Here is a 461373-nt window from a genome sequence, read left to right on the forward strand (position 1 = left end):
CATAATAGAGAGGGCCAGCGCTTTGGGCGGCACCATCAGCTCGCGGTAGCCGACCTGCTCCAGCGCCCGGCGGGATAAGGCATGCGGAACGGCCGTCATGGAGCTTGCTCCAAGATCCGGGCGGCCCAGAACCTGATTCAGGTAAAGCTTGCAGCGGGTAACTGCATCACTTAGCCCGAATGGAGGGAGCAGCGGATCAAGGTCATTGAGCGCCACATCCACACCCCGGTCCACCGCAGCCACAAAAGAGGACAGCTGCCCGGCGGAAATCACCATATCGCCATCCAGAAACAGCAGGATGTCTCCCCGGCTGAGCTTGGCGCCAAGCGAACGTCCCACATCATGTCCGGCAGATTCCGGAATGTATACTATGCTCGCCTGAGGGCATAGCCGGGTCCGCTGAAAGCTGCGGTCAGTGCAGCCGTTCAGCACCACGATAATCTCCTGCGGCTTCAGGCGCACCACCTGCTCCAGCAGCTTCGGCAGCGTCTGCTCCTCATTCCTGGCCGAGATAATGACCGACAGCGACCCCTGCGATGTCGGCAGGGACAGTGCCCTCCGCCCGGAAGCGGGCTTCCGCTTGGACCGGGAGAGGCCTGTTCCCGCCGCCGCAGGCTTGCTGCGGCGCTGCGCAGACCGCTGCTTGGCCGCGCCTTTCCGCACTGCTGTGCCGCGTCCGGCGCTGCGCCCTTTAGAGCCGCTGCTTCCGGTTGCAGTACGCCCCGCTGAAGACCGGCCGCTGACGGATACTTCCCGCGCTCCCATCATCTCACCATCTCCCTTCGCCGGGTGCCGTCCCCGAAGCCTGCCCGGCCGCCCCTGCGCTCCAGTACCAGGGCTACAGCATCCAGGTGGTCTCTGAGGATAGCCTCCTGCAGAAGATCGCTGCCGCTGTGCTTCCGGCGGACCGCATTCATCCTGCCCACAGGCACGTTATGCACCGCAGTCACTACCAGGCCTTCCAGTACCGCCTGCGCATGCGCGAGCGGCGGTCTCGACAGCAGGCCGCTGCCCAGGACATCCAGCGCCCTGCGGCTAATCGCATGAGGAACGGCGGTCAATGAACAGCCCTTCAGCTCAGGCCTTCCGAGCAGAAGATTCAGCACATGCTTGGATAACACCACCGGATGCGGAAACCTGCTGCGGACCGGGCCGGAATAATCATTCAGGGCCAGATCCGCTCCGCCGCTGACCGCCGTCACGAAGGGACGCAGCTGCGAGGCGGGGACTACAATATCCCCGTCCGTGAACAGCAGAACCGCTCCCTTCGCCGCCGCAGCGCCTACGCTTCGCCCGACATCATGTCCGAGCGGCTGTTCATACACAATTACGTTCGCTCCGCAGGAGCGCGCAATATCTGCTGTCTGGTCCGCAGAACCGTTAACAACCACAATAACCTCACAGCGGGGATGAACGCCTCTGGCTCCGGCTATCACCGCGGCAATCGTCGCCGCCTCATTCATTGCCGGAATAATAACAGACACATCAGGCTGCGGATGATTCACCGCAGGCGGCGGTATAGCAGGCCGTAAGGGCCGTGCCGCCGGCCGCCGCGCTGTCCGGGTTGCCCGCCGCCCCGTGCGGCGGGCAGATGCTCCTTTTCTTTTCATGCTCATCCACCTTCCTTCACAGGGCTGCTCCCGGGCTGAGGGTTACACCATAGTCTATGTCCCCCGCCACCCCCGGTAACGGCAAGTGTCTCCCCGGACGCAGATAATTGGACAGATGCCGCTATGCGCCTCCGCCCGGCAAGTGAACGTATGTAGGAGCTATAACACCCCACGGCTGCCCTGCTTGTCCAATCAGGCGGAATCATGCACAAAAGGCGCAACCCGCGGCTGCGCCCATGTACAATCTTATCCTATCTCAATCAGTCAAAAGCGCGGTGCTCCACAGCAGGTTTGACCAGCGGAGTGCCCAGTGCAATCCACGACAGCACGCCATAGAAATGCTGAGTCTCGCGCAGCCGTACCACCTCTATCGTCGCTTCTCCGCCCGTTCGGTTCTTCAGCGAGGCATGGAAGTACGGCTGATTAGCCATGGCAACCAGCACATAGCCGGTATGGCCGAAGCTCTCGTCAAAAGAAACCGTCACCTCTACACTCTCCGCCTCACCATTGAACATAAACGCCGTCATCCCGAACTGCTGCAAAACATCGCGGTTCCCGACACTCTGTACCGGATGGAAGGACAGATGCTCCATATTCACTGAGCCGGGCGCCAGATGATCTCCGTTCACTGCATTCTGGGCAAGATGATGGCTCTGGACGCTGCCTTCTTCCAGATGCCGGGACTGGACCGCGAAGGATGCGATTTTGGAAGCCTTCACCGCTTCGTCCTGCAGTTCCGGACTTCCTACAACCCCTTCCGCCAGATGCTCTGTGCCGATGCTGTGAGCTGCAAGCTTCTCTCCCGTAAGACTATGGTCCGGGATCAGCTCGGAGGTCCGCGCATCCCCGGCCAGATGCTCCAGGCCGATGCTGCCGTTGCGGATATGCCGCCCGTCAACGGTTCCCGGAACCAAATGGCCTCCGTAGATGCTGCCCGGAGCCAGGTGACTAGACCCGACAGCTCCCGCCGCCAGCTTGCTGCCGTCAATGCTGCCTTCTCCCAGCAGCTCAGAGGTCAGCGTGCCCTCGGCCAGATGCTCACGCTGGATGCTGCCCGCACGGAGATGGCTGCTATCCACTGAATCAGGCGCCAGATGATCTCCGTTCACTACACCCTGAGCAATATGATGACTCTGGATGCTGTCTTCCTCCAGATGCCGGGACTGGATGGCAAAGGAAGCAATTTGGGAAGCCTTCACCGCCTCGTCCTGCAGCTCAGTGCTTCCTACCGCACCTTCAGCCAGATGCCCGGTGCTGACGCTGTGAAGCGCAAGCTTCTCTCCCGTAAGACTATGGTCCGGGATCAGCTCGGAGGTCCGCACATCCCCGGCCAGATGCTCCAGGCCGATGCTGCCGCTGCGGATATGCCGCCCGTCAACGGTTCCGGGAACCAGATGGCCTCCGTAGATGCTGCCTGGAGCCAGGTGACTAGACCCGACAGCTCCCGCCGCCAGCTTGCTGCCGTCAATGCTGCCTTCTCCCAGCAGCTCGGAGGTCAGCGTGCCCTCGGCCAGATGCTCACGCTGGATGCTGCCCGCACGGAGATGGCTGCTATCCACTGAGTCGGGCGCCAGATGATCCCCGCTCACCGCACCTTGAACAATGTGGTAGCTCTGCACACTGTCCTCTTCCAGATGCCGGGACTGGATGGCAAAGGGAGAGATTTTGGAACTGTCCACCGCCTCATCCTGCAGCTCTGTGCTTCCCACTGCGCCTTCCGCCAGATGCCTGGTTCCAATGCTGTGTTGCGCAAGCTTCTCCCCGGTAACACTGCCATCCTGCAAAAGCTCGGAGGTCCGGGCATCCTGAGCCAGATGCTCCAGGCTGATGCTGCCGGGACGGATATGACAGCTGTCTACAGCTTCAGGCGCCAGGTGACCTCCGTAGACGCTGCCGGAAGCCAGATGGAGAGAGCCCACTGAACCCGCTGCCAGCTTGCTTCCTCTAATACTGCCATCCGGCAGCAGCTCCGCGCTTCTCGTCTCCTCGGCCAGATGCGAGAGCCGGATAATCCCCGAGCCCAGATGGCGCTCCTGGATTACTCCGCCTGCAAGATGCTCTCCACCCACACTCTGCGGCTGGAGATGCCCGGAATGGACTGCTCCTTCGGCCAGCTTGCTTCCTTCAATACTGCCGTCCGACAGCAGCTCCCCGCTTCTCGTCTCCTCGGCCAGATGCGAGAGCCGGATAATCCCCGAGCCCAGATGACGCTCCTGGATCACTCCGCCTGCAAGATGTTCCCCTTCCACGCTCTCCGGCTGGAGGTGCTGTGAATGCACTGCCCCGTCGGCCAGCTTGCTTCCTTCAATACTGCCGTCCGGCAGCAGCTCCCCGCTTCTCGTCTCCTCGGCCAGATGCGAGAGCCGGATAATCCCCGAGCCCAGATGACGCTCCTGGATCACTCCGCCTGCAAGATGTTCCCCTTCCACGCTCTCCGGCTGGAGGTGCTGTGAATGCACTGCCCCGTCGGCCAGCTTGCTTCCTTCAATACTGCCGTCCGGCAGCAGCTCCGCGCCCCGGGTATCGGGTGCCAGATGACTGAGCTGAATGCTGCCCGCCCGGATATGCTTGCTGTTCACTGCATCCGCAGCCAAGTGGCCGCTATACACACTGCCGGCAGCCAGATGGAAGGCTCCGACTACCCCTGCTCCCAGCTTGCTGCCCGCGATGCTGCCATCCGGCAGAAGATCAGCGCTGCGCGTCTCGTTGGCCAGATGGGCCAGCGTAATCGCTCCGGCACCAATATGCCGGGCCTCCACCGCTGCCTGTGCCAAATGAACACCCTGCACACTCGCCTCAGCCAGATGCGCCGATTCCACAGCACCCGCTGCCAGCTTCTCCGCGCCAACGCTGCCGTCAGGCAGGATCGCGGCACTGCGGACCTCCTCTGCCAGATGCGCCAGGCTAATGCCGCCGTCCGCCAGATGCCGCCCCTCCACGGAAGCGTCAGCCAGTTGGACTCCGCCCACACTTCCAGGTGTGAGGTGACGGGCTGCAACGGCCTCCTCCGCCAGCTTGGCGCCGCTGATGCTGCCATCCTGGATCTGAATGGAGGAGACGGAGCTTGGAAGGATATGCCCGTTGCCGATCGACATCGGCCGGATATGCGCTCCGCCCACGCTCCCGGCTGCAAGATGCCGGCCTTCCACAGACGTATTCTTAAGCGAATCCGGGCCGACGGCGCCTGCCGACAGATGCTCACTCTGCACCGCTGAGACTGCCAGCTTCTCTGCACTTACACTGCCGTCAGCCAGCTTAATTGAGGTGACGGCCAGATCGCCCAGTTTATCTGTCGAGACACTCTCCGGCGATAATTTCAGCGAAGTCACGGCATAGTCGGCCAAATGATGCGGCTGTACGATCGCCGCAGCGAGATGGGTCTCCTTGACGGCGCCGGAGGACAGCTTATCTCCCGTTACCGAACCGGATTGCAGCGCGGATGAAGTCACACTGCTGTCTCCAAGATGCCGGCGTTCTATGGCGCCGGAGGCCAGATGCCCGGCGTCCACCGCCTCCTCCTGCAGCACGCGCCCGCTGATGCTGCCGTCCGCCAGATGCTTTTCCTCTATGGCACAGACAGCGATGTGCTCTCCGCCTACCGCCTCTTTGGCAATCACATATCCGCCGACTGCCCCATTAGCCAGCTTGGCGGAAGTAATGCTGCCATCCGCCAGCTTGGCTGCCGTAATGCTCTGAGGACTCAGATGCTCACCCGTAACAGCTTCATACCCCAGCTTTTCCTCAGTAACTGCCCCTCTGGCCAGATGGCCGGTCAGCACCGAATGCCCTTGAAGCTGGACAGAGCCCACAGACTCTGGGGCCAGATGGGAATGGTCCACGGCCTCGCGCTGCAGATGAGCCGAAGTGACGGCCTGCGTAGCAATCTGCGCACTGCGCACTGCGGATTTTGCGATATGGCGTGTCATCACGGCTTCGTCAGCCAGCTTATGGGCCAGAATGCTCTGATCGGCGATTTTGGAAGAAGTGACCGCCTGCTCAATCAGCTGTGCAGTGCCTACCGCACCGTCAGCCAGCTTCACAAAGGAAATGCTGCGGTCTGCCAGATGACGGCTGCCGATCTCACCTTCGGCGATATGGTCCGCATGGATGCTCTCCGGGTTAATGTGCTGGCTGCGGATGGCCTTCGCCCCGATCTGGCGGGACCCGGCAGCTCCATCCGCGAGGTGTCCGCTCTCAATGATGCCGGGCTGAAGCTGCTCCTTGCCGATAAGCCGCGCCGCCAGCTGTTCCCGTCCAATGGCACCCGGTGCCAGATGCTTCGCGGTAATGACACCTTCCCCCACATGCCGGCTCTCGATTACCGCATCGCCCAGCTTGACACCACTGATCCCGCCATCGGCGATTTTGTCGGCGGACACTGCTTCGTCAGCCAGCTTAGAGCGGTCAATGCTGCCATTGCTGAGATGGCGGCTGTCAATGCTGCTGCTAAGGATCTTCTCACCGGTCACCGCCCCATCGTCCAGCAGCTCCGCCGTGATGAGGAGCCCACTTAGATGCCGGCTGCTGATGGCACCGTCGGCTATATGCCCTCCGCTGATCGTCCGGTCTGCCAGCTTCTCCGGACCGATGCTGCCGTCCTTCAGCTTCTCGCCGCCGATGGAGTGATCCAGCAGTTTGCCTCCGCTGACACTGCTCTCCGCCAGATGCTCGCCGGTAATGGACTCCGGCGCTATCTTCGAGGAGGTAACCGCCCGTTCCGCAAGATTGATGCTCTGCACCGCATAGTCCTGCAGCCAGGGAGTGCCGATGATGCCATGCTTTAGCCTGGACCCGTCAATGGTCCGTGGAGCAATCTTGGCGCCGGTAACTGCAGCATCGGACAGATCATCGGTGTATACAGTCTGCAGGCGTTCTTTTTCCAGTTGAGCTGTTATCTCTGCTTCAAGCCGGGCAGCCCGTTCCTCCCGCACGCGAGCCTCTTCCGTCACCACTCCCTGATTTCCCTCCGGTGCAGGCACCGTCTGCTGGAGCGATGTGCTCACTTCCAGCAGCTCCACCCCGCTCACCTGCAGGGCCCAGTCTCCTGCCTCTGCCGCTTCCACTGCTGCCGATTCTGAGGTTTTCTGTTGTTTGGGACTGCTGTCCAGCATGCTAAGTTCAGTCGTATCGGGATTATCCACGTAATAGAGCGGTCTTTTGGAACTGCGCTGCCGTTTTCGTTTGGGACCTTTCATAAGCAGTCTCCTCCTTCCATCTTTTGTTTCTTCTAGGCATCATATGCAGCAGCATAGGCGGATGACACCTTTTTCCTTGCGGGTATCCATTCTTCTCCTTCCAAAAAAGGGCATCTGCCGCCGCGCATCCGTCCAACCCTTACGGGCACGTACATACATACAATGACAGGAGACATAAAAACAGCCGGGAAGTACTTCAAGATAACAGGAGGAACGAACATGGGGCAAAAGCTCGTTGGAATACTGCTGAATGCCGCTATGCACGGGGGCGTTCCCCGGTTAAAAACCGGACAGGAATCTCTGGCCAACTACGAAGAGGCCGCCGCTGCATACGGATTAACCCCTTGCTTTGTGAAGCTGTCCGACATCGACGTGGCGTCCGGCTTCAGCAGTGTCTATATGAAGAAAGGCCAGCAAGGATACCGGAGACAGATCGTCCCTACACCGGAGGTTATTCATAACCGGGCAATCTATGATTCGCGCAGCACCGGCGTCGAACGCCTGCTCCGGCAGGGGATCCAGGTCTATAACAGCTGCAACCGTTACGGCAAGGATCAGATTCACGGCCTGCTGGAGCGCAGCCGCGAACTGCAAGCCGTGCTGCCGGTCACTTCAAGCGGACTCTCCGGCCTGAGGGAGATGATGCACCGCTACCCGGATCTGATCCTCAAGCCTTGCCGGGGCAGCGTGGGTAACGGCGTGATGCGTCTCACCCGCAGCGGCGAAGGGCGCTGGCTCTGGAGCTACTCTCTCTCCGGCTCAAGACGCAAGGTTAGCAGAGCTATTAACCCTGACGCACTCCCCCGGACCCTCCGCGCCCGGCTCTCTTCCGTGCCCTATCTGGTCCAGGAGCGGATTCCGCTGGCCGAGATTAACGGACGCCCCTTTGACCTGCGTGTCACAGTACAGCGGGGCTGGGGAGGAGCGTGGCAGGTCACCGGCCTGTTCGCCAAGCTGGCCGCCCCCGGCGGCTTTGTATCGAACATTGCAAGGGGGGGCGAAGCCCTGAAGTCTTCTTTTGCACTGGAGCAGGCATTCCCTGGAGAAGAAGCGGCCAGAATCCGAATGTCCGTCCTCTCCCTCAGTCTTGCCATCGCCCGTGAACTGGAAAAAAGTCTGCCGGGGCTGGCCGATATCGGTCTGGACATCGGTGTCACGAAGCACGGACAGCTGTACTTCATTGAATGCAACGGGCGCGACCAGCGTTACGGCTTTCAGAAGGCCGGACTGCGCGGGGTATGGAAAGACAGCTACCGCCAGCCTATGGGCTATGCCAGATATCTGTACGAAGAAGCATTAAGAACGAACTCTTATTGATTTGTCTCCTATTCTATGTCAATATAATGCAGAGCGGGTGGAGTCCCTTGGCACGGGATTTGTACTGCTGCATGATGGAAGGGAGATGGGCATGGTTAAACAATTGCTGCGGCTGATGACCGAGCTATCCTCGCACAGATGGCTTTCCAGGTTGATGGGGTCTTTATCCCACAGCAGACTCAGCCGCCTTATGATTCCGGTATTTATTCGTTCCTATCAGATTCCTGCCGCCGAGGCGGAGAAGGCTGCCGGAGAATACCGTACACTGAATGAATTCTTCAGCCGCCGCCTGAAGCCGGGAATGCGTCCGGTGGCCAGCGGTGAACATGCCGTAGCCAGTCCCGTGGACGCTATGATTACGGCGATGGGCGCGATCAACTGCGGCACGATAATGAATGTGAAGGGGCAGGATTATACGCTGGAGGATTTGCTTAATCACTCGCCACACCTCGAATTGTACAAGAAAGGCTATTATTTCGTCCTCTACTTAAGCCCTACCGATTATCACCGGATTCACTCCCCGTTAACCGGACAACTGAGGGAGAGCGATTATATCCGCGGACGGGCATATCCCGTGAATGATTTCGGCATGCGCCATATGAAGAGTGTCCTGAGCCGCAATGAACGGCTGATTACTTATATAGCCGGCAGCCATGGCGAGACCGCCGTGGTCAAGGTTGGCGCAATGAATGTGAGCAGTATCCGCTACACCGATGAGACGGCCAAAGAATGGCAGCGCGGCGACGATCTGGCTTATTTCGAATTCGGTTCCACGGTCGTCCTGCTGATGGAGAGCGGCACCTTCACCCCGCGCCCGGGGCTTGCCCCTGACACAAAGGTGAAGATGGGCGAGCTGCTGGGAGAGATGCGGCGGCCGGTCTAGTTCTGCCGGATCTGATTCCTGCACGAACATCACAACTGATAATGGGACAGGATCACACTTACCGCACAGCACAAAACCCGCCAAAGGACACGAATTTGTGTACCTTGGGCGGGTTTTTTTGAACTCTATTCGAACTCTAAATGAAGCTTCCGGGTGAGTGCATAGCTTGCGTTCGCCTATACTAAGGCTAGACGCAGCGACGCTCCGGTTACTCCGTAACCTTACTCTGATTTGCCACCTCGCGGGCCTTCTGCTGCACCTCTTCCGGTTCGCCGAGATAGAAGCGGCTGAGCGGCTTCACATCGTCGTCGAGCTTGTAGACCAGCGGAACGCCGGTCGGGATATTGAGATCCAGCAGCGCGGTCTCGTCGATATCCTCCATATACTTGATCAGAGCCCGCAGCGTGTTGCCATGCGCCGAGATCAGGACCCGCTCCTTCTTGCGGATCAGCGGCACAATCCGGTTGGCCCAGAAATCGCCGACCCGGTGCACGGTATCCTCCAGGCTCTCCCCGTGCGGGATATCGCCCGGACGCACTTCCTTATAGCGGATATCATGTCTGGCATAACGCGGATCATCCGCCTCCAGCTGAGGAGGCCGGACCGAGAGGCTGCGCCGCCAGATATGGAGCTGCTCCTCACCGTATTTCAGCGCGGTTTCACTTTTGCTCAGGCCCTGCAGCGCCCCGTAATGGCGCTCATTCAGCTTCCATGACTTCTGCACCGGAATCCACAGCAGATCCATCTCATCCAGGATATAGTTCAGCGTCTTGATGGAGCGCTTCAGCACAGAGGCGAACGCAAGATCAAAGGTATATCCGGCATCCTTCAGCAGCCTGCCCGCCTTCTTCGCCTCCTCAATCCCTTTCTCCGTCAGATCGGGATCACTCCAGCCCGTAAACAGATTCTGCCGGTTGTATTCACTCTCTCCATGCCGTATCAGTACTATTTCGTACATAAGCTCTCTCCTTCTTCCGTGTATATTTCGCAGTGCTTTCTTTTATTGTGTCACAGAGCGGTGTCCGCTTCAACTTCAGGCCTATCTTGCGGACTGGAAAGCCGTTATTTCAGCTATTCTGCTGTATAACGCAGGCCAGGCGGACTCAGATGCTCTTAAGTCTGCCCATACAGCTCCATTTCGGCCCCAATCTGCCTGATAACGGCCCCTGAGTCCGCAGCGGGCGGAATGGGTGCTTTTTTTGCAAAATAAGGTCCTCACGGTCCGCATAGCACACATGGCACACGCAGCACACGCTTAGCAGACATGGCACATCCCGCACCAATAGCACATCTGGCAGGATAACTAGGATAGCACCACTAACCACTCCACCGCTTCAGCGGATCTCTGACGGGCTTTTACCGGTGTGCTGCTTGAACTGGCGGCTGAAAAAGAAAATGTCGCGGTAGCCGAGTGCATCCGCCACCTCCGTGACGTTCATACCCGCATACAGCAGCAGATGCTGGGCACGTTCAATCCGTGCGCGGATTACATAGGACTGGACCGAGGAGCCGGTGATCTCCTTGAACTTGATCGAGAAATAACGCGGGGACAGCCCCGCCCGGGCGGCCAGGTCCTCTACCCGGTGCGCCGCCCCGGGATGCTGGCTGACATAGTTGGCGACCTCGTGGATCACCTCTGCCAGCTGGTTGCTGACATGGCGCTCGACCGGCTTCGCCTGATCCTGCCGCAGCAGATGAATCATCAGCTGCTTCAGAATCAGACGGCCCTCCTCCTCCGCAGCATAGGTCTGCACCAGGAACAGCCGGACATAACGGGCCAGCAGATGCTCGAATTCCACCGTCTCGGTCAGCTCATGGTAGAACGCCGGCACCTCGGTCACCTCTTCGGTAACGTCGAAGTGAATATATGTAAGCACAAGCGGTTTTTGCGGATTATGGGTGGCGCTGGTATAATCTCCCGGGCGGAACAGGAAGCAGCTTCCCTTCCCTACCTGGTAGGGCACTCCACCGCGCACAACCGTCCCCTCCCCGCTCCAGACGTAGAATAAATCGTAATTTTGCAGCGGCTTCTCTCTTTTCTGCCACTTCCAGCCCGGTTCACAGACAATCTTCGCCAGGGCCGGGAGGATTACAAAAGAGGATGGCGATGCATGCAGCATATGATTCCCTCCCTAAAAATATTGCATAAGCTTACTTTTCATAATACCTTGTCCGGTTCCTGTTTGTACATCTTCCGCATGCCGCAACGGAGCGGGCCGCCGCCGGATTCCAAAACTATTTATCAAATCACCGCATTACTCAGTGACGGCGGCATGCCGCGGTGTTATAATGTTAGGCAATGTTAGCGTATATATCCCAGAAGAATACCGGAAGGATGAAACTGATGAACCCACTGGCTGGACAATTGAATGACAGCATCAAGGCAGGCAATGAACATGTGTACGATATGCTCTCAAGTCTCGGTAAAGCGATCTATTTTCCCAAAGAGGGGATTCTGAGCCAATCTGCAGAGGCAACGGCTCATGCCAAAAAGTATAACGCCACCATCGGAATTGCCACCGAGAACGGGATGCCGATGCACCTTGGCGTAATTCAGGATAAGCTCTCCGCCTTCAGTCCCAAAGACCTGTACGGCTACGCGCCTCCAGCAGGCAAGCCGGAGCTGCGTTCCGTCTGGCGGGAGAAGATGCTGCGTGAGAATCCGTCGCTGGAAGGCAAGTCTTTCAGTAATCCAATCGTAACGAACGCGCTGACCCACGGGCTTAGCATTGTCGCCGATCTGTTCGCAGAGCCTGGGGATGCCGTCATTTATCCGGACAAAAACTGGGAGAATTACGAGCTGACCTTCGGCATCCGCCGCCAGACTGAAACCGTGACTTACCCGCTCTTCACTGAGGACATGAGCTTCAACAGTGAAGGTCTGCTGGATGCCCTGCTGGCCCAGAAGGAACGCGGCAAAGCCATCGTCCTGCTTAACTTCCCGAATAACCCAACCGGATATACGCCCGGCCTTGCAGAAGGCGAGGCCATCGTTGCCGCGATCCTGCGTGCTGCCAAAGAAGGCGTTAACGTGGTAGTGGTCAGCGATGACGCCTATTTCGGACTCTTTTTCGAGGATTCGCTGAAGGAATCGCTGTTCGGCAGGCTGGCTAATCTGCATCCCCGTGTGCTGGCGGTCAAGATTGACGGAGCCACCAAGGAAGAATTCGTCTGGGGCTTCCGCGTCGGCTTCATCACCTACGCTTCGGAGAACAAGGAGCTGCTGGCCGCGCTGGAGCAGAAGACCCTTGGCATTATCCGGGCTACCATCTCCAGCGGCGCACATCCATCGCAGACCTTCGTGCTCGACGCGCTGAAGGCACCGGAATTCTCTGCCCAGAAGGAAGAGAAATTCCTGATCATGAAAGGCCGGGCCAACAAAGTGAAAGCCCTGCTGGACAGCGGCAAATACGGCGACGACGTATGGACATATTATCCGTTCAACTCCGGGTACTTCATGTGTCTGAAGCTCCTGACCGTGCCCGCCGAAGACCTGCGGCTCCATTTGATTCATACCTACGGCCTGGGAACCATCGCCCTCGGCGAGAGTGACCTGCGCATTGCCTTCTCCTGTATTGAGGAAGATCAATTGGAAGATCTGTTCGATCTGGTCTATGCAGGTGTCCGCGATCTGGAGAAAGCCTGATGAACCGCAGCCTTTGAACACATACATCAGCCCCGGAATGCCGGGGCTGATTTTTTTTGCCCGGTGCTACGGCATTGGCCTATACACGTTCTTCCCTCCGCACATACAATACGATGTACTCAAGTACAACAACACACACTTGAAAGGGGAATGAACATGAGCGAAGAAGTTAGAGGCGGATACGGATACGGCGGCGGTTTCACAAGTACTGGAGCCATTCTGGTCCTCTTTATCCTGCTGGTTATCATCAGCCGTTCACTCTTTGTCTAACAGGGAGTGAGTCCCCTGGAGGGAGCCGCGTGCTCTCTCCGATCCACGTGTTATAGCATTCCCTGCTCCACCTGATATGAAGAGGGGATTCCCTTCTATAGATTCTTAGCTTCTAAAATGGCCTCAGACTCCGCATTCGCGAGAGCCTGAGGCCATTTGTTATAAGCAACACGCTGCGGTGTCACACATTGCCCGCTGCTACAATCTGTCCTACAGGTCGTCCTCATCCACACGCTTGTCCTTGCGGGTGGAGTGGGCCTTAAACAGGAACGCCAGCAGGAATCCGCAGGCGAAGGTGGCAAGCACCTCCAGCGGACGCTGCCCTGCCTGAAGCAGAAGAGGCAATCCGGTCAGCAGCGCCAGGACCAGATGGGCCCGGAAGACAAACTGGATTGTCCCCTTGCCCTTACTGCCCTCCGGCAGCGGGTAGACCGTCAGCCAGAACGATTCGCTGTGCAGCTTGCGCAGCGCCGTGAGCTGAATGCCCATCATGAAGAGGAAGAATACATAGATGCCGCTGCCCAGGAAGCTATCCCGCATCATCCAGACCAGGAACAGGCCCAGCACGGCCATCCGCAGCACGATGCCGAAGATATCGCCCCGTGCGAAGCTTTTGGTCAAGAGGAACCGGTAGGCGGAATCCCGCTGCCAGCTCAGACCGCTGCCCCAGCGTGACAGATAACGGCGGGCATAGACCCGCTGCTCGCGTCCCGGTACATCGACGAACCAGCCGAGGACCATCAGCGCCCTTGTGCCCTGGTTCTTCTCCATGGTGATCAGGCGTTCCCACGGAACCGCATGCCGGCCAGGGACGGCCAACGCGGCCACATAGGCTGCGCCCAGGATCAGAATGAAGATCAGGGCGCGCACAGACGGCTGCCATAGCCATGCCGCAACCATCAGACCGCCTACTGCCCAGCGCAGCAGGTTATAGGCTGCCGCAGCCGGACGGGAGAGCATCGCCGTCTCCCGCCATAACCCGTAGCTGGATACCAGCTTGACCAGAATCAGCACCAGCAGAGTAGCCAGCAGCCCCCTCGGGGACTCCCCGGTACGTATGTACAGCGGCCATAAGGTAATGAGGATAAAGGCCAGTCGCAGAATCTTCCACACATTGCCGCTGAACCAGGCCGGGGCGAAATACTCCCGCATCCGGTGGCCCTGCGGCAGCAGGAAGATCGTATCCGGGGTCTGCAGATACGTCCGGAAGCTGCTGTGCACCGCCGCAGGCACCAGCAGGACGAGCATAATCCAGCGGATCGGTATGCCAGGCGGAATATCGCGCAGCAGCGCCGTGTACCAGGCAGAGAACATAATCAGCACCAGCAGGAACACCATCGCTACACCGCTCTGAATAATATAACCCACATAGGGGATCAAGCTACCTGTGAACCGGCTGCGCCGCTGCCGGCGCAGCTCCTTCAAATCCATATTATTTCCCTCCCTGAACCAGCTCGTAGAACAGCTGCTCCAAATTCAAGCCCTGCCGTCCGGCCTTCGCGGTCATTTCGGCGAGTGTTCCCTCCGCAATCACCATTCCGCGGTGCAGCACAATGAACCGGTCACAATAGTTCTCGATGGTGGAGAGGATATGCGAGCTGAGCAGAATCGAGGCCCCGGACTTCTTCAGGTCCAGCATGAAATCCAGCAGGGAGCGGATACCCAGCGGGTCGAGGCCGAGGAACGGCTCGTCGATCACATACAGAGCCGGACGCGCCACGAATGCGCACATGATCATCACCTTCTGCTTCATGCCCTTGGACAGATGGGAGGACAACGTATCCATCTTGTCCTCCATATTGAAGAGTGCGGCCAGCTGGCTGGTGCGTGATTCATAATCACTGCGTTCAACGCCATACGCTCTGGCAGTGAATTCCACATGCTCACGAACCGTCATTTCCTCATAGAGCAGAGGGGATTCCGGCACGAAGGACAGCGCACTGTGGTAGCTCTCAGGATCGCTGCTGCGCGTCTTCCCCTGTACTGTAATCTCACCCTTATGCGGGGACATCAGCCCCAGGATATGCTTCATTGTGGTGCTCTTGCCCGCACCATTCAGTCCGATTAACCCAACCATCTCACCGGGCTGCACCTGCAGGCCGATGTTATGAAGCACCGGCTTGTTCAGACTGTAGCCTCCGCTGAGGCCCGTAATTTCCAATACGGGAGCTGTATTCATTGGCCGTCACCTCTCGGGGTTTTGTTCTTGAGCCACTTCGGGGCTCCCTTATTCTTGCGGTTCTTATCCCGCTCCGCCTGGCTGCGGGCCTTGCCCCCGGCCCCCGCCGCGCTGCGCGTGCCGGCGCTTATTCCCGGCCGGTGCTGCTCGCGCCGTGCCGTGAGCCCGCTGCTGCCAGCCGCTCCGCCCGGCTGCCCTGCCGGCGCTTCGCCGCCGGTCCCTCCGGCTGTTCCAGCCGCAGAGGTCCGCACCTGCGGCTTGCCGGTGCGCGGCGCTGCAATGCCGCCGCGCGGTTCAGCCCCTTCGCGGCGGGTCTGCGCGCCCCCGCCGCTGCGCAGCTCGGCGCGCTCGCCTTCCGCCAGCGCCTTGCCGAAGGTCATCGCCCGCTCGTCCAGCTGGATATCCAGCTCGCGGGCGAATTTGCGCATGATGAACGTCTGCTGCTCCGTAACGATCGTTACGGATAAGCCGCGTTTGCCCATGCGCCCGGTCCGTCCGGCACGGTGGACATAGTGCTCGGAGTCGAAGGCCGGATCGAAGCTGACGACAAGCGTCAGATTCTCAATGTCCAGACCCCGGGCCGCTACATCGCTGGCGACCAGTACCTTAAGCTTGCCGTCCCGGAAGCGGGCCAGCACGCTTGCACGCGTCACCTTGTCGGCATCGCCGTACAGCGCTGCGGCCGGAAGCCCCAGATGGTTCAGCTTCGCCGTTACCTCGGCAATATCGTCCGTCGCGTTCACGAAGACAATGGCCCGCTCCGGCTTGTAGTGGCGGATCACCCGGCGCAGCATATCGATCTTGTTGCGCTCCTCGCATACCACATAGTGATGCTCCAGGCTCTCTGCGGTCATCATGCCGGGATCGATGCCCACCTCCGCCGGATTCTTCATCTCCCGGTTTGCCAGCAGACGGGTCTCCGGTCCAATCGTGGCCGACAGCATGACCAGTTGCCGCGTACGCAGTGCGCTGCTGACGATCTTCGTCACTTCGCCCGCCCCGCTAAGCTGGAACATCTGGTCCGCCTCATCAAGAATAATCGTGCTTACCTCATGCATCTTGAGCTTGCGCAGCCCGATCAGCTCACGTATGCGTCCCGGAGTACCTACCACCAGGTGCGGATGCTCCCGCAGCTTGTCAATCTGACGCTTGATCGCTGCCCCGCCGATCAACCCCATCGCCCGGATGCCCCGGTGTGCCCCGTAGCGCTCCGCTTCACGGAGGATCTGCATCGCCAGCTCCTGGGTTGGGGCCAGCACGAGCTTCTGCACCGATTTCGAGTCCGGGTTAATCCCTTGCAGCAGCGGCAGCAGATAAGCCAGCGTCTTGCCTGTTCCTGTCTGGGAAGCGGCCAGAACATCCCTTCCTTCCAGCAGAAGCGGAATGGTCTGCTCCTGTACTGGGGAGGGTTCCGTGATGCCGAATTCAGACAAGCGGGCAGCCAGGTCTTCCTGAATGCCGATAGCCGCAAAAGAAGCTTTATTCATAATAGGGTTTCATCCTTTTCACTTAAGATAATATGTTCATTATATGCCAAAAAGGCCTCTCCACCAAATGGAGGGCCATAAAATCTAAGTTGGGGCCGTATCTACCACGGTCATACCATCCTGTATACCAAAGGGGGACAAGCCGTTCACGCCACAGCCGGTGACGATGGCCTGTTCATTTTCTGTTCATCAGGTTATAGGTCAGCTTGTCGGCCAGCCGCGGGAACAGACCATAGAGACGGATGCCGAAGCCTGCCAGACCGGGCAGATCCACTTCCTCTTTGCCCTTGTCCATCAGCTTGACGATCTTCGCGGACACATGCTGCGGCGTCATCATGATCCGGCTTACGCTTCGTTCATAATTGCCTGAAGGGTCGGCGGTCTTGAAGAATTCGGTGGCGATGGGTCCGGGGTTCACGGCCGAGACCACAATTCCGCTCCTCCGCAGCTCCTGGCGGAGCGCATTGGTGAAGCCGAGCACTGCATGTTTGGTGGCTGTATAGGACACCGAGCGTGCAGTTCCGATTTTGCCGGCCATGGAAGCCACATTCACGATCTGACCGCTGCCGCGCGTAAGCATATGAGGAACGACAGCCTTGGTGCAGCGTACAATTCCCATATAGTTGACATCCATCATGTCAGCGAATTCTTCAGACTCCATCTCTGTAAAAGCGGCAAACTTGCCGTAACCGGCATTGTTGAGCAGAATGTCAATTCTGCCGTATTGCTCCAGGATCTCTGCAAAAGTACGCTTCACCGCCGCCTCATCGGTCACATCGCAGACGAACAGCCCATAAGTCCCCTGAATTCCGGCCGCAGTAGCCTGCAGCTTGTCCTTAGAACGGGCCAGCAGAACGGGAACAGCCCCGCGCCCGCTGAGCATCTGTGCCGTAAGCGCACCTATGCCGCTGGATGCTCCTGTAATCACCACAATTTTGCCTTGTAATGCCATCGAATAGATTCAACTCCCGGTTCTCCGCCTAAGAGATCATCACCTGAATATCCAGCTCTCCGATGCCTTCCATCACAAGAGGAATACTCAGCGCTCTGCGCGGCAGTATGGACATGCTCTCAGACTTCATCAGCTTCGGCGGGGTAATGTCTACCGACACTCCTTGATTGGATAGAATAGTACTGGCATTGCCGCTGATCATATTGCCCAGCTCTGAAATGGCGCTCTGGCCCATCTCATCCATCTCTGTTATCACATAACCGCCCATCATGGCTGACACGATCTTCAGCGCTACCTGCTCGGCAATCCCGAAGATAATATTCCCGCTGAGCTGACCTGTCATTCCCACTTGAATCCATATATGATTGTCGATCAGTTCAATATCCTTAATCCCCAGCATACCGGTGGACGGCGAGACTTGGATCACCTGTTCAATTACAATGCGCGCAGACTCTAAAAACGGATTAATTACTTCTGCTTTCATGAAAGTGCTGTCCCCCTCGACCAGTCTTTAGTCATATACCAAAAGTCCTAAGCAATAAAATTTATTATACTTCATATATCGGCATTATTCACCAAAAATTAATGGTCTTGTCGAATGATTTCTGAAGATAGTTTGGGCGGCAACATTGCCCTCCCGGGAGGAATCTCCTATAATTTAATCAATAAACGCAAGATCTGCGGCATCACACCCTCCGAGTACAGCGCTCACAGCGACCCTTTTACCCGTCTACCTTGTCAGAATCCGCAGCTTGCAGACTCTAACTTCAGGAAGCAGACATGTACGCATATATCCACCGGAAAGCTGCGGCTTTCCCCATTTGTACAAATATACGGCGGCACCATCCGGTAGCCATAAGGGGGCAAGTCCATGAATATCAGCCAGCTCGAAACACTGATCACCATCTCCAAAACCATGAGCTTCCGCAAGGCGGGCGAGCTGCTCAACCTGACGCAGCCTGCGGTCTCGGCGCAGATTAAAAGCCTGGAGGAAGAGTTCAAAACCCAGCTTGTTGACCGGAATCAGCCGGTGACGCTGACGGACAGGGGCAAGGTTTTCCTCGCCCACGCGGAACAGATTGTTGGAATCGTAGATGAGCTTAAGCAGCGCCTTGCCGATCTCGAAGAGAATCCCCAAGGGCATATTATTCTCGGTACGACCACCTCCATCGCCATTCAGATTCTCCCCCGGGTGCTCTCCTATTTCCAGGATCAGTTCCCTCATATCAAAACCTCGATCTCATCCATGTCCTCCTCCCAGATCTACCAGCATGTCGAAAACGGGATTGTGGATGTCGGCATCGGCTATCTGATCGGCCGCAACCCGGGGATGACTACCTCGGTCCTGTATTATGATACTTTCGAACTGGTTGTTTCGCCCCGCCATCCGCTGGCCCAGGTCAAATCGGCCGGGATCGAGGCCCTGGGCACCATCCCGCTCATCCTGCTCTCGCCCGATACGGTTGGACGGAAATTTGTCGATGAGGTGCTGGCCAAGCACGGCATTCAGCCGTTAGTGATCATGGAGCTGACCAGCAGTGAGGAAGTGAAACGGATGGTGGAGCTGGATCTGGGGGCGGCGGTGATCTCCAAGCAGTCTGTCACTGCCGAGGTCAGAAGCGGAACCCTGCGCATCGTCCCGATCATCGAGCTTGAGGTGACCCATCCGGTTGGTGTCATTACCAAGTCCGGCAAATATGTCAATTCTGCAATGAGACAGTTCCTGAGCGATCTTAAGGGAATGCCCGAGACCCAGTTTATCGGCTCAGAATAACCTGCACCCTATTTCGCCATTTTGGCCTAAGGAGATGTTCCCATAATGAAGTTCGACCTGCATACCCATCATTTCCGCTGCGGCCATGCTGACGGCACGATCCGCGATTATATTGAAGCCGGAATAGCGGCGGGGCTGGATGTTATCGGTATTTCCGATCATTCGCCTTACTTCGGAAGCCCGTCCGAGCAGGCTTTTCCGCGTATTGCCATGGCCAAGTCCGAGCTGGTTCACTATGTGGAGGAAGTATTGGCGCTGCAAAAAGAGTACGAAGGACGCATCGACGTCCTGCTCGGTATGGAATCCGACTATTTCCCGGAGCATGCGGAGCTGTACCGCAAGACCTACGCCGCCTATCCGTTCGATTATGTGATCGGCTCCGTGCATCATGTAGACGGGGTCAGTATCTTTAACCAGGGACGCTGGAAGGGGCTGGCCCCCGGGCAGAGGCTTGCTTCCAAAAGCGAGTACTACCGGCTGATTGCCGAATCCGCGCGCAGCGGCATCTTCCAGATTCTCGGCCATATCGATGCCATGAAAGGGAACTATCCGCCGTTCTCCGAGATCGCTGCCCCCGAGGAGATTGACGAAGCCTTGCGGGTCATCGGTGAATGCGGCCCGGCCATCGAGATCAACACCTCCGGCGGCACCAAGCTGTGCGGCGGCTGGTACCCTTCCGATGAGATTCTGGAGCGGGCCCTGCATTTCGGCGTGGAGGTTAGCTTCGGCTCCGATGCCCACCTCCCTGCCCGCGTTGCCGATCAGCGCAATCAGGTGGCTGCGCGGCTGAAGGAGATTGGCTTCGAGTACTGGGTCTATTACAAGCGGCGCGAGAAGGTTAAGGTTGCGCTGTAAGCAGACGCATAATTCATTTCAAAAACCCCGCCTTACCAAAGTCTGCACCAGACTTGCAAGGCGGGGTTTCTATTGGGCTAAGGCGATACTATTTGAGAATCAGACTACAAACTGTTAGCTGCTACCTTCCAACTCTTCACTAGCATCTAACAGCCGCCTGCCCACCGACTGAGCTGCAGATCCGGGGGGGATCTGCATTCCTCTGGACGTTAACTAGTTACTCCTTATTCAGATTCGCACAGCTGAAGCCCTGCTGCTTCAGCGTACGCTGTGAGTCCCCATACTGCGGATTCAGGGCATAGAAGCGGGCAATCATACTGGTCCAGTTCCGCTCCGTCAGACCCTGGGCCTTGAGCAGCTCACGGTGGGTCTCATTATAAGCTTCAATCAGGCCTCTCTGATCCGGGTTATACACTTCTTCATGATATACAGCCGCTATTGGCAAGCGTGAACTCTTCGGCTGCTCCCCCGCCGGATAGCCGATGCAGAGGCCGACCACCGGGAACACATACTCGGGTAATTGCAGCAGCTCAATAACTCCGGCTGTGTTGCGGCGTACGCCGCCGATGGGGATAATCCCCAGTCCCAGCGACTCGGCGGCAGCCACCGCGTTCGATAGAGCAATGCCGACATCCGTGGCCCCAACGAGCAGCGCGTCTACATCCGCAACCGTCTCGAACGGCTGCTCTTCCAGCTCAGCCGCAAGGCGGGCCCGGTGAAAGTCCATGCAGAACACCAGGAATACCGGCGCTTCCGCCACATGCTTCTGGTTGCCGCTCAGGGCCGATAGCTGCCGCTTCCGTTCTTCGCTGCGGATCGCAATGACCGATACCTGCTGGCCGTTCACCCAGGAAGGCGCCGCCTGGGCAGCTTCAATAATCATCTTCAGCTTCTCCGGCTCCACCGCCTGCCCGCTATACTGCCGGAAAGAACGGTGGTTCATAAGTAGTCTAATCACATCATTCAAGAGCTCGTCCCCTCCCCGATTTATTCAGAATACATATACATATACCATGTACACTATCATAGCCTAACTCCAGTGGAGACCGCCAGCTCACAATGGAGTGCCCTCATTCGCCCGATCCGCCCGCTACCCACGAATTCAGGTGCACTAATGCTCCTCCTTCGCTCATTTAGCCAACTATTCACGAATTCAGGTGCACTAGTGCTCCTCATTCAGCCCATTTAGCCAACTATTCACGAATTCAGGTGCACTAGTGCTCCTCATTCACTCATTTAGCCAACCATCTACGAATTCAGGTGCACTAGTGCTCCTCATTCGGCCATTTAGCCAACTATTCACGAATTCAGGTGCACTAATGCTCCTCATTCGCTCATTTAGCCAACTATCTACGAATTCAGGTGCACTAGTGCTCCTCATTCACTCATTTAGCCAACTTTCTTGGAATTCAGGTGCACTAGTGCTCCTCATTCGCTCGCCCAGCCGACTTACACCTAATTCTATGGGATTCATCCCTTTCATTTTCCTCTCCAGCCCACTTCCAGCCACACCAAAGGGATTCATCCCCTTCATGGGAGCCCCTACCCGCACAAGCCCAAAAAAAATGGACCCGAATCATCGGGTCCCAACAGCAGTTATATTTTCAAAAGGGGGTCATGTACTTAGTTTAACCGCTGACTGTTAGAGTTTGATAACGGCATTATTTCATTTGTGTAACAATGTGAATACTTTCATTACATCGCCCGAGCCGTCCGCCATCGGCAGGGTCCGCTCCAAGGTGAGGCCGTTCCTCAGCATGACCTGGGCGGACCGGTGATTATCCCCCCGGCAGCGCCCCTCGACCTTCCTCAGGCCCAGTTCACTGAAGCTATAAGCCAGTAGCAATCCCAATGCCTCAGCCGCATAGCCGCGGCCCCAGCATAACGGATTCAGCATATAGCCCAGCACGGCATGGCCCTCCAGCCGGTTCCAGTTCTGCAAGGAGACGGAGCCGATTAGCTCCGGCTGTCCCAGGATATAGATTCCTGCATGCAGGGCGCAAGGATCAAAGCCGTGCAGCATCTGGTTCACCAGCCTATCCAGCACGCCCTGACGGGAAGATGATGCATGGCGCAGCTGAATATGCGGCTGTACCTCCGGGTGGGAGAGCAGCGACTTCAGCTGCGCTCCGTCGCCGGACGCCATATTCTTCAGTTCTACTCTGGAGCCTTGCAGCGACATCCCCATGATCATCTCATAAGTGCTCATGAATTTCTCCCTCTTCCGCTCTCGCCTCGACATCCATCCATTGCCGCCCGGCTACCCCCGTCGCAGGGTCAGCACAGTAAGCTCCGGGCGGCACAGGAAGCGCAGCGGCATCAATGTCTCGCCGAAGCCCCTGTTCACATACACCGGCATGGCCTTATTCTCTGTATAATACAAGCCGTCTATGTATTTCTGAGACCCGTAAGGCGTGAATGGCGCTCCGACCAGCGGCAGGCGAATCTGACCGCCGTGGCTGTGCCCCGAGAGCTGAAGGTGAAAAGGATACGCTTCCGCCACATCGGCGTAATCCGGCTCATGCATCAGCAGCACCGTGAACGTCCCGTCCGGAATCCCCTGGATAGCTGCCTCAGGGTCCGGCTTGCCATGCAGCATATCATCCAGTCCTGCCACGGCCATCACGGCTCCGCCTTGCTTGATCAGATAGGACTGGTTACGCAATACGCGGAATCCGGCCTCCGTCAGCAGTCTTGTCAGCAGCTCCGTATTCTTGTAATCATGATTCCCGAGGATGGCATACTTCCCCAGCGGGGCCTTCAGTTCTGCAAGAAGCGGGACCGAATCGGTCATGTCTTCCGCATAGCTGTCCACGATATCCCCGGTGAAGCAGATCAGATCCGGCTGTTCTTCCTTAATACGCTTCGTCAGCCGGGCCAGATCATCCGCATCCTTGTTGAAGCCCAGATGCACATCGCTGAAATGGGCCAGCCGGGTCCCGGCGAACGCGGACGGCAGCTCCGCAAGCGGCAGCTCCCGGCGGGTCACCTCTAACCAGTTCGGCTCCCCCTGCCAGGCATAGCCAGCGGCGAGGAGACCCGCTCCGGCCACCGCGCCTGCCCCGCGGGCCAGAAACTGGCGGCGGGTCATCTTGCGGCCGCTCCGGCCTTCCGGCGGCGGAGGGCCCGTGCCTGCGCCGTCCGCCGCCGCAGGAACCGTACGCCCGGGAGAGCTCCCGAACGGCTTTTTGCTCATAGGGAGATTCTCCTTTCCATCTTGAAATCTATTGGGTACCTATCGATTATGACTTTTGCCTGGAATCCTGCGTTCCCTGCTCCTCCAGTTCCTCTTCCTTATCCTCTACGGCTTCATCCACCTTGTCATCAATATCCACTTCTATCGCTGCTTCAACCTCTTCCTCCGTCGTATCCGGCCCAAGAATCTTGCGGAACAGGCCCAGCATGGACAGCGCATAGGCGACGGTAATGAAGCTGAAGCAGATCTGCATGACTACAACAAGCCTTGAGGTGTTGTCTATGGGAGCTATATCCCCGTAACCGACTGTTGTAAAGGTAGCTACGCTGAAATAGAGAAATGTAATCAACTGGCTAAGCAGGTCCTGCCCCAATCCCTCCCCCTCGAAAGAGGACTGTCCAAACAGCTTATATACGGATGTATATACGACTGTAAAAAAAAGAATGCAGGTAAACGCAGCGATGCTGATACGCACCAGGGTCTGCTGGAGCCTGACTTCCTTGCTGTTGGAATCCTTGATCTCATGAAAAATAAACAGAATATAAAACAGGACCGAAGCCAGAACAAATAGCAGAATCAGTCCGCGCAGTCCCCGGTTGCCTGGCACAATGTTGCCCAGTTCGATCAGGTTCAGCAGATCCTCGACCGAGATCAGCGCATAGATCAGGATCGGAGCGAGCAGCACTCCCCTGCTCATCCAGCTCAGCTTCATCCGGTTAAAGCACAGTACCAGCATAACGATGGCAACAAAATTAAAAGTCCATACCCACCAACCCATGGCCTTTACGCTCCTGTTCTATGATCCCGGACTTGCCTTACCTCTGCTGTCTCTCCGATTGCTGGCTGGCTCCGGTCTTCACCTGGGAATCCTCTTCCGCTCCGCTAATGACAGTAATCCGGCATTCTTCTTCAGGAGCCTCGCGGTAGGCGCGGGCAATTCCCTTCTCCTCAATGTCCGCCCGGCTGACCCGCCGCTGCTTGAAGCTGACTTCGATCTCCTTCATGAACGGGAACGGTGTCAGGGTCAGCGTGGTGCTGTCCTGCCACTCCGCCTCTATGGCACGGCCGGAAGTGAAGCTGAACTCCTCGCTGCCCGAGAAGCCGTCGACGAACCAGGGATGCTTCTCGGATTCTGCGCTGCCCGGCTTGCTGAGCGCCAGGAACAGCGACAGGTCATCGCAGAACTGCAGCAGTCTGGCGTCATAGTATAACTCGCCTTCTTCAAGCGGCTTGCTCTGCTCCAGCCCGCGATGGATACGTGCTCTGCGGTCCGCTTCACCCTGGAGATATCGTGTCAGCTCCGGGCATTCCTCACCCGACACCTCAATCAGCCGTTCAAAATGCGAACTGCACAGCAGCGCCCCGTAAGGCGTCTGCGCTTCAATCTCATCAATTCCCCGTCTGTAGAAGGTCAGCTTCGGCACAACCGGGAAATCGAGGAAGCTATACGGCAATCCCTCTGCATCGTTCCAGAACGGTGTCTCATCCAGGTCGATCCAGCCCCGGTCATGATTACTTACTGCCCACAGTACCTCGGCCCGGCGGCCTTCCGCCGGCGTGTGCTCTTCCTTGAACCATTTCGCAAATTCCCCGGCCAGCAGCCCGTGCTCATGCTGCTTCGTCATTACTAAGACTCCGTCCTGTTCACGACAAATCACAGTCATTCCTCCCCGTTGACTAAGTGCCAGAATGCTATTCTAAGCTATGTAGATTATAACATATCCACCCATATTTATTGGAACCTGCCAGACGTATGGCTATTCTATGCATTTTCAGGCTCTTCATTACAGGCTGTCTACAAATGTACCCTGTTTGAGCCCTCACAGAAACACCAGGCACTCTGCCAGTCATTTCCTCATTTCTTCCAGCGATGACAACTCATCATCACCCGCATAGCCAAACAGGCCATTTCGGGATTCACTCCCGGATGGCCTGTTATGGTATTGCTTATGAATTGAATGTAGTCTACGTGATCTGTCCCCGCTCCTGTGGCTTATACACCCAGCCAGCGCTTGAACATATGCTTCGTCGTCTGCTTGTTAATCTCAGCAATCGAAGTCGTGAGCGGAATACCCTTCGGGCAGGCCCGTACACAGTTCTGCGAGTTGCCGCAGCCGTCGATGCCGCCGTCTTCCATCAGCGCATCAAGGCGCTCCTCAGCGTTCATCTCGCCTGTAGGGTGAGCGTTGAACAGGCGCACCTGCGAGATGGCTGCAGGCCCGATGAAATCGGTCTTCTCGTTGACATTCGGGCAAGCCTCCAGACAGACGCCGCAGGTCATGCATTTGGACAGCTCATATGCCCACTGGCGCTTCTTCTCCGGCATACGCGGTCCCGGACCGAGATCATATGTGCCGTCAATCGGAATCCAGGCCTTCACCCGCTTCAGGGCATTGAACATCCGGCTGCGGTCAATCACCAGGTCGCGGACGACCGGGAAGGTCTTCATCGGCTCGATGCGTACCGGCTGCTCCAGATTGTCGATCAGCGCTGCGCAGGCCTGACGGGGCTTGCCGTTGATGACCATGGAGCAAGCACCGCAGACCTCTTCCAGACAGTTGGATTCCCAGCATACGGGAACCGTATTATCGCCTTTTGCGTTCACCGGATTGCGCTGAATTTCCATCAGCGCGCTGATCACGTTCATCCCCGGGCGGTAGGCAAGCTCGAACTCCTCCGTATAGGGGCTGGTCTCCGGTTCATCCTGGCGGGTAATAATAAATTTCACATTTTTGGGAGCTGCTGCTGTTTCCGCCATGTCAGTTACCTCCTAGATAGTTTGGATAGTCTAGCCTATCAGTCCTTCGAGTAATCCCGCACACGCGGAGGAATCAGCGATACATCGACTTCCTCATATGAGATCTGAGGGCCGTCTGCTGTCCAGGCGGCTTTGGTGGTCTTCAGGAATTCCTCGTCATTACGCGTCGGGAACTCCGGCTTGTAATGCGCACCCCGGCTCTCGTTGCGCAGCAGGGCTCCAAGTGTCATTGCCTCCGACAGCTCCAGCATATTCCACAGTTGGCGGGTGAAGGCCACGCCCTGGTTGCTCCAGCGCGAAGTGTCGCTCATATTGATGTTCTTGTAGCGTTCCTTCAGTTCTTTGATTTTGCCGATGGTTGCTTCCAGCTTCTTGTTCTCACGCACGACGGTCATGTTCGCCGTCATCCACTCGCCAAGCTCCTTGTGGATTACGTAAGCATTCTCTGTACCGGTCATCCCGAGCAGCGATTCATATTTGTCCGTCTGCGTCTTGTGGAAGCTGTCGAACACCGTAGAGGAGATATCCTGCACCGATTTCTTCAGGCCTTTGATGTATTCCACAGCCTTCGGCCCGGAGACCATCCCGCCGTAAATGGCAGAGACCAGCGAATTCGCCCCCAGACGGTTGGCGCCGTGGTATTGATATTCACATTCCCCTGCCGCGAACAAGCCGGGAATATTCGTCATTTGATTATAGTCGACCCACATGCCGCCCATGGAATAATGCACAGCAGGGAAGATTTTCATCGGAATCTTGCGGGGATCATCCCCCATGAACTTCTCGTAGATCTCGATAATCCCGCCCAGCTTGACGTCAAGCTCCTTCGGGTCCTTATGGGACAGATCGAGGTAGACCATGTTCTCGCCGTTAATGCCCAGTCCCTGATCCACACAGACATTGAAGATCTCACGGGTGGCAATATCGCGCGGCACCAGGTTGCCGTACGAAGGATATTTCTCTTCGAGGAAATACCACGGCTTGCCGTCCTTGTACGTCCAGATCCGTCCGCCTTCACCGCGCGCCGATTCCGACATCAGCCGCAGCTTGTCATCGCCGGGAATCGCCGTCGGGTGAATCTGAATGAATTCCCCGTTCGCATAATGCACACCCTGCTGATACACTGCGCTTGCTGCAGTACCTGTGTTGATGACCGAATTCGTGGTTTTGCCGAAAATAATCCCCGGGCCGCCGCTGGCCAGAATGACCGCGTCCGCCGGGAAGGTCTGAATCTCCATCGTCTTCAGATTCTGGGCGCTGATGCCGCGGCAGACCCGCTCGTCATCCAGAATCACCGAGAGGAATTCCCAGTTCTCACTCTTGGTAACCAGGCCTTCCGCTTCCCAGCGGCGCACCTGCTCATCCAGCGCATACAAGAGCTGCTGCCCGGTAGTCGCTCCGGCAAATGCGGTGCGGTGGCGCTTCGTTCCGCCGAACCGGCGGAAGTCGAGCAGGCCCTCCGGCGTGCGGTTGAACATAACGCCCATCCGGTCCATCAGGTGAATAATGCCCGGTGCGGCTTCGCACATCGCCTTCACCGGAGGCTGGTTCGCCAGGAAGTCGCCGCCGTAGACGGTATCGTCGAAATGCTCCCAGGGCGAGTCGCCCTCGCCCTTGGTATTTACAGCGCCATTGATGCCGCCTTGCGCGCAGACCGAATGTGATCTTTTGACAGGGACCAGTGAGAATAGATGTACATGCGCGCCGGATTCAGCGGCCTTAATGGTAGCCATCAGGCCGGCCAGACCGCCGCCCACGATGATGATATCGGCTGATGCCATGATTGTTCCCCTCCTAATTACAATAAAGTGCGTTTATATTCTTAAATAAAACTGCGCATGGACTGCATCGCCGTAGCGGCAGTTTGGAATTCATCGTTACGGAAGGTGACCAGCGACAGGACGAACATGAAAGTAACGATAACAAAAATACCAAGGCAAAGTACGGACGATACCCGCTGCGAACGCGGACCCACCGTGATTCCCCAGCTGATCAGGAACGACCATAGACCGTTGGAGAAGTGGAAGCAGGCGGCCACGATTCCGACAATATAGAGACTCATCAGCAGCGGCTGGGTCACAATGTTATGCATCACCCCGCCAAGCTCGTCATGCTCCACCTTGCCAAGTGCTACCTGTACACGGGTGTCCCACAGATGCCAGACAATGAAGATGAAGGTGACGACTCCGCTGATCCGCTGCAACGTGTAACGCCAGTTTCTCTCCAGGTTGTAGCGGTTCAGGTTCGGCTTCGACTGGTAGGCGATATACAGGCCATACACGCCGTGGTACAGCAGCGGCAGCCAGATGCCGAACAATTCCAGGAAGAAGACCAGCGGCAGGCTGTTCAGCCAGAGCACACTGTCTGTGAAACCGGAAGCACCACCCTCTACTGCTGCGAAGTTCGTCAGCATGTGCTCAAGGAAGAAAGCCCCGAGCGGGATAATGCCGAGCAAGGAATGAATCTTTCTGGAATAAAATCCTCTCATGCAAAGTGTCCCCTTTCCATATAAAACAGCGTTTTCACAAGTAGAACCGGATACACCATCCTCTTAAGAGGAGAGCATCCGATTCAGCGGGTAAGATAAGGAATATTACCTGCGCGGGGCATATAAATTCTTATCTTTTTAAAGACCATACACCGCCGGGAGTACAGTTGAAACAGGGCAGCGTCAGGCTTTATTAAGCGGCTAACAGTCTGTTTGCACCACTATCCATTGTTTTCCCGGACTTTGCTGAATAATTCACAATATGTGAATATCTTGTGTCACTTTTCATGTTACTCTTTTTTTGCTTATAAGGGAATTGCAATCTAATTATTAATCGTTATACTATAATTGCATAAGAATATTTTTTACATGATAATAATTCTCATTTAGAAGCGATATATACGTAAACTCCAGAGCTGCCTTCCTATTCAGCAGGAGAACTCCGGTTCACCGGCTATGGCTTTTATCACAGCTTGAGACAAAGGAGCGCAATGAAATGTATGATGATTTAGATGCTTTCGCGGCGGTGGTCGAGCACTCCAGCCTGAACCGGGCCTCGCGCCAGCTCAATCTGTCCCAGCCGGCCCTCTCCCGCAAAATCTCCAAGCTCGAAGAACGGCTAGGCGTCGCCCTGTTCAACCGCTTCGGCAAGCGGCTGGAGCTTACTGAGGTAGGCCGCCTTACCTACACCTATGCGCTGGAGCAGCGGCAGCAGCGTTCCAAATTCCTGGAAGCGTTATCGAAGTTCAAGGAGGGCGAGCCGCAGCTGGTGAATCTGGGCGCCAGCCTGACCACGCTGCAGACAACCTTGCCTCCGCTAGTGAAGGCTTACACGGAGAAGTATCCGGCTGCCGAGCTGAAGCTCATCACCGGGAAGACGCATGAGATGGTCACCGCTGTCAGCGAGGGCAAATGCGATGTCGCCATCATCGCCTCCCAGGTTCAGGAGCCGGGGCTGCGCTGCATCCCGTTGTTCGAGGACCAGCTCCGGCTGGTTGTCTCCGAGCAGCATCCGCTGACCCTGACGCCGCGGCTCACGATGGATCATCTCTCCCGGCTGCCGATGATTCTGTTCTCCAAGGGAACCTGGTACCGCCGGACGACAGATGATCTGTTCCAGCGCTGCGGGGTTGATCCCGATGTGCGGATGGAGATCGATTCCTTCGAGGCCATTGTCCGTCTGCTACCGACGATCAAGGCTGCGGCCCTGCTGCCGAATTCGTATCTGCGTCCGGAGCTGCTGAACGGCGGGGGCCTGGTCTCCCTGCACATCAAGGAGCTGGAGCAGACGCAGCGGACCACTTGCCTGATCTACCAGAGCAGCGGCGGACTCAGCACGGCAGCGCGCTGCCTGGTGCAGGTAACGGAGGATGTGTTCCTGAACAGCCGCGAGTAGGCCGCGAAGAACAGACAAATCACCCGGAAAGCCTCCGTACCGCTACGGATCGGCCTGCCGGGTGATTGTGCTGCCTGGTAATTCTTTTGGCTATAGTGCGCCGGACTTACCTTGGATTAACGGAACTTGCCCGCATCAATTGCCGCCTGCTTCTCATCGAGGATCTCCTGGTAGCCTGCCTCCAGATAAGTCTTCTTGGCCGCTTCATACGTGGCATCGAATTCAGCTTCTGGAGCGAGCACCACCTTCACATACAGCTCCTGGAACAGCGTGTTGAGATCCGCCTTGTATTCGTTCACCTTCTCCAGCACCACATTGAACAGGGCATCCGGTGTACGGAATTCGGCAACCTCGTCATAATATTTCACCAGATCATCCGCAAGCGGCTCATAACCGGCCGGTGCCCAGTTCCGCAGATTGGCCTTGCGGGTCTTGGCTTCATCCGGGTACTGGGCGATCTCCGTCACCAGACCCCAGTAGTCCTTATTGTTGTTCTGTGCCAGAACCGCTTCGCCCTTATAGTCGGGGTTCTTCAGAGCGATGCCGTCTGCGTCAAGCGTGTAGTTCTCCCCTTCGATCCCGTTCTGGAACTTGAACAGGTTCTCCGGCTGGCTGAGCCATTCCAGATACATCCACACGGCTGCCCGCTCTTCCGGCGTGGATTCATAGTTAATTCCCATAATGAAGCCGAACGGCCAGTAAGCGCGTCCCTGGGGCTTCTTGCCTTCCGGAACCCCTGCATACGGTGGCACTACCGCAAACTCAGCATCCGGGTTATTCTGCAGCGTAGCCGCAAAGACATCGGTGTTGTTCGCCAGATAGAAGCCGAAGTTACCGGTTTTGCCTGCCACGAATTCTGCCTTAATCTTCGGCTCATCGTTGCGCAGGTAGAATTCCTTATCAATCAGGCCATTGTTATACTGGTAATTGAGGTTACGCAGGTAAGCTTCTGTCTCCTTCGTGGTCAGATCGGCAACACTGAGGTCGGAATACAGTGCACGATACTTCGCATCGACCGGCCATTCGCGGAACGGGTAGTTGAAGTTGAAGAAGTTCTGCAGCAGATTGCCGCCGCTCACGCCGAGTCCGGCTTCCTTCCATTTGGCCAGCATCTCGTTATACTTCTCCAGCGAGGTCAGATCCTCCACCTTCATGCCTACCTTTTCCACCCAATCCTTGCGGATAATGTTGACGAAGTTGTCGGCTTCCGGGCGCGCAGCGAAGAAGAAGGTCTTTTGCTCATCCACGGTACCATACTGTTCAATCGTTTCGCCCATGTTCTTCCAGTAGGTCGGTGCATATTTCTGAATCTCTGCATAATCGAGCGGCTGCATCACATCCTCACCATAATAAGTAAGCGCTTGCGGCATATCATAGTGGAAAATAATATCCGGAGCCTTGTGCGAAGCCAGGAGCTGTTCGAAATCCGTTACTTCTTTGGAGCGGGTAATCGGCACATAGTTAACCTCTATATTATATTTGTCGCCGAATTCCGCCTGTACCCAGCGGGTATAGTAGTTATCGGACACGTTCCAGCCTTCATAGGCACGCTCATAGACCGGAATGTCCAGCGAGACTTTTTTCTCGAAGCCCTTCGAATAATCAGGATAGGCTCCCTCGGTCTGATTCGTAGCAGCGGCTGTCCCGGCCGGCTTATTACTGGATTCGGCTGTCTCCTTGGTATTGTTATTTCCCCCGGAGCATCCGGCCAGCAGGCCGGCCGTCATGACGGATGCCATTATCAACGAATACACGCTTCTTTTACTCATCGCAATTCCCCCATTTTTTGAATTTTCGTGATTCCAAAGAATGACTATATACCAGGGGCGCAGGATTACTCCTTGACGGCTCCAAGCATAACACCTTGAACGAAGTATTTCTGGACGAACGGATACACACATAGAATCGGCAATGTAGCGAATACAACGACTGACGCCTTCAGGACTTCAGGATTGCTGAGCTGTACCTGGCTGGCTTCCAGCTGGAAGCTTTCACTTGCCTGAATGACCAGATAATACAGCTTGAGCTGAAGCGGCCGGAGAGAGGTCTCATGCTTGATATAGAACAAGGCGTCCTGATAAGCATTCCAGCGGCCCACCGCGTAGAAAAGGGCCAGTGTTGCCATAATCGGCTTGGATAAAGGCAGCACAATGCTGAACAGAATCCGGAAATGCCCCGCACCGTCGATCCGCGCTGACTCTTCCAGACTTACGGGAATCCCGTGCGTTAGAGAAGTCTTCATAATCAGCAGATTGAAGGCGCTGAAGGAGAGCGGCAGCACCAGGGACCAGATCGTATCCATTAGTCCCAGATTGTTAATGTTCATATAGTCAGGGATAATGCCCCCGCTGAAGTACATGGTGAACAGGAAAATGAAGGTGATCACTCTGCGGCCCTTGAACTGGGTTCTGGACAGCGGATACGCGGCGCAGATGGTCAGGATCATTCCCAGAATGGTGAACAGCACCGTCACGATGACCGAGATGTACAGGGAACGGAGAATACTGGCATCCGCGAAGATTTTTTTATACGCTTCAATGGTGAAGCCCTGCGGCCACAGAAAGACCTTGTTGGCAATGACGAAGGAGTCAGAGCTAAGGGATTTCGATACGACATGAATAAACGGCAGCAGGCAGATTAATGAAATGATGACGATAACGAGGCGGATCAGCGTTTCCCAGATATCTATGCGTGCTTTGTGGGGGGCGGCAGTGCCTCCGGCTATTGCTTTCATGGCTCCTCTCCTTTCTACAAAATCCCATCCTCGCCCAGCTTCTTGGCCACGCGGTCCGCAGAGATGACCAGAATAATCCCGATCACGGACTGGAACAATCCGATGGCGGTTGCCCGGCTGAAATTGCCGCTCTCGATCCCCCAGCGGTACACGAGGACCGGTATGGTGGTGGTGAACTCTGTGGTGGCCTTATTCTGCAGCGCATAGATCCGCTCGAAGGAGCCGTCCATTACTTTGCCCAGCGCCATAATCAAGAGCGTCACAATCGTTGCCCGGATGGACGGAAGGGTGATGTTCCATACCTTTCTCCAGCGGCCTGCCCCGTCCACCGTAGCGGCTTCATACATCTCGGGGTTGATGCCGCTCATCGCCGCCAGATAGATAATCGTGCCCCAGCCCATGCTCTGCCAGACCCCGATCACCAGATAGCTGATCAGCCAATTCGTATCCTGCTGCAGGAAGGGTATCCGGGTTCCTCCCATCAGTTCTATGAGATTATTGACAACGCCGCCCCCCTCGCTGAGGAGCTGATAGGCGATGGCTCCGATAATGACCCAGGACAGGAAGTGGGGCAGATACAGCACCGTCTGGTTGATCCGTTTGAACCGTACGCTCTTGATCTCGTTCAGCAGCAGGGCCAACACAATCGGCATCGTGAAGCTGAAGCACAGGTCAAGCACGTTCAGCAGCAGGGTGTTGCGGACGGCCCGGATGAAGTCAGGCTTGGCGAACAGCTCCTGGAAGACCTGTAGTCCAGCCCATTCACTGCCCCAGAAGCCTCTGGCAATCTTATAATCCTTGAAGGCGATTACAAGTCCGGTCATCGGCAAATATTTGAATACGATGACAAAAGCCAGCGGAAGCATCACCAGCAGATAGAGCTGCCAATCCCGCTGTAAATAATAGCTGAACCCCTGTTTCCTTCTTAATAAAGGACTGTGATTAGTCTGTGAAGCGCTTGCAGCTTTCAACATATTCACCTCCTGCCTTGAATTCTTCTTGCCGGTTGCCGGCTCATGTTCTCCGGCCTGATTCCTATGCTACCGCCCTCGCCGGGGCTTGAATATCATGAGTATTGATGATTACCTATCACAATTGATTCACAAATGATTGTTGCCCGGCGCTCCAGGCCTCAGCCGAAGGAGAATAATCAAAACTGATAGGCATTCCCAAAATTAATAAAGCGCTTTCATTTGTGAGGTCAGATACAAGTGGATAAAAATTGCATGGTGAGGGAGGGAGGGCCAGGGGAAATTAGCGGGGGATTACTCCTCATTCGCTCGTTTTAGCCAACTTTCTCGGGATTCAGGTGCACTAGTGCTCCTCATTTACTCGTTTAGCCAACTTTCTCGGGATTCAGGTGCACTAGTGCTCCTCACTCGCTCGTTTAGCCAACTTTCTCGGGATTCAGGTGCACTCGTGCTCCTCATTCGCTCGTTTAGCCAACTTTCTCGGGATTCAGGTGCACTCGTGCTCTTCATTCGCTCGTTTAGCCAACTTTCTCGGGATTCAGGTGCACTAGTGCTCCTCAACCCGTCCATTTTCAGCTCCATCAGAGGGATTTTTCCCTTTCTTTCCCGCCGCCTACCCACTTTCCGCAGACAAGCCGAAACAACACGGTTCCTGAAAGGAGTTACCGTTCCGCCGGGGAGGGCTTTAATAGGCTCCTAAGGGCATTTATAGGCTTTTATAGGCTTTTATAGGCTTTTATGACCATCTAAGCACTCCTAAGAACTCTTACTCTTCGCTGATTTATACCCGCTCGGCGGCATCCCCTCATACTTGCGGAAAAAGCGGTTGAAGCTCTGCACATTGGCGTATCCGACCTCTGCGGCAATCTGCTTGATCGTCAGCCCGGAATCCAGCAGCAGTTCCTTGGCCTGCTCGATCCGCAGCTGGTTGACGAAATCGATCATGCTACTGCCGGTCTGCTCATAGACAAGCTTGCGCATATAGGAGTAGCTGATGCCAATCTGCTTGGCCATGTCCTCGAAGACGATCTCTTCCCGGTAGTTCTGCTTCAGGTATTCCATAATCCGCTGTGCATAATTGGACTCATGGGTACTGCGGTCCAGGCTCTGTACAATCTCACAGTAAAAATCATACAGGTACTCCTCCAGCTCATCTAGCGTATCCATAGCGGCGAGAATGGAGTATACGTTGCCCCGGCCCATAATCATCCGCCCGGTCCCGAGATGATTCTCCCGGAGATGCTTGATCGTAGCGCCCATCAGCTGATAATAGATGAACATAATATTATCGTAGGAGATATGTTCCTCTGAGGAGATCTGGCTGCGGATGCTCTGCAGCTCCTTGAAGATTCCCGCCAGGTCGCCGGCATCCAGGAAATTCAGGATTCTCCGCTCGCTGCTCTCGGAATCGAGATACTTGCGGCCGTGATCCTCCTCGTCATGCCAGTACATAATGCTTCCGGCCCCCTTGATCATCCGGCGCTTGATCACTTCCATCGCTTCGAACAGCCGCAGCGCCACCCTCTCGGGCGCATCCGTCCGCTCACTCACTCCAATTGTGACCGAATGCTCCAGAAGCTCTAGCGACTGGTCGCGGATCTCCTCCAGCGCCTGATGGATCAGACCCCCGTCCGCCTCCCCTTCCACCGGGGCAAAGTTCAGTACAATCACTGTACAGCCCTCATTATGGTAGACACAGCGGGCCACCAGCCCCCCGGGAAAAACATTCTCATATTTCGCACTCAGCAAATACCGGTGATAGCTGCGCGTCTCGACATTGGTATGGCCCACATATCTTCTGTACTGGTCGATGGAGACTACCACAACCCTGTAACAGGCATGCGGAAAAACCTCCGTGATCCGCGGCGGAATCTCACCGCGCAGCAGACGGTGTACAGCCAGGCTGCGGGTATCCTGTTCACGCTCCTGCAGCAGCTGGAACAGACTCTCCTCCTCCTCCTGCATCCGTTTGAAGGCCAGATTCAGGAAGGCCAGCTCATTCTTATTCACCACGCCCAGATCAATCTTCGAGCGTATCGCCTGCACCAGCTGCCTCAGTGGCCTGGACAGCCAGGTGGCAAGGAAGATGGCCAGCAGCGTCCCGAGCACGATGATCGCCCCGGTCAGGAGAATAATATTCCCCTGCATCTCCCTGGATTTGGTCATCAATTCATCCATGGAGCTCCAGCTTACATTCCACCACCCGGATACGGAGGAGCGGCTCCAGGCATATACCGTCCGTTTGCCGTCCAGCTTGCGGAAGGTGTAGCCTTCACTGGCTTCCTGACTCAGAATCTCCTGTAAGAACGGCAGCTTGCGGCTGTCCGCGAGCAGCATCGACCGGTCATTGAAGGAAATCACGGTACCGGCGGCGTCCAGCAGCAGGTAGTTGCTGTCACCCCCTTCGGTAGCATGCAGATATTTGCCGATCTGGCTCTCCTTCATATTGACGACAATGACTCCCCGGGTGGTGGTGGACAGGCGGTTGAGCGGGTATACATACGACACAACGTTCTCGCCCGACGCAAGCTTACGGGGAACCCACACCCCGCTGATCCCCCGGCGGCCCTCAAGCGCTTCGGCAATCCATCCGATGGGCTCATAGCGGGCAAGTGTGGTAATGCTGCTGTCGGTGGAGAAGACATAATCCGAATCATTCAGGTAAAAGAATGAAGAGTACACGCCGTCCACCCGGCGGTTGAGGTTCAGCAGTTCCTTGGTCACGGACAGCGCCAGACTTACATTGTTATAGTTGGCGTTAATCTCATCGTACGTCCCGAAGCTGCGGATGCGGTCAAAAATATTCGTCGCCGCCAGACGCGACGTATCCTGGGCCAGATTGGCAAGCGCGTTCTCGTTCAGCCTGCGGCTCCCGTTAAGTCCGGCCAGCGTGGATTCCCCGATAGCCGCTTCAGAGTTCTGTATAATCTGCGACCCGCTGTACCAGGTCAGAATCGCTGTAGGAATAGCCATAATGCAGAATAGAATCAACGCCAGCTGCAGGATCATCGGTGTTTTTTTCATCACATATCCCCCTAAGGATTTCTCTATGCCTCTATTTAGAACCTCGTGATTCCTATATATATCCCTTATGTATCCGCCCGCTGCATTATAATGTTACCGCTTACAATTTAGATTTCCAACCCCCAGTCCGCGTGCCGTCCCGCAGCCATTCCATTTTTTATTTTATCATTTCAGGATACATTTTACATATGTGTATAGGAAAATTTCTTAACAGCCGTGCGGCATGTCACGGACTGGTGTACAGGCCCTTAGATGTGCGGGTGCAGAGACCGCTCCGAAACAGCAAAAACGCCCGAATACATAGCATTCCAGGCGTTCTTGGCTTTCTTTTATAAGGAAATAATGGCTGGCAGGACGTCCTTACTCGGCATTCACCGCTTCATCCTCGAACTCCTCAATGCTGTCGTTGGAGCCGATCACCACCATGATGTCCCCCTGATGCACATAATCATGCGCGGTTGGAGCAACGATGATGCCATCCTCGCGGTTAAGGGCAATGATGCTGCAGCCGTATTTGGCGCGGGTGTTCAGCTCGGAGAGACTTTTGCCGTTCATGCAGGCGGGCACCGTCAGCTCTACGACCTTGTAATCCTTGGAGATCTCGATATAATCGAGCAGATTCGGCGTCACCAGCTGATGGGCCACGCGGATACCCATATCCCGCTCCGGGAAAATCACCCGGTCCACCCCCAGCTTCGACAGCGCGCGGCCATGCAGAATGGAGATCGCTTTGCCGACCACCTGCTTGACGCCCAGCTCCTTCAGCAGAATCGCAGCCAAAATACTCCGCTCCATATTATCGCCGATCGCCACAATGCCGCAGTCAAAATTACGCACCCCAAGCGAGCGCAAAATCCCTTCATCCGTAGCATCCGCCATGACCGCATGCGTCAGCTGTCCGCTCATTTCCTCCACCCGCTCCTCCTGGTGGTCAATGCCAAGCACCTCGTAGCCCATGGACATCAGCTCCAGCGCCAGACTTGAGCCGAAGCGGCCCAGGCCGATTACAACAAACTGCTGTGGTTTCATGAGTTGATTCCCCTATCCAATTATCATTTTGCCTTCCGGGTATTTATATAATGGTTTACCCTGTCTCGGACCCAGCGCATACGCCAGCGTCAGTAGTCCCAGCCGTCCGGCGAACATGGTCAGGCAGATCAGGATCTTGCCGACCTGCGTCAGCTCCGGGGTCAGGCCCAGACTGAGGCCCACATTGGCGAAAGCCGAGGTGGTCTCGAACAGAATCATCAGATAGGGCAGCCCCTCCGTAGTGGAGAGCATCATTGAGACCGTCACGATCAGCAGCAGCGCCAGCAGCGTGATGGTCAATGCCTTGAATACGCGCTCCTGAGCCAGCCGGTACCGGAAGAGCACGATGTCTTCGCGGCCGCGCAGCATGGAGATTACGGCTCCGATCATCAGCGTGAAGGTCGTGGTCTTGATGCCGCCGCCGGTTGAGCCCGGAGAAGCCCCGATGAACATTAGAATCACGATGAAGAACTGCGACGCCTGACGCATTCCTGTGATATCCAGTGTATTGGCCCCTGCCGTACGCGGCGCCACCGATTGGAACAGGGAGGCCCATAGCTTGCTTCCCAGATTAAGCGGTCCCAGGGTGCGCGAATTGGTGAACTCGAAGATGAAAATGACCACCATTCCTGTCAGAATCAGTCCGGCCGTCATCGACAGCACCACCTTGCTGTGCAGCGACAGCCGCCGGGTGCGGCGGAAGTCGGCCAGGTCGGAGATGACGATGAAGCCGATTCCCCCGGAAATGATCAGGAACATAACCACCAGGTTAATCGCAGGATCTCCGACGTAGCTGATTAAGCTGTGATCATATCCGCCGAACAGATCGAATCCGGCGTTATTGAACATCGACACCGCATGGAATACCCCATAGTAGACAGCGCGGCCAAGCGGCATATCCGCTGCCCAGCGGATGGACAGGAGAAGCGCTCCCGCAGCTTCAAGGATCAGGGAATAGAGCAGTACCTTACGGATCAGCCGCACAATCCCTTCCATCGAGCTCTGGTTCATGGCTTCCTGAAGAATCAGCCGGTCGCGCAGTGAGATCCTGCGCCTGAATACCAGGGCGAACAGCGTGGCCATTGTCATGAACCCCAGTCCGCCGATCTGAATCAGCACCAGAATGACCGCCTGCCCGAAGCCGGTAAGATGGGTCCCGGTATCCACCACAGCCAGTCCGGTCACACAGGCGGCGGAGGTAGCGGTGAACAGCGCATCCATGAAGCCAAGCGGCTGGCCGGGGACGCTGGACACCGGAAGCATCAGCAGCAGCGTGCCGATGAGGATGACCGCAGCGAAGCTCAGCACCAGGATTTGCGGAGGAGACAGCTTCAGGAATCTGAAGCCGGTAATTTTGGAAGACGGTAACGCCAAACTTCTCATCCTTTCAGGGTTCCTTACTTAGAAGTTACGAATAGATCAGTATCGGATAAACATACAAAATTATATACGTTATTGCCTAACTTCACAAAGACTCATTTTGACAAGCCAAGTGGAACCGGCTTTGCCGTCTTTTGAAAAGACGGTAACGTTTCAGCGAGAAATAGAAGGATAAGTTATCGTGAGAAACTTATAAATTCTTATATTTGGACAAAAATAACATGCCATTAAGCATAAGCCCGGACATCTCCACGTAAAAGGATAATAAGGCATTTCTTTGTATCTGCCTCGCAAGTAATACTATAATGGATGGATGAGAGCATTTCATTTCAAGGAGGCGTTCCATGAATCCCGTCGGCCAGCCCCTGCATCAGCGGCCCATTACCACCAAACTTATCCTTGCCGGAATTCTCGGACTGGTTCTATTTGTCATGTTCCAGATTGCTCCCCAGCTCCTCTCCGGCTCAGGCGGGGATACAGCCATTCTCAGCAAAAGCGAAATCCGCGAGAAGGCCGCCGCCTTCGCCGCCGGGCAGCTCGGACACGAATCCGCAGATCAGGATGAATGGGTCATTCTGTACAAAACGGACTCTTCCTTCTACGGCTATATGTCCCGGGAGAAGCTGCTCCAGGACTATTCCAAGAACAAGCTGGATCAGCGTTATCCGTTCGATGTTTATCATGCTGTACTCTATACGTCAGGGGAATCGGCAGCCCGGCTGGCAGTCGATCTCAATATGTATACCGGCGAACCCGTGGCTTTTGCGCTTGGCGCCGATGCCGATGCTGCGGCCGGACTGAATTACGGGGAGCATCCTGCGGCGCTGAAGCGTCCCGGCACTGCTAATCCTGCAAGCAGCATAGCGGACCTCAGTCTTGAGGCAAAAGAAAACCTCGCCCGCCCCTGGCTGAAGCTATGGAAGGCCAATCCCGCCAAGCTGAAGATTGAGGCTAACGCCGATGGCTACGGGCTGGTCTATTCCGACAGCTCCGTTACCGTAGGCGAAATACCGCTTAAGTATCAATTCAATTATCTGAACGGCGAGGTCTCTTATTTCCGCGCCGGATTCACCGCTCCTGCCTGGCATGATACTTACGTAGACGGGCAGACTTCGCTGGCCAAGAAGCTCACCTTGTTCGGATACGGCCTGCCCACCCTGCTGCTGGGCATCCTGGCGATGATCTACGGCATTCTGCGCCGGAAGCATACTTCATGGAAGCGCGGGATCTTCCTGAGCTCGATCCATTTCCTGATCATGATGGTCAGCAGCTACAATGTGGTGTCCGAAACAGGCAGCGGCAGCGCTGAAGCGAGGATTACAGCTATTGTCATGTTCATCATCTACGTGCTGTACAGTCTGCTGATGTCGCTCCTGCTCTACTTCTCTCTGGTCGGCGGCGACGGCCTGTGGCGCTCCGAGGAGAAGCTGAATCCCTGGCCCCGGGCGCAGGAGCCCGGTTATGGACGCTACGTGCTGAAGAGTATCCAGGCTGGTTATGTATGGGCCTTCATTCTGCTTGGCGTACAGACTATCATGTTCATTATTCTGTCCTATACGCTGGATAACTGGTCTACCACAGATGCCAGCCAGTCGCCTTACAACATGAAGTACGCCTGGCTGCTGCCGATTGTTGCCTGGCTTGCCGGCCTCTCCGAAGAGGCGGTCTACCGCCTGTTCGGTATCCGCATGCTGAAGAAGCTGGTCAAGAATACGCTCATCGCCTCACTGATCACGACCCTGGTCTGGGCGCTCGGGCATACGCTCTATCCGATCTATCCGGTCATCTCGCGGCCGATTGAGCTGACGGTTATCGGCCTCCTGTTCAGCTATATTTTCCTGAGGTACGGGTTCATCGCGGTGATGTTCAGCCATGTGGTATTCGACAGCATCCTGATGGGGGCGACGCTGATCTTCATGCAGGATAAGGTGAATATCGGAGCCGGTATTGTCACCATCATTCTGCCGTTCATCGTCGGTTATCTGGTGTACCGCTTCAACCCTCCACGGGGGCCGGAGCTGGCAGAACCGAATCCTACTCCATAAACACACGAAGCGGCTGCGCCTCCTATCCGGGATAGCGCAGCCGCTGCTGTATAGTTATGCTGTCCAGACTGACTTGTGCATTCTGTGCACTAATAGACGGACAATTCCCATAAAGAGTAGCCATATTGTGTGCCGCGCTGCGTCCCGTTCACCTTCACATACCGCGCGCTGACCGGGGTGAAGCTGATATCGTCGATGTCTCCATCCCCGGCTGTCGCCGTATACGCCATTGTCCAGTTCGTGCCGTCTGCTGACGTCTCAATTGTGTAGGCTTTGGCGTATGCCCCCTCCCAGTTCAGCAGGACGCGGCTAACCGTCTGGGCAGAGCCGAGGTCCACCTGAATCCACTGCGGATCACTGAAGTCCGATTCCCAGCGGGTGCCCAGATCTCCGTCCACCGCGCCGGCAGCCGGTTGCTTCGAATTCTCCGAAGCGGTAACTGCCTTGTTCAGTGCAAGGTTCACAAGCGGCGTTGTACCGCCGGTGATCACCTGCTGCACCGAAGCATCATTATATCCGGCTGCTGTGACTGTAATCGTGTAAGTCTTCCCCGTAGGGAACAGCGCAGGATTCAGGGTGATTTTACCGGCTGCCACGGTAACATTCGCCGCCGCTGCTGCCACTCCATCCACCCTCACCGCAGTAATTGCATTTCTCCAGGCCGCGTTCTCCGTGAACGTCAGCTCAATAGGTTGGCCGGCTGCGTTCTCAGTAGTATCAGCTGTGAGCGCGGGCGGAGTAAGCGGTGTTACAGCGCTGCCGCTGCCGTACACCTCCAGTTCCCATAAGGAATACCCATACGGCGTACCGCGCTCTGTGCCGTTCACCTTCACATACCGCGCGCTGACCGGGGTGAAGCTAATGTCATCGATGTCCCCGTCTCCGGTTGTTGTCGAATATACCGTTGCCCAGTTCGCTCCGTCTGCCGACGTCTCAATGGTATAGGCTTTGGCGTACGCCCCCTCCCAGTTCAACAGGACACGGCTGACCGTCTGGGCCGAGCCGAGGTCCACCTGAATCCACTGCGGATCACTGAAGTCCGATTCCCAGCGGGTGCCCGCATTTCCGTCCACCGCGCCGGCAGCGGGCTGCTTCGGATTCTCGGATGCGGTAACCGCCTTGTTCAGCGCAAGGTTCCCGGATGGCTGTGTTCCACCAGTAATCACCTGCTGCACCGAAGTATCGGTATATCCGTCTGCTGTTACTGTAACCGTGTAAGTCTTCGCCGTGGGGAACAGCGCGGTGTTCAGGGTGATTTTACCGGCTGCCACGGTAACATTCGCTGTCGCCACTACGGTTCCATCCACCTTCACCGCAGTGATTGCGTTTCTCCAGGATGCATTCTCGGTGAACGTCAGCTCAATTGGCTGGCCGGCTGCATTCTCGGTGGTATCGGCTGTGAGCGCGGGCGGAGTAAGCAGCGTATCCGTGGTCACCTTCGTCGGGTCCACCTTCACCAGCTTCCGGGCCTCGACTAGAGCTGAGCCTGTAACCCCTCCGCTATTGCGGAACGTAACGGTTATGGCCGCATTCGTCGGATTCCAGACCAGCGCGCGGTAATCCGAACCTTTTTTATACACTGTTGCACTGTATCCGTTCTCCGCCCAAATGTCCTTGGTGCGTGATCCAAGCGTGGCCATATTGTGCACGAACCAGTACGTGTTGAACAATTCGTTCTGCTGCGGCAGTGCCGGATTCCATTTATTCAGCACCGCCTGCGGATCGCTCAGCGCCTGAATCGGCCAGACAATATGGTACCAGTCCGGTTCCGGCCCGCCGTTATCGGCTACGAAGCCGCTGTATAATCCAGCCGCCTTAGCCGTATCGAACCCGTAGCTGGTCAAATATTCTGCTGTAGGCAGCCAGTGAATGCCATAGACATACACCGGATTCCCGTTAAAAAAGGTGCCGAAGAAATTCGAGCTTCCGTAAATCTGACCCACCGTTTTATGCGTATAGCCCGGCAGCCAGTTATCCTGGTCGTAGTTGAACCAGTACTGCTGCACCGCTCTAAGCTCGGTCGTGAAGCCCATAATGGACGCATCCCGGAAGGCTGTATTGCCGGTCAGCGTGCTCCACATATATTGGCCAACCCAGCCGAACAGCGACTCTCCAGCTGCTTCCTGGTTATTGCCGCTGTCATTGTCGGCGTAACCGCCGGCCCATGAATGGCCTTCATACAGATCGAAGTTACGGAAGTAGGGATACTTCGGATCGGTCTTCGACGGATTGGCATAATCCCGGATCAGCTCATCGACCATTCCGCTGAATTTATTTCTGAAATCAGTATCATAGGTGGCGAGCACGGCAGATGCAAAAACATAATAGCCATACGTGAAATGATGGTCAGTGATGCCGGAGTTCGCGCCGAACTCGCTGTTTTTATAGATCAATGTTCCCCAGTCAGAGTTGTAGTCGAAATAATAATCGGTTTCCCCCGAGGTGTACGTATACCAGTCTGTAAGCACCGTCTTCATCCGGGACAGGAACAGATTCTTGTAGCTCTCATTGCCGATCTGATCGGCGATCAGCACACCCATGGCCAGCGGATGCAGCTTCTTGCCCTGCCAGTACGCATCAGCCTGCATCAGATTGGTGGCGGTGTCCGTATCCAGCAGCGCCAGGTAATTCAGCAGATCCTGACGGGAATAGGTAGAATCGCCCGGCTCGGTGAACTGCGGCACAATGCCGTGGAATTTATCCGTAGTGGCGAACGAATTGCCCTCTGTCACCTTCATCGATCCACGGATGGACGGGAAGGAGACAGCGGTCAGCGGTGTTGTAGTAACCTTCCACTGGTGGGGAAGCTGTGCCATCAGCGTTGTATTCGGGAAGCCCGAACGCTTGAGTTCTGTCACCGCATTGAAGGTGGTCGTGACATCGGAGGTGGTCTCGTTGAAGGTATAGGCCACCTTCGTGTCGGTCACGAAGGCATAACCGTGCTGGTAGAAATAATTCAGATTGGACGGTGCCGGAAGAGCCGACAGGGACAGGAAATTCTGGCCTCCGCCCAGCTGGATTTTGAGCTTGGCGCCGACCCGCTTGAAGGTTGTACCGGCCGGGGCATACAGCCCATAGTGTCTGGTCACCATTACAGGCGTTGGCGCCCCGTTGGAATTCGTGACCGCAATGCCGATATGGTCTGCAGTCACGGTGTCGCCGTCTGCAGCCAGAATCGTAGTATTGCTGTCATTGAAGAAGCGGGCCCCGGCCGGCAGATACACCTCAGGACTGGCCGGATCGCTGAATTGCGAATAGAGGTACGGCGAGCCTTTGACGAACGTGGTCTTCAGCTTCTCCGCAGCGCCATCGCTTAGCACCGCAGTCGCCGACCAGTCGCCGTAACCGGTAATCCGGTTCGACATCCCCGATGTATTAATATTGCCGGCCATCAGGAACAGGTCTGGGCTTCCCGCCGCTTCCTGCGCCTTGCCATCGGCGCTTAAGTAGCCTGCACCCGGGTTCAGAATACTTAGGCCCTGCTTGGTATATTTCGATTTGAGCGGAAGCGTGATAATGCCGTTACCGAGCTGATTGATCATAATGGACTGCCACCAGTCATTGGAAGGCAGCGGCGCAGTCAGTGCGTCCGATTTATACAGCGGATACTTGGGCTGAGGAACCGAGAGGTCATTCGCCGCATGGCTGCCTTGGCCAACGGGCACTGTGGTCAGCTGCGGCAAAGCCGGAACGTTATAGACCGGCTTCGGATCGCCTGCCACATAATCATAGGCCTGAAATTCAAAAATCGAATAACCAAAGGAGGTCGCTCTGCTGATGCCCTTCATCCGCAGATAACGGCCGCTGGCATAGACGGGAAGATTAAGGGTGCCGCCGTCGCCGTGAAGCTCCCGGTATACGGTCGTCCACGAGGTTCCGTTATCCGAAACCTGAATATCATAGATCCGGCCGGCCGCTGCCTCCCAGTTAATGATTACCCGGCCCAGCGTGCGTATGCTGCCAAGGTCAACGTTAAGCCATTCATTATCGGTAGCGTTGGAAGACCAGCGTGTGCTCGGGTTGCCGTCCACCGCCAGCTCCGGCAGGGTAGAGCCGACAGGGAGATAATCGGCCATCTGATAGGATGAAGCCGTCGCAGGTTTGTTTAAGGCCACATTCGGTCCCAGAACGACCGGAGGAGGATTAACGCCGTTAGTTCCGTATACCTCGAACTCATAGAGGGAGATGCCGTATTGCGTCAGGATTCGCTCCGTGGCGAATACCCGGACATAACGGCCTGTACCGCTGAGCGTGAGCTCATCCACACCGCCATCTCCTGTAGTTGTGGAATAGACATCAGTCCAGTTTAATTCGTCAGGGGATACCTGGATTTTGTAAGCCTTGGCGTAAGCTCCTTCCCAGCGGAGCACTACGCGGTCTATGGTGGCGTTTGCCCCGAGATCCACATAAATCCAGTTCGGGTCCGTCCCCCATGAGCTGCTCCACCTTGAAACTGTATTGCCGTCCACCGCCAGATCCGGGGTATTATTGCCCTCCGTGCCCGATGCATATGCCGGCCGGTCTTTGGATAGCAGATAAGAGTCCGCAGCCTGTGCCCGTCCGGGCGGAAGGGCCAGCACGAGACTCAGCAGCATGATGATGCTCAGACAAAGAGCGGTCCCGTTGATCCCCTTCATGCGTCTTACTGTTTTTGAATATGCCATTCTTTAATCCTCCTCTTTACGATTGGATTGCAGCTCTTCAGCCTGTAAACCTGACTTTTTCCGGAGTCCATTTCCCGGAGTCTGCATCAGCCCCTTTTACCCTGGTACTGGAAATTCACACCTTTATACACAAGCGCTTTCATAGATTCATAATAAGCGTACCCCTTACCGAAACCGGTTGCAATTGTTAAAAGCGACGTTTTATGCAGAATATAAAGATTCATCTAATTGTGCAGCACCAGATTACGGAAACTTCACCACCGCTTTTGCGCATTGTGTTCGGTTTTCCGCACACATTCGGCCCGCACACCCCGCTCAGACGCATCGTGTTCGGTTTTCCGCATACATTCCGGCTCCGTTGGCCTGCCTTCCGGGGGATTTAGCGGGATTCCTGAGAATATCATCAATTCCTAACAAATCCAAAAAAAACCGGCCCACATGGGGCCGGCTTCTATTCCTTTATCGTTCAAGCCTATTTATAATGACGGCTCCTCGTCATTGAGCGCCTCCAGAATCTGACCAGCCAGCTTCTCGCCAATGGACAGCACACGGAAATCCTCGACCGAAGCTTCCTTGATCTTCTTAAGCGAGCCGAAATGCTTCAGCAGCAGCTTCCGGCGTTTGTCCCCGATGCCCGGAATCGAATCCAGCTTCGAGGTAACCATCGACTTGCCGCGCTGCTCCCGGTGGAACGTAATGGCGAATCGGTGAACCTCATCCTGGATGCGCTGGAGCAGGTAGAACTCCTGGCTGTCTCTGGCGAGGGAGACCGGCTCGGCGGAGTCGCCGACCAGCAGCTGGGCAGTTCTATGCTTGTCATCCTTGACCAGACCGCAGACCGGAATGAACAATCCCAGCTCATTCTGCAGAATATCGATCGCCGAAGAGATCTGGCCCTTGCCCCCATCCACGACGATCAGATCCGGCTGCGGCAGATTCTCCTTCAGCACCCGTTCATAACGCCGCCGGATGACCTCGCGCATCGTCTCATAATCATCCGGCCCCTGAACGGTGCGGACCTTATACTTGCGGTACTCTTTGCGGGCGGGCTTGCCGTCGATGAAGACCACCATCGCCGAGACCGGATTGGCCCCTTGAATATTCGAGTTATCGAACGCTTCGATCCGGTTCAGCGAATCCAGCCCCAGGCTCTGCCCCAAGCTGATGGCCGCACCGGAGGTACGCTCCTCGTCCCGCTCGATCAGGCGGAACTTCTCACTCAGCGCAACCCGGCTGTTCTGGCAGGCCATGCCGATCATCTGCTTCTTCAGCCCGCGCTGCGGCACCAGCACCTTGATGCCCAGCCATTCCTGCAGGGCAGCTGCGCCTCCGGCCGCATCCACAGTCCCTTCAGCGGCTGCTTCCTGCTCCTGCGCCGCTTCCGCCGCTGCGTCCCCGCCCGGCGCTTCTGCCGCTGCCGGAGCAGCCGCAAGCGCCTCACCGGCGGCTGCGGCCTCACCAGGCAGCTCTCCGGCCTCCGACTCGTCCTCTGCGCCCAGGGCCGCCATCAGCGCCTGGCCGCTCGGCATTGCGCCACCCGCCGGCCCGCTGCTTCCCTGGCCGGGGGCGCTGCCCGCTTCCGGCAGTTGCATTCCGGCACTTGCCATATCCGGCAGGAGGATTTCCTGCGGCAGCGCGGGATTGTCGCTGTAATACTGCGTCACATAGGACATGAAGTCACTGTATGCTTCCCCATAGAATGGAAAAGCCGACGAGTGGCGCTGAATCATTTTCCCCTGCCGCATATACAGAATCTGCACACACATCCAGCCCTTATCCACCGCGTAACCGAAGACGTCACGGTCCTTGGTGTCGGCCGTATTGATCTTCTGCTTCTCCATCACGGCGTCAATGTGCATAATCTGGTCGCGCAGTTCCTTGGCCCGCTCGAAATACAGCTCCTCGGCAGCCTCCTGCATCTTCTTCTGCAGATCCTTCTTCACCGCATCATGCCCGCCCCCGAGGAAGGAAGAGATATTCTGTATAATCTCCTCATAGTCAGACTTCGGCACTTCCTTCTCGCACGGTGCGAGGCACTGGCCCATGTGATAGTACAGGCAGACCTCCTTCGGCATCACCCCGCACTTGCGCAGCGGATACATCCGGTCGAGCAGCTTCTTGGTCTGCTGGGCGGCGTAGCTGTTCGGATACGGGCCGAAATATTTAGCTTTATCTTTCAGCACCCGGCGGGTAACCTCCAGGCGCGGATGGGCTTCGTTCGTGATTTTCAGATAAGGAAAAGTCTTGTCGTCCTTCAGCAGCACATTATAGCGCGGCATATGCTTCTTGATCAGATTGCACTCCAGAATAAGTGCTTCCATATTGCTCGACGTCACGATATATTCAAAATCAACAATATTGGCAACCAACCGTTGCGTCTTCCCGTTGTGGCTGCCTGTGAAGTAGGAGCGTACGCGGTTCTTCAGCACCTTGGCCTTACCGACATAAATAATCGTACCCTCCTGATTCTTCATCAGATAGCAGCCGGGCAGATCGGGCAGCAGTGCCAGCTTGTTGCGGATATTATCCATATAATCCATAAGTTCTCCCCCACCTGTGACTACACCGTTATAAGGTAAGTTTAGAATACAATGTACTGCAGTTTCAAGCCTAAATATAGAACATCCGTTTGTATTGGACACACAAAGCGCCTTCGGTAGACCGAAGGCGCTTTGTGTGAAGGGGCCGCAGGCCCCGGTTACAGCAGATTATAATCCATTATTGATGTTTAGCTACGATATTCTTAAGCGAGTCCTTGGAGTTCAGTCCTACGACTTTGTCTACAGGCTGGCCGTCTTTGAAGAAGATTAGAGTAGGAATACTCATTACGCCAAAACGGGAAGCTGTCTCAGGATTCTCATCGACATTCAATTTGGCAATCTTCACATCGTCACCCAGTTCGGTGGACAATTCCTCAAGAATAGGGGCAAGCATTTTGCAAGGGCCGCACCAAGGTGCCCAGAAATCTACTACTACAGTACCTTGACCTTCCACTTCATTCACGAAGGATTGGTCAGACACGTTCACGATAGCCATGATATTGTTCCTCCTTAGATAAGTTTTGTGAGCTTAAGCTGTACGAAATAACTTCCGCTTCTATAGCCTGAGCCAAGTCCGCAGAATTTACTCCGAGATCATAGCGGGATAAAATGCTTCATGTAATATGATAACCAGATTATCATTTACCGACACATTCCCAGTATAACATAAATACAATGCATTTGTTATATATTTTAAGAAATTATATTGTATAAAATTAATTTGCAATATCCAGCTTCATCGTCCAGGAGGTCCCAGAAATTCCGTGAAACTGAAACCCGAGTCTGTCATATAACCGGACGGCCGCCTGATTCCCCGGATCAACGCTGAGAGAAAGGGAGGTGTACCCCTCGGTTACAGCTTGCTGAGTGATGGCCTGCATGAGTCTGCTTCCCACACCCTGCTGCCTATAGTCAGACCGTATAGCCACACCTAATTCCGGCGTCTGCGCATCCACAAATCCGTAGCCCTGGTTAGACTCGTCAAATAGCCTGTACCAGGCAGCACCTGCGGGGATATTGTCAATAAGGGCAATTAGAGCCGTATCGCCTTGTCTGCCCCAATTCTCGTTGTATTTCACCATTCCCGTGGAATTCAACAGCTCATCTCTAGGCGGCTTCCCTTGCTCCATGTGAATGGACTCATAATGCATATCCATAAGAAACTCATACTCCTGCGGTTCCATAGGTCTTATATGTATCATAAAATCATCCTTTTGGCAGCAGATATAGGAATATATCACCGATCTTAATCTTTACATCTCTTCTGCATCTTCGTATACTTGAAGAAAACGCATTAATTGTCAATGACTTCTCTCACATGTATAACTGTAACCCACTTCATGCAGTCATGCAACAGCAAGGAGGAAGAAGCGAATGGACGTCAATGTCAATGCACAGGCCCGTGACCCGCGGGAGCATATCAATGAAGAGCCCCGCCATGATCTCGGTGATCTGATGGCCGGTTTCTTCGGAATGACGGGCTTTATGACCGTAGTATTCTTCGGAATGGTGATCATCAAGTATTTGTCCGAATAGCTGCGCAGGTGCAGTGTCCGGTATTCTTTGCCCAGGTCCAGGCCCGGGCAGGATGCCGGGCTTTTTTTTGCGTTCATTTTGCGCTCCATCGAGAATTGTAGTAATAACATAAATTTACAATTTAATAAAAAGAAAACACATTTTTGTTTCGCAGGAGCCGTGTTACTCTGTAGGCGAAAGCGCTGTTATACCATACTTTGAGGAGGCAGGAAGAATGAAAAAGCTTGTCAGCGTTGCTGTCGCAGGGTTGTTGGCATCGGCATTGTATTCCCCGGTATCGTTCGCCGACAACCCTGTTGTGCAGACCATCTATACGGCGGACCCGGCGCCGCTTGTATACAATCATACGGTATACCTGTACACCGGACATGACGAAGACAACTCGACCTACTATACGATGAATGATTGGCGGGTCTACTCTTCCAAGGACATGGCGAACTGGACAGATCACGGGTCACCGCTATCCTACAAGGCGTTCAGCTGGTCGAGCGGAGAAGCATGGGCCAGCCAAGTGATAGAGCGCAACGGCAAATTCTACTTTTATGTCACGGCAAAAAGCACTTCGCTCGGACGGCCCGCCATCGGCGTCGCCGTCTCAAACAGCCCGACCGGCCCGTTCGTGAACGCCATCGGCAAACCGCTGGTCTCCAGCAGCTGGGGCGACATTGATCCGACAGTCTATGTAGACAGTGACGGCCAGGCCTATCTCTACTGGGGGAATCCGACACTGAAATATGTGAAGCTGAACCCTGATATGATCTCCTACAACCAGAGCACAGGTATTGTCCAGGTGCCTATGACCACAGACAGCTTCGGTGTGCGAAACGGCAATGCTGACAGACCGACCCTCTACGAAGAAGGACCCTGGTTTTACAAGCGCGGCAGCTTATACTACATGGTCTACGCCGCAAGCGGCATTCCTGAGAATATCGCTTATTCCACCAGCTCTTCGCCGACTGGACCGTGGAAGTACAGAGGGATCATTATGCCCACCCAGGGCGGCAGCTTCACCAATCACCCCGGTATCATCGATTTCAAAGGCCGCTCCTATTTCTTTTATCACAATGGCGCGCTGCCTGGAGGGGGCGGCTTCACCCGGTCAGTAGGAGTAGAGCAATTCACCTACAACGCGGACGGAAGCTTCCCGGTCATCAACATGACAACCGCCGGACCGCAGCCCATCGCCACCCTTAACCCCTATGTCAGAACACAAGCCGAGACCAGCGCATGGGCGGCCGGGGTAGAGACCGAGACCACCTCGGATACGGACGGGGGAATGAATGTCGGCTTCATAGATCACGGCGATTATCTCAAAATCAAAAATGTGAACTTCGGCTCCGGAGCCGCAGCCTTCGAGGCGCGGGTAGCTTCAGCAGGCAACGGCGGCAATATTGAGCTGCGGCTGGACAGTCCGACTGGAACACTGGCCGGTACCTGTGCGGTGCAGAATACCGGGGGCTGGCAGAGCTGGGTGACCAAGACCTGCACGGTCAGCGGAGCCAGCGGCACTCACGACCTCTACCTGAAATTCACGGGCGGCAGCGGCTACCTGTTCAATCTCAACTGGTGGAAATTCAGCGCCAGCTAAATCTAAGCACAGTAAAGAGGGGACCCCGCCAGATGACGGCGCGGTCCCCTCTTTAGTGTGGAGCACAAATTATCTTGCCATATGCTTATTGCTTATTGCTTATTGCTGCAACTGTGCGTCTTAGTCTCTGGCCCTGCCGCGCTGGTTCTCCCCATGCAGCGGAATAACCTCCACGAACGGGGCGATCCGGTCCATCAGCCGCTGGCCCTTGTAGACCTCTTCGCCGTCCTTGCTGGTGATGCTGAGATGCTTCTCCAGCCCGTCCAGCGGATAATTTGAGGTGTAGAAGGTCGGCTTGCGGTTCATCCGGTAGTTGAGAATCGCTCCGAGGACATGGTCTCGGGCCCAAGGATTGAGGTTCTCGGCTCCGATGTCGTCGAAGATCAGCAGATCGCAGTTCTTCATCGTATCGACCATTTCCTTCAGCTTCTGATTATCCATCATGATCAGCTTCAGTTCCTCGATGAAATCCGGCATATAGACAATCACGCCGCTGTAGCCCGAGATGGCCAGCTCATGAAGCAGATAGCACATCAGGAAGGTTTTGCCGGTCCCGAAGCTGCCCTGCAGATAAATCCCCCGCGAAGTCAGCCCCTCTGCACGTACAGTTGCGATATAGTCAAATATCTTGTTCACGGCTGAGGCCCGCCGGGGGTCCTTGCCCATAATATCCATCTCATCATATCCGCCGTTCAGTACCCGCTCATCCACATAGAAGCTGCGAATCCGCTTGCGGACATTATCCTGATTATCCTGTGCGATCTTCAGCTTGCACGGCGTCTTGCGTTCATAGAGGTCTGTGACACCGTTCACTGTCTCCACCGACAGCTTGCTGTAATGCCCCTGGAAATCATTCGGGCAGTTCGCCAGGCCGGGACAGTTCTTACAGTGCCGGTCCTCCTCGACATACTGGTACAGACGGCTCAAGTGCAGCCGCAGCCGGGACTCGTCCAGCTCGGGATGCTCAGCCTGAAGCTCCTTGACCAGAGGGTGGTTCAGCAGTGTCTGCTCCAGGTCGCGGGAGCGCTGGCGCAGAGCAGGGTTGTTCATCGAACGCAGCACTTCGCCCATGGACTCCATCGCTGCACCTCACTTTCTTCAGGACGTTCCCAGAACGCCTTTTTTCTTGCTGGCCTTGATCTCGGCCGCTTTCTTCATCATCGCCGCGAATTCCTCTTCCGATACGGTTCCGGCGCTGCCGTCATCAAGCACAATCGGAATCTCCTGCTTGCCGGAACGGCCGCCGCTCTTCGTATAGGAACGCTGACGGGTTCCCGTGCCGGAGGTGGCGGAAGCCGCCCCCTTGCCCTTCACCTTGGACTGGTCGCGGATATAGCGCACAGCCTTCTCGTACGTATTCACCTGCTTCACCAGCATATTGGAGGCAATGGCCTCCACGAAATTGCGGTTCATCCGCTGCTCGCCGCCGGAAGCCACCATCGTCATCAGATAATGGATCAGCACATTGATCACTTCACCGCTGAGCTTATAGTTCAAATCAATCTTCTCGAAGATATCCATCAGCTGGCCCGGAACCGCCCCGGGGAAGAACGTCTGCAGCAGCCGTGTATAAGGCTCGTTGCGCAGCATCATATTATATTGGTGAATGTCGCATTTGGACAGAAATTGCGGAGGGACCTCTACATAGAATTCCATTTCGACAGCCTGCTCCACCGGCACTGCGGAGGGATCGTTCTCTTCATCTGCGGCGGAGCGCAGCGACACCACCTTGGCAGCGGCAATCTCTCTTTTCTCCTGGCGCTTCATATCCTGACGGAAATGCTGGCTCGCCTTGTACTGCAGCGTATCCAGAATCACCTCTCCATTCGGGGTGAAGACATCATCCTCATCCAGCAGGCGGCATACATCCTGCGGGCCAAGCTCATATTTGCGGGCCACATAATTAATGACGCCCATCTGATTATGGTCAAAACGCAGCTTCTCGACATGAGCACGGTTCACCGATTCGCGCGGGAAGCGCAGAATAATATCACTGTAGGCTATATTCGGCTCAACCGCCTGGGTGGTGCCGGGCTGACGCACGGACGCTACCTCGGCCAGTGCCTGCTCCAGCTCATAGTCGATCACATGGGTGTTCAGCTCAAAAATATCATAAAAGGGCAGTGAAATATTCTCTTTCCCGAGCGACCGGCCGCTCCATTCCTCCGGTTCCCGGTGCCAGAACTGCTCGCGCAGCGACAGCACGGCGAATTTGCCGATCTTATCCCGGAGCAGCAGCGTCAAATGCTGGGTTGCAAAAAAATCAGCCGGCGACAGCGGCGGCATTAATTCGTACTCGTACATATAATCATCGTTCTCGGCGGCATACAGCCGGCAGGTCTGGAGCAGCCCCACCGCTTCCAGCCGGGAAGCCTGGTCTACCAGATATTTACGGCCCTTCTCGTTGGGTTCAACACCCAGGGTCATAAAGAGCCTGCGCTGCTGCTCCACCCCGGAGTAACCGATAGATTCAGCCGGAATATGCTCGAACAGCAACCGGTACAGGCTGATGGCGAACGCGCCTACCATCGGCTGATAGACCGAGCCCAGCATACGTCCGTCCAGATGGCTTAGACCGAATTCGCGGGACACGCAGTACCGATGATGTTCGGTGAAATGATGCAGGTTGCTCATACGCATCTGCGGATACCTCCCCCTCTTCTATACGAATTCATATAGATTTCTATTCTATCACAAAACACCCGGCCCGAAATGTAAAATAAAGATGAATCCTTGGCTCTTCTGGCGAAAAATACCCCCACAAAGTGGGGCTTTGGCGTAGGTGGTGACTCAGGTACTTTGCGGGGACCCCAAAACATATAAATTCTTATCTATAAAAAAAAACGGCTTCTCCCCGGTAGGAGATTAGCCGTTTCTTGTTGTACCGCCCTTCAGGCAGCGCTTAGAACATCTTGTATCCGCCCAGCCGCAGCTTCTGAATCGTCCAGCCGCTTAATACCGCTCCGGCAAGACCGGCGATGCCGGTAAGATAATCCACGATGTGGAAGGTAGAGAGATGCTCCCATAAGGTCATCGCGCTCCGGTCCCAGATGGAATAGACTACCACGGGAAGAATGACAATGACGAAGAGATAGGCGGGGAACCAGGTAGTCTTCATTAGCATATTAAGAATGAAGCCAATGCCGAACATCATCACAAAGAATAAAACGGCCAGAACAAACACCGGAATAAATCCCATCGTACCGCCATCCCCTCTCTCTATAAAGAACCGCACACCAAAGCTTATATAATAGTAAGTTTACTAGAAAAAATGTAGCGAAGCAATGAACATTATCGCGCTGCCTACCAGGATTAGGTAGAATGGGGCCTTCAGCGTTTGCTCTCTGCCGCCCGCTGCGCTACAATGCAAATAGCATAGACCTATGTTCATACATATTTAACGTATGCGGACACAGAAGATTTTACGCGAAGATATTCTATCTATAACCTATAAGGAGTGAACAACTTGAACGAAGCCGCTTTGACACTGGAAGGCTGGTATGCGCTGCATGACTTCCGCTCGCTGAACTGGACAGCCTGGACTGAAGCCGATGACGAAGAACGCGCAGTTGCCCTGGAGGAGCTGCATGCCTTCATGCAGGAGTGGGGACCTGTGGAGGAGGCGAAGGAAGGCAGCACCGCCGTCTATTCCATCGTAGGCCAGAAGGCTGATTTCGTGATGATGTTTCTGCGGGAGAGTCTGGAGGCGCTGAATGCGCTGGAGACCGCTTTTAACAAAATCGCCTTTGCCCAATATACTACGAAGGCCTATTCCTATGTCAGCATCGTTGAGCTCAGCAATTATGCCGCCGGAGGGAGCGCCGGAGACGGCAGCGACCCGATGCAGAACCCGCATGTGGCCGCCCGGCTGAAGCCCGTGCTGCCGCAAATGAAGCATATCTGCTTCTACCCGATGAACAAGAAGCGTGAGCTCGCCGACAACTGGTATATGCTCGACATGGAGAAGCGCCGGGAGCTGATGTATTCTCACGGTCTGATCGGACGCGGTTACGCCGGCAAGGTGAAGCAGATCATCACCGGCTCCGTCGGCTTCGATGACTGGGAGTGGGGCGTGACCCTGTTCGCCGAGGATGCGCTGCAGTTCAAGAAGCTCGTCTATGAGATGCGTTTCGACGAAGTCAGCGCCCGCTACGGCGAGTTCGGCCCCTTCTACGTCGGCAACCTGCTGAACGAAGAATCGTTCGAGGAGATGCTTAAGCTGTAGCAGCTTGTAATAGCGGGGACATTACTCCAATAATCCAAAGAGACCGCAGCGTCAGCGCTGCGGTCTCTTCATGTCTCAAGCTGTTCTATTCCATAAGACTGATCAGGTTCAGGATCATCTGCGCACTTTCCGCACGCGTACCGCTCTGCTGCGGCTCAAAGCGTCCGGACGCTTGACCCTGCAGGAGCTCAAGCTGCACCGCCTGGCCGACCGCTGTCTTCGCCCACTGAGGGGCGTCTTGCGTATCGGGGAAGACGGCAGCAGCGGCAGTGCTTGGCGTTCCTGCTGCATAAGCATAGGCCCGCACCAGCATGGCCGCCATTTCCTGGCGGGTAATGACCTTATCCGGGCCGAAGCTGGCCGCCGTCAGCCCATTTACAATGCCGGCCCGCTTCGCGGCTGACACTGCCTCTGCGTACCACTTCTCCGGCCGGACATCGGCGAAGGCCGTACCGGCGGGTCCGGTGATACCCAGAGAGCGGACCAGCATAGCTGTGAATTCTGCCCGGGTCACTGCCCGCTTCGGCTCGAAGCGGTCCAGAGAGACGCCCTGCACAAGCTGTCTGGCCGCGAGCTGCTTCACAGCCCCGCCTGCCCAATGCCCTGCCGGCAGGTCACTGAAGCTCTTGTCATACCGGAGTACGGCGTAAGAGCTGAAATGGTTAACTTTTGCAAACAATGTGCCGTCAGCCATTGCTCCTCCGACATATTCGAGGACGCCATCTTCACCGATATAGTAGATGCCGGTCACCGCTTCAGCGTCTTGAGGAATGCCGCTATAGACAAGCGTAATTGGCTGCTTGAATTGCGGCAGGCTGAACACTTCGCCCTGTTTGGTCGTAATGCTCAGACGCCAGTCCCTGATCCCGCTTGCTGCTTCAAGCTGTACTCCGTACTTGTGTGCTGCCGTTGCAAGCAAGGCCGAAGCCCCCCCGCTGCTGACTGTCTCTGCGGACAGGGATATCAGGCTATCCGAGGCAGCTCCCGCAGGTACCCGGCTGGTCAGCTCGGCCAGCACACCCGCCGGCAGCAGGACGGACAATCCGTCTGACTGAATCCGCACCGGAGCGCCGCCAAGCAATTCAGCAGCATTGCCTGGAAATACCAGCTCCCTCCAAGCTTGACCGGCTTCAATGACCACCTCGCCCTGTGCATTCCGTCCGCCCGATAGCTGGCTGGCAGTAACGGTTACAGTACCCGTCCCCGGTACAGCCGATGCCGCCGGCGCCTTAGAAGGCACTGGTGTCGGCGCTGGCAAGCTGCCCGGACCCGGTATGGTTGTTGGAACCGGCGTTGGGGCTGGTGTCGGAACCGGTGACGGCTCTGGTTGCGGCTCCTCTTCCGCTCCGTTCACGGTCAGCTTATGTTCAGCAGTCCAGCCGTAATATACGGCCCGGAGAATGGCCTCCCCGCGTCCGGCCGCGCGGATCACTCCGTCCGCAGTGATCTCAGCGACCTTTATATTGGATATGCTGAACTCCACTCCTTCGCTCAGCTTCATAACATTGCCATCGCTATATACAGCCTGGACGACAGCAGTTCCTTTCTCCCCAGCCCGCAGAGTATCCGGTGCTTCAAGCCGGATTGCCATAATCCGGGGCACCTCGGCTTCCACAACGGTCAGGTTGTACACAGAGGATAGATTGCCATACGTGACCGATATGACGGTCGATCCTTGTGCAAGGGCGTCCACCTGTCCCTTGGTATCCACCGTTGCGACCGCTTGATTGCTACTGGCATATTCCAGCCCCTCCGTTAAAGTCACCTGCGTACCAGAAGCATATACAGCCCTTGTAACCGTCTGATCGCTGGTTCCGGCCTGCAGCTGAGGCTGGCCCTGAAGCGTAATGGAGCGTATATCCTCCTCCTCCTCTTCTGCTTTGCCGATCACCAGCCGGTCAATCTCCTTACCGTCCACGGTTCTGGCCGTGACGGTAATCCCATCGTTCCCGATAACAACGCCAGTATAGATCTGCTCGTCCTCGTCAAATATTTTTTCCTGCCAGGATCGTTCAGTGAGGGCATAGAACTTCGGTCCAGAGGAACCGCCGATCACATAGCGGGTCCCCTGGCCGTCAGCAGCCTGCTGTCCTCCGTTCATCGCATATGAGCGCATGTAGATGTGGTCATGCCCGTTCATCACCAGGTCCACCTTATGCTTGTCAAATACCGGAACCCAGAGCTTCTGCGCCCGTTCATTGGCATAGATGCTGCCGTAAGGACCCTGATGGAAGAACAGCACCTTCCATTTCTTGTCCGTGGCCGACAGATCCTTATCCAGCCATGCCGCCTGCTCCAGATAGCCCGCCTCTCCCTGTTCTGAATCCAGCACCACGAAGTGGGTATCCTTGATGTCGAAGGAGAAGCTGGTCCCGTGGGCCCCGGCTACTCCGTTCTGCGGATTATTGAACTGGGCCAGATAGTCCCCGGCTCCATTCGTGCCCATCACCTCATGGTTGCCGATAATTGGAACCAGCGTGGTGTTCATGAGCTGCTCCTGCGCTGCCTCAAACCACCAGTTCCACTGCTCCTGCTCGAAGCCTTTGTCGACCATATCTCCGGCATGTACGAGCATTTCCGCATCCGGCATGAACTCGAAGGCCTTCTGCACCGTATTCTTCCATAACTCAAAGCCCTTCTGGGAATCCGCCTGGGAATCCCCGATGAACAGCAGCTTGGTCGCCTCACGGTCACCGCCGCTGGTCACAAAAGTTCCCTGTCCGCTTACATTCCCCGCACCGTCACCAACGCGGTATACATAATCGGTTCCCGGCGCAAGACCAACCGCTTCGGCTTTATGGACACGCATCGTTCCATCGTTATTGGTGTTGTAAATTTCACTTCTCCCTGTAAACCGCTGCACCTCACCGCTGTCGAATCCGGTGAAATCCGCCTTCTTCACCACCTCTACCACCGTACCGGCAGTAAGCGGCTCCGTCTGCCAGGTGAACCGGCGGCTGGTATCGGCATCTTCCCCCATCGTTACGTTAACATTGCGCGGTTCCGCTGTGCCGTTATAGGGCGCAACCTTGAAGAGCATGACAGGGCTGTAGGCGCCGTCCTTTACCGCCTGCATTGTGAAGCTTCCTTCCCCTGCCGTAGCGGACATCGTGGACAGCACGCCGTCTGTACCTGACACTTCAGGCGCCTCCGCGCCGTTCATCAGCAGCTTCGCTCCCGCCAGGGCTGTCCCGTTCTGCATCTCCGTTATGGAGAAAGAGGCTTCCAGCCCTTTGGCTATGCGGTAATGATCCCAGGTCAGCTTCAGCTGCGGCTCCACCTTACTCTCCAGCGGTGCACCGATGAAGCTGACGCCCTGGCCGCTGCCCTCTGTTGAAATGACGCTCCCTGCTGTATTCTCAATCATCAGAGGCTTCGAAATCTGCCCTTCAAGCTGTTCCAGGGTATACGGTCCAAGATAATCATTGCGGACGGAGTATGCAATCCGGGCAATCAGATCATCGTCTGCAAGCTGTGCTTCATTGATATTGGTCAGCACAAGCTGCACCGTTCCCTTGTCCTGATCAATAGAGGACTCAAGCTGTCCACCGGTCAGCTTCCCGCCCGCTGTTACCTTCAGATCACGGACGGCTGCTGTGTCAAAAGCAAAGGACACCATGCCTTCCTTCAGCTTATCCGCCTTCACTGCCGACAAGTCGACGGTGTACGTGTTCCCCGGGTAGACAACCTCTGGCGTAACATATTTGTAGAACGGGGACCCCAGGTTTACGGTGAAATACCATTCCTTGATCGTTTGGTTGCCGCCCAGGTCGCGGATAGCGAGCTTCACCTTATGGCGGCCCTCCGCCAAAGGGAGCTTGGGTTTATACGTAATTTGTCCCTTCGGCGGATAGAAGCCATGCTCTACAAGCTGGTCATCCACATACAGCCTCACCTTATCCGCGTCAATCAACGTTGTTCCCGGATGGGCGACCGGATCGTAACCGGCATCCTCACCGGTTGCCGATAGTGTAGGCGTGGCTGTCGTAACCATTTCATTAGCAGCCGGATATTCCTTCATGATCACCGGCGGCGTATGATCCTCCTCCAGCGGGCCGTACAACGCGCGGATATCATCTACATAGATCGCTCCGCTGGTCTTGTTCAGATTGCTCGTCTCCATATACCGGACAGGCATATCCAGACTGAGCGGAACCGCTTTGCCTTTCGGCACATCCACCTCTACATACTTCCAGCCCGCCCAGTTCACCCCGACTCCCTGCTCCGTGTAATTCAAGGGGACCGCCGCATTGTTGCCGTCACGCATCTGCCCGCGCAGCCAGTGCTTCTGGCCGTCACCGTAGATCCACATGCTGAGCTTCTCCGGGTATCCCGGAATCTGTATGCGGCCCGCTGTCGAGGAGGCTGCTACATAAGCGCCCGAAGTTCCCGTTTTGCCGATAAAATCATATTCCAGCTTCAGCGCACGCTCTCCGCTGCGGATATAATCCTGATCCGTAATCTCCTCCAGCGATACGCTGTTAGCCGCTGCACTGGAGGCTATATAGTTGCCGATGCCCGATTCGAAATCCTCCAGCATCACCGGCGGCAATCCCACATTGACTTCAAAAGAGGTCTCTACACTGCCATACTTCACGTAGATCTTACCGTTCTTGCCATTTTCGGTACTGGCCTGAAACCAGCCCTTCTCATCCACCGTACCAATCTCACCCTCGACACGCCATTCGAAGCTGTGGTTATCCGCTTGAACAACCTGCCCGTTACGGAGCGCCTTCAGCGACAGCTGAGCCTTCTGGCCGGAGGAATAGGTCTTAATCGTATCCGGGAATCTCAACTCCGTCAGCGTATCTACGACTTCTATTTCCCCTTCACCCTGCACACTCCCCGCTATAGCGGTCACTTTACCTAATCCGGCTGTGGTGCCGGCTGTAAACAGCCCTTGCTCATTCACCGTACCGAGGGACGGATCAACCTGCCATTGCAGCGCTCCCGGATACGCGGCCGAATGGCCATTTCCGTCTACCCCCGCAGCGGTAAAAGTAAAGCTTGAGCCCTGAAGAATCCGCTCCGCATTCGGCATTACGGCCAGCTTCGAAGCTCCACTCAGCTCCGGCGCAGTATTCACAAGCAGCAGCCCGTTGCCCGTCTGCCGTTCGAAACCGTCCGATCCACGGTTCATCATCTTCACTCCGGCCGTTCCCGGCATTCTGGCTACGAATGTGGAGGAACCGCCTCCGTCCAGATTCATTGCATGGACCACGCCAAGATCCTTAAGCAGCATGGCCAGCTCATCCGTCTCAACCCCTTCGCTGAATCCGGGAGAACGGCCGTCAATCTCAAACAGCACAATACTGCCATCCGCCTTGGTCCCGATCGCGGTACGCGGATGTACACCTGCCGGACCGACATTGGTCTGTACAACCCCGTCTTTAATCAGAGGCCCCTGGCCGCCAATCGCCAAGCTTACATCCTTCCATTCCCCCTGCAGGGCAATGTCAGCCGTAAGCTCATCCCCGGGAGCCAGACCTTGGAGCACCTGACGGGCTGCCCCTTGTGCCGACAGGACTGCCTTGCCCGCGGTAAGCGGTGCATCGCCTTGGCTGCCGCGGACCTCAGAGACCTTCAGCTTGAGGCTCTGTCCGCTTGCCGCCTCTCCGCTGACGATGTCCAGCACAAGCTCATCGCCGTCAGGCGTTGTTTTGGTAGAGGCATTATAATCCTTCGTATATAGTACAAGCTGATCCGCATTGCGGTAACGGTTAATACTGTTCAACGGGGTTGTCACACCGTTAATCGTCACCGATGCAGTCAGCTTCGGATTTCCATAGACCGAGGTGCCGTCCGCCTTTAAGCCGAAGGCATAAGAGCTCCCGCTGTTCAGGATAACGCCTTCATCCATGAACAGGCCATTCGGAATCCCGGTTGCATACCCGGAGATATCGTAGAAATCGCCGTTAATCCCGGCAATGACCCGGTTTCCGGGGCCATCAGCATAAGCTGCCATACCGCTCACACCCTGCATCCCGTAGACCTTGCCGTTCTTCGTGCCTGCCCGCAGAGCCAGGCCGGATTGCTTCGGATTGAACTCTACACTGTGCATTTGCTGCTGGCCCCGCGCATCCTTAAGCTCGCTCCAGGTATAGACCGCCCCAGGCGCAAGTTCAGCTTGCCGCCTGTCAATAACCGTGCCGTACTCTCCGGCCGGTACTTCCGCAAATGCAGCATTCGCCATAATCGCCGGCTGAAACATAGATAATAGCAACAGAACAATAAGAACCGGATTAATCATTCGCAGATGCCTTCGCACTTCTTTTTAGCCTCCCAGTGTTGTCACATTTTGTCTGAATTTGGAGCATGAACACTGGGAATAGTGTAGGTGCTGAACATCAGTGCAGGATTAATTAATATGAACAGTATTGTTAATATCGCTTAAAATAAAAAAACTCACCCTTACGGGTGAACGATACGGGCAGCCGTATCTAACGTTTCACTATCCGCCCTAAGTCTGGGAGACCTCCGGCAGCAGCGATAGTTAAAAAAGTGGAATGTAGTCGGTTTTTCGGCTACATTCCGCCCGCACGCCTACTCACCAGCTTACTCCGCAAAAAAAAGAAGCCCGGATACCCGTGGCTTCTTATATCCCTAACCTATTCATCCTCTTCCCGCAGGCTCTCCAGATACTCAGCCGTCGCCCGGTCACGGGCGCGGCCCTTATCCTTCAGGCGCTCAATGGCCGGGAGGATCAGCAGGTCGATCTCCTTCTGAATATTGTAGGCCAGATCATACCGGGTCTGATCCTCCAGGTAGGAGCCTACTTCAATCAGAGCATTATAACGGTCCAGCTCCTCACGCGTCAGCAGTCCGCGAACTTGCACGCTGCAATGGCGCATCTTAGAGGAATCTTCCTTTTTTGAGAACGAGCGGGATGCCGCCGATGATGAACAGGTAGCGCATATCGACAACCTTCTTCAGCTGCGCCGCTGTCCAGCCTTTGTAAGTCTTCTCGCCGACAACGGCAATTCCCTGGCCTTTGCCCAGTGAGGCTACCGTTCCCTTGTTGCTGAAGGCGAATTTCTTCGGCTGCTGGCTGCGGATGGCCGCTACGAGATTATGCGCACAGCATTCTCCCTGCTGCATAGCAATCTGAGCTGTCGGCGGGTAAGGACGTCCTTCCGGATTAATCATGAGAGAGCCGTCACCGATGATGAAGATGTTCTCATGTCCCGGAGCCCGCAGATATTCGTCTACCTTCACCCGTCCGCGCATCGCTTCGAAGCCGGCGGCTTCGATCAGGCGGTTCCCGCGGATACCGCCAGTCCATACAATCGTGGAGGCTTTGATCTCTTCGCCCGTGGCCAGAATCACGCCGCCAGGCATGCATTCCTTGATCGCTACGCCCATCTTGAACGTTACACCCTTCTTGGTGAGCACGGTCATCGCATGCTCCACCAGCTCCGGCGCGAATCCAGGCAGCGCCGTAGGCGCAGCTTCTATATTATAGATGTTGACCATGCTTGGATCGACATCAAATTCTTTGCATAGCGCAGGAATGCGGTCGGCCAGCTCCGCTACAAATTCAATCCCGCTGAAGCCCGCACCGCCAATGACGAAGTTGATATGCTCCTGTGCATTATTCTCATTCTTGTATTTGGCGAACTGGTACTGGATATGCTCCCGGATCAGCCGCACAGAGTTGATGCTGCGGATGGTCAGCGCATATTTGTCGAGTCCCGGAATCCCGAACGTTTCAGGCTCACCGCCAAGGGCAATCACGAGGTAATCATACGAGAGCGTTCCATCCTCCAGAATAACCTTCTTCTGCTGGGTGCGGATCTCCTGCACCGAGGATTTGACCAGATCGATCTTGAACTCATCGATTAATTTGGAGATAGACACGCGCGTATGCTCGATGCTGTCCGTGCCCGCTGCAGGCATATGCAGATGGGTCGTGAAATAGTGATATTCATGGCGGTTAACCAGGGTTACATCGGCTTCATTATAATTCAAAGCTTTCTGCAGCCGCTGGGCGGTCAAAATCCCTCCATACCCCGCGCCTAGAATAACGATTTTGGGAATACTGCTCATGTTCCGGCTCCTTCCAACAGGTGAATCTGTCTATGTGTTATTTTTTGGTAAAAAAATCAGGTTTCTTTTGTGAATTTATACACTTAAATTCAGAAGAATTTCCAATAAAACTTAAAGGATTTCTAAAATAACCATATCCATTGTAAACCTTAGTATCGTTTTAATCAAATATAATCATACAACAAAACGTCACACTTTTTCATTCAAATCAAAGCCTTTGCAGGCAGGTGCGACTATGTTTATAATGAGTAGGTACGCAAGTATGGCATTTTGAAACTATCAACTCGGAGGTGCAGTATTCAATGACATTAGAGCAAACCGTTCCTATGAGCGATCTGCTGATTATAGGCGGGGGACCAGCCGGTATGTTTGCCGCTTTTTACGGCGGTATGCGCCAGGCTTCGGTAACCCTTATTGAAAGCATGCCTCAACTCGGAGGGCAGCTTGCTGCTCTGTATCCCGAGAAATATATTTACGACGTCGCGGGCTTCCCTAAGGTCACCGGACAAGAGCTGGTGGATAATCTTACCCGGCAGATGGAGCTGTTCCAGTCGGATATCCGTCTGGAGGAGAAGGTCGTATCAGTTGTGAAGCAGGCTGAACGCCATTTCACCGTCACCACCGACAAGGCTGAATATCACAGCAAAGCGATCATCATCACTGCAGGCGTAGGCGCATTTGAGCCGCGGCGTCTGGAGGTGCCGGATGCACAGCGCTTCGAGAAAGCCAACCTGCATTATTTCGTAAGCGATCTGAATGCTTATAAGGATAAGAAAGTACTCATCAGCGGCGGCGGCGATTCTGCTGTAGACTGGGCGCTGATGCTGGAGCCGATCGCTGAGCAGGTAACCCTGATTCACAGACGCGATAAATTCCGTGCGCATGAGCACAGTGTTGAGAACCTGATGGCTTCTAAGGTGAATGTGATCACGCCGTCCGAGATTACTGAACTGCACGGTGACGAATTCATTACCAAGGTGACCTTGTCCCATATCAAGACCAAGGAAACCCAGGAAATCGAAGTGGACAGCGTAATTGTCAATTTCGGCTTTGTCTCCTCCCTGGGACCGATTGCCGAGTGGGGCATCGGCATTGAGGGCAACTCCATTGTGGTTGACTCCCGCATGGAGACCAGCATTCCGGGAATTTTCGCCGCCGGCGATATCACGACCTATCCGGGCAAGCTGAAGCTGATCGCTGTCGGATTCGGAGAAGCACCTACAGCAGTGAATAACGCCAAGGTGTATATTGATCCGGATGCGAAGCTGTCTCCCGGACACAGCAGTAATCTTAAACTCTAGATTGTCTATAACCATAATAAAAGGGTATCCTTTCAGGTTGATTCCACCTCAACTTGAAAAGATACCCTATTTCGTGGTGCTTGCGGTTTAAATAGTTCCAATGCTGTCAGGTAGGCTCTGATCTTTAATGAAGAACCGCATGGACTGGAGAGTGTAAGTTCCGTTTGCGAATTTCAGCGAGAAGCAGGGCGATGAAATCATGCTCCAAATGCAGTTCTATCGCTCTGTGATAGGAGTCAAGCAGCATCTCATCCGACAATTCAACCATAACGTTCACCTACCTTTCCTTTATTTGGATCTGAATCTATCATAGCAAACTATCATTTTTCGAACAAGCGTTCTCATTATCCACAAGCTGCTGTGGAAAGCCTGTGTATAATATGTGAGTAAGGGTCGGAATGTCAGCTATTGCGCAGTGGACTATGGGGATAACAGTTATACACAGGGCTGAAACCTGACATTTCCACAGAAAATTTTTTTTAGAATGTTCACAATTGGCTGGGATATTTCATGTTCCTATTACCTCGGAAGCGAGACAACTAAACGCAATATTAGCCTATTACTCTATTTATCGTCAAATATAAAAATTTTATTAATCATTTTGGTCTTGTATTTACTTCCAAAATCCAAATTTTCCCCCGCTGATCCACGGCATAGTCGAAGCCCAATTCGCCGATTCCCGGAAAATGCCGCTCCAGCAGCTCGATACAGACCAAAGTCAGCCTGCGCATCTCCGCCTTTTTGGCTGAAGTCCCCACTCTCGGCAGAGATCTCCGCAGTCCCTGGCGGCAGCTGAGCATCGTACCCCCTTTGCAGAGATTCGTAACGAATAATCCCGGCCGGGCTACTCTCCCGACCATAGAGCGGAATTCCCAGTGATCGCCGTTCTTCACCACCTTGACCCGGTAATCAATCGGACGCCCGGAGATCCGCGCCAGAGAAATGCCCTGCTGGATCAAGTATTTCCGTTTCACCTTGAATCTGTCCAGTGCCTGGCGCATGGAGGTGAAGTCTCCATATATACGTGTGCTCTGCATATATGTGAAGCCATACCCTCTATGATCCCGGAACACCTTGATAACACCATATCCTCCTCCGCCTACAACCGGCTTGATGACAACATTGCCGTATCTGCCAAGCATCGCGGACAATCCGGCAGCACTATATTCCCGCGTTCTCGGAATGTAACCGGCAACCCGTGAATCGCTAAGCAGTGCCGCCGTCTTCAGCAGCTTGCTTGCCAGTTCTCTCCCCGCCATTATGTGCCCTCTCCTTTCGCTTTCCCAGCCTACCCTATAGATTACTCACGAAAGGCCTTGCTCTCCTGTATGATTGTCCGTGGTATAGCAGGTCACGGCAAAAAAGGGCATATGGCTGCGGGGCCTTATGTCCCTGATTCATTTGACTGGAAAATCATTAAAATTCGTTGTATTATTGCCTGAAAGGGAGGGTTTCCTAATGGCTGAGTTTTTTGAAATCCTATATTGGTTTGCGATGATCGGCATGTCTGTTGTACTGGCAGGAACGACAATACTCGTCTGTGCGCTTGGCTTCAAATTCATCAAGGACCGGCGCAGAGTGCTCGGTGCCGGCTGCATCGCCTTTTCCCTGGGGGCCTCCGCCCTGATCGTATTCATGATTAACCTGAAATTCATTATCCCCGCCTGAAGCTTGTTCCCGGCAGCAGTGGCCCAGGATGCGGATTGCGCGTTCCCCTGCCGTCATTGCTGCCTTCGGGCGGAACTCTTAAGCGTCCATTCTTACATGAATCATAGATTCGCTCCGTTACCTTATTCTATGAAAACTGCGTCAGGCTGGCCTGTGCGGACAGACTGCTTCATTCGCTGAGCAGGTTCCGGCCTATTCCCCACTTTTTCGTTCCCTCCCTCTCCTGCAAGACATCCAATCTTTGAAATTTCCGTTCAGACAACAACTTTTTCACTTTATATCCGTAATATGTATGTGCAATAAATTGGAAGACCTACTATTTTGAAAAAGGAGATTCTATCGTGTCGAAACCTGTGTACGGAAAACAGGCGGCTTCTGTCAAAGCTACGGACAAGCTTTCAGGGGCAGCTTGGATGATTTGCGCTGCGTTCCTGCTGTTTTTTGGCTGGGCCGCTTTTCAGATCGGATTGTTCAACGGAATGAGGGCGGAGTTCGAGAAGCCTATCTATGTAGCTGCATTGGTGAGCGGGCTTCTGATGCTGGCCTCTGCGATCCTGTATCTCAGAACCTTCAAGCTGGAGAGTCAGCGTGACCTGCTCACTGCAGCGGCCATTCTGCTTCCCGTAACCTATGCCCTGTCGCTATTCGGCGCAGCTTCCCGGTACTCGGCGATGAACATGCTGTTCACCCAGTTCACCTATGCCGCAGTCTTCATCATCAGCATCCTTCTGCTCCGGCACAAGCGGCTCAATTCCGCCGTCCAGCATAGCGTGCTTACCCTCGCTTACCTGATCGTAGGCTTCGGACTGCTCAACTGGCTCGGAAGCTGGAAACTGGCTGGAAGCCTGGTGGGCTGGTTCTCAGAGACCGTAATTAACGGCAGGTATAACGATGCAGTTATGAGTGATTCGAACGGCCTGCGCCTGACTTCCATTTTTCAGTATGCCAATACATATGCAGCCTTCCTGATGGCGTTTCTGTTCGTGGCCGTCTTCGCGCTGATCCGCTCCCGCAAATGGGCCGGACAGCTGTTGCACGGCTTCATGCTGGTGCCAATCATTGTCTCGCTGCTGCTTACCTTATCCCGTGGCGGACTCGTGCTGCTGCCGGTAGTATTCATCCTCCTGCTGCTCTTCCTGAAGCCTGTGCAGCAGATTCTGTGGATTGTCCATCTCGCCATTGCCGGCCTATGCTCCCTTCTGATCACAAGCCCGGTCACACGGCTCGGCCTGGAGCTGAATGCGGAGTTCAACTCGTCTGCTGCCCTTAAGGGCTGGGGCTATCTGCTCGGAGCCTCGGCCATTGCGGGTGCGCTGAGCCTGGTGGTCCAGCGTTACCTGGCTCCTTGGCTGAGCCGCAAGCTCGGCAGACTCGAGTCCCGCCGCATGAGCGGATTGTGGATTCCAGCCGTCTCTGTGGCTGGCGTCGCGATCATCGCCTTCCTGTTCATCGGCACCAGCGCGCGTAATATTCTCCCGGTGAATATCGGAACACGGCTGGAGAATATCAACTTCAGGCAGCACAGTGTCCTTGAGCGTTTTACCTTTTACGAGGATGCCATGAAGGTCGTCAAGGATTACCCGGTACTGGGCGCGGGCGGCGGCGGCTGGGCTACACTCTATGAGCATTATCAGAACAACCCTTATCTGAGCCGCCAGGCGCATAACTTTTTTCTTCAATATCTGATTGAAGTCGGCATTGTCGGCTTTCTGGTGTTCATGGGCTTCATCCTGTTTATCTTCTACAAATTCAGCAGACAGTACCTGAGACGGGAGACCGATGACTATAACAACGGATTCTTCTATCTCATTATCGCCTTGTCCATTCTCGTTCACAGCCTGCTGGATTTCAACCTCAGTTATGCGTTCATGGGGATGCTCGTCTTCCTCTCTCTGGGGGGAATGGCTGTGGCCATGGAGAGCAAGCCGCTCCGCTTTACGTGGAACAAGCTGTGGATCAGAGCGGGCTATTTCACAGTACTCGGAGTCGGCACAGGCTACCTGCTCTTCCTGTCTCTGGGGTACATCCGGTCAAGCTCTGAGGCTTATGCCGCCAAGAAGCTGATCCAAGTGAGCCAGTCCTATGAGGAGATCAAGGCTCCTTTGGTAAAAGCACTCAACATCCGCCCCTACCACCCCGAATCCGCTATGTACTTGTCCTTGCTGGATCAGAAGGTGTATGAGCAGACCAAGAACGAGCAGTTCCTGGACGAGGCCTATGCGGTATTGACCCGTTCGCTGAAGGATGAGCCGTCCAACAAAGAGCTGCTGACCCAGCTCGCCAGCTACTATGATCTGAAGGGCCAGAGCGCCGAAGCCTATCAGGTCTACCTAGACAACGCGGACAAGTTCATGTGGGATATCAACTGGTATGCCCAGTTCATCAGCCGGGCTTCACTCCTTGGACAGCAAGCTTATTCCAAGCAGGATGAAGCCGGGCAACAGACGTATTTCGCTTCCGCACTTGCTGCCTACAGACATGTAACGGACGGTATAGCGCATCTGAAAAGCCTCCCTCCCGAGCAGCTTCAGGGCCGTGAATTCTTCGTTACGCCTACGATTGGCCTAAGCGCAGGGAGAGTACAATTCCTGTCGGGGGACAAGAACGCGGCTGCCGCTGCTGTGAAGCAGGGCTTCACGGGCGGATACGAGGATCTGACCGACAGCGAAAGCCTGTGGACGACCGCCTGGTACAGCGGAGTGATTGCCCGGTCGCAGGAGCTGGGAGCCGCAGCCCTGAAGCGGTCGCAGGAAGCGGCGGCCGAGGGCAAGCTGGAGATCAAGGACCAGGAGACACTTAACAAGCAGCGGTATTTCAAAACCGGCTTGGATGCTTATACTTACGCCGCCGCAGATCAGGATACACAGCAGCAGGGCGTTAGCGTCACGCCGGAACTGCTGCTGAACACCGCGAAGATCCAGTACATGTCGCAGGACATGCAGGCCGCGGAAGCTACACTGAAGCAAGGTCTCAGTGAGGACTACAGCAACCCTGTCAACCGTGAGCTTGCCCGGTGGCTGCTGGCCGTTCAACAGAGACTGCAAAGCGCCCAGGATCAGGCGGTCTATCAGAAGCTGATCGCTGCTGACCCGGAAGAAGCGGCGAGAATTAATGAAGTGGCGGGAATGCCGCTGTAACCATACAGTATCACTTGTGACTTCAAGAACAGCAAAGAGCGCCTGCCTGCGGCAGTGCGCTTTTTGCTGTGTACGGGGGCTGAGCCGCTATGTTATGTCCATTGGCAACTGACAACTGCGCTCCCATGTGCCTCCTTAATTTTGCTAGTAGACCATCAGAATTAAACAAGTGATTTCATTCCATAAATGTGGTAAGGAATGAAGCCGTGTTCGTAGCGAAAAAACTGGGATAAGTGTATTCTGCGCAACTAAAAACAGTGAAACGGGTGAACTTCCTCTTCTAATTGTAGTCTGTACAACTACATTTGCCCGGATGGGCGAAAATCCAGGTATAGGGGCATTATAATTGCACGAACTACATCTAAACGGAGATTTGGCAGCATATCGGACGATTTAGTTGTACGAATTGCAGGCCTGTTGATTAGCTAAATTATGGGAATGCAAGATCATTAGCGAAAAAGGTAATCCATTCTACGGGTAAACGTTGCAGCGTAAATAAGCGGTCAAAGTCGGCAAACGTTAGTTTTGCGCTCCAATGCACCCCTGCATTCCCTTCGTCAAACAGGAATTTTAATAACACATAAACCAGTAGAGCCGTATATAACTGGCCGTACACAGCGTTTGGTGTGGTCCCAAATAAGGTTGGAATGTTTAAGTGCTGCTTAATCCAGCGAAAAAACACTTCAATCTGCCACCGCTTTTTGTAGATTTCTGCAATCCGCTCGGCGGAGTGCCAGTGCAGATTCGTAGCAAGGATCACCGGATTGCCTTGCGGATCTCTTAGGATCACCACGCGAAAACGGTTTTTGGAAAGCCCTTGTTTTTTTCCCAATTGGCAGGTGAAATCTTGTTCGAGTGTTCCCGTGAAGGGTTCGCTTCGCGTTCGGGAGACCGGGGAGTGAAAGAGCGTGTTGTCCCGAAGCCGAATAACAAAGAATTGGTGCTGCTCCAGATAGTCATCGAATCGTTTGTAACCGCTATACGCCCGATCAGCTACGAGAATAAACCGCTTGTCGGTCACCTCGGGACAGCTTTTGAAATCATGGGAATTCCCTGTGGTCTCGGTCACCTTATGGAGCCGGCCTTCATCGGCCACTACCGACACGTGCAATTTAATTCCCGCTCGTTCGCCTTTCAGCAGAGCCCAAGGAAGCCGCCCTTTACCCACGGTAATTTTAGTGGAATCGACGAGCAATAACGCTTTGGGAATCCCTAAATGTCTTCGGGTCGAGCGATTACACCGATCGATCATGAGGTTCAGCAGTTGCTTAAAAAGCTCGAAGGGAACCTTCTTCGCTTTTTTCGAGAGCGTAGAATGGTCTACGGGTCTGAGGCTGCTTGAAACCATGCGTACTTCACCATCCCGATACCCCTTCCACTGCTGGAACGAAGCCTCCGCCAAGAACAAGAAGAGGTCATAGACGGTGAATTTCCTTGCTTTATCGACATATTCAAGTTCTTGAAGAAACGGTGAGAGTTTCTCTTCGGGAATCACCGATTGCAGAATGTTCGAGATTGAAGTAGACTTTTTCATGAGGTCGCCTCATTTCGGATGTTTGTAGGGGTACAAACACTTTACCGAATGAGCGGCCTTTTTTCTACCTTTTTTTAGCTAATCAACAGGCTTGTACGAATTGCAATTAAGCCTGCAACTGCACCCTTCAACCCTACAGCCCGGCACGCGGGTGCAGCCCCTTATACTCATCCTCCAGAATCGAATATTGATAGGAATCCATCCACTTCTCTTTATGATACATATGTCCTCTAATGTGCCCTTCATATGTCATGCCTAGCTTCCGCATCACCCGGGCGGAACCTATATTCTCGGGACGGCAGGTCGCATAGATCCGGTGCAGCCCCAGCTCATGGAAGCCCAAGTCCAGCAGCACAGCGGCAGCCTCGCTCGCATAGCCCTGCCCCCAGTACAACCGGTTGAAACAGTAGCCTATCTCCCCCTGCTCCGTTCCGGTGATGTGCAGGCCGCAGCCGCCGATCAGCCGCCCGTCCTCCTTCAGAACCACAGCGTACTCGAAGCCACGGCGCGGCTCCTCTTGCTGCAAATCCAGCGTATGGCGGATATATTCACGGGTATCCTCCAGTGAATTCGGCCCCCATATCGAATGTGTCACAACAGCCGGATCGGACGCATACTCATGTACCTGCTCTACATCATTTGCAGTGAACTCTCTGATCACCAGCCGTGCCGTTTCAAATTCCATGTCTCTGCGGCCTCCTTACACTTTTTATTTGTCAAATAACCCTCTGCCGATCAGATTCGCCGTCACCGGCTGCTTGCCAATCTCCCGTGCCCATACCGAGAGCTGGCCGATATGGTGGATCTCATGAGCGATCACATGCCGCATCACTTCCCCGTAGGGGTGGGGCTCGTGTTCCCCTTCATCGGTAATATCAACCATGATCCGGTCTTCCAGTTCATCCGACCAGCCGTACACAAACGGAGTCAGCTCTGCATGGCAGCGGGCGGAGAGATCCTGTACCAGCTCCAGACTCGCTACTTCCTCGAACGCTGGAATGTCAATGGCTCTCTCCTGAATGCCGCCGCAGATCCAGCCGTATTCAACCGCTACAATGTGATACAACGTGGGCAGGATATAGCCTAAGCCGCCGGTGCGCGGCTTCATCAGCTCTGCCTTGTCCACCCCGCTGCACCAGTCGAACCAGTCCTGGCGCACTTGCCAGTTATACTCAAATAGCTTCTCCATCCGCTGCCTCCGTTCTCCATACATTCCCTTACTTCATTCTTGTGTCACACTGTAACACAAACAGGATAGGCCCGCTACCGCTAATTGCGGCAACCAGCCTGTCCCCTATGCTTGTCCTGCATTTATTCAAACACGTACTCGCCTTCGCCAACCGTCAACGTCTGCCCCTTCAGCTGAGGGGAATCCGTACGGAACACGATCCGGCTGAGCCGGTTCTCTTCCCCCGGCGTGAACTCAAACGTCTGGTCTCCGGCCTTAAGGCTGCAGCTGCCGTCCAAACCGTCCACAAGCCCGCTCAACGGAAGGCCGAACAGCTCACTCCAGTGACTGGCGGCAGCGGCAGGATCACTCACCCGGAAGCCTGCGCTTTCAATCTCCACCTTGCCTGCAGGGTGAGGCTGGTTGATTCCGGCTGCGGTCAGGCTGTCCAGCCGCTGCTCATCCGTCTCGCTCCACTGGATAATGAACGGATAGACCAGTCCCTGGAAGTCACCGTCAATGGTCATCATCCGCCACTCGATTAACCGGCCTTGGTTGTCCAGACGCCGGCCGTCAATAATGGGCGACAGCGCCAATCCCGCAGCTTGCAGTTTAGCCTCCACTGCCCCGATATCATCTGTCCGCAGCACCACTCTGCTCAAGACCTCATGCTCCGGAAGAAGCGTTACGGCATCCCGCACCACAACATTATGCTTGGTCGCCCGTGCCAGCTCCAGGTTCTCGATGCCCAAGAATTCAAGATAGGTCAGCCCGAAGTAGCTCAAGGCGTTATACGTTCCCCAATCCTTATGTGACCCGCCCCGGAAGGCCGTCAGGCCATGCTCCGTGAAGAGCTGCACCGGCTGATCCAGATCATTCACATAGTGTACCAGGTGATCCCATTTCAGTACGGCCATTACTTCTTCACTCCCAGCTCCGTGGTCCGCTTCACCGCCGCCAATACGCTACGCTGCAATCCGGCCGCGAAATCACTGTTGTTCAGCTCATACAAGCCGTGCATGCCGACGCCGCCAGGCGAGTTGTTGATATCGAGCAGCTGTCTCGGATGGAGGCCGGTCTGCTGAAGCATGGCTACCGCTCCCAACATATTCTCAAGCGCCACCTTCCAGGCTTGTTCCCTTGGCAGTCCGGCCAGAACTCCGGCATCTGTGAACGACTCAATGAAATAGTAGATATAATTCGGTCCGGCAACCCCGAAGCCGGTGAAGATATCAATGTACGATTCTTCCAATACCTGCACCTTGCCGAAGCCAAGCAGGAATTCTTCAACCTGCTCCAGGGAAGCGGCTGCATTCAGCGCTACACCGCTGTACCCATAGCCGGCATCGGTCAGGGTATTCGGGATCACCCGGACAATCGGACGTTCTGCTCCGAAATAATCTCCGAGCTGGGCAATCGTTATCCCGGCCACAATCGATACAATGACAGCAGACGGTGCAGCAGCTTGCCGGATCAGGGCTCCAAGTGCAGCCAGATCATCCTGCGGCCGGACAGCAATAACGATCAGTTCTGCGGTAGAGAGGGCCTCTTTCTGCGCACTCTCCGTGTCAACGTTATATTTGGTTTTTAGAAGCTCAAGCCGGCCCTTATTAATATCCGACACACTGATCTGTCCGTTACGCAACGTACCGCCTGCCAGACAGGCCCGTATGATCGCTTCCGCCATCTGCCCGCCGCCGACGAAATGAATCTTGCCTTTTGACACTTTCGTTCACTCCCTGATTAGATTAGTTATTAGCCCAAGCCTCCGGCAGAATGAAGCCGGCATATTTCTCTTGCCCCAGGATGTATTCTTCGAACGCTTTGGATTCATAGGCAGCCTTCAAGTCTTTGGCCCACTGGGTATCCTGGTCCTTCTTGTTCACCGATACGATGATTCTATGCTGCATAGGCGTATTCTCAATCTTCAGCGCGTCTGTAATCTTCCGGTCCGGGGCGTTGGCAATGTAGTTACCGTTCACCACACCATAGTCAACATCCTGTAACGAGACCAGAATCTGCGCAGGATCCAGCACCTTAAGTTCAATCTTGAACTTGTCCGGCTCGACGCTGTTCACATTGAAGTCTGCTACCCCGGCGCCCTCTTTGATCTTGATCCAGCCCAGCTCCTCCAGAATTCGCAGCGCCCGCTCCTGATTGACCGGGTCGTTCGGAACCGCTACCGTAGTGCCGTCCTTCACATCGTCAAGCGTCTTGTGATTAACGGAATACAGCCCCTGCGGAGCGCCCGGAACATAGGCAATCCCCACCATATCGGCACCAATTTCTTTGTTGATCGCTTCCATGTAGGCTGTGCTCTGGAAGATGCTCGCGTCAATCGAGCCTTCCTTCATCGCCGGGTTAACCTGCATATTCTGCGAGAAGGTTTTGATATCTACAGTATACCCTTTTCCTTCCAGAATCGGGAGAATCGATTGCCGGAACTGCTCCTCATACGTGCCCACACCGAATCCGACAGTAATTTCTTTCTTATCCCCGGAGCTTGCCGCTTCCTTATTGTTGCCGCAAGCCGCCAGCACCGCCATCACGCTAATTAACATCACTGCCAGTAATTTTTTCATCACTCTCATCCCCTATCCTAATACTGTGTTCTTAAAATGCACTAGCGCCTCGTCTGTAACTGTCAGCGGAATAGCACAGTTCGGCGATAGAATAAACGGTTGTCCCTTCATCTTGGCCAGGGCTTCCTTAGCCTGCTGTCCGATCTGCTCCAGATGATTTCCGGCAAACAGCCCATGATCCACTCCGCCCACCTTCGTGGCCTTAAGGTCAGCATCCAGCCCGGGGTTGCCTTCGGCTACCGTATCCCAGCTGATCCCGTCAATCCGGTAATCATTGAATTTCTCAGGCTGGGCATGGGCGCCGCAGGTATGTAAAATATTCTTGCCATAGCTCGCCGCCTCCAGCACGATGGAATCATACGGTCTCGACAGCTCATCGAACATCGCCTCATCGAATAATCCGGGATGGGCGGTCCCTGTCACCGCATAGAACAGACCATCTGATCCCGCCTGCTTCAGCTCCTGCACATAATCAGCCAAGGTCAAGGCAATGGCATGCAGGGCATGGTGCGCAGCGGTCCGGTGTTCCTTGAAGAGCGATTGCAGTGTTACCGGCTGCTCAATGCCGAATACGGTTTCCGTAACATAAGCCGAACGTCCCACAATGAACAGCAATACGGTAAGCGGTGAGAACACCGTCTGAATCAGCGGCGTATCGGGCAGGCCCCGGCGGATCTTGCGGACAGCCTCCAGATGCTCCAGCAGCGGAGCGGTCTGCGCAGCCTTTTTCACCTCAAGATCCCAGAGGTTCGCGGCTGCCGGAACCGCCGTCGTCAGCTGTCTTGGGAATACCGTCCGGTAATCTGCGAAGTCGTACTCATTTCCCCAGGCTTCCGCCAGATAGGTTGCTCTCGGGTTGATTTTCACCCAGTCCCAGTCATAGGTCTCCGTAAAAGAAATCGTAGACGACGCCAAGTCCTCCGCGTTCTGCTCCTTGTCGATAAAGTGGCGCCATCCGCTGATTATCGGACGGTCCGCCAGTTCCCCGGATAAGATCGCCTGAAAACGCTCCTGCTTGCTCCATACACTCATTTGCCGGTCTCCTTTAAATGTAATAGTCTAATAACGGCGGATTTTGCGTGCCAAGGTGTTGCCGAGCGATTGAATCCCCTGCACCAGAATGATGAGAATAATAACGGTAGCGACCATGACCACCTTGTCAAACCGCTGATAGCCGTACACGATAGCCAAATCACCGACCCCGCCGCCCCCTACAGTTCCGGCCATTGCAGTTGCCCCGATGAGTCCGATGGTCGCCGTGGTCAGGGAGAGAATTAACGAGCCGATCGCTTCCGGCAGCAGGAAGTACCATATGACTTGTAACGGTGTAGCTCCCATAGCTTCCGCAGCCTCAAGAATGCCCGGATTGACCTCCAGCAGCGAATTCTCTACCAGCCGTGCGATATAAGGTGCGATGTAGATAATAAGCGGAACAATGGCGGCACTGGTTCCAATCGAGGTATGAACAATTGCCCGTGTTACCGGAATGATAGCAACGAGTAAGATAATGAACGGAAGCGAACGGATGATATTGATCACCGGATTGAGTGCGGTATAGAGCGCCTTATTCTCCAGCACACCGCCTGGACGGGTAATGACCAGCAGGATGCCGAGGGGAACCCCCAGAAGCGACCCTACAAAAAGAGAGACACCCACCATCTGAATCGTTTCGATAATCGCCTTCAGGAATTGCTCACTTGTGATCGATGTCGAGAACATAGGATTTCACCTCCTCTACGCGGACCTCATGCTGCTTCATGTAATCCAGGGCCGCTTCCATCTGGGCCGGATCACCCTGCAGTTGCACGATAATCGTGCCGAGCGTCGTCTCTTGAATCTCTGTCGTATTCGCAAACAGGATGTTGACCTTAACACCATAGGACCGGATAATCTCATACAGCACAGGCTCAGAGGCGCTCTCCCCGGCAAAATTCAGCTTATACACCCGGCTCCCCTGCTCTGTCTTCAGAGTTCTGCGGACGCTTGCGGTCATGCTGTTCTGAATGACGGTCTTGACGAAATTCTGCGTGGTCTTATGCTTCGGTTCCCCGAACACATCCAGCACGCTGCCCTGCTCGATAATCCGCCCCTCTTCCATCACGGCTACCTTGTTGCAGATTTCCTGAATCACCGACATCTCATGCGTGATGATCATCACCGTGATGTTGTATTCCGCATTGATCCGCTTGAGCAGCTGCAGAATGGACTGTGTCGTCTGCGGGTCGAGGGCCGAGGTGGCTTCATCGCACAATAGTATCGAAGGATTCGAGGCCAGCGCCCGGGCAATCCCGACCCGCTGCTTCTGTCCGCCTGACAGCTCGCTCGGATAGCTTCCGGCCTTATCACTTAATCCGACGAATTCGAGCAGCTCCTCCACCCGCTTGCGGATCTCCGCCTTGCTCTTTTTCAGCAGGACTAGTGGAATAGCCACATTGTCGAACACCTTTTTGGACTCCAGCAGGTTAAAATGCTGAAAAATCATGCCGATGTTTTTCTTGGCTGCCCGCAGCTCTTTGTCGCTGTACGCACCCAGATCATGTCCGTCTACCAGTACCTGGCCCTCAGACGGCCGTTCCAGGTAATTGACCAGGCGGATGAGCGTGCTTTTTCCGGCGCCGCTGTAGCCGATGACCCCGAAGATATCGCCCTTCTCCACCTTCAGGCTAATCCCCTTCAACGCTTCAATCTTCACCTCTTTGCGGGTGAATGTCTTGGACACATTCCGTAGTTCAATCATGGTTGTTCCCCTCAATCATCTGGTAAATTTGCGATTCAAGCCTGCTGCTTCAGCTTCGCAAGCGCCTCTTCGGCCAGCAGAGCGAAATACTTGGCCGCCGGCAGAATGGCCGCCTCATCGACATCGAAGCGGGGATGATGCAGCGCAGGGTTCGGGCCGGTGCCGATGTTCACAAAAGCACCCGGGACCTGCTGCAAATAATAGGCGAAATCCTCTCCGCCCATCTGCGGCGGAATATCATGCACCTCATAGCCTGATTGTGCAGCCACCTCTTTGGTGAAGTCTGTCCATTCCCCGTGATTAATGGTGGCCGGCGGGCCGGGATACCAGTGCAGCTTCGCCTCTGCTCCGGCAGCGGCTGCAATCCCTTCAATGATCCGCGTCATCTGGGCCGGGATGCTGCTACGGATCTCTTCATTATAGGTACGTACTGTGCCTTCCAGCTCCACCTTCTCCGGCAGGACATTCCAGGTGAAGCCCCCGTTGATCCGGGTCACACTGAGCACGACCGGCTCTTGTGTATTATTAAGGCGGCTGACTACGGTTTGCAGCATCGTAATGATCTGCGCGGCGGTAACAATGGTGTCAACGCCTTTCTCCGGTGTAGCTGCGTGAGCGCCGCCCCCTTGCACTGTTATCTCAAAGCGGTCTACCCCCGCCGTTAGAGCACCCGTTCTTGTGCCGAACGCCCCAACAGGCAGGTCCGGTGAATTATGTAATCCGAATATAGCTTCTACCCCGTTCAGCCCCCCGGAGGCCAGCACGCCTTCCGCACCATGCCCCGTTTCTTCGGCCGGCTGGAACAGGATTCTGACTCTGCCCGGCAGCTCATGCTCACGCTGCTTCAGCAGGCTGGCCGCACCCAGGATGACAGCGGTGTGGAAGTCATGCCCGCAGGCGTGCATGACTCCCGGAATCTCTGAGGCGAACGGCAGGCCCGTCTGCTCCTCAATCTGCAGGGCATCGATATCGCAGCGGATCGCTACTATGCTGCCGTCACCTTGTCCAATCTCGGCTATAAGTCCGGTCTCCAAAGGGAGATCCAAGACCTTTATATTCTCTTCTGTAAGCCATGCACGCAGCTTCTCTGTCGTTCTATATTCCTGATAGCTTAGCTCCGGTTCACGGTGCAGGTTCCTCCGCACTCCGGTTAACCGTGCTGCCAGTGCTTCTTCCGTCTCATGCTGTGGTCTCATAGGCCTGCCAATCTCCCTTCGTTATGTGTGTTCAATTCCTCTAATCCGCTCCAGCGCCGTTGCGAGACTGCTTAAGATATGCTCCCGCATCGCCTGCTCCGCCCCTGTTTCATCCCTGGCAACGATCCGCTGCAGAATCACCAGATGCTCCTCGTCCGCCTGCGTATTCCAGTCCCCGTGCAGCGAGACATATCGGCAATAACGGAGGGAACGGTCCCTTAATTGATTAAGCACCTTCTCAAAAGTCTTCAGTTCGCTGATCTCCCACAAGTAATCATGAAATTCGAAGCCGTAGGATACCACATCCTGCTGATCCCCCAGCTGGAAGGATTGCTTCAGGTTCTCCAGAATCAGCGTTAACCGCTGAATATCCTTGATCGTAGCGTTCCTGGCAGCGCTTCTGGCGATATGGCCTTCAAGCATACTGCGGATCTGGAAGATCTCTTCGACCTCCTTGAGCGTTAAGGGAGCTACCCGCAGCCTGCCGTTGGGCTGGCGCACCAGGAAGTCCTCATTCTCCAGCCGCTGGATCGCTTCTCTTAACGGAGTACGGCTAACCCCAAGGAGAGCCGCCAGATTCTCTTCGTTGACCGGCTGATCCGGCTCCAGCTCACTGTCTATTATTTTTTGCTTCAGTGCATAGTAGGTATTATCCTTCGACAATCTTCGTGAACGCATTTCCATAGAATTTATGGCTCCTCGCTATCCGTTTGCGGGTCGCTTTTAACGGTAATATCGATAACTGTATAATTGTATACAATTATTAAAGATGAGAGATATTCAAGATAAAATGAAAGTTAAGGTTGAAAATCTCACTGTGTAATCAAGCTTTTTTCATACTATAATCCCATTATCCCCACTAGTCAAGTATGTTTTATAGGGGAATCAATAATCGACATTAATTGGACAAAAAAAACTCCTGAAGATGTCGGGTATTGCTAACACCTTCAGGAGGGCTATTCATCTTACTAAGTTTCAAATACGATCTCATCACCTGTCTCACTCTTGTTGAAAGGGTAGCTATATTCTTTGAACCTAAATTGGATTTCCGAAATCTCATCAGGTAAGGGTGGAGAAATCACGTATTTATAGGATGCATGATCAGATCTGCTCCCACCATTAATCATTCGGCAGTCATATTGGTCATTAATATTTAGTTCGTAATGGCTATGCTGATGGGATTTGGAATCCATTTCCGGCTCATTGTCCCAATCTATATTTAGTGTTAATACACTTGCATTTGTGTATTGCTTCATAGAAGTTAAAGTATAGAATCGATCACCTATCACGACTGACTTCAGAATTGCAATGTGTTGTCTAAATCCGGTTGGTTCAATCGTCGGTTTATACTGTTCTTCATTCATCATATTTCCAAACATCGACATCAAGAATCCCTCATAAAGCCCGTGTTCCTCTGACCATTTAGAAATATATTCAAACGGAGGAAATCCTGGATTATTATCCGAGACCTCCTTTCTCTTCTTGATCAAAGAGCAAATTTCTTTATCAATATCAATAATTCGTTCATCATAATGCTCTGTTGGACGTTCAAACGGCATTCGTATCATCTTAACCACCTCTCATATCCATTAATTATTACATCACTATATTTTAACATATAATGGTTTAAGTCAACACAAAACAACCTCCTAATAAGTACAGTTTGCACCATACATAATTAAGAGGTTTCGGAGACAACAATCCACGCTTACTTTATCAATAATTCAGCATTTACAGGCTTAGCAAGGCTCCGCCGCCGGATTCCCCGCTTCTTCCTTCGTGCGGAACGAGGAGCCGCAGCCGCATGTAGCGCTAGCGTTAGGGTTGTTGATGGTGAAGCCGCCGGTCATGCCGGATTCTTCGAAGTCAATCTCCAGGCCGTTGAGGTAACGGAGATCGTCTTTGCTGACGACCACCTTCAGACCTGCAACGTCCATGTAGACGTCCTGCTCAGTCTCGGTATCATCGAAGCCCATAGCGTAAGAGAAGCCGCTGCAGCCCCCGGCGGTTACGCCCAGACGGAGAAACATATCAGGCACTTCCTGCGCCGCCAGCATAGTCTTCAATTGGCCTGCCGCTGTCTCACTTATGTTAATCATAATTACAACCTCCTTAGGGTTCATTGTATTGGAATCAACCAGCCTTCCGGCTGTATCGTAATGAAATCAATGCCGGGCAGAGAATGAATGCGTATGATGTATATCATTTTCATCCGTGCTTAAAATCAGTATACTCCACTATTCTTCTGCCCTCAAGTCGCAAACCGGGCGCAATTAGGCGATTTGTACCGGAAGGCCCGCAGTTTCTGGCGGTTGCTCCCCCCCCCGGGAGAGGTTTATAATGAGAAAAGCGATAACCAAAAAAAATTCAGAAAATTGTCACGGGGGTTGCAGCAGACCTCTATTTATAATGCCGGCCTGTTGCCGGATATTCTCAGGTACACGATTACGCGATGCAGTCGCCTCGCCAACCTTCAGGAGGAAATTATATGTCTACTCTTATTACACCCCACACGGATGCCCGGATGGCGAACATCATTGAGAAGGTTCGCGGCGGAGAACGATTGAATTTGGAAGACGGCGTTTATTTATATGAGAGCAACGATTTGTTAACGATCGGACAGCTCGCGAATGAGGTCAATCTGCGAAAGAACGGGAATAAAGTCTATTTTATTGAGAATATGAGTCTGTATTTCACCAATGTCTGCGAATCCCGCTGCGCCTTCTGCAATTTCCGCAAGGATGAAGGCGAAGAAGGAGCCTATACCCTCTCCGGCCAGGAGATGGTGGAGTATGTGAAGCAGCATATTCATCCCGGCGTGCGCGAGTTCCATATTGTAGGCGGCCATAATGATAATGTGCCCTTCCAGTACTATGTTGATTCGCTGCGGGCTCTGAATGAGCATTTCCCGGAGGTTACTCTTAAGGCCTACACAGCGGCAGAGATTGACTTCTTCACCCGCATCAGCGGACTCAGCATCCGTGAAGTGCTGGAGCAGCTGCGCGCCGCCGGATTGAAGACCCTGACTGGTGGAGGGGCAGAGATTCTGTCTGACCAGTACCGCAAAAAAATGCGCGTTGATAAAGCCAACGTCGAGGAATATCTCGAGGTGCACCGCACGGCCCATCACCTTGGCATGAAGACCCATACCACGATGCTGTACGGATCGATTGAATCCCGCGAGGACCGCATCCGCCATATGCTGCAAATTCGTGACCTGCAGGACGAGACCGGCGGATTCATGGTATTCATTCCGCTGTCCATGCAGCCCAAGAACAAGAATGCCGGCATTATGCGCCGCAACTCCGCTTATGAGGACCTCAAGACCATTGCGGTCAGCCGTCTGATGCTGGACAACTTCGACCACATCAAGGCGTACTTCATTAATATCGGGGCCCAGCTGACCCAGGTAGCTCTTAGCTTCGGAGCCTCTGATGTGCACGGCACCATCCTCAAGGAACGGATCAGCCACGCTGCCGGCGCGCTGACACCGGAGGGGCTGACCCGGGATGAGCTGATCTGGCTCGTGAAGGGTGCGGGACGGATTCCTGTTGAACGGGATACGTTCTATAACGAGATCAAAGTATACGAATAAGTAAGCTGAATCGAACCTCAGCCTGTACACGCAGAACTGCCTTGTCCATTACGTACCCGAAAGGAAGATCTGTTCGCATGAGAACCCTACTTGTCCTGGGCGGCGGCTACGGCGGTCTTGCCCTCATTTCGCAATTGCTTAATAATCATCTCCCGCCTGATGTGGAAATCGTTCTGGTGGACCGGATGCCATATCAGGGGATCAAGACGGAATATTATGCACTGGCCGCAGGCACAGTCACGGATTATCATCTGCGGATTCAATTCCCGGTACACCCCCGCCTGACCGTACGTTACGGGCAGGTGGGCTCCATTGATCTGGAGAGCAGGGTAGTCCTGCTCGATTCCGGGGAGCCGATAGCCTATGATATCCTGGCGATTGCCCTCGGCTGTACGGATAATTACCATAACATTCCGGGAGCCGAAGAGCATGCCTGCAGTATACAGAGCTTCGCCGGAACCCGGGAAACCTACCGCCGGCTGAACGATGTGAAGCCTTATGGGACCGTGAACATTGTCGGCGGAGGGCTGAGCGGTGTCGAGATTGCCTCGGAGCTGCGGGAGAGCCGGCCCGATCTGAATATCTCCCTCATGGACCGGGGAGAACGTATTTTGTCCTCTTTTCCGGTCAAGCTGTCCAGGTATGTCGAGGAATGGTTCAGTGAGCATCAGGTGGAGACCATAGGCCGGGTATCGGTCTCCCATGTAGAAAAGGATGCCATCTTCAATGGCACTCAGGCCATTCCGGCCGATGTTACAGTATGGACGGCCGGCATTCAGCCGGTGAAGGCCGTACAGCAGCTTGAGCTTCCGAAGGACCGGGGAGGCAGGCTCATTGTCGGGAAATATTACAATTTAGCCGATTATCCTGAAGTGTATGTGATCGGGGACTGTGCCAGCCTGCCCTTCGCCCCCAGTGCACAGGCGGCAGGTGCCCAGGGCGAGCAGGTCGGCCAGATTATTCAGGCGCTATGGCTGGGGGAGACCCCGAAGCTGCATAAGATTAAGCTGAAGGGCACTCTCGGTTCACTCGGCAAAAATGCCGGCTTCGGCCTGATGGGCCGCCGCTCCGTCATGGGCCGGGTTCCGCGCCTGCTGAAGAGCGGCGTCCTGTGGATGTCCAAACGCCATTTCGGGTGAATTCAGCCGCCGGAGCGGGCAGCAATCCGGTCTTAGCCTTTATCCCGGATTAGTCAATCTCCAGGTTGTCCCAGGCCTCCGCCTCTCGTATAGCGGCCTCAATCGCCTCTTCCAGGGCAGCGGGGGAATCAGCTTCGATGATCTCCCCGTCAACCATGGCGAAAGGCTGGAGATAGCACTCTCCGCAGTTGTTCAGACAGCCGTACTCCACTACATCATATTCAGGGTTTTGTTCCAGCTTAAGCTTGAGCGGTTCAGTGCCATGCCCGATGTTGCTGGCACAGAATTCTATAATTGGTCGCATGATGATCTCCCTATTCTGCCTTAACCATTTTATTTTTTAACTTTTTGTACTATAATAAACATACGAAAGGAGTGATTGAGAAATGAGTGAGAATGTTCAAAGCGCAACCATGTACGATGAAGTACTGGAAGTCCTTGATAAACTTCGTCCGTTCCTGCAGCGCGATGGCGGTGACGTGGAACTGATTGATGTTGAAGACGGCATCGTCAAGCTGAAGCTTATGGGTGCATGCGGCAGTTGCCCAAGCTCCACGATCACGCTGAAAGCCGGGATCGAACGCGCCCTGATTGAAGAAGTAGAAGGCGTGGAAGAAGTCATCCAAGTATTCTAATCCCGTTTCATAAACCATCCCGGCCTCCGAGAAGAGGCCGGGATTTTTTTTATTATAGTGGATTTCGCCTTAAGGATCAACCATTGGGCTATTCAAAAAACCAGAAGCCGCTCCGCCAGCCATCTCTGGCTACCGGGCTTCTTCTGGTCTCATTGGAATATTCAGCTTCTATGGTCAGCCTTAGAATGCCGGAACAATGGCACCTTCATACTGCTTCTCGATGAACGCCTTCGCTTCCGGGGATGTCAGCGCTGCTGCCAGCTTCTGAATCGCATCGGAATCCTTATTGTCAGGACGGGCTACCAGCAGGTTGGCATACGGGGAGTCCCCGCCTTCGATGAACAACGCATCCTTCGTTGGAGACAGCTTGGCATCCAGGGCGAAGTTGGTGTTAATCAGCGCCAGGTCCACTTCATCCAGCTGACGGGGCAGCATCGCAGCATCCAGCTCAATGATATCCAGCTTCTTGGCATTCTCGGTGATATCCGCTTTGGTCGAAGCAATATTCGTATCGTCCTTCAGCTTGATCAGTCCGTTCTTCGCCAGCAGAATCAATGCGCGTCCTCCATTAGTTGCATCATTCGGAATGGCAACCTTGGCACCTTCTGCCAACTCGTCAATCGATTTGATCTTTTTGGAATAAGCGCCAAATGGCTCAACATGAACAGCGGTTACAGATACGAGATCTGTGCCGTTCTTGGTGTTCTGATCATCCAGGTAAGGCTTGTGCTGGAAGAAGTTCGCATCGAGCTGCTTCTCGGCAAGCTGTGTATTCGGCAGGATATAATCCGAGAATTCTTTGATCTCCAGCTTAATGCCTTGGGCTTCAAGCTGCGGCGCAATCGCTTTGAGGATTTCCGCATGCGGTACAGCAGAGGCACCAATCACTAGGGTTACCGGTTCTGCCGCAGGCTCTGTAGTCGCTTCTGCACCAGCAGCTTCCGTAGGTGCTGTTGTTGCAGCAGAATTCGCGGCGTTATTCGCCTTGTTGTTCCCGCAAGCGGCAAGCACCAATATCAAGGTCAGGCTGAATAATGTAAGCAGTACTTTTTTCATCTGTAAATCCCCCTCTAATCCATATGTTTTATTGAATAAGGCTATATGTGGACGTACCTTATTTCCGTGTAAAATATTTTACCAGCCGGTCGCCGGCCATTTGCAGCAGCTGCACTAGAATCACTATCAGTGCCACTGAGATAATCATAACTTCCTTCTCATAACGGTAATAGCCGTAACGGATCGCCAGATCCCCCAGACCGCCGCCACCAATAAATCCCGCCATGGCAGTATACGAGACAAGGGTCACTACAGTAATGGTTATTCCGGCAAGCAAGCCCGGACGAGCCTCCGGCAGCAAGACGCGCATCACGATCTGCCCTGTGGAAGCCCCCATGCCCTGCGCCGCTTCAATAATTCCCCGGTCAACCTCCCGCAGCGCCGTTTCCACCAGCCTGGCGAAAAAGGGAGCCGCACCGACCACTAGTGCCAGAATGGTTCCACGCACACCGATGGAGGTGCCCATAATGATCTTACTGAGCGGAATCAGAGCCACCATTAGAATGATGAACGGAACGGAGCGCAGGATATTTACGATGAACGATAATGCCGAGTAAACAGCTCTGATAATAACGTTATTTGATCTTCCCCATAAATATAGCATAATTCCGAGCGGTAAACCAAGGATAATTGTGAATATTCCTGAAATAACTACCATGTTAAGTGTAGCCACCGTTGCATCGAGCATTTCTGACCAATCAATCTTATTAAAATCCAGTCCGCCCATCAGGAAATCACCTCCACATCAAGACCTTGGGCTATAAGCTCCGTCAGCGTAGTATCCACGGCATCAGCAGCTCCTTCAAACCGGACAATCAATTGTCCGTAAGGAACATCCTTGATCGTAGAGATGGTGCCATGGAGAATCGCGAAGTGGACGCCTGTCCCCTGAACCACCTGGGAGAGCGTGGATTCGTAAGTCTTGTGCCCGAGAAAAGTGATCTTCACGGCCTTCGTATAGCCTGTATGCACAGCGTCAATCGCCTGCCGGAGCGGCCCCTCCGACTGGGTCTCACTGCGGATGAATTCTTTGGTCACCTCATGCTTCGGCTTCAGAAATACCTGGGCCACCTCGCCCTGCTCGACGATGCCGCCGCCATGGATCACCGCCACGCGGTCGCAAATGCTCTGAATCACATGCATTTCATGGGTGATCAGCACGATGGTCAGATGGAATCTGCGGTTGATATCCATCAGCAGGCGCAGTATGGAGTCTGTCGTCTGCGGATCAAGCGCCGAGGTCGCTTCATCGCATAACAGAACGTCCGGATCACTCGCCAGAGCCCGGGCAATCCCGACACGCTGCTTCTGTCCGCCGGATAACTGGGCCGGGTACTTATTCCTGTGCTCCTCCAATCCGACCAGGGTGAGCAGATCCTTAACCTTTTGTTCAATCTCACTCCTGGAGGCTCCGATCAGCCGCAACGGAAACGCGATATTATCATAGACTGTAGCCGATGAGAGCAGATTGAAATGCTGAAAAATCATCCCGATCTTGCGCCGCTGCTCCTGGAGCTGCCCCTGGCTGAGTGCTGTCAGCTCCACACCGTCCACCCACACTTCGCCCGCAGTCGGACGTTCCAGCAGATTAATGCAGCGGATCAGCGTGCTTTTGCCGGCCCCGGAGTGACCGATCACCCCGAAGATCTCGCCCTTCTTGATCGACAGGCTTAGTGCAGAGAGTGCAATCGCCTGCTTGCTGCCTTTGCCGTACACTTTGGTTATATCCTTCAATTCTATCAACCTCTGCGTCCCCCTTCTGTTCTAACCTAAACATTGCAGAAAAAAGACCCCCTACGATCCATGCAGATCGCAAGAGGCCCTGTGTGTATAATGACAATGCCTTCTCATCTGCCAAAACCCCCGGAACCGGCGGCATTGTAGGAATTAGCACCATGACATTTGGATGCAGCGCTTCGCTGTATTCAAACCGGTTGCCGGGCTTCATCGGGCCTATCCCTCCGCCGCTCTCGATAAGATCATAGTATGAAGTTATATATTCCGTGTCATGTCAGAAGCTAATGTATGCCTAAGTATATTCAGTTTCGAGTTTTTTGTCAAAGGTAAGTTTTTACGGATGGGCATGTCCGGATTTCGGGCCTGCGGCCGCTTGATTCTTGTGCCATTGTTCATTGCCGTACCTGAATGCGGCCGCCAGGGATTGGCATACCATCTCCAGACTCTGCTTCAAATCCTCCAGGTGGCTGTCGAGATCCTCCAGACGGATCTTGTCATGCAGCCCCTGGTGACGCTGCCAGAGATCGTCGGTCATCTCCGCATTCATGTAGTGGATCTCGGCATTGCGCCGCTTGCGCAGATTCTCCACCGGCTCCCGATAGGAATTGCGGATTCTGTCCAGCTCATCCGCCAGCGGATGATGCGCCTGAAGCAGCTGGAATTGCCGCAGCACCGTGAAGTAGGAGAAATGTGCCTTGACCTTGCCTGTGTTGAGATTGTACACATTATTCAGCACCGTGCCCAGCTTGTCCAGCAAAGAGAAGACACGGATGAAGCCATCCTTGTAGAAATACACATATCTGGCGTACTCCCCCTGCTCCGTGGACGACATATCATCCATATAACCGGCAATCACTGACTTCCGGAAAAAGGCGGCTGCGAACCAGCTCTGCTCCAGCTCATCCAGAGAGGAGATCAGGCCGCGTGTCCAGATCTCCAGCTTGCGGTATTCATGGTCATGGTCTTCATGCGCCGCCATCTCCTTGCGCAGCACGGAGGCAGCCTTCGCCATGGACTCCATAGCTTCAGCCAGCACACCGCTGTTCACGCGGGGCGGCTCTCCAAGTAACGTCCGCAGCATATTTTGACCCCCTTAAAGTTCACTTCTACGCCAGAGGAAAATAACGGCTCCAGCCCCGGTCTACCCACTTCGCAATATCCTCGCTCACAGCCAGCTCCTCCGGGTATCCCGGCTTCATCCGGGCATCTATAATGATCGGCTGCGTATAGCTGACACTGCCCCGGTGTACCCCGGCCGCCGAATAAATATCATCCGCCGGATTGAAGCGGGTGAATACGGTCCACAGGAAGGAGGTCTGCGTGCTTACCGCCTCCTCCGCCTGATCGACCAGCACAATCAGCGGCCAGGCGGTCTCCCGCTCCTTGAAGGCAGCCGCCAGCCGCTCCGGCAGCTCCGGGTCCTCTTCATAGGATGCACCGGAAACGGCTAAACATCCTCCGCAATAAGGCACAGCAGCGGTGATTGATGGAAGCAGCCCCTCTGTATAAGTCCGCGGCAGCTGCCGGACCGGGCTGCCGATGCCCGCCATCACCGCCTTGCTGCCATGATTCAGCTTGCGGCCGGTATAATCCAGCGTATCCATGGAGGTATTGGCAAAGATCGTCAGATCCGACTGCGGGTTGAAGCGCTCAAGTACCGTTTCCAGCAGCTTGGGGAAATCGGTAAGCTCCACCTGAACATTAGTCAGCAGAAGGAATTTGGTTAAGGAGAGCTGTCCTTCCCCCAGAATACGAAATGCTGATACCATATACTCGCGCGGATAGCTTTCCCTTACAACCGCCGAGGTCAGTGAATGCGAACCGGATTCGGAGTAGGTCCACAACGCTTTGACCGAAGGGATCAGCAGAGGATAGGCCGGAGAGAGCAGCCGCTGCAAATAATCCTTCAGATAATAATCCTCCTGGCGCGGCTTACCGGCAATGGTCGCTGGATAGATGGCATCTTTGCGGTGCCACATCCGCTGAACATGCATGACCGGGAACTCATGCTGCATGGAATAGTAGCCGGACTGGCTGCCGTACGGCCCTTCCGCTCTCCGCTCCAGCGGAGACACACGTCCCCGGATCGAGAATTCCGCTTCAGCCGGAATACGGTGCCCGCCCAAGGGGTCCTGCACCATGGGCAGCTTGCCGCCCAGCATCAGCGAGGCCAGCAGCAGCTCCGGTATCCGTTCCGGGACCGGAGCCACTGCCGCAGCAATCAGGGCCGGCGGCCCGCCGATGAAGACCGACACCGGCAGAGTCTCCCCGAGAAGCTCTGCCTGCGAGTGATGGAATCCGCCGCCCTTATGAATCTGCCAGTGGAGACCCGCCGTGCTGTCGTCATACATCTGAATCCGGTACATGCCGAGATTATGATCCTTGGGGTTGGTGATATTCTCCGTATAGACCAGAGGAAGCGTGAGGAATGCCCCGCCATCCTTGGGCCAGGCGGTAATCCGGGGCAGCTCCTTCAGCGGATCACTGCTGCTGCAGACACCGAGTACCGGAGCTTCTCCTTGCGGTATGCTCTTGATGCCTGCCCGCAGCAGCTCAAGCAGCACCGTCTTCTCCCGCCATAAGCCGGCGGCTGAAGGTGGAATCAACTGCTCCATCGCCAGGGTCAGCGACTTCAGCAGCTGCTCCGGTCTTGTCCCGAAGGCCTTGTTCACGCGCCGGACGGTACCGAACAGATTCGTAGCGACCGGGAACGGTGTTCCTTGCACATTCGTGAAGAGCAGTGCCGGGCCTTCCTCCTGCACCACCCGGCGGTGGATTTCGGCAAGCTCCAGATAAGGATTAACCGGCGTATCAATCACTGCCAGATCCTTATCCCTGCGGAGCTGCTCAATCCATTGTCGTAAGTTACTGTATCGCACTATAGCGTTCCTCCTCAAACAGGACCTTATGCTTATCCCGTCCCCCGTTGCCGTTTGCTTATCACTTGCTGCCCCTGCCAGCTCCGCTTAACTGCCAGACCCTCACACTCATATAGCACAGAACCCCAAAAAGCCCGGAGATCAGCACAATATGGGACAACGCAGCAAATATGTACAATCGTTCATTATTTAGCGTGTATACCACAGCCGCTCCGCTGAATACCTGCATCAGGCACAGCAGAACCGCCGCCACTCCCAGAGCTCTCAGCTCAGGCAGCTCCTTATGCTTCCAGAAGGCCAGGTGACCCAGCACAGCAGTCAGCAGGAATAGAATCGCCGCTGCAATCCGGTGCATAAATACGACCCCGACTCCGCCGCTCATCTCCGGAATCCATTCTCCGTTACACAGCGGCCAGCCGGAGCAACCGCCCTGTGAGCTGGTATGGCTTACGTAGGCCCCCATATAGACCACGATATATGAATATACTGCAGTAACCCATGTTAAGTTGCGGAAGGCGACACGGACTTGGGGGCTTTCCGTGCTGCGGTCCCCTCCGGGGGCGAATGACCGTCTGGTCCCAAGTGCCAGCATCAGGGAACCGGCGAAGGCAATCAGCGAGAACCCCATATGCAGGGCCATAACCGCAGCAGACTGCGATTTGACTACCGCAAGCGCTCCCATTCCGCCCTGAACGATGACGAAGATCAGGGTCAGCAGGGCATAGGCCAGCAGATCTTTACGGTGCCTGGCATAACGCCAGAAGGCAACCATGGAAGCCAGGGACAGCAGGCCAGCCAGGCCGCTGAACAAGCGGTGGGTATATTCAATCAGAGAGCCGATCGTATAGGCTGGAATCAGCTTCCCGTGGCACAGCGGCCACTGATTTCCGCACTCCAGTCCCGAACCGGTCTTGGTCACCACAACCCCGCCGAACAGCGCCATGAACATAATGAGACAGGTCAGATAGCTGAGCCATTTTAATTGAAGTGTCGTCAATAATATCACCCGTATTGTATAGGAATGAGTAGCGTCAAAGAATAGAAAAAAAGCACCGCTTCTGCTCGGATAGGGCGAAAGCGGTGCTGCGGAATTACTTGTGAATGCTGAGATAAACGTCCAGCGCCGTATCAAGGAACTTCTCAATTTCCTCCCGGGACTTCCGGAGCTTGTTCACAAACCGGACCAGTTCCCGTCCATCAGTGTACGCGACAAAGCTAGGAATGCCCAGTATATTCTGTTCCTGGCTGACATCGCCTACGGCATCGACATCCACTTCGACCAGGGTAAGACGCTCAGCATATTTCTGTTCCACATCAGGCATGAACGGATCAATAAATTTGCAATCCACACACCAATCTGCCTTGAAGACTGCCACCGTCAGGCGCGGAGACTGAATTGCTACCTGGAACTGGGCAGGCGAGCTGATTTTGTCCATCAATTGACCATTCCCTTCTATCAGAAAGTTCCACACGAAGCTTGCTCTTTAAGTGAATCAAAATGTACGGAATAAGTCAAACAATAATGACAAATCAAGACAATAGTCATATCATTATTCACCAGCGCGTATACGGGCCGGCTGCAATTTCATCAGAGGACCCAGCACCTTGCGCAGCAGACGGGGATAACCGGCAATCTCCTGGCTGCTGAGTACGCCCAGAATAATCAGGAGAACCAGATAGACGATCACGACTGCCGCTCCAACTACCAGACAGGTAATCAGGAAGGCCAGACGAGCCGGCATCAGATTAGTCATCAATAGGCCTGCTTCATTCAGACCATAGCCGATGCCTGCCGAGGCCAGGACCGCAATGGAGAAGCCTCCCCAGCGTTTGCCGAGAATGGCGAAGGGGACGATTTTTTTGAGCATCCGCAGATTAAGCAGCGTTATGACAATGAAACACAGGGCTGTGGAGCCGATAATGCCATAGATGCCGAACCACTGGCTGAACAAGAAGTTAGAACCAAACTTCACGAGGATACCAACAAGCACGTAATACATGGATATCCGCGATTTGCCCATTCCGAGCAGGATCGAGTTCGTAGTCATCATCGTAATCTGGAAAATAGTACCGAGCGTCAGCATCGCCACAATGCCGCTGCCGTCCAGAGTTTTGAACAGCAGGCCATTAACGGAATAGGCAGCCACGACCAGTGAGAGCACAACCGGTGTGCCGGTCAGAATGGACACCCGCATGGCCAGTGTGATCTGGCGCTGCAGGTGCTGCTCATCTTTGCGGGCGAAAGCAGCAGATATAATCGGAATCAGCGATGCACTTAGGGCGATCGACAATACCGGAGGAATACCAGCTACACTCTGTGCACGGCTGCCGAAGATACTTAGGGCCCAGGTAGCCCGCTCCATCCCGATCTGACCGCTAAGCAGCGGTACAATAAAAGAAGTATCAATAAAGTTCACTACAGGCACAGTAACGGAGGATAATACAATCGGTATGGACAGCTTGAAAATATCCTTGTAAATCTTCAGAAGAGGCAGACGTGCTTCACTGGATTCATAAAGAGCAATCTTCTCCTCGCTGTTGCGCAGCTTCCTGGCATAATACAGCATCACGCCGAAGGCGCCGATACTGCCGAGCACACTGCCGAAGGATGCACCTGCCGCCATCCAGGTGTTACTGTATCCCTGGCGCAGCAGAATGAACGCAAGCAGAATGGCCGTGGATACCCGGGCAATCTGCTCGACAATCTGTGAAATGCCCCCGGCCATCATATTGTTACGGCCCTGGAAATACCCGCGCATCATCGCGATTGCGGGGAACAGCAGCAGCGCCGGAGCAATCGCCCGGATGGCCAGCGTACTCTCGGGAACCTTACTGTATTCTGCGTAATAAGGAGCGGCTATGTACAGCGCCACACTCATAAGCACACCAACAATTGCAGCAAAGATGAGAGCGGCCCTGTACACCTGCTGCGCTTCATGCGGGCGGTTCAGCGCGTAACGCTCGGACACCATTTTGCTCAGTGTGCTGGGAATTCCGGCTGTCGCCAGCGGCAGCAGCAACAAATATACATTATTAGCGATCGTAAATGACGCATTCCCTGTTGTATTGAATAAATGCTCCAGCGGCACCCGCTGGGCAAGCCCGAGAACGCGGGCTACAAGCGCGGCTGCCGCCAGAATAAGCGTGCCTTTGACAAAGGATTCTTTCTTGGTGGACAAACTGTTTCGCCTTCTTCACAATAAATTTAAAACCGTCCGATCCAGATAAAGAAGAGGACGACCATAACAATCTGCAGAATAATCTTGACGACTGTGCTGCTGAACAGCCCGAGCAGGGCGCCGAAGCTGACCTTCACCGCTTTGCCGGCCTTCTCGCCGGCAATCAGCTCGCCGATGAAGGCACCTACGAACGGGCCAATCAGCAGGCCAAACGCCGGAATCACAAATGGGCCGGCAATCAGACCGATGGTGCTGCCAATGACGGAGGCGCGGGAGCCGCCGAACTTTTTGACGCCCCAGGCCCCGACCACGTAATCGGCAATGAACAGAACAACAACGATCAGCGTCTGGGCAATCCAGAACCAGGGACCGAAGGAGTCGAAGGAAAAGAACCAGCCATATACAAAGAAAGCCAGGTAAATCGCAAGCGCCCCCGGCAGGATCGGATATACCGCCCCCGCCAGCCCGATTGCGAACAAAGCAATGATCAGAATCCAGCCCAGAATTGTCAATTCCCTCAACTCCTTAAGTTTGTTTCGATAGGTAAACTCATGTGATCTGGAATTCTCTAATGGTGTCGGTCGTAACTGCGGTGAATTTTGGCTTCCGGCCGCTGTTGTCACCAGATTTCTTAATTTAGTTAGCGGTGGAAATCCGGTGACAAAGGCGGTCGCTGACGCTCCTACAGCTCAAACTTCCCCTCCGTTACTCCCACGGTCATTATCTTTTCATGTATTACGTTAAACCTTTCCAAACCACTTTACTCGCCTCTCAGCCTAAGCCTGCTTGGATATGCGTCCGGCCGAGGTTCCGGCCTCTGTGAGGATGTACTTCTGGATCACTTCCGCGATCCCGTCTTCGTTGTTTGAAGCCACAACCGCATCCGCTTCCTGCTTAACAGTTTCCTGCGCATTGCCCATAGCCACTCCGAAGCCGGACTGCTGGATAGCTGCCAGGTCGTTGAGGCTGTCGCCTACGGCAACAACCTGGGACATGTTAATGCCCAGCAGCTTGCAGACTTCAAGTATGCCTGAAGCCTTGTTGACGCCCAGCGGATTAATCTCCAGGTTGAACGGCGAGGAGTTCGTGATCTCCAGCCCGCCCAGCTCCTGTAGCCGCATAAGCAGCTTATGACGGATATCGTTATCCTCGGTGGAATAGCCGAATTTCAGCCATTCTCTGCTGTCAATTTCCCCGTCCCAGCTATCCCGGTTGTACACTTCATCTACGGAGTAAGCCCAGAACCAGATATCGAATTCTTCAGCGATCTTGTGCATCTCTTTGACCAGCTCTACATCCATCAGGGACCGGCGGTACAGCTCATGAGGCGCACGCCAGACTTCACTTCCGTTGACCATAATCATCGGAGTGTTCAGGCCAAGCTGTTCAGCATAAGGCATTGCACTGCGCGAGGAGCGTCCGGTAGACAGGCAGACATGTACACCGGCCTCCATCGCTTTTTTGATCCATTCCACCGTAAGCGGGGTAATCTTCTGTTCGTCGTTCAGTAGGGTTCCATCCATATCCAAGGCTAGCAGGCGGTATTTGGCAGTCATTTGCCACCCCTCCATTCTTGGTTGCTCTTTCGTTTGAAGGCAACCGTATATTTGGTGTTCTCGCTAATCCATGTCCATCTTGACTATAATATCATCAGTTTGTTGCCGGAGTATTACCGGAAGCAGCGCCATCATTTGGGTTCGCTGTTTTCAGGCTTTTCTTAGGCACACCGTCCAGCCCGTATTCCCAGTCATAAGCGTCGAAAATTTTACGTGCAACCGGAGCGGCACTATTAGAACCGAATCCGCCTTCCGGAATGACCACAGCAACCGCTAACTTAGGATTATTACGCGGGGCAAAGGCAATAAATACCCCGTTATCGCGCAATTGCCCTTTTCCCAGCTGCTGGGATGTACCTGTTTTGCGGGCAAAGTCATAAGGGAAATCGTTGAAGGCGGTAACCTTACTGTTCATGCCCTTTTTAATTTCTCTCCAAAAGGACTTGTCAAAGGTCGTCACTTCATCCAGAACCTCGCGCTCAAACTGCTTGACTACCTTGCCCTCTGAATCCGTGATCTTGCTGACAAGCTGCGGCTTGATGCGCACCCCTTCATTCGCAAGCGTAGAGGCATACTGGGCTAACTGCAGCACCGTATAGCGGCCCTGCTGTCCGAAGGAGGCATAGACCAGTGCAGCTTGCGCACTGCCCGCTGCCTTAGTATCTGTGTAGTTGATCTGTCCCAGGTATTCATTAGGGAGACCGCTCTGCGTAGATACGCCCAAGCCGAATTCCTTCATATACTTATCCCAGATATCAATGCCCTTACCCTTGTAATGCTCATAGAGCTTCTTACCGATCATATCCACCATGAACACGTTGGAGGAATCTTCAATCGCCTTAGCCGGACCCATCCGGCCGTATACGTGACCCGAGGAATTTCGGACAGAGGATTTATCATCCTTACCGAAATAGGCAATACCTTTGTCAGTGTACGTAGAGGAGGTACTGAAGAAGCCTTCATTCAGACCAATCAGCACCGTCAGGGGCTTAATGGTGGAACCGAGCAGTACAGTGGAGCCGAATCCATGACCGGACAGGCCCGAAGAATATGGGGTGATAGTCCCGTTCTGGTAATTGCCCATGATCTTGTTCCAGGTATCTGAATCCAGCTTCTCCGCTGTCCAGACATTGGTATCATAATCCGGCATACTGGCCATGGCCACGATATTGCCGGTATCGACTTCCATCGCCACAGCGTAACCTGTCTTGGCGTCAGGATGAGTCTTGCCCTGTACAGAGTTGCGGTGCAGCCAATTAATCTGTTCGGTGATGGCCTGCTCCGTCTTAAGCTGAACATTCTTGTCAATCGTCATCCAGATATCATTACCCTTGACAGGCGGCACTACCTCCTCCACCTTCTCGGCCATGTTCTGCGGATTCACCGAGATGACCTGATAGCCGTTCTTGCCGCGCAGCTCCCGCTGATATTGCAGCTCCAGGCCGTCGAAGCCGACGAATTCATCGTCTTTATAATTCAGGCCGGGATCTGCGCTGATCTTCTTCATCGCACTCTGAATATTCTTGTAGATGTTGAGCGTGTTGGAGGATTTGAAGGGCTTGATATACCCGACCGTCTGCACGGCAACGGTATCCTTGTCATAATGACGCACGCCTTCTTCCACGATCTCAAGGCCGGGGAATTCGCTTTTGTGTTCCATGAAATAAGCGATTTCCTTGGTGGTCAGACCCGATTTGATCTTACGGGCCATATAGCCCGAATATTTCTTGAAATATAAATCCAGGGAATTAATCACTTCATTGACGGTCAGCTTCTCGCCGTTCGGATCGCCATATTCGTCAAATTTCGCAACCAGATTGTTCGCCAGCGCATAAGCATTGGCCCTGGCCTCCGGCTTCAAAGAACTGATTCCCGTCTCCTTATCCACCACTTTGGCTGTGTATTCCTTCGTGAGCGTAACATACAGTGATTGAATGGAGGTGGAGTAGGCAATTTGCTCGCCTGCGGCTGCGCGGATGCCGCCGCGGATGGAGGCGAGGGGTACGCTTTTGGTATCCCGGCTAGTCTCCACCTCGCTCAGCGTGGGTCCCTCAACAAATTGAATAACAGCGAGACGAATAATAATGACGCAAAAAATAACAAACGTGCTGAAGAAAAACACGTTAAGCCGCAGGCCAAGCGAGCTCTTGCTGTCCTTCTCTTCCGGGGGGGAGGCCTGCTTTCGGAAAACACCCACAGTTTTTCACTCCTCTACATCAAAATAAACCGTTTAGTCCACCCTTGACTCTGGCACATTCTTCTTGGGAACTCCATCCAGTCCGTATTCCAGGTCATAGGCTTCAAAGATCCGGCGCGCTACCGGTGCGGCACTGTTCGATCCAAAGCCGCCCTCCGGAATGATCACGGCCACTGCAAGCTTAGGATGCTCTCGCGGAGCATAAGCAATGAATACCCCGTTGTCGCGGATATTCCCGTAGGCTTCCATCTCAGAGGTTCCGGTCTTGCGGGCGAAGTCATAAGGGAAGCCGTCAAAAGCCGGTACTTTGGTATTCATCCCGCGCTTGATCTCTTTCCAGTAAGCAGGGTGAAACGAGATGCTATCCAGGACTTCCCGTCCAAATTGCTTAACGATCTTCCCGTCAGGATCTGTAATTTTACTGACGAGCTGGGGCTTAATCCGCACGCCTTCATTCGCAAGTGTTGCCGTATACTGGGCAAGCTGGAGTGCGGTGTATTTCCCCTTCTGGCCGAAGGAGGCATGTACCAGCGCCGCCTGGGCAGAGCCTGCCTTCTTCGTACCGAGATATTCGGCAACTCCGGCACTTTCACCGGGAAGCCCGCTTTGCGTAGACACGCCAAGACCGAATGCCTTCATATATTTGTCCCATATAGCAATGCCTTCCTTGGGATACTTCTTATACAGTGCATTACCGACCCACTCTACCATAAAAGCATTCGAGGACTCCTGAATGGCCTTCGCCGGACTAAGCGGGCCCAGGACATGGCCGGAGGAGTTCTTCACCGAGGAGCTGTTATCCTTACCGAAATAAGCGATCCCTTTATCCATGTAAGTATCGCCGGTAGTGAATAAGCCTTCTTCCAGACCGATCAAGACACTTAACGGCTTAATCGTGGAACCCAGATAGATTAATGACTTCAGCCCGTTGCCGGAGACACCGGAGGTAATATCGTTAATCGTCCCGTTCTGATTATTATCCCTAATCTTCTCGTACACTTCGGGCGACAGCGTCTCGGCGTTCCAGACATTCGTATCATAGTCCGGTATATTGGCCATCGCGACTACATTGCCTGTATCCACTTCCATCGCAACGGCATAGCCGGTGAGCGCATCCTTATGAAGCTTCCCCTGTACAGGATTACGGTGCAGCCAGTTGAGCTGATCCATAATGGCCTGCTCTGTTCTCATCTGTACCTGCTTGTTAATGGTCATCCAGATATCGTTGCCCTTGACAGGCGGAACCGAAGCGATAACCTCCTCGGCCATATTCTGGGCGTTCACAGAGAGGGTCTGATACCCGTTCTTCCCTCTAAGCTCACGCTGGTATTGCTGTTCAAGACCATAGATGCCGACGAACTCATCTTCCCTGTAGCTAAGCCCCGGGTCCGCATCCGTTTGTTTCATGGCGCTGCGGATATTTTTGTATAAATTATATCCTGTTTCTGTAGAACGGAATTGCTTCATATAACCAACCGTTTGGACGGCCACCGTGTCCTTGTCATAATGGCGGATGCTCTCCTCTACAACAGAAATCCCGGGATAGCTCTGCCTGTTCTCCATCAGATGGGCCACTTCCTTCATCGTAAGACCGGCCTTGATCTTACGCGGGACATACCCCAGCGACTTCCTGTAATCAAGGTCCAGCAGCAGCAGGATATCTTCCTTGGACAGCTTCTTCGCAGAAGGATCACCATATTGTTCAAAAATGGATGACAGCCCCTCCACCAGCGCCTTCCTATTCGCCTTGGCTTCAGCGGTGGGTTCATATACGCCGGTCTTCTTATTCTTGACCTTGGCGGTGTATTCTTGGGTTAACGTAACGAATAAAGACTGAACCGGTGTGGAATGGGCAATTTTTTCCCCTCCGGCCGCATGAATAGTCCCCCGGATCGCCGCAAGCGGAACATCCTTGGTCTCCCGGCTGGCCTCCACCTCGCTAAGCTCGGGACTCTCCACAAACTGCAGTCCCGCAAGCCGGATCATAATGATCACAAAAATAAAAAAAGTGCCGAAAAAAAACAGATTTATACGTAAGCTCAGGTAGTTGCGGGTCTCTCCATTGCCGGGGCCGGAGCCCGGCTTACCGAACCATCTCACAGCAAGTCCTCTCCTTGTATGGTTTACAGTACTGCTAATCCGTCAGATCACGGGCAAGAGCCCTTCTTGAAATATAAGAATTTATATGTTGCACACGATAACACTTGCCCGCTGTTATTGTACCATAGATATAAGAGCGTCCGCTCCTTCTCAGAGGATGTTTTCCTTGATATGTGTGGAATCGAAATCCTCCGGATTGAACCAGTCGCCACTGCCGGCCCAGGTGGAATCGAGCGGAATCCAGGCGGCGCTGCCGCTGATATAGACCTCATTCCAGGCATGCGGGCCATAACCGCCTTGACCGTCATAGCCTTTGCCGGTGACGACACGCACCTGGAGGCCTTGCGAGCGGGCCATCATCGCATAGAGCCGCGCGTAATCAATGCATACCCCAAGCCGCGTATCCATTGTATCCTGCGGGGTCTGCTCGTGCCAGATCCGTCTCTGTTCATAATTCTCCGCCTTGGTATAGTCGTAGGCAATACGCGAGCCCACCCAGTCATACAGCAGTCTGGCCTTCTCTTCATCCCCGCTGGCCTGTCCGGCAATATCTGCGGCTGCACCGGCAATATCTGCCGAAATATCATGATCAATCACTTCATATTTGCGCCGGAGAATGTCGCTCATCTCGGCGGCTACCGCCTTGGTCAGCACTGGAAGCTTCCCTCTGACCTGTTCACCGGCCAGCGGCTCAAATACCGCTTCCGCACTCTCGCTGTAGACAGGCGAGGACTGCACATAGCGGCTGAAGCCGCTGTCTGGGTTCAGGGCGACGCTGATGAACAGGACAAAGACCAGCACCATCGCACGGGTAAGTCCGGCGGCGGTGCCAAGCACGGCCCCGACGAACCGGCTGGCGCCGGTGATCCGCCCGGATGCCCTCCCGGGTTGGCGCGGCAGGCGGAACGGCAGCAGCAGGAACAAGAGACCCAGCAGCAGACGAATCAAGCTGTAGCACAGTAAGAGCAGCAGCAGAAACCGCACCACTGGTGCATTCGCCAGTACGGAGGCACCGGTATAATACAGCTGCTGCCACTGGCTTAGCTGGGCATCCGGCGGCGTAAGGCCCGATGCCCAGCTCCCGGCAGCAGGCGAGAGGTATACGGCTGCGGGAATCGCCATAACCAGCGAAGCTGCCGCAAGCACTCCAGAACCTAGCATGCCGAACAGCCCTCCGGCTGCTCTGCGGAAGCCCCGGCCCCAGCCCTGCAGCGCAGAGAAGAGGACCACCACCAGCAGCACAATGGAGATGATATTGGCCTCACGAAGACTCTCTATCCAGCTATTCACAGATCACTCCTCCTTCTGCTGCTGCAGGTCATCCTGAGCCAGCTGCACTGTTACTTGCCCGCCTGCTTCCGGGCTTCATCGATGAAGGTCTTGGTTGTATCCGTAACACTCCACTTCCCGAGGCTGACTCCACGGAAGACCACTTCCACCTTGTCCTCTGCGGCGGAGCCCTTCACCTCCAGATTAGGCGTAGTGATGGTGAAGGTGCCGTCACCGCCGGAGGTATAGACCGCCTCCTGAGCTTCCTTGAGCATAACCTCCTGCGCCTCATTCTTCAGGGTACTGACTGTCCCGTCTGCCACTTTGTTAACGGCATTACCGATCTGGTCCATGGTTACTCCGCTATAAATAAACAACCCCACCACAATAACCACGACAATCGCCCATTTCAGCATAGTCTTAACGATGTTAACGACTGCGAACAGCAACACAAGTGCAATAACGATAACAAGCCAATTCTCTCTGATAAATTGTGACCATACTTCCGGATTCATCAATTTCACAACACCCCAATCGCAAATTTCGCCACTCCGGAACTCTGTCCCGTGAGACATTTCATTAATATTAATTATTATACATGAATGATCCTTATAATTCATGGTTGCCGGAATGCTGAACCGCATACAGGGGCCGGCCAAGAAAATGGTATAAGCCCCCGCTGCCGCACGTAAAGTACAAGTAGGCTGTTCCCTCTGCTGGAATCTGTTCCGTCATCAGCGGCTGGCCGTCAATCTGGAGGTGTTATCCGTGAAAACTGCTATGTGGCTGTACCTCTTCATGTTCCTGGCTTTCTTCGATTTGCATGCCCAGTATCCTATTCTGACGCCCTTTGCCATGTCACTGGGAGCGGGTCCGGCCTTCATCGGCTGGATGATGGGGATGTATTCCCTGACCCACCTCCCGGGCAATCTGCTGGCCGGTGTGCTTGTAGACCGCAACGGCAGCCGCCGCTATATCGTGTTTGCCCTTACCGTAGCAGGGCTGATCCTGCTGTTGCAGGCCCACGCCCAGCTCCCCTGGCATCTGCTCCTGCTGCGGGCGGCGAGCGGATTCGCTCTGGCATTCCTCTCCCCAGCCTGCATGACCCTCTTGGCCTCGCTCTCGTCTGACCCGGCGACCCAGGGCAAATACATGTCAGGCAACGGAATTATTCACACGCTGGCTTCTGTGGTCTCCCCTGCTGCCGGAGCCTTCATCGTAGCCAAAGCCGGCTATTCCGGCACCTTCAGCACCTTGGGCTGGCTGCTGATCTTCACCGGTGTGATGGCCTTCTTCAGTGTGCCGAAGCATAATCCGGCCCTGGCACTGCCGGAGCCGGTACTCCCGCTTAAGGAGAAGCTGCCGGAAGTGCCCAAAGGTGTCCAGCCTCCTGTCTCCAGGCGCTATTATCTGCTGCCCTTCTTCGTATCCTGCTCCCAGGGCGTGCTGTTCTTCGAGCTTCCGCTGTCACAGGGACAGGATGGAATGGTCTCCACCGGAATCCTGCTCTCCCTGCTCAGCCTTGGAGCGCTGGCGACCCTCTGCCTGTTCTTCCTGAACCGCATCCCGCCGGGCATCCGCATTGCCGCTGCCTTATTGGGAATGGCTCTCTGCTTCTTCGCTCTGGCTGCCTTCCGCAGCATTCCTGCTGGAGTGGTCCTCTTCGTGCTCGGGTCTGCAAAAGGAGTGTTGTTTCCGGCGATGGCCTCCCTCTTCATCAGTCTGGGCGGCGCCGGACGGCTCGGCCGGACCTTCTCGCTGCAATCCATCGCCATGTCCCTCGGGGCATTCGCCGGACCCGTAGCCGCCGGACAGCTGAGGGGGTATGTCTCGCCGTACTTCATCGCCTTCGTGCTGCTAATGACAGCCCTTCTGCTGCTGCCTCCGGGCAGATCCGGCCGTCTCTCCTCCTACGCCCCCGGCTGGAACAGCCCTGCCGCCTGAATCTGCCGCTATTCGCCAGCAACCACCCGCATTTATCCTGCCGGGTGGTTACTGGCCGCAGATCACATTTTAATACGACATTTCCCGGGGAATGAATACATATTGTTCTGTCCGGCTGTTAAAAAACGCGCAGCTTAGGTACAATATCGTCATAACAACTATGATCCGGGGGATGATTGCCTATGTCCATCACCATTATTGTCGAAGGCAAGAACGACCGCAGCAGACTGAGGCGGCTGCTTGAACCTGAGGTCGACATTCTGTGCACCTTCGGTACACTGAATACCTTGAAGCTGGAAGCGCTGCGTAATACCATTCGGGACGGAGAAGTCTACCTGTATATGGACAATGACAGTTCCGGCAAAAAAATTCGTGCTGTCCTGCGCGACGCCTTTCCCGATGCCGTTCATATGTATACGCGCAAGGGCTATGCCGGAGTGGAAGGCACTCCCGATGAATATAACATCACCCAGCTGGAGAAGGCCGGGCTTGAAGATTACATTATCTACCCCCAGCCGTATCCTCAGGGAATAGAAGGATAATTCACCGCATGAAGCATATACATTCTTAACCATTCATCACAAAACGAGGGTGTCCTGTGCAGGCAACTCCACTGCCTCACGGGACACCCTCGTTTATTTCGTTCCTCGGTTATTCACGGGCCAGCTTCTTGACCGTTCTGGCCAGGAATTCAGGCGTCACATTCTCCGTATCCCCGGCCTCATACAATCCCCGGAGCTGGTTGTTCTTGTCCACCAGACCAATGAGGTTCGCATGGGCGAAATCATCCTTGCTTGTGCCGTAGATCAGCACCTTGAAGGATTCCGCTGCCAGCTTGCGTACCTGCTCCTGATCCCCCCGCAGGAAGTACCATCCGTTGTAATCGACATGGAACTTGTCAGCGAAGGCTTTGATCGCTTCCCGGGTATCATTCTTCGGATCGAAAGAGATCGAGACGAATTCAACGTCCTTGCCGAAGCTGCCATCCTTAACCAGGATATCCTGCGTCTCTGACAGCATATAGGTGGTAATCGGACACACATCGGGACAGACGGTGAAGAAGAAATAGACCAGCCTTGCCTTACCTGCCGTATCCGCCAGACTGATCTGCTTCCCGTCCACATTCTCCAGGGAGAAGTCCTGTACCTGACCGATGACCGGCAGCTTCTCACCTACGAAATCAAACGATTTGACTGCCAGATAGACCGCCATAATTACTGCAAGCAGCAGCAACAGCCAGGTCCATTTGTAACGTTTCAAGGTCTGCACAGGACACCTTCCCCTTCTATCCTAAGAATGCTTACACATGAATGGTATTCAGCACCAGGGCAATCAGGCTTAAGGTCAGATAGTTAATGGAGAAGAGGAAGCTTTTCTTCGCCCAGATCTCATCATCCTTGGCCTTGAATCCGATGAGGGTTAAGTAGAGCCAGCCAACCGACAAGGCCAGTGATACAATAAGATAATAAATACCTGCATAATCATAGGCATACATCAGCACAGGCACGGGGAGCAGCAGCGCGACATAAGGAATCATCTGGAACTTGGTGCGCCGCGTTCCCTTCACAACCGGAAGGAGCGGGAATCCTGCAGCCCGGTACTCCTCCTTGCGGCGGATGCCAAGCGCCCAGAAATGGGGCGGCTGCCACAGAAAGAGCATTGCGAACAGCAGCCAGGCTCCGAGATCCACTGTGCCTGTAACAGCCACATAGCCGATGACAGGAGGCATGGCCCCCGAGATCGCACCTACCGAGGTGCTCCAGGTTGATGTTCTTTTGAGCCAGAGGGTGTACACTACGACATATACGAACATGCCGACGATGCCGAACAATCCGGCCAGCACACCGCAGAACGCGAACAGTACGACCAACCCGGCAATGCCGAGTCCGATGCCATAGATAAGCACCGTGGTCGGCTTCAGCCTTCCTGTAGGCAGTCCGCGTTCCCGGGTCCGTTCCATCTTCATATCCAAATCGCGGTCAAAATAATTATTGAAGACACAGGCCGAAGCCATGACCAGCATGGTACCGAGCAACGTCAGAATCAGACGGCCATACTGTACATCCCAGCCTGATGCCACCCAATAGCCTGCAAAGGCCGCAATCAGATTGGAGCGGATAATGCCGGGCTTCGTAACGGTAATAAAATCTCGCCAACTCGCACCTTCCGGTGGAGACTTGGCAGACATTGATGCGGAATCAGAAGAAGCTTGGTATCTCAATTGATTGTCCACGTATGGGGTTCCTCCTTCTAGGGAACTTCTAACACTCCGCTATTAACTTTATCATAGCAAACTGGGAAAGACTTTGACAATCATTGACCATGATGTTCATTAATTCGACAATTACGTGACAATATTTATTTCCCCGTCCTTAAATAACTTCGCCCAATAATGGGTAGTTATTAATAGAGAACTTCCGTACAAAGGAGATCTGACTAATGGATACTGCCACACATTTTGTTATGGGACTAGGACTTGCAGGTCTGTCCTTCGTCGATCCGCTCGTCGCTTCCAATGGAACTCTTGCCGGAGCAGTGATGGTAGCTACTGTACTCGCTTCTCAGGCACCGGATGCCGATACCGCCCTGCGTCTGAAGGATAACGCGGTATATATCCGCAATCACAGGGGGATTACCCATTCTCTGCCCTTTTTGCTGCTGTGGCCGGCATTAATCACAGGAGTCATCGGGCCGTTGTTCGGCTTCACGGACCCCGGTGCCTTAAGCCATATCGCGCTCTGGAGCTTCATCGGCGTTGCCGTCCATGTATTCTCCGATCTGTTCAACACCTATGGGACTCAGGCCGCACGCCCGTTCACCGAGAAATGGATCGCCTGGAATATCATCCATATCTTCGATCCGTTTATCTTCGGCAGCCATGCAGCGGCGGTTATTCTCTGGATCAGCGGAATGGTGCCGCCCGCCCCACTGTTCATTACCTTGTACGCCTGCATCGTTCTGTATTACATTTGGCGGACCCTCGTTCATGCACGCATTACCCGCAGCATCAAGAACAAAGATATTCACCATAGTGCAGGTGACCGTTATTACGTGATCCCCACTATTTCGCCAACACGGTGGAATTTGGTCAAAGCCAAGCCGGACGGCAGCTACAACGTCGGGCAGCTGAACAGCGGGCGGCTGGAATGGTTCAAGCATGCGGTGTGCTCCACTCACCCCGCCGTTGAGCATTCCAAGTCCCATCCGGATATTCAGGCCTTCCTGTACTTCACCTCATACGCTGTAGCGGAGGTTGAGGAGCTGCCCTCTGGCTATATTGTACGCTGGGGAGATGTCCGTTATTTACACCGCAAGCAATTCCCGTTCGTGGCTGTCCTTGTAATGGATCATGAGTATAAGCCGCTGAATACGTATGTCGGCTGGCTGAGCAGCGAGAAGCTGGATGAACGCTTCGCCATTGATCCTGGAACAGTCAAGCTGTAGCAGGAAAGACAAAGGTTACCACCATGAAGAGGGTTGTCCTTGAAGCCTGAACGTAACGGCTGCTTGGGGCAACCCTCTTGACGTCCTAGACCGCATAAGGCACAATCAACAACAAGTGGACACGGATATGCCGCCAGTCCAAGGCCAATATACGCTTACTTTACACAAAATCCCGGCATGCTGCGAGGCACACCGGGATTCACTTGTACACTATATGAAGCAGAAAGGAAGGCTGGAACATATGGGTAAAGGTCTGTCACTGTGGTTCGCCTGCTCTTCAATTCTACTGCTCACTGCAGCTTCCATCACAATCAGCTATAACATCTGGCTGGCCCTGCTTCTCGGCGCGCTGTGCGTGCTTAACATCGGCTGGGGCTTCATCGTCAAAGCCAGACTGAGGCGCAAAGCGGAGAGCAAGCTGCCTTCCCCTTAACGGGCAGGCAGGAAGCCCATCCGTTCCTTCACGCCCTTCAGCGTACGTGCGGCGTTCCCACGCGCACTTTCGGCGCCCTGAGCTAGAATATCGCTCAGCGTTCCTGAGCTGCGGATGTCCTGATATCTCTGCTGGATCGGCTCCAGCAGGGCTACAACCGCTTCAGCCAGCTCTTTTTTGAAGCCGCCGTACATTTGACCTTCATACTGGTCGGCAATCTGCTGCAGGCTCATTCCCGAGCACTCGGCATAGATGCTCATCAGGTTGCTGATCTCCGGCTTGTTCGCCGGGTCGAAGACAACCTCGCGCCCGGAATCCGTGGTGGCACGGCTGATTTTTTTGCGGATCACATCAGGCGGGTCCAGAAGATTGATTCTGCTGCCGGGATTAGGGTCGCTTTTGCTCATCTTCTTAGTGCCGTCATCCAGGGACATGATCCGTGCCCCGACCTCTGGAATGTAAGGCTCAGGGACGGTGAAGAATTCACCGAACCGGTGGTTGAAGCGTCCGGCGAGGTCGCGGGTCAGCTCCAGATGCTGCTTCTGGTCTTCGCCTACCGGTACCAGATCCGCATTGTAGACCAGAATATCGGCGGCCATCAGCGAAGGATAGACGAACAGGCCCGCGCCCACCGATTCTTTGCCTGCCGACTTATCCTTGAACTGTGTCATCCGCTCCAGCTCACCCATCGCAGTCAGCGTAGTCAGAATCCATCCCAGCTCGGCATGCTGTGGCACATGGGACTGCATGTAGACATGCGCAAGGGACGGATCAATGCCTGCAGCCAGATACAGCGCGGCTACCGATTCCGAATTCTCGCGCAGGGCTGCGGGGTCCTGGGCTACCGTAATGGCATGCAGATCGACCACCATGAAGTAACATTCGTATTCCTTTTGAAGCTTGACGAAATTCTTGATTGCCCCGATATAATTACCGAGTGTGAGTGAACCGCTGGGCTGTATGCCCGACAATACTTTTTTAGCCATCCTCTTAACCTCCATCATCATTAAATATCCGCTGGCGTAATGAACGCAAAAAGGCCCCACATCCGCAAGGGACGTGAGACCGTGGTACCACCCTTATTCGCTGTCTGGAATCCTTCAGAGGGATTATGCGCAGACCGCCTTGGCTTCCGTTAACGGGGAAGAGCCGGCCGGTCTACTTAAGGCTTATGCAGCCTGTTCGATCGCGGCGCTCAAGGGTCCATTCAGTCAGAGGTGCACCGCCGGTTCACATCAGCCACCGGCTTTCTGGAGGTACAGTCCATGCTTACTTGTCCCTGTCATCGCATTACCTGTGTATCATTGATGCCTCCATCATAGAGCGAGCCGGAGAAGTTGTCAATTCCCTAACCTCCGCCGGATAAATCTGGTATGATAAAGGTATTCGTGTGTATGTAATCTGATTACAGCTTATCAAAGGAGCATATCTCTTATGAAACAGGTGACCAAAGGGCAGTGGAACGGTTATGATACCTATATTTTGCATAGCCGCGAGCTGGAAGTCACGCTTCTGCCCCGGCTGGGTAATAACGTAATTTCATTATGGGACCGCACCATGGAGCGGCAGATCCTTCGTCAGCCTGAGGAGAGCAATCCCGCCTCGTATATGCAGAAACCTTATCACTTCGGCCTGCCGCTTCTGGTTCCTCCCGGACGCATACGCGGCGGAAGGTTCCGGTTCGACGGCACAGACTACCAGTTCGACCGGAATGCGGGAGAACATCATATTCACGGACTGCACCGCACCCAGGCCTGGCGTGTCAGCGATATTGAAGAGGACGAGGACGGCTGCGCGGTCACCACTGAATTCATAACGGCAGATGATCCGGAATGGATCAGACAATTCCCCGAGCCGCTGAAGCTTGAAATGACCTTCCGGCTTCAGGATGACCGGCTGCAGCAGACGCTTAGAGTCACTCATCTCGGCAGCAAGCGTGTCCCCTTCGGCGCTGGCTATCATACCTGGTTCACGCTTGACGGGACACCCTCCCGCTGGAAGGTTACCTTCCCGGCCGGGGACGTCTGCGAGCTGAACGCGGACCTTCTGCCTACCGGACATCTATTGCCGCTGGGGGAGCTTGCAGGTCTGCATACCGGGCTGAATCTTCAAGGTGCGGACCTTGATACCGTTCTGCGTATAGCAGAGGGCCAGCCTGCTGAGGCAGTCCTGATGCGGGAGGACGGATACGGGCTGCGTTATTCAGCCGATCCCGACCTCTTCCGCCACTGGATTCTCTATACCAAAGGCGAAGCCGACCAGTTCCTGTGCATTGAACCGCTCACCTGGCTTCCCGATGCGCCTAATCTGAAGCAGGATGCTTCCGTTACCGGGCTGATCACGCTTGAACCCGGCCAGACACTGGTTCTGGGCAATACCCTGCAGATGATATATCCGGAGCTATAAATTTCATAATAATTACCATCCTATAAACCTTCAAAATTCGTGTATGAATTCTTCCTCCCGCGCTCATACTATCTTCACAACGGGCGAAGGAGGTGAGCACACATGGGTCAAGCAGGTCAACAAAGTCGTGGTAGCCGTTCTAACAACCTGGTCGTTCCTCAAGCGAATGCAGCGCTGCAGCAGTTGAAGTATGAAGCAGCACAAGAGCTTGGAGTAACTATTCCGGCTGACGGTTATTATGGGAACTATACTTCCCGCGAAACTGGTTCTTTGGGAGGATATATCACCAAACGTCTGGTGCAACTGGCAGAGCAACAACTGTCCGGTCGTTCGTAATCGCTACCTTATCTTTACAATCCGTCTAAGCCGTGAGGCATAGACCGAGCAGCTTCACAGCCCTCCCGCGCTTCTCGTCGAAGCGCAGGGGGGCTTTTCTATATGTATATAGAACTTCAGCCGAAGGATTGGTCCGAGATGTCGCCTTGGGTACTGCGCGGATAGCGGATCATCAGATTCGCCATATTGTAATTGGACTCCAGTGTGGCATCCACCACCACCATTCCCTGGCGTACAGCAAATTCGTAGCTGATCTCTCCGTGGGTCCAACGCTTCTTATACTTCAGGCTCTCCAGCGCCATGACACGGAATGAGGATTGCTGGCCTGAAGTCAGTCCCTCCTGCCCGGCTGCGAAGCTTCCGCTGCGCCCGGCCAGCGGATGATGGCGGACCCCGAACTTGCCGATGGTATTATTCCTGATCTGTACAAATACGGTCCCTGAATTCAGTCCTGACAATTCCTCCTGCAGCTCCTGAAACACCAGATCGATCTGTCTTGCAAGCGATAATTGTTCCGTCCTCACATGTATTTCCTCCTAAAAGTCTTGTGGGTGATGCAGCCTCATGGCTCTGCTTCACACAACACTTGCTTCGTAAGCAGTTGTTTGAATTTTGTGGGTCTAGCAGCGCTTATATAAGGCTTTAGGCTCATTATAGGGTACTAATTAAACACGTACAACATTATTAAACATAATTGGGTTATAGTCCCTATAAATGCGCAAATTATTTAGTATTTATAGCAAATTTCAAGCTTTTTTCGTCTTTTTTCGACAAATACTCAACATAAAAAGACCCCTAAATCGGGGTCTTTGCGTATTCATACCATATTTTACCGCCAGCCTTTTGCTGTAAAAAACCAATTTGCCTTATTTTCGACAAATTCTTAGCTGCGTTGCTCAGTCATTTCCAGGAATTCCTGGATATCCGCAACAATCAGATCTGCAGCCCCCTGCCAGAAATCCGGCTTCGACAGATCAACGCCGAGATGCTTCGACACCAAATCCTCCAGCGTCATCACTCCGGTATCCTGCAGCAGGCTGTCATATTTATCGGCAAAGGAAGGCCCTTCCTGCAGCGCAAGCCGGTATAGACCTGTGCTGAACATATACCCTACCGTATACGGGAAGTTGTAGAACGGCACATCCGTGATATAGAAATGAAGCTTGGACGCCCAGAAATGCGGATGATATTCGGAGAGGACTCCGCAGAAGGCTTCCTTCTGGGCTTCCTCCATCAGCGCGGATAACTCCTCGCTGCTCACAAGACCTGCCTTACGCTTCTCATAGAAGCGGGTCTCGAACAGGAAGCGGGCATGGATATTCATGAAGAAGGCCACGCTGTTCTGGATCTTCGCTTCAAGCAGCGCCAGCTTCTCTTCGCTGTCACCCGCAGACTTCACCTGCGCATCCGATACAATGACCTCCGCGAAGGTAGATGCCGTCTCCGCCACGTTCATCGCATAGTTCTGGTTGAACAGCGGCTGGTCGTCCAGCAGGAAGGAATGATAGGCATGGCCCAGCTCATGCGCCAGGGTGGATACATTGGACGGCGTTCCGCTGTAAGTCATGAATATGCGGGATTCCTTGCTCTCCGGGAAGGATACGCAGAAGCCCCCAGGACGCTTCGCAGCCCGGTCTTCCACCTCGATCCAGTCCTTGTCGAAGGCATGCTCGGCGAAATCCGCCAGCTTCGGACTGAATTTGCGGAACTGGGTAACGATGTCGGCAGCTGCCTGTTCATAGGGAATTTTGCCGGAGGACTTGCCGACTGGCGCTTCCACATCAACCCAGGCGAGTGACTCCAGACCCAGAAGTTCAGCTTTGCGCTTCAGATAGGATACCAGGGCCGGCTTGCTCTTCGTGATAACATTCCACATGACATCCAGAGTCTCACGGGACATCCGGTTGATGCCGAGCGGCTCCTTCAGGACATCCTCCCAGCCCCGGCCCTTGTACAGCTTCAGGCGGAAGCCTGCCAGATGGTTCAAGGTATCCGCACAATAGTCGGCCGCGCCGCCCCAGGCTTCTTCCCATTTGCGGAACATGGCAGTGCGGACCTCCGGGTTCTCATCCGACAGCTTGTTGAAGGCTTGCCCGGCAGAGAGAAGCTTCTCTTCGCCTTCTTCTTCAAAAGGAATCTGGATCTGTCCGACAATAGTCTCGTAGTGCTCGCTCCAGCCATGATAGCCGTCAACGGCAAGCTCCAGGGCAAGACTCTCCAGCTCCGGACTCATCTTCTCACGGGCCAGATTGCGGCTCTCGCTGAGCACGAAATTCAGCGGGGCAATCTCCGGCCGGGCCATCCACTCGGCCCATACCGCGTCCGGCGTCTGGCGCAGCACGTTATCGAAGGCAGAGCTGATGCCCTCATATCCGGCGCGAAGCCCTGTTACCTTCGAGGACAGTCTCACCGCCCCCTTGTCGAGCTGGTTCTGCGCACCCAGACATCCGGCGAATTCTGACGCCTGTGTGAGACGTCCAGCACAGCTCTGCAGCAGCTCAATGACCGGGTCCAGCCCCTTCGTGGAAGCCGCATCAGCCGGTGCAGCGGCGGCAGCTACCTGTGCGCGCAGGCTCTCAATATCGGATTCCAGCCGGTTCAGGAAGCTCTCAAACTGCGGGGAAGCAGAGCCTCCCGGAAAAATCGATTCCAGTTCCCATGTCAGTGATAACGGTTGTTTCATCTATCCTCACCATTCCTTCGTTATAGAGTAGTTTTCTTTGTATTTGCGGTACAGCCATGTTAAAGTGAATCATGAAACTCCACTAATTGTAAGGAGGGCATCCTAATGAAGCCACTGCAAATATCGCCGGAGACGGCCATCACCTTATCGAAACAACTCGGCGTTCCGCTGGAACACCTGATGCATATGCCCCAACATATCCTGCTGCAAAAAATCGCCGAACTCTCCAAGAAGCCCGGCAATGAAACCGCTGACGGCAGCACAGCTCCTTCGGGTGAGAAGGACAAGCAATGATCCCTTTCAGCCATACCTGGCCTTATGACATTATTCTTGGCGACATGTACGTGCAGTACTGCCCGTTCTGCGACCGGGAGAATGTTCTTCTGCCAATGAAGCCCAAAGAGCTGCAGAATGTACGTGACGGCAAAAAAAAGCTGTTAGTCTTCCCCTGCTGCAGTGCAAGTCCCACCGTCGTTGATAATGACAATGACTACCTGCTGTTTGACCGGGCGGTGCGCTAATCGCAGATGTCCGGCAGCAGCCCCCCGTTTAACCGGCAGAGGCGTAGAAGGAATGCTCTTCTACGCCTTTTGCGCTTCCGTTATACCGGATAGTAGACGTCCCTGATACCCTCACCCAGCCCTCTATGTACCTGCCGGAAGCCCGTCCGGATCAACGTCCAGCCCGCGCATCTGCTCCCGCAGAATGGCCCATTGTTCGCGCGAAGCCCGGATCATGGCCGCGTCCGTAATCCGCTGGTCATTAATGACCCTTGAGAACCACCGCACAGCGGCGGCGAACTCCCCGATCCGGCGGTTCAACTCTCCAATGAGATACATTAACCGCGCATCATTTCCCCCGGAGGAATCATTCTCGAACACCTTGACATACTCATCCAGCGAATAAGCCAGAAAACGCTGCTCCTGCACCGTATCCCCTTGATAACGGTAGAGCCAGGCAATATGGTGCAGCAGGCTTGCGATAATACGTTCCTTGTCCTTAATGCTCTGCGCGCAGATCAGCGCCAGCTTGTACGTCTCCAGGGCTTCCTCCCAGTTCCGCTTCTCTCCGAAGCTGCGGGACTGCCAGCGCCTGCCTACCTGCGCATCGAAGGACTTCCGCTGCCAGTCGGCCAGCTTGTCCGCAGAATTCTCCGTGGAGGCGAAGCCGCACTTGGGGCAGACCCGCACCACATAGTAATCGGGATTCTCCGCCTTGTAATAGGAGCAGAAGTCCGCATCGCGGCGGATGGCCTTTTTAAGGCTGGGACGTACCCTTGAGGTTGAGAATTCATGCTCACAGTTACAGCAGGTAACCTTAATCGAGTAAAGCGGTATTAATTCCGGCACTGGTGCCCTCATCCTTTCACAACTACACTTTATTCATGGGGCATATTGACAAAATGATGCGCAGGACCCGCCAGCCGGCTCAGAACAAAGGTACGCAGGGACTCTTCCACCCCTGTCTCCTCCAGCGCTTCCTTCATACAGGCCAGCCAATCCTCTGCCCGGTCCGGGGTGATCGGCACATGCATATGTCTGGCTCGCATCATGGGATGGCCATGCAGCTCGGAATACAGGGCAGGCCCGCCAAAGAACTGGCTCAAGAACTGATATTGCTTCTCCAGCACGGGAGTAATATCCTCTGGGAATAACGGGCCGAGCTGCGGGTGAAGCTGCACCTTGGCATAGAACACAGTCACCAGGCGGTGTAACCCCTCAGCGCCTCCCAGGCTGTCGTACAGGCTCTCATTCGGATTCATTGGAGGTATCGCCTTCTTCCATATTTATTCTGATAAGCAGTTGCTTCTTATTATACCAAAAAACCCGCTGCACAGTTATCCCTGCCTTAAGACATACCCGCTCCCGGGAAATAAGACAAAAAAAGGCGCCGAACCGGAGTTCAGCGCTCGTAAGCTAATCAGTATGTTCTAAATTCTTCATCACCAGGCTGGACAAGGGAGACCCGGATCACATATACAAAAGCACAAACGAGCACTCCGGCAACTACACTCATCACCATCACTCCATCCCTGAAAATCCATCTCAACACGATGTGCATTAATTAAGTTTATAATACCATAATTTCAGTGAAAAAGCACCGGTAAATGTAACCGTTTTCCACGTTTTTTTGTGCTGTTTGTCCAGCTTTCGGCATACAACTAAGCATAGAACTGGAGGCGAAAAAGCGATGACACTGAACAAAATCGCAAGCCCGCTGCTCGGAATCATGCTGGCAGGCTGTATGCTGCTGATGCTGGTGCATCCCGTAAGCTCTCTGGATGCGGCCCTGCGCGGGCTGGCCGTCTGGTGGGATGTGCTGTTTCCCTCGCTGTTCCCCTTCTTCGTGATCTCTGAAATCATGCTGGGCTTCGGCATTGTCCACCTCTTCGGCGCACTGCTCGACCCGCTGATGCGCCCGCTCTTCAATATACCCGGCAGCGGCGGCTTCGTGGCAGCGATGGGCTATGTATCAGGATACCCTGTCGGCGCGAAATTAACCGCCAAGCTGCGCGAGCAGGGAATGATCAGCAGAATCGAGGGCGAGCGGCTCGTAGCCTTCACGACCTCCTCGGACCCGATTTTTCTGCTGGGCGCTGTCTCTGTCGGATTCTTTCACGACGCCTCCCTGGGGCTTGTGCTTGCTCTTTCCCATTACGGGGGAGGGCTAATCGTAGGTCTGCTGATGTCCTTCCATGGCCGGGGCAAGCCGGAAGAAGCAGATACGAACACCGCCCGCACCGCATCTACGGAAGGACAAGGCCCCGGAAGGCTGCGGACTGCGCTGTACGCGATGGCGGCCGCCCGCCGGAATGACGGCCGAAGTCTCGGCGAGCTGCTGAAGAGTGCCATTACCTCGTCGCTCCAGCTTATTATCGTAGTCGGCGGACTGGTTGTCTTCTTCAATGTGCTGATGGAGCTGCTCGCCCGTGCGGGCGTGATGTCGGCCCTGTTCAGCATGACCGGACGCGTGCTGTCTCTGGCCGGCTTCCCTCATGAGCTCTCAGCCGCCCTCGTCAGCGGCTTATTCGAAGTGACGCTTGGCGCCCGTTCAGCTGGTGAGGCTGCCGGAGGGGTTCCGCTGCAGTTCAAGGCGGCAGCGGCAGCGTTCATCCTCTCCTGGGGCGGCTTGTCTGTTCATGCGCAGGTCGCCAGTATCCTGAACGGTACCGGGCTGCGCTATCTCCCCTTCATGGCTGCCCGCCTCGTGCATGCTCTGCTCGCCGCCGGTCTGCTTCTCCTGCTATGGAAGCCGGTGGTCAGCTCGGGGCTTGCCGGTCAGTGGACCCCATTGCCCGCCGCCTCCGGGCTGGCGGCTCCTGAATCCGCCCTGGTCAGCAGCATTGGCCTGCTCTGCCTTCTGCTGGCCGTCATGCTGGCCTTATCGCTGATCGTTCTGCTGCTGGGCAAGCTGCGGCGGCCTGATGTGCGCAAGTAACTTCATCTAGGCAGGCTGCCGGGAATCCGCTGTAACTCCCTTAGCGGATTCCCGGCTTTTCACTGTGCTAATATTGTGTTCCGGGTCAAGATTGATTATGATCGGTGTATGACTGAATTATACAAAGGAGCTTGTACATCTTGAGATATTATGTTCTGGACCGCGGAGATGAATTGTCCATCCAACTAGCGGAGCAATTTCACAAGCTGGCGCAAGGCCGGAATCTGGAGCTGGATGCCAAGTCACCGGAAATCGTGATCTCCATTGGCGGCGACGGCACGATGCTGCATGCTTTTCATACGTTTATCGATCAGATCCCGAATCTGGCTTTTGTTGGCGTGCATACCGGCCACTTGGGCTTCTATGCGGACTGGCAAGCCGAGGAGCTGCCGTCCCTGATTGATTACATGTGCGGAGAGGCAGGACCGCATAAACCGCGTATCGTACAGTACCCGCTGCTCGAACTGGAGATCCATAAGAAATCCGGCTCCAGCAAGCACATTGCCCTGAACGAATTCACCCTTAAGGGGGTGGACGGGACGGTTGTGATCCAGGTGGATATTAATGATGTGACCTTTGAGATGTTCCGCGGGGACGGCCTGTGTGTATCCACACCTTCCGGCAGTACCGCTTATAACAAAAGTCTGGGAGGCGCTATGGTGCACCCGTCGATCGAGGCGCTGCAGATTGCCGAAATTGCCTCCATTAATAACCGGGTCTTCCGGACCATGGGCTCGCCGCTGATGCTTCCCAAGCATCATCACTGCGATATCTTCTCGCGCAAGGAGCAGCGCCTGCTGCTGACCATTGACCATAATAATATTCCTGTGGATGATCTGATCTCGGTGCGCGCCCAGGTAGCGGACAAAAAGATCAGCTTCGCCCGCTACCGCCCCTTCCCCTTCTGGAACCGTGTCCGGGAGGCATTCTTAGTCTAGCCCTGCGCCAATTCAAGCCGGAGATGCCCCATATCTCCGGCTTTATCATGTTGCCTGAAGGGAGCGTGTCTGTGCCCCGCAGCATGCCGTAGAATAAATAGACAGACGGAATTTCCAAGTGGTATAATGGTTCTATTTTACAAAGTTTTCTATTTGAAGGAGCGAATCTATTGAAGAAATTAATATCCCTGCTTGGCATCAGCCTGCTGGCGCTCGTGCTGGCAGTTCCTGCTTTTGCTGCAGACAAACCCATCAAGGTGTATATTAACGGCAGCAATCTTGCCTTCACTGCCGGCACTCCCTATCTGAAGAATAATACGGTGCTTGTGCCTTTCCGTGTTGTTTTTGAGAAGCTTGGATTACAGGTGCTCTGGGACTCCAAGACGGGCACGGTTACCGGTACCGGAACGGGCCTTAATATCAGCCTTAAGGTGGGCAGTAAGCGGGCCAATGTCAACGGAACCGTCAAGCAGCTTACCGTTGCTCCTGTCGTTAGCGCCGGAACCACTTACATACCCTTGCGCTTCATTGCGGAAGCCACCGGGGGAACAGCAATCTGGGATTCGGCCAGCCGCAGCGTGAAGATCACCGTATCCCAGTCCTCCGCCTCCAGTGAGCAGGAGATCAAGGCCATTATTCAATTAGCCAACCAATATTATAATGAAGAAAACGCCAGCAGCTTCTATTCGCTCGTTGATGCGGGGCCGGACAAGACGGAAGCTGTTGCCAATATGAATTCCCAGTTCGGGCAGTATGACATCAAGAATACGATCAGCAGCCTTAAGGTCCTCAGTCTTACGGGCAACGAAGCTACCGTCCATTCTGTAGAAAAATCGGTACGGACCGGCGGTTATTATACACCGGATGAGCAGTACGAATACTTATATACGCTGAACCGCCAAAACGGCTCCTGGAAGATCTCTTCCATGGATCTGCAGGAATCCTCCGTGCTGCTGACGCGCGAGCAGGGCATGGAGCCCGCAGTGCTTCCACAGGGCGCTCAAACCGACATCAAGAATACGCTCAGCAAATACTACCAGGGTATGAATGACCGCAATATAGATGCAGTTCTTGCCGTGATGACCTCATACGGGGAGGAGAATGATAATTCTTACAAAGACGAGCTGCGTGACTATTTCATCAGCTACGAGCTGAGCTATGCGGTGTCTGCCTCTAATGTCTTCTACTATAGTGCCGATGAAGCCGCCGTCTATACGAAAGTGGCCATTACCGACGGTGAATCGAAGGAGACCTATACCGAGTCTCTGATCCTCCTGTTCTCCAAGTCAGAGAACGGAGCCTGGACGATCGATAATACGTATCATATCAGCTTCAACTAACAGTCCTAATTCAAAAATTCATCAAAAGGATGTATGTACTCATGAAATCAGCCAAAATCGTTACCGCACTATTAAGCGGCTGTCTGGCTCTATCCATCGCCTGGGCCCCTGCGGCTTCAGCGGCAGACGCTGCCGCCACCGCCACCGCCGAGGCGGCAACAGCCTCGAAGACGGAGATCATCAATGAAATTATGCAATATCTGGAATATTACAACGTTGAGGGCGTGGACCAGGATACCCTGATCCGTGGTGCGATTGACGGTATGGTAAATACACTGGATGACCCCTACAGCCAATACTTCACGAAGGAAGAGGCTGCAGCCTTCGGCCATCAGGTCGATCTGGAATATGTCGGCATCGGTGTCCGGCTTATGTATACTGCCAAAGAGCTATACATTGAGGAGGTCATGAGCGGTTCCCCGGCCGAGGCCGCGGGCCTTAAGCGCGGGGACTCCATTCTCAAGATCGACGGAGTACGGGTGGCTGATACGGCAGGCGATGAGCTGAGCGGCAAAGCCGGTACGAAGGTGTCTCTGCTGGTTCAAAGAAACGGGGCTAACAAATCCTATACGGTTACCCGCAGCGAGATTGCTACAAGCTCCGTAACCAGCAAGATGCTTAGCTCCAAAATCGCCTATATCTCCATCAACGGCTTCACCCAGACTGCCGATGAGGAGTTCTCCACAGCGCTGGACAAAATGCGTGCAGGCGGCATGAAATCGCTGGTCCTGGATCTGCGCGATAATACAGGCGGTTACATGGACAGCGCCCAGAATATCGTCTCGAAGTTCATGGATGCCGGTATTATGATGTACACCTCCGATCAGACCGGTACGCTGAAGCCGGTAGCGATTACGGACGGCAGCAAGATCGGCGTTCCTGTTGTCGTATTGACCAACGAATACACTGCCAGCGCCTCAGAAGCCTTGACTGGTGCGCTTCGTGATAACAAGCTCGCTACGGTTGTAGGTACGCGCTCTTACGGAAAAGCACGGATTCAGAGCCTGATTCCCATGTCCGGCGGCGGCGAGCTGAAGCTGACCACCATGAAGTATCTGACTCCGAACAAGGAGGACTTCAACCATATCGGACTCGCACCTGATATCGAGGTCAAGGGCAAAACCGCCCAGCTCATTACGGCTCTGCAAATTGCCGGGATGAAGGAGATTGTCGCCTCGGGTGACCATCACATTCTTGATATCAACGGCTCTGCTTTTGCCGGTAATGTAGGTCTGGTCAAGCAGGGCGATAAGGTGTATGCAGCCTCCCGTGTCCTCTCCGCTCTGGTGGAGAACGAGGTCTCCTGGGATGCCAAGAACAAAAAGGTGCTGCTGACCACCGGTGCCGGTAACGTGTCCAGCTTCACACTGGCCTCCAAAGAGGCGCTGTTCCAGGACGGAGAGTCCTTCATCGAGCTGAACGCCTTCAAGAAAAAGTTCCCAGCGCTCGCATGGAGCTACAATGCCTCACAGAATCAGCTGAAATTAGCGGTCAAATAGAATCCGCTCACTTGTGGGCATCCGGCGAAATCAGGGGCATCAGTGCCCCTGATTTTGCTTATTTTAAGGTTATTTGGCCCAGGCACCCTCGCGCCAGCTCAGTGTATCAAAAAGCCCCTTCAGCTGATTTGCTGAAGAGGCTTTTTAAGTTGCATGGAGAAAACCAGGGGTAGACACACTGTCCCCATTAGCTGTTGTTCTAGCTGTCCTGCTTGTTCTGGTTGTTATTCTGATTACTGTTCTGATTGTTGTTCTGGTTGTTATCCTGTCTGCTCTGGTTATCCGGCTTCTCTTGTCTATCCTGCTTGTTCTGATTCGCCTGCTTGTTGGAGCGGTTGGAATGGTTCTCTTTGTGTTCTCTGTTCTGCTTGGCACTATTCGTCTGGCCTCTGCCCTGGAACTCTTTCTTCTTGCCCTGTCCTTCTTTGTTGCGGTGATTCCGGCTCTGATGCTCACGCACCGGTCTGTCCTTGGTAGCATGCTCCCGGCCGGAGCCGCCTGCGGCATCCCTGTCCCGTCCCGCGCCCTTCGTCTGCGGCTCCCGGTGTTCCTTCACGCTTACCGCCAGTTCATCCTCCTGCTCCAGCTCTTCGTCTACCCCGGGCTCGGGAACTTCCTTCACCAGAATATCCTTGAAGGTTCCCTCCTGCGGGGACTCCTTCAGCTTATGCAGCACAAAGTACGCACAGCCAAAGTTACAGTACTCATTAATATAATCCACCATGCCTGAGATGGCCGTGTCCCGGTTCACTTTGGGGTGATTATCCCGGTAAAAGCCTTTCAGGCGCAATTGGCTGTAGCCCCAGTCACCGATAATATAATCGTACCGGTCCAGCACTTCGCTGTATCTTCCGCGAAAAGCCTCGGGGTTCCAGCCGTCCTTATGATCGAGCATCAGCTCGTAACCTTTTCCACCTATAACGATCAAGCGTGTGTCGCCTGCCTTTCAATAATATCTGGGGGGCGCGTTGATAAGCCGTCATTGCGCGGGATTTTGAATTTCCGGCCGCTGTTGTGGTCTGATTTCTTCCATTTAACCGCTAGGCGGTGAAATCAGACCACAAAGGCGGACGCTGCCGCTCCTACAATTTCAAAATCCCTCTCCATGACTCCATCAACGCGAAGGGGGTGCAACCGCCACCCAAGAACCTCGCCGCTCTTGCGGCATTGGTTCTTTCAGCCTTTTAACCCCCTTTACAAACATAAAACCTTAAGCATAAGGCTTAAAACCTAAAGACAAAAACCTTAAACAAAAAACATACTGTGACTTCGTCATGCGGGAAATTTGCACAGCAAATTCTAATAAGAGAAAAGCAGCAAAGCAAGGCTCAAGGAAATAGATCCAAAGACCTATTTCATGCCTGCGAAACGGAGCGCGCCTCACGGGCCACCGCCGCAGACTTCACCTGCTCATGTGCACGGTAGGAGCTGCGAACCAGAGGGCCTGCCTCTACATGGCTGAAGCCGCGCTTCAGGCCTTCTTCCTTCAGCACCGCAAACTCCTCGGGCGGATAGTACTTCTCCACATTCAGATGCTTCGGCGAAGGCTGAAGATATTGTCCTAATGTCAATATATCACAATTTACGGCTCTAAGGTCATCCATCGCCTGCAGAATCTCGTCCCACTCCTCACCGACGCCAAGCATAATGCTCGATTTGGTCGGGATCTCCGGCTTCATCTCCTTGGCCCGGCGCAGCAGCTCCAGGGAACGGCGGTATTTCGCTCTGGCCCGGACACGGTCTGACATCCGCTCCACGGTCTCGATATTGTGATTCAGGATATCCGGATTGCTGTTCATCACGGTCTCCAGGCTGGCGCGTTCTCCCAGGAAATCAGGAATCAGTACCTCAATACTGCACAGAGGAAGGCGCTTACGGATCGCGGACACGGTCTCGGCAAAGATCGCCGCCCCCCCATCCTTAAGATCATCGCGGGCCACGCTCGTAACGACACAATGCTTAAGCTGCATGCCCTCGGCAGCCTCTGCCACACGTTCCGGCTCCTGCAGGTCAAGCTCGGTCGGCAGGCCTGTATTCACCGCACAGAAGCGGCAGGCGCGCGTACAAATATCCCCCAGAATCATGAAGGTCGCCGTGCGGTTCGCCCAGCACTCATAAATATTCGGGCAGCGTGCTTCCTCACATACGGTATGTAACGTCTTCGAGCGCATCATACCTTTAATTTCCTGATAATCCTCACCGGTGGTTAACTTGATTTTGATCCAGTCTGGCTTGGGCTGTTTGGCTGTTCGATTAGTCAAAGTGATGAGACCCCGCTTTCGATCTGAATGTCAATGTCAATTTCACAGTCAAAAGTTGCTGCCTCATATTATAGCATGTGGAGTAGGCCTTTGCCTGTTTTTGTGAACCTTGGGGAGGTTACGGATAAAAATAGCCCTTTTGCTTCAATCTAAAGAAAAGCACCCGGACCGGGTGCCGCTTCCGCTAAAATGTATGCAACCAATGCGCCAAACGCAGGAGGATGAGATCATGCTGGCCTTATTAACCCACCCCAACACCCGCAGAACCTTGATGTGCATGTCTGCAGCCGCCCTGCTCTGGAGCGGCAGTCCTGCCGTAAGTGCCCATGCTGCCCGTTATCATATAATGCCTGAACGGAGCACCGGCAGTCCTGCTCCCATAGACAGCAAGGAGACCGCTGCCGCTGACCGCAAACAGCTCTTTGAGCAGATGGGCGCGGCAACCGGGATTCCCTGGTACCGCTTCGCCGCCATCGATCAGTATGAACGGTCCATCGCACGGATGGGCAAAAAAACAGCCGCCGCAGATAGCACTTCTGCAGCGGCCAAACCACGGCTTACCGGGATTATGATTCCGGCGCCGGTATGGACCGGCCCGCTGAATCCCGATCAGGATGACAAGCAGCCGGATTCGATCCGCTTCTTCGGCGGCCTCGGGCTGGACGGCTCGGGGGACGGTATAGCCGATCCCGAGAGCGATGCCGATGTGCTATACAGCATGGCCCGCCACCTGCTCAAGTACGGGGATTCCGCAACAGACTTCAATATCGGGATCTGGGAGTATTATCACAACGGGCGGGCCGCCCAGCGTGTCTCCCAGTTTGCCAAGCTGTATGAGCATTTCGGGCGTTTGGACCTGTCCGGCAGCGCATTTCCGCTGCCAATAGGAACCAATTATGCCTACCGCAGCACCTGGGGGACCGGCCGGAGCTGGGGCGGGGCACGCATTCATGAAGGCACGGATTTGTTCGCGCCGCACGGCTTAACGGTGCGCAGCACCTGCTTCGGCATCGTCGAGACCAAGGGCTGGAACCGCTACGGCGGATGGCGCATCGGTATCCGCGATATCGAGAACCGCTACCATTATTATGCCCATCTGATGGGGTATGAGAAATCTCTGCTGCGCGGGGATGTTGTCACTCCGGGGCAGACCATCGGCTGGGTAGGCAGCTCCGGCTACGGCAGCCCGGGTACACAGGGCAAATTCCCGCCGCACCTGCATTACGGCATCTACCGTGACCGCGGCATCACAGAATGGGCCTTCGATCCGTATCCGCTGCTCAGGCAGTGGGAGAACCAGGAATACCGCCTGCTGAGACAGAGCAAAAAGAAGAAGTAACACCTGCCTGATTGCTGATGCGCCGCTCAGATCCCGTTACGCTTTTTCCCAGGACAGAGGTTACAGAGTTAGTGCAGCATCAGGCAGCCAAACGGCTCGATCTCGACCAGAATCTTGCTGGAGCTGCGCAGGGTGAGTCCGCTTAACAGATCGGTCAGCACGTTCGTGTCAGAACGGTAGCTGGTTAGCTCCAGATGGTAACGGTTGGGGGAATTATTGATAATCAGCCCCATCCGATCGTGTTCGCTGCGCCGGACATAGCCCAGGACTCCCCGCGTCTCATCGGTGAACCAGGGACGGAAGCTCCCTGTGCGCAGCACTTCATGTTCTCTTCTCAGCGAGATGAGCAGCTTGTACCAGTCCAGCAATCCGCTATGCTGAGCCTGCTCCTCCCAGAGCATCGGCCTCCGGCAATCCGGGTCTGTTGCACCTTCCATTCCAACCTCATCCCCGTAATAGATCATCGGCAGACCTATATACGTCATTTGGAAAAAGACAGCCAGCCGCATCCGGCTCATGGCCGTAGCTTCCCGGTCCCAGCCCCGGCCCCCCTCCTTGCAGGCGGTCAGGAAACGCAGTGTATCGTGGCTGCCCAGCAGCTGGAACATCGCCGAATTGGCCTGATCGTTGTACAAGGCCTCCTGATGCAGCAACTGCTCCATGAACCGGGCGGGGCCAGCGGTCTGCGCCGCAAAAAACTCCAGCACCGCATCCCGCAGCAGGTAATTCATCCCGCCGTCGAACTGATCTCCCCGCAGCCAGGGCCCGGAAGCATGCATAATCTCGCCGATCAGCAGAAGATCCGGGAATTCCGCCTTCAGCTCCCGCCGCAGCCTGGTCCAGAAGTTCGGGGTCACCTCGTTGGCCACATCCAGCCTCCAGCCGTCAATCCCGGCTTCCCGCACCCAATATTTGGCTACGTCCATCATGTACTCCGCTACCTCAGGGTGATCCATATTCAGCTTCGGCATACTCGCCTCCGCCTTGGCGAAGGTCTCATAAGCAGGGGCCGGTGCACCGCTGACCGGGAAGGAATGAATGAAGAACCAGTCCTTATAGCGCGAGGCTTCCCCGTGCTCCAGCACATCCCGGAAGGCAAAAAAAGTATCGCCGGAATGATTAAATACAGCGTCCAGCAGCACCTTCATCCCCAGCTGGTGTGCCGTCCCGATCAGCCTTTTCAGATCGTCAAGCGTTCCGAAGCCGGGGTCTACTTTATAGTAATCCGAAGTATTGTACTTATGTCCGGAAGGCGATTCAAAGATTGGCGTCATATAAATAGCAGTCACGCCAAGCTCTTGCAGGTAGGGAAGCTTGTCTGTAATGCCTTGAAGCGTCCCTTGATGGTAGCTCTCAGGATAAATCTGATAGACTATGGCATCTGAACTCCAGGCAGGCAGCGCGATGGCCTGCGGGCGGTGAATATAGGCATACTGAAAAGCGCCCGCCTGTTCCCTGTTCTCCGAGCTTCCCCGCTCCCCGTACCATATATATCCGCCTGCGTGATGCTTGATATGGAACAGATACCGGCATTTGCCGGTCGCGGCCGGGACTATGGCTTCATAAATGTCATACGCTCCGGCACAGCCGATCCGCTCCATCTCCTGCGGAAGCTCATGGCCGGGGGAATCATAGCGGTCAGCATGGACAACCGTGCAGGACAAGGACTGTCCGCTCTGCACGAATAATCTGAGTTTAAGCATGCGGGGACCTGCCGGAAAGGCGAAGGGGTCCTCCGCTGTGTGATATACGAATAACCGGGTGAGCATACTGCGAGTCTCCTTTTATGCTGCATAGAGCAGCCTTAGCAACTGTGTTATTATGACAGGTAGAACAAAGTTCGCCATTAGGGCGTACTATACCGTAAGGACCGGGAGGGAAAGCTATGAAAGTTACAATTAAGGATATCGCCCAGGCAGCGGGTGTCGCCAAATCCACTGTATCCAAGGTCATGAACGACTCTCCCAAAATATCCGAGGAAACGAAGGCCCGGGTCAGGGACATTATCAAGCAGATGAACTATACCCCAAGCAGCATCGCCACCGGACTAGCCAGACAGAGCAGCAATACGATAGCTATCCTGATCGATATGTCCAAGGAAAGCGAGTTTCTCAATCAGTTCTTTTATAACATTATCGGCGGTGTGGAGAGCATCATCGGTCCTCTGAAATATGAGCTGACCATCGCCAATATCCAGCATGACCATGCTGAGGGGCACTTCCTGCAGAGGCTGGTGCTGAATAAGCGGGTGGACGGAATTATTGCCAATACCTCGGTGCTGACTCCTGAATTGTGCACAGAGCTGAACCGGCTTCAGTTCCCCTATATCTCTATCGGTGAGATCGCTGCTCCGGGGATCTGGGTCGATTGCGACAATGAACTGGGCGGCTTCATGCTGACCCGGCATTTGCTGGACCAGGGCTATCCGTCTGCGGCCTTCATCGGCGGCCAGAAGGATGAGCCGCTCTTCCTGCGCCGCGCAGCGGGTTATCAGCGGGCGCTGGGAGAGGCGGGAATAGCTGTGCGCAGCGACTGGATCATCAATGGACGGGCCATTGAAGAGGATGGCTATCAGGCGGCCATGCAGCTGCTGCAGAGTGAGCAGCCGCCAGGCTCCATCGTCTGCATGAGCAACTTCTCCGCTTACGGTGTGCTGCAGGCTGCGCGGGAATTGAAGATCTCCATTCCGTCACAGCTGGGCATTGCCACGTTCGATGAGTATCCGCTGTCCCCCTATACCACCCCTCCGCTGACTTCTCTGGATATGGATACCTTCCAGCTCGGCGCATCCGCAGGACGGCTGTTAATGGACAAGCTGGATAACAAAGCTGTTGCCATCAGCGGACAACTGCTGGAGCCGGAGCTGATTCCCCGGTTATCCTCCAAGCGAAGCGGCGGTGTTACTGCGGAATAGCGGAATAGCCGGATAGCGGGACATCGAAATAACGGTAGATCTGATCATCGAAAGTGAGGCGTCTTCCTTCAAGGGGAAACCGGTTTCCTTAAGTTGAAAGTACCACGCCCCCTGGTTAATGTCAACGTGAAATCATAACATTAGCGGCAGACCGAAGAACCCTTTCCAGCCCCTGGAAGGGTTCTTCATTCATCCGGGATTGCCCGAGCTGCGGATAAACCGGAGCACCTCATCCATCATAGCGGGACTCTCCCCGCTGTGGCAGACCATATGTCCGCTTTGCTCCATAATCAGCACCTGTCTGCGTTCCGCAGGGATGGTCTGCCGGAGATAGTCCGCACTTTTGAATCTCACCAGATGATCCCGCCTGCCTTGTACAATTAAGGTCGGCACCTCCAGACGGGGGTAGACCCCGAAGCTCTCACGGACCAGCCGCTGGAACTCCCGCGTGGCCCTCATGGGTGTAGAACCCCATTTGCTGAGGTAATTCCGGAGCATCTCCGGGCGGACCAGCGTACGCAGAATTTCTGCCGGATTCAGCGGATACACCGGGGTAGACAACAAGGTGAGCGACTGAATCCTGGAAGAATACTGGACGGACAGCCGCGATGCAATCAGCGCCCCGGTTGAGAAGCCGATCAGATGTACTTTTGCGGAGCCTGTGAGCAGCTGCTTCAGTTCCTCCTCGGCGCTTTGCTGCCAGTCTCCCCGGCTGGAGTGGAGCAGATCGCTTCTGCTGCCTCCATGTCCATGCAAGGTAAACATTCTGGACGCATAGCCGCTGCGCTCCAGATACTGCGCGAGCGGAGAAATCTCGTATTCGCCTCCGGTGAAGCCGTGTATAAATAGACAGCTCTCCATACCTCCTCCTCCCCCTAATCTTCTAATTCATCCATTTATAGAAAAATAAACCTAATCCCTCCCGAAGTCAAGTGGAACCGGCTTTGCCATCCTTCTAGGGACGTTACCCTTTCAGCAAGAAATCGTGCCTCCTTTGACAAGGGCAAAGCTGCCGGAGATATTTTCATAGTATGCGCAGCCGCCGGCAGGTTGTTTGGCGGCTGCGTATTTTTGCATGGCTAACCCAGTCATTCTCTTAAAAGCTCCATATCCTATTATCACACCATTCGAATGGTTACTGCCCTCCTGCAAGCTTCTCTCTCTCTTAACCGGCAGTCTAAACATGCTTATAGACCCAGACGACGGTTTGGGTCTTTTCATGAGCAGGCTGACGCCAGCTACTCTATTTCAGCTACTCTACTAAGAAAGGATGACTCATTTTGCCAAATTTCAGTTCTTTTCAGGCTAATCCGGACAATCTGCGCACACTTATTTTCGGCCGGGACCCTTCGACTCTGATCGACCGCCCGCTCACCACCGATGCCAGCGGGAACCTGACCACCGTCATCTTGAACGGCACCATCTCTAGCATACTTGGCACGACTATTACTGCTGGTACATTAACATCGGCCGGTACAATCACGAACATCCTTGCTGGTACGATTACTAGCGTGCTTGGTGCAACTATCACTGCTGGTACATTAACATCGGCTGGTACGGTTACAAACATCCTTGGTGGTACGATTACTAGCGTGCTTGGTGCGACTATCACTGCCGGTACATTAACATCCGCTGGTACGGTGACCAACCTACTAGATGGTACGATTACTAGTGTACTTGGTGCGACTATTACTGCCGGTACATTAACATCCGCTGGTACGGTGACCAACCTGCTAGATGGTACGATTACTAGTGTGCTTGGTGCGACTATTACTGCTGGTACATTAACATCCGCTGGTACGGTGACCAACCTGCTAGATGGTACGATTACTAGCGTGCTTGGTGCGACTATCACTGCCGGTACATTAACATCCGCTGGTACGGTGACCAACCTGCTAGATGGTACGATTACTAGTGTGCTTGGTGCGACTATCACTGCTGGTACTCTATCATCCGCTGGTACGGTGACCAACCTGCTAGATGGTACGATTACCAGTGTGCTTGGTGCGACTATCACTGCTGGTACTCTATCATCCGCTGGTACGGTGACCAACCTGCTAGATGGTACGATTACTAGTGTGCTTGGTGCGACTATCACTGCTGGTACGCTGAGCAGCGTAACCTCTATTTCCCAGCGCAGCTTTATTGAGCTGCCTACTACCGCAATTGCCACCTCAGACACCTATACGCCTCTACCAGCCAACAATACTAGCGTCCTTGGCACCTATTCCTACTTCATTGTGAATACCGGAGCCAATCCGGTGAATACACGGGTGGAGATCAGCGCAGACGGAACCAACTATTTCATCGATACAACCGGAGATAACCCGCTGCCTGCCGGCTCCGTAGATGTGATTGTGCCTGCCCGGTTCCTGAAATACACCCGCCTCTCCTATCAATCTGCCACGCCGGGTGCGGCTTCTACGCTTAATGTTATTTTTGATGCGCAAGGAACGTAAGCATACCTTCGTCATACGATGCAATTGCAAAGAGTGCATGGATTTCCATGTACTCTTTCCCGTGCGATATTCGGCTTTTACATAAGACGAATCTATAGCACAAGTCATATACGCAGCTTCGGCAATCGTCCGGAGGATATAAGAACTGTTGAGGAGGAAGGAATGTGAATCAAACTGCTAAACCTGCACTGGGAGTGCAGCTGATTGTCCAAAATGAGGCCGAATGGCTCCCCCGCTGCCTCGCCAGTCTACAGGGTGCCGATGAAATTATCGTGGTCGATACCGGCTCTGCGGACCTATCCGCAGATATCGCCCGTACGTATGGAGCAACGGTCGTCGAGGTCCCGTGGAGCAACGATTTCTCGGCGGCACGCAACACCGGGTTATCCTTTGCCGCCAGCGACTGGATTCTAGTAATAGATGCAGATGAGCAGCTGTTAACCTCCATAGCCTCTATCCGGGAGATGCTCCAAGACAGCACCGCCGAAGCCTACACGGTACGCATCGAGAACCTGCTGGGAAGCAGGCCGGAGGATCGTCTGTATCACAGTTCTGTGCGGCTGTTCCGCAAGCGGCCGGGCTATCTTTTCAGTGGAAGAATTCATGAAGCAGTAGATTCCTCGATTCTGCGGGCACACGGAGCCGGCGCTATCGCAACCAGCCCTATTGAGATTCTCCACTACGGCTACCTGCCCTCCATCATGAGCGCCAAAAACAAAATCAGCCGTAACGAACACCTGCTGCGGCTTACGCTGGAAGAAACGCCGGACGATGTGTTCACCCGTTATAATCTGGCGGTCACCTGCTGTCAGGACGGACGGCTGAAGGAAGCCGGAGAACTGCTGCGCCAGACCCTCACCCTCGCTCCGCTTCAGGCCTCTTACCGTCCTTCGGTCATTCGTGATCTATGCAAAATAGAGCTGGCCGCCGGTCATGTAAAAGCGATCGACAGCCTCCTGATCCGCGAGCTGACACGTTATGGAGATTATCCCGACCTGCATTACATTCAGGGCCAGTCCTGGGAGAGCCAAGGATTATATGAACGCGCCTTCCAGTCTTACCAGCATGCCATAAATACCGGAGCTGCCCCGGCTCCGCGCAGAGCATACGTCACCGAACAGGGCATGGACAGCTTCCGCCCGCTGCACCGGATGGGGGTTATCTCCCAGCAGCTGGGGAAGCAGAAGGAGGCCGCTCAGCTGTTCCACCGTGCACTTCAGTCGCACTCCCTGTATCTCCCGGCTCTGGAAGGGATCGCTTCTGCTTTTCAGGAGCTGGAGGTGCCGGATACAGACATCGCCACGCTGTTGCTACAGCTGACGGGGACAGCGCAGAGTGCCGCAAGAACTGCGATTATCGGTACTTTATTCGAGCTGGATGCTTATCAGGCCATTGCGGAGCTGCCTTCAGAGATTTTCCCGCTGGAGGAAGGCTCGTTGCTGCCCATCCTGTCTTCCTGGATTATCACCGGAAAATACCATGCGTTCAGGAAGACAGCCGCCAAGCTGCGGGCTAACTCCTTGCAGCTGCCGCCCGGAGGCGGAGGCTTGAATGCAGAGACTATGCGCCAGCTATGGCTGCTTGAAGCTGTCTTAACCTGGGAGCTGGGCGAGAAGCTGCCGGAGGAGCTGTGGCTGCAATCCCCTGCGGAGCTGCGCTCGGGACTGCTTGAGATCGGCACAGAATTGTCATCTGATTCCGCTGTACCGCAGACAGAACTCGCTAACACCGGGGACTCAACGTCGCTTTTAATTACCGAAGTGATCCGGCTCGCTGTGAAGCATCAGTTCCTCGCACTGGGCCAAAGGCTGGTTGAGCGATTCCCGGCACATACAAGCATTCTGGCAGAGGTGCTCTATGAAGAAGGCTGGCGTGCGGAAGCAGGGGAATTGTTCATCGGCCTTGCAGGCCGCAAGGAAGCTTCGGGGTTAACGCTGCGGTATCTCGCCGAGATGCTGGCGGATAACGGGCATTATGCGGAAGCCGCCAGCTGGTACCGCCTTGCCCTTGAAGAATCTCCTGCAGATGCTGAGGTTAGCGCCGGACTTGCGCTCTGTTATCTGCATCTGGCGGATCAGAGCCTCGGGGAAGCTATAGAACACCTCAAGGGGGAGGGGCAGCAGGCTCATGGTCCGCTTCAGGAGGACCGGGCAGCGCTTGCCCATTCGATCGGGGTGCTGCACCGCACGCCCTGGCATACGAAGTGGAACTACAAACAGCGGCAGAGAGGAGCGGAGCTAAGCTTATGACTACAACACACCAACCCTTAATCACCTTGTGCATGATCGTCAAAAATGAAGCCGACACACTGGCCCGCTGTCTGCGCAGTGTACGCGGGGTTGCGGATGAAATGATCATTGTGGATACCGGCTCCACCGACTCTACCCGTCCGATTGCCCGCAGCTTCGGTGCCCGGATCACCGAGTTCCCCTGGAATGGGGATTTTTCCGCTGCACGCAATGCCGGTCTGGCCCTGGCGCAGGGCACCTGGATTCTGGTGCTGGATGCAGACGAGGAGCTGGATCCGGGAAGCAGGGATGAGCTGCTGGTGTGCGCGAAGCATACGGAGTATGAGGGTTTTTTTGTGCGGATTCATAATCACAAGGGGACGGAGCGCGCTTCGCAGACCCTTACGGTCAACCCGATCCTCCGCATGTTCAGGAACCGCCCGGGCTATCGCTTCAGCGGAATTATCCATGAGCAGATTGCGGCAGTCATTGTGCAGGAGACCCCGGCAGCCGCGCTGCATATGGGCACCGTCATCGTCCATCACTACGGCTATGCCGACGGGGTGGTGGAGAAGAAAGATAAAATCAGCCGTAATCTCGGACTGTTAAAGGAGCAACTGAAGCAGCGTCCCGGAGATGCTTTTCAGCATTTCAATCTGGCGGTTGAATATATGCGGCTTGGTGATTACGGGCAGGCGCTGGAGCATATCGGGGTCTCACTGGACCAGGCTGAACCGGGAACCAGCTATATACACCTGCTCTATAAATACAAAGTCCGCTGCCTGGCGGTAACCGGTGATTATTCGGGTGCGCTGGAAGCCTGCGGACAGGGAAGCTCGCTCTTCCCGGACTATCCCGATCTCCACCATCTCCAAGGTGCGTTGCTGCTCCAGGTGTCAGCTCTAGCCGAAGCCAAGGCTGCGCTGTGCCGGGCACTCGAGATCGGAGCGGCGCCCCCCGCCTACCATACCGAATCCGGGATCGGCACGTACCTCACCCACACGCTGCTGGGGCAGGTCTGCCAGCAGATCGGCGAAGCGCATCAGGCAGCAGCCTGCTTCACCAGGGCAGCCCAGCTTGAGCCGGAGCCCTGGCCGCTGGTCGCCCGGCTGGTACGGCTGCTCCGGTGCTCCGGCCGCGAGTCTGAGATTCATGGCTGGCTGGCCGGTCATCTGCCCGGTATCCTGACGGAGCAGGGCCAGGAGCTTACGCGCCTGCTGGTAAGGGAGGGCTGCTATACAGCAGCTGCTGATGTGCTTAGAAGCGGGGCAGAGTCTGGTGCGGTGGATACTGGGGTGCGTGATGCGGGAGAAATGGATGCGGCGGCGCGGCGTGCGGAAGTAATTAATGCAGCGGCGCACGGGGCGGGAGAGGTTCATGATGCAAGGCCGGAGGAGTCACCTCATGCTGACTTGGCGCGGCGTGCGGAAGTAATTAATGCAGCGGCGCACGGGGCGGGAGAGGTTCATGATGCAGGGCCGGAGGAGTCACCTCATGCTGACTTGTTGAGGTTGTTGCGGCAGGCGGAAGCGGCTTCCGCAGCGGAGCTGAGCTACGAGGATATGACGGAGCTGCTTAATCATCCGGCGATTCTCCCGGCAGGACAGAACACAACAATCGCCGGAGCTGCTGCTGTGCAGCCCTGGATCATTTTGGCTGACAAAGCTCTGGCTGCGCTCGCAAACTCGGCAATGTATTCACCGGCGGCTGCGGCAGTCCGTCTCACACTTCCGCTTCCCAGATCAGCCGGTTAGTATATCATCAGATGATCGGAGTTGCGATAGGCCTTAAATGCATTTGGTACAACTAAAACGCCAGATAGCTCACCAATTTCCCGTTTAGTTGTATTTCGTACATTTAAACATCCGCTGATTCTTCCTTCTCCCCTTTTTGGGCATATTTAGTTGTACAGACTACAACTACCCAATGAAAGTGTGCTTTATCGCTCGTTTTAGGTGTACGTTCTGCAACTATCTCTGTATAGTCATTTTTTCAGGAGAGTGCCAGTGTGACAGAGCGCTCGCGGACTGAGGATCGCTTATTTTGAAGAAAACGCATGATTGGGAAGAGTTACGGACTTCACGGCGCTTAAAGGCGGGTATGCTGCCCAATATCATCGGTTAGAGAGACAATAGGCTCCTCTCAGTCCGCCACTCAGTAAAAAGTGCTTTTTTTGGGGAAATAACGGCTCTCCAGTCCGTCAGGAATATACCCGCTCCGCTTGCTTCGCACTCCCGCTTTTTCGATCAGATACTGATAGGAAGGAGCTTACAGGCTATGAATACTCCCGGGATCTCGCTCTGCATGATCGTCAAGAATGAAGCGCAGCATCTGGAGCAATGCCTGCTGTCTGTCCAGTGTGTAGTCTCGGAGATCATCATTGCCGATACCGGATCAGAGGATAACAGTATGGATATCGCCCGCAGGTTCGGTGCCCGGGTGGTCGCTCTGCCTTGGGAGCATGATTTCTCCTTAGCCCGTAACCATACTCTACGGCTGGCCTCCTATGGCTGGATTCTGGTGCTGGATGCAGATGAAGCCCTTGCCGGCTGGAAGCCGGATGAGTTGCAGGGCCTGCTGGAGTCGGAGCGTGCAGACGGGTATTTTCTGCCTTTTATTCATTATGTGGGTGAAGCCTTGGGGCCGGACTACGTGACAGACAATGTGTGCAGACTGTTCCGCAACGATGCACGTATTTATTTTCGCGGCAGCATTCATGAAGAGGTGGCCTCCAGCATCTGGAGCCTCCCCGGGGGACATATCGCTTATGCCCGTCTGCCGGTCCGCCATTACGGCTATCTGGAGACGGAGATTCAGCGCAAACATAAAGCCAGCCGCAATCTGGAGCTAATCCACACTGCTCTGCGGCTTGAACCGGACAGCGTGCCTCTGCGGTACGCACTTGGTACAGAGTATTACCAGCAGGAGCAATATCAGGCTGCCGCGGAGCTGCTGCTGCCACTTCTGGCTGAAGTTCCGCCAAACTCCGGCTATACAGCCGATCTGTATCTCAAGACAGCCTTCGCCCTCCAATCGGGCGGGTGGTTTGCGGACGCAGCGTCTGTCTATGAGGCCGGACTTAAGCTGTACGCAGATTTCACCGATCTGCTGGAGAGCTACGCGGGACTGCTGGTCGGGCAAGGGCAGCTATCGCGGGCTTACCCTCTGCTTCAGCGGGCGCTGGACAGCGGCGATACCGCGCATAAATACCCGTCCTCTTCGGGCAGCGGGACCAGCCGCACCCGCGTATCCGCCGGACGGGTCTGCGAGCGGCTGTTCCTCTACGAGGAAGCGCTGGAGCACTACCGGCAGGCGCTCGCCTATACGCCTGACGATCTTGCCGCCTGGGAGCAGCTGGCCACGCTGCACCTGCTGGCCGGGCAAGCGGAGCAGCTGACGGCGTTCACCCGTCCGCTGCTCCCTGCCCTGCCCCGGCGAGTGCTGAGCAGGCTGGTGCCTGCCGCACTCAATGCCCGCGCCGCCCCGTGGCTGGCGGCGCTTCTCGCAGCACCGCATCTGCCGGATGATATCCGGCAGGTGCTTCAGGTGCTGCTGGGGACGCTGTTCCGGGACCCGGAACAGCCCTTGGCCGCATCCGCCGGGCTTGCGCGGATGCGGGGGAATGCGCCGGATAACCCGTGGGTATCCGGCTATCTGTGGGCCTTGACCTGCCGCAGCGGCGGCATCGCCGCGGCAGGTCAAGGCTTCGGGCGGCTGGCGGAGCTGCCGCCCGGGCTCGCGGCCGTGCACCGCCGGCTCGCGCAGCAGAGCGGGGATACACCGCTATGCTGCACGGACCTTTCACCGCCCAGCCGGGCAGACGTTTCATACGCTGCACAGCTGCTGCTCCAGTCAGGCGCCTGGGACACCTTACTCCTGCTGGGCAGTCACTCGGGCGCTGCACGCTTCCTCTGGAGCAGACTGCCCCTGCCGCTGCTGCGGGGGTTGCGGGATGCACCTGCACCGTTTAAGGTGCAGTGGTGTGCCATGTATACAGGGCAGGCTGAATACCGCCCACCCGTCGATGCTGCCGAATGGCTGCTCTATGCAGCCATCGCTACGTCCTGCGGGCAGGCCCCGCAGCTTTCGCCCGCCGATGAACAGGCGCTGCGCCAATCCGGCAGCGCTGCCGCAATCATTGGCCTTAGTTACCACAAGCTACTGCTTGCGGCGGAGGTTCACCCACAGGGTAACCTCCCCGCTGCAGGAAGCATTCCTTGGCTGCTGCTTGTGAAGTCGGCGCTTCAGAGGGAAGGATGACAAAGGGGAGGGCTTTATAATTGTTCAAACAGTGAATTTGCGTACAATGTTTATCAGGTTGGGAATGTGGCAGTCCGGCTCATTGGGCACCCGGCAAAGCAAACAAAGACCTTGAGGATAAGCACCCTCAAGGTCTTTTAAACATCACTATCAGTTGTGAACATTATATTCTTTAGCAATTCCCCGTCCATTAAGTCCGTACGAGGCTGAGATCACATAGTAGTTATAATTTTCATATTGTAAATGTTCAAGCAAACCCTCTATCTTTTCCTAAAACATCGGCCATCCGGAATCCTTTTGTTGCTCTAACCATTTCTTCGCTCTCTTTGTGAAGTGCAACCGCCCCCCAACCCGCTCACCACCCGTCAGTCATCAGGACCGGCTTGATTTCGCCGTCGGTGAATTCCAGCTTGTCGATGCATAACATGCGGTTGCCTGGCTCCGGGTCGCCAATCAGTCTGCGGTGATAGACGATCAGCCATTCATCGCGATCCGGCAGATGCAAATATCCGTGATGGCCGGGGCCTTCCGCCACGGGCTCCTGCCTCTCCAGGATCGTCCCCTTGTTCCCGAACGGACCCAGCGGGTTATTGCTTACACCGTAAGCGACCCGGTAAGTCCCGTTCGTCCACCCGCCCATCGACCACATCAGGTAATACAGGCCGTCCTTCTTAATCATACACGGCCCCTCCACATAACCCGGCGGAGTAACGGAACGGACGATCTCTCCATCCGGGAAAGGAATGAACCCTGTCATCTCCTCATTCATCCGGGCCACGTTGCAATGTCCCCAGCCCCCGTAATACAGGTAGATTGCCCCGTCGTCATCCTTGAATAGATGAGCGTCGATCGGCTGGGCGCCGTGGATGAACCCGCCGATCAGCGGCCGGTGGAGATACCCCCGGTACGGGCCCTCGGGAGCATCCGCGACGGCAATCTCCAGCCCGCCGGCTTCGCCGTCCTTCTGGATATCGTTGGAGGCAAAGACAAGATAATGCCGGCCGCCATGCTCAATCTGGGTCGGAGCCCATACCGCCCTCCAGATCCAGGGAAAATCATCCATTTCAATGATGCTCTCGTGGATTGTCCAATGGATCAGGTCCACGGAACTGAAGACATCCAGGTTCATCTGCCGGGTATATTCCGTAAAAGATCTGGTGGCATACACATAATGCCTGCCCTCATAGGTTCTTGCTTCAGGGTCTGCATACCAGCCCGGCACGATCGGGTTCGTGATTCCTCGCAAAACACTCACTCCTTTTTCTTCGGTCAGAGCGCATCAACTGCTGTAGAGCCTGCTCTCTTCCGGTTCCCGGACCCAGACCTGCATGAACCCCGGCTCCCTGTTATCCCAGGCATAATAAGGGATGAACCGAAGCAGACTGCCGTCTTCATCCCGGCTCTGCAGCACCGTTACCCCGCCCAGCAGCTCCGGCAGGTGCTCCGCCCGGAATACCGCCCCGGCCGGAATAGAGAAGGCGTCATAGGCGCGTCCGGGATGATCACTCTGTTCCAGACAATATACAACGGGTCCACGCTGCACGGCAACCCGCCCGATATCGGCCTCCACCTCCGGCCGGGCCCGCACCTTATTCACGGGCATATCCAGCTCAAGCACAACCTTATCTCCCGGTTCCCACTTCCGGTCCAGCACCAGATATCCCTGCTCCGTCAGGGATTCCGGCCCGCCGATAGTGGCACCGCCAGCCTTCAGCCGGTATCCTCTGCACCATTCCGGCACGCGCAGCCGGATACTGAAGCAGGCACTTGCGGCAGGATTCACTTCAAGCTCCATCCGGCCGTGCCAGGGATACCGGGTGCTTAGGTTCAGCCTGACGCCCAGCCCGCTGGCAAGCACAAGCTCCGCTTCGCTGTTCATATATTGATTCACCGCCAGGCCGTCCTCTGTAACAGCATAAGCGTATTGGCCCAGGGAAGGCAGAAAGCGGGCCAGATTGGTCGGACAGCAGGAGGTTTCGAACCAGGGCACACGATGATGCCCGCCCTGGGAAGCAAGCGGATTCTCATAGAAATACTTATCCCCGGACAGGGAGATTCCTGACAAAGCGCCATTATACATCTCACGTTCGACCACATCGGCATATTTGCCGTCCCCAAACGTCAGATTCATCCGGTGATTCCAGAACACCATGGCAATGGCGGCGCAGGTCTCGCAATAGGCGGTCTCATTGGGCAGGTCATAATCGGAAGTGAAGCCTTCATTGTGCCTGGACGGCCCAATGCCGCCCGTAACGTACATATTGCGCTCCACCGTATGTGTCCAGACCCGGTGCAGAGCCTCCGCATAGGCGGAATCGCCGGAAGCATGGACAATATCCGCCATTGCCGTATACAGATACACCGCCCGGACGGCATGGCCCGTGACCTGCTTAATCTCGCGGACGGGAACATCGTCCTGGCAATAAGCCGGTCCCCACTCGGGGTTATCCCAGATCGCGCCCGAGCCGTGACCATGGCCGCGCTCCTCCAGCAGCCACAAGGCCAGCTTCCAGTAGCGCTCCGTCTGTGTGGCGCGGTACAGCTTCACCAGCGCCAGCTCGATCTCCTCATGCCCTTCCACCCAGTGCCGCTTGCCGGGGCCGAACACCGCGTCATAATGATCGGCCAGACGACAGGCCACCTCCAGCAGCTCACGCTTGCCGGTAGCCTCATAGTAGGCAACCGCCGCTTCAATCAGATGGCCGCCGTTATACATCTCATGCTTCTCCATGTCCGTCCACTTGCCCTCAGGATTCTCCAGGGTGAAGTAGGCGCACAGATAGCCGTCTTCTTCCTGTGCAGCCGAGATCAGCCCGATGATCCGGTCGGCCTCAGCCTCCAGCGCCGCATCCCGCTCCGACATCAGCGCATAGGCAACGCCTTCAAGCACCTTGTAGACATCTGAATCATTATAATATTTGCCTTCGTAATGTCCTTCCAGCAGTCCTCCGGCCTTGGCGAAGTTCCTGATGCGGCCGGTCTCCTCACATTTGGACAGGCAGTCCGGCAGTGTGGTCTGCCGGAGCACCTTCAGGCGCGGCAGCCAGAACTGGTCATCTATGGTGACTCTAGTAAAAGACACGCCCTGCCAGGCATGAATCCTTGCTTGTTGCTCATCCATTTCCGTTCCCCGCCTCCTTTATCCTTTTAATCCCGTTAAGGTAATCCCCTCCAGGAAGTAACGCTGCCCGGCCAGAAATACAATGACACAGGGCAGAACAACCGTGGCCGAGGCCGCCATCAGCAGATCCCACTGCGCGGTGTAGGTGCCCTGGAACATCTGCAGGCCCAGGGCGAGGGTGAAGAGACTATCGCTTTTCAGATAAATCAGCGGACCCATAAAGTCGTTCCAGGAAGCCAGAAAGCTGAATAAGGCAACCACGATGATTGCAGAGCGGCTTAACGGAAAGATGATCCGGGTATAGATCTGCCAGTAATTCGCCCCGTCCACAAAGGCCGCTTCGTCAAAATCGCGCGGAATCGTCAAATAGAATTGCCGGAGCAGGAAGATATTGAAGATTCCCCCGCCGAAATAAGCAGGCACAATCAGCGGATACAGCGTATCGTAGAAGCCGATCGCCTGCCAGCCGAGAAAGCTCGGGATCATCGTGACGGCCGCCGGCAGCATCATACTGGTCATCAGGACCGCGAACACCGTATCTCTGCCCTTCCACTGAATCCGTGCGAATCCGAACGCTCCGATGCTGCTGGTAATCACGGTCCCCACAAGCACCGTGACCACAATAATCAGCGTATTCTTGAAGAAGACATCGAACGGCAGCACCGTCAGCGCCTTATGGAAGTTGCTCCACTGAAACGGCTTCGGTATCCATTCGGGGGGCATGGTAAAAATCTGCGATAAATTCATCAGCGAGCTGCGGATCAGCCACACAAACGGGATGATAAACATGCAGGAGATCAGGATAAGCGCTCCGTAGCCTGCGGTAAGTGACAGCTTCGATGGCTTCAAGCACGGTCCCCCCCTTCGTAATACACCCACGACTTCGAGGTTCTGAAGACGATAAAGGTGAAGAACAGAATAATGATGAACAAGATCCAGGCCAGCGCGGACGCATACCCCATCTCGGCATCCCGAAAGCCCGTTCTCCACAGATAAAATACATAGAACAGACTCCGGTTATTCGGTCCGCCCTGGGTCAGAATATAGGCTTCGTTGAAGACCTGAAACGAACCGATAATGGTCATGATGGTATTGAAAAAGATCGTCGGCGTGACCATCGGAATTGTCACATGGCTCAGCTTGCGGAACCAGCCGCCCCCGTCCACCTCAATGGCCTCGTAATACTGCCGGGGGATGCCGGAGAGTCCCGCGAGGAAAATAATCACCGTGCTGCCGATGCCCCACAGCGTGGTGAGGACCACCGACGGGATGACGCTCCCTTCCCCGTACAGCCAGTTGCTGGTCGGCAGATGCAGGCGGCTCAGCAGCGAATTGATGAGGCCCAGATCGGGGTTCAGCAGCCACATCCAGATCATGGCCGAGGCCACCGCCGGAACGATGCTCGGAAGGTAGATGATGGTACGGAAGATCGCCCTTCCCTTCACATTGAGGTTCAGCAGCAGCGCGATGCCGAAGGAGAGGAGTATCACCGCAGGCACTCGCAGTACAACGAAATAGAAGGTGATGCCCAGCGATTTATAGAACAGCTCATCCTCACCCGAGAACAGCCGCATGTAATTATCCAGACCCACAAAGGCAGTCTGCTCCTTGAACACATTATAGTCGGTCAGGCTGAGCACCAGGCTTGCGATCATGGGACCCAGCGTAAAAATGGCAAATCCAAGTATGGCGGGGGCGGTGAACAGCAGCCCGTAGAACATTCCCTTTCGCATACCGGCCTCCAGTCTCGAATTTCCTGCAAAAAGAACGGCGAACGAGACACCGGACGCCGCTCTTTTCCCTGAATTCGCAGTTGTTTATTCCTTGATATCGCGGCGTCCCTTAATCTGGGCCTGGGCCTTCGCGGCGATGGAGTCCATCGCTTCCTGGGCGGTCTGCTGGCCGAGCCATACCTTATCCAGGGCGGGATTGACCAGATCCATAATATTGTTGAAGTTCTTCACATATCCGGTCGGCGTCTGATGGCCTTTACTCAGAATCACATCCACGATGGCCTCTTTATAGCCGGACGGTCTGGCATCCAGGTTCTCCGTCCATTTGGCCAGCAGCGCAGGATCGGTGTACCATTCCTTAGGGGAAGGCATCCAGGTTCCGGCTGTCAGCATATCAATGGAAGCTTCAGGATCAAGCAGCGCCTTCAGCAGCTCCCAGGTCTCCTGGGGATGCTTCGTGGATTTGAAGATGGAGAACATGCCGCAGACCACGGTGGTAACGGGTTCCTTCATGACAGGCATCACCCCGACATTGAAGTTGAACTTCGATTGGGCGAGGCCTGCGCTTGCCCATTGCCCGTCTACCGTCATCGCCACCTTCTTGGTCTGAAGGGCCACATTCGTTGCCGGAATATTCTTGGACTGCACCGGTGAAGGGGAGACATGATGCACATTCATGAGATCGGATATTTTCTGGAGGGCTTCCACTGCCTCCGGCTGGTTAAGGCCGAAGGTCTTGCCGTCCGCCGAGATGAAATCCCCTCCGTTGGAGTAGATAAAGTTGCTGTATACGCCCCACCAGGTGGAGATATTTGCGCCGTATTGTTTGATTTTTGCCGGATTAAAGCCCTCCTGGTCTGCTGTCTTGCCGTTCGTGTCCACCGTGAGCTTCTTCGCGACTTCAACGAATTCATCCCAGGTCCAGGCATCGGCCACATTCGACGGGGGAGGTTCAATTCCGGCTTCCTTGAAGATATCCTCATTGTAGAACAGGCCGAAAGATTCAGGTCCCGGGCCGATCCCGATCACATTGCCCGGCTCCAGCGAGTAGGTAATATTGGGAACCAGCGTATCCGGACTGATGTCCGCATCCGTATCGAGAAATTCCTGGAGATTGTAGAACTTGCCCTGCTCTGCCATCGGGAAGGCAATCGTGCCTGATTCCATCATCGCAATGTCCGGAACATCATTTCCGGCGACCATAGTCGTCAGCTTGGTATCATAATCCGCAGCGATATGCTGAAGCTCCACCTTGATATTCGGATACTTGGCCTCGAAATTCTGGATGGCTTTTTTGTAAGGCGCCACTTCCTCCGGCGAACCCCAGACGGTCATCCGCAGCTTAATATTCTCCTTCGCTCCGGAATTCCCGGAAGACGCGGACGTCTCAGGGCTTGCTGTACCCGACTTCGAGCACGCAGACAGCACCGCAGCAAGCATCAGAACCAGAGCCAATGTAATGAAGACTGATTTCCTGGGTTGCAACATATTCGGAAGCCCCTCTCGATTTCTAAGTTCAACGGGTTCATAGCTGCAGTCTATGATGTGTTTATTATAAATTAGAAGATAACGCTTACATAACCCTAATCTCTTTGGATTGGTGGACTGGGATTGGGCTTACAGGGGCAGGGTAATGATCACCCTGGTGCCTTGTCCGGGAGCGGAGACCATGGATATTCCATACGCACTGCCGTAGGTCATCTGGATGCGGTCAATCGTATTCTTAATGCCCACCGAAGAAGAGGGCTCGTGCAGAATCGCTTGTACCGTTTCCTGGCTCATGCCGCAGCCGTTGTCGGCCACCTCATAATACCGGGTTGCGCCGTCAATCCAGCCGCGAATTCCGATGAGGCCGCCCGAATCGGTCTGATCGAAGCCGTGCAGAATCGCGTTCTCTACGAAAGGCTGGAACAGCAGTCTGGGCACATCGTATTCAAAGAGACGCGGGTCCATATCAACCTCTACGCTGAACTTGTCCTCGAAGCGGATAGACATAATATAAAAGTAGTTCTTCATCCAGCTCATTTCCTCCGACAACGCAACGGCGTCCCAGGTCTTGCGGGAGGTATAATGCAGCATATTGGACAGGCAGACAAGCATCCGGCTCAGCTCCTGCTGATCGTTCTCAATCGCCATCCAGTTCATTACATTCAGGGTATTGTACAGGAAATGCGGGTGCATCTGCATGTTCAGCGCCTGAATCTCGGCCTCCTTCTCCTTCAGCTTGATCTCGTAATTCTCCGTCACGAGCAGATGAATCCGGTCATTCATCCGGTTGAAGCGCTGTGTCAAAATGCCGAACTCGTCATTGCTCACCACATCCACGCGGGTCTGGAAATCTCCTTCTCCCACCGATCTCATTGCGCTTAACAGCCGCTTGATGGGCCTTGTAATTTTGCCGGCAATGAAGAAGGCGAAGACCAAAGCCACGATCCCCATCACAACGGCCAGCACGGTAATGGAGGTGCGGATCACCGGCACGAAGCTGCTCACCAGGCCCGCTTCAGGCATCCACACCACGGACATCCACCCGGTCACCTCCGAACGGTCAAAGCAGACGATTACCGCTTCGCCGTCCAGCGTCATTCTCCGCGCCCCGCTGTTCTCCCGCTGCAGTTCATCCAGCCATGCCTCCCTATAAGTCTGCGCAACGGTTCCCGGATCACTGCTGGCCACAACCTTATCTTGCGGATCAAGCACCATGTAGTGCGAGTTGCCCGGAATGCTGTCCGCGTACAAGGATCTAAGCACCTCGGATTTGAAGCTAATGGCAAGTACAGGGCGTTCCACCCCCGCATCCATTTTTTCCAGCTTCGTATTGCTGAGATAGGTGAAATCAAGCACGCGTGTGGCCGAGAACAGATAACGATACTCCAAATTTCCGTTCTGCAGATAGGGCTGGTTGAACATGGATACGAAATCAAAGGTAGGAATCCACACCAGCTTTCCGCCCGCCTGCCGGGCAATCCCGTAGATATCCGATTGAGTCGGATCTCCTTGCGGAAGCGATTGTCCGAAGGTGAAGTAGGAGGTCCAGAGCTGGTAGGCGTAAATATCCTGGTTCTGGGAGAAATACTTGCTAAGCACTGCTGTCACCTGACGGTCCGCAGCGAACAGTTCTGCCTGATTCGCAGGGTCGAGCTGGCTGAATATGCGGAACAGATCCTTATCGAGAAATAAGGACATGCTGTTCTGGTCCACAATCCGCAGCTTCGTGTCCATGACTTCATTATTCTTTTTGACAATCTCATACACGTTTTTCTGCGCCTGCTCCGTGATAATCCTCAGACTGGTCCGATAGAATAATGCCCCGAGGACAAGCAGGGGAATCGCGATCAGCAGGATGTAGCTTGCCAGCAGCCGGTAACGGAAGGTGATCTTCATATCTCCCGTTTCCTTTGGGAGAGTAAGTGCTGATAGGCTTTGGGAGACAGGCCGTGAACCTTCTTGAAGACGCGGCAAAAGTATTTCGTGTCCTGAAAGCCGCATTTCAGGGAAATTTCATATATCCTGAGCTTCTCCCCGGCAAGCAGCTCCTTGGCCCGCTTCATCCGGGCTGCCGTCACATGCTCGGAGAAGGTCTTTCCCGTCTTGCTCTTGATCAGTGTACTGAAATAGGAGGGGTTGAAATGAAACAGCTCGGCTGCCCGCTCCAGCGTGATGTTCTCATTCGTATGGTGCTCTATCCAGTCCAGGCATTGGGCAATAACGGCCTCGCTCTTATCCTGTCTGGATAAGGCCAGGGCCAGATGCACTTCCCGGAGGGCATGGTTCAGCCGGTCCAGCAATTCCCCGTATGAGCGGCATGAACGGATGAGCAGTGTGGCCGTATCGGCCAGCACCTGCCCGGCCCGCTTGCCCAGAATATCCTGATGGTCGCTGCGGATCTGCAATAGCATCAGCGATGCTTGCTCCTTCAGCCCCATCGGGCTGGCCTGTCCGCCATCCGCAAGCTGGCAGACCGCCGCAGCGCAGGCTTCCTGAACCAAAGCGGCATCCTCCATGAACAAAGCCTCGTACAGCCTGCCCCAATCGGGAGCCACCGCTCCCGCAGATGAACCTAGCTCATCCGCGAACAGCAGCCCCTGCCGGAAATCGTAGAAGTTATAGCTGTTGGCCGTTCTGGCAGCCAGATAGGACCGCGGCGCTTCAGCGAGCAGAGAGTGGCATTCCGGCCCGATTCCGTGGGCAAGCTGTCCGGCACTTGCCCATTCGCCGGCCAAGGACCGGGCGATGGACCGGGCCTCCTCCCGTTTCTCCGGGGTAAGCCCATCCAAGGTAACTAAGGTAACGGCTGCCAAATATCCATCCCCCAGCATTCCGCCGAGCGGAACCGTTATGGCTCCCCCCCACTGGCACCAAGCCTGCTCCAGAGCACGGACGAACAAGCTGCTGTCCGGCCTCTCTCCGCTGTCCCGGCCGTATTTCAGCTCCGAATACACAGCGATACCGCTCTCACGCAGCCATTCATAGCGCCGCAGCTCCTCCAGCTCCTCCGAGCCTGCACCTCCATTCAGCCAGGACAGCATCAACCGGCTCAGGTAAGCGGAAGAGGCCAGCTTCAGCTGGTGCTGCCGCTCCTCTTCTTCACGGTACTGCTTCTTTTCCGCTGTCAGCAGCAGGTCGATCCGGCTTAAGACTTCGGCGATTTTATCCGTTTCCACCGGCTTCAGCAGATAATCATAAGCCCCATGGCGAACCGCCTTCTGCGCATACTCAAACAGATTGTAAGCGGATACCATTACCACCCTGGATTGCAAGCCCTCTTCCTTCAGCCGTTCCAGAAATTCAAGTCCATCCATACCGGGCATACGGATATCCGTCAATATCGCTTCCGGCCGCTGGGATTTCACCAGCTCCATAGCCGCCAAGCCATCCTTCGCCGTCACCACCTGATCCTCCGGCCGAAGGCGTCCAATCAGATGAACCATCCCTCTGAGATGTCTGGGCTCATCATCTACGATCAATATTCTCACTGTACTCAGCCCCCCGACATTGGTTTGCAGTTCAGATCATCCGCTTGCTTTGCCCTAATTATAGAAGTCATTCCGGCTTAATCATAGTGTACGAATGTTAGATTGGTGGATTATCATTGGGCCCATGGAAGCCGGGTTAATGAAGCAAGCAGACAACGACCCAAAAGGGAAAGGGACGCTTCTCCAATGACAGAGAATCGTCCCTTTTTTTGCGCTTGCAGCTTGTAAGAAAGAATAGGATGTGCCGTTCTAATCCCCGCTGCCTGCATTCGCTCCGGGATTCCCGGCATTCCCGGCATTTCCCGCATTTGCACCCGGTTCAGAGTTACCGCCTCCGTCCGGTGTGTTATGCTCACCGTTGTTCGCATTCCCGCCTGACCCGCTTCCGCCCGCTGGTGTGCTGTCCGTGCCGGTGCTGCTCTTCTCCGTATTCAGCGAAGGCGCCGGAATGGCGATACCCGGGGCACTGTTGCCGTTCTCGCCGACGGGCTTGCCCTGATTATCGTAGTAGTACATCGGAACGTCGCCGACCACCATCAGGTAGGAGACAGGAATCTCCGTATCCACCACCTGCGGCTCCATATCAAAGGGAATGACAACAGCTACCTCGGTAACGATATGAATATACACTTCAACGAGAATCATATTGATTCCGGCATTCTGCTGCCGTGTGTTGAGCTCTACCTTCACCGCCCCCTGAGGCTCCACCTTGATCGGAATATCCGGACCATAGGAGGCAATCAGCGGACTGCCGAGCGCCTGGCCGAGCGGAATATATTCCGTCCGGTTGTGCAGTTCCTGCAGCGTGGACTGGATGACCTCGGCCGCCTGCGAGGTAATCCGCATATGCTCCTTGTAGTTGAGCATGAAGCCGGAGATTTTGCCGTTCTTATCGGTCTTCCAGTCGATCAGCGCCTCGGCATTCCCGCCGTCCGCCACCTGAGAGGTAATCGCCTTGTTAATCGATTCCGTGGCGATCTGCTTCACCCGGATCTGCGCCAGATGGAGAATCGGCGGCTTCAGATGCTGCTCCACATAACGCAGCCCCTGAAATACCGCCAGGATCAGCAGCAGGCTCACAATGATCCAGAACCTGCCCCGTCTGCGCGGCTTCCGCCCCTTGCCTCCGGCAGCCTCCTCCCTCCCGGCCCTGCTGCGGAACAGGCTGAAGCCGCCGCCCGCACGCCCGGCCTTGCGCCAGGCCCGCTGGCCCGGAGCGCGCGCTGCGCTACCGGACGGCTTCGCTGTCCCGTAGCCCGCTCCACTCCGGCCCAGCCGGACGCCGGACCTGGACGGCTTCGCCACGAAGCCCCCGCTCCGCCCCCAGCTCCCGCCGGGCAGCCCCGCGCCGGGTCTGGATGGCTTCGCTTCGAATCTGGCACCCGGACCCGGCGGCCGGGTGCCCCCTCTGGACGGCCTGGCCTTGAATGCCTGGCGGCGTCCGCCCGGCCCCCGCAGAGTGCTTCCGCTGAAGTCCGGCAGCCGCAGCCGCCCGAAGAGCGGCATGCCTGCGCTTCGCTTCCCCCATTTTCTGATTCTGCCCATGCCCTGCAGTCCCTCCCGACATTCCTGCGGTCAAGCCGCTCCCTGTACTAATAGGCTATTCAGCGCAAACGCAAAATAACCCCACAAAAGTGGGGTTAGCTTTGAAGTGCTTTGAAGTGCAGTGTCCATGGACGGCGATATCGTCCATCCTGACCTTAATGTCCTGCCCGTCTGTGCTTATCCTCCTGGAGATGCCCCCAGTGCAGACGCACAAAGATCGCCAGCAGAATCAGCATAAATACGCCATACCACAGCAGATAACCGTCCCAGTCCTCACGCGGAACAATCAGCGAGGAGCTGAGCGTACCGAACAGCCAGATGAAAGACAGATTGCCAAGCACCGTCCCCCAGACAAAAGCCGCAGGCTTCATCGGTGACACAGCCGACATCAGGTTGATAATATTGCTGGGCACAATCGGAATCGTACGCAGCAGCACCAGAGTCCAGATGCCGTAACGGTCCAGATAGGTCTGCCATTTCTCATACTTCTGGAGCTTGTAGCCCCATTTGCGGTCGAACCAGTCGAAGAGATAACGCCGGAAGAGAAAGTAGACGAGTACCGCACCCAGGTTGCAGGCCAGCCAGCTGACAGCCATCCCGCCGATCACTTCGAATACGGAGACATGGAGCACAATCAGGATCGCCAGGGGGAAAAATCCGAACAAGCTTTGCAGCACCGCAAGCGGAAAGGTAGCCAATACAATGGACGGGCCGCTAAGTCCAAGGCTTTGCAGCAGCCAGTCAATCCAGACATTAATCATCTCGGTCATGGAGCGTTCTCCTTTCCTGACTCCTTGCAGCATGTAAAGGAACCGCTCATTAGCGAAGCATGAGGAAGCATATAAACTCTTATCTTTTGAAGAAAAACACCCCTGGCGGGGTGTTAAGTGACAATCAAATAATCCTTCTGCTTAGCGTACAAGTTACAGAATTGTTGCTTATTTTCTCTCATCATAGCACACATCGGTCGCCGCCGCCAGATCACCGGACCCTCCGGATTTCACTTAAGCCGAGACGCCGGCGATCCACTCATTAACCTTGGCTTCGTTGCTATCTACCCATTCCTTGGCCGCTTCTTCAGGCGATTGTCCGCCTTGAATCTTGACCATGACCTGCTCCATATCCTCGGCCGTCCATTTGAACTGACTCAGGAACAAGTGAACATCCGGCATATCGTCCTTCAGGCCTGAGCGGACCATAGTATGAATCTGCTCGGCACCGCCATAGACATTCTTCGGATCATCCAGATACTTGAGGTCCATATTGGCGAACATCCAGTGCGGAGTCCAGCCTGTGACGACAATCGGTTCATTCTTGTCAAAAGCCTTCTGCAGCTCCTGCGCCATCGCCGCCGAGGAGCTCTCCAGCAGCGTATAATCGCTCAAGCCGTAGGCTTCGAGCGCTTTTTCCGTAGCCGTCATAATTCCGGCCCCCGGCTCAATCCCGATAATCCGCTTATTCAGCGTTGCCGCGACTTCCGCATTGTTCAGATCCTCAATGGAGTTGATCTCCATATAGGCGGGAACGGCAAGCCCGGTCTTCGTTCCATCCAGATTCACGCCGGCATCTTCAATATCCTTGCCGTATTTCTCCAGGTAAGAGGCGTGGGTGCTCGGCAGCCAGGCGGCTACCATTGCATCGGCGCTTCCGTCGGCAATCCCGGCCCACATCGGCCCGGCATCGACCTGCAGCATCTCCACCTTCACGCCGAGCTTCGACTCCAGTACTTCCTTGACTACATTTGTACTGGCAATCTCGGAATCCCAGGCCACATAGGCCAGCTTCACCGTGCTGTTATCCTTGGACGAACAACCGGCTACCAGAATGACTGCCATCAGCAGCATGAGCATCATTAGCGGTCTGCGTTTCATCGAATGAGTTCTTTTCATATTCATCATACACTCCTATCCTTGTTGTTTGGGTTTGAACAGCTTCTGGGTCAGACGATCCAGCAGTATGGCAATAATAACAATGGCAATCCCCGCCTCGAAGCCCGCACCGGTCTTGGCCTGCGATACCGCACGGTACACATAAGCCCCGACCCCTTGGGCCCCGATCATCGACGAGATAACAACCATGGACAGCGACAGCATGATCGTCTGATTAATACCGGCCATAATGGTCGGCATGGCGATCGGCAGCTGAAGCTTGAACAGCTTCTGCCCTGCCGTTGAACCGAAGGCATCCGCAGCCTCCACCAGCTCCGGCGAGACTTGACGGATCCCCAGGTTGGTTAAGCGGATCGTCGGCGGAATCGCAAATATAATAGAAGCAATGACACCGGGAACGACCCCCAGCGAGAAGAAAGACACGGCCGGAAGCAGATATACGAACGCCGGCATCGTCTGCATGAAGTCTAAGATAGGGGTGGCGATGTTCTGGAAGGTCCGGCTCTGCGCACAGAATACTCCCAGCGGAACCCCGATCACCACCGCCAATATGGAGGCTGTCAGCACAAGGGCCAGCGACTGCATCGAAGGACCCCATAATCCAAGATTATCGATCAGCAGGAGTCCGAGCACTGCGAACAGTGCCATCCGCCATTTGCCGATCCAGTAGGCCAGAGCGGCGATCAGCAGGGTGAGCACAAGAGCCGGCAGGAAATTCAGCGCCGCATCGATTCCGCTCACCATTCCGCCGATCACAGCATGAATGAAGTCAAATATCGGACCGAAGTAGGTTGTGAGCCAATTTTCGATCCATTCTACGCCCTTCCCGAGCGGGATTTTGGGTAAATTCATGAATGAAATCCTCCTTCCGGAACCGCGTTACCGGCCAGGGCAGACAGCACTGCCCCTTTGATCACAATTCCCTTCAGCTTCTCGCCTTCTCCGACGACTGCCACCGGCAGATGCGTCTCCGACATCAGCTCGAACAGATCATTCAGCAGGGTATCCGGCTGGACACGGGGAATCTCGCGCTGCATCACTTCCAGGATACTGCGATTCTCCTTCAAGGCCTGTGAGGCATTATCCGCTGTCAGCAGACCTTGCAGCTGCATCTCATTATCCGCCACATACAGGCTGGAGACCCCGCTGTCCCGCATCAGCTGCAAGGCAACCCGGGGTCCGCGTTCCGGGCGGATCATCTCCGGCTGGCGCATCACATGCGAAGCCGTCAAGACCTTGGACAGATCCACATCCTCTACGAAGCGTTCCACATATTTGTTCGCAGGCTGAATAAGAATTTCTTCCGGCGATCCAATCTGGACAATGACCCCGTCCTTCATCAGGGCAATACGGTCCCCGATCCGCAGCGCTTCATCCAGATCATGCGTGATGAAGACAATCGTCTTCTTCACTCTGGATTGCAGCTCCAGCAATTCCTGCTGCATATCCTTGCGGATCAGCGGATCAAGCGCACTGAAGGCTTCATCCATCAGCAGAATGTCAGGATCATTGGCCAGACCGCGCGCCAGACCGACACGCTGCTGCATGCCTCCGCTGAGCTGATCCGGACGGTGATTCTCCCAGCCCTTCAGCCCCACAAGCTCCAGAGCCTCCATCGCCAGCCGGGTTCGTTTGCCTTTCTCCACACCCTGGACTTCCAGTCCGTATTCTGCGTTGGCCAGCACACTGCGGTGCGGGAACAGCGCGAACTTTTGAAAGACCATACCGATATTCTTCCGCCGGAATTCTCTTAGCTGCTCCGGGTTCATCTTGACAACGTCCTTGCCTTTGAACAGCACCTGTCCTCCGGTCGGCTCAATCAGCCGGTTCAATAGACGGACGAGCGTCGATTTACCGCTGCCCGACAATCCCATAATGACGAATATTTCTCCTTCTTCAATGCTGAATTCGGCTTTGTTCACTCCGACCGTCAGCTTGGCTTCCTTGGCGATTCTTTCTTTGGACCAGCCTTGTTCTAATAATGGAAGCGCCCGTGCTGCATCATGACCGAATACTTTGGTTAACTCTTTCACCTCTATAATTGCCATGGTGACCTCCTTCTCCCCTTATACTTTCGGGTTAATGCTACTGACCTAGTGTAACGGACTTACGAAAAGAGAAGCAAAGCGCATATTCGGTTAAAATTTAGTGTACAGTTTTAACTTTACAAACTTTACGTATAGAATACTCTGTTTAACGCCGTATTCCATTACTGATGAATTCTTTACTTCTTGCCAAGGATTTGATTACAATACACTGGAGAGGTTTCTAGCCTGTCAGCCTATTCCTCAGGAGGGACATCATGAACGATTTAGAGGGGCTTCAGCCCGAGCAAATAGAGAAGATCAGCAAGGCCCGTGAACGAGTGATTGATTCTATCGGCAAAAACATGGATTTATACGGCATCACCTTGTCCATCGGGCATTTATACGGCTACATGTACTTCAAGGAGGGCCCGGTCACACTGGATGAACTGAGCAGTAACATGGGCATGAGCAAGACCTCAATGAGTACTGGGGTGCGTACGCTGCTGGATCTGAAGATGATCGACAAAGTCTGGGGTAAGGGCACCCGCAAGGATCTGTTCGAGGTGGTTCCCGACTGGCATCAGAACTTCAGCGATTACTTCTCCATTAAATGGAGAAAAGCGGTGGAAGGGAATATGACCGCCCTGAACAAATCGCTCGCCGAGATCCGGCAGATGAAAATCGATTATGCGGACGAGCCTGACACTACCCGGCTGCTCCACACCGATGAGATCAAAATTGAGGAAGCCATCAAATATTACCGCTGGCTGCTGAAGCTGATCGAGTCGCTTGAAACCGGCAAGATCTTTGAATTAATTCCTAAAGAATAATATCAGCCTTATGCGTTCAAAGTATTCTGCACATGCTGAAAAGGCTGTCACCAAAAGGGGATGTCCCATAAGCCATGAAATGGCAGGGACATCCCTTGTTTTGGAGTTGGATGGACGTTTGCGCTCGGTGAGGACGCTCCGTGAACGAAACGTTGTTACAATCGCTGTGGTCTCCAGATTTTTTTCATTCCCCTATTCGGTGAAAATCCGGAGACCAAGGCGACCGCTATCGCTTCTCCGCGGGTCGTTTCGTCCTCTCCACTGTTTAAGCGGGAAATGGAACTACCTATTTTGGACACCCGCACGCTAGCAAATGTATGCTGTTTTTCACATACATTCGGGCTATCGCCTGCATTTGATCACAATGTATGCTGTTTTCCACATACATTCGGGCCATCGCCTGCGTTTGAGCACCGAATGTATGCTGTTTTTCACATACATTCGGGCCATCGCCTGCATTTGATATCACAATGTATGCTGTTTTCCACATACATTCGGCCATATGATGCTCTACCAGGGTGACTATAGTTTCCATACAAGTATCAAAACGGCCGCGACCCTTGAATTCAAGGACCGCGGCCGTTTTCGCATGTTGATGTACTGTCTTTCGTTAACTTACGGATTCTCGATCAGACTGACGTCATCGATGTAGATATGATTGCCTGCCTCGATAGCCGCATTCGTCTCTTCGCTGTTTCCGGGATTCAGCCCCAGCAGAAAGACCAGATGAACACCTGCATCCGTTCCGCCGTTCATGGTGAAGGTGTAGCTGAAGCGCTGCATTTCGCCAGTCAAGGCAACGGCGGTTGTCTGCAAATATTTCGTATAATCTCCTCCGAAATGCTCGACTGCTACTTCAATCATCCGGTTGATATCCGAACGGGCGCTGAAGTTCAAGGTGTAGCTTTTACCCTGAGTCAGCTTCAGATCCCTGTAATCTACCTGGGCGGCGTAGTTGGCAGATCCCGTGAAGCCCAGCGACACCTCAAGCTCCCCATTTTGGACTGCTGCATTTCCGGTACTCTCGAAATACTGGGTCCAGCCCTTCAGCGCCGGCTCTGCATCAAATGTGCCATTATCCAGCTTGCCGCTGGCCGGAGGAGTGACCGGACCACCCGTTACCTCCCGGACCGTTATATCGTCCAAAGAGATCGTATGCGGCGTATGATTGGCTGTCTTATCCTCACCCATGGTTGCGCCGATCAGGTAGTTCAACTTCAGCGGACTGTTGTTGGTCACACTGAATTGTGTGCTGTAAGTCGCCCACGTAGCTGTAATGTCGAACTTCGCCTGGGCTGCCTGGGCAGAGGTTCCGCTGTATTCCACGACAATCTGCCGGGGAACCGTGGACTTCGCCTTGAAGCTCAATTCATAAGTCTTGCCTGCCTCAAGCGGAATCTTCTCCTGATAGAGCTGGGTATGCCAGGCTTGTGACCCGGCCGCCGTGATCAGCACCTCCGCTGCTCCGTCCACCACATGGAAGGAGGAAGCTCCGCCTTCACCGGACCAGGTGGACCAGCCTGAGCTGCCGCCGGTGAATGAGCCGTTGACGACCAGATTGTTATCATTCGCCAGGATGCTCTGAACCACACTGGCGTTGACATATCCTTCCGCTTCCACGGTAATGGTATAGCTTCCCTCTGCCGGGAAGGCGGCAGGCTGAATAATGATTGCTCCCGGCTTCACCTGATACAGCTCCGGCGCAAGCGTGACGCCATTGATCTTAACAGCCTTAATGCTGCCGGACCATTCTGCCTTCTCGATATAGGTAAGCTCAATCGGCTGTGATACCCGGTTGGCTGTAGAGTCGGCAAGCAGCTCCTGCGGCTTCGCCGGGGCACCCTTGATCTCGAATCGCACATTGTCGATGATGATGTCATGATTCTGCGGAACGCTGACCCCGCCCACCTTACCGAGCAGGAATTTGAGCGACAGCATATCATTCGTGCCCTGACGGAATTCGAATCTGTAGTGGTTCATCGCAGGAGACAGCTCTACTATCTTATCAATGGAAGGGGAATAGCTCGCATTCTCTGCCTTCACACTCATCTGCCGGGCCACACCCGCACTGGCATCGAATTCAATGACATAATCGAGACCCGCCGCAACCTTCAGGTTATTCTGGAAAAGCATCACCGAATACGCCTGATTGCCCGTGTTCGCAATGCTGAATTTCGCCGCCCCGTCCACCGCTGCCGCCGTGCTCTGCCCGCCGTCTTCTGTCAGCAGCCGTTCCCAGCCGGTAAGCCCGAAGCTGAAATCCCCGTTCGAGAGCGGGTAATAGATCAGGTCAGGATCATAATAGGAGCTGGTGCGCACCAGCACGAATTGATCTAGAAGGACCGTACCTGCCGTCCCGTCAAGCCGCAGCACGAATTGTCCGAGATGATCCGTAGCTCCCGCGAGATTCTTGAACACCGCCTCAGCCTGCTGATGACCTGCCGTAAGCCCGACCGGCTCCGAAGCGTATACCGTTCCGTCCTGGCTGCGCAGTTCAACGACTGCCGTTCGCGCGGAAGAGCTGTCCGCCTCGAAGCTCAGCTTGTAGTCCTGGCCTTGCACCAGGAAGATTCCCTTCTGTTGCAGGGTAACCTCGCTGCCGCTGCTGTCCGTGCCTGCAATGTCCAGCTTCAGGCGGCCGTCAGCCCCAACCAGCGGAGTAACCTTCGCTTCGCCTGAAGCCCCAATATGCCAGTAGCTCATCCGGTCCGGTTCGCCCAGATCGAAGCTGCCGTTGTACAGATGGTTGCCGCTGCCGAGCGGCGTCTTGGCGCTGTCATGATCGAAGGGAATACTGCCGATCTCTTCAAGCCGTGCATTGCCGAGCCATACCGGAGAAGCGTTGGTGCCCAGATTGAACTCCACCCGCGCGGCATTGTCCGAGCTCTCCTTCATCTGGAACATCGTCTCGTAATGCCGGAGCTGCGGAGTCAGGACAGCCTTGAACGCCGGGGAATAGGACGGGAAGCCCAGCGGTGCACCGCCGGTCAGCCGGGCAGTGAATTCCCGCGCCGTATCCGTTCTGGCATCGAAGCTCAGCTTGTAATATCTGCCCTTCGCCAGCGAGACAATCGCCTGCGGCTGAATCGAATAGGCGTTGCCGCCCGGCTTCAAGATGTTCACCTTGAGGAGGTTTGTGCCGCCTGCCTGCTCCAGAGATAGCGCTGCATCTGCGCCTTCATCCTTATACAGTACCCAGTGCGCCGTATTCGGGATGCCCAGCCCGGGATCTCCCTCCGCCTGCTCAGTGAACCCGCTGTTATAAATGAAGTTCCCGTCTGTGAGCGGCGGCTTCGCCCCCTCCGGGTAAGGCTCCTTCTCCAGCTCAACCGGTACCGGCTGGCGGTATTCGCGGCCGGTCAGCTCATAGATTCTGACATAGTCAATCTCCATCGAACTTGGAAAGACGGTCTCCTCCGTAGGATTACCGTCAAAGTTTCCGCCCACCGCCAGATTCATCAGCAGATGGAACTTCTGGTTGAACGGTGCCGGATATGCATTGACGGCAGGCTGGCCGCTGCTCTTGCTATACCAGTCATTCTTGGTAGAGAACAGCACCCCGTCCACATACCAGCGGATCTCTCCCGGCTCCCATTCGATAGAGTACGTATGGAACTCTTCAATAGTCGAACCGCCCGGCAGCACATATTCCTTGCCGGAATAGACATTGTCCGGCCACTGGGAGCCATAATGGATCGTTCCGGCAACCACATTCGGGCGGCTGCCCCAGCCTTCCATAATATCAATCTCCCCGGAGGCCGCCCAATTGCCGTACTCATAACTTTCCGGCAGCATCCAGATCGCCGGCCACAGCCCCTTGCCGGTCGGCGCCTTCGCCCGGATCTCGAATTTGCCGTACATTTTGCTGTACAAGCCATTGGTCTTAATTCTTGTAGAAGTATACGGCTTGCCGCCCACCGTCTCCTTATGTGCGGTAATCATCAGCCTGCCGTCCTGCTCCTTCACGTTCTTCGCATCCTTGGTGTAATACTCCAGCTCATTATTGCCCCAGCCCGGATTCCCGACAGCAGTCCCATCGCCGAGATCATAGGTCCACTTCGCGGAATCGATGACATTGTCATCGAATTCATCATTCCACACCAGACTCCACGGATCACGGGTCGGCGCTGGTGTTGGCGTCGGCTCCGGTGTTGGTGTTGGCTCCGGCGTCGGTGTTGGTGTCGGCTCCGGTGTTGGTGTGACCTCCGGCGTCGGTGTTGGTGTCGGCTCCGGCGTCGGCGTCGGTGTCGGCTCAGGTGTCGGTGTGACCTCCGGCGTCGGCGTTGGCGTTGGTGTAACCTCCGGCGTCGATGTTGGCGTCGGCTCCGGCGTCGGCGTCGGTGTTGGTGTCGGCTCCGGCGTAACCTCTGGTGTCGGTGTCAGCTCCGGCGTAGCCGTGACAGCCGGTTCAGCCGTTGCCGCTGCTCCGCCGCCGGCAACAGGCGGCTGACTGGCCTGCGGCGAGGCCAGATTCAGGTTGCTGCGGCTGCCCTGCATGAGAGCGATGCCGGCGGCTGTCACACCCTCCGCCTGATTCAGCACCGTACCGAAGCTGCCGCTGCCCGTAATTGCGGTGCCGAGTGCACCGGCTGTGAGAAGCAGCTCCGCCACCTGCGCTTGATTCATCAGCACCAGGTTGCCGGGGATGCCCCAGATTAGCTTGGATACCTTGCCTGACAAGCTCAGTGTGAGGTTGCCTCCTGACGGATCAGCGGTGGATACAACCCCATAATTGCCAATCAGCGTGACCGTCCGCTCTCCGGCCGGGAGTACAACATTGGTGAATCCCTCCCCGGTAAGCGTACCTTCTTCAAGGATCACACCGGAATCAAGGTGCACCGTTCCGGCGGTTGTCGTCCCGCTGGCAAGGATACGGACACTGCTCCCCGGCTTCGCCACCTGAATAGACCCAAGACTGCTGTCGGTAAGGCTCACACCCTGTGCCCCGCCGCCGCGGATATAGGTTGTGCCTGTAACCTGCACCCCTTGAAGCCGGACCGTTCCTTCCCCTATTCCCTCGGTAAGATAGAGATTTCCTTCAATCACAGTGTCCGCCAGTATAATATCCTTATGGCTTAGCACGACATTGCCCTTCACCTTACCCAGCTTCACTTCCCCGCCGGTGGTGAGCAGCTCCTGCACCAGCGTATCCGCCAGCTTCGCCAGCTCGGCACGGGTGATCTTCCCGTCCGGCTTAAACAATCCTCCGGGATAACCCTGCATATAACCGGCTGCCGTAAGTGCATGCGCTGCCGAGACTACGCCGCTGTCTGCCCCGGCCAGATCGCTATACAAGCCCTTGGCTTGATCGCCCGGCTCCAGCCGAAAAATCTTCTGCAGCGCCACTGCCGCCTCCCCGCGCGTAAGCTGCGCGGCGGGCTTCATACGCTGATCTGTGCCTGCACTCAGATACCCTGCCGCTACCGCTTTGGCAATATCGTCCTTGTACCAGGCCGCTGCCGGAACATCTGCCGGAAGCACAGCCGCCTTGTCCTTATAGCCGAATATACGGTTGACGATAGCCGCGAACTCTGCCCGGGTCACCTGCTGTTCCGGCCGGAAGCTGCCGTCCCCGTAGCCGGAGATTACCCCGCTGCGGCTCCAGCGCTGTACAGCATGAGCCGCCCAGCTGTCCGGTTGTATATCCGTAAACGCTTTCAATTCATCATCTGCCACGCTCCCGCTCTGCAAGGCGGCCGTTGCCCCTGCAGGCGTTGTCACCCTGTTGTGAGCAGCGTGCGCCTCAGCCCCGCCGCTGCCCAGCGGCGATAGAAGTCCGGTAACGATTATTGCGGCTGCTAACAACGCCGGTATATTCTTTTTCATTCCGTGTATGCCTCCTCTGGATTAGAGTCCGTCTTACCGTAATTCCATCGTCCCGCAGCTCTCCACTTACTCTCAAGCCCACGGACCGAAATCGGTTTCGATTCTCTCCATGCGTTTCCTCTGAATGCAATTAACCTTTGACTTGTTTCGGCAAGTTGAATAGACTCTAGAAAGGACTGCAATTTGACAGCAGAGAGTGTCCAAGCGAACGGTCAGTAGCCTTGAGTAACCCTGGCATACCCGTCTTTTGGCCCTGTTATAACTATGAAGCGGGGGTGAGCATAGCCATGCAAATGAATATCAAAAAAATTGCTGAAATGGCCGGGGTGTCTATATCCACTGTCTCCAAAATCATGAACAATTACAGCGATGTTTCCGAAAAAACGAAACGAAGAGTGCTCGAAATCATCGAACAAACCGGATATACCCCCTCAAGCTCGGCCAAGACGCTGGCCACCAAGAAGTCGAATCTGATCGGGGTTATTTTTGCCGGTGAGCTGAATGTGGAATTTACCCATCCTTTTTTCGTGGAGGTGCTCAATTCGTTCAAGAAGCAGATGGGCGTGCTGGGATATGACCTGATCTTCTTCTCGAATGAGAAGTTCATTAACAGCGGTGATTACTACGCGCGTTGCCTGCATTTCCATGTGGACGGCTGTGTTATTATCTCGGGAGAGCAGATGGAGCCTGCGATACAGGAGCTGGACCGGAGCCATATTCCCTGCATCGGCGTTGACCTGGAGCTGACCGGCAAGAAATCCGGGTATGTCATGTCAGACAATTACCAGATTGCCACCAAGGTGGTGGAGCATTTCTACCTGCTCGGGCACCGGGAGCTTGGGTTCATAGGCAGTACAGCGGATTCGGACATCTCCAACCTGCGGGAAGCAGGGTATGTCAGAGCCATTGCAGGGTTCGGCCTGGTCATGAATCCTAAGTGGTTCGTGCATGGCGACGATTTCTTCGAGCCCAGCGGTTACGCAGCGATGAACTCGTTATTGGAGTCGGGAGAGTTACCAAAAGCGGTCTTCGCCGCCTCCGACCTCCTCGCCCTCGGCGCAATCCGCGCCTTGAAGGAGCAGGGTCTGCGTGTTCCCGAGGATGTGGCCATCATCGGCTGTGACGATATCGAGGCCTGCCAGTATACCAGCCCTACGCTGACGACTATCCGCCAGAACAAGGAGCGGCTGGGTGTACTTGCCGCCCATATGCTGTTCGATCTCATCAACAACCAATCTGAGGGCGGCTCGTTTGTTGTAGAACCCGCGCTGATCATCCGTGAATCCTGCGGCAGCGGGCTGAACCGCCTGAACCTCTGAACCTCCTGACTTCTATCCCGGATCTGTCCTGCCATCCCTCCCCTCCAGCTCAGAACTTCGTCTGGCTGCATTACGCACCCACCCGACAACGCTTTAGATACTATAATCGCTCATTTAACGGGCAGCTTCAAGGCACCGTTTTTCTGATTTTGGGGACCATTTTTCGGCTTGGCCCCCGCATTGGCCTGTCCTTGTTGCTCTATCCTGCCCGCATCACAGCGGAGTAGGCTCAGCTACCTGAGGGTCCAGTGACAGTCTGACCAGTTGGCCCGCATGGGTAAGCCCCGCACCGAATCCGTACAGCAGTACCTGCTGGCCGCTGCGTACCTTCCCTTCCCGGATACCCAGATCAAGGGCAAGCGGAATACTGGCTGCCGAGGTATTGCCCAAATATTCAAGACTGTATAACGCCTGCTCCAGCGGATAATTCAGCCGTTCACAGACCGGTTCAATGATCCGCAGATTGGCGCTGTGCGGGATGAACCAGTCTACTTCCGCAAGGTCGGCTCCGGCATTCTTCAGCACCTGCTGTACCCCTTGAGGAACCGTACGGACCGCCCATTTGAAGACTTCACGCCCGTTCTGTACCAGCAGGCCTGAATTGTTAAGCTCCACTCCGTTCACCTTGTCCGCCAGCCCTGTGCGGTAGACATGCTGCGCCCCGCCTCCATCACTGCCGAGATGGAACCCCATGAAATCATCCTGACCGCTCCCGCTCTCTACCAGCACAGCCCCAGCTCCGTCCCCGAACAGAATACAGGTGCTGCGGTCCGTATAATCCGTGATCTTGGACAGGGCATCGGCCCCGATGACCAGCACCTTATGATGCAGTCCCGAGGACACCAGCGCATGAGCCGTATGCAGAGCATACACGAATCCGGCGCAGGCGGCGCTCAGATCCATCGCACCCGCAGTCAGCGGAATCCCAAGGGTATGCTGCACAATGGACGCCACGGATGGAAAAGAGAAATCAGGCGTGCTGGTCGCCACAAGCACCATATCGACATCCTGGACACTTTTTCCATAACGCAGCATCATATCCTGGACAGCGGCTGTACACAGATCGCTGGTATACTCATCCCCGCGGCTGATTCTGCGTTCCCGGATTCCTGTCCGCTGCACAATCCACTCATCGTTGGTATCCACCATCTGCTCCAGATCCTGATTCGTAAGTCTCCGGGCCGGCACGTAAGATCCGATGGCTGTAATTCTTGCACCCTTCATCATGCTCACCTCATATTTCAAATTTTTAATATAGTATCTGATATTAGTACTTGGTACTAATAATAACTCACTCCTAAGCTATTTGCAAAATTTATTCAGGGAATACTCTGTAAGAACATCTTATCTTTACGGTGTAAAGATGACCTGTTACAATCTTAACAACGTTAAGATAATTGGCAAGAACGAAAGGATGAACGCATACCATGAAGGAGAAACCTTACCACCACGGCAATTTACGCAACCAGCTTATAGAAGCTGGCATTAAGCTGATTAACCTGGAAGGCATCAACAGCTTCTCCCTGCGCAAGGTCGCTGCCGAATGTGAGGTCAGCCACACCGCCCCCTACAGTCATTTCAAAAATATAGATGAACTCGTAGCCGCCATGGGGGAGCATGTCACCGGCCAGTTCATGGACACCCTGCATACCTCCGTTCAGGGACAAGAGGGAAATCCTGAAGCGATTATCCTGCTGGGGCAGGCTTATATTGATTTTTTCATAGAGCATCCGCAGTATTTCCAGTTTCTGTTCTACCATTCAGGTATAGTCATTGATCTGGACAACTATAATGCTGACAGTTATCCGCCATTTGCCCTGTTCAGGAGCACAACCTTTGAAGTGTTCCGCAGCAACGGTCTGCCGGAGACCGAGTTCACCACTCAGTTAATCTCACTCTGGTCCATGGTGCACGGGATCACTGCCCTGCTCACGAATAACGGGGTCCGGTATTCAGGCAACTGGCGCGATTTGCTGGAGCTTAAGTCTATCTTTTAAGGAGATGAAGTCATGAGAATGATCATACATGATCTGCAGGAGCAAGAATTCGCGGGCTGGGTCGGGGATACGCAAGAAGAGCTGACGATCATCTCGGATAACGGTGCCATTCGCTCGTGCCTGGGCTGCTTCGGCTGCTGGACCCGGACACCCGGTGTATGCGTAATTAAGCGGGATGGCTATAACAATCTGGGCGAGCTGCTCTCCCGCAGCGATGAACTTATTATTATCAGCAAATGTATGTATGGCAGCTACAGCCCCTTTGTACTGAATGTGCTGAACCGGAGCATCTCCTACGTGCTTCCTTATTTTGTAACCCGCAAGGGAGACACCCATCACCGCAACCGCTATGATCATCAGTTTGCACTATCGGTGCATTTCTATGGCGACGACATCACGGAAGCTGAACAAGATACAGCCCGAACACTGGTCGCCGCTAATAGCATCAATTTCTATTCTACAGGCAACAATGTCTACTTCCATAACAGTCCGCGCAGCATTAAGGAGGTCATCTAATGAACGTAGCCATGATCAACGGCAGTCCCAAGCCTACGGGCAGCAACTCTGGCATTCTGCTGGGAATGCTGGAACCGCTCATCGTCAGCGGCAATGAACTGCACTACTACACTCCCAATAAAAAGCCGCTCACACCTGAGCAGTACAGTGAGCTATGCCGCATGGATGTCCTGGTGTTTGCTTTCCCGATCTATACTGACGGCATCCCGTCACATCTGTTCCAGCTGCTGGTTACTCTCGAAGATTACCTGAAGTCGGAACGCGAACGGGAGATCTACATCTATGCGCTGATCAACAACGGCTTCTATGAGGGCGAGCAGAACCAGATTGCACTGGATATTCTGAACCACTGGTGCGCGCGCGCCGGTGTTCATTTCGGGCAAGGCCTAGGCCATGGCGCCGGTGAAATGCTGGGCTCCCTGGGGAAGGTTCCTCTCGGCAAGGGACCGCTGAAGAACCTGGGCCGTGCCCTGCACAGTCTGGCCGAGAGCATTCAGTCCCGGAATTCCGGGGATCCCCTGCTGATCAGCCCGAACTTCCCGCGTTTCGCCTGGAAATGGAGCGCTACCCACTCCTTCTGGAATGCTGCGGCGAAAAAGAACGGGCTGAAGCCGAAGGATCTGCTGCGGAGGATGTAGGGTATACTGTAACCAGTTGCATACTGTGGTTTATCGCCTATATTTGTTTTTTGACAATCATAGTATAGAATACCTGTTACATAGTCTGCCAAAGAAGGGGATGCCTATGAACAGGAAAGTAAACTTGTTACTAGCACTTATTCTTATAGTGATGATCACCGGATGCAGCAAACTTAGCTCCATGCCGTTACCTGAAATGAGCGCTACTTTGGATACCGATGAAACTGTTCCAGTCGAGGTTAGTACGTATAGTTGGGGTGCCAAAGAATTATATGGGGGTCCGTGGGAAGCTATGGAGAAGAAGGAGGCGGAAGTTGTTCCTGCCGGATCTGAAATCAAGATCAAATTTGATTCTCCGCCGGATTCAATGCTTATAAGAGAACACTTTAGTAAGAATAAATTCAAAGATATTACTGACTTAAATCAATTTAATGCACCGGATAGTGCAGGCACCTACATCTATGGAGTGATGGCTACTTGGAAGAAAGGCACTGCGGTTTACGCCATGAAAATTCAAGTGAAATAGTACAAACTTCTATTTAACCTTAAAAACCCGGTCCCCAAAAGGACCAGGCTCTTTCACTTTCAGCTTCCGCGCACACGGTCAGAGGAATGACTCCCTTGGTCTCGCCTGATCTCACCAGGTCTCACAGAACCTCCAGGCGTTACCTTTCCGCCAGTACCACCCTAACCTGCTCCACCAGATTCTCCGGCTTGGCCGTATTTCTGGAGCGGCAGTTCAGGAACTCCACTTCTTCCCCATTTTCAATGGTAAAAGCAGGCCCGTCATGGTTCTCTATGCTCACCTGTTGATACTGCACATCACGGACATTGCCGAGAAAGAAGCCCCGGCGCTGCATGTCCTGAAGCCCTGCCATCATGTCGGGCTGGCCGGGCACGGCGTGCTTCGCCATCGAAATATCGATATTGGTGAAGCTAATTTACTCTACGGCCTGCTCAGGCAGCCCGTAGAGGAGTCCCGCCGCTGCAATAGCATCCGCAATCGCCTGCATCGCCGGAATTCCGCTGTCCCGCTGCGCTCAGTAATCCACTATGTTATACACCCTGCACCTCCTGCGCCGGATACAAACCCTGCATCTCCACACAGGCCATTACCAGCGCGCCCACGCCGTGCAGATCGTTGCTTACCTTCGGGCGGGTGACATAATTGCGGTAATCTCCTGCCGATGTTCCGATGCAGATATCCGGCAGAATCAGCCGGTCCTGCTCATCCCACTGGAGCACCTGAATTAAGCCTTCATAGCCTTTACGAGCGGCTTCCACCGCTTCATCTATAGCTTCAGCCGGAAGAATACCCAGCTTCACCGCCCGCGCTATCGTGTACACGAACAGACAGGAGCCGGAGGTCTCCAGCCAGTTATCCGGCTCATGTCCCTTGTCCACCACCTGATACCACAGGCCGCTTGCCGCATCCTGGCAGCGGATCAGCGCCTGCACGAATCCGCTCAGCTCGGCGGCCAGCTCCACCCGCCCCGGATCAGTCTCCGGCAGCTCATCCATGAACTGCGAGACCGCAAGCCCGTACCAGCCGAGCGAGCGGCTCCAGAACTCCGGCGAGCAGCCGGTGCCGGGATTCGCCCATGGCATTCTGCGGCTCTCATCCCAGGCATGATAGAGCAGGCCGGTGGCTTCGTCTTTCATATATTTGCGCATCAGGCGCTCCTGGTGAAGGACCTCGGCCCGTAATGAATCGTCTCTATAAGTATTCGCATACTTCAGCGAGAACACCCCGGCCATATACAGCCCGTCCAGCCACATCTGGTTCGGATATTTGTCCTTATGCCAGTACCCGCCCTCAGAGGTCCGGTTCAGCGTCAGCAGCAGATAGCGGAGCTTGAACGCAGCCTCCCGGTATTTCCGCTTACGGGTCCGTTCATACAGTGTGAAGAGCAGCAGCCCCGCCTGTACGGCATCCAGCTCATCCCGGGCAAAGTCGAAATTCCCCTGCTCATCCACCAGATCATCCACATACTGCTTAATATAATCGATATAGCGGTCCTCCCCGAGCGTCTTCCACAGCAGCTCCATCCCGCACAGGAACACGCCCTGATGATAATGCCAGCGGTGCGCAGGCGGGAGCTCTCCCGCCTCATACGTATCCATTAGTGAATCACAGGCCTTTTGCGCCCATTCGATCGGTGTTTGCGGCAGACTGCCTATCATCTGTGTACCCCTTTCATCGTTTAGAAGATCCCGCCGTCCCTCGGCGTCCGTCAACATCTGTCAGTCATCAGCCCTTCATCGAGCCCAGCATCGCACCCTTGGCAAAATGCTTCTGCAGGAACGGATACACCATCAGAATCGGCAGCGTAGCGACCACGATAACGGCCATCTTGATCGTCTGATCCGGCGGCGGAACTGTACCGTCCAGTGTTGCACTGTGATCCATCCCGCTGGCCAGCACGACAATCTGCCGCAGCAGAACCTGAATCGGCCATTTGGCGCTGTTATCCAGATAGAGAATGGCGCTCATATAAGTGTTCCAGTACGTCACGGCGTAGAACAGAGAGATAGTGGCAATCGCCGGCAGTGACAGGGGCAGCACGATTTTGAACAGAATCCCGAAGTCATTGCAGCCGTCAATCTTGGCCGATTCCTCCAGCCCTTCAGGAATATTCTGAAAAAAGTTCTTGAGTATAATCATATTGAACGCACTGATCGCCGACGGCAGAATCAGCGCCGCATACGAGTCGATTAGCCCCAGCTCCTTCACCACCAGGAACGTAGGAATCATTCCCCCGTGGAACAGCATCGTGAACACCACCAGGAAGTTGAACACCCGGCGGCCGTCCAGATCCCTGCGGGAGAGACCATAGGCCATCAGCGCCGTAATGAACATACTGAACAGCGTGCCTACCAGTGTGACTGCAATTGACACTCCCAAGGCCCGGAAGATCGTATTGGTGGAGAAAATAAATTTGTACGCCTCGAAGCTCCACACCTTCGGAATCAGCACAAACTTGTTGGCAGCCAGCTCGGCACTGGTTGTGAAAGAGCCTGCGACAACGTGGACGAACGGCAGCACCGTTACCAGCGCAATAAGGGCGAGCAGTATAAAGTTGACGGCAGAGAATAGTCTGCCGCTGATCGTGCGGTCTTCTACCATTTGAATTCCTCCCGCGGCATTTTAATAAACGCCTTCTTCTCCTATTTTCTTGGACACCTTGTTGACGGTCATGACCATAATCAGGCCCACAATCGACTTGAAGAAGCCAATGGCTGTACTGTAGCTGAATTGCCCTTGCCGCAGACCGGCGGTGTAGACATACGTATCGATAATTTCCGCAACCTCGCGGTTCATGGAGTTGAGCAGCAGGTAGACATGCTCGAAGCCCAGGTCGAGAACGGAACCGATTTTCAGAATGAACAGGGTGATGATCACTCCCCGGATGGCCGGAAGCGTAATATGCCAGACCTGTCTGAGCCGTCCGGCGCCGTCCATACGCGAAGCTTCATAGAGCCCCGGATCAATAGCGGCAATGGAAGCCAGATAGATAATCGTGCCCCAGCCCGCTTCCCGCCAGATGACCTGAAGGATATACATCGGCCGGAACCAGCCCGGACTCAGCAGGAAATTGATTTTGGCGAATCCGAAGTAAGCCAGCAGCTCGTTGATAATCCCCCCGTCCATCGTCACCATGACGAAGGAAATTGAGACGACAATAACCCAGGACATGAAGTGCGGCAGATAGACTAAGGTCTGGAAGAATCTTTTGAAGAAGGTGCCTCTGAGTTCATTAAGCATCAGGGCCAAGATAATCGGAATCGGAAAATAAATCAGAATATTCATCCCGAACAAAATCAGCGTATTGCTGAGTATGTTCAGGAAATCAGGCTCGGTGAACAGCCGGCTGAAATGCTTCATGCCCACCCATTCGCTCCCGGTAATCCCCTGGTACGGCTTGTAATCCTGGAAGGAAATAATCAGTCCGTACATCGGCAAATATTTGAAGATAATGAAATACAGCACGCCGGGGATCAGCATCACATAGAGTAATTTATTGCGCCACAGCCGCTTCTTCAGTTCACTGCTGCTCTTATACTTCTTTGGCTTCGGTTCGGGAACTGCTCGGGACGGGGCGGTAACTTCCTGCATGGTTCTCTTCCTTTCTCTGTAAATTATTCGTTGGTAGAAAAAAGGCTGCCGGAGCGCTAACCCGGGGCAGCCCTCTTCCTGTTCAGTCCGCTCCTATAGCGGCTGTGCTGTGCTTATTTTTTGTACGCGGCGTTGTATTCTTCGATGATCTTCGCCCCGCCCCGGCTCTTCCAGTTCTCCACTTCCTTCTCGAATCCGGCCTTGTCGAGCTGACCGTACATGTATTTATAAGTGGCATCTGTAATGATCTGCTGAAGCTCCACGCCCTTAGACGTATAGGTTGCCGAATCGAGTGCGGCTGTAGGATCGGCCACCCCTACCTTCACATTCTCCAGCACCAGCTCCTCCGCATGAATCCGGCCCGGCAGCACGTTCAGACTCTGATACATGCCGTTCGTTTCGTATTCGCCGATGACGCTGTCCTTGAAGCCTTTGACTTCGCGTTCGATCAGCTCTTTATTGTCGGTTGCTTTGGCTTTGCCGTCCACCACGGTGTAGTGTGTACCTTCAATGCCCCAGTACATCAGGTTCGATACTTCAGGAGTCATCATGTAGTCGAAGAACTTCAGAATCTTCTTCAGCTCCGCTTCATCCTTCACCGCAGATTTCGGGAACAGCACTACGTTGTTATAGCCGGGAATCATCCACTGGGCGAACTTGCCGTCAGATCCAGCCACCATACTATGCGTATCCAGTACGGCATCCGGCACGTTCTTGATCAGGTCCTTGTTCAGAGAATCGATATCCTGCATCGACCCGCCGATATAGAGCCCCGCCTTGCCGCTGACGAACGTATTCACCGCATCCGTTTTACTGGTTGCCGCGAAGTCCTGGTTCATGTACCCGCCTTCACGCAGCTTCCGGAAGAAATCCATCGTGTCGATGTATTGCGGGAAGGTAAATTCCGGGGCCAGTTGGCCGTCCTTCTCCGCCCAGTTATTCGGCGTGCCGAACCAGGAGGAGACCGTCTTGAATGCGCCGTACACCAGCTCATTGCGGTCCACCAGACCGATGGTATCCTTCACCCCATTGCCGTCCGGGTCCTTCTCGGTGAAGGCTTGGGCCATGGCGAACAGCTCCTCGGTATTGGCCGGTGCTTTCAGACCTAGCTTATCCGCCCAGTCCTTGCGGTAAATAATCCCCTGGCGGGCCAGCGGGCGGCCGATGTACAGGGTATACAGCTTGCCGTCTACCTTCGTATTATTCAGGATCTCTGGCTTCAGCTTGTTCAGGTTCGGGAATTCGCTGAGCAGCGGCCCGATCTCCCAGAACTGCCCGTCCTTGATCGCTTCCTTCATCTGCAGGAAGGTCGTTTGATTCTTCAGATACGTCACCTGCGGCAGGGAGCCTGTGGCGAACGAGGAGTTCAGCTTCTCTTCATACGTATCGGCCGGGAAAAATTGATAGGTCAGCTTCGTATTCGTCAATTTCTCCACTTCCGTCTTGATCGTATCGGGCGGAGTATCTGTCGTATTCAGCGGCAGCATAATCTTAATCTCTGTCGGCTTCTCCGGCTCTGCGGTGGCCGGGTCCGTGGTTACGGTTGTGTTGGTCCCGGTGCTGGCGCCCGGGTCTGTGGTAGCCGCCGCCTCTTTATTGTTGTTACCGCCGCAAGCGGACAACATGCTGAGTGTCAGCAGCGAGCTTAGGAGCAGGTTGAAGGATTTTTTCGTCATTCCTCTTTGACCTCCGTTTAACTTGTATTGGTTACAAGCTCACCTTACGCTGCGCGAAGGATTACGAAAACAATCATTTGCTCATAAAGGCGGGCGGGGTGTGGGGGTGTGGGTTAATGATTATCGTGTGATGGGGGGGAGGATAGGCCGTGGGAAGACCCGTTAGGAAGCGGCGGGGAGCGGGACTGCGTGAGCTTTGGACTTCCGGCCGCTGTTGTCTCCAGATGTTGTTGATTATATGCTTGCAGCAGATAACATCCGTAGACAAAGGCGGACGCTACCGCTCCTCCAGTTCCAAACCTCCCTCCGTCCCTTTCTGCCGCTCCAGGCTGAGGGCTTTCAAGGCCTATCCTTGAAAGGGGGCAAAGGAATAGCCCCGCCGCTTCGCGCGGCGGGGCCATGTGGGGAGAGAAAGCTGATTAGTCTCGCTGTTACTCAGAAATCCTGCACAAATTACAACATTCCTCTTCATAAACTAACCATTATCAAAAAATGTTGCAGAAAAAGCAGCATTCCTTCTCTTCTAAGCCGCCCAAAGAGAAAATTCCTGCATTTCGTGCAACATTCCTTGGTTATGTCTTGATATGGGCGATCCAGAGATGCATTTGCCTAATTCTTATAGCGACTGGTACCCGACTGAACAATTGTGGAGAAGCTCACATCGAATAACCCAAAATAATATCCCCGTTATCCTCTAACTCCCCAGTATCGATGAATCCCACATCCTTATAGAGCTTGTTGGCCGTTAGATTATGCGGAATATGCGATACCCTGATCTGTGTGCAGTCCTCGCGGGTTCTGAGCATCTTAATGACTTCCTTAATAGCCGAGCGCCCATAACCTTTCCCCTGAAATCTCCCGTCTATCATAAATCTCAGAATCCAATAGTAACCGTCTGTATATCTTTCATTATCGAACAGGACAAATCCAACCATCTCTTCTTCATTAAAAATGCCGTAGGGTACAGAGGTAGGCTCATTTACCGCATGTACCAGTGAGTCTGCATTACTTGCCACCAAGTCCAGCTGCCCGGCACTCACGCTCAATTGGGTACATTCCTGTTCCAGCTCCGGGGTAATCTTATGTAATTGAATATTCATGGTATGATCAACCTCCATTATGTATTGAATCTTCAGGTAAGCCGGAGATTATAGATCCGCTCCCCATCCTGGTTCAAACGCTGCTCGCTGGTAAACCCTAAGTCTTCATACAACTTCTGCGCTACCGAATTCTCTTGTTCTACGGTTAAGGATATTAAGCTGCACATCGGATGAACTTCCTTAATGAACGTAATGATTTCATCCATTGCTTGTTTCCCGTAACCTTTCCGTTGATGCCTGCGGTCAATCTGAAATCCGCCGATCCAGTAATTATCTGAGCTCCCGGGAGTATATGAAAGATAAAAGAAGCCGATAATCTGGTCGTCTATAGACAAAATATACGGATCTAACGCTTCATCCCACGGCTTAATATAAGCATACGCGAGCGATTCCATCACCGAAGGAACGAAGTTCCGCTGCTCCTTACAGACCGAAATCTCTAGAGCTTCCTCCCAATTCCGGGCGTTCACAGGTTGGATAATGATTGGTTCCATATTGTCTCCTTGTAATCAGCAAGTTAGAATAACCCTTATCTTACCACAATTTAGAAGTTATACGCGACATGGTGGGCTTATCTCTGAGTTGCTGCAACTCCAGCTCTGTACATGTATCACTCACTCCTCCACCCCTCTCGCCCTCGCCGCCTCCCCATACTCCTGAATAATCAGGCGGCCGCCGCTGGTCTTCCATTTCTCGACCTCTCCAGCGAAGCCGGCGGCGTCGATGTTGCCGAGAATATAGTTGTACGTGGCGTCTGTGATGATGGCGGTGAGCTCGGCGTTCTTCTCGTCATAGGTGGGCGAGGTGAGTGACACGGTGGGGTCATCGACCAGGAACTGCTCGTTATCCCGGCTGAGCTGGTCGGCCAGGGCGGTGAGCTGCTCCTTCTGTGCGACTTCCTTGATATGCGTATTGCCCACATCGGCGATCATCAAGGAGTTGAGCGGATTGACCTCATACACCCGAAGCTGGGAGGTCTCTTCCGGGAGAATCACTTTGCCGTACACGTCCAGCTTATAGTGGCGGCCTTCGAAGCCGTACGCCATCAGGTTGGCGACATCCTCATCCATCGTGCGGTCGAAGAATCCGAGAACCTGCTTTAGTTCTTGCTCAGTGGCAATGGCTTTGCGGGAAAAGAGATATAAGCCGTTGTACTTGGGGATGGACCATACCCTGTATCCTTGCGGCCCCTTAATCCGGTTAATCAGCGTCAGCTCCGCCTTGGGGTTGATCGCTTTGGCTTCAATCGAGAGCCGCTGCACATCCGTCATGCTCCCGATGAAGATCCCCGCTGTTCCCCGGATGAACTTGTCGCGCTGCACCTCTTTGCTGGTCAGGGCGAAATCCTGGTTGATGTTCTGCTCCTTATACAGCTTGCGCATGAAGTTCATCGTGTCCATATATTCAGGTGTGGCGAATTCCGGGATGAACTGTCCATCTTCGATTTTCCAGTTATTCGGCGTGCCGAAGTAGGAGCTTAACGTCTTGAATACCCCGTACACCAGATCGTTGCGGTCCACCAGTCCAAGGGTATCTGCCTTGCCGTTGCCATCCGGGTCACTCATGGTGAACTGCTTCATCACCTCATACAGCTCCTCCAGCGTTCCCGGCGGACTGAGATGCAGCTTCTCCAGCCAGTCCTTGCGGATAATAATGCCCTGCCGGGAGGCAGGCCTTTCCGTATAGAGGCCATATACCCTTCCGTCCACCGAAGTCTGCCCCAGAATCGCCGCATTCAGCTGACTGAGATTCGGATATTCGTCCAGGTAGGGGCCAATCTCCCAAAAAGCGCCGGAGCGGATCATATTCTTGACCGGATTATAATCGGTGAATTTCACGAACGTCACTTTACCAAGGGACCCGGTGGTCAGTGCGGTATTCATTTTGTCCGTATAGACGCCCTCCGGCACCCAGGTTATATCGAGCTGAGTCCCGGTCAACCGCTCAATCTCGGCGATCAGCTCCCCCGAAGGCGTCTGCGGAAAATGCAGCGGTGCCAGTATCGAAATGGACGGCGGAGCGTCTGCTGAATCGGAACCGGCGGACGGGTCCCCGCTGCAAGCGCTTAACATAATGAACGATAAGAATAGGATGAAGCCTCCTGCAAAAGTGCCCTTCCTGCCCGCTAACCGGTTGAACATTCCATAACCCCCCGAAGCGTAATATGTATATGGATCTATTGCGAAATGTAGGATATTTACAGATGATTAGAGAAAATGATTATTGCGGCACCAGATGATTATTGTTATTATCCTTCGTGATGCATACACTTAAGACAGTGATTATCCTAATTTATGTAAAGGTGCTGAGCCCGGTTGAAACATCTTAGCTTTCTCAGTAAATTAACTATGTTCGCGTTCGCCATCAGCATCCTGCCGGTGCTGTTCATCGGTTCCTTCTCTTATTTCACATCCTCAAGCGAAATTCAAAAAAATGTTAACGAAAGCAAAAAGGAACTCATTTTACAAATTACCTCAAATGTAGAGCATAAGCTGAATACTGTCAACCAAACCTTAAACCAGGTCGTGAACTCTTCGGTGCTGAAGAAGGCGCTGAACAACCCGCTGAATGAAAACGATTTCATTTTATATAATGACATCCGCAATGAGATCCGCAATATGCAGTCCTTCGATACGAGGCTGGAGGATGTCATCCTGCTCAATCAGCGGCAGAACTGGATGATCAAGAATTCCGGGCTCTACCGGCTGAATGAATACCCCAATTACGAGCAGCTCACCAATCTGCTGAATGTGGAAGGCAGCTCCTCCTGGGTGCTGAACCCCTCCTCCCTCTTTTACAGCGAAGAGAGCATTAATGTGACCGGCTGCAAGTACAGCATCAGCCTGATCAAGAAGCTGCCGACGACCAAGCTGCAGAAATACGGCCTGGCCCTGGCGAATATTCCGGCCTGTAGTCTCCAGGACTTCATCAATCCCGATATGCAGCCGCTGGACAACATTATGGTGCTGGATAAAAGCGGACGGATTCTGCTGCACCCGGACCGCAATTTGATCGGAGAGCCTGCCGAAGCGGCCGGATTCACGGGCTTACAGCAGATCAATACTGCCGCCGAACCGTCTGGACAATTCAAGACAAGGCTACATGACGCCGATTACTCTATCACTTATATGCGTTCCCAGCTGAACGGCTGGATCTATCTGTCGGCCACCTCCATCAAGAGTCTGACCCGCGAATCGGGCAAAATCGGCACATACACGGTCTTCGTCTGCACGTTCATGCTGCTTTTGTCTGTGCTGCTGGCCTGGCTGGGCTCCCGGCGCATGTATACACCTATTGAGCGGCTACTCACCCAGATTGGACTGCGCCGTCCAGGTCTGCGGGCAGGGCGCACCGATGAATTCCAGCTCATCGGCGAGCAGGTGCATTCCCTGTTCCAATCGAAGTCACAGCTGGAGAAGGAGGTCAGCCAGCATCTCGGGCAGGTGCGGACCTTCTTCCTGATTCAGGCGTTCGGGGGCAATCTGAGAAGACGCGAGCTGATGGAGGAGCTGGAGCAATACGGGTACGGCAAGCAAGTGGAGGAGTGGAAGACGATGGCGGTCATTACGCTGAGCATCGACTTCTCCGAGGAGAACAGCTATGAGAAAAAGGATCTCAACCTGCTGTTATTCGCCGCGCATAATATGACCCAGGAGCTGGTCTCTGCGCAGCACAGGCTAACCCCTGTGATGATGGGTCATGCCCTGGCGGTCTTAATCGGAAGCGCCGATGAGGACACGGAAGCTTTTCACCGGATGCTCTATGCGCTAACAGAGAAGCTCCAGCAGGAGATTAATCATGTCCTAAAGCTGCAGGTCAGCATTGGACTTAGCCTGCCGTTTCATTCCTTTGACAAAATGTCGATTGCCTACAGGGAAAGCCTGGAAGCCTTGAAGCACCGGATTACCCTGGGCAAAGGCATCATCATCCAATATGAGAATATCAACTCGGGCAAGCATTATCTCAATTTGAACTACCCGACCCATACGGAAAATGACCTGATGGATGCCATCAAGCTGGCGGACAGTGATAAAGCGAAGGAGCTGCTGCATAAGCTGTTTAAGTGTATTTTTGCGCTGGGGCTCTCGCCGCAGGAATATCAGATTCCGCTGACGCGGCTGCTGAACAACACGCTCATTATGATGCAGGAATCGGGCATTACGCTGAACCAGATCTATCATGCGGGCGGGTCCCTGTTCGAGGAGCTGACCGATCTGCACATCGTGGCCGAGATTGAAGACTGGTTCTGGACGATCGTGATCCAGCCGGTCATCGTCATTTTCCACAGCAGGCAGAATGCCCAGTATCATAATATCTCCGAGAAGCTGATCGACATCGTCCAGCATGAATATGACCAGGATCTGACGCTGGAGGAGTGCGCCTCCCGGCTGCATTATAACGCCAACTACATCAGCAGTGTGTTCCGTAAGGAGACGCAGTATTATTTCAGTGATTACCTGATAATGTACCGGTTCAAAATGGCCAAGAAATGGCTGGAGGAGACCGATATGCCCGTGAAGGATATCGCCTCCCGCCTGAGATACAACAATTCACAGAATTTCATCCGTTCCTTCCGCAAGCAGGAGGGGATGACCCCCGGCCAGTACCGGGACAGCTTCCACACGAAGCTTAGAGCGGTCCCGGACGATGAGTAGGCGCAGGCCCTTCAGGCGGGGCCTTGGGCCTCCGCTGCTTTCTTTTTCGGATAAACCATGTAAGAAGTACAGCCAGAATCAGTAAGATACCGCCTGCTGTAAATGCAATATTTTTGATATCCGGTACATAGACCACCAGCCGGATCGGCTCGGAATCCGCAAGGGACACATGCCAGGTTAACGTGTTGCCGTCTTGCTCAGCCGCATTATTGGGCCCGTACAGATCATAGGGAATCGTTAATTTGAAATCGGCAGAGAAGCTGCCCATCAGCAGCCGCACCCAGGATTTGGGCACATTTAAGCTGCCAAGGCCGTCAATAATCTCATCCGTATAGGCATTCAGCTTAGGCTGTACCGACACATCGTATTTGGTATACAGCCACCGGTCCGTCTGTCCCACCTTGGCCTCCACAATATCGAAGCCGCTGCTGCTGTTCTTCAGCTCCTCCATGGAAGCATACGATTTATGAAAGCGATATTCCGTTGATTTGCCGCTCGCCGTCTTATTCAGCTCGATCCCTGCAGCCGCCAGCCGGGGGGTCAGAAGCTCCTCCACCTTGCCGCTGACCAGCTTCTCAGCTCGGGCATCCAGCAACAGACTGAAGGCCAGATCCAGCGAGCCGTCCTTCTTCACGGTCATATGAGCCGTGCCTTGTGCGCAGCCTGTAAGCAGCAGGACCAGCGTGATCATCATTAGTATGGTCTTGATTCCAGTCCCGTTCAATCTGCGTTTCTTCACCCTCTGTCCCTCCATCCGCTTACCCTATAGAGTCAAGCTTATCACATGCCGGGGAGATACAGAAAGCCCCCAGCCTGGCATATCCGGGGCTGGAGGCTTTCGTGCGCATAATATTGTTATTTTTTCAAATGATAAGGAACGGTAGTAATAATGACATTGCGCCGGTACAGCAGATGCGCGCGGAGCAGCAGGCTGGACTGGTTATGCAGGATGTTATGCCAGCCCTTCTTCGGAATGAATTGAGGAACGATGACAGTCACCTGATAATTCGATTCGCTGGCTTTGCGCTGGACGGTATCGATGAATTTGGTCAAAGGATGGATAATGCTGCGGTATGGCGAATACAGCGTCACCAGCCGCACCTCGGGATGGAACTTCTTCCACTTCTCTTCGAAGATGGCGTCATCCTCCCGCTCGAACGGGATATGCACGGCGATAATCTGTTCTGCGCCCAGCGACTTGGCATACCGCAGGGAATTCTCCACCACATGGGTAATGCCGGCCACCGGCAGGATAATGATATTGCCTTCGATTGCCAGCGGCGGCTCCCCGCAGGTGGTTATCCGCAATTGATCGGCGACCGATTCATAATGCTTATAGATGCGGTAGAAGAACAGGATAATCAGCGGCAGGAAGACCAGCACCGGCCACACCTGTGTGAATTTGGTCAGGAAGAACATCATCGTCACAATGAAGCTGATCAGCGCCCCGATTGCATTAATGATCAGCTTGGGCAGCCAGCCCTCCGGCTTGTGCCGGAGCCATTTGACGATCATGCCCGTCTGTGACAGGGTGAACGGGATGAAGACCCCGACCGCATACAGCGGAATCAGATGCTCCGTCCGCCCCTCAAAGGCAATAATCAGGATAATCGACAAGATGCCGAGGCTGAGAATTCCGTTCGAGTATCCCAGCCGGTCTCCGCGTACGGTGAACATCCGGGGAATGAATTTATCCTTCGCCAGATTCACAGCCAGCAGCGGGAAGGCGGAATATCCCGTGTTCGCCGCCAGAACCAGAATTAAGGCTGTCGTGCCCTGGACGACATAATACATGAAGTTGCGGCCAAAAACATGCTCGGCAATATCGGACACCACCGTGACCTGTTCACGCGGGGCAATGCCGTAATAATAGGCCAGGAACACGATCCCTGAGAATAGCAGCGCCAGCAGAATCCCCATCGCCGCCAGGGTCTTGGCCGCATTATTCGGTGCCGGGGCCTTGAAATTGGGAATCGCATTCGATATGGCCTCCACCCCCGTCAGCGCCGAGCTGCCTGAGGAGAACGCCCGCAGCAGCAGGAACAGGCTGATTCCGGCCACCGGTGTTCCCAGTGAAGTATGAAGCTCAGCCGGTACCCTGCCGGTCAGTACGTTGAACACGCCCAGCCCGATCATAATGAACATCGCCAGGACGAACAGATAGACCGGATATGCCAGGAAGGAAGCCGACTCGGTGACCCCGCGCAGATTGAGGGTCGTAATCAGCAGCACGAAGATAATGGCAATGAGCACATTATAAGGATGCAGGCTCGGAAAAGCGGATGTGATCGCATCCGTTCCGGCAGAGACACTCACCGCTACGGTTAGTATATAATCGACGAGCAAGGAGCCGCCGGCAATCAGCCCCGGATATTTGCCCAGATTCTCCTTGGATACCACATAAGCCCCGCCGCCTTGGGGATAGGCAAAGATGATCTGCCTGTAGGATAAGATCAGCGCAAGCAGCAGTACCAGTACTCCGCCTGCAATGGGAATGGAATACCAGAATGCGGCTGTACTGACTGTGATCAGCACCAGCAGAATCTGCTCCGGGCCATACGCCACAGAGGACAAGGCGTCCGAGGACAGAATGGCTAGGGCTTTTGTTTTGTTCAGCTTCTGTTCTCCCAGCTGATCCGACTTTAGCGGCCGTCCGATCAGGAACCTTTTTACCGAAGACATCATCATCGCTCACCGACTTTTTTTAAGTTATATTACCCCTGATGCACGAATATAATCTGGACCTTTAAATGGATACAGACACTAATTTTGCTGCCCGTTCGATACTACATTAATTCTTTTATCACCATCTGTATATATGCAGATCGCCTAGACAAACTGTAAATATTTAAGATCAAATGAATTACGCCGAAAGACACAGCAAAAGGGACCAAGCAGGCTTTCCGCTTCGTCCCTTTTGCTTATTTCAGCTTTTATTGCTATATTCAGCCATTTTCAGGCTTAGAAAGTTCAATAAAAGACAGTCGTCCGTCCCGCAGCAATACACTGCCGCCCTTCGAATAGAAGGTTAGGCCCGAGCAGATTGCTCCGGGGAAGACCAGACTCGTGATGGCGGAGAGGCCGTTATTAGCGAACACCTCCACCGAACACGCATCCAGCAGGATACGCAGGTTCTTCAGGCTGCCGATTCCCCCGGTGCTCTGGAGATCGGGGAATATTTCCGAGAAGCCGGTCTCGCCTGACTGATCTCTGTGCAGGGTTAGAGTGTCTTCAGCAGCAGAGTAGATGAGTTCAGTATACTCGGTAGCTGTATGATGAATAATAAGACCGAACTCTTCCGCTCATTGTCCGCAAGCGGCTTCTGGCGGATCAACAGCCGGCCGTCTGCCGCATTGGAGCCCTGCTCTGCCGGATCAGCCAGTTGGTGCATCCGGCAGAGTTCACCCGCAGCCGCAGAACCGACGGTGCTGCTGCTGAACCAATCTTTACCTGCTGTTTTCATCACAGACACATGAGCGTGGCACGTAATATGATAAGCACACGATCATACGGTTGAAGGAGCAGCTTTTGCATGAAAACGAAACAAGAATTCGATCATCTCATGGCGTTTGCCAAGGATTTGATCAACGAGAATCTCGGCTTTTATTATGATATTAATTATGGTTACTTCCAGCCGGAGACCCACCCGATTGTGGACTTCATACGGCTGATAGGCAGACGGATTCAGAGCCAGCTCATGCTGATGCCCGCGCTCTACGGGGAGGTCGACCAGATGGAGCGGATGTTCTCGGACAACCTGTTCTTTGATGAATGGGCCGAGGTTACGCTGGACGGACGGAGCTTCCACTTCCTGATGCGGCAGATCGACAACAGCAGCAGGATCATTAACCTGGCACGTGATCTGGTCTTCCCCTCCCCCTGGATTCCCCGCAAGCTGCGCGACAGTCTGATCCGCATCGGTGAAGGTACCTTGAACGGAAGCTGGCGGCAGGATAAGGATCATCAGGTTACCCTGTGGCTTCCAATGGGCATCTCGTTCGTAGAAGGCTCAGGACATCATTCCATCACAGCAGGGATCGCCAAGGGTGAAGGGGAGCTCTACCCCACCTCGGTGTATGACATCAGTCTCATCTACGATCACGTATATACCGACGGCAAGTACTACTACAGAACGCATGACCGTTCGATCATCTCCGAGGTTCATTTCGTGGAATGCGCCGCCATCTTTGAGATCGGCCGGATCATGGCGGAGCAAAAGATTATTTTCTGAGGCATACCGTCCGGCCGTCGATATACTGCAATTCGCAGGGAAATTGTGCGGTGAGACACAGGCCAACCTGCTTTCAGCATGAGCAATTTCAAACAGCCGCGAACCTGCCCGGACGGGAAGGTTCGCGGCTTATTCAAGTAGTAGCTCTCTGTACGAGCTGGAATTCAAGCTTCTGCTGCACAGCCGGCGTGCCTTTGAGCCTGCCAAGAATCAGATGCAGGGCACTCTGCGCCTGCGCGGCAATCGGATTATCAATCGAGGTGATTCCCAGCGTGTGGGCCAGCTCTGTATTGTCGAATCCGACAATCGCCAGTTCCTCCGGCACCTTCACCTTCAGTCTGCGGGCCTCGCTCAGTATCCCTGCCGCTACCATATCATTGGCGCAGAGGATAGCGCTCGGGGGATCGCCGGAATTAAGCAGCCCCCGGACCAGCTCTTCGCCATGCCGGATGGAATAGATGCCGGTCTGCGACCATTCGGGGTTTACCGGCAGAGCATATTTGCGGACAACCTCCCGGTACGCCTGTATCCGCCCGGAAGTATTCATACTGGCCGGTCTGCCGAAGGCATTGGCGATCCGCGTATATCCCCTTGCGATGACATGCTCCAGCCCCAGCATATAGCCGTCATATTGATTCATGGCCACACTCTGAATCTCAGGAAGCTGCATCCGCTGCCAGGAGACGATCGGCCCGTATTTGCAATAGGAGCCAAGGAGCGTCTGGTCGTTAACACAGGTGCTGATGACCAGTGCATCGACTCTTTTGCGCCGCATATCCTCGAAGGCTTGCAGCTCCTTGGCCGGATCACCCCCGGAGGTATAGATAATCGTCTGATAACCGTGCAGGCTCGCGGTCTCCACGAAGCTGTTCAGGAACGGCAGCATCACCTCGTTGATCCCCTCGGTCACCATCCCGATCTGCATCGTCTCCCCTCTGGACAGGGAAATGGCATTGCCGTTCGGCACATAATCCAGCTCTTCCATGATCTTCAGGATAATCTCCCGCGTCGCCTGGCTCACATGGGGAGACCGATTCAGCACTCTCGACACCGTAGCTTTGGAGAAGCCTGACAGTTTAGCGATTTGATCCAGATTCGACATGATGACTCTCCTTACATATATTTTCATCTTTTAAATAATACTTGACATGTAACGCGTTACAACAATTAGCATGGAATTATCGGACCTAGCAATAGCTTACCATATCTGAATCCATAACTTACAAAAGGCGGGATAATCCATGAGTACACCATTTCCTGAAGGCTTCCTGTGGGGCGGCGCTGTCGCTGCGAACCAATTGGAAGGCGCATACAACGAGGACGGCAAAGGCCTGTCCACCCAGGACGTAGCTCCGCAAGGAATCAAAGGGCCCATTACCGAGGTACCTACCGAAGATAATATGAAGCTGGTCGGCATCGACTTTTACCACCGGTACAAGGAAGATATTAAGCTTTTTGCCGAAATGGGCTTCAAGGTCTTCCGCACCTCCATCGCCTGGTCCCGGATCTTCCCGAACGGCGACGAGCTGGAGCCTAATGAGCAAGGCCTGCAATTCTACGACGACCTGTTCGATGAATGCCACAAATACGGCATTGAGCCGCTGGTGACCCTCTCCCACTACGAAACTCCGCTGCACCTATCCAAGCAATATGATGGCTGGGTCAATCGGCAATTAGTCGGCTTCTACGAGCGGTATGCCAGAACCGTATTCACGCGTTATAAGGACAAAGTGAAGTATTGGCTGACGTTTAACGAGATTAATTCCATCCTGCATGAACCGTTCATGAGCGGCGGGATCTATACACCGAAGGACAAGCTGAGCAAGCAGGATCTGTATCAGGCGATTCATCACGAGCTGGTAGCAAGTGCTACTGCAGTCAAAATCGGACATGAAATCAACCCGCAGGCCCAGATCGGCTGCATGATCCTCAGTATGCCGACCTATCCGCTGACGCCGAACCCGGACGATGTGATCGCGGCGATGAAGTCGGAGCATATGAACTATTTCTTCGGGGATGTTCATGCAAGAGGCGTGTATCCCGGCTACATGAAACGTTACTTCAGAGAGAACGGCATTGAGATTCACATGGAACCTGGAGATGCCGACATCCTCAAACACACGGTAGACTTCATCTCGTTCAGCTATTATGTGAGCATCTGTGAGACCGGGGACAGCAGTAAACGCACGCAGGAAGGCAACCTGATCGGCGGCGCGCCTAATCCATACCTGAAGGCTTCCGAATGGGGCTGGCAGATTGACCCGCAGGGTCTGCGCTATGTGCTGAATATGTTCTATGACCGTTACCAGAAGCCGCTATTTATTGTGGAAAATGGTCTCGGAGCCAAGGATGAGCTGATTACCGGAGAAGACGGAGTGCCGACCGTTAATGACGACTACCGGATTGAGTACCTGAATGACCATCTGGTACAGGTGGGTGAAGCTATCGAGGACGGCGTTGAACTCATGGGCTACACCTCCTGGGGCTGCATTGACCTGGTCAGCGCCTCCACTGCACAGCTCAGCAAACGCTACGGCTTCATCTACGTGGACCGCCACGACGACAACACCGGCACCCTGGAGCGCTACCGCAAGAAATCCTTCCACTGGTACAAGGAAGTTATTGCTACCAACGGGCAGAGCTTGCGGCTCTCAGGCGAATAGAATAGCCAGACCATACAGGGTTGTCCCGAAAAGCCTTAAAAAGGCTGATTGGGACAGCCTTTTTAAATTGTAGGATTGGTAGCGACAGCGGCCCATTCCGCCGGTCTTTGCCTGCCCCTCCCCCCGATAACTGAAGATATCAATTTCAGTTGAATACGCCATTAACAAAAAGCGGGAAGGAGCGGAGGGGAAATTTGGAACTGTAGGAGCGATAGCGTCCGCCTTTGTATACTGATTTCAACCGCAAACAGCGGCTTGAATCAAGAAATCTGTATACAACAGCGGCCGAAAGTCCAAATGTTCACCGCAGCGACGAGTATAAACTTTGCGTTACCGTTCCTGGCACTTCATTTCATATTCCATCTCATATTCCATCTCATATTCCACCTCTTATTTATATCTTCAGTTATCCCCCTTTACCATTTTGAAACTATTTGCCCGAAAGGTTGGGATATACTAGCCACAGATGAATCATAAGGAGCGTAACTGGAATGAACAAATATACCTTCGGCCTGACCAGCCTTCTATTCTTAAGCCTGATGGCCTCCGGCTGTGGCACCATGAAGACGCCCAGCGATCTGCTTCAGGCCCCGTCACAGGGGAGCAGCGACGGCAATCTAACCGGAATCGTCAAATCCTTTTTACCGGCCAATGCGCACTTAACTGTACCGATCCGCTCGGAATCCGGGAGTGCGATTCAGTTACAGGATCTGGATAAGGACGGGCAGGAGGAGCTCCTGGCCTTCTACAAGACAGACAAAACCGATTACGAGATTAACACCCTGCTCCTCTCGCAGCAGGACGGCAAGTGGACCAAGCTGGCTAACCTCACAGGGGTGGGCAGCGAATTGAATGAAGTGTCTTTCACTGATGTTAACGGTGACGGAGCGGAGGAGCTGCTGCTTGGATACGGCGGCGGGGAGGGTTTAAGCAAAGAGCTGGCGGTCTATAGCCTGAGCGGCGGCAAGCTGACAGAGCTGCTTAAGCAGCCTTACGACGAGCTGGTTCTTGGCGACCTGACCAGAAGCGGCCATACCGACATTGCCCTACTTCAAAGTACCTACACCACAGATAACATACGCGAGACCCATCTCCTGTTGCTCCGGCTCAAAGATGGTAAGCTGCAGACCTTATCCGACCAGAAGCTGGACGGCAATGTGCTCGAAGCCCAGTTCGGCAAGGTGTCCCCTGACCAGAGTGCAATCGTCATTGACGCCGCCGTTGGCGCACACGCTTCCTATACTTCACTGCTGACATGGGAAAATGACAGGTTTACTGATATACTGGCAACAGATGATTATCAGCATAACGCGCTCGCTGCAAGCAAGGATCTGGTGTTGACTCCGCCGGCTGTCGCTCCTGACCTGCTTGGCAGCAGTAGTATTGCCGTTAAGGACTACCCGCAGTCCAGCCTGGATGTGAACAAAGACGGAATCATAGAATTCAGCTTCCTGGTACCGCCTGCCGGTACGGAGGGTATGGCACCGCTGGCCACCCCATTCATCACCAAATATTATCAATGGGACGGACAGTCCGGCCTGACCTTCGTGCAGGAGCAGTTCGACCGCTGGGGCTTCAACTTCCGTATCCCCAAGTCTTGGGCCGGCCAGACCTTGCTTGAGGTTCCGGGAGAATCACCTGTGCCGTGGGAGAAGCTCCAGTTCAGCTACAAGAAGGCCGGTTCTGATGTGAAGGCTCCGCTGCTGGAGCTTCGCCTGCTGACGAAGAAAGCCTGGGCTGCCGCTGAGACCCAGCTGAAGGCTGAGAATAGAGAGTATAAGCTGCTGTATGAGCAGGGGATCTCCAACAATGACACAGAGCCGACCCTGTTCATTGCCGTAATGCCTGCACCGGATGCCGCTGCCAAGCTGAAGGAGTCTGACCTGCAGAATTATAATCAGCTCAAGCTGACACTGGATGAAGTCGTTCAGCTCGCCGGCACACCGCAAATGCCCCGGCAATAAGAAGGAGAATTGTCCATGAAAGTGCTGATACTGGAAGATGAGAAGCCTATCCGTGATCTGCTGTGCATTAACCTGAAGCGGGCAGGCTTCGAGATCGCGGAGACTTCTACCGGCGAAGAGGCGCTGAGCATTGCCAGGGAGCAGAGGGACTTCGACATCGCAATTCTTGACCTGATGCTGCCCGGACTCAGCGGGTTCGAGGTGTGTACCCTTCTGCGTGCACAGTTCCCCCGGCTGGGAATCATTATGCTCACGGCCAAAAGCCAGGAAATCGACAAGGTCATGGGCCTGGAATCCGGCGCAGACGACTACGTAGTCAAGCCCTTCAGTCCGGTAGAGCTGGTTGCCCGGGTGCGCTCGCTCTACCGCCGGATGTATCCGGGTGAGGCGCTGCCGCAGGAGAACCTTATTGAGCTTCCGCCTTTTACTCTGATGCTGGATGAACGGAAATTATTGAAGGACGGGCAGGATATCCCGCTGACCCCTACCGAGTTTATGATCGTCAAGCTGCTGATGGAGCAGCCGAACAAGGCGATGAACCGGGACGATATGCTGACCGCCGTATGGGGGCAGTACTTCATGGGTGATCTTAAAATTGTAGATGTGAATATCAGCCGAATCCGCCAGAAGATCGGACAGGAGTCCTCCGGGCCGCAGTTCCTTGAGACGGTGTGGGGATTCGGATATATTTGGAGGGGCTAATCGTGCTGAAGGGAATCAGGTCCAGACTTATCGTCTATATTACCCTTATGCTGCTCCTGATCGTGCTGCTGCTGGAGGGGGTGTTCATCGCCGCCGTCCACTATTATTATCTGGGCAGCGCGATGGAGACATTGAATACAAGGGCCACGACTTCAGCGACCTTTTTCAATAAGTATCTGGAGAGCTATAGCTTGAATGAGCGGGCGCGTTATATTCTGGAGAATCTTTCCCCTGAGGAGAGCAGTAAGGTGGAAGTGCTGAGTCCGGCCGGGCAGGTGGTCATTAATTCCTTCGGCTTCTCCAGTACAGAGCAGGTGAATACCCCCGATGTCAGAGCTGCCCTGACCAGCGGTAAAGGAAGCTTTCAGAGCATCAAGCCGGTGAACGGGGAACGGATTATGGCGGTCTCTATTGCACTGAAGGAATCAGGGAGCACGATCGGCTTGCTGCGCTACTCGGTTTCGGCAGAGCCTCTATATAACGTTATTCTCAAAATCGCGCTGAATGCAGCCATCGTCGGGCTGCTCGTCATTGGCTTCGGCTTCATACTCAGCCTTATTATCGCCAAACGGATCGTAGGGCCGATCCAACAACTGACCGGGGTCGCCAAGGAAATGGCCACCGGTAATTTTGCCGTCCGGGCAGAGAGACGCTATGACGATGAAGTCGGCACCCTGGCGGTAACACTGAATTATATGTCGGAAGAGATCCTCAAGAGCGAGAAGCTCAAATATGATTTCATCTCCTCCGTCACCCATGAGTTGCGTACCCCGCTGACCTCTATCAAAGGCTGGGGAGAGACGCTGCTGGTCGGTGATTTGTCGGATAAGCGGGAGACCCTGCAAGGTCTTGAGGTCATGACCGGGGAGACAGACCGGCTGATCGGTCTGGTCGAGGATCTCCTCGACTTCTCCAAATTTCAGGCCGGAGAGATCCGCATTGTCCGCCAGCCCTATGATCTCAGAGGCCTGCTGGAAGATCTGCTGCTGCAGTTCAGATACCGGGGGCAGACGAAGCAGATCCGTCTCTATGCCGACCTTCCCGATCAGCCGCTGCCGGTGGACGGTGATTTTAACCGGTTGAAGCAGGTGTTTGTCAATGTGCTGGATAACGCCTTCAAGTTCACCCCTGCGGAGGGGGAGGTCCGCCTTACAGCCGTGCTGGAAGGCGAACGGATACTCGTCACAGTCGCTGACAACGGCGAGGGTATTGAAGCCGCTGATCTGGCGCAGCTCGGCACCAAATTCTTCAAGGGACGGTCCCGCCAGTCCGGCAGCGGTCTGGGCCTGGCCATCTGCAAAGAGATCATTGAGCTGCATGACGGGCGTCTGCGGGTCGAGAGTGAATTCACCGTAGGCACCTCAGTTATCGTAGAACTGCCCCGTTACCAGGTGGAGCAGCATCTGCCGCCGCCGTCAATGTAATCCCTGCTGGCGCCGTGGCTCTTACACGCTACAATTCTTCCTGAGCCTGTCCTTCTTCTCCGGCCACCTCAATGACCGGCTGCGTCTGAATCTGCACATTCCCGGCCACGGCTCTGGAGATCATACAGGAGGCTTCAGCCTTATGTGCCAGCCGCTCTGCCGTCTTCAGCTGCCCCGGTGCCGCATCGGCCTGAAGTACAATTCTCGGTCTATGCACGATCCGTTCGTACGTGAACACGTTATTCGTCACATCTACTGTCGCTTCAGACGCCAGAGTCAGCTGCGCCGGGACAATCTCCGAACGCTCCAGCATTGCGGCCAGCGTGATCAGATAACAGGTCGCCGCTGCGCCCAGCAGCATTTCATCAGGGTTCGTGCCGGTTCCCGGTCCGCCCATCTCCTGCGGAATTGAGATGACCGTCCGCAGCCCGCCTGCATCGATATGCCCCTCGCTGTTCCGCCCTCCATTCCATACCGCCTTCAGGTGAAAAGGATGCTTCATCTCACTCCGTCCTTTCTTTTCTTCATATCAAATAAGTGCTCTTGTCTTGTGTCACTCCCGGAGCTAAATACGCCCGATCCGTCTGGTCTCCAGCCGCTGGTCTGCCTGCCTATACACATGGCAAGTCATCTCCGTCAGATTCACCAGCCCAAGCGACCTTTCTTCAAGTATCGGGTAGGTATTAGACCCCAGATCGCAGTTCATCCTGGCGCCGTCACCATAGATCCGTTCAACCGGCGTATGCCCATGAATCACCGGCCTGCCCTTCGTTAAAGCAAGCAGCGCTTCACGCGGCTGGCAGTAGAATTCATATTCTGTCATCCATAGAATCTCCCGGCCCTGCTCCTTCAGAGGCTGCTCTGTGTATAGTCCAGCATGTGTATATACATATCCATCATCCTCGAAGTACATTGGCAAGGAATAAGCCCACTCCATCAGTTCCTGCCGTTGATCCGGGTCGGGATAAGCCTGCTTCAGGCTCGCCAGCGTCTCACGCCCGCCATGGCTAAGCCAAAGCTTGTCGCCGCTTATTATATAATCCCCCATCATTTCTTCATGATTGCCAATCAGCGCATGGACCTGGCCCGGATGCCGCTCTGTAAGCTGCTTAAGGTAACCAAGCACTCCAGCTGAGTCCTTGCCACGGTCGATCATATCTCCGCCGATGACCAGCTGGTCTTTTCCCCAGTCCAATTCAGACTGCCGGAGCAGCAGCTCCAGCCCTTTTTGATCCCCATGGATGTCCGTTATGAAGAATTTGCGCATGAACTCCCTCCTTAACGGTTAATCTCAGCTTCCTCACATTCTTAGGCTGAAGCTGTCCCTCCCCAATAACAATAACCGCAGGCTCCTTAATCAGCCGCTCCAAAGCATTTCACCGTCATTGTAAGCATCACAGTAGAGGCGCCCGGCAGATCCCCGCATGAATGCCTAAGCTGTTGTAATGCTGTTTGATGTTAATTAGGGCATGGCCGCTGAATACCTCAGATACCTTCTCTTCGAGCGGACCAGCCTCCACCGGCTCCTGCTGCAGCAACCGGCTGACCGCTTCCCTGATCTCCTGCGGATAGATGTTTCCGGCAACACTTGATAGGCCGTTACATTTGCCAGTAGCCATACGCTCCACAACATTCACATCTCCCGCAGCAAAGAGGATGAAATCCTCCGGGTAAGAGACCCCAAGATGCCGCTCTAAATCGCCCGTTTCTTTGTAGCCGACAATATTCGGGTGGCGTTGGATTAACGTGTACAGCGACTCCGGGGTCAGATCGAATCCGGTCCGCCCCGGGTTATTATACAACGCCACCGGCTTGGCCGTATGACTAAGCAGTTCCTCCACATAAGCGATTGCCTGCTGTTGCGTAGGCCGGATGTATGGCGGGAAGCCAATCATAATGGCATCTATCACCGATGTCTCCAGCGCCTGAACCAGCGTTACCGCGTCCCGGGTTCTGATGGCAGAAGCCCCGAACACCAGCTCTATCCCCTGGAAGCGCTGCTGATTGAAGTACTCAATGATCTCCAGTCTCTCTCCGATACTCATCGAATGCTGCTCACCTGTGCTACCTGAGATAAGCAGCGATTCGATGCCGTTCTGCTTCTGGTAGGCGACAATGGCTTCGAATCCTTCTACATTCAGACCTTCATCACTGTGAAAAGGCGTAGGAATCGCAACATTTAGTCTTTTCATATTACACTCCTTACTGTTAGTACCCGTACTAAGAAGCCCAATCTCCTTCTACTTGTTCCACTTGTTAGAATAGACCTCGCATCTTCTATCTCCAATGTAACAAAAAATCCTGATGAATCAAGAAATACTTGATCATCAGGACAGATTCAGTTCTATAACCACATGTTCTATAACCACACGGCTTCCTGCTTATTTAGCCTTACCGGCAGGCTCATAGATCAGACAACGCAGCTGCTTACTCGGATAGCGTAATTCCGCATTATATTTGCTGCCGTCTTCCAGTAACACATCCACGGCTACCATTGCGCGTTTATTGTTTACTTCGGTGCCCGTCACATAAGCTTTGACTATCTTTCTTTTCTCCCCCTGCTTGTCCTTCACAATCCGGGTAGCTTCCTTGATCCAGCTGTCATCCTTCTTCATGGCAGCCGCTGCTGCCGCATCGATAGGGGTTCTTTTTATCACAGAGTTAAAGGCTGTCGTATCTACTACCACCCCGGTGTCCGGATTGACCTGCACACTATATTGCCAGAACTCCTGGCCTTGTCCAAGCAGAGTGGACGACTTATAAGGAATGTAGCCAACCGACCAGAATGAAGGTATACCATAGCCCGGCTCCACCAGCATTACATTCGTCTTCAACTTGGAGACATCCGCATCGAACAGCTTGCGCACACTTTCAGCTGCCCGTGTCTGTATTTCAGCCTTACTGAATTTCTCCGGTACGGCAACGACAGGAGCAGTAATATTACGTTTGGATGCCACAAGATTAAGCCGGTAGCGCCAGTCAATCATTTGCAGCAGCTCTTCATCCGTCCAGGTGCGCTCCGGTTGATGGTACGTATTGGTCTTCAGATCCAGGTACACTTCTCCTTGACCCGCCTGTAGCGGCAAAAGCTTCTTGGGGCGTACACCATCATACACATACTGATCTTCAAGCACCTGTCTGCGTTTAACCTCCGCATCGGTCATTTCCCTGCCTGAAGTGTTCGGATCGCCCGGCAGCTCCAGATAGTCGTAGATTTGCTGGATCTGTTCCTCAGTCATCTGCTCCAGCAGCAGATCATCATTCACGGTAGATACCGGGACCGGGGCCTCCACTTTCAATACAGGAACAGTACTTCCTTCCGGACTTAACTTCGCATTGACCTGAGTTGCCGTGCTGCTCTTGGCGAAGACAGCAGAGTCTGCCAGACTGGGGACGACGAACCCGCTGACTGCGAGTATCCCTCCTGAGAATGCGATGACAGCCAAAGTAGCGGACAGTTTGCTTTTGTTCAATAGTATTACCTCCATCGGAATTCAGGATATTAACGCCTATCCATAGCTTAATCCCGGGATGTTATAGAGTAGGGTCGCAGTTGTTAGGAAGTTGTAAATTACCCCACAACGTATACATTCTTATCTTTTAAAAAAAGCCGGATGCTCGTCCCCTCCCCGGGGACCGATTGCAGCTCCACTCTGGCCTGATGCGCTTCGGCAATCTGGCAGCAGAGAGAGAGACCGAGACCTGCATTGCCATAGGCCCGCGAACGTGACGGATCTGCACGGTAGAAAGGCTCGAATGCCCGCCTGCTCTGTTCTTCTGTCATCCCGTTCCCGCAGTCCTTAACCTCAAGTACCATTTCCTCGTCCTGCTGATAGGCCAGCATGTAGATCGTATGCCCTGGAGGCGATGGCGGAATCGCATTCTCGATCAGATTCACCAGAAAGGCTGCCAGAAGATCGGCATCTCCCCATACAGCGGGTATGGAGCTGTCCACCTGAAGCAGTAATCCGTTATCTGTTAACCTCTGCCGCTCGGTCTGCGCTACGGTTTCGAACAACGTACCAACGTCCACCTCTGCCAGCCTTAGCGGCTGATGCCGCAGAACGGACAGATCAAGCAGCTTGAAGGCCAGATTCTTCAGCCGCACTGTCTCACTCAAAATGTAATGACCAGCCTTAATCTGATCCTCCTGGCCAATATTAGCCGAAGTAAGCAGCTCCGCGAATCCTTGCATACTGGTTAGCGGTGTCCGCAGCTCATGAGCCAGATTATCGACCATCCGCTGTTTATCCTCAGCCATGTCCTCAAGATCGCTCATACGCTGCTCTATCACCGAAGCCATGCGGTTGAAGTTGAAGGCCAGCTCCCCGAACTCATCCCTGCTGTTCAGCTCCACACGCTTGGAATAATCGCCTTCGGCAATCGTCTTGGTCGTCTCGGACAACAGCTTGAGGGGCCTGGTCAGATGCCGGATCAGAAGATAGAGCAGCACCACGAGGAGCGGACCGACAATCCAGTTAATCATCACGAAAAAGTGGTTAAGCTCCTGCTTCTGGGCGTACAGCCCGCTGATATCGCGCTTGTACGCCAGCTCCAGATGCTGATAAGGAGCAGGGAGCGGCATCGCTAACGTCATGATATGTTCTTCCGGCGCCGCACGCTGCTCTTCCGAATTTCTCCCGTCCTGAACGGGATAGAGCAGCAGTCCATTCTCCCGCAGCTCCAGCTCTATTCCTTGTTTGCGATAATGCTCACCATAGGATTTAGCTACGCTGACCAGCAGTGCCGGGTTGAGGGACACACCTCTGGCCTGAATCGAATCCATATTCTCATAGATATTATTCGTAATAAGCAGTTGCTCGCTGGCCGCGCGTTTGCGCTCACTGGCCATGTTCAGCTGCCAGCTTTTTTTCATCACCATCACGACACTTACATCAAGAGCTGCTATGAACAGCACCAGAACCGCCAGAAGAATCTTATGCCAGAATTTCATGGCTAGACCTGAACTTCCAGGCGGTAGCCCAGCTTGAATACCGTTTTGATTCGTTCTTCCCAGCCCAGCTTTTTGCGCAGCTGCCGGATATGTACATCCACCGTGCGGGTATCGCCCGCGTAATCATAACCCCAGGCCAATTCCAGCAGCTTCTCTCTGGAGAGGGCAATATTGCGGTTGCGGATCAGCACCTCCAGCAGCTCGAATTCTCTGGCCGTCAACTCAACCGGAAGCTGGCCGACCCGGACCTGGCGCTCCGTGAACCGGACCTCCACATCGTCACACGTAAAGACAGACGCCGCCTGTTCATTCCTCCGCAGGACGACATTAATCCGGGCCAGCAGCTCCAGGATCTCAAAAGGCTTAATAATATAATCATCAGCCCCCAGCTCGAAGCCCCTGATCCGGTCAGAGAGTGCACCCCGGGCCGTAATCAGAATCACCGGAATCCGCAATGGAGCAATCTGCTCCATCACCCCGAACCCGTCCAGACCGGGAAGCATGACATCCAGCAAGACCAGATCCGCACGTTCCTTCTCTAGCATGTCCGCTACCTCCGAACCGGTATAGGCTTTGGCATACGTATGTCCCACCAGCTTAAGGTTCATCGTTATTAAATCATTAATCGCCTGTTCATCCTCAACAACAAGTATATGAGCCATCTATCGAATATCCTCCTAACTCTGTAGCCACAGGGTACCCGTTCATAGGTAACCTAATCTTAATCATACCAGATTCCAGAGCATACATAACCTATAAGCCGAACCTGACCTTACACACCCGCCCGCCTGCCAAAAAGTCCTGACGAATCAAGAACTGCTTGATCGTCAGGACTTTTTGGGTTCATTGAACATAAGGCTGCCCGCTTATCGTTTTATTTCTCCTTATCAGCAGGCTCATAAATCAGACAACGCAGCATCATACTCGGATAGCGAAACTCCGCATTATATTTGCTGCCGTCCTCTAATAACACATCCACCGCAACCATTCCGCGCTTATTGTTTACCTCGGTATCGGTCAGATATGCCTTTACGATTTTCCGTTGCTCTCCTTGCTTGTCCTTAACAATCCGCTTAGCTTCCCTGATCCAACGATCATCCTTTTGGATAGTGGCAGCCGCAGCTCCGTCAATAGGCGTTCTTATCGCGTCCGCATTAATAGCTGTCGTATCCACTAACACTCCGGTTTCTGTATCGATAATCACATGGTAATTCCATACCTCCATTCCTTGTCCCCGCATGGTCCGCTCCTTGTAGGGAGAGAAATGCACCCACCATTGGGAAGGAAAGCCAAATCCCGGTTTGTGCAGACTAGTTGATATTTCCAGCTTGGACACATCCGCATCATAGAGCTTACGTACACTTTCAGCCGCACGCATGATGAATTCTGACTCGCTGTACTTTTGAGGAAAAACAGGTTTTTCCGGAAACCGTTGAGAGGCTATATACGCCAGGCGATAGTTCCAGTCTATAAGCTGCAGCAGTTCTTCATCGGTCCAAGTTCTATCTGGAACGTAGAGCGTATTGGTCTTTAGATCCAGATATAAATCTCCTTGTCCCGCCTCGAAAGGCAGTGGTATCCGGGGCCGAAGACCATCATACACATACTGATCTTCCAGCACCCATTGACGCTTAGTTCGAAGGTTAAGCTCAGATTCGGTTTGATCATGGCCGCCAACTACCGTGGGCTCAGGTGCTTTGCTCAGAGAATCATAAATTTGCTCCATTTGCTCCTTGTTCATATTCTTCCGCAGGTAATCATCAACAGTAGATACCGGCAAGGGCGCTTCAACTTTCAATACAGGAACCGTGTTTTTGGGTAGACTTTGTCTGACATCCTTCTGTGGTGCTGCTGTGCTGTCTTTGGCGACAACAGCAGAGTTCACTAAGTTCGGGACGACAACAGCACTGATGGCGAATAACCCTCCTGCACATAACAGGACAGCTATAGAAGCAGACCGCTTCTTCTTATTCAACGGGATAACCTCCACAGGAATATAGTATTTTCTCTACCACTACCCTACTCTCAACATGTTATAAAGTAGAGTGACAGTTGTTATGGAGTTGTAAAAAGAATCAGGGCCAGCAATAACTGGACCCGGCTGGAACCAGAACGGCTTCTGCAGCAAGCAAGTGGAAAAACGTATCTTAATGGTTAAGTTTCCGGCGGATGGACCGAAGCAAGTGGATAAACAACATCTATTCCTCGTGTGGACGCTACTTTGGCTGAAATCGAATCTATTAATTGTTGTTTTTCCAACTCCTGTTCCTGCATCGGCCATTTTCTCATCAGCAAGTGGATAAAATCCAACTGCTTTCCTTAAATGTTACATCGCTGCTTCTCGAGCAGTGTCCAAGCTTCTCCGAAAATACAAAAAGACCACTGTCGAGGAATCAACAGTGGTCTTAAGTGCTTGGCAACGTCCTACTCTCCCAGGACCCTTCGGTCCAAGTACCATCGGCGCTGGAGGGCTTAACGGTCGTGTTCGGGATGGGTACGTGTGGAACCCCTCCGCTATCGCCACCAAACGTGATTTTTCGAAGCCTACGCTTCTCGAAATCGCGACAGAAAATATCAAACCATCGGTTTAACATCCTGCCAGGCTTGATCGCCTGAAAACTGAATCCGAAACGAATCTGTGTATTAGAAATTGGATAAGCCCTCGACCGATTAGTATTGGTCAGCTCCATGCATTGCTGCACTTCCACCTCCAACCTATCTACCTCGTCGTCTTCAAGGGGTCTTACATACTGGGAAATCTCATCTTGAGGGGGGCTTCACGCTTAGATGCTTTCAGCGCTTATCCCGTCCGTACGTAGCTACTCAGCCATGCTCCTGGCGGAACAACTGATGCACCAGCGGTACGTCCATCCCGGTCCTCTCGTACTAAGGACAGCTCCTCTCAAATTTCCTGCGCCCACGACAGATAGGGACCGAACTGTCTCACGACGTTCTGAACCCAGCTCGCGTACCGCTTTAATGGGCGAACAGCCCAACCCTTGGGACCTACTTCAGCCCCAGGATGCGATGAGCCGACATCGAGGTGCCAAACCTCCCCGTCGATGTGGACTCTTGGGGGAGATAAGCCTGTTATCCCCAGGGTAGCTTTTATCCGTTGAGCGATGGCCCTTCCATGCGGTACCACCGGATCACTAAGTCCGACTTTCGTCCCTGCTCGACTTGTAGGTCTCGCAGTCAAGCTCCCTTATGCCTTTGCACTCTGCGAATGATTTCCAACCATTCTGAGGGAACCTTTGAACGCCTCCGTTACTCTTTAGGAGGCGACCGCCCCAGTCAAACTGCCCGCCTGACACGGTCCCCGTACCCGATAAGGGCACCAGGTTAGAACCTAGATACGATCAGGGTGGTATCCCAACGGCGCCTCCGCAGAAGCTTGCGCTCCTGCCTCACCGGCTCCCACCTATCCTGTACAGATCGTACCCAAATTCAATATCAAGCTGCAGTAAAGCTCCATGGGGTCTTTCCGTCTTGTCGCGGGTAACCTGCATCTTCACAGGTATTAAAATTTCACCGGATCTCTCGTTGAGACAGCGCCCAAGTCGTTACGCCATTCGTGCGGGTCAGAATTTACCTGACAAGGAATTTCGCTACCTTAGGACCGTTATAGTTACGGCCGCCGTTTACTGGGGCTTCGGTTCACAGCTTCGGATTGCTCCTAACCGCTCCCCTTAACCTTCCAGCACCGGGCAGGCGTCAGCCCGTATACTTCGCCTTGCGGCTTCGCACAGACCTGTGTTTTTGCTAAACAGTCGCTTGGGCCTTTTCACTGCGGCCCCCTCGGGCTATTCACCCTACCGAGGCACCCCTTCTCCCGAAGTTACGGGGTCATTTTGCCGAGTTCCTTAACGAGAGTTCTTCCGCGCGCCTTAGAATTCTCTTCTCGCCTACCTGTGTCGGTTTGCGGTACGGGCACCTTCTCCTGACTAGAGGCTTTTCTTGGCAGTGTGAGATCATGACCTTCGCTACTATAATTTTCGCTCCCCATCACAGCCCAGCCTTACGATGTGCGGATTTGCCTGCACACCAGCCTCACTGCTTAGACGGACATCCATCAGTCCGCGTCACTACCCTCCTGCGTCACCCCATCGCTCATAGCGGATTACGGTGGTACAGTAATTTCAAACTGTTGTCCTTCGACTACGCCTGTCGGCCTCGCCTTAGGTCCCGACTTACCCTGAGCGGACGAGCCTTCCTCAGGAAACCTTGGGCTTTCGGCGGATCAGATTCTCACTGATCTTTTCGTTACTCATACCGGCATTCTCACTTGTATGCTGTCCAGCGCTCCTTACGGTACACCTTCAACCCACATACAACGCTCCCCTACCCCAGATACAAAGTATCTAGCCATAGCTTCGGTGGTGTGTTTAGCCCCGTTACATTTTCGGCGCAGAGTCACTCGACCAGTGAGCTATTACGCACTCTTTCAATGGTGGCTGCTTCTAAGCCAACATCCTGGTTGTCTGTGCAACTCCACATCCTTTCCCACTTAACACACACTTGGGGACCTTAGCTGATGGTCTGGGCTGTTTCCCTTTTGACAATGGATCTTAGCACTCACTGTCTGACTCCCGGCAAGAAGTAAATGGCATTCGGAGTTTGACTGAGCTTGGTAACCCTTGCGGGCCCCGCACCCAATCAGTGCTCTACCTCCACCACTCCATTCACCGAGGCTAGCCCTAAAGCTATTTCGGGGAGAACCAGCTATCTCCGAGTTCGATTGGAATTTCTCCGCTACCCCCACCTCATCCCCGCATTTTTCAACATGCGTGGGTTCGGGCCTCCAGTGCGTGTTACCGCACCTTCACCCTGGACAGGGGTAGATCACACGGTTTCGGGTCTACGTCCACATACTCAGTCGCCCTATTCAGACTCGCTTTCGCTGCGGCTCCGGCTTCTCACCTTAACCTTGCATGTTAAACGTAACTCGCCGGTTCATTCTACAAAAGGCACGCCATCACCCCTAAAACGGGCTCTGACTTTTTGTAAGCACACGGTTTCAGGTTCTATTTCACTCCCCTTCCGGGGTGCTTTTCACCTTTCCCTCACGGTACTGTTTCACTATCGGTCGCCAGGTAGTATTTAGCCTTAGCAGATGGTCCTGCTGGATTCATACGGGGTTTCACGTGCCCCGCACTACTCGGGATCCGTCTCGGAGGGAACACAGTTTGGGCTACAGGGCTTTTACCTCTATCGCGGGCCTTTCCAGACCTCTTCGCCTACTCGATTCCTTTGTAACTCCATGTGAGACGTCCCACAACCCCAAGAGGCAAGCCCCTTGGTTTAGGCTGTTCCGCGTTCGCTCGCCGCTACTGACGGAATCACTATTGTTTTCTCTTCCTCAGGGTACTTAGATGTTTCAGTTCCCCTGGTCTGCCTCTGCGTATCCTATGTATTCAGATACGAGTAACTGCGAATTACCACAGCTGGGTTTCCCCATTCGGACACCCCCGGATCAAAGCTTGCTTACAGCTCCCCGAGGCAGTTTCGTTGTTCGCCACGTCCTTCGTCGGCTCCTGGCGCCTAGGCATCCTCCGTGTGCTCTTAGTAGCTTAACCACCGTTCCGGTGTTTTGCTTGTTTGCTCATCTTGTTTTGAATAGCGCAACCGGATGACTCCGCCTGCTGGAATATTCAAAGCCAAAGGTCGCTGCACAATCAAAAACCTTCACTTAGTATTACTAAAAACTTCAAACTTGTTTACACAAGTTCAGCTTAAAGGAATGTTCTAAAACGCAAATTCGTTTCGGTATCCAGTTTTCAAGGATCAAGTCTTACTGAGAGCTTAAACTCTCAAAACTGACCAACGAGTGAGTGTTCGAACCCAAGGGTTCATTGTGGAAGCAAAGCTTCCGATTTGAATGTTTCCGTTGCAGGAAACGATTCTCCATAGAAAGGAGGTGATCCAGCCGCACCTTCCGATACGGCTACCTTGTTACGACTTCACCCCAATCATCTACCCCACCTTCGGCGGCTGGCTCCCTTGCGGGTTACCCCACCGACTTCGGGTGTTGTAAACTCTCGTGGTGTGACGGGCGGTGTGTACAAGACCCGGGAACGTATTCACCGCGGCATGCTGATCCGCGATTACTAGCAATTCCGACTTCATGCAGGCGAGTTGCAGCCTGCAATCCGAACTGAGACCGGCTTTGCTGGGATTGGCTCCACCTCGCGGCTTCGCTTCCCGTTGTACCGGCCATTGTAGTACGTGTGTAGCCCAGGTCATAAGGGGCATGATGATTTGACGTCATCCCCACCTTCCTCCGGTTTGTCACCGGCAGTCACTCTAGAGTGCCCAGCTCAACCTGCTGGCAACTAAAGTCAAGGGTTGCGCTCGTTGCGGGACTTAACCCAACATCTCACGACACGAGCTGACGACAACCATGCACCACCTGTCTCAACTTTCCCCGAAGGGCACCTGATGCATCTCTGCTTCGTTAGTTGGATGTCAAGACCTGGTAAGGTTCTTCGCGTTGCTTCGAATTAAACCACATACTCCACTGCTTGTGCGGGTCCCCGTCAATTCCTTTGAGTTTCAGTCTTGCGACCGTACTCCCCAGGCGGAGTGCTTACTGTGTTAACTTCGGCACCAAGGGTATCGAAACCCCTAACACCTAGCACTCATCGTTTACGGCGTGGACTACCAGGGTATCTAATCCTGTTTGCTCCCCACGCTTTCGCGCCTCAGCGTCAGTTACAGCCCAGAAAGTCGCCTTCGCCACTGGTGTTCCTCCACATATCTACGCATTTCACCGCTACACGTGGAATTCCACTTTCCTCTTCTGTACTCAAGTCACCCAGTTTCCAGTGCGACCTCAGGTTGAGCCCAAGGTTTAAACACCAGACTTAAATAACCGCCTGCGCGCGCTTTACGCCCAATAATTCCGGACAACGCTTGCCCCCTACGTATTACCGCGGCTGCTGGCACGTAGTTAGCCGGGGCTTTCTTCTCAGGTACCGTCACTCCGGCAGCAGTTACTCTACCGGACGTTCTTCCCTGGCAACAGAGCTTTACGATCCGAAAACCTTCATCACTCACGCGGCGTTGCTCCGTCAGGCTTGCGCCCATTGCGGAAGATTCCCTACTGCTGCCTCCCGTAGGAGTCTGGGCCGTGTCTCAGTCCCAGTGTGGCCGTTCACCCTCTCAGGTCGGCTACGCATCGTCGCCTTGGTGGGCCGTTACCCCACCAACTAGCTAATGCGCCGCAGGCCCATCCCCAAGCGGCAGATTGCTCCGCCTTTCATTCTCTCCTCAGGAGAAAAAAGAAATTATCCGGTATTAGCTACCGTTTCCGGTAGTTATCCCAGGCTTGAGGGCAGGTTGCCTACGTGTTACTCACCCGTCCGCCGCTAAGTCTGAAAGGAAGCAAGCTTCCTCTCAGACTCCGCTCGACTTGCATGTATTAGGCACGCCGCCAGCGTTCGTCCTGAGCCAGGATCAAACTCTCCAATTAGGTTTTTCCGAAGGAAATAACCCTCCGAAAACTATCGAAAAGAGCGATTGCTCATTTTGAAACATCTGACGAGAATTGTTACATCCTCTAATTTTGGATCTCACCGAAGTGATTTCCCACTCACTCGTTGTTCAGTTTTCAAAGATCAAGCTCGTTGTCAGCGCCGCTTACCGCGTCACCAGCAACTTTTATAATATAACATGGTTCAAACAACTATGCAACTATTATTTCAAAAATTTCTGTTGAAGCAATACCATCAGCTCTTCCGCAGTATTCCATACCAAGGGACGAATCTCCTGCGGGTATCCCTTGAGCTTATCTGCTTCACCGCTTCTGACCGTCCAGATAACCGGAATATTCAGCCCAAGAGCATAACCCGCTGCCAGATACACCTCAGGAGATTGGCCGGTGAGATCAGCAATAACCAGCTTGCTGCCCTTCACAGACTCAAGGGAATTCGCAGTTTCGTTCATGTTCGCAAGCAAGCAGGGCAGATAGCCAAATTGCTCGATTTTGGACCATAGCTTATCCTTCCACTCCGCCTGCAGATTCTCATCTTCCGGCAGAAGAACGATGCATTGCTGTAAAGTCCGGCCTCCTGAGGTTGCGGCAGCTTCTGCCCACCCCAAGGAAGTCAAAGAGAAGTTCATACCTTCCCGGATTAACAGATCCTCACTTTGCAGCCTGTCAATAAGATAGACCAGCTCCTGCAGATTGGGAGAGTATGTCAGATTGTAGCTGCGGGACAGGGGTTGAATAACCACCGGCTCCCCAGGGCCGCCACAATGTCTATACAGATATTGCAGCAGCCGGTCTCCTTTATCCTCAGCCGTTACCGGAATGCCCGGGGCATTCACAATATCCTCCAGATCCCTGAACGCAAGAATCACCTTCTCGCCACAATCCGTCTTTTCGCGGATATAGCCTGAGATCAGATGCAGCATGTCCCGCTTCTGCTGGAACGAGAGCGCCAGAATCGGTTCATAGCTGTCTCTAAGCAGACTGTAGCTCCCGCCAGGTGAACAGGAGCAGTCTATATACTGATCATACTCACCATCTGCTGTAATCCGGACAATCTGATCGCAGAATGCACAATGTTTCTTTTGCATAACCATCACCTCTTCAGAATAGCATTCCCCTTACCTTACCAAGAATGGATTGAAAAGTGGACCGGAAATTCCTTCCTCCTGCTGATGCACAGATGAAATCAAGCAAGAGATCGGCGGATTCACTGCCTTGATCCGGTGTGGCTAATATTCACTTAGTTTTTATGAATTTGCAACCTAAAAAGCATCCTGCTTTAAGCAGGATGCTTCGTGCTAAACCGTTATGCTTGTTCGTCCAGATATATTGCCACACAAAGGATTTCGTGACTATTCCCTATCTAAGGTAATTCCCCCGCTGCCGCATCCCCTCAAACAGCAATATCGTCGCAGCCATCGCCGCATTCAGAGATTCGGCGCGGCCGGCCATCGGGATGAGGATGCTCTTGTCCACCAGGGCTGCCGTCTCCGGCGAGATGCCCTGGCCTTCGCTGCCGATCAGCAGCCACTGGGTACCGTGAAAATCATGGGTGTAGCAGGAATCCTCCCCCGTCAGCGAGGTGCTGACCAGCAGCGCACCGGCCTCCCTTGCCTGCGGGAGAATGGTACGTAGCTCTCCCTCCACTACCGGGAGATGGAACATCGAGCCCATCGTCGAACGGATGGTCTTCGGGTTGAAGAGGTCGGCGCAGCCCTGACCGAGAATGACACCGTCCGCACCCGCCGCATCGGCGCTGCGGATAATAGTGCCCACATTGCCGGGGTCCTGGACCCCGTCCAAAACCACAACCAGGCTGTCCGGCTTCGCCAGAATCGCTTCTATTCCCTTCTGCTCCTTGCGCACTATGGCAAACACCGGCTGCGGTGTGTTCGTACTGCTGCATTTGGCAATCACCGCCGCCGACACGCCGATGACCTCCATGCCCTGTACGGCCTGAAGCAGCGGCTTCAACTCAGACGGCATGCCTTTATCCAGATCAAAGGCCAGGCATTCCACATCCGCTTCCGCCTGGAGCGCCTCCTGCACCAGATGTATGCCTTCTACTATATATTTGCCGGACCGGTCACGGTGCTTCTTCTCCTGCAGTCCGGCCCATTCCTTCACCCGCGTGTTCTGCGGCGACATAATTTCCATAGGGTCCTACCTTTCTGTTGCTTACAGATTCCTATTGATAAGCCATTTCCAGCTTCGTCAGGTTATCCTTCCGTCCGACAATGACGAGGACATCACCATCGGTCAGGCGGTCCTCCGCTCTGGGAGAGATATTCATTTCCTCGCCCTGGCGGATCGCCATAACGTTACAGCCATATTTGGCGCGTATATCAAGCTCCTGCAGGTTCTTGCCCAGCATCGGTCCGGAGACCTTCATGTCGAGGATGCTGTATTCCGGGGACAACTCGATATAATCGAGGATGTTCGGAGAAGCGAGATGATGCGCCACCCGCATTCCCATATCCCGTTCAGGGTAGATGACCTTATCCGCTCCGATTTTACCCAGCACCTTGCCGTGAAGCTCACTTTTGGCTTTGGCGATAATGGCAGGTACGCCCAGATCCTTCAAGATCAGCGTTGTCAGAATGCTGGCCTGGATATCCTCACCGATGGCGACCACCACTACATCGAAGTTACGGATGCCCAGCGCGCGCAGCGCCTCTTCATCCGTGGAATCTGCAGATACGGCATGTGTCACAATATTGGAGATTTCCTGGGTGCGCTGTTCATCCGCATCAATGGCCAATACCTCATAGCCCATCCCGCTGAGCGCTTTGGCCACACTTGAGCCGAAGCGCCCCATGCCGATGATGGCATACTGTTTTTTTGCCACTAAACCTGTCCCTCCCGCCCGTATAATATATCTCACACAGTATAGCATAAGCCGTCTTAAACTTGAATGTTCAGCGCGTCCTGAGGGCACCTTATAAAAAGGCTGCTTACCTGACGAAGCCTATGCTTTCGAAGTCTGTTAGGCGATGCTGATTCAGGAAGCTGATACTCACACAACTTTAAGGAGGCCGATTATGCCAGTCACACTTGATTTGCGCCAGGCCATCATTCACAAGGTGCACGGCCAGTCCGAAGAAGGTCTGCGGGAGGTCATTGAGAATTCCGTGGACGGGCCGGAAGCCGCGCTTCCCGGACTGGGTGTCGTCTTTGAGATGATCTGGAAGGACCTCGATCCAGCCAAGCAGGACCGGGTTCTCTCGATGCTGCACAGGCATCTGGAGAAGCTTACCCCAGGGTCAATCACCTCCTAGAGGAGGCCCATCCCGTCAAAAACCTCCGCACCCCACCGTGCTGCTGCACAGGTGGAGCCGGAGGTTTTTTATAGCCTAATCAATACATATGCTTAACTACTCACTTTACTTCCATTACACCCTTCAGGGCGCAGTCTCCAGGAACTTCGCAGTCGGATTCTTCTCCATCGCGGTCCGCATGGCGTATTCGTTCTCGAACAGCACCACGTAATTGCCCTTCTTGTCCGTAACCAGAGTGGAGTTGATCCGGAACTTGCTGGCATCCGGCTTGCTCTCATCCACGATCCAGCGTGCGAACTGGTAGCTCATGCGCTGCAGCTGCACATCCACGCCATACTCACCCTTCATGCGGTATTCGAACACCTCGAACTGCAGTTGTCCGACTACACCCAGCAGAATATCGTCGAAGTTGACCGTACGGAACACCTGGATCATGCCCTCTTCAGTCAGCTGGTCAATCCCCTTCTGGAATTGCTTCGACTTCAGTGCATTCTTAATGGTGACTTTGGAGAAAATCTCCGGCGAGAAGGTCGGCAGCTCATCGAACTCTATATCTCCGGCCTGACTGAGCGTGTCACCAATCCGGAAGATGCCCGGGTCGAACAGTCCGATAATATCCCCCGGATACGCCTCTTCAACAATGTCCCGGTCCTGGGCAAGGAACTGCTGCGGCTGGGACAGCTTGATGTCTTTGCCCGCACGAACATGCTTCACACTCATCCCGCGCTCGAACTTGCCGGACACGATACGCAGGAAAGCGATACGGTCACGGTGTGCGGGATTCATATTCGCCTGAATTTTGAATACATAGCCGGTGAATTTCTCATTCGTCGGTTCTACAGCACCTGCGGTACTGCGGCGTGGTTCAGGCTTCGGTGCAAGCTCCAGGAAGTTGTCCAGGAACGTCTGCACCCCGAAGTTGTTGATGGCACTGCCGAAGAATACCGGAGTAATCTCCCCGCGTAGCACCTTCTCATAGTCAAAAGGATCACCTGCTACATCCAGCAGTTCCAAGTCCGCACATAGCTGATCATGCAGGTACTCTCCCGCCATCTCACGGATAATCGGGTCGCGGTAGCTCTCTACCTTCTGCACCTTAATTACAGAGTGATCGTCACCCTGGAACAGTTCAACCTGATTCTTCATCCGGTCATAGACGCCGCACAGCTCACGGCCCATCCCAATCGGCCAGTTCATCGGCACCGAGCGGATGCCCAGCACATTCTCCAGCTCCTCCATCAGATCAAACGGGCTGCGGCCTTCGCGGTCCAGCTTATTAATGAAGGTAAAAATCGGAATGCCGCGCTTCGCGCAGACCTGGAACAGCTTGATCGTCTGTGTCTCCACACCCTTGGCTACGTCAATCAGCATGACCGCACTGTCTGCGGCAGTAAGGGTACGGTAGGTGTCCTCACTGAAATCCTGGTGACCCGGTGTATCCAGAATATTCACCCGGTGGTCCATGTAATCAAACTGCATCACAGAGGAAGTGACCGAGATTCCGCGCTGCTTCTCAATTTCCATCCAGTCACTGGTCGCGTGCTTGCTTGCCTTACGGGCTTTGACTGAACCTGCCAGACGGATGGCGCCTCCGAAGAGCAGCAGTTTCTCTGTCAGCGTGGTTTTACCCGCATCCGGGTGGGAAATAATCGCAAATGTTCTGCGTTTGTCTACTTCATTCTGAAGCTTGTGGTTCGTTGCTTTATTCATTACACATATCCCTTCATATATAAATTCATGCTTACTTCTGCCTCTATTGCCGGATCGGTCAAATCGGTCTCTTGCCCATGAGTTCAGATCCTTTCCTTAGAGATTCAACGTATATTTCTTCAACGTAACGTTTACCATTTATAGGATCATCTATAGCGCTAGGCTTAGAAATCTTTATGTTGAAAGCATCCTTCTCAGTATAGCAAAATCCGGCAGAGATTATCTACAAAAATGCTGCTCTCGTCAAATATCTTGTAATATAATGTTCGAACGCTGCAGCGATGCACGATTTAGCAAAAAGATCCCCCTGCAGCAATATGCAGGAGGATCTGTAACGGTTCTCTTCTTCAGGGACTAGCGGTTAACCTGCCAGACCACATTGTCTTCATCCTGGCCGTTGACCGGCCACCAGTGGAAGCCTTCTCCGGCAAGCAGCTGGTCGGCTTCAACCGGACCCCAGGAGCCGGCAGGATAGGAAGCCAGGTCATTGCTGTCTTCTTTCCACGCCTTGGCAATCCGGTCCACGAAGGACCAGGCCGAGGAGACTTCATCCCAGCGGGTGAAGTAAGTGGAATCGCCGCGTGCAGCATCATGCAGCAGACGCTCATAGGCTTCCGGCGAGTTGATGCCGATCATGCAGCTCTGGCAGAAATCCATCGCCAGCGGCTGAATCTCTGATTCCGAGCCCGGCTTCTTCGCATTGATCTTCACGTAGATGCCTTCCATCGGATTGACGCGGATGACGAGCAGGTTCGGCTCCAGCTTGTGCTTCTGGCCCAAGTAGACGTTAGTCGGCATTCCTTTGAATTCTACAACGACTTCGGTTGTCTTCACAGGCAGACGTTTGCCGGTACGGATATAGAAAGGAACCCCGGCCCAGCGGAAGTTGTCCACGAACACGCGGGCTGCGAAGTACGTCTCCGTATTCGATTCCGGGTCCACCTTGTCTTCCTGGCGGTAAGCCGGAAGCGTCTTGCCTTTGTAGAGACCTTGCGTGTATTGGCCGCGGACCACATTCTCACGGACTTCATCAGCGGAAGCATACGGACGCAGTGAACGGAGTACCTTCACCTTCTCATCACGGATATCTTCAGCCAGCAGCCGGCTAGGCGGTTCCATAGCGATCATCGTCAGCAGCTGCAGAATATGGTTCTGGCCCATATCGCGCAGTGCCCCCGCATGGTCATAATAACCGCCGCGTTCTTCTACACCCACCGTCTCGCCGAGTGTAATCTGAATGTTGGCGATATGCTTGTTATTCCACAGCGGCTCGAAAAAGGCATTGGCGAACCGGATCACTTCAATATTCTGAACCATTTCCTTGCCCAGGTAGTGGTCAATCCGGTAGATCTCCTCTTCCTTGAAGACCTGGCGGATCTGCTCATTCAGTTCCTCAGCGGATTCGAGATTGTAGCCGAACGGCTTCTCAATCACCAGACGGTTCCAGCCTCTGGCCTGCAGCATTCCACCTGCCTTCAGGTTGAAGGAGACACTGCCGAACAGCTCCGGCGCAAGCGCCAGATAGAACATGCGGTTGCCCGGAATATGGAACTTCTCTTCGAGTACCTCCGTCTGCTCATTCAGCTCACGGAAGCCGTCAATATTATTGATGTCGAGTGACTTGTATTCAAAATGCTGTACGAACTCGTTCCATTCCGCAGCATCTCCTGCCTGGTAACGGCAGAACTCGCGGATGGATTCCTTCACATCTTCCCGGAATTCATCCTGGGTACGGGGACGCCGAGCCACGCCAATGACCGCAAAATCTTGGGTCAGCTTGCCTTCACGGTACAAACTGTAGATCGCCGGAAAAAGCTTACGCCGGGCCAGATCTCCGGTTGCCCCGAAGATAAAGAATACAGCACCGGGTGTATGCAGTGCATCAAGGGTTTGATTTTCAGCCATGGCTCCTCATCTCTCTGTATGTAATATAGTTGACAATCATTCTCAAGCCCCAGTATGAAACAAGCTACGACTATGGGCGTGATGTCATTTTATCATAATTGCACTGAGGATGCCATCACATTCCTGACAGTTTTTCTCGGGATTTCGCACTTTTCCATTACTCTTTCTTATGCTTTCATCGGATTACACTTATATGGTGTCACTTAACCTCAGTATTCGTCAGTATTCTATAGTAATTAATGGCATTCCAAGGGTCACCCGGTTCTCGTCCGTATTGACGTTCTTGTGCACGGCGAGCTGCAGAGCCAGACTGTGACTTCCGCTGCTGACAGTGCGCTGAAGGCCCGGCACACTGAAGGAATGGCTGGATGTTGTAACATCCGTATAGCTCTCCTCTGCTTGAACACCGGGGAGCTGCGCAGCTAGTAGCTGCTCCGTAGCAAGCAGCGCCGCCTGCGGCCCGCCCTGCTCCTTCGCAGGTGCCTGCAGCGAAGCATTCCACTCTGCGGCAATCCCTGCCTCCAGCATCGCCCGTCCGGCTTCTGCCGCTGCGTCCGGCAGCTCTGGTGAGCCCAGCAGATCCGCCGTCTCCATAGTCACAATACTGTAGCTGCGTCCGCCGCCTAACTCGCTCCAGAACAGGGATACCTGTACGCCCTTACGGAGCGGCGCGGTTGAACGCCAGGCCCGGTACCCCTCATCATCCGCGCCGCTGACTTCACCCAGACCGAGCCGGGCGGCAAGACTCTGTGCGGCAACTTCGGCTGACTCTCCGCCGCTATATTCCCCCTGCCATTTCAATACGAGCCGGAGCGGGGCTCCTGGAGCGGATGCCTGCCCGCCCAGTGTGGTCAGCAGAGCAAGGGATTTCTGAAGCTCTCCGGCACCGGCACCAGCAGCAGGTCCCTGTACATTGCTTCTTCCTGCGGTTTCCGCGCTGCGGAAACCGCTCAGCAGTATCAGTGTACACATCCCCGCCAGCACCAACACCAGTATTCCCTTACTCTGTCCTTTATTCCCCACTTCGCATCTCCCTCTCAACCGTTCTAGTAATCTACTAGACAGGTTATCCAATATCAGAGAAAGATATACGAACGAACGCAAAAACACTTCCAAAACCACCCTTGCGGATTGGCTTGAAAGTGCTCCACTGCTTCCACAGACTAAGGCTTATTCCGCCAGTCCATTCTTATATGCATAAATAGCCGCCTGGGTCCGGTCTTCGACGCCCAGCTTGGCAAGAATATTCGTGACATGGAATTTCACTGTCTTGATTCCAATAATTAATTGATCGGCAATATCCTGGTTGGATTTGCCCTGGGCTAACAGCTTCAGCACTTCCATCTCGCGTTCGGTAAGCTCTTTGTAAGCCGGCGACTCTCCTCTTGCATTGGAGCGGAACCGGTTCATCATCTTGGACGCCACCTGCGACTCCAGCACCGACTGGCCTCTGGCGGCTGCGCGGATCGCATCTGCGACTTCGCTGGCCCGTGAGGTTTTGAGCAGGTAACTGAAGGCCCCCGCCTCAATAACCGGATACATTTTCTCATCATCCAAATAGCTGGTCAACACAATCACCTTACAATCCGGGTACAGCTTCAGCAGCTGTCTTGTCGTCTCGATGCCATCCATGCCGTCCATCACCAGATCCATCAGCACCACATCCGGCGTATACTCCTGGGCCAGACGGATGCCCTCCTCGCCGCTTCCCGCTTCACCTACGACTTCGATGCCATCCTCGGTGCCGAGCACTGCAGCAAGTCCGATCCGGACCATCTCATGATCGTCTACAAGCAGGACCTTGATTGCATCATCATCTTCTTCTATCTCCATGATTACACCTGCCCCCCTATTTCTTCATTGACTACCGGTACGGTAATATCGATTCGCATGCCTTTGCCGGGAGCCGTGATGAACTGGATCGAGCCCCCGATCTCTGTAATCCGCTCCTGCATATTCGACAACCCGTAGGATGTCTGCTTGCTGTCATCCATCTCGAAGCCGATTCCGTCATCGCGCAGCGTCAGCCGGACTGTATCGCCGCGGCGGTGCAGGCGGATCTCCATCTTCTCCGCTTTGGCATGGCGGAGCGTATTCGAAATGGCCTCCTGCACAATACGGAACAAATGATTCTCAACGCCCTTCAGCAGCTCGACACCCTGATCCATCTCGAACACAATATCAATCGGCACCTTGATCTTCAGTTCCTTAATCAGCTCCTGCAGCCCTTCCTCCAGCCCCTTGCCTTCCAGGTACACCGGCCTCAGGTGCAGCAGCAGTGCCCTCATCTCCGACTGGGCTACTGCCGACATCTCCTCGATCAGCGCGATTTGCCGCTGCGCCTTGTCGAAGTCCTTCTCCAGCGTCCGGCCGACCGCCGTTGCCGTCATCGAGATGGCGAACAGCTGCTGCGATACCGCATCATGCAGCTCCCGCGCCAGCCGTTGCCGTTCCTCGATGATTGCCGTAACCCGGGCCTGCTCGGCTAGCTTTGCGTTATTGGTGGAGAGCCGCTGCAGCGTGTTCACCTGATTCTCCCACTTGCCGCTGATCCGCCCGAGCTGCTCCCCGAGCCTCCCCAGTTCATCGTTGCCGAGGTCCGGCATCGCCGGGTTAAGATTACCTTTCTCCCAGGCTACCAGGGTTGCCCGCAGTAATTCCAGCTTGCGCTTGCTGCGGAAGCCCTGATAGAAGCCATACCCGATTCCGAACGCCATCGGCAGCAGAATCAGCGTCATTCCCGTTCTCACACCGATCCGCCAATCCTCGAATGGCCGTAATAATCCATATGTATACATAATATATGTAATAACGAGCAGCATGATAAAAGAGAACAGAGCTCCCTCACCCATACTGCGCGTTACCATATTACTTCCTTTTTTGTCCATGCCGGGAGCCCTCCCTTCTCTATGTCCACCATACCCTTAAGGGAAACGTACGTCCAGATCCCCCATCAAATAAGAGATGTTAAATTTCACTTTCTGCTCGCAGCTGTCATAGTTGGGTGACTTCCAGTTCAGCCGGTTCACCATTCCCGTATCGCGGTTACTGCCGGACTCAATCGAGCCGAACAGCACGAATGCCTCAATCTCCACCCCGTAATCCTCAGACAGCAGAATATCCACATCGCCAAAAATCCCCTGATACAGCATAACCGTCTCCCGCTCTTCCGCCATTGCCAGTGACAAATCCACATCCACCTCACCCAGCACATGCCAGGCGCTCAGGCTGCGCATCACCCATGGCGAGAGATCCCAGTCGAATCGGGAAGAAAAGCTTTGCTTCTGCACAAACCCTGCCTTGCGCTGCATTCTTTTCGATTTGACAAAGAACATCCCCAGCGAAACCAGACAGATGCCAAGCACCAGCAGCAAATGATCCAGCAGCAGCAGTACCGCACCGACTCCCATAAGCTTATAGCCTTGCTTGACCTTACCCGACGTCGTCCGGTAGATTCCCAGTAGCAGGAACAGGAGTGCGACAATGGAGAAGAAGCCGATCCATTTGCCAAATATCATCAAGCAGCCTACACCAATCAATCCGATGGCAATCAAACGGTTTCGTTTATCCATTCGCGCACCTCCTTAAAGTTTTGCCAAGCGGAAACAATTACGCCGTCTTTTAAGGGACGGTGCGTTTCAGCGAGAAATAGAAGGATAAGTTATCATGCACAGCATATAATTTCTTATATTTGAAGCTACACTGACTTCGTAAGCATTGGCTGAGATTTGCGAAGCAAACTGACTTCGTATGCAAGATCATGCATCCGCTACAAAAGCCATACCGGTATGGAGAATCCATACCGTATGGCTTTACCTAGATCAGCATATCATATCCGGCTGTTCTTTAGAAACAGGGATTATTGTTCTTTTTTATTCAAAGCAGGGGCTGCAGGGGTGGAATTCAGCTTGTTCTTCAGTGCGGCAAGCTGCTCCTCCACTTTCAGTTCCTTCTCAGGATCTACCGGCTTAGCATATGCGGTTGCCGAAGGGCTATACGGAGCGCGCATCACATCTGCTTCCGCTTCGAGCTGCATGATCTTTTCTTCCATGCGGTGGAATCCAAGGGATGCACTTCCGCTTTCAATGGAATGTACGCTGCTGATCTGGGACATTTGCTTCTTGGCCTTGGCCATCTGAGCGCGGGACACCAGTTCATTGCGCTTGTTGCGCAGCTTGTAGAACTCATCCTTCATATCATGAAGCTGCTGCACCAGTTCCTTGGCCTGTACTTCAGCCTGGGCGTGAAGCTCGCCATACTCGGTATGCTTCTGGTCGAAGTAGATTTTCTCTTCCAGCAGCTTACGCGTAACTTCTTCCTGCCCGTTCTTCAGTGCAAGCTCAGCCTGTGCAGCACGCTGTCCGGCTACCTTGGCAGCTTCGTCCACACGTTGTTTCATCCGGCGTTCATTAGCCATCTGCTTCGCTACCGTTACTTCAGCCTCATGAATCTCAGCCTCCATATCGCGCAGATACTGATTAAGCATCACAATCGGGTCCTCTACCTTATCCAACATATCATTTACCGACGCCTTAGTCATATCTTTAATCCGTTTGAATACTCCCATAATTTACACTTCTCCCTTCTCGTATTTAGCAAGTTTTTGTTTGAGTTCTTCCACTTCTTTTTGCAGTGCCTTCTTCTCGATATCCTTCATCATGGCATCCAGGCCAGAATCGGGAGCTGCGTGAGCGCCTGCCTTGTCATAGCCGGGATGGTATCCCGGCTGTCCGCCGTTATAAGGGCCATATCCCTGAGGTCCTTGATGAGGAGCCTGTGGTCCGCGGCCGTATTCAGGTCCGCCGGCGTAAGGTCCGCCGTACGGGCCACCCGGCCCGGGACCGAACGGGTTGTACTGGTTAGGCTCCTTGGCAATCACCATTGCTGCGATAAAGTATACGAGGATCGTAGCTCCGCCGCTAAATGGGATACTGATCACCAGCAGAATCCGGAACAGTGTAGAGTCAATGCCGAGAGTCTCGGACAATCCGCCTGCCAGCCCTGTCATTACCTTGTCTCTTGTTGAACGATACAATCGGGTCATACTACTACTCCTTTCTGCCATCATTGTTCAGCTTCTCCTTTAGACGGGCCATTTCTCTTTCGAGTACGGTTGCCACTGTCTCTCCGGCCTGCACCGCATATTCCTGTCCCATCCGGCGCAGGTCGCTCAGGCTCTTGGCTTCAAGCTCCCAGTCGGTCATCTTGTCTTCCAGACGGCCGAACATTTTGGGAACATCCCCGCCGCCATAAGCACCGGCTCTTTGATTCATGCGCTGCTGCAACCGCAGCGACTCCATCCGTGCTGCATAGAACTGGCGTTTGCTGTATACCGTCTGATACTCAATTTTGAGCTCGTTCAGCTGGGTTTCCAGTTCGAAAAGTGATTGCCGGCTCGTCTCCAGCAGCCCGCTGTATTGCTCCAGTTTTTCCTCGTGGATAATCTTCTCCTGCAATGCCAGCTTGGCCAGATGATCTTCGCCTGCCTTGAGTGCGAGGAGCGCCTGCTCTTCACGTTTGTCCCTCATGGCGGTGGCCTGATTCACCTGCTGCTGCAGTTGCTTCGTATGAGAAGCGTACTGCTGGTACAGCCGTTCGGCCTCCCCGATCTCTTCACGGGTTGAATGTAGAAATTGATCAATCAGCTTCACCGGATCTTGGCTCTGCTCCAGACGTTCATTCAAGTTGGCTACGGTGATGTCCCTCATTCTGCGAAAAACACTCATGATTTCCTGCTCCCTCCCTGCTTTTAATAAGTATGGACTGTCTGTATTAGTATGTTCTGCTTTGTTTGCCTCTGAGTACCGAGATGCCCCACGCTACCAGAGCAATACCCAGCAGCGGACCGATAATCCAGGAAAGCTTGGAGATCAGAGACATGACACCGATGAACAGTACCACCCAGCCGATAATCTTGCGTCCGCTCTTAATTCCGTAGTATCCGAGCACAACCAGCACTGCCGGGAACAGGATACCGAAGATTCCTGAAATCAAGTGAGGCAGAATGCCAAGCAGCATTACCGCTCCGATTACAATCAGCGCAATCGCAAGTCCGTTACCTTTGTTTCTTTGCATTTGTTATCACCGCCTTTCGCTGCTCTCTTTCTTATATCCTTATTCTAGGGCAATCCCGCATCTTTCAAAACAGACTGTGGACGGTTTTATGTACTGGACCTTAGTCGGGGATGGTTCAGGACTGGGGCCGTCTGGCAATACCACTTTCGCCGAAAGGCTGCATGCACATGGGATAAAGGCATACCAAAAAGCCGGATGCTCTGTTAGAGTACCGGCTGTTGATGAATATAGGATAAGGTCATTTTCTGGAGAAGGTTTGCGCAGCAAGGCTATCCAGAATTTCCTCACTGAAGAACGGGGCGAGTGGCAGGAGCGCTTTAACGCCTTCTTTTGTAGAAATAGCTACAACCAGTTGGTCTAGTTGTTCGTCGCTTATATATGGAGCGAGAGATACCAGTGCCGCCGAACCTTCCTGCATCAAGACAGTCTCTGCAAGTTCATCCAGCATCTCATCACTAATGAATGGGGCGAATTCCACCAGTGCCTCCAAACCTTCCGTGGCATATACGAGCTTGGCCAGTTCATCTATTGCTTCATCACTGACAAAAGGGGCCAGCTTCAGCAGGGGCTCCACCCCTTCCCTGTCAAACACCTGCTTGGCGCATGAATCGAGAGTCTCCTCGCTCAGGAACGGCGCAAGTGCCAGCAGATCCTCTACAGCGGCCCCGTCCTTCACATGCTCAAATGCTTCACCAATCTGCTCATTATGAAGAATTGGCGCAAGGTCTGAGAGCTCTTGAGCCGTTCCTTCCCCCCGCTCAAAATAATCTGTGCCGCCTTGCTCCAGTACACTCTCGATCATGCGGGAGCTATGTCCTTGTTCTTCTCCGAGGATCTCGCCGATCCCTACACCAAAGATTTCCGCCAGTTCTGGAAGCTTGGAGATATCCGGCATACTGTTGCCTCTCTCCCAATTGCTCACCGCCTGATAACTGATGCCCAGCTTGTCCGCGAGCCCCATTTGAGTCAGACCGGCCAGACCTCTTAATCTAACGATATTCCGGCCAACCTTCAACATATCAAACATACTTACCACTCCTTAGGCTAAGATGCTCTCAGTGTAGCGGCTGCTGCTGCGGTTGTATATCAAGCGCTGCTTGAGTTGCCGCCGGCTGCGGCTTACTACGGAAAACAGTCACCAAAACCACAGCCCCGATAATGATCACGGCAGCGATCAGGGTGTTCAGGGTAAGCTGTTCGCCTACCAGCAGCCAGCCAAGCAGCACAGCGACCACCGGATTAACGAAGGCATAGGTGGAGACGAGGGTAGCATCAGCATTCTTAAGCAGCCAGATATAGGCTGTATAGCCGACAATGGAGCCGAAGGTGATCAGGTAGGCCAGAGCCAGGTAGAATCGCATAGAAATGCCGGAGATATTAAGTGTGGACCAGTCGCCGGTAAAATAAGAGAATATCACCAGCAGCGCGCCTCCTGTTAGCATCTGCGCCGCTGTCGCCATCAAGGGTGAGCCCGGCATGGTCGCGCTTCGGGAGTACATCGACCCTGCTGCCCAGCTTATGGAAGCTGCCAATATGGTAATAATTCCGAACAAATCGGTAGCGGTGCCCGTCTCTCCCTTCCCCGGCTGGAAGACCAATACGGCGATGCCGAGCAATCCAAGTACGATTCCTGCGATGACTCCGGTATTCGGCCGTTTGCCGCCGCGTCCAAGCCAGCCCATCAGCATCATCCAGACAGGCACCGCCGCCACGATGAGCGAAGCGATGGAGGAAGAGACCCTTTGCTCTGCCCAGGCCACAACCCCGTTGCCCCCAAGCAGCAGCAAGGCGCCGACAATCGCGGAGGCGCGCCATTCACGCTTTACAGGACGCTGCGCTCCGCTTGATCTGGAAATAATATAAAGAACATAACTGCCGTAAAAAAGCGGACCCCCGCCATTAAAAAGGGCGGCATCGTCTCAATGGCAATCTTCATGCCGACATAGGTGCCTCCCCAAAATAAATACACAAATAAGAGCGCAATTCCCACTGCGTACACCGGGTTAGCTTGTGCTTTTGACTTCATCACGTATCGTCCCTTCTTCGCCCAAAAATAGATCTGCCGCCGCCCGCTGTCATGATATGAGGTTCGCGCCCGGTAATGGAACAGGCTAAAGCTAAGCCCAATTAGCACCAAGCAGCTACTCCGTCTTCTCTCCCCCCGGCAGCCCGCCGCCGAATACCGTTCCCTCCGCAAGCCCCGACACAAACCGCTGCAGCCAGGCATAATACTCGGCCGCATGCTCCAGCTTCTCCAAATCTCTGAGGCAGGCCTGCCGCTCCTCTTCGGGTATGTCTGCTGCATCGGCCAGTGTCTGGAGGCCCGGGACCGCGGCTTCCATCGCTTCCTGCATCACATCGATCTCCCGCTGAAGCTTCAGGGTGAAGAAGTTGCGGAAGGCCTCGAAGAAGTCTGTCTCCGCTGCGTACAGCTCCTTCCGCTCACGCTTCTCCGGAAGCTTCGTCACCATCCGGGAGGCGATCAGGGAGCGGACGCCGTAGCTCATATTGCTTTTACTCATATTCATAACCTGCTTCATTTCCTCCAGCGTCATCGGCTTGTCCTCGAAGAACATCACTCCGTACAGCTGCCCGAAGGAATAATTCGCTCCATATAAATCCATGGTCTGGGCTATGGCATCGATCACCGGGCCGAGCAGCTGCTCCCGGGGCGAACGGTGCGGATGTTCCTCGCCGAATGCGGCTTGCTTCATCAGGTGGCACCTCATTTTCACATAGAATTCTTCTCTCTACATTACACAATACCGCAGCTTTGCGGCAGTCCTCCTACAAATTTTACACAAATTACGATCGGGCTTTACCTTCGCTTGACCACAAGTCTGCCTCATGAGTGTACAATTTTTTTTGAACAGAGGAGCTGTCCTCTGCATTATACCGCATCAACCAATGTGGATGAAATGGAGAATCCGGACGAAAATGACACGTTCAAAGTTAATCGGCGGTCTCAAACCCGTGCTGTTCACCCTGCCGGCCATGATCCCGTTCGTGCTGTTCTGGCTCGCGCCGCTGCTGTACGTGCTGTATCTCAGCTTCACGGAATGGGACTTTATGAGCCCGGAGAAAACCTTTGTCGGCTGGCAGAATTATACCGATCTGCTCAGTAGCCCCGCTTTTTACAAAGCGCTGAGAGTGACCGTACTCTTCTGTCTCGGGAGTGTGCTGCCGGTGATCCTGCTCGGACTGGGTCTGGCCCTCCTGATGAATAAAAAACTGAAAGGCTCGGCCCTCTATCAGATTCTGCTGTTCTCACCTTGGGTGACGCCAACCGTTGCCGTGTCGATCGTCTGGTCCTGGATCTATCAGCCTGAAGCCGGGCTTGCCAATGCGGTGCTGAATTTCTTCGGCCTGGAATCTATCGGCTGGCTGCAGGACCCCAAATGGGCCTTAATCGGCGTTCTGCTGGTCACGATCTGGAAGTCGGTAGGGTGGGCCATGATCTTCTATCTGGTGGCGCTGCGGAATGTGCCCTCCGATCTGCTGGAAGCCGGGGACCTGGATGGGGCAAGCCCGGTGCAGAAGTTCCTGCGGATTACATGGCCGCTGATCTCGCCGACAACTCTTTTCCTGTTCGTGGTGCAGCTAGTCTCGGCGCTTCAGGCCTACGACCAGATTAATGTGCTGACCCAGGGCGGCCCGTCCGGCTCTACCCGTACTCTGCTCTATCTGTATTATCAGTCCGCCTTCGAATCGTTCCAGATTGGTGAGGCATCTTCTGTAGCTGTCGTCCTGATCCTGATCTGCATGCTGCTGTCCGTCTTCTCGTTCTTTGTCAGCTCGCGGACTACTCATTATCAATAGAAGCTGTACCATCAACCCTTAAGGAGGTCTCACCGTTTTGCGTATGCTCTCATCTCTCGGCGGGCTGGTCCGCCAGATTTTTTTCGCCGTGCTTGCTCTTCTGATGGCCTTCCCGTTCTACTGGATGGTTACCAGCGCCCTCAAAACCAATGATGAAATCTGGCGTTCCCCGCCCACACTCTGGCCCGAGGTGCCGCTGTGGGGCAACTTCGCCGCAGCCTGGAACGAGGCGCCGTTCGCCAGATATATGGGCAACAGTATCTTCGTCGCTGTCTCCATTGTCCTCCTGCAGACAATTAATTCCGGGATGATGGCTTATGCGCTGACGCATATGAAATTCCGCCTGAAGGGCGTTTTTGCCGGAGTGATTCTGTTCGGTTATATGGTGCCTGCAACGGCAGTCTACCTGCCCGGATATCTGGTCCTGTCCGAGCTGCATCTGCTGAACTCCTATGCAGGTCTGATTCTCTCCAACTGTGTGAGTATCTTCTCCATCTTCCTGATCAGGCAAGCCTTCCTGCAAGTCTCGCATGAGCTGGTGGAGGCCGGTGAAGTGGACGGCGCCTCGCATATGCGGATTCTATGGACGATTCTGGTGCCGGTTACCCGCTCCTCGTTCGCCGTGCTGGCGCTGATTACCTTCATTGACCAGTACAACAATTACTTCTGGCCGATGCTCATTACAAAGGACCCCAGTCTGCAGCTGGTCTCGGCCGGTCTGCGCAGCTTCTTCGTGGAAGGAGGTGCTTACGGACTGAAATGGCCGCTCATCATGGCCGCCAGCGCCTTCACGATTGCTCCGCTGCTGCTAGTCTTCCTGCTGGCGCAGAAAACGATAATGCAAAGTGTCAACATGACCGCAGGCTCAAGCAAAGGCTAACATAACACCTAAACTTCAATACCCAAGAGGAGAATGATGATGAACGTATCAAGTGGAAACAGCTTCGCCGACCTTTCAAAGGACGGTACCGTTTCAGCGAGAAATAGAGGGATAATGTATAGCGTGAAACATATGAATTCTTCTATTTTCAAAAGGTTGTCCGCAGTATCCATGATCGCCGGACTTTCCGTACTCACCGCTTGCGGCGGAAATGCCGCTCCTGGCAATGCATCCACTGCGGACGGCGCAGCCGCGGCAGTCCCTGCTGCCAATGCCGCTCCGGCAGGAGGCGCACCGGTCACGATTGAATTCTGGTATGGGCTCGGCGGCAAGCTGGGTGAAAATATGGAATCGCTCATTCAGAAATTCAACGCCTCCCAGCAGGAGGTTGTTGTCAAGGGGATCGTGCAGGGAGATTATACAGAGACCGAACAGAAGCTTCAGGCCGCGATTGCTGCCGGGCAGGTCCCGGCGGTGGTCCTCTCCTCCAATATCGCTTGGGCGCGCAAAGGTTATTACGCCCCGATGGATGAGCTGATTGCCGGGCAGCCGGACTTCAATAAAGAGGATTTCGTCCAGACCTTCCTGAATCAGGGCAAGGTGGACGGCAAGCAGTATTTCCTCCCGATGTATGGATCGACCCAGGTGATGTACTACCGTAAGGATGCTTTTGCGAAAAACGGCATAGACGCCAGCCAGATTAAGACCTGGGAAGACCTCGCTGCGGCCGCGAAAAAGATGACCGTCTCCGAAGGCGGCAAAACCACCTTCTACGGCTGGGAACCGATGTGGGGCTCCGGCAATATGGTTGATGCCGCTCTCAGCAAAGGAGGCAGTATTCTTAGTGAGGACGGCACCAAGGTCACGATTGATTCCCCGGAGTGGATCGACACCTGGGAGTTCTTCCGCAAGTCAATTCATGACGACAAGATCATGCGTATCCACTCCGGCGGGCAAGGCTGGGAGTACTGGTACAAGACGATTGACGATGTGATGAAAGGCCAGGCGGCCGGATACACCGGCTCCAGCGGCGACCAGGGCGACCTTGATTTCAGCGTCGTCTCCGCTATGGAGCAACCGGGCTGGGCCGGAGCCGGCGAAGGCAAACCTGTCGCCGGGGCGAGTATGGCCGGTATTCCTGCCCAAGCCGGAGACGCCGAGAAGCAGGCTGCGATGAAATGGCTGGCCTTCTTCACAAGCTCCGAGAATACCGCGTTCTGGTCCATCCACACCGGATATATTAGCGTCCGCCAGTCTGCGCTGGAAGATCCGGCATTCGTCACCTTCAGTGAGAGCAATCCGCAGATCAAAATTCCGCTGCAGCAGGCGGCTCACGCTTCCGCTCCCTTCCAGGACCCGACAGGCGGCAAGATTAATGACGCGCTGACCATCGCTGCGGACAAGGTACAGATTGAGAATATTCCGGCAGCCGAGGCGCTGAAGGAAGCACAACAGACGGCTCAGGCCGCACTGGATAAGCTGAAATAGAACGGCTGAATACATTTCTATTAATGAAGGGGGACGCTGCATGATCGAGCTTAATACTCCGCAAGGAGACTATCCTGTATCGGCTATCCTGTTCGACAAGGATGGAACATTGCTGCAGTTCGTATCCCTTTGGGGGAGCTGGGCCGAATGCTTCCTGGACCAGTTCAGCCGGAAACTGGAGCAGCGCACTCTCAGCTTCCCTGAGCACCAACGGGCCTCCCTGCTGGGAACGGTTCACGACGCCGCAGGGAAAATCACCGATTATGACCGTAATGGCCCTCTCGCCATGGGCACGATGAACGATCTGTATGCCATTCTGTCCTGGCAGGGATATACTCTTGGACTATCCTGGGCCGAAGCGGTTGAACTGGTGGATGCCTGCCGGAATGCAGCAGATGCGATGCTGGAGCAGAGCCGTCCGGTCCGCCCGCTCCCCGGGCTGGTGCCCTTTCTGGACGCGTGTGCAGCCCAGGGTATACCTATGGCCGTAGTGACTGCCGATGAAACTGCGGCGGCCGAGAGTCATCTACGCTGGCTGGGCATCCGCCAGTATTTCACCGCCGTGATCGGCACCGATCAGGTCGAGCGGGGCAAGCCCTTCCCCGACATGGCACTGCTTGCCTGCGGGCGGCTGGGGGTATCTCCGGCTGAAGCCGCCGTGATCGGCGATACGAACGGAGATATGCGGATGGCGAAGGCAGCGGGTGCTGCCGCAGCCATTGGGATTGCCGGCGGAATCACCGCCGGGCTCACGGCTTCCGCTGCGGCGGAAGGACCGGCCGCACATGCGGGCGGGAGCGGGCTGGCGGCGAGCCGGGTTAGCGCGGCGGCGGCGACGGCGGGTCGCGGACGGGACGATGCTGGCGGGACAGCCGATGCCAGCGGACGCGGGCCTGCTACGGCAGACATGCAGGCTGCCGGGACTCTTTTGCCGGATGCAGATTGTGTAATTTCGTCTTATTCGGAGCTTAGCGTACGAAGGATGGCACGATGAAGGCCGAAGGGACCTTGGCCTGGGTATTTCTTGCCTTGGCTATTGTCTTCGAGCTGTCCGGAACGGTCTCCATGAAGCTGTCTCATGGCCTCACCCGGCCCTGGCCCTCTGTGCTGATGTTCCTATTCTACGGGATCAGCTTCACCTCGCTGAGTGTCGCACTCACCTCCATCAAGGTTGGGGTCGCTTATGCCGTATGGTCGGGGGCGGGTATCCTCCTGATTTCTCTGGCGGGGGCCTTGTTTTTTGAAGAGCGGCTGTCGGGTTCCTCCCTCCTGTGGGTAACTGTGATTGTAGCCGGAATTGTTGGCTTGAACATTAGCGCCAAAGGGCATTAATCTGACTTAGAAAATATTTCAAGGAGGCTTCGCTTGCCTATGAATACATCCGCCACACCCGGCGTTACTGAACCGCTGTTGACGTTCCAGATTATTACCGACACCCATGTCACGGCTGATCCCGAGCATGAGTACAACCAGAACTTCGGACGGGCATTGCAGGATTTGGCCTTTCACGCACAGGGCAGCAGCGGCATCATGCATATTGGAGATATTACGAACAATGGCTTCCCGGAGGAGTATGAGGAGGTTCAGCGTATTCTTGAACAGCATCAGGCCTCACTGCCGCAGATTCGTTACACCCTGGGCAACCATGACGTCGGCCTCGGCCACTGGGAATCCCGGCTTGCGATGTATACTTCCCGCATGGGGATGCCAGGTCCTTATCATGATCACTGGATCGGCGGGTATCATTTCATCTTCCTGGGTACTGAGGAAGGGCTGCAGACATTCTGCAATTTATCCGACGGGCAGCTCCAGTGGCTGGACCGGAAGCTTGGGGAAGGCGCACCAGACATGCCGGAGCCTGACGGACAAAAGCAGCCAGACTCTGGTAAGGCCTCCCTGCCAGATCGGCCCGTCTTCGTCTTCCTGCACCAGCCGCTGAAGGATACCGTAGCCGGTTCGCTGGAAGCTCAGGAGTGGTACGGAGTGACTCAGGATCAGGAGCTGCGCGCCATTCTGTCGCGGCACCCTCAGGCCCTGCTGTTCACCGGGCATACCCACTGGGAGCTGGAGGTCAGCAACACGATGTTTCCCGGCAACGGACAGACGGCTACGATGTTTAACGCTGCTTCTGTAGCCTACCTCTGGACGGATATGGATGAACATAAGAGCGGCAGCCAGGGCTACTATGTGGAAGTGTATACTGACAAGGTGCTTGTACGGGGACGCGATTTCACTACGGGAACCTGGATCGAAGCGGCGCAATATGAGGTGGCGTATCCCGCTTAAACAGCGGAGAGGACGGAACGATTGTGGAAAAGCGCTAGCGTTCGCCTTTGTCTCCGGATTTTTACCGACTAGGGAAATAATTAAAATCTGGAGACAACAGCGATTGTAACAACGGTCCGTTCGCGCAGCGTCCACCCGAGTGCTCGCGTTGATCCTACTCAAAATAAAAAGCTGTCCCAATCAGCCTTTTCATGGCTTTCGGGACAGCTTTTTTTGTTTATCTACTATTTAAAAGCAGGCAGCGCAATATCCGCGTAATTGTCCTCCAGGAACTTCTTCACTTCCGGGCCGCTGATCGCTTTCGCCAGCTTCTGGATGGCATCGGAATCCTTGTTGTCCTCGCGGGCAACGAGAGTAATGGTGAAGGCGGAATCCTCACGCTCGGTGATCAGCGCATCCTTCTTCGGAGTCAGACCCAACGGACTGGCATAGGCCGGAGTCATGGCGACCAAATCCGCATCATCCAGCATCCGGGCCAGCATCAGCAGGTCGACTTCTTCGAACTTGAAGTTCTTCGGATTGGCGGTAATATCGGCTTGCGTAGCCTGAATCCCTATCCCGTCCTTCAGCGTAATCAACCCGGCATCTGCGAACATTTGCAGAGAGCGTCCAATGTTGGAAGGATCATTCGCCATCACGAGTGTTGCTCCCTCTGGCAGATCAGCAATGTTCTTGAAGCGTTTGGAATACCCGCCGTAGATGGCATCATACACAGGCTGAACGGGCACCAGCTTTGCGCCTTTGCTGGCATTGAATTGTTCCATGTACGGTACATGCTGGAAGAAGTTCGCGTCTACCTCTTTGTTCGCCAGCGCTTCGTTCGGCTGCACATTATCGGACAGCACCACGACCTCCATGTCCACGCCCTCTTCCTTCAGAATCGGCTTCACGAGTTCGAGGATATCTGTCATTGGCGGAATCAGCGAGGCTACCTTAATCTTCACAGGCCCGGTAGTGGTTGCCGCCGGTGTTTCTTTCGCTTCTTTGCTGTTGCCGCAGCCTGCAAGTGCAAGCGTCAATACAAGCAATACCAGTGCAAACGTGGTCGTCATTCTTCTTCCTGTTCTTTTCATGATATCTCTCAAGCCCCCATCATTGTATAGTATTTTAGCGTTTGTCGAGCAGTCTGGCTATCGTGCTTCCCGTGAATTGAATGAGCTGCACCAGTACAATCATCACGAGAATGGCGTAGATCATGACCTCGGTCTCGAAGCGCTGGTACCCGTAACGGATGGCGAAATCGCCCACCCCGCCGCCGCCGACAACCCCCATTACAGTTGAAAAAGAAATGAAGCTGATCGTAGACGCAGTAAGTCCCAGTACCAGCCCTGAACGGGCCTCTACATACAGAAACTTGAAGATCATTCCCGGCTTCGAGGCCCCCATCGACAATGCCGCTTCAATCGTTCCCCGCGGAACCTCCAGCAGGGACTGCTCCACCAGCCGTGAATAATACGCAATGGCAACGATGGATAGCGGCACCGTGGCCGCCAGTGTACCGATAGCCGTACCTACCAACAGCCGGGTGAACGGAATCAGCGCCACCACCAGCAGCAGGAACGGAAAGGAACGGACGACATTGACGATGCTGTTCAGCACCAGAGACAGACTTCTATTCTCATATAACTGGCCTTTGCGGCAAAAATACAGCAGGGTCCCCAGCGGAAGCCCCAGCAGCAGCGCAGCACCTATGGAGATTCCCACCATGACAAAGGTCTCTCCGATCGACTGCCACATCTGATCCTGGTATTTCAGCATGCTCTCAAACATGGGGTTCCCCCGTTCTGCCGGTGATCCGCTCCCGGAAGGAGCCTGAATGCGTCCCCGGCGGGAGGAAGCCGCCCTCCCGGCGGGAGAAGGCATCTACGATCTGTCCGCCCTCCATGACGGATACGTCGGAACAGATGCTCCGCACTACGTCCAGCTCATGGGTAACGATCACAATCGTTACGCCCAGTGAAGCATTGATATGGCGCAGCACTTCCAGAATATCCGCCGTCGTGCCCGGATCAAGCGCAGATGTCGGCTCATCGCATAGCAGCAGCTTCGGACTGTTCGCCAGTGCACGGGCAATCGCTACCCGCTGCCGCTGTCCGCCGCTGAGCTGGGCCGGATATTGCCCGGCTTTGTCCGCAAGGCCGACGAATTGCAGACATTCCTCCACCCGCTTCATCCGCCCTGCACGCGGTACTCCGGCAAGCTCCAGGGAGATTGCCACATTCCGGCTGACGGTGGCATTGCCGATCAGATTGAAATGCTGAAAGATCATCCCGATCCTCTGCCGCTGCCGGCGCAGCTCTTTGTCCGGCAGCTCCGTAAGCCGCTGCCCGTCAACCGTAACCGTTCCCTTATCGGGCCGCTCCAGCAGATTCATCAGCCGCAGGAGCGTGGACTTGCCCGCGCCGCTTGCGCCGATAATACCGTGAATGGCACCCGCCCGGACTTCAAGCGATACCTGATCGACAGCCGTATAAGGGCCGTCCTTCAGCATGAAGCTCTTGCTAACCTGACTCAGCGAAAGAATATGAAGCCCTCCCTTACAGACTGCTGGACTTACTCTCTGAATCTCAGGACATATTGTACTATAATTATTTAAAAACTGTTTTATTAAAAATCTCTTTAAATAATAAGGTATTTCTTTCGCTGTGTCATCACTTTTTTCAAAATGATTGCGAAGTCTAGGGAAGTGCAGAGCATTATAAGGATGCTCGGGACCGTATGGGATTATTCCACTTCACTAGATAAGACAGCACAAAAACGGGTGCGGCCCCTGACAGGACTGCACCCGTTTTTATATTTTACATAGACAAGATTATAAGCTCTGAACACTTATTCTTTCACACTGCCGACATTGAGGCCCACTACGAAATACTTCTGCATGAACGGATATACCAGCAGTATCGGTACGGAAGCGACCACCGTGATGGCGGCCCGGATGGAGATTGGCGTGACCATCGCCCGGGCTGAATCCTGATCCATCCCCACCCCGTTGGTTACGGTAGGGTTACCATTGGAGTTCATTGTTGAAGACAGCAGCTTCATCAGCTCATATTGCAGTGTACTCAGATGCTGCTTGGAAGAGGTGTAGATAAAAGCGTCGAACCAGGCGTTCCAGGCTCCGACCGCCACGAACAGTGCAATGGTCGCCAGCACCGGCTTACAGAGCGGGAAGACCACCCGCATGAAGATTTTGAAATCCCCGGCGCCGTCAATTCTGGCTGATTCCATCAGACTCTCCGGGATTGTGCCGATATAGGTGCGGATGACGATCATATTGAACGCGCTGATCATCGATGGAATAACATAGACCCAGAAGCTGTTCAGCAGGCCCAGGTCCTTAATCAGGAAGTAGTTCGGGATCAATCCTGCGCTGAAATACATCGTCAGCACGAAGACTACAGTAATAAACTTACGGAATACATACTCCCTGCGGCTTAAGGTATACGCCAGCATGGTAGTCAGAAAAATGTTAAGCAATGTAGAAACTACAGTACGTGCCACTGAGATCAGGAAAGCATCAAAAATCGTTCCAGTGGCAAAGATCGCCTTGTAATTCTGAACGGTCCATTGTCTTGGCCACAAGTAAATGCCGCCGCGGATCGTATCATTGCCTTGATTGAACGAAACAGCAATCGTATTAATGAATGGATATAAAGTCACAACCACCAGACAGACCATGAAGACCGTATTGAAGGAAGTGAACAAAAACGGTTCAAGTCTGCCGGTGCCCAGATTCTTTTTCACTGTAAAGCCTGCTTGACGCCCAGGGCTAATCTGCCGGTTATCCGCCATTATAACAACCTCTCTTCCCCAAGCCGCTTGGATATCCCGTTAGCCATAAGCAGCAATGTCACGCTGACCACCGTTTTGAATATACCGCCAGCGGTTGCGAGTGAATAATTCCCTTGTGCAAGTCCGTATTTAAGCACGAAAATATCTATCGTCTCGGCCCAGTCTACTACCAGTCCGTTGCCGAGCAGGTACTGCACTTCAAAGCCTGCTTCCAGCACATGTCCAATGGACATAATCATCAGAATAACAATGGTCGCCTTGATGCCAGGCAGGGTTACATGCATCATCTTCTTGTAACGGTTCGCCCCGTCAATCTCGGCGGCTTCATACAGGGCAGGGTCAATGGAAGCGATGGCTGCCAGATAAATAATGGTATTCCAGCCCACTTCCTTCCACACATGTGAAGCCCCTACAATTCCCCAGAAATACTTTCCTTCACTGAGCCACAAAATCGGCTCTTTAATCAGATGCAGCTTCATCAGGACGATATTTACAATCCCGTCATTGATGGACAGCGAGGTGGCCACAATACCGGTAACGATAATCCATGACAGGAAATGGGGCAGATAGGAGATCGTCTGCACGGTTCTTTTCCAGAATACTTTCTTAATCTCATTGAGCAGCAGCGCCAGCACGATGGCTGTCACGAAGCCGAGGATCAGATTGATAACCCCCATAGCCAGCGTATTGCGCAGGACACGAATGAAGTTATCATCGGTGAACAAAAACTTGAACTGCTTCAGCCCCACCCATTCCTGCTCGCCGAAGGACTTGGCCGGTCTGTAGTTCTGGAACGCCATGGTCCAGCCCCACACAGGAACGTAAGCAAAAAGGATAATATAGAGCATTAGAGGCACGGACATCCAGATCAGCTGGTTTTGGTTCTTAATCACGCGCCAGGTAATCGGCTGTTTTTTCTTCTTATTCTTCTTCGGACGCCGGACGACAGTATCTATTTCTAGGGTCTCATCCATATTCGTTGTCTCCTACTCCATCAAATTAATGGAAGGCGGAAGGCCGTCACCCGGCCTTCCACCTTCTCCAACCCGGTACCAGATCTTACGTTATTTACTCCAGTTCTCAATTCTCCACTTAATCTGCTCATTGATCTTGTCTTCGTAAGCCTTCACATTGGCTTTCTCGATCTGTTCCGTATAATCCATCCATACGGAATCGAATTCGGCCGGCTTGGCAAGAATGGCTTTCGGCAGGAACTTGGTCTGCAGCTCATTTAGCTTGGTGCTGGCAATTTTGGCATCCGAGCCTTCGATCAGGTCGATGGACCAGGCAGGGTAATAGACCGGGTTCGGCGGCGGATCACTGAAGAAGTCCACATAGGAGTTGAAGCCATAGGCATCCAGAACTTCTTTATCGTACGGCTTCAGGCCTGCTTTGTATTCTTCCGGCTGCGCAGCGGCATCCGTGGAGTTTCCGTCGCTGTAGCTTCCTTCTGTTTTGGGCAGATACTCAAACAGTGATTTGGCCTTGTTGGCCAGCTGCCATGTAGCATCGGCTGCATCATCACGCTGCTTCTGGGTTCTCATGAATCTGCCGTTCTCAACGATATAATCCTCGCCTTCCACACCCCAGGAGAACAGCTTCTGCCACTTCTCATCCATCAGGGTGTCGAGCAGCTTGATAATCTTCACCGGATCTTTGGCATTAATACTGATGCCGAAGCCGTTGTTCAGGTTAAGCACCGCCAGATCACGGTAGTGATCTTTGGTCGACTCGTCGTATACCAGCGGAAGACCTACATACGTGCGTTCGATTTTATTCTGGGTCGTCAGAGAATCCTCAGCAGCGTTGAAGTTCCAGTGCTGGTCGAACATCCCCAGAACGGTGCCGCTGGACAGCTTCGCCATGTACTGGTCGTAGTTCTGCACGAAGGTCTCTTTGTCGATAATTCCCTTCTCATTCATCTCATTCAGCTTCTGATAGTACTTCTTGGCATAATCCTTGTTCGCAAAAACCTCTGCCACGCCGTCCTTCACAACTACGCCGCCATCATTCGGATGTCCGATCAGATGCTGCGGAGCGTTGAACAGCCCCCAGTTCTTCCAGTCATAGTTCAGAATTTCGAACCCGATGGTCGGGCTGCCGTCAATTTTCGGATACTTGGCTTTATATTGCTCGATCAGGTCAAAGTACTGATCCAGCGTCTTCACCTTCGGATAATTGAATTCCTTCAGCACTGCTTTTTGAATCCAGAAGGCAGGCCCCGAATACCAAGAACTGTTGACCTTACCGTTGTATACGCCGTAGTTAGGCAGGATATAGATATGCCCGTCGTTCGGGTCCTTCATCATGTTCCAGTATTCTGCATAATGCGCTTTCAAATTTGGTGCATGCTTTTCAATCAGGTCTTCCAGCGGGATATAAGCCCCTGCTGCTGTGAGCTTGGTGCTCCCTGTCATAAGGTCCGGATAATCCTGTCCGGCTATCATAACGCCCAGCTTCTGGTTAATGTCTCCTGCCAGGAATTCCATATCGAAGCTGGCTCCGGTCTCCTCTTTAATCTTCTTGTAGATCTTGTTGTCCGGTGTCGGCTGTTGTCCGGCTACACCGATAAATGCACTGACTTTGAACGGTTCAATCTTTCCTCCCTTGTTAGCTGAAGCTGAGTCCGTAGCAGCGGTCTCTTTTGCTGCGCCGGTAGTGGCCGCATTGTTGTTGCCCCCGCCGCAGCCTGACAGTGCGAAGCTAAGGGTTAATAGCGCAACCAGGGAATACTTAAACGACACTTTCGACTTGCCCCCCATAAAGCACCTCCATAGTGTATTGTCTTTAATTTGTAAGCACTTACACAAATAAATTATAGAGGTGAACTGTCCGCTAAAATACGACCGAACTAAAGATATACCCCCGAAAAGTTTAGAACTTGGCATGGCGGTACTCGTTCGGACCCATGTGCATCTCCTTCTCGAACCGTTTCAGAAACTGCCCGTAATTGGCATAACCCACACGTTCGGCAATCTCTGAGAGCTTCAGCCTGCTCCCGCGCAGGAGCTCAGCTGCCGCCTGAATCCGCAGATGATGCAGCTGCTCGTTGAAGGTCATTCCGTTCTTCTTAATCAATAATTGGCCCAGGTATACAGGGTGCAGGAAGAAGATCTCGGCCAGCTTCTGAATGCTCAGGCTCTCCTGATAATGCTCCCCGATGTATTGGTTGATCTCCCGGACAATCCCATGCGACTTAGAATTCTGCTCCTGCACCAGCAGATCGATGGCCTTCCCGCCGCAGGACAACAAGCGGCTGAGCAGCCCGCTAAGCGGGGTCATGGCCTGCTGAATCTCTGAAACCTCAAGGCCGGAGGCTGCCCCGCTCCCCTCACCTGCGGATTCTGCCCCGGGCGCGAGTGCGAATATCCGGTACATAAGGTGGATAACGAATTTGCGCACCACCTCCGGCGCTACCTGCTGTTCCCGGAAGCTGCGGGCAGCAGCCGCAAGCGCCTTGCGGTAGCCATCCGCGTCCAGAAGATTCACGCAGTCCAGCAGGGCATCCATCAGCCCGATGTGGTCATAGTGATAGCTGAAGGGCTTGTCCTGCACCCCGTCGTAAGCCAGAACCCCAGCCCGGTCCGGCTCGTAAAAGAAATGCAGCAAGGTCTCTTGGGCCCGGTTATAGCTGTCCTCGATGGACAGCAAGGAGTCCTCCGGGGTTCCCAGGGCGATATGAACATTCCCTCCCCCATATTCACGCAGCAGCGTATCCAGCGCTTCCGCTATTCCGCCGTCTTCCCCGCTGCCTGCGGGCACTCCATACACAATTCCGAGCAATCCCGCTTCCAGATCGGTCGTCACCAATGCCTTGTACCCGGCCAGCAGGGAGACTGTACGGCTCCGCACCTCTGTATACAACTCCGGGAGCGTCTGGATCAGGCAGACATTCCAGGAAGCACTCTCCCGGAAGCCGGGCAGCGTCTCCAGCCATTCCATCAGCTCGGGATCTCCCTTTTTTCCATACAACAGCCCCTTGATTAAGGTTGCCGCCTCTTCCCCGGAAGCGGTCTCATGGATTCTTCTGCGGTTCGCCTCCTGCTCCAGCTCCAGGCGGATCTCCCGCAGCTCCTCGGTAGCCTCCTCCGGGAAGACCGGCTTCAGCAGATAGTGGTTGATTCCGTAGCTGATTGCCGTGCGGGCATATTCAAACTCGCTGTAGCCGCTCAGAATGACGAACTTAATCGAATCTGTCTCCTCCTGCCGCCACTCCCCGATCATCTCCAGCCCGTTCATCAGCGGCATATGAATATCGGTAATGACCAGATCCGGCTGCAGCTGCTTCATCAGCTTCAGTCCTTCCCGGCCGTTGCCGCAGGTTCCGCACAGCTCGAAGCCCAGCTCCTGCCAATCGATCCACATCTCCATACCTTCAAGAGCGCTCGGCTCGTCGTCGATTAACAATACTTTATATTTCATGGTCTATACCTCTCTTTCCAGGGAATAATTCTTCTCAAGAAGCTTCAGGGGAATGCCAAAGGTCACTACGGTTCCCTGATCCGGCGTACTGGATATCTCGAAGCGCACCTGATCCGCGTAATTCAGCTCCAGCCTGCGGTATACATTGCGGATACCGATGTTGGTCCCGGAGTAATCCTCCTTGCGGACCGCGAACATCAGCTCCTTCAGCTTCTCGGGTTCCATGCCTTTACCGTTGTCGGATACTGTAATCTGCAGCCTGTTATCCAGCACGGCCGCAGCCACCTTGATCACCCCCAGCCCCTCAATCGTCTGCAGGCCATGCTTGCAGGAATTCTCCACCAGCGGCTGCATGCTCAGCTTCGGAATTTTATAATCCAGGGACTGCTCGTCAATCTCGAAGGTGTAGTCGAATTTATCCCTGAACCTGAATTTCTCAATCCTCAGATACATGTCGATAAATGCGATCTCCTCGCGCACCGACACCAGATCCTCCTTCCAGCTCAGCAGTCTGCGCAGCAGCTTCGACAAGCTTTTCACAATATCGGTGACATCGTTATACTTGTTCTTCGTGCAGACCACCAGAATCGCATTCAGCGTATTGAACAGGAAGTGGGGGTTCATCTGGCTCTGCAGGAAATTCAGCTCCGCCCTGACGCGCTCCATCTCCAGGTTCTTGCTCTGGATCTCCAGCTTGTACACATCGTTGATCAGGGAGTGGATTCTGGAGGTCATGCGGTTAAAGTTGCGGATCAGTCCGCCGATCTCATCCCGGCCCTCATCAATGGCAATCAGCTCGAACTTCTCGTTCGTCACCTTCTGCATATGCCGGGACAGGCGTTTCACCCGGTAGTTATAGGAGCGCAGCATGATGTATATGAATCCGCTGGTCAACACGGTGAGCGTTGTCGCCAGTCCCGCCGCATACAGCCGGATATCGAGAATCGCCTGGGAGATCCGCTCGCCCTGCGTAATTCCGACAATCCGCCAGCCTTTGAGATAATTCGCCGTGCCTACAGCCATTACCCGCACCCCCTCACTCTCGTCCTGGCTGTCGCCCCACTGATCGAATACCGGATAGGGATCATCCGTAATGTGCTGATATCCGCTGTCCGCGGACATCACAATCTTGTTCTCCCCATTGATCAGATAGAGGCTCAGGTAATCCCGTTCCCGGACGATAATGTCATAGATCTCACTAAGGTCCAGATCGATCCGCAGCACCTTCTCATAGTTGTTCAGATTACGGTAATTGTCCATGGTCTCGATAATGCTGAGCGTAGGGGTGGAGGAGGCCAGGTTCTTGTTCTCCATGATCCGGTAAGCGGCAACATACACCTGGGTGGTGGCTTTCTTGGCCTGCCGGTACCAGTCGCTGAACCAGACTTTATCGTTCATCACCTGGTAATTGCCCCCGGATACAACCGTCTGGTTGTTCGTGAATATACTGATTCGTTCCAGTTGGTTGTTGACAGGCATATAGCTGTTCATCCGGTCTCTCAGCTGTTCGTTGAACATGCTGTAGAACTCGATAGAGTCCGTATAGGTCCGGTCCAGCATCTCGTACAGGTTCTTATCCGCAGCCAGCGTATAGCCGACAGAGACCCCCCCTTCAATAAAATCATGGATATCCTTCCGCGCCCGCTCCATGGAGATCTCCAGATTCTGCTGCTCCCTCGATTTGATGAGATCCGTGATCCGCTCCAGAAACACAAGATTGAGCACCATGATCGGCAGAAGCACACCCACAATGTAGATGAGATAGAACTTGTAGCTAAGCGGAATATCATTGACGATCGTGCCGAATTTAAACCGTTTTGTCGCCATCCCTCACACACACCCGGCTTTCTTAAGATTTCGGGGTCCCCGCACAGTACCTGAGTAACCTTCGAAGCCACAGCCCCCCTTTGTGGGGTTATTTTAGAGCTGTTTATTCTTGTGGGCATTCTTATACACCGAAGGCGATGAACCCACCTTGCCCTTGAACTTGTCGATGAAATAATCGGTATTGGAAAAGCCAACCTGCACCGCGATATCCGATATCTTGAGCTGGGTACGCTTGAGCAGGCTCTTGGCCGCTTCGATCCGCTTGTCATTCAGATAATCGCTGAAGCTGCGCCCCGTCTCCTTGCGGAACAGCTGGCCCAGATAGGCCGAATTCATATGAAACTGCCTGGCAAGATCCTGGAGCTGCAGCTTGCTGCGGAATTCCAGATCAACGTATTGAATCACATTATAGATGGTGTTCCCCTCGTTATGGGCCCGCAGCTCGGTGAGATACGCCGCTGTCTCCAGGCAGAGCCGATCCACATACAGGCTGAGCTTGTAATAGTCGGTGAGTCCGCCCAGGTTACCGTACTCCTTGTGCATCGCACACATGATCCGGTCGGGGTCTCCCTGCATCTCGGTAATGCTTCGGCAAAAGGTCATCTCCAGATGAGCAACCTCGGCCTGGGCGGCATCGATATTCACCCGCTTGGAGGTCATGGCGGCGAAGGCCTCCCTGACAGCGGCCCGGATTCGCTCAGGTTCGCCTTCCTTAACCTCATCCAGCACACGCGTGAAGTGCCCGCTCACGAATTCGGGAGACAGCCCGGCCGGCCGCAGATCGTTGTAGTAGAAAATCCCGCCCCGCTCCTTCCGGTATTTAAGCCCCCAGACCTCCAGGGTCTGGGTGTACAGCTCCTGAAGGGAACGCAGACCGGTTCCCCGGCCGCTGATCATTACAGCCACCGGTACCCCCAGCTTCTCTGACTGCACCTTCTGCACCTGAGCGGCTGCTGCCTCCAGCGCTTCCGTGGACAGTCCGGCTGAGCGGACCAGGAGCCCGGCCCTTCCGGCCGGGTCCTGGAACACATAGCCGAGGTGATCCGGGAAGCCTTCGGTATCGCCTTCGTTCAAGCCCACCGTGCCTGAAATGGCAGCGGCCAGAATGCACTGCAGCTCCGTATCAGGTTGTAGTCCCAGCAGGCCGCAGGCCGCGCTTTCCAGTTCCTCACTCCAATCCCCTTGGAGGCAACGGCTGAGCAGATTATGTATTAGGATGTTCTGCTTCTTCTGCCCCTCTAATCTGGAAGCGGTTTCATTTTGGATAATAGCACTGATTTTCCCCAGCAGCTCCTCGATCTCCTCATCATCCACCGGCTTCAGCAGATAGCCGTCCACCTTATGGCGCAGCGCGGTCCGGGCATAGTTGAAGTCATCATACCCGCTCAGGATCACGAACCGGGGCGGCGGGTCCACCGCTTCCTTCACCGCCGCAATCAGCTCCAGACCGCTCATCACCGGAAGATTGATATCCGTCAGCAGCAGATCCGGCCTGTGCTCCCGGATCAGCCGCAGGGCCTCCCCCGCGCTAAGCGCTTCGGCGCATACCTCGAATCCGGATTTCTCCCAGTCCACCATAGTCCTGAGTCCTTCCAGAACCCAAGGTTCATCGTCCACAATCATGACTTTCAGCATGAGCTCCGCTCCTATCTTGGTCATCCAAATTTGGTAAACAAATGAATTACAAGTAATGCTAACATACAAGTTCAATCCTGTGAATGTTAACTTGAGCGGATATCTGACCCATATCTATATCAGATGCACTTCAGATTTGAACTCGATGCATGGTCGTTGCTGCGGTGAACATTTGGACTTCCGGCCGCTGTTGTATTTGGATTTCCTTATGGGAACCGCTCCTAGCGGTAGAAATCCAAATACAAAGGCGGTCGCTACCGCTCCTACAGCTCCAAATTTCCCCTCCGCTTATTTTTGCTTTTTGTTCCATTTCTTCAGTTCTTCTTGTCTACATTTATTCAGTACAAACAGGGAAGGCCACAGCTATTGTCGTATGGCTGTGGTCTTCCCTGTTCTTTTCAGCACTTAAACTTATCGTGCACTAGAATATTGATCAGGCAGGTACTGTGGATCGATTCGTAGGGTACAAACCGATTACTCAGTTTCTAACACGAATCTTTTTATTACTGTATCTCCATCAAATACATAAATTCTTTCACAATTCGCACATCTCCAAACTTCATATTTGGGAGTTGGTATAGTTACTGGGTCGCTTAAATCTCCCAGATTTATAATGTCGTCCCAGTCTTTATCTGTATACACTCTTAGTTCAACATCATTAGGGGATAAAGAATTCGATAAAGTTACACCACATTTACATTGTAACCTCGCCATAGACATCCTTCCTTTAGGATATTAGCTAATTCCTTCATTCGTCCAAATTTCTACTTTATCGGGAAATTGTTCCGTTAGTATCACCATTCCAAAACCTTACATTTTTTCGGTTGATAAGGAGTGGATTTCTGAGTACACATAGATTCGGAAGCGTTTGTCTAAGCTATCACTCGTTAACGTCAGTTAGGCTGCCTCCGCCTGAGTGAGCAGCTTTCGGACGTCTGTTTCCGCGGACTTCCATCCTTTATTTATCCTTTTTCGCTATCTAAAACATTAACAATCGTTTCTTTCATAATAGATACAGTCCGATCTTTTAGTGTTAAAAGCTTAATAAGAACTTGTATGGCTTTTCTAAAGCTCACTGAACTTGAACCTACAGATCCATGAGCCCCTATGCATATATATATCTTGCCAGATGGTACCTCAGTAGTCATATCTTCAGATAAATCTCTTATTTCTCTTAACATAGCATCTACATATTCCTCGGGTATCCCAAGTCTTACTACTTCGGGTTGCATGGCAATTACTTCATGAATAATGTCACCTTTTTCGTAACCTATTTCAACTTCCACCTCTAAATTATCTTGAACTGATGGATAATAGGAAAGTCCAACAAATGCATAGTTACTTACCATTCGAGCGGCTATGATAAGTTCAGCAGTAATTGAACATGGAGCTACACCTAATGTGTTTGAAGCAAAGACTTCCATCTTTTTTCCTCTTGATGGATACGGGGCAATTGGAAACTCATCCACCCAAACTCTTCCACTTCTATATTTACCTAAATCATCCAATTTAATTTGCATTATTTATTCAACCCCCAAAATTCTTTCCAACTACTGTTAAACCACTGTGATAATGCTTCTACTACTTCAGGATGGTAGACAGTAAACTCTGATACACTATACTTTGCAAAAGCAGCCTCATGAGCAGCTTTATAATCCATTCCTGCTGCCATCATTGTCGATTCAGCAACCTCATGTAAGTAAAAGCTAGCATCTGCACCGGTTAATTTATCTCCGTTCGCTAGAGCCTTTTCTAATCTTTGTAACATCATTTTATTCCCATCAAAATCGTCAAAGTTAGCAAGATGTGTTTTAACTATATTTAATCCTTTTTGTGAAACTATGATTGACTTTCCTTCTATTTTACCAAAAGCTCCCGCTTTTCCTACATACTCTGAGAAATAAGCTCCCGTGCTAACCGATTTACTAGCACCAGAGGCTGCTCTAATTTCAAGAGCCCAAGCAAACTCTGGTCCCAATCCAACTAGTCCATCAATAAAAGAATTACATCCAAACCAATTACAGAAATCCCCCACTTTGTTATCCACTGCGTTTGCAGCACGGTTTGTAGCATTATTTAGTGCTTTATACCAGCTAGTTTTTGGGGCGGCACCATCCATTAATCCGCCTCCACCTCCCCCAAAATCATATGCTTTAGCTGCATGCCCCGATGGATCTGTATAAATCAAAGGATTATTACTCACATACGTATACAAATTCAAACTTAGCGGATTATCAATCTGCCCCTCAACCGTATCCTCATTTAAAAACCGCCCCATACTCGGATCATAGTAGCGGGCCCGAAGGTAATACAGTCCCGTTTCCTCATCATAGACTTCCCCCGTATACTTGAAGGAATTAGAGGTTTTCTCCTCCTGACTAGTGATGTTTCCCCACTCATCATAGGCGTAGTTGTTCATGACAGTTCCGCTAGTATCAACAATCTGCACCACGTCTCCATGGCCGTTGTACAAGTAGTAATAATCCTTAGCCGCTTTTTTATCCTTCTTCACTAATACCCGATCGCCGCGAACATAGTTCGCCTGCTCAACATAGTCGCCGGCCACAATTTTCTCTTCCGAGATCACTTGGCCCTGGAAGTCGTAGTTCACCTGGGTCTGGGTATTGCCCTTGGTCTTCATGGACCGCATTCCGTCGGCATAGTACTGGAAGCTGGTGCTGGCGCCGCCTTTGGTAACACTCGTTAAAGTATTCTGCAGATCATACATGTAGCTGGTATCCACAGAATCCAGACTCACGGTGCTCGTATCCGATAATGTGAGCCGGTTGCCCCGCACATCATACGTATACGTCGTTTGGCCACCGTCTGGGCGGCGGATGGAGATTAGACGGTTCAGCGCATCGTAGGTGTAATTCGTTGTTTGAGCAACGCTTTCGTTTCGCGATTCACTTGCAGCGACCCGGTTCCCATTGTTGTCATAGCTGTAGCTGTAGGCGGAGAGCGCGAAGCCCCCTTTAGTGTTGGTCATCCGCTCCGTCCAGCCCAGTGCCAGGTTATACGTATAATCCGTCTTCAATGTACTGCCATCTGTCAGGGTCGGGTACGTGATCGACTGCACCTGGTCATTGCCGAAATAAGTATACTGCACGTTAGCTGCTGCAGCCCCAGTCACCGCTGCGCTCCCATTCGTCTGTACCTGGGTCAGCCGCTGCTTTTGGTACGAGTAGTTGGTGTAAAATCCCATGTAATAATCACTAATCTGCTTCATCCGTCCCAGCGCATCCAATTGGTTGTTTATCGACACGTAGTGACTTCCGGAGCGCCCATAGATCGAACGCATTTGACCCAAGCTATCCCTCGTTAACGAGTGGTAGGCCGTCTCCCCTTGATTGAGCAGCGTTTGGATCGTCTGCTTCCGCGGACTTCCATCCCCTGTGATCATGACGGTCTCCAGCGTTTGGGCTACACTGTTGATCTTCCCTTGTATTGTGCTCTTCTTCAGTTGACCAGCTTCATCATAGGCGTATGTAAAGCTGCTGCCATTGCGGTCGGTTCTGGCGGCCAACTGCCCATAGCTGTTATACGTGTAGCTTTCGTTTTGGGACGCTGCATCCTGCTTCACACTGAGCAGGCCCAGTTCGTTATACGTTTTACTGTTCAGCACCTGGGGCGTTCCGTTTTTGGCCTGGATCGTCACTTGGGACAATTGCCCATGCCCATCATAGCTATAGCGAGTCATCTGATTCAACGCATCCTTCAGGGCAGTCAACCGGCCTAAGGCATCGTACTGATAACTGGTGGTCACCCCATCCTCATTCAGATTACGGTTAGGATCGGTGTATCCCGTCACCTGTCCGGCAATGTTGTAGCGATAGGATTCGCTGATGGGCTGCTGCTTCGTCGGCCAGTCTTTATAGGTAGAAGTAGATAGCTTATTCCCCCAAGGGTCATAGCTCTCTTGGACATAGTTCAGGGACTGGCCGGTAGCCTGGTCCTGAATATAACTGGTCGCCGTGCGTGATTTGAGATCATAATCGCTGACCATCACATCCCCACTCGGCGTCGTCGCCCGGTTCTGCCGGCCCCAAGCATCGTAGCTGACAGTCAGTGTATTTCCAGCGGGATCGATAGAATAGATCGGACGTCCCTGATCGTCATAATGATATTGGTTAAACACCCAATTGCCTACGTTCTCATCATAATGCTCTTCCAGCAAGGCAAGACCTAATCCGTTGTACAGTACATTCGCATAGGTTCTCATGCTCGTGCCACTGGTGATGTTGTTGACTGTGGTAATGGAATCGACCTTTAATACCTGTGTTCCTGCATTAGTCGCATCGAAATTTGGTGAAGACTGATTGTAGTAATTGTAATCTACGACTTTCTGAACCCGTTCGCTCTTGGCGTTGGTTATTTCCGGATACGTTTCTTTTTTCAACCGCCCTGCAGCATCGTATTCATAGGCGACAGTCTGGTTGTTGGCCTCGGTTTTCCGAATCACTTGGCCGTTGCCCTTATTGTAGACCGTTTTGGTGGTGACAGCTTTTTCGTCGGCGGTGCCAATATTGAACCATTGTTGTTGTTCTGTCGGATACGCATAGTTATTCTCGCTGCCATACCGTTCCACTAATTTAGACACCAAACGATTGTCCACTCTTGTTTCTGTTGTTGCTTGTTCAATCTTGCCTAGTCCATCGGTGTATCCGTAGGTATAGGATGTTTGCTCATTCTTAGCATTGGTTACCGTTGCTGGACGTCCCTGCGCAGTATACGTATAGCGCTCTGTAAGTGGAACCGCATCACTTTCATCCTGGTACCATGATTTAGAGGCTACAAACTGATAGGCCGGTTCATACGTGTAACTGATGGTGTTATGCTGTCGTATATTTGCATTATTATACTGATCGGCAGGCATCGGCCTGGTTTGTGAAACTACCTGGCCCCAGTCATTATAGCTGGTTTCGGTGATCAGTTGATTTGCCGTGGCCTCACTATCTCCAGCACCAAACTCAAATAATGTCGTTCTTGTCGGTGAATAGATGAATAATGGATGAAACCCGGAGTTACTCTCTACAATCCTTTGTCCGTTAGCAGCCCGAGTGTCCGTAGACAAAAGGCGGCCCTTACCGTCAAAATTGTAGGTGGTTTGCTTTCCATTTTCATTCGTTGAACTTTGTGTTGTCCTTGTCGAGCTGTAGTGGTTACTCTCCTGGATAATCGCAGGGTAATCCTCCAGGCGGGTTCCTGAATAATTGCCGGCATAGGTGTACTTCGCTTGGTTATAGAGGGTACTCCCTGTCTGATCACTCCGTTCCGATATCTGATATTCCTCCATGGTTTGGTAATACCCGATATGCCGGACGACATAATTATATTGATAGTTGGATGATGACCGCGGATAGCTCACTTTCTTCAATAATGCAAACAGGTTAAAGTCCTGATACCCGCCGTAATACGAATGAGGATTGTATTTGGCAATGGTAAAGTCATACTCTAGATAGCTGGTTTCCCCCTTCTGATCTGTAATGGAGTATAAATAGGGGGTATAAAAGTTGTAGGCTTTTAACGATGTATAGGTGCGTCCTTTATTCAGGGTCACCTTTTCCGTCTCTTGCCGGTCTTGAAACACCTGGATGTAGATCTTTTCGCCTGTAAACGCAGTGGACTTCTCCAGATTGCTGTCTTCATACGTGAATCGTACTTCACGGCCTAAGGAGTCTGTGATGGACGAAATTAACGAGGCATTTTTCACCTTGGGCAGGCTGGTACGATTCTCATATTTGAACGTCAGCGTATTGCCAAAGCGGTCTACAATACCAATTAAATCCCCCTCGGCTGAAAAATACTCCCGTTTTTGATCTAAATACTCTAAATAGCCATAGGAACTTTGCTTCCCATTACTAAATATTCCATTGTAGTCATACACAAAACGCTTATCTTTTCCTTTATAATTCTGTAGATTGGTGGCCTCAGTGAGCTCATCCCCGACATTCCACACCCGATAGCTACTGCCTTTACCGTCATGATAGTAATTGGCGTCTCCGGCACGCTGTAAATAAGGGAATTGAAAGGACCAGCCTACGCCCAAGATCGGGAAATAGCCTCCTTCAAGGACATCCCCCATATTATAATCATTCCTATAATCAAAGGCATACAAAGAGCTGGAATTATATGTTAAACCGATATCCAAATCTAGCCCGTCTCTTCCAGGCAGATGAATCAGATTCCGTTTTAGGGTTAATGCTCCCGAGACCGGATCGACAATTTCGTTTGTTGTACTCTTATCCTCAAATTGAGGTTTATTGGTCTGATTAATCTGTGCCATCTTGATCCCATCGATAGCACGGGCAACCGAGCTATCAAAAGCGGTGGTTACAGAAGCAGCCCTGGCCATTTTCTCGTCTGTAAGTTGCTGCTCACCATAGACCGCTGAACTGACCGTACTGCGTTGCAGCAACGAGAACAGTGCTTTATCTTCATATACAGAATCGCTCACTGGCGTCTTCCCGTTCATCTCTGAACGATTGGCGATCAGGGAATGCTGAATTTCTTCCCAGCTTTCCTTGCCCTGCTGTGCCCGTTTCAACAATGCTAATGGATTCTGCTCCGGGGTATCCTGGAGTAACAAGTTGATCCAGTAGATATCTTCCTTGGAAGCTCCCGATTCTGCAAGCTGTTTAATCTCTTCATTGCTCAAATCGAGGGAAGAACCTTCTGATTGAACTCCGAGCTGAGGAGCCTGTCTGCTGGAAAAGGATTGCACGGACAAAAGTCCCTGTTTCTCCAACGTTAGTGTTTTAAGAACAAGCAGCAGAGGCGGCGACTGTGGTTCATTTTCTGATGAATATACTGCTTCAGCGACTGAAGCATTCACTTCTAGCGGAGGGATTTCTGCCCGAGTAGCGGATTTGGCACTATATTCTGCCTGTTCAGGCTTAGGTGTAGGTGTGGGTTCAGGTACACTTGAGGAATTCGAAGAATCTTCAACTGAGTCTGGCATCGGAGAGGTACTTGGGCGAGGAGCCATTCCTAGGTTGGAAGCCGTTTTTACGTTTAGCCCTTGATCCTTTTCTTGAGCAGCAACGCTTCCATTCATGACGGGTACACTTGATAATAACATGGCAACCGTTAAAAGGATGGATAAGAATGGCTTGGTCTTTTTTGTTAATTTCAATATAAACTCCCCTGTCATATAAGATCAAAATAAATTTGCTTATGCAGAGATCTTAAGGTGTCATATCGAAGTATCGATTAGAAGGAGATTGATCCAATAAAAGTTCCTCTTAAAGCGATAATTTAAGTCCAAGTACTCGGATCGGTAGGATCTTCATAAAATATTTTAAAATTTCGTACCCAGATCGTTTGCTCACCCAGGATGTTCTCAACGACCACCTTGAGGGTATATTCCAATGTTTTTCCGTAGTACCGAGTTGAACTAGCAGGTGGTTTAGGAACAGTGATCTGAAAGCCAGAACTCTTATCACCATATTGAGGGTAGACGTTGTACACATCCAATCTGGAATTACGATTGATTATTCCTGAGTATTTTAACGAATTATTAATATAAACAGAAATACTTTTAACAGGCGCCATATCCAAGTACCAGCCTGATATTGTAATTTGATTCTCAGGATGCGTATTACGTACACTTCCATAAAAAACTAATCTTTCTCCTTCTACCGGTGAATCCAAGTATCCTATTGGGGACAATTTTTTGTAATTAACCGTTTTTTCATAATAGGTCTCGACTCCACGTGTGTCCCTAATAACAACCTTAATATTAAATGACTGTGTTATGTTAGAAAGCACGGTATCGAAATGATAGCCTGAATTGTGATTATTAAATTTCGGATATGCATTGTAAACATCTTCTCTGCTATCTCCGTAAGTCGCCATCCCTTTGTATTCATTGTTAACGAACACTTTGATACTCTCCACTCCATTGTCACTAAGGTACCATCCTTTCACATGCACATAAGGGGAGCTTATTTCGGTGGTAGATGGAGAATCCATATAGCCGAGAATCTGTACAGGAACCTTTTTGAGCAAATTGCCGTTTCGATCATACTGATAAGAAATAGTTGTGCCATCTTTCGACATAAAAGTAACAACTCTTCCGTTGACATCATAAATATATGTACCAGATGGGCTAAAACTCACAGCCTCTGCAATAGAACTTGCAGTACCCATACCCAATAAAACTGTTAATAAAGTAAATATGTACATCCTCAACTTATTTCGCATTTAACAGGCCTCCATTACAAGAAGTAGTCTTCTAAACTATGCTTGTTACATTTACAGCAAATCCGTTTTATACAAATTCCAAACCACCTCATTTCGATGAAAAACTCTCCCCCTAATTTTTAAGCAAATTTTAAGCTGAATTTAATAATATTTTAATAAAAGGCTTTATTTTCGCATCATACAACAAAAAACAACATTTGGAAATAAATATATTTAGGCAGAAGCTATCAACAAAAAACTACTGATATGACGGCAAGATTGCAGCCAATGATTACTAAAAAATAACAAAAAAGCCACCCAATCGCACCAGATGTTTTCCCTTGAAAACATCCGGTGCGAGGCGGCTTCATAAAAAAAGCGCTCAAATATAATTAGTATCTGTATTATCCCTGTAGCTCTTCCCCCAGCTCCGCCCGCAGCTTCAGGAACACCTGATAGCTGCGCTCCGCGACCTCAGAGATGGCGATCGGGTGGAAGCCCGGCAGATCCGCATACAGTAAGTCGTTCAGCGGAGCGGTCCAGTTGACCGGCAGCTTGGCAGCCCCCAGCTTCGCTCCCATAATGGAGCCGACGGTGGCCCCGTTGCAGTCGGTATCCATTCCGGCTGATACGGAGGTGACTACCGCTTTCTCGAAGTCATCGCCGCCGTAGATCAGCGAGGCGGCCACAATGGCAGCATTGTTGTTCGTGTGCACCGGGTCGTAATGGCTGAACTCGTTCCAGAGAGTGCTGACCAGTTCACGCTCACTGCTTGCCTGCTGTGCAATCTCTACGCCCCGCAGCACATCCTTAGCCAGTCTGCTCGTCTGCGGAATCTCACTAAGGCCGATCTGCACAATCTCTTGGTTGCTGAGACCTGCGAACGCCGCAGAGATCATCGCTGCATTGAACATCTCACCGTAAATTCCGTTCTTTACATGCGAGAAGGAGGCATCCCGCCAGCCCAGCTCAGCAGCCAGCTCGGGATTCCCTGCCACTCCATAGGCCAGACCATCGGCGCGGATCGCCGCACCGATCCATTCCCGGTACGGATTCAAATGCATACGCACCCGCTCCTGCCGCAGCGGCCAATCCGCCGGCTTCTCCCCGTGCAGATGGGAGGTCTCCTGAGCAAAGTTCATATAGCTCTGCGTCTCCGCCGTACAGACCTGACTATAGGTCAGATGCCCGTGCCACAGTTTGCCGATATCCCAGGAATCCCAATTCAGCCCTTTTTGCTCCAGCAGGATCAGGCCAAGCACGGTATAACGGATATCATCATCGCTCTCCATGTAGCTGATTTTCTCGCGTGTACTGGTGAAAGACCAGTCGCTTAGGCCCAGACCGTATTCCTCCCGTGCCGTGGAGAACTCCGGGGTATAGCCTGTAATCGGCCAGGCATCCGCACCGCGGAACCACAGCTCGATATTCTCCCAGCCGGTCCGGCCATCCTTCCCGTACAGATAGTCCCAATATTCCAGCGGCTTGCCCAGCGCGCAGCCTACACTCCGCCCGAGCCAGGCGCCGTAGAACCTGTCTCTCCACTGGTCCGGCGTCCAGTCCACCGCAAGCTTACGCGGACCCTCAGGACGAAGCTGCCGGATCGCTTCCAGATCGGATGGCTCCTGGTAAGGGAAGCTTGCATCCACGGGAAGTGCCATCAGTTCCCGGTAGACCTCCATCAGCTTGTCCTCATCGCTCCCGGCCGCATCCAGCTTCTCCGCCAGGCTGCCCGGCTGGCAGCCTTCCTCGATCCGCTGCTGCAGCTCGAATCTTACCGTCTCCAGCAGACGTTCCCAGCCCGCCATCTGCTAAGATTCTCCAGCTGGTGACTCCAGCTGCCGGTCTAACCGGTCCAACGAATCGAACAGCAGCTTGATGAACGCTTCGCGGTCCACACCAAGCAGCACCTCCGTATTGGCAGGCTGATCCGGCTTCTTGCGGCGGTCGGCTACAGTCATGCCGCGGGTCAGCTTGCCTTCGGTCTCTACCGTTACATACAGGTGCTCGGATTCAAACAGCTCCGGGTGCAGCAGCCAGGCAATTGCGCAAGGGTCATGCAGCGCATTGCCGACAAAGCCCATTTTCTTCCCGTAGATCGAATAGAAATCCAGCAGCTCGCCGACCATGACGGACACGGGGCCGCGCGTCTTGAGTTCCTGAATCTCCTCTTCGAAGATCGCCGCTTTATCCGTCACATCCAGTCCGCTCATGACAATCGGAATGCCGGATTCGAAAACGATCCGCGCCGCCTCCGGGTCTACATAAATATTAAACTCCGCTGTCCGGGTCACATTGCCGTAAGCCAGTCCGCCGCCCATGAGCGAGATCTTCTCGATCCGCTCCTTCACTTCCGGGTAAGCGGTAATCAGCAGGGCGATATTCGTCAGCGGGGCGGTAGGCACCAGGGTGATCTTCTCTTCCGAAGCGCGGATAATTTCCAGCATGAATTCCACTGCGCCCTGCTCTACGGGCTTGAACTTGCTCGCTGGCAGTGCCGGACCGTCCATCCCGGACTCCCCGTGGGCTTCCTCCCCGGTAACCAGCTTGCCCAGCAGCGGCGCTGCCGCTCCCTTGGCCACTGGGATATCGGCATTTACAAAGCTGAGAATCTTGAGCGCATTGTCGGTAATTTTATCCAGAATCTGGTTGCCGCCAACGGTGGTAATTCCCCGGATATCCAGCTCTCCCGGATGTGCCAGCGCAAGCAGAATGGCAATCGCGTCGTCATGCCCCGGATCGCAGTCAATGATGATAGGTGTTGGCATCGTTGTCGCTCCCTTTGATTAGTTGTGAATGGCTAGATAAGACGCACTTAAGAGTTGAACTTGAAGCTTGGTCGAAGCTGCGGTGAACATTTGGACTTCCGGCCGCTGTTGTCACCAGATTTCTTGATTTTGAACCGCTCTTCGTGGTAGAAATCCGGTGACTGCTGATGCTTCCGAAGCGAGCTTTCCTGCGGAAAGCTTTCAGGCGGACGCTATCGCTCCTACAGTTCCAAATTTCCCCTCCGCTTCTTTTTGCTTTTCGCTAATTTCTTTCGTGTGCCTTATCTACCTTGTTTATTTCGTAACAGTAGTCTTGAGCTTCTTATTCTTCTTCCGTGTCTCCGAGATGGCGTAGATAATCAGACCGATGACCGTTGCCACATAAGGCAGCGTAGCGATCAGCTCGGCTGGAATCTTCAGCACCTGCAGGGCATTGGAGAGCGCATCGGCTGCGCCGAAGAGCAGCGAGGTCAGCGCTGTGCCCACGGTGGTGCTCCGGCCCATGGATTCGGCAGCAATCGCGATCCAGCCCCGGCCGGCGACCATATCGCGGGTGAACAGCGACAAGTAGCCCATCGACATATAGGCTCCGCCCAGACTGGCGAAGAAGCCGCTGAGCAGCAGCGCACTGTACTGGATGCGGACCACACTGACACCCACCGACTGGGCCGCATGCGGATTCTCGCCTACAGAGCGGATACGCAGTCCCAGCGGTGTACGGTTCAGCAGATAATATACGACGAGCACTGACAGTATAGAGAAATACGTTAGAATATGGTGCCCCGACAGAATCGGGCCCAGCACCGGAATATCCTGCAGTAGCGGAATATCGATACTCGGCAGCACTTTACTTGCCAGGGAGGTTGAAGAGCCCTTGTCCCCGCTGAGCAGATACAGAATAAATACTGTACCGCCGGAGGCGAACATATTGATCGCCACACCGCCGAGAATGATATGGGTTTTGAATTTCAAGGTGAAAAAAGCCAGAATGCCCGCAATCAGCGTTCCCGACAGCACCGCCCCCAGCAGCCCCACCCAGGCGCTCTGCGTATAGGCGCTCACAATAACCCCGGCCAAGGCCGACACCAGCATGATCCCTTCCATCCCGATGTTGATAATTCCGGCACGGTTCGAGATCAGCGCTCCCAGCGCCGCGAACAGAATCGGCGTGGTCACACGCAGTACAGAGAAGGCAAAATCCGTCGTCAGAATGACATTCAGCAGACTGTTCATGCTTCCTTCGCCTCCTTCAGCAGCATGCGATTCTTCCAGAACTTGAGGAACTGCTCAGCGGAGATCAGCAGAATGATTACAGCCTGTATGATCGAGATCATCTCGGACGGTACATCCGACAGGCGCGCCATCATGTCGGCGCCTATACGGATATAGGCCAGGAAGAGCGCCGAGACAATGACGGAGAGCGGATTATTCTTGGCCAGCATGGCCACCAGCGCACCATCCATACCATAGCCCGGTAAGGAGGTCCACTGGAAGCGGCTGTACATCCCGAGCACTTCCACTGAGCCGCCCATACCGGCAATGAACCCGGCGATCAGATGGACCAGGATGATGACCTTGGCGGTCTTCATTCCCGAATAGCGGGCGAAATCCCGGTTGACTCCGGTCATGCGCAGCTCATAGCCCCATTTGGTCCGGTATAGGAACAGATGGGCCAGTACAATAAGCACCAGCACAATAATAAGTCCGGTGTGAATCCGCGTCCCTGCAAACAGCTTGCTGAGCTGGGCCGTTTTCTCGAATTTAAAAGAAACATTGGCGAAGGCCTTGGCGTCCCGCAGATGGTAGTTCAGCAGGTACAGTCCCACCCCAAATAGAATGTTATTGAACATCAGCGAGGTGACCAGTTCGTTGGCGTTCCACTTCGCTTTGAGAATGCCGGGAATGGCCGAGAGCAGTGCCCCCACAATCGAGCCGGCGAGAATCGCTACCACCGGATGCAGCCAGCTGTTCAGGCTGAGATGAATCGCCAGTACCGTGGTTACGATACCGGAGAAGTAGAAGATTCCTTCCGCCCCCAGGTTGAACATATTAGCCCGGAACAGCAGGGAGACCGCAAGGCCGGTGAACATCAGCGGAATAGCCATCTCAATAACGTTGCCGATATGCCCCTTCGTGGACAACGGCTCCCAGAGGAAGATACCTATGGTCTTCACCGGATGGTCGCTGACCAGCGAGATGACCAGGAACGCGATAATCAGTGCAATGATAATTACTGCTGCCGTCCGGATCGCCTCGAAATATTTTACTCTAAACATGATTTATGGCCCTCCCGGTCTGCTCTTTGTCCTGCCGGTTGATCCCCAGCATATAGAGCCCCAGCTCTTCCTCACTTACCGCTGAAGGATGATCGAAATACGCAACGATCTGCCCCTCATACATGACGAGAAGACTGTCGCTCAGCTCCAGAATTTCATTCAGATCCGCCGATACCAGCAGTGTGGCGCAGTTCGCCGAGCGCAGCTCCAGCAGCTTCTGGTGGATAAACTGGGCAGCCCCGATATCGACGCCCCGGGTTGGCTGTTCCGCGATCAGCAGTTGCGGATTCGTTGAACATTCCCGGGCAACGACCACCTTCTGCATATTCCCGCCGGATAACATTCCAATCGGCTGCTGCGGGCCGGAGCAGCGTACCTTGAATTCCTCCACCAGCGTTGCGGCCAGTGCAGCGATTCTGGACCCGTGCAGGAAGGGCCCTTTATTCATATCCTTCTGGCGGTAGCGGGTGGAGATCAGATTGTCGGCAATACTGGCCTCTCCGGCAGAGCCCTGGCGCATCCGGTCCTCGGGGATATAGGATACCCCCATGTTGCGGATGTCCAGAATATCCAGCTCCCGGATATCCTTCCCCTTCACCTGTACGGACCCGCTGCCGCCAACCCCGCGCAGGCCGCCGGTCAGTGCTTCGATCAGCTGTGTCTGTCCGTTTCCTTCAACGCCGGCAATGCCGACAATCTGCCCTTCGCGGACGGAGAAGCTGATCTCGGAGAGCAGCGCCTTGCCCTGACTGTCTGTGACGCTCAGCCCTTCCACTGCAAGCACCGGCTTGCCGTAGGGAAGATCGCTTTTGTCATACTTCAGCACCACATCCCGTCCGACCATCAGCCGCGATATTTCCTGTTCGGTTACATCCCGGGTCTCGAAGACCCCTTCACTTCTGCCGCCGCGCATGATGGTAATCCGGTCACAGATCGCTTTGACCTCCTTCAGCTTGTGCGAGATGAACACAATCGTGTGCCCCTGCTCCTTAAGCTGCTGCAGCTCATGGAACAGCTCCTCCGTCTCCTGCGGAGTCAGCACCGCTGTCGGCTCATCGAGGATGAGAATCTTGGCCCCGCGCACCAGCGCTTTCAGAATCTCCACCTTCTGCTTCATGCCGACGCTCAGGTCCTCCACCTTCGCCTTGGCATTCACCGAGAGATTATACTTACGTGCGGTTGCTTCTGTCAGACGTACGGCCTCGGCATAATTGAAGCCCACGCCCCTCTTCGGCTCCATGCCCAGCACCATATTCTCAGCCACCGTAAAAGAAGGCACCAGCATGAAATGCTGATGCACCATCCCGATCCCGCGGTCAATCGCGTCCTGCGGGGACTGCAGCTTCACTTGTTCTCCACGGATGAAGAGCCCGCCTTCGCTTGGACTCTCCATTCCGAACATAATTTTCATCAGAGTCGATTTACCGGCTCCGTTCTCACCCGCAATCGCATGAATCTCGCCTTCGCGCAGGGAGAACTCAACATCCTTGTTGGCAACCACACCGTTCGGATAGACTTTGGTGATTCCCCGCATTTCCAGCAGAGCATTTGCCATGGGTCATCAACGCCTTTCAACCAAAGATTCGATTCATGTCCTTAAGGTTTAACGGCATTACGGATAGCTTCCACCTCAGAGGTCTCCATACCCATTGCATTATCCACCTTAATTTCCTTATTAATCAGCTTTTGCTTCACTTCTTCAACCTTGGTCTGCAATTCCGCCGGGAATGCCGCCTTGTAGATCTCGTTCTCGGCAATGCCTACGCCGTCTTCAACGAAGCCGAGCACATCGCGTTTACCCATTTCGAGCGTACCGTCCTGCAGCTTCTTCACTGCGCCAAGAATGGCTGAATCAATCTTTTTAATGGCGGAGGTAACGATCAGGTTGGCTTTCGCACTATCCGTATCTTTCAGCAGCATCGCCTGGTCCGAATCGACGCCGATTGCATATTTGTTTTTTTCCTTCGCAGCATCGAAGATACCAAGGCCCGTACCGCCAGCCACGTTGAAGATGATATCTACGCCAGAGTTATATTGGATCAGCGACAACTCTTTACCTTTGGCAGGGTTCACGAAATCTCCGGCATAAGAGACCGCTACCTTCACTTCCGGATCAACATACTGCGCACCCTGAATGTAACCGACCAGGAAGGCATTGATGCCGGGAATGTCCATTCCGCCCAGGAATCCGATCACATTGTCCTTGTTGGCATTAGGCATATCGGACTGGGTAGCAAGCGCCGCAGCCGCTCCGGCCAGGAAGGAGACCTCATTGGTCGAGTAAGACATATTGTACATATTGGCAGGCGCTTCCTCGATGTCGGTATCATAGTTGATGAATTTTTTATCAGGATTCGCTTCGGCCGTTGCATTGAACATTTCTGTAATTTCCGAGCCGCCGGAGATGACAACATCCCAATCCTCAGCAGCGATATCATTAAAAGTCGGCTCCCATTTCGTCTTGTCAGCGCCCATTTCCACGACCTTCGTTTCTGCGCCAAGCTCGCTTTTCACCTTCTGCAGACCATTGTTCGCCGCATCAAAAAACGACTTGTCCCCCAGCGTCCCCGGAATCAGCAGCACCACCTTGAGCTTGTCCCCCGCAGCCGCGCCGCCGCCTTCCGCATTCGTTCCCGGAGTTGCTGCCGCACCATTCCCGTTCCCGGACTTGTTGTTCCCGCATGCAGCGACCAGTACCATCACTGCCAGTAACATTAAAGTGAGCATTTTCTTTTTCATTGTCTAAGGTCACACCCCTATTTGTAATAGATCCACCCTGCTGAATAGCATAAAATCCCAATTACACGTTTTGTTGGTCTCATCGAATCGGGCAGCATGAATAAGCGACTGTTGAAATTCTGAAAATAAGCAATTTACTCTGAAAACCAAACATTTCATGTTACATTTCGTTAAAAAACCGTAAAATACCCGAACAAGATGGCCAGTCCAGTTGAGAATCTTCGGTTTTATTGATAAGATCATATCAAATGAAAACATAAATATTTATATATTTTCGGTCATCTTTTTGTACGATTCGGCTAAAAGACAATCAAGGGAGGCTCATCATGGATCGTGTCCTATATATTGTAAATGCAGAGCATGAAGCGGGTACCTATATCCCTCCGCACCAGCATGAGTGCTTCGAGCTTGTCTATTATATCCATGGTCAGGGCACCTGCAGCATTGGCCAGCGCAGCTATCACTTCCGGCCCTCTACCTTCGCCCTCATTCCGGCAGGCTTCAAGCATGACGAGAATCATCAGCCCAGCCCGGAGGTGCTGTTCGTCGGCTTTCACTGCGGCAATCCGGTGATCAACTCGCTATCAGGTGTGTTTGACGACGATAAGGAGCATACGGTACTCCAGACCCTGCAACGGATGAGCGCCGAGTTCAAGCGCAAGCGCGACGGGTTCAGCGAGCTGCTCAATCTGCAAATGAGCGAAATTACCGTCTATCTCCAGCGTCTGCTCAGCGCCTCGGATTTCCATTCCCCGGCAGAGGATCAGATGCAGTATGTGCTCAATTATATGAACGAGCATTACCGTCACAAGCTCTCGGTCGCCTCGCTGGCTGAGATGTCCGGCTACAGCTATGACCGTTTCCGGCATCTGTTCAAAGAGCGGTTCATGCATTCTCCTCACCGTTATCTTTTACTAAAACGTCTGGATTATGCCAAGTCGCTCCTCCTCCACAGCCAAATGCATATTTCCGAGGTCTCGGCTGCGGCCGGATTCGTCAATGACGCCCAGTTCTGCAATATGTTCAAACGGGAGATCGGCCTCTCCCCGCGCACCTTCCGCATTCAGAGCAGAGTGACATAGTGAATCGGTCCCGCTCCGTTCCAAGTAGCTTTTGTACACGAATCTTGCATTTGTTCACTGGGCAGGGGTCCGGCCTGTTCACTGTTGTAAGCTTGTTCCACTGTCCTGTTCATAGCCTGGAGCTTATAATCGTACTATGAACATTTAGACAAGGACGGTACCCGCAAGAATACACAGTGAGTCAGGGGGCTACTCGGATGAGACTGAACAAGATCGGCAATCAACGGGCACTGTACAGCAGACTGCTAGTCAGCATTACACTTTGCGTCTCCTTAACCTTCTTGGTCTCCACCATCATCTACTACAACTACTACATCGGCGTAGAAAAGAAACAGACCTTCCAGTCCGACCTCGGCAACCTCACCCAGACCAGCCGGGAGGTCGTCAACATGACGGATGCGGCGCAATCGCTTTCTTTTCAAATCTACCGCAACAGCACCATCTCCAAAATCGTATTCTACGACAAGCCTGACATCTATGATGTCACGGCAGCCATGTCCGAGCTGGGCAATTATTTAAGTTCCATGCCTTATATTGAATCCATCTATGTATATAATCCCAAGGGCGGGAAGCTGTATATCGCCTCCTCCCACGGCCAGAACGGTGTATTTACCGAGCAGGAGCTGGTGGACACCTCCATTCTGGATATCCTGAGCCATTATCAGAACTATAAAGCATTCACACCGATTCCCCGGGTCTACTCCAATGGTTCGCAGGAGAACGATCAGGTCCGTGCTTACACCTTCCTGTGTCTGGACGCCATCGGCTGGGACCGGGCCATTAATTCAGCGGTTATTGTCAATATCTCTGCCCCCTGGATCAACAAGGAGATTGCCAGTCCCGTGGATTCCACCAGCGCCACCTATATACTGGATGATCAGGGTGCCTTCCGCTCCAGCAACAGCCTGAAGCAGCAGGAGCTTACCCCGGAGGAAGCGGGATTCATCGAGCAGCGGATCAAGGGCCGGGAGGCCGGTTATTTCATCGCTCCCTTCGGAGGCGTGAACTCGCTGATCTCTTATACTGCACCGGATGATCTAAGCTGGCAGTATGTACGGATTACGCCGTATGAGATGATTACGAAGCAGACCAACACGATCCGCAACACCACTCTGCTCATTGCAGCCCTTGTGCTGGTAGCCGGCATCGGCCTCTCCTGGATCATGTCCAGAAGCCTCTACCTGCCGATTAACCGGATTGTCAGCGAGATGCATATTCTGGAGACCGAGAAGCGGGACAGCATGTTCATGATCCGGCAAAATACACTGCGTGACCTGATTCTCGGCCTGAAGCCGCCGCAGTCCATGCAGCAGATGGAGAAGCTGCGCCAGCTCGGGATTCATTTCACCTTCCATGATGATTACCGTCTGATTCTGCTGCGGATTGATCACTACAAGGCGTTCCGGGAAGCCCGCTCTTCCTATCTATTGGCCTCCAAGTTCGCCATTATGAACATCGCCTCCGAGATCTGCGGCCAGACGTACCGCGTCGAGACGGTGGATATGAACGATGACGGCATCCTGGTGCTGCTGAACATCATCGATCCCGTAGAATACACGGATACCGGACTGATTGAGGCGCTGCTCCGCCAGATTCAGCAAGCCTGCTCCGATTATCTCAAGCTTAGCCTTACTCTGACCTACAGCCATATTGACCGTAACGCCAGCCAGCTGCATCAGCTCTATCAGCAGGTGCGCGAGGCGTCGAATCACCGCCTGTTCTATGGACATGGCTGCATTCTTAATGCCCGGAACATCTGTGCGCTGGAATCCAGCACCTATCATTATCCGGCCGACAAAGAGAAAAAACTGGCGGATGCGCTGCTGAGCGGCAAACTGGAGGACGCCGCCGAACAGTTCAGCGCAATGATCCGCGAGACCGGGGCCTTCCCTTACCAGACCGCGCAGTTAACCGTGTCCAGGCTCAGCGTCACCGTCCGGGAGATCGTGAATACTATCCAGAAGCGTAACCGCTTACAGACCGATGGAATAGGCGAGCTGCCCAGCCTGGAAGCCATCGAGACCATCGATGAGCTGGAGGAGGCTTTCTCCGCGATCTTCCATACCCTGCAGGAGCAGTTAGCCGGCAAAAAAAACACCAAGCAGCATGACCTCATCTGCCAGATCAACGCCAAGATCAACGAGGATTACATGAAGCCTCATTTGAGCCTCAACCAGATCGCCGAGGAGCTGGACATGTCTCCCATCTATATCAGCCGCCTCTACAAGCAGCAGACCATGAACAGCATCGTCGATGTCATTCTTGAGGTGCGGATGCGCGAGGTCTGTGCCCTGCTGGAGAACACTGACCTGCCCGTAACCGCGATAGCCGAGCGCTGCGGCTTCACCAGCAGCAGCTACCTGCACCGCATGTTCAAGCGCAGCTTCGGTACAACGCCTACGGACTACCGGCGGTTGAAGAGTGTACGGATGAACTAGGTGGCGGTGCGGTGGTTGCTTGGTGGAACACCAAGCCCCGTCGTTATCTTTCCCGCTTTGGTGGAACACCAAGCCCCGCAGTTGGCTTTGCCGCTTTGGTGGAACACCAAGCCTTGCAGTTAGCTCTGCTGCTTTGGTGGAACACCAAGCCCGCAGTTATCTTTCCCGCTTTGGTGGAACACCAAGCCCGCTGTTGGCTTTGCCGCTTTGGTGGAACACCAAGCCCCGTCGTTATCTTTCCCGCTTTGGTGGAACACCAAGCCCCGCAGTTGGCTTTGCCGCTTTGGTGGAACACCAAGCCCCGCAGTTATCTTTGCCGCTTTGGTGGAACACCAAGCCCCGCAGTTATCTTTGCCGCTTTGGTGGAACACCAAGCCCGTAGTTGCCTTCCCGCTATGCCTTGCAACTGCTCGGCGTGGAACACCAGCCCGTCTCCAGATACATGGAGACGGGATCTTCTGCTCCTCCCTCCTGCCGCGGAGGCCGTAGGGCTGATGCGGCCCCCGCAGCTGTGGTCTCGTTGCGCCGAGCGCTTAAACAGCGGAGAAAACGGAATGAATGTGGAGAAGCGGAGCGTTCGCCTTTGTGTCCGGATTTTCACCGCTAAGGTTAAAATCAAAAAAATCCGGACACAACAGCGATCGGAACATCATTCCGTTTTCGGAGCGTCCACCCAAGCGCCATCGCCACCGCCACCCACTTCACCACCGCCAACTCCCCCCAGCAAACCGCGCACACAAAAAAGCCCCAAAAGCCATACGGCTCCCGGGGCTCCCCTCATCTACTTAAGACCTTTCTCCGCCACATAAGCCTCCCACTGCTTCGTCCACTCCGCCTGGATCTTCTCCAGGCCTGCCTGCTTGGCCTTCTGCATGAAGGTCTCTAGACCCTTATCCACATCGTCCACCAGTCCGGCCTCCAGCGGGAACAGGTACTGCTTCTCTACCTGCTCAAGCGCAGCCTTCTCCGCCTGATAGGAGGTGTAGTCCTCAGCAAAGCCCAGGAACAGATCCGGCTTCTGAATTTTATCCAGCTCATCGAAGATCGCCTTGACTCCGTCGAAGCCCTTGTCGAACAGCATGAACTCCGGATTTCTCCACGCCCAGCCGTTCATGCCTTCACGGGTGAAGCCATTGGAGGTACTGGTACCGACCAGCTTGTAGTAGCCGTCTTCCACCGTGTAGTTCTTGCCTTCAATGCCGTATTGCGTCAGCTGGTTATAGCGTTTGTCCAGGACCATCTTCTGATAGAAGGCCAAGGCTCTTTCCGGGTTTTTGCTGCTCTTGGGAATCGCAAACCCGTTATGAATCGGATGTACAGGCGTTGCATAGCCGGTAGTCAGGCCGAAGGGAGAATACGCCAGCTCCCAATCGGGATGCGTCGTGCTGATCTTCATCTTCATGTCGTTGAAGCGGTTAGGGTTGTCGCCGAACATGCTCGCCGCTTTGCCTGAAGTGACCGGGTCCTGCATCGTATCCTTAATGTTCAGCACGTTCTTCGGAATGAAGCCCTTGTCGGCCCAGCGCTTCATCATCTTCAGCTCTTCTTTTTGCTCATCGGAGCCCCAGTAGGAGTAGACCGTGGACGGAGAATCGTACTTCACCCCCATGCCGTACGGCAGAGCGCCGACCATTTTATGCAGCTCCGTATAAATATAATGGAGATTGTTGCCCACATCGCTGTTGAGCGACATCGGCATCATATCCGGCTCGTTTTTGACAATGCCGTCCATATAGGCCTCATAGCTGGCCAAGTCCTTGGGCGCCGGGAGATTGTATTTCTTGCGCAGATCCTCACGGTAGACGAACCCGTTGGTTACATACTCCTTGAAGGTGGCCGGAACCGTGTAAATTTTGCCGTCTACCTTCACATCCTCCCACATCTTCTCAGGGACGAACTTCTGCAGCTCGGGTGCCGCCTTGGGCAGCAGGTCATCCAGTGCCAGGAAGGCGCCGCGCTTCGCATAAGATTGATACTGCGTCCAGTCCGCCGTAAAAATCAGATCAATCGCCTGCCCGGAGGACAGCAGCAGCTTATACTTCTGATCCCAGTCCGTCCAGCTGGTGTAATTGAACTTCACAGTGGCATTCAGGTCGGCCTCAGCCATTTTGTTGACCTCTGCCTGAATCGCCGGAAGATCCTTAGGCGCATCGCCGAGCATATAGAATTGCAGCTCCACCTTCTTCGAGGTGTCGATCCCGGTATCACCTGCGGTGGCTGCCGCACCCTCTGTAGCGGGCGCAGTGCCGGCGTTGCCGTCCTCCCCGGCGCTGCCGGTGTTGCCATTACTGTTGCCCCCGCCGCAGCCTGCGAGGAGCGATAGAGCGAGTATCCCCGTTGTAAGCGTAACCACAGAACGTCTGCCTGCTTTCTTTCTCATGAATGAACCCTCCTCAAAGTGTTGTGAACCTGCGCTTCCCGGAATTCCTTCGTACAGGACCCTACCCGGAAGCCTATCCGCCTTGGTGTTTACCTCTATGTTAGCCGAAAGAACAGAGACACCGGAAGAGGTGTGCTGTCAGCCGGTTCTAACCTTTGACCGCTCCGATCGTCAGGCCTTTCACGAAATAACGCTGGATGAACGGATACAGGAACAGAATCGGACCCGTGACCACAATCGCCATCGCCATCTTGGTAGATTCCGTAGGCAGATCGCTGCCCAGGCTGACCCCGGTACCCGCGCCCATATTGGCGATGAAGGAGGCCGAGTTGATGACATTATACAAATGGAACTGAAGCTGATACTTATGCGGATCATTAATGAACAGCGACGAGGAGAACCAGTCGTTCCAGTAAGCCAGAGCGAGAAACAGACCCACTGTAGCAATGCCGGGCATGGAGAGCTGGAGCACAATGCGCCAGTAGATTTTGAAATCCCCTGCCCCGTCAATCTTGGCCGATTCGAACAGCTCCTCAGGCACCGCCGAACGGATGAAATTCTTCATCAGAATGATCAGGAACGGCGTCATCAGCCCCGGAAAGATCAGCGCCCCATAAGAGTCGGTCAGATGCAGATACTTGGTGATCATAATATACCAGGGCACCAGCCCCCCGCCGAACAGGGTCGTGAAGTAAATATAGAACGAGAAGGTATTGCGGTATTTGAAATCCTTGCGGGCCAGCACATAACCGGCCATGGTCATGAAGAACAGTCCCAGCGTCGTCCCCGTCACCGTAGTGAACAGCGTCACCCCATACGCCCGCAGCACCTCATCTGGAAAAGTGAATACCGTCTTGTAGCCCTCCAGCGAGAACTGCGCCGGGATGAAATGATAACCGTCCTTGATGATGGATTCATTGGCCGTCAACGAAGCGGAAATAATCAGCAGGAACGGAATCAGACAGGCTAAGGAGCCAATTATAATTACTGTATAAGCCACTCCCTGCAATAGCCTGGTGTACGAGTCGTCTTTGATTTGCATGCTCTTTCTCTCCTTCCGCAGCAGGTTCCTTACAACCTAGAACAAGGCGTAATCGTCATTTATTTTACGGATGATATAGTTGACCGTCATGATCAGGAAGAAGCCGAACAGCGATTGGTACAGGCCGGCCGCCGTTGCCATCCCGACATCGAAGGTCACCTTGAGCGAGCGGAACACGTAGGTATCCAGAATATCCGTTGTATTGTACAGCACCCCGTTATTGCCAATCAGCTGGTAAAAGAGGTCAAACTGCCCTTTCATAATACTCCCCAGCGAGAACAGCAGCAGCATGACGAAGGTCGATTTCAGCATCGGCACCGTGATATACCAGATTCGCTGAAAAATGTGGGCACCGTCAATTTTGGCCGCTTCATAATATTCTTCGCTGATGCCTGTAATGGAGGCCAGGTAGATGACCATGCTGTAGCCGAGATTTTTCCAGAGATAAAAGAGAATGATCAGGAAGATCCAGATGACCGGATTATTATAAACATCCACAGGATTCGCCCCGAATTGCATCAGCAGCGTATTCAAGAAACCGTTATCATAATTGAACACATTGTAGACGATCACGCTTAAGATAACGAACGATACGAAATACGGCAGGAACATCACCGATTGGGTCAGCTTCTTGAACCATTTCACCCGCAGCTCGCTGAGCAGAATCGCACAGACAATGGCCAGCACATTCCCGAGCAGAATGAAGGCCAGATTGTAGCCGATCGTATTGAGCGTCAGCTTCACCAGCGTGCCGGACTTCCAGAGGAATTCAAAGTTCTTCAGCCCCACGAAGGGGGCGTCGAACAGCCCGGAATTGAAATCGAACTGCGTGAACGCATAATAGACCCCGACCATCGGAAAATACGAATTGACCAGAAAAAACAACAGCGTAGGCAGCAGCATCAGGAACAGAATCCGGTTATGGACCAGCTCATGTACGAAGCCCTTCTTCCTTGTCTTCCGGGTGCCGGACCCAAGCTGCGGGGTTAGCCTGCCCGTTCCCTTCAAGGGAAGCTGGGTAACAAGCAGTATTCCGGTCTTGCGTTTGCGGTGTCTCAAAGCCCTCACTCTCCTATGCCTATAGATAAGTTGCCGGGTCACTGGGTCCGAAGCCTCCGCCCTTATGGCCCCTGCGGCTTCGTGAAGTCCAATGCATGACCTGATTATAGAAGAGGCCCGCAGCGGCTGAACAGTGAAGCTTCGGGATATTCCTGTACTTTACGGCTAACCGTGCTGTGCACTTATCATACTTTTGTGCAGTAATCGCAAATTCAACGCAAATAAGCCCCCGGAGCACTCCTCAAGGAGAAGAATCCGGGGGAATTCGGGCGGCCGCGCTGGACCTATTTATAGCCTTACGATTTAAACTTGCCTGTAATAAATTATAGGTGATATACTCTGGAAAATGTACCAATTCTCCAACCTAAACTTTCAATATCCAAACTTATCTTCAGGAGGCTATCCCATGAACCCGCTTCTGTTCCGCATCCCTCCCCTGCCGCATTATATCGCCAGCGGCCTCAATCACTGCCAGCCCGGCTATCAGCACCGGAGCCGCCAGCATATTAAGGTTTTTGACCTGCTCATCGTCAACCAAGGGTGCCTGTACATCGGCGAGGAGGAGCAGCGATTCACGGTGAAAGCAGGCGATGCCTTGATTCTGCGCCCCGACTGCCACCACTTTGGAACCGAAGGCTGCAAGGAGGATACAGCTTATCATTGGCTTCATTTCCAGACCTTAAGCGACCTGCCTGCCTTATCCGCGGCAGGGGCCGCTTCCGGCCACCCAAACGAATCTACAGGCGAGTCTCCCGCTTCCTTATTCGATATCAGCTCCTTCAATCTGGTGTTATCCCAGTTCGTTACCTTACTGCTGCCGGACAAGGCTTATGAAGTATTGGAGCAACTGGAGCAATTACAGAGCACGGCCCACCTCGAAGCCGTCCGGTTCAGACAGCAGCTGCTCTTCCAGGAGCTCCTGCAGCAGCTGGCCACTTCTGTGAACCCCGAGCAACGCAGCTCGCAGTCCACCGTATGTGCCGAGCAGGCCGCCTCTTACCTGCGCGCTCACTACCGTGAAGAGATCACTACCGCTATGCTGGGCGACAGTCTTAACTTCCATCCGGTCTATATCGCCCGCTGCATGAACAAGCAATACGGCTGTTCGCCTATGGAGTATCTGCTCCGTTACCGGATCGGACAGAGCAAGCTGCTGCTGATGCAGACCAGCTTCCCGATCTCGCGGATCGCCGGAGAGGTCGGCTTCAACCAGGCCTCCTATTTCAGCTCCAGCTTCATGAAGCTGGAGGGACTGTCGCCGCGCGAATATCGGCAGCGCTTCTCATAAAACAGGCCATCAGCGAAGCAAACGCTGATGGCCTGTTTACTTAGTGATTATTACGCCTCCGGCAATGCCGCCGTCAGCGTGAACTCGAATTCCAGCTGCTGGTCCGCGGCGATCCGGTATTCCGGATGCACCGGCGCCCCCCAGCTGTCATCCCCGCCCACACCCATCTGCTGCGCTGCGAGGGTAACAACCGTGTAGTGCACCCTGGGTAGCTCATAAGGATGCGCTGCCTGCTCCAGTTCGAACGCTGTATACGGTGACAGCGTACATTCCAGCGGCTGGTCTTCAGCCGCCTGAACCTGCAGCCCATACCCCCGGCTGTCCGTGATGCTCACCTCACGGACGCCCGTCCGGTTGCCGGATTCCTGCGGCACCAGATACGGTGACGGCAGCTCCGTCACCTTACGCCGGAAGCGGGTGAGCCGCGCTCCATACGCGCGGTCACTGTAGTTCTCTTCCGGTCCGCGGGCATACCACTCGGAGGCCTCGTAGTCTGCCGGCATCCGGAAGGATACCGCCACCACCGGCACATCCGGCAAGCCGTCTGCCCCGGTGTAGACCATGCGGACACGGACGCTGCCGTCGGCATGGACCGTGTATTCAATCCTTGCCTTCAGCTCACTGCTGATGCTGAAGGCATAGTCGAAGCTGACCGTGGCCCGGTCTGCTTCGGTGTGCAGGCTGACCGCCGTACACTGGCGGGCCAGGCTGGCCGCGAACCAGCCGCCGGCATGATACCCCAGCGCCGTCCCCTTATCATTGTCGGTCGTTGCCCGCCAGAACAGCGGAGCCGGCGGAGTCGCAATCAGCTCACGCCCCCCGTAGCAGAGCGATACCAGTGAACCTGCCTGCTTGGAGAACAGTGCGGAGAACCCGCGGCCGCTTACTCCAATGTTCACATCGCCTTCGATGACGCGGAACTCCGCTGCCGCAGGCAGCAGCGCCGTTTCTCCGACTGCTTTTGCCCCGGCCGCTTCTACGCGAGCTGCTTCAACCCGGAAGACATGCTCTCCATAAGCCGTCTCGAACCCGGACTCCGCCCATCGCTCCGCTTCCTTCAGCACCAGGCTTACAGCCAGAGTGTACTCCCCTGGAGCTGCTGATACATCCGGCAGTTCCAGCAGAATCCGTGCTTCCTCCTGTGCGGCCACATGGATCTCCTGCTGCCCCTTGAAGATCTCCCGTCCCTCCCGGTATAACCGGAACTCCAGCCGTAGCCGCTCCGTCCCCTCGAACAGATTCCCATTGATCAACGTCACGGCGTCCCGCTCAGGCAACAGCCGGATGTTCTGGTAGAGGAACTTCACCTCCTGCATCTTCGGCGTGATCGTCCGGTCAGCGAAAACAATTCCGTTGCCGCAGAAGCTGTAATCCGTCGGCCGGTCGCCGAAATCGCCGCCATACGCCAGATACTCCTCGCCGTACCGGTTTGTGGCCGCCAGCGCCTGGTCGATATAATCCCAGATGAAGCCGCCCTGATACTGCGGATACCGGCTCTCCAGCTCGATATATTTATGAAGTCCCCCTACCGAATTGCCCATCGCATGCATGTACTCACAGCTGATGTACGGCTTGTCCGCCTGACTCTCCAGGTATTCCACAATATCCGCCGGCTTCGCATACATCCGGCTCTCCATATCGCTGCTATCATTATATTTGCGGTTATGGAAGACCCCTTCATAATGCACCAGCCGTCCCGGATCAGCCTTGCGGAAATAATGGGATACCTTCAGAATGACCTCGCCCGCATACGATTCATTGCCGCAGGACCAGATCAGGATCGACGGATGATTTTTATCGCGCTCCAGCATCGACACTGCCCGGTCCATGACAATATCCTCCCACTCCGGCTTATTTCCGGGAATGTTCCAGGAAGGCTCAATAGCACCCATCTTCTGCCACGAACCGTGGGATTCCAGATTCATCTCGTCAATCACATACACCCCGTATTCATCGCACAGCTCATACCAGAGCGTCTGATTCGGATAATGCGAGGTCCGCACCGCGTTGATATTATTCTGCTTCAGAATGATGATATCCTTGACCATATCCTCCCTGGAGATGTTCCGTCCTGTGCGGGGATTGAACTCATGGCGGTTGACGCCTTTGAACATGATCCGTTTGCCGTTCAGCAGCATCAGCTTACCCTTCAGCTCAAAAGCACGGAATCCCGCCCGCTGCACAATCGCCTCTACAAGTTCTCCTTCGCTGTTACATACAGAGATACAGACGTTATACAGGTACGGATTCTCTGCGCTCCACAGGAACACCTTGCCTGCATCCATACTCAGAGCAGCCTTGCCCGCCACAGCCCGTCCTTCTGCTTCCGCCACCACAATACCTTGCGCATCCTTCAGCTCAATCCTAACCGCCGCTTCAGCCTCTGTTGCCATGCTCAGTTCAGCCGTTAATATGCCTTTCTCATAGGAAGCATCCAGCCCGGCGTGAATCCGCAGATCCTGCACATGCAGCTCAGGAACCGTGTACAGATACACCTCGCGAAAAATCCCCGAGAACCGCCAGAAATCCTGATCCTCCAGCCAACTGCCTGTGCAGCGCTGATAGACCTCAACCGCGAGCTTATTGGCTCCTTCCTGCAGGTAAGGTGTCAATTCGAATTCCGCAGGGGTGAAGCTGTCTTCGCTGTAGCCGACGAAGTGCCCGTTCAACCAGACATAACAAGCCGCCTCTACGCCCTGAAAAGAAATAAAGACCGGCCCCTGCCCCATATTCGCCGGAACCTCAAAAAACTTCACATAGCTCCCCACCGTATTGCTCTCCTGAGGAATCTCCGGCGGCCTTACAGCATCCAGGCCATCCCAGGGGTACATCGTGTTGGCATATTGCGGTCTGCCATACCCTTGCAGCTGGATATGACCCGGCACCTGGATATCCCCCCAGCCTCTTGTATCATAATCCGTCTTGTAGAAATCCCGGGCACGGCCAGCCGCATTCACCGCATAGCTGAATTTCCAGTTCCCGTTCAGCGAGTGGCGCAGCGCCATGGGAGCTTGTCTCTCCGCTTCCTCCATAGATGTATAATAACGGTGGTCCGAATGCGCTTCCAACCGGTTCACCTTAAATACAGCTACATCGCTCAGCCAATCCACACTTGCTTCATTGCCTGACATTATATGATCCTCCTTCATCTTCTTTCGGTGAATCTGGCTCTTATTCTATCCAAAGTTCACGCTAGTTCCCAGTGCAGGATTACAACTTAGATGCAGTTAACTGACTTTCAGCTAGTTTTATGATTTCCAGAGGCTTCCGCTTCATTCTCCATTGAAGCAAAATAAGCGATCTTATGGTCAATCTTCCGGGCAAAGCTCTGAAAGAACTTAATCTTCTCATCGATATGCTGTTTATGCTCCTGCAGCAACCTGCGCTGGTCGGGCAGACGGTCTCTGCCTTCCTGCGAGAACGCAATGAATTGCTTAATGTCGGCGATAGCCATGCCGGTATCCTTCAGGCAACAGATTAACGAGATCAGCTCCAGATCCTCGTCATTGAAGCAGCGGTTCCCATTGGCATCCCTGCCCACAACCGGCAACACTCCCTCCCGTTCATAGTAACGCAGCGTATATTGGCTCAGTCCGCTTTTTTGTGCTATGGTTTTAATGCTGTAGCCCATCTGTGCAGCCCCTCTCTGTCAGTAAGCATTGGTTTCCCTTATAACGTAACACCAATTGGATGCGATGAACAACTACTCTATCAATCTATTGACTTACACCTAACTCTAAGGTCTAAGCTTACACTATACCTTCATTTAAGGAGTGAATAATTAATGGTAAAAAGAATTAATGTAGCTAACGGCGCACTTGAGGTTTCCGAGATTTCCCTCGGTTGTATGCGGATCGCTGATTTGTCTCCCCAAGAGGCTGAGGTCCATATTCACAGCGCCCTTGAGGTGGGCATAGACTTTTTTGACCATGCGGATATTTATGCCGGCGGTCAGGCAGAGGAAGTATTCGGCCACGTTCTGGCTGCGAACCCCGGCATGCGCGACCGGCTGATGATCCAGGCCAAATGCGGTATCCGAAGCGGCTTCTTCGACTTCTCCAAGGAGCATATCGTGAGTTCAGTAGAGAACAGCCTGAAGCGGCTGCAGACTGATTATGTAGATGTTCTTCTCCTGCACCGCCCCGACACCCTGATGGAGCCGGAGGAAGTAGCGGAAGCCTTCGATAATCTGGAGCGCAGAGGACTGGTCAAGCACTTCGGTGTCAGCAACCAGAACCCGCTACAGATTGAGCTGCTCAAGAAGAACGTCAAGCAGCCCCTCTTGTTCAACCAGCTTCAGCTCAGCATCATGGTAACCGGCATGATTGATGCCGGCTTCAACGTCAACATGACGAATTCCGGTTCCGTAGTCCACGATGGCGGAATCCTGGAATACAGCCGCCTCCATGATATGACCATCCAACCATGGTCGCCGTTCCAATACGGCTTCTTCGAAGGCGTATTCCTGGGCAGCGAGAAGTTCCCTAAGGTGAACGAAGTCATTAACCGTATCGCCGAGGACAAAGGAGTAACCGACACCGCGATCGCCATTGCTTGGCTGCTCAGACACCCGGCCAAAATGCAGCCGATTGTCGGCACCACTAATACCGCACGCCTGCTCGACATTGCCAAAGCGTCCACTATCACCCTCAGCCGCGAGGAATGGTACGAGATTTACCGCGCAGCCGGGAATGTGCTGCCTTAACGAAGAAGGCAAAAATACACCGCCAGACTTTAGACCTCTTCGGGCTAAAGCTGGCGGTGTTTTCTTTAACTACCTCGTGATTGGTCTTGCTTTTTTACCCATCTTATAAATTCCAATCCAGGCTAACATTAAAAGGATCTGAGCCAGAACGACCAGCCATAAGACTTCCGTGTAACCTCCTATAAGACAAAATATAGTATTAACCAGGGGGAACCCCAGGAAAGTAAACATGATCGGAAAATCTTTTTTGGGAGTGATTGAATAAATAGCCTTCCGGTCCCAGAACTTTAGGAAAGCTAATGCTAAAACTCCGATTGTAATTACAGAAAGTGCAATCAAATTCACCCATTGCATATTAGAGGTTCTTTCGAAGAACGGCCCCATATAATTAAAGAAGTTAGATAACGGTGAGAACATACAAGCCAATGACGCAATTGCCGCCAGAAACGGATAGATATAACCAACGGATTTACTGTAGCCTTTCTTTTTATGCCACCATTCACCAATTAGAATAAAGACGGTCCAATACCCCGCTATATAAATCCATCCTGTAAAATTCATCACCGGCTCCCCATAGATTTGAGGTTCACCGGCCAACGGATAATAAGTCCATCTTGCAATGGTTCCATCCAGGGTCTGAAAGATCTGTTTAACGGCCACCGGGTCGAGTGAAAAGTCAAACACCATAGCGCTTAATCCCGTAATAAAGGGCTTCGTCCAGGACGGTATATTTACAGACTTTAGCACACGCAAAGTGGAATAAATGATCAGAAACTCAATAATAGGGACAGTAATCGGTATATTAAATAACATTAGAATACTCCGCCCGTACGCGTAGAACCCTTCCCCAAGAGACGAAGCAGTAATTTCAAAAACGGCTGCGTAAAAAAACACAAAACCTATAAATTGCAGTAGAACTGTTTTAGGATGTGTTTCCTTATCAAGGATATAAAAAACCATAAGGACAGCAGCAATTAAGACTATAATATCTTGAATAATCCATACTGGGACTACAGTTAATTCACCCATATTATTCCTCCATTTAATTTAATTTGAATCGATCGTTCAAATAAATTATAATATCACCATGTTAGTAAAACAACAGGCTGTTCGTTTGACTTATGTTAGTTATCATACAAATCATATTAGATTTGTTCATTTACTATTTTATTATTTTAAATTAGGAGGATATGATGTCAGACAAAAAAACAGATCACCGAGTGAGATATACAAAAATGGTTATAAAAGAAAGCTTGTTGAAGCTGCTGACAGAACGGTCAATCAATAAAGTTACTGTGACCGACATCTGCAGTGAAGCAAATATTAACCGCAACACCTTTTATTCACACTATGCTAATCAGTTTGAGCTTCTTTCAGGCATTGAAAATGATCTTTACGAAGAAATAAAGCAGGTTGGGATGAGTTCTGCAAACCCTCAAAAGCTGTCTTATGAATTATGTAAGTATATAAAAGCGAATAAAACGATATGTGAGGTTTTGTTCTCAGAGCATGGTAATAAAGAGTTATTAGAGAGAATCCTTTATATCAGTCACGATCTAACGATTGAGCGGTGGAAGCAGGAATTAAAATATTTTGATCCACAACTATTTGAGTCCTGGTATACGTTTACCGCTCATGGCAGTATCGCCATTATTAAGAAGTGGGTCAGTAGTGGTCTGAAGGAAAGCCCGAGTAAAGTTGCAGCTTTTATTGATAAAGCGACAGAGGCGGTATCCAAAGCATTTTATGCCGAGGAATCATAAAATCATAAAAATGAAGCGGTCCCTCTTTGTTGAAGGCCGCTTCTCTGCTCTTTTTCCAATTCATTTCATTCCTTATTCATTACTCATTCAGATTGATCTAATTGATCCTTTGCTTTTTGTAAAAGTGCAGTCTCTTGAGCGGAAAGCTCATTTAAAGTCGTGAAAAAAGGTTCTATAGGTACCATCACTCCACAGGTTGAACCTAATCCCAACATCAATCTGAGGTAAAATTGAACCTTTCTTTTCTCCCTGGCAATCTGCTCTAATTCTGACAAGTCCGTTTTTTTGTTCTTCATCCGCCTATGCTTCCTTCCATCTCAAACCTTAGTGTTACCATTCTCCTCTGCTCCCCTTCCGTAGTGTTTTTCAGCACGCGCCAACAAATCACTCATGAATTTTCCGATCGTCTGTAACTCAGCCTCTGAATAAGAATCAATAAACTGGTAAAAGCTCTCTTCTTTCTCTTGATGCATCTTTTGGTGCAGCTGATAAACATGTCTTCCCTTATCCGTGAGACTGAAGTAAATTTCCTTCCGGTTGTTGTTCATTTGACTTCTCACAATAAAGCCCATTTCCAGTAACTTAGAACTAATATTTGTAATGCTTGCTTTGGATAAATTCATTCTTTTGGTAATTCCGGTATGGTTAATTGGCTCATGATCACCAATGCAATCAATAACGTGCACACTCGTAATATTATTGGAGAGCATATCGATCTGAAGCTTTTGGGCTTGCTCCCGAAACACGTTAATTTCATGTTCTGTATATAATTCGTTCAAATGCAGCATTCTGATATATTGCTCGTAAAGTCGACCTTTAGAATGATTTGGAAACTCCAATTCACATCTCCCCTTCTTGTATTGAATTGCAGACCACACTCGGTGGCAGCAATAGATTTTTTTGTTCATCGTTGAACAAAATCATATTAACACGACTGATATTGAGAATCAATATCATTTTCATCTTTTCAAGCCGGATTTAATCTGCTATAATTCAACCAAAGTACCAAACATCCTACGTTTGCAAAGGAATGATACTATTGTTAGCTCAGACTCAACGTTTAACCTTGGTGGAACAGGTGGCCTACCAGCTCCAAGAGAAGATCGAAAGCAGCCAATGGCAAGTAGGGACGCGTATTCCTCCAGAGCCGGAGCTAATGGAGCAGCTTCAAGTCAGCCGTAATACCTTAAGGGAAGCAATTCGGGCTCTAACGTATGCGGGTCTGCTCAAAACCAGACAAGGGGATGGGACTTATGTCTGCTCCTCCAGTGTTTTGGGGTCAGTGATTAGGAAAGTGATCGAGCATACCGATAAGTTCGAGAGCCTGGAGGTCCGGTATGCATTAGAGAGAGAGGCGGCTGCCCTGGCTGCGCTCAGGAGAGACGAGGAAGATCTGGCGGCACTTCGCACATGCCTTGACCAGTGCAGACAAGCCGCCATCCAGCAAGATCTTGAAGCTTATGCCCACTGGGATGTAGAGTTTCACAAAATGGTGATAGCCGCTTCACATAACCACTTGATGGCGAATTTGTACATTCATATTTCTGAAGCACTGCAAAACATGGTTTTGGAAATGAAGGATCTCAAAAACTTGGATTTTTATCTCGACTCTCATGCCCTGCTCTATCAAGCCATTGCCGATCAGAATGGTCATCAAGCGGAGGAGGCTGTTCGTTTATATATTGACAAAGCCCGTACACAGGAGGAACATCTATGAGTTCATCAGAACAATTGTTAAACAAGCAGGATGGAATATCCAATACCGGTATTCGGAAGCAAGCAACACTCTGGCTCATGATCTTAGGAATTATTTTTATCGCAGCGAATTTGCGCGCTCCTCTCACATCGGTGGGCCCCTTGGTCAGTCTTATTCGGGACAACGTGAATATTTCAAATACATTAGCAGGCCTGATTACTACAGTCCCACTAATTGCATTTGCCTTGTTATCACCTTTCGTACCGAAATTAGGACAGAAATATGGTGTAGAACGTATTATCCTGATTTCTCTTATTTTTTTAGTCATCGGTATTGCTGTTCGCTCGTTATCCGGAGCAGTGACCTTATATGTAGGAACTGCAATCCTGGGGTTTGCTATTACCATATGTAATGTATTACTTCCCAGCCTGATTAAACGGGAGTTTCCGCAGCAAATGGGTACGATGACAGGGGTTTATTCGGTTTCCATGAATTTATGCGGGGCGATTGCCTCCGGTATTAGTATTCCCTTAGCCGTGGGGGCAGGCATGAACTGGCAAGGTGCTTTGGGCGTATGGGGGATACTTAGCGTCATCTCCGTTCTCTTTTGGATACCTCAGCTTAAAAATCCAGCACAACCAGCCGTTGTTGCCAACAGTGCAGGTAACAACCGTCAGGTCAATATCTGGCGCTCTCCACTAGCTTGGCAGGTGACACTTTTTATGGGAATACAATCGGCCATTTTCTATGTGCTGGTGGCATGGCTGCCTGAAATCTTGAAAGAACAAGGCATCAGTTCAAGCCAATCCGGCTGGTTTCTCTCGGTTCTGATTATGGCTTCGCTCCCCTTTGCATTTATCGTTCCTATTCTGGCAGGTCGCATGTCCAGCCAACGCTTATTAGTGGTTATTACAACAATCCTACTTTTGACCGGAACACTTGGCCTTCTGTACAGCAGTATCGATCTGCTTCTGTTGTGGGTTATTATTCTTGGAATCGGAGCGGGCTTTGCCTTCGGCTTATCTATGATGTTCTTCGGCTTGCGTACCCAAAGTGCCCATCAGGCGGCTGAATTATCGGGCATGGCTCAATCCATCGGCTATCTGCTGGCAGCCATTGGCCCAGCGCTGATTGGATACTTGCATGACGCCAGTCATAGTTGGAGCGCTCCCCTCCTGATATTGGTTGGTGCATCTGCTCTACTCGGTATCGTGGGTCTAGGTGCGGCTAGAAATCAATTTGTGGGTTCTACGAAGTAAGTTCATGATATAAATGACTTAACATGTAAGCAGATGACATATAAATTAAAAGAAACCGGCCCTGTGTAGTAAAATACACAGGGCCAGTTCTTGTTCTCAGATACATATGGGATAAGGTACGAAAGCTCAAAGAACAAAATCATCCTGCAAATGAACGATGCTGGCGCCTCAGTTTTGTCCCTGTGCCCGATATACCAGATAATGCGTGCCTCTGGGCATGCAGACAATAAAAAAGCCCACCAGAGAATATCTCTGATGGACTCTTTTAACAGATACCGGCGAGAGGACTCGAACCTCCACGGTTTCCCACTCGATTTTGAGTCGAGCGCGTCTGCCATTCCGCCACGCCGGCAAATATTTAAAAATGGAGGTGCCACCCAGATTTGAACTGGGGATAAAGCTTTTGCAGAGCTTTGCCTTACCACTTGGCTATGGCACCGAAAAATGGAGCGGACGACGGGAATCGAACCCGCGACCCTCGCCTTGGCAAGGCGATGCTCTACCGCTGAGCCACGTCCGCATATAATGGCTGGGGATATAGGAATCGAACCTATGAATGACGGAGTCAAAGTCCGTTGCCTTACCGCTTGGCTAATCCCCAATATATTTTTAAAAGAAAATGGGGCGACCGATGGGTCTCGAACCCACGAATGCCGGAACCACAATCCGGTGCGTTAACCCCTTCGCCACGGTCGCCATGTGAAGCTTTTAAGTTGTATTGCTATGTAATTCTTATAAAAGAAATGGGGCGACCGATGGGTCTCGAACCCACGAATGCCGGAACCACAATCCGGTGCGTTAACCCCTTCGCCACGGTCGCCATATGATTCTTTTATATGAAATTACTTGGCAGGGGCAGCAGGAATTGAACCCACACCAACGGTTTTGGAGACCGTTGTTCTACCTTTAAACTATGCCCCTAAAAATGGTGGAGGCTGATGGATTCGAACCACCGAACACGTACGTGAGCAGATTTACAGTCTGATGCGTTTGGCCACTTCGCTAAGCCTCCACGGTATGGTGCCGGCGAGAGGACTTGAACCCCCAACCTACTGATTACAAGTCAGTTGCTCTACCAATTGAGCTACACCGGCATATTAAGTTGTGTATGGTGGCGCGGGAGGGAATCGAACCCCCGACACAAGGATTTTCAGTCCTTTGCTCTACCGACTGAGCTACCGAGCCATAAAATAAATTTTGTAAAAATGGCGGAACCGACGGGATTCGAACCCGCGATCTCCTGCGTGACAGGCAGGCATGTTAGGCCAACTACACCACGGTTCCATGTTGACACTTGGGGCCCCCGGAAAGTATTCGGAATATGCTACAGAGCAAATCTTCACTTTGTGGGGATTGGTTGCGGGGGCAGGATTTGAACCTGCGGCCTTCGGGTTATGAGCCCGACGAGCTACCGGGCTGCTCCACCCCGCGTCATTGTACAATATCTATTCGGTTAAGATAGATGGTGGAGGCTGAGGGGTTCGAACCCCCGACCCTCTGCTTGTAAGGCAGATGCTCTCCCAGCTGAGCTAAGCCTCCATATATGACTCGTATGGGATTCGAACCCATGTTACCTCCGTGAAAGGGAGGTGTCTTAACCCCTTGACCAACGAGCCATGCTGTGTAAAAAGTACTCAGTGAAAAGTAATGCTACGGAGAGAGAGGGATACTCTTCACTTCGTTGCGAGATTGCGATGCAGTGCTATCGAAGCCTATGCTCCAACGAACCACTGAGGGTTCTCATCCCTTTGCAGGGAGGTAACGCTACGGAGAGAGAGGGATTCGAACCCTCGAGACGCTTGTGGCGCCTACACGATTTCCAATCGTGCTCCTTCGGCCAAACTCGGACACCTCTCCATATGGCTCCCCGAACAGGACTCGAACCTGTGACAACTCGATTAACAGTCGAGTGCTCTACCAACTGAGCTATCAGGGAATATACATATCAGGCTTGATCGCCTGAAAACTGAATCCGAAACGAATCTGTGTATTAGAAATTGGATAAGCCCTCGACCGATTAGTATTGGTCAGCTCCATGCATTGCTGCACTTCCACCTCCAACCTATCTACCTCGTCGTCTTCAAGGGGTCTTACATACTGGGAAATCTCATCTTGAGGGGGGCTTCACGCTTAGATGCTTTCAGCGCTTATCCCGTCCGTACGTAGCTACTCAGCCATGCTCCTGGCGGAACAACTGATGCACCAGCGGTACGTCCATCCCGGTCCTCTCGTACTAAGGACAGCTCCTCTCAAATTTCCTGCGCCCACGACAGATAGGGACCGAACTGTCTCACGACGTTCTGAACCCAGCTCGCGTACCGCTTTAATGGGCGAACAGCCCAACCCTTGGGACCTACTTCAGCCCCAGGATGCGATGAGCCGACATCGAGGTGCCAAACCTCCCCGTCGATGTGGACTCTTGGGGGAGATAAGCCTGTTATCCCCAGGGTAGCTTTTATCCGTTGAGCGATGGCCCTTCCATGCGGTACCACCGGATCACTAAGTCCGACTTTCGTCCCTGCTCGACTTGTAGGTCTCGCAGTCAAGCTCCCTTATGCCTTTGCACTCTGCGAATGATTTCCAACCATTCTGAGGGAACCTTTGAACGCCTCCGTTACTCTTTAGGAGGCGACCGCCCCAGTCAAACTGCCCGCCTGACACGGTCCCCGTACCCGATAAGGGCACCAGGTTAGAACCTAGATACGATCAGGGTGGTATCCCAACGGCGCCTCCGCAGAAGCTTGCGCTCCTGCCTCAACGGCTCCCACCTATCCTGTACAGATCGTACCCAAATTCAATATCAAGCTGCAGTAAAGCTCCATGGGGTCTTTCCGTCTTGTCGCGGGTAACCTGCATCTTCACAGGTATTAAAATTTCACCGGATCTCTCGTTGAGACAGCGCCCAAGTCGTTACGCCATTCGTGCGGGTCAGAATTTACCTGACAAGGAATTTCGCTACCTTAGGACCGTTATAGTTACGGCCGCCGTTTACTGGGGCTTCGGTTCACAGCTTCGGATTGCTCCTAACCGCTCCCCTTAACCTTCCAGCACCGGGCAGGCGTCAGCCCGTATACTTCGCCTTGCGGCTTCGCACAGACCTGTGTTTTTGCTAAACAGTCGCTTGGGCCTTTTCACTGCGGCCCCCTCGGGCTATTCACCCTACCGAGGCACCCCTTCTCCCGAAGTTACGGGGTCATTTTGCCGAGTTCCTTAACGAGAGTTCTTCCGCGCGCCTTAGAATTCTCTTCTCGCCTACCTGTGTCGGTTTGCGGTACGGGCACCTTCTCCTGACTAGAGGCTTTTCTTGGCAGTGTGAGATCATGACCTTCGCTACTATAATTTTCGCTCCCCATCACAGCCCAGCCTTAGTAGTGTGCGGATTTGCCTGCACACCAGCCTCACTGCTTAGACGGACATCCATCAGTCCGCGTCACTACCCTCCTGCGTCACCCCATCGCTCATAGCGGATTACGGTGGTACAGTAATTTCAAACTGTTGTCCTTCGACTACGCCTGTCGGCCTCGCCTTAGGTCCCGACTTACCCTGAGCGGACGAGCCTTCCTCAGGAAACCTTGGGCTTTCGGCGGATCAGATTCTCACTGATCTTTTCGTTACTCATACCGGCATTCTCACTTGTATGCTGTCCAGCGCTCCTTACGGTACACCTTCAACCCACATACAACGCTCCCCTACCCCAGATACAAAGTATCTAGCCATAGCTTCGGTGGTGTGTTTAGCCCCGTTACATTTTCGGCGCAGAGTCACTCGACCAGTGAGCTATTACGCACTCTTTCAATGGTGGCTGCTTCTAAGCCAACATCCTGGTTGTCTGTGCAACTCCACATCCTTTCCCACTTAACACACACTTGGGGACCTTAGCTGATGGTCTGGGCTGTTTCCCTTTTGACAATGGATCTTAGCACTCACTGTCTGACTCCCGGCAAGAAGTAAATGGCATTCGGAGTTTGACTGAGCTTGGTAACCCTTGCGGGCCCCGCACCCAATCAGTGCTCTACCTCCACCACTCCATTCACCGAGGCTAGCCCTAAAGCTATTTCGGGGAGAACCAGCTATCTCCGAGTTCGATTGGAATTTCTCCGCTACCCCCACCTCATCCCCGCATTTTTCAACATGCGTGGGTTCGGGCCTCCAGTGCGTGTTACCGCACCTTCACCCTGGACAGGGGTAGATCACACGGTTTCGGGTCTACGTCCACATACTCAGTCGCCCTATTCAGACTCGCTTTCGCTGCGGCTCCGGCTTCTCACCTTAACCTTGCATGTTAAACGTAACTCGCCGGTTCATTCTACAAAAGGCACGCCATCACCCCTAAAACGGGCTCTGACTTTTTGTAAGCACACGGTTTCAGGTTCTATTTCACTCCCCTTCCGGGGTGCTTTTCACCTTTCCCTCACGGTACTGTTTCACTATCGGTCGCCAGGTAGTATTTAGCCTTAGCAGATGGTCCTGCTGGATTCATACGGGGTTTCACGTGCCCCGCACTACTCGGGATCCGTCTCGGAGGGAACACAGTTTGGGCTACAGGGCTTTTACCTCTATCGCGGGCCTTTCCAGACCTCTTCGCCTACTCGATTCCTTTGTAACTCCATGTGAGACGTCCCACAACCCCAAGAGGCAAGCCCCTTGGTTTAGGCTGTTCCGCGTTCGCTCGCCGCTACTGACGGAATCACTATTGTTTTCTCTTCCTCAGGGTACTTAGATGTTTCAGTTCCCCTGGTCTGCCTCTACGCATCCTATGTATTCAGATACGAGTAACTGCGAATTACCACAGCTGGGTTTCCCCATTCGGACACCCCCGGATCAAAGCTTGCTTACAGCTCCCCGAGGCAGTTTCGTTGTTCGCCACGTCCTTCGTCGGCTCCTGGCGCCTAGGCATCCTCCGTGTGCTCTTAGTAGCTTAACCTCGATTTTTCCGTCAGGAAAATATCGGACAATGAATTTCTTCAACGTCTGTATTTCCTTCAAGATCATCGTAGCATCGCCATTAATTCAAAACTTGTTTACACAAGTTCAGCTTAAAGGAATGTTCTAAAACGCAAATTCGTTTCGGTATCCAGTTTTCAAGGATCAAGATGCTGTAAGTTCGGGTCGAACACGGCTGTGTCGATCGAAGTTACAGACTTTTGAGAGTTTGAGCTCTCAAAACTGACCAACGAGTGAGTGTTCGAACCCAAGGGTTCATTGTGGAAGCTTACGCTTCCGATTTGAATGTTTCCGTTGCAGGAAACGATTCTCCATAGAAAGGAGGTGATCCAGCCGCACCTTCCGATACGGCTACCTTGTTACGACTTCACCCCAATCATCTACCCCACCTTCGGCGGCTGGCTCCCTTGCGGGTTACCCCACCGACTTCGGGTGTTGTAAACTCTCGTGGTGTGACGGGCGGTGTGTACAAGACCCGGGAACGTATTCACCGCGGCATGCTGATCCGCGATTACTAGCAATTCCGACTTCATGCAGGCGAGTTGCAGCCTGCAATCCGAACTGAGACCGGCTTTGCTGGGATTGGCTCCACCTCGCGGCTTCGCTTCCCGTTGTACCGGCCATTGTAGTACGTGTGTAGCCCAGGTCATAAGGGGCATGATGATTTGACGTCATCCCCACCTTCCTCCGGTTTGTCACCGGCAGTCACTCTAGAGTGCCCAGCTCAACCTGCTGGCAACTAAAGTCAAGGGTTGCGCTCGTTGCGGGACTTAACCCAACATCTCACGACACGAGCTGACGACAACCATGCACCACCTGTCTCAACTTTCCCCGAAGGGCACCTGATGCATCTCTGCTTCGTTAGTTGGATGTCAAGACCTGGTAAGGTTCTTCGCGTTGCTTCGAATTAAACCACATACTCCACTGCTTGTGCGGGTCCCCGTCAATTCCTTTGAGTTTCAGTCTTGCGACCGTACTCCCCAGGCGGAGTGCTTACTGTGTTAACTTCGGCACCAAGGGTATCGAAACCCCTAACACCTAGCACTCATCGTTTACGGCGTGGACTACCAGGGTATCTAATCCTGTTTGCTCCCCACGCTTTCGCGCCTCAGCGTCAGTTACAGCCCAGAAAGTCGCCTTCGCCACTGGTGTTCCTCCACATATCTACGCATTTCACCGCTACACGTGGAATTCCACTTTCCTCTTCTGTACTCAAGTCACCCAGTTTCCAGTGCGACCTCAGGTTGAGCCCAAGGTTTAAACACCAGACTTAAATAACCGCCTGCGCGCGCTTTACGCCCAATAATTCCGGACAACGCTTGCCCCCTACGTATTACCGCGGCTGCTGGCACGTAGTTAGCCGGGGCTTTCTTCTCAGGTACCGTCACTCCGGCAGCAGTTACTCTACCGGACGTTCTTCCCTGGCAACAGAGCTTTACGATCCGAAAACCTTCATCACTCACGCGGCGTTGCTCCGTCAGGCTTGCGCCCATTGCGGAAGATTCCCTACTGCTGCCTCCCGTAGGAGTCTGGGCCGTGTCTCAGTCCCAGTGTGGCCGTTCACCCTCTCAGGTCGGCTACGCATCGTCGCCTTGGTGGGCCGTTACCCCACCAACTAGCTAATGCGCCGCAGGCCCATCCCCAAGCGGCAGATTGCTCCGCCTTTCATTCTCTCCTCAGGAGAAGAAAGAAATTATCCGGTATTAGCTACCGTTTCCGGTAGTTATCCCAGGCTTGAGGGCAGGTTGCCTACGTGTTACTCACCCGTCCGCCGCTAAGTCTAAAAGGAAGCAAGCTTCCTTTCAGACTCCGCTCGACTTGCATGTATTAGGCACGCCGCCAGCGTTCGTCCTGAGCCAGGATCAAACTCTCCAAATTGGTATTTAGAAAGAGCGATTGCTCATTTTGAAACATCTGACGAGAATTGTTACATCCTCTAATTTTGGATCTCACCGAAGTGATCTCCAGATACTCACTCGTTGTTCAGTTTTCAAAGATCAAGTTCATCTTTCGTCACTGTTTTTTGTCTCAGCAGCGACCTTTATAATATATCACAGCGCCCTCGTTCTAGTCAACCTTTATTTTCAATTTCTTTTTCGGCTGATTTGCGACTGCATTGCTGCACATCGTTATGTCAGAGGGACGAGTTATAATTTATCATATGAACTGCACCCTAGTCAACCCTAAATATTCCTCTATCCTTTTGCGCCCCTGCAAACCTGGACAAATAAAATAACCCCACAAAGTGAGGCTTTAGATTCGATGATGACTCAGGTACTTTGCGGGGGCCCCAAACATATAAATTCTATAAAAAAAGAGAGTACATTCACCCTCTCCATTCTCCCGCTAATGCTATCTATATCGAGCTATTCCCGCCAGTAGGCGGATTGTTAACTTAAAGGGTATAACGAATGGCATGACCGTCCCCGGCTTCAACTGCCCACGAGGCGATCTCCCGAATTAATGAACGGGAAACCAGCTTGCGAAGTACAAGCGGCAACTCTGCCTGGAGCGGACTGAGACCCGAATGCTGCAGAAGCTCCTTAATGCTCCACGCCTCCTTACGGCTGCCCAGAATATGAAGCAGCATGGCACAGCAGACTTCCATTTTGGACATGAGGGCAAATTCACAGGCAAGCAGGATCAGCTCAATCCTCTGGTCCAGTGTCTCTGTGCTGATCGTCAATTCTTCGTATAGCTTATGGACCGGGGAGTTCAGGCTTTTCACTTGTCCCCATACTGCCGGTTCCGGGAAATCCCCCGCTTCACTGACTTCAATGCGTGCCCAATGATACAAGGCCATCAGTACGCAATTATAGGCGTCCATGGTACACCCTGCTTCAATATAACGCTTGGACTTAATATACATATGTAAAAAACGGGAGAATTCCATAAACAGCACCCGTTCTTTGAGCGGGCCCTCAAATTGAGTGAGCTGCTTGCGCATCTCCGCCAAGATTCCCTTCGGGTCCCAGATGACCTCTCCGGATATCAGGCTGGCAAGAAGCTCGTTGTTATCCCCGGCCATCACAGCACGTTCCAGTGCGGACAGCCCCACATGCACCGACTGCGTCCGCTTATCCCCGGCAATGCTATGGGTTATGATGCGTTCCGTCTCCTGTTCCTCATGCAGCAGAAGTACCACCATATCAAAATCGTGCAGCAGCGCACTCTGAAACGTGGCATCCCCTCTTTGCCGCCAAGCAACGGCTCCCAGAACATTCTCCTCAAATGTCTCCCCGCTTAATAGGGTCAAATTGGACAGTTCCATACTTCCCTCCATCAAATTTGGCGATTTTGCATCCGTCAGTTATAATCTCTATACATAATCATATTCTACATACTCATGCCAGTTCCTCCTGAACACCCGAACTATATTTCAGTTAGGAGATCATACTCATGAAATTTAAATCGGCCAAAATCAATGCTTTTCGCACCTGGGGACTGCTCCTGACCATGCTTGGCATGGGTCTCATGATCATGGGAACCGCAGGTATTGTATTCTGGGGATCTGCCGGCAAGGTGGTTGCTGGTATCGGTCTTGTCATTGGACTCATCTCCATGTTGGCCAGTCTGGCTATTTATTTCTGGGCGGGCATGCTCTCCACCAGTGCGGTTCAGGTGGAATGTCCGGAGTGCCATAAGCTGACCAAAATGCTGGGCAAAACGGACCGCTGTATGTTCTGCCATACCATCCTCACCATGGATGCTTCACAAGCTACCATTACTGCCGAAGAGCTTGAAGCCCAGCAACTGAAACACTAATCCTCGCCAAGCAGTGCTTACTGACATTAAGCATTTATTAAGAGACAAGGTAATGTAAGAATAGGATGGTCTGCCAAAAAAGGTGTTGTCCACTGTAGGACAACACCTTTTTTTAATGAAATCATCTTATTGAATAATTCCCTTCAATGCTTCCCAGGCCTCTGGACTGGCGAAGCTCCGGTTCCACGCTGCCACACCGCCCAGTTTCAAGGATTGGGCCAGTTCTACCCGTGCTGTGAGCGAGGTGGCGTCCTCGATCCAGATTTTGCGCAGAACATCCTCTTCCTTATACTCTACGTAGTTCTGTCCGGTTTCCTTATCAAATACCGGCTTCAGCTTCTTCTCGGCAATAATCTCCTTGACCGCATTCATGCTGACGGCCTTGGAGCTTACTTTGGTCTTCCCCTTCTCGGTGGCTTCCGTCCAGATCCGCGTATAGAGCGGCACTCCCAGAATCAGCTTCTCAGCCGGCACCTCGTCCTCCTCTATAATCCGGTTCACAGAGGTCTTAACCCAGGGTAGAGAGGCTACTGATCCTGCAACCGGACTGGCTGCCCAGTGCTCATCGTAGGCCATTACAACCAGGAAGTCGGATACGGCGGCAAGCGCCCGGCGGTCGAGGAACAGGGACCACATCTCGCTCTTGGACTTCGGCGTCACATCAATAGAAACAATCAGATTCCGGCTCTGGGCCATCGGCTTCAGTTCCCGCATGAACTGCGTTACATTCGGTCCATCCTTGGTATAGACATTCTCAAAGTCGATATTAATCCCGTCCAAATTATACAGGTCGGCATACTTGAGCATCTGCACAATGGCATTCATCCGATTGTCATACGTCGATAGGGCTTCAGTAGTCAAATCAGGTTCAAAGCTGTTGCTCAGCAGCCCCCATACCTCCATCCCCTGATTATGCGCCCAATCCACATATGCGCGGTCCGCCTGGCTGCGCACATTCCCCTTCACATCAATGATGCTGAACCAGGTGGGGCTAACCACATTTACTCCAGGCAAGGCTGCAAATTTGGCCGGATTCGGCTTGCGTTCATACACGGCCTCCCAGAACATGTTAACCGGCTTGCCCTTCCAGCTGCGCTGCGCGCGTGTAGGGACAGCAGGCTTGTTCTCAACAGTTCTGGTGCCGTCTCCGGTAATGTCCTCTGCCCGGGCGTAGCCCGAATAACCGTTATCAAGCTGAGCGAATACCCAGCCCTTGGTGTCCGTATTCCAGATTCTTACGACATCCCCCGGATTCATATCGGCAAGTATGGGTGCATGCACCGTGGGCTCACTGCGCAGGGCTTTGGTTTTCCCGCCCTCTTTGCCCTTCACCTTGCCGAGCGGCACCGATTCTCCAGCAGTCATCAGCAGGACCGCACCGGTGGCAGTATCCTCTTCGATCTCGAAGCCGTACAGATTCTCCAGCGTGTCTGTCGGAAGATAGGTCACTTTATCTTTAACCTCGGGAGCAAGACGAAGCTGCAGAGGTTCATTGTTTAGAGCTGCGGCGGTTGATTCTTCCTGCATATATAGCAGACTGCTGTCCGTTGAGAGAATGACGGATTTGCTCTCTTTTTCATAACGGATAGAAGGATCTACATATTCCTGTAAAAAAGGCAGCGGTAAAAGCAGGCTGTCCCCCGTACCTGATGCTGAATAGCCTGTCAGCTGTCCTTTAACAAAAATCGGCTTGTCCAGCCCCTTCCAGTCCGGGTCCAGATGCTGGCGGTTCGGCAGTACATAATACACAACCCAAAAGGCTGCGGCGGCTATGATGACAAGTCCCAATAAGCGGCGAGTAAGACTTCCACGCTTCGTGACGCGTCTTTGTCTCTGTCTTCTGTCCAAAATAGGTCCTCCAAACCATTCATTGAATTTTAAAATCAGGCAACACTTCTGTTAAGTATACGCCATGCAGCTCTTGTTGGTTGCGCGAATCTCTTGGAAGGTTTGTCTTTTTGTAGCAGATACACCTCCCCGGCTTACAAAAAAGCGTGCAGAATCCGCATTGGGACTCTACACGCTTATAGGTAATATTCCATTCAGTGCTGCTTCTCGCCACAGCATTTACACACACCATACAGCTCCATACGCAATCCATGAATCTTGAAGCCTGTGGCCCGTTCGGCCTGCTGCTCTACCTCGTGAAGGGTGGAATAGCTGAAATCCTCAATCTTGCCGCATTCCTGGCAGATAACATGATAATGATCAGACACATTGGCGTCGAAACGGCTGGAGTTATCACCGTAGGTCAGCTCACGGACCATACCCGCTTCCATGAACATTTTAAGATTGTTATATACAGTCGCCACACTCATACTCGGAAACTGAGGCTCAAGCGCCCGGTAGATATCGTCTGCCGTAGGATGATTCATCGCTTCGATCAGATACGTTAGAATCGCATGACGCTGAGGCGTAATACGGACACCGGTTGTCTTGAGTTGCTCCAATGCATGCTGTACGCCACTACCCATCCATGCCACCGCCTTTGATTATACAACTTAATAATAATTCTAATGTAATTGTAAGACTGTGCTTTCGGCGTTGTCAATGAAGTCATTACATTATATTTATTATTATATAATAAAAATTCCTTAATTCAATATTTGCTCACATTTAAATTGCTGTTTCCGTCAACGCGCAGCTTGTATTCGCCGGTTCCGATCTGGCCGGACAGAAGTTTTTTGTCAATCACAAGCCCTGGCAGGTCCGTTACAATATCGCCGTAGCCGCTGGAGCCCTCTACCGTATAATTACCCGTAAGCGGCAAGAACAGCTCAATATCCCCCACCGCACTGTAAATATCCCAGTCGCCCCCGAAATCCCCGGAACGGATATTGATCCGACCATTCAGAGATTCGGCGTGCAGCTTGGATCTGGCTCCGGATACCTCCACATTGCCGTTCTTGGTCGACAGGTCCAGCGTATCCCCGCTGTCATATGCCGTAATGTTGCCGACTGCCGTGGACAGCTTCAGAGCGCCTCTAACCTCCCAGGCCCCCATATCGCCTCCGCTTGTCCCCAGCTCCACGTTGCCCAGGACATCTCTGGCGCGCACTGCGCCGTTTAAGGTTTTACCTTTTACATTGCCGTAAATGCGGTGCAGGATGAGCTCCCCATTCCCGGTCTCCAGCGAAATGTCCGCAATAGCTTCGACATTCTGCAGCGTAATTCCGCCATTCATCGTACGGATGTTCAGGTCGAACCGCCGGTCCTCGGGCAGGGAGATATCGAGGTTGATCCGCGGCTGGCGTTTGCCGGATTCTCCGTACGCCTTGGTCTGGGGTGTGATCTTGATCGTTGTTCCCTCCGTCACCTCGACAAAAGACTGATCGGCTATGGATTCGGCCAGTACCCCGTCCAGCTGATCCACCCATACGGTTGCCTTAATCTCGATATCCTCCACAGCAGCCCGGTGAATAAGAATATCGCCATTAATGGCATCAATATTGACCTTGGAGGTATTCAGTTCGACCGGAACGATCAGCGGCGCCTTCTCGTAAGAGCTTCCTTCCGCCTCCCCGTAATCGACTGCAGCCACGCTCAGGTTCAGACTGACCTTATTCCACAGATGTAAATAATGCTCCTGCTCGGTTACGATAAACACACATGCAGCCAGTATTACCGCAGAGAACAATCCCCGCAGATCCATTCTTGCTCTTCCGGCTGTACTGCCGTTCTGCTTCAAACGGCGGAAGAGCATGTAGATCAGCAGATACTCTACTCCCCATAATACCGGGATGAGGGGCCACCATTGGAGCAGCAGCATCATATTATCGGTTCCATCGCGCCAGTCCACAAGAAGCAGGATGCCTACCGCAGCCAGCGTTATCGAGGCAGTATATCTGCCGATCCGCCGTTTCTTCCGCTCCTTGCCCTGACGTGCCAGGGCGTCCCTGGACATCTCTCTAATTCCCATAAGCAGACTGACGCCTATCAGCACCACTGCCACAGCAGCTCCGGCGGAGGTCTCAATGAATACCCGAAGCCAGGGCGGCTTTTGCTGGAAAAGAAACAGCAGCGCCCCGCCGATGAGCAGCATGAGGCCGAAGGAAATCCCCGGCTCGCTGATCCTTACCCGGCGTCTTGCCGTTGTACCGGCATTCATGGTCTCCAGCTCTTCAGGATCATGCTCTTCAGGATAGCGCAGAATCCGGTCTGCGGTCTGTAGCGCGTCAAACACATTATAGAAATATAATACCGGGATCAGCAGACCCAGCAAAATCAGCAGCGGTACGTTAATCTGCATTCCGATAGAGGAGAAATACAGCAGTGCCACAATATCCAGCACAATAAGGAAAATGACAGAAATCCCTTTGCGGAGCAGCCCGAGATAGAGATGTCCCGTGCCGGGAAGAACGGCTGCAAGCAGACCGGCTATAAATTTACGTTTGCGCGGACGGCGCTTCGGACGGGGCGGGATATAGGGTGGCTTCAATTCTTCATCCGCTTCAGACTGCGGCAAGCCTGCCTCACTCTCTTCCTCCAGCACGGGAAGCTCCTCATAATTCTGATGACCGGAATTCATTCTCGGTACTCCTCCTTTCTACATAGGGTGTATTTGTCATTTCAGCCTGCCTGTCCGGTGGAGTTCCAGCAGTTCTACTCCCGGAACCACCTCTTCGGACCCCACAGGAATGAATCCGTGCTTGGTATAGAGCGTCACTGCCGGAAGGTTCAGCTTCCCCGTAGACACGATGAACTGCTCCATCTCCGCGTAACGGGCAAAGATAAATTCCAGCAGTCTTCCGGCCACGCCTTGGCGGAAATGGTCCGGGCTGACCATCATCCGGGTAACTGTGAGCTTGCCGGGAGATTCTTCGATGACTGCAACAGCGCCCAGCAGCTCCTCCGTCTCATCGATGCAACCATAGAATTCCTCTGTAACCCGGCTGAGCATGTCTCTGGTCTCAAGCAGCGGCGGAATGTCATGAAACCCGATGATCTCCGCCTCCAGGCGGTACGCTTTATGCTGAAGACTCCACAGCTCATCCAGTGTGAACTCATCCTGCAGATTCAGCTTCACGATTGTATCCATCCGTACATTCCCCTTATATACTGCACAGGGGCCTGCCGTTGCCGACAAGCCCTGTGCCCAAGATTCTATGATCTATTACCCAAAAGCAGTCTAGCTGTTCAGCACTTCTGCGAGCAGTGTGTTCGCAAGACCCGGGTTAGCCTTCCCTTTGCTTGCCTTCATGACCTGTCCTACAAGGAAGCCGATGGCCTTCTGCTTGCCTGCCTTGTAGTCTTCGACCGATTGCGGGTTGGCCGCGACCACTTCCTCCACAATTCGCTTGATCGCCCCTTCATCGCTGATCTGAACAAGGCCTTGCTCTTCTACAATTACTGCCGGCAGCTTCCCGCTCTCCAGCATTTCTTTGAATACCGTCTTGGCGATCTTGCTGCTGATGGTTCCGCCCGCGATCAGGCCGATCATCTCGCCCAGTCCCTGCGGCGTAATCTTCACCTGGGATAGTTCCAGATTATTGCTGTTCAAATATCCGAGCAGATCGCCCATCATCCAGTTGGCGACAGCTTTGGCATCCTCCGTGTAGGCAAGGCTGCCCTCGAAGAAGTCAGCAAGCGGCTTGGATGAGGTAAGCACTCCGGCATCATAGGCAGTCAGGCCAAATTCTTCACTGTAACGGGCCTGCCGGGCATCCGGAAGCTCCGGAATGGTGGCACGGATCTCTTCCTTCCAGTCCTCGCTGATATGCAGCACGATCAGATCCGGGTCCGGGAAATAGCGGTAGTCATGCGCTTCTTCCTTGCCGCGCATAGACAAGGTCTTGCCTCCGGCTTCATCCCAGCGGCGGGTCTCCTGTACAACAACCCCTCCATCATCCAGAATCTCTCCCTGGCGGAATTGTTCGTACTCCAGTCCCCGCAGCACGCCGCGGAAAGAGTTCATATTCTTCAGCTCCGCACGGATACCGAATTCCTCCTGCCCTTCCGGCCGCAGGCTGATATTGGCGTCACAACGCATCGAACCTTCTTCCATCTTCACATCGGATACATCGCAGTACTGCATGATGGCGCGGATCTTCTCCAGGTAGGCACGCGCCTCCTCCGGTGAACGGAGATCAGGCTCTGAGACAATCTCAATAAGCGGGGTGCCTACGCGGTTGAAGTCAACGAGCGAAGCGAATCCTCCGTCCACATGAGTCAGCTTTCCGGCGTCCTCCTCCAGGTGAAGACGGGTGATCCCGATCCGTTTGGTCTCGCCGTTCACTTCAATATCAATCCAGCCGTTCAATCCGATAGGCTGATCATATTGCGAAATCTGATAGGCCTTTGGTGAATCGGGGTAGAAATAGTTTTTGCGGTCGAATTTGCTGACATCGCCGATGGTGCAGTTCAGAGCCATTGCCGCTTTCATCGCGTACTCTACAGCCTGGCGGTTCAGCACCGGCAAGACGCCGGGGTGGCCGAGACAGACCGGACAGGTATGGGTATTAGGCGGAGCGCCGAATTCCGTGGAGCAGCCGCAGAAGATTTTGGACTTGGTATGAAGCTCCACATGAACTTCCAGCCCGATGACCGTTTCATATTTAGACATAGATAATCTCATCCCTTAAAAGTTTTGTGGTCAACTTATATAGCAGCTACAATTGCGGGCTTGCCTTATGATGCTCTGTATGTTGTTCGAAGGCGTGCGCAACGCGCAGCACCGTAGTCTCATCAAACTCCTTGCCGATAATCTGCAGGCCGACAGGCAGGCCTTCCGCGAAGCCGCAAGGAATGCTGATGGCAGGAATACCGGCCAGACTGACAGGAATGGTCAGGATATCATTCAGATACATGGTGAGCGGGTCTTCGGTCTGCGAGCCCAGCTTAAAGGCTGTGGTTGGCGCAGTCGGGCCGATAACCACATCATATTTCTGGAACACTTCATCAAAATCCTGCTTAATCAGGGTGCGGACCTTCTGCGCCTTCAAATAATAGGCATCATAATATCCGGAGCTGAGCGCGTAGGTGCCGAGCATGATACGGCGCTTGACTTCAGAGCCGAAGCCCTGGCTGCGGGAATTATGGTACAGGTCCAGCAGTCCGCCCCCGTTATCCGCACGCACCCCGTAACGGACGCCGTCAAAACGGGCCAGGTTGGAAGAGGCCTCCGAGGAGGACAGCAGATAATAAGCGGCTACAGCATATTCGGTATGCGGAAGCGATACCTCTTCCCACACGGCGCCAAGGCCTTCCAGCACCTTCAGCGCTGACAGCACCGACTCGCGGACCGCAGCATCGACGCCTTCGCCGATGTATTCCTTCGGCACGGCAATACGCAGGCCGGAAATATCACCGGTGAGTGAGCTCAGGTAATCCGGGATGCTGACCTTGGCCGAAGTAGAGTCCTGGGCGTCATAACCGGCAATCGCCTGCAGGACATATGCGGAATCCTCAACGGTGCGGGTGATCGGGCCAATCTGATCCAATGAGGATGCAAAGGCTACCAGACCGTAGCGGGAAACGAGGCCGTAAGTCGGCTTAAGGCCAACAACTCCGCAATAAGAAGCGGGCTGGCGGATTGAGCCGCCGGTGTCGGAGCCGAGCGTAAAGAATACTTCTCCGGCAGCAACCGCTGCTGCCGAGCCGCCGCTCGAACCGCCGGGAACACGTTCCAAATCCCATGGATTGCGCACAGCGCCGAAGCTGGAATTCTCATTGGAACCGCCCATGGCGAACTCGTCCATGTTCAGCTTGCCGATCGTTACCGCATCGGCCTGACGCAGCTTGGAAACAACGGTCGCGTCATAGATCGGCTGGAAATCCGCCAGGAACTGGCTGGCACAGGTGGTGCGCAGACCTTTGGTAACAATATTATCCTTGATGCCGGCGGGTAATCCGAACAATAGCCCTCTTGCGGCGCCGGATGCCAGCTTGTCATCAAGCGCGCGCGCAGCAGCACGGGCTCCCTCTTCATTCAGGGTCAGGAAAGCATGGACCTTGCTGTCATGCTCCGCGATGGCAGACAGCGAGGCTTCCGTCAGCTCACTGACCGAGACCTCTTTGCTGTGCAGCATGTTATGTACTTCAGGTAGTCGATATTGAAACAGGCTCAACTTGCTTCCTCCTCTCGGGTATGGTTATTCCAGAACAGCGGGAACCTTGAAGTGTCCTTCTTCATGTTCCGGTGCGTTAAGCAGCGCTTCCTCTTGGGTCAGGCTCTCCTTCACCACATCGTCACGCATCACATTGCTGACCTGCAGCACATGGGTGGTCGGCGGAACGTTCTCGGTATCCAGCTCATTCAATTTCTCGGCATATTGTAAAATAGCATTCATTTGTTCGGTAAAAGTAGCCTCTTCTTCCGGGCTTAACTGCAGGCGGGCCAGCTTGGCCACATGCTGCACATCTTTGACGGTGATGCTCATATTAAATATCCCTCCTGTTTAAAGGGCTAAAGCGCCCGGATAACGTTTTTAATTATAGGGTAGACGGCCTTACAATTCAATGCGCTTGTCGATTGAGGGAGATATATGCAGCAAAAGACCCGCACCTGCTGATTGTCGCAGGAAGCGGGGCTTTGAGGGAATTGGCTCTATCCGGCTAATGATTCAACCGGTAATACAGGTCATTCCAGCGCAGCTCATTTTCGAGAGAGGTGAAGGTGCTGGAGGCATCGATGACGAGACACTCGATTCCTGCCATGCGCGCCCAATCCCGGAGCTGTTCACTGGTCGTGTGGAAGGAAAAGGCGAAGTGATGTGCACCGCCGGCCAGAATCCAGGCTTCCGATGCGCCGGTCAACGACGGCTGCGGCTGCCAGAGCAGGCGCGCTACCGGCAGATGAGGCATGCTGTGCTCATTCCGCACGGCATTCACTTCATTGACGATCAGGCGGAACCGGTCGCCCATATCCACCAGTGTGGCATTGATGCCTGGGCCGCCTGCTCCGTTAAAAATCAGCCGCGCCGGAGCTTCCTTACCGCCGACAAACAAGGGATGGACTTCAATTCTCGGCCTGTCCGCAGCCAAGGACGGGCAGATCTCCAGCATATGTGAACCCAGCACCATCTCATTGCCCTGTTGCAGATGATACGTATAATCCTCCATGAATGAGGTGCCTTGATTACCGGCCATAACCTTCATCATCCGTACCATCGCAGCCGTCTTCCAGTCCCCTTCGCCGCCGAAGCCGTACCCTGCCGCCATCAGCCGCTGAGCGGCCAGCCCCGGCAATTGCTTCAGTCCATGCAGGTCCTGGAAGCTGGTCACGAACGCTGTATATCCGCCCTCCTCCAGAAATTCACGCAGCGCAATCTCCATCCGCGCCTGTTCACGAATTGCTTCCCTTTCAGCGCCTTCCAGGCGTCCCTGATCCGTAAAGTCGTATACTTCGGCGTATTCATCCATCAGCGTGCGCAGCTTCGCTTCGCCCACACTGCGGACCCGTTCAGCCAAATCACCGGCCGGATAGCCGTTGACCGTCCACCCCAGCTTGATCTGCGCCTCCACCTTGTCGCCTTCCGTCACCGCGACATCACGCATATTGTCACCGAATCTGGCGATTCTCATCGTCTGGCTCTCGGTATAGCCTGCCGCCGTCTTCATCCATTCTCCGATTCGTGCCCGCACCCTCTCATCCTTCCAGTGGCCCGCAATAATCTTCCTGGCCAGCCGCAGGCGGGCACCGATGAACCCGAACTCGCGGTCGCCGTGCGCCGCCTGATTGAGGTTCATAAATTCCATATCAATACTGTCCCAGGGAATCAGGTCATTGTATTGGGTATGAAGGTGCAGCAGCGGCTTGCTCAGCCGGGTCAGCCCTGAAATCCACATTTTGGCCGGAGAGAAGGTGTGCATCCAGGTGATCACCCCCGCGCAGGTCCCGCTGGCATTGGCCTCAAGGCACACACGCAGAATCGCCTCCGGAGAAGTAACCGTATCCCGGAACTCAATCGGATACGGAAGTCCTCCTTCGCGGTTCAACTCTTCCACTATTCTCCTGGAGTTGTCCTCCACTTGCAGCAATACATCCTCTCCGTACAAACCCTGGCTTCCTGTTATGAACCAGAATACATAAGGCTTAGCCTGCAGCATATCCATATTCCTCCGTTTATTCAGTTCGTTGTGAATTTCAATTCAATCTCGTAATGCACGGCTTCTCCAGGCTCCAGCAGTTGCAGCGAATGCGCTTCGCGTTCCCCCGCTCTTCCCCGGGTCCAGCAGTTGGACGGCTCAAGTCCCAGCACATGTTCGCCTGCTCCGGGCATTCTCCACTGCACCAGTCGGGGCAGCGTCCGCTGATCCCACTTCAGCTCTACCGTAAGTCCTCCCGTAGAAGAAGATAAGCCGGGTACAGGGAAAGAAGGGCTGCTGATCTGTGCACAGAGGTACGCTTGCCGCTCCAAAGGCTCATAGTAGTACACTTGTTCCGAAAATAGGTGATCCGGCGCCTGCCATTCATGTATCCCCGTAATCTCCATATTGCCGTCTCGCGGAACACAGTTACTCTCCGGCAAGATGATCTTGGTATCCTCCGCAAGCAAAGGAAAACCAAAGTTAAAATGATACAGCATCAGATGCGGGGCAGGTGTGAAGCCTGCATTCTCCACCATATCGCTAAGCTGCAGGCTGTTCTCTCCAAGTCTGCTGGTAATCGTGCGGGTCAACCGCAGCTTCTGGCCAAAAATAGATGTCTCCTCTACGACTCCCCGCAGGCGCAGCTCATATTCATTGCCTTGCCACTCCGCCTGGTACGAAGCCTGCCGCGCCGGCGTATGATGAATTTGCCCATGCAATCCATAGGCTCCGTACTCGTCTTGACCGGCTGCCCCCGCTTGCGATAATCCGCAAGTCATCAGCAGACCGCCGGAAGCTGTATGCAGCCAGCAGTTCCCTTCATCCCTGAAATAAGCGGCATGAGGATCGCCGTTGCCGGAAGACCAGCTTACCGGAATGCCGCCAAATTCAGCCAGTGAGATATCCATTCCTTTTCCGGGATGCACCCAATAGGAGAGGCCTGAGCCGGTCCGCACACGGAACACTTCCTGGCCGGCCTCCGGCCCCTCTCTCATGACAAAGGGCTGCACTCCCCCAAGCTGCTCTATCCGGCCTACTCTGGCCTCCAGCTCGCGCCGGGTCCACTCTTTACCATAAAGTCTTGCCATACCCATTCCTCCTGCACCGGGAAGGACGCCTCAGGCTTGTCCGGCACTCCCGAAGATTCTCATCGTGCGCACAATATCCTGCTGAATCGCCTCCATCGCCCATCTGGAAATGTCATGATAATAGCTTTTGTGCTGCTGCCTGCTGTTGGCCGTCAATTTCGCCTGGAGGGTATTCGCCACTTCATGCGCCATATTGGAATAATAGTTGAGCTTGCGGATGCCGCACTGTATGGAGGTGACATAGGCCGCTTCATCCAGACCGGACCCGCCATGCATCACCAGCGGCAGGCCGGTAATCTCTTTGATAAGCTGCAAACGTTCAAAATCCAGAACCGGTTCGGTTAGATATACACCGTGTGCTGTCCCATAAGCGACGGCGAGGGCATCGACCTCAGTATGTTCAATAAAGGCCTGCGCCTCTGCAGGATTAGTGTACACATCGTCCGGATCATACTCTTCGATCTCTTCCTCGTCTCCGCCGCCCTCCGGGCGTAGAATCCGGCCAAGCTCGGCCTCTACGGAAACACCGAGGGCCTTGGCGACTTTGCTGATCTCATTGGTCTGCCGGATATTCTCGGCCAGCGGCAGATGCGCGCCGTCGAACATCACCGACGAGAAGCCGAGCTGCATCGCCCGGATCAGAATTTCGTGATCTTGGCCATGGTCCAGGTGCACCGCAACCGGAACCTGCGCTTGCCTCGCGGCCGCCAGTATTACCGGGGCAATCACCTCAAGCGGAACAAGCGGAATATGAACTTCTGCAAAGGAAAGAATGACCGGCGAACGCGCCTCCTCGGCCCCGGCTATAACGCCCCGGATCATCTCCAGATTAATCACATTGTACGCGCCGACGGCATAACGCCTCGCTTCGGCATCCTTCATCAGCTCTTTCAGGGTCACTAATGGCATTCTTCAGCATCTCCTAAGGGTTAGACATGGCGTTGTTCACCGCTTGATACAACCGTTTATAGGTGGCGTAATTCTCATCATAGCGCCTGCGGTTCTCCGGGCGGGGATAGAAGATGGTGCCCACCTTCACCAGACGGCGCGCGGCTTCCCCATAGGAAGGGAACACGCCCAGAGCTACCCCGGCCAGAATAACCGCCCCCAGGATACCCGCCTCTTCGATATCGAGGGCAATGACGGTCTTATTCATAATGTCCGCCTTGATTTGCAGCCACAGTCCGGACTTAGCCCCGCCGCCGCAGGCTTTTATTTCCCTGATACTCATCCCCGCCTGCTCCAGGCAATCCAGATTGAGCCTCATCTCATAGGTGACGCCTTCCATCAAGGCTCTGTACAGTTCACCCTTCGTGGTATTAAAATTCAAACCCGCGATTACCCCAACCGCAGCCGGATTCATGTAGGGTGTGCCTGAACCCGCAAAATGCGGCAGTACCAAAAGGTCTGTGGGACCTTCTCCGGCATTCTCGCCCATAATCTCATAGACACTCCGGCCGGATTGCTCCGCTGCGCATTTCTCTTCATAGCCGAACTGGTCCCTGTACCACTTGAGCAGCGAACCGCCGGTGAAATTAAAGGCATAGGTGGTATAACTCCCCTGGATAAAAGGGACCAGCGCCAGCTTGCTGGCAGCAAGCGCCTTGTCATTGACCCGCATTTTATGGAAGACCGGCGTGATGCACTCTACGGTACCGATGCCGTCCACCGCCGAGCCTTCTTCCGTAATTCCCGCACCTATGGCGGCACATACCTGGTCATGTCCGCCGAGCACCAGCTGGAGGTTCGCAGGCAATCCCAGCGCCTTGGCCGCTGCCGTTGAAATCCGGCCGACCCGTGATCCAAGCTCCAGCGCCCGGGGAAATATTCCCGTCCGTAACCGTGCCGCCCGGATAATCTCTTCATCCCACTCCAGCCGGTGGACATCAAAGGCCATTGTTCTGGACGCCAGTGAATAATCAATCACCGGTCCCGCCCCCAGCTTGAACAGAATATACGATCCAAACGGCAAAAACGTATGCAGCCTCTCGTAAATGTCCGGCTGCTCTTCCCGGTACCACATCAATTTGGAGAGGGTGTACATCGGATGGGGGTGAAGTCCCGTCTTGCTAATGATGTTCTCCTCCCCGATGTGCTCCGTCAAAACCTCCAATTGGCGGCTTCCCCGCTTGTCAATATACAGCAGGCTGTTGCCAAGCGCGCGTCCTTCGCTGTCGAGCAGGACGGCAGCCTCCCCAAAGGAAGACACAGACAGGCCGGCAAGCATGGCAGGCGGCCTGTCATACTCTTTCATTGCGGATGTTATCACAGCTGTCACCGCTTCCCACACCCGCTGCGGATTCAGCTCATAACAGCCGTTTTCCGGCGATTCCATGGGATATTCCCTGTATGCCTGGGCCAGCACCTCACCCGACGGAGCCATGATGAGGCATTTCGTACCTGTTGACCCGATATCTAGGCCTATGAGATCCATGGCAGCCCTCCTTTCTCTACGGCTCTATTGCCGGGAAATTCAGCCCTTCTCCCCATCCGGGACGTATTTCACACCGGCTATATGATAGCGCTCAGAGACTTTTTCTTGTTCATCTATTCTCAGACCGCCTGCCTGGGTCACCTTTATCCGGGCAAAGGGCAGGCTCTCAGCAATCCCTGTATAGCTGACTGCATCATCACATAATAGCGAGCATTCCCCTGCTTCCGCACCGTAAAGAACAGGCTCTACATTAAAAGCGGTGTCATCCCGGACACACAGAACGGGCTCTGCCCAAGGAATCAGCGCACCCTGTTTGATATACAAAGGAACTTCATCCTCAGCAACCTGGCACGAAACCCATTGTCCGCCGTTCAGCCACTCCCCGGTCAGCCATTCGTACCAGCGTCCTTGGGGCAAGTAAATTGGGCGGGTGCTGCCGTTGCCGTAGACCACAGGAGCAGCCATCAGATCGTCTCCAACCATGAACTGGTCGAAGCAATCCAGCACCTCAGAGTCACCCGGATAATCCATCACTAAGGGACGTATAGGCGGCAGCCCCTGCTGGCGGTATCTGCCAAATGCGGCGTACAGGTAAGGAATGAGACTCATCCTGATCTGCATAAGCTTTCTGCATTGCTGCGCCAGCTGCGGCCAATCCTCAAGCCACTCGCCGGCATGGTTCTTGTCATGATCGAATTGTTTCCACGGCGGTGAAGGAATCATATAACAGTTAAGGACGGCCATAGGCGAGAAAATCACAGCGCCAATCCGGCGCAACAGCTCCTCCCTCGTAGCTGTCTGGCGAACCTCCGGCGACCAGAGGAGACCTGAGAAAGATGCTGTGGCCAGCCCCCGTACGAAGTCTTCATGGTCGTACAGATCGCTGTACAGTACATAGGGATAGGGCGCCGCGAGCGCGTGGGAAGCGCGCACCTGTCCATAGGTCCGGCGGTCCGCTGCCTTGAACGGCGCGAGCATCGTCTGCTGATAGAGCTGGCCGAATAAGCTGTGCATCTGCTCACCGTCAGCCCCGCCCGGGAAACGGGCAAAATCGGGAAATCCCCAATTGCCGATATAATCGCCGTTGTCGCATTCATCCAGCTTGAAGCCTGACAGCCCCGCCTCGATGAACGGCTGATGGATACCCGTGAAGGCTTCCCGGGCCTTGCCTAACGTGAAATCCGGCACCAGGCCGTCCCACACATAGCTGTCTGCCGAATAGGGCTTCAGCTCCGGGAAGACAGGACTGTCAGGATGCACATACGCATGTTCCCACAGATTGAGCCGGTACCCCATGTCATTCAGGTCCTGAATCAGCCTGTTCTCATCCGGGAATCTGCTGCTATCCCATACATAGGTGCAGGAGTAGGCGTTCGTCTGCCAGCCTGGCTCCAGACCAAACATGTCGCAGGGCATTTCATCTTCCCGGATTTGCCGGGCCAGCTTGAGGACATCCTCCTGATCCGCATGCCAGTCGGCACGGTACATAATGCCGAGGCCCCACATCGGCGGCAACGCCCCCCCGCCGCTGAACAGATTATAGCGGCAGACCGCGTCCTTCATATCCCCGCCGCAGAACACATAGATATCTGCTCCTTCCGCCGCTGGAATGTCCACCAGCATATTGCCGCTTCCTTTTTTCACTTCCCAGTGGCCCTTAGGGGTGCCTGCCGATTGGAAGCCTTCCAGATCCTGACTGCTGCCCACCCGCTTGCACCCTCCGCTGAAGAAGGTGGCGTACCGGGCCGTATCCACCAGAATGGCATAACCGGCGGTGCTTACATAAAAGGGAACCGGTGCATGGGAGTCGCCCAGATCCGCCGACGGATCGGAGTTCGTGCGCAGCTTCTTCTTGCTGCCGCTCTGCCTGAACGATTTTAGCTGTAACCCCAAACCGTATACTTCCTCTTCAGGCTTCAGGGGAATGTCCAGCAATACGGAGCCCTGACGGGGCTGAAACTGAATGTCCTCCCTTGCAAAAGGAAGCGGATGATCTTCAAGCGCATTCAGCGCATCCAGGCATGTGACGGGCTTAAGCACCGATACCGGTGTAATGTCTTCAGGTGTTCCAAAGGTCAGCTTATAGATCCCGCTGGCGATTTTCTGCATAATCCTTTTCTCCCACTATAAATATATTTTTGAGCTATCCCTTCACGCTTCCCAGAACCAGACCCGAGACGAAATAACGCTGTAAAAAGGGATACACGCACAAGATGGGCAACGTGGCCAGAATGATTTGCGCGCTTTTGGTCGTGCGGGGCGAGATACTGGCCAAGAGTGCGGCGTCCTCAGACCTAACATTGGTAAAATCAAAGCTGACAATAATGGAGCGCAAATAGGTGGCTAAAGGATAGTTCTCGGTCTGGTTCATGAAGATCATCCCGTCAAACCAGCTATTCCAGTGACCCACCATAGCCAGCAGCAGGATGGTCGCAAAAGCAGGCAATGACAGAGGGAAATACAAGCGCCAGAGGATGGTCCAGTGTCCGGCTCCATCTATGCGGAAGGACTCATCCAGTTCCCGGGGCAATCCTCTGAAGAAATTGATCATCAGAACGATGTTGAAGACCGCCAAGGCGGTCGGCAGGACCAGGACCAGCATGGTATCCAGCATGTGGAGGGATTTCACCTGCATGTACAGGGGAACAATGCCTCCGCTGAACAGGATGGTGAACATGAAAAACCATACATAAAACGTCCGCATGCTGAAATCCCTGTTTTCCCTTGAAAGGGGATAAGCCGAAATAAAGGTAACCAGCATCTGCAGGGCGCTGCCTACAAGCACCCGGATCACAGCCACGCCCAGGGATCTTAAGAATTCCGGACGGGTAGCGATAAATTTATAAGCGTCCAGTGAAAAATCTGACGGAAAGAACCGTACCTTCCCCATCGCCACCGCCGAGGCGGAGCTGAAGGAAATGGCTAACGTATTGACAATCGGCGCAATGCAGAGGATTCCCAAGAGAATGAGAAACACTTTGTTGAATATTGCAAACACGGCGCTGCCGTCCAAACGGTATTTCATCTTGCTCCCCCTTTCAAAAAATGCGGTAATCGGCAAACTTATAAGCCATATAATAGGAAACGGAAATCAGCACTCCGGACACCAGTGATTTAAACAGTCCCACAGCTGTCGCTACGCTGTACTGTGCCTGATTGAACGCCAGACGGTAGACCAGAGTGTCCAGAATATCGCCCGAATCGACGACCAGCGGATTCAGCAGCATGAATACCTGCTCAAACCCGGCGTTCAGCACATTGCCCAGACTGAGGGTAGCCAGCAGTATGATCGTGGGACGGATGCCAGGCAGGGTAACATGCCAGATCTGGCGCCAGCGGCTGGCTCCGTCAATCATGGCCGCTTCATATAAGTCCGGATTGATGGAGGTTAGCGCAGCCATATAAATAATCGTATTGAATCCAAAGTTCTTCCACACTTCCGTAGTGACCAGTACGCCGGGAAACAGCCGGTTGCTGGAAAGAAAGCCCACCGGCTCTCCGCCAAAGGCCTGGATGAGGCTGTTAATGACACCTTCCAGACTAAGGACATCCAGAATAATGCCGCCCAGAACCACCCAGGACAGGAAATACGGCAGGTACATGGCTGTTTGCAGCACCCGTTTCAACCTGTGGCCGCGCATTTCATTCAGCAGCAGGGCAACCACGATAGGCACGAGCAGTGAAAATACAATTTTTAAAATCGAGATATAGATCGTGTTATACATGACTTGGCCGAAACGGGGCATGGAAATGATATATTTGAAATTGTCCATTCCTACCCACGGACCGGCTAACCAGCCCTTGAATACGCTGAAATTCTGGAAGGCCATAACAATTCCCATCATCGGGATATAGCAGAATAGAACAGCCAGTATAATGCCCGGAATCAGGAACAGATGGTACGGCAATTCATGTCTGAAGCGGCTCTTTAGATGGGAAGCTCTCACAGGTTGATCCCCCTTTCATCACAGGCTGGCGTTGATCTCATCCAGAATCTGCTGTCCGCCCAGCTTGTGCCACTCGGATACAAAAGTATCGAAGGCATCTACTGGCTCCGCACCCATAATGATTTTCGTGAAAATTTCACGTTCATAATCGCCCAGGATGCCCATTTTGTTCAGCATCGTTTCCGTGGTGCCTCCATACGCCTGGGGAATCAGACGATCTGTGCCATAGCCCTCCACAATCGTTTTGAAGGCTTTTACCTGATGGTACTCCATATACCCGGTCCCCTTGCCGTCCAGATAAGCGACACTCGGTTCGTATTTCCCTGTCTCGGTCAGAGCCTGATCCAGCTTGCTGGGGTCGCGCTTCTCAATGGCTTCAATCAGGACCTTCAGAGATTTCACGGTAGCATCATCGGTCGTCAGGGTCCGGGCCAGAGATAAATGCCCCTGCTCCACAATGGTCTGCCCTTTCTCAAAAGCAAAGAATTTTTTGACCTCAGGATCATTCCGGTTGGGACCGTAAGCCATCTCATTGTAATCATTCAGCAATTGGACCAGGATCTCCGGATGCTTGTAATCTTTGTTCACGGCATAGTAGCTCACCACGGTTGTGCCTACATTGGCGAACACATCCTGACCATCGGCGCTCGGGGCCGCCACTGGAGTCCAGATCATATCCGGCTGGCCCTCCAGGCCTGTGCCGTACATGTATACATTCCAGCAGCGTCCATAGCTGATGCCATATTTGCCGCCGCTGACCTCCTCTGTTACCTTGGTTGTATCCTTCATGCCGAACTCCGGATCAATCAGGCCGGCCTGATACATGTCTCTGAGCTTAGCCAAGGCATTCTTCATTTCAGGCTGCACGCTGCCGTAGGTGATTTTGCCGTCTTCTCCTTTCAGCCAGCTCTGCGGATAGGCATGGAAGCCGTTGAAGAATCCGGTTGTGGAGGTAATCCCGTCGAACAGCCAGTTGCTGAACGCCAATCCGCCGGTATCGTCGATGCCGTTGCCGTCCGGGTCCTGCTCCTTGAAGGCCTTGGCCACCGCAATCACATCGTCGATCGTCTTCGGCACAGGCAGGTTCAGCTTATCCAGCCAATCCTGCCGCACCCACAGCAGACTGGGTTCATAGATGACCGAGGTCGTGTAAGGCAAGGCCATGAGCTTGCCATCGAAGGTGGCCGAATCCATCGCGATCCCGCCGTCACCGGTGAGAATCTCCTTCGTCAAATCGGAAGCATATTCCTCAAAAACGCCGGTCAGATCCGCTGTCATGCCGGCTTTTACCATGGTCTCCAGCTGGTTGGTGGAGGCTTCGATGACGATATCCGGAATCGACCCCGAGGCAATGACGATATTCAGCTTCTCATTGTATTCATTTTGCAGAGCGGTCCATTCGTGTATGACATTCAGATTGAATTTGTCTGCATAATGCCGGTACCAGATGTTGTTCGCAAAATCATCCCCTTCGGGATATCCCCACGTGGGCAGGGAATAACGGCCTACCCGCAGATCAATGGTCTGCTTAGGATCGGTACTGGCACTGGTATTGGCAGTGTCTTTGGTTTCAGGCGGCGAGCTGCAGGCTGTTACGGCCAAAAGAACGGTGCTCATGGATAGAGCGGCTATTTTTCTCATGATTTCGCTTCCCCCTCATATTCGGCTTCTCCGTGATCTTGTTACTCTGCAATCAGAGCCGGCTGGCCCCAGAAGGCCCTGTCATACCCGTAATCGCCCAATGAATCAGTGATGAGGGTGATGATGACGGATGTTCCGGCATACTCGGCCAGCGGGATACTGAACGGCGTCCAGGCCCCGCCGGGCATCATATCCTGGGACCACTTTACCTCCCCGTTCACCGCTATGCGAAAGCCGACGCCCTGGGATTGTTCCGATCCGTCCTTGATGCCGGCGAATCCTTGCAGTACAGCCGGAGTGCCTGCCGGTAGACTCAAGGCATATTCAATATGCGTCTGCCCGTGCTGCGGCGGGTGGGCATCCAGCCCCTGCTTCTCAACACCGAGCACAGAGCCGCTTCCTGGGAATCCGCCGAACGGAGACTGAGACGGCCCCTCGCTTCCGTTCTCGAACACCAGGCTCGAGTGAAACGGAGCCCCGCTTAACGACAACGGCAGCTGCACGGGAGCAGATACATTGTTAATCAGATATACCGTTCCCGAGGCAGGTGCCGTGATTTCGTAGCGGTTGTTGCCCAGACTTACGGACGAAGCCGCTCCGTAGGTGGAATGCACAACACTGAAGGGCTGCGGGCTGTTCACCTTGAAGCTTACGCTGCGGTTGCCGCCGTAAGTTGCGACGGTAACCGTCGGCGCGACCCATACGGCAGAGTCATTGTCCACCGTCACACCGGGATGTGTCTCCAGCCTGAGGGTCACTTCTTTGCCCGCCAATTCCGACAGGTCCAGCTCCACGGCGGTCGGCGTGGCACTTCTGCTGAACTGCTCTTCACTCAGCACCGTGCGGTTCTCAGGCGTTGCCGCCTTATCCCAGGCGGATACCTTGAAGGTTACACCGTCGCTGCTCGCAACATTCTGCTCGGAGCCCAGCTGCACACCGGCCTGGAAGCTCGCTGCCGCTGCCGCCGGCAGGCTGATGTCAAATTCCAGCCAGGTATGCCCGCCCTGCCACTCTCCTGCGTAAGGCGGATGGGACAATATCCGGTCGCCCCAATGCTGCACGGTTCCTCCTCCTGGGAAGGAGTAGGAGAAGCCGCCTGTGGTAGAGAACGGGGCAGCGGTTGTATGGACGGTGCCGTCTCCCAGAACCTCTCCTGCTCGGACCGTTCCGTCGTAATTCAGCAGATCCCTATCACCGGACTGAAGCTTATCTTCCATCACAATGGCGGTGTGGGTGGATCTGCCGGATAGCCGCTTGAGTGCCACATCCTCCGGCCACTCATATACATGGAAGGCTTCGGAATCGCGGGCCTGGCTCAAATACAGATACGTTTTGTCCGGGTCCAGTCCGAAAAGCCTGTTCTGGTCATACAGCAGCCATCCGGGTATGCTTCCCGGCAACGGATAGCTCTCTGCCCCGTACAAATAACGCATGATATCGGTGCCCCCGCCGGAAGGGTTACCGTCGTAGGCGGTCAGCTTCTCGCCATAGGAATCGCGTACATATTCGGCACTGCCGCCGTCTGCTGTCTTGAAAGCAAACAGAGTGGAATCTGGCCTATCGCTGAAGTCGGCTACAGGCTGTTCATTCTGGTACCAGACCGCTTCATCCAGCAATTGCTTCATCAGCGGGGTGGCATTGGCGATCTGGCCAAGATTGGGTCTTGTGAGCATCGGGATGGCCCCGAGCCGATTCTGAACGACCTTATGCCAGGCTAGGAAATAGTCCTCCGTAATCGGGTTCGCGTGATCGGGATGACCGTAAATGGTCGTATACGGGGCAAAGATCGCTGAGCTGGCCGGAACCACCTGATTGATTTTGCTGTCATCCCACGTTCCGCTTGCGGCGAAGATGCCATAAGCATGACGCTGTGCAAAGGACTCATACCGTGTCGTAATTTCATTCAGGCTTTCCCCGCCCAAGGCGATATTGCCGGGCAGTGCTTCTCTCAGCTCCCGGTGCAGCGCGATATTGCCCTGCATCATATTGCTGCCGTCAATCAGGCCGTTGGCATCGTTATACATAAGCAGAGACTGGTCCAGATGCAGCGCGTCCGGTCCGACCTCATCCACCAGGGCAGTCATCTTATCAACGAAGAGCTCCCGCCACGCCTCCGCTGCCGGATTGATAACGGCAAAGGAAATCTGTTCAGAGCCTGCGGTATACTCCCAGCGCTTCCGCTCCAGCGTGAACGGATCTTTCACCTGGTAAGGCTGCATCTGTGTATAATTCTCGTTGTTAAATGATGTTCCGAATATGTTAACATACAGCATCACCCGGAATCCCAGGGCCTGGGCGGCGTCGATCTTGGCGGCGATATCCGGCTTAGGCTCATAATTGGGAAAATTCACATCATAGGGGTCGGATCTCCAGCCTGGCACGACCAGCAGCGTCCGCTCCGCATCTACCCGCTGTGCAAGCTCCTCAAGCATCGGCTGGTCTTCCAGATCGGTCAGCACCGTGAAGCCGATATTCTTGGCCCAATCCGGCTCCTTCGCTGAGGATTCAGACAACCCGAAGGCGCCATCGGCCCACTCCCGGTACATCGTTGATCCGTTTACCCAGTCCCCGGCGTAGGCTTTCAGCCGCCAATCGGTGGATACCGCCTTGACCGTCTGCTGAAAGGGAGCCGGTGCCTGCGTTTCTACCCCTACATAGAAGCTGCCGTTCTCATGCTTCACATGCAATGTTTTGAAGAAACCGGCATTATCGTCCGCATGAACCAGCAGCCCGCCATTCGCCCCCTGCACAAGAAACATCTGTGCCTCCCAGACATCGGGATAGGTGAACTGGGAGAAGCCATAAGCGGCGTCCGGTGAATCGGCGGTGAGCCGAATCCCCCCCAGCGCGGGAATAATCAGATCATACGTATCCGGGACAATCAGTCCCCACTGCACACCCGATATGCCGGGCTGCCCTGTCTCCGCATGCTGGCTGACAGTCAATGTACCGTCATATTTACGGGCAACCGTCGTCTCCAGTTCAGCCAGCGAAGAGCCTGAGCCCCAGGTGTGTTCATAAGTGACATGCCCCTTCTTCGCGGAAACGGCGGAAGATGCTGCATCATTCCACAGATTGGCCTGCGACAGATGGCGGATGCCCGTCAGCTTACCGTTATTGCCGCGGGCGAGAGTTACTGTACCGTAGGTGAAGTTGATCGCGGCCGTGCCGGAATCAATCGTCACCGCCGCACTTGTTGTATCTGCAGAACTTAAGCCCGGCAGAATACTGTAAAAAAGGATACACGCCACACATGCCGCCACTGCTCTTCGGACAACATTGATCATTGCTTATCCCCTCTCTTCATCCGGTTTGGAATGAATCCGCATTTCAGCCTGCCTGAATCTGAATTCCGCACTCCCCTCGCTGACGAACAGTCCCTTCCCCCCTTTCTTAAAATCATACAGCCGTGTGCTTAACGCAAGCTCCTCGTTCACATAGACTACGCAGACCTCATCTTCCAGATATACGGTTAACGAGTATGCCGTGCCGGGCAGCAATGGCAGCGGCCGCTCCATGCCGACGGCATAAGGGACATCGCCTTTGCGCGGCCACTGGTCCACGACAATCCGGTCACGCCCCGGCTCCAGCCGGATCATATACCCCTGTTCGAGGTCCTGATCTGTCCGCAGCAGAATGCCGCAGCCCCGGGTGCCCGGAGCGAATGTTACCGTTGCCTCCAGCCTGCAGGCGCACTCCGGCAGCAGCCCCGCATAGGCACCGGCGAAGGAATCGGGTGCCGCAACCGTGGCCGTGCTCCCATCGAACTTCCAGCGCCCGAGCACTTCCTCAAAGGATAAAGCGCTTTCTTGATTGATCACAGTATTCAGCGTATCCGGCGCTTTGACAAGCAGCGCACCGTCCGCACCTTGAACTATCTCATGCACAACCAGATGTCCGCCCCATTGCCAGGTGCCGCCGTCATGCTCCCCTTCCCGCGTCGGGTTCCATCCGAAGGCATAACGCCGTTCGCCGTCAGTCCAGGTCTTGGCGGCATAGAAGGCCCGGGTGTCAAGTGCATCGTTCTCGGGCGCCAGCCAGGGTCCCTGCAGGGAGCGGCTCATCCGATAATGAGTGACTGTCCGGTCGGAGAAGGTCGAGTACAGCAGGTACCACCATTCCCCCATCCGGAACAGATCCGGGCATTCGTGAGTCGTATACAAGTAGGGGGCCCAGAACGGATCGCGTACCTCCCAGCCGGTCAAGTCCTTGGAGGCACATAGGGCAACACAGCCGCGGCGGCCCGCAGGCCCTTCCTTCAACCGGGCGGCAAGCAGCATCCAGTATTCCCCCGCTTCCTCGTTCCAGAACACAAACGGATCGCGCCAGTCATGCTCCTCGTAGATGTCTGCCGGCGCGTAGAAGGCATCCTCCGGCCTTTTCTCCCAATGTACAAAATCACTGCTGACCGCATGCATCACAGCCTGCTGCGCTTTACCCTGCGCCGGATAATGAAAATTGTTGCCGGTATAGAAAATATGGTAAAGTCCGTCTTGCTTGAGCACGCATCCCGTATAGATATACAAGTCCTGCTCGGACTCGCCGCCTCTGGGCAGAACCTCTCCGTATTCCTTGTAATGGATAAAATCCTGTGTCCCCAGCAGAAACCAGGGCGTGCCTTCACCGTGTCCTTCCCTGTCGCGCCAATCTTTCAAATACAGCAGCTTGAACTCGCCGTCTTCATAGAACGGTATAACGTCGGCCAGCCACCCGTCTTCAGGCTTGTAGAATAATTTGCTCATGCTGTTGGTTTCACTCTCCTCAATACGGTTCATTAATTTCTTCCAGAATCGCCTTGCCGCCTAGCCTGTTCCAATCCGATACAAAAATATCGAATTCATCGACGGAAACCGCCCCCATGATAATTTTGGTGAAGGTTTCTTTTTCGAGTCTGTCCAGCATGGCCCACTTCTCTGTCATCGTAGGTGTCTGCCCGCCAAATGCGGTCATCAGCAGCCGGTCGCCGCTGTAGTTGTCCATGGTCGTCTCAAACCCGAAATATTGATGGGCAACGGCCCAATTGTCCATATTCCCGGTCTCCAGGTAATCCACGGTCGGCCCGTATTTGTCGGTCTCGGTGGGCGCATCCTTCAACAGGCTCTCATCTCTGGTCTTGATGGCCCCGCGCAGTAACGACAAGGACTCAGCCACATCTTTGTTCGATACGCCGGACTGGACGATGGACAGCCTGGAGGTGTTGATGCGTCCGCCGTCTTCTTCCACGGTAATGAATTCGCCTTCGCCGCGTCTTGCGCCGTGAACGACCTCTTCATGCAGGTTCAGCATTTTCACTACAGCCTCCGGGTGTTGATAGCCTTTGCGTACTACGACATATCCGCTGGCCGAGAAGCCTACGCTGGCCTTGGCCGGCACGCCATCCACCGAAGGCACCGCGTACGGCTTCCACTCCATTCCGGGATTTCGCCGTACAGCATCCAGGAACACATAGGGATTCCAGTTGGCGCCGAACGTCATGCCCAGCCTGTTCGCCGCGATATCTTCTACCACCTGATCGCTGTCCTTGACACCGAATTCCCGGTCCAGCTGCCCGTTCTTATACATCTCTTGAAGCTTGCCCAGCGCACGCTTCATCTCCGGCTGTATCGAACCGTAAATCACTTGACCCTTCCCGTCCTTGATCCAGGTCTGCGGATAGGCATGATATGCATTGAAGAATCCGGTAAGCGAGGTAATGCCGCCGTACAGGTAATTATTGACGGCCAGGCCAAAGGTATCGTCCTGGTTGTTGCCGTCGGGATCTTCCCTGGTGAATGCATCGGCAATCGCAAACACCTCCTCCAGCGTCTTGGGCTCAGGCAGACCCAATTTGTCCAGCCAGTCCGTACGCACCCACAGCAGATTGGCTTCATAGATCGGAGCATTGACGATGGGGATGGCAAGCAGTTTGCCGTCGAACGTCGCGGAAGCCAAAGCCGCGCCGCCGTCCCCCATCTGCAGTTTTTTGGTGCGGCCGGAAGCATAGCGCTCGTAGACTGCCGTCAAATCTTCCAATTGATCCGTATCCGCCAGCTGTCTGAGCTGGCCTGCCGAGACGGAGAACATCTCCGGCAGACTGCCCAATGCAATCAGGACATTCAGCTTGCGGCTGTACTCGCCCGGCAAGGCGGTCCAATCGTGTGTGACTTCGATTCCCAGCAGATTCCGGTACTCCCGGTACCAGATATTATCTTCAATGCTGTCACCGCCAGGATACGTCCAGGTCTGATCTACCGGACGCGCGATGTGAAGCTGAATCGGCGGATCGTATTGTCCAAACGGGTAGGCTTCATGTTGCGCAGAGTTCAGGCTTCTGTTCGTTCCGGGACTGCTCGCGCTCAGCAGAAGCGACAGAACGATTCCGTAAGACGTCAAGATTGCCAATCTCTTTCCCTTCACTTCTTATCCCCCCTAAATCTTTGGTGGGTCTTCGTGAAAGTTCGCCTTATTTAGCATTATTATAGGCTCACTTCCCCTAGCCCCTCTACTCGCCGATTTTTACTTTTGATTATCCGATTTGGATAATGTATAGCTCTCTCTATATTCCTGGGGAGTAATGCCGGTCTCTTTCTTGAAAAAGCGGTAGAATGACTGCTCCGTCATAAAGCCGACAGCTTTGGAAATGTCCTGAACGATCAGACTGCCGCCTTCCAGCAGCTTCCGGGCTTCCGCCAATCGGGAGGAAGACACGTAATCCGCTAGTGACTGGCCCGTTAAGCGTTTATACAACCGGGTCAAGTAATACGGATTGTAGCCTACAACATCACCGATCCGGGTCAACGACAGATCGCCAGCCAAATGGTGCTCCACGTACAACCGGACGCGGCTAATCAAATCATGCTCGCGGTAGACCTGGTCATCCTGCTTTTGACCAAACAGCTGCAGAGCCAGCTCCGACAAGTAGTCTTCCGCGCTCTCCCAGGAAAGATGGGCCTCATATCTGGTAAGCTTGTCCAGGTCAATGGATTCCCCGATGACCTCATGCAGCTCCCAGCGGTTCATATAAGACAGAAACAAACACATGAGCGAATAGTAGATCTCCAGCTTCAGCCGGTTGCCGGTACCGCGCGAAGAGGAGGCCAGTGCCGCCAGTTTGCCGAATTCGAGAAAGAAATGCTCCTGTTGTCCGTTGTCCAAATAAGCAGCCATTGCCCCCAGCTTGCCTAATTGGCTATTGACTTCATGATTGCGCAGTTCCGCCTCCAGCGTATCGCCGGTTTCCTTGCGTTCTTCGATCAGGACAAGCTCCTTGCCCAGGCCGAGTCCCCGGCCCAGCAGCGCCTTCAAGGTGCTGAACTGCCGGGGCGCCTCCGCCCAGAGGACGAACGCTGCACCGGCCGAGAACGAGAGCCGCAGCTTCAGCAGCCGCTTGCAGCTCTGGGAGATCGTCTCAAGCGTCCCATGGATGAAGCGGAGCGCCCGCGCCCTGTCCTCCGGAGCGTCTGTCATAGGCTGCAGCAGCCACAGCAGCTTATTTTTCTCATACCGCAGACTGAGGCAGCGCACGGAGGGAAGCCAGTATTCTTCGGCAATATTCCGGATAGCGTACAGCATCAGCTCCCTGTCCGCTACACTAAGCTCGTCCCGCCAATCATCCACGCGCCCGATGGCGAGCAATACGCTGCGGCCGGCATCCAGCGGGCATTCCAGCTCCTGGAATTTATGTGCAAGCTGGCTTACTGGCGCACTCCCCCCTTGCATCAGCTCCAGCAAATAATCGCCCAGCAGCAGCGGCCGGGCAAGCTGGAGTTGCCGGTGTGCCCGCCCGATCAGCGCCTCTGCTTCCACCGCCGCATCCAGCTGCGCAGCGGCTTGCTCCACCGCGTGAAGAATCGCTTCCTCGCCTTCTGTCTTTAACAGGTAGTCCACCCCGCCGCCACGCATGACTTGCTGGATATAATCAAATTCGTTATACCCGCTCAAAAAAATAATTTTGCACCACGGCCAGTGACGTCTGATTTCTTGCTGGAGCTCAAGCCCGTCCATTCCCGGCATGCGGATATCGGACAACACAATATCGAACTTCATTTTTCCCAGCTGCTCCAGTGCCTCCGCAGCCGAATACGCACCATATACCTCCAGCTCCAGTTTGTCCCAATGCCCGAACAGATCAAGCAGGTTCCGTACAATCCACCGTTCATTATCGACAATCAGCAGTCTGATCATGGCTGTTTCCCTTCTTCCTGTCTTATCATCAGCAGCACCTTCAATCCGCCCAGCTCGCTGCGGGAGACCTCAATGCCAAATGCCGGACCATATTTCAGCTGAAGCCGGCGATGCACATTCAGGATTCCTGTCATCTCCATAGCTTCTTCAGTAAGAGTAAGCGTTCTGCGCAGCGCATTCAGCTGCTCGTCGTCCAGCGATTCGCCGTTGTCTTCAACCCCGATGACCAGCCGGTCCGCTCCTTCCTCCCGGAAGGATACCCGCAGAATCCCTTCGGCCAGCTTGTTCTCCAGCCCGTGGGCATAAGCATTCTCAATTAATGGCTGGACAATGAGCCGTGGCACCATGGAAGTCTCCCACCCCTGCGGTATGGACTCCAGTTCGGCTGTAACCGTACCGGCAAAACGTATGTTCTGAATCTCTGTATAAGACCATGCGTGCTTCATCTCTGCCAGCAGACTGACCTGCTCTGCTCCACTACGTGTAATAAACTGAAAATAGCCGCTGAGATGGTGAAGCATCCGGCCTGCGACTTCATATTCTCTCATCCGGACAAGACCCTGAAGAATAAAGAAAGTGTTGTAGAAGAAATGGGGGTTGATCTGCGACTGTAATTGTTTAAGCTCAGATTGCTGGGATCTGATTCTCTGCTCATACACTTCGTGAATCAGCTCCTGAATCCGCTCCAGCATATGGTTGAAGTGATTATACACATAATTGAATTCATCCTGATTGCCGTGATACAGCCTGACGCTCAGATCGCCCATCTCCACTTTGCGGAAGGAAGTAATCAGCCGTCTCATCGGCTTATGAATAAAGCGGTATATCCAGTAAGAGAAAACTACGGCGAGCAGTAAAGCGATCAGCGATTCTCCCCAAATCCAGTTGCGATGCTTGTTTAGAGGCTGGAGCACCGTTTCTGCGGGAACAAAGACGGCCAAAGTCGTCCCCAGCAGCGGTGAATATTCACTTGCTCCAAAATAATCAATGCCTGCTGACTCCAGCCGGTATTGGCCGGACTGGCCGCCGGCGTCGAGCACTTCCCCCCGAAGTACTTCCCCAAACGCAGCAAGCAGGGAGTCCTCTACACCGGAGGCAATCTGCCACTGACGGCCAGTGTCCATCCATACCGCTCCACCGCCCTCCCCCTCCGCCATGCTGGATAGTGAGCGGAGAATCTCCGGACGCGACAGCTGAATTTCGATGGCCAGCACAGGTGGCCGGCCGGCGTACACAGCATCGGGGTACACCCCGCTCATCAGCAGCTTGTCACCCATCCCGAAGATCGGCGATTTCATGTGAGCCGGGTTCAGAATGTCTTCCAGTTCTTCAAGCGGCATCGCACTGTCGAAATTGTTGGCATTGATGCTTCTGTCCAGGGAAGGAATATACAGCTTAACGTTCTCCACGAACGGGCTGGAGCTTTTGAGCAAATACAATTTGTTCTTGGCGGATAATAAGGCGCGGGTCCGTTCATAGTCGTTCAACTGGATCGGAACCGTCGCCAGCAAGAGCAAATCGTCGTCATTGACATACTCCAGCTTCAGCCGCGTCAGCCGTGTCAGCTCTGTCTCCAGCGAAGTCAGATAGAAGTGGACACGGCTGGCCATGGATTCCGATATTTGCTTCTGGACAACCTCTTGTCCGGATTGATTCATGACCAGTCCCCACAGGTAGAGCGGAATAATGACAAGCAAGAAAGCCATAACAAGTTTGGGATAAATTGAAAGCGTTCTCATTAATCTGATCACCAGCACTCCTTTCCTTCAAAAGCCCTCCCTGTACCCCATCATACCTCCGTAACAGGTCCTTGAACAATAATAAAGAGAGGCGGTCAGCCTCTCACATTTCAAGCAGAAATTGTATGGTCTTATCCTCGAATCCCGGCAGCCGTTCATGGATGAAATCGGGATAGATCTCCAGTTTTTTCCAGCTGCGGATTCGGTTGTAGGCGGCGAATTGCGTTGAAGGCGGGCACACGGTATCCAGCAAGCCCACACCCATCATCACCTTCCCTTGAATCCGGTCCGCCAGGTGTTGAACATCAATGTATCCGAGCCGTTCAAAAATCTCATTCTCCCGCAGGTGCTGGGGATCATAGTGACGGAAAAAAGTCCGCAGTTCCTCGTAGGCATCTCTGGCCAGATCCATTTCCCATACCCGTTTATAATCGCACAGGAACGGAACACTGGGTGCAGCCCGGTTGATCCGCGGCTCAAGCGCCGCACAGGCCAGCGCCAGCCCCCCTCCTTGCGATCCGCCGATGGCACCGACGCGGGCAGCATCCACTTCCGGCATGTCCATGACAATTCCAGCCAGCTGCGCCGCATCAAGATAGATCTGCCGGAACAGCAGCCGTTCGGCCGCATCATCCAGTCCGCGGATCAGGTGCCCTTTGAATGTGGTTCCTTTGATCCCTCCAACATCCTCGGACAGTCCTCCCTGGCCTCTGCAATCCATTGTGGCTATAGTAAAGCCCAGGGAAGCATAGATCAGCTTGTCGGCCCAGTCATCCGAGTGGTGGGCATACCCGTGGAACTGCACGACCGCCGGGTGCGGGCCGGCAACATGCTTCGGCTTGATCAGCTTCGCGTGGATACGCGCTCCGCCTGTCCCCGTGAAATACAAATGAAAGCATTCGGCGAACGGAACCTGAAACTCGCTCCTCACCAATTCAACACAGGCATCCGTACTTCTCATCTCTTGCAGTGCTTGTTCCCAATAAGCCTCGAAGTTGGCCGGACGGGGATTGCGTCCCTCATAAGTCAATAGTTGCTCTAGCGGCATATCGATCAGCGGCATGAATAAGCGCCTCCATCTTTCTTTGTTTGTGTGTCCTATACAAAATACAGTACAATGTTGCCAGCAACGAAAGAATCAACCCGGAAGAAGAGGGGGCTGCACAATGAGCTTGTTGTTCAACCTGTCAGATGTCAAGGAATTGCTGCGCAATTTGTATACATTGACTGGTATCCGCACCGTGATCTTCGACAATTCCTTTCATGAGCTGGCTGCATACCCCACCCGCCATTCGACATATTGCCACATTATCCGCAGTGATCCGCGCGCGGAGGCCCAGTGCATCCTCTGCGACCAGGCAGCCTGTAGCCAAGTGAAAAAGGAAAAGACCCTGTACACCTATCAATGTCATGCCGGACTTACAGAAACGGTGGTTCCTATTCAAACGGACAATCAGGTCATCGGGTATATTATGTTCGGCCAATTGCTGCAGACCGGGTCCCGCGATGAGTTATGGCAGAAGGTCTGTGAGAATATAAGCCCCTATAATGTGGATATGGATAAACTGTACGGCGCCTTCCAGCGAAAAAAGCACATCTCCAAAGATATCATTGATGCTTACGCCAAAACCATGGAGATGAGCGCCAGCTACCTGTATCTATCCCGTATGCTGATTCTGAAGGAGGATACGCTGGTGCAAAAGATCGACAGTTATATTATTGAACATATCCAGGAACCGCTGTCTGTTCCCGTCCTGTGCAAAGAATTCAGCATCAGCAAATCCCATCTCTACAAGCTCTCCGAACAGAACTTCGGCATGGGCATTGCGGAATATATCCGCAACCTGCGTATTCAAACGGCCAAAAGGCTGCTGGGTGACACCGTCAGTCCGATTTATGAAATTGCGGAGCAAGTCGGCATTCCCGATTATAATTACTTTACCAAAGCCTTTAAAAAGGTCACCGGCACCTTGCCCAGAGTCTACCGCAAAGAAAACACTTTACAAGGACGCACTCCGGGCCGATCCTGATTGCACCCTATTGGAAGCGTATACAGCAGGAATGGCAGATTCCCGGAATAGCCTCTTTTATCACCCCCGGCCTATAGCAGTTCTCCCCTGCTCTGTGCTGATCTTATCATCCGCTCCCTTGAGCGAAATAGTAATAATCGTTTGGATTAATAGTCATTTTGTTCTCAAAGGTGTGTTGCCGACGCCTTGCCTGGCTTGGCCCGCCGACAAAAAAAAGCCGGCATGCGCCGGCTCTTACTTAAATCCAAGCGCGAAGGTTCACCTGTTTGATGAAATCCGCCTGGGACAAACTCTCTTGGGATGTTGTCTCTATCTCTTCCACTTCAACTTCTTCGCCGTTCATCAGGTGATGGAACAGCTTCTCGTTATACGTTGACAGTGCATAATCTATCAGCGCTTCGTGCGTGGCTCTCTCCGCTTCGGCTACCAGCAATTGCTCTTCGGCCTCAATATCCTCTGCCGTAACATAGAAATTACGGTTAGCTTCGGGAACACGAATGACATAATCAAACGCATTATCAGGATTGCGGTCGTAAGCAATCAGATAACCATAGTCTCCGATAGGAAGACTCTGCTCAAAAGCGTCTGCGACAATGACAATCTTCTCTCCTAAACGCAGCATCATCCTACCTCCTGACCAAAATCTATCATGGATCTGCTTGTTTCAACAGTCTACTAAAAAAAGATAGAGCTGTCCAGCAGCAGGATGAGCGTACGATGAATTTCAGCAGAAAACACTCTGAAAATTCTTGAAAATCCGCTATTTTTCGCAAAGCTTGCTAGACCGGCAATTTATTCCTTCCGGCCAGCAGTGAGGCACCGGCAATACACAACACGATCAGCACGACTGCTGAGACAATCGGGCCGACTGAGATCCCTCCTGCCGCAAGCACACCGGCAGACATCCCAGGCAGCGCAGCAGGCATCCAGCCAGTCTGGGAAGGCAGCAGACTGTAGACAAGACTCATTCCCGCTGCCAGCAGGAGTGCAAGACATGCAGCTGCTGGTCCGCGCAGCCAGGAGCTGAAGAACAGCGTAAGCGATAACGCGCAGAGCAGCCAGAGCGAATAGAGTCCGGAAGCTGCAGCCACAGCACTCCAGGATAAAGCGCCCATAAGCTGTTCTGTGTAATAAGCGGCTCCCGCAGCCCCCAGCCCCAGCGCAATGACCAGCACCGTGAGGTTCGCCGCCCATTTGGCAGCAACAACGGATATAGAGGAGACTGGCTTGGCCATTAACAGTTCGGAAGTGCCGCTGCTGCGCTCTCCCGCCAGGCTGTTCATCGTTCCGAGCGCCAGAACCAGCATCCCTATTGTTCCATATTGCCCGAGAGCCTGGGCCATGACCTCCGCAGCCCCCGGCAGCTCATAGCTGTCCATAAAACCTGCCGGGACATTCGATGAAGCTGCAAGGATATCGGCCATATAAAAAGTAACCAGCGGCTGCATGATCCCCAGAATAATGAACACTACAGGTATCCAGATCAGCTTATAGCTGCGTACAGCCTCCAGCATTTCTCTCAAATACAGGACCCGGAGCTTCTTCATACTCCCACCACTTTCATGAACAGATCCTCCAGGGTCGATGAGCCTGCTTCAAATTGCAGCAGCGGAATATCAAGCCCCGCCGCTTCCTGTAGAATCGTCCGGCGTGCGAGCTCGATATCGTTTACGTTAAAGACCGCCTGCCCATCCGAAATCTTGGCTTCTTCTACAAAAGATTTGCGGCCAAGCTCCTCCAGCCACCGGACAGCCGTATCTTCCTTCGCTGTAGTTAACCGGATAACCGGAAGGCTGTACTCTGTACGGAGACGAGACAGAGTTCCCTGCACAGCAATTGTTCCCCGGTTCATCAATATGACATCATCACATATCTCTTCCGCATCGTGCAGAACATGGGTTGAGAAAATCACAGTGGTCTCCTCCCGGATGTCCCGCAGCAGCTCCATCACTTCCCGGCGTCCAATAGGATCAAGTGCAGAGACAGGTTCGTCAAGCAGCAGCAGACGCGGGCGGTGTACCAGGGCCTGGGCCAGCCCCAGACGCTGCTTCATGCCGCCGGAATATCCGCCGATTCTGCGGCGGGCTGCGGTACTGAGCCCTACCCGCTCCAGTACAGCTCCCGACATCGCCTTGGCTTCCTTGCCCCCCATACCACTCAATTCTGCGGCAAAAATCATATATTCAAGCCCGCTCATCCAGCTGTAAAAAGCCGGAGACTGCGGCAGATAACCAAGCTGCCTGCGGTGATCCATTCCAGGGGGAGCACCGTCAAAGGTGATGCTCCCGCCGGTTGGCTGGAGCAGGCCGGCAAGCATACGCAGCGTTGTGGTCTTGCCCGCTCCATTGGGTCCGAGCAAAGCTACGCAGCGCCCGGATTCGGCACTAAAGCTGATGCCATCCACGGACAGGCGCCCGCCGTAGCTCTTGCGCAGATCCTCAACCTCAAGCAGCGGCATCAGGGTTCTCTCCTTCCCAAGGTGAAGTAAGCTACACTTCCCAGCAGGTTGCCAAACACCAGGAACAGCACCCACATCCATTTGGGTCCGCGCACCCGCTCTGTCCTGGCCAGCGAGATCAGACCTATGACCGCCAGCAGAATTTGCAGTGCAAGCAGCGGCCAGATCAATCCCCAATTCACTTTATCCATAGTGATAATCCCTCCTCAGGTATAATGGGATTCTCAACGATTCTTCGCGGCCTTCCGTTTACGTCTGTCTGGCAGAACTACAAACAGCAGGTAGCATACTGCCGGTGTCGGCGCACCTGTAAGTCCCCAGATTCCCCAGAACCAGGCCTTCATCCCCTGACCTCGATCCCTGGCATCACGGAACAGCCAGGTTCCCTGCAGCAATAGTACGGCCGCAATCATCATCCAGAGCCAAATAGGTATCTCCTGCAGTTCCTTCACGCTTATGATTCCTCCCGCCCGTGTCTGATCCGCGCTGCTCCCAGGCTGCCAAGTGCGCTCAGGATGAACACTGCCTGCAGACTCCAATACAGCACCGGCGCCGTGCTTAGAACAGAAATCACTATAGTAACCAGTACAAGAGCCACCAGAAGGAATAGCAACAGCTCCTTACGGCGCCGCCTGCTCCGGCGGACCGCTTCCCCGGCAATAAGCTGCTCCAGCTCCGGCAAGGAGGGCGGAGTAACATCGGCATACAGCATATCCAGATGATCCAGCTCCGCGGACAGCTTACCCAGCAGCTCCTCGTCACTCTTAAACCTCATCCTCATTCAGCTCCTTTCGCAGTTGGCCCAGCCCGGCAGCTACCCTTGACTTGACCGTTCCGGAAGGGATCTCCAGCATCTCCCCGATCTCATCGTAGCTGTATCCGTAATAATGCTTCAGCAGCACAGCCATTCTGTGCGCAGAGGATAGACGCGACAAGGCGTCGAGCACTTCGCTCCACTCCATATTCCGGCTCTCAAAGCTCCAGCGTAAACTGCGGTTCCCCTGCTCTTGCATCTGCCCTTCCCGCCACTGTGCCTCACGGCTCCAGCGCCGCTTACGGTCAATATAGATCCGGCTGCCAATGGTAATCAGCCATGAGGAGAATGCCGAGGTCCCATTATAAGTCCCGATCTTCTCCATGCATCTGACCATCGTGTCCTGAGCAATCTCTTCCGCAAGCAAAGGGTCAAGTGTCGCTTTGATCAGATACTTGTACAGGAAGGGATAATGCTCCCGCAGCAGCACGGCCAGCGCCGCAGCATCCCCCTGCTGCGCCTGGCTGATCTTCTCCAGCATCCCGTCGCCCATAGCCCCTCCCCTTATCTCTTCTGTCACACCTGTAATACGTCTATGTAATAGTTATCGTTCATTCCGGGTCAGAATTATTCTGCAGCTCCCACAGTCTGCGTCTCCATGGCTGAAGCTTCCCCTTACCTCTGGGGAAGCTCCAGAACAGGGTGTACTTAGTATCGCTGTTCTCTGCTGCATAATTCACATCATGCTGCTCCTTTATCCCCGTGTCATCAGCTTCTAACTCTCCATAGTCCAATTGGCAATGCATGTGGTCCTTCATATTGCTCCCCCTAAAAAATGAAAATATATAGACAAAAAAAGAACGCAAACCGGGATTCATCCACAGTCTGCGTGCTTCGCGAGGTAAATGTTACATTTAATTAACCATATTGTAGCAACCCGGCTCCCGCTTGTCTACCTTTAATTTCCCGGTTTGTGTCAAATCCGGCCAGAAGATGTCGTCATGTGAGATAAATACAACCTGCTTACATGGGAACATAAGGGTTGTGAAGCTTCTCATAACCGATCGAGGTTCGCGGTCCATGGCCGGGGAACACTCTTACTTCCTCATCCAGCCGGTAGAGCTTGCCGCGGATCGAGTCAATCAGATCCCGTTCTCTGCCGCCCGGAAGATCGGTACGTCCTACTCCCATTTTGAACAAGACATCACCGGCGAACAGATCACTCCCGCACAAAAAACTGACGCTTCCCGGCGAATGTCCCGGCGTATGCAGCACGCGGAAAGTAAGTCCCAGCAGCGTCAGAACCTGGCCTTCCGCCAGATCGTATTCCGCCGGATCGGTGCTGACAGGAGGCGTAGTATCAGGCCACATCAGGGAGCCGTTCAGCTTCGGGCTGCCCAGCCACTCGCTCTCCAGAGGATGGATATAGACCGGGCACTTCTTGGCTTTGCGGACCTCGTCCAGCCCGGCAATATGGTCGAAATGGGCATGCGTCAGCAGAATCGCTTCAATCTCCATTCCCTCAGCGGCGCGGAGAAGGGCCGCAGGATTAGCACCGGGATCAATGATGACCCCACGCTTCGGATCTGCCCCCGTCAGGAGATAAGCATTGGTCTGGAGCGCTCCCAGATTATAAGAACGAATATTAAGCATCGGCATTAGAATCCGGAGATCAAAGCGCGCAGCTCTTTGGCGATAACTGCGTGTGATTCCGTTCCTTCTCCGTAGGCTTGCCCCATTGCTTTGCGCACTTCGGTGATTTTGCTCTCATAGTCCGCCGCTTCGCGGTCGGGGTTCTCCTGCTTGAATTCTCTCATCAGTGTCTGCACATGCTCGGGACGCGGTCCCCACTGGCCCAGGACATAACCTCCGGTATCTGCAAAAATCACGATGGGAACGGATCGGCCGCCCATGGTCAGGAAGTTGTCCATCAGCTCCTGGTTCTCTTCGAGGATCAGCACTTCTGTCTTGATACCCGCAGTCTCCAGAATCCGGAAGACCACCGGAACATTGCGAACGACATCTCCGCACCAGTCCGCAGCCAGAATCAGCACACGCAGGTCATCACGGTGATTCAGGCTCTCGAAATATTCGCGGTCACTCTCGTCTTCCCAGACGAACTTCTCATACCAGGATTCAAAAGCCTGCTGATTCTTCGTCATGGCTTCCACGAACTGGCGCGGAGTCAGGCCTTGGCCAAATTTGGATGCTACATTCTGCTTCATACTGCACTACCCTTCTTCTTGGATTTGTACCACTTGAACAGGAAATACAGAACAATTACGGCAATCGCGCCCAGGATAATCTCATGGGTGTACTTGGCTGCGACCTCATCAATGGTCTCCCACTTGTCTCCGAGCGTGTACCCCAGATAGACAAACAACGCGCTCCACGGAATGACAGCAAGGGTCGTCAGCAAAGTGAATTTGCCCAGCGGCATGCGGGAAATACCGGCCGGAACCGATATGGCATGGCGGACAACCGGGATAAAACGGGCGGTGAAAATAACACCGGTCCCATACTTTTTAAACCATTCTTCGGAGTGATCAATATGTTTTTTGGAGATAAAAATGTACTTGCCGTACTTCTCCAGCACCGGTCTGCCGCCATAACGGCCAATCCAGTACACAAAGATCTGGGCGATCACTCCCCCAACCGTACCGAACAGCACAGCGCCAAAAAAGTTAATATCGCCTTGTGAGACCAAATAGCCGCCAAAAGCCAGAACAATCTCACTTGGAATGACTTCAATCATGAGTCCGATCATAATTCCAAAGTAACCCAGAGACTGAATCCATTCAAACAAATGCGAAATGACATCAGATATAAAGTGCACTGCAGGTCTCCTCCCGTATGGCGTCTTCAGCCTGGTATTCTGCTGGCAGAACCCGTCTGCTTAACCGCTCTATGTATCCAGCTTCTCCTAGCCTATTCTAGCATATGCAGGCTTACGACTTCTACTTAAGGAATACAAGTGGAAACGGCTTTGCAGTTCTTTCGAAGGATAGTATCGTTTCGGGGAGATTATCCCCTCTAAAACAGATGTGAGTTTGTGTATTGACAGAGTTTGGAAGCGAGTCATATTATACATTTAGATAATTATTTAAATATCGAAAGGAGGACATGAAGTTGAATGAATCGTTCAAAGCGCTCGCCGACCCGACCCGGAGACAAATTCTCCGGCTGCTGCGTGAAAAGGACCGGACGGCCGGGGAAATTGCGGATTTTTTCAATATGACGAAGCCCAGCATCTCTCACCACCTCAATGCGCTGAAGCACGCGGGGCTGGTTCAGGACGAACGCAACGGGCAATTCATCGTCTATTCGCTGGACTCCACGGTACTTGAAGAGGTGCTTGGCTGGTTCCTCGAATTGACGGGTACGGGTACGGGCAAGGGCAGTACGGACAGCCCACCCGAAGAACATGCGGATGCTGGCTCCACAAGGAAAACTGCCCCGCACGCTAGTAAACATACGGAGGATGAATCTTGATGAAGAATTTCACGTGGAAATGGCAGGATACGCTGGTTGTCATTCTTGGGTTTCTCTCACTGGGCTATGCGCTGGTGAATTACGGCAGGCTGCCGGATCAGCTTCCCGCCCAATTCAGTATAACCGGCAAGGTCAATACTTACTGGAGCAAGGGTTCGGTTATTGCCTTGTTCTCTTTTATGGGCTTGATTTTTCCGCTCGCGATGCAGTTCATTCGCAATATTGACCCCAAGGGAGAGAATTACAATAAGTTCCCCGGCGCTTACAAAATGGTCCGTCTCACCGTTGCCGTCATCTGTGATGCCGCCCTTGTCCTGTCGGTCAGTTACGGGCTGGATCGGCAATTTTCCGCCGGAAAATGGGCTACTGTGAGCATAGGGCTGCTGCTGGCTGTAATCGGTAATTTCCTGCCGCAGATCAGAGATAATTATTTCACAGGAATCCGGACGCCCTGGACGCTGCATGACCCTGCAGTGTGGCGGAGAACCCACCGCTTCTCCGGGAGGATGTGGGTGACCGGCGGTCTGCTGATTGTGCTTGCGGCCTTCCTGCCCGCTACGCTGTCGATCAGCATGATCATCACCGCTCTAGTAATCATGACTATTGTCCCTATTGTGTACTCATGGCTGATATCGCGGCGTGTTAAAGCCTGAGAGCAGGCTGGGGATGGCTAGGAACTGAGGCTCGGGTGATGGGAAGACAACGGGCAGTCCTAGTACAGCAGTCATTCGGATGCTGCAGGCGCTGGAACGATAGTAACTGCATTTTGTACAATGGAATGCTGTAAAAAAGGCTTCGAAATAGAATCTATTGTATTCGGTACAATTGATGTTACAATCACCTACTTGAATGCAAGAGTAGGAGTCTGCAACGGGTGCAGCGTCAGCTTAATATCAGCTCGATGTTCATGGATGTTCATGTTCAGACGTTAACACTCCTGAGGTCTTCCTTACAGTTTTAAAGCAGATGGGCTACTAGTACAGTGTCAGATTTAAAAGGACGGATACGCTTGTGAAACTCAGGGGTTTGTGTAATGCAACCCTATCCTCCCAAAAAATCTAACGGACCGAAAAGGACCTTATTCCCACGAGAACGCCACCTTTTGCAGCGTAACGGACTCAGTGGACCTTATCGTCCTTCTACGAGGCGTTTTGGAGCTGAATGGCAGGGGATAAGGTCCTTGCGGTCCGTTAATCGCCCAAGTGACGACTTTCTTCCCGGATAAGAGCACCTCAGTCCATTACGCTAAGCCAAACGCCCCTATAGAACACCCCCCGCTTGGAAAAGTTGCAATTTGAAGGGGAATTGCTTCTGCTCCACTATTTTAAAGCTGATGGGCTACTAGGTTGAAGCGGCGGTCATTGTGCTGATATGTTTACCCCATTCGCGTTCAAACTTCGAGTTCCATACTGAGGTACGTCTTATTTATTATTGGAGCTAAGAGCCACCTGGGACTGTAAATGCGTTAACTCAAGATAGATCCCTTCGCTCTGCGGAAGTAGGGTGAAGCGGCGGTCATTGTGCTGCGGTCCTCTGTCCTGCTCCATGGTGGTCAGCAGGCTGTACTGCCGCAGCAGCTCTAGACCCGCCGCCGCGCTGTCCGCCGCTATACGTCTGTCTCCCTCCGCCAAGCTGCGTCTTCCCATCTCAAGCATTCCTCTTAATGCCGCCAGCCGTCTGGCGGCATTATACGGGTCCGTCTGCTGGCTGCGGCGGACCCAGTACAACGCTTCTCCCGGATCACTGCCCCGCAGATAGCGTGCTGCCAGCTCCCCGTGAAGGGCTGCACTCTCCGGGGAGAACGGCAGGCTGCGCAGCAGCAAGCCGGTCCCCTGCTCCTGTGGAAGCAGCCGCGAGAGAGCAATCGCAGGCTGCGGATCTCTTGGATTCCAGCGCAGCGATTGCCGCAGCAGCGTGATTCGCACGGCAGGATCATTCTCCCTGATCGCCTGCTTGAATAGGGAAGCCCCCTTCATGGCCTGGAAGGAAAAAACGCTGCACAAGAGGGTCAGCCCACAGAGAACGCTTATGCCTGCATAAACCCATAATCGGCGCGGCCGCTTCCTTCGCTGGTCAGCCGGCTTGCTGCGCTGCCAACGGGACTCACGCAGAACTGTAGGCATAGCTGTCATAGCGGTCCGGCTGTTGGCTTCGGCAAGTGCCCAGGCAGGCAGCAGGAGCAGCAGCAGCCAGACCAGTCCATAGCTCCAGTCGAAATCGGCTGCGCTATGCAGCACGATCACAAGCAAGGGCGGAAGCAGCCTGGGTGACGCCTTGAATACCAGCCCGCCTGCGGCCAGCAGCAGCAGGAGAACCGCAGCCAGACCCGCCATCCCGAGGTTCAGCAGGATGTCGAGGTACCCGCTGTGCACCTGGCTGCCCACATAGGGGCGGGACTGGGCGGCAAGGTACGTATGCCGCCAGGTCTCGCCCCCGCGCCCCAGCCAGGGCGCCTCTGCCGCGAGCTTCCAGGCGTCGCGGTAGAACAGCCCGCGCGCGTCGGCCGTCGGTGACGGCCCGGTAATCCGCGCGCGTACCCACAGGAGGACGGCGCTGGCCGCTGCCGTCCAGCCTGCCGCCGCCAGCGCCAGCATGGCGGCGCGGAGCAAGCCCGCCGCACGGCAGCTGCGGCGGTGCAGCCATAGGCCGGCGAGCCATGCGCCGGCCCAGAGCCCGGCCAGCAGCAGCAGGCCGGGCATAGGCTCTACCGCCAGCCCGGAGCGGGCCAGCTGGCGGTAGAGCAGCGCCGCCGCGGCAACGGGGGCGGCGCCGGTAATGAGAAGCGGCACGAACAGTTGCCGCTTCAGGAGAAGGGCTGCGGCACCGGCGGCAGCCGCAGCCAGCCATGCGCCGCGCGACTCGCTGAGCAGCAGCGCGGCGGCGTACGGGAAGAGCGGCAGCAGGCGCGCCGCGCTTAGCCAGTACTCAGCGGACCAGATTCTGGTCCGCTCCTCACTTGTGCTTGCAGGTGGCTGATTTGCTCCCCTTACACCAGCACGCTCCGCACGGATATCTGCTCCTGCTTCACCTGCTCCGCCTACACCAGCACGCTCCGCACGGATATCTGCTCCTGCCTCACCTGCTCCGCTTACACCAGCACGCTCCGCACGGATATCTGCTCCTGCCTCACCTGCTCCGCTTACACCTGTAGGCCCAAGCCTACCTGGCTTCTCCCCGTCCGCAGCTCCCCTGGAATCCCCCGGCTTGAAGCCATAAGCGGCGGCAAATAGCCGTTCCAGCAGATACACGGCCATCACCGCACCAAAAGCATTCGGATACTGAAGCAATCCGGCCAGCCTGGCACCGGTGGCACTGACCCCGGGCGACTCAGTATACGCCACCGCATAAGGAACCGGCAGCCCCCCGCATACTGCCAGCAGGGCCGACAAGCTGATAGTGATTCCAAGCAAATGCCATACTGCTGCAAGAAGCACTCCTCCCCGGCGGGTTCGTGCAGCCAGCAAAGCGAATGTAACAAAGCTGGTGTAGAAGACTGAGCGCAGCATTTCATTCAGTGTTCCTTGCGCGGACACGGGACTGCCCAGTGCATGGATAGCATACAAGACACAGAGGAGCACACAACTGCTAAGCAACCCCCATACAACCAGCCTGCTCCCGCCCTCGTTCCCTCTCCTCCTACTGCCCGCCAACTCCCGTGTATTCTCTCTGTGCTCAGACTGCTCCTCTACATTCGCCCTAATCAAGGAACTGCCAGACCACTTCCGATCTTCCCAACGCAGCTTAAGCTCGGCCCCTCTGCCAGTAGCCATATAGATAAGTGCCGATCCCAGCAACACTCCGCACATGCCAAACCACACCGTCAGGAACCCATACATCTCCCCGGTGAAAAAGAACCCTCTCAGCACACAGGCCGCCACCCCCGCTGCTATTAACGCCAAACCGCAAACAAAAGTAACCATCCAGTCACTCTGCCGTCCAGACCTGTTTATCCGCATCCTGAATCTCCCAATTATTCATGATGCTTAACAGTTTAACCATATTTAACGAAAAATAGAAGAGGGAGCTGATTCCCCCGACTAGCTCACACGCTCAAATGAAGAGTACTTATGCACCTGATTCCACCCAAAGTAGCTCAATCACTCATAATGAAGTGCACTTATGCACCTGATTCCACCCAAAGTAGCTCAATCACTCATAATGAAGTGCACTTGTGCACCTGATTTTGCTCATTTGGCCTCCCCCGCCAGTGGAGGAGCATCTTGCTTCTCATGTGCTATCCTAGCCAGGATACGACCCACGCACCACCACATTGTATTCGGTTTTCCGCATACATTTCCCCCGCTCACCCGCACTCAGCCGATTGTATTCGGTTTTCCACACACATTTGCCCCGCAGCCGCTAAAAGCAGGGGTACGCCTGCCCCCGGCTCTCCTTCAGCCCCCATTTCCCCAACCCGCAAAAAAACAGCCGCTCCCATCAGGAAGCGGCCGCTCAGTACCCTAAACTATTCAACACATAAATTAAGCTTCCGGACTGCCGGCGGGCAGCAGATCGGAGCAGGCGCGCTCCAGGTAAGGCTTGGCACCGAGGAAATCGCGGAATGCGGTGTATTCGCGCCATTTGGCAGCCTGGTCGCCGCTGTCGCTGCGGACGGCGCGGATCAGGATGTTCTTCGGGGTATGCTCCATGTCGATGAATTCCAGCAGCTGGCTGCGGTAGCCCATCAGGTCCAGCAGCTTCGCCCGGATTGCATCGGTGGCGAGCGCCGAGAATCGCTCCTTCAGGATACCGTGTGACAGCAGCGGATTCAGCACCTCGCTCTCGACCTGCGCGAACAGCTCATGCTGGCAGCAGGGCACCGAGAGGATTACCGATGCGCCCCAGCGCACGGCCTTCTCCAGTGCTGCATCGGTGGCGGTATCGCAAGCATGCAGCGTGACCACCATGTCCACCTGATCCAGCTCATTATAGTCCGCAATATCACCCACCAGGAACTTCAGCCGGTCATAGCCCAGCCTGGCCGCCAGCGCGTCGCAGTGTGCAATGACATCCGCCTTAAGGTCAAGGCCGACAATATTCAGCTCCCGCTGCTCGCGGAGGGCGAGATAGTGATACAGCGCGAAGGTCAAATAAGACTTGCCGCAGCCAAAATCCACAATCGTCAGCGGCCGGCCTGCCGGCAGATCGCCCAGCACATCCTGAACCATCTCCAGGAACCGGTTGATCTGGCGGAACTTATCATATTTTTTGGCCAGCACCTTGCCTTCGCTGTTCATAATACCAAGCTCGACCAGGAACGGCACCGGCTCCCCCTCATCCAGCACATACTGCTTCCGGCGGTTATGGGCCAGATCCGGCGCTTCCTGCCTGCTGGCTGATTTGGTCAGAATAGATACCTTGTATTTCTTGCTGATCAGCACCTGATAGTCGGCACCGGCCGTACACAGCAGACCTTGGCGGAAGGTGTCCCTCAGCAAAGAGAGCATCTCTTCGGCGGCCTCATCTGCGGGAATGTTGCGGTGTTCGACCTTAGGGCCGATATAATAGGCAAACTGATAATGCAGCTTCCCTTTTAGCTCAACAGGCTTAACCTGTACTTTATTGTAGGCGGCATCGACCTTACTGCGCAGTTGGCTTAGTGTAGCCGTAATCAGAGTACGGCCGGTTATCACTTGCTCGATCAATTCCTTCAAAGCTTCCAAATGGGTACATCTCACTTTCGGATATATAAAATAGAGCACGTAGTCTCCTGAATATCGTTACATTATAGCATTAACGGTAAGCTTGCTCCATTCTTCCCTGCCCTGCTGCACTTCCTCTACAGGAAGACCGCCCCGGGCTAACTGCTCCGGACTTAAAAGCAGCAGCCGTCCGTACAGCTCCCTGCCTTCCTCTGCTACATTCTCCCCCTGCTCCCAGAGCCGGTAGAGACTGTTCTCCGCCTTGGCGTAATGTCCCAGAGATTCGTGGTAAGCCATCAGGAGACGTTCGGTCTTGGCGGGAAGGCGGTACGGCTCCACTTCCTCAAGCAGCTCATTGATCTCTTCCGTCATATTCAGCAGCTCACGGTCCGCACCATGAAGACCGGCATAGATGAATAAATGCAGGGAACGCATCGCCCTGAAGAGGGCTGCATCCCGGTCTCCTTTGGCCGCGTATATCCCGCCTTCCTCCTTCAGCAGCCGGGCTACCCCTTGCAGCTTGTCGGCCTCAAGCACCCCTCCAAGACGAAACATATCAATAATATCCTCTACGGACAACGAATTGAGCAGACGCGAATTCAGGCGAAAATGCCGCATCAGCAGCTCATCTACTTCCCACAGGGCCTCCGTTGTTTTTTTATCCTGCTTCAAGGTCAGCACCTTGGCGACCATAACTGTCATATCCTCGATCATCCGCACAATATAATCTCTCCGGAACATACTGAGCTCCTTTCGTTACGCAACTGCTTCTCTTCTGTATCCTCTGCTTGCTGTTGGACTCATCTTAAACCATTCGTCTCTCCGGCGCCACTCTGCGAAGTTAAGTCTTGACCCCACTATAATGATAAACTATAATTCAGTTACCTAATCTGCATTACAGATCGAACTATTTAACAGATCAAAATTTGGATACAGATGGTATACATGTTAATACGGACCCTACAGAGGAGGCTTATTGATGACCAAGCCAACCGGCAAAACGCAAGACTCGACCACAGCGGCCGTTTCAGATCAACAGGATCTGCAGACAAGCAACCAGCTTTTGAACGTTACGCCGGAACAGGATAAGCTGCTGGAGAGCGCCTTACGGATTAAGATTATGCACACGCTGTCGGCAGAGCCGCTTACCTCCAAGCAGGTTGCGGAGAAGCTGAACAAGACTCCGGGTAATATTCACTACCATATCGTCAAGCTCTATGAAGGCGGTCTGCTCGAGCTTGTCCGTACAGAAGCCGCAGGAGGCATCATCCAGAAATTTTACCGTTCCAAAGGTACGATGTTCCACTCGGAAGCGCTTCGCAGCCTTCACTTCCGCAAAGAAGACCAGACCCGGCATTTCACTACCAGGCTTACTCTCTCTCCTCAGGAGCTTGCGGAATTCCACCAGGAGCTGCTGGAGCTGATTACTGCCTGGGAGTCCAAGGTAACGGAAGGTGACGAATACGGTGTGGAAGTGATGCTGGGCCGTCTGCAGTCTGCCGATGCTGCTGCGCAGCCGGAAGAGGAGGCACAGCAATAGATGAGCACCGCTGGCCCTTCCGGACAACCGAAGCATCATCCGCTTGGGGGCTTCGCCGCCCCTTTCCGGCAATCCCGCGCCTTTCCTTACCTGTGGCTGGGACATTTAGTTTCTTTTTTGGGCAGCTCGGTAACCATGGTTATCCTGCCTGTTCTAGTCTATTCCCTGACCGGCTCCACCACCATTATGGGGATGGTCATGGCCGCCTATATGCTGCCTAATGTAATCATGCTGCCGGTATCCGGACATATTGTCGACCGCTACGACCGGGTACGGATTATGATGCTGGCCGATATTGCCCGGTTCATCGTTATGCTTACGACGGCTGTGCTGTCCTTGACCGGAGTACTGAGCATTCCGTTGCTCTATGGACTTGTTGCCTGCTACGGCCTGCTGGACGGCTTATTCCAGCCCGCCTACGCTGCAGTCCGCGCTACCGTATTCACTCCGGATATCCGCGTAGCAGCGAATTCTCTAACTCAGATCACGACCCAGTCCGTACGGCTGATAGGTCCCGCGTTAGGGGGACTGCTGATTACCCACCTGTCCGCAGGCTTCGGCTTCGGAATTGATGCTTTCACCTATCTTATCTCTCTCATCTGCCTAATCTATCTGCGCAGAGTGATGATGACCCGGCTGCGGTCTGCTGCCGCTGAGACTGGAATCCTTGCTAAGCCTGCTGCCGGGACCTCTCCAGCTCCGCACTGGAGGCAGGATTTCGCCGAAGGAATACTTGTTCTTCGCAGCCAGCCCTGGCTCTGGATTACAATTCTCGCCTTCTGCTTCGTCAATATATGTTATACGGGCGTAATCAGCGTCCTTCTTCCCTGGCTGTTCAAGGTCCATCACGGCTGGCCTCCTTATCTCTACGGCCTGGCCGTTACGTTCTCCGGTGTCGGGGCCATAACGGCCGGCCTGCTGTACGGCCTGCGGCCAAAATGGAATCACCGCGGCATCCTGGCTTACGGCGGCGCCATGATCAGCGGGGCTGCCCTGCTGCTGCTCCCGTTCGCAGGCACCCCGGCAGCAGCCATCGCCTTATTTACCGTAGAAGGCTTCGGATTAATGATCTTCGGGCTGATCTGGGAGATCAGCCTGCAGGAGCTTGTTCCGAAGGAAGCCTTCGGACGAGTAGCCAGTCTGGATATGTTCGGTTCCTTCGCCCTGCTGCCGGTCGGATATATCTTAGTCGGCTGGCTGGCCGACCGGATCGGAGGCGTATCGACCATTATTATTTTTTCCGGCCTGGGCCTCTCTTGTGTTGCCTTGGTGTTGTGCCTTCCGGCGATCCGTAAGTTTCAATAAAATATATAAATTTGCACAACAAACAGAAGGCAGCACCCCGCCGGAGAGCGGGAGTGTTGCCTTCTGTCCCTATTGCCTGATGTAATTTATTGCTGCACAGGGGCCTGCACGAAATCCTTAATAATCCTCGCCAGCTCCTCCGGTGCTTCGAACATGCCCATGTGGCCTACACCCGGCAGCGTCACCTTGGTAATGTTCTGGTTGTCTGAAGTGAACGTCCGCTCCGGCGTCACCTTCGAATCCTCTGCTCCGGCCACCAGCAGCACCGGCAGCGCCGTTGCCGAGATCACATCGCGGCGGTCCGGGCGCTCACGCATAGCCAAGGATGCGCCAACTGCGCCTTGCGGCGGAGTCTTATAGCCAATCTCCTTGGCCCGTTCAAGCAGCCGCGGTGCCGCTTCAGGAGCAAACAGTCCAGGCACCAGCTGATCCACAAAAGCAAAAATGCCTTCGCTCTGAATCATCGTGACGCTCTTCAGCCGGTTCTCCTTGGCTTCTTCACTGTCCGGATAACCGGAGGAATGAATCAGCCCGAAGCCTTTCAATCTGGAGGCATGGCGCTGGGCAAACGACAGGGTAATATAACCTCCGAGCGAGTGTCCCAACAGGTAGCATTCAGGAATCTCCAGGGCATTCAGCAGCGACAGCACATCGTCGGCCATCTGCTCGATGGTATAGGCTCCCAGCGGAGCATCCGAAGCCCCATGCCCGCGCAGATCCGGGGCAATGACCCGGTAATGGGCAGTCAGGCCGGGAATCACCTTTTCCCAGTATTCGGCACTCCCGCAGAATCCGTGCAGCAGCACGATAACATCCCCTTCGCCTTGATCACTATAGCAAATGTTGCTTCCCTCGCATCGAACATTTTCCATGGCTGCTTACCCTCTTTCTATGTAGTGGTCTATATTAATAAGCTAGAACCGCTGATTTGAAACGCTCTCAATCCGTAAGTCCGAATCCCTGGGCGGCTGCCCTGGCAATCTGGTCGGCCATAACCATTACCCGGTAGAGCGGGGTAGTCTGTATAGTCCGGTAAGGACGCGGACTGTTCACATCTACGATTGCTGCCAGACTGTAATTCCCTACTGCGGGCAGGAGTCCCCCTACAGATTGTGCGGGCCGCAGCGGCTGTGCTGCCGCAAAGTAACAGCCCAGTGCAGCCGGAGGCCCAAGACAGGCGTCTACAGCGATAATAACCTGCCCTTCCGCAATCTCTGTTATCCGCTGAACCAGATTATCCGCATCACAGGGCGCGGGCAGCGTGCCGGTTACATTAGGGAATCCGTATTCCAGCAGACGGCTTCCCGTCAGAGGGCCCAGCGCATCTCCGGTGGAACGGTCCGTTCCGATACAGAGGAAGGTCACCTGCTCAGCGGAATACACTTCTGCGATCCCGCGGAAGAAGGCGGTAAGCCCCCCGGCATCCATTTTACGCCGTTTTCTGCTCTCTTCTTCTCTGATGGCCAAAGACCCTCTCCCCCTCGCTAAGCAGCCTGATATAGTAACCTTTAATTTACCATGTTTGCGGGATCTGGACAAAAAAATGGTCATCTGCTGCCCAAACATGATAAGATGTTTGGACTGTACAAGTTCACATTCTATATTACTCAGGGAGGACGGTTATACTCAATGGATTTGTCAAACCCAAGCCAGGAGAACGTTGAATATATGATCGAAGGCATCAAAAACAAGCTGAAAATGGCCAGTGCCGCTGCAATGCAGGCGTCAGCCTTTTCGGTGGAGCATTATGAGGATATCCGGGATATTTACGAGGTTGCCATGGGGAGTGACCGGCTCAGCATCTCCCAGGTGGAGGCGCTGGTCTCAGAGCTTGGACGCCTGCGCAAGAAATAACGCCGTTGGATACAGCCGGTGGATACATTAGAGAAAGCCCTTCAGCTTCATTGTCCGTAAGGCCGGACGTTGAAGCTGAAGGGCTTTTGTGTGCTGTAACAGTATCCGTACTGTGCGGTCCCCGCTGCTACGGGAGGTCAATCAGAATGAATTCTGCATCTCCTGAGCTGCTTATGCCTTTGAGCGTAAGCTCGCAGCTCTTGCGGATACGCGCCGCATCCCCCTGCTGAAGCTGGAATACTCCATCTGCGCACGAGATCTCCAGATCCCCGGAAATGACATACAGATGGGTGCGCCGCTCCTCCTGCTGGGGATAATGCAGCTCCCGGTTCGTCTGCAGAACGGACAGGTAGATGTTAACATCATTGTCCAGCTTCAGCGAGCCTTGAGTCCCTTCCCCTGACGCTACAGGCAGCAGGTGATTAAGCCTCAGCTCCGCCGGGAAGAACCGGGCATCCCATTTCGGGGTCTTACCGGGCCTGTCGGGCAGAAGCCAGATCTGCAGGAACCGGACATTCCCATGGTCTGACGGATTCGTCTCCGAATGGTTAATGCCTGTTCCAGCGCTCATTAACTGCACACTGCCTGCCTGCAGATCCGCATGATTGCCTAAGTCATCCTGATGCTTCAGCACACCCGACACCACATACGTGATAATCTCCAGATCATGATGCGGGTGCTCATGCATGCCTTGCTCCGGCTTCAATTCATTGTCGTTGTGCGCCAGCAGTGCACCGAAATGGGCATTGCTGGGGTCATCGTAATCGGCAAAGGAGAAGCTGAATTCACTGTGTATCCATTCTCTATTCGAAGTATGACGCTCGGCTGCTGTGACTACTTTAATCATAATGCTGCACCTCCATAAGATGTTGTTATTTTATCAATATCCTAGACGGGGGAATGAATGCTCCTCAATATGAGATGTATAGATGCGCTATAATTAACTATTTCTTACCCCCTTCCCTTCGTGATCAATCAAACTTGTAAAGCCGCAAATTCTTTGAAATAGGCATAGAAAAGCCTGTTTTCAGCGCGGATGCTCCCGTATACTCCGGCAATCTTTGCCAAGCTGTCCCGCTGTTTCAGCCCATAGCCCAACGTTTATATACGAAGTAAGAACATTCAGGCTTACCTGAATTTGAATGACTATTCTGATAAGGAGTGATTGATAATGAATAAAGCAGAGAAGGAATATCCGGTAGAAAGCGGCAGCACATTCTTTAAAGGGATCTTCATCGGCGGTCTGCTCGGAGCAGCAGCGGCATTGTTATTCGCACCGAAGCCTGGACGCGAGATGCGCAGTGACCTGTCCGATAAGCTGACTGTAGCTACGGACAAGACGAAAGAAGTTGCCGGAACGGTGACGGACAAAACCAAATCCTTGGCCTCTACAGTTAGCGAAAAGGCCACCGATCTGGCCGGTACCGTATCCGCCAAAGCTTCTGATATCTTCACGACTGTCAGCGACAGCAAGCAGCAAATTGCCGCTACTCTGGCGGAAACAGGCAAAAAAATCGGTGAAACGGTAACCGATGCTTCCAAAAATATCTCAGATAACGTGAAGGATGCTTCCAAAGATGTGGCCGATGAAGCGAAGTATGCCTCCGGTGAGGTAGCAGATACAACCAAGGATGCCTCCAAGGAAATCGCAGAGGAAGCGAAGGGCGCTAAAGAGGATGTTAAGAGCACTTACAAATCCTCCTACTAAAGCCGGGGTATCCCGCTGAGTAGATACCAAAGAGAGCGGCCAGATCTTCCTTAGCTGGCCGCTCTCTATTTACGCATGTCTTATATTCCAACAAAGCCTGTTTCAGGCTACAGAAAGCAGGTACGCCTTATGGGAGAAGCGGACAACAGAACCAAAGCTTATGACGTTGATGAGCATCCCTTCGAGCTGCGGCATGAGGTCAAACGCTTGAATGCGAGGCTCGACAAGATTGCGGATTCCCTGGAGAAGTCCGAGTTCAAGGATATCCTGGAGAATTATACAGACCCCAAGAAGCGGATCATTACCAATCTGATGGCCGGCATCTCCAGAGGGCTCGGATTGTCCTTGGGCACATTTGTGATTCTCGGTCTGCTTGGCTATATTCTCAGCCTGTTTATCAATGTGCCGGTAATCGGGGAATATCTCGGAGAGATCAAGAAGTATATCGATGCCAACTAACTGACTACATTTCCCGCTCATCCCTCCTGCAGCCTACTCTTAACGAGGAATAGACTGCAGGAGGGATGTTGCTCTTTACCCCCACAAAGTGGGGCTTTAGCGTAGGTGATGACTCAGGTACTTTGCCGGGACCCCAAAACATATAAATTCTTATCTACCCAAAAAGGGCAGGCCCTACCCCATACGGGATAGAACCTGCCCTGATAAATATAATTGCCTTACTATTTAATAGGATGAATTAGCCATGATCTGCTTCAGCTTCTCGGTGGCCCGCTTCTGGATACGCGAGACACTCATCTGCGAGACACCCAGCTTCTGGGCAATAGCCCGCTGGGATTGGCCGTCCTGGAAGGCCAGCAGCAGCACCTGCTGCTCCTGCTCCTTCAGCTGTCCCAGTGCCTGCTGGAGATCCATACGCTTCTCCACCGTCTCGTAGTCATTCGCATCGGAGCTGATCAATTCGCCCAGTGTGGCTCCGCTCTCCTCCTGGGAGAGCGGTGAATCCAGGGAGACATAATGATAACACTCTCTGCCGGCCAGTACTTCCACAGTTTCTTCTACGGTCAGGTCGAGATAATGCGCAATTTCTTCAACTGCCGGAGAACGTTCTAACCGGATGGTCAGTTCATCGATGGCCTGCTGAACAAGCGCGCCTTTTTCCTTAATCCGCCGGGGAACCTGTATGTACCAGGATTTATCACGCAGGAAGTTTTTCATATGCCCAATCATGCTCTTCATCGCATACGGCTCGAAGGGAATCCCCAAGCTGATGTCGTATTGCTGCAGCAGCCGGATCAGCGCCATTTGCCCCACCTGATACAGATCCTCATAGAGATCCGGACGGTTACGGGCGATTTTGCCGGCTGCCATCTTGACCATGGGTTCATATTTGCGGATGAGCACTGTTGCAATTTCATTGTCTTTCGTCTGCTGGTATTCCCAGATCAGGCTTACCGCTTCATTCATGGACTCTGGGGGAGTCACTTTGTCATTCATACTTTCTCCTCGCTGTAATTGAGCCGTTTGGTCAGGGTAACGACTGTCCCTTTCCCTGCTTCGCTAACGACGCTAACGTCATCCATCAGCGCCTGCATTAGGTAGAATCCCAGTCCGCCCACCTGAACATCATTCAGCTCCTTATCATGCAGCGTCAGACGTTCTCCGGACGCGTCCATACCGTCAAAGCTCTCCCCCTCATCTTTGACAGTAATGGATAAGACACTTGATCCTACCTCAAAGATTACATCAACCATACCGTCCGCCTGCCCATAGGCATAGAGCACGGAGTTATTACAGGCTTCCGAGACTGCTACCTTCATATCTTCAATGTCTTCATAAGTGAAACCCATTTTGGAGGCAATGCCATATAAATTAAGCCGGACAATATCGACATATTCTGCACTGGCGGGTAACTGAAGAACTACTCTTTGTATGTCATCACTCATTCTTAGTTCGATCCTTTCCTAGTGGGAATTCTCTTGGGAGGCAAAAAATTTGGAAATGCCGGTCATGTCAAACAACTTCTGTATTTGCGGAGGAACTTCAGCAACAGTAAATTTGACATCCATTCCGTGTCTTGCTTTGAGGATTGACAACAGGATTCCGATCCCGGTGCTGTCAATATACTTCAGATCCTTCAGATTAATCACGAGGTCAAGCCCCGTATCTCCCACTAGCGGCTCCATAACCAAACGGAAATCAGGGGCCACAGACAAATCAAGCTCACCCACCAGATAAACAGTGCATACTGTACCTACGGTTTCGGTTTTTGCGTGAAACTTTTCGCTTTTATGTGTATTCATAGACAACTCTCCTGATTAAATGTTTTCTTTACCAATAACCCTAATAGCACACTGTTGAAACAACAAATGAAACTGTACAGCAGCGGTAATTCCTGGATTATGCGTTAAAAAGCGAGGTGTTCCGCTGGGTTGCGGGGTTATCCTTGCCTGAATATCTGGAGATCATTTGTTTGATGCTGCTCAGCTTGAGCGGCTTGCTGATGTAGCCGTCCATTCCGGCAGCAGTGCAGCGGTTCTGGATTCCCTCCATTACATTGGCCGTCATCGCAATAATCACCGTCTTGTCCGGTGAACTGCCGCTGTCCTCACGAATCAGCGAGGTTGCTTCAAGTCCATCCATGACCGGCATCTGTAAATCCATGAAGATAAAATCATAAGCGGACTTTCGGGCCAGCTCTACAGCCTGCTTCCCGTCCTCGGCAACATCCGTACGGTACCCGAGCTTATCCAGCATGCTGACCATGAGCCGCTGATTAATCGGATGATCATCCACGACAAGCACTTTACTCCGGCTGGCCTCGTCTGTCCCGTCTGCTGCGCTTACCTCTTCCCGGCAGCTGTCCTCCAGTTCATCCTCCGGCACGGCAACCTTGATCGTGAATACAAAGGTAGCCCCCTTTTCTTCCATCGACTCCACACGGATATCTCCGCCCATCATGCCCACCAGCGATTTGCAGATGGCGAGGCCGAGGCCCGTTCCCCCGTATTTACGGGTCATGGATGAATCGAGCTGGGAAAAGGGCTGGAACAGCCGGTCGCATTTCTCCGGCGAGATTCCGATGCCGGTATCTTTAACCGTAAATTCCACTACCAGATTATTATCCGCTGTAGGCAGGCTGGAAGCAACCAAATACACGCCGCCCTGGTTGGTAAATTTCACCGCATTGGATACAAGGTTAATGAGCACCTGGCGCAGACGGGCCATATCTCCATAGATCAGCCGCGGCAGCTTCTGGTCGATGAAATAGGCCAGCTCCAGATTTTTTTTGCCGGCTTCGGCGGAGAACAGACTGAACACCTCCTGAATGGTGGTATTCAGCTCGAATAATTGCTCTTCCATCTCCATCTTGCCCGATTCCATCTTGGTGAAATCAAGAATATCGTTAATCACCGTGATGAGTGTATCCGCGCTCTTACGAATGATTTCGGTGTATTCCTTCTGTTCCGGGGCAAGCTGGGTCTCCATCAAAAGATCAATCATGCCCACGACCCCGTTCATCGGAGTGCGGATCTCATGACTCATCATCGCAAGAAATTCGGTCTTGGCTTTGGCGGCAATCTCCGCCTCTTCCTTGGCCTTGATCAATTCGCCGTTCATGCGTTCCAGTTCCAGCGTCTTCTGCTGGAGCTGCATCGCTTGAATCTGCTGCTTCTTGCTGGTCAGATGCATATTGACGAAGCCTTCGATCTTGGACTTCAGGATCTGCGGAATAAATGGTTTGACCATATAATCAATGGCACCGGCCGAATATCCTGCGAATAAATGCTCCGACTCCCTGCTGTTGGCAGAGATGAAGATAATCGGGATATCCTTGGTTTTCTCCCTGGCCTTGATTAATTTAGCGGTTTCAATCCCGTCCATACCCGGCATCTGAACGTCCAGAACAATCACGGCGAATTCATATTTCAATAAGCACCGCAGTGCTTCTTCTCCAGAATTGGCTTTGACAAGCTTGTAGTGCTGGCTCTCCAGGACGGCTTCGAGTGCCAGCAAATTCTCGGGACGGTCGTCAACCAGCAGTATGTGAATCGGTTCTTGAACCCCCATAGGTCCCTCCTTACCCGCTATTTATTTTTGCGGTATATTTTCTCTACCCGGTCCAGAGGCTCGTAGCTGTCACTGTACCGCGTGAAATGAATGGATTCCTTGGAACCGAGGACCAGCACGCCGAACCGGCTTAGACTCTCATGGAACAAGCCATGCACATGATCGCGGAGCTCATCGTTGAAGTAGATCATTACGTTGCGGCACAGAATCACGTTAAATTCATTGAAGGATGTGTCTGTCGCCAGATTATGCTCGGCAAAAATGATATTCTTGCGCAGGTAGGGCTGCAGAATCACTGAATTATACTTCGCTGTATAATATTCCGAGAAGGCACCTGTGCCTCCGGCTTCCAGGTAGTTCTTGGTGTACTGCTTCATTTTTCCAATTTCATACACGCCTTCTTTAGCCTGCTGCAAGGAACGGGCGTTCATGTCCGTAGCATAGATTCTTGCCTTATCATACAGGCCTTCCTCATGCAGCATAATAGCCATCGAATAGACCTCTTCGCCTGTCGAGCAGCCGGCATGCCAGATCCTGATATATGGATACGTCCGCAGGAGCGGAATTACCTTCTGGCGGAAGGTCAGGAAGAGTCCCGGGTCACGGAACATTTCCGTCACAGGGATCGAGAGGCTGTATACGAACCGTTCGAAGCAGGCACGGTCATGCAGCACCTTCTCCTGCAAGGCGGATATGGTGGGCAGACTCTCCGCATGGACATGATGCCAGATCCGCCGCTTCAAGGAAGGCAACGCATAATTCCTGAAGTCATATCCGTATAGCCGGTGTACTCCGCTCAGAAGCAGCTCAATCTCAATTTGTTCCAGCTCCTGCTTGCTTCCCGGCTGATTCTCCTGCTCCTCGTATCCATGCTCCATCGCTGCCATTGTCATCAAGACTCCCTTGCCTGTTCCTTATTTCCGCACCTGTTTCGATACTACTGTATAGCTATTACCCCGAAATCGCCCTTACGAATACAACCAGACGCGCATTAAAGAAAGAAGCTGATCGGTGCTGATCGGTTTCTTCATGTAATCGGAGGCTCCGGCTTCAATACACTTGGCCCGGTCCTCCTTCATCGCCTTGGCGGTAAGGGCTATAATCGGCAGTTTCTGGTACTGCGGCATCTGCCGGATGCGGCGCATGGCTTCATATCCATCCATCTCCGGCATCATCATATCCATCAGCACCAGATCATAATCGCTGCGTTCGACCAGCATGTCGATGGCCTCCCGGCCATTCTCGGCGAATTTCACTTCCATGTGATAGCCTTCGAGCACGCTGGAGAGGGCAAAGACATTGCGGATATCATCATCGACGAGCAGTATTTTCTTGCCGTCGAACAATTCTTCTTTATTGTGCAGCTTTTGCAGAATTTTACGCTTATCCTCCGGCAGATTGGCTTCAACGCGGTGCATGAACAGCGTTGTCTCATCGAGCAGCCGTTCCGGCGAGCGGACATCCTTGATAATAATCGACTCCGCATATTTGCGCAGCTTGGTCTCTTCCTTGCTGTCCAGATCCTTGCCGGTATAAATAATGATCGGCAGATCGTTCAGCTCCTCATCGTCGCGGATCTGGTCCAGCAGCTCGAAGCCGGTCATATCGTCCAGCATCAGGTCAAGAACCATACAGTCATACCTCTGCTTGTGCAGCTCATTCAGGGCCTCCCGGCCTGTAGAAACTGCCGTAATGACCACATCATCATGTCCGATAAGCTCCTCGATGGAGCGGCGCTGGATATCGTCGTCCTCTACGATCAGCAGATGCTTCATCTTGCTTGCGGTATAGGTCTCAATCTGCGAGAAGGCCCGATCCAGCGCTTCACGGGAGGACGGCTTCCGCAGATAGGCCATCGCCCCCATCATGAGTCCCTGCTTAATCTCATCGTTCACAGAGATCACATGCACCGGAATATGGCGTGTGTGAGAGTCGCTCTTAAGCTCCCTCAGAATCGACCAGCCGTCCATGACCGGCAGCTGAATGTCTAGAATGATCGCGTCCGGGAGCAGGGTCTTGGCCATCTGCAGGCCGGTATCGCCCTGCAGGGCTACCAGCCCCTTGAAGCCGCGGCCGCGGGCCATGCTCAGCAATATCTTGGCAAAGCTCTCGTCATCCTCAATGATCAGCAGCACCTTGTCACCGCTGACCAGGGACTCCCGGTCATCCTCCACAACTACTGGCATAGGAGGCGTAGGAGCTATATTCCCCGCCACATCCCATGGCAATTGTTCCCGGTACGCCTCAAGCTGCGCGGGCTCTCCGGCAGGTGCAGCTTCTATCGCTCCCGGCAGCAGGCTGAAGTTCCCCTTGACCGGCAAATACAGCGTAAATATGCTGCCTTGCCCTTCACGGGACTCCAGTCCGATCGCTCCGCCCATCAGGCGGGCCAATTCACGGCTGATCGACAAGCCAAGCCCCGTGCCGCCATATTTGCGGCTGGTCGTGCCGTCCACCTGCTGGAACGCCTCGAAGACGATATCCATCTTGTCGGACGGGATTCCGATACCGCTGTCTTTGACGGATATGGCAATGTACTCAAATTCTTGTGGTAGATAGCCGGGCAGCCGCTTCACATCCGCACGGCTGACTGTGAACTCAATGAACCCTTCACTGGTGAACTTGAAGGCATTGGACAACAGATTGCGCAGGATCTGCTTCAGTCTGTGGCTGTCGCTATACAGGCTGTCCGGCAGCGGCTCTTCAAACGACAGGCGCAGTGACAATCCCTTCTGCGCAGCCAGCGGAGCGAAGTTCTGCTTCACGAAGGTCTTCAGCTCGATCAGCGGAATCTCTTCATGATTCAGCTCCATTTTGCCGGCATCGACCTTGGACAGATCTAGAATCTCATCAATCATCTTGAGCAGATCCGCACCGGACATATAGATAGTATGGGCAAATTCCACCTGCTTCTCGCTCAGGTTGCCCTCCTTATTCTCCTTCAGAAGCTGGGAGAGAATCAGCAGGCTGTTCAGCGGAGTGCGCAGCTCATGGGACATATTGGCAAGAAACTCTGATTTGTATTTGCTGGTGACCGCAAGCTGCATAGCCTGCTTCTCCAGCTGCACACGGGCATGCTCAATCTCATCCTTTTTCTCCTCAACCTCCTGCACCTGATCCTCAAGCGCACGGGTCTTGGAGACCAGCTCTGAATTGTAATGCTCCAGTTCCTCCTGCTGGCGCTGCAGCAGCTCTTCGGAGCGCTTCAGGGCATCCGTCTGCTCCTCCAGATTCTCATTGGAACGGCGCAGCTCCTCCTGCTGGGTCTGCAGCTCCTCCGACTGGCATTGCAGCTCTTCGGTGAGCGTCTGCGATTCGCGCAGTAATTCCTCAACGACAAGCCTGCGGCTGATGTTATTCAGAATGATCCCCAGATTACTGGAGAGCTGATGCAGCAGTTCGTTCTGAAGCACTGAGAATGGGGTGAAGGATGCAAACTCTACAACACCCAGCACCTCCTCCTCAAATAACAGCGGGTGAATCGAAATATAGCTCGGATGCGATTCCCCGAACCCGGAAGAAATCGAGATATAGTTGTCAGGGGCTTCCGTCAGCTTGATCGGCAGCTTATCCAGGGCACTCTGCCCGACCAGACCCTGACCGATCTCGAAGCTCTCCTTGGGCGTAACGCCCTCCTCACCGGCATAATAAGCGCTGCTGACCAGCAGGTTCGGATTATCCTGGCTCTTCAGATAGACAGCGCCATACTGGGCGCCCAGCACAGGTGTGAACTCACTGATAAAGGTCTGGGAGACCTGATCCAGCGAGCTGACGCCGCGCAGCAGCTCTGTAATCCGGGCAATATTGGCATTCAGCCAAGCCTGATCGCTCTGTGCCTGGGCGTAGGATCTCTCCAGCTCCTGCTTCTGCTCAATATTCTCAGCCATCTGCTGAAACACCCGGGCCACATCCCCGATCTCGTCCTTGGATTTCACTTTGATCCGCCGGATGGCCCGCATTTTGCCGTTGCCGAAGCTGGTGATCATCATGGAGACAACGCTAAGTCCGCGCGTGATGCTCGGGATCACCCATAGTATGACGCCCAGCCCGAGCAGCAGCCCCAGCACCATAATAAGGGTCACCATCTGAATTGACCGGTCCGAAGCCTCCTGGGCCTTGGCCGTCTCTTCGGTCATCCGGAAGGCATTGTAATCGGACAGGGCATTCAGGCTGTTCAGCACCTCGTTCTGAATATCCTGCCCTTCTGCGTTGCGGTACGTATTGGCATTCTGGAAATATCCGGCGCCCAGCATCTCCAGGACCTTATCCTGGTATTTCAGATAGGCAGAATAGGAGTTCTCAATCCGCGACAGTATCTGCAGCTCCTCGGCCGTCTTCAGCGAAGCCTTGATATTCTCCAGATGCTCCGCCGCCTTGAGCACCTTACTGTCAATTTCCGCCTTCTGCGCCCCCACAGTCACGGTATCCGCATTCAGCATGGAGGTGGTCAGAATCCGCGCCATGTCGTTCACTTCGCCGCGAAGCCCCGACGAGGCACGGCCCTTGCTGTATCTATCCTGGTAGTTGTCCAGCTGATTGCTCATATAATGAAGCCTGTCATATCCAATCAGGGTAAGCGCCAGCATAATCGCCAGCATGGCACTGAACCCGATCAGCAGTTTTGCCTTAATCTTCATTCCTTATCGGTTCCTTTCTTCAGTGAAATCCAGACGAGGCATTTATCATCATCACGTTCCGGATTGACAGGCTCGCTCAGGAATGCAGCGCGCACCAGGTCTTCCTGCCAGTCATGAGTGGCATTCAGATGCCCGACCATGAATTTCAGCTGCTCCTCCTGCTCGCCCTCCACCATCTCCATGAGACCGTCCGTGAACAGCACCAGATGGCCCTCATCCTCGTAGCTGAGGCTCTGCTGCTCGATATCAATCCGGTCAAACAGCCCGACAGGGTGGCAATTGCTCTCAAGCAGCACAGGCGTCTTGGCCTCCCCTTCAAAGAACAGCGCCGGCGGATGCCCGGCATTCACATAATTAATCCGCTTCATGCGGGTATCGATGACAAGATAGATCGCCGTGAAATAATACTGGACCAGCTGCTTCTCAATATATAGCTGGTTAAAACGTCTGTTAAGCTCCTGAATAACCTTCTCCGGCTCCACATAGGTGGTGACGGTATCCTTCAATACGGAAGCAAGGAACATGGTAAACAAGGAAGACGAGATGCCGTGGCCCATCATATCCAGCAGAATGACCGCATAACGCCCGTCTCCCAGCGGGTACCAGGCATACAGGTCTCCGGCCAGCTCGAAGGAGGGCTGGTAAATCGCATGTACCTCCAGCGTCTCCTCGGCAAGCGGCAGGCTGAGCACGGCATTCTGCACCAGGGCAGCCAGCTTCAATTCATCCTGTATACGCTGGTCCCGCTCCTTGTGCCAGTCCTTCTCGCGCTTCAGCCGCAGCGCCAAGCGGATTCGGGCCATCAGCTCCACCTTGTTTATCGGCTTCGTCACATAATCCACCGCCCCGGCATCCAGTGCCTCCGCGAGCTTCTTCGAATCTCCGACAGCCGTAACCATAATAATAGGAATATCCTTCAGGTGCTCATATTGCTGGACCACACGGCAGGCTTCAATCCCATCCATCTCCGGCATCATCATATCCAGCAGAATCAGATCCACATCGGATGGACGGGGCTGGCTGTTGTCTCCCCCTGCGCCGACGCCCAGCAGCTTCAACATATCTTTAGCGGACGAAGCCGTTATAAAATTCCGGTAATCTTCCTTCTTGAGGATTTCACGGATAATGATTACATTGGTAGGATTGTCGTCTACGATTAGAATTCTCAAGCTCCCTCACCTCACGCGGATAATAGTAAGACCGTAAACTCCATAATTCTCTTATTCTATCATACGATATTTACGCAGCCTGTTACCAACCAACTAGATATTGGCACAAAACAGGTCCCTCGCTTCAACAAAGTAACCTCCAGCTCCACTGCGTATAGTGGGACTGGAGGTTACGCTATTGTACTATTGAAGTCAATCAAGCTGACCTTGGGATTATTGTGGGTTGCGTTTGGCAATGACCAGAACCTTGCCTTTATCCAGCTCTTTCTCGTAAAAGGCCGCCTCCGCTGAGCTGAAGCCCAGTGAAGTCATTTTGGAGCGTAAAGCGTCCCCCCGTGAACGGAAGAGATTGGCGATGGAACCGAACAGTCCTTCTTCACCCAGCCCTACTTCATTCGTGTCTGCGGCGTCCACGATACGTCCTTCGCGGTCTTCATCGTGACTGATCACATAGAGATCATCCCTGGTGTAGCCGCTGCTGCGGAGCCGGTTCACTTCTTCTATCGCCTGAATACCGTTCTCCAGCAGCTTGGCATAAGCCTGTGTACCGGTTGAATCCATGAAATCACTCTCCTTCATAATGGATAAAAGGCCCAGCCACCCGATGGATGACTGAGCATTCATTAACCGAAATGGCCGTCCCTGAAACAGCTTCAGAAGGAATCCCCGTCAAACAAATCCACCCCGTCCCATTCGCCGGTCTCCATATTGCGGTAGATTTTGAGTGCGGCAGCTCCTCTGATATAAACATCCCCATCCTCGGCTTCAAAATCAGGCGTACCCAGCACATCCTGCACATTCATGGTCTCTGGAAGGAGCGGCTGTTCATTAAGCCTCAGACCGTATTGCCCGGCCTGTGGAGGTGAAGCATGAACGTAGAGAACAGCGCCCCCGCATACCCCTGCCGAGCTGTCCGCATATTGGTATTCCAGACAGCCCGCCCAAGGATCTTCAGCAATCTGCTGAGGGGTTCCCTTGGTCTTCAGCAGCTCCTCCTCCGTCATATATAAGCGGATACCGGCTAAGGAATCGAAGCTGCTTATGTAGGAAGCAGCAGGCAGACTCTGCCCGAAAGCAAAGGTTACCGGGAGCTGTGCGGCGGTATCGGGAGCAACAGTATCATCTTGCGGCGGTGCAGATAGGAAGGGAGCAAGCAGACTAAGCAAGAGAATAACCATTTTCATAGGGTTCCCGCCTTTCATAAGCTGGTATTGCCCCGTCCTGAGCCCCGCCATATTTCATTCCATCAGATTAATGGCGGAATTTCTGCCAGATCGCGGCGGCTGCATCCACGCTCTTGAGGGCTGTTGCAATCTTGCCCTTCGATTTACTTGCGTTCACTGCGTCATAGGATTGCACGGTTCTCTCTTCGGCCGGCGTTAACGGGGCTTCTGCGATGGATACCGACTTTGCCTTATCCTTCAGTTCACGCGATTTACGGAACTTCTCAATTACCGTTACAGACACCTGCTTCACGGTCAATGTCAGCTCGTTCATGACATCCCCCAGATTCTTCACAGAATCCACAATCGGGTCAATCTTTTGAATTTTGCCCTGGACATCGGCCGTGATGTCATTGGCATGCCGGACGGTTGTTTTCACTTCATAGGTAAGCTCATCGATCGTCTTCTGAACCTCCTGCAGGGTCTGGCTGACCTTGTCGAGGGAGTCCTTCGCTGACTTCAAGGTTTTAATTAAGAAGAATACGAGTACTGCGAATGCGATAGCAGCCAGTGCTACGCTAAGTTCAATGATCATAGTGGATAACCCCTTCCGAGTGTCTAAATTATCGGTTTGCCCTGTCTGATACTGCATAGTTACCCTTACAGAATTGGGCCGAAACAAAGGACAAGCCCATGGAATTCTCTTCCTTTCCACCCTGTTTCAAATGGATAAGCCCCGTTTAAACAATGACTACACCAAGCGCACAGAAAGGATGACATCTCATGCTAAAATGGTCAATAATTCTGCTGGTAGTGGCCCTGATTGCAGGTATCTTCGGATTCTTCAATATTGTGGCGGCGGCTGTAGGCATCGCCAAAGTATTGTTCTACATCTTCCTGATCCTCTTCGTGGTCTCACTCTTTATGGGGCGCAGGGGACGATCTATGTAGGCAAGCAAACAAACTATTAGTTAGCTGACTGCCGCCAGGCAGTGCTGCAGGCCCGGAGGACTCCGTGAGGAAGCCTCCGGGCTTCTTGCTGCCCTTCAAAAAGTATAGGCCTTTCCGCTCAGGTTGTCATCTTGTGATTCACGCCGTAATGAAGTAATTACGCCTCAAGCCGGACAAGAAAAATAAAATAAATTGCTTCCTATGGTTCATTCAATGCAATTTATGTTTACATCCTTATTAGCACAGCAAAAACATAGAACATCACACCACCATACCTAGGAGGAATCATCGATGAAAAAATTAGCCAGTTTAACAGTAGCAATGGGTCTTATGGCTTCCTTGGCAGCAACAGCTTCCGCAGCTGAGGTAGTAACAGGAACAACAGCAACTACCAAAACCACTTCTTCTGATGCAGTAACTACTGTAACCGGAGCGACTTACCTGAATCCGGCAGACCCGGTAATTACACCAGGTGACATCAAGCCAGCAACTCCTCAGATCATTCTGACCAAGACCACAGGTTTCCATCTTTCCATGGGAAGCATGACAACTCCTGTAGGCTGGTTGAGTTCACAGACTGTTGACACTACTGGTGTGATCATGAAAGACGCAATGGGCAACGAATGGAGAGAAATCTACACTTGGCTGGGCAAAGCCTGGATTAAGGTTCCTGCCTCCGCATACGTTATCAATCCATAAGCGATCGACACATAGAGTCATAGCTGTTCATATTCATATGCTGCAGCTATGACTCATCGAATGTACCCTGACAAGGCCCGTGGACGCAATCCGAACGGCCTTTTTTTTGTGTTCATCTGACGACAAAAAGGGTTATCCCTTCAGTAGAATCTTCTACTGAAGGGATAACCCCGCCATACACCCGCTTGTCGTTCACCCGTCACAAACTTGTACTGCCTGTCGCTTCTTGCTGTTTCAGTTCTATATGTTAGCGGATGACCGGCCCTCCGTACAGGAAACGGTTCATCCATGAAGCGCTTAAGTTATCTACTCTTACTCCGCCGGAGCTTACTGAATAGGTATGCAGCAGCTTCCCGTCACCCAAATACATGCCAACATGCGTAATTCTTGCCGTAAACTTGTTGATCCCTGCGTAAGCAGATGGCGAATTCCCTTTATAGTCCATGAAAAACATCAAATCGCCGCGTTTCAAACCGGACGTATCCGTGACCACACTGCTGTTCTGCTTCACCCAATCCCCTTGCTGCCGTGAATCGGCAGGCAGCTTCAAGTTCGCTGCATCCATGAAGATCTGGCGGATGAAGTCCGAGCAGTCAAAGGTACGGGTATCATTACGGCTGGAGCCGAATTCATACGGCGTTCCCAGATAGCCCATCCCTGCGGCAATCACACGTTCAATCGTATCTCCCTGCCCTGCCGTAGGTACTGGCGCCGGAGCTGGTGTTGGAACAGGCGTCGGCACCGGCGTCGGAACAGGCACCGGTGTTGGAGCTGGAGCCGATGGCGCAGGCGGCGGTGAGTCGGCTGCTGTAATATACTGCTCAGATGAGCTTGTATATCCTTCGGTACCATTTGCAGTTCTTATTTTGTACCAATAGCTGTTGGTCGCTTCAAGGATGGTTACCTGATCATTCTTGTAGAGATATCCAACCACCTTACCGCTGGTTGCCGGGGTCTCCCGGACACGGACCGTGGCCTGGATCACCGCTGAGTGGGCAGCAGGCGCAGAAGCCGTAACCACCCGGATATAGGAATCGTCCGAGCTGGTATATCCCACAATCCCTTCTGCAGTTCTTACTTTGTACCAATAGCTGCCTGCGGCTTCCAGAATCACTACCTGGTCGCCTTTATTTAGATATTTCAGTATCGTGCTGCTGGAAGACGACTCTGCACGCAGCCGGACTGAAGCTTCAATGATGCCTGTCTGTCCAGCGGACGCCGCAAGCGCTGTAATCGAAGAATCGGTTGCAGCGATGGCCTGCCCGGGACTGAACACTCCCAAGGATAATGCCAGTGATGCGGAAACCCATAGCGATGCTGTAATTTTCTTACGTGATACGATCATAGCGTTCCCCCGCTTAGCGTATTAAGAAATTCAACAACGGCGCGCGCTACGTTTGTTGCTTTCTGCCCTCATTATAGGCTTACCCGGGAATTGGAACATGCTCCAAATTTCACAAAAAACTATTCCATCTTATGGTAACATGCAGGTCTATAGTCTCGATTTCTCCTTGGATTTGGTGGAAATTACAGCTAACTAGGAGAAATCATGGAATGCTCGTCCTTGGGCTCCACGTGAACCTGAACATGCATGATGTTATGCAGCTTGCTCATCCGCTCTTCAATCGAGTCGCTGATCTCATGCCCTTCCATGACCGTCATGCGGGCATTCACCTCCACGACCACATCCACCAGCACATGATTGCCGTGTACACGGGCCTTCAGATCCTTGATGCCCTCAACGCCCGGTGTCCGGGCAATGGTGCTGCGCAGGTCCAGCAGCTTATCTTCATCGAAGCCATCCGTCAGCCGGTAGGTGGAATCACGGAAAATATCCCAGGCTGTCTTGATAATCAGCAAGCCGACTCCGATGGCAGCCGCCGAGTCGATCCACGGCAGTCCGAACTGTGCCCCGACAATCCCCACAGCCGCCCCTACGCTCACAATGGCATCCGAGAAATTATCCTTCGCTGCCGCCATCAGCGCATGATTGTTGATTCTCTCCGCCAGACGCTTGTTATATATATATACCCCCATCATCGCTACGGCACACACCAGTGCAACGCCGGCGGACCAGAGCTGCGGTGTGGCCTTAGCCCCCTCGAACAGCGAACGCACCGCTTCCACAATGACCTGGATACCCACCAGCGCCATAATAAAAGAGGCCATCAGCGCAGCAACCGTCTCGGCCCGGAAATGCCCGTAGGTATGATCGGAATCCGGCGGCTTCCGCGAGATGCGCAGACCGATCAGCACCGCCAGCGAGGCTACAATATCGGTTAGATTGTTGAAGCCGTCCGCCAGGAGCGCACTGGAGGCGAACAGGTAGCCGCAGACCAGCTTAAAGGCTGACAGAATCAGATACGCTGCGATACTGACCAGCGCACCCTTTTCACCCTTGCGAATATCTTCATAAATATCTGTCATCTCTGCCCCTCTCACTTCCCTGCCGCATAAATACAGGAAAAACTTCTTTGAGTTATTCTTGCCCTTGTAGCAGCATTTAAAAACATTTAGAATAAGGAAAGGACTTGCTGCCTAAGGGGGTAACATAATGAGCGAGAACAATGAAAAACCAAAAATCAATTTGGCTGATGCCATCCGCCAGAAGCTGGAGCAGAAGAAACAGCATGCTTCAGGCAAACCGGGTTCAACCTTCCAGGCCGGCTCTGCAAAACCGCTGAAAAGCCAGAACCATAAGAAGCCTAACAATCAGCGCCGCCGGACTGGCGGGTCCTAGAGTTCTAATGTGTTGTATATTGTGAACATAAACGGCTGCGTAATCCCTCCGGGGATGACGCAGCCGTTTTTCGTATGAACTCAGTACTGTCCATTCTGCTATATCTAATTCTTAAACCTCTACAGGATACATGCGGGCACGCATTTCCTTGATCTCAGGGTTCTCCAGATACTCGTCATAGCTCATCGTACGGTCAATGATTCCAGCCGGTGTAATCTCAATGATGCGGTTGGCAATCGTCTGGATGAACTGATGGTCATGAGAAGTGAACAGAATCGTGCCGTCAAAGTCAATCAGGCCGTTATTGAGCGCGGTGATCGATTCCAGATCCAAGTGATTGGTAGGCTCATCGAACACCAGCACGTTCGCCCCGTTCAGCATCATCTTGGCCAGCATGCAGCGGACCTTCTCGCCCCCGGACAGCACACTTGCCTTCTTCAGTGCTTCTTCACCGGCGAACAGCATGCGGCCGAGGAATCCGCGCAGGAAGGTTTCGTCCTGATCCTTGGAATACTGGCGCAGCCATTCAACCAGGTTCATGTTCACCCCGTCGAAGTACTTGGAGTTATCCTTAGGGAAATACGCCTGGGTTGTGGTCACCCCCCAAGTATACTCACCCGCATCCGCTTCCTTCTCACCCATAATCACATCGAACAGCAGCGATTTAGGCTGGGAATACGGTCCTACAAAAGCGATCTTATCCCCTTTGTTGACTACAAAGCTGACTTCATCCAGCACCTTCTCGCCGTCCACCGACTTGGTCAGGCCGCTGATCGTAAGCAATTGCTTGCCTGCTTCGCGTTCCGGCTTGAAGTTCAGGAACGGGTATTTACGGTTGGACGGACGGATGTCATCCAGTGTAATCTTCTCCAGCTGCTTCTTACGGGAAGTGGCCTGCTTCGACTTGGAGGCGTTGGCCGAGAAGCGCTGAATGAAGGCTTGCAGCTCCTTCATCTTGTCTTCCTTCTTCTTGTTGGCATCCCGCTGCAAGGCCTGGGCCAATTGGCTGGATTCATACCAGAAGTCGTAGTTGCCGACGTACATCTGGATTTTGCCGAAATCGATATCCGCAATATGTGTGCAGACCTTGTTCAGGAAGTGACGGTCATGGGATACCACGATAACGGTGCCTTCGTAGTCCATGAGGAAGTTCTCCAGCCAGCCGATGGATTCAAGATCCAAATGGTTGGTAGGCTCATCGAGCAGCAGGTTGTTCGGACGTCCGAACAGGGCCTGGGCCAGCAGGACCCGTACCTTCTCGTTGCCGCTGAGTTCGGCCATTTTTTTGTCATGCATCTCACGCATGATGCCAAGGCCGATCAGCATTGCCGCTGCGTCAGGCTCAGCATCCCAGCCGTTCAGCTCAGCGAATTCGCCTTCCAGCTCACCGGCACGGAGTCCGTCGGCTTCGGTGAAGTCGCTCTTTGCGTACAGGGCGTCCTTTTCCTTCATAATTTCATACAGGCGGGTATGACCCATAATGACCGTCTCCAGCACCTGGAACTCGTCATACTCGAAATGGTTCTGTTTCAGTACGGCCAGACGTTCACCGGGTGTGATATGCACATCGCCGATGTTCGCTTCGATCTCTCCGGACAGAATCTTTAGGAAGGTCGATTTGCCGGCGCCGTTCGCGCCAATCAGACCGTAGCAGTTGCCGGGTGTGAATTTTATGTTTACATCCTCAAATAGTGCGCGTTTTCCGTAGCGGAGTGTTATACCGCTTGTGCTAATCATTAAGCATTACCATCCTTTTCACATAGGTTCCGGCTCATTATAGCATAAATTCAAGCAAAATGGCCCTTATTGTGGCTCTTATTTAAGTAGAAGAGTTATGCAGGCGCGTCCCGTGAGACACTGGCGTTCAGTGCCCCGCCGGGCGCTCCTCGGGCTGGACGACCAGCGTCTCCCCATAGCCCAAGGTACGGATACGCTCCTCGGCAAGCCCCTTCGCTACCCTCGCCTGCTCCATCCGGTCGAGTGCTTCGCGCGCAGTGTCATCGGCCAGCCGGAAGGTTCCGAAGTGCATCGGGATCATCAGCTCTGCGCCTACATCAAGGAAGGCCTGGACGGCCTCCTCGGGATTCACATGCTGGGAGTTCATGAACCATTCAGGTTCATACGCGCCAATCGGCATCAGCGCAACATGCAGCTTGAAGCGGCTGCCGATCTCCTTGAAGCCCGGGAAGAAGCCGCTGTCTCCGGCAAAATAAAGGTTCGGCGGAAGCAGCTTATGCTGCGCCTTGCCCTCCTCCCCCTCGGGATGCTTCTGCGGGTCTGCCGGCTGAAGCACATATCCGCCCCAGTGTGAGGAATTCGTATCGAACGGCGTTCTGCGCGTCCAGTGCTGGGTCGGGACAAACGTCAGCTTGACTGCGCCCAGCGTAATCTCCTGCCACCACTGCATTTCCTGACAGTTCGGGAATCCTTTGCGGAGCATCTTGCGCTTCAGCCCGGCAGGCACCACAATCGTTGTTCCTGCCCGGTACAGCTTGCGGATGGACGCGATATGCAGGTGATCATAGTGGGAATGGGAGATCAGAATCAGATCGATGGGCGGAATATCAGCGAGCGGAATGCCCGGCTGGCCGATCCGCTTCTCGAATCCCAGCCTCCGTGCCCAAATTGGGTCGGTGATGATATTAAGCCCTTCGTATTGCAGAAAAAAAGTGGAGTGTCCGATCCACGTAATCGTCGTCTCCAGCCGGTTCCCGGCCAGATAATCCAGCCGCGGCGGATGATTTGGCACCTTATAGGTATAATCCTTCTTCTTCCGGCGGCGATCCTCGCGCCACTGGCGGAATTCCTTAAGCGTTTTATCGGTGCTGACATTGTCGATGTTGTTATAACGTATTCTGGCCATAGCAAGAACCACTCCTTATAGCAGGGTTGCCGTTTCTGTTGCCGGGCGGCAAACCACATATCTTAACTATAGGGTTCCGCAGAATCATTTGCAAAATTGCAGGGCCCTGCATAACCTGCAAACCCCATAGAAACTACAGGGCACTCATTACAAATTGTACCCAAATAGCCGGGCGGGAAACGTCCGGGCTTCTTTTGTCTGGCAGGATGGTAAATGATGCGGATTTAGCGGGCGGTAGGGGGAAGGATAAATTCCTGCACGAATTGCAACATTCCCTCCCAATCTCGGCCTCATATCCAGGATTGTTGCATAAATGTCAGCAATTCTCCTCCACCATGAGGCCGAAGCGGGACAATTCCTGCATTTCATGCAACATTCCCCCAATACCCCGGTTATTTAAGAAGCCCAAATTGCAAAATGTGCAACATTTCCGTTTGCGTTGCTGTATCCACTAATTCAACTATTTAAAATTTTAGCAGGTTCAGGCCTCCGACCTTTGTATTCACCTGCCCAAATGAGGTAAAATGCGGGTAAAGCAAACGGTGCTTACTACTTAAATTGAGGAGCTGACGTATGAAGATTACATTTATCGAACCCACTCCCAGTCCAAATACGATGAAGCTTCACCTGGACGAAAGTCTTGAACCCGGCATCCGCCGGACGTATACTCCGGAGACCCGGCGCTCCGCCCCTTCCTGGGCGCAGGAGATGCTGGACATTCCGGGTGTTACCAGCATTTATCATGCTGCCGACTTCGCTGCGCTGGAACGCAAGGGCAGCGCGGACTGGGCCGCGATTCTGCGCGAGGTCCAGAGCCGCTTCGGAGCGGACGGCCTCAGTGCGGAATACAGTCTGGGCGATGAGCATGATGGCGCCCACTTCGGGGAAGCCCAAGTCTTCGTGCAGATGTTCCGCGGCATCCCGATCCAGATCCGCGTCAAGACAGGCGCGAAGGAAGAGCGCATCGCGCTTTCCAGCCGCTTCACCCAGGCGGTGACCGATGTGGCCAGCGCCGTGATGATCAAGGAGCGCAAGCTCACCGATTACGGCGTACGCTACGGCGAGCCGCCGGAGATTGCCCGCGAGGTCGAGCAGGAGCTGGAGGCGGCGTATCCGCAGGAACGCCTCGACTCCCTCGTGCAGCAGGCCATCGCGCACGGGGCGGCCGGCGAGTTCGTCGAGCAGCGGCACAAGAAGGAGCAGGCCGAGCTGCTGCGGGACCTGCACGATGAAGACTGGCGCGTACGCTACGCCGCGCTGGAGGATCTGGCGCCGGGCGAGCAGCTCCTGCCGGAGCTGCGGGCGGCGCTGCACGACCCCAAGCTGCAGATTCGCAGGCTTGCGGTCGTGTACCTGGGCGACATCCGCACGCCGGGCGCGATGGAGCTGCTCTATGAGGCGATGAAGGACAGCGCTCCGGCCGTGCGGCGCACGGCCGGGGACACGCTCTCCGACATCGGCGACCCGGCGGCGACGCCGGTGATGACGGCGTCGCTGACGGACGCCAGCAAGCTCGTGCGCTGGCGGGCGGCACGCTTCCTCTACGAAGTCGGGACCGCCGAGGCCCAGGACGCGCTGAGCGTTGCTGCCGAAGACCCCGAATTCGAGGTCGGGCTACAGGCCAAGATGGCGCTGGAGCGGATTCTGTCCGGCGAGGAAGCGGCCGGTACGGTCTGGCAGCAGATGTCGGAGCGCCGGCGGAGCTGACGCCAACCTGCCGTATTTTGTCATTGCCTGAGAAGCCGGTATGCATTATACTGATTCCTGTTGTTCATATCGTTCAAAGATAGCCTCATCATACCTAGGATGAGGTAGAGGTCGCGGATAAGAAGAGTAAGCGCGTGGAGATGCCTAAGAGCCATCGGAGATACGCGCCCAAAGGAATATCCGCCGAAATCGTAACTGCTGCTCTTAGTCCGCAGCTGCGATTGGGGCCGTTTGCCGAAAGGCGCGGAACTGTCACTGTGCTTATTGCCTGTCAGGAGACTGCAGGGGATGCACGGTGTTGCGCTATCTTAACAGGGAGTATGATGCGGAGCCTATAATCAGGAGACCGCAGCGTCCGTCTGCGGTTTTTTTGCGTGCATTATGCCGGGGAAGAATACACCGGCAGATACAGGCAGCGGCACTCCCTTGTGAACAGAACCATCAATATAAAGGGAGTGTCCTATTCATGCAAGAACAGCAGCCTAAACGGCCGGCAGTGCAGGCGGGAAACGCCAATACGCCGGGCCTGCGCAAATCCTTCAAAGCAAGACATCTGACCATGATCGCCCTCGGCGGCTCGATCGGAACCGGACTGTTCCTTGCCAGCGGCGGGGCCATTGCCTCCTCCGGTCCGGGCGGAGCCCTGCTCGCCTATACCGCTGTTGGCATTATGGTCTATTTTCTGATGACCAGCCTTGGGGAGCTGGCGACCTATCTGCCCGATTCCGGCTCCTTCAGCACCTACGGCACACGATTCGTCAGCCCCGCCTTCGGCTTCGCCATCGGCTGGAACTTCTGGTACAACTGGGCGGTGACCATTGCCGCTGAACTGTCAGCAGCCACCGTTATCATTAAGTACTGGTTCCCGGACAGTCCCTCATTTCTGTGGAGCCTGCTCTTCCTGGCGCTCATGTTCGGCCTGAACTTCCTGTCCGCGCGGGGGTACGGCGAGTCGGAATACTGGTTCGCTATTATTAAAATCATTACCGTTATCGTCTTCCTGACTGTCGGCGTCCTGATGATCTTCGGGATTCTGGGCGGCAAGGCTGTCGGATTCAGCAACTTCCACTTGGGAGGCAGCTCATTCCATGGCGGCTTCTTCGCCTTCGTCGGGGTCTTCATGGCCGCCGGGTTCTCCTTCCAGGGAACGGAGCTGGTCGGTGTAGCCGCAGGAGAGAGCGAGAATCCGCGCCGGAACGTGCCGATTGCGATCCGCCAGGTATTCTGGCGCATCCTGATCTTCTATATTTTCGCCATTGCCGTCATCGGCATGCTGATTCCTTATACGAACCCCGATCTGCTCCGCGGCGGTATTGATGATATCGGCGTCAGCCCGTTCACGATCGTTTTCAACAAAGCAGGGCTGGCGATTGCCGCCTCGGTAATGAATGCCGTTATCCTCAGCTCCGTGCTGTCTGCCGGTAACTCCGGGATGTACGCCTCCACCCGTGTCCTGTACGCCATGGCCAAGGATGGAATGGCACCGCGCGCCCTCGGCAAGCTGAACCGCAGAGGTGTACCTGTAGGCGCACTGCTCGTGACAACCGCTGTCGGCATGCTCGCCTTCCTCGCCTCCTTCTTCGGAGACGGCGCGGTGTATAATTGGCTGCTTAACGCTTCCGGGATGTGCGGCTTCATCAACTGGCTGGGGATTGCCGTCTGCCATTACCGGTTCCGCCGGGCCTTTGTGAAGCAGGGCCATTCCCTGGAGGAGCTACCTTACCGGGCAAGATGGTTCCCGTTCGGTCCGCTGTTTGCCTTCGCTCTGTGTATGGTAGCCGTATTCGGCCAGAACATGGGCGCCTTCACCGGTGCCAGGATCGACTGGTATGGCATTCTGGTCTCCTATGTGAGCGTACCGCTGTTCCTGCTGATCTGGCTGGGCTATGGCTGGTTCCGCAAGAGCAGCCTTATCCCGCTGGATAAGGTGATCTGAGCACCCACGCAGACTGATTCATTGCAGCAGCACAGGAAAAGACCGGTTTTGATCCCGCAGCAGCGGGCCAAAACCGGTCTTTTAAATATATTTGGCTTAGCGTAACGGACTGAGGTGCTGTTATTTGGGAAGAAAGTCGCCAATTGGGCGAGTAACGGACTCCACAGGCCTTATCCTTTGCACGTCAGCTCCGAAACGTCTCATAGAGAGACTATAAGGTCACCTGAGTCCGTTAAGCTGCAAAAAGTGGCGTTTTCGCGGGGATAAGATCTCTCCGGTCCGTTAAAAGTTTGCTTCTATTCGCGGGAATTCCTGCAACTGTTGCTTATGCCCAGGTCGTGATCGTCTCAACCGGCAGACGGTAGGAAGGATACCCCTCCTTGGCGGCTTTGCCTATGGAGATCAGCATGACGGGCTGGAATCGTTCTTTGTCCAGGCCAAATACTTCGGCAATATGCTCCTTGTCATACCCGGCCATCGGATTGGTATCGTACCCGTGGGCGCGGGCCACCAGCATTAACTGCATCGAAATAAGCCCCGAGTCAATCAGATTCACATCCCGCAATTCAGATGCGGAAATGTTCGCATAATAAGGCTTGACCTGCTGCAGCTGCATTTCCATTACCTCGCGGGGCATGTACCCAAGCTCTACAGCTTTGCCGAAAATTTCGTCCATATATTCAACGTTATTCGTATCATAAAATACTCCAATCACAGCCGAGGAGGTGAGCGCCTGAGTCTGGTTGAAGGAAGCCAGGGGTGCAAGCTTCGCTTTGCCTTCAGCGCTGTCAATAACCAGGAAACGCCATGGTTGCATGTTGACGGAAGAGGGGGCGCGGGAAGCCTCCGCCAGAATTTCTGTCAGTTCCTCTCTGCTGATTTTCACCTCAGGATCATAGACTTTCACGGAGCGGCGCTCCAGGACAATTTCATTGAAATCATTGGTTGTGCGGAATTTACCTGTTGTTGTACTCATGGTTACTTCTCTCCTTTGTATATAATGTGCTGATGTTGAATCATCACTAAGAGAATTGTAAACTATAAACTATAGTTCATAGCAAGAACAAACCATGAGGTGATGGCATGAAGATCAGTGAAGTCGCAACACAGGTGGGCCTTCCTATTTCAACCCTGCGTTATTATGAGAAAATGGGCATCATTACGGAGGAGTATATCCTCAGAGAAGAGAATAATTACCGGAATTATGTCCCGGAAATCGTTCAATATATCGAAGTGGTAAAGAATTGTATAGCGGTTGGATTTTCAATTCAGGATATTAAAGACATGATTGCCAAGCATGGAATGTCCAAGGATGAGCAAGCACGCATTATACATCACAAAATAGCAGAGATTGAAAACACGCAGAAAAAAATGGAGGCTTCCAAGCAATCTCTGTACAATATTCTGGACATGAACATCACGTGTGAGGACGGGTTCGGAAAAACCTGAATCCTGTAAGAAGCAAGCCAGGCATAGAAGCGCCCGAAGGGACACGCTACCAGTATTCACAACCCAAGGAGGCCGCTATGAAAATGAAAAAAAACTGGATGATAGCCTTGCTGATGCTCCTGCTTGTCACCGCCGCTCCGGTTAGCCGGGGCTCCGCTGCACCTGACTATGCCCGGTGGGGAACCATCGCCGTGAAGGAGACGCAGCGGAAATATAACGCCGAAATCATCGATTACAAGCACATCGGCCGGACCCAGATCAAGCCAAAGCTTACCGAAGAAAAGTTCAAGCTGCTGGTCCGCAGCAAAACGGGCCGGGAATTCGGCGTAGTCGTGATGGTCCGCTTCAACCCTTCAACAAACAAGCTTCAGACCATTCAATTCCTGGAAACCACTGCTTGAAACTCCACCTGACTGGTTACCGGTTAGCTGACACTTTTTATTTCCAGGTCACATATACCTTAAGATCTCCTGTATTCTCGAACGGCGAGCTGCTGAAGGCCAGGTTATTCAGTCCCAGCCCGTAGAGCACCTGAAGATCCTGCCTCAGCAGTTTATCACTTCCGCGATAACGGAAAAGCAGCGATTGCTGTCCGGCCTCTGCCGCCTGCTTCGCAAGCGCCTTGAGCTGATCCGCCGACGAAACCACCCGATTCTCCTCATACAGCCAGTAATTCAGGTCCTTCTGCAACATCTTGTATGCCTCCACTCCTTGGCCCCCTTGATTGACCAGCTTAGTCAAGGTCTGGGCATAACTGATGGAGGCCGCCGGATAGGTCTTGGTCCAAGTGTGGTCAAGGCGCATCTGGGCATCGGTCCTCATATAATAGAGCGTGCTGATTCCACCCTCCGGACTCGGGTCCGGGTCATCCCAGGTGGTGTCGAGATGATACCATGCCCCGTTAAGGAGCACCAGATTCCAGGCATGCGACTGAGTCACACCGTCTGCGGCCCTGGCCGTCCCTTCCACAATTCTGTTCGGAATGCCCGCTCCCAGCAGCAGCTTATAGGTTAGCAGCGTATAGCCTTGGCAGACCGCACTCCCGGTCTGAAGTCCCTCATAAGCGGTGTATTTGCGGTGCGAGTGATCGTATTCCAAATTCAGCACGACCCAGTCATGGATCGCTTTTACCTTCTGGTGATTGTTCATTCCCGGTGTTATGATCTGCTGCAGAATAGCCTTCACCTGCTTGTTAACATATGCCGTCTGCTGCAGCGTCTCCCGGTATTCCACCTGAACCGTCACATGAACAGCCCGCGTGCTTCCACGGTATGAGAAGGCATAGCTGTCAATAATATAATACAGGTACGGGTCGCTCCCCATCGCCTGATTAATTGCCGTCTGGATCTCACTTTTCAGCTTGGCGGTCTTACCCTGATAAGTGAAGGTAATCGTCTCTCTGCGGTTACTCATCGCTCCGGCCAGCTTCTGCGTCATGCCTTGTGTCGTCTGCACCACCGCCGAATCCGCTGCAGCATACGCATGCTCGTATCCCCAGTACATCGCAGGCGGAATAGCTGCACACACAAGCATAAGTCCAACCGCCGTCTTCATCAGCGATCTATATCTCTTCCCCATATGATCCGCGCGCCTCCTGCAATCTATATTATCGGCCATAGCCGTATACTCTATAGTTAGTTAATGCTGACAATCCTTCGTTTACAACTCCAGCCTGAAGAATAGACAAAAGCGCAGGTAGAAAAAACAGGTCAATCATAGTTGAGATTCGACCACAATTGACCTGCTTGTATCATCTAGTAATGCTTATAACCGGAGAATAACAATCTCATTATTCATCAGTCTCATTGTACAGTTTCTCTAAAAAATCCTCGAAATCTGTAGCAAGAAAGTACATATTGCCCATATTTTCCGGATCTTCATCATGAATCCAAAAATAAACATCCCCAAAATATTTTTCAGACAATCCCAGACAGATTTGATTTCCACCTGAATCATCCGCAATGGGAAGAAAACCTGTATCTATAATTTCGTCAAAGATATCAATTTTCTTTTCTAAATTATCATACATTTCACCAATACCATAGAAAATATTCACCATACCCATTCCTTGCTCTTCAGAAATAGTAAAGTAATACGGTCGTGGATATCCCCCATTATATTTCAACAAAAACTTTCGGTAGGGTTGAGGAAGCTCGACATCAATTAAGCTTTCAAACCCTTGAAGCCTAGCTTCTGTCAAAACTTCGCTGTTACTTTTTATCTCCACTTCAATCTCCTCCGGTTCCATTTACAATTGACTGTCCGCCCATATGTTTAAATTCGTCGTGTATATCTTTTTCAACCAGTACCATTGTCTTTCCATCCTCATAATGATGCCATGTATAACCTTCTGGTGGCTTGTTTTTCTCTGGCACTGATGGATTCGAAGATTTACTAAGCCCTGCTTCTATATTTGCCGCCTCATAATCCTTTGGATAATTTTTGGGTTGAGTATACTCAATCTTTACTGGCTTTACATTCGGGTGATAGTATTTAGAAAAATCGGGGAAACCATTGGGATAACTTATTGAAATTCCCGTTTTGTTAGTGTAAGTCCAAACTCCATTTGAATCAATAGAAATATGCCCGCCTTTAGCATACCATTTCTCTGGAATTCTAGCGTATTTGGGCTTCGTCAACATTAATTCTTCGGTAAAATCTGATAATTCTAATCTTCCTGTCTTTTTCCCCCTACCCTCCAACCCATCCATATACCGCTGCTGCACCGGCGTCTTCGGCAGGGCTGGAGTATCAGGAATCTCTCCTATCTTGAACACAAACCCTTCCGGCGTCTGCACCATCGGACCCAGATTCGGGAGCTTCTGCTTAATCCCTTGCAGGGCATCCTTCGCCGCTTGGCTGACGACGTCTTCTACCTCGCCCAATACTTTTCCTGCTTTGCCAGCCTTCGTGACTTGCAGTCCAGGAACAAGGATGGAAGCGACCGAGCCCAGCATTCTCGCCTTCTCTTCCGGGGTGCCCTCGTCAAACTGATGATACGCCATCTTAGCCGCTTCCACCAGCACTTCCGGATGGTCAATCAGATATTGCGCTTGCTGCTTCATTTCTGTGGTGGTTTTGACCGGGTCTACCACAAGTTTGAAGGCAAAGGTTGCCGTATCCGCCACGCCCATGACAACCTCTTTTACCAAGCCTTCGGTAAAAGCCAGCACCACATCCCCCGACTGGCGTATTCGGCTCTCCACTGGTGTAAGCCCGTAAGTCTCATCCAGCCACCCGGTATACAAAGTGTGTATCGGAGCCGGAAATTCACTCGGCACATGGACTTTCCTAACGTAAAAGTCCCACGTGGTCTCATTGACCTTGTTGTCTGCAGTAATTGGCGTGCCGTCCGGCAACGTGAGCGGCGGCCCGTTCAACCGCCGCTCTGCTTCGATCTGCTCTTGCGCCTGCTTAAGAACCGCAGCGAGCTGGATCTCCTGCCGCTTCGCTGCAAGCTGACTCCGCGCATAAGCTCCGGCGGCGGTTTTCTCCATCGCCAGCCGCAAGAGCAATAAATATTCTTCGTTATGTAGTAACGGAACTTTCTCCGCTGTGATCGACGGATCATACGCACAGGCGGTTACCGCTGGTTGCTTGTAGTGGGCGCTTAGATCCTTACCGGCTTCATAGTAGATCTTGACTACGCCGAGAGAAGCCAGCTTCTGCCGGGCTTCTTCTGCCTGCGCATGGACAACCTCCATCTGCGCCTGGTTTCCGAACGCCTGATACACTTTGAAGGCCATCTGGGCCTTGGCGATCTCATTGCGCGCAGCGAAGATATCGTTTAGCTTACTTTGTGCAGCGATACTTTCTACGGTCAGCAGGCCGGAGGTCTGAATGACCTTCCTGAGCTGCTGCACCACCGGGTCGCTGCTGAGTTCATCTTTTCTGGGTAGAGCGGCAATCGAAGTGATGAGGTTCGTCGTACTTCGCTGCACAAATTCAGGAATAGAGACCCGTCCGGCGGCTGGTTGCAGTCCCAAGCTTCCGAAAGCAGCGAGCAAAAGATTAAATTGCCCCGTCAACTTGTCCGCCTGGCGCTTATTCTCTTCCTGCAGCTCCGAGACGCCTCTCAGGGCGACCCGAATGATATCCTCTAATTTCTCCGCTTCGACGGTTAATTCATTGATCAGGACCTGGGCCTTGACCATATGATCGCCAATAGGAATACCGCCCCAGCCACTGGACTGGCCCTTCAATTGAAGATACAGCCGGTTGGTGTCCTGACTCACCTGGCCGATCTTCGTTTGCAGGCGCCTGACTTCATCCTCATTAAATACTAGCTTCGTTGACGCCATAAGCATCCTTCCCGCCGAATACTAAAACTCACTGGCTTCTAATTTAATATATAAATCTTACTTACTTATAAAGACTACCTCCTATACTATCGGATTTATTTTCCATTCTATTTATAGTTTTACATCCCTTCAGCATTCCCCCTTCTCCTCACACCCCTACCACATACACCCCGCCAGCCTTAACCTCAAGCGCACCGTTCAGCGCCCGGCGGCGGCCGCCTGCAAGCTGCAGGTGCAGCTCTTGCGCGTAGCCAAGGCGCAGCGTTCCATCGAACCGGGCTGTGATCCGCGCGAAGACCAGTACTCCAGCCTGCCATTCCATGTCGACCGTATACCCTCCGCGCGCCTTCAGGCCGCTGATATGGCCGTTCTTCCAGACTCCCGGCAGCGCGGGAAGCAGCGTAAGCTCCCCCAGATGACTTTGCAGCAGCATCTCTGCGATCCCGGCGGCCGCGCCGAAATTACCGTCAATCTGAAACGGCGGATGCGCATCGAACAGGTTGGGATAGACGGAGCGGGTTAGCAGCGTGCGCACATAGCCGTAAGCCGCATCGCCGTCTGCGAGCCGGGCATAGAGGTTAATTAGCCAAGCACAGCTCCAGCCCGTATGCCCCCCGCCGGAAGCAACCCGCTGCTTCAGCGTTAAGCGGCTGGCTTCCAGCAGCTCCGGCGTGTCCCGCCGGTTAATCCGGCTACCCGGATACAGGCTATAGAGGTGGGAGACATGGCGGTGCCCCGGCTCGGCTTCGGCGAAGTCATAGAGCCATTCCTGCACCCGTCCGTCACCGCTAATCTTCAGCGGAGACAGACGGGCGAGTGTCTGCTCCAGCTCCTCCTGAAACTCAGCGTCCACGCCGAGAATACGCGCAGCCTCCAGGCAGTGCTGCATCAACTCAGCGATCAGACTCATATCCATCGCCGATCCCCTAGTTATACTGCAAGCCCTGCCGTCCTCCGTGACAAACCGGTTCTCCGGCGAAGTAGACGGACTGGTTACAAGCATGCCCTCCGGTCCTTCCACCAGCCAATCCAGGCAGAATAGAGCGGCTCCCTTCATTAGCGGATAAGCAGTCTCACCCAAATACTTCATATCCGGTGTGAATTCGTAATGCTCCCACAGGTGGCGGCATAGCCACACGCCGCCCATGGGCCAGAAGGCCCAGCTGGCATCTCCGCCAGACGGTGTGGAAGCCTTCCACAGATCAACATTATGATGAGCTACCCAGCCACGAGCGCCGTAATGAATAGCCGCCGTTCTGGCTCCAGTCTCACTAAGCTCCTTAATCAGCTCAATCAGCGGCTGATGGAATTCGCTGAGATTACAGACCTCCGCCAGCCAGTAGTTCATCTGTGTATTGATATTGGTCGTGTAATTGCTGTTCCATGGCGGCTGAACATGGGGGTTCCAGATTCCCTGCAGATTCGCCGCCTGTGTTCCGGGCCGTGAGCTGCCCATCAGCAGATAGCGGCCATACTGGAATAATAATGCTTCCAGCGCCGGGTCCTCCGCCCCGTTCTGATAGGCGGCCAGACGTTCATCGGTTGGCCGCTCATCCGCCTCGTGACCGCCGAGATCCAGCTCCATCCGGCGGAAAATCGCCTGGTGGTCCCCGGTATGCCGTCTCCGCAGTTCCTCATATGTCTTACCGGCCGCAGCGGTCAATCTGCCGGCGCACAGCTCCGCCGGGCTTACCCTGGCTGCGGAATACTGAGCTGCCTCCGCCGTCTTATGGCTTGCTCTGGACCGTACCTCCTCATAATCCGTTCCGGCAGCCAGCAGCAGGAGCACACGCTCTGCGCCGGATATCACCAGCTTGCCTGCGGATTGCCGGACGCTCCCTCCGGTTACCTGTGCATGCAGGTGCAGCTCGAACGATACTCCGAGCCCCTCCTCATAGAGCACCGCGAGCGGATGATCCTGGCGGTAATTGTCAGCTATATGCGAGGGGCAGCGTCCCTTCAATACAAGCCGGTTCCCTTCCTGCGGGCTAACACAGTGCTGCAACTGGCTGTCCAGTGCCAGCTCCAGCTGGATGCCTCCCGGCTGATCGCTCGTCAGATGCACGACACCAACCTGGTCCGGTGTGCTGATGAACACCTCACGGGTGAAGTTGCCCTGCTCCGTCTGATAGGTCACTCTGGCAACTCCGCTATCCAAATCCAGCTCTCTTTCATAGGCCGTACAGTTCTCTACGTCCGGCTGCGTAAGAATCAGGTCCCCGAGCGGCAGGTAGGCCTGGGCGTTGACCCCCAGCATATGGGCATTCACCATATCCTCGGCCTCACCATACTGGCCTGCAGCGATTAGCTCCCGGGTTCTTTTCAAATACCTGAGCGCTTCGTAATTATTGGTATCCCGGGGGAACCCGGACCATAGGGTATCTTCATTCAGCCGGATCAGCTCTCTCCCCGTACCGCCGAATACCATCGCCCCCATGTGCCCGTTCCCGAGCGGCAGCGCCTCTTCCCAGACCGCTGCGGGCTGTCTGTATTTGAGTCTCCACGCGGTTTTCTTGTGTTCAGCTTCCATATTCTCCTCATCCTTCCCACTAAGAGTTCTGAATACAGCAAAAGGCCCTGACCTAAGTCGGGCCTTTCTGCCTCCTGCTCTACTCTAAATCATGCTACATCCCATTAAGATTTACAGGTTTTTGCCTGTCCACAGGGATACTCTCTTCTTCACAAGCTCAGTGAATTCTTTTTCCATATCCTGAGCACCGGCTTTGTCCAGCTCGGCCAGGAAGGCATCGTAGACTTTATCGAAATCAGCCGGTTTGGACAGAATCGCTTCCGGGATACGTTTACGTACGATATCCTGGGTCTTTTTGAAGATCACCTGATATTTGCCGTCTGTCGGAACCGGCAGGTTGTACAGGGCACCTGTTTCTTTTACAGGGAATTCATCCTCTTTCGGGAACAGGTCCTTCCAGGTAGTCGCCTTGTATCCGGCAAGGGATTCCTTCTCAGCTTCCGAGTAAGAAGCGACGATCTGCTCAGGGAAGCTTGTGGTGTAGTAGTTGCCTGTAGAATCCTTCACCCCGTCGCCATAACGCGCACCGAAGATCAGGTACTGGCCGATCCCGGTTTTTTTCTGAGTGTTCGCTGTATCATTGGCTAATCCGTCACGGATCTCAGGCAGAACCTCGCGTTTGCCATTGGCATCCACAGTATAGTGCTTGTCTTTAATCCCCCAGGTTCTCAGGATCTGGCCTTCATCGGAGGACATCCAGTCCAGCCATTTGATGATCCGCTCAGGATCTTTGGCAGCCGTAGTGATCGCAATCCCGTAGCCGTCGATACCGGTCTGCATGAAGGAATGGTCCTTATACTCTTCGGTCAGGGTTACAGGGAAGTGTCCATAGGTGTACTCGTCTTTACCGGCAGCCTTCAGGGCATTCTCACCGTCGGAGTATTCCCATTCCTGGGAGATCAGACCGAGCACGCGGCCGCTGGCCACTTTCGCTTTGTATTGGTCATCCTTTTGTACGAAGGTATCCTTGTCGAGCAGGCCTTGATTGTACATGCCGTTCAGCCAGCGGAAATATTCCTTTTCTTCGGCGCGTTTGTAGTGAAGCTTCGCTTCGAAGGTCTCAGGATCCACATAATATTCACCATCATCCGGTGCGCCGGTTGTAGTGAAGGCCGGGTTCGTCACGGTGATCATAATCTTCCAGTCATCGGCGTTCAGTGTCAGCGGAATGGTAGGCTGTCCATCGGTTTCCGGATGCAGCTTCACATAATCCTTAAGCACCTTTTCAAAATCAGCTACAGTCCGCACTTTCGGATAGCCGAGCTCTTTGAGCACACGATGCTGGATTTCAAATCCGCCTGTGGCATCGAAGGATTTCTGGCCGACACCCATATTCGTAGGAATCTGATAAATACTCTGGTCATCCAGGCTGTATTTCAGACGGTTCATGTTCTCGCCATAGACCTTCTTGAGGTTGGGAGCATACTTGTCAATCAGGTCCGTCATATCAATGATTAAGCCGGCATCCACCAGGGTACTTAGACTTCCTTTAGCGAAAATAATATCAGGAACGTCCCCGCTGGCCGCCATCATAGCGATTTTTTGGTCCCCGCCGCCGCTGCCTACATCGAATTCAGCTTCAAGCGTTACGCCTGTCTTTTCCGTAATGGCTTTGCCGACATCATCCTGCATCTTGTTCCAGTTCGGACTGGCATCCGCACCGAAGAAGGTGAACGTGGTTGGTGTGGTATCTAGAGCGGTATCATCTGCTGCAGCAGTGGCATCCGGTGTAGTTCCTGTGTTGTTAGGCGTCGTATTGTTGGCTGCATTATTGCCGTTGCTTCCACAGCCGGCGATCAGCATCGAGCTCATCAGCAGGAGCGTGAAGATCGTCTTGGTACTCTTGCGGTTCATTGTGTATCCCCCTTGTATCTTAATATGTTACATCTATGCATATCAGGTGAGACCTGAATATACCATTGTGAACGCTTGCAAAACCACTATAAATATAAGTTTCCACTAATTAACACTTAGCTCTAAGCGGGATGGCTGCCCGGCTCTGCACTGAACCAGGCAACTTCTCCCTGTCACTCATGGGTTAAGGCTTAAGCCTTAACGGCACCCAGCGTCATACCGCCGACAAAATACTTTTGCAGGAATGGATATACCACGAGAATAGGCACCGTTACGACAATTGTAATCGCCATCTTGATCGACTCCGGTGAAATTTGCGCCATCTGTCTGGCCATATCGTTCGCATTCACCATGCCGCTGCCCTGATTGGTCGAAGACAAGACCTTCATCAGCTCGAACTGCAGGGTGGTCAGATGCGGTTTGTTGCCGTTGTAGAGATAGGTGGTGAACCATTCATTCCATTGCCCAACAGCCAGGAACAAGGCGATGGTGGCCAGCACCGGCTTACAGAGCGGAAGGATGATTTTGTAGAAAATCATAAAGTCATTCGCCCCGTCCAGCTTGGCGGATTCCTGCAGGGCAAACGGCAGCCCGTCCATGAAGGAGCGGATAATGAAGACGTTGAACGCAGATACCATACCCGGAAGGATGTAGATCCAGAAGGTTCCGATCAGGTTCAGGTCCTTCATGAGAATGTACATCGGCACCATCCCGCCGGAGAAATACATGGTCAGGGCCAGGAATACCGAGACGAATCTTCTGGCTCTGAACTCCGGACGGCTGAGCGTAAAGGCCAGCATGGAAGCACTGATCAGACCGAGAAGTGTCCCGGAGATGGTACGCAGAATCGATACTTTGAAGCCTTGAATCAAGCCCGTATAGCTGAAGATCCGCTCGTAATTCTCCAGAGTCCAGGCCCGCGGGAAGATGTAGATGCCGCCCCGGACCGTATCTGTAGATTCATTGAAGGAAATCGCCAGCACGTTCAGAAAGGGATATAACGTCACAATCATAATCAGGATTAGAGCGATGTAGAGAAAAATATCGAAAATACGTTCACCTTTTGACATTTGAAAAGCTTTGCTGCTCATGGATGATCCCCTCCTTACATAATGCTTTCTTTGGCAAATTTCTTCATCAGACCGTTGGCGGTAAACAGCAGGATGACACTCACTACCGAGGTGAACATGCTTATCGCCGTACCGTAGGAGAACCGTCCGATCTGTATCCCGTATTTAAGCGCATACAAATCCAGCACTTCCGAATAATCGGTAACCATGTTGTTCTGAAGCTGGAATTGCTTCTCGAAGCCGATGCCGACCAGATGGCCGATATTCATAATCAGCAGGACCATAACCGTGGTGCGGATACCCGGCAGTGTAATATTGAACATCTGCTTGACCCGTCCTGCACCGTCCACTTTAGCCGCTTCATACAGCTCTTTATCGATTCCTGTAATCGCTGCCAGATAGATGATCGCGTTCCAGCCCGTTTCCTTCCAGATGTCGGCAGCCGTCAAGACTCCCCAGAAGTATTTTCCTTTGGCCATGAACTGAATCGGCTCATCAATCACATTCATCCAGAGCAGCAGATCATTCACGATCCCCCCGTCAATCGCAAGCGTCTTGTAGACAATCCCGCCTACAACGACCCAGGATACAAAGTGGGGCAGGTAAGATATCGTCTGGACCGATCTCTTGAAGACGTTGCCGCGCAGCTCATTGAGCATGACGGCGAACAGGATGGGAACCACGAAGCCGAAGATCAGCCCCAGCATGCTCATCGCCAGTGTATTTCTTAATACCAGATAGAAGCGTTCATCCTGGAACAGCTCCCTGAAGTTGTCCAGTCCGACCCATTTCTGCTCGCTGAATGACCGGACCGGCTTATAATTCTGGAAGGCCATAAGCCATCCCCAAATGGGCACATAGCTGAAGATAAACACCCAGATTACGAATGGAAGGGACATCAGGTATAAGTACTTTTGCTGGAGTACGCTTTTCCAAAATCCGCTATTCCGTTTCGCAGGTGGGCGGGGGGTTACGCTTTCATTTGCTGTAACACCGCTTTCAGTGAGCGCTTTCACGATCATTATTCCCCCTTCGCTTTGATAGCTCTATCTTATCCCAGCGCCGGGGGAGAGAATACCCAACAGATTTCACGTAAAAACCTATAGAAATTAGACATTCTCCCCGCCTCTACCCCCTCAAGACTTCAAATCACTGTCCCTTCGGGATTGAAAATGTAATCCGGGTCCCTTCTCCTTCCCGGCTTGTTATTCTCAGCCCGTGCTCCGCTCCGTAATATAAGGTCAGTCTCTGCTGCACATTGCGCAGCCCGATCCGTCCCTGCTCCTCTTCCTCCGCCTTGCTGATGACCTCCATAATCTCGGCCAGCCGTCCTGGCTTCATGCCGATCCCGTCATCCATTACGATCACTTGAACCTCCTGGTTCTCCTCCAGAGTAATGGCGATGCTGACATGCACCGTGCCTTCCTTATTCTCCAGACCGTGAACCACAGCATTCTCCACCAGCGGCTGAATAATCAGCGGCGGAATCATGACCTCGGCGGCGGTAGGATCGAAGGCAATCTCATATTCCAGCCTGTCCTCATACCGGAACTTCTGAATCTCCAGATACGAACGGATCATCTCCACCTCTTCCCGGATAGGCGCCCGCTCGCGGCCCACTTCCAGGTTCTTGCGCATCAGCTTGCCCAGCAGCCGGACGATATTGGCGATCTCCTTCTCTCCCCGCAGGTGGGCGTTCATCCGGATCGATTCCAGCGCGTTGAACAGGAAATGCGGGTGAATCTGGCTGGCCATCATCTTCAGCTTGATCTCCCGCTGCGCGATTTCCAGCGTGCTGTTCTTCTCATTGCTCTCAATGACCTGGTTAATCAGCTGGTTGATGCTGGCGACCATGTAGTTGAACTGGCGCGAGAGCTGGCCGATCTCGTCTGTTCCGTCAATGCGGGAGACGACATTCAGATTCCCCAGGGCTACTTGATTGAGCTGGCGGCTTAGCCGCAGCAGCCGGTTGGTCGTCAGCAGCGAGATGGTGTAGACCAGTACAAGGGCAACCAGCAGCACCCCGATCACGATGAGCAGGCCCAGCTGACTCACCTTATTGGCGTCGCTCAGAATGCTTTTGGTCTCAAATACCGAGATAATCTTCAGCCGGCTGACACTCAGCTCAGGGTTCATCTCATCGATCATCACGTAGGAATCCTTGTTCTTGACCTGGGTCGTGTACACACCCTTCGACTGCGCCTGCACATCAATCCCTATGTCAAAAGCATCCACCGTACTGCCCACCAGCTGCGGATTCTTGGCTGATACAATATAGCCCTGCTCATCGATGATGATGGTCTCGAACGGCTCCTGGTGCAGCATCTGGTTCAGCTCATTCTGATTCACCTGCACCATCAGAACTCCCGATTTGCTGTATTCGGGGTAGGGTACCTGGCGGACCAGGCTCAGCTTGTTGATGGTCCCTTTGGGACTGTTGATATACGGGTCCTTGTCGGGAATGTACATCCAGTAGATCTGATTGTTCTGCATAGCCTGTGTATACCAGCTTCTCTTGCGGGTCTCCGGCGTTACCGGCGCGATGGACATATCGTCCACCAGCGTGGGGTTATCAATGAAGAAGCGGATATTGGAGATTTCCCGGTACCGCAGCACATATTCCTTGAGATCGGTATAATTCAGATAAGCCTTGGTCAGCTCCAGAATGCTGGGATACTGCGTATTGACCAGCCGCTCCAGATCCTCGTCGAAATAGAGCAGATTCGAAATATCTGTAGGGACGCGCAGCTTGCTGTACAACTGGCTTTTGATCTTTTCCACGTTGTTGGTGGCCTGATCTATCGCTCTGTTCAAGGCTCCCTCCCGAAAATAATTCGTCAGAATAACCCCTGCAATCAGCACGGGAATCATCACCACTATGATATAAAAGAAGATCAGCTTGTATTTCAGCTTCATATTATTGACCATCCGCACCAGCTTCTTGATATCAATCTCCCCTCTCTATACAAACAGGCCGCTCCCGGATCTTCTGCACGAAGGGGAACAGCCTGTATATCATAAGCCTCATACCTGATTTTCTGCAAGCTTGGCGCTCGTCTAAAGATTGGAACTCGAAGCTTGGTCGTCACTGCGGTGAACATTTGGACTTCCGGCCGCTGTTGTCTCCAGATGTTGTTGATTATATGGCTTGCAGCAGATAACATCTGGAGACAAAGGCGGTCGCTAACGCTCCTACAGTTCCAAATTTCACCTTCGCTTCTTTTTGCTTTTCGTTAAGTCCTTTAAATCTAGTTCTCCTTGCGGTACGCACTTGGGGAGACGCCGACATATTTGCGGAATTTGGCATTGAAGTAATCGGAGTTCATGTAACCGACCTGCTCCGCCACCTCATAGACCTTCATGCCCTGAGACAGCAGTTGCTTAGCTTTCTCGATCCGTACCTTATCCAGATACGTGTTGAAGTGTTCGCCGACCTGGTTCTTGAACATTTTACCCAGATAGGCACTGTTGTAGTTAAAAATCTCGGAAAGTGTGCCCAGCTTCAGATTCTCCTTATACCGGCGCTGGATCAGATCCGTAATCCGCTTAATTTCATCGCCGCGTCCGCTTCCGCTGCCGGTCAGCCGGGAGAGCTGCTCCATGTAGCCCGACACCAGCCGCTCTGCATCATGCAGATATCTGCTGCTGTAGACCTCGCCCATCGGCGAGGCTTGTCCGGCAATCAGCGGGCGCAGCTCGGGATTCGCCGCCTCCAGACGGGCAATCGTGCTGCTGACTATCCGCAGCAGCTGATCCTTGATATAGGTCTCGTCCCGCTGGGTCTGCACCAGCTGGCGGATAATCTGCAGCGTAAGCTCCCTTGCCACCTCGCTGCTGCCAGCCTCCACTGCCAGCAGCAGCTGTACCTCGATATCACGCTCGGGGTCCGGCTCCTCCGGTTCGCCCGTCACTTGTACTGGCTCCTCCCAGGGGTCCGGCAATCCGCAGAGCACTGTATTCTTCTGCCCGAAGAAGGCATCCTCCAGCCGGGTACGTGCAGCGGCGAAGGATTGACTGGCCTCCTCCGGCCGGCCGGCTGCCCCGCCCGCTGCGGCCACGAACTCCAGCCCTTCCTTCGAGACCAGGAGGTGCAGCTCCTGCCAGAGCGCCGCCCGGGCGCGTTCATCCCGAAGCGGCTCCTTCAGCAGAATGCCCATATACGGGGGAAGGGTGAAGAAGAGGCCTCGCTCCTCCCGCTCCTGCCAGTACCGCTCCATTAGCCGCTTCACCGACTCTTCACGGGCATCCTCGCCCTTGTTAAGCCCTTTCAATTCCAGCAGCACCACTTCGCAGCTGCTATCCCCCAGGCCCAGTTCGGCTGCGGCTTCTCCGCCTTCCTTCGCCTGCAACAGCTCACGCACCAGTATCTCGGTGGTTCTTGCCGGCTCCAGCGCCTGCCATTCGTTGATCCGTTCTTCCAGGCTGATCTTCTCCCGCAGCTCCTGCAGGTAGCTGATCAGTTCCTCCTCATCCACCGGCTTGAGCAGATAGCCGTCAATATGATAGGAGATGGCCTGCTTCGCATATTCAAAATCGGCATAGCCGCTAAGAATCAGCACATGGCAGCCCGCATTCTCCTTACGCAGCTCAGCGATCAATTCCAGCCCGCTCATGCCCGGCATACGGATATCTGCAATCACCAGCCCGGGGGCCAGCTCACGGAATTTATCCAGCGCTTCATAACCGTTAGCCGCCGTAGCCGCCACGGTATACCCCTGCTCTTCCCAGGGAATTAAGGTGCGCATCCCTTCCCTCAGCTTGGGCTCATCATCCACAATCAGTACTTTGATCAATAGGCTGCCTCCCTTCACAGAGCTTATAACAGAGCTTATAACAGAGCTTATAACAGAGCTTACAGCAAAGCTTATACCATAATGTGTATAAAAGAAAACAAGCTGCCACCCTATACAGGATGGCAGTCATTCCGTGCGGATATTCTTATTGGCGATACGCAGCCAGCTTCTCATTCAGCCCGCGGGTCTGGCTGTATACCTCCTGGTACAAAGCGAAGATTCCATCATATAGTGCCTGCTGCTCTGCATTAGGGGTGTAGGTCTCTGCCGGACGGATGAAGGCTTCCGCACATTCACCCAGGGATTCGAACCAGCCTGCACCATAGGCTGCCAGCATAGCCGCGCCCATAGCCGGACCCTGCTCGCTCTCCAGCTTGATAATCGTTGCACCGAAGATATCGGCCTGCATCTGCAGCCAGGCTTCATTCTTGGCCCCGCCGCCGATCGCCACGACCTCGGTAATCTCCTTGCCGGATTCACGCACAATCTCGATCGATTCACGCAGCGAGAAGGTGATGCCTTCCAGCACAGCCCGGGTAAAGTGGGACAGGGTATGTCCGGAATCCATACCGATGAAGCTGCCGCGGATGCTCGCATCCGGGTGCGGTGTACGTTCCCCGCTGATGTAAGGGGTGAACAAGAGACCGCTGCTGCCAGCCGTGATTTCGTTCACTCCCTGCAGCAATTCGTCGAAGCTCTTGTCTGCTGCAAAGGTCTCCTTGAACCAGGTCAGGCTGTGGCCTGCCGCCAGGGTCACGCCCATGATGTAGAAGGCATCCTTCTCACTGTGGTTGAAGAAATGGACTTTGCCTTCCAGGTTAAGATCCTTATTGCTCTCATAGGACAGCACCACACCGGAGGTGCCGATGCTGCACATTGTCCGGCCTTCGCCCAGAATTCCGGCACCCAGCGCGCCGCAGGCATTATCCGCCCCCCCGGCGTAGACCCGGGTAGTAGGCAGCAGGCCGGAGGCTTCGGCCACCGCCGGCAGCAGGGTTCCGGTCTGGTCGAACGATTCCACCAGCCGCGGGCAGATGGATGACGGAAGATTGAAGGCTTCAGCAATATCAGCGCTCCACTGCTTAGCTCCTACGTCCAGCAGCAGGGTTCCGGCTGCATCGGAGTAATCCATCGCATAGTCACCGGTCAGGTGGTAACGCACATAATCCTTCGGCAGCAGGAATAATTCAGCCTTCGCGAGTACCTCCGGCTCATGCTCCTGGACCCACAGGATCTTCGGCAGCGTGAAGCCTTCCAGCGCACGGTTCCGGGCGATATCAATCAGCTTGCCGCCGAGTGTCTGCTCAATCTTACGGCACTGTGCCGTAGTCCGTGTATCATTCCACAGAATGGCCGGACGCAGCGCCTTGCCTTCGCCGTCAACGAGCACCAGCCCGTGCATCTGGCCGGAGAAGCTGATGCCGTCAATCTGCGAAGGCTCCGCACCGGATACCTCCATCAGCCGCTTCAGGCTGGCAATCGTTCCTTTGACCCAATCCTCCGGATTCTGCTCGCTCCAGTTCGGCTGCGGTCTGCTGAGCGGATACGCCTCAGAATGCTCAAAAGCCACCTTGCCCTGGGGATCTACCAGTACAGTCTTTACCGCGCTGGTTCCCAGATCGACACCGATTACATATTTCATAGTCATCCTCCTAAAAGTTATATGAAGCAATTCTTCTTATGAAACTTCTCCGCAGCCGTTCAAAAGCACCTTCCACTAAAGGTACGGCGAAAGTGCAGCGAGAGGTACGCCTAAATTACGGCAGCGATTGTATTTCCTGCAATAGATTCTCGTTAAATCGGCCGAAAATCGTAAGCTATTGCACTTTGTACACTAGAATTTCTTAATAGGTCTGTTTTGCACATGATTCTCGAACATCTGTTGTACGAAATACAGCAGAATGCTGTTTTCCAGCCAAAGCAGAGCATTCTATTGCACAAAATACACTCACACAGTCCTAGTAGAGCATCAGATTAAAAAGGATGAATAAGCTTGTTAAACCCTATCAATCCAAAATCAAACGGACCGGAGAGGTCTTATCCCTGCGAAAACGCCACTTTTTGCAGCTTAACGGACTCAGGCGACCTTATAGTCTCTCTATGAGACGTTTCGGTGCTGAAGTGCAAAGAATAAGGCCTGTGGAGTCCGTTACTCGCCCAATTGGCGACTTTCTTCCCAAATAACAGCACCTCAGTCCGTTACGCTAAGCCAAACGCCCTGAAGAACAACGCCCGCTTGGAAAAAAGATGTGATTTGAAGGGGATTTGCGTCTGATCCACTATTTTAAATCTGATGGGGTACTTGTAGAGTATCCGAACCATTCCGCCACTCAAGTATTCCAGTATTAAAAAAGGGGCTGCCGAAGAATGCTCTCTTCAGCAACCCCCGTTGCGTGTATTCTCTAATGAATCTGCGGTTGGTCCCGCAAACCCGGTACCGTCTTATTCAGCAGTCAGGATGTACTGGTTAAGCGTAGCTCTCAGCAGTTCCTGGCGGCCGGATTTGTTCGGACGCGGGCTCTCGTTGTTCAGCGCGTAGTCAGCAAGCGAAGCAAGTGTCGCTTTGCCGGATACGATGTCAGCGCCAACGCCTTCGTTGAAGCTGCTGTAACGCTCAGCGATGAAGTTCTCGAATACGCCGTCTTCCAGCAGCTTGGCAGCTACCTTCAGGCCCTTAGCGTATACATCCATACCGGAGATATGTGCCAGGAACAGATCCTCAGGCTCGAAGGAAGGACGGCGTACTTTGGAGTCAAAGTTGATTCCGCCTTTGCCCAGACCATCGTTCTTCAGTACTTCATACAGAGTCAGGGTAGCATCGTAGATGCTTGCAGGGAATTCATCTGTATCCCAGCCGAGCAATGGATCGCCCTGGTTCGCATCCAACGATCCCAGCATGCCGTTGATACGGGCTACATGCAGCTCGTGCTCGAACGTGTGGCCAGCCAGTGTAGCATGGTTAGCTTCAAGGTTCAGCTTGAAGTGCTTATCCAGGTTGTATTTCTGCAGGAAGGCGATGCAGGTTGCTGCATCGAAGTCATATTGGTGCTTGGTAGGCTCTTTCGGCTTAGGCTCGATCAGGAATTGGCCGTCGAAGCCGATTTCCTTCGCATAATCAACAGCCATGCTGAACAGGCGGGCAATATTATCCTGCTCCAGCTGCATATTGGTGTTCAGCAGTGTCTCATAACCTTCACGGCCGCCCCAGAATACATAGTTGTCAGCGCCCAGACGTTTACCCACTTCCAGACCCTTCTTCACCTGTGCAGCAGCGTGTGCGAATACGTCAGCGTTGCAGGTGGAGCCTGCACCGTGCATGTAGCGCGGGTTGGTGAACATGTTGGCCGTGTTCCACAGCAGTTTTTTGCCGGAGGACTTCATGCCTTGTTCAAGGATGTCTACGATGGTGTCGATGTTGCTGTAGAATTCACGCAGGGATGCGCCTTCAGGAGCGATGTCCACATCATGGAAGCAGTAGTACTGCAGGTCCATCTTCTCCATGAATTCGAATGCTGCTTCAGCACGGGCCTTAGCCTTGTCCAGCGTGCTCAGTTTGTCCCAAGCGCGGACTGCAGTTTCAGCGCCGAACGGATCGGAACCGCCAGCTGTTAATGTATGCCAGTATGCCATTGCAAATTTCAGGTGTTCTTCCATTGTTTTGCCGGCTACGATTTCTGTAGGATTGTAGAATTTGAATGCATAAGGGTTGGTGGAACGGCTTCCCTCGTAAGAGACCTTGCTCACTGTTTCAAAATAAGCCATTTGTAAAATCCTCCTCGATATTGTGCTTCGCCCGCAAGCGTTTACAGGATCATCTTAACACATCTTTTTGACTTTGTATATTGGTTAAACAAAGTTTTTTTATTTTTATTTTCCTCATTTTCCTGCATGAATTCCGAAGCTTATCTTCACCCTTAGCAGTTCCGGTTATGCCAAGACAGGTAACGCCGGTATCGTCCGGGTTCAGCGGATATAGTTGCATTTTTACGCTCTTCATTCTAGACTAGGGGGCATACCCGCGCAGCGGAGAGCGGCCTCACGGGACGCACCCTATCTGCGTGAAATAGAAGGATAAGTTATGGTGTGAAACTATAATTCTTATATTGTAAAAGGAAGTGTGCTGCTTGAAAGTTACCGGGGATCAGGCGCTGGTCAAAAAAATTAACAAATCGATTATTTTACATACCATCCGTATGCATTCCCCCGTCTCCCGGGCCAAGGTGTCCGAGATGACAGGGCTTAATAAAGCTACTGTCTCCAATCTGGTAGCTGAGCTATGCGGACAGCAGCTGGTTACCGAAGCGGGACCCGGGGAATCCAGCGGCGGGCGCAAGCCGCTGATGCTGCATTTTAACGAAATGGCCGGAAGTGTGATCGGGATCGAGCTGCGCGTGAAACAGCTTAAGGCGGTGCTCTGCAACCTGGGAGGCGGCATTCTATATGAACGGGAACGTGTGCTGGAGACCCATGACTTCCCTTATGTGCTCGGGGTGATGCAGCAGATGATCTCGGAGCTGATAGCTACAGCCCCGCCTTCCCACTATGGACTCGTCGGCATTGGTGTCGGCGTGCCGGGAATGGTCGATGAGCAAGGCGTTGTCTTGTTCGCACCCAACCTGGGCTGGGAGATGGTTGACCTGCGCTCGATTCTGGAAAGCGCCTTCGCGGTTCCGGTTACGATTGATAATGAGGCCAATGCAGGTGCGCAAGGGGAGCTGAACTTCGGGGCGGCGCGTGATGTGCGTCATCTGCTGTATATCAGTGCAGGCTCGGGGATCGGGTCAGGGATCATCATTGGCGGAGAGTTGTATAAGGGCGCGCGCGGCTATGCGGGTGAGACCGGACATATGACCATTGAGGCGGAGGGCAAGCCTTGCAGCTGCGGGAGCCGGGGCTGCTGGGAGCTGTATGCCTCCGAGAAAACCTATGATAACCCGGGCCTCTCCCTCCCGGCCCGCACAACGACCGGACTGGTCAAGCATGCGCTTGAGGGACAGCCTGATACGCTAAGCCATTTCAACTCCATCGGCGAGTATCTGGGGATCGGAGTGACCAATCTGATCAACAGTTTCAACCCTGAGCTGATCGTTATCGGCGGCGCTTTATCGGAGGCGGAGCCCTGGCTCGGCGAGCCGCTGCGCCGGGTAGTGGCTGAGCGTACACTCCCCTACCACAAGCAGCAGCTTGAAATCACCTTCTCCCGGCTGGGGAGCCGGGGAACGATGATCGGGGCGGGCTTTTCAGCGGTGATGCATTTTCTGGGCAATATCCGCGTGACCCTGTAGAGCGCTGTGACAAGCGGAGACGGCTGCGGCATTCTTTTGATGACGCGGCCCTTTTCTGCAGGAATGAATAGACTCGTGTTTCTCCTGCCGTATGAATTCATAGATTTCTTAAAATCGCCGCATTTTTATCTGCATTTTCTGCTCTAAAAGGCATGGCTATCCTATATAATAAGGATACTTGTGTGACATTTGTCACCACACCCTTTTTTTCTGAAATGGAGAGAGAATCCATGACTTATGTTGATACGTCTGATATTTCGGCGAAGATGTTCATCGCGGTGCTGCTGCTCTTGCTCATCATTGCTCCGCTCGTCAGCCTCGGTGTGCTGCGTCTGTTCCAGTCGCGGAAGAAATCGGGCCTTCTTCTCATTGCCGGCGGCATTGCCGTCTATGCTGTTTTTCAGATGGTCATGTCTCTTACCTGACGGACCGGCGCGTTGTGCATCATACTCTCTAACCGCGCAACGCCCGGCTTTTTCTTCTTCCCCCGTCTTCATCCACAACTATCCACTCGCGGCATGCAAAAAAACCGCCTCCCAGCGGGAAGCGGCCTGTATGTTCTATGAGGATTCAGCAGATTATTCTGTTGCAGCCAAAGCCTTGTCGAACTTGGTCTTGTTCATACCGACGATCTTCATCTCACCGATTACTGTAATCGGAACAGCTCTCATGCCCATATCCCATACCTGCTGGGCGTACTCTTCATTCTGCTCGATATTGCGTTCCTCGTATGCTACCCCTTTATCGCTCAGGAAGCTTTTCACCTGACGGCAATGCGGGCAATTCGTCGATGTGTATACAATTACATTCTCCATAGTATGATTTCCTCCTCGTATATACGTATTAGACTCTGAGCTCTATTGTAGCACCGGAACCCCTGCTTCTCCAAATGCAAGACTTACATAATTACTGCGCTGTGCTCCAGACTCTCGATATATTTCTCGGCATCCATAGCTGCCATACAGCCGCTGCCTGCCGCCGTAATGGCTTGTCTGTAACGGGTATCCTGCACATCGCCGCAGGCGAATACGCCGGGAATGTTCGTCTCGGAGGTTCCGGGATTCGATACGATATAACCGTTCGCATCCGTCGTGATCTGTCCGCCCAGGAATGCCGTATTCGGATGATGGCCGACCGCCACGAAGACCCCGCTGGCTTCAAGGAACTCTTCCTCGCCGGTCTCGTTGTTGATCACCTTCAGGCCGGTCACACCCTTGTCTCCGGCAATCACCTCAACAGGGGTACGGTTCAATCCCCAGGTCACTTTGGCATTATCGCGGACACGGTCCTGCATAATCTTCGAGGCCCGCAGCTCTTCACGGCGGTGCACCAGGGTGACCTTGGAAGCAAACCGTGTCAGGAAGCCCGCTTCTTCAAGCGCGGAATCGCCGCCGCCGACAACCACGATCTCTTTGCCGCGGAAGAAAAATCCGTCACAGGTCGCACAAGTGCTGACCCCGCGTCCGATGTTATCCTGCTCCCCGGGAATCCCGAGATACTTGGCAGTGGCACCTGTGGAGATAATCAGAGTATCCGTAATCAGCGTACCCATGCCTTCCACGTTCAGCTTGAACGGACGGTCGCCCAGCTCCACGCTGTTCACCCAGCCGGTCACGAACTGTGCACCAAAACGCTCTGCCTGCTTGCGCATATTATCCATCAGATCGGGACCCAGAATGCCTTCCGGGAATCCCGGGAAGTTCTCGATCTCTGTGGTAGTGGTAAGCTGTCCGCCTGGCTGCGGACCTTCGATAACGAGCGGGTTCAGGTTCGCCCGGGCCAAATATATAGCAGCTGTCAATCCGGCCGGTCCAGTACCGACAATAATTGATTTGTACATGATGATATCCCCCTTAAGATGGACGGAAAAGACGCCATTTCTTATTTAAAATAATTACAATGTAGTATTTATTATGATCACCTCAAGGGGAGTTGTCAATATGTCAGACCCGTTGTAAACGCTCCTTTTTGTGAACAATTCAATTTTAAGCAATTAAATTTTGATTTGGGTAGGCCCTCTGCTGCTTCAGCCTGATTTAGCGCAAAAGACGCAATCCGTTAAGGATGACGAGAATCGTACTTCCCTCATGCCCGACCACCCCGAACGGCAGCGCAATCCCCTGCACAAAGTTGCTGATCATCAAGGTGGCAATGACCGTTACGGCAAAAATCATATTCTGCTTCACAATCCGCTGCGTACGGCGCGCCAGGGCAATGGTCCCGGAAATCTCTTCAATATTGTCATTCATCAGCACCACATCGGCAATCTCCAGTGCAGCCCCGCTGCCCTTCATGCCCATTCCCATGCCAACCGTTGCTGTAGCCAGCGCAGGCGCATCATTCACCCCGTCGCCTACCATGATGACATGGCCGTATTGTTCACGAAGTGCCTTGACATGCGATACCTTATCTTCCGGCAAAAGCCCGGCGAACACGAGGTCAACGCCGCTGTGCCCTGCAATTACTTGGGCTGTAGCCTCGCGGTCCCCGGTCAGCATCGCTACCTTGATCCCCAGCTCGTGCAGCTTGCGCACGGCAGCCGCCGCCTGGGGGCGAACGGTGTCCTGCAGGGCAATCATTCCGGCGATGGTCTCTCCGGCAAGGATCAGCGATACCGTCTTGCCTTCCTGTTCCAGACTGCTGCGCAGAGCCTTCCAATGTTCCGTATCCGCCCCGGCAGCCGCCCCTTCCGCTTCATCCAGCAGATTCGACTTGCCGATCCGCCACAGCTGGCCGTCTATGACGCCTTCAATTCCCCAGCCGGTGACCGACTGGCTCTCTTCAATATCCCGCAGTCCGATCTGTTCCGCTTCCGCCAGCGCGACAATGGCCTCTGCCAGCGGATGCCCCGACAGCTTCTCGATGGAGGCACTCACAGCCAGCAGCTCTTCCCGCACATACCCTTCTCCGGCGATGAAGTCCGTGACCTGCGGAATGCCTTCCGTCAGAGTACCCGTTTTGTCAAAAGCAACAACCGAGGTCCGCGCCATATTCTCCAGATGAACCCCGCCTTTGAACAGGATGCCTTTGCGGGCGCTCTTGGAGATCGCCGACAGCATGGCGGGCATGATTGAGGATACCAGCGCACACGGGGACGCCACGACCAGGAAGACCATGGCCTTGTAGAACGTATCGCTCCAACTCCAGTCCAGCACAAACGGCGGCAAGGTGATCAGCAGTACTGTGGCAGCCACCACAACCCGGGCATATACAGATTCCAGCCGTTTGATAAAACGCTGCGAATCCGGCACTTCGTTCTCCGCCTCTTCCACCATGCGGATGATTTTGGCGAACAGTGTATTCTCAGCAGTTTTCGTCACTTCTATATAGAGGGGGCCTTCTCCATTGACGGTACCGGCGAATACTTCACTGCCGGCAGCTTTGTCTACGGGAAGCGATTCTCCTGTGATGGAGGCCTGATTCACAGACGACTCCCCCCGGCATACCTTGCCGTCAGCGGGAATCAGTTCACCCGGACGGATCAGCAGCAGATCGCCTAGCATGAGCTGATCAATGGTTACCTCACTCATCGCTCCCTGCTCGATACGGACCGCAGTGGCAGGCTTGAGGGCCAGCAGCGCGGAGATGTCCTTCTTGCTGCGCTCCATCGTGTAGCTCTCCAGCGCCCCGCTCAAGGCAAAGATGAAGATCAGCATCGCCCCTTCATTCCAGTATCCGATCGAGGCGGCACCGAGCGCAGCGGCAATCATCAGCAGATTAACATCCAGGTCACGTTCCTTGACCAGCGTCTCCACGCCTTCCTTCGCCTTCATCCAGCCGCCCAGCGTATAAGAGATCACATAGAGAATGACGGATAAGACCTCGGACCAGCCGCTGGTAGCCCAGGCTACCAGCATAATCAGCCCGCTCCCAAGTGCGGCCTGCATCTCGGAGTTGCTGAGCATCGCCAGTGGATCGAAGCGGCGCGGTCCAGGCGTCCGGGGCTGCTGCGCGCCTCCTTGACGCGCTATGGATTTGGGCATTGATTTCGAGGTTGCTTGCATAATAAATCACCTTCCTGATTGGTTTTGGTTAAGCGCACACTTGAGAATGAGAGCCATTATTAACACCCTTAAAATGACACATGCTGCCCCGGCATCGCCGGGACAGCATGTTGAACAGGTATGGTTGTTGAGGATAATGAATGGGATGATGGCATGACTCAAAGTGATGACTAAAAGAAAGACATGCCTGAGAGATAAATGAGAATGATAATCATTTTTGCAATAGAGCAACTATATTTCCTTCATGCAACTTATACCTATACTATACCACGCAAGGCGTAAAAGTAAACCCGGGGGCAAGCCTGATTTTTGGGAAAGAGGGTTGGCCTGGAGAATGAGTCAGGATTGCTGGGGGCGGATGAAGAGAATTCCGATTAGGGAGGTTATTCAATGTACTTGGGAATTGGTGGAGTTAATGAGGTTAATAGAAAAATGAATTTGTTTAATGAAGTTAACAGTAACTTCTGGTTCACCTGCGAATTCAGGTGCACTTCTGCACCTCATTTCCACATATCTCCTACTTTAGGCGAATTCAAGTGCACTTCTGCACCTCATTGATCCAGCGGTTCCATGGCGGGTTCCAATCTGCGTAGTTCCTGGTTGCATCAGCCGGCTGTTCGTTGAACGCCAAAAAAATGTCCCGCACGGGCGTTGCTAGGAGCCGCCTACGGGACACTTTTTATACTGCTTATAAACTCTGTATCTAACTTAGTCCCTCTGTCTCTACAGAAAGCCTACCGTTACAGTATGACCTCCACTTTCACTGATTGTTTGTGCGGGTATGGGGGGATGACTGTTCCTTCGAGCCGTTCGCCGTCCACCCGGATTTCTTGGACGCCTGAGCAGACATGGCTGTTGTTCTTCACGGTAATCTCATACAGGCAGTCACGGAACCGCCGGGTGACCGAGAAGCCCTCCCAGGAAGACGGGATGCACGGGTTCACCGACAGTCCGGCCAGCACCGGCTTGATGCCCATAATGTACTGCGTAGCGGCTACATACATCCACGCGGCCGTCCCGGTCAGCCAGGATACATTCGCCAGGCCGAATCTGTCGGACTCCGGCCCGAACAGGTTCGAGGCATAGACATACGGCTCCGCTTTGTACCGCTGTATCCCGGCCCGCTCCATGGCGATGTTCGGGATTAACTGGCGGTAATATTTGTACGCCTGATCCCCTCTGCCCAGCATACATTCCGCAATGATCGCCCAGGTATTGGCGTGGCAGAAGACGGCTCCGTTCTCCCCGGTTCCTTTGTTATAGTTGGTTAAAGGATCGGCGGGATCGGGGAAGTTCGTGATGGACGGATGCAGCTTCTTGATGCCCAGCTCTGTATCGAGAATGTCGCGCACACTGTCCATCGCCTTCAGCCCCTTGTCAGGCTCAGCCATCCCGGACAGGGTCGCCCAGGTCTGGGCGTTGAGCCAGATCTGGGCCTCCTCATGCTCAGCGGTACCCAGATACCGCCCGTCATCCATCACCGCCCGCCGGAACCATTGTCCGTCCCAGCCCAGCGTGTTCACGAGCCGCTTCTGCTCCCCGTAGAGCCGGTCATAGTCCGCCGCATGCTCCGGGTAACCGGAGGCCGCCGCCAGATCCTTCATGCGCAGCAGCACCGTCCCGAACTGCATCGCTGTCCAGATGCTTTCCCCTCTGCCCTCACGGCATACGCGGAAAAGCTGGTCATTCCAGTCCGAGCGCAGCATCAGCGGGAAGCCGTTCGGCCCCAGCCGGGAGACGGTGAAGTCCACCGCCCGCTTCAAATGATCATACAGCGGCGCTTCACCGCCGTCATAGAACGGAATACTCTCCTGAAGGAACGCCGCGTCCCCGGTCTCGGCCAGAATGTCCCATACGGCCAGCGCCGTCCACAGGTGATCATCCGAATGGATACTCGTAACCGGGTCCCAGCCCTCATTCGGGAAAAAGTAATGATTCACATGCCCGTCCTGATACTGCTGCCCCAGGAGCAGCCGGACTTTATCCTTGGCCGCTTCGGGATCGTACGGTACGACTGCCAGAATATCCTGGGCGGTATCCCGGTAGCCGACACCCCGGAAGGTGCCGGTGGCATAGTACGAAATATTGCGCGAGAAGAGGAAATTCCGCTGTGACTGGTACGGATTCCAGGTGTTGAGCATGCGCTGCGCATCCTGATCGGGCAGCTCACAGTTCCATGCGCCCAAATAGCTGTCCCAGTTCTCCTGAAGCGCCGCATAGGAACGGGTGACGAAATCCCCCTCCCGCGAATGGTCGATGGCCCGTTCGATCTCTTCCTCATTCATAGCCGTTCCGAGAAAAAAGTTCACGGTACGGGTCTCGCCGGGCGCAAGCCTTACCTGAACCTGGAGTGCGCCGCAGGGGTCTCCCCCCAGAATGGCCGAGTTGGTGCAGCCCCCCTGCTCTATAGCGGCCGGATTCGACTCGCTGCGGTAGCTGCCGATGAATTCTTCACGGTCTCCGTCATACCCGGCGAGCGGTGCGTCCGACATCATATAGACCAGCGGTGTTTCGTCCGGCTTGGGTTGATTTTCCACCCCGTATTTGTAGATCAGCGCTTCCTTGCCGTGGTACTGCACCGATACCTGATGCTTGTTATAGCACTGCCATTGCAGCTCGCGCATGAACTCCATCATCCCAAACTCGGCGTAGGCATACACGTTCAGCTCCTTGACCTCTCTACTGTTATTCGTCAGCGTCAGATTCCAGATCAGCGAGTTCTCGTATGGCCCGACAAAATAGACGGTCTTCGCCGCAACCTCATTCTGCTCTGCTTCGAAGCGGGTATAACCCATTCCGTGGCTGCTCTTCCACTCCTGCGGTTTCTGGAAGGCCGGCTCATACGTGGGACACCAGTAGCTGCCTGTACCGGCATCCTGCAAGTAAATATACGGGCCGGAGCGGTCGGTGGGCAGATGGAAGAAACGGTAGCGGGTAATCCGCCAGATCTGCGGAGACTTGTAGAAGGCCAATCCGCCGCCCGCATGGGACAGCATGGTATGGAAGGTCCCGTTGGATAAATAGTTCAGCCAGGGGGTCGGCATATCATGCCGCTTGAACTCTACCTCCCTCGCCTCATCGTTGAAAGCAAAATACTGGTCCAGCTCAGTAGTGCGGGCAAGCAGACTGACCCCATAAGGCGGTTCTACAGCCTTGTTACTCTGTGCGTGGCCGGAAGGGCCTGCGGGTGGTGCGGATGATGTGGACGGTGCGGATGATGCAGATGCTGCGGATGGTACCGGTTCATTGGCGTTCATATCGGTCTGCTCCTCTCCATTGATCTTACTCACTTGGGCTCCACCTCATCCATCGTCAGGCGGAACTCCAGATCATTCATATACGTGCCGTCCGTATTCAGGAATACCATGCCGAAGGCAATATCCTCCTGCGCTCCCCGGACGATGGCGATCAGGCGGTTGATCCCGCTTACCAGCGTAATCTCCTGTTCAGGATTTGCCACCAGCCGTCCATTCATATAGATCTCAAAAGCGCAGGCCGAGTTCACCCGGAGTCTGCCGGTTCTTGTACCGCCCTTGCTCACGCTGTCTGAAGCTGCATCCGCTGTCTCCGGCAGATGCACGAAGCAGCTCAGGAACAGAGGGCGTCCTTCCGGTGTGGGGATGAGGAAGGTTCCGTCCGGGCGGCGTTCTTTTTTCTTCATCCAGCCATATAGGCCTTCCCCCAGGTTATTCAGGGAGAATTCGGGGTCTGTATAGTAGTCCTTCATCGCCTCGTAGTCGATGTGCGGCGGACAGAACAGCGTCATTGCGGCCTCCACCGCCCACTGCGCATCCTCCTTGTCATGAAGCAGCAACTCATCGGAGAACGCCGCTCCGAGATTGCCGAGCAGGCGGGTGTAGAGCCTGAGGCTTTTGTCGCTGTCCGGGTCGGCGAGCAGCTGCGAGCAGAGGATCTCTCCCGCTCCGGCCGCCTGCCGGATCACAAAAGCTCCCGGAGCAGCTGCCCGGCTGCGGTTCAGCTCGACCAGCGCCAGCCGGCTGTATTCCGCCGCATGCTGCCCGGCGAAATAATCCTTCCAGGCTGTGCCCTCCACGCTGGTGCACAGCACCTCGGCGTCCGGCACCTCCAGCCTGTACGCGGCCAGCTCCCGGTTGACGACATCCCGGGGCGAGAGATGCACCTTGTCGAACCCGAACAGGTCGACCGGGCTGATGCCTTGCACGGCGGCGTGCGTATAGTCCGCCGCCAGATGATACGTCCCGTGCGGCGCGATGCGCACGGGGCGGTCCAGCAGGCGGGCCAGCGCCTCCTGCCCGCCGGGCTCTGCCGGCAGCACCAGCACGCTGCTGCCGGCCAGGGCTGCCTGGCGGACGGCTTCGGCCGCGCCAGGCCCGCCCAGCAGTGCGGCCTCCACGACGAGGAGGCCGGGGGTCAGGCCGGACAAGCCTGCGGCGCTGTCCAGCCTGCGTCCCTCCAGGCGGAGCTTGCCGAGCAAGGCCTCCGCCCTTCCGCCGCTGCGGACCCATACCGCAGCGGACCTTGCCGCGGCGGGCGGCAGCGCAGCGGCGGGATCGGCTACGGCGGGATCGACAGTAGCGGGTTCGGCGGTGGGAGCGGCTACGGCGGCGGGATTGCCGGCAGGTTCGTCGGAGACGGACCTCACCGCTACCGGGGAAGCAGCCGCTTCCACCGCGCGGCCCGCATACTGCAGCAGGCTGCGCAGCAGCAGGCAGGCCTGGGGAACCCGCTGGAGATGATCCATAATCTCCAGCTGATTCGCCAGGAACATGCCCGCTCCGCTGCGGTATTCAAGCAGCGTCGACCACAGATCGCCGCCGTCTCCGAAGTCCCCTGCGCTGCATTCCAGCAGCAGGGTGAAGTCGCCGGTCACCGGCTTCTCGAAGGCCGCCCGGATGATCGGCAGCGGCCCGTCCTCGCGCAGCTCCTCATGCCAGTACATCAGATCCTCCGCGCCTAATCCCCGGAGCACCGGATGCCCGTAATCCCCGGCATGTGCGCGGATGAATTCCCGGCGGGTAAGCGGCAGCCTGCCGGGAGAGAGATGAAGCTGCTCCAGCAGCAGCAGCCGGCCGCCCTGCTGCACGAACCCTCGCAGCCCCCGGTCCAGCGCACCGTCCTTATCCTCCATCTTGCTGCCGACAATCAGCAGGCTCCCGGCTGTAAGCTTCTCTACCGCGTCCGGCTCTGCCCGGACCAGTGCGGGCACCAGCGCGTGAATCGCCTGGAAGTCCCGGTCAGAACCGATGTAAGCTGCGGGCAGAGCGATCTCCACCGGCTCGGTACGGCAGCTGCCAGACAGCAGGCGGTAGCTTACCTCAAGCTCATGCATCAGCTCGCCGCCATGTAACAGGCGGGCGGACAGCGTGGCTTCTTCTTCGCCTACCGCTGCGCCTACTCCTGTCCCCTCTCCTGCTCCTTCACCATGGATCGCCTCGGGCATCCATTCCAGCCGGATGCTCCGGCGCTGAGCAGGCTCATGACGGAAGCGAAAGGTCTCGCTGTGTACCCTGCGCCCGCCCTGCATGACTTCACATTCGATCGTCACTTCCTGCACTGACAGCGTATCGTTATAGACATCGAAGCTGCGGGAGACCGGCGCGTCATCGAAGAAGCAGCGGTTGTATTCAGCCGCAATCAGCGTTACCGGCTTGAAGGCCGAGGCCATAATGGCAAAAGCAGGATTAGGCCTGTAAACCGGGTACTCCTCCGGCAGCAGCCCGTTGTTCAGCGAAAGTGAGTATGCCGGAATCACGGCAGGCTTAGGGCCCGGCGTAGTCAGGTCTGCCTGCGGCAGCTTCAGCTCCTGCTCCGGCATCGCCCGCATGAAATAATGGACAAAGTTAAACGTCGAGATCCCTGAAACGCCCTGCCGCCGTGCATATTCCACGAACAGCCGCTCCTTGTGGGCCAGACCGGCGGCACTTGCGTCAGAGTCCTTATATACATCCATTCCCGAATACATGCTGCTGTTCTGCGGACAGATGTACCACCAGCCGCCATGCTCGCCGAAGGTGAGCGGAACCTGCCGGTCCCACTGCGCGATGGTGCCGTCAATGTTGTAATGGCGGCTCTCCACCTCGGTCTGCTGCCTGGAGATCAGGCGGTTATCCCCTTCCACCATAATCGGGCGGGTGGAATCGAGTGCCCGCATCAGCTCCATCAGAGCGGGTATATGCTGCTTGTAGATATCCCGCCCGTCAACCCAGCGCATCTCGTTCTGCACACTCCACAGAATGACAGAGGGATGATTTTTGTCCCGCTGCACCAGCCGCTGCACATGCGCGCGGCAATTGTCTATGAAGGCGGGATGGGCGGCATCCATGCTTTTGCTGGAGCCGTAGATGGCCGTCTCATCAACAATCATCATCCCTTCCTCATCGGCAATCCGCAGATAATCAGACGGATATGGCTGTGCATGCAGCCGGATGCTGTTAATGCCCGCCTGCCGGCACATCCGGTACCAACCCCGGATATAGTCCTCTGTCTGCTGGGCCGCCCCCTGAAAATGCCACGAGTCCCCCCGCAGATTAACGGGAATGCCGTTCAGCATAAACTGCGGCCCTTCGCACCAGAACTCCCGGAAGCCGAAGGTCTCGCTCCGGCGGTCCAGAACCCCACCGTCCGATTGCAGCACAAGCTCCAGCTCATACAGGACAGGGGAGTCCGGGCTCCAGAGCTTGGCATCCTGCCAGGGCAGGCTGAATGCCGCTCCGCCCCATTCCCGGCTGCCGGTATTGCAGCATAATTGCCGCCCGGCCGCAGCCTCCGCAGGGCGAAGTGCTACTGCGGCTTCTGCTTCTAGTACGGGCAGCGGCCGGGTTGCCGCCAGCGGCTGCGGCGGCTCTGCCAGTGCGGGCAGAATGCCGGACTTCCGCTCCCTGACTTGCAGGAGCACCTGCAGATCTTCGGGTAAGGGGCCTCCTTCTGTGCCGCTTATCAGAGCATCGACTTCCAGCCTCCCCTGCCGGACTGAGGTGCGGATCGTAAGATCCTCCAGCGATACCGGCGGATAAGCCTCCAGGAAGACATCCTGCCAGATGCCCCGGGCGATTCTGCCGAACCAGGAGCCGGAGAGTCCGGTGATTTTGGTCTCCCCGGAGGGAAGCACCGCCGTATCGAAGCTGCCGCAGACCACATGCAGATGCTGCTCCCGGCCGGGCTTCACCAGCGCGGTGATATCCAGCCGCAAGGGCAGGAAGCCGTCCTCCCAGAGCGCAATCCGCTCGCGGTCCAGATAGATGGCCGCTTTTTGCATAATGCCGTCGAACCGCAGTACGATCCGCTGCCCCAGCATCATCTCCGGTACCTGGAAGGAGCGGTGAAGCACCCCGGCTTCAGCTTCATTCCATTCCTCCGGGTATCCATACACATCGAAGGGCTTGAAGTTATAGTCGGCGACTTCGCCGAATTTGCTGCCCGAAGGCGCAGTATAGCTGTAGCGCCAGCTCGAGGGAACCTGTATTTTGCGGGCCTCGTATTGCAATCTCTCCGGAAGCGCGCGGCTGCGCGGCTGGTCATAGAGCGGCATGAAATCCCACTCACCATTGAGACATATGGATGTACGTAGCATAATCATTCTCCTTTTCCTGTATGGGGGCGGGGGATGGTTAGGACGAGCGCAAGCTTTTTCCAAATGGCCTGATCCGGCTGCACCCCACTCCATTTCCTGAAATGCGGGTCCATCACCTCACCCCAGTGCTCCGGCCGGAGATTCGTGGCAAGCTTCCCGGCGTACGGGGCAGGCTCTACCGTTGCAGGCAGCTCGGAATAAAAAAACAGCAGGTTCTCATGCAGCCCGATGATCCCGTACTTGTCGCCGTCTCCCGGGCGTTCCTCCTGATACTGGTAATGGTGATACACATAGCTTGAGACCTGCTCCGGCTTCAGCGCCGCCACTCGTCCGTAGGGGGTTCCCGCCGAATGACTGCGCTTCCAATGCTCTGCGGAAACCGGCTGCTGATAATGGAAAATGTCCATCATAGGCACCCACAACCGGGGCTGCTCCCCTCCCGGCCATTCCTTAAGAATCTCTGCCGCACCCTGAAATAACTGCTCCGGCTCCACCTCCCGGCTGGTGCACTCAAAGTACAGAAACAGCTCCTTGCCATCCTGAAAAATACTAACCCGTGAAACGCCCAGCCTGTCCATCCGCTCATCCAGCAGTCCGGTCTGTGCGCCCCAGAATACTGACGGATTAGCATCCTCCCTGCACTCGGCTCTATATAAACAACGCTGCATCGTGTCCCTCCAACCTTATGTCATCTACCCCTTTAGAGTAGCGTATACGGCGGGCCAATTCCTTGACGATCATGCCCTTTTTTAGCATAATAACGCCACGACCAACCAGAGCCATTTGTGTAAACAGTTCAGGGCCAGAGACTGACTTACCGCTATCTCGGCACAGACTGCTTGCCGGTATTCAAGGAACCGCAGAACCCTATGATAGAGCTGAGAGGGGGGGACAATAAGGGACACTTCTGCTCCTCATCGAGGAGCGATTGGCTGGCATGCTATTGTGTTCGGTTTTTCGCCTACATTTGGCCCGTGCGCTTTCGTAATTGCATTCTCTACAATAGACTCCACTTTATTTGGCTCTAAAGCTTATTCTGTTGTATTGGATACCTTTGATTTCTGGTTTTTTGCCCCGCAGCGGTTCAGAGTAGAGCATCAGATTAAAAAGGATGGATAAGCTCGTCAAACCCTATCCACCCAAAATCTAACGGACCGGAGAGATCTTATCCCCGCGAAAACGCTACTTTTTGCAGCTTAACGGACTCAGGCGACCTTATAGTCTCGCTATGAGACGTTTCGGAGCTGAAGTGCAAAGGATAAGGCCTGTGGAGTCCGTTACTCGCCCCATTGGCGACTTTCTTCCCAAATAACAGCACCTCAGTCCGTTACGCTAAGCCAAACGCCCTGAAGAACAACGCCCGCTTGGAAAAAAGACGCAATTTGAAGGGGAATTGTCGTCTGATCCAATATTTTGAATCTGATAAGGTAAGAGTAACCGAAGGATCAGTTATCCTGTGAAACCTGATAACTGAAATAAAGAAAAAGACGGCCAGGGGAACCCCAGCCGTCTTGTGTATTTAAAGTTACCTAACCCTCCCGCTCATCGTTCGGTGTACCGCTCCGTTCTCTGCGGTATTCGCCCGGCGTAATGCCTTCGAGCTTCTTGAAGACGCGGATGAAGGACATGGGGTACATATACCCGACACGCTCCGCGATGCTCTGCACCGGATCGGAGGTCCCGGTCAGCAGGCGCTTGGCCTCTTCCATGCGCAGGCGGGCCAGATAATCGACGAAGTTCTCGCCGATCTCCTCCTTGAAGATCCGGCTTACCGTCTTGGTATTCATGGCGAAGCTGTCAGCGACATGGGTCAGGGAGAAGTCGGGGTCAGCGTAATTGCAGCCGATGTATTCGCGTACCTTATTGGCGAGCGTATACTGCTCACGGTTCATCCGCAGACTGCGCAGCGCCTCCTCCATCTCTTCCAACGAAGAGACCAGCTCCCCGTGCAGCTCCTCAATCCATTCAAAAGACTCCGGCGATTGCGGAATTCCCCGCAGCCGTCCGTTGTTCCAGATTCCCCGCATCTCCGGCGGCAGCTCCTGCATCTCCCGGGCCAACCCGGTCTCCAGCAGCCTCAGCAGCCGGACGATATCCTCCTTGGAGTAGTTGCCGCCTGCCAGCAATTCAAAGATCCGCTCGATCAGCGGCTTCCACTCCGCGTTCCCCAGCCGGTACAGCTGGGGAACCGCGCCGATGGCCTGGACCAGCACATCCATGCCTTCTGCCGGAGGCAGCGGTCTTCCGGCTGGCGCCGCATAGACGCGGCCCGGACCGCCGGTGATTTTGCGCTCCAGCGCCCCCAGGGCCTTGCGGTACGCATCCGATAATCCGCTGAGACCCGCTACAGGTCCGCTGAGGCCGAAGGTTGCCGTGAATTTGAGATGCTGCTTCACCCAGGAGCAGGCACTCTCGGCAATCATTAGGGCCTTCTCCGCTGCACCATCGGCGTTCTCCCCGCCGGCAGAACGGCGGAACAGCAGACCCAGACGACCAGATCCGATCCACTCTGTCCAGAGAGCTTCCCCTTCCTTCTCGGCGATCTCCTGAATCACACTGCGAAGCGTGAATTTGAATAAGGCCTGATCCCGGGCAGAGTAGCCTGCAGCAAAAGCCTCATAGAAATCAATCTCGGCAATCCCCACAACCGCGCCGGCAAATTCACCGGTCATTCCAATCCGCTCCGCTTCCCGGCTCCATACTTCCGCCGACTCCTGCCCGCTATTCTCCAGCAGTTCCTTGAACAATTGATTCCGCCTGTGCAGGATGCCTTCCGCCTGCTGCTTCTCATAGCTGTTGGTCTGTTCAATAAGACTCTCCAGCGCATGGCCGATGAAAGAGAATTCATCATCCTCCTTGCTCTGCGGCTTCCAGCCGAAGGAACGGTCCTCTCCGAACCTGTAGATCCGGCTCATGACCTGCTCAATCGGACGGTAATTCCGGTGGCTGATATAGGTCATGGCCGCAATCCCGCCGACGACAGCCGCGAAGCCCAGGACCGCCCAGACATTGGAGAAAGCCGACAGCAGCGAGAAAGCCTCTGCCCGCGCCATTCCCACCTGGATCGACCATCCGGTATAGGAGGAGCTGCGGCTGACCGCCTGCTTCTGCACCTGCGGATCAGAACAGGTATCCGCGCCTGCAAAGGCACGCCCTCCGGCATCTTTCAGGCAGATTTCCGTATTCGCCATATTCATATCCTGGATCAGCGCCTGCAGAGATTCCTTGCGCACGTTAATGACGATCAGCCCCTGCTCGCCGGAGAAGTAAGGCACCTGCTCCACAAGGGAAATGACTGATTTCGGCCGATCCTCCCCGGAGAAAAGCTGTAAGTCACGGATGCCGCTCCAGACATAGCCGCCGGTATTTCCCGTCGCCGTCTCAACAAAGCTGCGGTCCCCAAAGTCCGGCAGTCGGGAGGCGAAATGCTGCATCAGCACTTTGCCGTCAGACGCACGGTATAAATAGACCGAATCAATCATCGGCAGCGGTGACATGAAATCCAGCAGCACCTCCGTTACCCTGTAATCCTGATAAGGATCAAGCTTCCCCGGCCGGTCAAAATAACTGCCAACCTTCTCATCCAGCAGCAGGCTTTTGATCGTTGTTGTCTCCAGGTTGCGCAAGGTGGTATCCACGATCTGCAGCACATTCTCTGCGTACACGCCGTTCGCCTTGGCCGTCTGTCTCTCCATCGCCTCATTTAAGGTCAGGAAGAACAGGATAATCAGGCAGAATACCACGGCAAACAGGATCGGCAGGTAGGAAAGAATCAGTCGGTACAGCCATTTCTTATGCATCGGTGTCATCCCCTGTAAGTCCAGATGTTGGCTATCATCGCTTAATAATATCGGCTACGGGGCCGGATTGGGAAGCTTAGTCTGTCAGTACCCCAGTTCTGTGCTCGCATTGCGGGAGACCAGCCCGAAGTACCCCGCTTCACCGATGGCTCCTGCGGCGGTGTCCAGATAATTAAAGATCTGCACCCCGTTAACCTTCAGGATCAGCCGCACACCCCCGGATTCTTGAAAAGCACCCAGCTGAACGCGGCTCTGCACCCCGAAGGTGATCGCCGTATTCGGAATCGCCGGCCCGCCAAGGCTGGTCAGGCCGTCAATCTTGCCATAGATCACGGTGCGTACCCCTTCGTTAAAGCGGTGCAGCTCAATCCCCGATGTCCCTATGACCACCAGATACATGCTGCCGGTGCTATAGCTTAGCTCCTTGCTCTGGTTATTGAGCATCAGGGCGTACCAGTTGGCGGAGGCCGCACTGTCATTGATCTTCATTTTGAAATCCAGCAGCTCATTCTGATACTTGCGGTTCTGGTAAATGACATGCCCTCCGGGAGCCCTCAGCGTAAGGCTGTCTTGCCCGGTCTCCTTCAGCCCGTTCGCGGTTGCCGATACGTACCAGCCATCCGGGTCCTGCAGCTCTGCCGTCAGGGGATGCTCGTATTGGCTGGCCTCATCCCATACCTTAACCTCATATTGCCCCTGGGTCACGGTGCCCAGATATTCAGCCGATAACGTGAGGGTAGCCGAGCCGGTCTGATGCCCCGTCAACAGGCCGCCCTCGCTGACGCTGACGATGGAAGGATCGCTACTCGTATAGGTGACTTCCTCCAGCTCCTCGCGGTTGCCGAACAGCGTCTCGCCGTAAGGCTGCAATTGCAGGTCTGTGCCTTCACGGATATACGCCACATTGCCGTCATGCCCCTCCAGGCGGACTGTGGCTAAGGTATCGCCCACAAATACATCCGTTGTGATTGTCCGCAGAATGGAGCCGTTAATGATGTTCACGATAAGCTTCGTCTGTCCCTGGCTGAGTCCGGTGACCACCCCCCCGCTACTAACCGAGGCTACGGCCGGATCAAGAATGCTGTAATAGAAGGTGCTGGTTTCCTTGCCCAGCGGCTGGTCTTTGCCATCCATGGCCTGGATTGAGACCTGTCCGCTGCCACCCGCGGCCAGCTTAAGCGGATCAAGCTTCCAGCGGCGGACCTGACCGTCTGCTGCTGAGGCATATTCCGGCTCAAGCCCGGCCTGATCAATGATCGAGCGTGCCGCCTGAGGCCACTGTGCATCCGGCTGGACCGTATTGTTCTCGAACAGAACATTGCGCCCGTTGTTGGTATAGCCGTCCGTCGTTGTATAATTGTTCACGAAATCCACATCATGGATGGTCGGCACATACGCCATCGCCCAGCGGAACGCTGAATGCCATAGCGGAGCATCCTTCAGATCGATCACATTGTGCTCAAATTTCCAGTAGGCGGAGCCTTCATCCGTGTACAGGGCAGAATTGCCGTCCATCTGGTTGCGGATGTAGTTGCCGCTGACCAGATTTTTGTCCTGTGCGGTGGCTCCGGTAGGTCCGAGACTGTAGATGGCGCCTCCGTCACGCAAGCCCATTCCCATGAGGTCATAAATCAGGTTATCCTGAATCTTCACGTTCCGGGTAGCGGCGTCGAACAGCTTATCCCAGCCATACCCGATATGGGTTCCGCTGTAAGGCAGGTTGTACATTTCATTATGACTGATATCCATGTCTACCGGATACCCGGCAGATACGGCGGAAGCCGATTTATAGTCAATCCCGATGTCGTGGATCACATTGTTCAGCACATCATTATTCTTCATCAGCAGCCTGTGGTCTGCCGGATGATAGATATTCCGGTCGGAGGAATTCGGCTGTCCCACGTTCAGCGCACTGCCTGAAATGTCATAGAAGCGGTTGCCTTCCATCCGGCTGTTCTGTACACCGTTCTGCATCCGTACGGCCGTAATGCCCAGCTTGGTGAATTCATTGTTGCGGAAATTCACCGTATTGGCCAGCTCCAGCATCACCGCCGCATCGGTCAGCTCATCGGGGATCGACGGATAACGCAGATGGTTGTTCTGGGAATCGGAATGTCCCGCTGCCGTACTCGGCCGGTTCCAGGTGGTGTACATAAATTTCAGGCCTTCAAAATTCAGGTTGCGCACCGGCTCGTCAGCCGAGCTGCCATAGACTGTGGCAAGCTGTTCCAGTACAGGAACCACAACCTTGGCAGTGGACAGATTCTCCCAGGCACGCGGTTTGTAATACAGCATACCTTCATTCCGGTTATAGTACCATTCCCCGGCCTCATCCAGCAGTTCCATAGCATTCTCGTAATAGACAGGTACAGTCGCCGAGGTTAATCCCCGGTTAAAGACCGCGCTCCGGCCCGGCTCCTGCAGGACGATCTGTGCTTTGCCGCCTGAAGCGGTTACCGACCCTACCTTAATCCGGGAATTCGTCCACAGCTCATTGAATACCAGCTCCATATCTGACGTATTGCTCCACCCGGCCAGCTCCGTATTATCCGAGGTATAGCCGGTTGCTGTCTTCAGCGGATTCACGAGTCCTGCTGTGCTCCTGGCCCGGACTGCCCGGATGCCATCTACGAACAGCTGCCTTGTCTGAAGGCCGGTCCCGACATTCGCCCGGTAGATGCCCTTGGCGCTGTCGAACACCGTCCAGCCTGTGACAGACCGCCCGCCGCTGATGGCTGCCTGCTCCCCGGGGTAGCTGCGGTAAGTGACAAAATAGCCGTTCGTCCCCGAATCCTCCGGTGTGAATTCCAGCGGCTCCGTCAGCGTATACATCCCTCCCCTCAGATTGACAACAATGTCGGCGTCCATATCCTCATTCAACAGGCGTACCGCCTGCTGGGCACGGGCAATCGTCCGGAAAGGCGCCGCCTCGGTACCATTATTGCTGTCGTTCCCGCCAGGAGCGACATACAGCTCTTGACCTGTCGTTCTTCCGGTGACGGTGACTTCCGTCTCCGCACGGACGCTTCCGGTCTCATCCGTGACGAATACGGTAGTCGTTCCGGCGCTTACCCCCGTCAGCTCTCCATAGCGGTCAATCACGGCAATACTCTCGTCCTCTGTTCCCCACCGGATGCCTGTATCCGTGTTGTCTTCCGGTGTTACTGTTGCCTTCAACAGCACACGGGAGCCTACAGGAACCGCCCGCTGAAGCGGAGCGAGTACAATATCCGTGATCGGATCTTCGTAGACGGCTACCGTAGCGGTTACCGCCGGAAGCGCCTCGTTCGGCTGTGCCGTAACGGTCGTCACCCCCTCACGGATACCAGTAACCAGACCATTGGCGTCCACCGTTGCCACCTCTGCGCTGCCGGTGGACCAGGCTGCCGTCTGATCCGTAGCATCTGCAGGTGTGAACTGGAGCGGCAAGGACAGCTTCTCCCCTCTTCGCAGCCCGTAAGACTGCTGGGAGAAGGCTGCACTTTCCGCCTGTTTGTATCCGCTTACAATAAAATCGTCAAAACCTATCTTGCCGATGCTGTCCTTATAAAAACCCATGTAGAATAAGGATAACGCTCCTCCCTCGGCCATGGGCTCCTTCGTCAGCAGACGATTGCCGTCAATGGACAGATCGAAGTTGTGGCTGACGCTGTCGAGAGCCACCCGTACGTCATACCACACCCCTGCCGATATTGGCATTACGGAGGTCCATGATCCGGCACCTTTTTTCATATAACTGAACGCACCATTATTAATGGCGAACTTCACCAGCGTGACAGAGCCGCTCTGCGGGGTGGGCAGGTAGATCACCGCTCCGGTCTGCTCCGCTCTGAACGAATAGCTTAACAGGCTTCTGTACGTAACATCCGTAACGGATTTGCTTATAATATAGCTGCCCGCTGTTTTGGCTGCCTGATGGATCTCCAGCAGCTTGCCGGCGTAGCCTTCCCAGGTCTGTACGGCAACGCTCACCCCCTGCGGCGGCGTCTTGATGGTCCAGCCGGCCGGCTTCGTGCCGGGGCTGTACGACTCGAACGTCTCATCCAGCTTATAGGTGCTGTCTGCCCGGGCCACCGAACCAGGATTTGCCGGGAGAAGACCTGTCAGCAGCAGCAAAATGATAGCGCATACAAAGAACGGTTTCCGATTGGATTGTCTCATAATAGCCACCTTTCCGTATGGAAGCAAGTATAGTGTTCCGGTAGAGCATCCGAACTTAAGCAGTGAATTCATTCCATAGATGCAGCCCATAGATACGGAAATCAAGTAGAAACGGCCTTGCTGTCCTTTTAGGGGCAGCACCGTTTCAGCGATAAATGCGGCCTCTATGGAACTGCGTTCGACGCGAACATTTAGCGATAGTTGTATTTTGTACATTTAAAAACCGTGAAACGGAAGGATTTCGTCTTCTAACTGCATTCTGTACAACTAAATTCACCCAAATGGGTGAGAAGCGGGGTATAGGGGGATTTTAGTTGTACCAAATACAGCTAAATTGATATTCGGCGGTACATCGGACGATTTAGTTGTATGGAGTGCAATTAAGCCTACTGCTTCCGCCTGCACCTTAATCGGGACACGGCAACCCCTGAGGCATGCAATGGGTCAAAGGACCATGCAAGGAACAGAAAGGAATACAGTAATGAATAACAACGAACAGAAAGGCTTGCCGCTTGAACTGCGCGGCTTGGTTAAGTTGGTTAAGGGGCGTACGGATCAACGGTTAGCCGGACCGGCGGCTGGTTGCCCGCCGCCAGCACAATCTCCCGCGCCCGGGCCCATGGCTCCCGCGGCACCTCCCGGTCGTCCGTCTCGATGTCTTCGATCCGCACCGCATCCAGCAGTCTGCGGACATCGCCAGCTTCCGCTGCCTCGTCCAGACATACTACCGCCCAGCCCGCTTCCAGGCGGGACTGCGCCAGAAGGGTGCTGTCGCCGGAGTAGAGGACCTGGCGGAGCCTGATCCTCCCCTCCTCCCGCACCACAATGACAGGCTGCGCGGCGCGCGCCTCCGCACCGGAACAAATCCCACTGAGCGCCGTGACCGCCACCGCACAGCCCGGATAACGCAGGACCAGCCATTCCCTGTCCCCGGCGGCGTTCACTACCCGCTCCACCTCACCGTCATAGCGGTGGACAACCCATTCATCCGCGATCTCCGCGGCCCGGTTATGCAGCCGGGTCATAGAGCGGACCACCACCAGCGCATTCGCCTGCTGGGCCGAACGGGTCTCCACCTCCGGGTACAGCGGTTCTGCAAACAGCGCGGGCATCAGATAGGCGGTCCGGTAATCCTCCGCCGGATGCGTCCGCACGGCGGCGGAATCATCCACGTACCACCGCAGATAGGATACCTGCTGATCCTTCACGCTGAAGCTGACCGGAAAGCTCTGCCAGCCCAGGCCCCAGGTGGGGTGCTGGTAGCTGCCCGGCATCACCGGAAAGCGGTTGATGCTGCCCAGCCGGGTATGCCGTCCGATCCAGCTGTAGGAACGGGAGGCATCGAAGATCCGTTCCTCCAGCATCCGGGGTACGGGCAGCGCAGCCAAGGGGGCACTCCCTTGAAGCAGCTCCTCTTCAAACAGGAGCAGCGCCGCCACATCATTAAGCGAAAACTTCTGTTCCGCCAGACGGCTGAACTCGGCTACACCCGCAATCGCCCACAGCAGGCTCGGCCGCTGCGTCTCTCCCCGGAAGTTGTAGCTGCGGATGGCCGGAACCAATTCCTCCCCGTCATGGAACACGAGAATGCTCTTCAGGGTATCCATATGCTCTGACAGCCGCCCGGCCAGCTCCCGGTCATGCTGCTGAAGCACCGAACCGGCAATCCTCAGCGCATTCATCATCACCCCCTGGTAGACGAGGCTGATATTCTCTCCCCAGCCCCAGCCCCGGCGGCCGGTATATTCCGCCCATCTGGCGAAATATCCGCTTGCGGTCTGCAGATGCTCAGGTTCGCCCAGGAAGTGGGCGATGGCCAGCAGCATGGCGCCGTCGCTCATCGTCTTGTTCGGATAGAACAGCTCCGGGGTCCGGCATTCCCTGGAGAACCAGGCCGCCGCATGGCCGAACATCCGCTGCATCACCTCCAGATGACTGGCCGGGAATACCTCCGGCTTGCTAAGACGCACCGTTATAAGCGGCATGAGGATAAAAAATGCCGCATTCGAATCCTGTATCCCGCTCTCCTCCCGGTACCAGAGGAATCCCCCGTAATCCGGATGCTCCGGATCTGTAAACTGCAGCCGGGCGATGGCCTCAAGCATCTCCAGCCCGGCCTGCTCCTCCAGCCGGCCCAGCAGTGTGCCATAGGCATAATACCCTGCTGAGAACCGCGCCTCATGACAGTACGGCAGCTGTGATACCTGCCGGGTGTGGCCGGGCCAATTGTAGCGCACCAGCCCTTCCTCCACCACAATCCCCTCCGAGGCAGCCGCAAAGCTCTGCTCCAGAATTGCCCTTACCCCATTGTTCAACGCTTGCTCGCCTCCTATGCCGCGAATTCCGTTTATTCGGCTGTATCCAGCTGTTTGCCCATCTCATAAATATCCTTCAGCATGATCGCATCTGCTTTATGGTCCTGATACCAGGTTGCGTAGAACTCATCGACCTTGGGGCCGCCTGCCTTCTCCCAGATTCCCTTCGCTTCCGCAATGAACTGGTCCACTGAACCGGGATCAGAGCTGACAATGGCCTGCATGGCCCGGTCGAGAATTGTTTTATTCGCGTTCGTGTTGATCTGGGTCAGATCCTGCGGCAGCAGCGGCAGGAAGGCCTTTTGCGTAATGCCGACAATCGGGCGGGCAGGGTCCATATACAGCTTCTCGGACATTTCATAGATTTTGATTAAACTCTGCTCGGCAGGGGTAGGGTTGACCTTGTTCTTCAGCCCGTAATTCTTGCCGATCAGCGGAGTCAGCATGCCCATATCGCGGTTGTATTCCAGCTCCTTCTTGTTCTTCTCAGGGTCGATTACCTCCGCACGGCCGTCGGCAGTTTTCTTGTAGTGCACGCCTTCAATGCCGTTCTGGATAGTAGTGGTGTACTGCTCCGTGACCATGAAGTCAATCATTTTCATTACAGACTCAGGGTCCTTGGCCGCTGCGTTCACCATACCAGTCATTTGGATCGGGGTGGTCAGGGTCGGACTGAACTGGCCGAATTCCGTCGTCGGCAAGGCAATCGGAATGACCTCGGCTTCAGGAGAATTCTTCATCAGCGTCTCATAGGTGCCGATATCGGCACCGTTGGCCCCGTAAATCCCCAGCTTGCCGGAGATCCAGTCCTGCTTCTGCTTCTCGCCGTTCTTATCGGTGACGAAATCCTTATCCGCCACACCGGCTGCATACAGTTGCTTCTGGAAGGATAGCGCCGCCTGAATCCGGTCCCAGTCATGGACAACCTTGTCGTTCTCCAGCACCCAAGGATACTGGTCCTCCCCGAACAGTGTGAATCCGGTGCCGAACATGTTGTTCAGAATAATGCCGGCCACGAAGCTGAGTCCAGTCCCGTACGTATCCGCCTTGCCGTTGCCGTCGGGGTCCTGCTCGGTGAACGCTTTTGCCACATTCAGCAGTTCTTCGGGTGTAGTAGGCACCTGCAAATTCAGCTTCTTCAGCCAGTCATTGCGGATAAACAGATAGTGCTGCGGGCCGAACTGGACCGGACGCCCCACCGTATACAGCTTGCCGTCCGCCATCGTGCCTGCCTTGCGCAGCGCCGGATATTTCTCCAGCATCGCTTTATACTCTGTACTGCTGTTCTTGATCAGGTCATCCAGCGGAAGCAGCTGCTTCTGGTTATAGAGCTGGCCCTGGTAAGCGGTATCAAATTCAAAGATCAGATCCGGGGCAGACTTCGACGCGAACAGCACATTGAACTTTTGCAGGGATTCGAAGCGCGGAACCGTAATGTATTTGACGTTCACCGGGCCGTTCTCGTTGACCCATTTCGTCCAGCGGTTGTCGCTCATTGTCCCCTCTTCCGCCGGTACGCTGCCGCGGTCATATAGAGAGACGGTGATGGAGCCGCGTTTCCCCGAAGCCTCTCCCTTGCCCCCGTCTGCGCCCTGTGTGGCATTATTGCCGCCGCAGCCTGTGACAGCGATAACGAGCATCAGGGAGGCTGCTCCGGCAGCGGTTTTTTTTCTAAGCCATAGTGGTTTGGACATATGAATGTGACCCTCCTATTGTGGTGTTCTTGATCGTTTGGATAGGATGCAGCGGTTAACCCTTGATCGCACCGATAGTCACGCCTTTAACAAAATACCGTTGCAGCAGCGGATACACGATCAGCATCGGAATGACCATAACCATAATCCCGGCGGCCTTGATGCCCTCCGGTGTAATATTGACAACCTCCTGCGAGTTCATCGTATTCAGCTCCTGCAGGACGGCCTGGCTCTTCACCATCTGCTGGATGAGCACGGTAAGATTGATTTTCTCCGGGCTGTTCATATAGATCATTACGTTGAAGAACGAATTCCAGTAATACACGCCGTAGAAGAGGCCGATGGTCGCCAGCACAGGCAGGGACAACGGCAGAATAATGCCCGCCAGCAGCCGCCATTCGCCGGAGCCGTCAATTCGGGCCGCTTCCACCAGCTCCTCCGGAATGTTCTCGAAAAAAGACCGCATGATCATCATATTATAAGTGCTGACCAGAGCGGGCAGCCACAGTGCCGCGTACGAATCCACCAGGCCGAGACTGCTGACCACGAGATAGGTCGGAATCAGTCCGCCCGTGAACAGCATGGTGAACACAATCGCCAGGGTCAGTGTGCGTCTTCCGTAGAAATCACGGCGGGACAAGGGATAGGCGGCGAAGATGGTGAACAGCATACTGGCGGCCACCCCGACCAGAGTAATCAGCAGGCTGTTGCCAAAAGCGCGTACCACCGGCGTTCCCTCGAACAGCATGGTATAAGAGCTAAGCGTGAACTCCACAGGCCACAGGGTAACAAAACCGGAGAGCACCGCATCCTTGCCGCTGAGCGACAGGGAGGCCAGATGGAGCAGCGGCAGCAGACAGAGTATGCCTGCGAGCGTCAGCAGCAGATAATTGAAGCTGTAGAATACTTTTTCACCTTTTGTACTTTGCATAAATAGTGTCCTCCTGTTACCACAAGCCTTTGTTGAAGCGCCGGGCGATAGCGTTGGAGATCAGCACCAGGGTCAGCGCCACCAGAGAATCGAACATCCCCAGGGCAGCCGTCAGGCTGAACTGTCCGCCTTGCAGGCCAATCGCGTAGATGTAGGTGCTGATGACCTCGGAGATCCCCGATACAATCGAATTCTGCAGCACGTAGACATGGTCGAAGCCCACCTCCATCACCCGTCCCATGGCCAGAATCAGCATAATGACGATGGTCGGACTGATCCCGGGCAGCGTGATATGGCGGATCTGCTTCCATTTGCCCGCCCCATCCATACTCGCCGCCTCATAGAGACTGGGGTCGATGGAGGTCAGCGCAGCCAGATAGATAATTGCATTGAAGCCCGCATCCTTCCAGATTCCCGAGCCGAGGAAGATCGAGACCCAGGACCACTCCTTGAACAGGAAGGGAAAAGCCTGGCCGGTCAGCTTCTCAACCACCGCATTGGCTACCCCGGTCTGGGCAAAAATCGTTACTACCAGCCCGCCGACAATGACCCAGGAGAAAAAGTAAGGCAGGTAGACGAGGGTCTGGACCGATTTTTTGAAAAACTTGTTCCGGACCTCATTGAGCATAATCGCCAGGGCAATCGGAAACGGAAAGCTGACCAGCACCGACAATATACTAAGCACCAGCGTATTGCGGATAATCTGTACCGATTGCGCCTGGGTGAACAGATTGGTGAAATTGTCCATGCCGACCCACCGGCTGCCCCATACCCCCTCATAGAAGGTATAATCCTTGAAGGCGATGACCAGCCCCAGCATAGGGGTGTATTTGAAAATGATATAAAATGCGATAACCGGAACAAACATGACCCACAGGGGGACATTATTCTTGAAGCGGCGGGTCTGCCAGAAGCGTCTGCGGCTGCTTCCGCTCTGCCGTGAAGTGTCCAGCCGCAGCACCGCCTCACTGCTTGTATTCGCTTTCATTACGGTGCCTCCTTTCACTTGCGTGTGGTGCGTGATTGCGTGATGAATGAATGCTATGGAGCTGAAATGGCCGATTTCATGTCCTCACCATAGCTGCTTTAGCGGGCCAGAGCAATATCCAGTTTTTCTGTTAATCGCCGCTGAACCCTTATACAGCCTGGGTTTGCAGGATTCCTTCCAGCACCCGGGCCAGATTCTCCCCCATCCGTATATGTCCCTCATCCCCCGGGTGAATCAGGTCGCAGGACAGCCCGGCAAGGTCATCCAGCACTTTGTTTCCCTCGATCAGGCTCAGCTTCGGGTGGTCCAGACGCTTCACATGACTGCGCAGAATATCGTTGAAATGAACATCCTTCTCCGCTATCCCGCTTCCCGGGAACCCTGCAAAGTTGGGATAGATCGTAATGACCGCCACCGGCTTCTCCGGATGCCTGCTTACCAGCTGGTCCAGCAGATAGCCGGTCCGCTCACGGAATTCGTCCGGGGACATGTGGTCACGCATATTCACGCCCAGCTCCAGCGTCATGAACGACCAGTCCTGCTGCGCCGCAAGATAATTACTCATCTCCCGTTCACAGTGGCAGGAGCCGCTCATGCCGAGACCCAGTACATCGGCGGCCAGTCTTCTTGCCGCGTGGGAAATATACGGCAGGCTGCCGTTCTCTCCATAGGTGATGGATGAGCCGTAAGCAATCCAGCGCTTGCCGGGGGTCTCCCCTTCCACCGGCGGGCGGAGCGGATGCCCGAAGGTCTCAACGCCGCAGACCACACAGGCATACCGTCCGAAGCAGATCCGCCATACCTCCGGCGCAAAGCCCGCTTTCATCAGCAGATCACGCTCCGCCATCGCCAGCCTTGGCGGTTCGCTTAACTGGAGGGTGCGGATCGTCCCGGCCTGAAGCTCATGTCTGGAGTGGAACAGCCCCCCCTTGTATACCGTTACACTGCCATCCGTCTCCGGCAAGGACAGGGTAACGCGGATATTCGGAGCCATGGTGACGAACCGGAGCTCGCAGCCGCCCGCTTCCCCGGCGATGAACCGCCCCCGCTCATTCAGATGCTCCCTGACGCTGCGCGGAATGCGGCGGAGATACAATCCGTAGCCCGCTGCCGGTTCCAGCTCGGCAACGTTATGGAAGGCAACCCGGTCCAGCCCCGGCAGCCCCTTGGTGCTGGAAGAATGGGTGCTGGCGGAATTATACATGCTTCATCGCCTCCACCAGCAGCAGGAGCGCCATGGATTGCCCGTAGGGCATCGGGCAGACCGGAATCTCGCGGTAGTCCTGTAAGGTAGCCCCCATGCCGGTGCCATAGGACACTCCCTGCACCACGCCTTCTTCATCAATCTGGCTCAGCACGTACCGAAGCGCTGCCATTGCAGGCTTGCGGCAGTCCTCCGGCAGCAGCCCCTGCCGCACTGCCTTCAGCATGCCATAAGCAAAGGCGGCGGTAGCCGAGGTCTCCAGATACGAGCTGCTGTCGTCCAGCAGGGTATGCCATGCGCCTGACGGGTCTTGCAGCTCCGTCAGCTTGTTCACCTGGCGCGTAAGCGAGGACAGCAGGAAGCTGCTCACCCCTGACGGCAGCTCCACCATCTCCAGATAATCCGCCAGCCCGGCGGTATACCAGGAATTGCCGCGCGCCCACAGGGCCCGGGCAAAGTGATGGCTGCCCTCGAAGGTCCAGCCGTGGAAGAACAATCCGGTCACAGGATCGGTCAGATACTTAAGATGGACCAGAAACTGGCGGATGCTCTCCTGAATGCACTCCTCCTCCTTCAGTAAGATCCCCATCCGGGCCACGAACAGAACTGTCATATACAGCGTGTCGTCCCAGAGCTGTCCGGTATTCGGACTGCCGGTCACCTCATGCTGAAGCCCGCCTTCCTCCGTGCGGGGCATGTCATACAGCACGTACCCCAGCCATTCCCGGCACAGCCGGAGATAATCCGCGCGCCCGGTCTCCTCTGCCAGATAGCTTAGGGTAAGCATCGGGCACATGGTATTGACGTTTTTCTCCGGGATGCCCCCGTCAAGCTTGCTGTCGAACCAGCCGGTCAAATAGCGCAGAATCTCCTCCTCCCGGTTCTCCCGGTAGTAGCTGTATAGGGCAAACAGTCCCACCCCCTGCGGCCATTCCCAGTTGTCCATCGAGATGATGCCGATCGGGGCGGTCTCCTGAATGGAGCCTTTCATATCCTTCATCCGCTCAATGACGCGGGCGATCTGTTCCTCAAGCGCTGTTCGTGACATGGTGTGCATAATGTTCCCCCTTGTGAATGTCCTGACCAGGGCCTGCCGCTTGCGCGAATTCCCTGTTCGCCACCTCAGTGTAGCCAAGCGGCGGAATGCCGTCCATTAACAAGAATCTTGCTTATGGCTTTCATTTCTGGCATTGTTTTTGGTGGAGCCGTATTCGCCTTAGGCGGGACCGGTGCTCACATGCAAATTCGGTATATTTTATAGTTAGGGAGGATAACAGCAATGAGAATCAAATTCGATCTATTTCCAGGCGGGGTTTCTAAAGCGCTAACAACGAGCTGGGATGATGGAAGAACCTACGACCGGAAGCTCGTGGAGATTCTGAACCAGCATGGGTTGAAGGGGTCTTTTCATCTCAATTCGGGGTTCTTCGGCAATGAAGGCTATATCTCGGGGGACGAAGTGGCAGCGCTCTATGAGGGGCATGAGATTTCGGCGCATACCCGCACCCATCCCTTCCTCTCCATGACCCCGCGCGAGGGCATCGCCGATGAGATTCTGACGGACCGCAAGGCTCTGGAGGCCATCGCCGGTTATCCGGTTCGGGGCATGTCCTATCCGTTCGGCAATTACAGCGATGCGGTGCTGAGCGTGCTTCCGGCCCTCGGGATTGAGTATTCCCGCACAGTGAAGTCGCATGGCAGCTTCAGCCTGCCGGACAACCTGCTGGCCTGGCATCCCACCTGCCATCACCGCGACATGCTCGCGCTGGGCAAGCAATTCCTTGAGGAGAAACCCCGGTTCTCGCACATGCAGATGCTGTATGTCTGGGGACACAGCTACGAATTCAACGACAATGACAACTGGCAGGAGCTGGAGCAGTTCGCCGCCATGATGGGCGGCCACGATGACATCTGGTACGCCACCAACATCGAGATCGTGGATTACCTGTCCGCGCTGCAGGGGCTGCGCTTTTCCGCTTCGCAGGAGATGGTCTATAACCCTTCGGCTGTCGAGGTGTGGGTCAGCGTGGGCGGCGAGGTACGACAGATTCCCGGAGGGGCAACGGTGCGGCTGGGGTAGGCATTGCTGGCCAGGAAGGAAAAATGTTGCACAAATTGCAGCTTTGATTCATTACTCCCGGGGTTTTGAGAGGAATGTTGTACAAAATACAGGAATTGTCTCGCCCATCGGTTCGGGGGATGAGAAATGCTGCATTTCATGCAACAATCCATAATTACAGCCGACTTAACGCGGGGAATGTTGTATTTAGTGCAGGATTTCGGCTACAGCAGCCGGTTGGTTCAAAGGTACACTGTGGTGTGGTAACTCTCTGCTATATGCAGCACAATATAACCCGATTCCGCCGCAGCCTGAATGGCTGGTGGAATCGGGTTGTTGTTATAGTAGAGTCGCTTAGGCACTGAGAGTTGTCGGTAATAATGTATGGTCTGGCGGCCCAAAGGCCTGATTACCGGCGTGTGACGGCGATAATGCTTCAGGCGGTGGCAGCAGCTTGAACAGCCTGAGTCGTAGCGCTGGCAGTGCGGATGAATGTAGCCTACAGCCTGATTACCGGCGTGTGACGGTGATAATGCTCAGGCGGTGGCAGCAGCTTGAACAGCTTGAGCCGCAGCTCTAGATGAATTAGGGACAGCCGCCCTGTCCGCCTGCTACTGCCACCCTCCGGCGGCGGCATCTGTATTGTCCTGCCGGGCAATCCAGGTCAGGCAGGCCGCCCGCAGCAGCGCTTCGGTCCGGTGGGCCGCGCTGCAAAAGATCCCGCTCAGGCCGATCTCATACAGATCGGCCAGCGCGTACGCCGCCGGTGCCCCCGCGGCGAGCACTGCCGCCGCCGGCCGTACCCGGCGCACGGCGGCCAGCACCCCAGCCGCTGCCGTGGCGAAGCTCTCGGCGGCGTTCTCTCCGGGCGCGGCTTCGCCCGCCGCGCCGTCCAGCACCAGGAAATCGGCGATACGCGCGATTTCCCCGGCGGCAGCCTGCCCCACATCGGGCGCGAGCAGCGCCCCGATGCGGCAGGCTGCCGCATAAGCGTGGCCGAGAGTCTGCTCGGCCACGCCCTCAATGAATTCGCGCTGCGCCGCGAATTCCTCCAGGCTGGCGGGGTACGGCGCCAGCAAGTCAATGCGGCTGTCGCCGCCCAGCCGCTGGCTGTGCAGCGCGGCGGCGAACAGCGCGTCAAGCTGCGCGTCCTGAAGCGCAGCCAGTCTGGCCGGGCGGGCAGCGAGCTCCGGCGTATAGAGCAGAGTAACAGCGGCCCAGACGCCGTCCGCTGACTCCAGGAGGTCGGCAGCCGCAGCCCGCAGCCGGTGATAGATCCGCTGAAGCAGCCGCTCAGCCTGCGCCGGCTCCGCCTCCCCGCACGACATCCAGCGCGAATAGAGCACCGACAGTTCCGGCTCATGGAGCCATTCTTCGCCCCGGATCAGGCAGGGGCCCGCAGGGTAGACTCCCGGCTCCCCGCGCTGAAGAGACCGGTCGCCCCCTCCATCACGCAGAACCAGAAAAGCCTGACGCTCCCCCGGGCGGCGGGAATACGTCCGCTCCCGGTTCACTTTCCCCTTGCGCGGCTCGCCATCAGCAAGAAATTCCGCTGCGGCGGAGGCTACAGTTGCGGACTGGCTCATCTCCACGCCAAGGGTCCGGTCGCCCGCGTTATACTTGAACGGGCGCTCCTCCTTGTTTGGATCATCCTTCTGCTGGCGTTCACCCTTCATCCTCGCACCCACCTTTTACCTTTGGATTACTGCCGCTCCGCTCCCCTTGAGGAGTAGCTGCCAGCATTTGACGATGCTTCAATCTATAAATACTGGCCAAAGCCCTGAAATATGCAAACGGTATCAAATGATGCAACAGCAAAATCTTACCCTGATAGGTAGTGGACAAGCGGTGGGGTGACGAGCTTCAATGGGTAGGCGAGCTGAAGTAGGTGGGAAGTAACCTTTACATATTCTGTTATTAATCACTATAGGCTTCGAATTGATTTAAGGTTCGGGTTGACGCTTGGTGATCTATTGTATTTACTACAGCAGCTCTTCTCTTTAGGGGCTGTAAAAAGCGATCTGTTGCAGTTTGTACAGCAGATTTTCGCAGAAAGGATGTTTTGGAGGCGTGTGCCGGAAATCTGTTGTATGGAATACATCAGAACGGATTTTAAAGCCGAATATAGCCTAATCTATTGCAGAAAATACATTTGCCGGCCCACTTCCCCGGATCAATTCCTCACGAACCGTTTTTCTCACAAACCATTCCTTATTTCCTCGCAAACCCTCACACTCCCACTCCCAACCCCACCCCCTGCTCCCACAAAAAAAAGACCACCGCCTAATACAGAAACATTCTGCATCAAACAGTAGTCTTTAATTTCTCTTCCTAAGTTTCCAGGAACTGTGATCCATTGAAACCAGTTGGGGGGAATCCACAGCTTTTGCTCACCGTCTATCCAGCTACAACTCTCTGGCAGCTTAGCGGCTCAACCTCTCCCTCCAGCACAGCCCGCTCCCGCTAATCCCGCCTAAGCCTGCTGGCTGGCAGCGATCGCCTGCTCCAGGTCATAGAGGATATCGTCGATGGATTCGGTGCCGATGGACAAGCGCAGCAGCTCCGGTGTAACACCGGCGGTAATCTGCTCCTCGACCGACAGCTGCTGGTGAGTTGTGCTGGCCGGGTGAATAATCAGCGACTTGGAATCGCCGACATTGGCCAGATGGGAGAACAGCTTCACGTTCTCGATCAGCTTCACCCCTGCGGCTGCGCCGCCTTTGATCCCGAAGGTCAGGATGGCTCCTTGGCCCTTAGGCAGATATTTCTGAGCCAGCTTATAGGATGGATGACTCTGCAGTCCGGCATAGCTGACCCACTCTACAGAATCATGCGCCTCCAGATACTGGGCGACCTTGAGTGCATTCTGGCTGTGGCGCTCCAGACGCAAATGCAGCGTTTCGAGTCCCTGCAGCAGCATCCAGGAGTTGAACGGGGAGATCGCCGCGCCGAGGTCACGAAGCAGTTGTACCCGTGCTTTGATGATATAAGCGATAGGGCCTACAGCCTCAGTGTAGACTACCCCGTGGTAGCTCGGGTCCGGTTCGGTCAGGCCGGGGAACCTTCCGCTGGCCTTCCAGTCGAACTTGCCGCCGTCCACGATGATTCCGCCGATGGAAGTGCCATGGCCGCCGATGAATTTGGTTGCCGAATGCACGACGATATCCGCACCATGTTCAATCGGACGCAGCAGATACGGGCTTGGGAAGGTATTATCCACAATCAGCGGAATTCCATGCTCATGGGCGATAGCCGCCACTGCTTCGATATCCAGTACATTCCCTTGCGGATTGCCAATGGTCTCGGCGTACAGCGCTTTGGTCTTGTCCGTAATCGCTGCCCGGAAGTTCTCCGGATTGTCGGAATCCACGAACTTCACCTGAATCCCCAGCTTAGGCAACGTTGTAGAGAACAGATTATAAGTCCCGCCGTACAGACTTGCGGAGGATACAATCTCATCCCCTGCTCCGGCAATATTCAGAATAGAGAAGGAAATGGCCGCCATTCCGGAAGCGGTCGCCAGTGCACCTGCCCCGCCCTCAAGCGCGGCAAGACGCTGTTCAAACACATCGGTCGTCGGATTCATCAGCCGGGTGTAGATATTGCCGAACTCCTTAAGCGCGAACAGATTCGCTGCGTGCTCCGCATCGCGGAACCCGTAGGAAGTGGTCTGGTACAGCGGCACGGCACGGGCTAAAGTAGTGGGATCAATCTCCTGGCCTGCATGGACGGCGAGGGTTTCAAAGGACAGCTTGCGCTCTTCTGACATGGGTGTTTCCTCCTCTAAAATAGGTAATGTCAAATGTTAACTCCACAAAGATTGTACCTATTCTCTCACAAACCATGTCATTTGAAAAGCTAAAATTCTTATTAATTCACTGTGTTTTATTAAGTTTAACAAACCCCGGCAGAGCCTCAGGGGTGCTGCGCTATCCCCCTCATGAAGCTCATGAATTTCTCCGCAATTTGCTTGGGATGGGAACGGTATAAATAATGATTGGCATCCAGCAGCTCCATTTCTGCATGTACGGAATTCTTAATCAGCTTCTCATGCTCAGGAATCCATTGATCCGTAGCCGGATGCTCCGCCTGGACAAAGAGCAGGACAGGAAGATTGGGAGGGAACATTACCTTCCGCTGTTCAGCTTTTTCAAAATTGGAAAACATACTCTCCGCCTCATTTAACAGCGTCGTATTGTACATATTTTTCTGGATCAGCAGGTTCAATTGTTCTTTGGTATGTTCATCATAAGACAGTCCCTCATAAGGGTCGGCACTCAGCTTCAATTGCAGCCTTGCGAAGCCCAAATTGCGGAACCATTTCACCACGGTTGTCTCTGATGATTCAATCTTTTTCTCGCTCAGCGAGGGTACACTGCTGTCCAGTCCGACAAAGGCACTGACTTCATCTGAATATTTATTCACATAATCCAGACTATAAATGCCTGAAATAGAATGGCCCATAAGGATGTACCGGTCAATATGGAGCTGCTGCAACGCTTCATGGATTTCACTTACGATATTCTCTGAGATTCGTTCTTTCTTCGTTGCGTCGCTTAAGCCGTAGCCGAAAGGCTCAACCACTACAACCTTGTAATGCGGAGACAGCTCGTCAATAAGCAGCTTGAAATCAAGCGCCGGTGAAGCAGTTCCGAACCCGGGAAGCAGCACGACCGTGTCCGGGCCAGCGCCCTCTATGAACACATTCAACTTCTTGCCGTCTACGGATACATGCTGGCCGTAAGGCTCTATCCTTTTGGCTTCGGCATTGCTGCTGATTACATTCGTGATATACACAATCCCCACAAAAAGCACGATAGCGAGCAGGATGACTCCCAGTATTTTAAGCAGAAGGTTGCGCACCTTCTTGAACCCCGTCTGCTTTCCCGTTGTCTTCTTGTCTGGTGGTCTCATGATCATCTTCCCCTGTCTGTTTGTAGGCTTGCTTCATGGCCGTTCATGCAAGCTTACCGGACGAAGATGTCCTCTCTATGACGACAATATGAACGGAAGATGAACGGAAGATGTACTAAGCAAAAATGCTACGGCTACCTACAAGCAAGCTTGTGTGCAACCGTAGCATTGTAATGAGAGTGACGAGCCTCATGTATCGTAGCTGACCAAATAATGATGAAGCTCCGTGTTATAGCAGCCGATGCTATGTTCAATCAGCCTGCCTGTCCCGTCATAGGAGTTGCGCAGGCGCTTCAGTACATGCGTGCCGGGCGGCAGCTTCAGCAGCAGGCATACCTCGGGAGGCGCTGGCTCGACGAAGAAGCGGTCCCTGAAGCTCTCCAGCACAATGTCGTTCTCCTCCAGCGAGTCATACAAGGACTGGAAGTCCGCATCCATCTCTGCCGCACCACCGCCGGGCAGGGCTGCTGCGGCAAGAAAATGGGTCAGGTGGATATAAGGCTGTCCATCCAGAATATACAGACGTTCAATCCGCTGGCAATACGGCCCGTAGCGGCTATATTCCTCTGACCCGGCATCATTGGTGACCAGACTGGTGTTCAGCAGTTTCTTTTCCAGCTTATGCCCCGCTTCGACCAGCAGCTCTGTGAACCGTTTGCCCTTGGAGAGCTTCTGGTAGGCGGTATTGCGCATGACAATGGTGCCGATGCCGCTTTTCTTCTGCACATAACCTTCCTGGGCCAGCTCCTGGACTGCGCCGCGGACCGTCATTTTGCTGACACCGAACTCCTTCTCCAGCTGCGGCTCGGAGGGGATAATGCTGCCGAGCGGGTATACCCCGTGCAGAATCCGGTCCTTGAGAATCTTCTGGATCTGCTGGTATAAGGGACCTTGCTTGCGTTTCAGAGACACCTTACGTTCACTACCTTTCAACATCTAAGGTATGGCCATCCAGCGCCCGGAGCACCTCGCTCTCGGTAAACATCGCTGTATCGCCCGGGATGGTGTGGGCCAGCATCGCTGCGGCCGCTGCCATATCCACCGTCTGCTGCTGCGGATAATTCTGCAATTCACCATGAATAATAGCACTGGCAAAAGCATCCCCGGCACCGATCCGGTCATACACCGGAAAGGTCAGCTTGGGGGAGAACGCGAACGCACCTTGACGGTAAATGTAGCCGGTCAGGGAATGCGTATTATCTGCGTTAATCTCACGGTGGGTGCCCGCAGCCGCAGTGATTCCGAAGCGCTCCGTCACGGCGGGAATCACTTGCTTCAACTGTGTTATTCTATCATAATCTGCCGCTTCCATGCCAAGAATGTGCAGCGCATCCTTCTCGTTCATCAGCACCAGATCGGCAAGCGTAAGCAGGTCCTCATAATGCGGGCGGGCCTTGGTATAGCCGTCCTCGCCCCATAACGCCGGACGGTAATTGCAGTCAAACACCACTTTGCCCCCCGCACGCTTCACCTCCGCCGCAAGCTGCTTCATCTGCCCGCGTACCCCGTCATTCATCGCCAGTGTAATGCCGCATAAATGAAGCACATCCACCCGGGAAGCCAGCGCCGCCATGTCATACTGATCTGCCTCAGCGGTATTGAAGCTGCTGCCCAGCCGGTCGGTATACGTAACTCTTCCGGGGCGGGCGCCGAACCCGTTCTCCAGGAAGTACATCCCGAGGTGCTTGCCGCCCCGGCGGATCATTGACGTATCCACCCCAAGCTTGCGCAGATAAGCAATTGCGGCTTCCCCAACCGGAGTCTCCGGCAAGGTCGTGATTAGTGCTCCGTTATGGCCATATCTGGCGAGCGCCGCCGTTACATTTACCCCGCTGCCCGAAAAAGAGTACTCCAGCCTGCTGCTCTGGGCCAGCGTCTCGTAGCCCGGAACCTGCAGCCGCATCATCACCTCGCCGAAGGCAGCGATTCTAGGCATACCGGTCCACCAGCGATTTCATCATGCCAAGCAGCGTGCGGACATCCTGCACCTTCGTGCTGCCGGTCTCCGGATCAATAATAGAGGAGTAGACATGCGGAATCACCTGCGGCACGCCTGCCTGAAGCGCAATCTCCAGAATCGGAGCGAAGTTGTCCAGATCGATCCCGCCCGTAGGCTCCAGGGCAAATCCTTCTTCTCCGCAGGCCTTGGCTACCGCACGATACTCTTCCTCCAGCTCCAGCCCCTTCATCGGATAATATTTGAGCGCATTGCCGCCCATGTCCCGGACCAGAGCGATGGCAGCATGAACTGGCACGATGGCCTGCGAAGCATTCCCCGAGCTGACCGGACCGGTGGATATATTCACATAGCCGGGCTGTCCGCAGGGAGAGACCAGGCTGTTAATCCAGCTGTCCTTCGCTCCCAGATTAGCCCGTGTCGCGCCTACAGCCGGAAACACCTGATTGATATGACTGCCTGCATAGCTTGAAGCAATCTCTGCGACTACTGCCGCCTGGCGGTTGTCCCCGGCGCCAAGCCCGATGGAGACGGCATCCTGGATCGCCTGTCCATACTCTGTCATAGCGGCGGATGCTTCCTTGGCGTTAGCGTAATTCTTGGAGAGTACGCCTACCAGCACATGCCCCTCGGCAGCCTCATAGATATCCTTGGCGTTCCCGATACTGCCGGCCAGGACATTCAGTGCCGCTCTGTTCTTATAAAAACGCTCCTGAATCTTGCTCATTATGATCTGCCCCCTATAATCTCTTGAATTCTGCTGACAATGACCTGCAGATCATCGCCCTGCAACGATCTTGGATCGATATCGAAATACCCCTGCTTCACCCCATAGTCCCGGGTATACACCGCAATCCCGCCTTCCCGCAGGCGGTCATTGACCTCCCGCGCATCCACACCCGCAGCAGCGGCATCAATCTGGATGCGTCCCCGGTAAATCGCCCGGCCCGCTTCATCCTGCACGGTGCGGACCGACACTCCGGGAAGACCGGCCAGCGGCTGAAGCGCCTCCAGCGCCTGCTTCTCCTGCTGGCTGTTGTCCGGCTTGTCCTGGTATTCATCCAAAGCCTGGAGCAGCCCGAAGGTCGTCTCTTTGCCGACCTTCATGCTGCGGCCGATTCCGTGGAGCTGTACCTTTAGCCAGCCGATGTATTTTTTTCCGCCGGCTACAATGCCTGAAGTAGGACCTTCCACCGCCTTCGAGCCGCTGTAGATGGCCAGATCGGAATACTGGACATACTTGCGCAGATCCTCCTCCGCAGCCGCATCGACAATCATCGGCACGCCTCTGCGCTGTGCAACCTCCCAGGCCTCCTCCACCGAGATCATGTTCTTCTGGACGGCGTGGTGGGATTTCACATAGAGAATCGCTGCGGTATGTTCTCCGATGGCCTGTTCAATATGCTCTGCGCGGCCTTCGTTGGCATATCCTACTTCGACCACCCGGCCGCCGCCGAGGAAGACCATCGTCTCCACAGGCGCTCCATACTGTACATTATGGCCCTTCAGCATAATAATCTCATTCTTCAGCACCGGCTCCTGGTGCAGGCGCAGACTGAGGCGCGGATCTCCGGCGGTTACAATCGCCGCCACCGACAGCGCAATGCCGCTGGAAGCCGAGTTCACAACAACAGCTCCTTCCGAGCCGAGCAGACGGGCGATGTAATCTCCCGATTTGTCCACCAGATCCGCGATCTCCACATACCGCTGCCCGCCCTGCTTCATTGCCTCCATCACCGAATCGGTGGGCGCAGATACACCAAGGATGCTCATTCTTCCGCTGGCATTAATCACGCGCTTCAATCCATATTTAGCCTGTAATGAGTGATCCATTGATAAAGACTCCTTTTGCTTCAATATAGTGATTCGCGGTCCGGACATCGCCTTCCGAATCCTTCAGCTGCTTCTCCCCTGCTTCCAGGGCGAACAAGGTCAAATTGGCCTGCTCCCCTACCCGGATCTGCCCAAGCTCCGGCTTGCCCAGCCACGCTGCGGCGCTGCTGGTAACGGCACTGATGACCTCTTCCAGAGTGTAGCCGAGATACAGGAACTTCGTCAGCACATCCGCCATACTGTACACCGGACCGTTCAGCCGGTTGCCCCGGTAGATATCTGTGCTGATCGTATTCAGCGCAATTCCGGCCCGCTTCGCCTGCTCCGCCACCCGGAAGGAGAAGCTTGCGGTGCCATGCCCCACATCCAGATGAATGCCCCGGGCCACAGCATCCAGTAGCTCTTGCAGCGGGGAGCCGTCTTCCCGGAACAGATTATTGGCTTTGCCGTTCAGGTAATGGGTAATTACATCGCCCGCCCGCAGCAGCTCCAGCACTTCGGAGACGGCAGGCGGAGCGGAGCCGATATGCACCATGAGCGGAAGCCTCATCTCATCCGATAATGCACGTGCCAGCTTAAGCGGCTGTATGCCGCTGTCTTTGACAACACTCCGGCTGATACGGGCTTTCAGGCCGACGATGAACTCAGGATACGCCGCTGCTGCCGCAAGTGCGCAGGTCCGGTCAATCCACTCCAGCTGCGAGAGCTCATCGGTCCGCGCAAGGCCGATTCTGGAGATATTGAGCAGCGCGAACACCCTGGTCTCAGCCTTCCGGCTTGCACTATAAAAGGCTCCGATCCGGTCTGCCCCGCAGCTTCCGGCATCGACCAGCGTCGTCACCCCCTGCTTCACCCCGATCTCGTCGATCTCATCGCCGTAGGGGTCAAGCTCCGGCACCGCATGCACATGCAGATCAATCCATCCGCTGGAGCCGTATAACCCGGAGCAGTCCAGCAGGCTCCTGCCTTCCGCCTGGCCCGGCGGGGTAATCGCGGTGATAATCCCATCCTGAATGGAGATATCCACCGTCCGGCCATCCACCAGCCGCAAATTGCGCAGCACGTTCTCTGTGCCCACTCTTCCCATCTCCTTCTTCAATTACAGATTTACAGGGGAATTACAAAAAATGATTAATGACATGAACTTCATACATCTTTATATTTAACAATAAGCAACGGCTGTGCCGTCCCGTCATTAAAATATAAAGCTGCTTCACTCTAAAGATTATAATGTTATAATGTTTATAGTAGCACAAGTGTAATCCGGAAGAGAACTGTAATTTCTAAAGCAACAGGTTCCATCCAAGCTTTCTGGTCCGAATATCTTAACACTGGAGGTACTGCTGCATGCCCAATCCCTCACCCAAGCCATCCTTGCTTAACCGGTTCCGGCTGACCTGGAATCATTTCAAGTCAAGGCTACTGCTGAAATATGCTTTTTCCTATATCCTCATGTTCCTGATCCCGCTTACGGGCGTTACCATCTTCGTCTATGAAAACGCCGTCAAAGGCCTGCGGGTCGAAATTGAACAATCCAATGTCAATCAGCTCAATCAGGTGAAGAACACCATCGACGGCCGGATGAATGAGCTTCAGGAGATCGCCGGACGCATCGCTTATGACAAGCATCTGACCCCTTATATGGTCCGGCATCCCTATTACAGCCTGGAGGCGATTCAGGCACTGGCGAATTATAAGGCCAGCAGCAGCATTGCCGAGGATCTGTTCCTCTATTTCCACGGCGATTCGAATATCTATTCTTACCGCGGGCTGGCCGATCTTCATGTCACCTTCGATACCCTCTATCAGTTCGGACGCTGGACCCCGGAGGAGCTGCGGCGGGATTTGAACGAGACCCGGCAGCCGCTGGTGCGCCCTGCCGAGAATGTAACCGTCAATTCCCGTGTGGAGCCGATGCTTGCCATGCTCGTCCCGGTGAAGCCGAATGACCCGTTCCCTTACGGGACGGTCGTCTATCTGATGAAGGAATCCAATCTCACCGGGGTCATGGATTCGATTCTGAGCGATTTCTCAGGCAGCAGCTATATCTTCGGCCCCTCCGGTGAAGTGCTGACTGCGAACAGCCATGGCGTCAGCCTCCCCCAGCACGAGCTTCAGACGATCTCCGCGCTCAAGCCGGGAATTCATAATCTTGAGCTGGACGGGGAGCAATACTCCGTGGTCTCTGTGCAGTCGGAGGAGAATGGCTGGACCTACGTCACCACGATGCCCAGCTTCCAGTTCTTCAGCCGTGTCGCCCATGTCCAGACGCTGATCCTGATTGTCTTCGGTATTACAGTCGTTACCGGCATCGCGGCCGCACTGCTGCTGGCCAAGCGGCAATACCACCCGATCCGGGACCTGATGGAATTCGCCAAGCCGCGGGGCAGCAGCAATGAGGCTCCGAAGCTGCGCAATGAATGGGAGTCCATCCGGCAGACGCTTCATGACTACAGTGCCCGGATTGATCTTCAGGAGCCTTTTGTCCGCAACCAGTGTATGCTGCTGCTGCTCAAGCACGGCAAGCCGGATGATCCCGAGATTGAACAGATGATCCTAAGCGCAGGCTTCAGGCACCCGCAGGGACAGGGCCTCTACTTCTCGGCCATCCTCTCTTGGGATGATACGGCTCCGCGAGGCAGCTCCTTGCAGGAACGCTATGCGCTTCAGGAGATGCTCAGCAATATTTGTCTGCCCGGACCGGATGCCCAGATCTTCGGGATTGAATTCTCGGTCAAGGATCAGTTCGCCCTGATCATCTCCCTCCCCGGTGAGGGGGAGCTGCCCGTTCAGAGCCGGATGGAGCAGGTGGTCGAAGCGATTCAGGCCGTGATCCGTGAACATTCGCAGCTTGCGCTGAGCATCGGTGTCGGCATGGCCTACCGGGATCTGGCCCGGCTGAACCAGTCCTTCATTGAAGCCGCTGCCGCCCTGGAGCACCGGATGATCCGGCGCGGCGGTCAGGTCACCTACTTCGAGCAGCTCGCAGAGCTGAACCCCGCCGCCGCCGAGAGCTTCTGGATTCCGCGCAAATCGATGCTGAAGCTGGAGCAGAGTCTGAAGCAGGGCAACGAATCCGTGGCGGCCCAGATGATTGCCGACACCATTGATACGATCAAGGACGAGCCGCTGCAGGTTCATCTGCTGCGGTGCATCTGCTTCGATCTGCTGAACGCTTTTCTGCGGACCGCCTCCGAGCTGGGCATGGATGAGGTGTTCAGCAATATGCCGGAGCTGACCTCCTTCGAGACGCTGGAGGAGCTGGAGAGCCGGCTGCTCTCGCTCGCTTCCGCCATCTGCGCTCAGGTGGAGCGGAATACGGAGACCAGCGAGTCTTCCCTGATGGATGACATTCTGGCTTATGTGGACCAGCAGTTCGCCGACTACACCCTCAGCCTGGAGCATGTAGCGCTGAAATTCGCCATCTCGACCTCTTATTTAAGCCGCAGCTTCAAGGAGAAGACCGGCAGCAACTTCTCGCAGTATATCTGGCAGCGGCGTGTGGACGAAGTCACCCGGCTGCTGGAGAATACCAGCGCACCGCTCAAGGAGATCATCGAGCAGGTCGGCTATCTGGATGCGCCCAACTTCATCCGTAAGTTCAAAAAAGAAACCGGTCTGACGCCGGGGCAATACCGCAAGGAACATGCCTTGAAGGGGGCCGCTGCGAAAAGACCGGTTTGAGGCGGGCGGAGCTTCCGCCCTGTGGCTGGGCTCAACCTTGGATAGGCTGAGCCTTGGATAGCCTGAATCTTGGATAGGCTGAATCTGATATTGCGATGTCCAAGCAATTATTTATCCTATGAATAGTTAATAGCCTGAACCCCTGCGGCAGCTGTTGCCGCAGGGTTCCGGTTTTATGCGGTCCCATGCGGCTTCATGTGGTCCCAACCACATCCATACGCTTTCCGGGGCAGAAATCTGGTGATCCCCTCTACAATCCTGCAACAAATGCAACATTTCCCGCATCCTTTTGGCCCGAATCCGAGATTGTTGCACAAAAGGCAGGATTTCACCTTTTTCAGGCTGCTTAGCAGGAATATTGTTGAATTCTATGCAACAATCTGCCCGTAGAACTGGCTACGTACGAACCGAAGCTGCAAAAAGTGCAACATTTATGTCATCAAAGCCTTATGAAGGAGTTCCCGGGAAGTTGGGGTTGAACCCATTGGGCTGAACACGTCGCCCGCAGGGGACTGGGACTGGTTACTCCGCTTCATTGCACACCCCAGCTCTTTGCACACTCTGCGTCACTGGCTACTCCACTTCATTGCCTACTCCGATTCCTGGAGCTGCTGACTACTCCGCTTCCTGCAGAATATGCTCCACCAGTTCATCCAGCGGCACCGTGGCGAGTGCGATGGCTGTGTCGGTTACCCCGTAGTAGATATAGAGCAGCCCGTCCTTGACGACATTGCCGGTCGGGAAGATGACATTCGGAATCTGGAAGCCGAATTTCTCGTAATAGGTCTCCGGCTCCATAATGAAGTTATGGGTCCGGGCGATGATTTTCTCCGGCTGCTCCAGATCCAGCAGCATTGCCCCCACACGGTAGACAATCTCCTCATCTACGCCGTGATAGAGCACCAGCCAGCCCTTGTCTGTTCGGATTGGAGGCGTAGAGCCTCCGATCTTCCGCGACTCCCAGGACAGGTTCCCGGCGGTGGCGAGCAGCTTGGGCTCTTCCCAATTCACAAGATCCTCGGAATAGGTAATCCACATGGCGGCTTTCTCCGTTCCGTAGGCCTCGCCCACATACTCCTCGGGGCGGCGGAGCAGGACGAATTTTCCGTTTATTTTCTCAGGGAACAGGATGTTGTCCCGGTCATTGATGTCCAGCGGTGTGGTGTCCGCCACGAACTCCCAGTCCAGCAGATTGGTTGACTTCAGAATCGAGGAGCGGGTCAGCCAGTGGCCCTCCTCTTCCCCCCAGCCGTCCGGGTATTCGGGAATGGAGCGCTCAGGAACGCCGGCCCCGGTAGGATAATAGCTCATGGCGCAAGGGCGCAGGGCGTAGTTCAGGTAGAACGTTCCGTCGATCTTCACAATGCGCGGGTCCTGCACACTGCCGTACGGGAAGCCCAGCATATCCGGGGTGACAATCGGCTCATCCTGCACATGTGTGAAATTTACGCCGTCTTCGCTCTCAAGCAGCCCGAGATAGTTCTTGCACGGAGTCAGGGAACCGGCGGTGCGCTCGATCATATAGAACTTGCCGTTATCGATAATAACCGCAGGGTTGAACACGGTAACCTTACGCCATTCATAGCCGCCCGGGACGACAATCGGATTATTGGGATGTCTTGTAATTTGCATGTCTATTCCTCCTGCGAATGATGTTCGTGGTATAGCTTGAGCGTCTGGACCTCATAGGGCCGGAAGGACAGCGGGATGACGCCGCCGGTGGTCTCCACGGAGCCGGTCTTGCTCTCCAGCAGATTAACCCGGCAGGCACGGACCTCTGTGTCCTTCCAGTCCAGTGCAGCCGTCTCTCTGCTGCCCGCCGCTTCATACAGACGGACAATTGTTCCGCTGCCGTCCTCTGCCTGCTTGATCGTATCGAGCATGACATGGCTGCTCTGGAAGGCGAGCCAGGCATGGGTGCTTGGATATGGGCCGGGATGTGCGGATTCGCTGACCGCAAGCAGCGGCTCATTCAGCTCCGCCGCCTCCCGTACCACATCCGCCTGCCGCCATTCTCCGCTGTGCGGATACAGCGAATAGATGAATTCATGCTCCCCCTGGTCTGCATGACGGTCCGGCCAGCGCGGGGAGCGCAGCAGTGAGAGGCGCAGCACCCCGTCATGGATGTCATAGCCGTATTTGCAGTCGTTCAGCAGACTGACGCCATAGCCGCCCTCGGACAGATCGGCCCAGCGGTGTCCGCAGACCTCGAATTGCGCCTGCTCCCAGCTGGTGTTGCGGTGGGTCGGGCGCTCCAGCGCGCCGAACGGAATCTCATACGTTGCCTTCGCGGCCACAATATCCACCGGAAAAGCAACCTTCAGCAGCTTATGCTGCTCCCTCCAGCTTACGCGGGTGCGGAAATCCACCCGGCGGCTGCTCCGGGGCAGGACGATCTCCTGCTCAATCAGCGATTCATGCAGCTGCCAGCGGAACTTCAGCACGGTCTGCACAGGGCCGCTGGTGAGCAGCCTGCGGTCCAGCAGCTTCGCCTTGCCCGCAGGCTGCTGCTCATAACGCGGGTCCAGGTCCCAGGCATCCCACAGCGGCGGGGTGTCATGGTAGAACAGAAGCTGGTTACCGGTCTGGCCGGGCGGCAGCAGCTCGCGGCCCGCGCTTTTGTCAAACCAGCGGCTGATTTCGCCGTCTTCATTGAATGTGAGGATGTAATGGTCGGTCTCCCACTCTTCCGGGAAGGCCTCCCCGATGACGGAAGCACCCGGCGGCTCAGGCCATGCTCCGGCTGGCCCCTCCGCTTCCCGCAGCCAGATCGTCCGGCAGCCGAAGGCCGGAACCTTACATACCTGAACAGCAAGGGTATAGCTGTCCCCGGCTCCGTCTGTACGCCAGCATTCGCCCGCAAGCGGCCCGTCTTCATCGTACGCCCGCAGCGCAGCCAGTTCAGGACCTCCCTCTAACCGAAGCAGCTCCGTCCGCTCCCAGCCCAGGCTGTTGAAGACCACATAGGGACGGCCCTCGCCCGAGGTATTGACCCGGCCCGCCAGAGCATGCAGGGAGCGGTCCAGCACCTGCCCGCCCAGGCGGAAGATCTCGGCGTATTCCTCCCGCGAGGTCGTGTACACCTCCGGGATGGAAGTCCCGGGGATGATATTATGGAACTGGTTCAGCAGCAGCAGCTTCCAGCCCTCGGCCAGCTCCCCGGCGGGCAGCAGACGCTGCGGCTCCGGCTGCTCCAGATCCATAGCACTGTCCTTCTCCGCCAGCACACTCCAGATCTCCGCCTGCCGGTATAAGATCTCCGCCTTGCGGTTGCTGCGCTTATTGAAGGCATGGGTCGTGAAGGTTCCCCGGTGCAGCTCCAGATAGAGATCGCCGTGCCAGGCCGGAAGCTCCGGCTGGCGCGAGCCGATCTCCGAGAAGAACGCTTCCGCCGTAGAGAATCCGCTGACCGGCTGGCCCGGCGCGAGATCGGTGCGGGTCACATATTCCAGCATCTCGTGGGTGACCCCGCCTCCGCCGTCGCCATGGCCGTAGAGCAGCATCAGCTCATCATGCTCTTCCTTCTGGGCGTAGGCCTGCCAATGCTCCTGCACATCCTTCGGATGAGTATGCTCGTTCACCCCATGGTTCTGATAGGCCACGATCCTTGTCCCGTCAATCCCGACCCAGTGGAACAGTGTATGCGGGAAGGGATTGGTATCATTCCAGCCCAGCTTGGTGGTCATGAAATAATCGATGCCCGCCTGCTTCAGCAGCTGCGGCAGGGAGGCGCAATAGCCGAAGGTATCCGGCAGCCATTCAATCGCGGAATGCTTGCCGAATTCCTTCATATAGAAGCCCTGCCCGTACAGCATCTGCCGCACCAGCGACTCCCCGCCGGGAATGTTCAGATCCGGCTCCACCCACATGCCGCCGACCAGTTCCCACCGGCCTTCGGCAATCCGCTCCTTGATCCGCCCGTACAGCTCGGGATAATGCTCCTTGGCGAAGGCATAGAGCTGGGGCTGGCTCTGGGAGTACCGGAAGTCCGGGTACTTGTCCATCAGGGTGCAGACGGTGGAGAAGGTCCGGCTGACTTTGCGTACCGTCTCCCGGACCGGCCACAGCCAGGCCACATCAATATGCGACTGGCCGACCATATGCATGGTCCCCGGCTCTGGCCCAACAGACCGTTCCGCTGCCGCAGCAGCCCGCAGCTGCTGTTCAGCCGCAGTTACCGCATCACTGTCAAGCAGCAGCTCCTCCTTCATATAGAGCGCGTCCATCACCCGCTCCAGCGCCTTAAGGCTGCGGATGCGGCGCATGTCTCCCTCCGGCAGCAGGATTGCTGCTTCGTGTACGATCTTCACCGTATGCAGCAGGCTGTACACCGGACGGTTTACACGCACAAGCGTGATTTCAATCCCCGTCAGCGGCGGCTTGATCACCGCTTGGCGGTTCAGCGGGTCCTCCGGCTCAGGCACCGGATCATACAGCTCAATCTCCAGCTCCAGGCATTCGCCCGCACGGCCGGACGGCAGCGGAATGAACCAGTGATTGCTGTCCAGGCCATGATAGGGCGTTCCGCCCAGCTTCAGCAGGCCTTCCCCGCGCCCCAGATAGAGCAGCGCCGCTTCTTCCGGTGCCCAGTCTCCCGGAACCGTAATCTCCCGGTGAAGGAAATAGGTGGTTCCATATCCGCCGTCCAGTTGTGAAATCCGGTAATTCTGATGAAGCCCGGCTTCATGTTCATAGTTGCCGGGAGTGAGGTAGCGGGACCTCCGCATCCTCCACTCCGCAAGCTCAATCTTCTCAGCCCACTGCCGCTTCGCCAGCCACGCGGTGAACCGGTTCATACGCTTCATGGCTTAGCCCTCCTCCCGGACCCGGAGCGGTGCGCTCAGGTAATCGGCGGAGTGCGGGCCTGCCATCACCGTGAATTCACCCGGCTCCACGATCCGCGTCAGATCCGCCGACACGAACTCCAGCTGCTCCCGGCCCACGCTGAATGACACCGTCTGCGTGTCTCCCGGCTGGAGACTGATTTTGCGGAAGCCCTTAAGCTGCTTCTCGGGCCGGGTAATGGAAGAGGCCAAGTCGGAAATATACAGCTGGACCACCTCGCTGCCCGCCCGGTCACCGCTGTTAGTTACATCCACGGAGACAAGCGCTTCTTCATCCGCAGAAATAACAGGCGGCTCCACCTTCAGGTTGCTGTACCCGAATTCACTGAAGCTAAGACCATAGCCGAAGGGATATTCAGCATGGAAGTCCGTTTCCAGATACCGTTTGCCTCTCGTCCGCCGCTTATAATAGTACACGGGCAGCTGGCCGACATGCTTCGGGATGCTGATCGTCAGCCGCCCGGAAGGGTTCACCTCACCGAACAGAATGTCAGCAATTGCATGTCCGCCCTCCTGCCCCGGGTACCATGCCTCCAGAATGGCATCCGCGTGTTCCACAATCCAGGGCTCGGCAATCGGACGGCCGTTGATATAGACCACAATCAGCGGCTTGCCCAGCGCGTGAATGGCCTGCGCCAGCTCCAATTGCACGCCCGTCAGATTCAGCGTGGCCCGGTCGATGCCCTCCCCGCATTCCATGTCGCTCCAGGAATGCTCCGTCACGACAGAAGCGCCGGTGAGCAGATCAATCGTCCCCTCACCGAAGTCTCTGGCGCTGGAACCGCCGATCGCCAGCACCACCGCATCGGCTTCAGCCGCGCAGGCGAGCGCAGGGGCGAAGCCTTCCCGGGAATCGCCCTTGATCCGGCAGCCGGGTGCATACAGGACCTTGTCCGCTTCCCCGCCCAGCGCCTGCCGGATGCCGTCCAGCACGGTGACGATGGCGCCCTTGGGCTGCGGCGAGGTATAGTCGCCAAGCTGGTTATATGGGGCATCCGCATTGGGCCCGATCACCGCAAGCTTACGAATTCCCTTGCTCAGCGGCAGCGTCCCGTTCTCATTCTTCAGCATGATGATGCTCTCACCGGCGATCCGCCGCGCCAGCTCCCGGTGCTCCGGCTTGCCGATGATCTGCTCCGCCTGCTCAGGATCGGCGAAGGGCCGGTCGAACAGTCCCAGCCTGAACTTCAGCTCCAGAATCCGGGCAGCCGCGCGGTCCAGATCCGCTTCCTGCAGCCGTCCATGCTCGATTGCCGCCGCGATATGCTGCCCGAACATCTCGCCTGACATCTCCATGTCGATACCGGCCAGCAGCGCCTGGGCTACGGCCGTCTCCCCGCTGTCTGCGGTGTTATGGCCATTCGTCAGCATGCCCAGCGCTCCGCAGTCCGTGATCACGAAGCCGTCGAAGCCCCACTCTTCCCGCAGCACATCCTGCAAAAGATAACGGTTCGTCGTACAAGGCACGCCGTCAATCTCGTTGTAAGCCGTCATAATGGACAGCGCTCCGGCCTCCACCGCCTTACGGAAGGGCAGCAGATCCACCTCATGCAGCTCGCGCAGTCCCATATGCACGGGCGCGGAGTTCCGTCCGCCTTCGGAGCTCCCGTAGGCGGCGAAGTGCTTCAGGGTCGCCAGCACGGAATCCTCCGCATCCAGCCGCTCCCCCTGCAAGCCCTTCACGGCTTCTACGCCCATCGCCGCAATCAGGAACGGGTCTTCGCCGAAGGTCTCCTCCGTCCGGCCCCAGCGCGGATCGCGCACCACATCAAGTACCGGCGAGTAAGTGGCCGCTCCGCCCTGGCTGCGGGTCTCCAGAGCAACTACCCGGCACATCTCCCGGTACAGCTCCGGGTTCCACATGCTGCCCAGCGCCAGCGGCACCGGAAATACGGTCGCCCCTATCGCCATATGCCCGTGCGAGCATTCCTCCCCGAACAGAATCGGAATCCCGAGCCGGCTCTCCTTCATGGCATACGCCTGAATCGCATTGACCGCCTCCGCCCCCTGCTTCGGGGACAGGCCGGTCTCCAGGGTGACGCCGGTCCACGGGTCGGCGCGCAGCGTTCCATACAGGGAGCCGACACCTCCGGCGGCCACCTGCCGCTTGAAGGCTTCGGTCATGCCCGTGGTTCCATCCGGCTGCTTCTCATAGCACTGCCAGCCGAAAGGCTGGACTAATTGTCCAGCCTTCTCTCCAAGAGTCATGCGCTGCAGCAGGTCCTGTACCCGATCCGCCACAGGGCGTGCTTTATCCTTATAGATCATTTCTACAGCACCTTTCTGCACTAGTCATTCGTGCCGCTCTTTGCGGCTTCTGCAATCCTGTCATCCGTATACAACGTTAGTTCAGGATTAAGCCTGAATCAGTTCGTTTTCCAGCGGTCATAGGCAGCCTGGTTGATCTCGGCCACACGCTCTCCGCCCATCTTCTTGACGGTCGCCACATAGTTGTCCCAGCCGGTAAGCGGCTCGGCCCCGGTGATGAACTTTGCTTCCATCTGCTTGACATAGGTGCTCAGATCCGAATTCAGACTGCTGATCTCGGTCTGTTCTTCCACTGTGAGGAACAGGGCCGGGAACGGAATCCGCGCGCCTTTATCCAGCAGCTTCTGCTTGGTTTCCTGCTCTACCCAGAGGTCGAAGTCGGTCTTCAGCCCCTTGTTGATATCATCCATAGACAGCGTAGGTGCAGGAATGCCGTAGTTAGGCGTCAATGTCGCCCGGAAATCCTCCATTTCCTTGCCGTCCGGTACAGGCAGGTATTTCTTCACCCGGTTCTCTTTGTCCGTATACTCCCAGAGCACGCCCTCCGGTCCTTTGTTGAAGAACATAGCGCCTTCATAGGAATAGAGGTAGTCCACCCAGCGGAGCGAGGCTTCAGGTGCAGGATTGCTGTTCGTGATGGCGAATGCGCCGGTGGTAATTCCCCTGTTCTTGGCAATCGCCGGAGCGGCCACCGATTCACTGCGCACCGGGGCGAACATCGGATCTGTCGTGGACGGCTCCCCGCCCTTGGTCATATACGCATGCCAGTCGGAGAAGAGGGCGACACGGTTGTTATTCGCCTTGGCCTTCTTCTGCTCCGCCGTCTGCGAGAAGCTCTCATGATCCAGCAGCTCCTCGGCCCACAGGCGGTTCATATACGTCAGGTACTCCTTATAGCCTTCTTCAAGCGGGGTATAATGCACCTTATCCGCGTCGTCTACATAGATTTCTTCTTCATAGATGCCGAAGGCGCCCATCAGCCAAGTGCGGATATCCCGCAGATTCGCAGCGGTAGTGGTCACCGAAGAGATCGGAATTTCATCGGCGGTTCCGTTGCCGTTCGGATCTTCCTCCTTCACGCGCTTCAGGTAGGTGTACAGCTCCTCGGTCGTTTCCGGCAGCTTATCGATGTTCAGCGCCTTCAGGAAGTCGCCGTTATACCACATCGGGTTGCGGTACCAGTGCTGGCTCATTTCCACCACCGGCAGGGAGTAGATATGACCGTCCGGGGCGGTAATCGATTTGCGCACATCCGGGTTCTCTTCCAGCAGCGCCTTGAAGTTAGGAGCGTATTCTTCGATCAGATCTTCGAGCGGGATCAGAATCCCCTGCTCTCCGTAATTCATCTGCTCGGCAGTCGTCAGACCTGCGGCATAGAAGATATCCGGGTAGTCGCCGCTGGCGAACACCAGATTCTTTTTGGTCTCGAAGCTGTCCTTCGGCGCATTTTTATATTCCATCGTAATCCCGGTCTTCTCCTTCATCTGCTGGAGCACCGGCATGTTCTCCCAGTTCTGAATGCCTACATCCGGTGCCATCATGGACAGAGTGATCGGCTCACTCACAATCGGGAAGCCCTCCTTGTTCACCGTGGCCTCGCCAGTACTCTTATTCGCGTTGCCTTCATTGGAGCTCCCGCAGCCTGCCAGCAGTCCAAGAATCACAGCCGATGACAGCAGAATCTTCCATGGTTTACGTGTGATCTGCATTAATAATTCCTCCCTTATTGTCATTACATTCTAACCGTTTAACCTTTCACAGAGCCAATCATGACCCCTTGGACAAAATAACGCTGCAGGAACGGGTAGACCGCCACAATGGGCAATGTCGAGACAACGATGACTCCATATTTGACCAGCGATGCCGTCTCTGCCTTATTATTCATGGCCATGGCCACCTCGCCGTTGATCGCTGCACCTGTGGTCTCAGCCGACATCTCCTGCAGGACCAGGATCTGGCGCAGGACCATCTGCAGCGGATATTTGGCTTCATCATTCAAATAGATCAGGGACGGGAAGTAACTGTTCCAGTGTCCAACCCCGTAGAACAGGGCCATTACGGCGACAATCGGCGCGGACAGCGGCAATATAATGCGGATGAACAGCTTCAGATTCGTACAGCCGTCGATGTGGGCCGCTTCCTGCAATTCTTTTGGGATCGTGGACTGGAAAAAGGTGCGGGCGACAACAATGTTCCACACCGATGCAGCCACCGGCAGGATCAGCGCCCCCATGCTGTTAATGAGGCCCAGGTTCTTGACGAGTAGATACGTCGGCACCAGCCCGCCGCTGAAGAACATCGTGAACAGAATAAGACCCATGAACAGCTGGCGTCCGACAAAATCAGACCGGCTGAGCGCATACGCGGCAGGCAGTGTAACCGCCAAATTAAGCAGAGTGCCCACCGCTGTGTAGATGATGGTATTGAGATACCCGTTCCAGATCTTCGGGTTCTCAAACACCAGCTTGTAACCGTCCAGTGTCACATTCTTCGGGAACAGCCACATCGCGCCCGAATTGACATCCTGCGGCGAACTGATGGACGCGCTGAGGATGTAGATCAGCGGATAGAGAACCACTACCAGCGCAAGGCACAGATAGATGTACGTGCTGATCAGAAACAGCTTATCTCCCCTGGATTCTTTCATCGCAGTAACCAAAAGACTTCAACTCCTTTCTACCAGAGGCTGTTCTCACTGGTGCGTTTGGCAATCCGGTTCACGGTAACGAGCAGTATTACATTGACTACCGAGTTGAACAATCCGACAGCCGTCGAGAAGCTGTATTGGGCATTCACCAGACCGGCGCGGTAGACATAGGTGGATATGACATCGGAGGCTTCCATATTGAGCGAATTCTGCAGCAGCAGGATTTTCTCGAAGCCCAGGCCCAGAATGTTACCCATGTTCAGAATCAGCATGATCGTAATCGTGGGTATAATGGTCGGCAGGTTGATATGCAGCACCCGCTTGATCCGGCTGGCTCCATCGACAATGGCCGCTTCATGCAGCTGCGGATCTACGCCGGACAGCGCCGCAAGATAGATGATCGTCCCCCACCCGGTGCTCTGCCAGACGCCCGAGAAGACATACACCGTCTTGAACCAGGCGGGATCGGTCAGGAACTGTGCCGGCTCGAAGCCCAGGAATTCAATCGCCCGGACAATCATTCCGCTGGAGGGCGACAGGAAGGTTATAATCATCCCCGCCATCACGACAACTGAAATGAAATGCGGTGCATAGGTAACCGTCTGGACCGACTTCTTGAACGGGCCGTTGCGGACCTCATTGAAGGCCAGAGCCAGAATGATCGGCAGCGGAAAACCGATGGCAAGCTCATAGAAGCTGATGCTGAACGTGTTCCACAGCAGATCCCAGAAAAAATAAGAATTGAAGAAGCGCTCGAAGTGGTCGAAGCCTACCCAATCGCTGCCTGTAATTCCTTTGGAGGGTATGAAGTTCTTGAAGGCAATCTGAATGCCATACATCGGACCATAATGAAAGATGAAGAAATACAGTAACGCGGGAAGCATGAACAGATAGAGCTCCCAATTCTGCCAGATTCTTTTGCCAAGGGACTTGTTCCCCTTCATTCTCCCACTCCTCTCTATGTTAGTTTTCATTACACATAAATCTGTATCCGCTTCGCATTCTTGTGAAGGCCCTTCCTGCTAACGCTTACATCCCAAATTGTAGTGAAACTAAGCTGACATCGTAAATATGTAGGTTGTGCATTGTCATGTTCATGGAGTGTAAAACCGCGCTACTACGGGGCTTACGGTCTTAATAGCTTGTATAGGCCGCCGCTGGCTGTCTGCCGTAAATGTGTGAATTATGAACCCTCCTTCCCCCTGCAAAAGTTACATATTGTGATCCCCCGGCAGGTATGCAAACATTTGCTACGAATGCCGACACTACAACATCGACTGATGATATAGGAGGTTTCTGTCATGACCCGTACAACTGCCCACCTGATCTCACACACCCATTGGGACCGGGAATGGTATATGCCTTACGAGCGTCACCATGTGCTGCTGGCGAAGCTGATGAACGAGCTGCTGGATACGCTGGAGCAGGACGAGCGCTACCGGTATTTCCACCTGGACGGACAGACCATTATTATTGAAGATTATCTGCAGATTCATCCTGAGAAAAGAGAGCGGCTGGAGCAGTTCATCCGCGAAGGCCGGATTGTCATCGGCCCCTGGTATGTGCTCCAGGACGAATTCCTGACCAGCTCCGAAGCCAATGTGCGCAATCTGCTGATCGGCCATCAGGATGCGGCGAAATACGGCGTCATCTCGAAGCTGGGGTATTTCCCGGATTCCTTCGGCAATATGGGCCAGGCCCCGCAGCTGCTCCGGCAGGCTGACATTGAGACTGCGGTGTTCGGGCGCGGCGTGAAGCCGACAGGCTTCGATAACATGGTCGGCGAGCTGAACAGCTCCAGCTATGAGTCACCTTACTCCGAGATGTACTGGGAATCGCCCGACGGCTCAAGCGTGCTGGGATTGCTGTTTGCGAACTGGTACAGCAACGGCAATGAGGTGCCGGTAGATGCAGAGGAAGCCCAGGTCTTCTGGGACAAAAAAATCGCGGATGCCGGCAAATACGCCTCCACCCCGGAGCTGCTGTTCATGAACGGCTGTGATCATCAGCCGGTACAGCGTGATCTCGCCGATGCGCTGGAGACGGCCCGGAAGCTGTACCCGGACACCGACTTTGTCCACTCCAGCTTCGGGGAATATTTGGGGGCGCTGGCGTCTTCGCTGCCTGAGGATCTGGTCACCGTGCACGGTGAGCTGCGCAGCCAGCACACGGACGGCTGGGGGACGCTGGTGAATACCGCTTCCGCCCGCGTCTATCTGAAGCAGCTGAACCAGCAGGGGCAGACGCTGCTGGAGAAGGGCGCCGAGCCGCTGGCGGCACTGGCTTACCTGGTCAGCGGGCAGGCTTATCCCCATGCCCTGCTGACCTACGCCTGGAAGACGCTGATGCAGAACCACCCGCATGACAGCATCTGCGGGTGCAGCGTGGATGAGGTCCACCGCGAGATGATTACACGCTTCGAGAAGAGCCGCCATGTCGGCGAGGCTATTATTGAAGAGAGTCTGAAGGCGGTATCCGCACAGATCGGAACGCGGAATGTTGCGGCCTGGGGCGACTCTGCGCTTCCGGTGACGGTGTTCAATACCACCGGCTGGCAGCGCAGCGGAACGGTTAGCGTGGAGGTCATGTTCGCCAAGCGTTATTTCAAGGAAGGGCCGAACCCTGCGGCGATTGCCGAAGCGCTGGATCAGCTGCCGCTTGCGCTTGATCGCGGGCGGCTGCTGGACAGCTCCGGGCAGCCTGTAGCTTGCAAGGCCGAGGATCTCGGCACCCGGTTCGGCTATGAGCTGCCGGATGACCAGTTCCGCAAGCCTTATATGGCCCGGATGGTCCGGCTGACCTTCGAGGCCGGGCAGGTACCTCCGCTTGGCTACAGCACCTACGCCTGGACGGGGTCGCTGGACGGTTCTTCCGCTGGAGCTGCCGGTGCTGCTGATGTGGTTCCGCTTATGCTTCTTGAACAGGGGATGGAGAATGACTTCCTGACTGTCCATATCCGCGAGGATGGCTCTTACGATGTAACCGACAAGCGCACCGGCAAAGTCTTCACCGGACTCGGCGTCTATGAGAACTGCGGCGATATCGGTAATGAATACGTGTTCCGCCAGCCAGAGGGCGATGCCGCCCTGACTACCAGAGGACTCGCTGCCCAAATCTCGCTTGCCGAGCAAGAGCCTTACCGCATCACCTATGAAATCGTGCATGAATGGGCCATTCCCGCTTCCGCCGATGCTTCGTTCGAGGACGAGAAGCGCCGGATGGTGCCGTTCCGGCAGCGCAAGGCCGGACGCTCTGCGGAGCAGGTCCCGCTGCGGATCGTGACCCGGATCAGCTTGGAGGCCGGCGGAACCGGCGTACAGGTCTCTGCCGCGTTCAATAATCAGGCCAAGGACCACCGGCTGCGTGTGCTTTTCCCTGCCGGGCTGGCCGCTTCCACCCTGCGGGCCGATTCCATCTTCGAAGCCGCCGAGCGCGACATTGAACCGGCTGCGGACTGGGTCAATCCAAGCAATGCCCAGCACCAGCAGGCTTATGTCAGTGTGTCGGACGGCAGCGCCGGACTGCTGGTGGCGAACAAGGGGCTGAACGAATATGAGGTGCTGCGTGACGGCAGCAATACCATTGCCGTAACTCTGCTGCGCAGCGTATCGGAGCTGGGGGACTGGGGCGTGTTCCCTACACCGGAAGCCCAGTGTCTTGGTGAGCAGACGGTGGAGTTCGCGGTCCGTCCCTTTGCCGGGGATACGGACTGGACGGAGGCCTGCGCCTGGGCCTATCAGTATCAGGTGCCCTGGTTCGCTGTCCAGACCGGCTGGCAGGAGGGTTCCCTCCCTGCGGTCTATCAGCCGCTGGAGTGGCAGGGCCGCACCCTGGCGTTGTCCGCCTTCAAAATGTCCGCAGACCATGAGGACATCATTCTGCGCTGGTACAATCTGGCGGGCGCGGAGCAGGAGCTCGCGCTGACGCCGCATTTTCCTGTGAAAGCTGTACATGCCAGCGATATTCTGGAACGGCGGAAGCAGCGGGAAGTTCTGGATGAAGGCACTCTGCACCGCGCTGTCGGCAAAGCCCAAATCGTCACCTACGCCCTGCAAACCGTACAACCCTAATTTGACTATCCCTGAGGAGGAATTATCGATGAACCTGCCAGCTTCTATTACCGCCTATCTGAATGAGGCCGATGAACGGCTTGCCCATCACCCGAAACTGCAGCAGCTCTTCCGCAACTGCTTCCCGAACACACTGGAGACAACCACTAAGCTGCTGGAAGACGGCACCACCTTCGTGTTCACCGGCGATATCCCGGCGATGTGGCTGCGCGATTCCACGGAGCAGGTGCGCCACTATATTCCTTTTGCCAAAAACGACCCTGAATTGCAGCGGATTCTCCGCGGCCTGATTGCCCGCCAGATGTTCTATGTCAATATTGATCCGTACACCAACGCCTTCAACGAGACGGCCAGCGACAAGCATTACCGGGACACGGACGACTGTAATCTGAACCCGTGGATGTGGGAGCGCAAATATGAGCTGGACTCCCTCTGCTTCGTCGTTCAGCTCGCTTATATGTACTGGAAGGAAGCGGAGCAGACCGATATCTTCGATGCTGCCTGCTATCAGGCGCTGACCTCCATCGTGAACACAATTGAGACCGAGCAGCATCACGGGGAGAAATCCCCGTATCATTTCATCCGGCAGACGCTCCAGGACACGGAGACGCTGCACAATAACGGCCGCGGGATGCCCGTCAACTACACCGGGATGAGCTGGTCGGGCTTCCGCCCGAGCGATGACAGCTGCGAATTCGGCTACAACATTCCCTCGAATATGTTCGCTGTGGTTATTCTAGGATATATTGGCGAGATGGCAACTGAGGTATATAAGGATGAGCGGCTTGCGGCAAGAGCAGCGAAGCTGCGCAAGGAGATCGACTTCGGCATCCGTACCTACGGCATCGTGACCCATCCGAAATACGGCAGAATCTACGCCTATGAGACAGACGGCTACGGCAACTACTCACTGATGGACGATGCCGGTACGCCGGGACTGATCTCTATTCCTTATATTGGGTATGTGGGTGTGGAGGATGAGATCTATCAGAACACCCGCCGGTTCGCGCTCAGCTTCGACAACCCGTTCTATTTCGAGGGCAAGCACGCCAAGGGCATCGGCAGTCCGCATACGCCAGGCGGTTATGTGTGGCATATGGCGCTGTCCATGCAGGCACTGACGGCGGATAACGATGAGGAGATCAAGGAGCTGATTGATATGCTGATCCGTACCGACGCCGATACCGGCTACATGCACGAGGGCTTCCACCCGGATAATCCGGCCGACTTCTCGCGCGAATGGTTCGCCTGGTCCAACAGCCTGTTCGCTACGCTGATCGGCAAGGCGATGGATAAAGGGCTGGTGTAGGAAGACGGCAGTAGCAAGGTTGTCGCCGCGCGGACTCTAGTTGTAGTTTGTACAACTAAAAGGACGCAGAATCCGGCTTAACCCGGTTTAATTGCAGTTTGTACAGCTATAATTCCCCATTTTCCGCAAAAGGCGGCTAACCGCTTCCTGCACCATGCCAGTGGAATAACGTATCTTAATTCACCGATATGGATGGAGATACCGGTAACAAGTGGAAAAACAGCAACTACTATAGTTAGTTTTCGCTGCTTCGGATGAATCTGGGGAATGTAAGTGTTGTTTATCCAATTGCTGCTTCGGCAGCGCTCAATCTTTCATTAATAGTTGGAGGAAATCCATCTACTATACGTCCTCTAGACAGAAAACGGCTGCGGCTCCCTTGATATCAAGGAGGCCGCAGCCGTTTCTATGTGTCTAGCTTACCTATGCTTAGTAACCGCTCTGGCTCTGCTCGCCCTTGGCGATCGCTACGCCGCCGCTGGTTCCTATCCGGCTGGCGCCTGCGCCGATCATCACTAGGGCATCTTCCGCGCTGCGTACACCACCGGACGCCTTCACGCCGATCTCAGGACCCACCGTTGCCCGCATCAGGGCGATATCTTCCTTCGTGGCCCCACCAGTGGAGAAGCCGGTTGAGGTCTTCACGAAGTCTGCGCCCGCTTCTACAGCAAGCTTGCAGGCACGGACCTTCTCCTCTTCCGTCAGCAGGCAGGCCTCAATGATGACCTTGGTCAGCGCTTTGCCGCGCGCTGCTTCGACTACAGCAACCATATCGCGCTTCACCAGCTCGTCATTGCCGTCCTTCAGTGCGCCGATATTGATGACCATGTCCACCTCTCCGGCACCGTTCGCAATAGCATCCTTCGTCTCAAACGCCTTCGTCTCAGGAGTCGAGGCTCCCAGCGGGAAGCCGATTACGGTACATACTTTCACTTCTGGTGTATCCTTCAGCACGGCATGGGCCGTAGCTACCCAGGCCGGATTCACGCACACCGAAGCGAATTTGTAAGCCTTGGCTTCCTCAGCCAGCTTGATAATATCGTCTTTACGGGCATCCGCCTTCAATAGCGTATGATCAATAATCCCGGATATTGTAGTCTCACTCATTGTTCTATTCCTCCATGTAATCGGTATTAGATATTCACATACCCTGTAATCATACCAATAGTCGGACGCTTTTGAAAGCTGGAGGGTGCAGCGTCTGCCCATCCCTTCCTAACGGACCGCAGGACAAGTCCGTTTAGGCCAGTGGAAGACGGAGCCCTATACCTTCACCTGCCGGATGGCGTCACGCAGATCGCCCGTACTTGCGCTGATAGTCAGCGAAGCCTCATAGACCTCCTTCATCCGCGCTAATTGCAGAGTGGTCAGCTCGCGGATCTCCCGCGTCTGCTCCGAGACCTCCCCGGCAATATCAGCCATGCTGCCTACGGTTGCAGCGACCTCCTCCGACCCTGCGGAGAGCTGCTCGGCAGTCGCAGACACATCGATAATCTGCCCGGCCACCTCACGGAAGGCGGCCGAGGCCTCAAGCAGCGACGCCTCCGCTTCGGCCGACATCCGCACCCCTTCCTGCACTTCAGCCGAAGCTTCCGTCATCTGTTCCCCGATGCTTGCCGAAGCCTGGCCGATGTGCAACAGCAGCTCAGCCACCCGCTCGGCGGAGGCGGTGGAGCCTTCCGCCAGCTTGCGCACTTCACCGGCTACGACCGTGAATCCCCTGCCGTGCTCCCCCGCACGCGCCGCCTCAATCGAGGCATTCAGCGCAAGCAGCTTTGTCTGATCCGCAGACTCCCTGATCGCAGCGAGCGCGCCCTCAATCTCACCGGTATAGCCTTGCAGCCGCAGCACGATATCCAGCGTCTCCCCGGTGGATACGGAGATCGATTTCATCTGCTGGTTAGTATGGTTCATGGCCGTCTGGGATGCCTCTGCAATGTCCAGCGCCTTGACCGCGAATTCCGAGACCGCAGCCGAGGCTTCCGAGATGCGCGAGATACCCAGCGCCATCTCGTCCATGGCCACAGCACTGCTCTGTGCGCCTTCGGTCTGCGAATGGGCACCGGCGTCAATATCGCTGATTCTCCCGCTCACTGTCTCACTCATCTTCAGCACATCATCGGCATTCCTGGCGAAGGTCTCGGAGGAGCCGTAGAGACTGTCGGACGCGGTCGACACCCCGGATACCATCCCCTTCACTCTGGCATTCAGATCTCCCGACATCTGGAGCATCGCCTGATACGCCCTGCCAATCTCATCCCGGGAGGTGACCGGACGGGCATGCAGAGTGCGGGCTGCCCCGGCCAGATCCCCTTCCGCCATGGAGCCCGCACTCTGCGTAATGGTCGCCAGCGGACGCAGGGACCGGGAGACGAACCAGGCCAGCACCGCGAGCGCGGCCAGAGACAGGGCCAGAATAATACTGTAGAGCGGCAGGCTCTGAATCAGGACATCACGGGTCAGCGTACTCAGGACAGCCACATCGGTGTCAATGCCCAGCGCCCCGACCAGCCGCCCGCCCGCATCCTTCATAGGGACGAAAGCTGAGATATAATCTCCGTATTCAGGACTATGGATCAGCGGCGTGCTGGCATTCTCTCCGGCCAGGACCGACTGCACCGCAGCAGCAGGCATATCCGTAGCCTCATTGATCCCCGATGCCAGCGGGTCTCCCTCCGGCCTTCCGTCAATCATCAGCTGCGGCTGGTTAGCCTCATCAATCCGTACAAAATATACATAACGGGCACCAATCGACTTCCGGAACTGATCCAGTTCATGGCGGAGGGACCAGTACAGGTCCGACTCCTGCGGATCGGCCAGGAATCCGCTGTAGCGGCCGGCATCAATCTGGGTTACATAATGGCTGGCAATACTCATGTTGTAGCTGCTGATCGTCCCTTTGACCGCTGATCCGGTGTTCATCCATTGAATGGCGGCGTTGCCTGCTGTAATGGATAGAATCACTAAGGTCATAACACAGAGAATACGGGCAATCAGTCTGGTTCGGATAAAAGAAAACATGGAGGCCTTCCCTTTCGCGCATCACAATTGCGTGGTTAAAGTAGGGCCACCCGAATAAGCAAAAGCAATGACAAATGTCCCTCTACCGGAAAATTTCGACAAACTTTTCAAAAATCCTTTTCCAAAAGACGGCATTAACTATTAAAATTTGAATTTCCAAATAAAAAGCTGCTTCTGAAGCTCAACCGCTCCAAAAACAGCCTTCTATTCCTTATCCGTTAATTTCCGTCAATGGCCGCCCGAAGGCGACAAGCCCACCCGCTGCACCAGCCTGGCGCTCTCTTCATTAAGACCGGTGAGGGTGACCTTAGTACCCCGTGCCGCGTACTTGTCGATCGTCTTGGCAATTGCGCCCACGGCCGACTGATCCCATACATGGGAACGGCTGAAGTCGATAATGACCTGCGCCGGATCACTGTCATACATGAATTCATTTACGAAATGGCTCGTTGTCCCGAAGAACAGCTGGCCAGATACTCTATAGGTCGTTACAGATGCGGTAGTATGAACACTCAGCTGGATGGAAGCAATCCTCCAGGCAAAAGATAAGGCGCTCAGCAGGACACCGAACAGCACACCGATCGACAGGTTATCCGTAGCCACTACTGTTACTACAGTTACTACCATAACCAGGGCATCGCTTAGCGGTACCCTCCGCAAGGAGGTCAGCGACTTCCATTCAAAGGTGCTGATGCAGACCATAATCATTACACCGACCAATGCGCCCATAGGGATCTGCTTCACCACATCACCCAGCACAAGTATCAGGAACAGCAGGAAGATCCCGGAGACAAAAGTGGACAAGCGCGTCCGTCCGCCCGATTTCATATTGACCATCGACTGGCCGATCATCGCACAGCCCGCCATGCCACCGAAGAAGCCGGTCACGATGTTGGCCAGGCCCTGCCCCTTCGCTTCGCGGTTCTTGTCGCTGCCGGTGCCGGTAATATCATCAATCAGCGTGGCCGTCATTAGCGATTCCAGTAATCCTACTACCGCGAGTGACAGCGAATACGGCAGAATAATCAGCAGCGTATCCAGCGTCAAGGGAAGATCCGGCAGATGGAATACAGGCAGCGCCGAGGTAATATTCCCCATATCGCCCACAGTTCGTACATCCAGATCCAGCACAATGCTCAGGACAGAGACTACGACAATGGCGACCAGCGCCGACGGCACCGCCTTGGTGATCCGGGGAACCGTATAGATAATGACCAGCGTAAGAGCCACCAGTGCATACATGATCCAGCCCTGTCCTTCAAAATGTACCAGCTGGGCCATGAAGATCAGAATCGCCAGCGCGTTGACAAAGCCGGTCATGACCGGCTGGGGCAGGAAGCTGATGAATCTGCCCAGCTTCAGCTGCCCCATCACGATCTGCAGGATTCCTGCCAGCACGGTAGCTGCGAACAGATACTCGATGCCATATGACAGCACCAGGCTGCCGACCAAGAGCGCCATCGCCCCTGTCGCCGCCGAGATCATCCCCGGCCGCCCGCCGGCGAAGGCCGTTACAACAGCGATACAGAAGGAGGCGTACAATCCAACCATAGGGCTTACACCAGCCAGGATGGAGAAAGCAATCGCTTCAGGAATTAAGGCAATAGCCACGGTCATGCCTGATAAAATATCACTCCGTGTGTTGGAGAACCAACCGTTGTTGTATGAGACGATTTGCTTCAAAATTTCAGTTCCTCCTATGTCCTGAACTATGATTTGAATTCACTCTATTCAGCAGCTTAACGATATAATCCCGAAGCCTTCACTTCATTGAAGAAGGTGTTGAACTCCTCGATATTCAGCTGCTGCGCCGCATCGGACAAGGCAGTAGCCGGATCAGGATGCACCTCCACCATAATACCGTCGGCACCGGCAGCAAGCGCGGCCTTGGCACACGGGATCAGGATGTCCTTGCGTCCGGTGGAATGGGTGACATCGACCAGCACCGGCAGATGGCATTCCTGCTTGAGAATCGGCACCGCCGAGATATCCAGCGTATTGCGCGTTGATCTCTCATAAGTGCGGATACCGCGTTCAATCAGCATAATCTCCATATTGCCGCGGGACATAATATATTCGGCCGCATGGACGAATTCATCCAGCGTGGCGGATAATCCGCGCTTCAGCAGCACCGGCTTGTTCACTTCCCCCACTGCCTTGAGCAGCTCGAAGTTGTGCATGTTCCGCGCGCCCACCTGAATGACATCCACGTAATCCAGTGCTTCTTCAATATGCCGGGGATCAACAATTTCACTGATGGTCAGCAGCCCGTATTCATTCGCCGCTTCATGCAGTATTCTCAGCCCGTCCATGCCCAGCCCCTGGAAATCATAAGGCGAGGTACGGGGCTTGAAGGCACCCCCGCGCATGACCTTAACGCCTGCCTTCTGCAAGGCCGCCGCCACCGTACGGGTCTGCAGCTCGCTCTCCACCGAGCAGGGGCCAGCCACCATCAGCGAGGATAATCCGCCTACCGTAACGCCGCCCGGAAGCTTGATAACCGTATCTTCCGCATGGTCTTTGCGCGCGACCAGCAGGGTCTTCTTATGCTCCGTACTCTGCAGATCAAGCGAAGCAGAGAAAATCTGCTTGAACAGCGTACGGATCGTTCCATCCGTGAACGGCCCCTTATTACCTGCTACCATTTTCTCCAGCATCGCCTTCTCCCGTTCAGGATCGAACTTCGGCACGCCCTGTTTCTCTTTGAGCACCCCAATCTCCTGAACGATTCCGGCACGCTCCGAGATCAGCTCCAGCAGCTGACCGTTAATCTCATCCAATCTTGCTCTCAGATCATCCAATTCCACATTACTCATTCCAAGACACTCCTTTGTGTAGTTAATAGTTAAGGCTATGAACGAACGCAAAAAGACCCCCCGCCGCAAGGGACGAGGAGCCGTGGTACCACCCTTATTTAGAGCTGAATCCCGCTGACGCAGCAGCTATGCGGCGGCACACCTGAAGCTTGCCGGCCTGTGGATTCAGTCTGTCTTACATCCGTTAACGCTGGAAGCGGGCCGCCCTACCCATACCTGCTGCAGCAGTGTACTTCAGGGACCGACTCAGAAGTGAACTTCGGCACTAAGCGTCTAATGAGGGTGCTCTCAGTCTCCGGCACGCCTTCCCTGTTAAGATCCGCTATGAAGTGCTTACTCTCTTCGTCATTGTCATTACAAGGTATATCAGTGCTTCTTGCGCACCAGTTTCTGCTATCTTAATCAAAAAGACTTCCATATGCAAGACAATACAGCAATGCATTGCAGCTTTAATACAGCATTGTGATTAATCCGTGAATAGGAGACTGCTTATTCCTGTTCCGCAAAAAATTTCCTGATCACTTTCATAATGCTGTCGCTTCTCAGCGGCTTACTGATATACTCGTCCATCCCTGCTTCCAGACACCGCTCCCGGTCGCCCTTGAGCGCGTTGGCCGTCACTGCAACGATGACAGGCTGCTCTTCTGCCGGCTGCTCTGCCCTGATGGCAGCGGTGGCCTCCAGGCCGTTCAGGCCGGGCATCTGCACATCCATGAAGATCAGATCATAGCCGTGCTGTGCGTTCATCTCGAACGCCTGCCGCCCATCCTCGGCCACATCGACGGTGAAGCCGCGCTTCTCCAGGATTTTGCGCAGGACGATCTGATTGATCACATTGTCTTCGGCCACCAGAATATGCAGTGAACGGCCCGCCGGTTGCTGATCCGGCAGATTCCCCTCCGGCCCTTCAGCCGGAAGCGCCTGCGCTTCTGTCCTTAGGACCACAGTGAACACAAAGGTCGCCCCCTGCTCGGCCGTCGTATCGAGATAGATGCCGCCGCCCATCCGCTCCGCCAGCTGCTTGCTGATCGCCAGCCCCAGACCGGTTCCTTCCCCCTGGCGGCCCCTGAAATGCTCCAGCTGATAGAACGGCTCGAACAAACGGCTGCGGGCCTCCTCGGGAATCCCGTTCCCCGTATCCGCCACAGTGAACTGGAGCGTTACCCCTGCCTGGCTTGCTTCAAGGCGCTTCACGCCTACTTGTACTCCGCCGGTGCAGGTGAATTTCACAGCATTGCCGGCCAGATTCAGCAGGATCTGCTTCAGCCGCTCCCCGTCCCCGATCAGCCGCTGCGGCACATCCGGCTCCGTCTCCACACGGATTGTCAGGCCTTTGCGTTCCGCCTTGAGCTGAAGCAGCTCCAGCGCGGAATCGAGGCAGTGCTGGAGGATGAACGGCTCTTCGTGAAGTGAGATTTTGCCGGCCTCAATCTTGGAGAGATCGAGAATGTCGTTGATGATATTCAGCAGCGATTCACCGCTCTGGCGGATAATCTCCAGGAACTCCCTCTGCTGTGAACCTGGCTCACTGCTCTCCAGCAGCAGGTCGGTCATCCCGATCACCCCGTTCATCGGGGTGCGGATTTCGTGGCTCATCATGGCCAGGAACTCGCTCTTGGCACGGTTCGTATTCTCTGCGGTCTCTTTGGCAATCAGCAGCTGCTTCTGCTCGGTAATATCCTTGACGATAATATAAAAGCCTACGGTAGACTGATTGATAATAATCGGCGCAAGAGTGGTCAGAACCTCCACCGAATGCCCGTCCTTATGCCAGATCAGGTTGATATCCTGTTCCACGGAGCCGCTTGAGCGGCGGGGGCCGATTACATTCTGCAACTGGCGCTCGCCGATGATCCGGCCGACACTCATGCCCACCATCTCGGCGATGGTATAACCCGTCAGCCGCACCGCCTGTTCATTGCCGTTGATTATATGACCCTCCAGATCGAGGGAGATAATGGCATCATGATTATACTTCTTCAGCGATGTATAACGCTCAATGGACTCTTGCAGCTTCTGCTCTGTCTTCTTGCGCAGAGTCACATCGCGGCCTACGGCCAGCACCCCGCGCTCCCCGCCGTCCTCCACCATCCTTAAGGTGAATTCAATCCAGAGGTATCCGCCGTCCGCATGAAGAATCCGCAGCTGGACGACAGGCGCGTCTGCAATCTGCTGCTCATTGAACAGGGCCAGATCGTCAGGGTGAACCAGCCTGCTGATGTCATGGCCGATCAGCTCCTCCGGTCTGTAGCCGAGCACCTCTTCCACGGAAGGGGAGCAATAGCGGCAGAGCGACCCAGGGGCAGCATAGTAGACGATATCCCTGATATTGTCGGCAATCAGGCGGTACAGTCCGTTAGACGGCCCGGGGAGTTCCTCCACAGATGCCGCGAGCGGTCTTCCGGCGAGATGAACGAGATAATACAGCCCCTCTCCCGTCGAAGGCTCGTTCACTCTCGCTACATGCAGCAGCACCGGAACCGCAGAGCCGTCCGCATGGCGAAGCTCAACTTCAGCTTCAAAAAAAGGGGCTGCTCCCGTCCTGAGGCTCCCCATCCTGTAACTATGTATGTGCAGGCAGTCTCCATACCAGAACTCCGAGAATTTGCGTCCCAGCAGTTGTTCTCCGGTATACCCGAGCAAGAGGGTTACCGCCGGACTCACATTGGTCCATTCCTCAGCAATGGAGAGGAATGCTACTCCGGCAGTTCCTGTCTTAAATGCCTGTTCCCATGGAGAAGACGTCTCCGTATGCTGTCTTAGCATAAGATCCACCGCCCGTTTGTGAAGTATTAGATGCAATTCTTTTATATTAAATCTGCAATATAAATATCTTGCATAATCGGGCGAAAGTCAAATCATTATGTCTAATTTAGACGTTTATTTATTCAGCTGAACACTGCAGCCCGTGAACCCGCCGTCAGACAGAGATCTCCCCAGTTCCCCACCTTTAATCCTTCCCTTGTTGCCACATAAGCTAAATCTTCTGTAAGTCTTCTCCGTAGAGCAGCCTTTTCACGGTTTCGGTGAACGCTTTAACCTGAAACGGCTTGGTGATATATTCGGCAAAGCCCTTCTCCCGGGCCTTCGCAATATCCGTACTTTGGGCAAACGCACTGGTCGCCAGTACCGGGATATGACAAGTCGCCTGATCTTGCTGCAATATTTCCAAGGCTTCATATCCGTTAAGGCCGGGAAGCCCGATGTCCAGGATGATCAGATCCGGCAGAGCTTCCCGCACCATGCGTAGGCCCAGCTCCGCCGTTTCAGCTTTCAGCAGCAATACGGAGGGCAGGTTTTTTTTGAAGATATGATACACCAAGGCCATATTGAGCTGATTATCTTCCACATACAGCACCGTCCACTTGTACTCCTCCATCCAGCTTATCCTCCTAAAAAGTCCCAGCACCGTCGGCTTCGGATAGGCAGAAAATAAAAAAACCGAAGAAAGGGACCATTCCCCCTTCTTCGGCTCATGTTCGGCTCATTTGCATGTCCGACTCATTTCCACCTCATATATGGTTAGACTTTAATGAAAAGTATAGGCTATCACGCTTGTATCTTTGTCGAAGTCCCAGTCCACATAAATATCCGCCAGCTCTTTGCCGAGCATCTGGGCGATGGTGGTGGTATCCTCCAAATATCGTTTTTCCATCTTGCGCTTGGTGGTCTTAAGCGTATTCTCATAGCCGAGGCCAATCAATTCCTTCTCTAGCGGAATCATAATGCCCTCACGCTTAATAATCAGAATGCGGGGGCCCAGCCACCAGGAATCCGTATGGACCGGTTCCTTCTGGACCTTGCTGCTTACTTCCTTAATCTGGTTATGGACTTCTTCGCGTCCGGCATAATCGTCAACTGGTACATCGTCATTCTTGATGAGTGCCACGATCATCCCCGATGCGTTATGAATGCCCCAATCATAAAAAAGCTCGCCGACCTCAATAGCCATGCTCTCCTTCAGGTACGCTGCAAGCTCGGGAAGCAGGGACTTCATCAGAAGCTCCCGTGTATAACGAAACGCCTGTTCTTCTTCCTTATTCAATAAAAACCTCTCCACAGGTCCGATGAAGTTACGGATATGCAGTGCAATACACTGCTGCCCGATCGAGGCATGTATCGATTCAGGTCCCTTCCCGAAGCGTTCCCGCAGTAGCCTTCCTGTGAAACTGGAAAGTTGGCTAGTAAGTTCTGTAATGCTCATTCAATTTCCTCCAGCATAATATTCTAGTGTCTGTGTGCGTACATCTGGGGAGACGCTCCGCCTGCTGAAGAAACGGTTCGTTCAACTTAGTATAATCTCAACCGCCGAGTTCGTATATATAAAAGTTTGCGCAGATGTTCCCGCGATCATTCAAAAAGGCACTCCTCTGCCATAAATGGCACTGGAGCACCTTGGACGCCTGGATCATCTGCCTGCTATCTTCCATGTTGTTAGTCTGGTTACTTGATCTGCCAATCGCTGATATTGAAATCCTTCTTGGCCAGCTTCTCATCGACGAGGAAATTCTTGGTGCCCTCCAGCAGCTTAAGGCCGTCATCAGTGAATGCTGTATCCTTGATATCACTAATCGGAGTGACCTGCTTCGCGATTTCCGGGGTGGTATCTCCGATCTCTGCCAGGAACTTATAATATTCATCTTCATGCTGCTTCAGGTCGGCCAGTGCCTTCTCCCGGGCCGCATTCCAGACCATGGGGAAATCTGGGAATTTCGCAAGATACTCCTCCGACACTACGGTAGCGCTGCTGCCCAGCAGGTCCGGGTGGCTTGAAGCATCATCCAGATGAATATATCCTTGATCAATCAGCTTGAGCGCAGGCACACCGGTATTGGTAGTCGCATCCACATCTCCACGGGCAAGTGCTGCAGTCGCATCCGGAATCAGCATATGAACCAGCTTATAGTCAGTAACGCCCTCCTGCTGCAGCAGGCCAACTACGTAGCGGTGCATAAACGAACCTTTTTGGATCGCAATCGTCTTGCCCTTCAGACCCTGTACCGTCTTCGGTCCATCCTTCTTGCCGATCAGATAACCGACCGTATGGGCCGTGGTTTGGGCGATCAGACGGGTCTTGGCTCCTGAAGCGTAGGCGATAATCGCCGGGGTATCCCCAAGACTGCCGGAATCAAGTCTGCCGCTGATTAATGATTCCGTCTGATCCGGTCCGTTCGGGAAGCCTGTCAGCTTTACTTCGGTAATTCCGTATGGTTTCAGCTCTTCCTGAATAATACCTTTGTAGAGGCCCCAGCCTTCCGCGCCTCCCGGCAGATTCAGCTTATTGGAGCCAATGTAGCCGAAATTCAGCACAGCCGGAACATGGCTTGCAGCCTTATCGCCAGCCGCTTCAGCGGTATTGGTACCTCCACTGCCTGCTGCCGGGCTGCTGCTACCCGAACCTGTATTATTGCCGCAAGCCTGCAGTACCAGCATGATCATCACCACAGCTGTAATCAGCGCGGGGCGTCCCTCTTTGCTCCATACACCCTTAATCTCTCTGTACAATTTGCTCATTGCTGTATTCTCCCCTCAGTCGTCTGCTGGATGATGTTAACGCATCTGAAATCAGAATCCTGCCCGCGCCGCCAGCTTAACCATGAAGTCATGACTAGCCACCGGCTGTCTGCCCTTGCCCCAGCCTACCTTCTCGCGGTAGCCTCCAAGCAGGCCTTGCTCCTCCAGCTCTGCCTCTGTTATCCCGGTAATCCCCTCGGAATCCGGAGCAACATACAGCGCATCCACCGGACAATATAGCTCACACATGAAGCAGGTCTGGCAGTCGCTCTGCCGGGCGATAACAGGAATTCCATTATCTACCCGGTCGAATACATTGGTCGGGCAGACGGATACGCATTGGTTGCATTCTACACACCGGTCAGCGCTGATGACTTCAATCACAACAATACACTCTCCTTCGCTATCTCTTCTGTCTTCACCCATACCTGATCCAGTCCGCCGCTAATCAAGCGGTGATGCTGGCTGTCGTCACTTCCCTTGAAGTCCTCCCGTTTATGCATTCCCCTGGTTTCAGTGCGGGCCAGTGCGGAGCTGTACATCCAGCGTGCCGTTGCCGTCATCGCTTCGGCTTCACGCGCCTTCATGCCTTCCGGCGTACGCTGGATTTCCCGGCTGCGCTGCTCTCTCCATAGTCCGTCCAGACGTTCCAGCGAAGAGGCCAGTCTCTGCTCTGTACGGAACAGATTAATGTCGTACGGTTTGACTTCTGCCTGCACAGCCTCCACATATTCTGCGGTTCTGGCCGCCGCTCCCGCCTTCACTTCCTGGTGAACCAGCGGTGAAGAGGATAACCCGGCGGGTGTGCGGTGATCCGCATGCCGCCCGAGTCCGGCTGCATAGGCTGCCGCCCCTTCTCCGGCGAAAGAGCCGGAAGACATTGCCCAGGCGGCATTATGGCTGCCGCCTCCGGTGAATCCGCCGCAAATCAGCTCCCGGGTAGCCGCATCCCCTGCGGCATATAACCCTGGAACACCCGTGCCGCAATTCTCGTCTGTAATCCGGATGCCGCCTGTGCCGCGGACTGTGCCTTCCAGCCGCAACGTCACCGGGAATACATCCTTGAAGGGATTGATGCCCCGCCGGTCGAACGGCAGGAAGAAATTCGTCTGCGCCACCCGCAGCAGCGGCTGCAAGGCCTCATCGGCTCCGTCAAGCTTCGCGAACACCTGGCGGCCTGCCAGCAGATTCCTGGCAATTACCGAGCGGCCCTTCTTGGAGCCCGCTCCTTCCACCACACTGCCGTCTTCATAATAGAAGCTGGCATAGCTGTAATACGCAGTCTTCGTTACAGAGGAGAAGGTCGGGCAGATCGCATAGGCATTGGAGAACTCCATGCCGGACAGGCTCGCCCCTGCTTCCGCAGCGAATAAGTAACCATCGCCTGTCAGGACGTTGCAGCCCAGCGCCTTACTGAGGAAAGCGCAGCCTCCGGTAGCGATAACTACCGCCCTTGCATGCACATTCCAGGCTTCTCCGCTCTGGGTCTGTACGCCGGCGGCTCCGGCAACCCCGTGCTCATCGGCGAGCAGCTCCAGTACCGGACTATGATCCAGTATTTTGACACCTGCCTTCTTCACCAGCTTGCGCATCAGGCGCATATATTCAGGCCCTTGCAGGCCCCGGCGGTACGGGTTGCCCTGCTCATCCACCGGGAATGGATAGCCGCTGACGCCCAGTCTGTTCATATTCTCATAGGTACGGTCCAGCACCCGGTCCATCCAGCGGTGCTCCGCCAGCTTACCGCCCATAGCATAACGGCTGGCCTTCGCCGACTCGCGCAGCTCTGCCTCCGGCTTCACATACCAGACCCCGGTGCCCGACGGGGCCGTTGCACCGCTGGAGCCGCAGTAGCCTTTATCGGCCAGAATCACCTTCACTCCCTTGGCTGCGGCTGTAAGTGCCGCCCATGTTCCTGCCGGTCCTCCGCCGATGACCAGTACATCTGCCGTCAGTTTCAATGCTTCCTTCAGTGCCGGTTGGTTCATGTTGTTTCCCCCTTGGTTTCATTAGCGTTAGCGTTGCATTAGCCCGTCATTAACCTTGATAGCTGTCACGCCAGTGCAGGAATTTGCGTTCGATGACGCGGAATAGAGAATCGATTAGCTTGCCGACCACAGCAAAAATAAGTATTCCGACAAAAATAACTGCCGTATTGGAATTCTGCTTCGCTTCATTAATGAGAAATCCAACCCCGGACTGTGACCCGATCAATTCAGCAACCACCAGACCGATCCAGGCCACAGCCATCGACAAGCGCAGTCCCAGGAGAATGCCGGGCAGCGCTGCCGGCAGGATCAGCCGCCGCAGCTTCTGCAGCGGACTGAAGCCGAGTACCCGGGCCACTTCGAACAATTTGTTGTCCACACCCCGGATGCCCATGAAGGTATTAATATAGAGCGGGAAGAAGGAGCCGCTCATGATAATCACCACCTTCGAAATCTCCCCAAAGCCAAACCACAGAATAATTAGCGGGGCAATCGCCAGATGCGGAACCAGCCGCAGAATCTGAACACTCGGGTCCAGCAGATAGGCTGCGCTGCGGAACAAGCCGGTCAATGTCCCCAGCAGCAGGCCGAGAATCCCCCCAATCAGGAATCCGATGCCCGCCCGTCCGATGCTGACGCCCAGATGATGGATGAGCTCTCCCCTAACGGCCAGATCCGCAAATGCGGAGAGGATCGTCAGCGGTGCCGGAAGAAACTCCGGCGAGATCCAGCCTGCGCTCCCGGCAAGCTGCCATACAGCTAGTACCGCTACGGGAATGGCAGCCCCGGCTCCCCAGTCATACAGAAGCTTTTTCCAGAATACAGAATCTGTCTCTCTCTTGTTGTTAGCTGTAGTAATTGAAGCAGTTCCGCTATAATCACGGGCTTCCCTTACCCCCTTGGCTGTCTTAATTATGGCTTCTATCCCTTCACTCATGATGTTCTTCCCCCCTATCCCTGATAACTGTCCCGCCACCGAAGCAGACGCTGTTCGATCAGGCGGGCAATCGTGTCACTCAGCAGTCCGACAGCGGCAAATACAATAATTCCGGCAAATACAACAGGCGTATCGGCAAACTGGCGGGCATCCGACATCATGTAGCCAATCCCCGAGGTAGAAGCAATAAGCTCCGCGACCACAAGTCCCAGCCAGGAGAGTCCCAGCGACAAGCGTACCCCGAGCATAATATTCGGCACCGCCGCAGGCAGCACCAGCCGTACAATCTGCTTCCCTCTGCTGAAGCCAAGCACTCTGGCTACCTCAAACAGCTTGTTATCCGTCCCGCGTACACCCATAAAGGTATTGATGTAGACCGGGAAAAACGCCCCTTTGGCAATCAGCAGCACCTTGGATTCTTCGCCGATGCCGAACCAGAGAATGAACAGCGGCACTACGGCAAGACTCGGAATCATCCGGATCATTTGCAGCGAGGGGTCCAGCAGCTTCTCCGACCGGCGGAATAATCCGACCAGTATGCCAAAGAACAGGCCGAGCCCGCCCCCAAGCAGAAATCCTGACAATGCCCGCACGACACTGATTCTGAGGTTACTCCATAAATCTCCGGTAGACGCCAGCGTAATGAACGACTGGACAATCGTATAAGGTGTCGGGAATAGCATCTCCGAGATCACTCTGTAATGGCCCAGAATCTGCCACAGGATCAGCACCCCTGCCGGAAGCAGCAGCCCCAGACCGGCAATGACCACTTTTCCGGGTCCATCAGGCCGTCCGGTTCTTCCGGCATTCTCTGCCGCTACAGTCCGCTCTGCCATGACTGTCCCTCCTTGAGAATCATTTAATATATTCGCATGGATTAAGTCGGATATAAATCGGCACTTACCCTCACTTTTCCACAGTAAGAATCTGGATTCACTTTATATTCCCGCCCCGTCCCTCAATTCAAGCTCCTCCACCTTCTCAAAGTAATTCAAAACCTTCAGCCGCAGCTCCTGAAAGGAGGTTGTCGTTTTGGTGCGCGGATACGGCAGGTCTATGGGAACGATCTTGCGGATTCGTCCAGGTCGGGGCTCCAGAATCACCACCCGGTTCCCCAGGAACACGGCTTCATCAATATCATGTGTCACAAAAATCATCGTCGTCCGGTTCCGCCGCCAAATGTCGAGCAGCACCGCCTGCATATGCGCCCGGGTAAAAGCATCCAGCGCGCCAAAGGGCTCATCCAGCAGCAGAACCTTGGGACTGCGCAGCAGTGCCCGGGCAATCGCTACCCGCTGGGCCATCCCGCCCGACAGCTCACGGGGATAGGACTTCTCGAAGCCGCCGAGCTTCACCAGCTCAATCAGCTCATCTACCCGCTGCCGGATATCCGGCCTGCCCAGCGGCAGATCCGAGGCAATATTCTTCTCTACCGTAAGCCAGGGAAACAAGCGGTGCTCCTGAAAAATAAACCCCTTATCGATTCCCGGCCCGCTGATCGCTGCTCCCTCCAGAGTAACACTGCCGGTATAGCCGGTATCCAGACCGGCAATGATGCGGAGCAGGGTGCTTTTGCCGCAGCCGCTGGGTCCAATCACCGTGATGAACTCGCCCTCCTGCACCTCCAGCTCGACATCCTCCAGCGCCTGCACCTTACCTCCAGCGGCATCAAAGTGCTTATTCAGTGCTGTGATGGACAACAAAGCCTCTCCCATATCTGCTCCTCCTTCTGGCTGAACTCCCTTAGTAACAAAAAACAGAGGAACCTCGCGCAGCAATCACGCAGGCACCTCTGTATGTACAGTCGGTAAAATATAATCCAAAGTAAATTGATTGGAATTTGTAAATTTAAAATATCATCCATCAGATGATCTGTCAATAAAAACACACAATATCCGAGCGGATTAATTTGATTTGATACTGACATCCTTTTGAAACTATGAAACAACAGCGAGGAAGCAGCCCATATTAATGGGATAATCGCAAACTTCCACTCATATACTTACAATTAGTAAGTAATTATGGTATACTGGGCTATATCCTTGCACTAACGGACAAGCTTACAAGATAACTGCTGCTCACTATTCTGGATGATAAGGGGTCTGTACCATGAACAATCAAGGGATTACACAAGCTAATGCGCAAGCAAATACACAAGCGGATGCTCAAGAAAAAGAAGCAAGCCTGCCGGAGTTTGAATTCGGCATTTATACATTGGGCGATATTGTTACCGACTGCCATACAGGGCAGCGGATCAGCCCCGCCCAACGCCTGCAGGAAGTCATTGCAGCCGCGAAGCTGGCCGATGGAGCCGGGCTCGATGTATTCGGCGTAGGCGAGCATCACCGGCTGGATTTCGTAATCTCATCGGTGCCCGTTGTCCTGGCAGCTATTGCCCAGGTTACACAGCGGATCAAGCTCACCAGCGCCACGACCGTGCTCAGCACCATTGATCCGGTCCGTGTCTTCGAGGATTTCGCCACCCTGGACCTCTTGTCGGGCGGTCGGGCCGAGATCATTGCCGGACGCGGCGCTTTCCTGGAATCCTTCCCGCTGTTCGGCTACGAGCTGGAGGATTACAAGCAGCTGTTCAGCGAGAATCTCGACCTGCTGCTCACACTGAACCAGCATGAAGTCATGAACTGGAAGGGCAAATTCCGCTCTCCGCTGCATAACGCCGAGATCGCTCCGCGCCCGCTGCAGCAGAGGCTGCCGCTCTCGGTCGGCATCGGCGGCTCGGCCGAAAGTGCCGAGAAGGCCGGGGCCCTTGGCATAGGCATGGCTATCGCTATCCTGAGCGGCAGCCCGGAGCCCTTCCAGAATCTGGCCGGCACCTACCGCCGCGCCGGGGCTGCCGCCGGCCACCAGCCGGAGGACCTGAAGATCGCCATCACCAGCCACGGCTACATCGCCAAGACCTCACAGCAGGCACTCGATGAGTATTACCCTTATTACTACAGCTACCGTAATAGCATCAGCCCGCGCCCTGGTCAGGAATACCGGGTCTCCCGCAGGGAATTCGGCCGGTTCACCTCGCCGGACAACACCCTGGCCGTGGGCAGCCCGCAGCAGATTATTGAGAAGATTCTCTATCAGCATGAGCTCTTCGGCCATAACCGCTTCATGACCCAGCTCGACATCGGCGGCCTCCCCTACGCCAAGGTAGCCGCCGCCATTGAGCTGCTCGCCACCGAGGTCGCCCCGGTGGTGCGCCGCGAGGTTGCAAAGAAGCAGCGCGGAATTTCCTCCGCGCAATAAACCTGTACTGAGGCCGCCCGGTTAATGGGCGGCTTCTTTTGACGGGAACAGGTGCACTAGTGCTCCTCATTTCCGCTCACCGCCCACTTTCTGCGGAATCGGGTGCATTAGTGCACCTTATTCTCCTCCTTTAGCTACCTTTTGCCGGAATCTGGTGCACTTGTGCTCCTCATTTGCTCATTTAACCAACTTTTCCTTGATTCAGGTGCATTTATGCACCTGATTTTCTCATTCAACTAACTTGCCCTCCCCCTCTAATCCGCCCCGCACCACTCGGCCCGCTTCCAGCAGAGTCTAAATAATTACCCTAATTCCTTATATTAGTTTCAATTCAAGACCCGGCAGACGGAGGCTGCCATATATGAGCAGGTGCATCAGAAAGGCGCATAACCTAAATGGGCGGCGGCCGTTCGTTCCTTCATTCGTTCTTCGTTCCGCCGTTCGTTCAACGCCAAAAAAAGCCTCCAGCGATTGCTGGAGACCTGTTCATTAGTATCATAGGTTAACGAATATTCAGGCAAATGAGGGCTTGTTATTATCCACCTTACCACTGACCAGCTTCTTGTACTCGTCGTCTCCACCCTCCAGGGATGGTGCCAAATACACGCTTGACGCCGAGGGCGTAAGCTTGGAGCCGGATTTGCGTCTGGAGCGGCCTTTGCCTCCCGCGCTGTTGCCGTCACCGCTTGCAGACCGGCGGACAGTACTGGATACACTAACGGCATTCTTCATATTCTTCATCCTGTTAGTCCCCTCCCACTAAATGATTGACGGTGCGGAACAAATCCCGGTTATAGGCCACGACTGCTGTAATATCCTCTGCCGATAACCCCTGACTTCCCGAGAAGTGCACGGACAGCACATGGTTCTCACCTAAAGGATAGCATAGGATATATACCTCCGCAACTTCCGTACGCTGTAAAAAAGTCCATTCTTTTGCCAAGAAAGCGTCCAGCACCCCCGGCTTCCCGCCTCCGTCCTCATAAGCCGAGAACGAATAGCTATGCCCGCGTCCCACGTTGCCGCCCACCTGCTTCAGCCCTTCTTCCGCTTCGGCCCGCCACATGGCGGCTCCGATCACCCGGCAATCCTCCGGGGGCATGAAGGAATTACGGACGGCTTCGCTGAGCGCCTGGTATTTCTCCGCCGACTGCGGTGGCGTCACATTATTATTATATTGCCAAAAGAAGTGAAGGATACTTTCTTTTCGCCTAAGCTCTGCCCTAAGTTGAAGCAGCTCCACGGCGGGGTCATGGTACATGCCCTGCGCCTGAATGATGTCGATGATCTTGCCGCAGCTGACATCCACCGCCGCTGTAGCATTCTCATGCTGCCACTCGTACTCCAGCGGGGTCAGCCCCGACAGATCCGACAGCAGATGATAGGCTTCCACATTCTCACCCGGAATCAGGTCACTGCGGGCGGGCACCTGATCCGGCAGCAGGCAGAAGACCCGGCCGCGCCGCAGTCTCGACCAGAACAGGCCCATTTCGAACTGGGTGTTGTCCCGGGTCACATAATAATATTTACCCCTAATCCGGGCTACATCATCCGGCGAGAACACAAATACGGCAAAATCGCTAATATCCAGATTCCGCTCCAACGCTTCCATGGTGTACTCATTCGGCCGGAAAGCAGCGGCATACCACGGATGAACCTCGGCTGTCCGCTTCAGCTGTTCGTGGATCGCCCGGGCATAGCGGATAGATTCTCTGGAAGAACCAATGAATAATCTAGGTCTGATCACGGCGGCACTCCTTTGTCTGTTCCCCAATATGTAATAATTATACAGAAGTTTACCGTCAAGGAATAGAGTTTACATTTATATTAAGCAGCTTAATACAATTATGCGAATATACGTTGTTAGCAGAATGGTCAGAATTTTTTTGCTTTTAATTTTAAATAATAAGTATTCTACGGCCGATGAAACGGGTAATAGAAATTTATCTATCCGGGAAATGAGGCTTTATTTGTATGCGAAAAAAAATACATACCGCAGTCCTGTCAGCCTGTCTGCTGACTTCATCCATAGTAGCGTCCCTCCTGCCGTCATCCCCGGCGTATGCTGCAACGGCGTACACCGCCAAAGTATACGCCAGCTCTCTGAATGTACGCAGTGAACCTGCTGCGGGGGCATCCGTCACAGGTACTCTGGCTGGGGGAGCCACCGTTACCGTCACTGAGGAGCAGCATGGCTGGCTCAAGGTCCGGGCCGGCTCTGTCTCCGGCTGGGTAGCCGGTTATTATCTGAAACGCACCAGTGGAAGCTCCAGCACCTCTGCCAGCTCCTCCGCCTCCAAGGCATCCGCCAAGACGGCTGTTAAGACCTCAGCGGTCTCCAGCGGTTCGGCTGTCGTTACTGCCTCTTCGCTGAGGATGCGTGAAGGACCGGGAACCGGCCACGAGGTGGTAGGGTCGCTGCAATCCGGCAACAAGGTGACCATCCTGCTCCGGCAAGGAGAGTGGTCGCGGGTCCGCACCGCCGGAGGAACGGTCGGCTGGGTATCCTCCCAGTTCCTGTCGGGCGGAACCGTCCGCAGTGCAAGCACTGTCAGCTCAAATAGCCAGACTCAGAGTGTGGTAAGGAAATCCGGCAGTATCCGCGGCAAGCTGATTATTGTTGACCCCGGCCACGGCGGCACCGATCCCGGTATGCTTGGGACAACCTATGACACGATGGAGAAGGATCTGACGCTGCAGACCTCCCTCTACCTGCGGGATTATCTGACCGCCAAGGGTGCAAGAGTGGAGATGACCCGGACCCGCGGGGACCAGAAGCCTGCGCTCTCCCAGCGGGTGCAGCTCGGGCGGCAGCTCGGTGCGGATGCTTTTGTCAGCATTCATTATAATTCATCCCCGAAGAATGTGTCCGGCACGCTGACCTTCTTCTATTCGCAGCAGAATGATCTGCGGCTGGCCCGGGCAGTCGAGACCCGTCTGGGTGAGGGCATCGGTCTGCGCAGCAACGGTCTCTCCTTCGGCGATTACCATATTCTGAGGGAGAATCCGCTGCCGGCTACCCTTGTAGAGCTGGGCTTCCTGTCGAACCCGTACGATGAAGCGATTGTACGCAAGGCAGCTTACCAGCGGAAGGCAGCCCAGGCTGTCGCCGAGGGAGTGGCCGATTATTTCAACAAGTAGATAAGAGTCAGAGGCTGATCTCCCGGATGTTAAGCTCCGTTCTTTTGCTGAGATCAATATATTCGTCACCGATGCGGATCAGCGGGGTCTCGATATCATGCGGGTTCAGATAGACAATCTCGCCGACCCGGCCATCGGTTAAGATCACCTCACGGCCCACGGAGCGCTTCACCATATTCTCCAGAAAAACGGTTACAATATGCGGGTCCAGCGCGCCGAAGCTGCCTCTTCTCATCTGATCCACAATCATATGAAAGGGCATCGGCTCATGATACGGGCGCTTGCTGGACATCGCATGAAAAATATCCGCCACGGCCACAATTTTGCTGTAAGGATCGATCTGTTCCTCCTTCAGCCCCAGTGGATACCCCTTGCCGTCATTGCGCTCATGATGCTGAAGTGCCACCAGGGCAATGCGTGAATTGGCTCCGGCGGTCTCCTTCAGCATCTCGTAGCCGTAGACCGTGTGCTTCTTCACCTGAGCAAATTCCTCGTCCGTCAGCTTGCCGGGCTTATTCAGCAGCTCTGAGGGGATCTTCAGCTTGCCGATGTCATGCAGGGTTGCAGCCATGGAGAGCACGGACAGCTCCGCCTCACTCAGCTCCAGCCATCTGCCGATCAGGGTAGACAGGACCGCAACGCCGATGTTGTGCTCATATGTATAATCATCCTTGCCCTGTACCGAATGGAACAAGGCGAAGATATCCGGATTGCGCGAGATCTCCTGGATCACAGGAAGCACTTCCTTGCGGATATCCGCCAGCGGGATTTTGCGGGAGATCCGGTAGGATTCGAATAATTCCTTGGACAGGTCCACTGTACTGTTTACCATCTTCTGATAAGAGGGTGCCCGGTCAGCCTCATCAGCAAAAAGAATGTCGTACCTGTCGATTTTTTGTTTGCGGATAAGCTCCAGATGTTCGGCATTCAGTCTGCTTCCCGCCGGAATTACAGTAACTCCATAGGCATTAATCAGGTCGTTCTTGATCGTTCTTCCCAGATCTTTATCCATATTATCCAGCACTCCCTTATAACCGCAGCTATGTATTTATTGCCCGTATAGCTATTATCGGTTTCTTGCCGGAAAATGCTGAAAGGCAGACCGGGAACCTTGCTCAGGCTTCCTCTTGCTCCTGCTTGCGGTATTCTCTTGGCGAGAGTCCGGCGGTTTTTTTGAACACACGGCTGAAATACTTCTCATCCTCATAGCCCACCAGCTCTGCGATCTGCGACAGCCGCAGATTCGTATTCTGAAGCAGCGTCTTCGCCTTATCCACCCGGAGGCCGGTCAGATAATCCGACAGATTCTCCCCGGTCATCTGCTTGAACTTGCGCGATACATTCTCCCTGCTGATGAAAAAGCGTTCCGCAATATGCTGCAGCGTCATCTCCTGCGCGTAGTTCCGGTCCAGGTACTCCCTGATCTCCTCCACGAGCCTGCTGCCCGGAGCCTGCGGGCTGCCCTTAGACAAGCGGTGCAGCAGCGATTTCAGCCGGGATTGCCAGTTCTCCACCGAGAACAGCCCCTCAGTGTCATAACAGCGCTCCAGGCTGATCTCCGCCTCCGGCCGCCAGCGCTTCAGAACATCCAGAAGCTCCGTCTGTTGATGCAGCAGAACACGCTCTGTGAGCAGCTGCAGCCCGGCCAGATGTCCGGCCCACTCTTCCGCCACCCGCTCCATGCGCTCCAGATCGCCGGATAATACGGCTACCCTGAGCTTATCCAGCCGTTCCTCCAGGCCGTAGTCTTCCACAGGCACACTCCCATCCTCCCGCTGCCTGAAGAGATGGATGCGCCCGTCCCGCTGCAATAGATTCCGCTCTGCAAGCGCCTGACCCGCCTGTTCCAAGGCAGGCCGCAGTCCCGCCGGCAACGGGTTCAGCAGACTTAGCCCGATGTCCAGCTGAACACCGAACGCCTGGCGGATAGCTTCATTCATGCGGTTAAGCAGCTCCTCAGCCTGCGCTACAGCACTCCACAGCAGAACTACAAGCTCGTCTCCGCCCTGCCAGTTGCGGAAGGCATAGCCGCTCTGCTCCTCCGCCATTACCTCATTGCAGACATTGGCCAGCACGAAGGCCGTCAAGGCCACATCCCCATGGAATCTTTGCAGCAGCAGGCAGTCTGCACCTTGCAGCGGAATAACGGCGATCCTGCATTCATGTGCCCCAATCGGCATCCCCAGCTCTTCACAGAGGGCCAGCTTCAGCTCATGGAAGGAGGCCTGTCCGCTCACCAGATCGGACAGCATCTTGTCCCAGTAGAGCGGACGCAGCGCGTTCAGCTGCATGTTCTGGCGCTGCCGCCGCTTCCGTTCCGCCTCCTCCTCCATCCACAGCTTGAAGGCATGCTCCGCAGAGGCAATCAGCTGCTTGCTGTTCAGCGGCTTCAGCAGATAATCCGTACCGCCGTATACGATAGCCGGCTTCACGTAATTGAAATCCTGATACCCGCTGATGACAATCGTCTTCGTATGCGGATAATGCCGGTGCAGCCATTCCAGCAGCTCCGCCCCGTCCATCAGCGGCATCCGCATATCCGTGAAGACGACAGCGGGCTGGTGCTCCTGCATAATCCGGGTCGCCTCCTGCCCGTTGGTCGCTTCATAGATCCCGGAGATATTATAGCTGTCCCACGGAACGAAATAACGGATAGCCTCCCGCACATGCTTCTCATCATCTACAATCAGCACCTTCATCTCAGCCGCTCCTTCAAGAATAGTCTCTGTTCGCAAAAGCCGCCGGAATTAACCCCCTGTCTCCTCCAGCGGAATGATCAGCGTAACGGTAAGCCCCAGGCCGTCTTCATTATTCTTAAGCCGCATCTCCGCTCCGCTGCCGTATTGCAGCCGCAGGCGGGCCAGCACATTATACAGGCCGATCTCCTCCAGATGCGGCTGGCTGCTGCCCCTGAGACAGGCCGTAATCTCCTCCAGCCGCTCCGGGCTCATGCCCCGGCCGTTATCCTTGACGGCCAATACCAGCCGGGCCTGTCCTTCCAGCATGCAGTCTATCTTGATAAGCCCCCCGCGGACGCCGTCAGCGAAGGCATGCTTGAAGATATTCTCCACGATCGGCTGCAGGATCATCTTCGGCAGGATCAGCTCCAGAGCCTCCGGCCCCGCCTCCACCTCCAGCCGCAGATTCTCTTCGCCGAACCGCTCCGTCTGCAGAATCATATAGTTCTGCACATGCTCAATCTCATCACGCAGCGGTACCTGGGTACGCTCAGTGTTCATCGAATAACGCATCATACTGCCCAGGGAATAGATGAGATCATACACCTTCGGCGCATTATAGCGCAAGGACAGGCTGGCGATAGATTGCAGCGCATTGTAGAGAAAATGCGGATTCACCTGGGCCTGGAGCGCCTTCAGCTGATTCGTCTTGTTCGCCAGCTCCAGCCGGTATTCCTTGACGATCAGCTCATTGATCGTGCGGGTCATGCCGGTGATCTTGCGGGTGAGGAGTCCGAACTCGTCCTCCCGCTCGGCATCCATATGCGCGTCCAGCTGGCCGGTCTGCACCTTCTGCGTGAAGTGAATCAGCTTCTTGATCGGACGGGTGAAGCCGATGGAGATCAGTACGGCACTGACGCCCCCGATCAGGAGGAACAGCAGTCCGATCCCCATATTGAACCGGGTAATCACCCTGGCGTCTGTATAGAGATCCCCATAGGGCACCAGCTTGATAATGCTTCCGCTGAACAGAGGGTCCTTGAGCTGCTTGTACATCACAATGCCCTGGAAGCCGTCCTTCTTCCAGGTGAAATGCCCGCTGTCCCGCCCTGCGGGCAGACGGCTCCAGCCCGCGGTGACCGGCTTCCCGATCCAGTCCGGATCTGAAGCAAACAAGGCCTCACCCTGCTCGTTCAGCACATACAGGCGTTCTGTGTCCGAATTATACATCGATTCCACGATGCCCTCCAGCTCCTCCAGCCTGTAATCAATCGACAGATCCGCCAGCACGCTGTCACTGGGGGTCCGGTAGATCGGAAAATGGGCGGTAAAGACCGGCACACTCCCCGGCTTAAGATTCGGGAAACCGGACTTCACCCCGTATTGATGGTCCATATGCGTCACTTCGAGATAAGGGCGGTACGTCCCTGCGGCATGCCCGTTCGCGGCGTAGTCTCCGTTATCCTCGCGGCGGAAGTATCCCTTAAGCAGCAGGTTGGACTGCCTGGCGGCTCTGACATACAGATGGATCTGATACGTATTGCGGTCCGAGAGGAACAGATTATACAGCTGGGTGGAGATAATGGCCCGGGTATCCGGCAGGATGGTGCCTTCCGGCACCCGGGCTGCGCTTTTGGCGGTAAGCAGGGTGGTGTAGAAGGAGCTGGGCACATTGATCCCGCTGTAGAGCGACATCGCCCGCTGATTCATGCCGCTGAAATAACTCCGGAGATTCGCTTCCCCCAGCGTCAGCAGCTTCGTATTCTGCTTCACAGACTGGTCCGTTACCGACTGCTTCGTATAGAGATAGGAGAAGGTCACGGAGATGCCTGACGGGATTACTGACGCCAGCAGCACTAAGGCCATCAGCCGTGTGCGGATGCTGTTCTTGAACATGGGGGGAACCTCCTACAAATTGTATAAGGCGCTGGGCCTGCAATATAATCCACTTTTCCCGGCATGAAATGAAGTGTTGGCGGCGGCCCGGGCTTTTTATAATCAAGCTGTGAACCGTAGATATCTTACCCAAAGGAGAGTCCATATGAGAAAAACTCTAGGTATACAGCGCGGCTGGGGACAGCAAATCGTATTTCTCGGCCCCTGTCTGCTCTTTTTCCTGACCATTGTGGTCACCCCGTTCTTCCTCGGCTTCTACTACTCCTCCACCGACTGGAACGGGCTGGATCTGGACAAAGCGGTCTGGACCGGCGCGGCCAACTGGAAGCGGATTTTCATGAATGACGATAAGTTCTGGGAATCCCTGGTCTTCACCTTACGCTTCACCGTGATCTCAGTGGTCGCTGCCAACGTGCTTGCGCTGCTGCTGGCCTTCATTCTAATGACAACGCTGAAGACGAAGAAGCTGCTCCGTACGGTCTTTTTCATGCCCAATGTGATCGGCGGCATTCTGCTCGGCTACATCTGGCAGTTCATCTTCACCAAGGGCTTCGCTACAATCGGCGAGCTGACAGGCATCTCGTTCTTCCAGCTGCCCTGGCTGGGGACTCCAAGCACCGGGTTCTGGGGTCTGGTGATCGTGTTCGTCTGGCAGACAGCCGGTTATATGATGGTCATCTATATTGCCGGGCTGGCCGGGATTCCGAAGGATCTCATTGAAGCTGCCCGCATAGACGGTGCCCGTGCTCCGCAGTTGTTCAAAAGCGTCTATATCCCGCTGATTATGCCGGCGATCACCATCTGCCTGTTCCTGACGACCTCCAATGCCTTCAAAATGTTCGACCTCAACCTGTCGCTGACCAAAGGCGGACCGGGCACCTCGACCCAGTCGCTGGCCTATAACATTTATGCGGAGGCGCTGATCAACAACCGGTATGGCCTGGGTACAGCCAAAGCGCTGCTCTTCTTCGCCGCCGTCTCCCTGATTACCGTCACCCAGGTCTGGCTTACCAAACGAAAAGAGGTGTCCGCCTAATGAACAGCAGCCGCTACCGCCCGGGCAACTTCATACTCGAAATTGCCGCCATTCTGCTGGCGATTGTCTTCCTGTCACCGTTCTATCTGGTCCTGAGCAATTCGGTGAAAGGGCTGAAGGACATCCTGATTGATGCCGCTTCCTGGCCCCAGGTGTTTCACTGGAGTAACTATTCCAAGGTATGGGATGCCATTAACTTCCCGCAAGCCTTCTTCAATTCTCTGCAAATTACGGTGGGCAGTGTAATCTTCATTGTCCTGTTCAGCTCCATGGCCGCTTACCAGATTGTGCGCAAGCCCACGCGGTTCAATTCCTTCGTGTTCCTGCTGCTCGTCTCGGCTATGATCATTCCGTTCCAGTCGCTCATGCTGCAATTGGTCCGGGTGACCAGCCTTCTGGAGCTGCGCGGCGAATTGTACGGCATTATCGCCTGTTATCTCGGCTTCGGGATGCCGCTGTCTGTCTTTCTGTTCCACGGGTTCATCAAGACGGTGCCTCTGGAGCTGGAGGAAGCCGCGCGGGTGGACGGCTCGAATCCGTACGGCGTGTTCTTCCGGATCGTCTTCCCGCTGCTGATGCCGATTATTGTAACCGTAATTATCCTGAATACGCTCTGGATCTGGAATGACTATCTGCTGCCTGTCCTGGTGATCGGCGGAAATAAGGATCTGACTACCCTGCCTGTAGCCGTCACCAAGTTCTTCGGACAGTACACCAAGAAGTGGGATCTGGCCCTTGCCGGTCTCGTTATGGCGATCACGCCGATTCTCTTGTTCTTCCTGTCCCTCCAGCGTTATATTGTGGAAGGCGTGACGGCAGGCTCCATTAAGGGATGAACTTGGGGCAGGCTTGTCTTGACAGCAATAATATCCACTTTTTCGAGCAAAATATGAAGTGTATGTCATCTCTCCATTCCATTACGCTCTAATAGCAGGAACCACAGACCAGGGAGGTTATTCTATGAAAAGAAAGTTCGCGTTCATTATGGCAACCGTTTGCACCCTCATTATCGCAGGTTGCGGGAACAGCGGCAATACGAATTCCGCAGCCAATGGAAGCGCCGCGAATGCTCCTAATGCATCAACTGAATCCGCAGCACCGGAAGACGGCAAAGCGCCCGCCAAGGATGTTACGATCAAGATGTTCCAGTTCAAGGTGGAAATTGCCGAGCAGCTGAATGCACTCGCCGAAGAATATGAGAAGGAGACAGGCGTGAAGGTGGAGGTCGAAACGCATGGCGGCGGTGAGGATTACGGCGCGCTGCTGAAGGCGGAGATCGCCTCCGGCTCCGAGCCTGAGATTTTCAATAACGGGGGGTATACGGCCCTTGTCCCTTATATGGACCGCGCCACCGACCTGAGCAATGAGCCTTGGGCCGCCCAGCTGATCCCAACCGCCAAAACACCGGCAACCGTAGACGGCAAGCTCTATGGCATGCCTATGAATGTAGAAGGCTACGGGCTGATCTACAACAAGGACCTGTTCGCCAAAGCCGGCATAACGGAAGAGCCCAAGACGCTCCCGCAGCTCAAGGACGCTGTAGCCAAGCTGAAGACTGCTGGCATCACACCGTTCGAAGCTACCAATGAGTGGTGGTCGATGGGGATTCACCTCGTGAACGTAGGAATGGCGCACCAGCCTGATCCGAAGCAGTTCATTGACGATGTGAAGGCAGGCAAACAGACCATCAAGGGCAACGCCGTCTTCAAGCAATGGCTGGATCTCGTAGATGTGATCTTTGACAATGCCCAGGACAACAAGATGACTACCGATTACGCGACCCAGGTGGCTGAATTCGCCTCCGGCAAGGCCGCCATGATGCTGCAGGGGAACTGGACCCAGGGCGATATCGACAAAATCGATCCGGCCCTGAACCTGGGCCTCCTCCCGCTCCCGATTAACGGCGAAGAAGGCACGATCCTGGTAGGTGTGCCTAACAACTACATCGTGAACAGCAAGTCCGCGCATCCTGAGGAAGCCAAAGCCTTCCTGAACTGGATGGTCAGCTCGGAGACCGGCCAGAAGTATCTGACCAAGGAATTCAAGTTCATCCCGGCGGAAGCGAACGTAACCGCAGACGCAGCCGATATCGGCCAGGTTGCCGTTGCCGTGCAGGAGAAATCCGCAAACGCACTGGGCTGGAACTGGGATATGTTCCCTGACGGCGTCACCCAGGGCTTCGGCGCAGCCATGCAGGAATACCTCGGCGGCCAGCTGAACCATGATCAGCTGCTGGAGAAGCTGGACAAAGCAGTGCAGGATATTGTGAAGCAATAGGACGGAACGCTTATAAAACTAAGAGGTGTCTTCAGAGGCCGGCAAACGGCAAATGAGACACCTCTTTTGTTATGCGCATGATTTACGTACGACGCCCGGTGAGCACGCTCCGCAAACGGAATGTTGTTCCAATCGCTCTTGTATCCAGATTTTTTTCATTCCCCTAATCGGTGAAAATCCGGATACAAAGGCGACCGCTCCGCTGTTTAAGAGGGGAGTTACAAACACAGATTCAAGTGCACTTCTGCTCTTCATTTACGTTCGCCTCCCACCTGCGGCGGGTTCAGGTGAACTGTACGTGGAATCCAATGTAGTTTCTTCCTTTCCTGGTGTGCTCCGCCTATCTCTCGCCAATTCCGAGACTTTCCTCTCACGGATCGCTTGTATGGATCGCATTGTTGCACATTTTGCAGGATTCCTCTAAAAATGTTACGGGCTACGGTAGATTGTTGCATCTTTTGCAGGAATTCTGGTGTTTATAGCAAGTTAGCGCTGAATTTGTTGCATTTCAGGCAGGATTTCAGCATAAGTCGCTTCTATTGGGCAGTATTGTTGCACATCTTGCAGGATTCCTTTATAAATGTTACTGGCTGTGGAGCATGGAGTCCACACCTCATCGCAGCAGCACCGATTGTATTCGGATTTCCGCATACAGTTGGCCGCTTACCCTCGTGGCAGCACCGATTGTATTCGGTTTTTTCAGATGATTCACAGACTGCTTATCCCCAAATCTATGCATAACAGCGCACTTCATATACAGCTGCGGAAGGGTCGCCGTTCGTGGCTTCGATCACGATCCGCAGCTTCTCCGTCCGAATGGATTCCGGCAGCTTGTGACGCACATGACGCTGGTAATTATTCACGGCATGAATGACATCGGTCCACTCTCCGCCGTTCCATGACTGGATACGGTAGTCCTTCACACACTGCGGATCACGGTAGAAGGGGCCGTAGGCATGGTACTCCCGGAATAAATGTCCGGAAAAGGTAAGCTCCACCGTACCTATCGTTTGTTCCGTCCCCCAGGAGAGCTGGACCCACTGCGGCAAGGGCTGCAACGGATCAGAGCGCCAGAGGTTGGTGTAACGGTATGGCCTGTTGACCCCGCTAATCATATTGCCTGCGCCGAACGGCTGCTGTGGTGGAGCGATGCGGTAGCTCATCGTCATCCCTTTCTCGAAGCGCCGCATTCTGCCGCCGCCCATCTCGAAGGCGCTGATATGGCCGGGGATAATCGTGCCCGCCGCATGCCAGATGACATGAGGACTTGCGGTCAGGTCCAACCGGACATACCGGCCCGGCTTCAGCCCCTCCCCGGCTCCGGCCGCCGGGCTGGCCCATTTGATCCAGTGCCTGCCACCCGGCGGAACGGTCAGGGTGCAGGAGGCCAGCCGCCCCTCCTCCGGCTCCAGGCGGTAGTCCCAGATATGGTCCACCTGGAGCAATATAGCTTCCACCTCCTGCGGCTGGTCCGTAATGTTGCTCAGGCAGACGGCCAGGCTGTCGATCTGCGGGGTGGACACGGCGATCCATTGGCCGCGTCTTCTAAGCAACAGCTCATCCTGTTCGCTCCAGTCCTTGCGGTCATTCCACTCGCTGAGCTTCGGCAGGTAATTCCCCGTCTCTGGCCCCGCCCCGTAGACCTGCACCTCACTGCTGACCGTGATTACGGCCTGCCGGGCCAGATCGCCCTCATCGCAGTTCTCCACATTCGGCAGGAAGCAGCCGTCGCGCAGCAGCGTCTGCTGCAGCTCCTGCATCGCATCCGTGGTAACCGCCTTGATGCCGGTGCCCTTCTTCAAGGCAATGGCCGCCGCTGTCCCGGCAGCCTGGCCCATCAGCGCGCCGGTGGCCATGACGCGCACGGTCCCCAGCGCGGCGTGCGTCACGCTGACATTGCGGCCGGCCATCATCAGATTATCGGCATCCCGGGCCAGCATGATCCGGAAGGGGATGCCATACGGTCCGCAGTAGCTTTTGACCGCGTAGTCTGAAGTCTCATTGTAGCCTTCGGAGCTGGCATGTTCACTGGTTGCAGCCAGCAGGCCGCCCGGGGTATGCAGGTCCAGGAACCATCCGCCGTAGGCGATCTCGTCCCCGAACACCTTGCGGTTCACCGGATCATGCTCGGTCATGAAATATTCGCCCATAATCCGCCGGCTCTCCCGCTTGCCCGGCACCTGTCCGATCCAATCCAGCGCATAGTTCGCGGCAAGCTCCTTCGTCCGGGGATCACGGTTCTTGATCCAGTCCCAGATGCCCAGCGTATGCCTGGTCAGCTCATGCCGGATATCCTCGGCCTCGGTAATCGTATGCCAGGGCACGCCGATCTCGATCCACCAGTATCCGCTGCGGATATCATACGGGATGCGCCCCTGATCATAGAAATAAGCCGCATCCTCATACTTCGTCGCCCACTCCGGGGCTGTGTACGGCACCGGCCGCCCCATATCCTTGGCCTTGAAATGAATCGAATTCCCCATAGTGTCCCCGCTGGCCTGCTCTGGGGCATGAGGCTCGTTGAACTCGTCCCGCCCTTCGGTGCCCATTCTCCACTCACAGCCGGCCAGATCGGCAATCACCCCATCCCCGGTGCAGTCAATGAACAGGTCCGCCGTGATCTCCAGATTCGTCTCCGCATTGGCTACCCGGGCCAGAATGGACTGGATGGTCTTGTCATCCTTCATCACCACCTCATGAACGGAGGTATTCAAGTGAAAGGACAGATTCCGCGTACTCACCGCCATATCATACATCGTCATATCCCAGACGCTGTTCGTCCAGCCGTTCTCGGTAATCTCCTCATGGTTGCGCGCCCGCTCCTCAATGAACAGCTCGGAGATAATTCCCGTTTCCTTCGCATACGTGTGAAAGGCCGCGGCCCCGTGCAGCGTCACCCGGATCTCTGACGAGCTGTTGCCCCCGAATACCGGCCGGTCCTGGATGAGGCAGGTCTTGGCCCCGTGCCGGGCTGCAGCAACAGCTGCACAGAATCCCGCCATTCCTCCGCCAACCACTACGAACTCATATTGTTCCTTTTTGTGCATCATAACGTCATCCCTCTCCCGTTTATAATCGCTGCTTCTCAGCTCCTTAGCTCCTTAGCTCTCCAACTCTCCATCTCCCCAGTTCTCCAGTTCTCCAGTTCTCCAACTCTCCATCTCCCCAACTCTTCAGCCTTTAAGCCCCGTACTGGCAATCCCCTCCACGAACCAGCGCTGGAAAATAGTAACCACAAGCACCAGCGGCGCCAGCGCCGACACGGAAGCGGCCATAATCAGCGGATAATCCGTCCCGTTCTCATCGGTGAAGGTGGTCAGTCCAAGCGGGATGGTGAACAATTGGCGGTCCCGCAGCAGAATCAGCGGATTCTCGTATTCATTCCAGTGCCAGGTGAACGTCAGAATCAGCAGGGTGACCAGCGCCGGCTTCGTCAGCGGAAGACAGATCTGCCAGAACATCCTAAAGTATCCGACACCGTCCACCTTGGCCGCTTCCAGTAGTTCGCCGGGCAAGGTACTGAAGAATTGCCGCATGATGAAGGTACCCAGCACCGTGAACATCCCCGGCAGAATAATCGCCAGATGCGTATTGACCAGGCCCAGACTGTCGAACAGGATGAACCGGGGTACGAAGAAGACCTGGGCGGGAATAATCATGGTTGCCAGATACAGCAGGAAGATCGTCTCCTTGCCGCGGAACCGCAGCTTCGCGAAGGCATAACCGGCCATCGAGCTGGTGATCAGTGAGCCCAGCACCTGGAAGAAGGTAATTTTGACTGAATTCCTGTAATACACCCCGAAGGAAACGGCGCCGTTCCAGACCTTCTCATAATTGGCGGTGTTCAGCGTATCCGGAATCCATTCGATCGGATAGCGGAACAGCTCCGAGGTGTTCTTGAAGGATGCCGAGAGCATCCAGATGAACGGCAGCAGCATCCCAATTCCGATCAGAAGGAATACAGCTGTAATCGATATTTTTGCGGCCACCAGATAAGCACTGCGCTTGTTCAACACCCTCACCCTTCCTCCCTAGAATTGATCCTGCCAGCTTCGCTGCGAGCGCCATTGCACCAGTGTCACAATGAAGATGAACAGGAACAGCAGCCAGGACACCGTGGCTCCGTAGCTCATATTCCGCAGCTCAAAGGCCTGCTCATAGATATACAGCGCAAGTACGTTGGAGGAGCGCATCGGCCCGCCGTTCGTCATCACCTGCACAGAGGCGAATACCTGAAAGGATGAAATAATCAGCGTAACCGCTGTCAAAAAGGTTGTCGGCTTCAGCATCGGTACGGTGATGTACAGAAAGCTTGTCAGCCCACTGGCCCCATCAATCTCAGACGCTTCGTACAGGTCCTTGGAAATCCCCTGGATACCGGCCATATACAGAATCATCGCATAGCCGATATACGTCCAAATGGTCATGAGGATGATTCCCGCGAGCGACCAGTCCGGGCTGGACAGCCAGCCGGGCGGATGGTCTATACCCAGCGCCTTCAGCACCGAGTTGACAGGTCCCTGGGAAGGATTGTAGAGCACCCTCCAGACCACTGAGATGGCCACAATGCTGCTCATATAAGGCAGAAAAATCATGGTGCGGATCGCAGTCTTCATATATACGAACCTGTTCAATACCACGGCCAGCAGCAGGCCCAGCACCAGCGCCACAGGCACACTTGTCAGGGAGAACACTACGTTATGCAGCAAGGATCTCCAGACAATGGGATCTCCGCCAAGCTTGATGATATTGTCAAGACCGGCGAAGCTGAAGCCGTCCATTCCCTTAAGGTAGTCCCAGTCCGTAAAAATAAGCACGAAGCTGAATACCATGGGGAAGAGGATGAAGGCGGCAAAGCCCAGCAGGTTCGGAAGAATAAACAGGTAACCGGCAATATTCTCCCTGGTTTTTTCTCTCATACACTCAACTCCTTTTACCCGTATTATAGAGGCGGAGTCCCGCTCCCTGAATGTCATAAACTGTGCTTAAACCGGGATATTCTGTGGTGTTGAAGCGGTTTGAAGGACGGTACATTTTCAGCGAAAATACAAAAAACCGCTCCCGGAAATTTCGGGAACGGCCATGTATCGTATTCCTCTGTCTCCGGGGCTGCACCCGGGACTATTTCGCCGCAGCGATCGCCTCGTCGGCCCGTTGTTTGATCGTCTGTACGGTAGTATCCAGATCCTGCGCATCCATGAAGTACTTCTCGGCCTCTTCCATGAAGGCTTTACGCATCTCGGTCAGCCCCGCAGTCTGGGTGATCTCTGTATTGGTATACTGGGTGTTCAGCAGCTTCACGAAGGATTCCTTGTCAAAATATTGGGCCTTGTCGCCCATAATGGCTTCCGCCACCTGCCCGACATCGGCCTTCTTGCTGGAAGGAATACGTCCGCCGGGCAGCATTTCCGTATTCCCCCCGGTGAGGAACCAGCTCAGAAACTTCATCGCCGCCTCCTTGTTCGGACTCTTGGCATTGATCGAGGTCATATCGTTCAGCTTGCTGTTGTTGATGTTGCCCCCCGCCGTCCACTGCGGCATTGGCGCAAAGGCAATCTGGTAATCGCGGTTCGGGTACGCAGTGTCATCCTTAATATAGCGGACAAAGTAAGCGGAGGTGTAGGTGGATGCTGTTCTTCCGTTCAACAGCTCATCCTGCGGCTGGGCTTTATTCGCTACCCCTTCCGCATAAGGCATCACATTCTTGCCGTCAATCAGCCGCTTTTGCAGCTCAAGTCCTTTGCGGAAAGCTTCATGCCCGAAGTTGGATTTGCCGTCTGCGGCATAATAGGCATCCTTCGGCTGCGCTGAATTCAGCACATCGAAGGCTATCGGCTCCCAGGTGGGCGTGAAGAACGCCCCGTACTGCCCCTCCTTCGTCAGCTTCGCGGCCAGAGCTGCATAGTCATCCCAGGTCCAGCCCGGCTCCGGGACACTCTCTCCGATGGCATCCAGCGAAGCCTTGTTGAAGGCGACGAACTTCACATCCCTGGAGCCTGGAAGATTATAGATAGTGCCGTCCACCTTCGTAATGTTCTCCGAGCCGATGATTCCCTCCAGGTCGAACCCGCTGGACTTGATCAGCTCCTCCAGCGGCTCTACCATCCCCGCCTTAATGCGCCGTTCCAGATGGGCGTCCGCATAACTGACAAACAAGTCAGGCGCATCCGTATTCGACAGGAGCGCCGTCTCCAGCTTCACATTGCCCGGATCATCATTGACGAACCGGACATATTCAACCTTGATGTCCGTGTTCTCAGCGTTCCAGCGGTCCGCTACCGCCTTGGGTCCGTTCTCTTCAGGTACGCCGCCCCACCATTTCAGTGTAACCGTTTTCGATTCCCCGGATGCCTTGGCACTCTGCTGCGGCGCCTTGCCCGGGTCCTCGGCCGTATTCCCGTTATTGCCTCCGCAGCCGCTTAACAGGACACTTGTCAGCAGGACAGCGGACAGACTTAAGGTTATTCCACGCTTCATTATGATTTCCCCCTTCGTTAGTTGAACAGTAGACACAACTTAGTTATAACAAAGCGCTGCCCAATAACGAACGGCTTATTCTGTGGTCTTAGAGGGATTTTCCAAGCGGTCCCGCCTCCTGCCGGTCATCGTTTTGCGGTATTCCAGCGGAAATAATCCCTCTATTTTCTTGAAATATTTACTGAAATGATTGGAATCGGTATAGCCGACCATCTCAGCAATTTCATATATTTTGTAGGTGGGATTGCGCAGCAGCTCCCTGGCCTTCTGCATGCGGATCTGCGTCAGATAATCCACAATCTTCACCCCGGTCTCCTTCTTGAACATGACACTGAGATAATTCTCGGCAAACCCCGTCCTTCTCGCCAGATCGGCCACCTTCAGTGAACAGGCATACTCCTCCTCCATGATGCGGATCATCTCCTTCACCTCATCACGGTATACCGGCTGGCTGTTCTGCCCCGTCACGGTTAAGGCTTCGGGAAGCCAGCCCAGAAACCACCTGCCGATTTCCCCGAGCGTCTCCGCATTGCGGATCACATCGAAGGGATATCTTCCCTGATGCTCGGGCATGACGTTCAGCATATGACCGGACTGCCCCATGTGCTGGCAGACCAGATGCAGCCACTGCAGCCACTGCTCCCTGACCCAGGCGCCCCCCATTCCTTCTTCCTCCTGCAGCCGGACGGTCCAGCGCTGTAATTCCTCCAGAATAACCGCCTGTTCCCCCTTTTCCAGCAAGCCGTTCCAGTGCCCGCTCTTCAGAATACTCACCTTGGGCTGAACTTCATCCGTCTCAGCCAGCGGGTACAGGATAGGGCAATCTTCATGAAAAAACCGCCGGGCCAGTGCCTGATCCGCCTGCCGGAAGCCTTCATTTAACTGATAAGGGCTACAGCTATCCCCGGACACGCCGAAGCTGACCTTCACCTTGGCAAAGGTGCCGGCCGCAGCCTTAAGCTCATCCAGCATCGCTTCCGAATAGGAACCGGCCAGAATCACCAGCTTGCGGTTATGCATATCCACCAGCTGGCATTTTTCATACTTTTTCAGGATTTCATTAAATATATTGCTGACTGTATAGATGAGCAGCTGCTCACTTTGAAAGCGGTTCTCCTCCAGAACCTGCCGGTAATGATTGACCCCCGCCACAATGACCCGGCAGCCCTCCAGCACAAACGGCGGAAGATTCCCGTCCCTCTGCAAATGGTCCACCTCAAGCCTCGATCTCTGCTTCACCAGCAGATCAAGCAGCGTCAGCTCGGCGGATTTCGACTCCAGCACCTTGATCCGGTAATCCAGCTTATGCTTCTCGGAGCGCTCCTGCTGTTCACTGCGGAAGGACTGCTGAAGCCGCTTGCACTTGTCCAGCAGCTCCTCGGGCGTATAGGCCAGCTTCAGCGTATAGTCGGCTGCTCCCAGCCGAAGCGCCTTCTGCACATATTCAAAATCATTATGGTTGGATAAAATAATAAACTTGATAGCCGGCCACTTCACCCGGACATGATTCATGAGATCCAGACCGTTCATCTCCGGCATCCGGATATCTGACAAAATGATATGGCAGGCTTCGCGGTTCAGCAGCTCCAGCGCCTCCACCCCGCTGGCGGCTTCCCCGATAATCTCAAAGCCGTGCTCCTCCCAGGGAATCAGTGTCTTGAGTGCCACCCGAACCAGAATTTCATCATCCACAATCAATACCCGTGTTGTCATCCTTCCAGCTCCTTCCGATAAGGAATCCGCACCGTCACCTGAAGTCCGCCCCCGTCCGGCTGAGACAGGAGAATGCCGCATTGCTGCCCGAAATGAATTTTGATTCTCCTGTCCACATTCAGCAGCCCGATGCCGCTCGTCTTCACGTGATCCTGCAGCAATTGCCTGGAAATGACCTCCATGGTTTCCTCAGAGATACCTTGTCCGTTATCCCGGATGTGAATAAGTACATATTGACCCGTATATTCCGCCCCAATGCGGATATGCAGCGGGAGCTGCGAGCCATGGATAATGCTGTTCTCCACCAGCGGCTGGAGCGTGAATTTCAGCACCGTGCAATCCAGCAGCTCTTCCGGAACCTCCATCGAGACCGTAATATCGTCATGGTACCGGATCTTCTGCAGTGACATATACAGCTCCAGGTATTCCAGCTCCTGCCTAAGCGTTACGAACAGTGTATTCTGCTTCATGGAGAACTCCATCAGCTTCCCCAGCGCCGTGATCATATCGCTGACATTGCGGTTGGTCCCCGAGAGCATGGCCATCAGCTTGATGGAATTGAGCGTATTGAACAGGAAGTGCGGATTAATCTGTGCTTGCAGCGCCTGGAAATGCGCCTCCTCCTTAAGCCGCTGCTCCTCTGCCACATGATGGACCAGTTCCTCCAGCTGTCCAACCATCTTATTGAAATGACTGCCGAGCAAGGCAATCTCATCCTTGCCGCGCACCTTAACCTTGGTGCTGAAATTGCCACTGCCCACTCTGCTCATGGAACGCACCAGTGCATAGAGCGGCTTCGTCAGACGCAGCAGGATATAGATCACGATCATGATCCCTACACCGAAGAACAACAGGAACAAGGCCATCGACTTCGTCCGGGAGTTATCCAGCTGGGCTGAGAAATCCCCGATCCGCTGAAGCGAGACGATGGATAAGCCCACCTGCGGTACGGAGGCTGCATTCATCAAATAGGTCTCCTTGCCAAGTGACAGCTTCCTGGGTACAGACGGACTCTTCCTTGCGTCCTCCAGCTGCTCCGGCGTCAGGGAATACTGCTCCTGGCCGTATATGTCATACAGGCTTCCGGTCTTATCCAGAACGAGCAGCTGTGTATTATCGGGCAGCCCTTTGGCAGGTATGCCATAGAACTGGCTTACAGGTATGCCCACTACCGCTAAGCCCCAGTTACGGATCGAGGATTCAAAAGCAAAAGAACGGGACAGCAGCATAAACTCCTTGTCCGGCGCATTCTCGGTATATCCCAGGGTCACGGGCAGACGGTAGACTCTCTCCCAATAGGGGTACCCCTTCTGCTCCATCCCCGCCTTGAACCAGGGTTCGCGGATCATCGTGCCCGTTGCCTGACGGTTGAAATTATATAAGGTCGTCACCACATTCCCATCCGTATCGACAAGTCCGATGAAGGCGCTGTTATCCAGCAGGATATCCCTTAAATACCCCATCTTCTTCTGAATTTGAAAAATATCCCCCATCGCCTCGGCATTCCCGTAGTCCCAATTGAAGGTGTTCGACCCGAAACCCTGGGCCATATCTGCCTCCAGCAGATACGTCGCCTGAATCATCCGTTTGGCTTTATCATTAATCGTCAACGCTGCCTGCTCGATCAGACTCTGATTGGCCGCATACACTTCCTGCTCGACCACGCGGGCCGAGGTTGTAAAGTAGCTATACAGCACGATCAGCGCCGGAAGGGCAATCACGATGAGTACGGTAGCGATCAGCTTGCTGCGGATCGAACGCAGCCCTCTCCAGCTTCCGGCTATGGCGGCTTCCTCCCTGGCTCTGCGACCTGTAATCCCTACATATCTTAAACACATTAATTATAGCAAAGGATAGGCCTTGCTATGAATGGGATATACTGTGTGAAAACAGGGGAATTCTGTTGCGGGTTGGCAAATCAACTGTAATCAGCAGCGCCAGCGCCAAACAGAGCAGTAACCCTCACTTCAGGAGGATCGCTGCTCTGTTGAAATTCTCATGCTTTTCATGCTTTAAGTTCAAAGGCTTACACAAACATCTCCACTACCAGGAACAGGTTCAGCGCTACCACCAGCGCGGAGATGATCCAGCCGAGAATGGTGGTGATCCGGTGGTTCACCAGCCCCTGCATGATCCGGCGGTCACTGGTGAAGATCACGAGCGGAATCAGGGCGAAGGCAATCCCGAAGGACAGGACGACTTGGCTCATCACCAGGGCGCTGGTCGCATTTATTCCCAGGGCGATGATGACCAGCGGCGGGATAATGGTAATGGCGCGCCGGAGGTATAGATTGATTTTTTTATTAATGAAGCCCTGCATGACCACATCACCGGCCATCGTGCCTACCGAGGAGCTGGACAGACCTGCAATCAGCAGGCCAAGGCCGAAGGAGATAGCTGTAACCGGACCCGCCAGATTACGGAACTGCTCGAAGGCGATATCGAGATCTTCAACGACCAGGCCATTCTTGAAGAACAGTGCTGCTGCAACGATCACCATCGCCATATTCACTGCACCGGCAATCAGCATTGCAATCAGGATATCGATGAATTCGAGCCGGAAAATCTGCTTCTTCTCCCGCTCATTAGCACCTACGATACGGCTCTGGGTCAGCGAAGAATGCAGATAGATCGCATGGGGCATCACTGTTGCGCCGAGAATCCCGGCCGCCAGCAGGATGCTGTCCACGCCCTCGAATCTTGGGGTGAACATTCCGGCAACCACGCTGCCCGCATCCGGCTGCGCCATAATGACCTGGAACGCAAAGGCCAGCACCACAATCATTACCATGCCGGCTATCCCGGCCTCAAGGGTACGGTAACCGCGCCGCTGAAGCTCCAGAATAGCGAATGAACCAACAGCGGTAATCAGTGCAGCCGGCAGCATCGGTATGCCGAACAGCAGATAGAGCCCGAGAGCCGCGCCGATGAATTCAGCGAGATCGGTAGCGATAATGACAAGTTCGCTCTGAATCCACAGGAAGATCGACACGCCCTTCGGGAATCTCTCCCGCGCGACCTCGGGCAGATTCTTGCCGGTGGCAATGCCAAGCTTGGCGGATAAGGATTGTATCAGTACGGCCATCAGATTCGAGGCGAAGATCACCCAAAG

At 54.3% G+C, this 461373-nt stretch carries 359 protein-coding genes, 16 tRNA genes, 5 rRNA genes, 2 pseudogenes and 2 riboswitches (2 of these 384 only partly in view); of the genes and pseudogenes, 89 read left to right on the forward strand and 293 right to left on the reverse strand.

The window, feature by feature from the left end:
• The 3 genes from MHH28_RS16475 to MHH28_RS16485 form a co-directional block, all read right to left on the reverse strand.
• On the reverse strand, positions 1 to 768 hold the 5' portion of the coding sequence (locus MHH28_RS16475; RefSeq protein WP_405104155.1) for a glycosyltransferase family 2 protein. Its footprint begins 225 nt before the window's first position; 768 of the gene's 993 nt are visible here — the first part of the coding sequence; the start codon lies at positions 766 to 768; the stop codon falls past the left edge of the window.
• The gene (locus tag MHH28_RS16480; RefSeq protein WP_405104156.1) at positions 765 to 1610 is read right to left on the reverse strand and encodes a glycosyltransferase family 2 protein; all 846 of its coding nucleotides are present in this window, start codon (positions 1608 to 1610) and stop codon (positions 765 to 767) included. Before MHH28_RS16480 ends, MHH28_RS16475 begins: the two co-directional genes overlap by 4 nt.
• Positions 1611 to 1870: 260 nt before the next feature.
• Positions 1871 to 6805, reverse strand: coding sequence for a WIAG-tail domain (locus MHH28_RS16485; RefSeq protein ID WP_405104157.1), 4935 nt, complete (start codon positions 6803 to 6805; stop codon positions 1871 to 1873).
• A gap of 219 nt (positions 6806 to 7024) precedes the next feature.
• On the opposite strand from MHH28_RS16485, the gene MHH28_RS16490 reads away from it, so the two are divergent.
• Both MHH28_RS16490 and asd read left to right on the forward strand, forming a co-directional pair.
• Positions 7025 to 8122 carry a YheC/YheD family protein gene (locus MHH28_RS16490; RefSeq protein WP_405104158.1) on the forward strand — a complete coding sequence of 366 codons (1098 nt, stop codon included), beginning with the start codon at positions 7025 to 7027 and terminating at the stop codon, positions 8120 to 8122.
• A gap of 91 nt (positions 8123 to 8213) precedes the next feature.
• On the forward strand, positions 8214 to 9005 hold the full coding sequence (asd, locus tag MHH28_RS16495; protein ID WP_405104159.1) for an archaetidylserine decarboxylase: 792 nt from the start codon (positions 8214 to 8216) through the stop codon (positions 9003 to 9005).
• A gap of 208 nt (positions 9006 to 9213) precedes the next feature.
• On the opposite strand, the gene gpmA is transcribed toward asd, so the two are convergent.
• Together gpmA and MHH28_RS16505 are read right to left on the reverse strand one after the other, a co-directional pair.
• The gene (gene gpmA, locus MHH28_RS16500) at positions 9214 to 9963 is read right to left on the reverse strand and encodes a 2,3-diphosphoglycerate-dependent phosphoglycerate mutase (protein WP_405104160.1); all 750 of its coding nucleotides are present in this window, start codon (positions 9961 to 9963) and stop codon (positions 9214 to 9216) included.
• 376 nt (positions 9964 to 10339) lie between these two features.
• A complete protein-coding gene (locus tag MHH28_RS16505) occupies positions 10340 to 11125 on the reverse strand; it encodes a helix-turn-helix domain-containing protein (protein ID WP_405104161.1) in 786 nt (261 codons plus the stop codon).
• A gap of 224 nt (positions 11126 to 11349) precedes the next feature.
• Between MHH28_RS16505 and MHH28_RS16510 the strand changes: the two genes are divergently transcribed.
• Both MHH28_RS16510 and MHH28_RS16515 read left to right on the forward strand, forming a co-directional pair.
• Positions 11350 to 12651 (forward strand): aminotransferase class I/II-fold pyridoxal phosphate-dependent enzyme, encoded by a 1302-nt coding sequence (locus MHH28_RS16510; RefSeq protein WP_405104162.1) that lies wholly within the window; start codon positions 11350 to 11352, stop codon positions 12649 to 12651.
• A gap of 156 nt (positions 12652 to 12807) precedes the next feature.
• Positions 12808 to 12921 (forward strand): YjcZ family sporulation protein, encoded by a 114-nt coding sequence (locus MHH28_RS16515; RefSeq protein ID WP_209875980.1) that lies wholly within the window; start codon positions 12808 to 12810, stop codon positions 12919 to 12921.
• Between the two features lie 210 nt (positions 12922 to 13131).
• Here the strand turns inward: MHH28_RS16515 and MHH28_RS16520 are convergent, their stop codons facing one another.
• The 5 genes from MHH28_RS16520 to MHH28_RS16540 all read right to left on the reverse strand — a co-directional run bounded on the left by MHH28_RS16520 (position 13132) and on the right by MHH28_RS16540 (position 18023).
• Positions 13132 to 14352, reverse strand: a complete 1221-nt coding sequence (locus tag MHH28_RS16520; RefSeq protein ID WP_405104163.1) for an ABC transporter permease — start codon at positions 14350 to 14352, stop codon at positions 13132 to 13134.
• Position 14353: 1 nt separating this feature from the next.
• A complete protein-coding gene (locus tag MHH28_RS16525; protein ID WP_405104164.1) occupies positions 14354 to 15100 on the reverse strand; it encodes an ABC transporter ATP-binding protein in 747 nt (248 codons plus the stop codon).
• Positions 15097 to 16587 (reverse strand): DEAD/DEAH box helicase, encoded by a 1491-nt coding sequence (locus MHH28_RS16530; RefSeq protein WP_405104165.1) that lies wholly within the window; start codon positions 16585 to 16587, stop codon positions 15097 to 15099. The genes MHH28_RS16525 and MHH28_RS16530 overlap by 4 nt, the downstream gene beginning before the upstream one ends.
• Positions 16588 to 16762: 175 nt before the next feature.
• The gene (locus MHH28_RS16535; RefSeq protein WP_405104166.1) at positions 16763 to 17539 is read right to left on the reverse strand and encodes an SDR family NAD(P)-dependent oxidoreductase; all 777 of its coding nucleotides are present in this window, start codon (positions 17537 to 17539) and stop codon (positions 16763 to 16765) included.
• Positions 17540 to 17567: 28 nt separating this feature from the next.
• Positions 17568 to 18023, reverse strand: coding sequence for a chemotaxis protein CheX (locus tag MHH28_RS16540; RefSeq protein ID WP_405104167.1), 456 nt, complete (start codon positions 18021 to 18023; stop codon positions 17568 to 17570).
• A gap of 387 nt (positions 18024 to 18410) precedes the next feature.
• On the opposite strand from MHH28_RS16540, the gene MHH28_RS16545 reads away from it, so the two are divergent.
• Both MHH28_RS16545 and MHH28_RS16550 read left to right on the forward strand, forming a co-directional pair.
• Positions 18411 to 19313, forward strand: coding sequence for a LysR family transcriptional regulator (locus MHH28_RS16545; protein WP_405104168.1), 903 nt, complete (start codon positions 18411 to 18413; stop codon positions 19311 to 19313).
• A gap of 45 nt (positions 19314 to 19358) precedes the next feature.
• Complete coding sequence (locus tag MHH28_RS16550; RefSeq protein ID WP_405104169.1) at positions 19359 to 20168, forward strand: histidinol-phosphatase; 810 nt, start codon at positions 19359 to 19361, stop codon at positions 20166 to 20168.
• Positions 20169 to 20385: 217 nt separating this feature from the next.
• On the opposite strand, the gene MHH28_RS16555 is transcribed toward MHH28_RS16550, so the two are convergent.
• From MHH28_RS16555 to MHH28_RS16590, 8 genes are all read right to left on the reverse strand, one after another.
• A complete protein-coding gene (locus MHH28_RS16555; RefSeq protein WP_405104170.1) occupies positions 20386 to 21111 on the reverse strand; it encodes an NADPH-dependent oxidoreductase in 726 nt (241 codons plus the stop codon).
• Positions 21112 to 21834: 723 nt separating this feature from the next.
• Positions 21835 to 22377 (reverse strand): GNAT family N-acetyltransferase, encoded by a 543-nt coding sequence (locus MHH28_RS16560; protein WP_405104171.1) that lies wholly within the window; start codon positions 22375 to 22377, stop codon positions 21835 to 21837.
• Between the two features lie 51 nt (positions 22378 to 22428).
• Positions 22429 to 23364, reverse strand: coding sequence for a metallophosphoesterase (locus tag MHH28_RS16565; RefSeq protein ID WP_405104172.1), 936 nt, complete (start codon positions 23362 to 23364; stop codon positions 22429 to 22431).
• 46 nt (positions 23365 to 23410) lie between these two features.
• Entirely contained in the window at positions 23411 to 24142 is a 732-nt protein-coding gene (locus MHH28_RS16570; protein ID WP_405104173.1) for a potassium channel family protein, read from the reverse strand.
• Between the two features lie 37 nt (positions 24143 to 24179).
• Complete coding sequence (locus tag MHH28_RS16575) at positions 24180 to 25028, reverse strand: DUF3891 family protein (RefSeq protein WP_405104174.1); 849 nt, start codon at positions 25026 to 25028, stop codon at positions 24180 to 24182.
• A 329-nt stretch (positions 25029 to 25357) separates the two neighbouring features.
• Positions 25358 to 26122, reverse strand: a complete 765-nt coding sequence (gene sdhB / locus MHH28_RS16580; RefSeq protein ID WP_036701591.1) for a succinate dehydrogenase iron-sulfur subunit — start codon at positions 26120 to 26122, stop codon at positions 25358 to 25360.
• A gap of 38 nt (positions 26123 to 26160) precedes the next feature.
• Positions 26161 to 27903: a succinate dehydrogenase flavoprotein subunit gene (gene sdhA / locus MHH28_RS16585; protein ID WP_036701593.1), complete on the reverse strand. Its 1743-nt coding sequence runs from the start codon at positions 27901 to 27903 to the stop codon at positions 26161 to 26163.
• A 41-nt stretch (positions 27904 to 27944) separates the two neighbouring features.
• Positions 27945 to 28610 (reverse strand): succinate dehydrogenase cytochrome b558 subunit, encoded by a 666-nt coding sequence (locus MHH28_RS16590; protein WP_405104175.1) that lies wholly within the window; start codon positions 28608 to 28610, stop codon positions 27945 to 27947.
• Positions 28611 to 29106: 496 nt separating this feature from the next.
• Here MHH28_RS16590 and MHH28_RS16595 point away from each other — a divergent pair, with 496 nt between their 5' ends.
• Positions 29107 to 30006 carry a LysR family transcriptional regulator gene (locus MHH28_RS16595; protein ID WP_405104176.1) on the forward strand — a complete coding sequence of 300 codons (900 nt, stop codon included), beginning with the start codon at positions 29107 to 29109 and terminating at the stop codon, positions 30004 to 30006.
• A gap of 116 nt (positions 30007 to 30122) precedes the next feature.
• Here the strand turns inward: MHH28_RS16595 and MHH28_RS16600 are convergent, their stop codons facing one another.
• From MHH28_RS16600 to MHH28_RS16625, 6 genes are all read right to left on the reverse strand, one after another.
• Entirely contained in the window at positions 30123 to 31775 is a 1653-nt protein-coding gene (locus tag MHH28_RS16600; RefSeq protein WP_405104177.1) for an ABC transporter substrate-binding protein, read from the reverse strand.
• 65 nt (positions 31776 to 31840) lie between these two features.
• On the reverse strand, positions 31841 to 32740 hold the full coding sequence (locus MHH28_RS16605; RefSeq protein WP_405104178.1) for a carbohydrate ABC transporter permease: 900 nt from the start codon (positions 32738 to 32740) through the stop codon (positions 31841 to 31843).
• Between the two features lie 14 nt (positions 32741 to 32754).
• Positions 32755 to 33714, reverse strand: a complete 960-nt coding sequence (locus tag MHH28_RS16610; RefSeq protein WP_405104179.1) for an ABC transporter permease — start codon at positions 33712 to 33714, stop codon at positions 32755 to 32757.
• Positions 33715 to 34467: 753 nt separating this feature from the next.
• On the reverse strand, positions 34468 to 36735 hold the full coding sequence (locus MHH28_RS16615; protein WP_405104180.1) for a helix-turn-helix domain-containing protein: 2268 nt from the start codon (positions 36733 to 36735) through the stop codon (positions 34468 to 34470).
• A gap of 360 nt (positions 36736 to 37095) precedes the next feature.
• Positions 37096 to 37764 carry a potassium channel family protein gene (locus MHH28_RS16620; protein WP_405104181.1) on the reverse strand — a complete coding sequence of 223 codons (669 nt, stop codon included), beginning with the start codon at positions 37762 to 37764 and terminating at the stop codon, positions 37096 to 37098.
• A gap of 12 nt (positions 37765 to 37776) precedes the next feature.
• Positions 37777 to 39138: a TrkH family potassium uptake protein gene (locus MHH28_RS16625; protein ID WP_405104182.1), complete on the reverse strand. Its 1362-nt coding sequence runs from the start codon at positions 39136 to 39138 to the stop codon at positions 37777 to 37779.
• A 350-nt stretch (positions 39139 to 39488) separates the two neighbouring features.
• Here MHH28_RS16625 and MHH28_RS16630 point away from each other — a divergent pair, with 350 nt between their 5' ends.
• On the forward strand, positions 39489 to 41189 hold the full coding sequence (locus MHH28_RS16630; protein ID WP_405104183.1) for a CPBP family intramembrane glutamic endopeptidase: 1701 nt from the start codon (positions 39489 to 39491) through the stop codon (positions 41187 to 41189).
• 89 nt (positions 41190 to 41278) lie between these two features.
• On the opposite strand, the gene MHH28_RS16635 is transcribed toward MHH28_RS16630, so the two are convergent.
• From MHH28_RS16635 to MHH28_RS16650, 4 genes are all read right to left on the reverse strand, one after another.
• Positions 41279 to 45853, reverse strand: coding sequence for a discoidin domain-containing protein (locus tag MHH28_RS16635; RefSeq protein WP_405104184.1), 4575 nt, complete (start codon positions 45851 to 45853; stop codon positions 41279 to 41281).
• A gap of 476 nt (positions 45854 to 46329) precedes the next feature.
• Positions 46330 to 48393: an excinuclease ABC subunit UvrC gene (gene uvrC, locus MHH28_RS16640; RefSeq protein WP_405104185.1), complete on the reverse strand. Its 2064-nt coding sequence runs from the start codon at positions 48391 to 48393 to the stop codon at positions 46330 to 46332.
• A gap of 178 nt (positions 48394 to 48571) precedes the next feature.
• The gene (gene trxA / locus MHH28_RS16645; protein WP_036701616.1) at positions 48572 to 48889 is read right to left on the reverse strand and encodes a thioredoxin; all 318 of its coding nucleotides are present in this window, start codon (positions 48887 to 48889) and stop codon (positions 48572 to 48574) included.
• Between the two features lie 220 nt (positions 48890 to 49109).
• Positions 49110 to 49595, reverse strand: a complete 486-nt coding sequence (locus tag MHH28_RS16650) for a GNAT family N-acetyltransferase (RefSeq protein ID WP_405104186.1) — start codon at positions 49593 to 49595, stop codon at positions 49110 to 49112.
• A gap of 172 nt (positions 49596 to 49767) precedes the next feature.
• Between MHH28_RS16650 and MHH28_RS16655 the strand changes: the two genes are divergently transcribed.
• Both MHH28_RS16655 and MHH28_RS16660 read left to right on the forward strand, forming a co-directional pair.
• Positions 49768 to 49929: a YqzM family protein gene (locus MHH28_RS16655; RefSeq protein ID WP_405104187.1), complete on the forward strand. Its 162-nt coding sequence runs from the start codon at positions 49768 to 49770 to the stop codon at positions 49927 to 49929.
• Between the two features lie 214 nt (positions 49930 to 50143).
• Positions 50144 to 51517, forward strand: a complete 1374-nt coding sequence (locus tag MHH28_RS16660; RefSeq protein ID WP_405104188.1) for a glycoside hydrolase family 43 protein — start codon at positions 50144 to 50146, stop codon at positions 51515 to 51517.
• A 120-nt stretch (positions 51518 to 51637) separates the two neighbouring features.
• On the opposite strand, the gene dnaI is transcribed toward MHH28_RS16660, so the two are convergent.
• The 3 genes from dnaI to MHH28_RS16675 form a co-directional block, all read right to left on the reverse strand.
• Positions 51638 to 52597: a primosomal protein DnaI gene (gene dnaI, locus MHH28_RS16665; protein WP_405104189.1), complete on the reverse strand. Its 960-nt coding sequence runs from the start codon at positions 52595 to 52597 to the stop codon at positions 51638 to 51640.
• A gap of 18 nt (positions 52598 to 52615) precedes the next feature.
• Positions 52616 to 54157 (reverse strand): helicase DnaB, encoded by a 1542-nt coding sequence (locus MHH28_RS16670; RefSeq protein ID WP_405104190.1) that lies wholly within the window; start codon positions 54155 to 54157, stop codon positions 52616 to 52618.
• A gap of 262 nt (positions 54158 to 54419) precedes the next feature.
• Positions 54420 to 54716: a YuiB family protein gene (locus tag MHH28_RS16675; protein ID WP_405104191.1), complete on the reverse strand. Its 297-nt coding sequence runs from the start codon at positions 54714 to 54716 to the stop codon at positions 54420 to 54422.
• A 267-nt stretch (positions 54717 to 54983) separates the two neighbouring features.
• On the opposite strand from MHH28_RS16675, the gene hemQ reads away from it, so the two are divergent.
• Positions 54984 to 55742 (forward strand): hydrogen peroxide-dependent heme synthase, encoded by a 759-nt coding sequence (gene hemQ, locus MHH28_RS16680; RefSeq protein WP_405104192.1) that lies wholly within the window; start codon positions 54984 to 54986, stop codon positions 55740 to 55742.
• Positions 55743 to 55827: 85 nt separating this feature from the next.
• Here the strand turns inward: hemQ and MHH28_RS16685 are convergent, their stop codons facing one another.
• From MHH28_RS16685 to MHH28_RS16695, 3 genes are all read right to left on the reverse strand, one after another.
• On the reverse strand, positions 55828 to 62010 hold the full coding sequence (locus tag MHH28_RS16685) for a phosphodiester glycosidase family protein (protein WP_405104193.1): 6183 nt from the start codon (positions 62008 to 62010) through the stop codon (positions 55828 to 55830).
• A 340-nt stretch (positions 62011 to 62350) separates the two neighbouring features.
• The gene (locus tag MHH28_RS16690; RefSeq protein ID WP_405104194.1) at positions 62351 to 62593 is read right to left on the reverse strand and encodes a hypothetical protein; all 243 of its coding nucleotides are present in this window, start codon (positions 62591 to 62593) and stop codon (positions 62351 to 62353) included.
• A gap of 1 nt (position 62594) precedes the next feature.
• Positions 62595 to 63788, reverse strand: a complete 1194-nt coding sequence (locus tag MHH28_RS16695) for an NAD(P)/FAD-dependent oxidoreductase (protein ID WP_405104195.1) — start codon at positions 63786 to 63788, stop codon at positions 62595 to 62597.
• Between the two features lie 302 nt (positions 63789 to 64090).
• On the opposite strand from MHH28_RS16695, the gene MHH28_RS16700 reads away from it, so the two are divergent.
• The gene (locus MHH28_RS16700) at positions 64091 to 65089 is read left to right on the forward strand and encodes an NAD(P)/FAD-dependent oxidoreductase (protein WP_405104196.1); all 999 of its coding nucleotides are present in this window, start codon (positions 64091 to 64093) and stop codon (positions 65087 to 65089) included.
• Positions 65090 to 65213: 124 nt separating this feature from the next.
• Here MHH28_RS16700 and MHH28_RS16705 read toward each other — a convergent pair whose 3' ends face one another.
• Both MHH28_RS16705 and MHH28_RS16710 read right to left on the reverse strand, forming a co-directional pair.
• Positions 65214 to 65357 carry a sporulation histidine kinase inhibitor Sda gene (locus tag MHH28_RS16705; protein WP_173131749.1) on the reverse strand — a complete coding sequence of 48 codons (144 nt, stop codon included), beginning with the start codon at positions 65355 to 65357 and terminating at the stop codon, positions 65214 to 65216.
• 328 nt (positions 65358 to 65685) lie between these two features.
• Positions 65686 to 66348, reverse strand: coding sequence for a YheC/YheD family protein (locus tag MHH28_RS16710; RefSeq protein WP_405104197.1), 663 nt, complete (start codon positions 66346 to 66348; stop codon positions 65686 to 65688).
• A 199-nt stretch (positions 66349 to 66547) separates the two neighbouring features.
• On the opposite strand from MHH28_RS16710, the gene MHH28_RS16715 reads away from it, so the two are divergent.
• The gene (locus MHH28_RS16715; RefSeq protein WP_036701644.1) at positions 66548 to 66757 is read left to right on the forward strand and encodes a hypothetical protein; all 210 of its coding nucleotides are present in this window, start codon (positions 66548 to 66550) and stop codon (positions 66755 to 66757) included.
• A 341-nt stretch (positions 66758 to 67098) separates the two neighbouring features.
• Positions 67099 to 69894: an O-antigen ligase family protein gene (locus MHH28_RS16720; protein ID WP_405104198.1), complete on the forward strand. Its 2796-nt coding sequence runs from the start codon at positions 67099 to 67101 to the stop codon at positions 69892 to 69894.
• A 430-nt stretch (positions 69895 to 70324) separates the two neighbouring features.
• Here the strand turns inward: MHH28_RS16720 and MHH28_RS16725 are convergent, their stop codons facing one another.
• The 13 genes from MHH28_RS16725 to MHH28_RS16785 all read right to left on the reverse strand — a co-directional run bounded on the left by MHH28_RS16725 (position 70325) and on the right by MHH28_RS16785 (position 81210).
• Positions 70325 to 71428, reverse strand: a complete 1104-nt coding sequence (locus MHH28_RS16725) for an IS4 family transposase (RefSeq protein ID WP_405104199.1) — start codon at positions 71426 to 71428, stop codon at positions 70325 to 70327.
• A gap of 133 nt (positions 71429 to 71561) precedes the next feature.
• Positions 71562 to 72113, reverse strand: a complete 552-nt coding sequence (locus MHH28_RS16730) for a GNAT family N-acetyltransferase (RefSeq protein ID WP_405104200.1) — start codon at positions 72111 to 72113, stop codon at positions 71562 to 71564.
• Positions 72114 to 72137: 24 nt separating this feature from the next.
• Positions 72138 to 72617 (reverse strand): DinB family protein, encoded by a 480-nt coding sequence (locus MHH28_RS16735; RefSeq protein WP_405104201.1) that lies wholly within the window; start codon positions 72615 to 72617, stop codon positions 72138 to 72140.
• A 122-nt stretch (positions 72618 to 72739) separates the two neighbouring features.
• Positions 72740 to 73513 (reverse strand): VOC family protein, encoded by a 774-nt coding sequence (locus tag MHH28_RS16740; protein ID WP_405104202.1) that lies wholly within the window; start codon positions 73511 to 73513, stop codon positions 72740 to 72742.
• Positions 73513 to 74322, reverse strand: a complete 810-nt coding sequence (gene proC, locus MHH28_RS16745; protein ID WP_405104203.1) for a pyrroline-5-carboxylate reductase — start codon at positions 74320 to 74322, stop codon at positions 73513 to 73515. Before proC ends, MHH28_RS16740 begins: the two co-directional genes overlap by 1 nt.
• Before the next feature lie 22 nt (positions 74323 to 74344).
• Positions 74345 to 75178, reverse strand: coding sequence for a MetQ/NlpA family ABC transporter substrate-binding protein (locus tag MHH28_RS16750; protein WP_405104204.1), 834 nt, complete (start codon positions 75176 to 75178; stop codon positions 74345 to 74347).
• Between the two features lie 12 nt (positions 75179 to 75190).
• Positions 75191 to 76210 (reverse strand): uroporphyrinogen decarboxylase family protein, encoded by a 1020-nt coding sequence (locus MHH28_RS16755; RefSeq protein ID WP_405104205.1) that lies wholly within the window; start codon positions 76208 to 76210, stop codon positions 75191 to 75193.
• Between the two features lie 27 nt (positions 76211 to 76237).
• On the reverse strand, positions 76238 to 76897 hold the full coding sequence (locus MHH28_RS16760) for a methionine ABC transporter permease (protein ID WP_405104206.1): 660 nt from the start codon (positions 76895 to 76897) through the stop codon (positions 76238 to 76240).
• The gene (locus MHH28_RS16765) at positions 76872 to 77915 is read right to left on the reverse strand and encodes a methionine ABC transporter ATP-binding protein (RefSeq protein WP_405104207.1); all 1044 of its coding nucleotides are present in this window, start codon (positions 77913 to 77915) and stop codon (positions 76872 to 76874) included. The genes MHH28_RS16760 and MHH28_RS16765 overlap by 26 nt, the downstream gene beginning before the upstream one ends.
• A gap of 35 nt (positions 77916 to 77950) precedes the next feature.
• Positions 77951 to 79111, reverse strand: coding sequence for an amidohydrolase (locus MHH28_RS16770; protein WP_405104208.1), 1161 nt, complete (start codon positions 79109 to 79111; stop codon positions 77951 to 77953).
• Between the two features lie 21 nt (positions 79112 to 79132).
• Entirely contained in the window at positions 79133 to 79795 is a 663-nt protein-coding gene (locus MHH28_RS16775; RefSeq protein ID WP_405104209.1) for a GntR family transcriptional regulator, read from the reverse strand.
• A 284-nt stretch (positions 79796 to 80079) separates the two neighbouring features.
• Complete coding sequence (locus MHH28_RS16780; protein WP_405104210.1) at positions 80080 to 80679, reverse strand: hypothetical protein; 600 nt, start codon at positions 80677 to 80679, stop codon at positions 80080 to 80082.
• 171 nt (positions 80680 to 80850) lie between these two features.
• A complete protein-coding gene (locus tag MHH28_RS16785) occupies positions 80851 to 81210 on the reverse strand; it encodes a HesB/IscA family protein (protein ID WP_405104211.1) in 360 nt (119 codons plus the stop codon).
• A gap of 389 nt (positions 81211 to 81599) precedes the next feature.
• Between MHH28_RS16785 and mqnE the strand changes: the two genes are divergently transcribed.
• Both mqnE and MHH28_RS16795 read left to right on the forward strand, forming a co-directional pair.
• Positions 81600 to 82706, forward strand: a complete 1107-nt coding sequence (mqnE, locus tag MHH28_RS16790; RefSeq protein ID WP_405104212.1) for an aminofutalosine synthase MqnE — start codon at positions 81600 to 81602, stop codon at positions 82704 to 82706.
• A gap of 77 nt (positions 82707 to 82783) precedes the next feature.
• Positions 82784 to 83845: an NAD(P)/FAD-dependent oxidoreductase gene (locus MHH28_RS16795; protein ID WP_405104213.1), complete on the forward strand. Its 1062-nt coding sequence runs from the start codon at positions 82784 to 82786 to the stop codon at positions 83843 to 83845.
• Positions 83846 to 83894: 49 nt separating this feature from the next.
• Here MHH28_RS16795 and MHH28_RS16800 read toward each other — a convergent pair whose 3' ends face one another.
• Entirely contained in the window at positions 83895 to 84149 is a 255-nt protein-coding gene (locus tag MHH28_RS16800) for a YuzB family protein (RefSeq protein WP_063829082.1), read from the reverse strand.
• 82 nt (positions 84150 to 84231) lie between these two features.
• On the opposite strand from MHH28_RS16800, the gene MHH28_RS16805 reads away from it, so the two are divergent.
• Positions 84232 to 84480, forward strand: coding sequence for a NifU family protein (locus MHH28_RS16805; protein WP_238653568.1), 249 nt, complete (start codon positions 84232 to 84234; stop codon positions 84478 to 84480).
• Between the two features lie 180 nt (positions 84481 to 84660).
• On the opposite strand, the gene MHH28_RS16810 is transcribed toward MHH28_RS16805, so the two are convergent.
• The 14 genes from MHH28_RS16810 to MHH28_RS16875 form a co-directional block, all read right to left on the reverse strand.
• On the reverse strand, positions 84661 to 85536 hold the full coding sequence (locus MHH28_RS16810) for a MetQ/NlpA family ABC transporter substrate-binding protein (RefSeq protein WP_405104214.1): 876 nt from the start codon (positions 85534 to 85536) through the stop codon (positions 84661 to 84663).
• A 58-nt stretch (positions 85537 to 85594) separates the two neighbouring features.
• Positions 85595 to 86263, reverse strand: coding sequence for a methionine ABC transporter permease (locus MHH28_RS16815; RefSeq protein WP_405104215.1), 669 nt, complete (start codon positions 86261 to 86263; stop codon positions 85595 to 85597).
• The gene (locus MHH28_RS16820) at positions 86263 to 87279 is read right to left on the reverse strand and encodes a methionine ABC transporter ATP-binding protein (RefSeq protein WP_405104216.1); all 1017 of its coding nucleotides are present in this window, start codon (positions 87277 to 87279) and stop codon (positions 86263 to 86265) included. Before MHH28_RS16820 ends, MHH28_RS16815 begins: the two co-directional genes overlap by 1 nt.
• Positions 87280 to 87380: 101 nt before the next feature.
• A riboswitch (SAM riboswitch) is annotated at positions 87381 to 87516 on the reverse strand.
• Positions 87517 to 87607: 91 nt separating this feature from the next.
• Positions 87608 to 88354, reverse strand: a complete 747-nt coding sequence (locus tag MHH28_RS16825) for a Cthe_2314 family HEPN domain-containing protein (RefSeq protein WP_405104217.1) — start codon at positions 88352 to 88354, stop codon at positions 87608 to 87610.
• A 25-nt stretch (positions 88355 to 88379) separates the two neighbouring features.
• Entirely contained in the window at positions 88380 to 90152 is a 1773-nt protein-coding gene (locus MHH28_RS16830) for a UbiD family decarboxylase (RefSeq protein WP_405104218.1), read from the reverse strand.
• Between the two features lie 61 nt (positions 90153 to 90213).
• Positions 90214 to 91149 carry a COX15/CtaA family protein gene (locus MHH28_RS16835; RefSeq protein WP_405104219.1) on the reverse strand — a complete coding sequence of 312 codons (936 nt, stop codon included), beginning with the start codon at positions 91147 to 91149 and terminating at the stop codon, positions 90214 to 90216.
• A gap of 94 nt (positions 91150 to 91243) precedes the next feature.
• Positions 91244 to 91588, reverse strand: coding sequence for a thioredoxin family protein (locus tag MHH28_RS16840; protein ID WP_036722030.1), 345 nt, complete (start codon positions 91586 to 91588; stop codon positions 91244 to 91246).
• 114 nt (positions 91589 to 91702) lie between these two features.
• Positions 91703 to 93331, reverse strand: coding sequence for a polysaccharide biosynthesis C-terminal domain-containing protein (locus MHH28_RS16845; RefSeq protein ID WP_405104220.1), 1629 nt, complete (start codon positions 93329 to 93331; stop codon positions 91703 to 91705).
• A 26-nt stretch (positions 93332 to 93357) separates the two neighbouring features.
• Positions 93358 to 93843, reverse strand: coding sequence for a DUF456 domain-containing protein (locus tag MHH28_RS16850; protein WP_405104221.1), 486 nt, complete (start codon positions 93841 to 93843; stop codon positions 93358 to 93360).
• A gap of 264 nt (positions 93844 to 94107) precedes the next feature.
• Complete coding sequence (locus tag MHH28_RS16855; RefSeq protein WP_209993170.1) at positions 94108 to 94887, reverse strand: Cof-type HAD-IIB family hydrolase; 780 nt, start codon at positions 94885 to 94887, stop codon at positions 94108 to 94110.
• A gap of 94 nt (positions 94888 to 94981) precedes the next feature.
• Positions 94982 to 97084, reverse strand: a complete 2103-nt coding sequence (locus MHH28_RS16860) for a peptidoglycan D,D-transpeptidase FtsI family protein (protein ID WP_405104222.1) — start codon at positions 97082 to 97084, stop codon at positions 94982 to 94984.
• Positions 97085 to 97117: 33 nt separating this feature from the next.
• The gene (locus tag MHH28_RS16865; protein ID WP_405104223.1) at positions 97118 to 99184 is read right to left on the reverse strand and encodes a peptidoglycan D,D-transpeptidase FtsI family protein; all 2067 of its coding nucleotides are present in this window, start codon (positions 99182 to 99184) and stop codon (positions 97118 to 97120) included.
• A gap of 150 nt (positions 99185 to 99334) precedes the next feature.
• Positions 99335 to 100474 (reverse strand): transglutaminase domain-containing protein, encoded by a 1140-nt coding sequence (locus MHH28_RS16870; protein ID WP_405104224.1) that lies wholly within the window; start codon positions 100472 to 100474, stop codon positions 99335 to 99337.
• Positions 100475 to 100524: 50 nt separating this feature from the next.
• Complete coding sequence (locus tag MHH28_RS16875; RefSeq protein WP_036722049.1) at positions 100525 to 100968, reverse strand: hypothetical protein; 444 nt, start codon at positions 100966 to 100968, stop codon at positions 100525 to 100527.
• A 253-nt stretch (positions 100969 to 101221) separates the two neighbouring features.
• Here MHH28_RS16875 and MHH28_RS16880 point away from each other — a divergent pair, with 253 nt between their 5' ends.
• A complete protein-coding gene (locus tag MHH28_RS16880; RefSeq protein WP_405104225.1) occupies positions 101222 to 102397 on the forward strand; it encodes an MFS transporter in 1176 nt (391 codons plus the stop codon).
• Positions 102398 to 102579: 182 nt separating this feature from the next.
• Positions 102580 to 102939, forward strand: coding sequence for a DNA primase (locus MHH28_RS16885; RefSeq protein WP_405104226.1), 360 nt, complete (start codon positions 102580 to 102582; stop codon positions 102937 to 102939).
• Between the two features lie 109 nt (positions 102940 to 103048).
• Here MHH28_RS16885 and MHH28_RS16890 read toward each other — a convergent pair whose 3' ends face one another.
• Both MHH28_RS16890 and cyoE read right to left on the reverse strand, forming a co-directional pair.
• Entirely contained in the window at positions 103049 to 103666 is a 618-nt protein-coding gene (locus MHH28_RS16890; protein WP_405104227.1) for an SCO family protein, read from the reverse strand.
• A 31-nt stretch (positions 103667 to 103697) separates the two neighbouring features.
• Positions 103698 to 104630, reverse strand: coding sequence for a heme o synthase (gene cyoE, locus MHH28_RS16895; RefSeq protein WP_405104228.1), 933 nt, complete (start codon positions 104628 to 104630; stop codon positions 103698 to 103700).
• Positions 104631 to 104836: 206 nt separating this feature from the next.
• Here cyoE and MHH28_RS16900 point away from each other — a divergent pair, with 206 nt between their 5' ends.
• Both MHH28_RS16900 and MHH28_RS16905 read left to right on the forward strand, forming a co-directional pair.
• Positions 104837 to 105841: a metal-dependent hydrolase gene (locus tag MHH28_RS16900; protein WP_405104229.1), complete on the forward strand. Its 1005-nt coding sequence runs from the start codon at positions 104837 to 104839 to the stop codon at positions 105839 to 105841.
• 241 nt (positions 105842 to 106082) lie between these two features.
• Positions 106083 to 106274 (forward strand): hypothetical protein, encoded by a 192-nt coding sequence (locus MHH28_RS16905; protein ID WP_405104230.1) that lies wholly within the window; start codon positions 106083 to 106085, stop codon positions 106272 to 106274.
• Here the strand turns inward: MHH28_RS16905 and trpS are convergent.
• Entirely contained in the window at positions 106271 to 107260 is a 990-nt protein-coding gene (trpS, locus tag MHH28_RS16910) for a tryptophan--tRNA ligase (protein ID WP_405104231.1), read from the reverse strand. The genes MHH28_RS16905 and trpS overlap by 4 nt on opposite strands.
• A 448-nt stretch (positions 107261 to 107708) precedes the next feature.
• Between trpS and MHH28_RS16915 the strand changes: the two genes are divergently transcribed.
• On the forward strand, positions 107709 to 108680 hold the full coding sequence (locus MHH28_RS16915) for an aldose 1-epimerase (protein WP_405104232.1): 972 nt from the start codon (positions 107709 to 107711) through the stop codon (positions 108678 to 108680).
• Between the two features lie 102 nt (positions 108681 to 108782).
• Positions 108783 to 109016 (forward strand): alpha/beta-type small acid-soluble spore protein, encoded by a 234-nt coding sequence (locus MHH28_RS16920; protein ID WP_036701727.1) that lies wholly within the window; start codon positions 108783 to 108785, stop codon positions 109014 to 109016.
• A gap of 116 nt (positions 109017 to 109132) precedes the next feature.
• On the opposite strand, the gene MHH28_RS16925 is transcribed toward MHH28_RS16920, so the two are convergent.
• A complete protein-coding gene (locus MHH28_RS16925) occupies positions 109133 to 109540 on the reverse strand; it encodes an O-methyltransferase (protein WP_405104233.1) in 408 nt (135 codons plus the stop codon).
• Between the two features lie 359 nt (positions 109541 to 109899).
• A complete protein-coding gene (locus MHH28_RS16930; protein WP_405104234.1) occupies positions 109900 to 111699 on the reverse strand; it encodes a M3 family oligoendopeptidase in 1800 nt (599 codons plus the stop codon).
• A 105-nt stretch (positions 111700 to 111804) separates the two neighbouring features.
• Here MHH28_RS16930 and MHH28_RS16935 point away from each other — a divergent pair, with 105 nt between their 5' ends.
• Entirely contained in the window at positions 111805 to 111993 is a 189-nt protein-coding gene (locus MHH28_RS16935; protein WP_405104235.1) for a YycC family protein, read from the forward strand.
• Positions 111990 to 112220: a hypothetical protein gene (locus MHH28_RS16940; protein ID WP_405104236.1), complete on the forward strand. Its 231-nt coding sequence runs from the start codon at positions 111990 to 111992 to the stop codon at positions 112218 to 112220. The genes MHH28_RS16935 and MHH28_RS16940 overlap by 4 nt, the downstream gene beginning before the upstream one ends.
• Positions 112221 to 112343: 123 nt before the next feature.
• Here MHH28_RS16940 and MHH28_RS16945 read toward each other — a convergent pair whose 3' ends face one another.
• Both MHH28_RS16945 and MHH28_RS16950 read right to left on the reverse strand, forming a co-directional pair.
• Positions 112344 to 113048 (reverse strand): DUF2225 domain-containing protein, encoded by a 705-nt coding sequence (locus tag MHH28_RS16945; protein ID WP_405104237.1) that lies wholly within the window; start codon positions 113046 to 113048, stop codon positions 112344 to 112346.
• A gap of 29 nt (positions 113049 to 113077) precedes the next feature.
• Positions 113078 to 113461: a globin gene (locus MHH28_RS16950; protein WP_405104238.1), complete on the reverse strand. Its 384-nt coding sequence runs from the start codon at positions 113459 to 113461 to the stop codon at positions 113078 to 113080.
• A gap of 428 nt (positions 113462 to 113889) precedes the next feature.
• On the opposite strand from MHH28_RS16950, the gene ylbJ reads away from it, so the two are divergent.
• The 4 genes from ylbJ to MHH28_RS16970 all read left to right on the forward strand — a co-directional run bounded on the left by ylbJ (position 113890) and on the right by MHH28_RS16970 (position 118914).
• Positions 113890 to 115137, forward strand: coding sequence for a sporulation integral membrane protein YlbJ (ylbJ, locus tag MHH28_RS16955; protein WP_405104239.1), 1248 nt, complete (start codon positions 113890 to 113892; stop codon positions 115135 to 115137).
• Positions 115138 to 115277: 140 nt separating this feature from the next.
• Positions 115278 to 116075 carry an NAD kinase gene (locus MHH28_RS16960; RefSeq protein ID WP_405104240.1) on the forward strand — a complete coding sequence of 266 codons (798 nt, stop codon included), beginning with the start codon at positions 115278 to 115280 and terminating at the stop codon, positions 116073 to 116075.
• 170 nt (positions 116076 to 116245) lie between these two features.
• Positions 116246 to 117415: a copper amine oxidase N-terminal domain-containing protein gene (locus MHH28_RS16965; RefSeq protein ID WP_405104241.1), complete on the forward strand. Its 1170-nt coding sequence runs from the start codon at positions 116246 to 116248 to the stop codon at positions 117413 to 117415.
• A gap of 41 nt (positions 117416 to 117456) precedes the next feature.
• Positions 117457 to 118914 carry a S41 family peptidase gene (locus tag MHH28_RS16970; protein ID WP_405104242.1) on the forward strand — a complete coding sequence of 486 codons (1458 nt, stop codon included), beginning with the start codon at positions 117457 to 117459 and terminating at the stop codon, positions 118912 to 118914.
• A 199-nt stretch (positions 118915 to 119113) separates the two neighbouring features.
• On the opposite strand, the gene MHH28_RS16975 is transcribed toward MHH28_RS16970, so the two are convergent.
• Complete coding sequence (locus MHH28_RS16975; RefSeq protein WP_405104243.1) at positions 119114 to 119842, reverse strand: YutD family protein; 729 nt, start codon at positions 119840 to 119842, stop codon at positions 119114 to 119116.
• Positions 119843 to 120269: 427 nt separating this feature from the next.
• Positions 120270 to 121175, reverse strand: coding sequence for a lipoyl synthase (lipA, locus tag MHH28_RS16980; protein WP_405104244.1), 906 nt, complete (start codon positions 121173 to 121175; stop codon positions 120270 to 120272).
• Between the two features lie 202 nt (positions 121176 to 121377).
• Between lipA and MHH28_RS16985 the strand changes: the two genes are divergently transcribed.
• On the forward strand, positions 121378 to 122514 hold the full coding sequence (locus MHH28_RS16985) for a M23 family metallopeptidase (protein ID WP_405117144.1): 1137 nt from the start codon (positions 121378 to 121380) through the stop codon (positions 122512 to 122514).
• Positions 122515 to 122582: 68 nt separating this feature from the next.
• Here MHH28_RS16985 and MHH28_RS16990 read toward each other — a convergent pair whose 3' ends face one another.
• Complete coding sequence (locus MHH28_RS16990; protein ID WP_405104245.1) at positions 122583 to 124283, reverse strand: alpha amylase N-terminal ig-like domain-containing protein; 1701 nt, start codon at positions 124281 to 124283, stop codon at positions 122583 to 122585.
• Positions 124284 to 124399: 116 nt separating this feature from the next.
• Between MHH28_RS16990 and MHH28_RS16995 the strand changes: the two genes are divergently transcribed.
• Entirely contained in the window at positions 124400 to 125428 is a 1029-nt protein-coding gene (locus tag MHH28_RS16995) for a LacI family DNA-binding transcriptional regulator (protein ID WP_405104246.1), read from the forward strand.
• A 189-nt stretch (positions 125429 to 125617) separates the two neighbouring features.
• Here the strand turns inward: MHH28_RS16995 and MHH28_RS17000 are convergent, their stop codons facing one another.
• On the reverse strand, positions 125618 to 126289 hold the full coding sequence (locus MHH28_RS17000) for an alpha/beta hydrolase (RefSeq protein ID WP_405104247.1): 672 nt from the start codon (positions 126287 to 126289) through the stop codon (positions 125618 to 125620).
• A 439-nt stretch (positions 126290 to 126728) separates the two neighbouring features.
• Complete coding sequence (locus tag MHH28_RS17005) at positions 126729 to 126869, reverse strand: hypothetical protein (protein WP_405104248.1); 141 nt, start codon at positions 126867 to 126869, stop codon at positions 126729 to 126731.
• 151 nt (positions 126870 to 127020) lie between these two features.
• Here MHH28_RS17005 and MHH28_RS17010 point away from each other — a divergent pair, with 151 nt between their 5' ends.
• The 4 genes from MHH28_RS17010 to MHH28_RS17025 all read left to right on the forward strand — a co-directional run bounded on the left by MHH28_RS17010 (position 127021) and on the right by MHH28_RS17025 (position 134375).
• Positions 127021 to 127887, forward strand: a complete 867-nt coding sequence (locus MHH28_RS17010) for a DUF6385 domain-containing protein (RefSeq protein WP_405104249.1) — start codon at positions 127021 to 127023, stop codon at positions 127885 to 127887.
• A gap of 164 nt (positions 127888 to 128051) precedes the next feature.
• A complete protein-coding gene (locus MHH28_RS17015; protein WP_405104250.1) occupies positions 128052 to 130136 on the forward strand; it encodes a glycosyltransferase in 2085 nt (694 codons plus the stop codon).
• Positions 130133 to 131869, forward strand: a complete 1737-nt coding sequence (locus MHH28_RS17020) for a glycosyltransferase (protein ID WP_405104251.1) — start codon at positions 130133 to 130135, stop codon at positions 131867 to 131869. Before MHH28_RS17015 ends, MHH28_RS17020 begins: the two co-directional genes overlap by 4 nt.
• 523 nt (positions 131870 to 132392) lie before the next feature.
• Positions 132393 to 134375, forward strand: coding sequence for a glycosyltransferase (locus tag MHH28_RS17025; protein WP_405104252.1), 1983 nt, complete (start codon positions 132393 to 132395; stop codon positions 134373 to 134375).
• 355 nt (positions 134376 to 134730) lie between these two features.
• Here the strand turns inward: MHH28_RS17025 and MHH28_RS17030 are convergent, their stop codons facing one another.
• The 12 genes from MHH28_RS17030 to MHH28_RS17085 all read right to left on the reverse strand — a co-directional run bounded on the left by MHH28_RS17030 (position 134731) and on the right by MHH28_RS17085 (position 149687).
• Complete coding sequence (locus MHH28_RS17030) at positions 134731 to 135630, reverse strand: glycoside hydrolase family 43 protein (protein WP_405104253.1); 900 nt, start codon at positions 135628 to 135630, stop codon at positions 134731 to 134733.
• 24 nt (positions 135631 to 135654) lie between these two features.
• Positions 135655 to 137496, reverse strand: coding sequence for a glycoside hydrolase family 127 protein (locus MHH28_RS17035; protein ID WP_405104254.1), 1842 nt, complete (start codon positions 137494 to 137496; stop codon positions 135655 to 135657).
• Positions 137497 to 137514: 18 nt separating this feature from the next.
• A complete protein-coding gene (locus MHH28_RS17040; protein ID WP_405117146.1) occupies positions 137515 to 138285 on the reverse strand; it encodes a carbohydrate ABC transporter permease in 771 nt (256 codons plus the stop codon).
• Positions 138286 to 138341: 56 nt separating this feature from the next.
• Positions 138342 to 139229 (reverse strand): carbohydrate ABC transporter permease, encoded by an 888-nt coding sequence (locus tag MHH28_RS17045; RefSeq protein ID WP_405104255.1) that lies wholly within the window; start codon positions 139227 to 139229, stop codon positions 138342 to 138344.
• 84 nt (positions 139230 to 139313) lie between these two features.
• Positions 139314 to 140717, reverse strand: coding sequence for an ABC transporter substrate-binding protein (locus MHH28_RS17050; protein ID WP_405104256.1), 1404 nt, complete (start codon positions 140715 to 140717; stop codon positions 139314 to 139316).
• A 129-nt stretch (positions 140718 to 140846) separates the two neighbouring features.
• Positions 140847 to 142613, reverse strand: coding sequence for a sensor histidine kinase (locus MHH28_RS17055; RefSeq protein WP_405104257.1), 1767 nt, complete (start codon positions 142611 to 142613; stop codon positions 140847 to 140849).
• Positions 142610 to 144205 (reverse strand): response regulator, encoded by a 1596-nt coding sequence (locus tag MHH28_RS17060; protein WP_405104258.1) that lies wholly within the window; start codon positions 144203 to 144205, stop codon positions 142610 to 142612. Before MHH28_RS17060 ends, MHH28_RS17055 begins: the two co-directional genes overlap by 4 nt.
• Positions 144206 to 144454: 249 nt before the next feature.
• A complete protein-coding gene (gene yunB, locus MHH28_RS17065) occupies positions 144455 to 145285 on the reverse strand; it encodes a sporulation protein YunB (protein WP_405117148.1) in 831 nt (276 codons plus the stop codon).
• Positions 145286 to 145905: 620 nt separating this feature from the next.
• Entirely contained in the window at positions 145906 to 146520 is a 615-nt protein-coding gene (locus MHH28_RS17070) for a TVP38/TMEM64 family protein (RefSeq protein WP_405104259.1), read from the reverse strand.
• 234 nt (positions 146521 to 146754) lie between these two features.
• Positions 146755 to 147639, reverse strand: a complete 885-nt coding sequence (locus MHH28_RS17075) for a glycine betaine ABC transporter substrate-binding protein (protein WP_405104260.1) — start codon at positions 147637 to 147639, stop codon at positions 146755 to 146757.
• 15 nt (positions 147640 to 147654) lie between these two features.
• Complete coding sequence (locus MHH28_RS17080) at positions 147655 to 148491, reverse strand: ABC transporter permease (protein WP_405104261.1); 837 nt, start codon at positions 148489 to 148491, stop codon at positions 147655 to 147657.
• Positions 148488 to 149687, reverse strand: coding sequence for a glycine betaine/L-proline ABC transporter ATP-binding protein (locus tag MHH28_RS17085; RefSeq protein WP_405104262.1), 1200 nt, complete (start codon positions 149685 to 149687; stop codon positions 148488 to 148490). Before MHH28_RS17085 ends, MHH28_RS17080 begins: the two co-directional genes overlap by 4 nt.
• A gap of 254 nt (positions 149688 to 149941) precedes the next feature.
• On the opposite strand from MHH28_RS17085, the gene MHH28_RS17090 reads away from it, so the two are divergent.
• Positions 149942 to 150496: a GbsR/MarR family transcriptional regulator gene (locus tag MHH28_RS17090; protein ID WP_405104263.1), complete on the forward strand. Its 555-nt coding sequence runs from the start codon at positions 149942 to 149944 to the stop codon at positions 150494 to 150496.
• Between the two features lie 615 nt (positions 150497 to 151111).
• On the opposite strand, the gene MHH28_RS17095 is transcribed toward MHH28_RS17090, so the two are convergent.
• Entirely contained in the window at positions 151112 to 156322 is a 5211-nt protein-coding gene (locus MHH28_RS17095) for a carbohydrate binding domain-containing protein (protein WP_405104264.1), read from the reverse strand.
• A 293-nt stretch (positions 156323 to 156615) separates the two neighbouring features.
• Here MHH28_RS17095 and MHH28_RS17100 point away from each other — a divergent pair, with 293 nt between their 5' ends.
• Positions 156616 to 157641 (forward strand): LacI family DNA-binding transcriptional regulator, encoded by a 1026-nt coding sequence (locus MHH28_RS17100; RefSeq protein ID WP_405104265.1) that lies wholly within the window; start codon positions 156616 to 156618, stop codon positions 157639 to 157641.
• 213 nt (positions 157642 to 157854) lie between these two features.
• On the opposite strand, the gene MHH28_RS17105 is transcribed toward MHH28_RS17100, so the two are convergent.
• Positions 157855 to 158868 carry a ketoacyl-ACP synthase III gene (locus MHH28_RS17105; RefSeq protein WP_405104266.1) on the reverse strand — a complete coding sequence of 338 codons (1014 nt, stop codon included), beginning with the start codon at positions 158866 to 158868 and terminating at the stop codon, positions 157855 to 157857.
• Positions 158869 to 159068: 200 nt separating this feature from the next.
• Between MHH28_RS17105 and MHH28_RS17110 the strand changes: the two genes are divergently transcribed.
• The 4 genes from MHH28_RS17110 (at position 159069) to MHH28_RS17125 (ending at position 161318) form a co-directional block, all read left to right on the forward strand.
• A complete protein-coding gene (locus MHH28_RS17110; RefSeq protein WP_405104267.1) occupies positions 159069 to 159638 on the forward strand; it encodes a TetR/AcrR family transcriptional regulator in 570 nt (189 codons plus the stop codon).
• 12 nt (positions 159639 to 159650) lie between these two features.
• Positions 159651 to 160154, forward strand: coding sequence for a flavodoxin family protein (locus MHH28_RS17115; protein ID WP_405104268.1), 504 nt, complete (start codon positions 159651 to 159653; stop codon positions 160152 to 160154).
• Complete coding sequence (locus tag MHH28_RS17120; RefSeq protein WP_405104269.1) at positions 160154 to 160792, forward strand: hypothetical protein; 639 nt, start codon at positions 160154 to 160156, stop codon at positions 160790 to 160792. The genes MHH28_RS17115 and MHH28_RS17120 overlap by 1 nt, the downstream gene beginning before the upstream one ends.
• A gap of 106 nt (positions 160793 to 160898) precedes the next feature.
• Positions 160899 to 161318: a hypothetical protein gene (locus tag MHH28_RS17125; protein WP_405104270.1), complete on the forward strand. Its 420-nt coding sequence runs from the start codon at positions 160899 to 160901 to the stop codon at positions 161316 to 161318.
• A 139-nt stretch (positions 161319 to 161457) separates the two neighbouring features.
• Here MHH28_RS17125 and MHH28_RS17130 read toward each other — a convergent pair.
• The 8 genes and pseudogenes from MHH28_RS17130 to MHH28_RS17165 all read right to left on the reverse strand — a co-directional run.
• Positions 161458 to 161781: pseudogene (locus MHH28_RS17130) on the reverse strand (glycoside hydrolase family 28 protein); the annotation flags it as partial.
• 67 nt (positions 161782 to 161848) lie between these two features.
• Positions 161849 to 162976: a glycoside hydrolase family 105 protein gene (locus tag MHH28_RS17135; protein ID WP_405104271.1), complete on the reverse strand. Its 1128-nt coding sequence runs from the start codon at positions 162974 to 162976 to the stop codon at positions 161849 to 161851.
• Between the two features lie 67 nt (positions 162977 to 163043).
• The gene (locus MHH28_RS17140; protein WP_405104272.1) at positions 163044 to 163919 is read right to left on the reverse strand and encodes a carbohydrate ABC transporter permease; all 876 of its coding nucleotides are present in this window, start codon (positions 163917 to 163919) and stop codon (positions 163044 to 163046) included.
• A gap of 21 nt (positions 163920 to 163940) precedes the next feature.
• Positions 163941 to 164909 (reverse strand): ABC transporter permease, encoded by a 969-nt coding sequence (locus MHH28_RS17145; protein ID WP_405104273.1) that lies wholly within the window; start codon positions 164907 to 164909, stop codon positions 163941 to 163943.
• A 113-nt stretch (positions 164910 to 165022) separates the two neighbouring features.
• Positions 165023 to 166585 carry an extracellular solute-binding protein gene (locus MHH28_RS17150; RefSeq protein ID WP_405104274.1) on the reverse strand — a complete coding sequence of 521 codons (1563 nt, stop codon included), beginning with the start codon at positions 166583 to 166585 and terminating at the stop codon, positions 165023 to 165025.
• 656 nt (positions 166586 to 167241) lie between these two features.
• Positions 167242 to 167685: a GNAT family N-acetyltransferase gene (locus tag MHH28_RS17155; RefSeq protein WP_405104275.1), complete on the reverse strand. Its 444-nt coding sequence runs from the start codon at positions 167683 to 167685 to the stop codon at positions 167242 to 167244.
• 32 nt (positions 167686 to 167717) lie between these two features.
• Complete coding sequence (locus MHH28_RS17160; protein WP_405104276.1) at positions 167718 to 168179, reverse strand: GNAT family N-acetyltransferase; 462 nt, start codon at positions 168177 to 168179, stop codon at positions 167718 to 167720.
• 120 nt (positions 168180 to 168299) lie between these two features.
• Entirely contained in the window at positions 168300 to 169826 is a 1527-nt protein-coding gene (locus MHH28_RS17165) for an extracellular solute-binding protein (protein WP_405104277.1), read from the reverse strand.
• A gap of 174 nt (positions 169827 to 170000) precedes the next feature.
• Between MHH28_RS17165 and MHH28_RS17170 the strand changes: the two genes are divergently transcribed.
• A complete protein-coding gene (locus tag MHH28_RS17170; RefSeq protein ID WP_405104278.1) occupies positions 170001 to 172340 on the forward strand; it encodes an AraC family transcriptional regulator in 2340 nt (779 codons plus the stop codon).
• Here the strand turns inward: MHH28_RS17170 and MHH28_RS17175 are convergent.
• The 4 genes from MHH28_RS17175 to MHH28_RS17190 form a co-directional block, all read right to left on the reverse strand.
• Positions 172315 to 173079, reverse strand: a complete 765-nt coding sequence (locus MHH28_RS17175; protein ID WP_405104279.1) for an LPXTG cell wall anchor domain-containing protein — start codon at positions 173077 to 173079, stop codon at positions 172315 to 172317. The genes MHH28_RS17170 and MHH28_RS17175 overlap by 26 nt on opposite strands.
• 116 nt (positions 173080 to 173195) lie before the next feature.
• Entirely contained in the window at positions 173196 to 175025 is a 1830-nt protein-coding gene (locus tag MHH28_RS17180; protein WP_405117149.1) for an APC family permease, read from the reverse strand.
• 260 nt (positions 175026 to 175285) lie between these two features.
• Entirely contained in the window at positions 175286 to 175624 is a 339-nt protein-coding gene (locus MHH28_RS17185; RefSeq protein WP_405117150.1) for a GH32 C-terminal domain-containing protein, read from the reverse strand.
• Entirely contained in the window at positions 175561 to 175806 is a 246-nt protein-coding gene (locus MHH28_RS17190) for a hypothetical protein (RefSeq protein WP_405104280.1), read from the reverse strand. The genes MHH28_RS17185 and MHH28_RS17190 overlap by 64 nt, the downstream gene beginning before the upstream one ends.
• Before the next feature lie 66 nt (positions 175807 to 175872).
• Between MHH28_RS17190 and MHH28_RS17195 the strand changes: the two genes are divergently transcribed.
• Positions 175873 to 176571: a DUF6710 family protein gene (locus MHH28_RS17195; RefSeq protein ID WP_405104281.1), complete on the forward strand. Its 699-nt coding sequence runs from the start codon at positions 175873 to 175875 to the stop codon at positions 176569 to 176571.
• Between the two features lie 133 nt (positions 176572 to 176704).
• Here the strand turns inward: MHH28_RS17195 and MHH28_RS17200 are convergent, their stop codons facing one another.
• Positions 176705 to 177673, reverse strand: coding sequence for a LacI family DNA-binding transcriptional regulator (locus MHH28_RS17200; protein ID WP_405104282.1), 969 nt, complete (start codon positions 177671 to 177673; stop codon positions 176705 to 176707).
• Between the two features lie 139 nt (positions 177674 to 177812).
• Between MHH28_RS17200 and MHH28_RS17205 the strand changes: the two genes are divergently transcribed.
• The 4 genes from MHH28_RS17205 to MHH28_RS17220 all read left to right on the forward strand — a co-directional run bounded on the left by MHH28_RS17205 (position 177813) and on the right by MHH28_RS17220 (position 183324).
• On the forward strand, positions 177813 to 179234 hold the full coding sequence (locus MHH28_RS17205) for a glycoside hydrolase family 1 protein (RefSeq protein WP_405104283.1): 1422 nt from the start codon (positions 177813 to 177815) through the stop codon (positions 179232 to 179234).
• A gap of 491 nt (positions 179235 to 179725) precedes the next feature.
• Complete coding sequence (locus MHH28_RS17210; protein ID WP_405104284.1) at positions 179726 to 181198, forward strand: FG-GAP repeat domain-containing protein; 1473 nt, start codon at positions 179726 to 179728, stop codon at positions 181196 to 181198.
• Positions 181199 to 181213: 15 nt separating this feature from the next.
• Positions 181214 to 181900, forward strand: a complete 687-nt coding sequence (locus MHH28_RS17215) for a response regulator transcription factor (protein ID WP_405104285.1) — start codon at positions 181214 to 181216, stop codon at positions 181898 to 181900.
• Between the two features lie 2 nt (positions 181901 to 181902).
• A complete protein-coding gene (locus MHH28_RS17220) occupies positions 181903 to 183324 on the forward strand; it encodes a sensor histidine kinase (protein ID WP_405104286.1) in 1422 nt (473 codons plus the stop codon).
• Positions 183325 to 183352: 28 nt separating this feature from the next.
• Here the strand turns inward: MHH28_RS17220 and MHH28_RS17225 are convergent, their stop codons facing one another.
• The 14 genes from MHH28_RS17225 to MHH28_RS17290 all read right to left on the reverse strand — a co-directional run bounded on the left by MHH28_RS17225 (position 183353) and on the right by MHH28_RS17290 (position 198666).
• Positions 183353 to 183826: an OsmC family protein gene (locus MHH28_RS17225; RefSeq protein WP_405104287.1), complete on the reverse strand. Its 474-nt coding sequence runs from the start codon at positions 183824 to 183826 to the stop codon at positions 183353 to 183355.
• Positions 183827 to 183889: 63 nt separating this feature from the next.
• Positions 183890 to 184591, reverse strand: a complete 702-nt coding sequence (locus MHH28_RS17230; protein WP_405104288.1) for a metallophosphoesterase — start codon at positions 184589 to 184591, stop codon at positions 183890 to 183892.
• A 127-nt stretch (positions 184592 to 184718) separates the two neighbouring features.
• Positions 184719 to 185516, reverse strand: coding sequence for a dihydrodipicolinate synthase family protein (locus tag MHH28_RS17235; RefSeq protein WP_405104289.1), 798 nt, complete (start codon positions 185514 to 185516; stop codon positions 184719 to 184721).
• A 189-nt stretch (positions 185517 to 185705) separates the two neighbouring features.
• A complete protein-coding gene (locus MHH28_RS17240) occupies positions 185706 to 186797 on the reverse strand; it encodes a hypothetical protein (protein WP_405104290.1) in 1092 nt (363 codons plus the stop codon).
• A gap of 98 nt (positions 186798 to 186895) precedes the next feature.
• Complete coding sequence (locus tag MHH28_RS17245; RefSeq protein ID WP_405104291.1) at positions 186896 to 188278, reverse strand: ATP-binding protein; 1383 nt, start codon at positions 188276 to 188278, stop codon at positions 186896 to 186898.
• Between the two features lie 2 nt (positions 188279 to 188280).
• Entirely contained in the window at positions 188281 to 188940 is a 660-nt protein-coding gene (locus MHH28_RS17250; RefSeq protein WP_405104292.1) for a response regulator transcription factor, read from the reverse strand.
• 212 nt (positions 188941 to 189152) lie between these two features.
• The gene (locus tag MHH28_RS17255) at positions 189153 to 190253 is read right to left on the reverse strand and encodes a hypothetical protein (protein ID WP_405104293.1); all 1101 of its coding nucleotides are present in this window, start codon (positions 190251 to 190253) and stop codon (positions 189153 to 189155) included.
• A gap of 179 nt (positions 190254 to 190432) precedes the next feature.
• The gene (locus MHH28_RS17260; protein ID WP_405104294.1) at positions 190433 to 190567 is read right to left on the reverse strand and encodes a hypothetical protein; all 135 of its coding nucleotides are present in this window, start codon (positions 190565 to 190567) and stop codon (positions 190433 to 190435) included.
• Positions 190568 to 190689: 122 nt separating this feature from the next.
• Positions 190690 to 190806: ribosomal RNA gene (rrf, locus tag MHH28_RS17265) — 5S ribosomal RNA — on the reverse strand.
• Between the two features lie 122 nt (positions 190807 to 190928).
• Positions 190929 to 193854, reverse strand: a 23S ribosomal RNA gene (locus MHH28_RS17270).
• Positions 193855 to 194188: 334 nt separating this feature from the next.
• A 16S ribosomal RNA gene (locus MHH28_RS17275) occupies positions 194189 to 195749 on the reverse strand.
• Together the 16S, 23S and 5S rRNA genes form the textbook arrangement of a ribosomal RNA operon.
• A gap of 224 nt (positions 195750 to 195973) precedes the next feature.
• Positions 195974 to 196858: a hypothetical protein gene (locus tag MHH28_RS17280; protein WP_405104295.1), complete on the reverse strand. Its 885-nt coding sequence runs from the start codon at positions 196856 to 196858 to the stop codon at positions 195974 to 195976.
• Positions 196859 to 197129: 271 nt separating this feature from the next.
• Positions 197130 to 197927 carry a TrmH family RNA methyltransferase gene (locus MHH28_RS17285; protein WP_405104296.1) on the reverse strand — a complete coding sequence of 266 codons (798 nt, stop codon included), beginning with the start codon at positions 197925 to 197927 and terminating at the stop codon, positions 197130 to 197132.
• A 31-nt stretch (positions 197928 to 197958) separates the two neighbouring features.
• A complete protein-coding gene (locus MHH28_RS17290) occupies positions 197959 to 198666 on the reverse strand; it encodes a potassium channel family protein (protein ID WP_405104297.1) in 708 nt (235 codons plus the stop codon).
• 145 nt (positions 198667 to 198811) lie between these two features.
• On the opposite strand from MHH28_RS17290, the gene MHH28_RS17295 reads away from it, so the two are divergent.
• Positions 198812 to 199048, forward strand: a complete 237-nt coding sequence (locus MHH28_RS17295) for a small acid-soluble spore protein SspI (RefSeq protein WP_405104298.1) — start codon at positions 198812 to 198814, stop codon at positions 199046 to 199048.
• A 123-nt stretch (positions 199049 to 199171) separates the two neighbouring features.
• Here MHH28_RS17295 and MHH28_RS17300 read toward each other — a convergent pair whose 3' ends face one another.
• From MHH28_RS17300 to MHH28_RS17365, 14 genes and pseudogenes are all read right to left on the reverse strand, one after another.
• Positions 199172 to 200758 carry a peptide chain release factor 3 gene (locus tag MHH28_RS17300; protein WP_405104299.1) on the reverse strand — a complete coding sequence of 529 codons (1587 nt, stop codon included), beginning with the start codon at positions 200756 to 200758 and terminating at the stop codon, positions 199172 to 199174.
• 354 nt (positions 200759 to 201112) lie between these two features.
• Positions 201113 to 202663: a glucose-6-phosphate dehydrogenase gene (gene zwf / locus MHH28_RS17305; RefSeq protein WP_405104300.1), complete on the reverse strand. Its 1551-nt coding sequence runs from the start codon at positions 202661 to 202663 to the stop codon at positions 201113 to 201115.
• A gap of 219 nt (positions 202664 to 202882) precedes the next feature.
• Positions 202883 to 203686, reverse strand: coding sequence for a hypothetical protein (locus MHH28_RS17310; protein WP_405104301.1), 804 nt, complete (start codon positions 203684 to 203686; stop codon positions 202883 to 202885).
• Positions 203687 to 203833: 147 nt separating this feature from the next.
• Positions 203834 to 204496 carry a response regulator gene (locus MHH28_RS17315; protein ID WP_405104302.1) on the reverse strand — a complete coding sequence of 221 codons (663 nt, stop codon included), beginning with the start codon at positions 204494 to 204496 and terminating at the stop codon, positions 203834 to 203836.
• Positions 204497 to 204498: 2 nt separating this feature from the next.
• Positions 204499 to 205551, reverse strand: a complete 1053-nt coding sequence (locus tag MHH28_RS17320) for a histidine kinase (RefSeq protein WP_405104303.1) — start codon at positions 205549 to 205551, stop codon at positions 204499 to 204501.
• A 36-nt stretch (positions 205552 to 205587) separates the two neighbouring features.
• Entirely contained in the window at positions 205588 to 206235 is a 648-nt protein-coding gene (gene liaF, locus MHH28_RS17325) for a cell wall-active antibiotics response protein LiaF (RefSeq protein WP_405104304.1), read from the reverse strand.
• 287 nt (positions 206236 to 206522) lie between these two features.
• Entirely contained in the window at positions 206523 to 207230 is a 708-nt protein-coding gene (locus MHH28_RS17330) for a PspA/IM30 family protein (RefSeq protein ID WP_405104305.1), read from the reverse strand.
• Positions 207231 to 207233: 3 nt separating this feature from the next.
• Entirely contained in the window at positions 207234 to 207707 is a 474-nt protein-coding gene (locus tag MHH28_RS17335; RefSeq protein WP_405104306.1) for a PspC domain-containing protein, read from the reverse strand.
• A 4-nt stretch (positions 207708 to 207711) separates the two neighbouring features.
• Positions 207712 to 208389, reverse strand: a complete 678-nt coding sequence (locus MHH28_RS17340; protein WP_405104307.1) for a PspA/IM30 family protein — start codon at positions 208387 to 208389, stop codon at positions 207712 to 207714.
• A 46-nt stretch (positions 208390 to 208435) separates the two neighbouring features.
• Positions 208436 to 208738 (reverse strand): LiaF transmembrane domain-containing protein, encoded by a 303-nt coding sequence (locus MHH28_RS17345; RefSeq protein WP_405104308.1) that lies wholly within the window; start codon positions 208736 to 208738, stop codon positions 208436 to 208438.
• Between the two features lie 238 nt (positions 208739 to 208976).
• Positions 208977 to 209765: a helix-turn-helix domain-containing protein gene (locus MHH28_RS17350; protein WP_405104309.1), complete on the reverse strand. Its 789-nt coding sequence runs from the start codon at positions 209763 to 209765 to the stop codon at positions 208977 to 208979.
• A 28-nt stretch (positions 209766 to 209793) separates the two neighbouring features.
• Positions 209794 to 210237, reverse strand: coding sequence for an EamA family transporter (locus tag MHH28_RS17355; RefSeq protein ID WP_405117151.1), 444 nt, complete (start codon positions 210235 to 210237; stop codon positions 209794 to 209796).
• Positions 210238 to 210390: 153 nt separating this feature from the next.
• A pseudogene (locus tag MHH28_RS17360) lies at positions 210391 to 210980 on the reverse strand (EamA family transporter); the annotation flags it as partial.
• Entirely contained in the window at positions 210880 to 211452 is a 573-nt protein-coding gene (locus tag MHH28_RS17365) for a GbsR/MarR family transcriptional regulator (RefSeq protein WP_405104310.1), read from the reverse strand. The gene MHH28_RS17365 and the pseudogene MHH28_RS17360, both read right to left, overlap by 101 nt.
• A 223-nt stretch (positions 211453 to 211675) precedes the next feature.
• Here MHH28_RS17365 and MHH28_RS17370 point away from each other — a divergent pair, with 223 nt between their 5' ends.
• From MHH28_RS17370 to MHH28_RS17395, 6 genes are all read left to right on the forward strand, one after another.
• The gene (locus MHH28_RS17370; RefSeq protein ID WP_405104311.1) at positions 211676 to 212557 is read left to right on the forward strand and encodes a carbohydrate ABC transporter permease; all 882 of its coding nucleotides are present in this window, start codon (positions 211676 to 211678) and stop codon (positions 212555 to 212557) included.
• Between the two features lie 43 nt (positions 212558 to 212600).
• Complete coding sequence (locus MHH28_RS17375) at positions 212601 to 213437, forward strand: carbohydrate ABC transporter permease (protein ID WP_405117152.1); 837 nt, start codon at positions 212601 to 212603, stop codon at positions 213435 to 213437.
• A gap of 114 nt (positions 213438 to 213551) precedes the next feature.
• The gene (locus MHH28_RS17380) at positions 213552 to 214925 is read left to right on the forward strand and encodes an ABC transporter substrate-binding protein (RefSeq protein ID WP_405104312.1); all 1374 of its coding nucleotides are present in this window, start codon (positions 213552 to 213554) and stop codon (positions 214923 to 214925) included.
• A 40-nt stretch (positions 214926 to 214965) separates the two neighbouring features.
• The gene (locus tag MHH28_RS17385; protein ID WP_405104313.1) at positions 214966 to 215919 is read left to right on the forward strand and encodes an HAD family hydrolase; all 954 of its coding nucleotides are present in this window, start codon (positions 214966 to 214968) and stop codon (positions 215917 to 215919) included.
• Positions 215916 to 216257: a DMT family transporter gene (locus tag MHH28_RS17390; RefSeq protein WP_405104314.1), complete on the forward strand. Its 342-nt coding sequence runs from the start codon at positions 215916 to 215918 to the stop codon at positions 216255 to 216257. Before MHH28_RS17385 ends, MHH28_RS17390 begins: the two co-directional genes overlap by 4 nt.
• A 39-nt stretch (positions 216258 to 216296) precedes the next feature.
• The gene (locus tag MHH28_RS17395; protein WP_405104315.1) at positions 216297 to 217211 is read left to right on the forward strand and encodes a metallophosphoesterase family protein; all 915 of its coding nucleotides are present in this window, start codon (positions 216297 to 216299) and stop codon (positions 217209 to 217211) included.
• 224 nt (positions 217212 to 217435) lie between these two features.
• On the opposite strand, the gene MHH28_RS17400 is transcribed toward MHH28_RS17395, so the two are convergent.
• The 18 genes from MHH28_RS17400 to MHH28_RS17485 form a co-directional block, all read right to left on the reverse strand.
• Positions 217436 to 218263: a MetQ/NlpA family ABC transporter substrate-binding protein gene (locus MHH28_RS17400; RefSeq protein WP_405117154.1), complete on the reverse strand. Its 828-nt coding sequence runs from the start codon at positions 218261 to 218263 to the stop codon at positions 217436 to 217438.
• A 55-nt stretch (positions 218264 to 218318) separates the two neighbouring features.
• Positions 218319 to 218981: a methionine ABC transporter permease gene (locus tag MHH28_RS17405; protein WP_405104316.1), complete on the reverse strand. Its 663-nt coding sequence runs from the start codon at positions 218979 to 218981 to the stop codon at positions 218319 to 218321.
• Complete coding sequence (locus tag MHH28_RS17410; RefSeq protein WP_405117156.1) at positions 218974 to 219735, reverse strand: methionine ABC transporter ATP-binding protein; 762 nt, start codon at positions 219733 to 219735, stop codon at positions 218974 to 218976. Before MHH28_RS17410 ends, MHH28_RS17405 begins: the two co-directional genes overlap by 8 nt.
• Positions 219736 to 220040: 305 nt before the next feature.
• Positions 220041 to 221003 (reverse strand): carbohydrate ABC transporter permease, encoded by a 963-nt coding sequence (locus tag MHH28_RS17415; RefSeq protein WP_405104317.1) that lies wholly within the window; start codon positions 221001 to 221003, stop codon positions 220041 to 220043.
• Positions 221003 to 221977 (reverse strand): ABC transporter permease, encoded by a 975-nt coding sequence (locus MHH28_RS17420; RefSeq protein WP_405104318.1) that lies wholly within the window; start codon positions 221975 to 221977, stop codon positions 221003 to 221005. The genes MHH28_RS17415 and MHH28_RS17420 overlap by 1 nt, the downstream gene beginning before the upstream one ends.
• A 90-nt stretch (positions 221978 to 222067) precedes the next feature.
• Entirely contained in the window at positions 222068 to 223765 is a 1698-nt protein-coding gene (locus MHH28_RS17425) for a sugar ABC transporter substrate-binding protein (protein WP_405104319.1), read from the reverse strand.
• A 112-nt stretch (positions 223766 to 223877) separates the two neighbouring features.
• Positions 223878 to 225425 (reverse strand): response regulator, encoded by a 1548-nt coding sequence (locus MHH28_RS17430; RefSeq protein WP_405104320.1) that lies wholly within the window; start codon positions 225423 to 225425, stop codon positions 223878 to 223880.
• Between the two features lie 3 nt (positions 225426 to 225428).
• Positions 225429 to 227252, reverse strand: a complete 1824-nt coding sequence (locus MHH28_RS17435) for a sensor histidine kinase (RefSeq protein WP_405104321.1) — start codon at positions 227250 to 227252, stop codon at positions 225429 to 225431.
• 93 nt (positions 227253 to 227345) lie between these two features.
• A complete protein-coding gene (locus MHH28_RS17440; protein WP_405104322.1) occupies positions 227346 to 228887 on the reverse strand; it encodes a response regulator in 1542 nt (513 codons plus the stop codon).
• A gap of 962 nt (positions 228888 to 229849) precedes the next feature.
• Positions 229850 to 230407 (reverse strand): hypothetical protein, encoded by a 558-nt coding sequence (locus tag MHH28_RS17445; protein WP_405104323.1) that lies wholly within the window; start codon positions 230405 to 230407, stop codon positions 229850 to 229852.
• Positions 230407 to 236022 (reverse strand): RHS repeat domain-containing protein, encoded by a 5616-nt coding sequence (locus MHH28_RS17450; RefSeq protein ID WP_405104324.1) that lies wholly within the window; start codon positions 236020 to 236022, stop codon positions 230407 to 230409. Before MHH28_RS17450 ends, MHH28_RS17445 begins: the two co-directional genes overlap by 1 nt.
• Positions 236023 to 236144: 122 nt before the next feature.
• Complete coding sequence (locus MHH28_RS17455) at positions 236145 to 237092, reverse strand: hypothetical protein (RefSeq protein ID WP_405104325.1); 948 nt, start codon at positions 237090 to 237092, stop codon at positions 236145 to 236147.
• Between the two features lie 383 nt (positions 237093 to 237475).
• The gene (locus MHH28_RS17460; protein ID WP_405104326.1) at positions 237476 to 238879 is read right to left on the reverse strand and encodes an ADP-ribosylglycohydrolase family protein; all 1404 of its coding nucleotides are present in this window, start codon (positions 238877 to 238879) and stop codon (positions 237476 to 237478) included.
• Between the two features lie 3 nt (positions 238880 to 238882).
• Positions 238883 to 239839: a nucleoside hydrolase gene (locus MHH28_RS17465; protein ID WP_405104327.1), complete on the reverse strand. Its 957-nt coding sequence runs from the start codon at positions 239837 to 239839 to the stop codon at positions 238883 to 238885.
• A gap of 294 nt (positions 239840 to 240133) precedes the next feature.
• A complete protein-coding gene (locus MHH28_RS17470) occupies positions 240134 to 241072 on the reverse strand; it encodes an ABC transporter permease (protein WP_405104328.1) in 939 nt (312 codons plus the stop codon).
• Positions 241069 to 242115, reverse strand: a complete 1047-nt coding sequence (locus MHH28_RS17475) for an ABC transporter permease (protein WP_405104329.1) — start codon at positions 242113 to 242115, stop codon at positions 241069 to 241071. Before MHH28_RS17475 ends, MHH28_RS17470 begins: the two co-directional genes overlap by 4 nt.
• Positions 242108 to 243670 (reverse strand): ABC transporter ATP-binding protein, encoded by a 1563-nt coding sequence (locus MHH28_RS17480; protein WP_405104330.1) that lies wholly within the window; start codon positions 243668 to 243670, stop codon positions 242108 to 242110. Before MHH28_RS17480 ends, MHH28_RS17475 begins: the two co-directional genes overlap by 8 nt.
• A gap of 41 nt (positions 243671 to 243711) precedes the next feature.
• Complete coding sequence (locus tag MHH28_RS17485) at positions 243712 to 244854, reverse strand: BMP family ABC transporter substrate-binding protein (protein ID WP_405104331.1); 1143 nt, start codon at positions 244852 to 244854, stop codon at positions 243712 to 243714.
• Between the two features lie 326 nt (positions 244855 to 245180).
• Here MHH28_RS17485 and MHH28_RS17490 point away from each other — a divergent pair, with 326 nt between their 5' ends.
• The 3 genes from MHH28_RS17490 to MHH28_RS17500 all read left to right on the forward strand — a co-directional run bounded on the left by MHH28_RS17490 (position 245181) and on the right by MHH28_RS17500 (position 248756).
• Entirely contained in the window at positions 245181 to 245936 is a 756-nt protein-coding gene (locus tag MHH28_RS17490) for a helix-turn-helix domain-containing protein (protein ID WP_405104332.1), read from the forward strand.
• 197 nt (positions 245937 to 246133) lie between these two features.
• Positions 246134 to 248374, forward strand: a complete 2241-nt coding sequence (locus tag MHH28_RS17495) for a helix-turn-helix domain-containing protein (RefSeq protein ID WP_405104333.1) — start codon at positions 246134 to 246136, stop codon at positions 248372 to 248374.
• Positions 248375 to 248393: 19 nt separating this feature from the next.
• Positions 248394 to 248756: a hypothetical protein gene (locus MHH28_RS17500; RefSeq protein WP_405104334.1), complete on the forward strand. Its 363-nt coding sequence runs from the start codon at positions 248394 to 248396 to the stop codon at positions 248754 to 248756.
• 399 nt (positions 248757 to 249155) lie between these two features.
• Here MHH28_RS17500 and MHH28_RS17505 read toward each other — a convergent pair whose 3' ends face one another.
• The 3 genes from MHH28_RS17505 to MHH28_RS17515 all read right to left on the reverse strand — a co-directional run bounded on the left by MHH28_RS17505 (position 249156) and on the right by MHH28_RS17515 (position 252699).
• The gene (locus MHH28_RS17505; protein WP_405104335.1) at positions 249156 to 250754 is read right to left on the reverse strand and encodes an extracellular solute-binding protein; all 1599 of its coding nucleotides are present in this window, start codon (positions 250752 to 250754) and stop codon (positions 249156 to 249158) included.
• A gap of 148 nt (positions 250755 to 250902) precedes the next feature.
• Positions 250903 to 251796 carry a carbohydrate ABC transporter permease gene (locus tag MHH28_RS17510; protein ID WP_405104336.1) on the reverse strand — a complete coding sequence of 298 codons (894 nt, stop codon included), beginning with the start codon at positions 251794 to 251796 and terminating at the stop codon, positions 250903 to 250905.
• A gap of 36 nt (positions 251797 to 251832) precedes the next feature.
• Positions 251833 to 252699 (reverse strand): ABC transporter permease, encoded by an 867-nt coding sequence (locus MHH28_RS17515; RefSeq protein WP_405117158.1) that lies wholly within the window; start codon positions 252697 to 252699, stop codon positions 251833 to 251835.
• Positions 252700 to 253261: 562 nt separating this feature from the next.
• Between MHH28_RS17515 and MHH28_RS17520 the strand changes: the two genes are divergently transcribed.
• On the forward strand, positions 253262 to 254143 hold the full coding sequence (locus tag MHH28_RS17520) for a helix-turn-helix transcriptional regulator (protein ID WP_405104337.1): 882 nt from the start codon (positions 253262 to 253264) through the stop codon (positions 254141 to 254143).
• 50 nt (positions 254144 to 254193) lie between these two features.
• Here the strand turns inward: MHH28_RS17520 and MHH28_RS17525 are convergent, their stop codons facing one another.
• Both MHH28_RS17525 and MHH28_RS17530 read right to left on the reverse strand, forming a co-directional pair.
• Positions 254194 to 257274, reverse strand: coding sequence for a glycoside hydrolase family 2 TIM barrel-domain containing protein (locus MHH28_RS17525; RefSeq protein ID WP_405104338.1), 3081 nt, complete (start codon positions 257272 to 257274; stop codon positions 254194 to 254196).
• A gap of 107 nt (positions 257275 to 257381) precedes the next feature.
• A complete protein-coding gene (locus MHH28_RS17530) occupies positions 257382 to 257774 on the reverse strand; it encodes a MerR family transcriptional regulator (RefSeq protein WP_405104339.1) in 393 nt (130 codons plus the stop codon).
• Positions 257775 to 257927: 153 nt separating this feature from the next.
• Here MHH28_RS17530 and MHH28_RS17535 point away from each other — a divergent pair, with 153 nt between their 5' ends.
• Entirely contained in the window at positions 257928 to 258848 is a 921-nt protein-coding gene (locus tag MHH28_RS17535; protein WP_405104340.1) for an aldo/keto reductase family oxidoreductase, read from the forward strand.
• Positions 258849 to 258917: 69 nt separating this feature from the next.
• On the opposite strand, the gene MHH28_RS17540 is transcribed toward MHH28_RS17535, so the two are convergent.
• Positions 258918 to 259877, reverse strand: a complete 960-nt coding sequence (locus MHH28_RS17540) for a carotenoid biosynthesis protein (protein WP_405104341.1) — start codon at positions 259875 to 259877, stop codon at positions 258918 to 258920.
• 164 nt (positions 259878 to 260041) lie between these two features.
• On the opposite strand from MHH28_RS17540, the gene MHH28_RS17545 reads away from it, so the two are divergent.
• Positions 260042 to 260611, forward strand: coding sequence for a TetR/AcrR family transcriptional regulator C-terminal domain-containing protein (locus MHH28_RS17545; protein ID WP_405104342.1), 570 nt, complete (start codon positions 260042 to 260044; stop codon positions 260609 to 260611).
• 83 nt (positions 260612 to 260694) lie between these two features.
• On the opposite strand, the gene MHH28_RS17550 is transcribed toward MHH28_RS17545, so the two are convergent.
• Positions 260695 to 260907 (reverse strand): hypothetical protein, encoded by a 213-nt coding sequence (locus MHH28_RS17550; protein WP_405104343.1) that lies wholly within the window; start codon positions 260905 to 260907, stop codon positions 260695 to 260697.
• A gap of 21 nt (positions 260908 to 260928) precedes the next feature.
• Positions 260929 to 261450 carry a MarR family transcriptional regulator gene (locus MHH28_RS17555; protein WP_405104344.1) on the reverse strand — a complete coding sequence of 174 codons (522 nt, stop codon included), beginning with the start codon at positions 261448 to 261450 and terminating at the stop codon, positions 260929 to 260931.
• Between the two features lie 191 nt (positions 261451 to 261641).
• On the opposite strand from MHH28_RS17555, the gene MHH28_RS17560 reads away from it, so the two are divergent.
• Both MHH28_RS17560 and MHH28_RS17565 read left to right on the forward strand, forming a co-directional pair.
• Complete coding sequence (locus tag MHH28_RS17560; protein ID WP_405104345.1) at positions 261642 to 262328, forward strand: FadR/GntR family transcriptional regulator; 687 nt, start codon at positions 261642 to 261644, stop codon at positions 262326 to 262328.
• Positions 262325 to 263566 carry a CynX/NimT family MFS transporter gene (locus tag MHH28_RS17565; RefSeq protein ID WP_405104346.1) on the forward strand — a complete coding sequence of 414 codons (1242 nt, stop codon included), beginning with the start codon at positions 262325 to 262327 and terminating at the stop codon, positions 263564 to 263566. Before MHH28_RS17560 ends, MHH28_RS17565 begins: the two co-directional genes overlap by 4 nt.
• Positions 263567 to 263839: 273 nt before the next feature.
• On the opposite strand, the gene MHH28_RS17570 is transcribed toward MHH28_RS17565, so the two are convergent.
• The 19 genes from MHH28_RS17570 to MHH28_RS17660 all read right to left on the reverse strand — a co-directional run bounded on the left by MHH28_RS17570 (position 263840) and on the right by MHH28_RS17660 (position 271781).
• Positions 263840 to 263918: transfer RNA gene (locus MHH28_RS17570), tRNA-Leu, on the reverse strand.
• Between the two features lie 13 nt (positions 263919 to 263931).
• Positions 263932 to 264005: transfer RNA gene (locus MHH28_RS17575), tRNA-Cys, on the reverse strand.
• A gap of 6 nt (positions 264006 to 264011) precedes the next feature.
• A tRNA-Gly gene (locus MHH28_RS17580) sits at positions 264012 to 264086 on the reverse strand.
• A 6-nt stretch (positions 264087 to 264092) separates the two neighbouring features.
• Positions 264093 to 264167: transfer RNA gene (locus MHH28_RS17585), tRNA-Gln, on the reverse strand.
• 19 nt (positions 264168 to 264186) lie between these two features.
• Positions 264187 to 264262 (reverse strand) — tRNA-His (locus MHH28_RS17590).
• A 48-nt stretch (positions 264263 to 264310) separates the two neighbouring features.
• A tRNA-His gene (locus tag MHH28_RS17595) sits at positions 264311 to 264386 on the reverse strand.
• Positions 264387 to 264413: 27 nt separating this feature from the next.
• Positions 264414 to 264487, reverse strand: a tRNA-Trp gene (locus MHH28_RS17600).
• 5 nt (positions 264488 to 264492) lie between these two features.
• Positions 264493 to 264578 (reverse strand) — tRNA-Tyr (locus MHH28_RS17605).
• A gap of 6 nt (positions 264579 to 264584) precedes the next feature.
• A tRNA-Thr gene (locus MHH28_RS17610) sits at positions 264585 to 264660 on the reverse strand.
• A gap of 15 nt (positions 264661 to 264675) precedes the next feature.
• A tRNA-Phe gene (locus tag MHH28_RS17615) sits at positions 264676 to 264751 on the reverse strand.
• A 21-nt stretch (positions 264752 to 264772) separates the two neighbouring features.
• Positions 264773 to 264850, reverse strand: a tRNA-Asp gene (locus tag MHH28_RS17620).
• Positions 264851 to 264920: 70 nt separating this feature from the next.
• Positions 264921 to 264997 (reverse strand) — tRNA-Met (locus tag MHH28_RS17625).
• Positions 264998 to 265029: 32 nt separating this feature from the next.
• Positions 265030 to 265105 (reverse strand) — tRNA-Val (locus MHH28_RS17630).
• Positions 265106 to 265110: 5 nt separating this feature from the next.
• Positions 265111 to 265182: transfer RNA gene (locus tag MHH28_RS17635), tRNA-Glu, on the reverse strand.
• A 151-nt stretch (positions 265183 to 265333) separates the two neighbouring features.
• Positions 265334 to 265423 (reverse strand) — tRNA-Ser (locus MHH28_RS17640).
• 3 nt (positions 265424 to 265426) lie between these two features.
• A tRNA-Asn gene (locus MHH28_RS17645) sits at positions 265427 to 265502 on the reverse strand.
• Positions 265503 to 265563: 61 nt separating this feature from the next.
• A 23S ribosomal RNA gene (locus MHH28_RS17650) occupies positions 265564 to 268490 on the reverse strand.
• 337 nt (positions 268491 to 268827) lie between these two features.
• Positions 268828 to 270388: ribosomal RNA gene (locus MHH28_RS17655) — 16S ribosomal RNA — on the reverse strand.
• A gap of 517 nt (positions 270389 to 270905) precedes the next feature.
• Positions 270906 to 271781: a nucleotidyltransferase-like protein gene (locus MHH28_RS17660; protein WP_405104347.1), complete on the reverse strand. Its 876-nt coding sequence runs from the start codon at positions 271779 to 271781 to the stop codon at positions 270906 to 270908.
• Positions 271782 to 271909: 128 nt separating this feature from the next.
• On the opposite strand from MHH28_RS17660, the gene MHH28_RS17665 reads away from it, so the two are divergent.
• Complete coding sequence (locus tag MHH28_RS17665; RefSeq protein WP_405104348.1) at positions 271910 to 272275, forward strand: DUF2614 family zinc ribbon-containing protein; 366 nt, start codon at positions 271910 to 271912, stop codon at positions 272273 to 272275.
• A 126-nt stretch (positions 272276 to 272401) separates the two neighbouring features.
• On the opposite strand, the gene MHH28_RS17670 is transcribed toward MHH28_RS17665, so the two are convergent.
• The 21 genes from MHH28_RS17670 to MHH28_RS17770 all read right to left on the reverse strand — a co-directional run bounded on the left by MHH28_RS17670 (position 272402) and on the right by MHH28_RS17770 (position 302379).
• Positions 272402 to 274123, reverse strand: coding sequence for a glycosyl hydrolase family 18 protein (locus MHH28_RS17670; protein WP_405104349.1), 1722 nt, complete (start codon positions 274121 to 274123; stop codon positions 272402 to 272404).
• 194 nt (positions 274124 to 274317) lie between these two features.
• Positions 274318 to 274749, reverse strand: coding sequence for a peroxide-responsive transcriptional repressor PerR (gene perR / locus MHH28_RS17675; protein ID WP_405104350.1), 432 nt, complete (start codon positions 274747 to 274749; stop codon positions 274318 to 274320).
• Between the two features lie 125 nt (positions 274750 to 274874).
• Entirely contained in the window at positions 274875 to 276803 is a 1929-nt protein-coding gene (locus tag MHH28_RS17680; RefSeq protein WP_405104351.1) for a DUF4097 family beta strand repeat-containing protein, read from the reverse strand.
• Positions 276804 to 276839: 36 nt separating this feature from the next.
• A complete protein-coding gene (locus tag MHH28_RS17685; RefSeq protein WP_405104352.1) occupies positions 276840 to 277313 on the reverse strand; it encodes a GNAT family N-acetyltransferase in 474 nt (157 codons plus the stop codon).
• A 90-nt stretch (positions 277314 to 277403) separates the two neighbouring features.
• Positions 277404 to 278849 carry an Asp-tRNA(Asn)/Glu-tRNA(Gln) amidotransferase subunit GatB gene (gene gatB, locus MHH28_RS17690; protein ID WP_405104353.1) on the reverse strand — a complete coding sequence of 482 codons (1446 nt, stop codon included), beginning with the start codon at positions 278847 to 278849 and terminating at the stop codon, positions 277404 to 277406.
• A 34-nt stretch (positions 278850 to 278883) separates the two neighbouring features.
• Positions 278884 to 280341 (reverse strand): Asp-tRNA(Asn)/Glu-tRNA(Gln) amidotransferase subunit GatA, encoded by a 1458-nt coding sequence (gene gatA / locus MHH28_RS17695; protein WP_405104354.1) that lies wholly within the window; start codon positions 280339 to 280341, stop codon positions 278884 to 278886.
• A 24-nt stretch (positions 280342 to 280365) separates the two neighbouring features.
• Positions 280366 to 280653 carry an Asp-tRNA(Asn)/Glu-tRNA(Gln) amidotransferase subunit GatC gene (gatC, locus tag MHH28_RS17700; protein WP_405104355.1) on the reverse strand — a complete coding sequence of 96 codons (288 nt, stop codon included), beginning with the start codon at positions 280651 to 280653 and terminating at the stop codon, positions 280366 to 280368.
• Between the two features lie 175 nt (positions 280654 to 280828).
• Positions 280829 to 282322, reverse strand: a complete 1494-nt coding sequence (gene araA / locus MHH28_RS17705; RefSeq protein ID WP_405104356.1) for an L-arabinose isomerase — start codon at positions 282320 to 282322, stop codon at positions 280829 to 280831.
• 20 nt (positions 282323 to 282342) lie between these two features.
• Positions 282343 to 283392 (reverse strand): DUF4432 family protein, encoded by a 1050-nt coding sequence (locus MHH28_RS17710; RefSeq protein ID WP_405104357.1) that lies wholly within the window; start codon positions 283390 to 283392, stop codon positions 282343 to 282345.
• A gap of 30 nt (positions 283393 to 283422) precedes the next feature.
• On the reverse strand, positions 283423 to 284301 hold the full coding sequence (locus tag MHH28_RS17715; RefSeq protein WP_405104358.1) for a ketose-bisphosphate aldolase: 879 nt from the start codon (positions 284299 to 284301) through the stop codon (positions 283423 to 283425).
• Positions 284302 to 284314: 13 nt separating this feature from the next.
• Positions 284315 to 285826 carry an L-fuculokinase gene (locus MHH28_RS17720; protein WP_405104359.1) on the reverse strand — a complete coding sequence of 504 codons (1512 nt, stop codon included), beginning with the start codon at positions 285824 to 285826 and terminating at the stop codon, positions 284315 to 284317.
• Positions 285827 to 285865: 39 nt separating this feature from the next.
• Positions 285866 to 287935: a TIM-barrel domain-containing protein gene (locus MHH28_RS17725; protein ID WP_405104360.1), complete on the reverse strand. Its 2070-nt coding sequence runs from the start codon at positions 287933 to 287935 to the stop codon at positions 285866 to 285868.
• 34 nt (positions 287936 to 287969) lie between these two features.
• A complete protein-coding gene (locus MHH28_RS17730) occupies positions 287970 to 288851 on the reverse strand; it encodes a carbohydrate ABC transporter permease (protein WP_405104361.1) in 882 nt (293 codons plus the stop codon).
• A 13-nt stretch (positions 288852 to 288864) separates the two neighbouring features.
• The gene (locus MHH28_RS17735) at positions 288865 to 289773 is read right to left on the reverse strand and encodes an ABC transporter permease (RefSeq protein ID WP_405104362.1); all 909 of its coding nucleotides are present in this window, start codon (positions 289771 to 289773) and stop codon (positions 288865 to 288867) included.
• A gap of 18 nt (positions 289774 to 289791) precedes the next feature.
• Positions 289792 to 291414, reverse strand: a complete 1623-nt coding sequence (locus tag MHH28_RS17740) for an extracellular solute-binding protein (protein WP_405104363.1) — start codon at positions 291412 to 291414, stop codon at positions 289792 to 289794.
• 41 nt (positions 291415 to 291455) lie between these two features.
• On the reverse strand, positions 291456 to 294701 hold the full coding sequence (locus MHH28_RS17745; RefSeq protein WP_405104364.1) for a DUF6259 domain-containing protein: 3246 nt from the start codon (positions 294699 to 294701) through the stop codon (positions 291456 to 291458).
• 3 nt (positions 294702 to 294704) lie between these two features.
• A complete protein-coding gene (locus MHH28_RS17750) occupies positions 294705 to 296189 on the reverse strand; it encodes a family 43 glycosylhydrolase (protein ID WP_405104365.1) in 1485 nt (494 codons plus the stop codon).
• Positions 296176 to 297810 (reverse strand): extracellular solute-binding protein, encoded by a 1635-nt coding sequence (locus MHH28_RS17755; RefSeq protein WP_405104366.1) that lies wholly within the window; start codon positions 297808 to 297810, stop codon positions 296176 to 296178. The genes MHH28_RS17750 and MHH28_RS17755 overlap by 14 nt, the downstream gene beginning before the upstream one ends.
• A gap of 99 nt (positions 297811 to 297909) precedes the next feature.
• Positions 297910 to 299577 (reverse strand): response regulator, encoded by a 1668-nt coding sequence (locus MHH28_RS17760; RefSeq protein WP_405104367.1) that lies wholly within the window; start codon positions 299575 to 299577, stop codon positions 297910 to 297912.
• Positions 299574 to 301283, reverse strand: a complete 1710-nt coding sequence (locus MHH28_RS17765) for a sensor histidine kinase (protein ID WP_405104368.1) — start codon at positions 301281 to 301283, stop codon at positions 299574 to 299576. The genes MHH28_RS17760 and MHH28_RS17765 overlap by 4 nt, the downstream gene beginning before the upstream one ends.
• Before the next feature lie 136 nt (positions 301284 to 301419).
• A complete protein-coding gene (locus tag MHH28_RS17770) occupies positions 301420 to 302379 on the reverse strand; it encodes an acetylxylan esterase (protein WP_405104369.1) in 960 nt (319 codons plus the stop codon).
• Positions 302380 to 302482: 103 nt separating this feature from the next.
• On the opposite strand from MHH28_RS17770, the gene MHH28_RS17775 reads away from it, so the two are divergent.
• Entirely contained in the window at positions 302483 to 303346 is an 864-nt protein-coding gene (locus MHH28_RS17775) for a PocR ligand-binding domain-containing protein (protein WP_405104370.1), read from the forward strand.
• Between the two features lie 238 nt (positions 303347 to 303584).
• Here MHH28_RS17775 and MHH28_RS17780 read toward each other — a convergent pair whose 3' ends face one another.
• From MHH28_RS17780 to MHH28_RS17830, 11 genes are all read right to left on the reverse strand, one after another.
• Positions 303585 to 303968: a hypothetical protein gene (locus tag MHH28_RS17780; RefSeq protein ID WP_036726210.1), complete on the reverse strand. Its 384-nt coding sequence runs from the start codon at positions 303966 to 303968 to the stop codon at positions 303585 to 303587.
• Positions 303969 to 304125: 157 nt separating this feature from the next.
• Entirely contained in the window at positions 304126 to 304893 is a 768-nt protein-coding gene (locus MHH28_RS17785; RefSeq protein WP_405104371.1) for an ABC transporter permease subunit, read from the reverse strand.
• Complete coding sequence (locus tag MHH28_RS17790; RefSeq protein WP_405104372.1) at positions 304890 to 305804, reverse strand: ATP-binding cassette domain-containing protein; 915 nt, start codon at positions 305802 to 305804, stop codon at positions 304890 to 304892. The genes MHH28_RS17785 and MHH28_RS17790 overlap by 4 nt, the downstream gene beginning before the upstream one ends.
• A complete protein-coding gene (locus MHH28_RS17795; protein WP_405104373.1) occupies positions 305804 to 305995 on the reverse strand; it encodes a PLD nuclease N-terminal domain-containing protein in 192 nt (63 codons plus the stop codon). The genes MHH28_RS17790 and MHH28_RS17795 overlap by 1 nt, the downstream gene beginning before the upstream one ends.
• Positions 305996 to 306028: 33 nt before the next feature.
• On the reverse strand, positions 306029 to 306256 hold the full coding sequence (locus MHH28_RS17800) for a hypothetical protein (RefSeq protein WP_405104374.1): 228 nt from the start codon (positions 306254 to 306256) through the stop codon (positions 306029 to 306031).
• Positions 306257 to 306258: 2 nt separating this feature from the next.
• The gene (locus MHH28_RS17805) at positions 306259 to 306579 is read right to left on the reverse strand and encodes a DUF5345 family protein (RefSeq protein WP_405104375.1); all 321 of its coding nucleotides are present in this window, start codon (positions 306577 to 306579) and stop codon (positions 306259 to 306261) included.
• Positions 306569 to 307111, reverse strand: coding sequence for an RNA polymerase sigma factor SigY (gene sigY / locus MHH28_RS17810; protein WP_405117159.1), 543 nt, complete (start codon positions 307109 to 307111; stop codon positions 306569 to 306571). The genes MHH28_RS17805 and sigY overlap by 11 nt, the downstream gene beginning before the upstream one ends.
• Positions 307112 to 307169: 58 nt before the next feature.
• Entirely contained in the window at positions 307170 to 307376 is a 207-nt protein-coding gene (locus MHH28_RS17815; RefSeq protein WP_405104376.1) for a hypothetical protein, read from the reverse strand.
• Positions 307377 to 307581: 205 nt separating this feature from the next.
• Positions 307582 to 308211, reverse strand: a complete 630-nt coding sequence (locus tag MHH28_RS17820) for an MBL fold metallo-hydrolase (RefSeq protein WP_405117160.1) — start codon at positions 308209 to 308211, stop codon at positions 307582 to 307584.
• Between the two features lie 5 nt (positions 308212 to 308216).
• A complete protein-coding gene (locus MHH28_RS17825; RefSeq protein ID WP_405104377.1) occupies positions 308217 to 308783 on the reverse strand; it encodes a thioredoxin family protein in 567 nt (188 codons plus the stop codon).
• On the reverse strand, positions 308780 to 309394 hold the full coding sequence (locus tag MHH28_RS17830) for a DedA family protein (protein WP_405104378.1): 615 nt from the start codon (positions 309392 to 309394) through the stop codon (positions 308780 to 308782). The genes MHH28_RS17825 and MHH28_RS17830 overlap by 4 nt, the downstream gene beginning before the upstream one ends.
• Positions 309395 to 309687: 293 nt before the next feature.
• On the opposite strand from MHH28_RS17830, the gene MHH28_RS17835 reads away from it, so the two are divergent.
• Positions 309688 to 310050, forward strand: coding sequence for an autorepressor SdpR family transcription factor (locus tag MHH28_RS17835; protein WP_405117162.1), 363 nt, complete (start codon positions 309688 to 309690; stop codon positions 310048 to 310050).
• Complete coding sequence (locus MHH28_RS17840) at positions 310050 to 310703, forward strand: SdpI family protein (protein ID WP_405104379.1); 654 nt, start codon at positions 310050 to 310052, stop codon at positions 310701 to 310703. Before MHH28_RS17835 ends, MHH28_RS17840 begins: the two co-directional genes overlap by 1 nt.
• A gap of 768 nt (positions 310704 to 311471) precedes the next feature.
• On the opposite strand, the gene MHH28_RS17845 is transcribed toward MHH28_RS17840, so the two are convergent.
• From MHH28_RS17845 to MHH28_RS17855, 3 genes are all read right to left on the reverse strand, one after another.
• Positions 311472 to 313949, reverse strand: coding sequence for an O-antigen ligase family protein (locus MHH28_RS17845; RefSeq protein ID WP_405104380.1), 2478 nt, complete (start codon positions 313947 to 313949; stop codon positions 311472 to 311474).
• 582 nt (positions 313950 to 314531) lie between these two features.
• A complete protein-coding gene (locus MHH28_RS17850) occupies positions 314532 to 315713 on the reverse strand; it encodes a class I SAM-dependent methyltransferase (protein ID WP_405104381.1) in 1182 nt (393 codons plus the stop codon).
• A 57-nt stretch (positions 315714 to 315770) separates the two neighbouring features.
• Positions 315771 to 316433, reverse strand: coding sequence for a DUF6483 family protein (locus MHH28_RS17855; RefSeq protein ID WP_405104382.1), 663 nt, complete (start codon positions 316431 to 316433; stop codon positions 315771 to 315773).
• 238 nt (positions 316434 to 316671) lie between these two features.
• Between MHH28_RS17855 and MHH28_RS17860 the strand changes: the two genes are divergently transcribed.
• Positions 316672 to 317232 (forward strand): ArsR/SmtB family transcription factor, encoded by a 561-nt coding sequence (locus tag MHH28_RS17860; RefSeq protein ID WP_405104383.1) that lies wholly within the window; start codon positions 316672 to 316674, stop codon positions 317230 to 317232.
• Complete coding sequence (locus tag MHH28_RS17865; RefSeq protein WP_405104384.1) at positions 317233 to 318537, forward strand: MFS transporter; 1305 nt, start codon at positions 317233 to 317235, stop codon at positions 318535 to 318537.
• A gap of 86 nt (positions 318538 to 318623) precedes the next feature.
• Here the strand turns inward: MHH28_RS17865 and MHH28_RS17870 are convergent, their stop codons facing one another.
• The gene (locus tag MHH28_RS17870; protein ID WP_405104385.1) at positions 318624 to 319409 is read right to left on the reverse strand and encodes an alpha/beta fold hydrolase; all 786 of its coding nucleotides are present in this window, start codon (positions 319407 to 319409) and stop codon (positions 318624 to 318626) included.
• 67 nt (positions 319410 to 319476) lie between these two features.
• A complete protein-coding gene (gene yyaC, locus MHH28_RS17875; protein ID WP_405104386.1) occupies positions 319477 to 320004 on the reverse strand; it encodes a spore protease YyaC in 528 nt (175 codons plus the stop codon).
• A 162-nt stretch (positions 320005 to 320166) separates the two neighbouring features.
• Here yyaC and MHH28_RS17880 point away from each other — a divergent pair, with 162 nt between their 5' ends.
• A complete protein-coding gene (locus MHH28_RS17880; RefSeq protein ID WP_405104387.1) occupies positions 320167 to 320391 on the forward strand; it encodes a DUF1128 domain-containing protein in 225 nt (74 codons plus the stop codon).
• A 127-nt stretch (positions 320392 to 320518) separates the two neighbouring features.
• On the opposite strand, the gene MHH28_RS17885 is transcribed toward MHH28_RS17880, so the two are convergent.
• Entirely contained in the window at positions 320519 to 321238 is a 720-nt protein-coding gene (locus MHH28_RS17885) for a pirin family protein (RefSeq protein ID WP_405104388.1), read from the reverse strand.
• Positions 321239 to 321562: 324 nt separating this feature from the next.
• On the opposite strand from MHH28_RS17885, the gene MHH28_RS17890 reads away from it, so the two are divergent.
• Positions 321563 to 322099, forward strand: a complete 537-nt coding sequence (locus MHH28_RS17890) for a YtxH domain-containing protein (protein WP_405104389.1) — start codon at positions 321563 to 321565, stop codon at positions 322097 to 322099.
• Between the two features lie 129 nt (positions 322100 to 322228).
• Positions 322229 to 322558 carry a DUF5665 domain-containing protein gene (locus tag MHH28_RS17895; protein WP_405104390.1) on the forward strand — a complete coding sequence of 110 codons (330 nt, stop codon included), beginning with the start codon at positions 322229 to 322231 and terminating at the stop codon, positions 322556 to 322558.
• A gap of 225 nt (positions 322559 to 322783) precedes the next feature.
• Here the strand turns inward: MHH28_RS17895 and MHH28_RS17900 are convergent, their stop codons facing one another.
• The 10 genes from MHH28_RS17900 to MHH28_RS17945 form a co-directional block, all read right to left on the reverse strand.
• The gene (locus MHH28_RS17900; protein WP_341016627.1) at positions 322784 to 323554 is read right to left on the reverse strand and encodes a sigma-70 family RNA polymerase sigma factor; all 771 of its coding nucleotides are present in this window, start codon (positions 323552 to 323554) and stop codon (positions 322784 to 322786) included.
• The gene (gene rsbW / locus MHH28_RS17905) at positions 323551 to 324003 is read right to left on the reverse strand and encodes an anti-sigma B factor RsbW (protein WP_341348496.1); all 453 of its coding nucleotides are present in this window, start codon (positions 324001 to 324003) and stop codon (positions 323551 to 323553) included. The genes MHH28_RS17900 and rsbW overlap by 4 nt, the downstream gene beginning before the upstream one ends.
• 18 nt (positions 324004 to 324021) lie before the next feature.
• Positions 324022 to 324360: an STAS domain-containing protein gene (locus tag MHH28_RS17910; protein ID WP_341183901.1), complete on the reverse strand. Its 339-nt coding sequence runs from the start codon at positions 324358 to 324360 to the stop codon at positions 324022 to 324024.
• Positions 324361 to 324457: 97 nt separating this feature from the next.
• Entirely contained in the window at positions 324458 to 326128 is a 1671-nt protein-coding gene (locus tag MHH28_RS17915; protein ID WP_405104391.1) for a response regulator, read from the reverse strand.
• 17 nt (positions 326129 to 326145) lie between these two features.
• A complete protein-coding gene (locus MHH28_RS17920; protein ID WP_405117163.1) occupies positions 326146 to 327015 on the reverse strand; it encodes a CheR family methyltransferase in 870 nt (289 codons plus the stop codon).
• 81 nt (positions 327016 to 327096) lie between these two features.
• On the reverse strand, positions 327097 to 330765 hold the full coding sequence (locus MHH28_RS17925; protein ID WP_405104392.1) for a response regulator: 3669 nt from the start codon (positions 330763 to 330765) through the stop codon (positions 327097 to 327099).
• Positions 330762 to 331934, reverse strand: coding sequence for a SpoIIE family protein phosphatase (locus MHH28_RS17930; RefSeq protein ID WP_405104393.1), 1173 nt, complete (start codon positions 331932 to 331934; stop codon positions 330762 to 330764). The genes MHH28_RS17925 and MHH28_RS17930 overlap by 4 nt, the downstream gene beginning before the upstream one ends.
• A 213-nt stretch (positions 331935 to 332147) precedes the next feature.
• Entirely contained in the window at positions 332148 to 332495 is a 348-nt protein-coding gene (locus tag MHH28_RS17935; RefSeq protein WP_405117164.1) for a general stress protein, read from the reverse strand.
• Positions 332496 to 332587: 92 nt separating this feature from the next.
• A complete protein-coding gene (locus MHH28_RS17940) occupies positions 332588 to 333118 on the reverse strand; it encodes a hypothetical protein (RefSeq protein WP_405104394.1) in 531 nt (176 codons plus the stop codon).
• 67 nt (positions 333119 to 333185) lie between these two features.
• Positions 333186 to 333692, reverse strand: coding sequence for a DUF948 domain-containing protein (locus tag MHH28_RS17945; RefSeq protein WP_405104395.1), 507 nt, complete (start codon positions 333690 to 333692; stop codon positions 333186 to 333188).
• 188 nt (positions 333693 to 333880) lie between these two features.
• On the opposite strand from MHH28_RS17945, the gene MHH28_RS17950 reads away from it, so the two are divergent.
• Together MHH28_RS17950 and MHH28_RS17955 are read left to right on the forward strand one after the other, a co-directional pair.
• Positions 333881 to 334048 (forward strand): DUF1328 domain-containing protein, encoded by a 168-nt coding sequence (locus MHH28_RS17950; RefSeq protein ID WP_405104396.1) that lies wholly within the window; start codon positions 333881 to 333883, stop codon positions 334046 to 334048.
• Between the two features lie 291 nt (positions 334049 to 334339).
• Positions 334340 to 334747 carry a hypothetical protein gene (locus MHH28_RS17955; protein WP_405104397.1) on the forward strand — a complete coding sequence of 136 codons (408 nt, stop codon included), beginning with the start codon at positions 334340 to 334342 and terminating at the stop codon, positions 334745 to 334747.
• A 247-nt stretch (positions 334748 to 334994) separates the two neighbouring features.
• Here the strand turns inward: MHH28_RS17955 and MHH28_RS17960 are convergent, their stop codons facing one another.
• Both MHH28_RS17960 and MHH28_RS17965 read right to left on the reverse strand, forming a co-directional pair.
• Entirely contained in the window at positions 334995 to 336092 is a 1098-nt protein-coding gene (locus MHH28_RS17960) for an SH3 domain-containing protein (RefSeq protein ID WP_405104398.1), read from the reverse strand.
• A 188-nt stretch (positions 336093 to 336280) separates the two neighbouring features.
• Positions 336281 to 337174 (reverse strand): cation diffusion facilitator family transporter, encoded by an 894-nt coding sequence (locus MHH28_RS17965; protein ID WP_405104399.1) that lies wholly within the window; start codon positions 337172 to 337174, stop codon positions 336281 to 336283.
• A 127-nt stretch (positions 337175 to 337301) separates the two neighbouring features.
• Here MHH28_RS17965 and MHH28_RS17970 point away from each other — a divergent pair, with 127 nt between their 5' ends.
• Positions 337302 to 337487, forward strand: coding sequence for a hypothetical protein (locus MHH28_RS17970; protein ID WP_405104400.1), 186 nt, complete (start codon positions 337302 to 337304; stop codon positions 337485 to 337487).
• 111 nt (positions 337488 to 337598) lie between these two features.
• Here the strand turns inward: MHH28_RS17970 and MHH28_RS17975 are convergent, their stop codons facing one another.
• Positions 337599 to 339224 carry an ABC-F family ATP-binding cassette domain-containing protein gene (locus MHH28_RS17975; protein ID WP_405104401.1) on the reverse strand — a complete coding sequence of 542 codons (1626 nt, stop codon included), beginning with the start codon at positions 339222 to 339224 and terminating at the stop codon, positions 337599 to 337601.
• A gap of 127 nt (positions 339225 to 339351) precedes the next feature.
• Positions 339352 to 340350 carry an MBL fold metallo-hydrolase gene (locus tag MHH28_RS17980; RefSeq protein ID WP_405104402.1) on the reverse strand — a complete coding sequence of 333 codons (999 nt, stop codon included), beginning with the start codon at positions 340348 to 340350 and terminating at the stop codon, positions 339352 to 339354.
• A 573-nt stretch (positions 340351 to 340923) separates the two neighbouring features.
• On the opposite strand from MHH28_RS17980, the gene MHH28_RS17985 reads away from it, so the two are divergent.
• Positions 340924 to 342057 (forward strand): virulence factor, encoded by a 1134-nt coding sequence (locus MHH28_RS17985; RefSeq protein WP_405104403.1) that lies wholly within the window; start codon positions 340924 to 340926, stop codon positions 342055 to 342057.
• 97 nt (positions 342058 to 342154) lie between these two features.
• Positions 342155 to 342371: riboswitch (Lysine riboswitch) on the forward strand.
• Between the two features lie 152 nt (positions 342372 to 342523).
• Complete coding sequence (locus MHH28_RS17990) at positions 342524 to 343993, forward strand: amino acid permease (RefSeq protein ID WP_405104404.1); 1470 nt, start codon at positions 342524 to 342526, stop codon at positions 343991 to 343993.
• Positions 343994 to 344318: 325 nt separating this feature from the next.
• Here MHH28_RS17990 and MHH28_RS17995 read toward each other — a convergent pair whose 3' ends face one another.
• Positions 344319 to 344969 (reverse strand): nitroreductase family protein, encoded by a 651-nt coding sequence (locus tag MHH28_RS17995; RefSeq protein WP_405104405.1) that lies wholly within the window; start codon positions 344967 to 344969, stop codon positions 344319 to 344321.
• 107 nt (positions 344970 to 345076) lie between these two features.
• Between MHH28_RS17995 and MHH28_RS18000 the strand changes: the two genes are divergently transcribed.
• On the forward strand, positions 345077 to 345442 hold the full coding sequence (locus tag MHH28_RS18000) for a MerR family transcriptional regulator (RefSeq protein WP_405104406.1): 366 nt from the start codon (positions 345077 to 345079) through the stop codon (positions 345440 to 345442).
• A 77-nt stretch (positions 345443 to 345519) separates the two neighbouring features.
• Complete coding sequence (locus MHH28_RS18005; RefSeq protein ID WP_405104407.1) at positions 345520 to 345843, forward strand: DUF3889 domain-containing protein; 324 nt, start codon at positions 345520 to 345522, stop codon at positions 345841 to 345843.
• 37 nt (positions 345844 to 345880) lie between these two features.
• On the opposite strand, the gene MHH28_RS18010 is transcribed toward MHH28_RS18005, so the two are convergent.
• From MHH28_RS18010 to xylA, 11 genes are all read right to left on the reverse strand, one after another.
• On the reverse strand, positions 345881 to 347020 hold the full coding sequence (locus tag MHH28_RS18010; RefSeq protein ID WP_405104408.1) for a transglutaminase domain-containing protein: 1140 nt from the start codon (positions 347018 to 347020) through the stop codon (positions 345881 to 345883).
• A 211-nt stretch (positions 347021 to 347231) separates the two neighbouring features.
• Positions 347232 to 347669 carry an SMI1/KNR4 family protein gene (locus MHH28_RS18015; protein ID WP_405104410.1) on the reverse strand — a complete coding sequence of 146 codons (438 nt, stop codon included), beginning with the start codon at positions 347667 to 347669 and terminating at the stop codon, positions 347232 to 347234.
• A 1-nt stretch (position 347670) separates the two neighbouring features.
• Positions 347671 to 349743, reverse strand: coding sequence for an HNH endonuclease (locus MHH28_RS18020; RefSeq protein ID WP_405104411.1), 2073 nt, complete (start codon positions 349741 to 349743; stop codon positions 347671 to 347673).
• Between the two features lie 148 nt (positions 349744 to 349891).
• Complete coding sequence (locus MHH28_RS18025) at positions 349892 to 352273, reverse strand: glycosyl hydrolase family 95 catalytic domain-containing protein (protein ID WP_405104412.1); 2382 nt, start codon at positions 352271 to 352273, stop codon at positions 349892 to 349894.
• A 111-nt stretch (positions 352274 to 352384) separates the two neighbouring features.
• Positions 352385 to 354127: an ABC transporter substrate-binding protein gene (locus MHH28_RS18030; RefSeq protein ID WP_405104413.1), complete on the reverse strand. Its 1743-nt coding sequence runs from the start codon at positions 354125 to 354127 to the stop codon at positions 352385 to 352387.
• 191 nt (positions 354128 to 354318) lie between these two features.
• Positions 354319 to 355218, reverse strand: coding sequence for a carbohydrate ABC transporter permease (locus MHH28_RS18035; protein ID WP_405104414.1), 900 nt, complete (start codon positions 355216 to 355218; stop codon positions 354319 to 354321).
• 14 nt (positions 355219 to 355232) lie between these two features.
• The gene (locus MHH28_RS18040; RefSeq protein WP_081751337.1) at positions 355233 to 356219 is read right to left on the reverse strand and encodes a sugar ABC transporter permease; all 987 of its coding nucleotides are present in this window, start codon (positions 356217 to 356219) and stop codon (positions 355233 to 355235) included.
• A gap of 127 nt (positions 356220 to 356346) precedes the next feature.
• A complete protein-coding gene (locus tag MHH28_RS18045; protein ID WP_405104415.1) occupies positions 356347 to 358125 on the reverse strand; it encodes a sensor histidine kinase in 1779 nt (592 codons plus the stop codon).
• A 320-nt stretch (positions 358126 to 358445) separates the two neighbouring features.
• Entirely contained in the window at positions 358446 to 359990 is a 1545-nt protein-coding gene (locus tag MHH28_RS18050; RefSeq protein WP_405104416.1) for a response regulator, read from the reverse strand.
• Between the two features lie 145 nt (positions 359991 to 360135).
• Positions 360136 to 361632: a xylulokinase gene (gene xylB, locus MHH28_RS18055; RefSeq protein WP_405104417.1), complete on the reverse strand. Its 1497-nt coding sequence runs from the start codon at positions 361630 to 361632 to the stop codon at positions 360136 to 360138.
• Between the two features lie 800 nt (positions 361633 to 362432).
• A complete protein-coding gene (gene xylA, locus MHH28_RS18060) occupies positions 362433 to 363752 on the reverse strand; it encodes a xylose isomerase (RefSeq protein WP_405104418.1) in 1320 nt (439 codons plus the stop codon).
• A 362-nt stretch (positions 363753 to 364114) separates the two neighbouring features.
• Between xylA and MHH28_RS18065 the strand changes: the two genes are divergently transcribed.
• Entirely contained in the window at positions 364115 to 365275 is a 1161-nt protein-coding gene (locus tag MHH28_RS18065) for an ROK family protein (protein WP_405104419.1), read from the forward strand.
• Between the two features lie 230 nt (positions 365276 to 365505).
• Positions 365506 to 365700 carry a hypothetical protein gene (locus MHH28_RS18070; protein ID WP_405104420.1) on the forward strand — a complete coding sequence of 65 codons (195 nt, stop codon included), beginning with the start codon at positions 365506 to 365508 and terminating at the stop codon, positions 365698 to 365700.
• 153 nt (positions 365701 to 365853) lie between these two features.
• On the opposite strand, the gene MHH28_RS18075 is transcribed toward MHH28_RS18070, so the two are convergent.
• From MHH28_RS18075 to MHH28_RS18140, 14 genes are all read right to left on the reverse strand, one after another.
• A complete protein-coding gene (locus tag MHH28_RS18075; protein ID WP_405104421.1) occupies positions 365854 to 366090 on the reverse strand; it encodes a glutaredoxin family protein in 237 nt (78 codons plus the stop codon).
• A gap of 83 nt (positions 366091 to 366173) precedes the next feature.
• Positions 366174 to 367115: a thioredoxin-disulfide reductase gene (gene trxB, locus MHH28_RS18080; protein WP_405104422.1), complete on the reverse strand. Its 942-nt coding sequence runs from the start codon at positions 367113 to 367115 to the stop codon at positions 366174 to 366176.
• A 196-nt stretch (positions 367116 to 367311) separates the two neighbouring features.
• Positions 367312 to 369258, reverse strand: coding sequence for a heavy metal translocating P-type ATPase (locus MHH28_RS18085; RefSeq protein WP_405104423.1), 1947 nt, complete (start codon positions 369256 to 369258; stop codon positions 367312 to 367314).
• A 761-nt stretch (positions 369259 to 370019) separates the two neighbouring features.
• The gene (locus MHH28_RS18090) at positions 370020 to 372569 is read right to left on the reverse strand and encodes a GH36-type glycosyl hydrolase domain-containing protein (protein WP_405104424.1); all 2550 of its coding nucleotides are present in this window, start codon (positions 372567 to 372569) and stop codon (positions 370020 to 370022) included.
• Complete coding sequence (locus tag MHH28_RS18095; RefSeq protein WP_405104425.1) at positions 372566 to 376831, reverse strand: glycoside hydrolase family 2 TIM barrel-domain containing protein; 4266 nt, start codon at positions 376829 to 376831, stop codon at positions 372566 to 372568. The genes MHH28_RS18090 and MHH28_RS18095 overlap by 4 nt, the downstream gene beginning before the upstream one ends.
• 2 nt (positions 376832 to 376833) lie before the next feature.
• A complete protein-coding gene (locus MHH28_RS18100) occupies positions 376834 to 377499 on the reverse strand; it encodes a hypothetical protein (RefSeq protein WP_405104426.1) in 666 nt (221 codons plus the stop codon).
• A gap of 861 nt (positions 377500 to 378360) precedes the next feature.
• Positions 378361 to 380631: a helix-turn-helix domain-containing protein gene (locus tag MHH28_RS18105; protein WP_405104427.1), complete on the reverse strand. Its 2271-nt coding sequence runs from the start codon at positions 380629 to 380631 to the stop codon at positions 378361 to 378363.
• Positions 380632 to 380715: 84 nt separating this feature from the next.
• On the reverse strand, positions 380716 to 384792 hold the full coding sequence (locus tag MHH28_RS18110) for an Ig-like domain-containing protein (RefSeq protein ID WP_405104428.1): 4077 nt from the start codon (positions 384790 to 384792) through the stop codon (positions 380716 to 380718).
• Positions 384793 to 385331: 539 nt separating this feature from the next.
• On the reverse strand, positions 385332 to 387107 hold the full coding sequence (locus tag MHH28_RS18115) for a hypothetical protein (RefSeq protein WP_405104429.1): 1776 nt from the start codon (positions 387105 to 387107) through the stop codon (positions 385332 to 385334).
• A gap of 32 nt (positions 387108 to 387139) precedes the next feature.
• A complete protein-coding gene (locus MHH28_RS18120) occupies positions 387140 to 388801 on the reverse strand; it encodes an extracellular solute-binding protein (protein WP_405104430.1) in 1662 nt (553 codons plus the stop codon).
• A gap of 55 nt (positions 388802 to 388856) precedes the next feature.
• Positions 388857 to 389732 carry a carbohydrate ABC transporter permease gene (locus MHH28_RS18125; RefSeq protein WP_405104431.1) on the reverse strand — a complete coding sequence of 292 codons (876 nt, stop codon included), beginning with the start codon at positions 389730 to 389732 and terminating at the stop codon, positions 388857 to 388859.
• 16 nt (positions 389733 to 389748) lie between these two features.
• Entirely contained in the window at positions 389749 to 390720 is a 972-nt protein-coding gene (locus MHH28_RS18130) for an ABC transporter permease (RefSeq protein ID WP_405104432.1), read from the reverse strand.
• A 148-nt stretch (positions 390721 to 390868) separates the two neighbouring features.
• Positions 390869 to 391924: an SGNH/GDSL hydrolase family protein gene (locus MHH28_RS18135; RefSeq protein WP_405104433.1), complete on the reverse strand. Its 1056-nt coding sequence runs from the start codon at positions 391922 to 391924 to the stop codon at positions 390869 to 390871.
• Positions 391917 to 392981, reverse strand: coding sequence for a glycoside hydrolase family 105 protein (locus tag MHH28_RS18140; protein WP_405104434.1), 1065 nt, complete (start codon positions 392979 to 392981; stop codon positions 391917 to 391919). Before MHH28_RS18140 ends, MHH28_RS18135 begins: the two co-directional genes overlap by 8 nt.
• A 222-nt stretch (positions 392982 to 393203) precedes the next feature.
• Between MHH28_RS18140 and MHH28_RS18145 the strand changes: the two genes are divergently transcribed.
• A complete protein-coding gene (locus MHH28_RS18145; protein WP_405104435.1) occupies positions 393204 to 394004 on the forward strand; it encodes a polysaccharide deacetylase family protein in 801 nt (266 codons plus the stop codon).
• 590 nt (positions 394005 to 394594) lie between these two features.
• On the opposite strand, the gene MHH28_RS18150 is transcribed toward MHH28_RS18145, so the two are convergent.
• The 8 genes from MHH28_RS18150 to MHH28_RS18185 form a co-directional block, all read right to left on the reverse strand.
• Complete coding sequence (locus MHH28_RS18150) at positions 394595 to 395659, reverse strand: hypothetical protein (protein ID WP_405104436.1); 1065 nt, start codon at positions 395657 to 395659, stop codon at positions 394595 to 394597.
• Between the two features lie 797 nt (positions 395660 to 396456).
• Positions 396457 to 397752: a homocysteine synthase gene (locus MHH28_RS18155; protein WP_405104437.1), complete on the reverse strand. Its 1296-nt coding sequence runs from the start codon at positions 397750 to 397752 to the stop codon at positions 396457 to 396459.
• A gap of 146 nt (positions 397753 to 397898) precedes the next feature.
• Positions 397899 to 398897 carry an alpha/beta hydrolase gene (locus tag MHH28_RS18160; protein WP_405104438.1) on the reverse strand — a complete coding sequence of 333 codons (999 nt, stop codon included), beginning with the start codon at positions 398895 to 398897 and terminating at the stop codon, positions 397899 to 397901.
• 189 nt (positions 398898 to 399086) lie between these two features.
• Positions 399087 to 399809, reverse strand: a complete 723-nt coding sequence (locus MHH28_RS18165) for a GntR family transcriptional regulator (RefSeq protein WP_405117165.1) — start codon at positions 399807 to 399809, stop codon at positions 399087 to 399089.
• Positions 399810 to 399819: 10 nt separating this feature from the next.
• On the reverse strand, positions 399820 to 400833 hold the full coding sequence (locus MHH28_RS18170; protein WP_405104439.1) for a sugar kinase: 1014 nt from the start codon (positions 400831 to 400833) through the stop codon (positions 399820 to 399822).
• The gene (locus MHH28_RS18175; protein WP_405104440.1) at positions 400826 to 401581 is read right to left on the reverse strand and encodes a KDGP aldolase family protein; all 756 of its coding nucleotides are present in this window, start codon (positions 401579 to 401581) and stop codon (positions 400826 to 400828) included. Before MHH28_RS18175 ends, MHH28_RS18170 begins: the two co-directional genes overlap by 8 nt.
• Positions 401581 to 402687: a DgaE family pyridoxal phosphate-dependent ammonia lyase gene (locus MHH28_RS18180; protein WP_405104441.1), complete on the reverse strand. Its 1107-nt coding sequence runs from the start codon at positions 402685 to 402687 to the stop codon at positions 401581 to 401583. Before MHH28_RS18180 ends, MHH28_RS18175 begins: the two co-directional genes overlap by 1 nt.
• On the reverse strand, positions 402665 to 403765 hold the full coding sequence (locus MHH28_RS18185; RefSeq protein ID WP_405104442.1) for an amidohydrolase/deacetylase family metallohydrolase: 1101 nt from the start codon (positions 403763 to 403765) through the stop codon (positions 402665 to 402667). The genes MHH28_RS18180 and MHH28_RS18185 overlap by 23 nt, the downstream gene beginning before the upstream one ends.
• A gap of 269 nt (positions 403766 to 404034) precedes the next feature.
• Here MHH28_RS18185 and MHH28_RS18190 point away from each other — a divergent pair, with 269 nt between their 5' ends.
• Positions 404035 to 406371 carry a helix-turn-helix domain-containing protein gene (locus MHH28_RS18190; protein WP_405104443.1) on the forward strand — a complete coding sequence of 779 codons (2337 nt, stop codon included), beginning with the start codon at positions 404035 to 404037 and terminating at the stop codon, positions 406369 to 406371.
• A gap of 615 nt (positions 406372 to 406986) precedes the next feature.
• Here the strand turns inward: MHH28_RS18190 and MHH28_RS18195 are convergent.
• The 6 genes from MHH28_RS18195 to MHH28_RS18220 form a co-directional block, all read right to left on the reverse strand.
• The gene (locus MHH28_RS18195) at positions 406987 to 408003 is read right to left on the reverse strand and encodes a glycosidase (protein WP_405104444.1); all 1017 of its coding nucleotides are present in this window, start codon (positions 408001 to 408003) and stop codon (positions 406987 to 406989) included.
• Positions 408004 to 408005: 2 nt separating this feature from the next.
• Positions 408006 to 411176, reverse strand: a complete 3171-nt coding sequence (locus tag MHH28_RS18200; RefSeq protein WP_405104445.1) for an alpha-mannosidase — start codon at positions 411174 to 411176, stop codon at positions 408006 to 408008.
• Between the two features lie 3 nt (positions 411177 to 411179).
• Complete coding sequence (locus MHH28_RS18205) at positions 411180 to 413483, reverse strand: glycoside hydrolase family 3 N-terminal domain-containing protein (protein ID WP_405104446.1); 2304 nt, start codon at positions 413481 to 413483, stop codon at positions 411180 to 411182.
• A gap of 98 nt (positions 413484 to 413581) precedes the next feature.
• The gene (locus MHH28_RS18210; RefSeq protein WP_405104447.1) at positions 413582 to 415192 is read right to left on the reverse strand and encodes an extracellular solute-binding protein; all 1611 of its coding nucleotides are present in this window, start codon (positions 415190 to 415192) and stop codon (positions 413582 to 413584) included.
• 38 nt (positions 415193 to 415230) lie between these two features.
• Positions 415231 to 416142, reverse strand: coding sequence for a carbohydrate ABC transporter permease (locus MHH28_RS18215; RefSeq protein ID WP_036694906.1), 912 nt, complete (start codon positions 416140 to 416142; stop codon positions 415231 to 415233).
• A gap of 17 nt (positions 416143 to 416159) precedes the next feature.
• Complete coding sequence (locus MHH28_RS18220) at positions 416160 to 417074, reverse strand: ABC transporter permease (RefSeq protein ID WP_405104448.1); 915 nt, start codon at positions 417072 to 417074, stop codon at positions 416160 to 416162.
• A 357-nt stretch (positions 417075 to 417431) separates the two neighbouring features.
• Here MHH28_RS18220 and MHH28_RS18225 point away from each other — a divergent pair, with 357 nt between their 5' ends.
• Positions 417432 to 420200 carry an alpha-mannosidase gene (locus tag MHH28_RS18225; RefSeq protein ID WP_405104449.1) on the forward strand — a complete coding sequence of 923 codons (2769 nt, stop codon included), beginning with the start codon at positions 417432 to 417434 and terminating at the stop codon, positions 420198 to 420200.
• A 28-nt stretch (positions 420201 to 420228) separates the two neighbouring features.
• Entirely contained in the window at positions 420229 to 421509 is a 1281-nt protein-coding gene (locus tag MHH28_RS18230; protein WP_341183849.1) for a glycoside hydrolase family 125 protein, read from the forward strand.
• A gap of 429 nt (positions 421510 to 421938) precedes the next feature.
• On the opposite strand, the gene deoC is transcribed toward MHH28_RS18230, so the two are convergent.
• The 13 genes from deoC to MHH28_RS18295 all read right to left on the reverse strand — a co-directional run bounded on the left by deoC (position 421939) and on the right by MHH28_RS18295 (position 437500).
• Positions 421939 to 422616, reverse strand: a complete 678-nt coding sequence (gene deoC, locus MHH28_RS18235; RefSeq protein WP_339311648.1) for a deoxyribose-phosphate aldolase — start codon at positions 422614 to 422616, stop codon at positions 421939 to 421941.
• 156 nt (positions 422617 to 422772) lie between these two features.
• Positions 422773 to 424482 (reverse strand): methyl-accepting chemotaxis protein, encoded by a 1710-nt coding sequence (locus tag MHH28_RS18240; protein WP_405104450.1) that lies wholly within the window; start codon positions 424480 to 424482, stop codon positions 422773 to 422775.
• Positions 424483 to 424758: 276 nt separating this feature from the next.
• Complete coding sequence (locus MHH28_RS18245; RefSeq protein WP_405104451.1) at positions 424759 to 426213, reverse strand: SulP family inorganic anion transporter; 1455 nt, start codon at positions 426211 to 426213, stop codon at positions 424759 to 424761.
• Between the two features lie 56 nt (positions 426214 to 426269).
• Positions 426270 to 427346 (reverse strand): bifunctional 3-deoxy-7-phosphoheptulonate synthase/chorismate mutase, encoded by a 1077-nt coding sequence (locus MHH28_RS18250; RefSeq protein WP_405104452.1) that lies wholly within the window; start codon positions 427344 to 427346, stop codon positions 426270 to 426272.
• 489 nt (positions 427347 to 427835) lie between these two features.
• Positions 427836 to 430112, reverse strand: a complete 2277-nt coding sequence (locus MHH28_RS18255; RefSeq protein WP_405104453.1) for a PAS domain S-box protein — start codon at positions 430110 to 430112, stop codon at positions 427836 to 427838.
• A gap of 211 nt (positions 430113 to 430323) precedes the next feature.
• Positions 430324 to 430725: a response regulator gene (locus MHH28_RS18260; RefSeq protein WP_341183845.1), complete on the reverse strand. Its 402-nt coding sequence runs from the start codon at positions 430723 to 430725 to the stop codon at positions 430324 to 430326.
• Between the two features lie 150 nt (positions 430726 to 430875).
• Positions 430876 to 431550, reverse strand: a complete 675-nt coding sequence (locus MHH28_RS18265) for a Na-translocating system protein MpsC family protein (protein ID WP_341183844.1) — start codon at positions 431548 to 431550, stop codon at positions 430876 to 430878.
• A gap of 239 nt (positions 431551 to 431789) precedes the next feature.
• Positions 431790 to 432860, reverse strand: coding sequence for an ABC transporter substrate-binding protein (locus MHH28_RS18270; RefSeq protein WP_341183843.1), 1071 nt, complete (start codon positions 432858 to 432860; stop codon positions 431790 to 431792).
• 51 nt (positions 432861 to 432911) lie between these two features.
• A complete protein-coding gene (locus MHH28_RS18275; protein WP_340937898.1) occupies positions 432912 to 433244 on the reverse strand; it encodes a ferredoxin family protein in 333 nt (110 codons plus the stop codon).
• Positions 433241 to 434848, reverse strand: a complete 1608-nt coding sequence (locus tag MHH28_RS18280; RefSeq protein WP_341183842.1) for an FAD-binding protein — start codon at positions 434846 to 434848, stop codon at positions 433241 to 433243. The genes MHH28_RS18275 and MHH28_RS18280 overlap by 4 nt, the downstream gene beginning before the upstream one ends.
• A 49-nt stretch (positions 434849 to 434897) precedes the next feature.
• On the reverse strand, positions 434898 to 435785 hold the full coding sequence (locus tag MHH28_RS18285) for an ABC transporter permease (protein ID WP_341183841.1): 888 nt from the start codon (positions 435783 to 435785) through the stop codon (positions 434898 to 434900).
• A gap of 14 nt (positions 435786 to 435799) precedes the next feature.
• A complete protein-coding gene (locus MHH28_RS18290) occupies positions 435800 to 436621 on the reverse strand; it encodes an ABC transporter permease (protein ID WP_405104454.1) in 822 nt (273 codons plus the stop codon).
• A 102-nt stretch (positions 436622 to 436723) separates the two neighbouring features.
• Positions 436724 to 437500, reverse strand: a complete 777-nt coding sequence (locus MHH28_RS18295) for an ABC transporter ATP-binding protein (protein ID WP_405104455.1) — start codon at positions 437498 to 437500, stop codon at positions 436724 to 436726.
• A 394-nt stretch (positions 437501 to 437894) separates the two neighbouring features.
• On the opposite strand from MHH28_RS18295, the gene MHH28_RS18300 reads away from it, so the two are divergent.
• Entirely contained in the window at positions 437895 to 439043 is a 1149-nt protein-coding gene (locus MHH28_RS18300) for an LLM class flavin-dependent oxidoreductase (RefSeq protein ID WP_405104456.1), read from the forward strand.
• Positions 439044 to 439556: 513 nt separating this feature from the next.
• Here MHH28_RS18300 and MHH28_RS18305 read toward each other — a convergent pair.
• Together MHH28_RS18305 and MHH28_RS18310 are read right to left on the reverse strand one after the other, a co-directional pair.
• Entirely contained in the window at positions 439557 to 439784 is a 228-nt protein-coding gene (locus MHH28_RS18305) for a hypothetical protein (protein ID WP_405104457.1), read from the reverse strand.
• A gap of 4 nt (positions 439785 to 439788) precedes the next feature.
• Positions 439789 to 440790 carry a TIR domain-containing protein gene (locus MHH28_RS18310; protein ID WP_405104458.1) on the reverse strand — a complete coding sequence of 334 codons (1002 nt, stop codon included), beginning with the start codon at positions 440788 to 440790 and terminating at the stop codon, positions 439789 to 439791.
• A gap of 227 nt (positions 440791 to 441017) precedes the next feature.
• Between MHH28_RS18310 and MHH28_RS18315 the strand changes: the two genes are divergently transcribed.
• The gene (locus MHH28_RS18315; RefSeq protein ID WP_405104459.1) at positions 441018 to 442184 is read left to right on the forward strand and encodes an N-acetylmuramoyl-L-alanine amidase; all 1167 of its coding nucleotides are present in this window, start codon (positions 441018 to 441020) and stop codon (positions 442182 to 442184) included.
• Positions 442185 to 442191: 7 nt separating this feature from the next.
• Here MHH28_RS18315 and MHH28_RS18320 read toward each other — a convergent pair whose 3' ends face one another.
• From MHH28_RS18320 to MHH28_RS18330, 3 genes are all read right to left on the reverse strand, one after another.
• Complete coding sequence (locus MHH28_RS18320; RefSeq protein ID WP_405104460.1) at positions 442192 to 443196, reverse strand: HD-GYP domain-containing protein; 1005 nt, start codon at positions 443194 to 443196, stop codon at positions 442192 to 442194.
• Between the two features lie 103 nt (positions 443197 to 443299).
• Positions 443300 to 444919: a response regulator gene (locus tag MHH28_RS18325; protein ID WP_405104461.1), complete on the reverse strand. Its 1620-nt coding sequence runs from the start codon at positions 444917 to 444919 to the stop codon at positions 443300 to 443302.
• 12 nt (positions 444920 to 444931) lie between these two features.
• Positions 444932 to 446758, reverse strand: a complete 1827-nt coding sequence (locus tag MHH28_RS18330) for a sensor histidine kinase (protein WP_405104462.1) — start codon at positions 446756 to 446758, stop codon at positions 444932 to 444934.
• 145 nt (positions 446759 to 446903) lie between these two features.
• Here MHH28_RS18330 and MHH28_RS18335 point away from each other — a divergent pair, with 145 nt between their 5' ends.
• The 3 genes from MHH28_RS18335 to MHH28_RS18345 all read left to right on the forward strand — a co-directional run bounded on the left by MHH28_RS18335 (position 446904) and on the right by MHH28_RS18345 (position 450071).
• On the forward strand, positions 446904 to 447794 hold the full coding sequence (locus MHH28_RS18335) for a carbohydrate ABC transporter permease (protein ID WP_036730439.1): 891 nt from the start codon (positions 446904 to 446906) through the stop codon (positions 447792 to 447794).
• Positions 447794 to 448630, forward strand: coding sequence for a carbohydrate ABC transporter permease (locus MHH28_RS18340; protein WP_405104463.1), 837 nt, complete (start codon positions 447794 to 447796; stop codon positions 448628 to 448630). The genes MHH28_RS18335 and MHH28_RS18340 overlap by 1 nt, the downstream gene beginning before the upstream one ends.
• 124 nt (positions 448631 to 448754) lie before the next feature.
• On the forward strand, positions 448755 to 450071 hold the full coding sequence (locus MHH28_RS18345) for an ABC transporter substrate-binding protein (protein ID WP_405104464.1): 1317 nt from the start codon (positions 448755 to 448757) through the stop codon (positions 450069 to 450071).
• Positions 450072 to 450802: 731 nt separating this feature from the next.
• Here the strand turns inward: MHH28_RS18345 and MHH28_RS18350 are convergent.
• The 7 genes from MHH28_RS18350 to MHH28_RS18380 all read right to left on the reverse strand — a co-directional run.
• A complete protein-coding gene (locus tag MHH28_RS18350; RefSeq protein ID WP_405104465.1) occupies positions 450803 to 453121 on the reverse strand; it encodes an FAD-dependent oxidoreductase in 2319 nt (772 codons plus the stop codon).
• 123 nt (positions 453122 to 453244) lie between these two features.
• Positions 453245 to 454087 carry a carbohydrate ABC transporter permease gene (locus MHH28_RS18355; protein WP_405104466.1) on the reverse strand — a complete coding sequence of 281 codons (843 nt, stop codon included), beginning with the start codon at positions 454085 to 454087 and terminating at the stop codon, positions 453245 to 453247.
• A 15-nt stretch (positions 454088 to 454102) separates the two neighbouring features.
• Positions 454103 to 454990 carry a carbohydrate ABC transporter permease gene (locus tag MHH28_RS18360; RefSeq protein WP_405104467.1) on the reverse strand — a complete coding sequence of 296 codons (888 nt, stop codon included), beginning with the start codon at positions 454988 to 454990 and terminating at the stop codon, positions 454103 to 454105.
• 202 nt (positions 454991 to 455192) lie between these two features.
• Positions 455193 to 456548: an ABC transporter substrate-binding protein gene (locus MHH28_RS18365; protein WP_405104468.1), complete on the reverse strand. Its 1356-nt coding sequence runs from the start codon at positions 456546 to 456548 to the stop codon at positions 455193 to 455195.
• A 75-nt stretch (positions 456549 to 456623) separates the two neighbouring features.
• The gene (locus MHH28_RS18370) at positions 456624 to 458261 is read right to left on the reverse strand and encodes a response regulator (RefSeq protein ID WP_405104469.1); all 1638 of its coding nucleotides are present in this window, start codon (positions 458259 to 458261) and stop codon (positions 456624 to 456626) included.
• Positions 458258 to 460099 (reverse strand): sensor histidine kinase, encoded by a 1842-nt coding sequence (locus MHH28_RS18375; RefSeq protein ID WP_405104470.1) that lies wholly within the window; start codon positions 460097 to 460099, stop codon positions 458258 to 458260. The genes MHH28_RS18370 and MHH28_RS18375 overlap by 4 nt, the downstream gene beginning before the upstream one ends.
• A 188-nt stretch (positions 460100 to 460287) precedes the next feature.
• Positions 460288 to 461373: the 3' portion of an Nramp family divalent metal transporter gene (locus MHH28_RS18380; protein ID WP_405117166.1), read on the reverse strand. It continues 210 nt past the right edge of the window; 1086 of the gene's 1296 nt are visible here — the last part of the coding sequence; the start codon falls outside the window, past its right edge; its stop codon occupies positions 460288 to 460290.

It is taken from the genome of Paenibacillus sp. FSL K6-1217, assembly GCF_045040735.1.
Taxonomy (GTDB): Bacteria; Bacillota; Bacilli; order Paenibacillales; family Paenibacillaceae; genus Paenibacillus_AQ.

Coding starts and splice junctions, on each gene's coding strand:
- MHH28_RS16480 (WP_405104156.1), bottom strand. CDS start 1,610: ATGAAAAGAAAAGGAGCATCTGCCCGCCGCACGGGGCGGCGGGCAACC.
- MHH28_RS16485 (WP_405104157.1), bottom strand. CDS start 6,805: ATGAAAGGTCCCAAACGAAAACGGCAGCGCAGTTCCAAAAGACCGCTC.
- MHH28_RS16490 (WP_405104158.1), top strand. CDS start 7,025: ATGGGGCAAAAGCTCGTTGGAATACTGCTGAATGCCGCTATGCACGGG.
- asd (WP_405104159.1), top strand. CDS start 8,214: ATGGTTAAACAATTGCTGCGGCTGATGACCGAGCTATCCTCGCACAGA.
- gpmA (WP_405104160.1), bottom strand. CDS start 9,963: ATGTACGAAATAGTACTGATACGGCATGGAGAGAGTGAATACAACCGG.
- MHH28_RS16505 (WP_405104161.1), bottom strand. CDS start 11,125: ATGCTGCATGCATCGCCATCCTCTTTTGTAATCCTCCCGGCCCTGGCG.
- MHH28_RS16510 (WP_405104162.1), top strand. CDS start 11,350: ATGAACCCACTGGCTGGACAATTGAATGACAGCATCAAGGCAGGCAAT.
- MHH28_RS16515 (WP_209875980.1), top strand. CDS start 12,808: ATGAGCGAAGAAGTTAGAGGCGGATACGGATACGGCGGCGGTTTCACA.
- MHH28_RS16520 (WP_405104163.1), bottom strand. CDS start 14,352: ATGGATTTGAAGGAGCTGCGCCGGCAGCGGCGCAGCCGGTTCACAGGT.
- MHH28_RS16525 (WP_405104164.1), bottom strand. CDS start 15,100: ATGAATACAGCTCCCGTATTGGAAATTACGGGCCTCAGCGGAGGCTAC.
- MHH28_RS16530 (WP_405104165.1), bottom strand. CDS start 16,587: ATGAATAAAGCTTCTTTTGCGGCTATCGGCATTCAGGAAGACCTGGCT.
- MHH28_RS16535 (WP_405104166.1), bottom strand. CDS start 17,539: ATGGCATTACAAGGCAAAATTGTGGTGATTACAGGAGCATCCAGCGGC.
- MHH28_RS16540 (WP_405104167.1), bottom strand. CDS start 18,023: ATGAAAGCAGAAGTAATTAATCCGTTTTTAGAGTCTGCGCGCATTGTA.
- MHH28_RS16545 (WP_405104168.1), top strand. CDS start 18,411: ATGAATATCAGCCAGCTCGAAACACTGATCACCATCTCCAAAACCATG.
- MHH28_RS16550 (WP_405104169.1), top strand. CDS start 19,359: ATGAAGTTCGACCTGCATACCCATCATTTCCGCTGCGGCCATGCTGAC.
- MHH28_RS16555 (WP_405104170.1), bottom strand. CDS start 21,111: ATGAACCACCGTTCTTTCCGGCAGTATAGCGGGCAGGCGGTGGAGCCG.
- MHH28_RS16560 (WP_405104171.1), bottom strand. CDS start 22,377: ATGAGCACTTATGAGATGATCATGGGGATGTCGCTGCAAGGCTCCAGA.
- MHH28_RS16565 (WP_405104172.1), bottom strand. CDS start 23,364: ATGAGCAAAAAGCCGTTCGGGAGCTCTCCCGGGCGTACGGTTCCTGCG.
- MHH28_RS16570 (WP_405104173.1), bottom strand. CDS start 24,142: ATGGGTTGGTGGGTATGGACTTTTAATTTTGTTGCCATCGTTATGCTG.
- MHH28_RS16575 (WP_405104174.1), bottom strand. CDS start 25,028: ATGACTGTGATTTGTCGTGAACAGGACGGAGTCTTAGTAATGACGAAG.
- sdhB (WP_036701591.1), bottom strand. CDS start 26,122: ATGGCGGAAACAGCAGCAGCTCCCAAAAATGTGAAATTTATTATTACC.
- sdhA (WP_036701593.1), bottom strand. CDS start 27,903: ATGGCATCAGCCGATATCATCATCGTGGGCGGCGGTCTGGCCGGCCTG.
- MHH28_RS16590 (WP_405104175.1), bottom strand. CDS start 28,610: ATGAGAGGATTTTATTCCAGAAAGATTCATTCCTTGCTCGGCATTATC.
- MHH28_RS16595 (WP_405104176.1), top strand. CDS start 29,107: ATGTATGATGATTTAGATGCTTTCGCGGCGGTGGTCGAGCACTCCAGC.
- MHH28_RS16600 (WP_405104177.1), bottom strand. CDS start 31,775: ATGAGTAAAAGAAGCGTGTATTCGTTGATAATGGCATCCGTCATGACG.
- MHH28_RS16605 (WP_405104178.1), bottom strand. CDS start 32,740: ATGAAAGCAATAGCCGGAGGCACTGCCGCCCCCCACAAAGCACGCATA.
- MHH28_RS16610 (WP_405104179.1), bottom strand. CDS start 33,714: ATGTTGAAAGCTGCAAGCGCTTCACAGACTAATCACAGTCCTTTATTA.
- MHH28_RS16615 (WP_405104180.1), bottom strand. CDS start 36,735: ATGAAAAAAACACCGATGATCCTGCAGCTGGCGTTGATTCTATTCTGC.
- MHH28_RS16620 (WP_405104181.1), bottom strand. CDS start 37,764: ATGAAACCACAGCAGTTTGTTGTAATCGGCCTGGGCCGCTTCGGCTCA.
- MHH28_RS16630 (WP_405104183.1), top strand. CDS start 39,489: ATGAATCCCGTCGGCCAGCCCCTGCATCAGCGGCCCATTACCACCAAA.
- MHH28_RS16635 (WP_405104184.1), bottom strand. CDS start 45,853: ATGGCATATTCAAAAACAGTAAGACGCATGAAGGGGATCAACGGGACC.
- uvrC (WP_405104185.1), bottom strand. CDS start 48,393: ATGGATTATATGGATAATATCCGCAACAAGCTGGCACTGCTGCCCGAT.
- trxA (WP_036701616.1), bottom strand. CDS start 48,889: ATGGCTATCGTGAACGTGTCTGACCAATCCTTCGTGAATGAAGTGGAA.
- MHH28_RS16650 (WP_405104186.1), bottom strand. CDS start 49,595: ATGATACATATAAGACCTATGGAACCGCAGGAGTATGAGTTTCTTATG.
- MHH28_RS16655 (WP_405104187.1), top strand. CDS start 49,768: ATGGACGTCAATGTCAATGCACAGGCCCGTGACCCGCGGGAGCATATC.
- MHH28_RS16660 (WP_405104188.1), top strand. CDS start 50,144: ATGAAAAAGCTTGTCAGCGTTGCTGTCGCAGGGTTGTTGGCATCGGCA.
- dnaI (WP_405104189.1), bottom strand. CDS start 52,597: ATGGAGTCCATGGGCGAAGTGCTGCGTTCGATGAACAACCCTGCTCTG.
- MHH28_RS16670 (WP_405104190.1), bottom strand. CDS start 54,157: ATGCGTATGAGCAACCTGCATCATTTCACCGAACATCATCGGTACTGC.
- MHH28_RS16675 (WP_405104191.1), bottom strand. CDS start 54,716: ATGGGATTTATTCCGGTGTTTGTTCTGGCCGTTTTATTCTTTGTGATG.
- MHH28_RS16690 (WP_405104194.1), bottom strand. CDS start 62,593: ATGCGCCATTGCAGCGTGCAAGTTCGCGGACTGCTGACGCGTGAGGAG.
- MHH28_RS16695 (WP_405104195.1), bottom strand. CDS start 63,788: ATGAGCAGTATTCCCAAAATCGTTATTCTAGGCGCGGGGTATGGAGGG.
- MHH28_RS16700 (WP_405104196.1), top strand. CDS start 64,091: ATGACATTAGAGCAAACCGTTCCTATGAGCGATCTGCTGATTATAGGC.
- MHH28_RS16705 (WP_173131749.1), bottom strand. CDS start 65,357: ATGGTTGAATTGTCGGATGAGATGCTGCTTGACTCCTATCACAGAGCG.
- MHH28_RS16710 (WP_405104197.1), bottom strand. CDS start 66,348: ATGGCGGGGAGAGAACTGGCAAGCAAGCTGCTGAAGACGGCGGCACTG.
- MHH28_RS16715 (WP_036701644.1), top strand. CDS start 66,548: ATGGCTGAGTTTTTTGAAATCCTATATTGGTTTGCGATGATCGGCATG.
- MHH28_RS16725 (WP_405104199.1), bottom strand. CDS start 71,428: ATGAAAAAGTCTACTTCAATCTCGAACATTCTGCAATCGGTGATTCCC.
- MHH28_RS16730 (WP_405104200.1), bottom strand. CDS start 72,113: ATGGAATTTGAAACGGCACGGCTGGTGATCAGAGAGTTCACTGCAAAT.
- MHH28_RS16735 (WP_405104201.1), bottom strand. CDS start 72,617: ATGGAGAAGCTATTTGAGTATAACTGGCAAGTGCGCCAGGACTGGTTC.
- MHH28_RS16740 (WP_405104202.1), bottom strand. CDS start 73,513: ATGGCCGTACTGAAATGGGATCACCTGGTACACTATGTGAATGATCTG.
- MHH28_RS16750 (WP_405104204.1), bottom strand. CDS start 75,178: ATGAAAAAATTACTGGCAGTGATGTTAATTAGCGTGATGGCGGTGCTG.
- MHH28_RS16755 (WP_405104205.1), bottom strand. CDS start 76,210: ATGAGTGTATGGAGCAAGCAGGAGCGTTTTCAGGCGATCTTATCCGGG.
- MHH28_RS16760 (WP_405104206.1), bottom strand. CDS start 76,897: ATGTTCTCGACATCGATCACAAGTGAGCAATTCCTGAAGGCGATTATC.
- MHH28_RS16765 (WP_405104207.1), bottom strand. CDS start 77,915: ATGATTGAACTACGGAATGTGTCCAAGACATTCACCCGCAAAGAGGTG.
- MHH28_RS16770 (WP_405104208.1), bottom strand. CDS start 79,111: ATGAGACCACAGCATGAGACGGAAGAAGCACTGGCAGCACGGTTAACC.
- MHH28_RS16775 (WP_405104209.1), bottom strand. CDS start 79,795: ATGGAAATGCGTTCACGAAGATTGTCGAAGGATAATACCTACTATGCA.
- MHH28_RS16780 (WP_405104210.1), bottom strand. CDS start 80,679: ATGATACGAATGCCGTTTGAACGTCCAACAGAGCATTATGATGAACGA.
- MHH28_RS16785 (WP_405104211.1), bottom strand. CDS start 81,210: ATGATTAACATAAGTGAGACAGCGGCAGGCCAATTGAAGACTATGCTG.
- mqnE (WP_405104212.1), top strand. CDS start 81,600: ATGTCTACTCTTATTACACCCCACACGGATGCCCGGATGGCGAACATC.
- MHH28_RS16795 (WP_405104213.1), top strand. CDS start 82,784: ATGAGAACCCTACTTGTCCTGGGCGGCGGCTACGGCGGTCTTGCCCTC.
- MHH28_RS16800 (WP_063829082.1), bottom strand. CDS start 84,149: ATGCGACCAATTATAGAATTCTGTGCCAGCAACATCGGGCATGGCACT.
- MHH28_RS16805 (WP_238653568.1), top strand. CDS start 84,232: ATGAGTGAGAATGTTCAAAGCGCAACCATGTACGATGAAGTACTGGAA.
- MHH28_RS16810 (WP_405104214.1), bottom strand. CDS start 85,536: ATGAAAAAAGTACTGCTTACATTATTCAGCCTGACCTTGATATTGGTG.
- MHH28_RS16815 (WP_405104215.1), bottom strand. CDS start 86,263: ATGGGCGGACTGGATTTTAATAAGATTGATTGGTCAGAAATGCTCGAT.
- MHH28_RS16825 (WP_405104217.1), bottom strand. CDS start 88,354: ATGCTGCGGACGTTACTTGGAGAGCCGCCCCGCGTGAACAGCGGTGTG.
- MHH28_RS16840 (WP_036722030.1), bottom strand. CDS start 91,588: ATGGACAAAATCAGCTCGCCTGCCCAGTTCCAGGTAGCAATTCAGTCT.
- MHH28_RS16855 (WP_209993170.1), bottom strand. CDS start 94,887: ATGACTGCCAAATACCGCCTGCTAGCCTTGGATATGGATGGAACCCTA.
- MHH28_RS16875 (WP_036722049.1), bottom strand. CDS start 100,968: ATGAATCCGGAAGTATGGTCACAATTTATCAGAGAGAATTGGCTTGTT.
- MHH28_RS16885 (WP_405104226.1), top strand. CDS start 102,580: ATGTCCATCACCATTATTGTCGAAGGCAAGAACGACCGCAGCAGACTG.
- MHH28_RS16900 (WP_405104229.1), top strand. CDS start 104,837: ATGGATACTGCCACACATTTTGTTATGGGACTAGGACTTGCAGGTCTG.
- MHH28_RS16905 (WP_405104230.1), top strand. CDS start 106,083: ATGGGTAAAGGTCTGTCACTGTGGTTCGCCTGCTCTTCAATTCTACTG.
- trpS (WP_405104231.1), bottom strand. CDS start 107,260: ATGGCTAAAAAAGTATTGTCGGGCATACAGCCCAGCGGTTCACTCACA.
- MHH28_RS16915 (WP_405104232.1), top strand. CDS start 107,709: ATGAAACAGGTGACCAAAGGGCAGTGGAACGGTTATGATACCTATATT.
- MHH28_RS16920 (WP_036701727.1), top strand. CDS start 108,783: ATGGGTCAAGCAGGTCAACAAAGTCGTGGTAGCCGTTCTAACAACCTG.
- MHH28_RS16930 (WP_405104234.1), bottom strand. CDS start 111,699: ATGAAACAACCGTTATCACTGACATGGGAACTGGAATCGATTTTTCCG.
- MHH28_RS16935 (WP_405104235.1), top strand. CDS start 111,805: ATGAAGCCACTGCAAATATCGCCGGAGACGGCCATCACCTTATCGAAA.
- MHH28_RS16940 (WP_405104236.1), top strand. CDS start 111,990: ATGATCCCTTTCAGCCATACCTGGCCTTATGACATTATTCTTGGCGAC.
- MHH28_RS16950 (WP_405104238.1), bottom strand. CDS start 113,461: ATGAATCCGAATGAGAGCCTGTACGACAGCCTGGGAGGCGCTGAGGGG.
- ylbJ (WP_405104239.1), top strand. CDS start 113,890: ATGACACTGAACAAAATCGCAAGCCCGCTGCTCGGAATCATGCTGGCA.
- MHH28_RS16970 (WP_405104242.1), top strand. CDS start 117,457: ATGAAATCAGCCAAAATCGTTACCGCACTATTAAGCGGCTGTCTGGCT.
- MHH28_RS16985 (WP_405117144.1), top strand. CDS start 121,378: ATGCGCCAAACGCAGGAGGATGAGATCATGCTGGCCTTATTAACCCAC.
- MHH28_RS16990 (WP_405104245.1), bottom strand. CDS start 124,283: ATGCTCACCCGGTTATTCGTATATCACACAGCGGAGGACCCCTTCGCC.
- MHH28_RS16995 (WP_405104246.1), top strand. CDS start 124,400: ATGAAAGTTACAATTAAGGATATCGCCCAGGCAGCGGGTGTCGCCAAA.
- MHH28_RS17000 (WP_405104247.1), bottom strand. CDS start 126,289: ATGGAGAGCTGTCTATTTATACACGGCTTCACCGGAGGCGAATACGAG.
- MHH28_RS17020 (WP_405104251.1), top strand. CDS start 130,133: ATGACTACAACACACCAACCCTTAATCACCTTGTGCATGATCGTCAAA.
- MHH28_RS17025 (WP_405104252.1), top strand. CDS start 132,393: ATGAATACTCCCGGGATCTCGCTCTGCATGATCGTCAAGAATGAAGCG.
- MHH28_RS17035 (WP_405104254.1), bottom strand. CDS start 137,496: ATGGATGAGCAACAAGCAAGGATTCATGCCTGGCAGGGCGTGTCTTTT.
- MHH28_RS17040 (WP_405117146.1), bottom strand. CDS start 138,285: ATGTTTATCATCCCGTTTGTGTGGCTGATCCGCAGCTCGCTGATGAAT.
- MHH28_RS17045 (WP_405104255.1), bottom strand. CDS start 139,229: ATGCGAAAGGGAATGTTCTACGGGCTGCTGTTCACCGCCCCCGCCATA.
- MHH28_RS17050 (WP_405104256.1), bottom strand. CDS start 140,717: ATGTTGCAACCCAGGAAATCAGTCTTCATTACATTGGCTCTGGTTCTG.
- MHH28_RS17055 (WP_405104257.1), bottom strand. CDS start 142,613: ATGAAGATCACCTTCCGTTACCGGCTGCTGGCAAGCTACATCCTGCTG.
- MHH28_RS17070 (WP_405104259.1), bottom strand. CDS start 146,520: ATGACCGAGATGATTAATGTCTGGATTGACTGGCTGCTGCAAAGCCTT.
- MHH28_RS17075 (WP_405104260.1), bottom strand. CDS start 147,639: ATGAAAAGAACTCATTCGATGAAACGCAGACCGCTAATGATGCTCATG.
- MHH28_RS17080 (WP_405104261.1), bottom strand. CDS start 148,491: ATGAATTTACCCAAAATCCCGCTCGGGAAGGGCGTAGAATGGATCGAA.
- MHH28_RS17085 (WP_405104262.1), bottom strand. CDS start 149,687: ATGGCAATTATAGAGGTGAAAGAGTTAACCAAAGTATTCGGTCATGAT.
- MHH28_RS17090 (WP_405104263.1), top strand. CDS start 149,942: ATGAACGATTTAGAGGGGCTTCAGCCCGAGCAAATAGAGAAGATCAGC.
- MHH28_RS17095 (WP_405104264.1), bottom strand. CDS start 156,322: ATGAAAAAGAATATACCGGCGTTGTTAGCAGCCGCAATAATCGTTACC.
- MHH28_RS17100 (WP_405104265.1), top strand. CDS start 156,616: ATGAATATCAAAAAAATTGCTGAAATGGCCGGGGTGTCTATATCCACT.
- MHH28_RS17105 (WP_405104266.1), bottom strand. CDS start 158,868: ATGATGAAGGGTGCAAGAATTACAGCCATCGGATCTTACGTGCCGGCC.
- MHH28_RS17110 (WP_405104267.1), top strand. CDS start 159,069: ATGAAGGAGAAACCTTACCACCACGGCAATTTACGCAACCAGCTTATA.
- MHH28_RS17115 (WP_405104268.1), top strand. CDS start 159,651: ATGAGAATGATCATACATGATCTGCAGGAGCAAGAATTCGCGGGCTGG.
- MHH28_RS17120 (WP_405104269.1), top strand. CDS start 160,154: ATGAACGTAGCCATGATCAACGGCAGTCCCAAGCCTACGGGCAGCAAC.
- MHH28_RS17125 (WP_405104270.1), top strand. CDS start 160,899: ATGAACAGGAAAGTAAACTTGTTACTAGCACTTATTCTTATAGTGATG.
- MHH28_RS17135 (WP_405104271.1), bottom strand. CDS start 162,976: ATGATAGGCAGTCTGCCGCAAACACCGATCGAATGGGCGCAAAAGGCC.
- MHH28_RS17140 (WP_405104272.1), bottom strand. CDS start 163,919: ATGGTAGAAGACCGCACGATCAGCGGCAGACTATTCTCTGCCGTCAAC.
- MHH28_RS17145 (WP_405104273.1), bottom strand. CDS start 164,909: ATGCAGGAAGTTACCGCCCCGTCCCGAGCAGTTCCCGAACCGAAGCCA.
- MHH28_RS17150 (WP_405104274.1), bottom strand. CDS start 166,585: ATGACGAAAAAATCCTTCAACCTGCTCCTAAGCTCGCTGCTGACACTC.
- MHH28_RS17155 (WP_405104275.1), bottom strand. CDS start 167,685: ATGAATATTCAATTACATAAGATTACCCCGGAGCTGGAACAGGAATGT.
- MHH28_RS17160 (WP_405104276.1), bottom strand. CDS start 168,179: ATGGAACCAATCATTATCCAACCTGTGAACGCCCGGAATTGGGAGGAA.
- MHH28_RS17165 (WP_405104277.1), bottom strand. CDS start 169,826: ATGTTCAACCGGTTAGCGGGCAGGAAGGGCACTTTTGCAGGAGGCTTC.
- MHH28_RS17180 (WP_405117149.1), bottom strand. CDS start 175,025: ATGATGTCTTCGGTAAAAAGGTTCCTGATCGGACGGCCGCTAAAGTCG.
- MHH28_RS17195 (WP_405104281.1), top strand. CDS start 175,873: ATGAAAACGAAACAAGAATTCGATCATCTCATGGCGTTTGCCAAGGAT.
- MHH28_RS17200 (WP_405104282.1), bottom strand. CDS start 177,673: ATGTCGAATCTGGATCAAATCGCTAAACTGTCAGGCTTCTCCAAAGCT.
- MHH28_RS17205 (WP_405104283.1), top strand. CDS start 177,813: ATGAGTACACCATTTCCTGAAGGCTTCCTGTGGGGCGGCGCTGTCGCT.
- MHH28_RS17210 (WP_405104284.1), top strand. CDS start 179,726: ATGAACAAATATACCTTCGGCCTGACCAGCCTTCTATTCTTAAGCCTG.
- MHH28_RS17215 (WP_405104285.1), top strand. CDS start 181,214: ATGAAAGTGCTGATACTGGAAGATGAGAAGCCTATCCGTGATCTGCTG.
- MHH28_RS17225 (WP_405104287.1), bottom strand. CDS start 183,826: ATGAAGCATCCTTTTCACCTGAAGGCGGTATGGAATGGAGGGCGGAAC.
- MHH28_RS17230 (WP_405104288.1), bottom strand. CDS start 184,591: ATGCGCAAATTCTTCATAACGGACATCCATGGGGATCAAAAAGGGCTG.
- MHH28_RS17235 (WP_405104289.1), bottom strand. CDS start 185,516: ATGAAAAGACTAAATGTTGCGATTCCTACGCCTTTTCACAGTGATGAA.
- MHH28_RS17245 (WP_405104291.1), bottom strand. CDS start 188,278: ATGAAATTCTGGCATAAGATTCTTCTGGCGGTTCTGGTGCTGTTCATA.
- MHH28_RS17250 (WP_405104292.1), bottom strand. CDS start 188,940: ATGGCTCATATACTTGTTGTTGAGGATGAACAGGCGATTAATGATTTA.
- MHH28_RS17260 (WP_405104294.1), bottom strand. CDS start 190,567: ATGAGAAAATGGCCGATGCAGGAACAGGAGTTGGAAAAACAACAATTA.
- MHH28_RS17280 (WP_405104295.1), bottom strand. CDS start 196,858: ATGCAAAAGAAACATTGTGCATTCTGCGATCAGATTGTCCGGATTACA.
- MHH28_RS17285 (WP_405104296.1), bottom strand. CDS start 197,927: ATGGAAATTATGTCGCCGCAGAACACGCGGGTGAAGGAATGGGCCGGA.
- MHH28_RS17290 (WP_405104297.1), bottom strand. CDS start 198,666: ATGCTATACTGTGTGAGATATATTATACGGGCGGGAGGGACAGGTTTA.
- MHH28_RS17295 (WP_405104298.1), top strand. CDS start 198,812: ATGCCAGTCACACTTGATTTGCGCCAGGCCATCATTCACAAGGTGCAC.
- MHH28_RS17300 (WP_405104299.1), bottom strand. CDS start 200,758: ATGAATAAAGCAACGAACCACAAGCTTCAGAATGAAGTAGACAAACGC.
- zwf (WP_405104300.1), bottom strand. CDS start 202,663: ATGGCTGAAAATCAAACCCTTGATGCACTGCATACACCCGGTGCTGTA.
- MHH28_RS17315 (WP_405104302.1), bottom strand. CDS start 204,496: ATGGAGATAGAAGAAGATGATGATGCAATCAAGGTCCTGCTTGTAGAC.
- MHH28_RS17320 (WP_405104303.1), bottom strand. CDS start 205,551: ATGGACAAAAAAGGAAGTAATATGGTAACGCGCAGTATGGGTGAGGGA.
- liaF (WP_405104304.1), bottom strand. CDS start 206,235: ATGGATAAACGAAACCGTTTGATTGCCATCGGATTGATTGGTGTAGGC.
- MHH28_RS17330 (WP_405104305.1), bottom strand. CDS start 207,230: ATGGGAGTATTCAAACGGATTAAAGATATGACTAAGGCGTCGGTAAAT.
- MHH28_RS17335 (WP_405104306.1), bottom strand. CDS start 207,707: ATGACCCGATTGTATCGTTCAACAAGAGACAAGGTAATGACAGGGCTG.
- MHH28_RS17340 (WP_405104307.1), bottom strand. CDS start 208,389: ATGAGTGTTTTTCGCAGAATGAGGGACATCACCGTAGCCAACTTGAAT.
- MHH28_RS17345 (WP_405104308.1), bottom strand. CDS start 208,738: ATGCAAAGAAACAAAGGTAACGGACTTGCGATTGCGCTGATTGTAATC.
- MHH28_RS17350 (WP_405104309.1), bottom strand. CDS start 209,765: ATGTTTGATATGTTGAAGGTTGGCCGGAATATCGTTAGATTAAGAGGT.
- MHH28_RS17355 (WP_405117151.1), bottom strand. CDS start 210,237: ATGTACTCCCGAAGCGCGACCATGCCGGGCTCACCCTTGATGGCGACA.
- MHH28_RS17365 (WP_405104310.1), bottom strand. CDS start 211,452: ATGAAGCAAGCCGCATTCGGCGAGGAACATCCGCACCGTTCGCCCCGG.
- MHH28_RS17370 (WP_405104311.1), top strand. CDS start 211,676: ATGACACGTTCAAAGTTAATCGGCGGTCTCAAACCCGTGCTGTTCACC.
- MHH28_RS17375 (WP_405117152.1), top strand. CDS start 212,601: ATGCTCTCATCTCTCGGCGGGCTGGTCCGCCAGATTTTTTTCGCCGTG.
- MHH28_RS17380 (WP_405104312.1), top strand. CDS start 213,552: ATGTATAGCGTGAAACATATGAATTCTTCTATTTTCAAAAGGTTGTCC.
- MHH28_RS17385 (WP_405104313.1), top strand. CDS start 214,966: ATGATCGAGCTTAATACTCCGCAAGGAGACTATCCTGTATCGGCTATC.
- MHH28_RS17390 (WP_405104314.1), top strand. CDS start 215,916: ATGAAGGCCGAAGGGACCTTGGCCTGGGTATTTCTTGCCTTGGCTATT.
- MHH28_RS17395 (WP_405104315.1), top strand. CDS start 216,297: ATGAATACATCCGCCACACCCGGCGTTACTGAACCGCTGTTGACGTTC.
- MHH28_RS17400 (WP_405117154.1), bottom strand. CDS start 218,263: ATGACGACCACGTTTGCACTGGTATTGCTTGTATTGACGCTTGCACTT.
- MHH28_RS17405 (WP_405104316.1), bottom strand. CDS start 218,981: ATGTTTGAGAGCATGCTGAAATACCAGGATCAGATGTGGCAGTCGATC.
- MHH28_RS17415 (WP_405104317.1), bottom strand. CDS start 221,003: ATGGCGGATAACCGGCAGATTAGCCCTGGGCGTCAAGCAGGCTTTACA.
- MHH28_RS17420 (WP_405104318.1), bottom strand. CDS start 221,977: ATGGATGAGACCCTAGAAATAGATACTGTCGTCCGGCGTCCGAAGAAG.
- MHH28_RS17425 (WP_405104319.1), bottom strand. CDS start 223,765: ATGGGGGGCAAGTCGAAAGTGTCGTTTAAGTATTCCCTGGTTGCGCTA.
- MHH28_RS17430 (WP_405104320.1), bottom strand. CDS start 225,425: ATGAAATATAAAGTATTGTTAATCGACGACGAGCCGAGCGCTCTTGAA.
- MHH28_RS17435 (WP_405104321.1), bottom strand. CDS start 227,252: ATGGCGACAAAACGGTTTAAATTCGGCACGATCGTCAATGATATTCCG.
- MHH28_RS17440 (WP_405104322.1), bottom strand. CDS start 228,887: ATGCTGAAAGTCATGATTGTGGACGATGAACCTTGGGTTCTGGAAGGA.
- MHH28_RS17445 (WP_405104323.1), bottom strand. CDS start 230,407: ATGCAAATTAAATTGGATGATTTAGGTAAATATAGAAGTGGAAGAGTT.
- MHH28_RS17455 (WP_405104325.1), bottom strand. CDS start 237,092: ATGCGAAATAAGTTGAGGATGTACATATTTACTTTATTAACAGTTTTA.
- MHH28_RS17460 (WP_405104326.1), bottom strand. CDS start 238,879: ATGGCGGGCTGGGAACGTCTGCTGGAGACGGTAAGATTCGAGCTGCAG.
- MHH28_RS17465 (WP_405104327.1), bottom strand. CDS start 239,839: ATGCCAACACCTATCATCATTGACTGCGATCCGGGGCATGACGACGCG.
- MHH28_RS17470 (WP_405104328.1), bottom strand. CDS start 241,072: ATGAACAGTCTGCTGAATGTCATTCTGACGACGGATTTTGCCTTCTCT.
- MHH28_RS17475 (WP_405104329.1), bottom strand. CDS start 242,115: ATGTTTAGAGTAAAATATTTCGAGGCGATCCGGACGGCAGCAGTAATT.
- MHH28_RS17480 (WP_405104330.1), bottom strand. CDS start 243,670: ATGGCAAATGCTCTGCTGGAAATGCGGGGAATCACCAAAGTCTATCCG.
- MHH28_RS17485 (WP_405104331.1), bottom strand. CDS start 244,854: ATGAAAAAGAAAATGCTCACTTTAATGTTACTGGCAGTGATGGTACTG.
- MHH28_RS17490 (WP_405104332.1), top strand. CDS start 245,181: ATGGATCGTGTCCTATATATTGTAAATGCAGAGCATGAAGCGGGTACC.
- MHH28_RS17495 (WP_405104333.1), top strand. CDS start 246,134: ATGAGACTGAACAAGATCGGCAATCAACGGGCACTGTACAGCAGACTG.
- MHH28_RS17505 (WP_405104335.1), bottom strand. CDS start 250,754: ATGAGAAAGAAAGCAGGCAGACGTTCTGTGGTTACGCTTACAACGGGG.
- MHH28_RS17510 (WP_405104336.1), bottom strand. CDS start 251,796: ATGCAAATCAAAGACGACTCGTACACCAGGCTATTGCAGGGAGTGGCT.
- MHH28_RS17515 (WP_405117158.1), bottom strand. CDS start 252,699: ATGCTGCTGCCTACGCTGTTGTTTTTTCTGGTCAATTCGTATTTTCCG.
- MHH28_RS17520 (WP_405104337.1), top strand. CDS start 253,262: ATGAACCCGCTTCTGTTCCGCATCCCTCCCCTGCCGCATTATATCGCC.
- MHH28_RS17525 (WP_405104338.1), bottom strand. CDS start 257,274: ATGTCAGGCAATGAAGCAAGTGTGGATTGGCTGAGCGATGTAGCTGTA.
- MHH28_RS17530 (WP_405104339.1), bottom strand. CDS start 257,774: ATGGGCTACAGCATTAAAACCATAGCACAAAAAAGCGGACTGAGCCAA.
- MHH28_RS17535 (WP_405104340.1), top strand. CDS start 257,928: ATGGTAAAAAGAATTAATGTAGCTAACGGCGCACTTGAGGTTTCCGAG.
- MHH28_RS17540 (WP_405104341.1), bottom strand. CDS start 259,877: ATGGGTGAATTAACTGTAGTCCCAGTATGGATTATTCAAGATATTATA.
- MHH28_RS17545 (WP_405104342.1), top strand. CDS start 260,042: ATGTCAGACAAAAAAACAGATCACCGAGTGAGATATACAAAAATGGTT.
- MHH28_RS17550 (WP_405104343.1), bottom strand. CDS start 260,907: ATGAAGAACAAAAAAACGGACTTGTCAGAATTAGAGCAGATTGCCAGG.
- MHH28_RS17560 (WP_405104345.1), top strand. CDS start 261,642: ATGATACTATTGTTAGCTCAGACTCAACGTTTAACCTTGGTGGAACAG.
- MHH28_RS17565 (WP_405104346.1), top strand. CDS start 262,325: ATGAGTTCATCAGAACAATTGTTAAACAAGCAGGATGGAATATCCAAT.
- MHH28_RS17660 (WP_405104347.1), bottom strand. CDS start 271,781: ATGGAACTGTCCAATTTGACCCTATTAAGCGGGGAGACATTTGAGGAG.
- MHH28_RS17665 (WP_405104348.1), top strand. CDS start 271,910: ATGAAATTTAAATCGGCCAAAATCAATGCTTTTCGCACCTGGGGACTG.
- perR (WP_405104350.1), bottom strand. CDS start 274,749: ATGGGTAGTGGCGTACAGCATGCATTGGAGCAACTCAAGACAACCGGT.
- MHH28_RS17680 (WP_405104351.1), bottom strand. CDS start 276,803: ATGAATTCCGGTCATCAGAATTATGAGGAGCTTCCCGTGCTGGAGGAA.
- MHH28_RS17685 (WP_405104352.1), bottom strand. CDS start 277,313: ATGGATACAATCGTGAAGCTGAATCTGCAGGATGAGTTCACACTGGAT.
- gatB (WP_405104353.1), bottom strand. CDS start 278,849: ATGAGATTATCTATGTCTAAATATGAAACGGTCATCGGGCTGGAAGTT.
- gatC (WP_405104355.1), bottom strand. CDS start 280,653: ATGAGCATCACCGTCAAAGATGTGCAGCATGTGGCCAAGCTGGCCCGC.
- araA (WP_405104356.1), bottom strand. CDS start 282,322: ATGCTGCAGGCTAAGCCTTATGTATTCTGGTTCATAACAGGAAGCCAG.
- MHH28_RS17710 (WP_405104357.1), bottom strand. CDS start 283,392: ATGGCAAGACTTTATGGTAAAGAGTGGACCCGGCGCGAGCTGGAGGCC.
- MHH28_RS17715 (WP_405104358.1), bottom strand. CDS start 284,301: ATGCCATTAGTGACCCTGAAAGAGCTGATGAAGGATGCCGAAGCGAGG.
- MHH28_RS17720 (WP_405104359.1), bottom strand. CDS start 285,826: ATGGATCTCATAGGCCTAGATATCGGGTCAACAGGTACGAAATGCCTC.
- MHH28_RS17725 (WP_405104360.1), bottom strand. CDS start 287,935: ATGCAGAAAATCGCCAGCGGGATCTATAAGCTGACCTTTGGAACACCT.
- MHH28_RS17730 (WP_405104361.1), bottom strand. CDS start 288,851: ATGAAATACCGTTTGGACGGCAGCGCCGTGTTTGCAATATTCAACAAA.
- MHH28_RS17740 (WP_405104363.1), bottom strand. CDS start 291,414: ATGAGAAAAATAGCCGCTCTATCCATGAGCACCGTTCTTTTGGCCGTA.
- MHH28_RS17745 (WP_405104364.1), bottom strand. CDS start 294,701: ATGATCAATGTTGTCCGAAGAGCAGTGGCGGCATGTGTGGCGTGTATC.
- MHH28_RS17750 (WP_405104365.1), bottom strand. CDS start 296,189: ATGAACCGTATTGAGGAGAGTGAAACCAACAGCATGAGCAAATTATTC.
- MHH28_RS17760 (WP_405104367.1), bottom strand. CDS start 299,577: ATGATCAGACTGCTGATTGTCGATAATGAACGGTGGATTGTACGGAAC.
- MHH28_RS17765 (WP_405104368.1), bottom strand. CDS start 301,283: ATGGCTTTCTTGCTTGTCATTATTCCGCTCTACCTGTGGGGACTGGTC.
- MHH28_RS17770 (WP_405104369.1), bottom strand. CDS start 302,379: ATGCCGCTGATCGATATGCCGCTAGAGCAACTATTGACTTATGAGGGA.
- MHH28_RS17775 (WP_405104370.1), top strand. CDS start 302,483: ATGAGCTTGTTGTTCAACCTGTCAGATGTCAAGGAATTGCTGCGCAAT.
- MHH28_RS17780 (WP_036726210.1), bottom strand. CDS start 303,968: ATGCTGCGTTTAGGAGAGAAGATTGTCATTGTCGCAGACGCTTTTGAG.
- MHH28_RS17785 (WP_405104371.1), bottom strand. CDS start 304,893: ATGAAGAAGCTCCGGGTCCTGTATTTGAGAGAAATGCTGGAGGCTGTA.
- MHH28_RS17790 (WP_405104372.1), bottom strand. CDS start 305,804: ATGCCGCTGCTTGAGGTTGAGGATCTGCGCAAGAGCTACGGCGGGCGC.
- MHH28_RS17795 (WP_405104373.1), bottom strand. CDS start 305,995: ATGGATAAAGTGAATTGGGGATTGATCTGGCCGCTGCTTGCACTGCAA.
- MHH28_RS17805 (WP_405104375.1), bottom strand. CDS start 306,579: ATGAGGTTTAAGAGTGACGAGGAGCTGCTGGGTAAGCTGTCCGCGGAG.
- sigY (WP_405117159.1), bottom strand. CDS start 307,111: ATGGGCGACGGGATGCTGGAGAAGATCAGCCAGGCGCAGCAGGGGGAT.
- MHH28_RS17815 (WP_405104376.1), bottom strand. CDS start 307,376: ATGAAGGACCACATGCATTGCCAATTGGACTATGGAGAGTTAGAAGCT.
- MHH28_RS17820 (WP_405117160.1), bottom strand. CDS start 308,211: ATGCTTAATATTCGTTCTTATAATCTGGGAGCGCTCCAGACCAATGCT.
- MHH28_RS17825 (WP_405104377.1), bottom strand. CDS start 308,783: ATGAAGCAGAATGTAGCATCCAAATTTGGCCAAGGCCTGACTCCGCGC.
- MHH28_RS17840 (WP_405104379.1), top strand. CDS start 310,050: ATGAAGAATTTCACGTGGAAATGGCAGGATACGCTGGTTGTCATTCTT.
- MHH28_RS17855 (WP_405104382.1), bottom strand. CDS start 316,433: ATGTTCCGGAGAGATTATATTGTGCGGATGATCGAGGATATGACAGTT.
- MHH28_RS17860 (WP_405104383.1), top strand. CDS start 316,672: ATGACCAAGCCAACCGGCAAAACGCAAGACTCGACCACAGCGGCCGTT.
- MHH28_RS17865 (WP_405104384.1), top strand. CDS start 317,233: ATGAGCACCGCTGGCCCTTCCGGACAACCGAAGCATCATCCGCTTGGG.
- MHH28_RS17870 (WP_405104385.1), bottom strand. CDS start 319,409: ATGGAAAATGTTCGATGCGAGGGAAGCAACATTTGCTATAGTGATCAA.
- MHH28_RS17880 (WP_405104387.1), top strand. CDS start 320,167: ATGGATTTGTCAAACCCAAGCCAGGAGAACGTTGAATATATGATCGAA.
- MHH28_RS17885 (WP_405104388.1), bottom strand. CDS start 321,238: ATGATTAAAGTAGTCACAGCAGCCGAGCGTCATACTTCGAATAGAGAA.
- MHH28_RS17890 (WP_405104389.1), top strand. CDS start 321,563: ATGAATAAAGCAGAGAAGGAATATCCGGTAGAAAGCGGCAGCACATTC.
- MHH28_RS17895 (WP_405104390.1), top strand. CDS start 322,229: ATGGGAGAAGCGGACAACAGAACCAAAGCTTATGACGTTGATGAGCAT.
- MHH28_RS17900 (WP_341016627.1), bottom strand. CDS start 323,554: ATGAATGACAAAGTGACTCCCCCAGAGTCCATGAATGAAGCGGTAAGC.
- rsbW (WP_341348496.1), bottom strand. CDS start 324,003: ATGAGTGATGACATACAAAGAGTAGTTCTTCAGTTACCCGCCAGTGCA.
- MHH28_RS17910 (WP_341183901.1), bottom strand. CDS start 324,360: ATGAATACACATAAAAGCGAAAAGTTTCACGCAAAAACCGAAACCGTA.
- MHH28_RS17915 (WP_405104391.1), bottom strand. CDS start 326,128: ATGGGGGTTCAAGAACCGATTCACATACTGCTGGTTGACGACCGTCCC.
- MHH28_RS17920 (WP_405117163.1), bottom strand. CDS start 327,015: ATGGCAGCGATGGAGCATGGATACGAGGAGCAGGAGAATCAGCCGGGA.
- MHH28_RS17925 (WP_405104392.1), bottom strand. CDS start 330,765: ATGAAGATTAAGGCAAAACTGCTGATCGGGTTCAGTGCCATGCTGGCG.
- MHH28_RS17935 (WP_405117164.1), bottom strand. CDS start 332,495: ATGGATTCAACCGGTACACAGGCTTATGCCAAGCTGCTGGAGAACGGT.
- MHH28_RS17940 (WP_405104394.1), bottom strand. CDS start 333,118: ATGAAAATGGTTATTCTCTTGCTTAGTCTGCTTGCTCCCTTCCTATCT.
- MHH28_RS17945 (WP_405104395.1), bottom strand. CDS start 333,692: ATGATCATTGAACTTAGCGTAGCACTGGCTGCTATCGCATTCGCAGTA.
- MHH28_RS17950 (WP_405104396.1), top strand. CDS start 333,881: ATGCTAAAATGGTCAATAATTCTGCTGGTAGTGGCCCTGATTGCAGGT.
- MHH28_RS17955 (WP_405104397.1), top strand. CDS start 334,340: ATGAAAAAATTAGCCAGTTTAACAGTAGCAATGGGTCTTATGGCTTCC.
- MHH28_RS17960 (WP_405104398.1), bottom strand. CDS start 336,092: ATGATCGTATCACGTAAGAAAATTACAGCATCGCTATGGGTTTCCGCA.
- MHH28_RS17965 (WP_405104399.1), bottom strand. CDS start 337,174: ATGACAGATATTTATGAAGATATTCGCAAGGGTGAAAAGGGTGCGCTG.
- MHH28_RS17970 (WP_405104400.1), top strand. CDS start 337,302: ATGAGCGAGAACAATGAAAAACCAAAAATCAATTTGGCTGATGCCATC.
- MHH28_RS17975 (WP_405104401.1), bottom strand. CDS start 339,224: ATGATTAGCACAAGCGGTATAACACTCCGCTACGGAAAACGCGCACTA.
- MHH28_RS17980 (WP_405104402.1), bottom strand. CDS start 340,350: ATGGCCAGAATACGTTATAACAACATCGACAATGTCAGCACCGATAAA.
- MHH28_RS17985 (WP_405104403.1), top strand. CDS start 340,924: ATGAAGATTACATTTATCGAACCCACTCCCAGTCCAAATACGATGAAG.
- MHH28_RS17990 (WP_405104404.1), top strand. CDS start 342,524: ATGCAAGAACAGCAGCCTAAACGGCCGGCAGTGCAGGCGGGAAACGCC.
- MHH28_RS17995 (WP_405104405.1), bottom strand. CDS start 344,969: ATGAGTACAACAACAGGTAAATTCCGCACAACCAATGATTTCAATGAA.
- MHH28_RS18000 (WP_405104406.1), top strand. CDS start 345,077: ATGAAGATCAGTGAAGTCGCAACACAGGTGGGCCTTCCTATTTCAACC.
- MHH28_RS18005 (WP_405104407.1), top strand. CDS start 345,520: ATGAAAATGAAAAAAAACTGGATGATAGCCTTGCTGATGCTCCTGCTT.
- MHH28_RS18010 (WP_405104408.1), bottom strand. CDS start 347,020: ATGGGGAAGAGATATAGATCGCTGATGAAGACGGCGGTTGGACTTATG.
- MHH28_RS18020 (WP_405104411.1), bottom strand. CDS start 349,743: ATGGCGTCAACGAAGCTAGTATTTAATGAGGATGAAGTCAGGCGCCTG.
- MHH28_RS18025 (WP_405104412.1), bottom strand. CDS start 352,273: ATGGAAGCTGAACACAAGAAAACCGCGTGGAGACTCAAATACAGACAG.
- MHH28_RS18030 (WP_405104413.1), bottom strand. CDS start 354,127: ATGAACCGCAAGAGTACCAAGACGATCTTCACGCTCCTGCTGATGAGC.
- MHH28_RS18035 (WP_405104414.1), bottom strand. CDS start 355,218: ATGAGCAGCAAAGCTTTTCAAATGTCAAAAGGTGAACGTATTTTCGAT.
- MHH28_RS18040 (WP_081751337.1), bottom strand. CDS start 356,219: ATGATCGTGAAAGCGCTCACTGAAAGCGGTGTTACAGCAAATGAAAGC.
- MHH28_RS18045 (WP_405104415.1), bottom strand. CDS start 358,125: ATGGTCAATAATATGAAGCTGAAATACAAGCTGATCTTCTTTTATATC.
- xylB (WP_405104417.1), bottom strand. CDS start 361,632: ATGAAATATGTAATCGGTGTCGATCTGGGAACCAGCGCGGTAAAGACT.
- xylA (WP_405104418.1), bottom strand. CDS start 363,752: ATGGCTTATTTTGAAACAGTGAGCAAGGTCTCTTACGAGGGAAGCCGT.
- MHH28_RS18070 (WP_405104420.1), top strand. CDS start 365,506: ATGACTTATGTTGATACGTCTGATATTTCGGCGAAGATGTTCATCGCG.
- MHH28_RS18075 (WP_405104421.1), bottom strand. CDS start 366,090: ATGGAGAATGTAATTGTATACACATCGACGAATTGCCCGCATTGCCGT.
- trxB (WP_405104422.1), bottom strand. CDS start 367,115: ATGTACAAATCAATTATTGTCGGTACTGGACCGGCCGGATTGACAGCT.
- MHH28_RS18085 (WP_405104423.1), bottom strand. CDS start 369,258: ATGCCCAAATCCATAGCGCGTCAAGGAGGCGCGCAGCAGCCCCGGACG.
- MHH28_RS18095 (WP_405104425.1), bottom strand. CDS start 376,831: ATGCTACGTACATCCATATGTCTCAATGGTGAGTGGGATTTCATGCCG.
- MHH28_RS18100 (WP_405104426.1), bottom strand. CDS start 377,499: ATGCAGCGTTGTTTATATAGAGCCGAGTGCAGGGAGGATGCTAATCCG.
- MHH28_RS18105 (WP_405104427.1), bottom strand. CDS start 380,631: ATGCATAAGAAATGGCTGTACCGACTGATTCTTTCCTACCTGCCGATC.
- MHH28_RS18110 (WP_405104428.1), bottom strand. CDS start 384,792: ATGAGACAATCCAATCGGAAACCGTTCTTTGTATGCGCTATCATTTTG.
- MHH28_RS18120 (WP_405104430.1), bottom strand. CDS start 388,801: ATGTCCAAACCACTATGGCTTAGAAAAAAAACCGCTGCCGGAGCAGCC.
- MHH28_RS18125 (WP_405104431.1), bottom strand. CDS start 389,732: ATGCAAAGTACAAAAGGTGAAAAAGTATTCTACAGCTTCAATTATCTG.
- MHH28_RS18130 (WP_405104432.1), bottom strand. CDS start 390,720: ATGAAAGCGAATACAAGCAGTGAGGCGGTGCTGCGGCTGGACACTTCA.
- MHH28_RS18135 (WP_405104433.1), bottom strand. CDS start 391,924: ATGTATAATTCCGCCAGCACCCATTCTTCCAGCACCAAGGGGCTGCCG.
- MHH28_RS18140 (WP_405104434.1), bottom strand. CDS start 392,981: ATGCACACCATGTCACGAACAGCGCTTGAGGAACAGATCGCCCGCGTC.
- MHH28_RS18145 (WP_405104435.1), top strand. CDS start 393,204: ATGAGAATCAAATTCGATCTATTTCCAGGCGGGGTTTCTAAAGCGCTA.
- MHH28_RS18150 (WP_405104436.1), bottom strand. CDS start 395,659: ATGAAGGGTGAACGCCAGCAGAAGGATGATCCAAACAAGGAGGAGCGC.
- MHH28_RS18155 (WP_405104437.1), bottom strand. CDS start 397,752: ATGTCAGAAGAGCGCAAGCTGTCCTTTGAAACCCTCGCCGTCCATGCA.
- MHH28_RS18160 (WP_405104438.1), bottom strand. CDS start 398,897: ATGAGACCACCAGACAAGAAGACAACGGGAAAGCAGACGGGGTTCAAG.
- MHH28_RS18170 (WP_405104439.1), bottom strand. CDS start 400,833: ATGCCTAGAATCGCTGCCTTCGGCGAGGTGATGATGCGGCTGCAGGTT.
- MHH28_RS18175 (WP_405104440.1), bottom strand. CDS start 401,581: ATGAGCAAGATTCAGGAGCGTTTTTATAAGAACAGAGCGGCACTGAAT.
- MHH28_RS18180 (WP_405104441.1), bottom strand. CDS start 402,687: ATGGATCACTCATTACAGGCTAAATATGGATTGAAGCGCGTGATTAAT.
- MHH28_RS18190 (WP_405104443.1), top strand. CDS start 404,035: ATGCCCAATCCCTCACCCAAGCCATCCTTGCTTAACCGGTTCCGGCTG.
- MHH28_RS18195 (WP_405104444.1), bottom strand. CDS start 408,003: ATGCAAATTACAAGACATCCCAATAATCCGATTGTCGTCCCGGGCGGC.
- MHH28_RS18200 (WP_405104445.1), bottom strand. CDS start 411,176: ATGAAGCGTATGAACCGGTTCACCGCGTGGCTGGCGAAGCGGCAGTGG.
- MHH28_RS18205 (WP_405104446.1), bottom strand. CDS start 413,483: ATGATCTATAAGGATAAAGCACGCCCTGTGGCGGATCGGGTACAGGAC.
- MHH28_RS18210 (WP_405104447.1), bottom strand. CDS start 415,192: ATGCAGATCACACGTAAACCATGGAAGATTCTGCTGTCATCGGCTGTG.
- MHH28_RS18220 (WP_405104448.1), bottom strand. CDS start 417,074: ATGAAGGGGAACAAGTCCCTTGGCAAAAGAATCTGGCAGAATTGGGAG.
- MHH28_RS18225 (WP_405104449.1), top strand. CDS start 417,432: ATGACCCGTACAACTGCCCACCTGATCTCACACACCCATTGGGACCGG.
- MHH28_RS18230 (WP_341183849.1), top strand. CDS start 420,229: ATGAACCTGCCAGCTTCTATTACCGCCTATCTGAATGAGGCCGATGAA.
- deoC (WP_339311648.1), bottom strand. CDS start 422,616: ATGAGTGAGACTACAATATCCGGGATTATTGATCATACGCTATTGAAG.
- MHH28_RS18240 (WP_405104450.1), bottom strand. CDS start 424,482: ATGACCTTAGTGATTCTATCCATTACAGCAGGCAACGCCGCCATTCAA.
- MHH28_RS18250 (WP_405104452.1), bottom strand. CDS start 427,346: ATGAGTAATGTGGAATTGGATGATCTGAGAGCAAGATTGGATGAGATT.
- MHH28_RS18255 (WP_405104453.1), bottom strand. CDS start 430,112: ATGCTAAGACAGCATACGGAGACGTCTTCTCCATGGGAACAGGCATTT.
- MHH28_RS18260 (WP_341183845.1), bottom strand. CDS start 430,725: ATGGAGGAGTACAAGTGGACGGTGCTGTATGTGGAAGATAATCAGCTC.
- MHH28_RS18265 (WP_341183844.1), bottom strand. CDS start 431,550: ATGAGCATTACAGAACTTACTAGCCAACTTTCCAGTTTCACAGGAAGG.
- MHH28_RS18270 (WP_341183843.1), bottom strand. CDS start 432,860: ATGAGCAAATTGTACAGAGAGATTAAGGGTGTATGGAGCAAAGAGGGA.
- MHH28_RS18280 (WP_341183842.1), bottom strand. CDS start 434,848: ATGAACCAACCGGCACTGAAGGAAGCATTGAAACTGACGGCAGATGTA.
- MHH28_RS18285 (WP_341183841.1), bottom strand. CDS start 435,785: ATGAGTGAAGGGATAGAAGCCATAATTAAGACAGCCAAGGGGGTAAGG.
- MHH28_RS18290 (WP_405104454.1), bottom strand. CDS start 436,621: ATGGCAGAGCGGACTGTAGCGGCAGAGAATGCCGGAAGAACCGGACGG.
- MHH28_RS18295 (WP_405104455.1), bottom strand. CDS start 437,500: ATGGGAGAGGCTTTGTTGTCCATCACAGCACTGAATAAGCACTTTGAT.
- MHH28_RS18300 (WP_405104456.1), top strand. CDS start 437,895: ATGAACAATCAAGGGATTACACAAGCTAATGCGCAAGCAAATACACAA.
- MHH28_RS18305 (WP_405104457.1), bottom strand. CDS start 439,784: ATGAAGAATATGAAGAATGCCGTTAGTGTATCCAGTACTGTCCGCCGG.
- MHH28_RS18315 (WP_405104459.1), top strand. CDS start 441,018: ATGCGAAAAAAAATACATACCGCAGTCCTGTCAGCCTGTCTGCTGACT.
- MHH28_RS18320 (WP_405104460.1), bottom strand. CDS start 443,196: ATGGATAAAGATCTGGGAAGAACGATCAAGAACGACCTGATTAATGCC.
- MHH28_RS18330 (WP_405104462.1), bottom strand. CDS start 446,758: ATGTTCAAGAACAGCATCCGCACACGGCTGATGGCCTTAGTGCTGCTG.
- MHH28_RS18335 (WP_036730439.1), top strand. CDS start 446,904: ATGAGAAAAACTCTAGGTATACAGCGCGGCTGGGGACAGCAAATCGTA.
- MHH28_RS18340 (WP_405104463.1), top strand. CDS start 447,794: ATGAACAGCAGCCGCTACCGCCCGGGCAACTTCATACTCGAAATTGCC.
- MHH28_RS18345 (WP_405104464.1), top strand. CDS start 448,755: ATGAAAAGAAAGTTCGCGTTCATTATGGCAACCGTTTGCACCCTCATT.
- MHH28_RS18350 (WP_405104465.1), bottom strand. CDS start 453,121: ATGATGCACAAAAAGGAACAATATGAGTTCGTAGTGGTTGGCGGAGGA.
- MHH28_RS18360 (WP_405104467.1), bottom strand. CDS start 454,990: ATGAGAGAAAAAACCAGGGAGAATATTGCCGGTTACCTGTTTATTCTT.
- MHH28_RS18365 (WP_405104468.1), bottom strand. CDS start 456,548: ATGAAGCGTGGAATAACCTTAAGTCTGTCCGCTGTCCTGCTGACAAGT.
- MHH28_RS18370 (WP_405104469.1), bottom strand. CDS start 458,261: ATGACAACACGGGTATTGATTGTGGATGATGAAATTCTGGTTCGGGTG.
- MHH28_RS18375 (WP_405104470.1), bottom strand. CDS start 460,099: ATGTGTTTAAGATATGTAGGGATTACAGGTCGCAGAGCCAGGGAGGAA.